The sequence below is a fragment of the Paracoccus jiaweipingae genome (genome assembly GCF_044335505.1).
Taxonomy (GTDB): domain Bacteria; phylum Pseudomonadota; class Alphaproteobacteria; order Rhodobacterales; family Rhodobacteraceae; genus Paracoccus.
The window spans coordinates 1-449,990 of record NZ_JBISBS010000002.1; the positions used below are offsets into that span (position 1 = coordinate 1).

430 protein-coding genes, 5 tRNA genes, 3 pseudogenes and 1 riboswitch (1 of these 439 running past the window's edge) are annotated in these 449,990 nt (G+C 66.1%); of the genes and pseudogenes, 233 read left to right on the plus strand and 205 right to left on the minus strand.

Going from position 1 to position 449,990, the window contains the following annotated elements; translation table 11 throughout:
• Window positions 1-200 precede the first annotated feature (200 nt).
• The 3 genes from rpsI to ACFXP9_RS03440 form a co-directional block, all read right to left on the minus strand.
• Window positions 201-695: a 30S ribosomal protein S9 gene (gene rpsI / locus ACFXP9_RS03430; RefSeq protein WP_397205811.1), complete on the minus strand. Its 495-nt coding sequence runs from the start codon at window positions 693-695 to the stop codon at window positions 201-203.
• Window positions 696-697: 2 nt separating this feature from the next.
• Window positions 698-1,162, minus strand: coding sequence for a 50S ribosomal protein L13 (gene rplM, locus ACFXP9_RS03435; RefSeq protein ID WP_397205813.1), 465 nt, complete (start codon window positions 1,160-1,162; stop codon window positions 698-700).
• A 155-nt stretch (window positions 1,163-1,317) separates the two neighbouring features.
• Window positions 1,318-1,737 carry a PaaI family thioesterase gene (locus tag ACFXP9_RS03440; protein WP_397205815.1) on the minus strand — a complete coding sequence of 140 codons (420 nt, stop codon included), beginning with the start codon at window positions 1,735-1,737 and terminating at the stop codon, window positions 1,318-1,320.
• 57 nt (window positions 1,738-1,794) lie between these two features.
• Between ACFXP9_RS03440 and ACFXP9_RS03445 the strand changes: the two genes are divergently transcribed.
• Entirely contained in the window at window positions 1,795-2,580 is a 786-nt protein-coding gene (locus ACFXP9_RS03445) for an enoyl-CoA hydratase (protein WP_397205816.1), read from the plus strand.
• A 65-nt stretch (window positions 2,581-2,645) separates the two neighbouring features.
• Window positions 2,646-3,161, plus strand: coding sequence for a GNAT family N-acetyltransferase (locus tag ACFXP9_RS03450; RefSeq protein WP_397209993.1), 516 nt, complete (start codon window positions 2,646-2,648; stop codon window positions 3,159-3,161).
• A 10-nt stretch (window positions 3,162-3,171) separates the two neighbouring features.
• Here the strand turns inward: ACFXP9_RS03450 and ACFXP9_RS03455 are convergent, their stop codons facing one another.
• The 10 genes from ACFXP9_RS03455 to ACFXP9_RS03500 all read right to left on the minus strand — a co-directional run bounded on the left by ACFXP9_RS03455 (window position 3,172) and on the right by ACFXP9_RS03500 (window position 15,669).
• Complete coding sequence (locus ACFXP9_RS03455) at window positions 3,172-3,915, minus strand: cytochrome c biogenesis CcdA family protein (RefSeq protein ID WP_397205820.1); 744 nt, start codon at window positions 3,913-3,915, stop codon at window positions 3,172-3,174.
• Between the two features lie 276 nt (window positions 3,916-4,191).
• Window positions 4,192-6,954, minus strand: a complete 2,763-nt coding sequence (locus tag ACFXP9_RS03460) for an Rne/Rng family ribonuclease (RefSeq protein ID WP_397205822.1) — start codon at window positions 6,952-6,954, stop codon at window positions 4,192-4,194.
• 478 nt (window positions 6,955-7,432) lie between these two features.
• Window positions 7,433-8,758, minus strand: coding sequence for a sigma-54-dependent transcriptional regulator (locus ACFXP9_RS03465; RefSeq protein ID WP_397205824.1), 1,326 nt, complete (start codon window positions 8,756-8,758; stop codon window positions 7,433-7,435).
• A 1-nt stretch (window position 8,759) separates the two neighbouring features.
• Complete coding sequence (locus tag ACFXP9_RS03470) at window positions 8,760-10,577, minus strand: sensor histidine kinase (protein WP_397209995.1); 1,818 nt, start codon at window positions 10,575-10,577, stop codon at window positions 8,760-8,762.
• Between the two features lie 33 nt (window positions 10,578-10,610).
• Window positions 10,611-11,279, minus strand: a complete 669-nt coding sequence (purQ, locus tag ACFXP9_RS03475) for a phosphoribosylformylglycinamidine synthase subunit PurQ (RefSeq protein ID WP_397205827.1) — start codon at window positions 11,277-11,279, stop codon at window positions 10,611-10,613.
• 194 nt (window positions 11,280-11,473) lie between these two features.
• Window positions 11,474-12,685 carry an NADP-dependent isocitrate dehydrogenase gene (locus tag ACFXP9_RS03480; RefSeq protein WP_397205829.1) on the minus strand — a complete coding sequence of 404 codons (1,212 nt, stop codon included), beginning with the start codon at window positions 12,683-12,685 and terminating at the stop codon, window positions 11,474-11,476.
• A 133-nt stretch (window positions 12,686-12,818) separates the two neighbouring features.
• Entirely contained in the window at window positions 12,819-13,355 is a 537-nt protein-coding gene (locus tag ACFXP9_RS03485) for a YcnI family copper-binding membrane protein (RefSeq protein ID WP_397205831.1), read from the minus strand.
• Between the two features lie 41 nt (window positions 13,356-13,396).
• Complete coding sequence (locus ACFXP9_RS03490) at window positions 13,397-13,744, minus strand: hypothetical protein (protein ID WP_397205833.1); 348 nt, start codon at window positions 13,742-13,744, stop codon at window positions 13,397-13,399.
• A gap of 47 nt (window positions 13,745-13,791) precedes the next feature.
• Window positions 13,792-14,916, minus strand: a complete 1,125-nt coding sequence (locus tag ACFXP9_RS03495; protein ID WP_397205835.1) for an HD domain-containing protein — start codon at window positions 14,914-14,916, stop codon at window positions 13,792-13,794.
• 93 nt (window positions 14,917-15,009) lie between these two features.
• Window positions 15,010-15,669, minus strand: a complete 660-nt coding sequence (locus ACFXP9_RS03500; RefSeq protein ID WP_397205837.1) for an alpha/beta hydrolase — start codon at window positions 15,667-15,669, stop codon at window positions 15,010-15,012.
• 177 nt (window positions 15,670-15,846) lie between these two features.
• Between ACFXP9_RS03500 and ACFXP9_RS03505 the strand changes: the two genes are divergently transcribed.
• Window positions 15,847-16,311, plus strand: coding sequence for an Rrf2 family transcriptional regulator (locus ACFXP9_RS03505; RefSeq protein ID WP_397205839.1), 465 nt, complete (start codon window positions 15,847-15,849; stop codon window positions 16,309-16,311).
• A gap of 192 nt (window positions 16,312-16,503) precedes the next feature.
• Here the strand turns inward: ACFXP9_RS03505 and rnhA are convergent, their stop codons facing one another.
• The 5 genes from rnhA to ACFXP9_RS03530 all read right to left on the minus strand — a co-directional run bounded on the left by rnhA (window position 16,504) and on the right by ACFXP9_RS03530 (window position 19,737).
• Complete coding sequence (gene rnhA / locus ACFXP9_RS03510; RefSeq protein ID WP_397205841.1) at window positions 16,504-16,956, minus strand: ribonuclease HI; 453 nt, start codon at window positions 16,954-16,956, stop codon at window positions 16,504-16,506.
• Window positions 16,957-17,016: 60 nt separating this feature from the next.
• On the minus strand, window positions 17,017-17,442 hold the full coding sequence (locus ACFXP9_RS03515) for a DUF3429 domain-containing protein (protein ID WP_397205843.1): 426 nt from the start codon (window positions 17,440-17,442) through the stop codon (window positions 17,017-17,019).
• A complete protein-coding gene (locus ACFXP9_RS03520) occupies window positions 17,439-18,044 on the minus strand; it encodes a glutathione S-transferase family protein (RefSeq protein WP_397205845.1) in 606 nt (201 codons plus the stop codon). Before ACFXP9_RS03520 ends, ACFXP9_RS03515 begins: the two co-directional genes overlap by 4 nt.
• A 76-nt stretch (window positions 18,045-18,120) precedes the next feature.
• Window positions 18,121-19,080: a 4-hydroxy-3-methylbut-2-enyl diphosphate reductase gene (gene ispH / locus ACFXP9_RS03525; protein WP_397205847.1), complete on the minus strand. Its 960-nt coding sequence runs from the start codon at window positions 19,078-19,080 to the stop codon at window positions 18,121-18,123.
• Between the two features lie 105 nt (window positions 19,081-19,185).
• Entirely contained in the window at window positions 19,186-19,737 is a 552-nt protein-coding gene (locus tag ACFXP9_RS03530) for a LabA-like NYN domain-containing protein (protein WP_397205848.1), read from the minus strand.
• 71 nt (window positions 19,738-19,808) lie between these two features.
• Here ACFXP9_RS03530 and folK point away from each other — a divergent pair, with 71 nt between their 5' ends.
• The 5 genes from folK (at window position 19,809) to ACFXP9_RS03555 (ending at window position 25,622) form a co-directional block, all read left to right on the plus strand.
• Window positions 19,809-20,471, plus strand: a complete 663-nt coding sequence (folK, locus tag ACFXP9_RS03535) for a 2-amino-4-hydroxy-6-hydroxymethyldihydropteridine diphosphokinase (RefSeq protein ID WP_397205850.1) — start codon at window positions 19,809-19,811, stop codon at window positions 20,469-20,471.
• A 67-nt stretch (window positions 20,472-20,538) separates the two neighbouring features.
• Entirely contained in the window at window positions 20,539-20,898 is a 360-nt protein-coding gene (rpoZ, locus tag ACFXP9_RS03540) for a DNA-directed RNA polymerase subunit omega (protein ID WP_397205852.1), read from the plus strand.
• Window positions 20,899-20,920: 22 nt separating this feature from the next.
• Window positions 20,921-23,035, plus strand: a complete 2,115-nt coding sequence (locus ACFXP9_RS03545) for a RelA/SpoT family protein (RefSeq protein WP_397205854.1) — start codon at window positions 20,921-20,923, stop codon at window positions 23,033-23,035.
• 56 nt (window positions 23,036-23,091) lie between these two features.
• Window positions 23,092-23,787: a DUF2062 domain-containing protein gene (locus ACFXP9_RS03550; RefSeq protein ID WP_397205856.1), complete on the plus strand. Its 696-nt coding sequence runs from the start codon at window positions 23,092-23,094 to the stop codon at window positions 23,785-23,787.
• A gap of 275 nt (window positions 23,788-24,062) precedes the next feature.
• Window positions 24,063-25,622: a 2-isopropylmalate synthase gene (locus tag ACFXP9_RS03555; protein WP_397205858.1), complete on the plus strand. Its 1,560-nt coding sequence runs from the start codon at window positions 24,063-24,065 to the stop codon at window positions 25,620-25,622.
• Between the two features lie 52 nt (window positions 25,623-25,674).
• Here ACFXP9_RS03555 and ACFXP9_RS03560 read toward each other — a convergent pair whose 3' ends face one another.
• Complete coding sequence (locus ACFXP9_RS03560; protein WP_397209997.1) at window positions 25,675-26,517, minus strand: glycosyltransferase; 843 nt, start codon at window positions 26,515-26,517, stop codon at window positions 25,675-25,677.
• A gap of 206 nt (window positions 26,518-26,723) precedes the next feature.
• Here ACFXP9_RS03560 and ACFXP9_RS03565 point away from each other — a divergent pair, with 206 nt between their 5' ends.
• From ACFXP9_RS03565 to ACFXP9_RS03590, 6 genes are read left to right on the plus strand one after another with little or no spacing between them, the layout of a single operon-like run.
• A complete protein-coding gene (locus ACFXP9_RS03565) occupies window positions 26,724-27,758 on the plus strand; it encodes a rod shape-determining protein (RefSeq protein ID WP_397205862.1) in 1,035 nt (344 codons plus the stop codon).
• A gap of 9 nt (window positions 27,759-27,767) precedes the next feature.
• Window positions 27,768-28,691 carry a rod shape-determining protein MreC gene (gene mreC / locus ACFXP9_RS03570; RefSeq protein WP_397205864.1) on the plus strand — a complete coding sequence of 308 codons (924 nt, stop codon included), beginning with the start codon at window positions 27,768-27,770 and terminating at the stop codon, window positions 28,689-28,691.
• 3 nt (window positions 28,692-28,694) lie between these two features.
• Window positions 28,695-29,225: a rod shape-determining protein MreD gene (locus ACFXP9_RS03575; protein WP_397205866.1), complete on the plus strand. Its 531-nt coding sequence runs from the start codon at window positions 28,695-28,697 to the stop codon at window positions 29,223-29,225.
• A gap of 2 nt (window positions 29,226-29,227) precedes the next feature.
• Entirely contained in the window at window positions 29,228-31,177 is a 1,950-nt protein-coding gene (gene mrdA / locus ACFXP9_RS03580; RefSeq protein WP_397205868.1) for a penicillin-binding protein 2, read from the plus strand.
• A gap of 4 nt (window positions 31,178-31,181) precedes the next feature.
• Window positions 31,182-32,321, plus strand: a complete 1,140-nt coding sequence (gene rodA, locus ACFXP9_RS03585) for a rod shape-determining protein RodA (protein ID WP_397205870.1) — start codon at window positions 31,182-31,184, stop codon at window positions 32,319-32,321.
• 11 nt (window positions 32,322-32,332) lie between these two features.
• Complete coding sequence (locus ACFXP9_RS03590) at window positions 32,333-33,235, plus strand: 2-hydroxyacid dehydrogenase (protein ID WP_397205872.1); 903 nt, start codon at window positions 32,333-32,335, stop codon at window positions 33,233-33,235.
• Here ACFXP9_RS03590 and ACFXP9_RS03595 read toward each other — a convergent pair whose 3' ends face one another.
• Together ACFXP9_RS03595 and ACFXP9_RS03600 are read right to left on the minus strand one after the other, a co-directional pair.
• The gene (locus ACFXP9_RS03595; RefSeq protein WP_397205873.1) at window positions 33,236-34,051 is read right to left on the minus strand and encodes an SseB family protein; all 816 of its coding nucleotides are present in this window, start codon (window positions 34,049-34,051) and stop codon (window positions 33,236-33,238) included.
• Window positions 34,048-34,626 carry a uracil-DNA glycosylase family protein gene (locus ACFXP9_RS03600; RefSeq protein WP_397205875.1) on the minus strand — a complete coding sequence of 193 codons (579 nt, stop codon included), beginning with the start codon at window positions 34,624-34,626 and terminating at the stop codon, window positions 34,048-34,050. The genes ACFXP9_RS03595 and ACFXP9_RS03600 overlap by 4 nt, the downstream gene beginning before the upstream one ends.
• A gap of 168 nt (window positions 34,627-34,794) precedes the next feature.
• Between ACFXP9_RS03600 and ACFXP9_RS03605 the strand changes: the two genes are divergently transcribed.
• Genes ACFXP9_RS03605 through ACFXP9_RS03620 form a run of 4 tightly spaced genes read left to right on the plus strand, consistent with a single transcriptional unit; the run spans window position 34,795 to window position 39,099 of the window.
• Window positions 34,795-35,448, plus strand: a complete 654-nt coding sequence (locus ACFXP9_RS03605; protein WP_397205877.1) for an ABC transporter ATP-binding protein — start codon at window positions 34,795-34,797, stop codon at window positions 35,446-35,448.
• Window positions 35,432-37,297, plus strand: a complete 1,866-nt coding sequence (locus ACFXP9_RS03610) for a capsule biosynthesis protein (protein ID WP_397205878.1) — start codon at window positions 35,432-35,434, stop codon at window positions 37,295-37,297. The genes ACFXP9_RS03605 and ACFXP9_RS03610 overlap by 17 nt, the downstream gene beginning before the upstream one ends.
• Window positions 37,294-38,145 carry a 3-deoxy-8-phosphooctulonate synthase gene (gene kdsA, locus ACFXP9_RS03615; RefSeq protein ID WP_397205880.1) on the plus strand — a complete coding sequence of 284 codons (852 nt, stop codon included), beginning with the start codon at window positions 37,294-37,296 and terminating at the stop codon, window positions 38,143-38,145. Before ACFXP9_RS03610 ends, kdsA begins: the two co-directional genes overlap by 4 nt.
• Before the next feature lie 51 nt (window positions 38,146-38,196).
• Window positions 38,197-39,099: a hypothetical protein gene (locus tag ACFXP9_RS03620; RefSeq protein ID WP_397205882.1), complete on the plus strand. Its 903-nt coding sequence runs from the start codon at window positions 38,197-38,199 to the stop codon at window positions 39,097-39,099.
• On the opposite strand, the gene ACFXP9_RS03625 is transcribed toward ACFXP9_RS03620, so the two are convergent.
• A complete protein-coding gene (locus ACFXP9_RS03625) occupies window positions 39,100-40,290 on the minus strand; it encodes a BaiN/RdsA family NAD(P)/FAD-dependent oxidoreductase (protein WP_397205884.1) in 1,191 nt (396 codons plus the stop codon).
• Between the two features lie 92 nt (window positions 40,291-40,382).
• Between ACFXP9_RS03625 and ACFXP9_RS03630 the strand changes: the two genes are divergently transcribed.
• The 3 genes from ACFXP9_RS03630 (at window position 40,383) to ACFXP9_RS03640 (ending at window position 42,445) form a co-directional block, all read left to right on the plus strand.
• Window positions 40,383-40,457, plus strand: a tRNA-Gln gene (locus tag ACFXP9_RS03630).
• Between the two features lie 138 nt (window positions 40,458-40,595).
• Window positions 40,596-41,687, plus strand: a complete 1,092-nt coding sequence (locus ACFXP9_RS03635) for a glycosyltransferase family 4 protein (RefSeq protein ID WP_397209999.1) — start codon at window positions 40,596-40,598, stop codon at window positions 41,685-41,687.
• The gene (locus ACFXP9_RS03640; RefSeq protein WP_397210001.1) at window positions 41,684-42,445 is read left to right on the plus strand and encodes a polysaccharide deacetylase family protein; all 762 of its coding nucleotides are present in this window, start codon (window positions 41,684-41,686) and stop codon (window positions 42,443-42,445) included. The genes ACFXP9_RS03635 and ACFXP9_RS03640 overlap by 4 nt, the downstream gene beginning before the upstream one ends.
• An 11-nt stretch (window positions 42,446-42,456) precedes the next feature.
• Here the strand turns inward: ACFXP9_RS03640 and ACFXP9_RS03645 are convergent.
• From ACFXP9_RS03645 to coaBC, 9 genes are all read right to left on the minus strand, one after another.
• A tRNA-Arg gene (locus ACFXP9_RS03645) sits at window positions 42,457-42,533 on the minus strand.
• A 42-nt stretch (window positions 42,534-42,575) separates the two neighbouring features.
• Window positions 42,576-43,784, minus strand: coding sequence for a cysteine desulfurase (locus ACFXP9_RS03650; protein ID WP_397205892.1), 1,209 nt, complete (start codon window positions 43,782-43,784; stop codon window positions 42,576-42,578).
• Window positions 43,784-44,377: a YIP1 family protein gene (locus ACFXP9_RS03655; protein WP_397205894.1), complete on the minus strand. Its 594-nt coding sequence runs from the start codon at window positions 44,375-44,377 to the stop codon at window positions 43,784-43,786. The genes ACFXP9_RS03650 and ACFXP9_RS03655 overlap by 1 nt, the downstream gene beginning before the upstream one ends.
• Complete coding sequence (locus tag ACFXP9_RS03660) at window positions 44,364-44,870, minus strand: hypothetical protein (protein ID WP_397205896.1); 507 nt, start codon at window positions 44,868-44,870, stop codon at window positions 44,364-44,366. The genes ACFXP9_RS03655 and ACFXP9_RS03660 overlap by 14 nt, the downstream gene beginning before the upstream one ends.
• Window positions 44,871-44,874: 4 nt before the next feature.
• Window positions 44,875-46,188 carry a SufB/SufD family protein gene (locus ACFXP9_RS03665; RefSeq protein WP_397205898.1) on the minus strand — a complete coding sequence of 438 codons (1,314 nt, stop codon included), beginning with the start codon at window positions 46,186-46,188 and terminating at the stop codon, window positions 44,875-44,877.
• Complete coding sequence (sufC, locus tag ACFXP9_RS03670) at window positions 46,188-46,943, minus strand: Fe-S cluster assembly ATPase SufC (RefSeq protein WP_397205899.1); 756 nt, start codon at window positions 46,941-46,943, stop codon at window positions 46,188-46,190. Before sufC ends, ACFXP9_RS03665 begins: the two co-directional genes overlap by 1 nt.
• A 224-nt stretch (window positions 46,944-47,167) precedes the next feature.
• Window positions 47,168-48,700, minus strand: coding sequence for a Fe-S cluster assembly protein SufB (gene sufB, locus ACFXP9_RS03675; RefSeq protein WP_397205901.1), 1,533 nt, complete (start codon window positions 48,698-48,700; stop codon window positions 47,168-47,170).
• A gap of 33 nt (window positions 48,701-48,733) precedes the next feature.
• The gene (locus tag ACFXP9_RS03680) at window positions 48,734-49,777 is read right to left on the minus strand and encodes a cysteine desulfurase family protein (RefSeq protein ID WP_397210003.1); all 1,044 of its coding nucleotides are present in this window, start codon (window positions 49,775-49,777) and stop codon (window positions 48,734-48,736) included.
• Window positions 49,774-51,030 carry a bifunctional phosphopantothenoylcysteine decarboxylase/phosphopantothenate--cysteine ligase CoaBC gene (gene coaBC / locus ACFXP9_RS03685; protein WP_397205904.1) on the minus strand — a complete coding sequence of 419 codons (1,257 nt, stop codon included), beginning with the start codon at window positions 51,028-51,030 and terminating at the stop codon, window positions 49,774-49,776. The genes ACFXP9_RS03680 and coaBC overlap by 4 nt, the downstream gene beginning before the upstream one ends.
• A gap of 144 nt (window positions 51,031-51,174) precedes the next feature.
• On the opposite strand from coaBC, the gene ACFXP9_RS03690 reads away from it, so the two are divergent.
• Entirely contained in the window at window positions 51,175-52,689 is a 1,515-nt protein-coding gene (locus ACFXP9_RS03690) for a YifB family Mg chelatase-like AAA ATPase (protein ID WP_397205906.1), read from the plus strand.
• Between the two features lie 631 nt (window positions 52,690-53,320).
• Here ACFXP9_RS03690 and gshB read toward each other — a convergent pair.
• From gshB to rsmI, 3 genes are all read right to left on the minus strand, one after another.
• The gene (gene gshB / locus ACFXP9_RS03695) at window positions 53,321-54,280 is read right to left on the minus strand and encodes a glutathione synthase (RefSeq protein WP_397205908.1); all 960 of its coding nucleotides are present in this window, start codon (window positions 54,278-54,280) and stop codon (window positions 53,321-53,323) included.
• Between the two features lie 69 nt (window positions 54,281-54,349).
• The gene (locus tag ACFXP9_RS03700) at window positions 54,350-54,772 is read right to left on the minus strand and encodes a YraN family protein (protein ID WP_397205910.1); all 423 of its coding nucleotides are present in this window, start codon (window positions 54,770-54,772) and stop codon (window positions 54,350-54,352) included.
• The gene (rsmI, locus tag ACFXP9_RS03705; RefSeq protein ID WP_397206625.1) at window positions 54,769-55,590 is read right to left on the minus strand and encodes a 16S rRNA (cytidine(1402)-2'-O)-methyltransferase; all 822 of its coding nucleotides are present in this window, start codon (window positions 55,588-55,590) and stop codon (window positions 54,769-54,771) included. Before rsmI ends, ACFXP9_RS03700 begins: the two co-directional genes overlap by 4 nt.
• A 287-nt stretch (window positions 55,591-55,877) precedes the next feature.
• On the opposite strand from rsmI, the gene ACFXP9_RS03710 reads away from it, so the two are divergent.
• From ACFXP9_RS03710 to murJ, 3 genes are all read left to right on the plus strand, one after another.
• Window positions 55,878-57,068, plus strand: a complete 1,191-nt coding sequence (locus tag ACFXP9_RS03710) for a penicillin-binding protein activator (RefSeq protein WP_397205912.1) — start codon at window positions 55,878-55,880, stop codon at window positions 57,066-57,068.
• Window positions 57,069-57,091: 23 nt separating this feature from the next.
• Window positions 57,092-59,860: a [protein-PII] uridylyltransferase gene (locus ACFXP9_RS03715; protein WP_397206627.1), complete on the plus strand. Its 2,769-nt coding sequence runs from the start codon at window positions 57,092-57,094 to the stop codon at window positions 59,858-59,860.
• Window positions 59,861-60,066: 206 nt separating this feature from the next.
• Entirely contained in the window at window positions 60,067-61,608 is a 1,542-nt protein-coding gene (gene murJ / locus ACFXP9_RS03720) for a murein biosynthesis integral membrane protein MurJ (protein ID WP_397205914.1), read from the plus strand.
• 111 nt (window positions 61,609-61,719) lie between these two features.
• Here murJ and ACFXP9_RS03725 read toward each other — a convergent pair whose 3' ends face one another.
• The 6 genes from ACFXP9_RS03725 to ACFXP9_RS03750 form a co-directional block, all read right to left on the minus strand.
• On the minus strand, window positions 61,720-62,115 hold the full coding sequence (locus ACFXP9_RS03725) for a DUF934 domain-containing protein (protein WP_397205916.1): 396 nt from the start codon (window positions 62,113-62,115) through the stop codon (window positions 61,720-61,722).
• A complete protein-coding gene (locus ACFXP9_RS03730; protein ID WP_397205918.1) occupies window positions 62,112-62,840 on the minus strand; it encodes a phosphoadenylyl-sulfate reductase in 729 nt (242 codons plus the stop codon). Before ACFXP9_RS03730 ends, ACFXP9_RS03725 begins: the two co-directional genes overlap by 4 nt.
• Entirely contained in the window at window positions 62,827-64,497 is a 1,671-nt protein-coding gene (locus ACFXP9_RS03735; RefSeq protein WP_397205920.1) for a nitrite/sulfite reductase, read from the minus strand. The genes ACFXP9_RS03730 and ACFXP9_RS03735 overlap by 14 nt, the downstream gene beginning before the upstream one ends.
• On the minus strand, window positions 64,497-64,793 hold the full coding sequence (locus ACFXP9_RS03740) for a DUF2849 domain-containing protein (RefSeq protein ID WP_397205922.1): 297 nt from the start codon (window positions 64,791-64,793) through the stop codon (window positions 64,497-64,499). The genes ACFXP9_RS03735 and ACFXP9_RS03740 overlap by 1 nt, the downstream gene beginning before the upstream one ends.
• 229 nt (window positions 64,794-65,022) lie before the next feature.
• Window positions 65,023-65,496, minus strand: a complete 474-nt coding sequence (locus ACFXP9_RS03745; RefSeq protein ID WP_397205924.1) for an Lrp/AsnC family transcriptional regulator — start codon at window positions 65,494-65,496, stop codon at window positions 65,023-65,025.
• Window positions 65,496-66,197, minus strand: a complete 702-nt coding sequence (locus tag ACFXP9_RS03750; protein WP_397205926.1) for a rhomboid family intramembrane serine protease — start codon at window positions 66,195-66,197, stop codon at window positions 65,496-65,498. The genes ACFXP9_RS03745 and ACFXP9_RS03750 overlap by 1 nt, the downstream gene beginning before the upstream one ends.
• 127 nt (window positions 66,198-66,324) lie before the next feature.
• Between ACFXP9_RS03750 and trpS the strand changes: the two genes are divergently transcribed.
• A complete protein-coding gene (gene trpS / locus ACFXP9_RS03755) occupies window positions 66,325-67,347 on the plus strand; it encodes a tryptophan--tRNA ligase (protein ID WP_397205928.1) in 1,023 nt (340 codons plus the stop codon).
• An 86-nt stretch (window positions 67,348-67,433) separates the two neighbouring features.
• On the plus strand, window positions 67,434-68,441 hold the full coding sequence (gene bmt, locus ACFXP9_RS03760; RefSeq protein WP_397205930.1) for a betaine--homocysteine S-methyltransferase: 1,008 nt from the start codon (window positions 67,434-67,436) through the stop codon (window positions 68,439-68,441).
• A gap of 7 nt (window positions 68,442-68,448) precedes the next feature.
• On the opposite strand, the gene ACFXP9_RS03765 is transcribed toward bmt, so the two are convergent.
• On the minus strand, window positions 68,449-69,528 hold the full coding sequence (locus ACFXP9_RS03765; RefSeq protein WP_397205932.1) for a PA0069 family radical SAM protein: 1,080 nt from the start codon (window positions 69,526-69,528) through the stop codon (window positions 68,449-68,451).
• Between the two features lie 82 nt (window positions 69,529-69,610).
• On the opposite strand from ACFXP9_RS03765, the gene ACFXP9_RS03770 reads away from it, so the two are divergent.
• Window positions 69,611-69,805 carry a hypothetical protein gene (locus ACFXP9_RS03770; protein WP_397205934.1) on the plus strand — a complete coding sequence of 65 codons (195 nt, stop codon included), beginning with the start codon at window positions 69,611-69,613 and terminating at the stop codon, window positions 69,803-69,805.
• A gap of 132 nt (window positions 69,806-69,937) precedes the next feature.
• On the plus strand, window positions 69,938-70,102 hold the full coding sequence (locus ACFXP9_RS03775; RefSeq protein WP_397205936.1) for a hypothetical protein: 165 nt from the start codon (window positions 69,938-69,940) through the stop codon (window positions 70,100-70,102).
• A 39-nt stretch (window positions 70,103-70,141) separates the two neighbouring features.
• On the opposite strand, the gene ACFXP9_RS03780 is transcribed toward ACFXP9_RS03775, so the two are convergent.
• The 3 genes from ACFXP9_RS03780 to ACFXP9_RS03790 all read right to left on the minus strand — a co-directional run bounded on the left by ACFXP9_RS03780 (window position 70,142) and on the right by ACFXP9_RS03790 (window position 72,365).
• The gene (locus ACFXP9_RS03780; RefSeq protein ID WP_397205938.1) at window positions 70,142-70,738 is read right to left on the minus strand and encodes an HNH endonuclease; all 597 of its coding nucleotides are present in this window, start codon (window positions 70,736-70,738) and stop codon (window positions 70,142-70,144) included.
• Between the two features lie 162 nt (window positions 70,739-70,900).
• Window positions 70,901-71,554: an alpha/beta hydrolase gene (locus ACFXP9_RS03785; protein WP_397205939.1), complete on the minus strand. Its 654-nt coding sequence runs from the start codon at window positions 71,552-71,554 to the stop codon at window positions 70,901-70,903.
• Window positions 71,555-71,720: 166 nt separating this feature from the next.
• Window positions 71,721-72,365: a GntR family transcriptional regulator gene (locus tag ACFXP9_RS03790; RefSeq protein ID WP_397205941.1), complete on the minus strand. Its 645-nt coding sequence runs from the start codon at window positions 72,363-72,365 to the stop codon at window positions 71,721-71,723.
• A 63-nt stretch (window positions 72,366-72,428) separates the two neighbouring features.
• On the opposite strand from ACFXP9_RS03790, the gene ACFXP9_RS03795 reads away from it, so the two are divergent.
• The 3 genes from ACFXP9_RS03795 to ACFXP9_RS03805 are packed head-to-tail and all read left to right on the plus strand — an operon-like array spanning window position 72,429 to window position 74,601.
• A complete protein-coding gene (locus ACFXP9_RS03795) occupies window positions 72,429-73,115 on the plus strand; it encodes a pyrimidine 5'-nucleotidase (RefSeq protein ID WP_397205943.1) in 687 nt (228 codons plus the stop codon).
• Window positions 73,116-73,167: 52 nt separating this feature from the next.
• The gene (locus ACFXP9_RS03800; RefSeq protein ID WP_397205945.1) at window positions 73,168-73,404 is read left to right on the plus strand and encodes a hypothetical protein; all 237 of its coding nucleotides are present in this window, start codon (window positions 73,168-73,170) and stop codon (window positions 73,402-73,404) included.
• 3 nt (window positions 73,405-73,407) lie between these two features.
• On the plus strand, window positions 73,408-74,601 hold the full coding sequence (locus tag ACFXP9_RS03805; protein ID WP_397205947.1) for a UbiH/UbiF family hydroxylase: 1,194 nt from the start codon (window positions 73,408-73,410) through the stop codon (window positions 74,599-74,601).
• Window positions 74,602-74,704: 103 nt separating this feature from the next.
• Here ACFXP9_RS03805 and ACFXP9_RS03810 read toward each other — a convergent pair whose 3' ends face one another.
• Complete coding sequence (locus ACFXP9_RS03810; protein WP_397205948.1) at window positions 74,705-75,187, minus strand: Lrp/AsnC family transcriptional regulator; 483 nt, start codon at window positions 75,185-75,187, stop codon at window positions 74,705-74,707.
• Complete coding sequence (locus tag ACFXP9_RS03815) at window positions 75,184-75,639, minus strand: Lrp/AsnC family transcriptional regulator (RefSeq protein ID WP_397205950.1); 456 nt, start codon at window positions 75,637-75,639, stop codon at window positions 75,184-75,186. The genes ACFXP9_RS03810 and ACFXP9_RS03815 overlap by 4 nt, the downstream gene beginning before the upstream one ends.
• A gap of 127 nt (window positions 75,640-75,766) precedes the next feature.
• On the opposite strand from ACFXP9_RS03815, the gene ilvC reads away from it, so the two are divergent.
• Window positions 75,767-76,789 (plus strand): ketol-acid reductoisomerase, encoded by a 1,023-nt coding sequence (gene ilvC / locus ACFXP9_RS03820; RefSeq protein WP_397205952.1) that lies wholly within the window; start codon window positions 75,767-75,769, stop codon window positions 76,787-76,789.
• Window positions 76,790-76,966: 177 nt separating this feature from the next.
• Here the strand turns inward: ilvC and dnaE are convergent, their stop codons facing one another.
• Window positions 76,967-80,443 carry a DNA polymerase III subunit alpha gene (gene dnaE / locus ACFXP9_RS03825; protein WP_397205954.1) on the minus strand — a complete coding sequence of 1,159 codons (3,477 nt, stop codon included), beginning with the start codon at window positions 80,441-80,443 and terminating at the stop codon, window positions 76,967-76,969.
• An 89-nt stretch (window positions 80,444-80,532) separates the two neighbouring features.
• Here dnaE and ACFXP9_RS03830 point away from each other — a divergent pair, with 89 nt between their 5' ends.
• From ACFXP9_RS03830 to ACFXP9_RS03845, 4 genes are read left to right on the plus strand one after another with little or no spacing between them, the layout of a single operon-like run.
• Window positions 80,533-82,077 carry an ABC transporter ATP-binding protein gene (locus ACFXP9_RS03830; RefSeq protein ID WP_397205956.1) on the plus strand — a complete coding sequence of 515 codons (1,545 nt, stop codon included), beginning with the start codon at window positions 80,533-80,535 and terminating at the stop codon, window positions 82,075-82,077.
• The gene (locus tag ACFXP9_RS03835; RefSeq protein WP_397205958.1) at window positions 82,064-83,140 is read left to right on the plus strand and encodes an ABC transporter permease; all 1,077 of its coding nucleotides are present in this window, start codon (window positions 82,064-82,066) and stop codon (window positions 83,138-83,140) included. Before ACFXP9_RS03830 ends, ACFXP9_RS03835 begins: the two co-directional genes overlap by 14 nt.
• On the plus strand, window positions 83,140-84,000 hold the full coding sequence (locus ACFXP9_RS03840; RefSeq protein ID WP_397205960.1) for an ABC transporter permease: 861 nt from the start codon (window positions 83,140-83,142) through the stop codon (window positions 83,998-84,000). Before ACFXP9_RS03835 ends, ACFXP9_RS03840 begins: the two co-directional genes overlap by 1 nt.
• 16 nt (window positions 84,001-84,016) lie before the next feature.
• The gene (locus tag ACFXP9_RS03845; protein ID WP_397205962.1) at window positions 84,017-85,096 is read left to right on the plus strand and encodes a BMP family ABC transporter substrate-binding protein; all 1,080 of its coding nucleotides are present in this window, start codon (window positions 84,017-84,019) and stop codon (window positions 85,094-85,096) included.
• A gap of 392 nt (window positions 85,097-85,488) precedes the next feature.
• Here the strand turns inward: ACFXP9_RS03845 and ACFXP9_RS03850 are convergent, their stop codons facing one another.
• Genes ACFXP9_RS03850 through betI form a run of 4 tightly spaced genes read right to left on the minus strand, consistent with a single transcriptional unit; the run spans window position 85,489 to window position 89,876 of the window.
• On the minus strand, window positions 85,489-86,166 hold the full coding sequence (locus ACFXP9_RS03850; RefSeq protein ID WP_397205964.1) for a thermonuclease family protein: 678 nt from the start codon (window positions 86,164-86,166) through the stop codon (window positions 85,489-85,491).
• A 37-nt stretch (window positions 86,167-86,203) separates the two neighbouring features.
• The gene (gene betA / locus ACFXP9_RS03855) at window positions 86,204-87,850 is read right to left on the minus strand and encodes a choline dehydrogenase (protein WP_397205966.1); all 1,647 of its coding nucleotides are present in this window, start codon (window positions 87,848-87,850) and stop codon (window positions 86,204-86,206) included.
• Window positions 87,851-87,861: 11 nt separating this feature from the next.
• Window positions 87,862-89,307, minus strand: a complete 1,446-nt coding sequence (gene betB, locus ACFXP9_RS03860) for a betaine-aldehyde dehydrogenase (protein WP_397205968.1) — start codon at window positions 89,305-89,307, stop codon at window positions 87,862-87,864.
• A complete protein-coding gene (gene betI, locus ACFXP9_RS03865) occupies window positions 89,304-89,876 on the minus strand; it encodes a transcriptional regulator BetI (protein WP_397205970.1) in 573 nt (190 codons plus the stop codon). Before betI ends, betB begins: the two co-directional genes overlap by 4 nt.
• Window positions 89,877-89,962: 86 nt before the next feature.
• Here betI and ACFXP9_RS03870 point away from each other — a divergent pair, with 86 nt between their 5' ends.
• The 3 genes from ACFXP9_RS03870 (at window position 89,963) to choV (ending at window position 92,839) form a co-directional block, all read left to right on the plus strand.
• Window positions 89,963-90,901: a choline ABC transporter substrate-binding protein gene (locus ACFXP9_RS03870; protein ID WP_397205972.1), complete on the plus strand. Its 939-nt coding sequence runs from the start codon at window positions 89,963-89,965 to the stop codon at window positions 90,899-90,901.
• Between the two features lie 70 nt (window positions 90,902-90,971).
• The gene (choW, locus tag ACFXP9_RS03875; RefSeq protein WP_397205974.1) at window positions 90,972-91,820 is read left to right on the plus strand and encodes a choline ABC transporter permease subunit; all 849 of its coding nucleotides are present in this window, start codon (window positions 90,972-90,974) and stop codon (window positions 91,818-91,820) included.
• Entirely contained in the window at window positions 91,817-92,839 is a 1,023-nt protein-coding gene (gene choV / locus ACFXP9_RS03880; protein WP_397205976.1) for a choline ABC transporter ATP-binding protein, read from the plus strand. Before choW ends, choV begins: the two co-directional genes overlap by 4 nt.
• Here the strand turns inward: choV and ACFXP9_RS03885 are convergent.
• The gene (locus ACFXP9_RS03885; RefSeq protein WP_397205978.1) at window positions 92,836-93,729 is read right to left on the minus strand and encodes a DMT family transporter; all 894 of its coding nucleotides are present in this window, start codon (window positions 93,727-93,729) and stop codon (window positions 92,836-92,838) included. The two genes, choV and ACFXP9_RS03885, sit on opposite strands and share 4 nt — an antisense overlap.
• 51 nt (window positions 93,730-93,780) lie before the next feature.
• The gene (locus ACFXP9_RS03890) at window positions 93,781-94,377 is read right to left on the minus strand and encodes a LysE/ArgO family amino acid transporter (protein ID WP_397205980.1); all 597 of its coding nucleotides are present in this window, start codon (window positions 94,375-94,377) and stop codon (window positions 93,781-93,783) included.
• A gap of 95 nt (window positions 94,378-94,472) precedes the next feature.
• Between ACFXP9_RS03890 and ACFXP9_RS03895 the strand changes: the two genes are divergently transcribed.
• Window positions 94,473-95,324: a LysR family transcriptional regulator ArgP gene (locus tag ACFXP9_RS03895; RefSeq protein WP_397205982.1), complete on the plus strand. Its 852-nt coding sequence runs from the start codon at window positions 94,473-94,475 to the stop codon at window positions 95,322-95,324.
• 64 nt (window positions 95,325-95,388) lie between these two features.
• On the opposite strand, the gene ACFXP9_RS03900 is transcribed toward ACFXP9_RS03895, so the two are convergent.
• From ACFXP9_RS03900 to ACFXP9_RS03915, 4 genes are all read right to left on the minus strand, one after another.
• The gene (locus tag ACFXP9_RS03900; protein ID WP_397205984.1) at window positions 95,389-96,132 is read right to left on the minus strand and encodes a YebC/PmpR family DNA-binding transcriptional regulator; all 744 of its coding nucleotides are present in this window, start codon (window positions 96,130-96,132) and stop codon (window positions 95,389-95,391) included.
• A 132-nt stretch (window positions 96,133-96,264) separates the two neighbouring features.
• Window positions 96,265-96,630: a hypothetical protein gene (locus tag ACFXP9_RS03905; protein WP_397205986.1), complete on the minus strand. Its 366-nt coding sequence runs from the start codon at window positions 96,628-96,630 to the stop codon at window positions 96,265-96,267.
• Window positions 96,631-96,633: 3 nt separating this feature from the next.
• Window positions 96,634-98,415, minus strand: a complete 1,782-nt coding sequence (locus tag ACFXP9_RS03910) for an SLC13 family permease (RefSeq protein WP_397205988.1) — start codon at window positions 98,413-98,415, stop codon at window positions 96,634-96,636.
• Window positions 98,416-98,493: 78 nt separating this feature from the next.
• Window positions 98,494-99,324: a TIGR00282 family metallophosphoesterase gene (locus tag ACFXP9_RS03915; protein WP_397205990.1), complete on the minus strand. Its 831-nt coding sequence runs from the start codon at window positions 99,322-99,324 to the stop codon at window positions 98,494-98,496.
• A gap of 175 nt (window positions 99,325-99,499) precedes the next feature.
• Here ACFXP9_RS03915 and ACFXP9_RS03920 point away from each other — a divergent pair, with 175 nt between their 5' ends.
• Window positions 99,500-99,988 carry a CAP domain-containing protein gene (locus ACFXP9_RS03920; RefSeq protein WP_397210006.1) on the plus strand — a complete coding sequence of 163 codons (489 nt, stop codon included), beginning with the start codon at window positions 99,500-99,502 and terminating at the stop codon, window positions 99,986-99,988.
• Between the two features lie 162 nt (window positions 99,989-100,150).
• Here ACFXP9_RS03920 and ACFXP9_RS03925 read toward each other — a convergent pair whose 3' ends face one another.
• Window positions 100,151-100,726: a retropepsin-like aspartic protease family protein gene (locus ACFXP9_RS03925; RefSeq protein WP_397205994.1), complete on the minus strand. Its 576-nt coding sequence runs from the start codon at window positions 100,724-100,726 to the stop codon at window positions 100,151-100,153.
• Window positions 100,727-101,353 (minus strand): MarC family protein, encoded by a 627-nt coding sequence (locus ACFXP9_RS03930; protein ID WP_397205996.1) that lies wholly within the window; start codon window positions 101,351-101,353, stop codon window positions 100,727-100,729.
• A 167-nt stretch (window positions 101,354-101,520) separates the two neighbouring features.
• Between ACFXP9_RS03930 and ACFXP9_RS03935 the strand changes: the two are divergent.
• The 19 genes and pseudogenes from ACFXP9_RS03935 to metH all read left to right on the plus strand — a co-directional run.
• Window positions 101,521-101,724: pseudogene (locus tag ACFXP9_RS03935) on the plus strand (twin-arginine translocase TatA/TatE family subunit); the annotation flags it as partial.
• 94 nt (window positions 101,725-101,818) lie between these two features.
• Window positions 101,819-102,340, plus strand: a complete 522-nt coding sequence (gene tatB, locus ACFXP9_RS03940) for a Sec-independent protein translocase protein TatB (RefSeq protein ID WP_397205998.1) — start codon at window positions 101,819-101,821, stop codon at window positions 102,338-102,340.
• A gap of 1 nt (window position 102,341) precedes the next feature.
• On the plus strand, window positions 102,342-103,190 hold the full coding sequence (gene tatC, locus ACFXP9_RS03945; RefSeq protein ID WP_397206000.1) for a twin-arginine translocase subunit TatC: 849 nt from the start codon (window positions 102,342-102,344) through the stop codon (window positions 103,188-103,190).
• Window positions 103,183-104,025 (plus strand): ATP-binding protein, encoded by an 843-nt coding sequence (locus ACFXP9_RS03950; RefSeq protein WP_397206002.1) that lies wholly within the window; start codon window positions 103,183-103,185, stop codon window positions 104,023-104,025. The genes tatC and ACFXP9_RS03950 overlap by 8 nt, the downstream gene beginning before the upstream one ends.
• 55 nt (window positions 104,026-104,080) lie before the next feature.
• Window positions 104,081-105,298 (plus strand): FliM/FliN family flagellar motor switch protein, encoded by a 1,218-nt coding sequence (locus ACFXP9_RS03955; RefSeq protein ID WP_397206004.1) that lies wholly within the window; start codon window positions 104,081-104,083, stop codon window positions 105,296-105,298.
• Between the two features lie 87 nt (window positions 105,299-105,385).
• Window positions 105,386-105,604 carry a translation initiation factor IF-1 gene (gene infA, locus ACFXP9_RS03960; protein WP_010397442.1) on the plus strand — a complete coding sequence of 73 codons (219 nt, stop codon included), beginning with the start codon at window positions 105,386-105,388 and terminating at the stop codon, window positions 105,602-105,604.
• A gap of 228 nt (window positions 105,605-105,832) precedes the next feature.
• Complete coding sequence (locus ACFXP9_RS03965) at window positions 105,833-106,402, plus strand: Maf family protein (protein ID WP_397206629.1); 570 nt, start codon at window positions 105,833-105,835, stop codon at window positions 106,400-106,402.
• Window positions 106,399-107,445 (plus strand): ribonuclease E/G, encoded by a 1,047-nt coding sequence (locus ACFXP9_RS03970; RefSeq protein WP_397206006.1) that lies wholly within the window; start codon window positions 106,399-106,401, stop codon window positions 107,443-107,445. Before ACFXP9_RS03965 ends, ACFXP9_RS03970 begins: the two co-directional genes overlap by 4 nt.
• The gene (locus tag ACFXP9_RS03975) at window positions 107,442-107,594 is read left to right on the plus strand and encodes a DNA gyrase inhibitor YacG (protein WP_397206008.1); all 153 of its coding nucleotides are present in this window, start codon (window positions 107,442-107,444) and stop codon (window positions 107,592-107,594) included. Before ACFXP9_RS03970 ends, ACFXP9_RS03975 begins: the two co-directional genes overlap by 4 nt.
• 76 nt (window positions 107,595-107,670) lie before the next feature.
• Window positions 107,671-107,746: transfer RNA gene (locus ACFXP9_RS03980), tRNA-Phe, on the plus strand.
• Window positions 107,747-107,883: 137 nt separating this feature from the next.
• A riboswitch (cobalamin riboswitch) is annotated at window positions 107,884-108,076 on the plus strand.
• Window positions 108,077-108,212: 136 nt separating this feature from the next.
• Window positions 108,213-109,232 carry an ABC transporter substrate-binding protein gene (locus ACFXP9_RS03985; protein ID WP_397206010.1) on the plus strand — a complete coding sequence of 340 codons (1,020 nt, stop codon included), beginning with the start codon at window positions 108,213-108,215 and terminating at the stop codon, window positions 109,230-109,232.
• Between the two features lie 8 nt (window positions 109,233-109,240).
• Window positions 109,241-110,251, plus strand: a complete 1,011-nt coding sequence (locus ACFXP9_RS03990; protein WP_397206012.1) for a FecCD family ABC transporter permease — start codon at window positions 109,241-109,243, stop codon at window positions 110,249-110,251.
• Window positions 110,248-111,015 carry an ABC transporter ATP-binding protein gene (locus tag ACFXP9_RS03995; protein ID WP_397206014.1) on the plus strand — a complete coding sequence of 256 codons (768 nt, stop codon included), beginning with the start codon at window positions 110,248-110,250 and terminating at the stop codon, window positions 111,013-111,015. Before ACFXP9_RS03990 ends, ACFXP9_RS03995 begins: the two co-directional genes overlap by 4 nt.
• Before the next feature lie 3 nt (window positions 111,016-111,018).
• A complete protein-coding gene (locus ACFXP9_RS04000; protein ID WP_397206016.1) occupies window positions 111,019-111,435 on the plus strand; it encodes a pseudoazurin in 417 nt (138 codons plus the stop codon).
• Between the two features lies 1 nt (window position 111,436).
• Entirely contained in the window at window positions 111,437-112,198 is a 762-nt protein-coding gene (locus ACFXP9_RS04005; RefSeq protein ID WP_397206018.1) for a class I SAM-dependent methyltransferase, read from the plus strand.
• A gap of 132 nt (window positions 112,199-112,330) precedes the next feature.
• Complete coding sequence (locus ACFXP9_RS04010) at window positions 112,331-114,082, plus strand: PhoX family protein (RefSeq protein ID WP_397206020.1); 1,752 nt, start codon at window positions 112,331-112,333, stop codon at window positions 114,080-114,082.
• A 61-nt stretch (window positions 114,083-114,143) separates the two neighbouring features.
• Window positions 114,144-115,802 (plus strand): hypothetical protein, encoded by a 1,659-nt coding sequence (locus ACFXP9_RS04015; protein WP_397206022.1) that lies wholly within the window; start codon window positions 114,144-114,146, stop codon window positions 115,800-115,802.
• Window positions 115,803-115,903: 101 nt separating this feature from the next.
• Window positions 115,904-116,371 (plus strand): pyridoxamine 5'-phosphate oxidase family protein, encoded by a 468-nt coding sequence (locus ACFXP9_RS04020; protein ID WP_397206024.1) that lies wholly within the window; start codon window positions 115,904-115,906, stop codon window positions 116,369-116,371.
• Between the two features lie 175 nt (window positions 116,372-116,546).
• On the plus strand, window positions 116,547-120,311 hold the full coding sequence (metH, locus tag ACFXP9_RS04025) for a methionine synthase (protein WP_397206026.1): 3,765 nt from the start codon (window positions 116,547-116,549) through the stop codon (window positions 120,309-120,311).
• Between the two features lie 151 nt (window positions 120,312-120,462).
• Here the strand turns inward: metH and ACFXP9_RS04030 are convergent, their stop codons facing one another.
• Window positions 120,463-120,987 carry a DNA polymerase III subunit chi gene (locus tag ACFXP9_RS04030; protein WP_397206028.1) on the minus strand — a complete coding sequence of 175 codons (525 nt, stop codon included), beginning with the start codon at window positions 120,985-120,987 and terminating at the stop codon, window positions 120,463-120,465.
• A 3-nt stretch (window positions 120,988-120,990) separates the two neighbouring features.
• The gene (locus ACFXP9_RS04035; protein ID WP_397206030.1) at window positions 120,991-122,697 is read right to left on the minus strand and encodes a leucyl aminopeptidase; all 1,707 of its coding nucleotides are present in this window, start codon (window positions 122,695-122,697) and stop codon (window positions 120,991-120,993) included.
• A gap of 126 nt (window positions 122,698-122,823) precedes the next feature.
• Between ACFXP9_RS04035 and lptF the strand changes: the two genes are divergently transcribed.
• The 6 genes from lptF to rsmA all read left to right on the plus strand — a co-directional run bounded on the left by lptF (window position 122,824) and on the right by rsmA (window position 130,815).
• Window positions 122,824-123,975: an LPS export ABC transporter permease LptF gene (gene lptF, locus ACFXP9_RS04040; protein WP_397210008.1), complete on the plus strand. Its 1,152-nt coding sequence runs from the start codon at window positions 122,824-122,826 to the stop codon at window positions 123,973-123,975.
• Window positions 123,972-125,096, plus strand: coding sequence for an LPS export ABC transporter permease LptG (gene lptG / locus ACFXP9_RS04045; protein WP_397206034.1), 1,125 nt, complete (start codon window positions 123,972-123,974; stop codon window positions 125,094-125,096). Before lptF ends, lptG begins: the two co-directional genes overlap by 4 nt.
• The gene (locus ACFXP9_RS04050; protein ID WP_397206036.1) at window positions 125,093-127,561 is read left to right on the plus strand and encodes an LPS-assembly protein LptD; all 2,469 of its coding nucleotides are present in this window, start codon (window positions 125,093-125,095) and stop codon (window positions 127,559-127,561) included. Before lptG ends, ACFXP9_RS04050 begins: the two co-directional genes overlap by 4 nt.
• A 100-nt stretch (window positions 127,562-127,661) precedes the next feature.
• Window positions 127,662-128,945, plus strand: a complete 1,284-nt coding sequence (locus tag ACFXP9_RS04055; RefSeq protein WP_397206038.1) for a peptidylprolyl isomerase — start codon at window positions 127,662-127,664, stop codon at window positions 128,943-128,945.
• Entirely contained in the window at window positions 128,942-129,973 is a 1,032-nt protein-coding gene (pdxA, locus tag ACFXP9_RS04060; protein WP_397206039.1) for a 4-hydroxythreonine-4-phosphate dehydrogenase PdxA, read from the plus strand. Before ACFXP9_RS04055 ends, pdxA begins: the two co-directional genes overlap by 4 nt.
• Window positions 129,970-130,815, plus strand: a complete 846-nt coding sequence (gene rsmA / locus ACFXP9_RS04065; RefSeq protein ID WP_397206041.1) for a 16S rRNA (adenine(1518)-N(6)/adenine(1519)-N(6))-dimethyltransferase RsmA — start codon at window positions 129,970-129,972, stop codon at window positions 130,813-130,815. Before pdxA ends, rsmA begins: the two co-directional genes overlap by 4 nt.
• Window positions 130,816-131,033: 218 nt before the next feature.
• Here the strand turns inward: rsmA and ACFXP9_RS04070 are convergent, their stop codons facing one another.
• The 3 genes from ACFXP9_RS04070 to prfA form a co-directional block, all read right to left on the minus strand.
• The gene (locus ACFXP9_RS04070) at window positions 131,034-131,807 is read right to left on the minus strand and encodes a DUF4167 domain-containing protein (RefSeq protein WP_397206043.1); all 774 of its coding nucleotides are present in this window, start codon (window positions 131,805-131,807) and stop codon (window positions 131,034-131,036) included.
• Between the two features lie 209 nt (window positions 131,808-132,016).
• On the minus strand, window positions 132,017-132,871 hold the full coding sequence (prmC, locus tag ACFXP9_RS04075; protein WP_397206045.1) for a peptide chain release factor N(5)-glutamine methyltransferase: 855 nt from the start codon (window positions 132,869-132,871) through the stop codon (window positions 132,017-132,019).
• A gap of 5 nt (window positions 132,872-132,876) precedes the next feature.
• Entirely contained in the window at window positions 132,877-133,929 is a 1,053-nt protein-coding gene (gene prfA / locus ACFXP9_RS04080; protein WP_397206046.1) for a peptide chain release factor 1, read from the minus strand.
• 139 nt (window positions 133,930-134,068) lie between these two features.
• Here prfA and ACFXP9_RS04085 point away from each other — a divergent pair, with 139 nt between their 5' ends.
• The 7 genes from ACFXP9_RS04085 to ACFXP9_RS04115 all read left to right on the plus strand — a co-directional run bounded on the left by ACFXP9_RS04085 (window position 134,069) and on the right by ACFXP9_RS04115 (window position 138,783).
• A complete protein-coding gene (locus tag ACFXP9_RS04085; RefSeq protein ID WP_397206047.1) occupies window positions 134,069-135,160 on the plus strand; it encodes a cytochrome-c peroxidase in 1,092 nt (363 codons plus the stop codon).
• A gap of 189 nt (window positions 135,161-135,349) precedes the next feature.
• Window positions 135,350-135,703 (plus strand): 30S ribosomal protein S6, encoded by a 354-nt coding sequence (rpsF, locus tag ACFXP9_RS04090; RefSeq protein WP_397206049.1) that lies wholly within the window; start codon window positions 135,350-135,352, stop codon window positions 135,701-135,703.
• 14 nt (window positions 135,704-135,717) lie between these two features.
• Entirely contained in the window at window positions 135,718-135,945 is a 228-nt protein-coding gene (gene rpsR, locus ACFXP9_RS04095) for a 30S ribosomal protein S18 (protein WP_085867363.1), read from the plus strand.
• Window positions 135,946-135,957: 12 nt separating this feature from the next.
• Window positions 135,958-136,560: a 50S ribosomal protein L9 gene (rplI, locus tag ACFXP9_RS04100; protein ID WP_397206051.1), complete on the plus strand. Its 603-nt coding sequence runs from the start codon at window positions 135,958-135,960 to the stop codon at window positions 136,558-136,560.
• A 189-nt stretch (window positions 136,561-136,749) separates the two neighbouring features.
• On the plus strand, window positions 136,750-137,421 hold the full coding sequence (locus ACFXP9_RS04105; RefSeq protein ID WP_397206053.1) for a hypothetical protein: 672 nt from the start codon (window positions 136,750-136,752) through the stop codon (window positions 137,419-137,421).
• On the plus strand, window positions 137,414-138,451 hold the full coding sequence (locus ACFXP9_RS04110) for a YihY/virulence factor BrkB family protein (RefSeq protein ID WP_397206055.1): 1,038 nt from the start codon (window positions 137,414-137,416) through the stop codon (window positions 138,449-138,451). Before ACFXP9_RS04105 ends, ACFXP9_RS04110 begins: the two co-directional genes overlap by 8 nt.
• Entirely contained in the window at window positions 138,448-138,783 is a 336-nt protein-coding gene (locus ACFXP9_RS04115) for an SMR family transporter (protein ID WP_397206057.1), read from the plus strand. Before ACFXP9_RS04110 ends, ACFXP9_RS04115 begins: the two co-directional genes overlap by 4 nt.
• Before the next feature lie 20 nt (window positions 138,784-138,803).
• Here the strand turns inward: ACFXP9_RS04115 and ACFXP9_RS04120 are convergent, their stop codons facing one another.
• From ACFXP9_RS04120 to ACFXP9_RS04135, 4 genes are all read right to left on the minus strand, one after another.
• On the minus strand, window positions 138,804-139,196 hold the full coding sequence (locus tag ACFXP9_RS04120) for a nuclear transport factor 2 family protein (RefSeq protein ID WP_397206059.1): 393 nt from the start codon (window positions 139,194-139,196) through the stop codon (window positions 138,804-138,806).
• A gap of 71 nt (window positions 139,197-139,267) precedes the next feature.
• Window positions 139,268-140,602: a trigger factor gene (tig, locus tag ACFXP9_RS04125; protein ID WP_397206060.1), complete on the minus strand. Its 1,335-nt coding sequence runs from the start codon at window positions 140,600-140,602 to the stop codon at window positions 139,268-139,270.
• 20 nt (window positions 140,603-140,622) lie between these two features.
• Window positions 140,623-140,707: transfer RNA gene (locus ACFXP9_RS04130), tRNA-Leu, on the minus strand.
• An 83-nt stretch (window positions 140,708-140,790) separates the two neighbouring features.
• A complete protein-coding gene (locus tag ACFXP9_RS04135) occupies window positions 140,791-142,455 on the minus strand; it encodes an NAD(P)H-hydrate dehydratase (protein WP_397206062.1) in 1,665 nt (554 codons plus the stop codon).
• A gap of 141 nt (window positions 142,456-142,596) precedes the next feature.
• Here ACFXP9_RS04135 and ACFXP9_RS04140 point away from each other — a divergent pair, with 141 nt between their 5' ends.
• The 6 genes from ACFXP9_RS04140 (at window position 142,597) to gap (ending at window position 148,286) form a co-directional block, all read left to right on the plus strand.
• Window positions 142,597-142,935: a P-II family nitrogen regulator gene (locus ACFXP9_RS04140; protein ID WP_397206063.1), complete on the plus strand. Its 339-nt coding sequence runs from the start codon at window positions 142,597-142,599 to the stop codon at window positions 142,933-142,935.
• Between the two features lie 55 nt (window positions 142,936-142,990).
• Complete coding sequence (gene glnA / locus ACFXP9_RS04145; RefSeq protein WP_397206065.1) at window positions 142,991-144,397, plus strand: type I glutamate--ammonia ligase; 1,407 nt, start codon at window positions 142,991-142,993, stop codon at window positions 144,395-144,397.
• Between the two features lie 106 nt (window positions 144,398-144,503).
• Window positions 144,504-145,820 (plus strand): adenylosuccinate lyase, encoded by a 1,317-nt coding sequence (purB, locus tag ACFXP9_RS04150; RefSeq protein ID WP_397206067.1) that lies wholly within the window; start codon window positions 144,504-144,506, stop codon window positions 145,818-145,820.
• 65 nt (window positions 145,821-145,885) lie between these two features.
• Window positions 145,886-146,920, plus strand: coding sequence for a flagellar motor switch protein FliG (locus ACFXP9_RS04155; protein ID WP_397210010.1), 1,035 nt, complete (start codon window positions 145,886-145,888; stop codon window positions 146,918-146,920).
• Between the two features lie 81 nt (window positions 146,921-147,001).
• Window positions 147,002-147,145 carry a hypothetical protein gene (locus tag ACFXP9_RS04160; protein WP_397206071.1) on the plus strand — a complete coding sequence of 48 codons (144 nt, stop codon included), beginning with the start codon at window positions 147,002-147,004 and terminating at the stop codon, window positions 147,143-147,145.
• Window positions 147,146-147,284: 139 nt separating this feature from the next.
• A complete protein-coding gene (gene gap / locus ACFXP9_RS04165) occupies window positions 147,285-148,286 on the plus strand; it encodes a type I glyceraldehyde-3-phosphate dehydrogenase (protein WP_397206073.1) in 1,002 nt (333 codons plus the stop codon).
• A gap of 697 nt (window positions 148,287-148,983) precedes the next feature.
• Here the strand turns inward: gap and ACFXP9_RS04170 are convergent.
• Window positions 148,984-149,370: an HPP family protein gene (locus tag ACFXP9_RS04170; protein WP_397206075.1), complete on the minus strand. Its 387-nt coding sequence runs from the start codon at window positions 149,368-149,370 to the stop codon at window positions 148,984-148,986.
• 213 nt (window positions 149,371-149,583) lie between these two features.
• Entirely contained in the window at window positions 149,584-149,925 is a 342-nt protein-coding gene (locus ACFXP9_RS04175; RefSeq protein WP_397206077.1) for an antibiotic ABC transporter, read from the minus strand.
• 123 nt (window positions 149,926-150,048) lie between these two features.
• Between ACFXP9_RS04175 and pyrC the strand changes: the two genes are divergently transcribed.
• From pyrC to ACFXP9_RS04205, 6 genes are all read left to right on the plus strand, one after another.
• Complete coding sequence (gene pyrC / locus ACFXP9_RS04180; protein ID WP_397206079.1) at window positions 150,049-151,095, plus strand: dihydroorotase; 1,047 nt, start codon at window positions 150,049-150,051, stop codon at window positions 151,093-151,095.
• Window positions 151,092-151,763 carry an orotate phosphoribosyltransferase gene (locus ACFXP9_RS04185; protein ID WP_397206081.1) on the plus strand — a complete coding sequence of 224 codons (672 nt, stop codon included), beginning with the start codon at window positions 151,092-151,094 and terminating at the stop codon, window positions 151,761-151,763. Before pyrC ends, ACFXP9_RS04185 begins: the two co-directional genes overlap by 4 nt.
• A gap of 76 nt (window positions 151,764-151,839) precedes the next feature.
• A complete protein-coding gene (locus ACFXP9_RS04190; RefSeq protein ID WP_397206083.1) occupies window positions 151,840-153,318 on the plus strand; it encodes a replicative DNA helicase in 1,479 nt (492 codons plus the stop codon).
• 177 nt (window positions 153,319-153,495) lie between these two features.
• Window positions 153,496-154,878, plus strand: a complete 1,383-nt coding sequence (locus ACFXP9_RS04195; RefSeq protein ID WP_397206085.1) for a helix-turn-helix domain-containing protein — start codon at window positions 153,496-153,498, stop codon at window positions 154,876-154,878.
• A gap of 169 nt (window positions 154,879-155,047) precedes the next feature.
• Window positions 155,048-156,361 (plus strand): DUF5930 domain-containing protein, encoded by a 1,314-nt coding sequence (locus ACFXP9_RS04200; protein ID WP_397206087.1) that lies wholly within the window; start codon window positions 155,048-155,050, stop codon window positions 156,359-156,361.
• Window positions 156,351-156,845 (plus strand): bactofilin family protein, encoded by a 495-nt coding sequence (locus tag ACFXP9_RS04205; RefSeq protein WP_397206089.1) that lies wholly within the window; start codon window positions 156,351-156,353, stop codon window positions 156,843-156,845. The genes ACFXP9_RS04200 and ACFXP9_RS04205 overlap by 11 nt, the downstream gene beginning before the upstream one ends.
• Before the next feature lie 342 nt (window positions 156,846-157,187).
• On the opposite strand, the gene ACFXP9_RS04210 is transcribed toward ACFXP9_RS04205, so the two are convergent.
• The 4 genes from ACFXP9_RS04210 to ACFXP9_RS04225 form a co-directional block, all read right to left on the minus strand.
• Window positions 157,188-158,036, minus strand: coding sequence for a DUF2189 domain-containing protein (locus ACFXP9_RS04210; protein ID WP_397210012.1), 849 nt, complete (start codon window positions 158,034-158,036; stop codon window positions 157,188-157,190).
• A gap of 63 nt (window positions 158,037-158,099) precedes the next feature.
• Window positions 158,100-158,597, minus strand: coding sequence for a pantetheine-phosphate adenylyltransferase (coaD, locus tag ACFXP9_RS04215; protein ID WP_397206092.1), 498 nt, complete (start codon window positions 158,595-158,597; stop codon window positions 158,100-158,102).
• A 71-nt stretch (window positions 158,598-158,668) separates the two neighbouring features.
• Window positions 158,669-159,130: a CBS domain-containing protein gene (locus ACFXP9_RS04220; RefSeq protein ID WP_397206094.1), complete on the minus strand. Its 462-nt coding sequence runs from the start codon at window positions 159,128-159,130 to the stop codon at window positions 158,669-158,671.
• Between the two features lie 60 nt (window positions 159,131-159,190).
• The gene (locus ACFXP9_RS04225) at window positions 159,191-160,099 is read right to left on the minus strand and encodes a LysR family transcriptional regulator (RefSeq protein WP_397206096.1); all 909 of its coding nucleotides are present in this window, start codon (window positions 160,097-160,099) and stop codon (window positions 159,191-159,193) included.
• 92 nt (window positions 160,100-160,191) lie between these two features.
• On the opposite strand from ACFXP9_RS04225, the gene ACFXP9_RS04230 reads away from it, so the two are divergent.
• The 6 genes from ACFXP9_RS04230 (at window position 160,192) to ACFXP9_RS04255 (ending at window position 165,879) form a co-directional block, all read left to right on the plus strand.
• Window positions 160,192-161,691, plus strand: coding sequence for a CoA-acylating methylmalonate-semialdehyde dehydrogenase (locus tag ACFXP9_RS04230; RefSeq protein ID WP_397206097.1), 1,500 nt, complete (start codon window positions 160,192-160,194; stop codon window positions 161,689-161,691).
• 139 nt (window positions 161,692-161,830) lie between these two features.
• Window positions 161,831-162,976: an acyl-CoA dehydrogenase family protein gene (locus ACFXP9_RS04235; RefSeq protein ID WP_397206099.1), complete on the plus strand. Its 1,146-nt coding sequence runs from the start codon at window positions 161,831-161,833 to the stop codon at window positions 162,974-162,976.
• 1 nt (window position 162,977) lies between these two features.
• On the plus strand, window positions 162,978-163,979 hold the full coding sequence (locus tag ACFXP9_RS04240) for an enoyl-CoA hydratase/isomerase family protein (protein WP_397206101.1): 1,002 nt from the start codon (window positions 162,978-162,980) through the stop codon (window positions 163,977-163,979).
• Between the two features lie 2 nt (window positions 163,980-163,981).
• Window positions 163,982-164,860: a 3-hydroxyisobutyrate dehydrogenase gene (gene mmsB, locus ACFXP9_RS04245; protein ID WP_397206102.1), complete on the plus strand. Its 879-nt coding sequence runs from the start codon at window positions 163,982-163,984 to the stop codon at window positions 164,858-164,860.
• Window positions 164,861-165,005: 145 nt separating this feature from the next.
• A complete protein-coding gene (locus ACFXP9_RS04250) occupies window positions 165,006-165,338 on the plus strand; it encodes a hypothetical protein (RefSeq protein WP_397206104.1) in 333 nt (110 codons plus the stop codon).
• A gap of 190 nt (window positions 165,339-165,528) precedes the next feature.
• Window positions 165,529-165,879, plus strand: coding sequence for a hypothetical protein (locus tag ACFXP9_RS04255; protein WP_397210014.1), 351 nt, complete (start codon window positions 165,529-165,531; stop codon window positions 165,877-165,879).
• Between the two features lie 29 nt (window positions 165,880-165,908).
• Here ACFXP9_RS04255 and recN read toward each other — a convergent pair whose 3' ends face one another.
• The 7 genes from recN to ACFXP9_RS04290 form a co-directional block, all read right to left on the minus strand.
• Complete coding sequence (gene recN / locus ACFXP9_RS04260) at window positions 165,909-167,552, minus strand: DNA repair protein RecN (RefSeq protein WP_397206108.1); 1,644 nt, start codon at window positions 167,550-167,552, stop codon at window positions 165,909-165,911.
• A gap of 7 nt (window positions 167,553-167,559) precedes the next feature.
• The gene (locus ACFXP9_RS04265; protein WP_397206110.1) at window positions 167,560-168,423 is read right to left on the minus strand and encodes an outer membrane protein assembly factor BamD; all 864 of its coding nucleotides are present in this window, start codon (window positions 168,421-168,423) and stop codon (window positions 167,560-167,562) included.
• Between the two features lie 158 nt (window positions 168,424-168,581).
• Window positions 168,582-169,517: a UDP-3-O-acyl-N-acetylglucosamine deacetylase gene (gene lpxC, locus ACFXP9_RS04270; RefSeq protein WP_397210017.1), complete on the minus strand. Its 936-nt coding sequence runs from the start codon at window positions 169,515-169,517 to the stop codon at window positions 168,582-168,584.
• A 225-nt stretch (window positions 169,518-169,742) separates the two neighbouring features.
• Complete coding sequence (gene ftsZ, locus ACFXP9_RS04275; protein WP_397206114.1) at window positions 169,743-171,338, minus strand: cell division protein FtsZ; 1,596 nt, start codon at window positions 171,336-171,338, stop codon at window positions 169,743-169,745.
• A 208-nt stretch (window positions 171,339-171,546) separates the two neighbouring features.
• Window positions 171,547-172,878 (minus strand): cell division protein FtsA, encoded by a 1,332-nt coding sequence (gene ftsA, locus ACFXP9_RS04280; RefSeq protein WP_397206116.1) that lies wholly within the window; start codon window positions 172,876-172,878, stop codon window positions 171,547-171,549.
• Between the two features lie 11 nt (window positions 172,879-172,889).
• Complete coding sequence (locus ACFXP9_RS04285) at window positions 172,890-173,891, minus strand: cell division protein FtsQ/DivIB (RefSeq protein WP_397206118.1); 1,002 nt, start codon at window positions 173,889-173,891, stop codon at window positions 172,890-172,892.
• The gene (locus tag ACFXP9_RS04290; protein ID WP_397206631.1) at window positions 173,879-174,757 is read right to left on the minus strand and encodes a D-alanine--D-alanine ligase; all 879 of its coding nucleotides are present in this window, start codon (window positions 174,755-174,757) and stop codon (window positions 173,879-173,881) included. The genes ACFXP9_RS04285 and ACFXP9_RS04290 overlap by 13 nt, the downstream gene beginning before the upstream one ends.
• A gap of 375 nt (window positions 174,758-175,132) precedes the next feature.
• Between ACFXP9_RS04290 and ACFXP9_RS04295 the strand changes: the two genes are divergently transcribed.
• Window positions 175,133-175,828: a MarC family protein gene (locus ACFXP9_RS04295; protein ID WP_397210019.1), complete on the plus strand. Its 696-nt coding sequence runs from the start codon at window positions 175,133-175,135 to the stop codon at window positions 175,826-175,828.
• A 154-nt stretch (window positions 175,829-175,982) separates the two neighbouring features.
• On the opposite strand, the gene murB is transcribed toward ACFXP9_RS04295, so the two are convergent.
• From murB to ACFXP9_RS04325, 6 genes are all read right to left on the minus strand, one after another.
• Window positions 175,983-176,900 carry a UDP-N-acetylmuramate dehydrogenase gene (gene murB / locus ACFXP9_RS04300; protein WP_397206122.1) on the minus strand — a complete coding sequence of 306 codons (918 nt, stop codon included), beginning with the start codon at window positions 176,898-176,900 and terminating at the stop codon, window positions 175,983-175,985.
• 96 nt (window positions 176,901-176,996) lie between these two features.
• Window positions 176,997-177,290, minus strand: a complete 294-nt coding sequence (locus ACFXP9_RS04305; RefSeq protein ID WP_397206124.1) for a hypothetical protein — start codon at window positions 177,288-177,290, stop codon at window positions 176,997-176,999.
• A gap of 3 nt (window positions 177,291-177,293) precedes the next feature.
• Window positions 177,294-177,614, minus strand: a complete 321-nt coding sequence (locus ACFXP9_RS04310) for a DUF2484 family protein (RefSeq protein ID WP_397206125.1) — start codon at window positions 177,612-177,614, stop codon at window positions 177,294-177,296.
• Window positions 177,611-179,032, minus strand: coding sequence for a UDP-N-acetylmuramate--L-alanine ligase (murC, locus tag ACFXP9_RS04315; RefSeq protein ID WP_397206127.1), 1,422 nt, complete (start codon window positions 179,030-179,032; stop codon window positions 177,611-177,613). Before murC ends, ACFXP9_RS04310 begins: the two co-directional genes overlap by 4 nt.
• Entirely contained in the window at window positions 179,029-180,111 is a 1,083-nt protein-coding gene (gene murG, locus ACFXP9_RS04320) for an undecaprenyldiphospho-muramoylpentapeptide beta-N-acetylglucosaminyltransferase (RefSeq protein ID WP_397206129.1), read from the minus strand. Before murG ends, murC begins: the two co-directional genes overlap by 4 nt.
• Complete coding sequence (locus ACFXP9_RS04325; RefSeq protein ID WP_397206633.1) at window positions 180,108-181,271, minus strand: peptidoglycan glycosyltransferase FtsW; 1,164 nt, start codon at window positions 181,269-181,271, stop codon at window positions 180,108-180,110. The genes murG and ACFXP9_RS04325 overlap by 4 nt, the downstream gene beginning before the upstream one ends.
• A gap of 147 nt (window positions 181,272-181,418) precedes the next feature.
• On the opposite strand from ACFXP9_RS04325, the gene chrA reads away from it, so the two are divergent.
• Window positions 181,419-182,651, plus strand: a complete 1,233-nt coding sequence (chrA, locus tag ACFXP9_RS04330) for a chromate efflux transporter (protein ID WP_397206131.1) — start codon at window positions 181,419-181,421, stop codon at window positions 182,649-182,651.
• Window positions 182,652-182,807: 156 nt separating this feature from the next.
• Here the strand turns inward: chrA and murD are convergent, their stop codons facing one another.
• The 8 genes from murD to mraZ form a co-directional block, all read right to left on the minus strand.
• A complete protein-coding gene (murD, locus tag ACFXP9_RS04335) occupies window positions 182,808-184,214 on the minus strand; it encodes a UDP-N-acetylmuramoyl-L-alanine--D-glutamate ligase (RefSeq protein WP_397206133.1) in 1,407 nt (468 codons plus the stop codon).
• Between the two features lie 80 nt (window positions 184,215-184,294).
• Window positions 184,295-185,377, minus strand: coding sequence for a phospho-N-acetylmuramoyl-pentapeptide-transferase (mraY, locus tag ACFXP9_RS04340; RefSeq protein ID WP_397206135.1), 1,083 nt, complete (start codon window positions 185,375-185,377; stop codon window positions 184,295-184,297).
• A 12-nt stretch (window positions 185,378-185,389) separates the two neighbouring features.
• Complete coding sequence (locus tag ACFXP9_RS04345; RefSeq protein WP_397206137.1) at window positions 185,390-186,775, minus strand: UDP-N-acetylmuramoyl-tripeptide--D-alanyl-D-alanine ligase; 1,386 nt, start codon at window positions 186,773-186,775, stop codon at window positions 185,390-185,392.
• Complete coding sequence (locus ACFXP9_RS04350) at window positions 186,775-188,256, minus strand: UDP-N-acetylmuramoyl-L-alanyl-D-glutamate--2,6-diaminopimelate ligase (RefSeq protein ID WP_397206139.1); 1,482 nt, start codon at window positions 188,254-188,256, stop codon at window positions 186,775-186,777. The genes ACFXP9_RS04345 and ACFXP9_RS04350 overlap by 1 nt, the downstream gene beginning before the upstream one ends.
• Before the next feature lie 14 nt (window positions 188,257-188,270).
• Entirely contained in the window at window positions 188,271-190,076 is a 1,806-nt protein-coding gene (locus ACFXP9_RS04355; RefSeq protein WP_397206141.1) for a peptidoglycan D,D-transpeptidase FtsI family protein, read from the minus strand.
• A complete protein-coding gene (gene ftsL / locus ACFXP9_RS04360; RefSeq protein WP_397206143.1) occupies window positions 190,073-190,438 on the minus strand; it encodes a cell division protein FtsL in 366 nt (121 codons plus the stop codon). The genes ACFXP9_RS04355 and ftsL overlap by 4 nt, the downstream gene beginning before the upstream one ends.
• Entirely contained in the window at window positions 190,438-191,424 is a 987-nt protein-coding gene (rsmH, locus tag ACFXP9_RS04365) for a 16S rRNA (cytosine(1402)-N(4))-methyltransferase RsmH (protein WP_397206635.1), read from the minus strand. Before rsmH ends, ftsL begins: the two co-directional genes overlap by 1 nt.
• On the minus strand, window positions 191,405-191,914 hold the full coding sequence (gene mraZ / locus ACFXP9_RS04370) for a division/cell wall cluster transcriptional repressor MraZ (protein ID WP_397206145.1): 510 nt from the start codon (window positions 191,912-191,914) through the stop codon (window positions 191,405-191,407). Before mraZ ends, rsmH begins: the two co-directional genes overlap by 20 nt.
• A 1,090-nt stretch (window positions 191,915-193,004) precedes the next feature.
• Between mraZ and ACFXP9_RS04375 the strand changes: the two genes are divergently transcribed.
• Window positions 193,005-193,223: a DUF1127 domain-containing protein gene (locus ACFXP9_RS04375; protein WP_397206147.1), complete on the plus strand. Its 219-nt coding sequence runs from the start codon at window positions 193,005-193,007 to the stop codon at window positions 193,221-193,223.
• Between the two features lie 401 nt (window positions 193,224-193,624).
• On the plus strand, window positions 193,625-194,401 hold the full coding sequence (gene rlmJ / locus ACFXP9_RS04380; protein ID WP_397206149.1) for a 23S rRNA (adenine(2030)-N(6))-methyltransferase RlmJ: 777 nt from the start codon (window positions 193,625-193,627) through the stop codon (window positions 194,399-194,401).
• Between the two features lie 35 nt (window positions 194,402-194,436).
• On the opposite strand, the gene ACFXP9_RS04385 is transcribed toward rlmJ, so the two are convergent.
• The 5 genes from ACFXP9_RS04385 to ACFXP9_RS04405 form a co-directional block, all read right to left on the minus strand.
• Window positions 194,437-195,180, minus strand: coding sequence for a SpoIIAA family protein (locus ACFXP9_RS04385; protein ID WP_397206151.1), 744 nt, complete (start codon window positions 195,178-195,180; stop codon window positions 194,437-194,439).
• Window positions 195,181-195,249: 69 nt separating this feature from the next.
• Window positions 195,250-197,619, minus strand: coding sequence for an ATP-dependent helicase (locus ACFXP9_RS04390; protein WP_397206153.1), 2,370 nt, complete (start codon window positions 197,617-197,619; stop codon window positions 195,250-195,252).
• A gap of 66 nt (window positions 197,620-197,685) precedes the next feature.
• Window positions 197,686-198,177 (minus strand): AprI/Inh family metalloprotease inhibitor, encoded by a 492-nt coding sequence (locus ACFXP9_RS04395; RefSeq protein ID WP_397206155.1) that lies wholly within the window; start codon window positions 198,175-198,177, stop codon window positions 197,686-197,688.
• Between the two features lie 49 nt (window positions 198,178-198,226).
• Window positions 198,227-199,192, minus strand: coding sequence for a GTP cyclohydrolase FolE2 (gene folE2, locus ACFXP9_RS04400; RefSeq protein ID WP_397206157.1), 966 nt, complete (start codon window positions 199,190-199,192; stop codon window positions 198,227-198,229).
• A 138-nt stretch (window positions 199,193-199,330) separates the two neighbouring features.
• On the minus strand, window positions 199,331-200,479 hold the full coding sequence (locus ACFXP9_RS04405) for a trans-sulfuration enzyme family protein (RefSeq protein WP_397206637.1): 1,149 nt from the start codon (window positions 200,477-200,479) through the stop codon (window positions 199,331-199,333).
• Between the two features lie 241 nt (window positions 200,480-200,720).
• Between ACFXP9_RS04405 and ACFXP9_RS04410 the strand changes: the two genes are divergently transcribed.
• Window positions 200,721-201,632 (plus strand): serine aminopeptidase domain-containing protein, encoded by a 912-nt coding sequence (locus ACFXP9_RS04410; RefSeq protein ID WP_397206159.1) that lies wholly within the window; start codon window positions 200,721-200,723, stop codon window positions 201,630-201,632.
• 5 nt (window positions 201,633-201,637) lie between these two features.
• On the opposite strand, the gene ACFXP9_RS04415 is transcribed toward ACFXP9_RS04410, so the two are convergent.
• The 3 genes from ACFXP9_RS04415 to ACFXP9_RS04425 all read right to left on the minus strand — a co-directional run bounded on the left by ACFXP9_RS04415 (window position 201,638) and on the right by ACFXP9_RS04425 (window position 204,533).
• Window positions 201,638-202,240, minus strand: coding sequence for an inner membrane-spanning protein YciB (locus ACFXP9_RS04415; RefSeq protein WP_397206161.1), 603 nt, complete (start codon window positions 202,238-202,240; stop codon window positions 201,638-201,640).
• 18 nt (window positions 202,241-202,258) lie between these two features.
• The gene (locus ACFXP9_RS04420) at window positions 202,259-203,158 is read right to left on the minus strand and encodes an EamA family transporter (RefSeq protein WP_397206639.1); all 900 of its coding nucleotides are present in this window, start codon (window positions 203,156-203,158) and stop codon (window positions 202,259-202,261) included.
• A 253-nt stretch (window positions 203,159-203,411) separates the two neighbouring features.
• Window positions 203,412-204,533 (minus strand): DUF1223 domain-containing protein, encoded by a 1,122-nt coding sequence (locus tag ACFXP9_RS04425; protein WP_397206163.1) that lies wholly within the window; start codon window positions 204,531-204,533, stop codon window positions 203,412-203,414.
• Between the two features lie 355 nt (window positions 204,534-204,888).
• Here ACFXP9_RS04425 and acnA point away from each other — a divergent pair, with 355 nt between their 5' ends.
• Both acnA and ACFXP9_RS04435 read left to right on the plus strand, forming a co-directional pair.
• Window positions 204,889-207,657, plus strand: coding sequence for an aconitate hydratase AcnA (gene acnA, locus ACFXP9_RS04430; RefSeq protein WP_397206165.1), 2,769 nt, complete (start codon window positions 204,889-204,891; stop codon window positions 207,655-207,657).
• 214 nt (window positions 207,658-207,871) lie between these two features.
• The gene (locus ACFXP9_RS04435; RefSeq protein ID WP_397206167.1) at window positions 207,872-208,075 is read left to right on the plus strand and encodes a hypothetical protein; all 204 of its coding nucleotides are present in this window, start codon (window positions 207,872-207,874) and stop codon (window positions 208,073-208,075) included.
• A 43-nt stretch (window positions 208,076-208,118) separates the two neighbouring features.
• Here the strand turns inward: ACFXP9_RS04435 and ACFXP9_RS04440 are convergent, their stop codons facing one another.
• The 9 genes from ACFXP9_RS04440 to yajC form a co-directional block, all read right to left on the minus strand.
• Window positions 208,119-208,658 carry a DsbE family thiol:disulfide interchange protein gene (locus ACFXP9_RS04440; RefSeq protein WP_397206168.1) on the minus strand — a complete coding sequence of 180 codons (540 nt, stop codon included), beginning with the start codon at window positions 208,656-208,658 and terminating at the stop codon, window positions 208,119-208,121.
• Window positions 208,651-208,800 (minus strand): heme exporter protein CcmD, encoded by a 150-nt coding sequence (gene ccmD / locus ACFXP9_RS04445; protein ID WP_397206170.1) that lies wholly within the window; start codon window positions 208,798-208,800, stop codon window positions 208,651-208,653. Before ccmD ends, ACFXP9_RS04440 begins: the two co-directional genes overlap by 8 nt.
• Entirely contained in the window at window positions 208,797-209,522 is a 726-nt protein-coding gene (locus tag ACFXP9_RS04450) for a heme ABC transporter permease (RefSeq protein WP_397206172.1), read from the minus strand. The genes ccmD and ACFXP9_RS04450 overlap by 4 nt, the downstream gene beginning before the upstream one ends.
• Before the next feature lie 55 nt (window positions 209,523-209,577).
• A complete protein-coding gene (ccmB, locus tag ACFXP9_RS04455) occupies window positions 209,578-210,234 on the minus strand; it encodes a heme exporter protein CcmB (protein WP_397206174.1) in 657 nt (218 codons plus the stop codon).
• A 163-nt stretch (window positions 210,235-210,397) separates the two neighbouring features.
• Window positions 210,398-211,033, minus strand: a complete 636-nt coding sequence (gene ccmA / locus ACFXP9_RS04460; protein ID WP_397206176.1) for a heme ABC exporter ATP-binding protein CcmA — start codon at window positions 211,031-211,033, stop codon at window positions 210,398-210,400.
• Window positions 211,030-211,383, minus strand: a complete 354-nt coding sequence (locus ACFXP9_RS04465) for an Mth938-like domain-containing protein (protein WP_397206178.1) — start codon at window positions 211,381-211,383, stop codon at window positions 211,030-211,032. Before ACFXP9_RS04465 ends, ccmA begins: the two co-directional genes overlap by 4 nt.
• Window position 211,384: 1 nt before the next feature.
• Complete coding sequence (secF, locus tag ACFXP9_RS04470) at window positions 211,385-212,368, minus strand: protein translocase subunit SecF (RefSeq protein ID WP_397206180.1); 984 nt, start codon at window positions 212,366-212,368, stop codon at window positions 211,385-211,387.
• Between the two features lies 1 nt (window position 212,369).
• Window positions 212,370-214,034 (minus strand): protein translocase subunit SecD, encoded by a 1,665-nt coding sequence (gene secD / locus ACFXP9_RS04475; protein ID WP_397206182.1) that lies wholly within the window; start codon window positions 214,032-214,034, stop codon window positions 212,370-212,372.
• Between the two features lie 22 nt (window positions 214,035-214,056).
• On the minus strand, window positions 214,057-214,380 hold the full coding sequence (gene yajC / locus ACFXP9_RS04480; protein ID WP_397206184.1) for a preprotein translocase subunit YajC: 324 nt from the start codon (window positions 214,378-214,380) through the stop codon (window positions 214,057-214,059).
• Between the two features lie 181 nt (window positions 214,381-214,561).
• On the opposite strand from yajC, the gene mazG reads away from it, so the two are divergent.
• The 10 genes from mazG (at window position 214,562) to ACFXP9_RS04530 (ending at window position 225,675) form a co-directional block, all read left to right on the plus strand.
• A complete protein-coding gene (mazG, locus tag ACFXP9_RS04485; protein WP_397206186.1) occupies window positions 214,562-215,437 on the plus strand; it encodes a nucleoside triphosphate pyrophosphohydrolase in 876 nt (291 codons plus the stop codon).
• A gap of 147 nt (window positions 215,438-215,584) precedes the next feature.
• Entirely contained in the window at window positions 215,585-216,304 is a 720-nt protein-coding gene (locus tag ACFXP9_RS04490) for a VIT1/CCC1 transporter family protein (protein WP_397206187.1), read from the plus strand.
• Between the two features lie 134 nt (window positions 216,305-216,438).
• Window positions 216,439-217,791, plus strand: a complete 1,353-nt coding sequence (locus ACFXP9_RS04495) for an ABC transporter substrate-binding protein (protein WP_397206189.1) — start codon at window positions 216,439-216,441, stop codon at window positions 217,789-217,791.
• Window positions 217,792-217,923: 132 nt separating this feature from the next.
• Window positions 217,924-218,922 carry a carbohydrate ABC transporter permease gene (locus ACFXP9_RS04500; RefSeq protein WP_397206191.1) on the plus strand — a complete coding sequence of 333 codons (999 nt, stop codon included), beginning with the start codon at window positions 217,924-217,926 and terminating at the stop codon, window positions 218,920-218,922.
• Complete coding sequence (locus tag ACFXP9_RS04505) at window positions 218,919-220,052, plus strand: carbohydrate ABC transporter permease (RefSeq protein ID WP_397206193.1); 1,134 nt, start codon at window positions 218,919-218,921, stop codon at window positions 220,050-220,052. The genes ACFXP9_RS04500 and ACFXP9_RS04505 overlap by 4 nt, the downstream gene beginning before the upstream one ends.
• Before the next feature lies 1 nt (window position 220,053).
• On the plus strand, window positions 220,054-221,595 hold the full coding sequence (locus ACFXP9_RS04510; RefSeq protein ID WP_397206195.1) for an alpha-amylase family glycosyl hydrolase: 1,542 nt from the start codon (window positions 220,054-220,056) through the stop codon (window positions 221,593-221,595).
• A 3-nt stretch (window positions 221,596-221,598) separates the two neighbouring features.
• Entirely contained in the window at window positions 221,599-222,699 is a 1,101-nt protein-coding gene (locus ACFXP9_RS04515; RefSeq protein WP_397206196.1) for an ABC transporter ATP-binding protein, read from the plus strand.
• A 41-nt stretch (window positions 222,700-222,740) separates the two neighbouring features.
• Window positions 222,741-223,754 carry a tRNA dihydrouridine(20/20a) synthase DusA gene (gene dusA / locus ACFXP9_RS04520; RefSeq protein WP_397206641.1) on the plus strand — a complete coding sequence of 338 codons (1,014 nt, stop codon included), beginning with the start codon at window positions 222,741-222,743 and terminating at the stop codon, window positions 223,752-223,754.
• A gap of 153 nt (window positions 223,755-223,907) precedes the next feature.
• Window positions 223,908-224,726, plus strand: coding sequence for a sulfite exporter TauE/SafE family protein (locus ACFXP9_RS04525; protein WP_397206198.1), 819 nt, complete (start codon window positions 223,908-223,910; stop codon window positions 224,724-224,726).
• A 4-nt stretch (window positions 224,727-224,730) separates the two neighbouring features.
• The gene (locus ACFXP9_RS04530) at window positions 224,731-225,675 is read left to right on the plus strand and encodes a glucokinase (RefSeq protein ID WP_397206200.1); all 945 of its coding nucleotides are present in this window, start codon (window positions 224,731-224,733) and stop codon (window positions 225,673-225,675) included.
• A gap of 643 nt (window positions 225,676-226,318) precedes the next feature.
• Here ACFXP9_RS04530 and ACFXP9_RS04535 read toward each other — a convergent pair.
• The 5 genes from ACFXP9_RS04535 to ACFXP9_RS04555 all read right to left on the minus strand — a co-directional run bounded on the left by ACFXP9_RS04535 (window position 226,319) and on the right by ACFXP9_RS04555 (window position 230,434).
• The gene (locus ACFXP9_RS04535; protein ID WP_397206202.1) at window positions 226,319-227,251 is read right to left on the minus strand and encodes an ROK family protein; all 933 of its coding nucleotides are present in this window, start codon (window positions 227,249-227,251) and stop codon (window positions 226,319-226,321) included.
• Window positions 227,252-227,254: 3 nt separating this feature from the next.
• Entirely contained in the window at window positions 227,255-228,568 is a 1,314-nt protein-coding gene (locus ACFXP9_RS04540) for an MFS transporter (protein WP_397206204.1), read from the minus strand.
• A 65-nt stretch (window positions 228,569-228,633) separates the two neighbouring features.
• Window positions 228,634-229,446, minus strand: a complete 813-nt coding sequence (locus tag ACFXP9_RS04545; RefSeq protein ID WP_397206206.1) for a CoA transferase — start codon at window positions 229,444-229,446, stop codon at window positions 228,634-228,636.
• Window positions 229,447-229,461: 15 nt separating this feature from the next.
• Window positions 229,462-230,139, minus strand: a complete 678-nt coding sequence (locus ACFXP9_RS04550; protein WP_397206208.1) for a DUF1523 family protein — start codon at window positions 230,137-230,139, stop codon at window positions 229,462-229,464.
• A gap of 13 nt (window positions 230,140-230,152) precedes the next feature.
• Window positions 230,153-230,434 carry a hypothetical protein gene (locus ACFXP9_RS04555; protein ID WP_397206210.1) on the minus strand — a complete coding sequence of 94 codons (282 nt, stop codon included), beginning with the start codon at window positions 230,432-230,434 and terminating at the stop codon, window positions 230,153-230,155.
• 197 nt (window positions 230,435-230,631) lie between these two features.
• Here ACFXP9_RS04555 and ACFXP9_RS04560 point away from each other — a divergent pair, with 197 nt between their 5' ends.
• The 4 genes from ACFXP9_RS04560 (at window position 230,632) to ACFXP9_RS04575 (ending at window position 234,793) form a co-directional block, all read left to right on the plus strand.
• Window positions 230,632-230,925, plus strand: coding sequence for an FtsB family cell division protein (locus ACFXP9_RS04560; protein ID WP_397206212.1), 294 nt, complete (start codon window positions 230,632-230,634; stop codon window positions 230,923-230,925).
• An 81-nt stretch (window positions 230,926-231,006) separates the two neighbouring features.
• The gene (gene pdhA, locus ACFXP9_RS04565; protein WP_397206214.1) at window positions 231,007-232,041 is read left to right on the plus strand and encodes a pyruvate dehydrogenase (acetyl-transferring) E1 component subunit alpha; all 1,035 of its coding nucleotides are present in this window, start codon (window positions 231,007-231,009) and stop codon (window positions 232,039-232,041) included.
• Window positions 232,042-232,056: 15 nt separating this feature from the next.
• Entirely contained in the window at window positions 232,057-233,457 is a 1,401-nt protein-coding gene (locus ACFXP9_RS04570; RefSeq protein ID WP_397206215.1) for a pyruvate dehydrogenase complex E1 component subunit beta, read from the plus strand.
• 10 nt (window positions 233,458-233,467) lie between these two features.
• The gene (locus tag ACFXP9_RS04575; protein WP_397206217.1) at window positions 233,468-234,793 is read left to right on the plus strand and encodes a pyruvate dehydrogenase complex dihydrolipoamide acetyltransferase; all 1,326 of its coding nucleotides are present in this window, start codon (window positions 233,468-233,470) and stop codon (window positions 234,791-234,793) included.
• A gap of 234 nt (window positions 234,794-235,027) precedes the next feature.
• On the opposite strand, the gene ACFXP9_RS04580 is transcribed toward ACFXP9_RS04575, so the two are convergent.
• Window positions 235,028-238,081, minus strand: a complete 3,054-nt coding sequence (locus tag ACFXP9_RS04580; protein ID WP_397210022.1) for an efflux RND transporter permease subunit — start codon at window positions 238,079-238,081, stop codon at window positions 235,028-235,030.
• Window positions 238,078-239,289, minus strand: coding sequence for an efflux RND transporter periplasmic adaptor subunit (locus ACFXP9_RS04585; RefSeq protein WP_397206221.1), 1,212 nt, complete (start codon window positions 239,287-239,289; stop codon window positions 238,078-238,080). Before ACFXP9_RS04585 ends, ACFXP9_RS04580 begins: the two co-directional genes overlap by 4 nt.
• 133 nt (window positions 239,290-239,422) lie before the next feature.
• On the opposite strand from ACFXP9_RS04585, the gene ACFXP9_RS04590 reads away from it, so the two are divergent.
• Window positions 239,423-240,175 carry a phosphatase PAP2 family protein gene (locus ACFXP9_RS04590; RefSeq protein ID WP_397206223.1) on the plus strand — a complete coding sequence of 251 codons (753 nt, stop codon included), beginning with the start codon at window positions 239,423-239,425 and terminating at the stop codon, window positions 240,173-240,175.
• Here ACFXP9_RS04590 and ACFXP9_RS04595 read toward each other — a convergent pair.
• The 11 genes from ACFXP9_RS04595 to ffh form a co-directional block, all read right to left on the minus strand.
• A complete protein-coding gene (locus ACFXP9_RS04595) occupies window positions 240,159-240,944 on the minus strand; it encodes a division plane positioning ATPase MipZ (RefSeq protein ID WP_397206224.1) in 786 nt (261 codons plus the stop codon). The genes ACFXP9_RS04590 and ACFXP9_RS04595 overlap by 17 nt on opposite strands.
• A gap of 185 nt (window positions 240,945-241,129) precedes the next feature.
• Window positions 241,130-241,351, minus strand: a complete 222-nt coding sequence (rpmE, locus tag ACFXP9_RS04600; RefSeq protein WP_397206226.1) for a 50S ribosomal protein L31 — start codon at window positions 241,349-241,351, stop codon at window positions 241,130-241,132.
• A gap of 11 nt (window positions 241,352-241,362) precedes the next feature.
• A complete protein-coding gene (rplS, locus tag ACFXP9_RS04605) occupies window positions 241,363-241,752 on the minus strand; it encodes a 50S ribosomal protein L19 (RefSeq protein ID WP_397206228.1) in 390 nt (129 codons plus the stop codon).
• Between the two features lie 26 nt (window positions 241,753-241,778).
• A complete protein-coding gene (gene trmD / locus ACFXP9_RS04610) occupies window positions 241,779-242,729 on the minus strand; it encodes a tRNA (guanosine(37)-N1)-methyltransferase TrmD (RefSeq protein ID WP_397206230.1) in 951 nt (316 codons plus the stop codon).
• A 3-nt stretch (window positions 242,730-242,732) separates the two neighbouring features.
• Complete coding sequence (rimM, locus tag ACFXP9_RS04615; protein ID WP_397206232.1) at window positions 242,733-243,230, minus strand: ribosome maturation factor RimM; 498 nt, start codon at window positions 243,228-243,230, stop codon at window positions 242,733-242,735.
• 2 nt (window positions 243,231-243,232) lie between these two features.
• On the minus strand, window positions 243,233-243,370 hold the full coding sequence (locus tag ACFXP9_RS04620) for a hypothetical protein (protein WP_397206233.1): 138 nt from the start codon (window positions 243,368-243,370) through the stop codon (window positions 243,233-243,235).
• 53 nt (window positions 243,371-243,423) lie between these two features.
• Window positions 243,424-243,819 (minus strand): 30S ribosomal protein S16, encoded by a 396-nt coding sequence (gene rpsP / locus ACFXP9_RS04625; protein WP_397206235.1) that lies wholly within the window; start codon window positions 243,817-243,819, stop codon window positions 243,424-243,426.
• A gap of 43 nt (window positions 243,820-243,862) precedes the next feature.
• Window positions 243,863-244,162, minus strand: coding sequence for a chorismate mutase (locus ACFXP9_RS04630; RefSeq protein WP_397206237.1), 300 nt, complete (start codon window positions 244,160-244,162; stop codon window positions 243,863-243,865).
• Window positions 244,163-244,238: 76 nt separating this feature from the next.
• Window positions 244,239-244,781: a GNAT family N-acetyltransferase gene (locus ACFXP9_RS04635; RefSeq protein ID WP_397206239.1), complete on the minus strand. Its 543-nt coding sequence runs from the start codon at window positions 244,779-244,781 to the stop codon at window positions 244,239-244,241.
• A complete protein-coding gene (locus ACFXP9_RS04640) occupies window positions 244,778-245,293 on the minus strand; it encodes a GNAT family N-acetyltransferase (protein WP_397206241.1) in 516 nt (171 codons plus the stop codon). The genes ACFXP9_RS04635 and ACFXP9_RS04640 overlap by 4 nt, the downstream gene beginning before the upstream one ends.
• Window positions 245,290-246,786, minus strand: a complete 1,497-nt coding sequence (ffh, locus tag ACFXP9_RS04645) for a signal recognition particle protein (protein ID WP_397206243.1) — start codon at window positions 246,784-246,786, stop codon at window positions 245,290-245,292. The genes ACFXP9_RS04640 and ffh overlap by 4 nt, the downstream gene beginning before the upstream one ends.
• Window positions 246,787-246,999: 213 nt before the next feature.
• Here ffh and ACFXP9_RS04650 point away from each other — a divergent pair, with 213 nt between their 5' ends.
• Window positions 247,000-247,650 carry a LysR substrate-binding domain-containing protein gene (locus ACFXP9_RS04650; RefSeq protein ID WP_397206245.1) on the plus strand — a complete coding sequence of 217 codons (651 nt, stop codon included), beginning with the start codon at window positions 247,000-247,002 and terminating at the stop codon, window positions 247,648-247,650.
• Window positions 247,651-247,682: 32 nt separating this feature from the next.
• Here ACFXP9_RS04650 and ACFXP9_RS04655 read toward each other — a convergent pair whose 3' ends face one another.
• On the minus strand, window positions 247,683-249,647 hold the full coding sequence (locus tag ACFXP9_RS04655) for a methylmalonyl-CoA mutase family protein (protein WP_397206247.1): 1,965 nt from the start codon (window positions 249,645-249,647) through the stop codon (window positions 247,683-247,685).
• A gap of 347 nt (window positions 249,648-249,994) precedes the next feature.
• Here ACFXP9_RS04655 and ccrA point away from each other — a divergent pair, with 347 nt between their 5' ends.
• From ccrA to ACFXP9_RS04670, 3 genes are all read left to right on the plus strand, one after another.
• Window positions 249,995-251,284, plus strand: coding sequence for a crotonyl-CoA carboxylase/reductase (gene ccrA, locus ACFXP9_RS04660; protein WP_397206248.1), 1,290 nt, complete (start codon window positions 249,995-249,997; stop codon window positions 251,282-251,284).
• A 216-nt stretch (window positions 251,285-251,500) separates the two neighbouring features.
• A complete protein-coding gene (gene gdhA / locus ACFXP9_RS04665) occupies window positions 251,501-252,847 on the plus strand; it encodes an NADP-specific glutamate dehydrogenase (protein WP_397206250.1) in 1,347 nt (448 codons plus the stop codon).
• 59 nt (window positions 252,848-252,906) lie between these two features.
• The gene (locus ACFXP9_RS04670; protein ID WP_397206252.1) at window positions 252,907-254,454 is read left to right on the plus strand and encodes an ATP-dependent DNA helicase; all 1,548 of its coding nucleotides are present in this window, start codon (window positions 252,907-252,909) and stop codon (window positions 254,452-254,454) included.
• A gap of 90 nt (window positions 254,455-254,544) precedes the next feature.
• On the opposite strand, the gene ACFXP9_RS04675 is transcribed toward ACFXP9_RS04670, so the two are convergent.
• Together ACFXP9_RS04675 and ACFXP9_RS04680 are read right to left on the minus strand one after the other, a co-directional pair.
• A complete protein-coding gene (locus ACFXP9_RS04675; protein ID WP_397206254.1) occupies window positions 254,545-255,342 on the minus strand; it encodes an EcsC family protein in 798 nt (265 codons plus the stop codon).
• A gap of 24 nt (window positions 255,343-255,366) precedes the next feature.
• Window positions 255,367-255,873, minus strand: a complete 507-nt coding sequence (locus ACFXP9_RS04680; RefSeq protein WP_397206256.1) for a GNAT family N-acetyltransferase — start codon at window positions 255,871-255,873, stop codon at window positions 255,367-255,369.
• A 104-nt stretch (window positions 255,874-255,977) separates the two neighbouring features.
• Here ACFXP9_RS04680 and ACFXP9_RS04685 point away from each other — a divergent pair, with 104 nt between their 5' ends.
• Window positions 255,978-256,574 carry a flavin reductase family protein gene (locus ACFXP9_RS04685; protein ID WP_397206258.1) on the plus strand — a complete coding sequence of 199 codons (597 nt, stop codon included), beginning with the start codon at window positions 255,978-255,980 and terminating at the stop codon, window positions 256,572-256,574.
• On the plus strand, window positions 256,571-257,101 hold the full coding sequence (locus tag ACFXP9_RS04690) for an adenine phosphoribosyltransferase (protein ID WP_397206260.1): 531 nt from the start codon (window positions 256,571-256,573) through the stop codon (window positions 257,099-257,101). Before ACFXP9_RS04685 ends, ACFXP9_RS04690 begins: the two co-directional genes overlap by 4 nt.
• On the opposite strand, the gene ACFXP9_RS04695 is transcribed toward ACFXP9_RS04690, so the two are convergent.
• The 11 genes from ACFXP9_RS04695 to coxB all read right to left on the minus strand — a co-directional run bounded on the left by ACFXP9_RS04695 (window position 257,098) and on the right by coxB (window position 266,379).
• Window positions 257,098-257,538: a PACE efflux transporter gene (locus tag ACFXP9_RS04695; protein WP_397206261.1), complete on the minus strand. Its 441-nt coding sequence runs from the start codon at window positions 257,536-257,538 to the stop codon at window positions 257,098-257,100. The two genes, ACFXP9_RS04690 and ACFXP9_RS04695, sit on opposite strands and share 4 nt — an antisense overlap.
• The gene (locus ACFXP9_RS04700; protein ID WP_397206263.1) at window positions 257,535-258,938 is read right to left on the minus strand and encodes an FAD-binding oxidoreductase; all 1,404 of its coding nucleotides are present in this window, start codon (window positions 258,936-258,938) and stop codon (window positions 257,535-257,537) included. The genes ACFXP9_RS04695 and ACFXP9_RS04700 overlap by 4 nt, the downstream gene beginning before the upstream one ends.
• A gap of 59 nt (window positions 258,939-258,997) precedes the next feature.
• A complete protein-coding gene (locus ACFXP9_RS04705; RefSeq protein WP_397206643.1) occupies window positions 258,998-259,579 on the minus strand; it encodes a GNAT family N-acetyltransferase in 582 nt (193 codons plus the stop codon).
• Window positions 259,579-260,850 (minus strand): M16 family metallopeptidase, encoded by a 1,272-nt coding sequence (locus ACFXP9_RS04710; protein ID WP_397206265.1) that lies wholly within the window; start codon window positions 260,848-260,850, stop codon window positions 259,579-259,581. Before ACFXP9_RS04710 ends, ACFXP9_RS04705 begins: the two co-directional genes overlap by 1 nt.
• The gene (gene thrC, locus ACFXP9_RS04715; RefSeq protein WP_397206267.1) at window positions 260,847-262,235 is read right to left on the minus strand and encodes a threonine synthase; all 1,389 of its coding nucleotides are present in this window, start codon (window positions 262,233-262,235) and stop codon (window positions 260,847-260,849) included. The genes ACFXP9_RS04710 and thrC overlap by 4 nt, the downstream gene beginning before the upstream one ends.
• Before the next feature lie 26 nt (window positions 262,236-262,261).
• On the minus strand, window positions 262,262-262,933 hold the full coding sequence (locus ACFXP9_RS04720; protein ID WP_397206269.1) for an SURF1 family protein: 672 nt from the start codon (window positions 262,931-262,933) through the stop codon (window positions 262,262-262,264).
• 63 nt (window positions 262,934-262,996) lie between these two features.
• Window positions 262,997-263,797, minus strand: coding sequence for a cytochrome c oxidase subunit 3 (locus tag ACFXP9_RS04725; RefSeq protein ID WP_397206271.1), 801 nt, complete (start codon window positions 263,795-263,797; stop codon window positions 262,997-262,999).
• A gap of 44 nt (window positions 263,798-263,841) precedes the next feature.
• Complete coding sequence (locus ACFXP9_RS04730; RefSeq protein WP_397206273.1) at window positions 263,842-264,408, minus strand: cytochrome c oxidase assembly protein; 567 nt, start codon at window positions 264,406-264,408, stop codon at window positions 263,842-263,844.
• Window positions 264,405-264,596 carry a hypothetical protein gene (locus tag ACFXP9_RS04735; RefSeq protein WP_397206275.1) on the minus strand — a complete coding sequence of 64 codons (192 nt, stop codon included), beginning with the start codon at window positions 264,594-264,596 and terminating at the stop codon, window positions 264,405-264,407. The genes ACFXP9_RS04730 and ACFXP9_RS04735 overlap by 4 nt, the downstream gene beginning before the upstream one ends.
• A 1-nt stretch (window position 264,597) precedes the next feature.
• Entirely contained in the window at window positions 264,598-265,518 is a 921-nt protein-coding gene (gene cyoE, locus ACFXP9_RS04740) for a heme o synthase (protein WP_397206277.1), read from the minus strand.
• A gap of 3 nt (window positions 265,519-265,521) precedes the next feature.
• Window positions 265,522-266,379, minus strand: a complete 858-nt coding sequence (gene coxB, locus ACFXP9_RS04745; protein WP_397206279.1) for a cytochrome c oxidase subunit II — start codon at window positions 266,377-266,379, stop codon at window positions 265,522-265,524.
• A gap of 173 nt (window positions 266,380-266,552) precedes the next feature.
• On the opposite strand from coxB, the gene tldD reads away from it, so the two are divergent.
• From tldD to folD, 19 genes and pseudogenes are all read left to right on the plus strand, one after another.
• Window positions 266,553-267,983 (plus strand): metalloprotease TldD, encoded by a 1,431-nt coding sequence (gene tldD, locus ACFXP9_RS04750; RefSeq protein ID WP_397206281.1) that lies wholly within the window; start codon window positions 266,553-266,555, stop codon window positions 267,981-267,983.
• Between the two features lie 75 nt (window positions 267,984-268,058).
• Entirely contained in the window at window positions 268,059-269,387 is a 1,329-nt protein-coding gene (gene dprA, locus ACFXP9_RS04755; protein ID WP_459253781.1) for a DNA-processing protein DprA, read from the plus strand.
• Window positions 269,388-269,441: 54 nt separating this feature from the next.
• Window positions 269,442-272,276 carry a type I DNA topoisomerase gene (topA, locus tag ACFXP9_RS04760; protein ID WP_397206283.1) on the plus strand — a complete coding sequence of 945 codons (2,835 nt, stop codon included), beginning with the start codon at window positions 269,442-269,444 and terminating at the stop codon, window positions 272,274-272,276.
• Window positions 272,277-273,278: 1,002 nt separating this feature from the next.
• Entirely contained in the window at window positions 273,279-275,018 is a 1,740-nt protein-coding gene (ggt, locus tag ACFXP9_RS04765) for a gamma-glutamyltransferase (protein ID WP_397206284.1), read from the plus strand.
• 109 nt (window positions 275,019-275,127) lie between these two features.
• A complete protein-coding gene (locus ACFXP9_RS04770) occupies window positions 275,128-275,823 on the plus strand; it encodes a CoA transferase subunit A (RefSeq protein ID WP_397206286.1) in 696 nt (231 codons plus the stop codon).
• A 2-nt stretch (window positions 275,824-275,825) separates the two neighbouring features.
• On the plus strand, window positions 275,826-276,467 hold the full coding sequence (locus tag ACFXP9_RS04775; RefSeq protein ID WP_397206287.1) for a 3-oxoacid CoA-transferase subunit B: 642 nt from the start codon (window positions 275,826-275,828) through the stop codon (window positions 276,465-276,467).
• Window positions 276,468-276,817: 350 nt separating this feature from the next.
• Complete coding sequence (locus ACFXP9_RS04780; protein ID WP_397206289.1) at window positions 276,818-277,006, plus strand: GrpB family protein; 189 nt, start codon at window positions 276,818-276,820, stop codon at window positions 277,004-277,006.
• A gap of 99 nt (window positions 277,007-277,105) precedes the next feature.
• Window positions 277,106-277,681 carry a hypothetical protein gene (locus ACFXP9_RS04785; RefSeq protein ID WP_397206290.1) on the plus strand — a complete coding sequence of 192 codons (576 nt, stop codon included), beginning with the start codon at window positions 277,106-277,108 and terminating at the stop codon, window positions 277,679-277,681.
• Between the two features lie 84 nt (window positions 277,682-277,765).
• Window positions 277,766-278,155: a tol-pal system-associated acyl-CoA thioesterase gene (gene ybgC / locus ACFXP9_RS04790; RefSeq protein ID WP_397206292.1), complete on the plus strand. Its 390-nt coding sequence runs from the start codon at window positions 277,766-277,768 to the stop codon at window positions 278,153-278,155.
• Between the two features lie 105 nt (window positions 278,156-278,260).
• On the plus strand, window positions 278,261-278,956 hold the full coding sequence (tolQ, locus tag ACFXP9_RS04795; protein ID WP_397206293.1) for a protein TolQ: 696 nt from the start codon (window positions 278,261-278,263) through the stop codon (window positions 278,954-278,956).
• Between the two features lie 2 nt (window positions 278,957-278,958).
• Complete coding sequence (locus ACFXP9_RS04800) at window positions 278,959-279,417, plus strand: ExbD/TolR family protein (RefSeq protein WP_397206295.1); 459 nt, start codon at window positions 278,959-278,961, stop codon at window positions 279,415-279,417.
• A 1-nt stretch (window position 279,418) separates the two neighbouring features.
• Window positions 279,419-281,053, plus strand: a complete 1,635-nt coding sequence (locus ACFXP9_RS04805; RefSeq protein ID WP_397206296.1) for a hypothetical protein — start codon at window positions 279,419-279,421, stop codon at window positions 281,051-281,053.
• 18 nt (window positions 281,054-281,071) lie between these two features.
• Window positions 281,072-282,468 (plus strand): annotated as a pseudogene (gene tolB, locus ACFXP9_RS04810) (Tol-Pal system beta propeller repeat protein TolB).
• A 257-nt stretch (window positions 282,469-282,725) separates the two neighbouring features.
• Window positions 282,726-283,055 (plus strand): OmpA family protein, encoded by a 330-nt coding sequence (locus ACFXP9_RS04815; RefSeq protein ID WP_397206647.1) that lies wholly within the window; start codon window positions 282,726-282,728, stop codon window positions 283,053-283,055.
• Entirely contained in the window at window positions 283,055-284,056 is a 1,002-nt protein-coding gene (locus tag ACFXP9_RS04820; protein ID WP_397206297.1) for a tetratricopeptide repeat protein, read from the plus strand. The genes ACFXP9_RS04815 and ACFXP9_RS04820 overlap by 1 nt, the downstream gene beginning before the upstream one ends.
• Entirely contained in the window at window positions 284,046-285,287 is a 1,242-nt protein-coding gene (gene tilS / locus ACFXP9_RS04825; protein WP_397206298.1) for a tRNA lysidine(34) synthetase TilS, read from the plus strand. Before ACFXP9_RS04820 ends, tilS begins: the two co-directional genes overlap by 11 nt.
• A 60-nt stretch (window positions 285,288-285,347) precedes the next feature.
• Window positions 285,348-287,231 (plus strand): ATP-dependent zinc metalloprotease FtsH, encoded by a 1,884-nt coding sequence (gene ftsH / locus ACFXP9_RS04830; protein ID WP_397206300.1) that lies wholly within the window; start codon window positions 285,348-285,350, stop codon window positions 287,229-287,231.
• A gap of 371 nt (window positions 287,232-287,602) precedes the next feature.
• Window positions 287,603-287,935 carry a chorismate mutase gene (locus ACFXP9_RS04835; RefSeq protein ID WP_397206302.1) on the plus strand — a complete coding sequence of 111 codons (333 nt, stop codon included), beginning with the start codon at window positions 287,603-287,605 and terminating at the stop codon, window positions 287,933-287,935.
• Window positions 287,916-288,794: a bifunctional methylenetetrahydrofolate dehydrogenase/methenyltetrahydrofolate cyclohydrolase FolD gene (folD, locus tag ACFXP9_RS04840; RefSeq protein WP_397206303.1), complete on the plus strand. Its 879-nt coding sequence runs from the start codon at window positions 287,916-287,918 to the stop codon at window positions 288,792-288,794. The genes ACFXP9_RS04835 and folD overlap by 20 nt, the downstream gene beginning before the upstream one ends.
• A 68-nt stretch (window positions 288,795-288,862) precedes the next feature.
• On the opposite strand, the gene ruvB is transcribed toward folD, so the two are convergent.
• The 4 genes from ruvB to ruvC are packed head-to-tail and all read right to left on the minus strand — an operon-like array spanning window position 288,863 to window position 291,904.
• Window positions 288,863-289,891, minus strand: coding sequence for a Holliday junction branch migration DNA helicase RuvB (gene ruvB, locus ACFXP9_RS04845; RefSeq protein WP_397206304.1), 1,029 nt, complete (start codon window positions 289,889-289,891; stop codon window positions 288,863-288,865).
• Window positions 289,888-290,724 carry a M48 family metalloprotease gene (locus tag ACFXP9_RS04850; protein ID WP_397206306.1) on the minus strand — a complete coding sequence of 279 codons (837 nt, stop codon included), beginning with the start codon at window positions 290,722-290,724 and terminating at the stop codon, window positions 289,888-289,890. The genes ruvB and ACFXP9_RS04850 overlap by 4 nt, the downstream gene beginning before the upstream one ends.
• Window positions 290,725-290,741: 17 nt before the next feature.
• On the minus strand, window positions 290,742-291,413 hold the full coding sequence (gene ruvA, locus ACFXP9_RS04855) for a Holliday junction branch migration protein RuvA (RefSeq protein ID WP_397210024.1): 672 nt from the start codon (window positions 291,411-291,413) through the stop codon (window positions 290,742-290,744).
• Window positions 291,410-291,904 carry a crossover junction endodeoxyribonuclease RuvC gene (ruvC, locus tag ACFXP9_RS04860; RefSeq protein WP_397206310.1) on the minus strand — a complete coding sequence of 165 codons (495 nt, stop codon included), beginning with the start codon at window positions 291,902-291,904 and terminating at the stop codon, window positions 291,410-291,412. The genes ruvA and ruvC overlap by 4 nt, the downstream gene beginning before the upstream one ends.
• Window positions 291,905-292,042: 138 nt before the next feature.
• On the opposite strand from ruvC, the gene ACFXP9_RS04865 reads away from it, so the two are divergent.
• The 6 genes from ACFXP9_RS04865 to ACFXP9_RS04890 are packed head-to-tail and all read left to right on the plus strand — an operon-like array spanning window position 292,043 to window position 298,166.
• On the plus strand, window positions 292,043-294,898 hold the full coding sequence (locus ACFXP9_RS04865) for a monovalent cation/H+ antiporter subunit A (RefSeq protein WP_397206312.1): 2,856 nt from the start codon (window positions 292,043-292,045) through the stop codon (window positions 294,896-294,898).
• Window positions 294,898-295,290 (plus strand): Na+/H+ antiporter subunit C, encoded by a 393-nt coding sequence (locus ACFXP9_RS04870; RefSeq protein ID WP_397206314.1) that lies wholly within the window; start codon window positions 294,898-294,900, stop codon window positions 295,288-295,290. The genes ACFXP9_RS04865 and ACFXP9_RS04870 overlap by 1 nt, the downstream gene beginning before the upstream one ends.
• Window positions 295,287-296,894, plus strand: a complete 1,608-nt coding sequence (locus ACFXP9_RS04875; protein WP_397206316.1) for a monovalent cation/H+ antiporter subunit D — start codon at window positions 295,287-295,289, stop codon at window positions 296,892-296,894. Before ACFXP9_RS04870 ends, ACFXP9_RS04875 begins: the two co-directional genes overlap by 4 nt.
• Window positions 296,891-297,382, plus strand: coding sequence for a Na+/H+ antiporter subunit E (locus ACFXP9_RS04880; protein WP_397206318.1), 492 nt, complete (start codon window positions 296,891-296,893; stop codon window positions 297,380-297,382). Before ACFXP9_RS04875 ends, ACFXP9_RS04880 begins: the two co-directional genes overlap by 4 nt.
• An 11-nt stretch (window positions 297,383-297,393) precedes the next feature.
• Window positions 297,394-297,663, plus strand: a complete 270-nt coding sequence (locus ACFXP9_RS04885) for a K+/H+ antiporter subunit F (RefSeq protein ID WP_397206649.1) — start codon at window positions 297,394-297,396, stop codon at window positions 297,661-297,663.
• A gap of 14 nt (window positions 297,664-297,677) precedes the next feature.
• Window positions 297,678-298,166: a Na+/H+ antiporter subunit G gene (locus tag ACFXP9_RS04890; RefSeq protein WP_397206320.1), complete on the plus strand. Its 489-nt coding sequence runs from the start codon at window positions 297,678-297,680 to the stop codon at window positions 298,164-298,166.
• A 238-nt stretch (window positions 298,167-298,404) separates the two neighbouring features.
• On the opposite strand, the gene metF is transcribed toward ACFXP9_RS04890, so the two are convergent.
• Window positions 298,405-299,253, minus strand: coding sequence for a methylenetetrahydrofolate reductase [NAD(P)H] (gene metF, locus ACFXP9_RS04895; RefSeq protein ID WP_397206322.1), 849 nt, complete (start codon window positions 299,251-299,253; stop codon window positions 298,405-298,407).
• Between the two features lie 90 nt (window positions 299,254-299,343).
• Here metF and ACFXP9_RS04900 point away from each other — a divergent pair, with 90 nt between their 5' ends.
• The 3 genes from ACFXP9_RS04900 to ACFXP9_RS04910 all read left to right on the plus strand — a co-directional run bounded on the left by ACFXP9_RS04900 (window position 299,344) and on the right by ACFXP9_RS04910 (window position 302,344).
• Window positions 299,344-300,249 (plus strand): LysR family transcriptional regulator, encoded by a 906-nt coding sequence (locus ACFXP9_RS04900; RefSeq protein ID WP_397206324.1) that lies wholly within the window; start codon window positions 299,344-299,346, stop codon window positions 300,247-300,249.
• A 96-nt stretch (window positions 300,250-300,345) separates the two neighbouring features.
• On the plus strand, window positions 300,346-301,134 hold the full coding sequence (locus tag ACFXP9_RS04905) for an inositol monophosphatase family protein (protein WP_397206325.1): 789 nt from the start codon (window positions 300,346-300,348) through the stop codon (window positions 301,132-301,134).
• A 370-nt stretch (window positions 301,135-301,504) separates the two neighbouring features.
• Window positions 301,505-302,344: a DMT family transporter gene (locus ACFXP9_RS04910; RefSeq protein ID WP_397206651.1), complete on the plus strand. Its 840-nt coding sequence runs from the start codon at window positions 301,505-301,507 to the stop codon at window positions 302,342-302,344.
• Here the strand turns inward: ACFXP9_RS04910 and ACFXP9_RS04915 are convergent.
• On the minus strand, window positions 302,304-304,445 hold the full coding sequence (locus ACFXP9_RS04915; protein WP_397206327.1) for a lytic transglycosylase domain-containing protein: 2,142 nt from the start codon (window positions 304,443-304,445) through the stop codon (window positions 302,304-302,306). The two genes, ACFXP9_RS04910 and ACFXP9_RS04915, sit on opposite strands and share 41 nt — an antisense overlap.
• A gap of 106 nt (window positions 304,446-304,551) precedes the next feature.
• On the opposite strand from ACFXP9_RS04915, the gene dapA reads away from it, so the two are divergent.
• Window positions 304,552-305,427, plus strand: a complete 876-nt coding sequence (gene dapA, locus ACFXP9_RS04920) for a 4-hydroxy-tetrahydrodipicolinate synthase (protein ID WP_397206329.1) — start codon at window positions 304,552-304,554, stop codon at window positions 305,425-305,427.
• A gap of 186 nt (window positions 305,428-305,613) precedes the next feature.
• On the opposite strand, the gene ACFXP9_RS04925 is transcribed toward dapA, so the two are convergent.
• Window positions 305,614-306,753, minus strand: a complete 1,140-nt coding sequence (locus ACFXP9_RS04925) for a type III PLP-dependent enzyme (RefSeq protein ID WP_397206330.1) — start codon at window positions 306,751-306,753, stop codon at window positions 305,614-305,616.
• Between the two features lie 154 nt (window positions 306,754-306,907).
• Here ACFXP9_RS04925 and ACFXP9_RS04930 point away from each other — a divergent pair, with 154 nt between their 5' ends.
• The 3 genes from ACFXP9_RS04930 to ACFXP9_RS04940 all read left to right on the plus strand — a co-directional run bounded on the left by ACFXP9_RS04930 (window position 306,908) and on the right by ACFXP9_RS04940 (window position 311,382).
• Window positions 306,908-307,339, plus strand: a complete 432-nt coding sequence (locus ACFXP9_RS04930; protein ID WP_397206332.1) for an Lrp/AsnC family transcriptional regulator — start codon at window positions 306,908-306,910, stop codon at window positions 307,337-307,339.
• Window positions 307,340-307,410: 71 nt separating this feature from the next.
• A complete protein-coding gene (locus ACFXP9_RS04935; RefSeq protein WP_397206333.1) occupies window positions 307,411-308,199 on the plus strand; it encodes a VOC family protein in 789 nt (262 codons plus the stop codon).
• Window positions 308,200-308,274: 75 nt separating this feature from the next.
• On the plus strand, window positions 308,275-311,382 hold the full coding sequence (locus ACFXP9_RS04940) for a valine--tRNA ligase (protein ID WP_397206335.1): 3,108 nt from the start codon (window positions 308,275-308,277) through the stop codon (window positions 311,380-311,382).
• Between the two features lie 191 nt (window positions 311,383-311,573).
• Here ACFXP9_RS04940 and ACFXP9_RS04945 read toward each other — a convergent pair whose 3' ends face one another.
• Together ACFXP9_RS04945 and ACFXP9_RS04950 are read right to left on the minus strand one after the other, a co-directional pair.
• Entirely contained in the window at window positions 311,574-312,632 is a 1,059-nt protein-coding gene (locus ACFXP9_RS04945) for a YcjF family protein (protein ID WP_397206337.1), read from the minus strand.
• Window positions 312,629-314,008, minus strand: coding sequence for a YcjX family GTP-binding protein (locus ACFXP9_RS04950; RefSeq protein WP_397206339.1), 1,380 nt, complete (start codon window positions 314,006-314,008; stop codon window positions 312,629-312,631). The genes ACFXP9_RS04945 and ACFXP9_RS04950 overlap by 4 nt, the downstream gene beginning before the upstream one ends.
• Before the next feature lie 100 nt (window positions 314,009-314,108).
• Here ACFXP9_RS04950 and hrpB point away from each other — a divergent pair, with 100 nt between their 5' ends.
• Window positions 314,109-316,583 carry an ATP-dependent helicase HrpB gene (hrpB, locus tag ACFXP9_RS04955; RefSeq protein WP_397206341.1) on the plus strand — a complete coding sequence of 825 codons (2,475 nt, stop codon included), beginning with the start codon at window positions 314,109-314,111 and terminating at the stop codon, window positions 316,581-316,583.
• Window positions 316,584-316,639: 56 nt separating this feature from the next.
• On the opposite strand, the gene ACFXP9_RS04960 is transcribed toward hrpB, so the two are convergent.
• Together ACFXP9_RS04960 and ACFXP9_RS04965 are read right to left on the minus strand one after the other, a co-directional pair.
• A complete protein-coding gene (locus ACFXP9_RS04960; protein ID WP_397206343.1) occupies window positions 316,640-317,179 on the minus strand; it encodes a L,D-transpeptidase family protein in 540 nt (179 codons plus the stop codon).
• Window positions 317,180-317,202: 23 nt separating this feature from the next.
• Complete coding sequence (locus tag ACFXP9_RS04965) at window positions 317,203-318,390, minus strand: MalY/PatB family protein (RefSeq protein ID WP_397206345.1); 1,188 nt, start codon at window positions 318,388-318,390, stop codon at window positions 317,203-317,205.
• 322 nt (window positions 318,391-318,712) lie between these two features.
• Between ACFXP9_RS04965 and def (ACFXP9_RS04970) the strand changes: the two genes are divergently transcribed.
• The 11 genes and pseudogenes from def (ACFXP9_RS04970) to ACFXP9_RS05020 all read left to right on the plus strand — a co-directional run bounded on the left by def (ACFXP9_RS04970) (window position 318,713) and on the right by ACFXP9_RS05020 (window position 330,492).
• Window positions 318,713-319,249 (plus strand): peptide deformylase, encoded by a 537-nt coding sequence (gene def, locus ACFXP9_RS04970; RefSeq protein ID WP_397206347.1) that lies wholly within the window; start codon window positions 318,713-318,715, stop codon window positions 319,247-319,249.
• Entirely contained in the window at window positions 319,246-319,746 is a 501-nt protein-coding gene (gene def / locus ACFXP9_RS04975) for a peptide deformylase (protein WP_397206348.1), read from the plus strand. Before def (ACFXP9_RS04970) ends, def (ACFXP9_RS04975) begins: the two co-directional genes overlap by 4 nt.
• Before the next feature lie 46 nt (window positions 319,747-319,792).
• Window positions 319,793-320,686 carry a methionyl-tRNA formyltransferase gene (fmt, locus tag ACFXP9_RS04980; protein ID WP_397206350.1) on the plus strand — a complete coding sequence of 298 codons (894 nt, stop codon included), beginning with the start codon at window positions 319,793-319,795 and terminating at the stop codon, window positions 320,684-320,686.
• Window positions 320,687-320,910: 224 nt separating this feature from the next.
• The gene (locus tag ACFXP9_RS04985; protein ID WP_397210026.1) at window positions 320,911-322,284 is read left to right on the plus strand and encodes an MATE family efflux transporter; all 1,374 of its coding nucleotides are present in this window, start codon (window positions 320,911-320,913) and stop codon (window positions 322,282-322,284) included.
• Window positions 322,285-322,314: 30 nt separating this feature from the next.
• Window positions 322,315-322,551 carry an Lrp/AsnC ligand binding domain-containing protein gene (locus tag ACFXP9_RS04990; RefSeq protein WP_397206354.1) on the plus strand — a complete coding sequence of 79 codons (237 nt, stop codon included), beginning with the start codon at window positions 322,315-322,317 and terminating at the stop codon, window positions 322,549-322,551.
• Between the two features lie 144 nt (window positions 322,552-322,695).
• Window positions 322,696-324,348: an ABC transporter ATP-binding protein/permease gene (locus ACFXP9_RS04995; RefSeq protein WP_397206356.1), complete on the plus strand. Its 1,653-nt coding sequence runs from the start codon at window positions 322,696-322,698 to the stop codon at window positions 324,346-324,348.
• 764 nt (window positions 324,349-325,112) lie between these two features.
• Window positions 325,113-326,246, plus strand: a pseudogene (locus tag ACFXP9_RS14295) (ATP-binding cassette domain-containing protein); the annotation flags it as partial.
• A gap of 183 nt (window positions 326,247-326,429) precedes the next feature.
• A complete protein-coding gene (locus ACFXP9_RS05005; protein ID WP_397206360.1) occupies window positions 326,430-328,019 on the plus strand; it encodes a cytochrome ubiquinol oxidase subunit I in 1,590 nt (529 codons plus the stop codon).
• Window positions 328,020-328,024: 5 nt separating this feature from the next.
• On the plus strand, window positions 328,025-329,179 hold the full coding sequence (cydB, locus tag ACFXP9_RS05010; protein ID WP_397206362.1) for a cytochrome d ubiquinol oxidase subunit II: 1,155 nt from the start codon (window positions 328,025-328,027) through the stop codon (window positions 329,177-329,179).
• Between the two features lie 15 nt (window positions 329,180-329,194).
• Window positions 329,195-329,347, plus strand: a complete 153-nt coding sequence (gene cydX / locus ACFXP9_RS05015) for a cytochrome bd-I oxidase subunit CydX (protein WP_397206364.1) — start codon at window positions 329,195-329,197, stop codon at window positions 329,345-329,347.
• Window positions 329,348-329,388: 41 nt separating this feature from the next.
• Window positions 329,389-330,492: a pyridoxal phosphate-dependent aminotransferase gene (locus ACFXP9_RS05020; protein WP_397206366.1), complete on the plus strand. Its 1,104-nt coding sequence runs from the start codon at window positions 329,389-329,391 to the stop codon at window positions 330,490-330,492.
• A 73-nt stretch (window positions 330,493-330,565) separates the two neighbouring features.
• Here ACFXP9_RS05020 and ACFXP9_RS05025 read toward each other — a convergent pair whose 3' ends face one another.
• From ACFXP9_RS05025 to ACFXP9_RS05035, 3 genes are all read right to left on the minus strand, one after another.
• Window positions 330,566-331,750, minus strand: coding sequence for an amino acid aminotransferase (locus ACFXP9_RS05025; RefSeq protein ID WP_397206653.1), 1,185 nt, complete (start codon window positions 331,748-331,750; stop codon window positions 330,566-330,568).
• Window positions 331,750-332,604, minus strand: coding sequence for a 3-mercaptopyruvate sulfurtransferase (gene sseA, locus ACFXP9_RS05030; RefSeq protein WP_397206368.1), 855 nt, complete (start codon window positions 332,602-332,604; stop codon window positions 331,750-331,752). Before sseA ends, ACFXP9_RS05025 begins: the two co-directional genes overlap by 1 nt.
• 499 nt (window positions 332,605-333,103) lie before the next feature.
• Window positions 333,104-334,774, minus strand: coding sequence for an NAD+ synthase (locus tag ACFXP9_RS05035; RefSeq protein ID WP_397206370.1), 1,671 nt, complete (start codon window positions 334,772-334,774; stop codon window positions 333,104-333,106).
• A gap of 161 nt (window positions 334,775-334,935) precedes the next feature.
• Between ACFXP9_RS05035 and ACFXP9_RS05040 the strand changes: the two genes are divergently transcribed.
• Window positions 334,936-336,390 carry an MORN repeat-containing protein gene (locus ACFXP9_RS05040; protein WP_397210028.1) on the plus strand — a complete coding sequence of 485 codons (1,455 nt, stop codon included), beginning with the start codon at window positions 334,936-334,938 and terminating at the stop codon, window positions 336,388-336,390.
• Between the two features lie 646 nt (window positions 336,391-337,036).
• Here the strand turns inward: ACFXP9_RS05040 and ACFXP9_RS05045 are convergent.
• From ACFXP9_RS05045 to ubiA, 3 genes are all read right to left on the minus strand, one after another.
• Window positions 337,037-337,372: a hypothetical protein gene (locus tag ACFXP9_RS05045; RefSeq protein ID WP_397206374.1), complete on the minus strand. Its 336-nt coding sequence runs from the start codon at window positions 337,370-337,372 to the stop codon at window positions 337,037-337,039.
• 1 nt (window position 337,373) lies between these two features.
• Window positions 337,374-339,503, minus strand: coding sequence for an OmpA family protein (locus ACFXP9_RS05050; protein WP_397206376.1), 2,130 nt, complete (start codon window positions 339,501-339,503; stop codon window positions 337,374-337,376).
• Between the two features lie 64 nt (window positions 339,504-339,567).
• Window positions 339,568-340,539: a 4-hydroxybenzoate octaprenyltransferase gene (ubiA, locus tag ACFXP9_RS05055; protein ID WP_397206378.1), complete on the minus strand. Its 972-nt coding sequence runs from the start codon at window positions 340,537-340,539 to the stop codon at window positions 339,568-339,570.
• A gap of 33 nt (window positions 340,540-340,572) precedes the next feature.
• Here ubiA and ACFXP9_RS05060 point away from each other — a divergent pair, with 33 nt between their 5' ends.
• Both ACFXP9_RS05060 and ACFXP9_RS05065 read left to right on the plus strand, forming a co-directional pair.
• The gene (locus ACFXP9_RS05060; RefSeq protein ID WP_397206380.1) at window positions 340,573-341,310 is read left to right on the plus strand and encodes a 16S rRNA (uracil(1498)-N(3))-methyltransferase; all 738 of its coding nucleotides are present in this window, start codon (window positions 340,573-340,575) and stop codon (window positions 341,308-341,310) included.
• A gap of 231 nt (window positions 341,311-341,541) precedes the next feature.
• Complete coding sequence (locus ACFXP9_RS05065; protein ID WP_397206381.1) at window positions 341,542-341,736, plus strand: DUF1127 domain-containing protein; 195 nt, start codon at window positions 341,542-341,544, stop codon at window positions 341,734-341,736.
• Window positions 341,737-341,938: 202 nt separating this feature from the next.
• Here the strand turns inward: ACFXP9_RS05065 and ACFXP9_RS05070 are convergent, their stop codons facing one another.
• The 4 genes from ACFXP9_RS05070 to ACFXP9_RS05085 all read right to left on the minus strand — a co-directional run bounded on the left by ACFXP9_RS05070 (window position 341,939) and on the right by ACFXP9_RS05085 (window position 344,983).
• Window positions 341,939-342,811: a 50S ribosomal protein L11 methyltransferase gene (locus ACFXP9_RS05070; protein ID WP_397206383.1), complete on the minus strand. Its 873-nt coding sequence runs from the start codon at window positions 342,809-342,811 to the stop codon at window positions 341,939-341,941.
• 3 nt (window positions 342,812-342,814) lie between these two features.
• Entirely contained in the window at window positions 342,815-343,393 is a 579-nt protein-coding gene (gene msrA / locus ACFXP9_RS05075) for a peptide-methionine (S)-S-oxide reductase MsrA (RefSeq protein ID WP_397206385.1), read from the minus strand.
• Window positions 343,394-343,520: 127 nt separating this feature from the next.
• Window positions 343,521-344,243 carry a GNAT family N-acetyltransferase gene (locus ACFXP9_RS05080; protein ID WP_397206387.1) on the minus strand — a complete coding sequence of 241 codons (723 nt, stop codon included), beginning with the start codon at window positions 344,241-344,243 and terminating at the stop codon, window positions 343,521-343,523.
• Window positions 344,240-344,983 (minus strand): competence/damage-inducible protein A, encoded by a 744-nt coding sequence (locus ACFXP9_RS05085; RefSeq protein WP_397206388.1) that lies wholly within the window; start codon window positions 344,981-344,983, stop codon window positions 344,240-344,242. The genes ACFXP9_RS05080 and ACFXP9_RS05085 overlap by 4 nt, the downstream gene beginning before the upstream one ends.
• Before the next feature lie 106 nt (window positions 344,984-345,089).
• Here ACFXP9_RS05085 and map point away from each other — a divergent pair, with 106 nt between their 5' ends.
• Window positions 345,090-345,893, plus strand: coding sequence for a type I methionyl aminopeptidase (gene map / locus ACFXP9_RS05090; RefSeq protein WP_397206390.1), 804 nt, complete (start codon window positions 345,090-345,092; stop codon window positions 345,891-345,893).
• A 53-nt stretch (window positions 345,894-345,946) separates the two neighbouring features.
• Here map and ACFXP9_RS05095 read toward each other — a convergent pair whose 3' ends face one another.
• Window positions 345,947-346,651 (minus strand): glutathione S-transferase N-terminal domain-containing protein, encoded by a 705-nt coding sequence (locus tag ACFXP9_RS05095; protein ID WP_397206392.1) that lies wholly within the window; start codon window positions 346,649-346,651, stop codon window positions 345,947-345,949.
• Between the two features lie 83 nt (window positions 346,652-346,734).
• Between ACFXP9_RS05095 and mscL the strand changes: the two genes are divergently transcribed.
• Window positions 346,735-347,175 (plus strand): large conductance mechanosensitive channel protein MscL, encoded by a 441-nt coding sequence (mscL, locus tag ACFXP9_RS05100; protein WP_397206394.1) that lies wholly within the window; start codon window positions 346,735-346,737, stop codon window positions 347,173-347,175.
• A 155-nt stretch (window positions 347,176-347,330) separates the two neighbouring features.
• Here the strand turns inward: mscL and ald are convergent, their stop codons facing one another.
• Window positions 347,331-348,443 (minus strand): alanine dehydrogenase, encoded by a 1,113-nt coding sequence (ald, locus tag ACFXP9_RS05105; RefSeq protein ID WP_397206396.1) that lies wholly within the window; start codon window positions 348,441-348,443, stop codon window positions 347,331-347,333.
• Window positions 348,444-348,541: 98 nt separating this feature from the next.
• Here ald and ACFXP9_RS05110 point away from each other — a divergent pair, with 98 nt between their 5' ends.
• Both ACFXP9_RS05110 and ACFXP9_RS05115 read left to right on the plus strand, forming a co-directional pair.
• Window positions 348,542-349,045 (plus strand): Lrp/AsnC family transcriptional regulator, encoded by a 504-nt coding sequence (locus ACFXP9_RS05110; protein ID WP_397206398.1) that lies wholly within the window; start codon window positions 348,542-348,544, stop codon window positions 349,043-349,045.
• Window positions 349,046-349,092: 47 nt separating this feature from the next.
• The gene (locus ACFXP9_RS05115; protein ID WP_397206400.1) at window positions 349,093-349,722 is read left to right on the plus strand and encodes a hypothetical protein; all 630 of its coding nucleotides are present in this window, start codon (window positions 349,093-349,095) and stop codon (window positions 349,720-349,722) included.
• 112 nt (window positions 349,723-349,834) lie between these two features.
• On the opposite strand, the gene rpsU is transcribed toward ACFXP9_RS05115, so the two are convergent.
• On the minus strand, window positions 349,835-350,041 hold the full coding sequence (gene rpsU, locus ACFXP9_RS05120; protein ID WP_022705914.1) for a 30S ribosomal protein S21: 207 nt from the start codon (window positions 350,039-350,041) through the stop codon (window positions 349,835-349,837).
• Window positions 350,042-350,140: 99 nt separating this feature from the next.
• Between rpsU and ACFXP9_RS05125 the strand changes: the two genes are divergently transcribed.
• Both ACFXP9_RS05125 and ACFXP9_RS05130 read left to right on the plus strand, forming a co-directional pair.
• Complete coding sequence (locus tag ACFXP9_RS05125) at window positions 350,141-350,830, plus strand: COQ9 family protein (RefSeq protein WP_397206402.1); 690 nt, start codon at window positions 350,141-350,143, stop codon at window positions 350,828-350,830.
• A complete protein-coding gene (locus ACFXP9_RS05130) occupies window positions 350,827-351,825 on the plus strand; it encodes an NAD(P)H-quinone oxidoreductase (protein WP_397206404.1) in 999 nt (332 codons plus the stop codon). The genes ACFXP9_RS05125 and ACFXP9_RS05130 overlap by 4 nt, the downstream gene beginning before the upstream one ends.
• Before the next feature lie 93 nt (window positions 351,826-351,918).
• Here ACFXP9_RS05130 and ACFXP9_RS05135 read toward each other — a convergent pair whose 3' ends face one another.
• Window positions 351,919-352,632, minus strand: coding sequence for a ribonuclease T2 family protein (locus tag ACFXP9_RS05135; protein WP_397206406.1), 714 nt, complete (start codon window positions 352,630-352,632; stop codon window positions 351,919-351,921).
• A gap of 102 nt (window positions 352,633-352,734) precedes the next feature.
• Here ACFXP9_RS05135 and ACFXP9_RS05140 point away from each other — a divergent pair, with 102 nt between their 5' ends.
• A complete protein-coding gene (locus tag ACFXP9_RS05140) occupies window positions 352,735-353,439 on the plus strand; it encodes a CDP-alcohol phosphatidyltransferase family protein (RefSeq protein WP_397206408.1) in 705 nt (234 codons plus the stop codon).
• 65 nt (window positions 353,440-353,504) lie between these two features.
• Complete coding sequence (locus ACFXP9_RS05145) at window positions 353,505-354,974, plus strand: ABC transporter substrate-binding protein (protein ID WP_397206410.1); 1,470 nt, start codon at window positions 353,505-353,507, stop codon at window positions 354,972-354,974.
• A 3-nt stretch (window positions 354,975-354,977) separates the two neighbouring features.
• Here ACFXP9_RS05145 and ACFXP9_RS05150 read toward each other — a convergent pair whose 3' ends face one another.
• The 3 genes from ACFXP9_RS05150 to ACFXP9_RS05160 form a co-directional block, all read right to left on the minus strand.
• On the minus strand, window positions 354,978-355,943 hold the full coding sequence (locus ACFXP9_RS05150) for a transglycosylase SLT domain-containing protein (RefSeq protein WP_397206412.1): 966 nt from the start codon (window positions 355,941-355,943) through the stop codon (window positions 354,978-354,980).
• Window positions 355,944-356,011: 68 nt separating this feature from the next.
• A complete protein-coding gene (locus ACFXP9_RS05155; protein ID WP_397206414.1) occupies window positions 356,012-356,563 on the minus strand; it encodes a ferritin-like domain-containing protein in 552 nt (183 codons plus the stop codon).
• Window positions 356,564-356,724: 161 nt separating this feature from the next.
• Window positions 356,725-357,465: a L,D-transpeptidase gene (locus tag ACFXP9_RS05160; protein ID WP_397206416.1), complete on the minus strand. Its 741-nt coding sequence runs from the start codon at window positions 357,463-357,465 to the stop codon at window positions 356,725-356,727.
• Between the two features lie 292 nt (window positions 357,466-357,757).
• Here ACFXP9_RS05160 and ACFXP9_RS05165 point away from each other — a divergent pair, with 292 nt between their 5' ends.
• The gene (locus tag ACFXP9_RS05165; protein ID WP_397206418.1) at window positions 357,758-358,021 is read left to right on the plus strand and encodes a GlsB/YeaQ/YmgE family stress response membrane protein; all 264 of its coding nucleotides are present in this window, start codon (window positions 357,758-357,760) and stop codon (window positions 358,019-358,021) included.
• A gap of 74 nt (window positions 358,022-358,095) precedes the next feature.
• Here ACFXP9_RS05165 and ACFXP9_RS05170 read toward each other — a convergent pair whose 3' ends face one another.
• Complete coding sequence (locus ACFXP9_RS05170) at window positions 358,096-359,232, minus strand: aminotransferase class V-fold PLP-dependent enzyme (RefSeq protein WP_397206420.1); 1,137 nt, start codon at window positions 359,230-359,232, stop codon at window positions 358,096-358,098.
• Between the two features lie 180 nt (window positions 359,233-359,412).
• Between ACFXP9_RS05170 and ACFXP9_RS05175 the strand changes: the two genes are divergently transcribed.
• The 8 genes from ACFXP9_RS05175 to ACFXP9_RS05210 all read left to right on the plus strand — a co-directional run bounded on the left by ACFXP9_RS05175 (window position 359,413) and on the right by ACFXP9_RS05210 (window position 368,970).
• A complete protein-coding gene (locus ACFXP9_RS05175) occupies window positions 359,413-360,102 on the plus strand; it encodes a type 1 glutamine amidotransferase (protein ID WP_397206422.1) in 690 nt (229 codons plus the stop codon).
• Entirely contained in the window at window positions 360,099-361,457 is a 1,359-nt protein-coding gene (locus ACFXP9_RS05180; RefSeq protein WP_397206424.1) for a glutamine synthetase family protein, read from the plus strand. The genes ACFXP9_RS05175 and ACFXP9_RS05180 overlap by 4 nt, the downstream gene beginning before the upstream one ends.
• Complete coding sequence (locus ACFXP9_RS05185; RefSeq protein WP_397206426.1) at window positions 361,454-362,761, plus strand: NAD(P)/FAD-dependent oxidoreductase; 1,308 nt, start codon at window positions 361,454-361,456, stop codon at window positions 362,759-362,761. Before ACFXP9_RS05180 ends, ACFXP9_RS05185 begins: the two co-directional genes overlap by 4 nt.
• A gap of 65 nt (window positions 362,762-362,826) precedes the next feature.
• Entirely contained in the window at window positions 362,827-364,452 is a 1,626-nt protein-coding gene (locus ACFXP9_RS05190; protein WP_397206428.1) for an MFS transporter, read from the plus strand.
• Between the two features lie 123 nt (window positions 364,453-364,575).
• Window positions 364,576-365,517 (plus strand): ABC transporter permease, encoded by a 942-nt coding sequence (locus tag ACFXP9_RS05195; RefSeq protein WP_397206430.1) that lies wholly within the window; start codon window positions 364,576-364,578, stop codon window positions 365,515-365,517.
• Complete coding sequence (locus ACFXP9_RS05200) at window positions 365,514-366,326, plus strand: ABC transporter permease (RefSeq protein ID WP_397206432.1); 813 nt, start codon at window positions 365,514-365,516, stop codon at window positions 366,324-366,326. Before ACFXP9_RS05195 ends, ACFXP9_RS05200 begins: the two co-directional genes overlap by 4 nt.
• Window positions 366,323-367,984, plus strand: coding sequence for an ABC transporter ATP-binding protein (locus tag ACFXP9_RS05205; RefSeq protein WP_397206434.1), 1,662 nt, complete (start codon window positions 366,323-366,325; stop codon window positions 367,982-367,984). Before ACFXP9_RS05200 ends, ACFXP9_RS05205 begins: the two co-directional genes overlap by 4 nt.
• Window positions 367,981-368,970 carry a P1 family peptidase gene (locus tag ACFXP9_RS05210; protein WP_397206435.1) on the plus strand — a complete coding sequence of 330 codons (990 nt, stop codon included), beginning with the start codon at window positions 367,981-367,983 and terminating at the stop codon, window positions 368,968-368,970. The genes ACFXP9_RS05205 and ACFXP9_RS05210 overlap by 4 nt, the downstream gene beginning before the upstream one ends.
• 49 nt (window positions 368,971-369,019) lie before the next feature.
• On the opposite strand, the gene ACFXP9_RS05215 is transcribed toward ACFXP9_RS05210, so the two are convergent.
• Window positions 369,020-369,691, minus strand: a complete 672-nt coding sequence (locus tag ACFXP9_RS05215; RefSeq protein WP_397206437.1) for a DUF1236 domain-containing protein — start codon at window positions 369,689-369,691, stop codon at window positions 369,020-369,022.
• A gap of 163 nt (window positions 369,692-369,854) precedes the next feature.
• Between ACFXP9_RS05215 and ACFXP9_RS05220 the strand changes: the two genes are divergently transcribed.
• Together ACFXP9_RS05220 and ACFXP9_RS05225 are read left to right on the plus strand one after the other, a co-directional pair.
• Window positions 369,855-371,327: an NAD-dependent succinate-semialdehyde dehydrogenase gene (locus ACFXP9_RS05220; RefSeq protein WP_397206439.1), complete on the plus strand. Its 1,473-nt coding sequence runs from the start codon at window positions 369,855-369,857 to the stop codon at window positions 371,325-371,327.
• 95 nt (window positions 371,328-371,422) lie between these two features.
• Window positions 371,423-372,622 carry an SH3 domain-containing protein gene (locus ACFXP9_RS05225; protein WP_397206441.1) on the plus strand — a complete coding sequence of 400 codons (1,200 nt, stop codon included), beginning with the start codon at window positions 371,423-371,425 and terminating at the stop codon, window positions 372,620-372,622.
• Between the two features lie 74 nt (window positions 372,623-372,696).
• Here ACFXP9_RS05225 and ACFXP9_RS05230 read toward each other — a convergent pair whose 3' ends face one another.
• From ACFXP9_RS05230 to fsa, 4 genes are all read right to left on the minus strand, one after another.
• Complete coding sequence (locus tag ACFXP9_RS05230; protein ID WP_397206443.1) at window positions 372,697-373,437, minus strand: DUF1013 domain-containing protein; 741 nt, start codon at window positions 373,435-373,437, stop codon at window positions 372,697-372,699.
• Window positions 373,438-373,607: 170 nt separating this feature from the next.
• Complete coding sequence (locus ACFXP9_RS05235) at window positions 373,608-374,507, minus strand: tyrosine recombinase XerC (RefSeq protein ID WP_397206655.1); 900 nt, start codon at window positions 374,505-374,507, stop codon at window positions 373,608-373,610.
• A 529-nt stretch (window positions 374,508-375,036) separates the two neighbouring features.
• Window positions 375,037-375,729, minus strand: coding sequence for a DUF484 family protein (locus ACFXP9_RS05240; protein WP_397206444.1), 693 nt, complete (start codon window positions 375,727-375,729; stop codon window positions 375,037-375,039).
• On the minus strand, window positions 375,729-376,382 hold the full coding sequence (fsa, locus tag ACFXP9_RS05245; protein ID WP_397206446.1) for a fructose-6-phosphate aldolase: 654 nt from the start codon (window positions 376,380-376,382) through the stop codon (window positions 375,729-375,731). The genes ACFXP9_RS05240 and fsa overlap by 1 nt, the downstream gene beginning before the upstream one ends.
• Window positions 376,383-376,663: 281 nt before the next feature.
• Here fsa and ACFXP9_RS05250 point away from each other — a divergent pair, with 281 nt between their 5' ends.
• Window positions 376,664-378,856 (plus strand): primosomal protein N', encoded by a 2,193-nt coding sequence (locus ACFXP9_RS05250; protein WP_397206448.1) that lies wholly within the window; start codon window positions 376,664-376,666, stop codon window positions 378,854-378,856.
• Window positions 378,857-379,193: 337 nt separating this feature from the next.
• On the opposite strand, the gene ACFXP9_RS05255 is transcribed toward ACFXP9_RS05250, so the two are convergent.
• Window positions 379,194-379,910 carry an LrgB family protein gene (locus ACFXP9_RS05255; protein ID WP_397206449.1) on the minus strand — a complete coding sequence of 239 codons (717 nt, stop codon included), beginning with the start codon at window positions 379,908-379,910 and terminating at the stop codon, window positions 379,194-379,196.
• Window positions 379,903-380,259 (minus strand): CidA/LrgA family protein, encoded by a 357-nt coding sequence (locus ACFXP9_RS05260; RefSeq protein ID WP_397206451.1) that lies wholly within the window; start codon window positions 380,257-380,259, stop codon window positions 379,903-379,905. The genes ACFXP9_RS05255 and ACFXP9_RS05260 overlap by 8 nt, the downstream gene beginning before the upstream one ends.
• Before the next feature lie 254 nt (window positions 380,260-380,513).
• On the opposite strand from ACFXP9_RS05260, the gene ACFXP9_RS05265 reads away from it, so the two are divergent.
• The 9 genes from ACFXP9_RS05265 (at window position 380,514) to ACFXP9_RS05305 (ending at window position 391,036) form a co-directional block, all read left to right on the plus strand.
• Complete coding sequence (locus ACFXP9_RS05265) at window positions 380,514-383,966, plus strand: chromosome segregation SMC family protein (protein WP_397206453.1); 3,453 nt, start codon at window positions 380,514-380,516, stop codon at window positions 383,964-383,966.
• Entirely contained in the window at window positions 383,963-384,646 is a 684-nt protein-coding gene (locus ACFXP9_RS05270) for a lysoplasmalogenase (RefSeq protein WP_397206455.1), read from the plus strand. The genes ACFXP9_RS05265 and ACFXP9_RS05270 overlap by 4 nt, the downstream gene beginning before the upstream one ends.
• Before the next feature lie 30 nt (window positions 384,647-384,676).
• On the plus strand, window positions 384,677-385,138 hold the full coding sequence (locus tag ACFXP9_RS05275) for a RidA family protein (RefSeq protein WP_397206457.1): 462 nt from the start codon (window positions 384,677-384,679) through the stop codon (window positions 385,136-385,138).
• Window positions 385,135-385,884 (plus strand): glycerophosphodiester phosphodiesterase family protein, encoded by a 750-nt coding sequence (locus tag ACFXP9_RS05280; RefSeq protein WP_397206459.1) that lies wholly within the window; start codon window positions 385,135-385,137, stop codon window positions 385,882-385,884. The genes ACFXP9_RS05275 and ACFXP9_RS05280 overlap by 4 nt, the downstream gene beginning before the upstream one ends.
• Before the next feature lie 46 nt (window positions 385,885-385,930).
• Window positions 385,931-387,067, plus strand: coding sequence for a GNAT family N-acetyltransferase (locus tag ACFXP9_RS05285; protein WP_397206461.1), 1,137 nt, complete (start codon window positions 385,931-385,933; stop codon window positions 387,065-387,067).
• A 62-nt stretch (window positions 387,068-387,129) separates the two neighbouring features.
• Window positions 387,130-388,338, plus strand: a complete 1,209-nt coding sequence (locus ACFXP9_RS05290; protein ID WP_397206463.1) for an NAD(P)/FAD-dependent oxidoreductase — start codon at window positions 387,130-387,132, stop codon at window positions 388,336-388,338.
• A complete protein-coding gene (gene rsmD / locus ACFXP9_RS05295; RefSeq protein ID WP_397206465.1) occupies window positions 388,335-388,904 on the plus strand; it encodes a 16S rRNA (guanine(966)-N(2))-methyltransferase RsmD in 570 nt (189 codons plus the stop codon). Before ACFXP9_RS05290 ends, rsmD begins: the two co-directional genes overlap by 4 nt.
• Window positions 388,905-389,018: 114 nt before the next feature.
• On the plus strand, window positions 389,019-389,678 hold the full coding sequence (locus tag ACFXP9_RS05300) for a potassium channel family protein (protein WP_397206467.1): 660 nt from the start codon (window positions 389,019-389,021) through the stop codon (window positions 389,676-389,678).
• A complete protein-coding gene (locus ACFXP9_RS05305) occupies window positions 389,678-391,036 on the plus strand; it encodes a TrkH family potassium uptake protein (RefSeq protein WP_397206469.1) in 1,359 nt (452 codons plus the stop codon). The genes ACFXP9_RS05300 and ACFXP9_RS05305 overlap by 1 nt, the downstream gene beginning before the upstream one ends.
• 260 nt (window positions 391,037-391,296) lie before the next feature.
• Here ACFXP9_RS05305 and ACFXP9_RS05310 read toward each other — a convergent pair whose 3' ends face one another.
• Window positions 391,297-392,253 (minus strand): L-malyl-CoA/beta-methylmalyl-CoA lyase, encoded by a 957-nt coding sequence (locus tag ACFXP9_RS05310; protein WP_397206471.1) that lies wholly within the window; start codon window positions 392,251-392,253, stop codon window positions 391,297-391,299.
• 163 nt (window positions 392,254-392,416) lie between these two features.
• Between ACFXP9_RS05310 and ACFXP9_RS05315 the strand changes: the two genes are divergently transcribed.
• Both ACFXP9_RS05315 and ACFXP9_RS05320 read left to right on the plus strand, forming a co-directional pair.
• Window positions 392,417-393,277, plus strand: coding sequence for a D-amino-acid transaminase (locus ACFXP9_RS05315; protein ID WP_397206473.1), 861 nt, complete (start codon window positions 392,417-392,419; stop codon window positions 393,275-393,277).
• A complete protein-coding gene (locus ACFXP9_RS05320; protein ID WP_397206475.1) occupies window positions 393,274-394,206 on the plus strand; it encodes an alpha/beta fold hydrolase in 933 nt (310 codons plus the stop codon). The genes ACFXP9_RS05315 and ACFXP9_RS05320 overlap by 4 nt, the downstream gene beginning before the upstream one ends.
• A gap of 44 nt (window positions 394,207-394,250) precedes the next feature.
• Here the strand turns inward: ACFXP9_RS05320 and ACFXP9_RS05325 are convergent, their stop codons facing one another.
• Complete coding sequence (locus ACFXP9_RS05325; RefSeq protein ID WP_397206477.1) at window positions 394,251-394,988, minus strand: N-formylglutamate amidohydrolase; 738 nt, start codon at window positions 394,986-394,988, stop codon at window positions 394,251-394,253.
• A gap of 114 nt (window positions 394,989-395,102) precedes the next feature.
• Here ACFXP9_RS05325 and pyk point away from each other — a divergent pair, with 114 nt between their 5' ends.
• The 6 genes from pyk (at window position 395,103) to ACFXP9_RS05355 (ending at window position 399,366) form a co-directional block, all read left to right on the plus strand.
• Entirely contained in the window at window positions 395,103-396,548 is a 1,446-nt protein-coding gene (gene pyk / locus ACFXP9_RS05330) for a pyruvate kinase (protein ID WP_397206479.1), read from the plus strand.
• 33 nt (window positions 396,549-396,581) lie between these two features.
• Window positions 396,582-396,815: a hypothetical protein gene (locus ACFXP9_RS05335; RefSeq protein WP_397206481.1), complete on the plus strand. Its 234-nt coding sequence runs from the start codon at window positions 396,582-396,584 to the stop codon at window positions 396,813-396,815.
• Between the two features lie 107 nt (window positions 396,816-396,922).
• Window positions 396,923-397,123, plus strand: coding sequence for a 50S ribosomal protein L35 (gene rpmI, locus ACFXP9_RS05340; RefSeq protein ID WP_397206483.1), 201 nt, complete (start codon window positions 396,923-396,925; stop codon window positions 397,121-397,123).
• 12 nt (window positions 397,124-397,135) lie between these two features.
• Entirely contained in the window at window positions 397,136-397,495 is a 360-nt protein-coding gene (gene rplT / locus ACFXP9_RS05345; protein WP_397206485.1) for a 50S ribosomal protein L20, read from the plus strand.
• 160 nt (window positions 397,496-397,655) lie between these two features.
• Complete coding sequence (locus ACFXP9_RS05350) at window positions 397,656-399,002, plus strand: NAD(P)/FAD-dependent oxidoreductase (protein WP_397206487.1); 1,347 nt, start codon at window positions 397,656-397,658, stop codon at window positions 399,000-399,002.
• A 10-nt stretch (window positions 399,003-399,012) separates the two neighbouring features.
• Window positions 399,013-399,366 (plus strand): DUF5368 domain-containing protein, encoded by a 354-nt coding sequence (locus ACFXP9_RS05355; RefSeq protein ID WP_397210031.1) that lies wholly within the window; start codon window positions 399,013-399,015, stop codon window positions 399,364-399,366.
• A 52-nt stretch (window positions 399,367-399,418) separates the two neighbouring features.
• On the opposite strand, the gene mog is transcribed toward ACFXP9_RS05355, so the two are convergent.
• From mog to ACFXP9_RS05370, 3 genes are all read right to left on the minus strand, one after another.
• Entirely contained in the window at window positions 399,419-399,961 is a 543-nt protein-coding gene (gene mog / locus ACFXP9_RS05360; RefSeq protein WP_397206491.1) for a molybdopterin adenylyltransferase, read from the minus strand.
• 4 nt (window positions 399,962-399,965) lie between these two features.
• A complete protein-coding gene (locus ACFXP9_RS05365; RefSeq protein WP_397206493.1) occupies window positions 399,966-401,195 on the minus strand; it encodes an argininosuccinate synthase in 1,230 nt (409 codons plus the stop codon).
• 113 nt (window positions 401,196-401,308) lie between these two features.
• A complete protein-coding gene (locus tag ACFXP9_RS05370; RefSeq protein WP_397210033.1) occupies window positions 401,309-401,449 on the minus strand; it encodes a hypothetical protein in 141 nt (46 codons plus the stop codon).
• 5 nt (window positions 401,450-401,454) lie between these two features.
• Here ACFXP9_RS05370 and ilvA point away from each other — a divergent pair, with 5 nt between their 5' ends.
• Window positions 401,455-402,690, plus strand: coding sequence for a threonine ammonia-lyase IlvA (gene ilvA / locus ACFXP9_RS05375; protein WP_397206497.1), 1,236 nt, complete (start codon window positions 401,455-401,457; stop codon window positions 402,688-402,690).
• 4 nt (window positions 402,691-402,694) lie between these two features.
• On the opposite strand, the gene ACFXP9_RS05380 is transcribed toward ilvA, so the two are convergent.
• Entirely contained in the window at window positions 402,695-403,036 is a 342-nt protein-coding gene (locus tag ACFXP9_RS05380; protein ID WP_397206499.1) for an Hpt domain-containing protein, read from the minus strand.
• A gap of 118 nt (window positions 403,037-403,154) precedes the next feature.
• Here ACFXP9_RS05380 and ACFXP9_RS05385 point away from each other — a divergent pair, with 118 nt between their 5' ends.
• The 7 genes from ACFXP9_RS05385 (at window position 403,155) to ACFXP9_RS05415 (ending at window position 410,972) form a co-directional block, all read left to right on the plus strand.
• Window positions 403,155-404,408 carry a PP2C family protein-serine/threonine phosphatase gene (locus ACFXP9_RS05385; RefSeq protein ID WP_397210035.1) on the plus strand — a complete coding sequence of 418 codons (1,254 nt, stop codon included), beginning with the start codon at window positions 403,155-403,157 and terminating at the stop codon, window positions 404,406-404,408.
• 99 nt (window positions 404,409-404,507) lie between these two features.
• Window positions 404,508-405,518, plus strand: a complete 1,011-nt coding sequence (gene hslO / locus ACFXP9_RS05390) for an Hsp33 family molecular chaperone HslO (protein ID WP_397206503.1) — start codon at window positions 404,508-404,510, stop codon at window positions 405,516-405,518.
• Window positions 405,515-406,105 (plus strand): NUDIX hydrolase, encoded by a 591-nt coding sequence (locus ACFXP9_RS05395; RefSeq protein WP_397206505.1) that lies wholly within the window; start codon window positions 405,515-405,517, stop codon window positions 406,103-406,105. Before hslO ends, ACFXP9_RS05395 begins: the two co-directional genes overlap by 4 nt.
• Window positions 406,098-407,267: a CCA tRNA nucleotidyltransferase gene (locus tag ACFXP9_RS05400; protein ID WP_397206507.1), complete on the plus strand. Its 1,170-nt coding sequence runs from the start codon at window positions 406,098-406,100 to the stop codon at window positions 407,265-407,267. The genes ACFXP9_RS05395 and ACFXP9_RS05400 overlap by 8 nt, the downstream gene beginning before the upstream one ends.
• A complete protein-coding gene (locus tag ACFXP9_RS05405) occupies window positions 407,264-409,156 on the plus strand; it encodes an ABC transporter ATP-binding protein (RefSeq protein WP_397206509.1) in 1,893 nt (630 codons plus the stop codon). The genes ACFXP9_RS05400 and ACFXP9_RS05405 overlap by 4 nt, the downstream gene beginning before the upstream one ends.
• Entirely contained in the window at window positions 409,101-410,402 is a 1,302-nt protein-coding gene (locus ACFXP9_RS05410; RefSeq protein ID WP_397206511.1) for a class I SAM-dependent RNA methyltransferase, read from the plus strand. Before ACFXP9_RS05405 ends, ACFXP9_RS05410 begins: the two co-directional genes overlap by 56 nt.
• Before the next feature lie 60 nt (window positions 410,403-410,462).
• Window positions 410,463-410,972, plus strand: a complete 510-nt coding sequence (locus ACFXP9_RS05415; RefSeq protein WP_397206513.1) for a L,D-transpeptidase family protein — start codon at window positions 410,463-410,465, stop codon at window positions 410,970-410,972.
• Window positions 410,973-411,135: 163 nt separating this feature from the next.
• Here the strand turns inward: ACFXP9_RS05415 and dalA are convergent, their stop codons facing one another.
• Window positions 411,136-411,645, minus strand: a complete 510-nt coding sequence (gene dalA / locus ACFXP9_RS05420) for a divisome-associated lipoprotein DalA (protein WP_397206515.1) — start codon at window positions 411,643-411,645, stop codon at window positions 411,136-411,138.
• A gap of 237 nt (window positions 411,646-411,882) precedes the next feature.
• Here dalA and ACFXP9_RS05425 point away from each other — a divergent pair, with 237 nt between their 5' ends.
• Complete coding sequence (locus ACFXP9_RS05425; protein WP_397206517.1) at window positions 411,883-412,539, plus strand: L,D-transpeptidase; 657 nt, start codon at window positions 411,883-411,885, stop codon at window positions 412,537-412,539.
• A gap of 54 nt (window positions 412,540-412,593) precedes the next feature.
• Here ACFXP9_RS05425 and hemH read toward each other — a convergent pair whose 3' ends face one another.
• Window positions 412,594-413,628, minus strand: coding sequence for a ferrochelatase (hemH, locus tag ACFXP9_RS05430; protein WP_397206519.1), 1,035 nt, complete (start codon window positions 413,626-413,628; stop codon window positions 412,594-412,596).
• On the minus strand, window positions 413,618-414,460 hold the full coding sequence (locus tag ACFXP9_RS05435) for a class I SAM-dependent methyltransferase (protein WP_397206521.1): 843 nt from the start codon (window positions 414,458-414,460) through the stop codon (window positions 413,618-413,620). The genes hemH and ACFXP9_RS05435 overlap by 11 nt, the downstream gene beginning before the upstream one ends.
• Before the next feature lie 31 nt (window positions 414,461-414,491).
• On the opposite strand from ACFXP9_RS05435, the gene ACFXP9_RS05440 reads away from it, so the two are divergent.
• The 4 genes from ACFXP9_RS05440 to ACFXP9_RS05455 are packed head-to-tail and all read left to right on the plus strand — an operon-like array spanning window position 414,492 to window position 416,841.
• Window positions 414,492-415,226 carry a double zinc ribbon domain-containing protein gene (locus ACFXP9_RS05440; RefSeq protein WP_397206657.1) on the plus strand — a complete coding sequence of 245 codons (735 nt, stop codon included), beginning with the start codon at window positions 414,492-414,494 and terminating at the stop codon, window positions 415,224-415,226.
• Between the two features lie 27 nt (window positions 415,227-415,253).
• The gene (gene grxC / locus ACFXP9_RS05445) at window positions 415,254-415,511 is read left to right on the plus strand and encodes a glutaredoxin 3 (RefSeq protein ID WP_397206523.1); all 258 of its coding nucleotides are present in this window, start codon (window positions 415,254-415,256) and stop codon (window positions 415,509-415,511) included.
• Between the two features lie 17 nt (window positions 415,512-415,528).
• Window positions 415,529-416,371 carry a carbon-nitrogen hydrolase family protein gene (locus tag ACFXP9_RS05450; RefSeq protein ID WP_397206659.1) on the plus strand — a complete coding sequence of 281 codons (843 nt, stop codon included), beginning with the start codon at window positions 415,529-415,531 and terminating at the stop codon, window positions 416,369-416,371.
• A gap of 2 nt (window positions 416,372-416,373) precedes the next feature.
• On the plus strand, window positions 416,374-416,841 hold the full coding sequence (locus ACFXP9_RS05455; protein WP_397206525.1) for a MarR family winged helix-turn-helix transcriptional regulator: 468 nt from the start codon (window positions 416,374-416,376) through the stop codon (window positions 416,839-416,841).
• 190 nt (window positions 416,842-417,031) lie between these two features.
• Here the strand turns inward: ACFXP9_RS05455 and ubiG are convergent, their stop codons facing one another.
• Complete coding sequence (ubiG, locus tag ACFXP9_RS05460) at window positions 417,032-417,787, minus strand: bifunctional 2-polyprenyl-6-hydroxyphenol methylase/3-demethylubiquinol 3-O-methyltransferase UbiG (protein ID WP_397206527.1); 756 nt, start codon at window positions 417,785-417,787, stop codon at window positions 417,032-417,034.
• A 220-nt stretch (window positions 417,788-418,007) separates the two neighbouring features.
• Between ubiG and pip the strand changes: the two genes are divergently transcribed.
• From pip to infB, 6 genes are all read left to right on the plus strand, one after another.
• On the plus strand, window positions 418,008-419,033 hold the full coding sequence (gene pip / locus ACFXP9_RS05465) for a prolyl aminopeptidase (protein ID WP_397206529.1): 1,026 nt from the start codon (window positions 418,008-418,010) through the stop codon (window positions 419,031-419,033).
• A 3-nt stretch (window positions 419,034-419,036) separates the two neighbouring features.
• Window positions 419,037-419,495 (plus strand): tryptophan-rich sensory protein TspO, encoded by a 459-nt coding sequence (tspO, locus tag ACFXP9_RS05470; RefSeq protein ID WP_397206531.1) that lies wholly within the window; start codon window positions 419,037-419,039, stop codon window positions 419,493-419,495.
• A gap of 152 nt (window positions 419,496-419,647) precedes the next feature.
• Window positions 419,648-420,253 (plus strand): ribosome maturation factor RimP, encoded by a 606-nt coding sequence (gene rimP, locus ACFXP9_RS05475; protein WP_397206533.1) that lies wholly within the window; start codon window positions 419,648-419,650, stop codon window positions 420,251-420,253.
• A gap of 4 nt (window positions 420,254-420,257) precedes the next feature.
• Window positions 420,258-421,949, plus strand: a complete 1,692-nt coding sequence (gene nusA, locus ACFXP9_RS05480) for a transcription termination factor NusA (protein WP_397206535.1) — start codon at window positions 420,258-420,260, stop codon at window positions 421,947-421,949.
• A 15-nt stretch (window positions 421,950-421,964) separates the two neighbouring features.
• Complete coding sequence (locus tag ACFXP9_RS05485) at window positions 421,965-422,582, plus strand: RNA-binding protein (RefSeq protein ID WP_397206537.1); 618 nt, start codon at window positions 421,965-421,967, stop codon at window positions 422,580-422,582.
• 8 nt (window positions 422,583-422,590) lie between these two features.
• Window positions 422,591-425,143: a translation initiation factor IF-2 gene (gene infB, locus ACFXP9_RS05490; RefSeq protein ID WP_397206539.1), complete on the plus strand. Its 2,553-nt coding sequence runs from the start codon at window positions 422,591-422,593 to the stop codon at window positions 425,141-425,143.
• 205 nt (window positions 425,144-425,348) lie between these two features.
• Here infB and ACFXP9_RS05495 read toward each other — a convergent pair whose 3' ends face one another.
• From ACFXP9_RS05495 to ACFXP9_RS05510, 4 genes are all read right to left on the minus strand, one after another.
• Entirely contained in the window at window positions 425,349-425,480 is a 132-nt protein-coding gene (locus ACFXP9_RS05495; protein ID WP_397206541.1) for a hypothetical protein, read from the minus strand.
• Window positions 425,481-425,570: 90 nt separating this feature from the next.
• Complete coding sequence (gene mutT / locus ACFXP9_RS05500; protein ID WP_397206543.1) at window positions 425,571-425,969, minus strand: 8-oxo-dGTP diphosphatase MutT; 399 nt, start codon at window positions 425,967-425,969, stop codon at window positions 425,571-425,573.
• Window positions 425,970-425,979: 10 nt separating this feature from the next.
• Complete coding sequence (gene argJ, locus ACFXP9_RS05505) at window positions 425,980-427,353, minus strand: bifunctional glutamate N-acetyltransferase/amino-acid acetyltransferase ArgJ (RefSeq protein ID WP_397206545.1); 1,374 nt, start codon at window positions 427,351-427,353, stop codon at window positions 425,980-425,982.
• Between the two features lies 1 nt (window position 427,354).
• Window positions 427,355-428,185 (minus strand): foldase protein PrsA, encoded by an 831-nt coding sequence (locus tag ACFXP9_RS05510; protein ID WP_397206547.1) that lies wholly within the window; start codon window positions 428,183-428,185, stop codon window positions 427,355-427,357.
• 210 nt (window positions 428,186-428,395) lie between these two features.
• Here ACFXP9_RS05510 and secA point away from each other — a divergent pair, with 210 nt between their 5' ends.
• Entirely contained in the window at window positions 428,396-431,101 is a 2,706-nt protein-coding gene (gene secA, locus ACFXP9_RS05515) for a preprotein translocase subunit SecA (RefSeq protein ID WP_397206549.1), read from the plus strand.
• Window positions 431,102-431,504: 403 nt separating this feature from the next.
• On the opposite strand, the gene ACFXP9_RS05520 is transcribed toward secA, so the two are convergent.
• Window positions 431,505-432,275, minus strand: a complete 771-nt coding sequence (locus ACFXP9_RS05520) for a response regulator (protein WP_397206551.1) — start codon at window positions 432,273-432,275, stop codon at window positions 431,505-431,507.
• A gap of 10 nt (window positions 432,276-432,285) precedes the next feature.
• Window positions 432,286-432,801 (minus strand): MarR family winged helix-turn-helix transcriptional regulator, encoded by a 516-nt coding sequence (locus ACFXP9_RS05525; RefSeq protein WP_397206553.1) that lies wholly within the window; start codon window positions 432,799-432,801, stop codon window positions 432,286-432,288.
• Window positions 432,802-432,950: 149 nt separating this feature from the next.
• Between ACFXP9_RS05525 and ACFXP9_RS05530 the strand changes: the two genes are divergently transcribed.
• On the plus strand, window positions 432,951-433,820 hold the full coding sequence (locus ACFXP9_RS05530; protein ID WP_397206555.1) for a branched-chain amino acid aminotransferase: 870 nt from the start codon (window positions 432,951-432,953) through the stop codon (window positions 433,818-433,820).
• A 107-nt stretch (window positions 433,821-433,927) separates the two neighbouring features.
• On the opposite strand, the gene ACFXP9_RS05535 is transcribed toward ACFXP9_RS05530, so the two are convergent.
• The 8 genes from ACFXP9_RS05535 to ACFXP9_RS05570 form a co-directional block, all read right to left on the minus strand.
• Complete coding sequence (locus tag ACFXP9_RS05535) at window positions 433,928-434,116, minus strand: hypothetical protein (RefSeq protein ID WP_397206557.1); 189 nt, start codon at window positions 434,114-434,116, stop codon at window positions 433,928-433,930.
• A 92-nt stretch (window positions 434,117-434,208) separates the two neighbouring features.
• Window positions 434,209-434,673: a PTS sugar transporter subunit IIA gene (locus ACFXP9_RS05540; protein ID WP_397206559.1), complete on the minus strand. Its 465-nt coding sequence runs from the start codon at window positions 434,671-434,673 to the stop codon at window positions 434,209-434,211.
• A gap of 68 nt (window positions 434,674-434,741) precedes the next feature.
• A complete protein-coding gene (gene hpf, locus ACFXP9_RS05545; protein WP_397206561.1) occupies window positions 434,742-435,317 on the minus strand; it encodes a ribosome hibernation-promoting factor, HPF/YfiA family in 576 nt (191 codons plus the stop codon).
• Window positions 435,318-435,461: 144 nt separating this feature from the next.
• On the minus strand, window positions 435,462-436,211 hold the full coding sequence (gene lptB, locus ACFXP9_RS05550) for an LPS export ABC transporter ATP-binding protein (RefSeq protein WP_397206563.1): 750 nt from the start codon (window positions 436,209-436,211) through the stop codon (window positions 435,462-435,464).
• Complete coding sequence (lptA, locus tag ACFXP9_RS05555) at window positions 436,211-436,696, minus strand: lipopolysaccharide transport periplasmic protein LptA (protein ID WP_397206565.1); 486 nt, start codon at window positions 436,694-436,696, stop codon at window positions 436,211-436,213. Before lptA ends, lptB begins: the two co-directional genes overlap by 1 nt.
• 46 nt (window positions 436,697-436,742) lie before the next feature.
• Window positions 436,743-437,309 (minus strand): hypothetical protein, encoded by a 567-nt coding sequence (locus ACFXP9_RS05560; RefSeq protein ID WP_397206567.1) that lies wholly within the window; start codon window positions 437,307-437,309, stop codon window positions 436,743-436,745.
• A 4-nt stretch (window positions 437,310-437,313) separates the two neighbouring features.
• Window positions 437,314-438,258: a KpsF/GutQ family sugar-phosphate isomerase gene (locus ACFXP9_RS05565; protein ID WP_397206569.1), complete on the minus strand. Its 945-nt coding sequence runs from the start codon at window positions 438,256-438,258 to the stop codon at window positions 437,314-437,316.
• Window positions 438,259-438,267: 9 nt separating this feature from the next.
• Window positions 438,268-438,882: a ribonuclease D gene (locus tag ACFXP9_RS05570; RefSeq protein ID WP_397206571.1), complete on the minus strand. Its 615-nt coding sequence runs from the start codon at window positions 438,880-438,882 to the stop codon at window positions 438,268-438,270.
• 156 nt (window positions 438,883-439,038) lie between these two features.
• On the opposite strand from ACFXP9_RS05570, the gene ACFXP9_RS05575 reads away from it, so the two are divergent.
• Window positions 439,039-439,503 (plus strand): META domain-containing protein, encoded by a 465-nt coding sequence (locus tag ACFXP9_RS05575; RefSeq protein ID WP_397206573.1) that lies wholly within the window; start codon window positions 439,039-439,041, stop codon window positions 439,501-439,503.
• 163 nt (window positions 439,504-439,666) lie between these two features.
• Here the strand turns inward: ACFXP9_RS05575 and ACFXP9_RS05580 are convergent.
• A tRNA-Leu gene (locus ACFXP9_RS05580) sits at window positions 439,667-439,751 on the minus strand.
• A 214-nt stretch (window positions 439,752-439,965) separates the two neighbouring features.
• Here ACFXP9_RS05580 and ACFXP9_RS05585 point away from each other — a divergent pair.
• The 7 genes from ACFXP9_RS05585 to mtgA form a co-directional block, all read left to right on the plus strand.
• Window positions 439,966-440,952 carry a complex I NDUFA9 subunit family protein gene (locus ACFXP9_RS05585; RefSeq protein WP_397206575.1) on the plus strand — a complete coding sequence of 329 codons (987 nt, stop codon included), beginning with the start codon at window positions 439,966-439,968 and terminating at the stop codon, window positions 440,950-440,952.
• Window positions 440,953-440,973: 21 nt separating this feature from the next.
• Window positions 440,974-441,762: an undecaprenyl-diphosphate phosphatase gene (locus ACFXP9_RS05590; protein ID WP_397206577.1), complete on the plus strand. Its 789-nt coding sequence runs from the start codon at window positions 440,974-440,976 to the stop codon at window positions 441,760-441,762.
• Between the two features lie 181 nt (window positions 441,763-441,943).
• Entirely contained in the window at window positions 441,944-443,434 is a 1,491-nt protein-coding gene (locus ACFXP9_RS05595) for an NAD(P)-dependent oxidoreductase (protein WP_397206579.1), read from the plus strand.
• Window positions 443,434-444,132 (plus strand): hypothetical protein, encoded by a 699-nt coding sequence (locus tag ACFXP9_RS05600; protein WP_397206581.1) that lies wholly within the window; start codon window positions 443,434-443,436, stop codon window positions 444,130-444,132. Before ACFXP9_RS05595 ends, ACFXP9_RS05600 begins: the two co-directional genes overlap by 1 nt.
• Window positions 444,129-448,661 carry a glutamate synthase large subunit gene (gene gltB, locus ACFXP9_RS05605; RefSeq protein WP_397206583.1) on the plus strand — a complete coding sequence of 1,511 codons (4,533 nt, stop codon included), beginning with the start codon at window positions 444,129-444,131 and terminating at the stop codon, window positions 448,659-448,661. The genes ACFXP9_RS05600 and gltB overlap by 4 nt, the downstream gene beginning before the upstream one ends.
• Window positions 448,662-448,760: 99 nt before the next feature.
• On the plus strand, window positions 448,761-449,324 hold the full coding sequence (locus ACFXP9_RS05610; protein WP_397206585.1) for a DUF1269 domain-containing protein: 564 nt from the start codon (window positions 448,761-448,763) through the stop codon (window positions 449,322-449,324).
• 51 nt (window positions 449,325-449,375) lie between these two features.
• On the plus strand, window positions 449,376-449,990 hold the 5' portion of the coding sequence (mtgA, locus tag ACFXP9_RS05615) for a monofunctional biosynthetic peptidoglycan transglycosylase (protein WP_397206587.1). It continues 117 nt past the right edge of the window; 615 of the gene's 732 nt are visible here — the first part of the coding sequence; its start codon is at window positions 449,376-449,378; the stop codon falls past the right edge of the window.

Genomic DNA, 449,990 nt, shown 5'->3' on the forward strand with positions numbered 1-449,990 from the left:
CACCCAAAACACCCCAACCGGGAAGCACCACACCCCAAAAAGCAAAAGCGCGGCCAAACAGACCGCGCTTCCCAAAAAACCAAACTACCGTCCACGCACAGAACGCGGAACAAGACGCGACATCAACCAAAGGCCCATGCCCCAAAATGAAAAGCGCGGCCAAAGGGACGCGCTTTCCAAAACCGTATATGTCGCGAAACTTAGCGCTTCGAGAACTGGAACGACCGGCGGGCTTTGCGCTTGCCGTATTTCTTACGTTCGACGACGCGCGAATCGCGGGTCAGGAAGCCAGCGGCTTTCAGCGCGCCACGCAGGCCGGGTTCATACAGTTGCAGCGCCTTCGAGATGCCGTGCTTGACCGCACCGGCCTGACCCGACAGGCCGCCGCCGGTGACGGTTGCCATGACGTCGAACTGGTCCCTGACGCCGGCAACCTCGAAGGGCTGGCGCAGGATCATTTGCAGCACCGGGCGGGCGAAATAGGCGCTCATGTCCTTGCCGTTGACGGTGACTTTGCCCGAACCGGGCTTGACCCACACGCGGGCGACGGCGTCTTTACGCTTGCCGGTGGCATAGGCGCGGCCCTGTGCGTCGCGAACGGGTTCGCGCGACACGGCGGCCTGGGTGGCGGCGGGGGCATCCACGCCCGACACGGCCGATTTCAGATCGTCGAGGGATTTGATGTCTTCAGCCATGATCACGCGCTCCGGGTGTTCTTTTTGTTCAGCGACTTGACGTCCAGAACTTCGGGCTGCTGTGCTTCATGCGGATGCTCGGCACCGGCATAGACGCGCAGATTGGTCATCTGCTGCTTGCCCAGTTTGTTGCGGCTGATCATGCGCTCGACGGCTTTCATGACCACACGCTCGGGGTGGGCGCCTTCCAGCACCTGACGCGCGGTGCGGTGCTTGATGCCGCCCGGATGGCCGGTGTGCCAGTAATATTTCTTGTCATCGCGCTTGTTGCCGGTCATCTGCACCTTGTCGGCGTTGATGACGATAACATTGTCGCCCATGTCCATATGCGGGGTAAAGGTCGGCTTGTGCTTGCCGCGCAGCCGGTTGGCGACGATCGTGGCCAGACGGCCCAGAACAACGCCCTCGGCGTCGATCAGGATCCACTTCTTTTCGATCTCCGCCGGTTTAGCGGTATAGGTTTTCATTTCTCGGCCCTTTAAGGGGTGATCATTCAAGATGGGCGTGTATCGGAAATCGCGGCTTGCGGGTCAAGGCGTGATATTCACAAAAATTCAAGCTAATTCAAAGTGATACGAAATAGGTATCTGAATACCACATTGCGACCACCCCATTCCGCCGCCTAACGGGGCGGAATCGAATAGGTCATCGCCGCCCGTGCCACCGGTTCCCCCACCCCTTCGGAAAAGATCAGCGCATCGGCAACCGCCAGCACCCGGCCCAGTTTCAGCAACCGCGCCTCGGCCCGCAATGCCGCGCCCGCCGCTGGTTTGCGCATGAAATCCATGCTGGCATTCGTGGTCACCGCCAGCGCCACCGGCCCGATCCGCGACAGGATCGCCAGATAAATCGCCAGATCGGCCAGTGCGAACATCGCAGGCCCCGACACGGTGCCACCGGGGCGCAGATGGTCCGGCCCGACATCCAGCCGCAGGCTGATGCCGTCATCGCTGACGCCGGTGACTGAAAAGCCGGGACCGGCCTCGGGAAAATCGCGGGCCAGAAAGGCGTTCAGCGCCGCTTGGTCCATAATGATCGGCATACTTCCCCTCCTGCTTTGGCTGGCTTAACCTTTCCCCATTCAAGGGAGGCCCGCAAGATGACCGATCTGATCGAACGCCACGACCGTGATGGCGTGACCCGGCTGGTGCTGAACAGCCCCTATAATTTCAACGCCCTGTCCACCGCAATGATCAAAGCATTGCGGGACGCGCTGGGGGCCATTGCCACCGATGACAGCGTGCGCTGTGTCATCCTGTCGGGGGCGGGCAAGGCGTTTTGCGCCGGGCACGACCTGCGCCAGATGCAGGCTGCCCGCGCCGCCGGCGATGGCGGGCGCGCGGAGTTTGCGGCGCTGTTTGCCGATTGCGCGGCGATGATGCAGCAAATCCCCGCCCTGCCCCAGCCGGTCATCGCGCAGGTCCATGGCATCGCCACCGCGGCTGGCTGTCAGCTGGCGGCCAGTTGCGACATGATCACCGCGGCGCATGGCACCCGCTTTGGCGTCAACGGGGTGAATATCGGGCTGTTTTGTTCCACCCCGATGGTCGCGCTGACCCGCGCCATTCCCGCCAAACTGGCCTTCGAGATGCTGACCACCGGCGATTTCATCGACGCGGACCGCGCCCATCAGGCCGGGCTGGTCAACCATGTTTTCGCCGCCGAATCGCTGGCCGCACAGACCGGGTCCCTTGCCCGCAAGCTGGCCGACAAGCTGCCCGCCGCGATTCGCATGGGCAAAGCCGCGTTTTACGACCAGTTGCGGCGCGGCCTGCCTGATGCCTATGACAGCGCCGGTGCGGTGATGTGCGAAAATGTCATGCTGCCCGACACGGACGAGGGCATTGCCGCCTTTCTGGAAAAGCGCAAACCGGATTGGAAATAGCCCCGCTCCCTGATCGCACCCGTTACGGCGCACCGACCCACGACCATTCGCGCAAGGACATGTCTATGATCATCCGCAACGCCGCAGATGGCGATATCGCGGCCATTACCGCGATCTATAACCACGCGGTGCGCCATACCACCAGCATCTGGAACGTGACCCAGGTCACCGCCGACAATCGCCGCGACTGGCTGGACCAGCGCCGCGCGGCGGGCCTGCCGGTGCTGGTGGCCACGCAGGCGGATGGCGCTGTGACCGGCTATGCCGCCTATGGGCCGTGGCGCCCGTTCGAGGGGTTTTGCCACACCGTCGAACATTCGGTCTATATCCACCCCGATCATCAGGGCCGCGGCATCGGCAAGGCGCTGATGGCGGCGCTGATCGCCCGCGCCCGTGCTGACGGGCTGCATGTGATGATCGCGGGGATCGCGGCGGAAAACGCCGCCTCGATCCGGCTGCATCAGGGTTTTGGCTTTGTCACGGCGGGGCGGTTCCCGCAGGTCGGCGTGAAATTCGGTCGCTGGCTGGACCTTGTGCTGATGCAACTGACGCTGGATGACAGGCCCGCGCCCCCGAATTAAGAACCGCGCCCTACCCCAGCGTGGCCAGCGCCGGAAAGGTTTCCAGCAGCCAATAGGAAAACACGCTGAACGCGCCCGTCACCAGCGCCAGCCCGACCAGCACCAGCAGCGCGCCCATGACCCGTTCGATCACGCCAAGCCACGGCTTGATGCGGTTCATCACCCCGATGGCACGGCTGATGAACATCGCCGCCAGCAAAAACGGAATCCCCAGCCCCAGCGCATAGATCGCCAGCAAGGCCGTGCCGCGCCCGATCTCGGCGCCGCTGGCCGCCAGCGACAGGATCATCCCCAGCTGCGGACCGATGCAGGGCGTCCAGCCAAAGGCAAAGGCCAGCCCCAGCACATAGGCCCCCAGCGCGCTGCCGCCCCGGTCACCGGCATCCAGCCGCGCCTCCTGGTCCAACAGCGGGATGCGGATGATGTGCAGGAAATGCAGACCCAGCACCACCACCATCGCCCCCGATCCCCGCATCAGCCAGTCCTGATACTGGATGAACGCCCGCCCAAAGGCCGACGCGGCAAAGCCCATCATCAGGAACACGGTGGACAGTCCCAGCACGAAAAACAGCGCCGGACGCACCGCGCTGCGTTCGCCCGATTTCAGGCCGTTCACGCCCACCCCGGTCATATAGGCCAGATAGGGCGGCACCACCGGCAGGACGCAGGGCGACAGGAAGGACAGAATTCCCGCCACCAGCGCAACCAGCGCGGCGGGCAGAAAGGCGGCATCGGCAAGTTCAATTCCAAACATGCCGGCAGCCTAGCCGATCCTGCCGCCGGCACCAGTGCCAATGCCATCACAAAGCCTTGTAAGCGCCGGAAAATACCGGGTCCGCGCCAGTGTGACTGGCCCCGCCGGACAACAGCGGTCCGACCGCACGCCACCAAAGGCGCGCTGCCGCGCAAGCCATCCGCGACACGGATCGACGGGGCGAAAACGCAAAAACCGGCGCTGCCCTTTGGCGGCGCCGGCTTTGGGGGTCTGACCGGGCCGCCTTCGCGGCACCGGATCAGGCCGGGGTCAGCTTCACGCGCTCCACCAGCCGCGACGCTTAGGCCGCGATTCGTCAGCGGCGGCCTCGGGCTGCGGCTGCGGGGCGGGCGCGGCCTGTGCCTCAGCCTCGGGCTGACGGACCGGTTCTGCTTGCGTGTCCCCCTCGGGCGGCGGGGCCGAACTGGCCTGCACATCCGCCGCAACCTGCGGGCCTGCATCGGCTTGCGGGGCGGGTTCGGTGGCTTCGGCAGTGTCGGCCTGCGCATCGGCTGCGTCACCGTCCGCGCCAGCATCGGCGTCGGGGTCCGCCGCGATCACGGCATCATCCACGGCTTGCGGCGCATCGGCTGTTTCACCCGGCTGTTCCGGCGCAGGCGCGGCGTCGGCCTGCGGGTTGTCCAGCGCCCCTGCCTCGGCAGGGGTCACAACCGGCACCGCCGCATCCGCCCCGTCAGCACCATCCGCAGACGCGGCATCCCCGGCCCCGGCATCCTCCACGGCGACAGCCGGTTTGCGGCTGCGGCTGCGCGACCGGCCACGACGGGGCTTGGCGGGCTGTTCCGCCGCCTCAGCATCCCCCTCGGGTGCGGCGTCGGCGGCTGTATCGGCGGCGGTGTCATCGCCCCCCTGACCCGCGGCATCATCCTCGCCGGTCCCGGCATCCGGGGTGGCAACAGCACTGGCGGTGGCCTGTTCGTCACCCTCGGCGCTGTCGCTGCGCTTTTTGCGGCGGCGACGGCGGCGCTTGGACCGGCCCTCTTTGTCGGCCTCATCGGCCTCGGGGGTGGCGGCAGCCTCGGCGCCGCTTCCGGCGGTGTCACCGGCTTCGGATGCGGAATCAGGGGTCAGCCCCGCCTCATCCTCGTCCTGACGCTCGTCGATCTGCGCCATCAGCGAGGCATCGACCGACACGACCGGTGCCGCCTCGGGGACGTTGCGCGTCGCGGTCTTGAACTTCTCGATCTGATAATCGGGCGAGATCAGCACCGGATCGGCCTCGACCCGCACCGACAGGCCATAACGCTGTTCGATCAGCGCGATATGCTCGCGCTTGGCGTTCATCAGAAAGTTCACCACCCCGATCGGCGCCTTGACCAGCACCTCGCGACAGCGTTTGCGGGTGCCCTCTTCCTCGATCGCGCGCAGGATGGTCAGCGCCAGGCTGTCATCGGACCGGATCAGGCCGGTGCCGTGGCAATGCGGACAGGGCTGAGTCGTCGATTCCAGCATCCCCGGGCGCAGCCGCTGACGCGACATTTCCATCAGGCCGAAACCGCTGATCTTGCCGACCTGAATGCGGGCGCGGTCCGATTTCAGCCGCTCTTTCAGGCGTTTTTCGACGGCGGCGTTGTTCTTACGCTCGTCCATGTCGATAAAGTCGATGACGATCAGACCGGCCAGATCGCGCAGGCGCAGCTGGCGCGCGATCTCGTCCGCGGCCTCAAGGTTGGTCTTGGTCGCGGTGTCCTCGATGCTGCCTTCCTTGGTTGCGCGGCCGCTGTTGACGTCGATGGCGACCAGCGCCTCGGTCACGCCGATCACGATGTAACCGCCCGATTTCAGCTGCACCGTCGGGTTGAACATCCCCGTCAGATAGCTTTCCACCTGATAGCGCGCATAAAGCGGCATCGGGTCGGTGTAATGCTTCACGTTGCGGGCGTGGGACGGCATGATCATCTTCATGAAGTCCTTGGCCACGCGGTAACCGCGCTCGCCCTCGACCAGCACCTCGTCGATATCCTTGCTGTAAAGGTCGCGGATGGTGCGCTTGATCAGGTCGCCTTCCTCATAGATCGGCGCCGGGGCCATCGACTTGAAGGTCAGTTCGCGGATCTGTTCCCACAGCCGCATCAGGTATTCATAATCGCGGCGGATCTCGGTCCGGGTGCGCTGGCTGCCGGCGGTGCGGATGATCAGGCCCGCGCCCTCGGGGACCGACAATTCGCCGGCAATGTCTTTCAGCTTCTTGCGGTCGGCGGCATTGGTGATCTTGCGCGAAATCCCACCACCGCGCGCGGTGTTGGGCATCAGCACGCAATAGCGCCCGGCCAGCGACAGATAGGTGGTCAGCGCCGCGCCCTTGTTGCCGCGTTCTTCCTTGACCACCTGCACCAGCATGATCTGGCGCACCTTGATCACTTCCTGGATCTTGTAACGGCGCGGACGCGGTTTGCGCGGCGCGCGGATTTCCTCGGCCACGTCCTCTTCCGCGACCGATTCAATGTCGGACTCGGCATCGTCAGTGCCGTTGCTGTCGCCCGCAACATCGCCCGTGGCGTTGTCATCGGCCTGATCGGCGCCCGGTTGGCCGGCAACGGCCTGATCGGGATTATCCTGTTCGCCGTCCCCGGCATCCCCGGCCGCGTCTTGCGCGATTTCCATCCCCTCGATCAGGTCCGAAGCGGTGGTTTCCGCGCCATTCTCGACGTTTTCCGCCTTGGCGGGCTTGCGGCGGCGGCGCGATTTGGCCTTGTCGCCGCGCGCCTCTTCGGCGGCCATGGCCTCGGCATAGGCGCGTTCTTCGTCAATCAGGGCCTGCCGGTCGGCGGCGGGGATCTGGTAATAATCGGGGTGGATTTCAGCGAATGCCAGAAAGCCGTGGCGATTGCCGCCGTAATCGACAAAGGCAGCCTGAAGGCTGGGTTCGACCCGTGTCACCTTGGCCAGATAGATATTTCCGGCAAGCTGCCGCTTGTTTACGGTCTCGAAATCAAATTCTTCGACCTTGGTTCCGTCGACCACCACAACGCGGGTTTCTTCCGCGTGGGTGGCGTCGATCAACATTTTCTTTGCCATGTATCAAACTTTCGCCCGACCACGCGGGACCGGCCGCACGGGGCAGCCGGGGTCCGGGGTCGTCAGCAAGGGGGAAGCGACGGGCGGCGCGACGGGCGGAAAGAAATGCGACCGGCTGCGGGCGCCTGCCCGGCCTGTCTGCGATTATCCTGTCCCTCGCGCGTTGCATCGCGTCAGTTACCATTATGGGCCTGCCTGCACCGAAGGGGCGCATCACAAGCGATGAGATCAGCCCGTCGCTGCCATCCGTGGCAGATCGGGCGTGGTTTTCCGCGCGACACATGCCCCCGCAGGGTTTGTCAGAGGTGTCACGCGGCGAAACTGTCTGGCCTTGAAAAGGCAGGTCCAATTAGGACCGCCCCTTGGCCGCGTCTTACACCATAGCGGCTAAGACTTCGTAAACACAATGGGTTTTTCTGCGGGTTTTTCTGCACATGCAGCGCGCGGCATCCGGGACGCCGCGCGCAACCGGCTGAAATTACAGATAATCGCTGCGCGACAACCCGTATTTGGCCATTTTCTCGTTCAGGGTGCGACGGGGCAGGCACAGTTCCTCCATCACGCTGGCGATGCTGCCCTTGTGACGGCGCATGGTATTGTCGATCAGCATCTTTTCGAAGCTTTCGACATATTCCTTCAACGGCTTGCCTTCGGTGGTGGTGGCCTGCTGGGTGTCCTCGCCATCACTCATCAGCAGCGAGGCAATGCTGCCCGAACCGCGCCGGTTTTGCAGCACCGCGCGTTCAGCCACGTTGATCAGCTGACGCACATTGCCCGGCCACGGCGCCTGCAACAACTGCGCGGCCTCCTGCGCGGTGACCTGCGGCGGCTCGCAGCCATATTCCTCGGAAAACTGCTCGGCCATGCGGGTGAACAGGGCCAGGATGTCTTCGCCGCGCTGGCGCAGCGGCGGCACGGTGATTTTCAGCGCCGACAGACGATAGAACAGGTCGGGGCGCAGGGAATCCTCGGCCTTGCGGCCCTCGCCACGGGCATTGGAAATGGCGATGATGCGGGTTTCGGGCGGGGTGCCCTGATCCGCGATAAAGGCCAGCAGACGCGCCTGCAAACCGTCTGACAGCGCCTCTATGTCCTCAAGGCACAGGGTGCCGCCGCGGGCCTCTTCGACGGCGGGCAGGCCATCCTCGAACGGGCCGAACAGCCGCGCCGACAGCGCCTCGTCATTATAGGCGGCACAGCTGACCTGCACGAATTTGCGCGACGCACGGCTGCCCACGGCATGCAGGGCATGGGCCACCAGCGTCTTGCCGGTGCCGGTTTCACCGTCGATCAGCACATGACCATCGGCCTGACCCAGATCCAGAATATCCTCGCGCAGGCGGTCCATGACCGGGCTTTGGCCGACCAGCTTGGACATCACCTGCTGGCCCTCGGACAGGTCACGGCGCAGGGCGCGGTTGTCCAGCGTCATCCGCCGCGCGGCGGTGGCCTTCTTGGCCAGTTCGGTCATGCGGTCGGGGTTGAAGGGCTTTTCCATGAAATCCATCGCCCCCAGCCGCATCGCCTCGACCGCCATGGGCACATCGCCATGGCCGGTGATCATGATGACCGGCAGGCCCGAATCGACCCCCATCAGCCGTTTCAGAAACGCCATCCCGTCCATGCCGGGCATCTTGATGTCGGAAATCACCACGCCGGGCCAGTCCGGGCCGATGGCCTTCAGCGCATCCTCGGCGCAGGCATAGGTTTCGGTGTCGAAACCCGACAACACCAGCCACTGGCTGATGGATTCGCGCATATCGGGTTCATCATCGACAATGGCGATCTTCACGGTGCGCGGCATATTACGCCCCTCTTCTGTTATCTTCTTTCACGGGGTTGTCCGGGGATGGCACGGCACCACCCGAGGACGGGCCGCCCGCCTGGGCAAGCGGCAACTCAACGATGAAAACGGCGCCCGAAGGCTCAAGGTTCCGTGCCATCAGGCGGCCGCCGAAATCATTGACGATCCCCGAGGAAATCGCCAGCCCCAGACCGGTGCCCTCGCCGGGTTTCTTGGTGGTCCAGAACGGTTCGAACAGCTTTTCCAGATCGCTGACGCCGGGGCCGTTATCGCGCACCGACAGCCACGCCTGCGACGTGCTGCCGATCTCGATCTCGACCACCGGGTCATCGCGGGTCTTCAGCGCGTCCAGCGCGTTGCGCAGCAGGTTGATCACCACCTGTTCCAGCCGGATGCGGTCGGCCATGACCATCACCGGATGGCGCGGCACGGTGCGGTTGATGCGCACCGGGCTGCCGCGCAATTGCGGCTCCATCATGGTCAGGGCATTCGACAGCGCGGCGCGCAGGTCGACCGGCTCGACCGCCTCGCCGCCCTTGCGGGCATAGGATTTCAGCTGCCGGGTGATGGCGCCCATGCGTTCGATCAGGTCGTCGATGCGCTGGAAACTGGACAGCGCCTCTTGCCCGCGACCGCGTTGCAGCAACAGCCGCGCCCCCGCCAGATAGGTCTTCATCGCCGCCAGCGGCTGGTTCAGTTCGTGACTGACGCCCGCCGACATTTCCCCCAGCACCGCCAGCTTGCTGGATTGCTGCACGGTCTGTTCGGCCATGCGCAGTTCCTTCTGCATCCGTTCGCGTTCAGCGATCTCGCGGGTCAGGCGCAGGTTCAGCGCCCGCAGATCGGCCGATTCGCGCATATAGGCGCGGCTTTGCATCCGCGCCCGGCGCGACACCAGCCAGAACCCAGCCGCCAGCAAAATGGCAAAGCCCATGATTTCCAGCGCCAGCACGGCATTCACCCGTTCGCGGATGGAATCATAGGTGGTAAAGGCGGTCATCCGCCAGCCGCGGAACGGAATGCGGGTTTCGGTGCGCATCACCGCGCGCCCCTGAACATAGGCATCGGCGGCGGGGTTGGTCCAGTCGGCGGTGACCTGAAACGCCCGCTCAATGGCCGAGGGCACCGAGCGCACCGACAGCGCCTCGTCCATGGTCAGGCCGCGCCAGCGCGATTCCGTGCTCAGGATAATGCGCCCCTCGCTGTCGCTGACCGCCACCGCGTCCGACACCCCGGCCCATGACCGTTCCAGCCGCGTCAGATCGGCACCGACCACGATCACCCCCAGCGTGCGCCCGTCAGCTGCAATGGCGCGGGAATAGGAAAATTCATACCCGCCCGTCCGCGCGACCGAGACGCTGAACACCGTGTCACGCGCCCGCAGCGCATCGACAAAGAACGGCTCGCGCACATAATTGGTGCCGATCAGCTGCCGCTCGGCCGCGCCGACCACCCGCCCCGAACCATCCAGCAGCCGAATCCACGCCGCGCCGATTTCCTGTTGCGCCTGAATCAGCCGCGCCGACGTGGTCGAGAAATCATTGCCCTGCAACGCCCCGATCAGCGCCGGGTCGCGGGCCAGAAGCTGGGGCACCACGGCATTGCGCTGCAATTCGGAAATCAGGTTGCCGGTATACAGCGCCGATCGCAGTTCCGACCGCACGCGGGTGTTTTCGGAAAACCGTTCCGTCAGCCAGATATTGGTGACCCAGATGGTCAGCAGCCCCATCAGCACCAGCAGCCCCAGCAACAGCCGCGCCCCGCCAAGCCCCCATGTCGGGGACGGATCGGTGGGCGGCTCGGCGGGGGACTGCGTCATGCGGTGTCAGGCGGCGGCGGGGTCGGCGGGGCCTCAGGCGAAGGCGACCGCGCCCGCCAGCGCGGCGAACAGCGGCTGGCCATCGGTGCCGCCATGGGCGGGTTCGACCGCGCGTTCGGGATGCGGCATCATCCCCAGAACCCGGCGGTTTTCCGACAGCACCCCGGCGATATCGGCCACCGAACCATTCACCCCCGGCGCATAGGTAAAGGCGATGCGGTCCTGATCGCGCAGCGCGGCCAGCCCCTCGGCGTCGATCTGGTAATTGCCGTCGTGATGCGCCACCGGAATGGTGATCTGCGCACCCGCGTCATAGCCACGGGTAAAATCGCTGTCGCGGGTGGCCACGCTCAGCGCCACGTCGCGGCACAAAAAGGTCAGCCCGGTATTGCGCATCAGCGCGCCCGGCAGCAGCTTCAGTTCCGTCAGCACCTGAAAGCCGTTGCACACCCCCAGCACATAGCCCCCGCGCGCCGCATGTTCGCGCAGCGCCGCCGCGATGGGCGACTGCGCGGCAATCGCCCCGCAACGCAGGTAATCGCCATAGGAAAAGCCCCCCGGAACGGCGACCAGATCGGTGCCTGCCGGCAGGGCATCATCCTTGTGCCAGACGCGGGTGACGGACGCCCCCGCCTTTTGCAGCGCAACCGCCATATCGCGGTCGCAATTCGATCCGGGGAAGGTGATGACAGCGGCTTTCATAATGGCAAACTCCTGCAACCTGCGCCTTCCCTACCCCATCGCGCCGCGTGGGGGAAGATGGCCGCCCGCCAAAACGCCGTTGCCATCGGCAAAACCCCGCGCCCCCGCAAAGCCCCCCGAAACCCGCCGCGACCGCGCCACGCAAAAGGCCGGGCACATAGCCCGGCCTTCGCGATCCGTGGGGACACTGGCGATCAGGCCAGCGCCTTGTTCAGATATTCGTCGACCTTTTCCAGATAGCCCATGGTGGTCAGCCATTTCTGGTCCGGGCCGACCAGCAGCGCCAGATCCTTGGTCATGAACCCATCCTCGACCGCCTGCACGGTCACGCGCTCAAGCGTCTGGGCAAAGTTCATCAGCGCCTCGTTGCTGTCCAGTTTGGCGCGATGCTTCAGGCCGCCGGTCCAGGCAAAGATCGACGCGATCGAGTTGGTGCTGGTCTGGTTGCCCTTCTGATGCTCGCGGTAATGGCGGGTCACGGTGCCGTGGGCGGCCTCGGCCTCGACGGTTTTCCCGTCCGGCGTCATCAGCACGCTGGTCATCAGCCCCAGCGAACCAAAGCCCTGTGCCACGGTGTCGGACTGGACATCGCCGTCATAGTTCTTGCAGGCCCAGACATAACCGCCCGACCATTTCAGGTTGCTGGCGACCATATCGTCGATCAGGCGGTGTTCGTAATGAATGCCGGCCTTTTTGAACTTGTCTTCGAACTCGGCCTCGTAAACCTCCTGGAACAGGTCCTTGAAGCGCCCGTCATAGGCTTTCAGGATGGTGTTCTTGGTCGACAGATAGACCGGATAGCCGCGCATCAGGCCGTAATTCATGCTGGCGCGGGCGAAATCGCGGATCGAATCGTCAAGGTTATACATCGCCATCGCCACGCCCGAGGACGGCGCGTCAAAGACCTCGTGTTCGATGGTCTCGCCATCCTCGCCAACGAATTTGATCGTCAGCTTGCCCTTGCCGGGGAAACGGAAATCGGTGGCTTTGTACTGGTCGCCAAAGGCGTGACGGCCCACGATGACCGGCTGGGTCCAGTGAGGCACCAGACGCGGCACGTTCTTGCAGATGATCGGCTCGCGGAAGATCACGCCGCCAAGGATGTTGCGGATGGTGCCGTTGGGCGACCGCCACATCTTTTTCAGGCCGAATTCCTCGACGCGGGCCTCATCGGGGGTGATGGTGGCGCATTTCACGCCGACGCCATATTGCTTGATGGCATTGGCGGCATCCACGGTGATCTGGTCGTCGGTGCGGTCGCGTTCCTCGATCCCCAGATCGTAATATTTCAGGTCGACATCCAGATAAGGCAGGATCAGTTTTTTCTTGATGAAGTCCCAGATGATCCGGGTCATTTCGTCGCCGTCAAGCTCGACGACGGGGTTTTCTACCTTGATCTTCGACATGAAGTCCCCCTTGGGTTTTGAGTACTCGCCTGACGCGGCTATAGCTGGATTTGCCGCAAAAGAAAAGCCGGTATGCAATCGCATACCGGCGAATCCGGCACCCCGGACAGGTCCCTGGGCGCCGGTCAGGGCGTCAGTGGCTGTGCCCTTCATGGCCATGCGGCGCATGGATCAGCACCGTGGGCGCGGGGTGGTCGGGGCGGTCCTGCCCCGGCTGCGCGATCTGCGTCCATTCGGCGGTGCCATTGTCACAGGTCTGCACGGTCGGGAAAGCCAGCACAGTGCCATCCGCGACATCGGCGCCGATCTTGCCGCGCAGGACGAACTCGTCATAATGATCATCGGCCAGCTCGCCGCGCCAGATGACCTCGCGCACGCCCTGCGCCTCGATCTTGCCGTGGTTGTCATAGGGCTTGGCGTAATCGCCCCGCACGGTTTCCAGCGTCCAGCCCGCCTTGGGCATGGGTTTCACCGCATAAATCCCGTCCGGCAGCGTGATCCGCACCTCTTTGGTGGCCTGCCCGTCACAGCCATGCGGCACCCGCAAAATGGCCTTGTAATAGGTCCCGGCCTCGGCCTCGGGCTGTTCCAGCGTGGCATGGGCAAAGGCAGGGCCAAAAGCCGGAACCGCAAGGCAGGCCAGCGCCGCCGCAAAGATATTGATTTTCATTGTGGTCTCTCTTCTGTGTGATGTTTGGCATAGCGGCCTTTTCAGGCCATCGACACAGCCCCCGGCGGGGGACCACAGCCATGCGGACAAGGGTGATGACGGGGCGGCAAAACCCCGGCCACCGGAACGGGGGGACACGCCGCAAAAACATCCGGCACCCGCCGCTGCAGCAGCATCGGCACCGGCAGGACCGCCGCGACCGCCAGCACACAGGCGGGGCAGTGATCGCGCTGCGGCAGCCCCGGCGCATCCGGCGCGGGCTGGCCGCAAATCGCCCCGGCCACCAGCACGGGCCCGCCCCCATCCACCGGCACCCATGTCACCGCACGCGGACCCAGCAGGCCAAGGGCCAGCAGGATCAGACCGGTCAGAAGGCGGCGCAACAGCATCATCCGGCCTGCATAGCCCGGTTTTTTTGGTCAGGAAATATCCGAAATCAAGCGCACAGATACGCAGCCGCCCGGTCGCGCAACAGCGGCCATATTCCGGGCAAGCCACGCTGGACCTGCGCCCCGACGCGCTGGTCCAGCTGCGCCATCGTGACGCTGTATTCCGCCCAGGTCCCGCCCCCGGCCGCTAGGTTCAGCACCACCGGCTGCACCCGGTCCAGCGCCTTGGCAAAAATGGCATCGGGGCTGGCGGCGGCCTCGAACTCGTCCCACAGGGCGCGAAAATCCGCCGCCTGCGCAGCGGGCAACAGGCCAAAGATGCGCGCCGCGGCCATGGCCTCGGCATCCATTTGCGCAGCCCCGTGATGGGCCTGCCCGCCGGCGGAATGAATGGGCACATCGCCGGTGTCGATCTCGACCAGATCGTGGATCAGCAACATGCGGATCACCCGGCCAATATCGACGCCCGGCGCGGCATGTTCCGCCAGAACCAGCGCATACAGCGCCAGATGCCAGCTGTGTTCGGCACTGTTTTCGCGCCGGCCATCATGAATGCGACCGGCGCGCAAAACCGTTTTCAGCCGGTCGGCCTCGGCCAGAAAGGCCAGCCGCCGCCCCAGATCACCCGCCACCTGAGCGCCCGACATCAGTGCCTGCGCCGCCTGATAAACCTGGGGCCATTCCCCGCGCATCCGCGCCACCCGGCCATCGGCCAGCATCTGCGCGGCAATGCGCATGTGATCGTCCAGCGGCGCGGGCGCGCACAGCACCTGAAACAGCGGCTGGACATGATCCATCCGCCTGGCCATCGCGGCATCGACACTTAGCCCGGCCTCGAACTCGCGCCACAGCGCGGCATAATCCGGCCCGTCAGCGGGCAGCATGGAAAACAGCCGGTCGGCACAGGCGGTCTCGGCGGCCTGCAAGGCGGCGACATCGTGGTCCAGAAAGATGGGCTGATCGCCGGCGTCGATCTCGACCAGATCATGCAGCAGGATCATCGCAAGGGCGCGATCCGAGGCCCCGAACACCATCCCGAACAGCGCCACATGCCAGCTGTGTTCGGCGGTGTTTTCGCGCCGCGACAGGTCCATCAGCACATTGGCGCGGTCGACCGATTTCAGCTTGTCGGCCTCGGTCAGAAAGGCGATCTGCGCGTCAAGCCGGGTCATCCCCTCGCTCCTGTTTCAAATACCTCCTAGGGGGTCCGGGGGACCGGAACGTCCCCCGGTGCAGGGCCAGCGCCACGCGCCGGCCTGTCACGCTCAGCGTGAATTTTCCGTCAGGCGACGGCGCACATAGGCCTGAACCGTGTCGATCATCGGCTTCATATGCACCTCGTCATCGCGGAAGAAATGATCCGCGCCCTCGATCACCTCATGGGTGACGGCGATGCCTTTCTGCTCGGCCAGCTTGGCCACCAGCGTGTCGGTATCCTTGGGCGGGGCGACGCGGTCGGCGCTGCCATTGATGATCAGGCCGCTGGACGGGCACGGGGCCAGAAAGCTGAAATCATACATATTCGCGGGCGGGGCGACGCTGACAAACCCGGTGATCTCGGGGCGGCGCATCAGCAGCTGCATCCCGATCCAGGCACCAAAGCTGAACCCCGCCACCCAGCAATGCTTGCTGTTGGGGTTCATCGCCTGAAGGTAATCCAGCGCCGCGGCGGCATCGGACAATTCCCCCACGCCCTGATCGAATTCCCCCTGCGAGCGCCCGACACCGCGGAAATTGAACCGCATCACCGTGAACCCCATGCGGTGGAACGCGTAATGCAGGTTATAGACGACGCGGTTATTCATCGTGCCGCCGAATTGCGGATGCGGGTGCAGCACGATGGCCAGCGGCGCGTCCTTGATCGGTTGCGGGTGATAGCGGCCTTCCAGACGCCCCTCGGGGCCGGGAAAGATCAGTTCAGGCATCGGCTTCCTTCCGGATATGGCTTTCTTGACGCATTGTCATGCAAGCCGTAGATCGACAACAATCTGGGCAAGCACGGGCAACCGCGCAAGAGGGCCGCAAAATTGGCCCTGCCGATTAAACGCAGCACGCGGCTTGCGTCAACCGCCAGCCACCTGCATCGGGGGGAAGGGAAGACGATGAAACTGTCAACCAAAGGCCGCTATGCGATGGTCGCGCTGGTCGATCTGGCCATGGCAAAAGACGACGCGCTGGTGACGCTGGCCGATATCGCCAGGCGTCAGGACGTGTCGCTGCCCTATCTGGAACAGCTTTTCGTGCGCCTGCGCCGGGCCGGGCTGGTGGCCTCGGGGCGCGGGCCGGGGGGCGGCTATCGGCTGGCGCGCGCCGCCGAACAGATCCGCGTGGCCGATGTGCTGGCGGCGGTCGATGAAACCGTCAGTGCGCTGCATGTGGGGGCCGGGGCCTCGGGCGGGGTGTCGGGGTCGATGGCGCAATCGCTGTCGAACCGGCTGTGGCAAAGCCTGTCGGCGCATGTCTATGTGTTTTTGCACAATACCACGCTGGCCGATGTCGCGCGCAACCAGCTGCTGCCCTGCCCCGCCGTGCCTTCGCTGATGTCGGTGGTCGACGACGAGGGCTAAGCCCCGCGCCGCCTGACCACGGCGCCACCACCACAGCCGGGCGCGCACCAACAGCGCCCGCTGACGCGGCGGATGATCCAGGCCTTTTCAGCAGGCAGACCGGGCCGGCAATGCGACGGTTTACGACCTGTTTCGGGCCGGGCCAGCCGCCATTCCCGCTGGCCCGCAGCACAAAGACAGCGGTGCCCGCGCTCAGCCCTTGAACGGCGCCATACCGGCGCGCGCCAGCTCGTCCGCGCGTTCGTTTTCGGCATGACCGGCATGGCCCTTGATCCATTTCCACGTCACCCGGTGGCGGGCCTGCGCCGCGTCCAGACGCTGCCACAGATCGACATTCTTGACCGGCTTGCGGTCGGCGGTGCGCCAGCCATTGCGCTTCCAGCCGTGAATCCAGCCGGTGACCCCGTTCTTGACATAGGCGCTGTCGGTGGTGACGGTGATCGCGCTGTCGCGGCTTAATGCCTCAAGCGCGCTGATCGCGGCCATCAGCTCCATCCGGTTATTGGTGGTATCGGCCTCGCCGCCCTGCAATTCGCGCTGCTTGACGATGCGGTCGCCGTCCATCGCCCGCATCAGCACCCCCCAGCCCCCCGGTCCGGGATTGCCGCTGCACGCGCCATCGGTCCATGCGAAAAGTTCGGCCATCACTGCGCCCCGCCTGCGATAAAAGCCCCGCTTACGCGACCGAACCGGATGCCGCAACCGTCAGATCAGCGGATAGCCGAACAGCCCGACCGCCAGACACAGCACCGCCCCCAGCGACAGCCAGACCCGAAACCGCAGCCAGCCAGCGGGGGCCAGACCGGCGCGGCTGAACCCCCAGTCCAGCCCCGGCAACAGCACAAACCCCAGCAACAGCGCCGCCAGAACCTGCCGCGTGCCTGAAAACGCCGTCAGCAACACCCAGACCGGCACCACCAGCACCGCCCCGTGCCACAGCCAGCCACCGCGCCGCGCGGCAAGGCCCCACAGGGCGCCGCCCATCAGACACAGCAGGATCTGACCATAGACCACCAGCAAGACCTGACCGCTGCCGATCAGCACGCCGGGCAGGACAGGCGCAAGGGTCAGCACCTCCAGCGCGCCCGCCAGCATCGGCAGCAACAGCAGCACTGCCAGAACCGCCCTCATGCGTCCAGCCCGACATAGCCGTCCAGCCCGGCCACCCGCGCCAGCCAGGCCTGAAGGGCGGGGAACCGCTCCGTCTCGAACCCGCCGCGCGATCCGGCGGTGTGGGTATAGGCATAAAGACAGATATCGGCCAAACTGACCGCCCCACCAACCAGCCAGTCGCGACCGGTCAGATGATCCTCCATCACCTGCAACAGCGCATGACCGCGCTTCAACAGGTCAGCCATCCGCTCAGCCGTCGCCAGATGCCGCCGCTGGGGGTAGAACTGCAACGCCCCGCGCACCGCGACGACGCGCTCGTGCTGGTTCTGCTCCCAGAACATCCAGGACAGCATTTCGGCGCGCGCGAAAGCATCGGTGGGAACGAACCGCGTCCCTTCCCCCAGCCAGCACAGGATGGCATTCGATTCCGGCAACAGGCGCCCATCGGCCAGTTCCAGCACCGGGGCCTTGCCAAAGGGCAGCCGCCCCTGCGCCTTTGCCTGCGCCAGCGCGGCCGAGCTGTCCTCGACATCCACCAGATCGCAGTCTCGCCCCAACATGGCCAGCAACAGCCTGACCTTATAGCTGTTGCCCGATGACGGCATCGAATACAGCTTCATCCTTCCCCCCCCTCGCTTCTGTCCCAAATACCTCCGAGGGGGTCCGGGGGACCGGCAGGCCCCCGGTTACGCCCCCTCAGGCAGGCGCGGCGTCGCGCAGGATGCGCGGCACTTTGAATTCAATATTTTCCTGCGCTGTTTCAACCAGTTCGACGCGCAGGTTAAAGCGCTGCCTGAAGGCATCCACGACCTCGTCCACCAACAATTCCGGGGCGCTGGCCCCGGCGGTGACACCCACTGCCCGCGCCCCGGCAATGGCCCGCCAGTCGATCTGATCGGCGCGCATCACCAGCTGGCTGTAGGCGCATCCGGCAGCGCGCCCGACCTCGACCAGACGGCGCGAGTTCGAGCTGTTGGGCGCCCCGATCACCAGCAGCGCGTCAATCAGCGGCGCCACCGCCTTGACCGCCGCCTGCCGGTTGGTGGTGGCATAGCAGATATCTTCCTTGGCCGGCCCGACAATGGCGGGAAAGCGGTCCTGCAAGGCCGCGACAATGCCTGCGGTGTCATCGACCGACAGTGTGGTCTGGGTGATGAAGGCCAGCCGCGACGGGTCGCGCGGCGCCAGATGGGCGACGTCTGCGGCGGTTTCGACCAGCAAAACCTCGCCCTCGGGCAACTGGCCCATGGTGCCCAGAACCTCGGGGTGGCCGGCATGGCCGATCATCACCATCTGCAAACCGGCGGCGTGGTGACGCTCGGCCTCGACATGGACCTTGCTGACCAGCGGACATGTCGCATCGACAAACACCATCTGGCGGGCCTGCGCCGCCGCCGGCACCGATTTGGGCACCCCATGGGCGGAAAAGATCACCGGGCGGTCATCGGGGCATTCGTCCAGTTCCTCGACAAACACCGCGCCCTTGTCGCGCAGGCTGTCGACCACGAATTTGTTATGCACGATCTCGTGGCGGACATAGACCGGCGCCCCCCATTTTTGCAGGGCCATCTCGACGATCTTGATCGCCCGGTCCACGCCGGCGCAAAAGCCGCGCGGGGCGGCAAGATACAGGGTCAGGTCGGGTTTGCTATCCATGTGCTTTCCCTAGCCCGCGTCACGGGCGGCGTCCAGCGGGTGGGTATTTGGGCAACGAAGAAGACCCCGGCCCCGGCATTCGGGCGGCGGGTTGATTCCCCCGGCTCAGGCTTCGGTCGGGGCATCCTCGCGCGGGGGGCGGCCGATGACCTCGCGCAGGGCATCCAGTTCGATGAAATTATCGGCCTGACGGCGCAGGTCGTCAGCGATCATCGGCGGCTGGCTGCGGGTGGTGGACACGACCGAGACCCGCACCCCCTGACGTTGCAGCGCCTCGACCAGCGGGCGGAAATCGCCATCGCCGGAAAACAGCACCGCATGGTCCAGACGCGGCGCCAGTTCCATGGCGTCAACGGCCAGTTCGATATCCATATTGCCCTTGACCTTCCGCCGGCCCATGGCGTCGGTATATTCCTTGGCGGGTTTGGTGACCGTGGAATAGCCGTTGTAATTCAGCCAGTCGACCAGCGGACGGATGGGGGAATATTCCTCGGTCTCCAGCAGGGCGGTATAGTAATAGGCCCGCAACAGCTTGCCCCGGCGCTGGAATTCCGCCCGCAACAGCTTGTAGTCGATATCAAAGCCAAGCGCCTTGGCAGCGGCATAGAGGTTGCTGCCATCGATAAACAGCGCCAGACGGTCGTCTTTGTAAAACATTTCAGCCTCTCAAATGCATGGGATCAACGGGTTCAGGTGTAGATATGGTATCGGGAACGGAAAAGGAAAAGTTGCATCACGATCCGGTCAGCACCCCCGCAGCGATGGCTGAGGGCGGCGCTGAAGCAGCGGCGGCGGCCACGGTGCTGGTGGCGCTGGGGGGTAATCTGGACGGACCCGCCGGGCGCCCCGCCGACAGCCTGCTGGCCGCCTGTCAGCATCTGTCGCACACCCCCGGCATCACGCTGGTGGCGTTAAGCCGGTTTTACCGCAGCCCCGCCTTTCCCGCCGGGTCTGGCCCCGATTACGTCAATGCCTGCGCCATGCTGCGCAGCGCCCTGTCGCCGCAGGCCCTGCTGTCGGCGCTGCACGGGATCGAGGCCGCGCTGGGACGGGTGCGCGACCGGCGCTGGGGTGCGCGGGCGGTCGATCTGGACCTGATCGCGGTCGGGGATGCCGTCTGCCCCGATGCCGCGACCCAGCGGGCATGGCAGGCGCTGGCGCCCGATCAACAGCTTGTGCGCGCGCCCGAGGGGCTGATTTTGCCGCATCCCCGGATGCAGGACCGCGCCTTCGTGCTGGCCCCGCTGGCCGAGATCGCCGCGCAGTGGCGTCACCCGCTGAGTGGCGCAACCGTGGCGCAAATGCTGGCCGCCCTGCCCGCCGATCAGCGCGCGGCGGTGCGCCCCTTTGCGGTGGCGACGGGTGGCGTGCATCCGGCAGGTTTTCCTTGACTTTCCGGCAAAGACTGCCCAAGTAAGGCGTTCCGTCCTCACCCCGATTCGAAAAGACAGGTGAATCATGGCCCGCGTTACCGTGGAAGATTGCGTCGATAAAGTTCCGAACCGCTTCGATCTGGTCATGCTGGCCGCGCATCGTGCGCGCGAGGTTGCCGCCGGCAGCCCGCTGAGCGTTGATCGCGACAATGACAAGAACCCCGTCGTCGCCCTGCGCGAAATCGCCGAGGAAACCCAGCCGGTCGATGACCTGCGCGAGCGGATGATCGAGGCCAGCCAGACCCAGATCGAGGTTGACGAACCCGAAGAGGACGCCATGGCCCTGCTGCTTGGCGCCGAGGTTGACCGGCCCAAACCCGCGGATGAGGAATCCGAGGAAAAAATGCTGCGCATGATGATGGAAGCGCAGCAGGAACGCGGCTGAACAGCGAAGGTCTTCGGCAACCATGATCGACGTCGAAGACCTGATTGCCCTTGTCCGCAATTACAATCCACGCTGCGATGCCGACCTGATCCGCGGCGCCTATGATTACGGCTTGCGGATGCATGACGGCCAGTTCCGGCATTCCGGCGAGCCGTATTTCACCCATCCCGTCGCCGTCGCCGCCATCCTGACCGAAATGCGGCTGGACGATGCCACCATCGTCACCGCGCTGCTGCATGACACGATTGAGGACACGCGGTCCACCTGGGGCGACATCGCCGGTCTGTTCGGGCGCGAGGTGGCCGATCTGGTCGATGGCGTGACCAAGCTGACCAACCTGCAACTGTCCTCGTCCGAAAGCAAACAGGCCGAAAACCTGCGCAAGCTGCTGCTGGCCATGTCGCGCGACCTGCGTGTCATTCTGGTCAAGCTGGCCGACCGGCTGCACAATATGCGCACCATCCGGTCGATGCGCCCTGACAAGCAGGTGCAGAAGGCCCGCGAAACCATGGATATCTATGCCCCGCTGGCCGGGCGCATGGGGATGCAGTGGATGCGCGAGGAACTGGAAGACCTTGCCTTCAAGGTCATCAACCCCGAGGCGCGCAATTCCATCATCCGCCGTTTCGTGACCCTGCAAAAGGAATCGGGCGATGTGATCGCGCAGATCACCTCGGACATCAGGGCCGAGCTGGAAAAGGCGGGGATCGAAGCCGATGTCTATGGCCGGGCCAAAAAGCCTTTTTCGGTCTGGCGCAAGATGCAGGAAAAACAGCTGACCTTTTCGCGGCTGTCCGACATTTACGGTTTCCGCATCATCACCCTGTCCGAGGCCGATTGTTACCGCGCGCTGGGGATCATCCATCATCGCTGGCGGGCGGTGCCGGGGCGGTTCAAGGATTACATCAGCCAGCCCAAATCCAACGGCTATCGGTCGATCCACACCACCGTGTCGGGCCGCGATGGCAAGCGGGTCGAGGTTCAGATCCGCACCCGCCAGATGCACGAAGTCGCGGAAAGCGGCGTCGCCGCGCATTGGGCCTATCGCGACGGTCAGCGCACCCGCAACCCCTTTGCCGTCAACCCGGCCGAATGGGTCGCCAGCCTGACCGACAGCCTGGCCGAGGCCAACCATGACGAGTTTCTTGAGCATGTGAAGCTTGAGATGTATTCCGATCAGGTGTTCTGTTTCACCCCCAAGGGCGATGTGATCGCGCTGCCCAAGGGGGCGACGCCGGTCGATTTCGCCTATGCCATTCACACCCGCATCGGCAATTCCTGCGTTGGCGCCAAGATCGACGGCATCCGGGTGCCGCTGTGGACGCGGGTGAAAAACGGCCAGTCGGTCGAGATCATCACCGCATCGGGCCAGCGCCCCCAGCCGACCTGGCTGGACATCGCGGTGACGGGGCGGGCCAAATCGGCCATCCGCCGCAGCCTGCGCGAAGAGGACCGCGACCGTTTCGTCCGGCTGGGGGCGGAACTGGCCCGCGTGGCGTTCGAACATCATGGCCGCCGGGTGACCGACAAGGCGCTGCGCACCGCGGCGCGGATGCTGGGTCTGGGCGATGAAAGCGACCTGCTGGCGCGGATCGGCAGCGCCGAGGTTTCGGCGCAGGACGTGCTGTCGACGCTGTATCCCGAACTGGCGCAAAAGCAGGTCACCATCGACCCCGCCCATCCTGTTGCCGGGCTGGCCGCCGACCAGACGCTAAACCGCGCCTGCTGTTGCACGCCGCTGCCGGGGGAGCGCATTGTCGGCATCACCTATCGCGGCAAGGGCGTGGTCATTCATGCCATCGACTGTCCGGTGCTGGCCGATCTTGAGGATCAGCCCGAACGCTGGGTCGATCTGCACTGGCGCGAGGGGCAGCACCCCGCCGCCTATCCCGTGCCGCTGAGCCTGACCATCCGCCACGATGCCGGGGTTCTGGGCAAGATCTGCACCTTGATCGGGCTGCAAGGGGCGAATATCTCGGATCTGGAGTTCGTGGACCGCAAGCCGGATTTCTATAAGCTGAGGATCGAGACCGAATTGCGCGACCATGCCCATTTCCACGCGCTGATGACCGCGCTGGAAGCCGACAGTGACGTGGCACGGGTCAGCCGCATCCGCGACCCGCAAAAGCGACCCTGAGCCGGACCGCGCGCCCCGGCCGGGCGCGGTCAGGACGGGCGAGGAAAGGAACCGTGGTGTTCAAACGACGCAACCCCCGCAGCTATACCGAGATCGCCACGGGACTGGTCTATCCGCGCGGCGGCTGGGGCCGGGCGACGCGATACATGATCCACCGCGTGCGCCGCCTGCCCGACCAGCCGCACCGCGTCGGGCGCGGGGTGGCGGCGGGGGTGTTCGTGTCCTTCACCCCGCTGTTCGGCCTGCATTTCCTGTCCGCCGCCGCGGCCGCATGGCTGATCGGCGGCAATATTCTGGCGGCGCTGCTGGCGACCTTTGTCGGCAACCCGGTGACCTTTCCCTTTATCGCCGTCGGCGCGGTCAGCCTTGGCCGCTGGGTTCTGGGGATCGAGGGCAAGCTGACCCCGCATCTGATCTTTGGCGAATTCAACCGCGCCGGGGCCGAGCTGTGGCATAATATCGGCGCGATTTTCACCGATCAGACGGCGCATTGGGGGCATCTGGTCGATTTCTTTCACCAGATCTATTGGCCCTATCTGGTGGGCGGGACCATTCCCGGTCTGCTGGCCGGGCTGGTGGCGCATTACCTGACCGTGCCGCTGGTGCGGGGCCATCACAAGCGCCGCGAAAAGAAGATGGCCGAACGCATCGCCAAACTGCGCGCCCGCACCGCCGCCGCGCTGGCGGAAACCGCTGCCGCGCCGCAGGGGGGCGCTGCCCCCCGTCCTGCGGACACCCCCCGGGATATTTAAGCCAAGGCGAACCCCGCAGCCGCGATGCGAAGCAACTGCCAATCGGCTGCATTTTTTGCTTTTCTTGTCAGGACCGGTTGTGCATAGTCGCGCCATGATGACACGGACGCGACAGATCGCCACGGCCCGCAACGCGCAATCCTGCGCGGTTTTCGCCGTGAACCTTCGTGGTCTGCTGCTTCTTACGCTGCGCTGAGCGGGTCTTCCGGGCCACCGCTCAGTCAGGGTCGCGCCCGGATACCCCCCAGGACCACATATAAGCGTAAGACAAGATCATGACTGACAAGAACCGCGTTTACATTTTCGACACCACCCTGCGCGACGGCGAACAATCGCCCGGCGCCACCATGTCCCACGCTGAAAAGCTGGAAATTGCCCAGATGCTGGACGAAATGGGCGTCGATATTATCGAGGCGGGCTTTCCCATTGCCTCGGAAGGCGATTTCGCCGCCGTGTCCGAGATCGCCCGCCAAAGCCGCAATGCGGTGATCTGCGGGCTGGCGCGGGCGCAGCTGCCCGATATCGACCGCTGCTGGGAGGCCGTGAAACACGCCAGACGCCCGCGTATCCACACCTTTATCGGCACCTCGCCGCTGCACCGGGCCATTCCCAACCTGACCCAGGATGAAATGGCCGACCGCATTCACCAGACCGTCAGCCATGCCCGCAACCTGTGCGACAATGTGCAGTGGTCGCCCATGGACGCCACCCGGACCGAGCATGATTACCTGTGCCGCGTGGTCGAGATCGCCATCAAGGCCGGTGCCACCACCATCAACATCCCCGATACGGTGGGCTATACCGCGCCGCGCGAATCGGCCGATCTGATCCGAATGCTGCTGGAACGGGTGCCGGGCGCCGATGACATCATCTTTGCCACCCATTGTCACAACGATCTGGGGATGGCGACCGCCAACAGCCTTGCCGCGGTCGAGGCGGGTGCGCGTCAGATCGAATGCACCATCAACGGCCTTGGCGAACGCGCCGGCAATACCGCGCTGGAAGAGGTGGTGATGGCGCTGAAAGTGCGCCACGACATCATGCCCTATGACACCGGCGTCGATACCACCCGCATCATGGCAATCTCGCGCCGGGTGGCGCAGGTCTCGGGGTTTCCGGTTCAGTTCAACAAGGCGATTGTCGGCAAGAACGCCTTTGCGCATGAATCAGGCATTCATCAGGACGGGATGCTGAAAAACGCCGAAACATTTGAGATCATGCGCCCTGCCGATGTCGGCCTGTCCGAGACCTCGCTGGTGATGGGCAAGCATTCGGGCCGGGCCGCGCTGCGCGCCAAGCTGGCCGATCTGGGTTATGAGCTTGGCGATAACCAGCTGAAGGATGTGTTCGTGCGCTTCAAGGCGCTGGCCGACCGCAAGAAAGAGGTGTTCGACGACGACCTGATCGCGCTGATGCAGGACAGCAGCGCCAATACCGACAGCGACTATCTTCAGGTCAAACACCTGCGCGTGGTCTGCGGCAGCGATGGCCAGTCGGCAGATCTGACGCTGGTGGTGGACGGGCAGGAAAAAACCGTTCATGCCACCGGCGACGGGCCGGTCGATGCGGTGTTCAACGCGGTCAAGGAAATCTATCCGCATGTGGCGCGGCTGAAGCTGTATCAGGTTCATGCCGTGACCGAGGGCACCGACGCGCAGGCCACCGTCAGCGTGCGGATGGAGGAAGACGGCCGCATCGCCACCGGTCAGGCCGCCGATACCGATACCATTCTGGCCAGCGTCAAGGCCTATGTCGGGGCGCTGAACCGGCTGCGCCTGCGCCGCGAAAAGACCGCGCCGGATGCCGATGTCAAACAGGTCAGCTATCACCTGTAAGCCGGGATGGCACTGGACAATCCTCAGGGGGCGGCTTTCGGGTCGCCCTTTGTCATGCCGGGGGCGGGGTCAGCAGGCTGGCGAAATCGACATCGTTCAGGAACGGGAAATGCCGCCGGATCTGGCGCCGGAACCGCCAGTCGCGCAGCCGGGTGATGTTGCGCGGCAGGGCGTCCAGCACCAATTCCTTGGAATCGCTGTCCGTCCAGCGGGTGACCAGCGCGCCGGGATGGTCGATATCCTGAATATGGGTGAACAGTTTAGCGATCTGGAAATGCCCGATTTCAAAGATCAGCTTGTGGTCGCGGCCATCGCTGATGGCACAGCCAGCCCCCAGAAACGGCAGCGCATAGGCCAGCGGCACCGGCGCCTGCCCCGGCGCCAGCTTGACCATCAGGCCGCGGTTGAAACTGATGGCAAAGCGGTCAAGGTCCGCCAGCCGTTCGGCGTGCCGGCGCAGATTGGCGATGTAATCGCCCGGGATCGCGTCATCATCGTCCAGCCGGAACTGAATGACGTTGCGTCGGCTGTCATGGCGCAGTTCCGCCAGCACCGGGTGCAGGGCCTCGGACAGGGTGGGGGCGTCGGAAAAGATCAGCCCGACCTGCGGGACCGGGTCGCACAGGGCCTGCAAGCGGGCGCGGCTGACCGGGTCCAGCCGGTCCGATGCCAGCACCACAAAGACGAAATCGGGGTCAGTCTGTGCCCGCACCGATGCCAGCGTCAGCTGCGCAAAGCTGCGAAACCGCTGTTCCAGCCGCAGCGGATCGAACAGGTTTTGCGCCACCCGGTCCAACAGCTCGGGCGGCTGGCCCTGAATGTCGCGAAAGGCCTGCCAGTCGCCGCGCCCGACAAAGGAAAAGCGGCAAAAGCCGACAATTTCGTCCTGAACCATCTGCGCGCAATCCTTTCCTGCCCCCCCGCGATAGGCCAAAGCGCCCGATGGCGTCAACGGCAAGCCCTTGCGCAGGTCAAAATCCGGGGTTTTCCACGGGCTGCGCGGGCTTTATACGGGGCAATGGCTGACCGGCGGGGCGACTCGGGCCGGGGTGGCCCATAAATCTCTGGCCGCGGATGGTCAGGCGCAGCAAGGACATATACATGGCATTCGGCGGGCTGTTTTCGACCGACATCGCAATTGACCTGGGGACCGCGAACACGCTGGTCTATGTCAAGGGCAAGGGCATCATCCTGAACGAACCTTCGGTCGTGGCCTATCACGTCAAGGACGGCAAGAAACAGGTTCTGGCCGTGGGCGAGGACGCCAAGCTGATGCTTGGCCGCACCCCCGGCAGCATCGAGGCCATCCGCCCCATGCGCGAAGGCGTGATCGCTGATTTCGACAGCGCCGAACACATGATCAAGGACTTTATCAAAAAGGTCCACAAGCGCACCACCTTTGCCAAGCCCAAGATCATCGTCTGCGTCCCCCATGGCGCCACGCCGGTGGAAAAACGCGCCATCCGCCAGTCGGTTCTGTCGGCGGGCGCGCGTCGTGCCGGGCTGATCGCGGAACCCATCGCGGCAGCAATCGGCGCGGGGATGCCGATCACCGACCCGACCGGCAGCATGGTCGTCGATATTGGCGGCGGCACCACCGAGGTCGCGGTCCTGTCGCTGGGGGATATCGTTTACGCGCGTTCGGTCCGGGTGGGCGGCGACCGCATGGACGAGGCGATCATCAGCTATCTGCGCCGTCACCATAACCTGCTGATCGGGGAATCGACGGCGGAACGGGTCAAGACCAGCATCGGCACCGCCCGGATGCCCGATGACGGGCGCGGCGCCACCATGATGGTGCGCGGGCGCGACCTGCTGAACGGCGTCCCCAAGGAGATCGAGATCACCCAGGCCATGATCGCCGAGGCCCTGTCCGAACCCGTTCAGCAGATCTGCGAAGCCGTGATGGTCGCGCTGGAGGCCACACCGCCGGATCTGGCCGCCGATATTGTCGACCGCGGCGTCATGCTGACCGGTGGCGGCGCGATGCTGGGGGAAATGGATCTGGCGCTGCGCGAACAGACCGGGCTGATGATTTCCATCGCGGACCAACCCATGAGCTGCGTGGCGCTGGGAACCGGCAAGGCGCTGGAATATGAAAAGCAGCTGCGCCACGTCATCGACTACGACAGCTAAGGCCGGGGCATGGCGCGCAAGGGCTATGACTTTGCCACGCCGGTCCGGCGCGTGCTGATCGCCCTGCTGGCGCTGATGCTGCTGGCGATGTTCCTGTTCTGGCTGATCGACAGCCCGCGGGCCGAGCGGATGCGCACGGCTTTCGTCGACCGTTTCGTGCCGGGTTTCGACTGGGCGCTGGTGCCGGTGACACGGGCCGCGCAGATGGTGGGCAGCCTGCAATCCTATGCCCGGCTGTATGACCAGAATCAGGAACTGCGCCGTGAATTGCAAAAGATGCAGGCCTGGAAAGAGGCCGCCGTCCAGCTGGAACAGGAAAACGCCAAGCTGCTGGCGCAGAACAATGTCCGGCTGGACCCGGCGCTGACGGCGATTTCGGGTGTGGTGATGACCGACAGCGGCACCGCCTTTCGGCAATCGGTGCTGCTGAATGTCGGCACCCGTGACGGGATTGTCGACGGATGGGCGACGATGGACGGGCTGGGGCTGGTGGGCCGTATCAGCGGTGTCGGGCAGGCGACCAGCCGGGTGATGCTGCTGACCGACCCGTCCTCGCGCATTCCGGTGACCATCCAGCCCTCGGGGCAGCACGCGCTGCTGACCGGCGACAACACCGCGCTGCCTTTCCTTGATTTCATCGAACGCCCCGATGATGTGCGCCCCGGCGACCGGGTGGTCAGTTCCGGCGATGGCGGGGTGTTTCCGCCCGGCCTGCTGGTCGGGCAGGTGGCGCTGGGGACGGATGGGCGGCTGCGGGTGCGGCTGGCGGCCGATTACGGGCGGCTGGAATTCCTGCGCGTCCTGCGCAGCCACGAGGCCGAGCGCCTGACAGATCAGGGCGCGCTGATCCCCCCCACGCGTGAGGGGTTTATCGGCCCGCTGCCCGCCGCCCCCCTGCCCGGCACCGCCCCCGCCCCTGCGGCGGGGCAATAGGTTATGAATACGCCCGGCACCCGCCGCCGGATCGTGGGGATGGCGATCTATGCGCTGCTGGCGCTGGCCATTATCGTGTTGCGGCTGATGCCGCTGTCGCAGGGCAGCCTGCGCTTTCCCGGCCCTGACCTGTTGCTGTGTCTGTCGCTGGTCTGGGTGCTGCGCCGCCCGCGCGATGTGCCCGCACCGCTGATTGCCGGGCTGGTGCTGATCGAAGACATCGTCACCCTGCGCGCGCCCGGCCTGTGGGCGCTGGCCGTGCTGACCGGGACCGAAGCCGCCCGCCGTCGCGAACATCGTTGGCGCGACCAGCCGTTTCTGGTTGAATGGCTGCGCGTTGCGGTGCTGATGGGGGCAATGATGATCGGCACCCGGCTGGTGCTGATGCTGGTGCTGGTCCCGGTGCCGCCGCTGGGTCAGGTGGTGTTACAGTTTCTGGCCACGGCGGGCGCCTATCCCGTCGTGGCGCTGCTGGCGCGCTGGGGGCTGGGGCTGCGGCGGGGGGCCGCGACCGATCAGGACATGCAGGGGTAAAGATGCGCAAATCGGCCAAGGACATCGTCGAAAGCAGCCGCCTTGTGTCGCGCCGGGGGGTGCTGTTGGGCATTATCCAGGCCTCGGTCGTGGCGGTGCTGGGGCTGCGGATGCGGTCCATGCAGCTGGAACATGCCGATGAATACCGGCTGCTGGCCGATGGCAACAGCATCAAGATCCGGCTGTTGCCACCCGCGCGCGGGGTGATCCATGACCGCCACGGCACCGTGCTGGCCGGCAATGAACAGAATTACCGCGTCACCCTGACCCGCGAAGAGGCCGGCGATGTCGATCAGGTCATTGCCGGTCTGCGCCGCCTGATCCCGATGACCGACCAACAGGCCGCCGCCCTGCTGGCCGAGATCGCCCGGCGCAAGGCGATCACCCCGGTCAGCGTGGCCGACCGGCTTAGCTGGGAACAGTTTTCATCCATCGCGGTCAATGCCCCTGCCCTGCCCGGCGTGACCCCGGAATCGGTTCTGTCGCGGGTCTATCCGCGCCGGGGCGATTTCGCGCATGTTCTGGGCTATGTCGGCCCGGTCTCGGATTACGATCTGTCGCGGATCGAGGACCCTGACCCCATCCTGCGCCTGCCCGAGTTCCAGTTGGGCAAGGTCGGCTTTGAAGCCAAGATGGAGGATCTGCTGCGCGGCAAGGCCGGTGCCCGCCGGGTCGAGGTCAACAGCGCCGGACGCGAGATGCGCGAATTGTCCCGGCAAGAGGGCCAGCAGGGCGCCACCATCCAGATGACGCTGGATGCGGGGCTGCAAAACTATGCCCGCCAGCGCCTGGGCGAGGAATCGGCCGCCGCGGTGGTGATTGACGTGACCAATGGCGACATCCTGACCATTGCCTCGTCGCCGGTGTTCGACCCGAACAAATTCGTGCGCGGGATCTCGGTCGCGGATTACCGGGCGCTGACCCAGCATGACCACCGCCCGCTGGCCGACAAGACCGTGCAGGGCGTCTATCCGCCCGGTTCCACCTTCAAGATGGTGACGCTGCTGGCGGGGCTGGAATCAGGGGTCATCAACGCTGGCGACCGCTTTTACTGCAACGGCTCGACCGAAATCGCGGGGCGCAAGTTCCACTGTTGGCGGCGCGGCGGGCATGGCATGGTCGGCGCGGTGCAAAGCCTGGAACAGTCCTGCGACGTTTATTATTACGAACTGGCACAGCGCGTCGGCATCGACCGCATCGGCGCCATGGCGCGGCGGCTGGGGATCGGGGTGCGCCACGACCTGCCGATGTCCGCCATCGCCGAGGGCATCGCCCCGGACCGCAAGTGGAAAAAGGACCGCTATGACAAGGACTGGCTGATCGGGGACACGGTCAATGCCAGTATCGGTCAGGGCTATGTTCTGGCCTCGCCGCTGCAACTGGCGGTGATGACGGCGCGGGTCGCCACCGGCAAGGTGGTTCAGCCACGGCTGGTGCGCAGCGTCGATGGCCAGCCCGCCGCCGACCCGGTGTTCGAGGATCTGGGGCTGGACCCCGCGCATCTGAAGATCGCCAGGCAGGGCATGGACGCGGTGATGAATGGCAGTCGCGGCACGGCGGGGAAATCGCGCATCGTGCGCGACGACTGGCGCATGGCCGGCAAGACCGGCACCAGTCAGGTGCGCAACATCACCGCCGCCGAACGCGCGCGGGGGGTGATTTCCAACGACCAGCTGCCGTGGAACCGGCGCGACCACGCGCTGTTTGTGTGCTTTGCCCCGGTTCACGCCCCGCGCTATGCGGTGTCGGTGATCGTCGAACATGGCGGCGGCGGGTCAACGGCGGCGGCGCCGATTGCGCGCGACATTCTGCTGTATGCGCTGAATGGCGGGGTGCCGCCGCTGAATGCCTATCCGGCGGGGCAGCGCGGCGCGATCGAGGAAATGCACCAGCGCATGAACCTGACGCCGCAGGCCGCACCCAGTGCCGCCACCGGCAAGACGCGGGCATAGAAACATGGGCTATCTGGACTATAACAACCCGACCACGCCGACCGGCCTGCGCAAGATCCTGTATCTGAACTGGCCCTTGGTATTCCTGCTGACCGCCGTGGCCAGCGCCGGTTTCCTGATGCTGTATTCGGTGGCCGGGGGCGATGCCAGCCGGTGGGCCGAACCCCAGATCGAGCGCTTCATCGTCGGCATGGTCGCGATGATCGCGCTGGCCTTTGTGCCGATCTGGTTCTGGCGCTCGATCTCGGTCGGGGCCTATGTGATCTGTGTGGCGCTGTTGGTGGCGGTGGAACTGTTCGGCCATGTCGGCATGGGCGCGCAGCGCTGGATCGACCTTGGCCCGGTCAAGATCCAGCCGTCCGAGCTGATGAAGATCGCGCTGGTGCTGTTGCTGGCGGCCTATTACGACTGGCTGGACCTGTCACGGGTTTCGCGCCCGCTCTGGGTGGCGATCCCGGTCATTCTGGCGCTGATCCCCACGGCGCTGGTGCTGAAACAGCCCGATCTTGGCACCGCTGTCCTGCTGGTTGCGGGCGCAGGGATCGTGATGTTCGCCGCCGGGGTCAGTCTGTGGTATTTCGGCGCGGTGATCGCGCTGGTCAGCGCCCTTGTCTTTGGCGTGATGGAGACACGCGGCACCGAACACCAGTTCCTGAAAGATTATCAATACAAGCGTATCGACACGTTTCTGGACCCGACCAGCGACCCGCTGGGGGCGGGTTACAACATCATGCAGGCACAGATCGCGCTGGGGTCGGGCGGCTGGTCGGGGCGCGGCTTTATGCAGGGCACGCAATCGCGGCTGAATTTCCTGCCCGAGAAACACACCGATTTCATCTTTACCACCCTGGCCGAGGAATTCGGCTTTGTCGGGGCGTTTTCCCTGCTGATCCTGTATTCGCTGATCCTTGGCTTCTGCCTGCATTCGGCGCTGACCAACCGCGACCGCTTTGCCAGCCTGCTGACCATCGGCATCGCGGGGACGTTCTTTTTGTTCTTTGCCGTGAATATGGCGATGGTGATGGGGCTGATGCCGGTGGTGGGGGTGCCGCTGCCGATGGTCAGCTATGGCGGCACGCAAATGATGATCTTGCTGATGGCTTTTGGCATGGTGCAATCGGCCCATGTGCACCGGCCAGGATAGGGGGGAATGCCGTGAAAGTTCTGTTCGCTGCCAAGGGCTGGGATGCATGGTCCGGCCCGCTGCGCGCCGCCTGCCCCGAGATGACGCTGTGCCGCGAGGGCGACCCGGCGGGTTTCGACGCGGTGATCTGTGCCCCCGGCAGCACGCTTGAGGATTTCACCCCCTTTACCAAGACCCGCCTTGTCCAAAGCCTGTGGGCCGGGGTCGAACGCATCGTCACCAACCCGACGCTGGTCCAGCCGCTGTGCCGCATGGTTGACCCAGGACTGGCGCAGGGCATGGCCGAATTCTGCACCGGCTGGGTGATGCGCGCGCATCTGGGCATGGACAATTATGCGCAGGATGGCGCATGGCGGAACGCGCTGGTGCCGCCGCTGGCCGACAGCCGCCGCATCACCATTCTGGGCATGGGCGAATTGGGCCGCGCCACCGCCGCGATGCTGCGTGGCATCGGTTTTCAGGTGACGGGCTGGTCAGCCTCGGGGGGCGCGGTCGGGGGGCTGCGGGTGTTTGGCGGCGCCGATCTGGCGCAGGCGCTGGATGGGGCCGAGATTGTCATCACCCTGCTGCCCGACACGGCCCAAACCCGCGACCTGATCAACGCGGCCACACTGGCGCAAATGCCGCGCGGGGCGTGGCTGATCAACCCCGGACGCGGCACGCTGATCGACGATGCGGCGCTGATCGCCGCGCTGGACAGCGGCCATCTGGGTCACGCCGTGCTGGATGTTTTCCGGGCCGAGCCTCTGCCCCCCGAGCATCGGTTCTGGTCGCATCCTGGCATCACCGTCACCCCGCATATCGCCGCCGAAACCCGCCCCCAAACCGCCGCGCCGGTGGTGGCCGACAACCTGCGCCGCGCCATGGCGGACCAGCCGCTGCGTTACCTTGTGGACCGCGACCGCGGCTATTGATCAAAACCGCAGGATCGGCGGGCGCTGCGGGTCCATGCCCGGTGCGCGCGGTTGCCGGGGTTTGGCCGCCGCCGCATCGCCGCAATCGCCCGCATGATCGCCGCCACAGCCACAGCCCCCCGCACCGGCGGTCAGCGTAAAGGCCGCATCCGGCAGGTCGGGCAGGTCAAAGCCGATATCCAGACCGCCCGCAAGCGGGGGCAGGAAGGCCAGCATCTCGGCCAGCGATTTGGCGACGGCGGGGCGGTCATCGGGGGCAACCCCCGACAGCGACAGCAAATGCCCGCTGCGCCCGTCGGGCCAGTCCGCCGCCACCAGCGCCATTGATGTGACGTGCCCTTGCAGGCTGGCCAGACGTTCAGCCAGCGGTTCGGCCAGCGTCGCGATCATCAGCGGCAAGGGCGGGGACAGCCGCGCGGGGGCCGGGCTGGCGGCGCGGTCCGGCAATGCCGAGGACAGCCCCTCGACCAGCCAGTGCAGCATATCGGGCGTCAGCAAAATCTGCGATGCGCGGTCGGGGTTGACCAGCACCCCCACCCCCTGCCCGGCCAGAATCGCCGCCAGCACCCGCCCCGGCATCGCGGCATAGGGGGACGGCCCGTCCAGAAACCCCGACAGCCCCTCGTCCAGATCGCAGGCCAGCACCACCGGCCCCGCAGGCAGCTGGAACTGGCGCATTTGTGCCTGATCCCCGGTCGGCTCGGCCTCCAGCGCGACGAACAGCTCGGTATCGGCCAGCTTTTGCAGGATGCGCGCGCGGGTCGCGTCATCGGCATCGTGAAAAGCGGTTTGGCAAAGCTGGTCAAGCGGGGTCATGTCAGCACCTCGTGGATACGCGCCCGCAGCGCCGGCAGCAGATCCTGCGCGAACCACGGGTTTTTCTTCAGCCATGCCGTATTGCGCCAAGACGGATGAGGCAAGGGAAACAGCGCCGGCGCATGGTCGCGCCAGCCCGCCACGGTGGCGGAGACCGGCCCCGGTCCCAGATGCCAGCGCTGCGCATGACCGCCCACCAGCAACACCAGTTGCGGGTCCAGTTGCGCCATCACCCGCGCCCGCCATGTCTGCGCACAGATGGACGGCGGCGGCAGGTCGGCGCCCTTGAAATCATAGCCCGGAAAGCAAAATGCCATCGGCACGATGGCAATCCGTGACTGGTCGTAAAACGCCGCCCGGTCCAGCCCCAGCCAGTCGCGCAGCCGGTCGCCCGAACGGTCGTTGAAGGGCAGCCCGGTCTGGTGCACCCGCATCCCCGGCGCCTGCCCGACAATCAGCACCCGCGCGCCGGGACGGAACCACGCCACCGGGCGCGGCGCGTGGCGGGTCGCGGTCTGCGCGAAACGCGCCGCACAGATGCGGCAGGCACGAATCTGTTCGGGCAAATCAGTCATCGCCGCGAAAATACGACAAAAAAGAAGTCAGGTAACGAAATATCAATGATTGCGCCCTATGCTGGACAGCGCGTCGGACCGGGCCTATTCTGCGCCGGACGCACAAAAGCTGTTTTTGGGCAGGGTGCTGATTTCATTGGCGTTGCGCCCCGCGGAAGGGATGATCTGATGCTGGCGTTCGAAAACGTCTCCAAGTCCTTCTGGACCGGAACCCAGCGCAAGGTGATTCTGGACCGCGCGTCGTTTCAGGTCGAACTGGGCAACTCGCTGGGGATTCTGGCGCCCAATGGCACCGGCAAAACCACGCTGATCAACATGATGTGCGGGCTGGAAAAACCCGATGAAGGGGTGATCCGGCGCAATTGCCGGGTGTCGTTTCCGCTGGGTTTCATGGGCGGGGTGGTTGGCAATCACTCGGCCAATGAAAACGCCCGTTTCATCGCCCGCGTCTATGGTCTGGACCCCGACTATGTCGAGGCGTTTTGCCGCTGGCTGACCGATATCGGTGAATATTTCGACCAGCCGGTGGGGCTGTACAGTTCGGGAATGCGGGCGCGGTTCACCTTTGCCCTGCTGCTGGCGCTGGAATTCGACCTGTATCTGATCGACGAGGGGATGCCCAACAGCACCGACCCCGAATTCAACCGCAAGGCCGGCGGCGTCCTGTTCGAGCGGCTGAAGAATGCCACCGTGATCGTCGTCTCGCACCAGGCCGCGACGCTGGAAAAATTCTGCCGCAAGGCCGCTGTGCTGCGCCACGGGCAGCTTTATCAATTCGAAACCCTCGACGAGGCCAAGCAGTTCTATGACTACACCGCCTAAGGCCACGCGCTTTCACGCCCGCCGGGACGAAGCGGCTTTGACGCAGGCCCGCAAGGCCGCCGAACAGGCCGACACGGCACCTGCCACCGCTGCGCCTGCCGATGGCGGGGCTGCCAATGCGCCCGCGCCATCGGACGCGACCGCATCCACCCCGGCGCCCCGTCAGGGGCAGGCGCGGGTGTTTCTGCGTCGCTCGCTGAACCGGCCACAGGACGCGACCACCCCGCCCCCCGCCAGCGACCCGCAGGCCGAGGCTGCGCGCCTGATGGCCACACCCGCGACCACCGATGACGGCTTTGGCGATATGCGTTTTCCCGGTGCCGGGGACGGTCCTGAAAAGCAAACCGCTGCGGCCGGGGATGCGGGGGGCAGTGGTGCCGAACCCGATGATCCGCTGAACGCCGAAATTGAAAAGGTCCGGGCCGAGAACCATTCCCAGCGGAAATTGCGGCTGGCGCGGCGGATCGCGGCGCTGCATCAGATCGACGCGGCCAGCGACGAAGAGGCCGTGGTGCGCCTGCGTCAGCGCGGCATCGACCCGTTCCACCGCGGCGTTCTGGGCAAGGTGCTGTCAAAGGCGGGCGATCAGTCACAGCGCGCGCCGGGCCAGAATGTGCCCGCCACGGTCACGCCGCCCCAGCCCCCGGCCCGCAGGCCCGCCGCGCCGCCCCCCGCCCCCCCCTCGGGCGAGCCGCTGACCGACCAGCGCCGCGCGGCAGAGCTGATCCGCATCCAGCGCGATATTGCCCGCCGCCGTCAGCGCCGGGCGATGATGATGTTCACCCGGCTGGCCTTTTTCGTGTTCCTGCCGACCATCATCGCCGGCTGGTATTATTTCACCCAGGCCACGCCGCTGTATGGCACCGAATCGCAGTTTCAGATCCAGACCGCCGATGGGGCCGGGTCCAGCAAACTTGGCGGGCTGATGGGCGGCTTGCAGACCAATACCGATGCCGTTTCGGTGCAAAGCTATCTGACCTCGCGCGATGCGATGGCGCGGCTGGACCGAGATCTGGGCTTCCGGCAGGCCTATCAGGACCCTGCCATCGACCCGCTGCAACGTCTGGCGCCCGATGCCACGAACGAGGAAACCTATAAAACCTATGAAAAATCGGTGAAAATCGGTTACGACCCTACCGAAGGTGTCCTCAACATGGAGGTGATCGCCCCCGATCCCGCCTTGTCGAAACAGTTTTCGCTGGCGCTGATCCGCTATGCCGAGGAACAGGTTGACCATCTGACTGCGCGCCTGCGCGAGGATCAGATGAAAGGCGCACGCGAGAATTATCAGGATGCCGAACAGAAGGTTCTGGATGCACAGGCGCGGGTGCAGGGCATTCAGGAAAAGCTGGGGATCGTTGATGCGGCGGCCGAAGGCGGGCTGATCATGTCGCAGGTCAGCCAGCTTCAGGGCGAACTGACCAAGAAACGGCTTGAACTGGCCCAGCTCGAGGCCAATGCCCGCCCCAATGCCAGCCGTGTGGCCGGTGTGCGTGGCGATATCGCCCGGATCGAGGATATGCTGTCCAGCCTGCGCACCCAACTGACCGAGGCCACCGATGGCCGAGATTCCATCGCCGCCATGCAGGGCGAATTGCGCATTGCCGAAAGCGATCTGCAAACCCGTCAGGGCCTGCTGGCCGGCGCGGCGGAACAGATGGAAATGGCCCGGATCGAGGCCAATAAGCAGGTGCGCTATCTGTCGGTCTCGGTCGCGCCGGTGCCGCCGGACGAACCCACCTATCCGCGGGCTTTCGAAAACACGCTGGTGGCATTCCTGATCTTTTCGGGTATCTATCTGATGCTGTCCCTGACGGCCTCTATCCTTCGTGAACAGGTATCCGCATGACCCGACCCATCCATGTTCCGGCCCGTGACGTCACCTTTGGCAATGACCTGCCGCTGGTGCTGATCGCAGGTCCCTGCCAGCTTGAAGGGCTGGACCACGCCCTGTCCATCGCCGCCCCGCTGGCCGAGGCCTGCCGCAAATCCGGCGCCGGTTTCGTGTTCAAGGCCAGCTATGACAAGGCCAACCGGACCTCTCTGTCGGGGCGCCGGGGCGTTGGCCTGGATGAGGGGTTGCGGATGCTGGAAACCGTGCGCGACCGCATCGGCTGTCCGGTCCTGACCGATATTCATGACGCCGAACAGGCGCGCGCGGCGGGCAACGTGGTCGATATCATCCAGATCCCCGCTTTCCTGTGCCGTCAGACCGATTTGTTGCTGGCTGCGGGTCAGACCGGCGCCGTGGTGAATATCAAGAAGGGTCAGTTTCTGGCGCCCTGGGACATGCCCAATGTTGCCCAGAAGGTCGCCAGCACCGGCAATGACAAGATCATGCTGACCGAACGCGGCGTGTCTTTCGGCTATAACACGCTGGTGGCCGATATGCGCAGCCTGCCGATCATGGCACGCAGCGGCTATCCGGTGGTGATGGACGCGACGCATTCCGTTCAGCAGCCGGGCGGTCAGGGCGGATCAAGCGGCGGACAGCGCGAATTCGCCCCGGTCATGGCCCGCGCCGCCGTATCGCTTGGCGTCGCTTCCGTTTTCATCGAAACCCACCCCGACCCTGACAACGCCCCCTCGGACGGACCGAACATGATCCGCCTTGACCAGATGGACCGGCTGATCGACAGCCTGATGCGCTTTGACCGGCTGGCCAAGGCCGATCCGGTGATGGGTGAAATTGAGTAAGATTGGGGCCGCCCCACAAGGGCCGCCCCATATGAAATAAAGGGAGGACATATGTCTGATCATACCGGCAGCACGCTGAACATCTTTTTCATGGCCGAACCGGGTCCACTGGAACCGCAGGCACATTTGCTGGTCAGCGCGCTGAAGGTGAATTGTCAGGACGGTTTCCGGCTGCAAGCCTTTTGCAGACAGGAAAAGATCGACGGGCTTCATCCCGAAACCCTGTCCTTTTTTGAGGCAAATAATGTTGCGCTGACCCCGCTTGAGAACCAGTTCAGCGACAACTACCCGGCGGGGAACAAGTTATTTGCGTCCAGCAAGGTGTCAGGGGCGGACTGGCACCTGTTTCTGGACACTGACACATTGCTGTTAAAGCCGGGGGCGTTCCTGTCTGATATTGCGCCAAACCATGTTGGCATGTGTCTGGACACGGTCAATGGCTGGTCCGATGATGAGGGTCAGTGGGACCTGCTGTTTGCTAAATATCCGAATGCCCGACCGGTCGAGAAGGTCACACTTGGTCGGGGGGCGCAATCCTATCCTGTCTATAATGCCGGGTTTGTCCTGTTCCCGGATGCCCCGCGCCATTTTGGCCAGATCTGGCTGGAAACCGCGCTGGAAAAGGACCAGCAGCCTGGCTTGGCCCGCAAACGGCCATGGCTGGACACGTGTTCGCTGCTGCCGGCGCTGGCGGACCCGGATGCCCCGCCGTTGCAGGTGCTGGACAGCAGATGGAACCAGACGACGGAACTGGCCGATGCTGAAACCATGCTGGTGCATTATCACGGCCTGCGCCAATTGATCAGCTTCGGCTGGGAACAGGTCACGGACCAAATTCTGGCGGCTTCTGACAGCCCGTTTGACAACCTGCGCGATCTGGTCAGCACCTATCGCAATTGGGGGGTCGAGGGTGATCTGTTCCGCCGCGCCATGCGTCACGGGATGCGGGGCTGATCACGCCACTTGGCCCCGGATCGCCCGCGCCGCGGCATGACCGGATGCCCAGGCCCATTGGAAATTATACCCCCCCAGCCAGCCGGTCACGTCCACGGCCTCGCCAATGACATAAAGCCCCGGCTGGCGGCGGCTTTCCATGGTGCGAGCGTGCAGATCGCGGGTATCAAGCCCGCCAACCGTGACCTCGGCGGTGCGATAGCCCTCGCTGCCCACGGGCTTGACGGTCCAGCGGTTCACCCGCCCGGCCAGCCGGTCCAACAGCTTGTGCGGCTGGTCCGCCAGTCGCGCACCGGTCAGCCCCTGTTCGGCCAGAATCGCCTCAGCCAGACGGGTCGGCAGCCAGCCCGACAGCACGCTGCCCATCCCCACTTTGCCGCCCTGTGCCTTGCGCGCCTTCAGTTGCGCCGCAATATCGGTTCCGGGGCACAGATCCAGAATCACCTGATCGCCGGGCTGCCAAAAGCTGGACAATTGCAGGATGACCGGCCCGGAAAGGCCGCGATGGGTAAACAGCAAATCATCGCTGAAGACTTGCTTTCCGACCCGGCCAGACACCGGCAGCGCAACCCCGGACAGCGGGCGGATACGGTCCAGCTCCTGCGCCGCAAAGGTCAGCGGGACAAGGCCGGGGCGCGGCTCGACCAGACGCATCCCGAATTGCGCCCCGATCTGATAGGCCAGCCCCGTCGCGCCCATTTTGGGGATCGACCGCCCACCCGTCGCCAGCACCAGCCGGGGCGCCGTGACCACCCCGTCGCTGAGGGTCACGCGAAAACCGCCCGTCACAGCCGCCACCGATTCGATGCCAGTGTTCAGCCGCAGACTGGCGCCTTGCGCCCGCGTCACCAGCATCTCGACGATCTGGCGGGCCGAGCCGTCGCAGAACAGCTGTCCCTGCGCCTTTTCATGCCAGGCAATCCCGGCCCGGTCGACCAGCGCCACAAAGTCGCGCGGCGTGAAGCCTGCCAGCGCCGAGGCGCAAAACCGCGGATTCTGTGAAAGAAACCGGTCTCGGGCCGTCGCAAGATTGGTAAAGTTGCACCGCCCCCCGCCCGAGATGCGGATCTTTTCCCCCGGCGCGCGGGCATGATCGACGATCAGCACCCGCATTCCCTGTGACAGGACCGAACCGGCGCAGAAAAGTCCTGCCGCCCCCGCCCCCAGAATGACCAGATCATAATGTTCCATGGGCCCGCCTACCCCGCCGGAAAAATTTGGACAAGTTTCCTTTTTTTCCTCTTGCACCCCCGGCGCAGCAGGGCTAGTAACGCCCGCACCGTTGGGGCGTAGCCAAGTGGTAAGGCAACGGTTTTTGGTACCGTGTACCGTAGGTTCGAATCCTACCGCCCCAGCCATCTTTCTGAAAACGCATCATTCTTTGGCACAGCACTGCTGAAATCGGCGGGCTGGTCACGCCTGCGGCCCATTAGCACTTGCCTTTCAGCGCGACGGGCGCGACCCTGCGCCACCCGCAACCACCCCGCCGAACCGCCATGCCCATCGCCCCCGCCCCGCAGCCACGCCGCATCGTCATGGTGGCCCACAGCCGCAAACTGGGCGGGATCGAACGCCATGTGCTGGCCCTGTCGGCCGCGCTGCACGAGGCTGGCCACAGCATCGCCTTTGCCGGGCCGTGTGCGGGATGGCTGGGGCAGGCCATGGTCAGCGCCGGGCATGATGCCATCGACCTGCCGATGCGGGGGATGTATGACGCGCTGTCCGCGTGGCGGCTGCGGCGCTTTGCCCGGCGCTGGCGGGCGGATCTGTTGCATGGCCATGCCCAACGCGGCACCCGCTATGCGCAATGGGCGGCGACGGCATCCTGCCCGGCCATCGGCACCGCCCATGCGACCAATGCCAGCAAATGGTTTGCCCGCGACACCCCGATCATCGCCGTGTCTGCCGCTGTGCGCGACTTTCTGGCCGCGCAGGACGGGGCGCCGCAGCGGCTGGATCTGGTCTATCCCGGCGTCGCGGATCTGGGGCTGGCACCGCCCCCTGACCCGGCCCCCATATCTGCGTCGCGACCGCTGATGCTGGGGATGCTGGCGCGGCTTCAGCCGGTCAAGGGCCACGATATCGCGCTGGCGGCGCTGGCGCTGTTACCGCCTGACCTGCCCGTGCGACTGGCCTTTATCGGGCCGGATGACACCGAATGGGCACAGCAAATGAAGGCGCGTGTCGCGCAGGACGGGCTGTCCGACAGGGTGGCGTTCTGGGGCGCGCGATCCGATATTCAGGCGGTCTTTGCGCAGATGGACATCATGCTGGCCCCCTCGCGCCGCGAGGCGTTATGCCTGTCGCTGATCGAGGCCGGCGCCGCCGGTCGCCCCGGCATTGGCGCCGATATTGGCGGCATCCCCGAGGTCATTACCCACGGCCAGTCCGGCCTGCTGGTCCCGCCCGAAAACCCCGCGGCCCTGGCCGATGCCATCATCCGGCTGGCCAGCGACCCCGGCCTGCGGCACCGCATGGGCCAGGCCGCCCGCGCGGTATTCGAGGCCCGCTTTACCCGCAGCGCCATGGTTCGCGGCACCGAAGCCTGTTATGACCGCGCCATCGCCGCAGCAAAGGGTCTGGGATGAGCGGGATCTCGATTCTCATGTATCATCAGGTGGGCCGGTTCGGTCGCGTCCGAACCCACCGCGCGTCCTATTGCGATGTGGGGCGCTTTCGGGCGCAGATGCGGGCGCTGAAAAGGTTGGGCATCCCGGTGATCGGCATGTCGCAAGCCGCCCGCGCCCTGCGGGGTCAGGTGCCCATGCCCGACCGCGCCGTGGTGCTGACCTTTGACGATGGCTGCCGGAATTTCCGCGAATACGCGCTGCCGATCCTGCAGGAATACGGCTATCCCGCAACGGTTTACGCAATCGCGGGGATGGTCGGCGGTCAGGCCGACTGGCTGGCCGAATCGGGCCACCCCACCCCGCCGCTGATGACCTGGCGCGAGCTGCGCGACATTCACCGTCAGGGGGGCGAGATCGGCAGCCACAGCCTGAACCACATCCGCCTTGCCGACCGGGATGCCGCCACCCAGTTGCGCGAAATGACCGACAGCAAGGCCTGCCTGCAAGACCAGTTAGGGGCGAAGGTCGCGCATGTCTGCTATCCCTATGGCGCGCATAATCAGGACACGCTGCACGCGGCGGCACAGGCGGGCTATGACACCGGCGTCACCTGCCAGCGCGGCGCCGCCACCCCGTCCTTCGACCCGCTGGCCCTGCCGCGCAAGGCGGTGTCCTATGGCGACAATACCCTTGGGTTCCTGTGGAAACTGTATCTGAAGGACCGCACCAAACGCCCGGCCCTGATGCGGCCTGACTGGCCGGCGCAGAACGGCTGAATCGAGAAAATTGGCGCACCCGAGAGGATTCGAACCTCTGGCCTCTGCCTTCGGAGGGCAGCGCTCTATCCAGCTGAGCTACGGGTGCCTGCGCGCCTTTTACGCATCCCGCGCGGCGGGTGCAATGGGGTCAGGCGAAAAGCTCTCGACAAAACGACAGGGCGTCGATCAGGGCGTCGACCTCGGCGCGGGTATTATACATGGCAAAGCTGGCGCGGGCGGTGGCGGTGGTGCCCAGAAAATCCATCAGCGGCATGGCGCAATGGCTGCCGGCGCGCACGGCGATGCCGCGTTTGTCCAAAATCGTGGCAATGTCATGGGCATGGGCGCCCTGCATCGTCATCGAAAAGATTGCGCCTTTATCCGCCGCATCCCCCTGAATATTCAGCCAGTTCAGGCTGCGCAGGCGGTCGCGGGCGTAATCGCGCAGGTCGCGTTCATGCGCGGCGATGCGGTCCATGCCGATACCCATCAGATAGTCCAGCGCCACGCCAAGGCCGATCTGGTTGACGATGCCGGGGGTGCCGGCCTCGAACCGCAGGGGCGGATCGGCGTAATCGACGCTGTCACGCGTCACCGTGCGGATCATGTCGCCGCCGCCCATGAAGGGGCGCATTTCGGCCTGACGCTGGCGGGCGATCCAGATCGCACCCGACCCCGAAGGCCCATACAGCTTGTGCCCGGTAATGGCATAGAAATCACAGCCAAGCGCCGCCAGATCGACCGGCATATGCACGGCGGCCTGACTGCCATCGACCAGCACCGGCACGTCTGTTGCGCGACAAATCGCGGCGATATCGACCACGGTGCCTGTGACATTGGACATATGGGTGACGGCGATCAGCCGGGTTTTCGGCCCCACCGCCGCCAGCAGTTTTTCGGGGGGCAGGCTGCCATCCGGCTCTGGCTCGACCCATTTCAACACCACGCCCTGACGTTCGCGCAGGAAATGCCACGGCACGATATTGGCGTGATGTTCCAGCACCGACAGCACAACCTCATCGCCCGGCTGAAGCCGCGGCGCGGCCCAGCCATAGCTGACAAGGTTAATCCCCTCGGTCGCGCCCGAGGTCATGATGACCTCGTCGTGATGCGGGGCGTTCAGAAAGCGGGCGATGATGGCGCGCACGCCCTCATATTTCTCGGTCGCCAGATTGGACAGGTAATGCAGGCCGCGATGGACATTGCTGTATTCGTCCTCATAGGCGCGGGTCATGGCGTCGATCACCACGCGCGGCTTTTGCGCGCTGGCCCCGTTATCAAGGTAAACCAGCGGCTTGCCGTTCACCTGACGCGACAGGATGGGAAAATCGGCGCGGATCTGTTCGACGTCATACATCAGGGGGCCTCGGGCATGGGCGGGGTGATGCCCAGCAGGGTCAGCAGGATCGACAGCGCCAGCGCCGCCACGAAAAACGTCGCCAGCGCGCCCATGGCGGTCAGGGCCAGACTGGCAAAGCCATGCAGGGCGCGGGCAAAGGCCACGAACAGATAGATCGAGACCAGCAGCGCCACCACCCCGAACAGGCTGGCCACGGCGGGAAAAAACACCATCATCACGGTTTGCAGCGCCTGCGCGGCGGCCATCAGCAGCTCGACCCAGGCGACGATCAGCAGCGCATCGGCAAAGCCGCCGCGCCCGCCAAAGGCCCGCCCCGCCGCCGCCATCAGCCAGGCAATAATGGTCAGCCCGGCAAATTGCATCGCCGCCATTTTCAGCGGCTGACCGGCCAGCGCCGCCAGCGGGTTATTGACCGGAATCGGGAACAGCGCCAGCGACAGCCGCGCCAGCAGGGTCGAGGACACGACCGCCAGCGCCAGCACCATCCAGCGCACCTGCACCGGCAGGTCCAGCGATTGCAACCCGCGCAGCGCCGCATCGGGCTGGCGCAGCGTCAGGATGGCAAGTGATTTCAGGTCATTCAGGGTCATGGCGGCCTCGGGACAATGCGGACAGGCCCGCCATCCATATCACCACAAAGCCGATGCCCGCCAGCGCCTGAACCAGCGACGTTGCCGCACCCGGACCGGCCAGCCCCGCCGACAGCCCGGCAAGCAGCATCACCGGCGACACCGCCAGCAGCGCCCAGAACAGCGCCAGCCTTGCGTGGCGCGGGTCGATGGGCCGGCCGATCAGCCGCATGACCCCGCCCGACAGCGCCGCCAGCGCATAGGCCAGCAGCGGCATAATGAACATCACCGCCAGCCCCGCCCCGCCAAGCCGCGCGGCCAGCGGGATGGACGGGTCCAGATGCGCGGCGCGGGCATGAACCGGCCATTGCGCGACGAAAAACACCGCCAGCGCCGCCATCAGCACCACGACCAGCGCGCGTTCCGGCATGTCGCGCAGCCCCCGCACCACCTGCGCGGGGCGCAGCCAACTGGCCAGCAGGCGCGGCACAATTCCGGCGGGCGGGGTGGCCATGGCGTTAATCCTGCGCCCGCGCGGTCAGCCAGTCGTCCAGCCGGGCAAAGATCGCGGCGCGCAGGCCCTCGTCCTCAATCTCGTCCAGCGTATCGGCAAGGAAGGACAGCACCAGCAGCACGATCGCCCGCGATTTCGGCACCCCGCGCGAGCGCAGATAGAACAGCGCCGTTTCATCCAGCGCCCCCGTGGTCGAGCCATGGCTGCACTGCACGTCGTCGGCGTAAATCTCCAGCTCAGGCTTGGCAAGAAACTGGCTGCCCTCGTCCAGCAGCAGGGCCTGGCTGATCTGATAGCCATCGGTTTTCTGCGCGCCGGGCTTGACCAGAATCTTGCCCTGAAACACCCCCTGCGCACCGTTTTTCAGCACTTTCTTGAACACCTGACGGCTTTCACAGCGTTCCGCCGCATGGGTCACGAAAACGGTGTCGTCGTGGTGGAAATCGCCGTCATCGCCATCCCCCAGCACCGCGCCGGCCACATGGGCCACGGCGTCGTCACCGCTAATGTCGATCACCGATTCATTGCGGATCATCCGGCCATTGACCGACAGCGCAAAGGATTTGAACAGCGCATTCGCGGCGACACGGGCAAAGATATGGCTGACGGACAGGCGGTCGTTTTCGGCCCGCATCGCGGTCAGATGGTGCAGTTTGGCGCCCTCTGCCACGTCCACCTCAAGCATCGCGTTCCAGCGCGCCCCGGCGGCGCCGGTTTCAAGGATCGTGGCCTCGGCCCCCGGTTCCAGCCGGACGACATGGTGCCAGACCACATCCGCCGCTGCGTCGCCGCGCTGTTGAATGATGTGGATCGGGCGTGACGGCGTGCCGGTGACGCGGATCAGCGCGCCATCGGCGGCGGCGGCGGTGTTCAGCGCCGCAAAGGGGCGCGCGACCGGCGACTGGCCGGCGGCCTCGAGCGTGCCGTAAAGGCCGGCGGCCCAGTGATCGCCTGCTTCGGCCTCGGCCAGCGTGGTGATCTGAACCCCCTCCAGCGTCAGGTCATCAGAGGCCGCAGCGTCAAAGCGCCCATCCACGAAAACCAGCCGCAGCCGGTCCAGATCGGCAAACAGCGTGGCGGCGCTGCCCTGATCCGCGACAGGCGCGGGCTGGGGCGCGTTCAGCAGCGCGGGCTTGGTATACAGCCAATATTCGTCGCGCGCATGGGGCAGACCCATCGCGTGCAGGCGGTCACGGGCGGCGGCGCGGGCGGCCTTGGTAAACCCGCCCTCGGGCAGATGCAGCGCCGGCAGGCGGTCGGCCAGCGCCTTGGCGCGACCTTCCGCGCGCGGGTCGCTTGTGCGGGTGGCGCCGTCCATTACCGGACCTCCGCCAGAATATCGGCGTAACCGTTCTTTTCGACCTCCAGCGCCAGATCGGGACCGCCGCTTTTCACGATGCGGCCATCATACATGATGTGGACGACATCGGGTTTGATATGGTCCAGCAGGCGCTGATAATGGGTGATGACCAGAAACGCGCGGTCAGGGCTGCGCAGGGCGTTGACGCCGTCCGAGACCAGACGCATCGCATCCACGTCCAGACCGGAATCGGTCTCGTCCAGAATGCACATCTTGGGTTCCAGCATCGCCATTTGCAGGATCTCGTTGCGCTTTTTCTCGCCGCCCGAGAAGCCGACATTGACCGGGCGTTTCAGCATCTCGGCGTCGATTTGCAGGTCTTTGGCCTTGGCACGCACCAGTTTCAGGAAATCGCCCGCCGACAATTCATCCTGCCCGCGCGCCTTGCGCTGCGCATTCACGGCGGTGCGCAGGAAGGTCATATTGCCCACGCCGGGAATTTCGACCGGATATTGGAAGGCAAGGAACAGACCGGCGCTGGCGCGGTCCTCTGGCTCCATCTCCAGCAAGTCCTGACCGTCCAGCGTCGCGCTGCCTTCGGTCACCTCATAGCCGTCGCGGCCCGACAGAACGTAAGAGGTCGTCGACTTGCCCGAGCCATTCGGCCCCATGATCGCGTGCACCTCGCCCGCGGGGACGGTCAGGTTCACCCCTTTGAGGATCTGCTTGTCCTCTTCCCCAAGTTTGACGTGCAAATTTTTGATTTCCAGCATCTCTAACCCTTAGTCTTTCCCCGAGCCGTAACCCGCAAGCCGGTTTCGCTTTAACTTTGTGCGCCGCTCGGCCCAAGCAAAGTAAATGAACATCAAAATCCCATAAATGGCACCGGCGACCCCACCATTCACCCATGATATGTCGCGGCCATCATAGTGCATCCACAGCGTCCAGATGACGCTGAACCCAATCGCACAGAGCACCGCCATGATTGCAGCGACCCTCACCCCACCGACCCTTCAAGGCTGATCGCCACCAGCGACTGTGCCTCCATCGCGAATTCCATCGGCAGGGCTTGCAGCACCTCTTTGGCGAAACCGTTTACGATCAGGGCGATGGCCTCTTCCTCGCCCATGCCGCGGGCGCGACAGTAAAACAGCTGGTCATCATCGACCTTGCTGGTCGTGGCCTCGTGTTCGACGCGGGAACTGGTGTTCTTGACCTCGATATAGGGCACGGTATGGGCGCCGCATTTATCCCCGATCAGCAGGCTGTCGCATTGGGTATAGTTGCGGCTGTTCACCGCCCTGGGGTGCATCGACACCAGCCCGCGATAGGTATTCTGCGCCTTGCCCGCGCTGATACCCTTGGACACGATGCGCGACCGGGTGTTCTGACCCAGATGCACCATCTTGGTGCCGGTATCGGCCTGTTGCGCGTTATTGGCAATGGCGATGGAATAGAATTCGCCGCTGCTGTCATCGCCGCGCAGGATGCAGGACGGGTATTTCCAGGTGATCGCGGACCCGGTTTCCACCTGCGTCCACATTACCTTGGCGCGGTCCTCGCGGCAGTCGGCGCGCTTGGTGACAAAGTTATAGATGCCGCCCTTGCCCTCTTCATCGCCGGGGAACCAGTTCTGGACGGTGGAATATTTCACCTCTGCATCTTCCAGAATCACGATCTCGACCACGGCGGCGTGCAGCTGTGCGGTGTCGCGCTTGGGCGCGGTGCAGCCCTCAAGATAGGACACATAGCTGCCCTTGTCGGCAATGATCAGCGTGCGCTCGAACTGGCCGGTATTTTCGGCATTGATGCGGAAATAGGTCGACAATTCCATCGGGCAGCGCGTGTTCGGCGGGATATAGACGAAAGACCCGTCACTGAACACGGCGCTGTTCAGCGTCGCGAAAAAATTGTCCGATTGCGGCACCACGCTGCCAAGATATTTCTGCACCAGTTCGGGATGCTCGCGGATGGCCTCGCTGATGGAACAGAAAATGACCCCGGCTTTGGCTAGCTCGTCCTTGAAGGTGGTGCCGACGCTGACACTGTCAAACACCGCGTCCACGGCCACTTTGCGGGCCTCGGCAGGGGCGTCGCCCGCCCCCTCGACCCCGGCCAGGATCATCTGTTCCTTCAGCGGAATCCCCAGCTTTTCATAGGTCGCCAACAGCTTTGGGTCGACCTCGTCCAGCGATTTGGGCTTGGTTTCCATCGACTTGGGCCGGGCGTAGTAATACTGGTCCTGATAGTCGATTTCAGGGTAATTCAGCATCGCCCATTTGGGTTCGGTCATGGTCTGCCAGCGGCGGAACGCGGCCAGTCGCCAGTCCAGCATCCATTCGGGTTCGTTATTCTTCTGACTGATCAGCCGGACGATATCTTCGTTAATGCCCTTGGGGGCATAGTCCATCTCGATCTCGGTATCCCAGCCATATTTATAGCTGCCCATGTTCTGCACGGTTTCGACCGTCTCGCGGTCGACACCTTCGCGCACCTGCGTCTCGTGCATCTGGGTCTGATGTTCAGCCATCGTCTTCCTTCCCGAAGGGCCGCAGCCCCAGCATCATCCGTTCCGTTCGCGCCAGCGCGCCCATGCCGCCAGCCAGACATCCGCAAAACGCATGGCATCCCGCTGATCCACCCCCGGACCGAACGAGACGCGAATTGCATCGCCCGCATTTTCCGCCGCGATTCCCATGGCCTGCAACACGCCGCTGGCGCGCAGCTTGCCCGACGAACAGGCCGAGCCCGCCGAAACGGCAAAACCGGCCAGATCCATCTGCATCACCTGTGTTTCGCCCCGCCATCCCGGTGTCAGGATGGACAGGGTGTTGGGCAAGCGTCGGGATTCGCACCCCGGAAACGTAACATTTTCCGTCGCGCTTTCCAGATGCGCCTGCAACGAATCACGGATTTCTGACGTTTTTTCCCAGATTCCTTGATCCAGATCATTTTGCGCCGCTTTTGCCGCCGCTGCGAAACCCATGATGCCGGTCAGGTTCTCGGTCCCGGCGCGGCGCCCCTGTTCCTGACCGCCACCCCGGATCTGCGCGGCAATATCGGTGCCGCGCCGCAGCACCAGCGCGCCGACCCCCTTGGGACCACCCAGCTTGTGGGCGCTGACGATCCCCGCCGTGACCCCCAGCCAGTTAAAGGCCATCGGGATTTTTCCGAAAGCCTGCGTCAGATCGCTGACGGCCAGCCCCTCGGGCAGGGTCTGGATGACGCCGGTTTCGCTGTTGGCCAGTTGCAGGGTGCTGGCCGCCGGGTCGCTGACGCTGACCAGACCGCCCGCATCCACCGGCAGGCTGTCGCCACACCACGCCCGCACGGCATCATGTTCGACCGCCGCCCCATGCAGCCCGCGCCCGGCCATGGCCAGCGCCGCGGCCTCGGTCGCGCCCGAGGTAAAGACCACATCCGCACCCTCGGCCCCCAGCGCGGCGGCCACCTCCTCGCGGGCGCGCTCAAGCGCCGTTTTCGCGGCCCGGCCCTCGGCATGGACGCTGGAGGGGTTGCCGGTGATCTCCATCGCCGCGATCATCGCCGCGCGGGCCTCGGGGCGCAGCGGCGTGGTGGCGTTCCAGTCCAGATAGGTCCGGCTCATTCCGCATCCCCGTTCAGCGCGCTGGCAATGCGTTCGGCCAGATGGCGGGCGACCTCGGGCTTGGACATGCGCGGCCAGTCCTCGACCCCGTCGACCGTGATCAGCGACACGGCATTTTCGCTGCCGCCCATAATGCCGGTGCCGGGGCTGACATCATTGGCCACGATCCAGTCACAGCCCTTGCGGCGGCGCTTGACCAGCGCGTTGGCGATCACGTCGTCGGTTTCGGCGGCGAACCCCACCACCAGATCGGGGCGATCCGGCCCCGGCTGACTGACCCAGGCCAGAATGTCGGGGTTTTCGGCCATTTCCAGCGCTGGCGGGCGGCCCGAGCCATCCTTTTTCATCTTGCTGCCACTGGCGTTCAGCACCCGCCAATCGGCAACCGCCGCCGCCATCACCGCCGCATCGGCGGGCAAGGCGGCCTGCACCGCGTCGCGCATCTGGCGGGCGGTTTCGACGCGGATCACCTGCACCCCGTCGGGGGGCGCAACCTCGGCCGGGCCAGTGACAAAGCTGACCCGCGCGCCCAGATCGCGCAGCGCCGCCGCGATCGCCGTGCCCTGCGCCCCGCTGGACCGGTTGGCGATATAGCGCACCGGATCAATCGGCTCGTGCGTCGGACCCGAGGTCACCACCACATGCCGCCCCGCCAGCGGGCGGTGCCGGGGCAGCGACACCACCGATTCCGGCGGCAATCGCAGCGGGCGCGCGGCCTGCAATTGCGCGCGGATGGCGGCGACAATGGCGTCAGGCTCGGCCATGCGGCCCGGCCCGTATTCGCCACAGGCCATGTCGCCCTCGTCAGGGCCGACAAAGGCAATGCCGTCATCGGCCAGCGTGTCACGGTTGCGGCGCGTGGCCGGGTGGTCCCACATGCGCAGATTCATCGCGGGCGCGATCAGCACCGGCTTGTCCGTCGCCATCAGCAGGGTCGAGGCCAGATCATCCGCCGCCCCAGCCGCCATTTTCGCCATCAGATCCGCAGTCGCCGGCGCCACCACCACCAGATCGGCCACCCGCGACAGCTGGATATGCCCCATCTCGGATTCTCGGGTCAGGTCGAACAGCGCCTGATGACATGGCTCGCCCGCCAGCGCGGACAGGGTCAGCGGGGTGACGAATTGCGCCCCGGCAGTGGTCAGCACCGGGGTGACCGACACGCCCTCGCGCTGCAATGCGCGGATCAGTTCCGGGGTCTTGAACGCGGCAATGCCGCCGCCCACGATCAGCAAAATACGGCTGCCCTGCATGGTCCCCTCCGTGATGGTTTCGCCCCCTCAGATAGGCGCTTCGGCGCGGCGGGGCAAGAAATCGCCGCCGGGCGCGACCATGTTAACCATTTCCTAACCATTTGCGCCTATGTCGGGGCAAGGGCAGCCGCGAATGGGGAAGCTATGGTCGCGATCGCGCATACGGTCGCCTTTGTCGGGGTCGAGGCCCGGCTGGTCGAGGTTCAGGCATCGCTAAGCGCCGGTTTGCCGGGTTTTGCGATTGTCGGCCTGCCTGACAAGGCGGTATCCGAGGCGCGCGAACGTGTGCGCGCCGCGTTTCAGGCCATGTCCGTGGCCCTGCCCGCGCGCAAGATCACCGTCAACCTGTCACCCGCAGACCTGCCAAAAGAGGGGTCGCATTTCGACCTGCCGATTGCTTTGGCGGTGCTGGCGGCGCTGGATATTCTGCCCCCTGACCAGATCGACCGCGTGGTGTCGCTGGGGGAATTGTCGCTGGACGGGCGGCTGGTGGCGGTCAATGGCGCCCTGCCCGCCGCACTTGCCGCGTCCGAGGACGGGCGCGCCCTGATCTGCCCCGCCGCCTGCGGGGCCGAGGCCGCGTGGATCGACGCGGTCCCGGTTTTTGCCTCCGCCACCCTGCGCGATGCGGTCCATCACCTGACCGGCACCGCCCCCCTGACCCGCGCCCGCCCCGGCGAGGTGCAGATGCCGCCGCGCCACACCGATATGCGCGACATCAAGGGGCAGGAACGGGCCAAGCGGGCGCTGGAAATCGCCGCAGCCGGGCGCCATCACCTGCTGCTCAGCGGGCCACCCGGTGCGGGGAAATCCATGCTGGCCGCGCGCCTGCCCGGCCTGTTGCCGCCACTTGCCGCCGCCGAGGCTCTGGAAAGTTCGATGATCCAGTCGCTGGCCGGGCTGCTGGATGACGGCGGCATTTCGCGTCAGGCGCCCTTCCGGGAACCGCATCACACCGCCTCGATGGCAGCGATGGTGGGCGGCGGGCGCGGTGCCCGCCCCGGCGAGGTCAGCATGGCCCATAACGGCGTGCTGTTTCTGGACGAATTGCCGGAATTTTCGAAATCGGTGCTGGAAACCCTGCGCCAGCCCATCGAAACCGGCGAGGTCGTGGTCGCCCGCGCCAATGCCCATATGCGCTATCCCTGCCGGTTTTTGCTGGTGGCGGCGGCCAATCCCTGCCGCTGCGGCTATCTGACCGATGCCAACCGCGCCTGCGCCAAGGCCCCCACCTGCGGCGCCGATTATCTGGGCCGCCTGTCGGGGCCGTTGCTGGACCGCTTCGACCTGCGGATCGAGGTGCCCGCCGTGTCGATTGCCGACCTTGAACTGCCCGCGACCGGCGACGACAGCGCCACCATCGCCGCCCGCGTGGCCGCCGCGCGCGCATTGCAGGCAGACCGGTATCGCGGGCTGGCCGGGGTGCAGGTCAATGCCGATGCGTCGGGGGCGCTGCTGGAACAGGTCGCGGCCCCCGATGCGGCCGGTCGCGCCCTGATCGCCCGCGCTGCCGACCGGCTGGGGCTGACGGCGCGCGGCTATCACCGGATTTTACGCACCGCCCGCACCATCGCCGATCTGGACCACAGCCCCCGCGTCGAACGCGCCCATCTGGCCGAGGCCATCGGCTATCGCCTGCCATTTTTGCAAGGCGGCTGATCGGCACGCCGACGCACGGCCCCCCCCATCAGGCTGCCGCCGGACACGGGCGGATGTGTCATATGCTCAAAGGTCAGGCACGCCGCTTTTGGTCGTTCTGCCTGTGGGGCATATCCATGTATCCCCAGTAAGCATAGCCGCGCCGCATTTCAGGTGACGGCGCTGTTTTGGAAAAGCAGGAAGTCTGGGGAAGCTGGTAATCGCGGTCCAAAAGGTTCAAGACCATCCCGCAAGATTCGATCTCGCCTCAGAGCGGTTCCGCTGATGTTTCACCGTGCCTTGAAAGCACTACCCCCCGACCTGAAGAGCTAAAGCTATCGCGCGACTGATGCACCTGCCGCAGGTTCCACGGCACCGCAATCCGTACCAAGAGCCCCACCACAGCACACACAGCATTATCCGAAGCGGGTCGACATATCTATCCCAACACCGAAACGCGGCAAGCGCTACCAATACAGGCTTGCCGCGGGTAAATAACCGCCGATTTAAGGGCGCACAAATGAACTGCGTCCTTGAAAATTACCTTGCTACTGGCAGAGCCAGCCACGCAATGCGAACGCCGCCAAAGCCAAACGCGGGAGGCATAACCTTGCTCAGGGCGCCACCAGATACCTTGAACCCGGAAAGCGCCTCAGCGTCCGGCGTAATCGCGGGACCAGCGTTGTTCGACCGCCTCCCAGATCATTTGGGCGGCATTCACGCCGTCGAAACGCTCTAACTCCTGTATGCCGGTGGGCGAGGTAACGTTGATCTCGGTCAGCCAGTCGCCGATCACGTCAATCCCGGTGAACAAAAGCCCCTTTTCGCGCAGCACCGGGGCCAGCCGGGCGCAGATCTCGTGCTCGCGCGCGGTCAGGCCGACCTTCTCGGGGCGACCGCCGACATGCATGTTGGAACGCGCCTCGCCCGCAGCGGGCACACGATTGATCGCACCGGCCACAACACCGTCGACCAGAATGATACGCTTGTCGCCCTTGACCACCTCGGGCAGGAATTTTTGCGCAATCACCGGCTCGCGGTTCATCGCCGCAAAGGTTTCCATTAGCGAGGCAAGGTTGGCATCACCCTCTCGCAGCACAAACACACCCGCCCCGCCATTGCCGTAAAGCGGCTTGACCACAATATCGCCGTGACGCTGACGAAATGCGCGGATCGCATCCGTATCGCGGGCAATGATCGTCGGCGGCGTCAGGTCGGGAAAATCCAGAACCATCAGTTTTTCAGGGCAATTGCGCACCCAGAACGGATCGTTCACCACCAGCGTCGTGGCCTTGATCCGGTCCAGCAAATGGGTCGAGGTGATATAGCCCATGTCAAAAGGCGGGTCCTGCCGCAGACAGACCACATCGAAATCAGCCAGATCCACATCGCGCCAGTCACCGAAAGTCACATGATCGCCCTGATCGCGGCGCAGTGTCACTGAACGCCCGACTGCGCGGATCTGACCTTCGTCATAGCGCAGACGATCAACGGTATATTGAAACAGCGTATGACCCCGCGATTCGGCCTCCAGACCGATGCGAAACGTGCTGTCGGCACTGACCGAAACATCCTCGATCGGGTCCATTTGCAAGGCAATCTTCAGGCCCATCCGTTTCCCTTTCGCTGCGGCAAGACTGTGAAACTTGTCCCCCAAGCCATGACGGGGCGCAAGCCGGAATCAGTTCATCCCAAACGCGTTCTGCACCACCTCGATCCGGCCCAGATCATCGACCAGCGCCGCGTCAAAGCGCATCGGTGTCAGGGTGCCCGTTGTGAACCGTTCGCAATATTCCACCGCCGCCAGACAGATCCGGTCCATCTGCCGCCGGTTCAGCCGCCATGCGGCCAGATCGGTCGTCGCGGCTTTTTTGACCTCGACAAAGACAACCCCATCGCCCTGCCTGACGATCAGGTCAATCTCGCCGGCGCGGCCACGCCACCGGCGGGCCAGCACAGTTGCGCCGCCCTGGGCATAATGCGCGGCCACGTTATCCTCGGCCAGCAGGCCCGAGGTAAAGGCCATCGCGCCACGCGCCGCACGCCGGCCAGACCCGCCACGCAAAGCGCGCGAATGGGTCTGCTGAATATCCAATGCCATCATGTCTTACCTCCATCCAGTTCCAGCGCCCGGTTATAAACCGCGCGCCGCTTCAGCCCTGTCAGCGCCGCCACGGCATCAGCGGCATCGCGCACCGACATCACCCCAAGCCGCTGACGCAGTTCGGCATCAAGGTCATGCCCCTGCCCCACCTGCACCTGTGCCGGGGCCAGCAGCAGCACGACCTCGCCCTTGATGCCGGTATCGGGCAGGCGTGCGGCCACATCAGCAACGGTGCCGCGCATGACCTCCTCGAATCGCTTGGTCAGTTCGCGGCACATCACCATCTCACGTTCTGGGTCTGTTTCGCACAAAATATCTAATGTTTGCTTAACGCGCCTTGGACTTTCGAACAAAATCACCGTCGCTTCGGCGCTGGTCCATTTTTCCAGCCAGGTCTTGCGCGCTGATCTGGGGGCGGGTGGAAACCCGGCAAACAGGAATTTGTCGCTTGGCAGTCCCGACACGGTCAGCGCCGCCAGTGCCGCCGATGCGCCGGGCACGGCGATCACCCGCCCGCCCTCGGCCAGCACGTCGCGCCCCAGCCGATAGCCGGGATCGGCCACCAGCGGCGTCCCCGCATCCGAGGCATAGGCCACGCTGCCCCCCGCCGCCAGCGCCTGAAGGATGGCGGGCCGGGCCTGATCGGCATTATGGTCGTGATAGGCCAGAATGCGCCGCCCGCGCAGCGGAATGCCGTGAATGTCCAGCAGGTGCCGCATGCGCCGCGTATCCTCGGCGGCCAGCAGATCGGCGGCATTCAGCACATCCAGCGCCCGCAGCGTAATGTCGCGCGCCGCGCCGATCGGGGTGGCGACCATGTAAAGCCCCGGCTCAAGCCGGTCGGCGCGAATGCGCGCGGGGTGGTCTTGCGCGGGCCTGTCCTGCGCGGACTTGTCTTGCGCGGGCCGGGGCGCGGTCTGATCGGGTCGGGACATCGGGTTTCCTTGCAGTCATTGCGCCGCCCCGCCCGCAAAGGGCCGGCGGGCCGGTCAGTGGGGCATCGGGGCGGGACGAATTCGGGCCAGCAGACACGTTGCCATGCCGGTGATCAACCAATAACCTGCAAGCATCATGTTTTTAACCCGTTCCAGCAGGGAATCATCAGATGTTCGCACTTGCCCGCCTGACCCCGAAACCTCTGCCCAAACTGGCCGCGCTGGCCTCGGCCCTGGCGCTGGCTGCCTGTGATGCCCCGGTTGCGGGGCTTGGGCAAGGCCCGCAGACCGGCCAGCAGATCGACCCCGGCCAGCCGGTTCCGGTGGCCCTGCTGGTGCCGGGCGGCACCGGCAACCCGCATCTGGAAGAGCTGTCGAAATCGCTGATCAACGCCGCGAAAATGGCGGCGGCGGACGCGAAAGGCGCGCAGATCGACCTGCGCGTCTATGACACGGCGGGCGATGCCGGGCAGGCCGCCGCGCAGGCCGACAAGGCCGTGGCCGAAGGCGCCAAGATCATCCTTGGCCCGCTGTTCGCCGAAGCCGCCAATGCCGCCGGAAACGCCGTCAAGGATAACAATGTCAACGTGCTGGCCTTTTCGAATAATGCCGAGATCGCGGGCGGCAACGTCTTTGTTCTGGGCAACACCTTCGACAACGTGGCCGACCGTCTGATCCGCTTTGGCAAGCGGCAGGGCAAGAAACGCATCCTGCTGGTGGCTGAAAACGATGTCGCCGGCCAGATCGGCGCCCATGCGGTGGAACGCGCCGTGGCCCGCAATGGGGTGACGCTGGCGGGCAAGGCCAGCCATGCCGTGTCCAAGACCGGGATCGACGCCATCGTGCCGCAGGTCGCGGCGGTGGCCAAGGACCGCAAGGCCGATGCGGTGTTCATGACCGCCAATGCCGAAGCCGTGCTGCCCTATCTGACCGACCGGCTGCATGAACAGGGTGTGACCTCGGCCACGGCACAGTTCATGGGCCTGACGCGCTGGGACACCCCGGCCACGCGGCTGGAACTGCCCGGCGTGCAGGGCGGCTGGTTCGCCATTCCCGACACCACGCTGAAATCGGCGTTCGAGCAGCGCTATCGCCAGACCTATGGCAGCGCGCCGCATGACCTTGCGCCGCTGGCCTATGACGGGGTGGCGGCGATTGCCTCGCTGGCGGCCAGGGGGCGCAAGGACGCGCTGACCACCGCCGGGCTGACGCGCTCGGGCGGGTTCGCGGGGGTGGCAGGCACCTTCCGCCTGCGGGCCGACGGCACCAATGAACGCGGCCTGTCCGTGGCCACCATCCGCAACAAGCAGGTGGTCATCCTTGACCCCGCACCGCGCAGCTTTGGCGGCGCCGGGTTCTGACCTTGAGCGCGACCGATACCGACCTGCCGCAAAGCGCCCCCGCCCTGCCGGGGGCGCATCCGGTCTTTACCCCCGATGATTTCCTGCCCGATCTGGACGCCGCGCTGGCCGATTGCAGCGACCCGCGCCAGATCCGCGCCCGCACCGTCGCCCTGCTGTCCGAGGCCCGCGCGCAGGCCATGGCCGATGTCATCGCCGGGTTCGAGACCCACCCCCGCGCCGCGCGCGAGACCGTGCGCGCCATCGCGGCCATCACCGATGGCATCGTCGCCGCGGTCCATCACATCGCCACCACCCGCCTGCACCCGCGGCCCAACCCGACCGAGGCCGAGCGCCTGACCGTGCTGGCCGTGGGTGGCTATGGCCGGGCCGAGATGGCCCCGCAATCCGATGTCGACCTGCTGTTTCTGACCCCGTGGAAAACCACCGCATGGGCCGAAAGCATGGTCGAATCCATGCTGTATATGCTGTGGGATCTGAAGCTGAAGGTCGGGCATGCAACGCGGTCGGTCAGCGACTGCCTGCGGCTTGGCACCGATGACATGACCATCCGCACCGCGCTGCTGGAATCGCGCTATGTCTGCGGCCATGCCCATGGCGCGGAAACCCTGCGCGACCGCCTGTGGTCCGAGCTGTTTTCCGGTACGGTCAGCCAGTTCATCGAGGCCAAGCTGGACGAACGCAGCGCCCGTCACGACCGGCAGGGCGGCCAGCGTTACCTGCTGGAACCCAATGTCAAAGAGGGCAAGGGCGGGCTGCGTGACCTGCAAACCCTGTATTGGATCGCGAAATATATCCACCGCGTCGACCGCGCGGTCGAGCTGGTCGATCTGGGCTTTTTCAGCCGCGACGAACACCGCATCTTCTGGCAGGCCGAGGATTTCCTGTGGGCGGTGCGCTGTCACATGCATCTGGTTGCCGGGCGCCCGGTGGAACAGCTGACCTTCGACATGCAGGTCGAGGTCGCCCGGCGCATGGGCTATGAGGACGGTCACGGCCGCCGCGCGGTGGAACATTTCATGCAGGAATATTTCCTGCACGCCACCCGCGTGGGCGATGTGACCCGCGTCTTCCTGACCGCGCTCGAGGCGCGCCATGTCCGCAAACCCCCGATCCTTGAACGGCTGCTGAACCGCCGCCGGCGGCTGCGCCCGCCCTTTGTCCACGACACCGGGCGGCTGAATGTGGGCGACGAGGCCACGTTTCTGGCCGACCCGCTGAACCTGCTGCGGCTGTTCGAAGAGGCCCTGCGCACCGGCACCCTGATCCACCCCGAGGCCATGCGGCTGGTGTCCAGCAATCTGGACCTGATCGACGACAAGATGCGCAACAGCCCCGAGGCCGCCCGCATTTTCATGGATCTGCTGGTCCGGCACGGCAACCCGGAACGGTCGCTGCGGCGGATGAACGAACTGGGGGTGCTGGCCGCGTGGCTGCCCGAATTCGAACCCATCGTCGCGATGATGCAGTTCAACGTCTATCACAGCTATACCGTGGACGAACACAGCATCCAGTGCATTGCCGCGCTGGCCCAGATCGAACGCGGAGAGGCGGTGGACGACCTGCCGCTGTCGACCGCGATCATCAAAGGCGGCGTGGATCGCAAGGTGCTGTATATGGCCGTGCTGATGCATGATATCGGCAAGGGCCGCCCCGAGGACCATTCCATCCTGGGGGCAAGGATCGCGCGCCGGGTCTGCACCCGGCTGCGCTTTTCCGCCCGCGCCACCGCCGATGTCGAATGGCTGGTGCGCAATCACCTGCTGATGTCGGACGTGGCGCAAAAGCGCGATATTTCCGACCCGCGCACGCTGCGCGACTTTGCCAAGGCGGTCAAGACGCGCAAGCGGCTGGACCTGCTGACGGTGCTGACGGTCTGCGATATTCGCGGCGTCGGGCCGAACACCTGGAATAACTGGAAAGCCATGCTGATCCGGCGCCTGCACGCGGAAACCGCCGCGGCACTGGAAAACGGCATGGAAGAGCTGAACCGCGACAAGCGATCCGGCGAGGCCAAGCGCGCGCTGCGCCATCTGCTGATCGCCAAGGGATGGGAGGCCGGCGATATCCGCGCCGAGACCAAGCGCCATTACGACGCCTATTGGCCGGGCCTGCCGACCGAGACCCATGCCGTCTTTGCGCAATTGCTGCGCGGCATCGGCCCGGACGAGATCCGCATCGACCTGCACCCTGACCCCGATCGCGACGCCACCCGCGCCGCCTTTGTGCTGGCCGACCATCCGGGGATCTTTTCGCGGCTGGCCGGGGCACTGGCGCTGGTCGGGGCCAATGTAGTGGATGCGCGCACCTATACCAGCAAGGACGGTTTCGCCACCGCAGTGTTCTGGGTTCAGGATGGCGAGGGGCATCCCTATTCCTCGGACCGGCTGCCCCGGCTGCGCGGGATGATCCAGAAGATCCTGTCAGGCGACGTGGTGGCCCGCGACGCCTTTGCCGACAAGGACCGGATCAAGAAGCGCGAACGCGCCTTCCGTTTTCCGACCCATGTCACCTTCGATAACGAGGGCAGCGACATCTATACCATTATCGAGGTCGACACCCGTGACCGGCCCGGCCTGCTTTATGACCTGACCCGGACGCTGGCGACGAACCATATCCAGATCGCCAGCGCCGTCATCGCCACATTCGGCGCGCAGGTGGTCGACAGCTTTTATGTCAAGGATATGTTCGGGATGAAGCTGCACAGCACTGACAAGCGCGCCGCACTTGAGGAAAAGCTGCGCGACGCCATCCGCGCCGGGGCCGACCGCGCCGGAAGCCAGCCGCGCTGAGGGCGATTCGGGGACGGCCCCAGGGGGGGGCTGTCTGCCCCCCATTGGCTGGCGCCAATTCCCCCCGAAGGTATTTCAGACAGAAGCGAGGGCCGGTTACGTCGCCGGATGCGCGCCGCGGCTGGCGGTGGGGATGGGGCGGCTGTGGACAGCGCCCCGCGCCCGGCGTAAGCAACGCCAGATGACTGTCCAGGAAAGGCCGCAGCATGAAACCCATCCGTCTGGTCCGGGGCTTTGTTACTGTCGGGGGCTGGACATTGGCCAGCCGCGCGGTGGGCTTTATCCGGGACATGATGATCGCGGCGTTTCTGGGGTCGGGGCCGGTGGCGCAGGCCTATCTGGTGGCCTTTACCCTGCCCAATATGTTCCGCCGTTTCTTTGCCGAAGGGGCCTTTAACACCGCCTTCGTGCCGATGTTCGCCAAGAAGCTGGAGGCAGACGAAGACCCCCGCGCCTTTGCCGAGGCCGCCTTTTCCGGGCTGGCAACCGTGGTGCTGGGGGTGTCGGTTCTGGCGACGCTGGCCATGCCGTGGCTGGTGCTGGCACAGGCGGCGGGGTTCGCGGGCGATCAGCGTTTCGATCTGGCGGTGACCTATGGCCGGATCTGTTTTCCCTATATCCTGTTCATTTCGCTGACGGCGTTATTGTCGGGGCTGCTGAACGCGGGCGGGCGGTTCATGGCCGCTGCCGCCGCGCCGGTGCTGATGAATGTGGTGCTGATCGCGGCGATGGTGCTGGCTGACCGGATGGGCTGGGATATGGGGCTGGCGATGTCATGGTCCACCCCCATCGCCGGGATTGCGCAACTGGTCACTGTCTGGGTCGCGGCCAGCCGCATGGGATTTCCCCTGCGCCTGCGCCGCCCGCGCCTGACACCGGATATGAAGCGCCTGCTGGCGGTGGCGGCGCCTGCGGTTCTGGCCGGGGGGGTGGTTCAGATCAACCTGCTGGTCGGGCGTCAGGTGGGGTCGTTTTTTGACGGCGCCATTGCCTGGCTGACCTATGCCGACCGGCTGTATCAGCTGCCGCTGGGGGTGGTGGGGATTGCCATCGGCGTCGTGCTGTTGCCCGATATTTCGCGCCGCCTGAAGGCCGGCGATCACAGCGGCGGCCGCCATGCTTATAACCGAGCGGCGGAATTTGCGCTGTTTCTGACCCTGCCCGCCGCCGTGGCGCTGGTGGTGATTGCCGGGCCGCTGATTGCGGTGCTGTTCGGGCGCGGGGCGTTTGACGCCGCTGATGTCGCGCCCACGGCGCTGGCGCTGGCCATTTACGGCGCCGGGCTGCCCGCCTTTACCCTGCAAAAGGTGCTGCAACCGCTGTTCTTTGCACGCGAGGATACGCGCAGCCCGTTTCGTTTCGCGCTGTGGGCGATGGTGGTGAATGCGGTGATCGCCATTGGCGCGGCGCCGCTGATCGGCTTTTCCGCCGCCGCATGGGCGACCACGATTGCGGGCTGGGTGATGCTGGCGCAGCTGTGGCGCGGGGCGCGGCAATTCGGCAGTGCCGCGCAGCTGGATGACCGGATGCGCCACCGCCTGCCACGGATCGCGCTGGCTTCTGCCATCATGGGGGCGGCGCTGTGGGCGATGCGGCTGGCGCTGGCCGAAATGCTGGCAACCGGCGGGCTGCGCTATGCCGCGCTGGCGCTGCTGGTTCTGGGGGGAATGGCGGTTTACGGGCTGGCGGCGCTGGCGCTGGGGGCGTTCGCGGCCTCGGACCTGAAGGCCGGGCTGCGCCGGGGCTGAATGGGCACCGACAGCGCGACCTGTCGGTCGAAGGCCGCGCGCCGCGGGGCGCGGTGAGGACGCGACCCTTGGGGCTGTTGCCCCGGTGCCAGCGCCTGACCGCCCCGCCGCTTAACCCGCCCCGCGCAGCCGCGCCTGATAGTCATGCGCCCGCCAATCCGCCCGTGCCAGCCACTGATCCTGCGGCTGGCGGGCGGCCAGATCGGCGCTGATTTCGACCTCGTCAAAGCCGGTGCGCCGGGCCATCGCGTATTGATCGGCCAGCACATGCCCCGCCGCCCGCAGCCGCCCGGCATAGCCCGCCCGGCGCAGGCTGCGGGCCAGCGTAAACCCGCGCCCGTCCGAAAAGGCGGCAAAGGGGATGCGGATCGCGGGCGCCTGCATCAGCGCCGGGTCCAGCGCGTCGGGGTCGGTATCGGCGGCCAGATCGACACCCGCGCCATCGCTGCCCCAGCCCAGTTGCCAGTCATCGGGCGCAAAGCCGGTATCGGTGACGATCACGCTCATGCTGCTTCCTCCTGCCGGGGCCGGACGATGCGGCCATTTTCGAAATGAATGCCGCATTCGACCTTGTCCTGCCCGCGCCAGCGACCGGCACGGGGGTCTTCGCCAGCCTTGGTCGGGCTGGTGCAGGGCGCGCAGCCGATGGACCGAAAGCCCCTGGCGACCAGCGGGTGACGCGGCAGGTCGTGGCGGTCCATATAGGCGGCCAGATCGGTCGCGGACCAGTCGGCCAGCGGGTTCAGCTTGATCCGGCGGGTGCCGGCCTCGGCCTCGATCACGGGCAGGGCGGCGCGGCTGTCGGACTGGAACCGCTTGCGCCCGGTGGCCCATGCGTCAAACCCCTCCAGCGCCTGTTCCAGCGGCCGTGTCTTGCGGATCGCGCAGCAGGCATCGGCATCGCGGCGATGCAGATAGCCGTCAGGGTCGTCCAGCGCCAGATCGCCGGGATTGGGCCGGATCACCCGAAGGTCGCGCAGCCCCAGCCGCTGTGCCACCTGATGCTGATAGGTCAGCGTTTCGGCAAACAGCATCTGCGTGTCCAGAAAGATCACCGGCAGGTCACGGTCGGCCTGCGCGGCCAGATGCAGCAGCACCACCGAATCGGCCCCGAACGAGGACACCACCGCCAGCCGCCCCAGCGCCGGGTGACGCAAGGCGCGGGTCAGGCGCTGCGGCGCGTCCAGCGCGGCATATTCGGCGGCCAGTGCGGTCAGATCACTGTGCGGCATGGGCCACCCCCTGTTCGGCATACAGCGCCTGCTTGAACGGTGCGGTGCCAAGCCGGGCGACCGCCTGTGCAAAGGTTTCAGCGGCGTCGGCGCGGATCGCCAGATAGTGCCGCAGCATCGCCACCAGCGCCGGAACCAGCGCGTCATAGCTGAAGCCGGGACCGGCGCGTTCACCCATTTTCAGGTTCTCATCCGCGCTGCCCCCCAGCGTGACCTGGTAATTTTCGACCCCGGCGCGATCCAGCCCAAGGATGCCGATATGGCCGACATGGTGATGCCCGCAGGCATTGATGCAGCCCGAGATCTTGATCTTGAGGGGGCCGATGGCGTCCTCGATCCCCTCTTCGCGCAGCTGCACGGCGATGGCCTGCGCCACCGGGATCGACCGCGCCGTCGCCAGCGCGCAGTAATCCATGCCGGGGCAGGCGATAATGTCGGATGCCAGCCCGATATTGGCCGTGGCCAGCCCCGCCGCGCGCAGGGCGGCATGAACCGCGGGCAGGTCGTCGCGGCGAATATGCGGCAGCACCACGTTCTGTTCATGGCTGATGCGCAATTCGTCATAGCCATAGTGCTGCGCCAGATCGGCCAGCACCCGCATCTGGTCGCTGCTGCAATCGCCCGGCGTGTCGCCATGCGCCTTCAGGCTGATGCTGACAATGGCGTGGTCGTCACGGCGATGCGCTGTCAGGTTGGTGTCGGCAAAGCTGCGAAACACCGGGTCCGAGGCCCGCGCGGCATCATAGGCGGCATTGTCGCCGGGCACGAAAGCAGGCGGCGCGAACTGGCTGCGAATATCGTCCAGAATGGCCTGATCGGCACCCTTCCATTCATCGCGCAGGCGCTGGAAACGGGCCTCGATCCGGTCGCGCAGATGGTCGATCCCCAATTCATGCACGGCAATTTTCAGCCGCGCCTTGTATTTGTTATCGCGCCGGCCAAGGGCGTTGAATTCGCCCAGAATCGCCTCGACATAGGGCAACAGCTCGGCGGCGGGCAGAAAGTCGCGGACCACCTTGCCAACCATCGGCGTGCGGCCCAGACCGCCGCCGATCAGCACCTCGAACCCCTCGGCATCGCCCTGACGGATCATCCGCAGGCCGATATCATGGGCGCGCGTCACGGCGCGGTCATTGGGGCTGCCGGTGATGGCGATCTTGAACTTGCGCGGCAGGAACTGAAATTCCGGGTGGTCGGTGGAATACTGGCGCAGCAGCTCGGCATAGGGGCGCGGGTCCGCGACCTCGTCCGCGGCGGCACCGGCGAAATGATCGGCGGTGACATTGCGCACGCAATTGCCGCTGGTCTGGATGGCGTGAATGCCGACCTGCCCCAGCGCATCCAGAATGTCGGGAATATCCGGCAATTTCGGCCAGTTGAACTGGATGTTCTGGCGGGTGGTGAAATGGCCATAGCCCCGGTCCCAGCGATCAGCCACATCGGCCAGCCGGCGCATCTGCGCGCTGTTCAGCGTGCCATAGGGAATGGCGATACGCAGCATATAGGCGTGCAATTGCAGGTAAACGCCGTTCATCAGCCGCAGCGGGCGGAATTCATCCTCGGTCAGGCTGCCATCCAGACGGCGGACCACCTGCGCGCGGAACTGTGCGTTGCGGGCATCCAGCGCGGCACGGTCGAAATCGTTATAGTGATACATTACGCGCGCTCCTGCTTGCCGTGAAAGCGGTTCGAGGGGCCGGTGGCGCGGAACGCCTCGCGGAAATGGTCGGGGGCGGCGTGGCCCTGTTGCACCTGCACCGAGGTCAGGTAAGGCCCGACGATATCGGCCTGTTGCAGCTCGGCCCAGGCAAGGCTGGCGGCTGCGGCATCGGGCGCGTCCATCACCTGCGCGTCACACATGCGCACCGACCAGTCATTGCGGGCTGTCAGATAGACGACCTCGCCCGAACGCAGGTCGCTGGCGGTGACGATGTGATGTGTGGCGCGGGCCATTGGCGGCTTCCTTGCTTGGTGAATTTGTGCTGTCCACAAGCTAGCCGTCGCGGCGCCGCGACCCAATAAAGCGGTTTGGTCGATTTTCACCCCGCTGCCGGAACGCGGTTTCTGCGGCGCGGGGACAAAAGGGAAAAACCTTTTCCCGGCCCAAAAACCGGCCCGTCAGGACGCCGGTTCATGGCGGCGGTTCAGAACGGCACCGTCGCCGCCTGCGGTCGGTGCCGGGTCAGGCGGATTCGGTGTCCAGCGGATAAGCGGTGGAAAATTTCATCCGTTCCATCGCGAAATGCGAGGTGACGTTTTTCAGCGCCACCCGGTCGGTCAGGCGTTTATAGAAATCGTCGAAACCCGCCATATCGGCCACCGCCACACGCAGCAGGTAATCCATCTCGCCGGCCATGCGGTAGACCTCGACGATCTCGGGCATGGCATCGACGGCGGCGGTAAAGGCATCGCGCCAGTCGGGGCTGTGATCCAGCGCCTCGATGCCGACAAAGACATGCAGCCCCAGCCCGATGCGTTCCGGCGCGACCAGCGCCACGCGACCGGTGATGATCCCGGCCTCTTCCAGCTTTTGCACCCGCTTCCAGCAGGGCGTCTGCGACAGGCCCACGCGTTCGGCCAACAGCTTCAGCGGCAGGGTGGCGTCGCGCTGAAGCTCGGCCAGGATCTTGCGGTCGATGCGGTCCAGCGCGGCCATCAGCGCGCCCGCACCCGGCGCATCACATGGTCCCAGCCGCCCGGCACCAGCAGGAAGGACAGCAGGAACCCGATGACAAAGCCCGCGATTTCCGCGATCCAGCCATCCCCGGCACCGCCAAAGATCAGGCCAAAGACCAGCTGGAACAGCAACAGCATCCCGATCAGCGAAAACGCCCGCAACTGATTGGCATTTTCCACCCCCAGCCGCACCCACAGCAAAAAGGTAAAGGCGCCGACCAGACCGTAAACCGCCGGATAGCCACCGATCAGCGGCTCGAACCGGCCCGGCAGCCACGCCGCCAGCGCGGTATAAACCAGCGCCCCGCCAATGGCCGAGCCGAAAAAGATCGCCAGAACCGACAGCGCCCGGAACTGTTCGGCCACCAGCTTGCCCAAGGCCAGCGTAAACACCGCCACAAACAGCGCATGGGTCAGGCTGCCATGCACGAACGGATAGGTCACGATCCGCCATGGCTGCGCGTATTCCCACTGGCCCGTCATCACCAGCCGGATCAGCAGGTCAGGCACGAAAGCCGCGCGTTCCAGCATCGCCAGCCGCATCCCGATGCCCTGCGCGCCACCGATCAGCCCGATCTGTGCCAGCCCGGCGGCGGCCTCGGTCGCGATGATCGGCAGCACCAGCAGCCAGATCACCGGCGGCAGCGGATTAAGGGGCGATTCGTCGTAACCGGGGCGCATGGGAACCTCTTGTCGGCGGCGGGGCGGTTGCGCCCGTCGGGGCCAAGAGGTAATCCACCGACAGGATATTTGCAAAGCCGCGCGGGCGGCTTTCCGCCCCTGCGACGCGATTTTTCGGGAACTGGCCATGACTGACACCGCTGTGAAACGCATCTTTTCCGGCATCCAGCCCTCGGGCGGGCTGACGCTGGGGAATTATCTTGGCGCGCTGCGCCGTTTCGCGGGAATGCAGGATCAGGGCGCGCAGAACATCTATTGCGTGGTCGACCTTCATGCGATCACCGTCTGGCAAGACCCCGAGGCCCTGCGCCGCCAGACCCGCGAACTGACCGCCGGTTATCTGGCCAGCGGCATCGACCCGGACAGGTCGATCCTGTTCAACCAGTCACAGGTGCGCGCCCATGCCGAACTGGGCTGGCTGCTGAACTGTGTGGCGCGGATGGGCTGGATGAACCGCATGACCCAGTGGAAGGACAAGGCGGGCAAGAATGCCGAAAAGCAATCGCTGGGGCTGTTTGCCTATCCGGCGCTGATGGCGGCCGATATTCTGGCCTATCACGCCACCCATGTCCCCGTGGGCGAGGACCAGAAACAGCATGTCGAACTGACCCGCGACATCGCGGCCAAGTTCAACCACGATTACGGCGTCGATTTCTTCCCGATGCCCGAACCGGTGATCGAAGGGGCCGCCACCCGCGTGATGTCGCTGCGTGACGGGTCTAAGAAGATGTCGAAATCCGACCCGTCGGATGCCAGCCGCATCAACCTGACCGACGATGCCGATACCATCGCGCAAAAGATCCGCAAGGCGCGCACCGATGCCGACCCGCTGCCCGGTCAGGCCGAGGGCCTGAAAGACCGCCCCGAGGCCCGCAATCTGGTCAATATCTTTGCCGCGCTGTCGGATGAAAGCGCCGATCAGGTCTGTGCCCGGTTCGAGGGTCAGGGCTTTGGTGCCTTCAAACCCGCGCTGGCCGATCTGGCCGTCAGCGTGCTGTCGCCCATCAGCACCGAGATGACCCGGCTGATGAACGACCCCGCCGAGATCGACCGCATCCTGACCCGTGGCGCCGAACGTGCCGACCAGATCGCGCAGCCGGTCCTTGACCACACCAAACAGATCATGGGCATGGTGCTGCCTGTGTCCTGACCCCGCCCCCATCGGCACAAGGCCGGACGGGCGCCACGCCTCGTCCGGCTTTTTTGTAAAAGGTGATCCCCAAAATGCCCGCCCCAATGCCCGACCCCCTGACCCGCCTTCTGGCTGATCGCGACTGGCTGCTGGCCGATGGCGCAACCGCAACCAACCTTTTCAACATGGGGCTGGACAGCCGCACCGCGCCGGATCTGTGGAATGTGGATGCGCCAGACAAGGTGCGCCAGCTGTATCGCGACAGCATTACGGCAGGGGCGGACCTGTTTCTGACCAACACGTTCGGGGCCAATGCCGCGCGGTTGCGGGTGCATGGCGCGGCAGCGCGGGTGGCCGAGCTGAACCGCAGCGGTGCCGCGCTGGCGCGGGACGAGGCCGACCGCGCCGGGCGCCCGGTCGTGGTCGGCGGCAGCATCGGCCCGACCGGCCAGATCATGGCGCCGCTGGGGTCGCTGTCGCTGTCTGACGCGACCGCGATCTTTCACGAACAGGCCAGCGCGCTGAAAGAGGCCGGGGTCGACCTGTTATGGGTCGAAACCCTCAGCTCGCTTGACGAATTGCGCGCCGCCGCCCGCGCCGCCGCCATGGTCGGGATGCCGTGGTGCGCCAGCATGAGCTTCGAGACCGCGGGCCGGTCGATGATGGGGGTCAGCCCGGCACAGATGGTGGCGCTGGCCGACCGCCTGCCCAACCCGCCGCTGGCGCTTGGCGCCAATTGCGGCACCGGCGCGGCGGAATTGCTGCGCTCGATCAACGAATTTGTGGCCACCGGCACCGAAAGGCCGCTGATCGCCAAGGGCAATGCCGGGGTGCCGCGTTTTGTCCACGGCCATATCCATTACGACGGCACACCCGATCTGATGGCCGAATATGCCGTTCTGGCCCGCGATATGGGGGTGCGCATTATCGGCGGCTGCTGCGGCACCACGGCTGACCATCTGCGCGCCATGCATGATGCGCTGACCCACCGCCCGCGCGGGCCGCGCCCCTCGCCGGAACAGGTGGCGGCACGGCTGGCGGGCTTTGGCCATGGTGACGGGGTCATCGTGCCCTCGCCGGTTTACAGCGCGCCGCAAGGCCCCCTGTCCTGAGGAGGCCCTAAAACAGCGACAACTGATCGCCCGCGCGCGGCGGCGGACCAAAGCGGCTGACATCCAGCGCCGGGCTGTGGCGGGCAAAACCCAGCCGCTTGCGCGCCAGTCGGAAACGCTGATGCAACAGATCGGCCTGCACGCCCTCGCCGCGCATCCGGCTGCCGAAACGGGGGTCGTTATCGCGCCCGCCGCGCATTGCCTGCACCGTTTTCATCACATGCGCCGCCTGCCCCGGAACGTGGCGGTCCAGCCAGTCGCGAAACAGCGGCGCGACCTCGTGCGGCAGGCGCAGCGGGATCATGCTGGCATAACGCGCCCCGGCCTCGCGCGCAGCGGTCATGATGCGCTCTAACTCTGGCTCGGTCAGGACCGGGATCACCGGCGCCACCATCACCCGCACCGGAACCCCCGCCGCCGCCAGTTCGCGGATCATCCGCAGCCGCGTCGCCGGCGCGGGCGCGCGCGGTTCCAGCCGCCGTGCCAGCCCCGCATCCAGCGTGGTGACAGACACCCCCACCATCGCCTGCCCGCGATCGGCCAGCGCCGCCCAATGGTCCAGATCGCGCAGCACCGTCTGCCCGCGCGTGACCAGCGCCACCGGATGGTTCCATTCCCGCAGCACCCGCAGGATGCCGGGCATGATCGCCAGCCGCGATTCGGCGGGCTGATAGGGGTCGGTATTCGTCCCCATCGCCAGCGGCGCCACGCGATAGGATGGCCGGGCGATCTCGGCCTCCAGCAGGCGGGCGGCGTCGGGTTTGGCGGTGATGCGGGTCTCGAAATCGAGGCCCGACGACAGGCCCAGATAGCTGTGCGAGGGCCGCGCGAAACAGTAAATACAGCCATGTTCGCAGCCCCGATACGGGTTCAGAGAGCGATCGAAAGGCACATCCGGCGAGGTATTCCGGGTGATCACGCTGCGCGGCTGTTCGATGCGGATCTCGGTGCGCAGCAGGCGGGGTTCGGGCGGGCTGTCCCAGCCATCCGTTTCGGGAACGGTCTGGCAGCGCTCGAACCGGCCGGCAGGCCGGGCAGCGGCGCCGCGCGCCTTCAGCGTTTCATCAGGTTTTTTCGGTGGCAGCATGAAAAAACGTTAGAACATTAACGGAACTTAAACCAGTGGCTGCTAAAGGTCTGGGTGAACAAGACTGAAAGGTTTCCACTTGATGCAGCATCACACCCTGACCGCCCCTGCCCCCCTGCCCTGCCGGGCGGTGGCCGATCTGTTCGCCGATGTCCCCGGCATGGCACAGCCGCAGGAACCGGGTTACGTTCTGGACCGGCAATGGGTTGCCGATGCCGCCTGGTGGGAGGTGATCGCAACCGCCAAGGCTGCGCGGCCCGCGCCACCGCTCAGCTAGGGCCGGGCAAACGCGGGACGGCTGCGCGCGGTCATGCCCCGGCGGCACCCGGCTGATGGCGGTTTTCCGCTGTCCGCCGCCCTTTCCTTTTACCCGCCGCGCCCCCATATTCACCGCAGACGGAGGATAGACATGCCCTTGCCGCAATTTCTGATGCTTCTGGCCAGCGTGATCATGGCCGCCGCCGCGACCATCTGGATGGCGCTGAAGGCTGGCGTGCCACTGGCGGCGCTGGCGCTTGTGGCGCTGACCGGGGCGGGAATTGTCCATTTGTCGACGCGCGACACGCGGCAATAAGCGGCACATATCGCACCCGCGACCGATGGATGGTCGGGGCTATTGCTCCAGCTCGGCGTCCCAATACAGAAAGTCCAGCCAGCTTTCATGCAGGTAATTGGGCGGGAACCGGCGCCCGGCGCTGTGCATATCCTCGGGCGAGGGCTGGCAGGGCACCCGGCGCAGCCGCATCCCGCTGTGACGCAGGGGCTTGTTGGCCTTTTTCAGGTTGCAGGGGCTGCACGCCGCCACCACGTTTTCCCAGCTTGTCACCCCGCCCCGTGACCGGGGAATGACGTGATCAAAGGTCAGGTCGCCCCGCGCCCCGCAATACTGGCAGGTAAAACCGTCGCGCAGAAAAAGATTAAAGCGCGTGAAGGCCACGCGCTTTTGGGGTTTGACGAAATCTTTCAGCACCACGACGGATGGTATGCGTATCGCCATTCTTTGGCTGCGCACGGTGTGGTCATATTCCGCCAGAATATTGACCCGGTCCAGAAACACCGCCTTGACCGCCTCTTGCCAGGGCCACAGCGACAGCGGGAAATAGGACAGTGGCCGGTAATCTGCGTTCAGCACCAGCGCCGGAAAACGCCGCAGCCCTGACGGCGCGCGCACGAATTGCGCCCGAAAATCACCCTTGTGGTTGTCCAGCATCGCCGTCACCCCATCCTGCCGTGACCGGTCGTCCGTTGCGCCCACTATATCTCGGGGTTGGCAGCGGACAAGCCCCTCTATCTGCGCCATGCACAAGGGCTAGCGCGGCGCCATGACCGCCACGCGACAGATCGGTGTCAGTTCGGTAACGTCAGCGGCGGCTTAAGCCAGCCTTTCCTTCAGAAAGGCCAGCGCCACCGACAGCCCGTCGGGCGAAATCCCGTGGCCGGTGCCCTTCATCACATGGCCAAACGTATCGAAGCCCGCCGCAACCAGCGCATCGCCCGCCAGCCCCATGTCCTGAAACGGCACCACCGGGTCCTGATCGCCATGCAACAGCAAAACCGGCGGCTTGCTGACCGCCTGCTGCGCCAGCATGTCGGCATTCAGCAACCGCCCCGAAAAGGCAACGATCCCGGCCACCGGCTGTGCGCGGCGCGGCAGCACCTCAAGGGCCATCATCGTGCCCTGGGAAAAGCCCACAACCGCCAGCCGGTCCGCTGTCAGACCCTCGGCGGTCAGCACCGTGTCCAGAAAAGCGTTCAGATCATCCGCCGCCGCGGCCATTCCTTGCTGCGCCTGTTCCTCGGTCGAGCCGTCAAGCCACGGGATCGGAAACCACTGCCGCCCGAACGGATTGCCTGTGCAGGGCTGCGGCGCGTCGGGGGCATAAAACGCCGTTTCCGGCAGATGCGGCCCCAGCGGGTCGGCCAGGGACAGAAGATCCGCCCCATCCGCACCGTATCCATGCAGAAAAACCACTGCGGATTTGACCTTTTCCGGTCCCCGCCGTTTGGATTTCAGCTCGCGTGACATCTGTGCCCCCTGCCTTGTCTGTTCCCGATGACCGCCACACGCAGCCCCGGATGGCCCGACCGGCCCATCCCCCGCCGTGATAGGCCGCGGGCGGCGGCACCGCAACCAGCCTGCCCGCCGCAGTCATATGGCGGTTACGGACCCGGATGCCGGCCCGGATGATGGCCTAATGACGGTCGCCCTGTTTGGTCAGCCAATAGCTGGCATCCTGTTTCAGCCGGGTTTCGAACGCGTGCGAAATATGCTGACGCAGCGCGTCCTCGGCGGCATCGGGCTGACCGGCGGCGATGGCCTCGACAATGCGCTGATGCTCGTCCATGGCGGCATCGCCCCGCCCTTCGGCCGCCAGCGAGGTGCGTGCCATCAGCGCCATCGACCGGTGAACAAGATCAAGCTGTTGCACCAGATAGCGGTTATGTGACGCCAGATGGATCTGGTGGTGAAAGCGGCGGTTCGCCCGGCTCAGCGTCTGGGGGTCATGGGCGATCTTGCGGTCATCGGCGACCATCGCGCGCAGCACCCGAACCTCTTCGGGGGTGGCGTGGCGCGCGGCAAGGCGCGCGGCCAGCGCCTCCAGCTCGGCGCGGACGGTATACAGTTCGGCCAATTGGTTGTGATCCAGCGTGGCAATGATCAGGCTGCGCCCGTCACGTTTCAGCATGGCCTGCGTTTCCAGCCGCTGCAGTGCCTCGCGCACCGGGGTCCGCGACACGCCAAAGCGTTCGGCAAGTTCCGATTCCACCAGCCGGTCGCCGGGCCGATAGGTGCCATCGTCGATGGCCGACAGGATAAGCGAATATGCATCTTTCATGGCCGCAGAATCACCCCGGTGCCGGTGGATTGCAAGGCGGATCACGACAAGGTAAGCGCAGGCATGGATTTCAGCGATGTGAATGTCTGGATCTTCGATCTGGATAATACCCTCTATCCGCCGTCAGCGCAGCTTTTCGCACAGATCGAAACGCGCATGACCGACTGGGTCGTCCGGCTGACCGGGCTGTCGCGCCCCGAGGCCGACCGGCTGCGCGCCGATTACTGGCGCGATCACGGCACCACGCTGGCCGGACTGATGGCACGCCATCAGATCGACCCGCAGGAATACCTGTCGCATGTCCATGACATCGACTTTTCGGTGCTGACTCCCGACCCGGACCTGAACCGCGCCATTCAGGCCCTGCCCGGCACATGCATCGTGCATACCAATGCCGATGCCGCCTATGCCGGCAAGGTGCTGGCGCATCGCGGGCTGACCGGGTTCGCAGCGATTTATGGCATCGGGGAAGCCGGTTACCACCCCAAGCCCGACCCGCGATCATATGCCGCAGTTCTGGCGGCGCAGGGGATCGCCCCGCAACAGGCCGCGATGTTCGAGGACGACCCGCGCAATCTGGCGGTCCCGCACCAGCTGGGAATGCGCACAATACTGGTCGGCGAGGGGCGCCACGGGCCTGACCTGATCGGAAGAAACCAGCCGCCTGCACCCCATGTCGGCTGGCAGACCCATGACCTGACGGGCTTTTTGTCTGCGCTTGCCCTGACCGGCGCGCCCGTGGCACAATAGCGCCGGTTTTCAGCCACCTCAGAAGCTTTAGCCTGAACAAGGACACGCCATCATGAGCGCACCCCAGACCCCGACCCACGCCGCCGACCACGCCCATCACGGCGACAGCAAGGCGCAATCCCGTTCGGAAAACCGGGTGGCGGCGCTGCTGCTGACCGGCGTTTTGCTGCTGCTGGTGGCAGCGGTGGCTGCGGTCTGGCTGTTTGGCACCCCGATGCTGGGGGTGATCGGGCTGATCGGCACCGCCGTCGTTTTTGCGATCATGCTGGCCTTTACGGCCGGGAACTAAGCCATGCCCGGCGATCAGACGGTCGACATCCTCGTCTCGGGGGGCGGCATTGCCGGGCTGATCGCCGCAGCCGCTTTCGGGGCCGAGGGGTTCCGCGTCCTGTGCGTGGACCCGGCCCCGCCGATCACCGAAGAACAGACCGAGGGGGCGGATCTGCGGACCACCGCCTTCCTGCAACCCTCGCGCGCGGTTCTGGCGCGGGCCGGTCTGTGGGATCGTCTGTCGCCCCATGCCACGCCCTTGCAGATCATGCGCATCGTCGATGCCGGCGGCAGCCAACCGACGCCGCGACTGATCCGCAATTTCGATGCCGCCGAGATTGGCACAGAACCGTTTGGCTGGAACCTGCCGAACTGGCTGTTGCGCCGCGAAATCAGTGCGCGCCTGACCGAAATGGCGCATGTTACCTTCACCCCCGGCACCGCCACATCCGGCCTGATCACGCGCGACGACCATGCGCTTGTTACCCTCAGCGATGGACGGCGCATCCGCACCCGGCTGTTGGTCGCGGCGGACGGGCGGTCCTCGGCCATGCGCGCGGCGCTGGGGATCGGGGTGCGCACTACACGCTATGGCCAGCGGGCGCTGGCTTTTGCCGTTTGCCATCAGACACCGCATCAGAATGTGTCGACCGAGGTCCATCGCTCGGGCGGGCCGTTTACGCTGGTGCCGCTGCCTGATCGCGGCGGCACGCCGTCCTCGGCTGTGGTGTGGATGGAGCAAGGGCCCGAGATCGAGCGCCTGAAATCGCTGTCCCCCGCGGCCTTCGAGGCAGAGCTGAACGCCCGCTCGGCCGGGGTGTTTGGGCACCTGACCCAGGCGACACGCCTGACCGACTGGCCCATCATCAGCCAGTTGGCCGACCGGTTCAGCGGCCCGCGCACCGCGCTGATCGCCGAGGCCGCGCATGTCGTGCCGCCGATCGGCGCGCAGGGCCTGAACATGAGCCTTGCCGATCTGGCCTGCCTGCGCGATCTGTCGGCGCAAGACCCCGGCAGCCGCGACAGCCTTGACGCCTATCACCGTCGGCGCTGGCCCGAGGCCCGCCTGCGCGTGGCCGGCATCGACGCGCTGAACCGTGCCAGCATGGTCAGCGCCCGCCCGTTGCGCGACCTGAGGGCAGCCACGCTTGGCGCCCTTTATGCCGCAGCACCAGTGCGGCGGATGATGATGCAGGCCGGTCTGGGGATGCGTTAAGCCCCCCTTCACCAGCCACAGCAGAAGATGCCACAGCCACATGCCGTCACCCGTGGACAGGTTCGATTCGCACCCTGTGTGACAGACAAGTGCTGATATTTCGTTAATCGGCGCCCCGGCCACCCTGACCAATCGGGCCGGGAAGGCGTTCTTCGGACAGCATGACATTGGCCTCGACCTGACCAATACCCGGCAAGGTCATGATTCTGCGGCGCAAAATGCGTTCGAAATCGGCAATGTCGCGGGCCACGATCCGCAGGCGATAATCGAACTGACCCAACACATGCTGGACCGTCTGCACCTCGGGGATGGCGGTGACGGCACGTTCGAAATCCTCAAGCCCCGGCCGCCCGCGCGCCGCCAGCTTGATGCCCAGAAAAACCGTCACCCCAAAGCCCAAAGCCGCATGATCGACCACGATCCGGCGCCCGCACAGCACCCCCGAATCGCCCAAACGACGAATCCGCCGCCAGATCGCGGACTGGGTCATCCCCAACTGCCGCCCGATCGCAGCCGCCCCAAGCGTCGCATCCCCCGCCATCAGCCGCAGAATCGCACGATCCGTGTCATCCAAGGCCATGCTCATAACGCGATCTCCTGCTTGTCCTTGATGGTCGAGACCAGCATCAGCGCGTCGCTGTCGGTGACATGCGGCAGGGTCAGGATGTGCCGGCGATAGATTTGCTGCCAATGCGCCATATCGCGCGCGATCACCGACAGGCGCAAATCGACGCTGCCAAGAAATGTCTGGATTTCAGTTACTTCCGGCACCTGACGCGCGGCGGCGGTAAAGGCGTCGAAGGCGCGCGGCTCGGTCTTGTCGAGGGTGAAGCGCAGGCTGACCTCGACCTCGTAACCCAGTTTGCGCCAGTCGATCCGCGCCGAAATGGCCGAAATTACCCCGTCACGCCGCAACCCCTCGATGCGGCGGCGACAGGTGCTTTCGGTAACGGCGGCCCGCTGTGCCAGAACCGGCAGCGGCGCATCGGGGTCGGCCAGCAGATGCCGCAGGATACGGCGGTCGGTGTCAGCAAGCATGATCTTTTCATCATTTAATTGTTCAACGCATGATATCGGCATTAATATCAGTATCAGTGAAAATTATGCAGTCATTTTTCACAAAATTCCCGTACTCTTGATGCATCTTCATCGAAAGGACCGCCCCATGCGCGTTTATTATGATCGTGACTGCGATGTGAACCTGATCAAGGACAAGAACATCGCCATTCTGGGTTATGGCAGCCAAGGCCACGCCCATGCCCTGAACCTGCGTGATTCGGGCGCCAAGAATGTCGTGGTGGCGCTGCGCGAGGGCTCGCCCTCGAAAGCCAAGGCCGAGGGCGAGGGCCTGAAGGTGATGGAAATCGCCGAGGCCGCGAAATGGGCCGACCTGATCATGTTCACCATGCCCGATGAATTGCAGGCCGAAACCTATAAGAAATACGTCCATGACAACCTGCGCGAAGGCGCGGCCATCGCCTTTGCCCACGGCCTGAACGTGCACTTCGGCCTGATCGAGCCGAAGGCCGGCGTCGATGTCATCATGATGGCGCCCAAAGGCCCCGGCCATACCGTGCGCGGCGAATATACCAAAGGCGGCGGCGTACCTTGTCTGGTTGCCATCCATCAGGACGCCACCGGCAAGGCGATGGAGCTGGCACTGTCCTATTGCTCGGCCATTGGTGGCGGGCGCTCGGGGATCATCGAGACGAATTTCCGCGAGGAATGCGAAACCGACCTGTTCGGTGAACAGGCGGTTCTGTGCGGCGGTCTGGTCGAGCTGATCCGCGCCGGTTTCGAAACCCTGGTCGAGGCGGGCTATGCCCCCGAAATGGCCTATTTCGAATGCCTGCACGAGGTGAAGCTGATCGTCGACCTGATCTATGAAGGCGGCATCGCCAACATGAACTATTCGATCAGCAATACCGCCGAATATGGCGAATATGTCAGCGGCCCGCGCGTCCTGCCCTATGACGAAACCAAGAAGCGCATGAAAGAGGTCCTGACCGACATTCAGAACGGCAAATTCGTGCGTGATTTCATGCAGGAAAACGCCGTCGGGCAGCCCTATTTCAAGGCCACCCGCCGCATCAATGACGAGCATCAGATCGAACAGGTCGGCGCCAAACTGCGCGAAATGATGCCCTGGATCTCGAAGGGCAAAATGGTCGACAAATCGCGCAACTGATCGCGCCACAATCTGACCGAAAGACAATCCCGTCCGGTGATCCGGGCGGGATTTTTTCAGGCGCGTTAACCGGATGGTAAGACGTGGCGGCTATGACCGGGGCATGAGCATGACCGCCGCCCGCCCCTGACCAGCCGAATCATCGCCTTGTGGCGGTGGCTGGCGGCGTGGGCGCCTCTATTCCTCAATCACCTCCAGCACGCCGGGAATGGCACGCAGCATCTGTCGTGCGGGGGGCGTCAGCGGGACGTCATCCATGATTTCGACATCGACGAAATGGTCGCCCACCGGCAGGCGCAGCCGGATCGGGCCGCGCGCACGGGGGCTGGCCGTGACCTCGGCGGTGATGCGCGCCAGCATATCGGACAGTTGCGCCACGGTCGACGCCTCGGCGATGCGCACCGCCAGCGCGCCGGCCCCGGCATCGGCAACGGCCTGATCCAGCGCGACGGCAGACCGCGCCAACAGCTTGACCTGATCGCCCGACGGTTCGGCCTCGACCTGCAAGACGACGTTCTGGCCGGGTTCAAGCAGGCTGCGCGCCTGATCCAGCAGGTCGGAAAAGACCGTGACCTCGTACAGACCTGTCGGGTCCGACAGCTGCACAAAGGCATAGCGGGTGCCCTTGGCCGATTTCTTTTCCTGACGGCTGGACACCGTGCCCGCCAGTTGCGCCACCATCGGGCCTTGCGCCGCATCGCGTTGCAATTCCGCCAGCGTCGTCACTTTCTTTCGGCGCAGGGCGGGCTGGTAATCATCCAGCGGGTGGCCCGACAGGTAAAAGCCGATGGCCTTATGTTCTTCGGCCAGCTTTTCGCCGGGCAGCCAGACCGGAACCTTGCGCAGACGCGGTTCGGGCAGGTCCTCGCCACCGCCGAAAAGCGATTGCTGGTTGCTGGCGGCTTGCTCTTGCACCGCGGCCGACCAGCCGACAAGGGCGGTCAGGGCCTCGAAAGCCTGCGCACGGTCAGGCTCGATCGCGTCGAAAGCCCCGGCGCGCACCAGCATTTCAAGCGGGCGCTTGCCGACTCGTTTCATATCGACGCGGCGGGCAAAATCGAACAGATCGGTGAAAGGTCTGTCGCCACGCGCATCATGGACCAGCCGCATCGCCTCGACCCCGACCCCTTTCAGCGCGCCAAGCGCGTAATGGATCTTGCCGTCCCTGACCGTAAATGTGGGGGCCGAGCGATTGACACAGGGCGGCACCACCTCGATCCCCATCCGGTCGACCTCGCGCTTATAGACGGCCAGCTTGTCGGTCAGGTGAATATCGCAGTTCATGACAGCGGCCATGAACTCGACCGGGTGGTTCGCCTTCAGCCATGCGGTCTGATAGCTGACCACGGCATAGGCCGCAGCGTGCGATTTGTTAAAGCCATAATTGGCAAATTTTTCCAGCAGGTCGAAAACCTCGCCCGCTTTCTTGGCGTTGACCCCATTCGCAACCGCGCCATCGACGAATTTGGGCCGTTCCCTGGCCATTTCTTCCGCGATCTTCTTGCCCATCGCGCGGCGCAGCAGGTCGGCCCCGCCAAGGCTGTAGCCCGCCATGACCTGCGCGATCTGCATCACCTGTTCCTGATAGACGATGATACCCTGCGTTTCGGCCAGAATATGGTCGATACTGGGGTGGATCGATTCCAGATCACGGGTGCCGTTCTTGACCTCGCAATAGACGGGGATGTTCTCCATCGGGCCGGGGCGATACAGGGCCACCAGCGCGACGATATCCTCGATACAGGTGGGCCGCATCTGGCGCAGCGCGTCCATCATGCCGCTGGATTCAACCTGAAACACCGCCACCGTCCGGGCCGAGGCAAACAGGTCATAGGTCGCCGGATCGTCCAGCGGAATGGCGTTGATCTGATCCACCGCACCTTGCGGCGGCTGATACAGGTCCGCGCCATTGGCCGCGACATGCAGATGCCGCCCGCCGCCCTTGATCAGATCGACCGCGTTCTGGATCACAGTCAGGGTCTTCAGCCCCAGAAAGTCGAACTTGACCAGCCCGGCCTGTTCGACCCATTTCATGTTGAACTGCGTCGCCGGCATGTCCGAGGCCGGGTCGCGATACAGCGGCACCAGCTGATCCAGCGGCCGGTCCCCGATCACCACCCCCGCCGCGTGGGTCGAGGCGTTGCGATACAGCCCCTCCAGCTTTTGCGCGTAATCCAGCAGGCGCCCGACGACAGGTTCCTGACGCGCCGCCTCGCGCAGGCGCGGCTCGTCCGCAAGGGCCTTGTCGATGCTGACCGGCTTGACGCCTTCGACCGGGATCATCTTGGACAGACGGTCCACCTGCCCGAAAGGCAATTGCAGCACCCGGCCCACATCGCGCACGGCAGCCTTGGACAGCAGCGCACCGAAGGTGATGATCTGGCCGACTTTCTCGCGCCCGTATTTTTCCTGAACATACTGGATCACCTCTTCGCGGCGATCCATGCAGAAGTCGATGTCAAAGTCCGGCATACTGACCCGTTCCGGGTTCAGAAACCGTTCAAACAGCAGCGAATAGCGCAGCGGGTCAAGGTCGGTGATGGTCAGCGCATAGGCCACAAGGGACCCAGCCCCCGACCCCCGCCCCGGCCCGACCGGAATGTCATGATCCTTGGCCCATTTGATGAAATCGGCCACGATCAGGAAATAGCCCGGAAAGCCCATCTGCTCGATAATGCCCAGTTCAAAGGCCAGCCGCGCCTCGTATTCCGCGAGCGGCACCGAATGCGGGATCACCGCCAGCCGCGCGGCCAGCCCTTCTTTGGCCTGACGGCGCAGTTCCTCGACCTCGTCATCCGCGAAACGCGGCAGAATCGGCTTGTGGCGCGATACGGCAAAGGCGCAGCGGCGCGCGATTTCGACGGTATTGGCGACCGCCTCGGGCAGGTCCGCGAACAGCGCGGCCATTTCCGCCGCCGATTTGAAATAATGCTGCGGCGTCAGGCGGCGGCGCGGCTGCGGCTGGTCGACATAGGTCTTGTCGGCAATGCACAGCAGCGCGTCATGGGCCTCGTACATGTCGGATTTGGGGAAATACACATCATTGGTCGCCACCAGCGGCAGGTCCAGCGCATAGGCCAGATCGACCATGCCGCCCTCGCTGGCGGCCTCGGCGGGCATCAGGGCACCGTTCTCGGCGGGGTGGCGCTGAAGCTCGATATACAAGCGGTCCGGGAAAGCCGCCGCCATCTGCCGGGTCAGCTCGCGCGCCTCGGGCAGTTTGCCTGCGGCAACCAGTTGTCCCAGCGGGCCGGTCGCCCCCCCGGTCAGGCAGATCACCCCCTCGGCATGGGCGGTCAGTTCGGCCAGCGTGATATGCACCGGGGCGCTGCCTTCGCGCAGATACAGACAACTGGACAGGGCCATCAGGTTCATCCAGCCCGCCCGGTTCTGCGCCAGCAGCACGACCCCCCCGGTCACCCCATCAGTGGACAGCGTGACCTGACAGCCGATAATCGGCTGAACCCCGGCCCCCACCGCCGTGACCGAAAATTCCAGCCCTGCGAAGATCGCGTTCGTGTCGGTCAGCGCAACCGCAGGCATCCCCTGTTCCGCCGCCAGGGCGACCAGTTTCTTGACCGGCACCGCCCCTTCAAGAAGCGAATGCTGAGAATGTGTGCGAAGGTGGATGAATCGGGGCGCGTTTTCAGTCATGGCGCAAACTAGCCGCAGCGTCCGGGCAGGCGCAACTTTCCGTGGGCGAAAATCCGCGCTATCAGACCAGCAAGCAGGGGGGAATCCGCGTGACCGATATTTTCCGGGCCGAATCCATCGGCAAATCCTATCCGGGCGTGCGCGCCAATGACGCGGTGGGCTTTGCGGTCGCGCCCGGTCAGATACACGCCCTGCTGGGGGAAAACGGCGCGGGCAAATCGACGCTGGTCAAGATCATCTATGGTCTGGTGCGCCCGGACGAGGGGCGGATGTGGCTGAACGGCGCCCCCTATGCCCCCGCCGACCCCCGCGCCGCACGCGCCGCCGGGGTGGCCATGGTGTTTCAGCATTTTTCGCTGTTCGATGCGCTGAGCGTGGCGGAAAACATTGCGCTTGGCATGGAAAACCCGCCGCCGCGCCGGGTGCTGGCCGACCGCATCGCGCAGGTCAGCGACGCCTATGGCCTGCCGCTGCGCCCCGAACGTCGCGTTGCCGACCTGTCCGCAGGCGAGCGTCAGCGGGTCGAGATCATCCGCTGCCTGCTGCAAAACCCGCGCCTGCTGATCATGGATGAACCCACCAGCGTGCTGACGCCGCAGGAAAGCGACATCCTGTTTGCCACCCTGCGGCAACTGGCGCGGTCGGGAACCTCGGTGTTGTATATCAGCCACAAGCTGGACGAGATCCGTAGCCATTGCGACCACGCCACCATTCTGCGCCATGGCCGCGTCGTCGAAAGCTGCGCCCCGCGCGACCACAGCGCGGCGGAACTGGCGGCGCTGATGGTGGGCAGCCAGATGCGCCCGGTCGATCGCGGCGGGCGACAGGCCGGCGCGGTTCTGTTGCGGCTGCGCGACTTGTCCGCCCCGGCGGTCAGCGACGACGGCACCGCCCTGTCGGGCATCGGGCTGGATCTGCGCGCCGGCGAGGTTCTGGGCGTGGGCGGCGTCGCGGGCAACGGGCAAGAGGAATTGCTGGCGGCGCTGTCGGGCGAATTGCGCAGTGCCCCCGGAACCGTGCTGCTGGATGGTCAGGATCTGTCGCGCGCCGGACCCGAGGCGCGGCGCATGGCCGGCCTGCTGGCCGCCCCCGAGGACCGTCTGGGCCATGCCGCCGTCCCGGAGCTGAGCCTGACCGAAAACGCGCTTCTGACCTCCAGCGGGCGGCAGGGGCTGGTCCGGCGCGGCCTGATCGACCGGCGCGCGGCGCGCGATTTCGCGCAACGGGTCATCGCCGCCTTTGACGTGCGCACCCCCGGCCCGCATGTCGCGGCGGCGGCGCTGTCGGGGGGCAATCTGCAAAAATATGTCATCGGGCGCGAGGTCTTGCAGAACCCGCGCGTGCTGGTGGTCAACCAGCCGACCTGGGGCGTCGATGCCGGGGCTGCCGCCGCGATCCGGCAGGCATTACTGGACCTTGCGGCGCAGGGTGCGGCGGTTCTGGTCATCAGTCAGGATCTGGACGAATTGCTGGAACTGTCGGACCGTTTCGCCGCGCTGGATGGCGGCCGCCTGTCTGCACCGCGCCCGACCCAAGGGCTGACACTGGAAGATATCGGGCTGATGCTGGGGGGCGCGCATGGCATGGGCCGCCCCGGCACCCCCGCGATGGAGGTTGCGCATGATCCGTCTTGAACCCCGCCCGGCGGCATCAAGGCTGTGGTCGGTGGCGGCGCCGGTGCTGGCGGTGCTGGCCACCATGCTGGTGGGCGGGCTGTTATTTGCGCTGATGGGGTTCGACCCGCTGGCCGCCATTCGCACCATCTTTTGGGACCCGCTGTTCGGCCCGGCTGCGGGCTATTCCCGGCCACAATTGCTGATCAAGGCCGGACCGCTGGTGCTGATCGCATGCGGGCTGGCGCTGGGGTTTCGGGCCGGGATCTGGAATATCGGTGCCGAGGGTCAGTATATCATCGGCGCGATTTGCGGGGCGGGCGTGGCGCTGGCGGCCTATCCATCCGAAAGCGCGTGGATCTTTCCGGCAATGATCGTCGCGGGCGCGGCGGGTGGCTGGGTCTGGGGGATGATCCCGGCACTGCTGAAAAACCTGTTTGGCGCGTCTGAAATTCTGGTCTCGCTGATGCTGGTCTATGTCGCGCAGGGGGTGGCCGCGTGGATGGCCTTTGGGCCAATGAAGAACCCGCAGGGCTATGGGATGCCCGGTTCGCGCAATTTGCAGCAATACCCCGCCGCCGCCAACCCGGAACTGGTCACCGGCACCGGCGCGCATTGGGGCACCGTCGCGGCGGTGCTGGCGGTGCTGGCGACGTGGTTTCTGATCGCCCGGCACCGGCGCGGCTTTGACATCCGCGTCGCTGGTCTGGCCCCGCGCGCGGCACGCTTTGCCGGGGTCAGCCCGGCGCGGCTGGTGGCGTTTTGCCTTGGCCTGTCAGGGGCGCTGGCCGGGCTGGCCGGGTTGTTCGAGGTTGCCGGTCCCGCAGGCCAGATCACCGATGGCGTCGGCGTCGGATACGGCTTTACCGCGATCATCGTAGCCTTTCTGGGGCGGCTGCATCCCCTTGGCATCCTGCTGGCCGGGCTGTTGCTGGCCCTGACCTATATCGGCGGGGAAATTGCCCAGATGACCATGCAACTGCCCGCCGCGACGGTGCAGGTCTTCCAGGGCATGTTGCTGTTTTTCCTGCTGGGGTTCGACCTTTTGACGCGCTATCGTCTGCGCATCGGGGGGGCGCGCTGATGGATATGCTGTGGATGCTGATCGCGGCGGCAACGCCGATTCTGCTGGCTGCGCTTGGCGAATTGGTGGCCGAACGCGCCGGGGTGCTGAACCTTGGGGTTGAAGGGATGATGATCACCGGTGCGCTGGCCGGTTTTGCCGCCGCAGTGGCAAGCGACAGCGCCACGGTGGGTTTCGTGGTCGCGGCTTTGGCCGGGGCGGCGCTGTCGCTGATCTTTGCCTTGCTGACGCAATGGGCACTGACCAATCAGGTGGCGACGGGGCTGGCATTGACCCTGTTCGGGCTGGGACTGGCGGCGATGTTCGGCAAGCCGCTGGAAGGGGTCAAGGCGCCGCCGGTGGGCTTTGACTGGATGGTCTGGCTGGCACTGGCGCTGGTTCCGGCACTGGCATGGTGGCTGACGCACAGCCGTGCCGGGCTGGTCCTGCGCGCGGTGGGGGAAAATCACGATGCCGCCCATGCGCTTGGCTATCATGTGCGCGCCACCCGTCTGGCCGCCATTGCCTTTGGCGGTGCGCTGGCGGGGATGGGCGGGGCCTATATCTCGATCGCGCGGGTGTTGCAGTGGACCGAGGGGCTGACCGCCGGCGCGGGCTGGATCGCGCTGGCCATCGTGGTGTTTGCCGGCTGGCGGCCCTTGGGCGTGCTGGCCGGCGCGTGGCTGTTTGGCGGCGTGACCGTGCTGCAATTGCGGCTTCAGGCGGCGGGGGTGGATATTCCCGTGCAGCTGTTGTCGGTCGCGCCCTATCTGGCGACGATCGCGGTTCTGGTCGCGATCTCGGCCCGGCAGAAATATGGCCGCAAGGCGGGTGGCAGCGCCCCCGCAGCGCTTGGCCGCAGTTTTCATGCACTGAACTGACAGGAGGAAAATACCAATGGATCGCAGAACGCTTTTGGCCAGTGCCGCCGCCCTGACCGCGCTGGGGCTGGCCAGCCCCGCCCTTGCCGCTGACGCGCCGCTGAAAGTCGGCTTTATCTATGTCGGGCCGGTGGGCGATGGCGGCTGGTCCTATCAGCACGATCTGGGCCGTCAGGCGATCGAGGCCGAATTTGGCGACAAGGTTAAAACCACCTTTGTCGAATCCGTCCCCGAAGGCGCCGATGCCGAACGCGTGCTGACCCAACTGGCGCTGGAGGGCAACAAACTGATCTTTGCCACCAGTTTCGGGTTCATGGACGCGGTTCAAAACGTCGCCAAGAAATTCCCGGATGTGAAATTCGAACATGCGACCGGCTATAAAACCGCTGAAAACGTCGCGGCTTATGATGCGCGTTTTTACGAGGGCCGGGCGGTTCTGGGCACCATCGCGGGCCGGATGACCAGGTCGAACAAGATCGGCTATATCGGCAGTTTCCCCATCCCCGAGGTCATTCAGGGCATCAACAGCAGCTTTATCCACGCCCGCAAGGTCAACCCGGATGTGCAGATGAAGGTGGTCTGGGCCTATACTTGGTTCGACCCCACGAAAGAGGCCGATGCCGCCGCAGCCCTGATCGCGGAAGGCGTTGACGTGATCCTGCAACACACCGATTCGACCGCACCGCTGGCCAAGGCACAGGCGGCAGGCGTGATCGGCTTTGGTCAGGCCTCGGACATGGCGAATTTCGCCCCCTCGCCGCGCGTCAGTTCGATCATCGACAACTGGTCGCCCTATTACGTCAAGCGCGTGGGTCAGGTTCTGGACGGGACGTGGCAGTCCCAGCACGTCTGGCTGGGGATCGGTGATGGCGAAGTGGTGATCGGGGACATCACCGAGGCCGTCCCCGCCGATGTCAAAGCCGAGGCACTGGCCCTGAAAGCCCAGATCGCATCGGGTGACTATCACCCCTTCACCGGCCCGCTGAACAAGCAGGATGGCAGCGCGTGGCTGGCGGATGGCCAGACCGCCACGGACGAGGAATTGGCCGGGATGGGCTTTTTCGTCGAAGGGATCGAGGCGAAGATCCCGCAATAACGGCCATGTCTGACGGCATGGGCAGGGCGGCCCTGCGTCGCCCTGCGTCATTCCCGCCCCGGCCGGCGTGCGACGCTGACAAAAACTTCCCATATGTTCTTTTTGGGCAGTGATCCCCTTTGTTCCCCTTCCAGAAAAAGGAAGGGCGTCAGGGATTTGACCTTGGGTGGTTTCGCAGATCGGCGTCTGGAAAAAGCGGGGCGGGTTTGCTGATCCGTCCGGCCAGCACGGCGCGCGCGGCATGGGTTTGCGCGTGCCCCAGCGGTCGGACGGGTCATGACGGCAAGCCCGGCCCCACGTCATCTTGCGCGACGGGGCCGAATGCCACACCCTCAAACATAGCGCTGTCTTTTGACAAGCCGTGGTCCGGCACGACAAGCAGGATGTGTAAATCACACAGGACGCCAGCCGGCGCGGCGGGCCTCTTCCTCGGAACAAAACCAGCGTTCGCCCTTGCGGGTGTTGATGCGGGTGCGGTCATAATGGCGGTCGCCGGGCAGGTGATAGATATGCCCGTTGGCCGAGATATTGCCCTTGATCCGGCACCCGGCAGAGGGCGCGGCCTGCCGCGTGGTGGCAGATGCGGGGGCGCGATGCCGCGCGCGCCAGTCCTTCGGGCGCAGGGCCTTGCCCGCCCATATGCCGCGCCGTTTCGCGCGGGCGGCATCCTCGGGGGGGACGTAATCCATTGAATAGCGCCGAAAGGCGACCGCCTGCCCGGCAAGAACCATTTGGGCCGCAATATCCTGTTGCCCCCGGAAACAACGCGCCACAATCCGGCCATAGCGGTCGGTATCCAGCATGGTGCAGCGCAACCTGTGTCCATCCACCAGACCGCGCAGATATTGCGTGGCGGCTTTGCCGCATGTCCAGTCCTGCCCCTTGCTGTTCTGGCAGGTCTGCGCAGCCTCGGGCGCGTCGATGCCAAACAGGCGGATAACGGCTGTGCCGCCCGCCATGTCCAGCCGCAGCGTGTCACCATCCGTCACCCTCGCGCGGCCTGACAGATCTGCGGCAACCGCCGCCACGGGGACCACACAGCACAACAGAAACAGACGAAAACAAAGCATAAACATACCACCTGTTAATGCTTTGTTCCCGCTTTGATCAAGCCGATAATACGTCCGATTTTAGCATTTCCGCAGGATCTTCGGCAGCCAGCATTCCGCGCCCCAGAATGTGGTCCGCCGCTTTTTCACCCACCATCAGGCTGGGGGCGTTCAGGTTGCCGTTGGTAATGCGCGGAAAGACACTGCTGTCGGCAACGCGCAGCCCCTGAACCCCGATCACCCGCAGGTCAGGCCCGACCACCGCGCCGGGGTCATCGACCGCCCCCATCCGTGCCGTGCCGCAGGGGTGATAGGCGCTTTCGGCATGGTCGCGGATAAAGGCGTCAATCGCGTCATCGCTGTGCACATCGCTGCCGGGCTGGATCTCGTGCGCGACATATTGGGCGATGGCCGGCTGGCCAAAAATATGCCGCGTGTGCCGGATACAGGCGCGGAATTCGGCCCAGTCATCGGGATGCGACATATAGTTAAAGCGGATCTGCGGCGCCGCATCCGGGTCGGGCCCGGACAGGCGCACCGTGCCGCGCGATTTCGACCGCATCGGCCCGACATGGGCCTGAAAGCCATGCCCCTCGGCCGCGGCCTTGCCATCATAGCGCACCGCAAGCGGCAGAAAGTGATATTGAATATCGGGGTAATCCACCGCATCCGAGGACCGGATGAAGCCGCAGCTTTCAAACTGGTTGCTGGCCCCCAGACCGGTTTTCGTCGCCATCCACTGTGCGCCGATGCTGCCCTTGCCCCACAGGTTCCAGTGCTTGAACAGGGTAATCGGCTGGCTGGCGGCGAATTGCATATAGACCTCAAGATGGTCTTGCAGATTGCCGCCCACCCCGGCGCGGTCGGCCAGAACCGTGATGCCGTGATCGCGCAGATGCCCGGCAGGCCCGATCCCCGACTGCATCAGCAGCTTGGGCGTATTGATGCTGGAGGCCGCCAGAACAACCTCGGCCCCGGCGCGGATGGTCTGGACGCCGCCCCGCATGGCGACCTCGACCCCGATGGCGCGTCGGCCCTCGAACACCACGCGGCGGGCCAGACCGCGGCGGATGCGCAGCCGCCCCGACCGCATCGCCGGGCGCAGATAGGCATTGGCGGCGGACCAGCGACGGCCTTGCCAGATCGTCGCCTCCATCGGGCCAAAGCCCTGCTGGTTTTCGCCGTTGTAATCGTCGGTCAGCGGCCACCCGGCCTGATGCCCGGCCTGAATGAAGGCGTCAAACAGCGGGTTATCGCGCGGGCCACGGCTGATATGAACGGGACCGGAATCGCCGCGCCACGGGTTCGGGGCGCCGCCGTGCCAGGTCTCCATCCGTTTGAAATAGGGCAACACATCGGCATAGCCCCAGCCCGCCGCGCCCTGATCGCGCCAATGGTCGAAATCGGCGCGATGGCCGCGCACGAACACCATGCCGTTGATGCTGGACGAGCCACCCAACACCTTGCCGCGCGGCGTCACCAGCGAGCGCCCCCCCAGATGCGGCTCGGGCTGGCTGGCGAACCCCCAGTCATAGCGCGACATATTCATCGGATAGGACAGCGCGGCGGGCATCTGGATGAAAGGCCCGATATCGGTGCCGCCATATTCGATCACATCCACCCGCTTGCCAGCCTGAACCAGACGATAGGCCAGCGCGCAACCGGCGCTGCCTGCGCCGACGATCACATAATCTGCCAGTTCCATCGTGGTTCCTTTCAATACGGCGCGTCCACCGGCCCCATGCCGACATAGACGGTCTTGATCTGCGAATAATATTCGATCGCGGCACGCCCGTTTTCGCGCCCCACCCCCGACAGTTTCGCGCCGCCAAACGGCGCCTGCACCGGCGTCAGGTTATAGGCGTTGATCCAGCAGGTGCCCGCCTGCATGGCCGCCGCCACCCGGTGCGCGCGGGTCAGATCGGCGGTAAACACCCCCGAGGCCAGCCCGAATTCGGTGGCATTGGCGCGGGCGATCACCTCGGCCTCGTCATCGAAGGGCAGGACCGACATGACCGGGCCGAAAATTTCCTCGCGCGCGATGGTCATATCGTCGCGCACATCGGCAAACACGGTGGGGGGGATGAACCGCCCCTGACCCGCGCCGCCGCAGACCAGCCGCGCCCCCTCGGCCTGCGCCGTGGCGATATAGCCGCGGATCTTGTGCAGCTGATCGTCGCTGATGATCGGGCCGTGCTGGGTTGCGGGGTCCATCGGGTCGCCCATGCGCACCGACGCCGCCCGCGCCGCCAGCCGGTCCAGAAACCGGTCCATCACCCCGCGCTGAACAAACACGCGGGTGCCATTCGAACAGATCTGCCCCGAGGAATAGAAATTGGCCAGCATCGCCGCGCCCACCGCATCTTCGATGCTGGCATCGTCGAAGACGATCAGCGGCGATTTGCCCCCCAGTTCCATGGTGACATGGCGCAGCCCCTCGGCGGCGGCGGCATAGACCTTGCGCCCCGTCGGCACCGACCCGGTCAGCGACACCTTGGCCACGCGCGGGTCCGTCACCAGCGCCGCACCAACCGCACCGCGCCCCTGCACGACGTTGAACACGCCATCGGGCAACCCGGCCTGTTTCAGGATCTCGGCCAGTTTCAGCGCCCCCAGCGGGGTGATCTCGGACGGTTTGAACACCATCGCATTGCCCATGGCCAGCGCCGGCGCGGCCTTCCAGCAGGCGATCTGGCTGGGGTAATTCCACGCGCCGATCCCGGCGCAGACGCCCAAAGCCTCGCGACGGGTATAGACGAAATCGCGCCCCAGCGGGATATGTTCGCCCGTCACCGTCGCCGCCAGACCGCCGAAATAGTCCAGCGCATCGGCCCCCGATGCCCAGTCGGCCACCAGCGTTTCCTGAAGTGGCTTGCCGGTATCCAGCGTTTCCAGTTCCGACAATTCCTGATTGCGGTCACGGATGATCGCGGCGGCACGCGACAGGATGCGGCCACGATCCGCCGGGGCCAGCGCGGCCCATGCGGGCTGTGCGGCGGCGGCGGCGGCGGTGGCCTGTGCGACCTGATCGGCTGTGGCCTCGTGCAGGTCGGCAATCACCGCGCCGGTATAGGGGTAATGCACCGGCAGGGCATCGCCCTTGCCCTCGACCGGCTGGCCGTTGATCCACAGGGATGCAGGGGGTTGTGCGGTCTTGGTCATGGCAGGATCTTTCGCAGATAATCGTTCACAATTCGGATCGCCGCCGTCGCGTCGGTCGGGCCGGGCGACAGGGCGGCACGGATATAAACCCCGTCGATCAGCGCGCCGATGGTGGCGGCACCTTCCGCGGGGTCGTCGGCGCCAAGACGGCGCAGCAGCACGGTGACATTGGTCTGCAACCGCCGGTGATAGACCCGCAACAGCCGCGCCGCCTGTGGGTTGACCTGTGCCAGCGTGTAAAAGTTCAGCCAGGCCGACACCGTGTTGCGCCCGAAACTTTCGGGACCAAAGCTGGCCCGGATCAGCGCATCCAGCCGGGCGCGGTCGTCGCGCGCCGACAGCACCTCGGCGCGGACACCGTCGCGGAAACGGGTCAGGATATGGCGCATCGCCGCCAGAAAGATCTGTGACTTGCTGCCGAAATAGTGATGCGCAAGGGCTGGCGACATGCCGGCCAGCTTGGCAATCTGGGCCACGGTCACATCCAGCGTCCCGGCCTCTCCGACGCAGCGGATCGTCGCGGCGATCAGGGCCGATTTGCGAATGGCGGGGGCGCCGATCTTGGGCATCGGGCAGGACTTTCTTCATAAAAACGGTTGCAATGTGGTCCTAACCTACGTTTTATTGACGCGTCAATCAACAAACCGGAGCCGTCATGACCCGCAAGATCATCACCGCCCTCGCCCTGTCCACCGCGCTGGGGACCACCGCCTTTGCCGCGGAACCCGAATCGTGCCGCGACGTCACCTTTTCGGATGTGGGCTGGACGGATATCACGGCCACGACGGCGGTCACGACCGAATTGCTGAACGCATTGGGTTACAAGACCGAAATCAAGGTGCTGTCGGTGCCCGTCACCTATACCGCGATGGCCAAGGGCGATGTGGACGTGTTTCTGGGCAACTGGATGCCGACCATGGAAGCCGACATCAAACCCTATCGCGATTCGGGCACGGTCGACACGGTGCGCACCAACCTGACCGGCGCGAAATACACGCTGGCGACCAACAAGGCCGGGGCCGAACTTGGCATCCGGGATTTCGCAGATATCGCCAAGCACAAGGACGCGCTGGACGGCAAGATCTATGGGATCGAGCCGGGCAATGACGGCAACCGCCTGCTGCTGGAAATGGTCGCCAGGGACAAGTTCGGGCTTGGCACGCTTGAGATCGTCGAATCCAGCGAACAGGGGATGCTGGCGCAGGTGTCGCGCGCCGATAATGCCGGCAAGCCGGTGGTGTTCCTTGGCTGGGAACCGCACCCGATGAATGCCCAGCATGAACTGACCTATCTGTCGGGCGGCGACGATGTGTTCGGTCCCGATTTCGGCGGCGCCGAGGTGCGCACCAATACCCGCGCGGGCTATGTCAGGGACTGCCCGAACGTTGGCAAGCTTCTGGAAAATCTGGAATTCTCGCTTCCCATGGAAAATCAGGTCATGGGCGCAATCCTGAATGACGGGCAAGAGCCGTCAAAGGCCGCCATGGCCTGGATGAAGGCCAATCCCGATCAGGTCACCGCCTGGCTGGACGGCGTAACCACCGCCGATGGCGGCGATGCCGTGGCCGCCGTGGAAGACACGCTGGCCAAGTAAGGCGCGGCCAACCGGAAAAAGCGCGGCGCGGGGGCCACCTTCGCGCCGCGTTTGATGAAAAGGGACAGATATGGAACAATTAACCGGCTGGATCACCGGCACCAAGATACCCGTCGGACGAACCGCCAAGGCGGTGTTCGACTGGCTGAACAGCCACGGCGCCGTGGTGTTTCAGAAAATCTCGGACGCGATGGACGGGCTGATCGCGGGCATCCTGTGGCTGCTGGAAACGCCGCATCCGCTGGTGCTGATCGCCATCCTGACCGGGCTGACATGGCTGATGCAGCGCAACTGGAAGACCTGCCTGCTGGTGGCCGCCGGGTTCCTGTTCATCCTGAACCAGAATTACTGGGACGCGACGATGCAGTCGCTGACGCTGGTTCTGGCCTCTTGCGTGGTGTGCATGGCGCTGGGGGTGCCGATCGGCATTGCGGTGGCGCATCGCCCGCGCCTTTACGCCTGGGTGCGCCCGGTGCTGGACCTGATGCAGACCCTGCCGACCTTTGTTTACCTGATCCCGGCGATTGTGTTTTTTGGCATCGGCGTGGTGCCGGGCCTGATCGCGACGGTGATCTTCGTGCTGCCCGCACCGATCCGTCTGACCCAGCTGGGGATTGCCAGCACCCCGACCGCGCTGGTCGAGGCCGCCCGCGCCTTTGGCGCCACCCCGCGCCAGCTTTTGTGGAAGGTCGAACTGCCCAGCGCCCTGCCCCAGATCATGGCCGGGCTGAACCAGACCATCATGCTGTCGCTGTCGATGGTGGTGATCGCGGCGCTGGTCGGGGCCTCGGGGCTGGGGGTGCCGGTGCTGCGGGCGCTGAACAGTGTCAATATCGCGCTGGGGTTTGAATCGGGCTTTGTCATCGTCGTGGTTGCGATCCTGCTGGACCGGATGCTGCGCGTGAAGGGGGTAAAATGAAACCATCGGCCAAACCTGCCGTCAGCTTTGACAATGTCTCGATCGTGTTCGGGGACGACCCGGAAAGCGCCCTGCCGCTGATGGATCAGGGTCAGGACCGCGAGGCGATCAAGACCGCCACCGGACAGGTGCTGGGGGTCCATGACGCCAACCTGACCGTGCATGAAGGCGAAATCATGGTGCTGATGGGCCTGTCGGGGTCGGGCAAATCCACCCTGCTGCGCGCGGTCAACGGCCTGAACCCGGTGGTCCGCGGCGAGGTCCGCATCTGGGACGGCGACAAGATGGCCTCGGTCACGCATTGTTCGCGCAAGGATCTGCGCGACCTGCGCCTGCGCCGCGTTGCCATGGTGTTTCAGCAATTCGGCCTGCTGCCCTGGCGCAGCGTGCGCGAAAATGTCGGGCTTGGGCTGGAACTGGCCGGAATGCCCGCCCGCGCCCGCCGCGAAAAAGTCGATGCCGAGCTGGCGACCGTCGGCCTGTCCGAATGGGCCGATCTGAAGGTGGCCGAATTGTCGGGCGGGATGCAGCAACGCGTCGGTCTGGCCCGCGCCTTTGCCACCGACGCGCCGATCCTGCTGATGGACGAGCCGTTTTCCGCGCTGGACCCGCTGATCCGGTCGCGGCTTCAGGACGAATTGCTTGAGATGCAGGAACAGAAAAAGCGCACCATCATTTTCGTCAGCCACGATCTGGACGAGGCTTTCAAACTGGGCAACCGCATTGCCCTGATGGAAGGCGGGCGCATCGTTCAGACCGGCACCGCGCGCGACATTATCGCCAACCCGGCCAATGATTATGTGGCCGATTTCGTCGCCCATATGAATCCGCTGATGGTGCTGACCGCGGGCGATGCCGCCGAACCGGGTCAGGCCGCCGGCACCCCGGTGCCGCGCGACATGCCGGTGCGCAAGGTGATGGCGCTGCTGGATGGCGACACCCGCGAATTGCCGCTGCAAGGTGGCGGCCGGGTCAGCCGTGGCAGCATCATGGCGCGGCTGCTGGACCCGCAGGGCTAGGGCAGCTTGGCCGCCGGCACCGGCGGCGTCAGGTCGCGGCGGCGGCGGGCATCGCGCCAGGTCATATAGCTGATCGCCGCGATCATCAGCCCGCCGCCGACCAGCACCCACGGATCGACCGGTTCGTGAAATACCAGCGCCCCCAGCAGGCTGGCCCAGACCAGCTGCAAGAACACCACCGGCTGGGTCACCATCAGCGGCGCCGCCGCGAAAGCGCGGGTCATGGTATAATGCCCCGCCGTGGCAAAAATTGCCGTCAGCGTCAGCCAGCCGATCTGACCCGGCGTCGGGGCCTGCCAGACCAGCGCCGCCGGAACCGCCAGCCCGATGGCCACGGTCAGCGACATCATCGCCACAACCACGGCGGCGGGCACCTCGGCCGCCAGACGCTTGGCCATCAGATAGGAACTGCCGAAACACAGCGCCGCGCCCAGTTGTGCCAGATGCCCGGCCTCCAGCCCGCGCAGACCGGGCCGCAGTACGATCAGCGCCCCCGCCAGCGCCACAGCAATGGCCAGCAGCCGCCGCACCGACAGTGACTCACCCAAAATCAGCGCCGCGCCAAGCGTGACCACGATGGGGTTCAGAAAGCCGATGGCGGTGACCTCGGCCACGGTGATGCGGGCCATGGCAAAGAACCACAGCGCCACCGCCAGACAATGCAGCGCCCCGCGCCCCAGAAACAGCGGCCACAGCCGCGCCGCAAACCCCCGGCGCAGCGCCGGTGCCAGAACCGGCAGCAGAAACACCAGCCCGATGGCAAAGCGGATGAACGCGCCCTGCACCGCTGGCAGGCTTGGGCCGACATGTCGGACCGTGCCATTCACCGCCACGAATAGCAGCCCCGTCACCAGCATCCAGCCAATGCCGGTCAGATTGGATCTTTCCATCGGCGCGCCCCCTTCCCCGCCACCTGACCCAGTCGCGCCCCGAAAGTCCAGTCAGCCCGCGACGATCAGCCCCGCCGCAATCGCCCACATCACCGCCCCCACCGCGACATCCAGCACCTGCCACGCCCGTGGCCGCGCAAAGACCGGCGCCAACAGCCGCGCGCCGAACCCCAGCGACAGAAAAAACACCCCCGAGGCCAGCATCGCCCCAGCGGCAAAGACCCAGGGCGCGGGGGATTGCGCCGAAATCGCCCCCAGCAACACCACCGTATCCAGATAAACATGCGGGTTCAGCCATGTCAGCGCCGCCAGAACCGCCAGCGTCGCCGCCAATCCGCGCGCGGGCGGGCCATCGGCGCGCAGGCTGCCCGGCACCATCGCGGCCCGGAAACTGCGCCAGCCATAGACCAGCAAGAACCCTGCCCCGCCCCAGCGCAGCGCCGCCATCAGCCCCGGCGCTCGGCGCGTCAGCGCCCCGGCCCCGGCCACCCCCGCCGCGATCAACAGCGCATCCGACAGCGCGCAGAACAGGCACACCGCCAGCACATGGCGCCGCAACAGCCCCTGCCGCAGCACAAAGGCATTCTGCGCCCCGATCGCCATGATCAGCGACAGGCTGGTGCCGAACCCGGTCAGAAATGCCCCCATGCGATGCCCCTTTGATGTCATGTCCTGACCTTGCGGATCGCAGTAAAACCGGCTTCAGTCCAATTAAAGATATTCAGGCAGATACAGTTTTTCTGATGCTGGACTATACCGCCCTTGCGACCATGACACAGGTGATCCGCCTCGGCTCGTTCGAGGCCGCCGCCCATGCGCTGAACCTGACGCCCTCGGCGGTGTCGCAACGCATCCGCACGCTCGAGGATCGGGTCGGCGCGGTGCTGATCCATCGCGGCCCGCCAGCCACCGGCACCCCGACCGGCCTGCGGCTGATGCAGCATCTGGAACAGGTGCGGCTGCTGGAACAGGGCCTGACCCCGGACAGCCAGCCCGCTACGCTGCGCATCGCGGTCAATGCCGACAGCCTGGCAACATGGTTTCTGCCCGCACTGACGGCGCAGGACCTGCTGTATGATCTGGTGATCGACGATCAGGACCACGCGCAGGACTGGCTGAAACGCGGTCAGGTCAGCGCGGCGATCACCGCCCATCCCGGCCCCGCCCCCGGCTGTGACAGCCTGCCGCTGGGATGCCTGCGCTATCTGGCGACGGCCAGCCCCGGTTTTGTTGCCCGGCACTTCCCGGATGGTCCCGACGCCACCAGCCTGTCGCGCGCGCCCGCGCTGACCTTTAACCTGAAAGACCGGCTGCAGGCGCGCTGGGTGCGGGCGCTGACCGGGCGTTCGCCGCGCCTGCACAGCCACCTGATCCCCGCGTCCGAGGGCTTTGCCCATGCCGCCCGGCTGGGGCTTGGCTGGGGGATGAACCCCGAACCGCTGATCCGCGACGACCTGGCCTCGGGCCGTCTGGTCGCGCTGGGGCCGCCGCTGGATGTGGCGCTGTTCTGGCAGGTCCAGCGCGTCATGGCCCCGCGCCTGACCGCCCTGACCCGCGCCATAAAAACAAAGGCCGCAGCGATGCTGCGACCCTGATCTTCTTCGTTGCGGCAAATACCCCGCGGGGGTGTGGGGGTGCGACACCCCCACGCGCGGCGTTTTACAACTGTGCGGCGACCGCGTCCGAGATGTCGAAATTGCCGGTGACGTTTTGCACGTCATCGTCATCTTCCAGCACCTCGATCAGCTTCATCAGCTTTTGCGCATCCTCAAGGCTGGCAATCTCGGTCGGGGCCTGCGGCTTCCAGATCAGCTTGGCGGTCTCGGATTCGCCCAGTGCGGCCTCAAGCGCGGTCGAGACCTCGTTCAGGTCGGTATCGGCGCAATAGATCCAGTGCCCGTCCTCGTCCGAGGATACATCATCGGCCCCGGCCTCGATCGCGGCCATCATCACCGTGTCGGCATCGCCGGCGCTGGCGGGATACATGATCTCGCCCACGCGGTCGAACATGAAGCTGACCGAACCGGTCTGGCCCAGATCGCCGCCATGCTTGGTGAAATAGGACCGCACATTCGACGCGGTGCGGTTGCGGTTGTCGGTCATCGCCTCGACGATAATGGCGATGCCGTTGGGGCCGTAACCCTCGTACCGGATCTCGTCATAGTTTTCGGCATCGCCGCCCTGCGACTTTTTGATGGCGCGGTCGATCACGTCCTTGGGCACAGAGCTGGATCGCGCTTCCTTGACCGCCAGACGCAGGCGCGGGTTTTTATCCGGGTCAGGATCGCCCATTTTCGCGGCGACGGTGATTTCCTTCGCCAGTTTCGAAAACAGCTTGGACCGCGCGGCATCCTGCCGCCCCTTGCGGTGCTGAATATTGGCCCATTTGGAATGGCCGGCCATAGGTCAACCCCTGTCTGTCTTGGAATATGGCGCCTTCCTTATCGCGCCAGCCAGCGCGGGGCAAGCGCGGCGACAACAGGACTGCACCGCCCCCCACGGCACCGCAGGCAGCAGGCGCGGGAAACCGGGCGGTCAGTCCCCATTATCGCCGCTGGCCTGCCAGTTGCGCGATTGCGGGGTGCGAAAGACATAGCGGTTGCCAGCGGCGATGACCGTCACATCGGCAAAAGGTTCGACCAGATCGCCCAGAACCGGGCGCAGCCAGTTCTGCCGCAGGCCGGTGACCCGGTAATCGACCGGCACCGGGCAATCCGCGATATGCCCCTGCGCGGCCAGCGGCGCGCGACAGACACGGCCATCGCTGAACCCGATGCGGATCTGGTCCGCGCTCAGCCGCAGGCTGTCGGGGCGCGGCGCCGGGGCGGCACAGGCCCCGGCCATCAGCGCCAGGATCAGCGCGGTCCATGCAGGGCGGGTGGGTTTGCGGATCTGTGCCATCGCTTAATGCAGGGGCCAGACAAGGGGAATGACGATGGACGCGGTGATCGCCATCAACAGGTTCAGCGGCAGGCCCACGCGGATGAAATCGGCAAAGCGATAGCCCCCCGGCCCATAGACCAGCGTGTTGGTCTGGTATCCGATCGGCGTCGCGAAGGCGGCGGATGCCCCCATCATCACCGCGATCACCAGCGGGCGCGGGTCGATCCCGATATGACCCGCCAGCGAAATCGCCACCGGGGTGACGATGACGGCAACGGCATTATTGGTCACGATCTCGGTCAGGATCATCGCCAGCATGTAGACCGCCAGCACGATGGCCCATTCCGGCACGCTTTCCAGCCATGGCCCGACATAGCCGACGATCAGTTCCACCGCGCCGGAATTTTCCAGCCCCGCCCCGACTGCCAGCATGGCAAAGATCAGCGCCATCAGCTGGCCATCGACAAAGCCAAGCGCCTCGTCTGCGTCAATGCATCGGGTGCCCAGAACCACGCCCACACCGATAAAGGCCAGCAGCAGGATCGGCGCAACCTCGAACGCCGACAGCGTGACCACGGCGATCAGCGTCGCGACCACGATCGGCGCATGTTTGCGGCGGAAGGCGCGGTCCGAGGGCTGGTTGACCTCGACCATCTCCATGTCGGTGGCCAGACGCTGGATGTCGGCGGGGGCGCCTTCCAGCAGCAGGGTGTCACCGACCCGGACCACCAGATCGTCCAGCTGGCGGCCGATATTCTGGTTGCGGCGATGCGCGGCCAGCACATAAACGCCATAACGCCGCCGCAGCCGCATCGAGCCAAGGCTGCGCCCGACCATGTGGCAGCCCGGCGTGATCAGCACCTCGACGGTCGAGGTCTGAACCGATGACAGCTTGTCAACGCGCTGAATATCCTTGTTTTCCTGAAGCCCCAGCACCTCGGACATGGGGGTGCGCAAAACCACGCGGTCGCCGGCCTGCAGCACCACCGCCGCCAGATCGCGGCGCAGCGACTGATCGCCGCGCAGCACGTCGATGACGCGGGCGCTTTCGCGGGAAAAGATATCGACCTCGGACAGCGGCTTGCCGACCAGTGTGCTGTCGGCGGGGATGGCGACCTCGGTAAAGAATTTCATTTTCGAGCGGCCCGACATCAGGCTGGACATCGAATCACGTTCAGGCAGCAGCCGGGGCGCGAACAGGATCAGATAGATGACGCCGACAATCGCCATCGGCAGCCCCACCGGGGTGATCTCGAAAATGCTGAAATGCTCCAGCCCGGAGCGGGCCGCGACCCCGTCGACCAGCAGGTTGGTCGAGGTCCCGATCATCGTCACCGTCCCCCCCAGAATGGACAGATAGGACAGCGGAATCAACAGCTTGGACGGCGCCTGCTTCATTTCCTTGGCCAGTTGCATAAAGATCGGCATCATCACCACGACCAGCGGCGTATTGTTGACAAAAGCCGACATGCCGACCACCACGACCGAGATCATCGACAAGGTCAGGTAAGGCCGGGTCGCCGCGTGGCGGGCGGCATTCTGGCCGATCCAGTCCAGCGCCCCGGTGCGCACCAGACCGCCGACGATGATAAACATGAAGGCGATGGTCCATGGGGCGCTGTTGGACAGCACCTTGGGCACCTCGGCCACCGGCAGAACCCCCAGCATCAGCAGCGCGATCGCCCCAAGAATAGCAGTAACTTCAGGCGGAAAGACCTCCCGCACGAAAAGCGTCAGCATGACCCCGATCACGACAATGGTCGTCAGTGCAGCGGTGGTCCCGGCGAGTTCAATCCCGAACATCGCATCCCTTTACCTGGCCACCGGCATTCATGGCCGGCAGGGGGCAATCTTGCAAATCCCCGATGCGCCCGCAAGCGGTTACGCCAGTGGCGCGACCCCGTGACCGGTGGATTGCAGCCGACCGCCCTGACGCAGCGGTTCGACCGATTTTGCCAGACCGGTGCGGTCGTCGGTCTCGACCAGCACGCCTGACAGCGTGGCCTCGCCCTCGGCTGGGGTGAAGCGCTCGCGCGTCATGCCGGTGATAAAGCGGCGCATCGGCTCGGCCTTGTCCATGCCGATAACGCTGTCGTAATCGCCACACATCCCCGCATCGGTCAGATAAGCGGTGCCGCGCGGCAGGATCTGGGCGTCACCGGTCGGCACATGGGTGTGGGTGCCCACGACAAGGCTGGCGCGGCCATCGCAGAAATGCCCGACGGCCATTTTCTCGCTTGTGGCCTCGGCGTGAATATCGACCAGTGCGGCCTGCACCATGCCACCGGGGGGATGCGCCCACAGCACCTGATCAAGCGCCGAAAACGGGTCGTCGAAGGGGCGTTTCATGAACACCTGCCCCAGCACCTGCGCCACCAGAACCTTGCGTCCGCGCGCATCCTGAAACACCCGCGCGCCCTTGCCCGGCGCATCCCTGGCGAAATTGATCGGCCGCAGCACGCGCGGTTCCTGCGCGATAAAGGACAGCATGTCCTTCTGGTCGAAAGCGTGATCGCCAAGGGTCACACAATCGGCGCCCGATTCCAGCAGCAGTTTCGCATGACCGCCGGTCAGGCCCATGCCACCGCTGGCATTTTCGCCATTGACCACGACAAAATCGGCCCGCGCCGCCGCCCGCAGCCCCGCCAGCCGTTCACTGATCGCGCGCCGTCCGGCCCGCCCCATTACATCGCCAAGAAACATGATCCGCATCCGCCCTGCCTAGGGCAAGTCGCGCTCCGGCTCAAGCCCGGCGGCGCAGGGCAGGCGCGGTCGGGGGATGCCACTTCGGCACGATGCAGCGTTTCGAACAAAGCTGTTTACGATTTATTCATTTTTGCGTGATAAGCAGGTCTGGCAGAAAACATAGCAGGCGAAAAAACACTATATGTCCAGACTGTTGATGGTGTTATTCCTCTTCACCGGGGTGTTTTCAGCACCCGCGATGTCACAACCCTTGGGCGAATGTCTGCGCGCCGCACCGGAACTGGCGGCGGCGCTGGGGCGGGCCACGAACCTGATGCGGCACGGCATTGGCCTGCATCGGCTGGATCTGGACGATCAGCTGAACACGGTCGCCCAACATCATGCCTGCGATCTGGCACGACGACAGACCATCAGCCATACCGACAGGCGCGGGCGCACGCCGTTGAAACGGCTGCGCGCGATGGGGTTTCCCGCCTGTTTCAGCGCCGAAAACATTGCCTGGGGCACCCGTCAGCCGCGCCCCACCATCGACGCGTGGCAGAACTCGCCCGCGCATCGCCTGAATCAGCAAAGCCGCAAGGCCACGCGCATGGGCTTTGGTCAGGCCCGCGGTCCCGATGGCCGCTTATACTGGGTCGGGCTGTATGCGCGGCCCTGTCCGGCGCGCTGACGCCGCGCGCAACAAGTGCGTCGTGGTCGGGCAGCGCCGCCGCAACCCGGCGCGCTGACGACGCTGCCGCGCTGACCCGGCCTGCGGTCGGTGGTTTGGGGGCGCCCGGTGGCAGGCCCGCCGCGACGGGGGACGGGCGCGGCGATGGGCTGCGCCACCGCCTCAGCGTTCCAGCACCAGCCGGTCCGCCTCAAGGCTGATGCGCGCGAACCGCCGCAGATAGGACATGCCCATCAGCGAACCCGACAATTCGCCTTCGATCACCACGGCGGGCACATCGGTGTCGCGAATATCCCCGATCTCGACCAGCCCCAGCGTCACCGGCGCGGTGCGGGTGATGCCATTGGCCGTGCGGGCCTGTCCGATATATCCCAGCGTGTCCGGGTCAATCCCCACCCGCCGGGCATCGCGCTGACCCAGCGCCAGCGTCGAGGCACCGGTATCGACGACAAAGCTGATCTCGGTCCCGTTCACCCGCACCGGCAGGTGATAATGGCCGTCATTGCCCATCGGCACCTCGATCCGGTCGCCGGTGATAATGGGGTGGGGGGCGACGGTCTGGCTGACCTGCTGCCACAGCCCTGCCGCCGCCACCGCACCGACAAAGATCAGCCCCCATGCCAGCGCCTGCCGTAATGTGCTGCCGGGCCGGGCGCGGAACTCGACCACCAGAAAGCCGCCAACCGCGATCAGCAGCAGCACCAGATAGGCCAGATTCATCCAGTCATCGCCCCACATTCAGAACAACCCCGTCCCTTTCAGCCCGTCAATCACGAACTGGATCGACAGTGCCGCCAGCAGCATCCCCAGCAGCCGCGTTACCACCATTGTCCCGGTCGCCCCCAGCGCCCGCGCCAGCGGCACCGACACCACGAACATGACCCATGTCGTCGCCAGAACCGCCAGCATCACCGCGATCACCAGCGCCATATGCACCACGCCCTCGCCCTGACCGCTGAGCAGGATCATCGAGGCCAGCGCCCCCGGCCCCGCCAGCAGCGGCGTGGCCAGCGGAAAGACCGAAGGGTCGTCGCCGGGGTCGTGGGGAACCTCTTCCTGGGCCTGCCCCTCGCGGCGGCGGGTGCGGCGCTCGAACAGCATGTCCAGCGCGGTCAGGAACAACAGCACCCCGCCAGCGATCCGAAACGCCGGCAGCGAAATTCCGATGAAGGACAAAATCCCATCCCCGGCCAGCGCGAACAGCGTCAGCAGGATCGCCGCCACCGCCAGCGCCCGCAGCCCGGTCAGCCGCCGCCGCTGCGGCGACATCCCATCGGTCAGCGCGATATACAGCGGCGCCAGCCCCACCGGGTCAATGATCACGAACAGCGTCACATAGGCGCTGATCAGAAAGGTCAAATCCATGTGATATCCTTCCAGCCTGCCCGTTTATCGCAGCCCCGCGCCGCCCTGCCAAGGCGCCGCGCCCGTCTGGCGCGTCAACCGCGTCAAGAAATCGCCTTTGCAATGACCGCCACAAAGCCCTAGATATTGCCGCACACGGGCTTTTGCCCGCCATCAGGAGCATAGTGATGCTGAACAATATCGGCCTTCCCGGCCTTCTTCTGATCGCAGTCGTCGTGCTGGTCCTGTTCGGACGCGGCAAGGTGTCGTCGCTGATGGGCGAAGTCGGCAAGGGCATCAGCGCCTTCAAGAAAGGTGTCAAGGATGGCACCGAGGATCTGGAACGCGCCGCGGACGAGGACAAGGCCGTCCCGCCCGCCGACAAACCCCGGCTTCAGGACGACGCGGCCCAGGCGCGCAGCGATGCGGATGCCCGGCTGCGCGACGTGACGCCGCGCGACAACGACCGGATCTGAGCCTCCGGCCATGCTGGATATCGGCTGGACCGAGCTGCTGCTGATCGGCGTCGTGGCGCTGATCGTGGTGGGTCCGCAGGACCTGCCGCGCATGTTTCACACGCTTGGCCGGATCACCGCCCGCGCCCGGTCCATGGCGCGCGAGTTTTCATCGGCCATGGAAGACGCGGCGCGGTCCAGCGGCATTGACGATGCCGCCAACACGCTGCGCGATGTCAAGGATCTGACCAGTTCGCGCAAGATGGGGCTGGATGCGCTGGACCGTGCCGCCGACCGGTTCGAGAAATGGGACCCCAAGGTGCCCTCGGCCCGCGCCCCGGCCCGGCCAGACCCAGCACAGCCTGACCCCGTCGTGCCGCTGTCGCCTGACCCGGCCATGGCCCGCAGCCCCGAAGCACCGCAGACTGCCGCGCCTCGGACCGGCGCCCCCCACCCCGCCCTGCCGGATGCCGATGCGCCCGCGCATGGCACCCCCGCGCCGGGCCGCCGCCAGTTGAAGGCCGTGCGGCGTTCGGACATGAAAGACGACTGACGTGGCCACCAAAACCCCGGACGAGATCGACGAAAGCTCGGCCCCGCTGATCGAGCATCTGGCCGAATTGCGCACCCGGCTGATCTGGTCGGCGCTGGCCTTCGTGGTGGCGATGGTGCTGTGTTATACGGTCTGGAACCCGATCTATAACTTCCTGACCCGCCCCATCTGTCACGCGCTTGAGGTCCGCAATCAGGAATGCGGCCTGATCCTGCTGAAGCTGCAAGAGGGCTTTTTCGTCGCCATCCGCATCAGCTTTCTTGGCGGGTTCATTCTGGCCTTCCCGATCATCGCCTATCAGTTGTGGCGGTTTGTGGCACCGGGGTTGTATCGGTCTGAAAAACAGGCATTCCTGCCCTTCCTGATCGCCTCGCCGGTGATGTTTTTCATGGGCGCGGCCTTTGCCTATTACGTCATCCTGCCCATGGCTTATGACTTTTTCCTGGGCTTTCAGCAGGGTCCGCTGGCGCTGCCGGATGACACCGCCCCCAGCCCTGACAATCCCTTGGCGGGGATCGTCTTTCAAGGCTCGGTCAGCGAATATCTGGACCTGACCAGCAAGTTCATTCTGGCTTTCGGCCTGTCGTTCCAGCTGCCGGTGGCGCTGACGCTGCTGGGAAAGGCCGGTCTGGTTTCGGCGCAGGGCCTGTCCAGCGTGCGCAAATATGCGGTTCTGGCGATTCTGGTCATGGCCGCCATCGTGACCCCGCCTGACGTGGTGTCGCAGGTGGTGCTGTTCAGCGTGATCTATGGGCTTTACGAAATCTCGATCCAGCTGGTCGCCCGGATCGAGCGCCGCCGCGAGGCCGAATTGCGCGAACAGGGCCTGTGGGACGGGGAAGATGACTGATCCGCTGACCCGCATTGCCGCGGCGCTGGAACGCATGTCGCCGCCGCCCGTCCCGGCGCCCGATTTTCGCGACGCCACCGCCTATGCCTGGCATCCCGACCCTGACCGGCTGGTCGCCGTGGCGCGGGTGGCGCGGGTCGATCTGGCCCGGCTGGTCGGCATCGACCGCGCCCGCGACACTTTGCTGGCCAATACGCTGCAATTCGCGCGCGGCCATGCCGCGAATAACGCCCTGCTGTGGGGCGCGCGCGGGATGGGAAAATCGTCGCTGGTCAAGGCCGTTCACGCCCATGCGGTGGCGCAGGGCCTGCCGCTGGTGCTGGTCGAGATCGCCCGCGAAGACCTGCACAGCGTCGGTCGCCTGCTGGATCTTCTGGGCCGGTCCGACAAGCGTTTCGTGCTGTTCGCGGATGATTTGTCCTTCTCGCATGACGATGCGCAATACAAATCGCTTAAGGCGGTTCTGGATGGCGGCATTGCCGGGCGCCCTGAAAACGTGGTGCTGTATGCGACCTCGAACCGGCGCCACCTGATGCCGCGCGACATGATCGAAAACGAACGCTCAAGCGCCATCAACCCGGCCGAGGCGGTCGAGGAAAAAGTCTCGCTCTCGGACCGTTTCGGGCTGTGGCTGGGGTTCCATCCCTGTTCGCAGGACGATTACCTGACGATGATTCGCGGCTATTGCGATGCCTGTGGCGTGGCCATCGACGACGACACCCTGCGCGCCGAGGCGATCGAATGGCAGGCCACGCGCGGGTCGCGTTCGGGGCGTGTGGCGTGGCAATATTTCACCGATCTGGCCGGACGGCGTGGAATTTCGCTGACGCGGTAACTGAATCTCAACCTTTTGGTGCGACGGTGGCCCGAACAGGACGATTCGGACCATCATGACCAACGCGACAGATCAGCATCAGACCGGGACACTGGCCGCTTGGGTCAGCGCGCGTGACCAGAACCGCGCCGATCAGGCGCCCCCGGCGCCCCCTGCCACCCCGGTCCCGCGCGGTGCCGACCATCTGGCGGCCGAGGCGATTGCAAAGGCCGCACAGAAAAGCCTCAGGATGCCGGTCTATGTGGAATCGGCCCGTATCGCCGCGCGCAGTCTGGCGGAAATCGGGGAATTGCTGCCGGAACGCGCGCTGCTGGCGGTGCTGCAATCGGATGCCGATTCCGTGGGGGTTCTGGCGCTGTGTCCGGCCACCGTGGCCTCGCTTCTGGAAATGCAGACCCTTGGACGGGTCACCGCGCGCAGCGTGGCCCATCGACGCCCGACGCGCACCGATGCCACCCTGTGCGCTGATTTCATCAATCGCAGTCTGGGCGAATTATCTGCGGCGCTGCACGACCATGCCGATACGACCAGCTTTGCGGGCTATCGCTATGCCAGCCATATGGATGACCCACGCCCCCTGCTGCTGCTGCTCGAGGATCGCAGCTATCAGGTGCTGCAACTGACCCTGCGCTATGGTGAGGGGGGGCAGCGCGATGGCCAGATCATTATCGCCATCCCGGTTCTGCCATCGGGGGCGCGGGCGGGCGTGTCAGCCACCGGCACCCTCAGTGCCTTGCCCCCCGGCCTGCCGGGACCGGCGCCGGCCAGACAGGCCGGGACTGGGACTGAGGCTGGGACTGGGGCGGTGGGCCTGCACGAATCATTGCGCGCCGCGCCGGTGCAATTGCAGGCAATGCTGGCGCGGCGCCGTATCAAACTGGGCGATCTGCGGCGGCTGAAACCGGGTGACTGCATTCCCCTGCCCCATCAGGCGATCAGCAATGTGCGGCTGGAAAGCCGGGCAGGTCAGTTGCTGGCCCTTGGCAGCCTTGGCGAGGCCGAGGGTTTTCACGCCCTGCGATTGCGCCCTGCCGACAGTGTTGAGGCCGGGACCGGCGCGGATCAGCCGGCTTTTCCCACCGCACAGGCGGCATCGCAGACCGATCTGCCGGGTGACATCGCATCCGCAGACCCGCCCCCCGATGACTGGCCCGAACCCCCGATCGAGGATCTGGAAAACCCCGATCAGTTCCGCCCCGACATTGCCGCCGAAACCATGGACCCGCCTGAGGAAGAGGACGACATGATGCCGATGACGATGCAGATCACTTGACAAAGCGGTTAAGACTTGAAAACCGGCCCGCAAACGCGCATGTAGTCCCCGCCCGCAAGGTCGCGGGCGATAATGGACGGAGTGACCATGGCCAAGGAAGAAATGCTCGAATTCCCCGGCGTCGTGAAGGAACTTCTGCCCAACGCGACTTTCCGGGTCGAGCTTGAGAACGGCCATGAAATCATCGCGCATATGGCAGGCAAGATGCGCAAGAACCGCATCCGGGTTCTGGCAGGGGACAAGGTTCAGGTGGAAATGAACACCTATGACCTGACCAAGGGCCGGATCAATTACCGCTTTAAATAATCGCGGCCTGCGCCACCCCTGGCGGGCGCAAGCCCAAAGGGGCGCATAATGGCGACACAAGACGACCCAATCCCTGACGCCCGATCGGCCGCAACCGTGGTCGCGGCCACCGGCAGCGGGGAAGCCTTGGCAGCCCCCGGTCAGGCCGGGACCGCCGCGGCCAGTCACGCGCCGGCCCCTGAACGCGGGCCACAGCCCGGCCTTGACCCAGCCCGTGATGACCGGTCTCTGGTTCTGGCCTCGGCCAGCCCGCGCCGGTTGGCGCTGCTGGCGCAGATCGGCTATCGCCCCGCCCGCATCGCCCCCGCCGATATTGACGAGACACCGCATCGCGGCGAACCCCCGCGCGCCTTTGCCGAACGCATGGCCCGCGAAAAGGCGCTGGCCGTCGCCCACGGCCCGGATGAACTGGTCCTTGCCGGCGACACGGTCGTTGCCGCTGGCCCGCGCATTCTGGGCAAGCCCGAAACGGCCGACGAGGCGCGTCGCTTTTTACAATTGCTGTCGGGGCGTCGGCACCGCGTCATCACATCCGTTGCGCTGCGCGATGCAACCCGGACGCGCCTGCGGATCGTGGCCAGCACCGTGCGTTTCCTGCCGCTGACCGCCGCCCGAATCGACGCTTATCTGGACAGCGGCGAATGGCAGGGCAAGGCTGGCGGCTATGCCATCCAAGGTGCTGCCTCGGCCTTTATCCCTTGGATTCAAGGCTCATTCACCGCCATTGTCGGCCTGCCGCTGGCCGAAACCTCTGCCTTGCTGGCCTCGGCCGGCCTGCACCCGGAACACCCCGCATGAAACATGTTGTTATCGGCCAATGGCGCGGCCACCCCGCCGCGGCCCTGTTCCTTGACCGTCAGCTGGACCAGCTGATCATCGCCCCTGACGCGCTGACCGCGCTGCCGCCCGGCACCATTTGCCGTGGCATCGTCGACCGCTTGGTCAAGGGACAGGGCGGCGTGTTCCTGCGCCTGCCCGAGGGGCAGCGCGGATTTTTGCGCAGCAAGGGCGGCCTGCGCGAGGGGCAGCCGCTGATCGTGCAGGTCTCGGGCGTGCCCGAGGACGGCAAGGCGGTTCCGGTCAGCGACCGTTTCCTGCTGCGCGGGCGCCATGTCATTGTGACGCCCGGTGCGCCGGGGGTGAATGTTTCGCGCCAGATCAAGGATGAAGCGCTGCGCACCGCGCTGTCCGATCTGGTGCGCGATCTGCACCCCGGCGATGACAGCACGACTGGCGTCATCATCCGCAGCGCCGCCGCCGATGCCGATGACGCCGACATCACCGCTGAACTGGCCCCGCTGCTGGACCTGGCGCAGGCGCTGACCGCCGATCTGGCCGGGGACCCGCAGATCCTGCTGGACGCGCCCCAACCTACCGATACCGCCTGGCAGGACTGGTCCGACCCCGCCCCCGACGGGATCGAGGATGGGCCGGATGCCTTTGACCACAGCGGCGCCAGCGAAGCGGTTGATGCCCTGCTGTCACCGCGGGTTGATCTTGGCGGCGGGGCCTTCGCCTTTATCGAACCAACCCGGGCCGCGATCTGTATCGACGTCAATACCGGCAGCGACCATTCCCCCGCCGCCGCGCTGAAGGCCAATATCGCCATGGCCCGCGACCTGCCGCGCCAGTTGCGCCTGCGCGGGCTTGGCGGGCAGGTGGTGGTCGATTTTGCCCCGGTTTCCAAGCGCGACCGTGGCACCATCGAACAAGTTCTGCGCGCCGCCGCCCGCCCCGAAGGCGGCGCGATGACGGTCATCGGCTGGACGGCCATGGGCCTGTTCGAGGTCAACCGCAAGCGCGACCGCGTCCCCCTGACACGGCTGGCCGAGGGCGCATGACCCGCTGTCCGATCTGCGGCAAACCCGCCGACCCGAAATTGCGGCCGTTCTGTTCGAAACGCTGCGCCGACATTGACCTGGCGCGCTGGCTGCGCGGCGATTACGCCATCCCCGGCGAGCCGGCGGGAACACCCGAAACCGAGGATTGATTTTTTCCGATTTTGGGCTGGACAGGGCCGGCTGGGTCGGCTACCTACCCGCCTACGCCAGCCGCAAGGCTGCGATGCCCGGATAGCTCAGTTGGTAGAGCAGCGGATTGAAAATCCGCGTGTCGGTGGTTCGAATCCGCCTCCGGGCACCACCTCTCCCCCCCCCCACACACGAAACATGCCCCGCAATCGTTTGCGTCTGGTTCAGACCGGTCTTTTCGCGTCGACCTTACGGCCTGTGCGGGGCATGGCGGCGCGTTCGGGCCATTGCATCGGCGGGGCCAAGCGGTTACAGGCTTTAGCTGTCGGTTTCCGTAAGGAATTGAAAGGGAATCCGCCGCGGTTTTGCCGCGAACCGGAACTGCCCCCGCAACTGTAGGCGGCGAGGAACCAGCGACATGCCACTGTGGGCTTGCCCATGGGAAGGCCGCCAGTCCCCGCGACCCGCCAGTCAGGAGACCTGCCGACATCGTTTAGCTTGAACCGGGCGGGGCGCCCGGAGAGGTGCCAGATGTTGTTTCCCTGCGGCCCCGCCATGCCGGACCCTGCATTTGCGGGGCGATACGGCATGATCCGGCGATCTTTCCCTGCCTTGCCGCAAATCCGGGAATATCATTCATGACCGCTTTTCCGACCCTGCGCCTTGCCGGCGCTGCCGGGCTGTTTCTGGCCGCCACGCTGCCGGCCATGGCCGCGACCACCTATCCGCTGACGCTGGAAAATTGCGGCGTTCAGGTCAGCTTTGACCACGCCCCCGACAGCGCCGTGACCATCGGTCAGTCCGCGACCGAGACGATGTATGCGCTGGGTCTGGGCGACAAGGTCAAGGGGACCTCGGTCTGGTTTACCGATGTGCTGCCTCAATATCGCGCCCTCAATGACGGGATCGAACGGATGGCAGATAACGACCCCAGCTTTGAAAGCGTCGTCGCCAAAAAGCCGGGGCTGGTTGCGTCGCAATATGAATGGTATGTCGGGCCGCAGGGGGTGGTCGGCACGCGCGAACAATTCGCGGATCTGGGTATCCCGACCTATATCATGGCCGCCGACTGTGCCGGGAAGGACAATTCCAAAGGCTCGGACGGGACCCGCGCGGCGATGTTCAGCATGGATAGCGTGTATCAGGGCGTTCGGGACCTTGCCCGCATCTTTGACCACCCCGAAGCTGGCGAGGCGCTGGTCGATCAGCTGCGCCAGCGCGAACAGGCCGCCATCGACAAGGCGGGCGCGCTGGGGGTGCGCGATGTACCGGCGCTGTTCTGGTTTTCCTCGGCCGATCTTCAGGGCGATCCTTATGTCGCCGGGCGCAAAGGCCCGCCGGGTTACATGATGGCGGCGCTGGGGCTGCGCAATGTGATCGAAAGCGACGAGGAATGGCCGACCGTGGGCTGGGAAACCATCGCCCGCGCCAACCCCGCCATCATCGTGGTCGCAAAAATGAGCCGCCGCCGCTTTGACGCCGATGACGTGGACAAAAAGCTGGAATTCCTGAAAACCGACCCGGTGGCCAGCCAGATCGACGCGGTCAGAAACAACCGCATCGTGGTGCTGGACGCGCATTCGATGGACCCGTCAATCCGCAACATCACCGCGATCGAGGAACTGGCGCAGGCGCTGGATGGCTTTGACCTGAAATGAGCCGCAGCATGATGGCTGCCGCAATCTGGGCCGGGCTGGGGCTGGCGGGGCTGGTTCTGGCGTTGCTGGCCGGGGTGGCGCTTGGCGAAACCCCGGTTACCCCGGCGGCCATCCGTGCCGCGCTGGCCAATCACCTGTGGTCGGCGGGGCTGGCGGTGGACCCGATTGAACAGGGTATTATCTGGGCTTACCGGGTGCCGCGCACGCTGGTCGCGGCCAGTTGCGGGGCCGGGCTGGCGCTGGCCGGGCTGGTCTTGCAGGCTTTGGTGCGCAATGCGCTGGCCGACCCCTATCTGCTGGGGGTGTCGGCGGGGGCCTCGACCGGGGCGGTGGCGGTGACGCTGATGGGGCTTGGCGGCGGGCTGATCGGCATGTCCGGAGGGGCGTTTCTGGGGGCGGCGCTGGCGTTTTCGCTGGTGGCGCTGCTGGCGCGGGCCTCGGGCGGGGGGGCGGCGCAGATGGTGCTGGCCGGGGTGGCCGGGTCACAGCTGTTCAATGCGCTGACCTCGTTCCTGATCGCGCGTTCCGCCAATGCCGAACAGGCGCGCGGCATCATGTTCTGGCTGCTTGGCAACCTGTCGGGGGTGCGCTGGCCCGATGTGACGCTGGCCGCGCCGGTGGCGCTGGCGGGGGCGGTGGTCTGTCTGGCGCATATCCGGGTGCTGGATGCCTTTGCCTTCGGTCACGAGGCCGCCGCCGCGCTTGGCCTTGCCGTGCGGCGGGTGCAGCTGGTGCTGATCGGCGCGGTTACGCTGATGACGGCGGTGATGGTCAGCCTTGTCGGGTCCATCGGTTTTGTCGGGCTGGTGATCCCCCATGCGATGCGCTTTATCGTCGGGCCGCGCCATGTCCGGCTGGTGCCGGCGACCGCGCTGGCGGGGGCGGTGTTTCTGATCGGCGCCGATATTGCGGCGCGGATGCTGATCCCCGGTCAGGTGGTGCCCATTGGCGTGGTCACGGCGCTGGTCGGGGCGCCGGGTTTCGCGCTGATCCTGCTGCGCGGAAAGGTGCGGACATGAGGCTGACAGCCCGCAATCTGGGCTGGTCGGTGCGCGGCCGCCCCATCGTCAGCGACGTGTCGCTTGGCATAAATCCCGGCGAGACCTTTGGCCTGATCGGGCCGAACGGGTCGGGCAAATCCACGCTGCTGCGGCTGCTGGCGGGGCTGTTGCCGCGCGCGCAGGGGCAGGTCACGCTGGACGGCACCGACCTGCGCGCCATGCCCCGGCGCCAGATTGCGCGCCGTATTGCCATGGTCCAGCAGCAGGGCGACACCCCCGAGGCCCTGCGCGTGCGCGACGTGGCCGAACTGGGGCGCACCCCGTGGCTGGGGCCGCTGTCGGTGTTTTCGGACCGCGATCACGCCATTGTCGACGCAGCACTGGCCGCCACCGGCATGACCGCGCTGGCGCAGCGGCCGTGGTCGGCCCTGTCGGGGGGCGAACGCCAGCGCAGCCAGATCGCCCGCGCGCTGGCACAGCGTCCGGCGCTGTTGCTGCTGGACGAACCCACCAACCATCTGGACATTCACCACCAGCTGTCGCTGTTGCGGCTGGTGGATGAATTGCCGGTCACCGTGGTCATTGCGCTGCATGACCTGAATCAGGCGCTTGGCTGTGACAGGCTGGGGGTGATGCAGGACGGCAGGCTGGTCACGGTGGGACCACCGCGTCAGGTTCTGACCCCCGACCGCATTGCCCGCATCTTTCGCGTCGGCGCCCGCGCCCTGCACGACCCGGCCGATGACGCGCTGCATTACCGTTTTCACGACCTCAGGGAATGACCGATGAAACCGCTTCTTGCCGCTTTGCTGATCGCCGCCGGCCCGGCGCTGGCCGAAACCCACGATATCGACATGCTGAACCGCGGTGCCACTGGCCCGATGGTGTTCGAACCGGCCTATCTGCGCATTGCGCCGGGCGATACGCTGCGCTTTTTGCCGACCCAGCCGGGCCATAACGCCGCCACGCTGGACGGCATGATCCCCGCCGGCGCCACCCCGTTCAAGTCGCGGATCAACCGCGAATTCAGCGTCACGCTGGATTTGCCGGGCGCCTATGGCATCTATTGCCAGCCGCATCTGGGGATGGGCATGGTGATGGTGGTCGAGGTGGGCGACGGCCCGTTCGACCTGCCCCTGCCCGACAGCCTGCCACAGCGCGCCCGCGACCGCTTTGACGCCATCCTGTCCGGGCGGCCCTGAGATGGGCGACAATTTCCACCTGCGCGAGGAGATCCGCGCCTATTGGTCGCGCCGCGCCGCGCGGTTTGATCTGGCCTTTGGCCACCGCATTTCCGACCGCGCGGCACCGGCATGGGCGGCGCCGATACGCGCCCATCTTGGCCCGGCGCCGCAACAGGTGCTGGAACTGGCCTGCGGCACCGGCGAGGTGACAGCCCTGCTGCACCAGCTTGGCCATCAGGTCACGGCGCTGGATTTCGCGGAACCTATGCTGGAACAGGCGCGGGCCAAACATGCCGGCAAGGACCGGCTGCGCTTTGTTCATGCCGATGCCGAAAACACCATGGAACCCGATGCGCATTACGATGCCATCCTGTGCCGGCATCTGGTCTGGACACTGACCGACCCGCAGGCGGCCTTTGCCGACTGGCTGCGGGTGCTGCGGCCCGGCGGGCGGCTGGTGATCTTTGACGGCGACTGGACGCGTCCGGCCAGACCCGGTCTGGCGCGGCTGCTGGCGCTGTGGGACCGGCTGTCGCCCGACCCTTATCATGACGACGCGCTGGGGCAGGCCCATGCCGGGATCATGCGGCAACTGCCCTTCGGTCACGGGCTGCGCTTTGATCAGCTGGCCGGGATGCTGTCACAGGCTGGCTTTGACCGGATCGGTCAGCTGCCATATGCCCCCATCGCCCGCGCCCAGCGCCGGGGTCAGGGGCTGCGCAACCGGCTGCGCACGCGGGTTCATCACCGCTTTATCCTGACCGCGTCCAGACCCGGTTAGGTCAGGGACAGAGGCGTCGCCGTCGGGGCCAGCCCGGTGCCGCACAGGTCGCCGCAAGAAAACGGCGGCCTGTAACCTGCCTGTCACAGAACGGCCCTAGGGTTTGCGGCGCAACAGCCAACGGAGCGCATCATGCAGCCCAAAGCCATTCTTCTTGCCGCCACCGCCCTTGCCGCCCTGCCCCTGACGGGCCAGGCGCAAGAGCTTGCCTTTTCCCCCGTGCCCTTTGCCGCCGATGACGCCGCCAAGCGTCAGGTGCTGGCCTCGGACAAGGTGACGGTGGATGGCAAGGATTACCCCATCGCCTATCACGTTCTGGCCCGCACCGGCGACAAGCTGGGCGATGGCGTGTTCGGCGCGCTGATCGACCGTGACGGCAAGGTCGTCACCTCCGAGGACGGGTCGGAACACCTGTCGGTGGATGCCGATTTCACCTCGCTGATTCGCAAGGGGGACAAACTGTATGCGGTGACGCATTTCGAATCGCGCCCCGGTGCGATTTATGTCACCGAACTGACGCAGGACGGGGACGGCAAGCTGACCGCCACCAAGACCAGCCCGGTCGATTTCGCGCAGCAAGGCGGCCTGTGGGTGCCCTGCGCCGGGTCGGTCACGCCCTGGGGCAACCATCTGGGCGGCGAGGAATACCCCCCCAATGCCGAGGCCGTCGAGGCCGCCAATGACATCTCGGAAATCGACGAATATTACCGCCCGATGGCGCGTTTCTTCGGGCTGGACCCGGCGACCATGACGCTGGACGATTTCCGGGCCGCCTTTAACCCCTATGCCTATGGCTTCCCGACCGAGATCACCATCGACGATCAGGGTCATGCCAGCGCCACCAAACATTACGCGATGGGCCGCGTCGCGATCGAACTGGCCCATGTCATGCCCGACAACAAGACCGTCTATATTACCGATGACGGCACCAATGTCGGCCTTTACAAATTCATCGCGGATCAGGCCGGCAAGCTGGATGCAGGCACGCTCTATGCCGCGAAATGGACCCAGACCGCCGATCAGGACGCCGGCGAGGCCGATATCGACTGGGTCGAACTGGGCCATGCGACCAGCGACGAGGTCCGCAAGCTGATCGACGCCAAGACCCGCTTTGCCGATATTTTCGAGGTCGCGGACATGGCCGAAGACGGCAGCTGCGCGGACGGCTTCACCCCCTCGATCGCCGAGGATGTGCATCAGTGCCTGAAGGTGAAACCGGGCATGGAACTGGCCGCCGCGACGCTGGAAACCCGCCGTTACGCCGCCATCAAAGGCGCGACGCTGGAATTCCGCAAGATGGAAGGCTTTACTTGGAACCCGCAAAAGAACGAGGCCTATCTGGCCATGTCCGAGGTCTCGAAAGGGATGGAAGACGCCGGGAAACAGGATCTGGGTGGCAGCAACGACATTCGCCTGACCCAGAACAAATGCGGCGCGGTTTATGCCCTGTCGATGGATGACAGCTTTAACGTCAGCAAAATGCGCACGCTGCTGACCGGCAAACCGGTCGATGACGCGGTCAACAGCTGCGATATTGACGGCATCGCCAACCCCGACAACCTGACCTTTATCGACGGTTATGACACGCTGATCATTGGTGAAGATACCGGCGACGGGCACCAGAATGACGCGATCTGGTCGTATAACCTGACCTCGGGGGCGCTGACGCGCATCTTCTCGACCCCGTATGGGTCGGAAACCACCTCGCCCTATTGGTACCCGGATGTGAACGGTCATGGCTATCTGATGGCCGTGGTCCAGCACCCCTATGGCGAATCGGACGAGGACAAGCTTCAGGACGCCGCCGATGCCCGCGCCTATGTCGGCTATATCGGGCCGTTCCCGGCGATGGGCGGGCATTCCGAATACAGCCCCGCGCAGTAACCTGCGCCCCGGTGGCCGCGCCTGAGGGTGCGGCCACATCCCGTTTCAGAAAGCCCTTTCCATGCGCACCTTGCTGTTTTCCCTGCTGTTGCTTGCCGCCGGCCCGGTGCTGGCCGATCAGCAAACCACAGGAAAGCTGGTCAACAAGACCGCTTATATTCCGCCGCAATGCTATACCCAGACCCGCACCCGGACCGGCGTTGCGAACCCCTGCATGACCTGCCATGTGCGGTCGCGCGCGCCGCATTACATCAATGATTACGACCTTCAGTTCGATTACAGCTTCCCCGCCCCGGCGCGGGTGAACCCGTGGACCAACCTGTTTGCCGACCGCCGCGACGATATTGCCGCGATGCCCGACGACCAGATCATGACCTATGTGCGCCAGTCCAATTACATCGCGCAGGGGGGCAACCTGCTGGCGCAGCGTCTGGCCGGTGACCTGCCCGAAGGCTGGGATCAGGATGGCGACGGGCGCTGGTCGGGCTATGTCCCGGATCTGGCACTGAATTTCGACCCCGAGGGCTTCGACATCGCCGCCGATGGCACCCCGACCGGCTGGCGGGCCTTTGCCTATACCCCGCTGCCGGGCAGCTTCTGGCCGACCAACGGGTCGGGCGATGACGTGCTGATCCGCCTGCCCGAAATCTATCGCCAAGCCGAGGACGGCCAGCCCGACCGCCAGATCTATGCGCTGAATCTGGCCATCACCGAGGCGCTGATCAAGCGTCAGGACGTGCCCATCCCCGCCACTGACGAAGCCCCGCTTGGCGTCGATCTGGACCGCGACGGCCAGATCGGTCAGGCGCTGAAGGTGGGGTTCGACTGGGCGCCCCGGCAGGGCCGCGACATGCAATGGGTCGGCGCCGCCCGGCTGGCCCAGCAACGGGGCGACGCGCCGCTGGCGGCGGGGCTGTATCCGCTGGGGACCGAATTTATCCACAGCCTGCGCTATCTGGACGTTCAGGACGGCAAGGTGGTCATGGCCCCGCGGATGAAAGAACTGCGTTACATGCGCAAGACCCGCTGGCTGTCATGGTTCGACCGCGAGGACGGCGCGCTGGCCGAGGCCAAGGAACGCGTCGATTTCCCCGACCGCATCGCGATGTTCTTTGGCGATTCCGAAACCGGCATCAGCAATGGCACCGGCTGGCGTCTGCAAGCCTTTATCGAGGATGCGACCGGCGACCTGCGCCCCCAGAATTTCGAGGAAACCGTGTTCTGCATGGGCTGTCACGGCGGCATCGGCGTCAATGACGACGACACATTCGCCTTTCCGCGCAAGCTGGCGGCGAACACCGCAAAGGGCGGCTGGTGGCACTGGACCCAGCGCGACGGGCTGGCGGGCGTGGCCCAGCCGGTCCGCGCCGATGGCAACCCCGAATATGCCTTTTACCTGCGCGCCAACCGTGGCGGCGACGAATTGCGCGCCAATACCGAGGTGATCCAGACCTATCTGCGCGACAATGGCACGCTGGACCCCGGTCACAGTCAGGCGCTGCTGACCGATATCGGGCCGCTGGTGACGCCCTCGGCGGAACGGGCGGTGGCGCTGAACAAGGCCTATCGGCTGATCGTGCAGGACCAGTCCTTTATCCGGGGCCGCGATGCGGTTCTGGCGCCCGCGACCACCGTCCATCGCAGCGTCCCCGAGGGCGAGACCACCGGCATCACGACCGAAATTGCGCCGTGGTATTCGCTGCGGCCTGTGCGGCACTGACCGCGCCCGGACCCGCGCGCCGCGCCGGGCGGAACCATCTGCCCGGTCCATCCGTTGGCCCTGCGTAACACGTTTCACCGTTCCCAAGTTCAGAGGCCATCATGACCACCGACGCCAAGACCGATTTCTGGAACCGCCTGTCGAAAACCCGCACCGGAATGCTGGCGGTGGGGGACCGGCTGGTGCCGATGTCGCCCAATGCCGATGCCGAAACCGGCACCATCTGGTTCATTACCGCCAAACAAACCGACATGGCGCAATCGGCGGCGGGCAACCCGCAAACCCGCTTTACCATCTGCGATGACGGCAACGGCCTTTACGCCGACATCACCGGCACCCTGTCGCTGTCGGAGAACCGCGAAAAGCTGGACGAGATCTGGAACATGGTCGCTGACAGCTGGTTCGAGGAGGGCAAGCAGGACCCCGACCTGCAATTGCTGGCCTTCCGCCCGCAAGAGGCCGAGATCTGGCTGGGGTCCGGGGCGCTGAATTTCATGTTCCAGATCGCCAAGGCCCAGATCACCGGCGATCAGCCTGATATGGGCGATCACACGACCCTGCGCTTCTGAACGGGCCGCCCGCGCAGCCCCGCGGCGGCAGGCACGCCCCGACGACCACCGCGCCACCCGGCAGGGACACCCCTGCCGGGTTATCAAATTGCCTCATGATCTTTTTGCATCATATGCGTTTGGCGCGCGCGGCCGATTGCGCTAAACGCAGGGATCATTTGCAAAGAAGGCCGCCATGACCCTGCCCCTGTCGCCCGTATTCGACCGCCTGCGCGCCGCCGCACGACAGCGTATTCTGATCCTGGACGGGGCGATGGGCACGCAGATCCAGCAGCTTGGCTTTTCCGAGGATGATTTCACCGGCGCACACAGCCATGGCAGCGGCTGTGCCTGCCATCACGCCCATGGCCATGTCCACGGCGATGGCGAACACCCCCAGCAGGGCAATAACGACCTGCTGACCCTGACCCAGCCCGACGCGATCGAAGAGATCCATTTCCGCTATGCCATGGCCGGGGCGGATATTGTTGAAACCAACACCTTTTCATCGACCCGCATCGCGCAGGCCGATTACGGGCTGGAAGATTCGGTCTATGACCTGAACTTTCACGGCGCCCGCATTGCGCGCAAGGCGATGGACCGCGCGCAGGCACAGGACGGGCGCGAACGCTTTGTCGCCGGGGCGCTGGGGCCGACCAACCGCACGGCATCCATCAGCCCGGACGTGAACAACCCCGGCTATCGCGCGGTGACTTTCGACGATCTGCGTCTGGCCTATGCCGAACAGATCCGCGGGCTGATGGATGGCGGCGCCGATATCATCCTGATCGAAACCATCTTTGACACGCTGAACGCCAAGGCCGCGATTTTCGCCTGCGAGGAGGTGTTCACCGAACAGAACCTGCGCCTGCCGGTGATGATTTCGGGCACCATCACCGACCTGTCGGGCCGCACCCTGTCGGGCCAGACGCCGACCGCCTTCTGGTATTCGGTGCGCCATGCCCAACCGCTGACCATCGGGCTGAACTGTGCACTTGGCGCCGATGCCATGCGCCCGCATCTGGCCGAATTGTCGGGCGTGGCCGATACGCTGATCTGTGCCTATCCCAATGCCGGGCTGCCCAATGAAATGGGCCAGTATGACGAAAGCCCCGCCGCCATGGCCGCCCAGATCGAGGGGTTTGCCCGCGAAGGGCTGGTCAATGTGGTCGGCGGGTGCTGTGGCTCTACCCCCGACCATATCCGCGCGGTGGCGCAGGCAGTGGCGAAATACCCACCCCGACCCTTGCCCGAAATCGCGCCGCAGATGCGCCTGTCGGGGCTGGAACCCTTTACCCTGACCGATGACATCCCCTTCGTGAATGTGGGCGAACGCACCAATGTCACCGGCAGCGCGCGTTTCCGCAAACTGATCACCAATGGCGATTACGCCACCGCGCTGGACGTGGCCCGCGATCAGGTCGAAAACGGCGCGCAGGTGATCGACGTCAATATGGACGAGGGGCTGATCGATTCCAGGCAGGCGATGATCGACTATCTGAACCTGCTGGCCGCCGAACCCGATATTGCGCGCGTGCCGCTGATGATCGACAGCTCCAAATGGGAGGTGATCGAAGCCGGGCTGAAATGCACGCAGGGCAAGGCGATTGTGAACTCGATCAGCCTGAAGGAAGGCGAGGAAAACTTTCTGCATCAGGCCCGGCTGTGCCGGATGTATGGCGCGGCGGTGGTGGTGATGGCCTTTGACGAAACCGGTCAGGCCGATACCGAAGACCGCAAGGTCGAAATCTGTAGCCGCGCCTATGACCTGCTGGTGAACCGCATCGGCTTCCCGCCCGAGGACATCATCTTCGACCCCAATGTCTTTGCCGTCGCCACCGGGATCGAGGAACATGACAATTACGGCGTCGATTTCATCAACGCCACCGCCCGCATCACCCAGACCCTGCCGCATGTGCATATCTCGGGCGGGGTGTCGAACCTGTCCTTCAGCTTTCGCGGCAACGAACCCGTGCGCGAGGCGATGCACGCGGTGTTTCTGTATCACGCCATTCAGGCCGGCATGGATATGGGCATCGTCAATGCCGGTCAGCTGGCCGTCTATGACCAGATCGACCCCGACCTGCGCGAGGCCTGCGAAGATGTGGTCCTGAACCGGCGCAGCGATGCCACCGAACGGATGCTGGATCTGGCCGAACGCTATCGCGGTCAGGGCGGGGCCAAGGCGCGCGAAAAAGACCTGACATGGCGGGAATGGAGCGTTGAAAAGCGGCTGGAACATGCGCTGGTCAACGGCATCACCGAATATATCGAGGCCGACACCGAACAGGCCCGTCAGGCCGCCGAGCGCCCGCTGCATGTGATCGAAGGGCCGCTGATGGCGGGGATGAACGTCGTGGGCGATCTGTTCGGCGCGGGCAAGATGTTCCTGCCGCAGGTGGTGAAATCGGCCCGCGTGATGAAACAGGCGGTCGCCGTGCTGCTGCCCTATATGGAAGAGGAAAAGCGCCTTGCCGGCGGCGAGGGCCGCGAAAGCGCGGGCAAGGTGCTGATGGCGACGGTCAAGGGCGATGTCCACGACATCGGCAAAAACATCGTCGGCGTGGTTCTGGCCTGCAACAATTACGACATTATCGACCTTGGGGTCATGGTGCCCGCCACCAAGATTCTTGAGACTGCAAGGGCCGAAAAGGTCGATATTATCGGCCTGTCCGGCCTGATCACCCCCAGCCTTGACGAAATGGTCCATGTCGCCGCCGAGATGGAGCGTGAAGGCTTTGACATCCCGCTGCTGATCGGCGGGGCCACCACCTCGCGCGTGCATACGGCGGTCAAGATCCACCCGAAATATGCCAGGGGTCAGGCGGTTTACGTCACCGATGCCAGCCGCGCGGTCGGCGTCGTCGGCAGCCTGCTGTCGGGGCGCAAATCGGCCTATGTCGACGATATCCGCACCGAATATGCCGAGGTCGCCAACAAACACGCCCGCGCCGAGGCCGCGAAAAAGCGTCTGCCGCTGGCCGATGCCCGCGCCAACCCGGTCGCGGTCGACTGGTCGGCCTATCGCGCCACCACCCCGAAATTCCTTGGCGCGCGGGTCATCGACGACTGGGATCTGGCCGATCTGGCGCGCTATATCGACTGGACCCCGTTCTTCCAGACATGGGAAATGAAGGGCGTCTATCCGCGCATTCTGGACGACGAAAAACAAGGCGCCGCCGCGCGCGCGCTGTTTGACGACGCACAGGCAATGCTGGCCCGGATCATTGACGAAAACTGGTTCCGGCCCCGCGCGGTGGTGGGCTTCTGGCCGGCCAATGCGGTGGGCGACGACATCCGCCTGTTCACCGCCGAGGACCGCGAACAGGACCTTGCCACCTTCTTCACCCTGCGCCAACAGGTCGCCAAGCGCGATGGCCGCCCCAATGTCGCCCTGTCCGATTTCGTCGCGCCCCTTGGCCAGCCCGACTATGTCGGCGGCTTCGTGGTGACGGCAGGGGCCGAGGAACAGGCCATCGCGGAACGGTTCAAGGCCGAACATGACGACTATTCCGCCATCCTTGTTCAGGCCCTTGCCGACCGCTTTGCCGAGGCCCTGGCCGAGGCCCTGCACCAGCGCGTGCGCCGCGATTACTGGGGCTATGCCGCTGACGAAACCTTTGCCCCGCAGGACCTGATCGGGGAACCCTATGCCGGCATCCGGCCCGCACCCGGCTATCCGGCGCAGCCCGATCACACGGAAAAAACCACGCTGTTCCAACTGCTTGACGCCACGGCGGCCACCGGGGTGGAACTGACCGAAAGCTTTGCGATGTGGCCCGGCTCGTCGGTGTCGGGCCTCTATATCGGCCATCCCGACGCCTATTATTTCGGCGTCGCCAAGGTCGAGGAAGATCAGGCCCGCGATTATGCCGCCCGCAAAGGCATGGATCTGGATCAGGTCGAACGCTGGCTGGCCCCGATCCTGAACTATATCCCGCAAGGCGCCGCAGCGGCCTGATGCCGCCATGCCGGTGCCTTGCGCGCCCACGGGCTTCTTCGTTGCCCAAATACCCCTGAAACAGCGCCGCCCCTACCCATGGCAGCAAGGCGGCGCGACGGCCCGGACACGCCCCGAACAGGGTCGCGCGCCCGGTCCCCGTCGCTTTGCCTCAGCCGCCCGCGCTGGCCTTCTTTTCCCAGCGCCCGCTGGCCTCGGACCAGTATTCGGCGCTGACCCCGGCCGCCACCAGCGCCCGCCACTGATCGCGGGCGCGGGCCACGGCATCGGGGTCATTGCCGTCAAACACCACGCAGACCCGCTGCGCGCCCGCACATTCCGCCGCTGACAGGCCGGCCCCGTCCAGCGCGACGATACAGTCAGGCTCATTCGCCGCAGCCTGCCCGACAACGGCACCCGATGCCACAGCATCCTGCGCCGCCACACCTTGCCCCGCCACATCCTGCCCCGCCACGGTCAGCAGCACCGGCTGGCGCGCATCATGCGGCCCCCCGGCCAGACCATGCGGGACAAAGCCATCGCCCTGCCACATGGCCTGATCCAGCATCTCCATCCGGTCGGGCGACACGCCGCGCAATTCGACCCGCCAGCCCGCCTGACGCGACTTGGCCACCAGAACCGATAACAGGGAATCGGCACCGGACCGGGTCAGGTGGTAAAACAGCGCCGATCCCATGGCTCAGGCCGTTTTATGCGCCTTGCCGGCCTTCTTGTGCTTGCCCTTGCCCTTGCCGTCCCCGGCTTTGGCCACGCGGGTCTGCACGGCTTCGGGCGCGACCGGGTCGGTCTTGCGGGCCCTGCCGGGGGCGCTTTCAAAGCGGTCGCGGATCAGCCGGTCCAGCGTCATCACGCCCCAGCCGCTGGCCCCTTTGGGCGCCAGGTCGGTTGCCGCGGGCGGCAGGGCGACACCGGCAATGTCGATATGCGCCCAAGGCTGGTCCTTGCGGATAAAGCGTTGCAGGAACTGCGCGGCGGTGATGCTGCCCGCCGCGCGGCCCCCGGTGTTTTTCATATCCGCCAGCCGCGACTTGATCTGTTCGTCATAGGCCGATGCCAGCGGCAGACGCCACGCGCCCTCGCCTTCGGCCTGCGCGGCGGCCAGAACCGCCCCGGCCAGATCGTCGTCATTCGACATCACCCCGGCATGTTCATGCCCCAGCGCGATGATCACCGCGCCGGTCAGCGTGGCAAGGTCGATCACCGCCGCCGGATCACAGGTCTGTTGCGCATACCACAGCACATCGGCCAGCACCAAACGACCCTCGGCATCGGTGTTGATGACCTCGATCGTGTCGCCCTTCATGCTGCGGACAATATCGCCGGGGCGTTGGGCGCGGCCATCGGGCATGTTCTCGACCAGACCCACCAGCCCGACCACATTCGCCCTGGCGCGGCGCAGCGCCAGCGTGCGCATCACCCCCGCGACAACACCCGCACCGCCCATATCCATGGTCATTTCTTCCATGCCCGCCGCAGGCTTGATGGAAATGCCGCCGCTGTCGAACACCACGCCCTTGCCGACCAGCGCCAGCGGGCGTTCCGTGCCGCCGCCATTCCAGCGCATCACCACCAGTTTCGAGGGGCTTTCGCTGCCCTGCCCCACCGCCAGCAGCGCGCGCATCCCCAGACGGGCCAGCTCGGCCTCGTCCAGAACCTCGACCTCAAGGCCCAGCTCGCGCATGGCCAGCAGGCGGTCGGCGAAATCGGTGGTGGTCAGGATGTTGGCGGGTTCATTGACCAGATCGCGGGTAAAAAACACCCCTTCGGCCACGGCGGCGGCCTGCGCGGCCTCGCGGGCCAGCGCCTCGGGGCGGTCGGCCAACATCGTCACGCGGGCGCGGGACGGGTCAACGGGGGCTGCGTCGTTGGCGGGATGCGGCGCGTCCTGTGCCTCGGTCAGGGCGGGCTGGGGGCGCTTGCCGCTGTCCGACAGCACCTGCGGCAACAGGTCGGCATCATCGCCCTGCGCGCCATCGGGCCGGGTTTTATAGGCGTTGAAGTCATAGCCGCGCAGCGCGATCCCCAGCGCGACATCCCCGGCGCGCGGATGTTTGCCGGCCAGCACCACGGTTTCGACCGCCCCCAGACGCGCGCCGATGGCCGCGCCCGCCTTGCGCGCGGCGCGCTGGTCGGCATCGGTGGGCAGCTTGACCAGTTGCAGCGCCTGCGCCGCCAGCCCCGCCGGGAAGGCCAGTTCCAGCGCCTGCCCCGCCCCCAGCCTGCCCCACGCGTCCGAGGCCAGCGCCCGTTCCGCCACCTTGCGCGCCGGACCGGGCAGCCCGGCCAGCGGGCGGTCCGCGCCGGTCACCAGCACCGCGATGCGGCCGGTGCGGCTGTCCAGATCCTCGATCTGATGGGCAAAGCTGATTTCAACGGGGTGGGTCACGGCAGGCTCCGCTTGGAAAGGAAAATCGGGCGAAGGCTAAACCAGCCGTTCTGCAAAGGCCAGCGCGGTCTTTCCCCGCGCCGCGACAGCGGATAAGCAGGGCACAATATCACCCCGAGGCCCCGATTGCCCCAGATCGACCGCTATATCTGTTCGCGCCTGTTCAGCCTGTTCGGCTTTTTCGCGCTGGTGCTGGTATCCATCTATTGGATCAACCGGGCGGTGCTGCTGTTCGAGGATCTTTTGTCCGACGGCCAGACCGCGCTGGTGGTGCTGGAATTTACCGCGCTGACGCTGCCGCTGGTCATTGCGACGGTGCTGCCGGTGGCGGGTTTTGCGGCCAGCGCCTATGGCATCCAGAAACTGTCGGGCGATTCCGAACTGGTGGTGATGCAATCGGCGGGCATGTCGCCGTGGCGGCTGGCGCGGCCCGTGGCGGTGTTCGGGTTAAGTGTGGGGCTGTTGGTGGCGCTGCTGGTGCATGGGCTGGTGCCGATGGCACGGGCAAGGCTGGCCGAACGGCAGGCACAGATTTCGGAAAATGTCACCGCGCGGTTCCTGCACCCCGGCACGTTCCAGTTCCCGGCCAGGGGGCTGACCGTGTTTATCGGCCAGATCTCGGATGACGGGCGGCTGCTGAACATGTTCATCGAGGACGCCCGCAACCCCGCCGACCAAAGCACCTATACCGCCGAGGAAGCCCTGCTGCTGAAGAGCGAAAACGGTCCCCGGCTGGTGATGATGCGCGGCATGGTCCAGAACCTGCGCCGCATCGGCGACCAGCGCCGGCTGTCGGTGACGCGGTTTGCCGATTTCACCTATGACATCGGCAACCTGATCGCGGCCAGCGACCCGCGCGGGCAGGATCTGCGCGATTACGGCACGCTGCGCCTGCTGACCCCCGATGCCGCGCTGCTGGCCGCCACCGGCGCCAGCGCCGCCGAGGCCCGGCTGGAGGCCCATCAGCGTCTGGCACAGCCGCTTCTGGCGCCGGTCGCGGTGCTGCTGGGGTTCGCGGCGCTGATGCTTGGCGGCTATTCCCGCTTTGGCATGTGGCCGCAGCTGACCGGGGCGATTGTCGGGCTGATCGTGGTTAACATGCTGAAAAACGGCGCGGAAAATCTGGCCGCGCTGGACCCGTCGCGCTGGGGTCTGGTTTATGTGCCGGCACTGGCCGGGCTGGCGGCGGTGGCGGTGATGCTGTGGTGGGCCGCGCGTCCACGCCGCCCGCTGCGCGCCCGCATCGCGCAGGCGCGCGGCAAACGGGGGGCGCCATGACGCTGGCGCTGTATATCGCGCGCCGCTTTTTGCGGCTGTTTGTGCTGATCGCGGCGGTGTTTGCCGCGATCCTGTTCCTGATTGACATTGTCGAGGAAATCCGCCGCTATGGCGGACGCGGGGTCGGGCTTGGCGGGGCGGCGGGCCTGTCGGCGCTGAATATCGCGGAAAGTTTCTATTCCATCCTGTCGCTTCTGACGGTGCTGGCGGCGATTGCGCTGTTTATCGGGCTGGCGCGCAGTTCGGAAATGGTGGCGATCCGGGCCTCGGGGCGGTCGGCGCTGCGGCTGCTGGTGGCGCCAATGCTGACGGCGATGACGCTGGGGGCGGTGGCGGTGGCGGTGCTGAACCCGTTCGTGGCCGCCAGCGGCAAACGATACGAGGCCGCCGTCAACCAGATCCGCAGCGGCGAGGCGCAGGTCGTCTCGGTCAGCGACAACGCGGTCTGGCTGCGCCAGTCCGTCCCCCCGGTCGAAACCGACGAGGGCATCACCGCCGGCGGTCAGGTGGTGATCCGCGCCGACCGGTCCAGCCCCGATGCGACGACGCTGTATGACGCCACCTTCCTGCTGTTTTCGCCCGATATCGGCCCGCAATTCCGGCTGGAGGCGCGCGAGGCCGTGCTGCACAACAAAAGCTGGCAGCTACGCGACGTGAAGGCCTGGCCGCTGGCCGCCACCAACCCCGAGGCCGAGGCCAGCCAGCACCCCGAAATCGTGCTGCCCTCGGACCTGACGCCCGACAGCATCCGCAACAGCTTTGGCAAGCCGCAGGCGATCCCGGTCTGGGAACTGCCGGATTATATCGCCGGGCTGGAACGCGCCGGTTTCAGCGCCCAACGCCACAGGGTGTGGTTCCAGTCCGAACTGGCCCGGCCCTTCCTGATGGCGGCGATGGTGCTGATCGCGGCGGGCTTTACCTTGCAGCACCTGCGCGGGCGCAATGCCGGGCTGCCGATCCTGCTGGCCTTTGGCGCCGGGGTGGCGGTGTTCTTTTTGCAAAACATGGCGCAGGTGCTTGGCGATGCGGGCCAGATCACCCCGCAACTGGCGGCATGGGCGCCCCCGCTGGTCGCGGCCCTGTTCGCACTGGCCCTGATCCTGCAACAGGAGGACGGATGACCGCCCGACCGATTTCCCGCCGCTGGCCCCGCCCCCGGCCTGCACCCGCCACCACGGTGACGGCCACCGCCGCCGCACAGCAGCGCGCGGCGCCCGCTGCGACACCCCGCCCGCGGGCCGCCGCAAGGCTGGCGCTGGCGCTGACCACCGCGCTGGTGCTGACCGGTGCGGGCATCACCGCGGGCGCCGGTCCCGCGCAGGCGCAGGACGGCATTGCCGCATGGCTGCGCCGCATCGGCCCGGCGCTGGCACCCAACGCCTTTGGCGGCAGCGATGTGGCTGCTGACGGCACCGACCCCAATGATGCCCCGCGCAGCATTGCCCCCGACATCACGCTGACCCCGGCCGCCCCTGCCGGCACCGGCATTGGCAACGGCACAGACGACAGCGATGCCGCGACCCTGCTGGCCGACCAGATCACCCTGTCGGGCGATCGCGACCTGACGGCCTCGGGCGGGGTGGTGGTCTGGCACAAGGGCGTGCGGCTGGTCGCGGCACAGATCCGCGTCGATGGCCAGACCGGGGCACTGACCATTCGCGGCCCCATCCAGCTGTCCGAACCCGGCAAGCGCGGCACCGCTGACGAAACCGTGCTGGTGGCCGATCAGGCACAGCTGTCGCGCGACCTGCAAGCCGGCATCCTGCACGGCGCCCGGCTGGTCCTTGCGCGCGAGATGCAGCTGGCCGCCGCACAGGCGCAGCGCAGCGAAAATGGCCGGCTGACCACGCTGCGCCATGTCGTGGCCTCCAGCTGTCAGGTCTGCGCGGGCAATCCCACGCCGCTGTGGGAAATCCGCGCCCGCACCATCACCCATGACGCCCAGACCCGACAGATCCATTTCGACCGCCCGCAATTCCGCCTGATGGGGGTGCCGGTGCTGGCCCTGCCGGCGCTGACCGCCCCCGACCCCAGCGTCGAACGCATGTCCGGTTTTCTGCGCCCGGAAATCCGCACCACCTCGAATCTGGGTTTCGGGGTCAAGCTGCCCTATTTCCTGACGCTGGGGGACCATGCCGACCTGACGCTGACGCCCTATCTTTCGGCCAGCCGCACGCGCACGCTGGGGGCGCGCTGGCGGCAGGCGTTCTGGAACGGGGCGATGACATGGCAGGGCGCCGTGTCGCGCGATGATATCAGGCCAGATGAAACCCGCGGCTATCTGTTCGGCAGCGGCATCTGGACGGTGGCGGGCGATTACCGCCTTGGGCTTCAGGTCCAGACCACCACCGACCGTGGCTATCTGCTGGATTACGACGTCACCGATGCCGACCGGCTGTGGTCCGGGGTCACGCTGGACAAGGTAACCCGCAAACGGCTGGTCAGCGCCCGCATCGGCCAGTATCAGACCTTCCGTGATGACGAAACCAACGCCACCCTGCCCGCGCTGGTGGGTGACGCGCTGTGGCAGCGCCGCTTTCACCCCGCGCGTCTGGGCGGCGAGGCGCTGCTGGAATGGTCGCTGCATGGCCACCGCCGCCGCTCGGACGACGATGATATCGGGCGCGATGTGGCGCGGGCCTCGGTCGGGCTGGACTGGCGGCGCAGTCAGGTTCTGCGCGGCGGGGTCGTCGGCACCGCGATTGCCGGGTTCGACGCCGATATTTACCAGATCCGTCAGGACAGCACCGCCAGCGGCATCACCAGCCGCGCCATGCCCTATCTGGGGGCGGAACTGCGCTGGCCGCTGATCGCCAGCCACGGTCAGGCCACGCATCTGCTGGAACCGGTGGTGCAACTGGTCTGGTCGCCCCATGACCGCGACGACATCCCGAACGAGGACAGCCGGGTGCTGGAATTCGACGAAGGCAACCTGTTTTCGCTGGACCGCAGCCCCGGTGCCGACCTGCGCGAGGGCGGGCTGCGCGCCAATCTGGGCATCGGCTGGACGCGGATCGACCCGGCGGGCTACAGCCTTGGGGTGACGGCGGGGCGGGTGTTCAGGGCCGCCGCGCGCGACGGTCTGGGGGCCTCGGGGCCGCTGTCGGGACAGCGCTCGGACTGGCTGCTGGCGGCGCATTTTTCCAATAATGACGGGCTGGCGATTTCAAACCGGGCGCTGTTTGACGACGATTTCAACATCAGCCGCAATGAATTGCGCATGGGATGGGCGCGGGCCGACCGGCGGCTGTCGCTTGGCTATCTGTGGATGGAACGCGACGCCACCGAATCGCGGCTGGACCGGGTGTCAGAACTGGTGCTGGACACCGGCTGGCAGATCGCGCCGGGCTGGTGGGCCAGCGGCGAAACCCGCTATGACTTTCAGGCGGGGCGCGCGCAAAAGGCCGAACTGGGGCTGCAATACCGCAATGAATGCGTCACGCTTGAAGCCACGGTCAAACGCCGCTTTACCGCTTCGGACGCGCTGCGGGCGGAAACCGATTTCGGGCTGTCGGTGCGGCTTGGCGGCTTTGGGCGCACCAGCGACGGGCCGGGCCGCATCGACAGACGCGCCTGCGCCCGCTAAGCCGGGCGGGTGACACGAAAAGCAGTTCCCCATCGCCACAGCCTTGGTTAAGGTCGGCGCAACACCTGCCCACGGGGCACCACAAATCAGGGACCGTTCCATGCGGCATCTTCTTCTTTCGCTGACCTTGGTTGCTGCCGGCGCTGTGGCGCCCGCCCTGTCGCCCGCACAGGCGCAGACAGGGGCGTTTTCGCCGGTGATCTATATCAACAACAACGCTGTCACCGGGTATGAGCTGGACCAGCGGATGCGCTTTATGAAGGTGCTGAACGCCCCCGGCGCTGATCGCGACAGCGCCATGAAGGCCCTGATCGAGGACCGCCTTCGGATGCAGGCCGCCGCCGATATGGGCGTCACCGTCAGCGACGAGGCGCTTCAGGCCGGGCTGGCCGAATTTGCCGGTCGCGCCAATATGGATGTCGAACAATTCACCGCATCGCTGGCCCGCGCCGGGGTTGAACGGCAGGCCTATCGCGATTTCGTCAAGGCGGGCGTCGCCTGGCGCGAGGTCATCCGCCGCCGCATCGTGCCCGCCATCAACGTCTCGGATGCCGAGATCGAGCAGGAGATGAAAAAACAGATCGAGACCCCGCGCATTACCCGCGTGCTGTTGTCCGAACTGATCATCCCCGCCCCCCCCGGCCAGGAGGCCGCAGCCCTTGCCCGCGCCGAAAACCTGTCCGCGACTGTCACCTCCGAGGCCGCTTTTGCCGCGGCCGCACGCCGCTGGTCGGCAACGCCATCGGCGGCGCGGGGCGGGCGTCTGCCGTGGACGCCGCTGGATAACCTGCCGCCGGCGCTGCGCCCGATCGTGCTGGGGCTGAATCCCGGCCAGATCTCGCAGCCGCTGACGGTGCCCGGCGCGGTGGTGCTGTTCTTTTTGCGCGACGAACAGGGCGAATTGCGCCCCGGTGCAAAGGCGCAGGTGCTGGATTTCATCACCCTGACCCTGCCCACGGCGGCGCAGGCGGCGGGCTTTGCCGCACCGCTGCGCGGCTGTGACGACCTGTATGTTCAGGCCCGGGACATTCCCGACCAGCAGCTGCGTCAGCAAACCCTGCCCCAGACCGCCATCCCTGCCGATGTCGCCCTGCGGCTGGCGCATCTGGACGAGGGCGAATCGACGGTGATCGACCGCGGTGTTTCGGCCGATCTGGTGATGCTGTGCAAACGCACCCCGGCGCTGCTGGCGCAGGCTGATGCCGCCGTGCCCAGCACCGCCGCCGCCCCCGACGGGGTCGAGGCCGCGACCAAAGCCCCCGAGGCAGACGCGCTGCCCGAACGCGACGCCGTGCGCAACGCGATCTTTAACCGCAAGATCAATATGATGGCCGACGCCTATCTGGCGGAACTGCGGGCCGATGCGCTGATCCGTCAACCATGAGCCACCCCTCCCGGCCCGGCGACGACCCTCAGCCCGCCCCCCAACCCGGTCCCGTCATCCTGACCTGCGGTGACCCTGCGGGCGTCGGGCCGGAACTGGCCGCGAAAGCGGTGGGCTGCGGGGTTGATTTCCTGTGGCTGGGTGATCCGCGCCACCTGCCCCACGGCACAGACTGGGTGGCGCTGAACAGCCCGCGCGATCCGCGCCCGGCACACCGGCTGGCGGTGCTGCGCCACGACTTCCCGGCATCGGTCACACCGGGGCAACCCGACGGCGCCAATGCGCAGGCGGTGATCGACTGCATCGCCCGCGCGGTCGATCTGGTCACCAGCGGACAGGCCAGCGCCCTGTGCACCGCCCCCATCGCCAAGCATGTGCTGAAAACCGGCGCGGGTTTTGGCTTTCCGGGCCATACCGAATACCTTGCCCATCTGGCCGGCGGCGTGGATGTGGCGATGATGCTGGCTTCGACCACGGTCACCCCGCCCTGCCGCACCGTGCCGGCCACCATCCACATCGCCTTGCAGGATGTCCCCGCGGCCCTGACCCCAGACAGCCTTGGCCGCGCCATCCGCATCACCCATACCGCGCTGATCCGCGATTTCGGCATCGCGCAGCCGCGCATCGCCGTGGCCGGGCTGAACCCCCATGCCGGCGAAAACGGCGCCATGGGGCGGCAGGAACGCGACTGGATGTCCCCTCTGCTGGACGATCTGCGCGCGCAGGGGCTGGACATTACCGGCCCGCTGCCTGCTGACACCATGTTCCACGCCCCGGCCCGCGCGCGTTACGACGCAGCGGTCTGTGCCTATCACGATCAGGCGCTGATCCCGATCAAGACGCTGGATTTCGCGGGCGGGGTCAATGTGACGCTGGGACTGCCCTTCATCCGCACCTCGCCCGATCACGGCACCGCCTTTGACATTGCCGGCTTGACCCGCGCCGACCCCGCCAGCCTGATCGCGGCGCTGCGCATGGCCCGCGATATGGCGGCCCACCGTGTTTCTTCGTTGCCCAAATACCCATGACCCAGATCGACGCCCTGCCCCCCCTGCGCCAGGTCATCGCGACCCATGACCTGCGCGCCAAGAAAACCCTGGGCCAGAACTTTCTGCTGGACCTGAACCTGACAGCACGCATTGCGCGGGTGGCGGGCGATCTGTCGGGCTGCGACGTGCTGGAAATCGGCCCCGGCCCCGGCGGCCTGACACGGGGCCTGCTGGCCGAGGGCGCCCGCCACGTTCTGGCCATCGAAAAAGACGACCGCTGCCTGCCCGCGCTGGACCAGATCGCCGCCGCCTATCCGGGGCGGCTGACGGTGCTGTCGGGCGATGCGCTGGCCATCGACCCGCTGGCGCATCTGACCCCGCCGATCCGCATCGCCGCGAACCTGCCCTATAATGTCGGGACCGAATTGCTGGTGCGCTGGCTGACCCCGCCGGACTGGCCGCCCTTCTGGCAGTCGCTGACACTGATGTTCCAGCGCGAGGTCGCCCAGCGCATCGTCGCCCGCCCCGGCAGCAAGGCCTATGGCCGGCTGGCGGTGCTGGCACAGTGGCGCTGTGACGCGCATATCGCGCTGACCCTGCCACCGCAGGCCTTTACCCCGGCGCCCAAGGTCGAATCGGCGGTGGTGCATCTGACCGCGCTGGACCAGCCGCGCTATCCCGCCGATCCGGCGGTGCTGTCGCGGGTGGTGGCGGCGGGCTTTAACCAGCGCCGCAAGATGCTGCGCGCCAGCCTGCGCGGCTTGCATCCCCGGATCGAGGATCTGCTGGTTAAGGCCGGACTTGCCCCCACCGCGCGGGCCGAGGAAATCGACATTGCCGGGTTCTGCGCGCTGGCCCGCGTGCTGAAAGAGGCTGGCTGAAAGACGCGGGCTGAAATCAGGGCGCCGGAACAGGGGTGCTGAATCTTCCCCTGCTGAAAGGCACTGGCTGAAAAATCTGGCTGATTGCCGTGGACTAAATGAAAAGGCACCGGAAACCCGGTGCCTCGCCTGACGGTCCATGCGCCCCTGACAGATCCCCGAACACGGCCCGTGCCGGACCGCGCCGGTGTCCGTGTTTGTTTGGGGGCGGGCCGGGATCAGCCCTCTTCGTTCAGCGCCAGCGGCAATTCGCCCGATGCATCAGACGCGGCTTTGCGGGCGCGCGGGGTGCGGGGCTTGCGGGGCCGGGCCGGGGCGGCGTCGGTTGCGGCCTCTTCGGGGGTGGCGATTGGGGTGCTGTCAGCCTCGCCACCGGCGATCCCCATGCCAGCGGGTTCGCGGCCATCGGATTCGCGGCCGTCGGATTCGCGGATATCGGCATCGGGCTTGCGTGACCGGCGCGGGGCCCGTGCGGGGCGTTCGGCATCGGTCGCGGCGCTGTCACTGCCCGCATCGCGACCTGCATCGCGACCGCGCGGGGCATCGGCGTCACGCGACGTATCGGCATCGCGGGGGGCCTCGGCGCGGGGCTGGGATTCGCCATCGCGTCCGGCGTCACGGCGGTCATCCCGGCGATCGTCACGACGATCTTCGCGGCGGGGCTGGGTCTGGCCATCACCACGACCATCGGTCTGGTCGTCGCCCCGGTTATTGTTTTGCTGATGCTGTGCCTGACGTTCGGCCTGCTCGCGCTGTGCCTCGCCCAACATGCGGGTGTAATGCTCGGCATGTTGCAGAAAGCTCTGCTCGGCCACGCGGTCGCCCGACAGCTGCGCATCGCGGGCCAGCGTCAGGTATTTGTCGATGATCTGCTGCGGCGTGCCGCGCACCTTGCCCTCGGGGCCCGAGGAATCAAACACGCGGTTGACGATATTGCCAAGCGAGCGCGAGCGGTTCGACTTGTTACGCGAACGGGATTTCGATGATCTCATCAGCTTGTCTGTCTGTGTGTCCAGTTGATCTGGATGCGTTTGGATCGCGGCCCGCCAACCACAAACCCTTGCCCGTCGGGCGGGGCGTTGGCCCCACAGGATTGCCGTCAATGTCAGGCTGGCCCGTGCGGGCGCAGCGCGCACCCGTCACGCCACCTGCTAATCATGCCCGCGCGGGACAGGCAAGGGGCTAACGCCAATTTTACGCATTAAACCGCCGATTTGGGTGCGTTTTCCGGCCACAAGCCGGTCACGACCCGGTCGCGGCCATTCAGATCCGCGATCACGGTGACCTGTTCGAACCCCGCATCACGGAGCAGGGCCGATACCGCGGCGCCCTGTGCGGGGCCGATTTCGACCGCCAATCTGCCGGGGCGGTTCAGAAACGCCCCCGCCCGCGCCGCGATCACACGATAGGCCCCCAGCCCGTCACCGCCATCGGTCAGCGCAAGATGCGGTTCCCACTCGCGCACATCGGGGTCCAGCGCCGGCATTTCGTCCAGCGCGATATAGGGCGGGTTCGACACGATCAGGTCAAACCGCCCGGTCACGGCGCTGAACCAGTCGCTTTCGGCAAAATCCGCCGCCACCCCGATGCGGCGGGCATTGTCACGCGCCACCGCCAGCGCGGCGGGCGAAAGGTCAACCCCCAGCCCGCGCGCAGCCTTTCGTTCCGCCAGCAGCGAAATCAGGATCGCCCCTGTCCCGGTGCCAAGGTCCAGCACGCTGCGCCACGGCAGGTCCAGCGCATGGGCGACCAGCGTTTCGGTGTCGGGGCGCGGGTCCAGCGTGTCGCGGGTCACGGCAAAGCGGTGACCCCAGAAATCGCGCCAGCCGGTGATCTGGGCCACGGGCCGGCGCTGCTGGCGCTGGCGCAACCAGGCGTCGAACACAGCGGCATCGGCATCGCTCAGCGCATCGTCGGCCATCAGCACCAGCCGCCCGGTTTCAACCCCCAGCGCCGCCGCCAACAGCCGCCGGGCATCGCGCGCCGGGTCGGCCAGCCCGGCCCCGTCAAGTGCGGCCACCGCATCGCGCAGCGCCTGTCGGATGGTGCGGGTCATCGCGGTCAGTCCTGCGCGGCCAGCTTGCGGGCCTGATCTTCGGCCACCAGCGCGGCGATGATCTCGGCCAGATCGCCGGTCATGACGCGGTCCAGCGTGTACAGCGTCAGGTTGATGCGGTGATCGGTGACGCGGCCCTGCGGAAAGTTATAGGTGCGGATGCGTTCCGACCGGTCGCCACTGCCGACCTGCGCCTTGCGGTCGGCGGCGCGGGCGCTGTCTGCGCGCGCGCGCTCGGCCTCGTAAAGGCGGGCGCGCAGAACGGCCATTGCATTGGCGCGGTTCTGGTGCTGCGATTTCTCGCTGCTGGTGACGACGATGCCGGTCGGCAGGTGGGTAATGCGCACCGCCGAATCGGTGGTGTTCACATGCTGCCCCCCCGCCCCCGAGGCCCGCATCGTGTCGATGCGGATGTCGCTGGCGGGAATGTCGATATCGACCTCGGCGGCCTCGGGCAGGACGGCAACCGTGGCGGCGCTGGTGTGAATGCGCCCGCCCGATTCGGTTTCGGGCACGCGCTGGACCCGGTGCACGCCGGATTCGTATTTCAGCCGGGCAAAGACGCCCTCGCCCTCGATCCGGGCGACGGCCTCGCGCACGCCACCCAGTTCGGATTGCGACATCTCCAGCAGCTGAAACGACCAGCCCTGCGATTCGGCAAAACGCTGATACATGCGCAACAGATCGCCCGCGAACAGCGCCGCCTCGTCGCCGCCGGTGCCGGGGCGGATTTCCACGATGGCGGGGCGGGCATCGGCGGCATCGCGCGGCAGCAGGGCCACCCGCAGCGCCTGTTCCAGATCGGGCAGCGCGGCCTCGATCCGGGTGATTTCGTCGCGCGCCAGTTCCGCCATTTCGGCGTCATTCAGCAGGCTGCGGGCATCGGCCAGTGCGGCCTGCGCGTCGCGCCACGCGGCGATCTGGGCCACCACCGGCTTCAGATCGGCATATTCGCGGCTGATCGCGGCGATTTTGGCCGGGTCGGCGCCCGCGCCAAGCTGTGCCTCGAGAAACTCGAAACGTGCGGCGATCTGGTCAAGGCGGTCCTGTGGCAGCATCAGCGCGGCTTACCCGGCTTGCGCACAGGCGTAAAGCCGCTTGCGCGCCGGGGCGGATGATCTGGATCAAATGTGACAGGGTAACGCCGTGCTAAGCGGGCCGCAGCGCGCAGAACGCCAGCTGACAGAAGAGGCCCCGATGACCAGATCATGGCTGATAACAACCGCCGCAACCCTTGCCCTGTGCCAGGCCGCCATGGCGCAGGACGCGCCCTTGGCCGATGCCGATCTGCGCGCCGCCGCGCAGGATGTGTTCGCCGCCATTCCCGCCGAACCCGTGGCCCTGCGCCAGACCAGCGACAACCCCGAAGGCGAGGCGCTGGACCCCGCGAAAATCGCGCTTGGCAAAAGCCTGTTCTTTGACCCGCGCATGTCGAAATCGGGGCTGATTTCGTGCCAGACCTGCCACAATGTCGGGCTTGGCGGGGTGGACGGGCTGCCGACCTCGGTCGGGCATGGCTGGCAGAAAGGGCCGCGCAACGCGCCCACCATGCTGAACGCGGTGTTCAACGTCGCGCAGTTCTGGGACGGCCGCGCCCCTGACCTTGCCGAACAGGCGAAAGGCCCGGTGCAGGCCGGCGTCGAGATGAGCAACACCCCCGACCATCTGGTCAAAACCCTGAAATCCATGCCCGGCTATGTCGAGGCGTTTCAGGCTGCTTTCCCCGGCGACAACGACCCGGTGAATTTCGACAATTTCGCCTTTGCCATCGAACAGTTCGAGGCCACGCTGATCACCCCTCACAGCGCCTTTGACCGCTTCCTGAACGGCGATGATGCGGCCCTGACCGATCAGGAAAAACGCGGGCTTCAGGCGTTCATGGATACCGGCTGCACCGCCTGTCACAGTGGCATCAATATCGGCGGACAGGATTATTACCCCTTTGGGCTGGTGCGCAAACCGGGGGCCGATGTGCTGCCTGAAAACGACCCCGGCCGCTTTAGCGTGACCCAGACCGCCGATGACGAATATGTCTTCCGCGCCGCGCCGCTGCGCAATGTCGCGCTGACCGCGCCCTATTTCCATTCCGGTCAGGTCTGGGATCTGCGGCAGGCGGTCCAGATCATGTCCGATTCACAGCTGGGGACGGAACTGGCGGATGAACAGGTCGATGACATCGTGGCCTTCCTGCACACGCTGACCGGCGATCAGCCGCAGATCACCCACCCCATCCTGCCGGTGCGCAGCGACAGCACGCCACTGCCCGAAACCATGTTCACCCCGCAATAACCACCGGGCCGGGCCGGCATCACCCCGGCCCGGCCCGCCCCCCGCGAATCGCCTTGCAATCGCGGGGGTTCGGGCTATAAGTCCGCATCCTTTCCGCAGATTTTGCGAAACCGGCGCAGCCCTCTCGTGGCGGGGCGCGGAAAGGTTCACCCGCCTATGAAGCGCGCCTGAAACGAAAAAGGGGAAGCCATGCCTTTGTATGAGCATGTGCTGATCGCCCGTCAGGACCTGTCGAACGCGCAGGCCGAAGGGCTGATCGAACATTTCTCGACCGTGCTGGCCGATAATGGCGGCAAGGTGGTCGATCACGAATACTGGGGTGTGCGCACCCTCGCCTATAAAATCAACAAGAACCGCAAGGGCCACTATGCCTTCCTGCGTTCGGACGCACCGTCCGATGCCGTGCAGGAAATGGAACGTCTGGCCCGTCTGCATGACGACGTGATGCGCGTGCTGACCATCAAGGTCGACGCGCACGAGGAAGGCCCCTCGGTCCAGATGCAGAAACGCGAAGAGCGCGGCGAACGCCGTCGCCGCGATTAAGAGGAGAACGACACATGGCGAACAAACCGTTCTTCCGCCGCCGCAAGGTTTGCCCGTTCTCGGGTGAAAATGCGCCGAAAATCGACTATAAAGACACGCGTCTGCTGCAGCGCTATATCAGCGAGCGCGGCAAGATCGTGCCGTCGCGCATCACCGCCGTTTCGGCCAAGAAACAGCGCGAGCTGGCCCGTGCCATCAAGCGCGCCCGTTTCCTGGCGCTGCTGCCCTACGCCGTGAAGTAAGGAGAGACGAACATGCAAGTCATCCTGCTGGAACGTGTGGCCAAGCTGGGTCAGATGGGCGAAGTGGTTTCCGTCAAGGAAGGCTACGCGCGCAACTTCCTGCTGCCGCAGAAAAAAGCGCTGCGCGCCTCGGAGGCCAATATCAAGGCGTTCGAAGCCCAGAAAGCCCAACTGGAAGCCCGCAATCTGGAAACCAAAGCCGAGGCTGAAAAGCTGGCCGAAAAGCTGAATGGCGAAACCTTCGTCATCATCCGCTCGGCATCGGATGCGGGCGCGCTGTATGGCTCGGTCACCACGCGTGACGCCGCCGACGCCGCGACCGAAGCCGGGTTCAGCATCGACCGCAAACAGGTCGTGCTGGGGGCGCCGATCAAGGATCTGGGTCTGCACAGCGTGGGCATCCACCTGCACCCCGAGGTCGAGGCCGAGATCGTGCTGAACATCGCCCGGTCCACCGAAGAAGCCGAGCTTCAGGCACAGGGCAAGTCGATTCAGGATCTGGCCGCCGAAGCCGATGCCGAAGCTGAATTCGAAATCGCCGAACTGTTCGACGATATCGGCAGCGCCGGCAATGACGACGACGGTGCGGAAATCACCGCCCGCGATCAGGAATAAGGCCGCGCCGCAAGGCACAGCCCACAAAACCGGAAAACCGCGCCGCATCACGCCGGCGCGGTTTTTCTTTTGCCCGCTGACGTGACACGCGCCGGGTTTTTTCGTCAAATGCCCCGGAACAGGCGGAACATTCCCCGCCCCGGCGGGGTTGGGAAACCAGTCCCGAGGACAGCATAAAAGGGGTGCCAGATGACCGATATTTACGACAACCGCCCACGCCGGACCGAGGCAGACGTGGACAGCGAAACCCGTTTCGGCACCCGTCATGTGCCCAAGGGCCACCGGGCGTCGGCCCCCTATCGCCCGTCGCATCTGGACCCGCGCCGGGTCATTCCCAGCGGCGATCTGGCCCCTGACGGGCGGCCCTATCCGGCGCCCTCGCTGACGGCGCGTATCCTTGTCTGGGGCGGAATCGGCGTGGCCGCCGCGGCCGCTACGGCGGGCACGATTCTGGCGGCGCGCAAGATCGCGGATGCCGTCAGCGGCGGTGACGATGACCGCCGTCGCGATGACGCATCGCTGGACGCTGCGCATCAGCGCCTGTCGGCACGTTCGCTGGCCCGGATCGAGGCCGAGGAACGCGCCCGTGCCGCCGCCCGCGCCGGGGCACGCCGCCGCGTGGCACAGCCCTCGTTCCTGCGCGAGGTGCGCGACACCACGCAGGGTCTGTCGGGCGGTCTGCTGGGGCTGATCGGGTCGCTGAACGCGGCGGTGACCGGCTTTCGCGCGGTGGCGCAACAGGCCAGTGGCATTATTCGCGAATTTTCCGACAGCGCCGATTCGGTGCGCCACATCCTGGACCGGCAGGACCAGCGTGCGGCACGATTTCACGACGACGACAACACCGGACATCATGGCTGAACGCGGCATCTGGCAGGCGCTGACCGGCGATCTGGACGACGCAACGCGCCGCCGCGCCGGCCTGTTGCCGCCCCCGCCCGACCCGCGCAGCAAGGCGCAGCGCCGGCATGACACCATCATTGCCGCGCCCGGCCCCGACACGCCGTGGCAGCTGTCCGCCAAAAGCTGGCTGGCCGTCGCCCGCCGCGCATGGTCCGAGATTGGGCGCGACCGCGTCACCTCGGTCGCGGCAGGGGTGACGTTTTACGCCCTGCTGTCGCTGTTTCCCGCCATCACCGCGCTGGTGTCGATCTATGCCCTGCTGGCCGACCCCAATACCATTCAACAGCACCTGTCGACCCTGTCTGCCTTCCTGCCCGAGGGCGCGATGGGAATCATCAGCGATCAGGTCGGCGCCATCGCGCAGTCGCCGCGCAACGCGCTGTCAGCGGCGGGGGCGGTGGCGATTCTGCTGGCGCTTTACAGCACCATGGGCGGCACCAAGGCGCTGCTGGATGCGCTGAACATGGCGTGGTTCCAGACCGAAAAGCGCGGCTTTATCCGCCTGAATCTGGTCGCGTTTCTGTTCACCATCGGGGCGATCGGGGCGGTTATTGCCATGCTGGCGATCGTCGCGGTGATCCCGGCGCTGCTGGCATGGCTGCCGCTGGGACCGCTGGCGGATGCGGCGTTACAGTATTTGCGCTGGCCGGTGATGTTTGGCGGCCTGCTGCTGGGGCTGGCGGTGCTGTATCGCTGGGGCCCCAGCCGCGACGATGCCGCCTGGCACTGGATCTCGCCGGGGGCATTGCTGGCCTCGGTCGGGCTGGTGGCGGCCTCGCTGCTGTTTTCGTGGTATGCGGCAAATTTCGCCAATTACAATGAAACCTATGGCTCGCTTGGGGCGGTGATCGGCCTGATGATGTGGCTGTGGATCGCCGCCATGGTGGTGATGGTGGGAGCGGAACTGAACGCCGCTGTCGAACGCCAGATTCTGCTGGAAAACGGCCTGCCCGACACCCAGGACACCCCGCCGGACAGCCCGCAATGATCGCGGTGTTCGGCACGCTGTTCCTTGCCATCCTGCTGGAGGTCGTGGGCACATCGCTGCTGAAACAGACGCAGGGCTTTACCCGGTTATGGCCGACGCTGGCCATGGCCGGGTGTTACATCGCCTCGCTGTGGCTGTTCAGCCTGACCCTGCGGGTGATGCCGCTTGGCGTTGCCTATGCGATCTGGGCCGGGCTGGGGATCGTGCTGGTGGCGCTGACCGGGGCGGTGCTGTTCGGGCAAAGGCTGGACAGCCCGGCGCTGCTGGGGATCGCGCTGATCGTCGCCGGGGTGCTGGTCATCAATCTGCTGTCGAAAACCGTGCCGCATTAGGGCCGCGCGACGCCGCGCCGTCACAACCCCGCCAGCGCCGGGTCGATGCGCGTCAGCCCTTTGCGCCACGCCGGCGCGTCATAGGGTTCGGGCCAGAACTCGGTCTGCTGCGCGATCAGCCCGTCGCGGATCTGGTGAAAGCTGACCGCCCGCGCGGTGATGCCCAGTTCGGGATGGGTGATGCGCGTATCGCTGGCGGCCTGATCGCCCGACCCGGTCAGGGCCAGCATCTGAAACCGCCAGCCGCCCTGCCCCGGAAACGCGCCATTGACAGCTGCGAAACCGTCGCGCCCGGTGATGATTTCGGCAGTTTGCGGCCAGATGCAGCGGTAATCCGGGGCCAGAAACCGCGCCGCCACGGCGGCCCAGTCATTGCCGTTCATCGCCTGCCAGTAATCGCGGATAATCTGCATCGCCGCCCCTGCCGGATGACAAAAGCCGCGGCGCGGGGCCGCGGCTTTCGGGTTTCGCACGCAGACGTGGCTCAGGCCTCGTCCAGCGCCTCGATGGCTTTTTCCAGTTCTTCCTTGGTGATGTCCTTGTCGGTCACCTTGGCGCCTTCGACGATGTGGTCAATGACCTTATCCTCGAAGATCGGCGCGCGCAGCTGCTGTTGCGCCTGCGGGTTTTGCTGGATGAATTCGAAGAAGGCACGTTCCTGACCGGGGTATTGACGCGCCTGCATCATCACCGCCTGGGTCATTTCCTGATCCGAGACGGTCACTTCGGCCTTCTGGCCGATCTCGGCCAGCAACAGGCCCAGACGCACGCGGCGCTCGGCCAGGGTCTTGTGCTCGTCGGTGGGTTCGATCGCGCCGTGGTTATGGCCGTGATCCTCGGGGTGCTCTTCGTGGTAAAGCTGATGCGCGATCTGCGCGGCCTCGGCCTCGACCAGCGATTCGGGCAGCTCGAACTTGACCATCTCGTCCAGCTTGTCCAGCAGCGCGCGCTTCAGGATGGCCCGGCTGGCGCCTTTGTATTCGGCTTCCAGACGCTCGCGGATCTGGCCTTTCAGGGCGTCCAGATCGTCGGCACCGAATTTCTTGGCCAGTTCGTCGTCGATTTCGGCCTTCTTGGCGGCCTTGACAGCGTGAACCTTGGTTTCAAAGATCGCGTCCTTGCCCTTCAGGTTTTCCGCGCCGTAATCGTCGGGGAATTTCACCTCGACCTTGACCTCGTCACCGGCCTTGGCGCCGATCAGCTGGTCTTCGAAACCGGGGATGAAATTGCCCGACCCCAGCACCAGCGGATAGCCGTCGGCCTCGCCGCCCTCGAACGCTTCGCCATCGACGAAGCCTTTGAAGTCGATCACGATCTGATCGTCTTTCTTGGCTTTCGACCCGGCCTTGCGGTCCTCATAGGTCACGGCATTCTTGGCCAGACCGTCCAGCGCCTCGTCGACGGCGGCGTCCTCGGCCTTGACGACCAGACGCTCCAGCTCGATGCCGCTGGCGTCCAGTTCGGGGATCTGAGGCAGGTTTTCATAGGAAACGTTGACGACAACATCGTCGCCCTCTTTCCAGTTTTCGCCGTTTTCCATCTCGACCTTGGGCTGCATGGCCGGGCGGTCGCCCGATTCGTCCATATGCTTGCGCAGCGCGCCGTCGATGGCCTCTTGCATGGCATCACCCAGCACGCGCGGGCCGAATTGTTTTTTCAGCAGCGCCATGGGCACTTTGCCCTTGCGGAAACCCTTCATCTCGATTTCCGGCTGCGCCTCTTGCAGCTTCTTGTCCACCTCGGCGGCCAGATCGGCGGCGGGCAGGGTGAACTGATAGCCGCGCTTCAGCCCTTCGTTCTGGGTTTCTTTGACCTGCATCTAGCAATCCTTCATATCCATGGTGCGGGTGGAGGGACTTGAACCCCCACGCCTTGCGGCGCCAGAACCTAAATCTGGTGCGTCTGCCAATTTCGCCACACCCGCAATGTCGAATGGGCGGGCAAAGCACCCGCCACACAAATCCGCGCCCTTCTAGCAAAGCCCGCGCGCGGGTGCGAGTGGAAAAATCACAGCCCCAGTTGCGCATAGACCGCCGGGATGGCGTCAGGCAGATCATCCGCGATCAGACCCGGACCAAAGGCCCGTGCCGCCTGCGCGTGCAGCCATGCCGCATCCGCCGCCGCCGCAAAGGCCGGCAGCCCCCGCGCCAGCGCCCCGGCGATGACCCCGGCCAGCACATCGCCCGCGCCCGCCGTGGCCAGCCATGCCAGGTCAAAGGCCGAATGGATCACCGCCTGACCGTCGGGCGCCGCGATCACCGTGTCAGGGCCTTTCAACAGCACCACCGCCCCGGCCCGCGCGGCGGCCTGCCGGGCGGCGTCCAGCTTGGAAAAGGCCGGGCCTTCGCTGGTCATCCCGGCCAGCCGCGCGGCAAGGTCGGGAAACAGCCGCGCGAATTCGCCGCCATGCGGGGTCAGCACCACGCGCGGGTGCAGGCCCTCGAACGCGGCCGCGCGCCCCGCCAGCGCCGTCAGCGCATCGGCGTCCAGCACGCAGGCCCGGCCTGACTCCAGCACGCCCGGCAACAGCGCCGCCGCGCGCCCGACACCGCAGCCCGGCCCAAGGCACAGCGCGCTGATCCGCGCATCCGCCAGCAGCGACGTCAGGTCGTCCGGCCCGTCCAGCCCCCGCCGCATCAGCGCATCCGGCGGCCCGGCATGTTCCGCCAGCGCCGCTGTGGGCGGACAGACCGTGACCAGCCCCGCCCCCATGCGCAGCGCCGCCCGCGCCGCCAGCCGCGCCGCGCCGCCCCGGCCCGGCCCGCCACCGATGATCACCGCGTGGCCGTGGCTGTATTTATGGCTGGCCGCGCCTGTGGGTCTGGCGAAATCAGACCGGGGCTGCGGGGGGTGCCCGTCGTCAATACGGCGATCCGCGATCGCCGGCGGCATCATCGCGCGCAGCCGCAAGGGGCGCGCATCCCCCATCGGCGCATCCCCCACCGGATGCCCGTCGCGCCAGACCGGGGCCGCCATTTCGCGCCACGGGCCAAGGCCGATATCGGCGCAGACCAGTTCGCCGCAAAGCTGCGGGCCAAGGCCGATCAGATGCCCGACTTTGGGACAGTCGAAGGCCACGGTCAGCCGTGCCTGCGGGGCGTCTGGCGCATGATCGCGCGCCGCCCCCAGCACCGCGCCACTGTCAAGGCACAGCCCCGACGGGCAATCGACCGCCACCAGCCGGCCATGATAACAGGTCGCATCGCCGCCGCGCCCGCCCAGATGCGCCAGCACCGCCGCGATGTCGCCCCGTGGCGGACGGGTCAGACCGGTGCCGAAAATGGCGTCGACGTAAACATCGCTGGCACCGCCACGGCGCAATTCGGCCTCGGTCAGCGGGGCGATGGGACCGGTCGCCTGCCACCGCGCCTTCATCTGGGCGGCATCAGGGCCGGGGGTGTTGTCCAGCCCCAGCACCCGCACCGACCATCCGGCCTGCGCCAGCAGCCGCGCGATCACATAGCCGTCGCCGCCATTATTGCCCGGCCCGCACAGCACCGTCGCCCGGCCCGGACGCGGCCAGCGCAGCCGGATCGCGCCCGCCACCGCCGCCCCCGCCCGCGCCATCAGCTCCTGCCCGGTGACATGGCCGCTGGCCATGGCGGCGGCCTCGGCCGCGCGCATCTCTGCCGTGGTCAGGACCGCCTGACCGATCACACCCGGTTTGCCCATTTTTCACCCACAATGCCCAATTATTAGGCAGTCGCCCTCGTTTTCCCGCGGGGTTGGCGCAAACGCCGGACGGCTGCATTTACCCCGCCGATCAAACCCGCCAATCAGGGGATGAACAAGCCGCAAGGGGGTCTGAAGGCGATGAAAAAGGTCGAAGCGATCATCAAGCCGTTCAAACTGGACGACGTGAAGGAAGCACTGCAAGAGGTCGGCGTTCAGGGCCTGTCGGTGATCGAAGTCAAGGGGTTCGGGCGCCAGAAAGGCCATACCGAACTGTATCGCGGCGCCGAATATGTCGTTGATTTCCTTCCTAAAGTCAAGATCGAGATGGTCCTGCCCGACGATCAGGTCGATGCCGCGGTCGAGGCCATCGTCAGCGCCGCCCGCACCGAAAAGATCGGCGACGGCAAGATCTTTGTCAGCCCGGTCGAGCAGGCCATCCGCATCCGCACCGGCGAAACCGGCGACGACGCGGTCTGATCTTAACGAAATAGCAAGAAAGCGGTGTTATCACCGCTGACAGAAAGGACGAATCATGAAGGTCAAGGACGTTATGGATCTGATCAAGGAAGAGGAGGTCGAATATGTCGACGTCCGCTTCACCGATCCGAAGGGCAAACTTCAGCATGTGACGCTGATCGTCGATGAAATCAGCGAAGATTTCTTCGAAGAAGGCTTCATGTTCGACGGCAGCTCGATCGCCGGGTGGAAGTCGATCGACCAGTCCGACATGAAACTGATGCCCGATCCCTCCAGCGTCTATATCGACCCGTTCTATGCCGAAAAGACGCTGTGCGTGCATTGCAACGTGGTCGAACCCGACACCGGCGAACCCTATGCCCGCGACCCGCGCGGCACCGCCGCCAAGGCCGAGGCTTATCTGAAATCGACCGGCATCGGTGATGTCGCCTATTTCGGCCCCGAGGCTGAATTCTTCCTGTTCGACGACGTGCGCTATTCGGTGACGCCCAGCAAGGTCTCGTTCCAGATCGATTCGGTGGACGCCGCGTGGAACACCGACCGCGAATACGAGATGGGCAACCAGGCCCACCGCGCCGGGCACAAGGGCGGCTATTTCCCCGTCAACCCGATTGACGCCGGTCAGGACATCCGCAGTGAAATGCTGTCGACGATGAAACAGATGGGCATCAAGGTCGACAAGCACCACCACGAGGTCGCCAGCGCCCAGCACGAGCTGGGGATGATCTTTGGCAAGCTGGTCGAGCAGGCCGATAACCTGCAAAAATATAAATATGTCATCCACAACGTCGCCCACGCCTATGGCCAGACCGCGACCTTCATGCCCAAGCCGATGAAGGGCGATAACGGCTCGGGGATGCATGTGAACATGTCGATCTGGAAAGATGGCAAACCGCTGTTCGCCGGCGACAAATATGCCGACCTCTCGCAAGAGGCGCTGTGGTTCATTGGCGGCATTCTGAAGCACGCCAAGGCGCTGAACGCGCTGACAAACCCATCGACCAACAGCTATAAGCGCCTGATCCCCGGCTTCGAGGCCCCGGTGCTGCGCGCCTATTCCGCGCGCAACCGCTCGGGCTGTGTGCGTATTCCGTGGACCGAATCGCCCAAGGCCAAGCGCGTCGAAGCCCGCTTCCCCGACCCCAGCGCCAACCCTTATCTGTGCTTTGCCGCACTGCTGATGGCTGGTCTGGACGGGATCAAGAACAAGATCGACCCCGGCCCCGCCTCGGACAAGGATCTTTACGATCTGCCGCCGGAGGAACTGGCCGAGATCCCGACCGTTTGCGGCAGCCTGCGCGAAGCGCTGGAAGAGCTGGAAAAAGACATGGACTTCCTGCTGGCCGGTGACGTGTTCACCCGCGATCAGCTGGAGGGCTATATCAAGCTGAAATGGGAAGAGGTTTACGCTTACGAGCACACCCCCCACCCGGTCGAATACCAGATGTATTATTCCTGCTGACCGGCAGAAACCGAACCAAGGGCGCCCCTCGCGGGCGCCCTTTTTCCTTGCGCGCTTGCCGTAAGGCGCCCCCGCCGCTATCACCGCCCAAACCAAGGAGGCCCCCATGATCCCGCGCTATGCCCGCCCCGAAATGACCGCCATCTGGTCGCCCGAGACCAAGTTCCGCATCTGGTACGAGATCGAGGCCCATGCCTGCGACGCGCAGGCCCGGCTGGGGGTGATCCCGAAGGCCAATGCCGATGCCGTCTGGAAGGCAAAGGATGTCACCTTCGATACCGCCCGCATCGACGAGATCGAGGCCGTCACCAAACATGACGTCATCGCCTTCCTGACCCATCTGGCCGAACATATCGGCGCCGACGAGGCCCGTTTTGTCCATCAGGGCATGACCAGCAGCGACGTTCTGGACACCACGCTGAATGTGCAGCTGGTGCGCGCCGCCGATCTTTTGCTGGCCGATATGGACAAGGTTCTGGCCGCGCTGAAGGCCCGCGCGTTCGAGCATAAAGACACGGTGCGGATCGGTCGCAGCCACGGCATCCACGCCGAGCCGACCACGATGGGCCTGACCTTCGCCCGGTTCTATGCCGAGATGGACCGCAACAAGAACCGCCTTGAGAAAGCCCGCTGGGAAGTCGCGACGGGCGCGATTTCGGGCGCCGTTGGCACCTTCGCCAATATCGACCCCGCCGTGGAAGAGCATGTCTGCGAACAAATGGGCCTGCGCCCCGAGCCGATCAGCACCCAGGTGATCCCGCGCGACCGCCATGCGATGTTTTTTGCGACGCTGGGGGTGATTGCCTCGTCCATCGAAAATATCGCCATTGAAATCAGGCACATGCAGCGCACTGAGGTGCTGGAGGCGGAAGAGTTTTTCAGCCCCGGCCAGAAGGGGTCGTCGGCCATGCCGCACAAGCGCAACCCGGTGCTGACCGAAAACCTGACCGGGCTGGCCCGGCTGGTGCGCATGGCTGTCATCCCCGCGATGGAAAATGTCGCCCTGTGGCACGAGCGTGACATCAGCCATTCCTCGGTCGAGCGCGGCATTGCGCCTGACGCCACGATCACGCTGGATTTCGCCCTGAACCGTCTGGCCGGCGTGGTTGAAAAGCTGGTGGTCTATCCCGAAAACATGCTGAAAAACATGAACAAGTTCAAAGGCCTTGTCATGTCTCAGCGGGTTCTTCTGGCGCTGACGCAGGCCGGTGTTTCGCGCGAGGATGCCTATCGGCTGGTTCAGCGCAACGCGATGAAGGTCTGGGAAGAGGGCAAGGATTTCCAGCAGGAATTGCTGGCCGATGCAGAGGTGACCGCCGCGCTGTCGCCTGCTGAAATCGCGGAAAAATTCGATCTTGGCTATCACACCAAGCATGTGGACACGATTTTTGCCCGTGTGTTTGGGGAAAATGCCGGCCGGTAACGGTCTGTTAAATTGTCTGTGCCATTCTGTTCCTGACGAATCAGCCGGGGATGAAGGCAGTGATGATGACGACAATGCTGTCACCGCGGCAGAAAGCTGCGGTGATTGTCAGGCTTCTGCTGGCCGAAGGTGGGGAAATCGACCTGAACCGCCTGCCTTCCGGCTTGCAGGATGGGCTGGCGGATGAAATGGCGCAGATGGGAATGATTGACCGCGCGACCCGCGATGCGATCATTGATGAATTCTGCGAAATTCTGGAAAATATCGGGCTTTCCTTTCCCGGCGATATGGATGGCACCCTTGATATGCTGGGGGATCTGCTGTCGCCGGACACCACCGACCGGCTGCGCCGCATGGCGGCTATGACGGGGGCGGGCGACCCTTGGGCGCGTATTGCCGCGCTGTCCGTCAACACCCTGACCGAACTGGCCGACAGTGAAGCGCTGGAGGTTGTGGCGGTGATGTTCTCGCAATTGCCGGTGCCGAAAGCTGCGGAAACCATGGCGCGGCTGCCACAGGATCGCGCGCGGGCGATCAGCTATGCCATGTCGATGACCAGCGGCATCCAGTCCGAGGCTTTGCGCCGGATCGGTCAGGCGCTGGTCATGGCTGCCGAGGCGCTGCCACGTCCGGCCATTGACGGCGCCCCGGTTGAGAAAGTCGGCGCGATCCTGAACTTTTCGACCGCAGGGATGCGCGATTCCGTACTGGCGGGGCTGGACGAGGACGACCCGGATTTCGCCCGCGACGTGCGCAAGGCGATCTTTACATGGGCCAATATTCCGCAGCGTATCGACCCGCGCGATGTGCCCCGCGTGGTGCGTGAATGCGATCAGACGATGCTGGTCAAGGCGATGGCTGGCTCGCAAAATGCGGAGGCTGCGACAGTGGATTACTTGCTGGCAAATCTGGGCCAGCGCATGGCCGATACCCTGCGTGAGGAAATGGAGGATCAGTCCAAGATCCAACGCAAGGACGCAGAAGAGGCGATGTCTGCCATCGTCTCGGCCATCCGTGAGCTGGAGGCCACGGGCGAGATCTTCCTGATCGCCGGTGAAGCGGATGACGACGACAAGGAGGTGACGATCAACACCGCCTGAGGGAGGCGGCAGGCACAGGTTTGACGATGCGCGGAATTCGCGTAACACGGGGCCAAGGCAAGCGCAGCTGGAGCGACGAAGATGACGAATGGCATTGCCCTGACATTGGCGCTGATGGTGCTGGCGGTGTTTGCTGTCGATGCGATCTGGCTGGGGGGTGGGCTGCCTGTTTTTATGGGGCGGAAACTGTTGGCGCTGATCGAATGGGTCGAATTCTGGCGCTGACTGGTAAGCGCTTGCGCTAACGTCATGCGCTAACGCGGTTTTCGGCCTGCGAATCCTTGCGCATCATTGTCGGAAGGCTTTGCATTCCTGACGGAAACTGGCGATAAGCGGGCAACGAAATCAGCCGGCAGAGGGTACGATGACTGTTAAAGTGGCTATCAATGGTTTTGGACGGATCGGGCGCAATGTGCTGCGCGCCATTGTGGAGTCCGGGCGGACCGATATCGAAGTCGTGGCCATCAACGATCTGGGCCCGGTCGAGACCAACGCGCATCTGCTGCGGTTCGATTCGGTCCATGGCCGCTTCCCGCATGAGGTGAAGGTCAGCGGATCGACCATTGATGTCGGTCGCGGCCCGATCAAGGTCAGCGCCATTCGCAACCCCGCCGAACTGCCCTGGCAGGACGTGGATGTGGTGATGGAATGCACCGGCATCTTTACCGACCGCGACAAGGCTGCCGTGCATCTGGAAAACGGGTCCAGCCGGGTGCTGGTGTCGGCGCCCTCGAAAGGTGCGGACAACACCATCGTTTATGGCGTTAACCATGACACGCTGAAGGCCGATCAGCTGATCGTGTCGAACGCGTCCTGCACCACCAACTGCCTGTCGCCGGTGGCCAAGGTGCTGAACGACAAGATCGGCATTGTGAAAGGGTTCATGACCACGATCCACAGCTATACCGGCGATCAGCCGACCCTGGATACGATGCACAAGGATCTGTATCGCGCCCGCGCGGCGGCGATGTCGATGATCCCGACTTCGACGGGTGCGGCCAAGGCGGTCGGTCTGGTGCTGCCGGAACTGAACGGCAAGCTGGACGGCGTGGCCATCCGCGTGCCGACCCCGAATGTGTCGGTCGTCGACCTGACCTTCGAGGCGTCCCGCAACACCACGGTCGAGGAAATCAACGAGGCGATCAAGGCCGCCGCGAACGGGCCGATGAAAGGCGTTCTGGGCTTTACCGATCAGCCCAATGTCTCGATCGACTTTAACCATGATCCGCACAGCTCGATCTTCCACCTTGACCAGACCAAAGTCATGGAAGGCACGATGTGCCGCATCCTGACCTGGTATGATAACGAGTGGGGCTTCTCGAACCGGATGTCGGATACCGCGGTTGCGATGGGTAAACTGATCTGAAATCGCCCGCAGTGATTGTCAAAGGCCGCCTTTTCCGGGCGGCCTTTTTGTTTGGGCGGGTTGCGAAAACTGGGGCTGACGACAGCCAGCGCGGCATGGGCGCGCCGGGCTTGTGGCGCAAAGGCCCCAGTCGGGGCAGTCCGTCAAAAGGTGGCGTGGGCACCGTATCGGTTGCGCAGATCGTCAATTCTATTCTGGAAATGCCGGGTGTTTGCCGTCGCGCGCGACATGATGATCGCGCCCTGTATCATGTCCCCGATATTTCGCGCCTCGCCCGACGGGCCGGACGGAGGGGACCTCTATGTGCAAGGCGGGTTGCCAGCGCCGCGATCCAGTCATCGAATTAGCTGCTGATCTGGACCGCAAAAAGGTCGCGTATGGCATCCAGCGCGAAGGCCCCACCAGACACACAGGTTGGCCGCCCAAGCAACAGGCACTGACCGCGTCGAACATTGCGCAAGTGTGGTGGGGGCAGGAAGCCGGGACAGGGGGCTGAAGGTATTTTCCTGAAACCAGCCCAAGATTTGCGCCAGAACCGCCGCGACCATGTCTTTCTTGCCGCCCGGAAAAGGTGGTAAAGGCTGTGTCTGCCAAGACCTGTTGCCTCGACCATGAGGGAAATGCTCGCACCTTGGTAGCCGTGACGCCCGGACAGAGAGGGGATGATATCGTCCTTTCCGGCCCTTCACACGCGCCATCAGTCTGATCTCTTGGGATAGGTTTTGCCGGTCAGGCGATGACAGGCGACCGCGACCAAGGTTAATGCGCCCGAAAACACCGGGAAAACAAGAAATCCAAGGCCCGGATCAGACGCGAAAACGACCAGAAGGTTTGCCCCCGCCGGTGGATGGGTGACGCGCAGGACCACCATAGCCGTGATCGACAGCCCCACCGCCAGCGCCACGACCCACCGGCTTTCGGGACGGCAGAAATGCGCCGCCAGTCTGACGCTGGCGCAGGTCAGATGACCCGCAATCACATGCACCGGCTGTGACAAGGGGCTGACCGGCATGGCAGACAGCAGCACGCAACTGGCCCGGAAGGTGCCATGATCCAGGTCAGATGGAAGATGTCCGTTACCCATGGCAACAGCACCACTGCCGACAAGCCACCCATGCCGATATAGGGACGGTTCTCACGCTGGATTTGGGCAACAGCGCGCATCGACACGGCCTGCAAGGATCAGCCAAAGATACGTTCATTCCGTTTTCGCGCCCAGCAAAGAGGCTGGCGCAACAACGACCGCCCCGCCCCAAAGGCGGTTGTCAGAACAGGTCGTCCAAAAGGTGTCGCCGCCTTAGCGCCGGTTGGCACCGCGTGCGCTGGCATTGCGGGTCAGGCGCTTGGCATTGGCGCGGGTGCGCTTGCGGTAGGGTTTCAGCGCCGCCGCCAGCACCTGATCGCCGCGCAGCCCGTCGCTGGCCGCCCGCAGCGCCGCACCCAGCGATTCCGTGGCGGCGTCATGTTTCTCGCGCACCATGCGGCGCGATTCCGCCGGGGAATGGGGCAGCAGCCCCATCATCCCCGCCACCCGCAGGCCGATTACCATTTGCGATTCAAGCCCGATCCGTGTCATTTCGGCCCATAACGCGATCGGCGAGTGGCTGAGGGAAACGGGGGAAAACGCGATTCGTGCCATTTGGGGTCCAGACGTTGAAACAGGCTGACAGGATGACCGGATAGGGGGCGTTTGCCAATGCCCGTTGCACCCGGTGACGTAACGAATATGGCATCTGCCGAATCGGAGGTATAAAGGCAAAACATGAACAAAATATTGACAATCCGCCGCCCCGATGACTGGCATCTGCATCTGCGCGATGGCGGGATGCTGTCGGCGGTCACCCCGCATTCCGCCGGTTTTGGCCGGGTGATCGTCATGCCCAATCTGGTGCCGCCGGTGGTCACCGGGGCGCAGGCCGCGGCCTATCGCGACCGGATCCGGGCCGCGCTGCCCGCCGGTGCCGACATGCAGCCGCTGATGACGCTGTATCTGACCGAAGAGACCGACCCCGCCGATGTGATTGCCGCGCAGCAGGCGGGGATTGTCCATGCGGTCAAGCTGTATCCGGCGGGGGCGACGACCAATTCGGCCAGCGGGGTGCGCGATTTCGACAAGGTCCGCCCGGTGCTGGAGGCCATGGCCGAAACCGGCCTGCCGCTGTGTGTCCATGGCGAGGTGACCGATGCCGATGTCGATATTTTCGACCGCGAGGCCGTGTTCATCGACCGTATCCTTGACCCGATCCGGCGGGCCACGCCCGGCCTGCGCGTGGTGATGGAACATATCACCACCAAGGATGGCGTCGATTACGCGCGCAGCGGCGGTGACGATCTGGGCGCGACGATCACCACCCATCATCTGGTCATCAACCGCAACGCCATTCTGGCCGGGGGCATCCGCCCGCATTATTACTGCCTGCCCGTCGCCAAGCGCGAAAACCACCGGCTGGCGCTGCGCGAGGCGGCCACCAGCGGCGAGGGGCGGTTCTTTCTGGGCACCGATTCCGCCCCGCATCCCGACCACGCCAAGCTGCAACCCTGCGGCTGTGCCGGCTGTTTCACCGCGCCCAACACCATGTCGATTCTGGCGCAGGTCTTTGAAGAGGACGGCGCGCTGGACCGGCTGGAGGCCTTTACCAGCCTGAACGGTCCGGCCTTTTACCGCCTGCCCGCGAACGAGGCCCGCATCACCCTGACCCGCCGCGACACGCCTGCCACCTATCCCGCCAGCATTCAGGCGGGCGATGACCTGGTGACGGTGTTCGACCCCGGATTTCCGCTTTACTGGCATATCGAGGACAACGCATGAGCCTGCCCTATCCCCCCGCCGCCGAGATGGCCCGCCTGACCGCGCGGGCGCTTTTGGAAATCAAGGCCGTGCATTTCAACGCGGCCGAACCGTTCACGCTGGCCTCGGGGCTGAAATCGCCCACTTATATTGATTGCCGCAAGCTGATCTCGTACCCGCGCATCCGTGGCACTCTGATGGATTTTCTGGCCGCGACAGTGATGCGCAATGCCGGGTTCGAGGCATTCGACAACGTGGCCGGCGGCGAAACTGCGGGCATTCCCTTTGCCGCGATGATGGCCGAACGGCTTGGCCTGCCGATGACCTATGTGCGCAAGAAACCAAAGGGTTACGGTCGCAATGCCCGTATCGAGGGCGAAATGTCCGAAGGTCAGCGCGTGCTGCTGGTCGAGGATCTGACAACGGATGGCGGCTCGAAACTGTCATTTGTCGATGCCATCCGCGACACCGGGGCGGACTGTGCGCATACGGCGGTGATTTTCTATTACGGGATCTTCCCGGAAACCACCGACCGGCTGTCGGGGCATGGTGTGCAGCTGCATCACCTGTGCACATGGTGGGACGTGCTGGCCGAGGCCCGCGCACAAGAGGCCTTTGACCGCGAAACCCTGCGCGAGGTCGAGACCTTCCTGACCAACCCGCGCGCATGGCAGGCCGCCCATAGTTAAGGCCCCTGCCCCACAGGCGGTGGACCACGATTGGCGCGATGTGAGATAGTGCCCCAACACAGACAGGATTCGGGTCATGAGTGAACTTCGCGCCATCATCCCCCACGCCCCCGACGCGGACGAGAAGATCCCCTTTTCGATCGAGGCGGAACAACAGCTTCTGGGGGCGCTGCTGACCAATAACGAGGTGTTCGACCGGATCTCGCAGATCCTGAAGGCGGAACATTTCTATGACCCGGTTCACGCCCGCATCTTTGACATCTGCATCGAGCGGATTCGCAAGAACGCGCTGGCCAGCCCCGTCACCATCAAGGCCTTCATGGAAGATGACGAGGGCCTGAAAGAGCTTGGCGGCCCGACCTATCTGGTGCGGCTGGCGGGGGCTGCGATTTCGGCCTATGCGGCGCGCGATTATGCGCAGATGATCCGCGAATTCGCGCTGCGCCGCGACCTGATCACGCTGGGGCGCGACATTTCCGCCCGCGCGGCGACGGTGAAGGTCGAGGATAACGCCGAAGAACAGATCAAGCTGGCCGAGCAGACGCTGTATAAACTGGGCGAGCAAGGCGTGGCCGAACGCGGCTTTCAGTCCTTCCTGAAGGCGGTGAACAAGGCCGTGGACGTGGCCAACGCGGCCTATCTGCGCGATGGCGATTTGTCGGGGATCTCGACCGGGCTGATCGACCTTGACCGCAAGATGGGCGGGCTGAACGATTCAGACCTGATCATTCTGGCGGGACGCCCCTCGATGGGGAAAACCTCGCTGGCCACGAATATTGCGTTCAACGTGGCCAAGGCCTTCAAACAAGGGGAAAAACCCGATGGCACGCTGGGGGCGCTGTCGGGGGGCGTGGTGGGTTTTTTCAGCCTGGAAATGTCGGCGGAACAGCTGGCCGCCCGGATTCTGGCCGAAGCGGCCGAGGTGTCCAGCCACCGTATCCGTTCCGGCGACATGACCGAGGACGAATTCCGTCGTTTTCTTGAGGCCGCCCACGCCTTGCAGAACTGTCCGCTGTATATCGACGACACCCCGGCCTTGCCGATCAACCAACTGGCGGCGCGGGCGCGCAAGCTGAAGCGGACCCACGGCCTGGATGTGCTGATCATCGACTATCTGCAACTGCTGCGCCCGGCCACGGCCAAGGACAGTCGCGTGAACGAAGTCTCTGAAATTACACAGGGATTGAAGGCGATTGCGAAGGAACTGAACATCCCCGTCATTGCCCTGTCGCAGTTGTCGCGTCAGGTCGAAAGCCGCGAGGATAAGCGCCCGCAATTGTCGGATCTGCGCGAATCAGGCTCGATCGAGCAGGATGCCGATATCGTCATGTTCGTGTTCCGCGAAGAATATTACCGCGAACGTGAAAAGCCGTCCGAACATGACCTGGCGGCCATGGCCGACTGGCAGCAAAAGATGGAATCCTGCCACGGGAAGGCCGAGGTTATCCTTGGAAAACAACGCCATGGCCCGATTGGCACCGTGGAACTGGCATTCGAATCGCAGTTCACGCGCTTTGGCAATCTGGAAAAGCAGCGCGCATCGGAATGGGAATAATCGCCGCGCGCTAACCGGATCTTAACCTGTGGCGGCTATGCAAATTGCATGAGCCGTATTCTGATCCTGATTCTGACGTGGTTTTCCGTTGCCTGGACAACGGCGCCCCCGGCCTTGGCGCTTGCCCAAGGTGGTTTGCAAATCGTATTGGCGGATTTGCAGATCGCAGGGGGCAGCATGGCGACCAACAAGATTTACGCAGGCACGACATTGCGCGAAACGCGCGGGCGCGTGGGGCTGACGCAACGGGCCTTTGCCGACCGGCTGGGGGTATCGCTGCCCTATCTCAGTCAGATGGAAAACAATCACCGGCCGGTCTCGGCCGGGGTGCTGTTGCGGCTGGCCTCGGAATTCGGGATTGATCTGTCCGATCTGGCCACCGGCGACGCCGAACGCCTTGTCATCGACATGCAAGAGGCGCTGGCAGATCCGCTGTTTGACAACGCGCCGCCACTGGCCGACCTGCGGCTGGCGGCCTCGAATGCGCCGGGGCTGGCGCGGGCGTTTCTGGACCTCTATCGCGCCCATCGCGACGGGCAGGAACGGCTGGCCGCGCTGGACGAGGCGCTTGGCAGTTCCGGCCAGAACGCGCAGACCACCCCGTGGGAGGAGGTGCGCGATTTCTTCCATTACTGCGACAATTATATCGACGCCGTCGACCGCGCCGCGGAACGCTTTGCCACCGCCGAAGGTGCCGCCGGGGTCGAGGCCCGCGCCATCGCCGCCCTGACCGAGGCTGGCCTGCGGGTCGAGACGGCGGAACTGGCCGCAGGGGCGGTTTACCGCCGCGACGATCGCCGGATCATCATGAATGCGGCAACGGAACCGGCGACGCGGCGCTTTCAGTTGCTGCATCTGGTGGCGCTGAACGGCCATGGCGCCCTGATCGAGGCGGTGCTGGACCTTGCGCGGTTCCGGTCTGACACCGCGCGCGAGATCGCGCGCATCGGCATGGCCAATTATTTCGCCGGCGCGGCCCTGATGCCCTATCGCCGGTTTCTGGATGCCGCCCGGATCGAGCGGCACGATCTGGAACGGCTGTCGCATCTGTTCGGTGCATCGCTGGAACAGGTCGCCCACCGGCTTTCGACGTTGCAGCGTCCGGGGCTGAAAGGGGTGCCGTTCTTTTTCGTCCGCGTCGATCAGGCCGGCACAATCACCAAGCGGCATTCGGCCACCCGTCTTCAATTCGCACGCTTTGGCGGGGCCTGCCCGTTGTGGAACGTTCATCAGGCTTTTGAAACACCGGGCCGGTTCCTGCGCCAGCTAGCGGAAACACCGGATGGCGCGCGCTATCTGCTGCTGGCGCGCGACGTTTCAAAACCTGCGGGGCGGTTTGGCGCGCCGGTACGCCGCTTTGCCATCGGGCTCGGCTGCGAGATTTCGCATATTTCGCACATCACCTATGGTGACGGGCTTGGCGGCGGGTTCGAACCGATCGGCGTATCCTGCCGGATCTGTCCCCGCAGAAGCTGTCACCAGCGTGCGGTCCCGCCCATTGACCGCCCGCTGCACGTCCCGGACGAGCGCCGAACGGCCCTGCCCTATGACGTGGTCTGAGGGGGACAAAAACGGGCTTAACGCCCCAAAAATCGGCGGGTTCCAGCCGATCGGGCCGATTTTGGCCGATCCCCCGACAGATTTGGCGCTTTCTGTTGCGCCAGGGGCACAGATTGCATTTAAGACCTGCACCATTCAGACCATGATGCAAAGCCCCAAGGACCCACCATTGCCCAGACGCCTTGCCCATCACGTCAGCAGCACCCTGGAACGCTGGCTTCCCGAACAACGTCTGTTCCTGAAATCCGACAAGACCACCCGCTTTGTCCGCTTGCGTCCGGTGACCCAACTGGCCGCGCTTGGTGGCACCGCGCTGATCTTTGGCTGGGCCATTATCGCCAGCGCGATTCTGATCATTGACGCCATCAGCGCCGGCTCGTCCCGCGATCAGGCGCAGCAGGCGCAGACGGCTTTTGAGCAACGGCTGAACGACCTGTCCGCGGAACGCGATGCCCGCGCAGCAGAGGCACTGGCCGCCCAGAACCGCTTTGCCGTGGCGCTGGATCAGGTGTCCCGGATGCAGTCGCAATTGCTGGCCGCGCAGGAACGCAGCCGCGAGCTGGAAACCGGTCTGGGTGCCGTGCAGACCAGCCTGCACAAAGCCATTTCCGACCGCGACACCGCCCGCGACATGGCGGCGGCGGTCACGGGCGCCGATGGCAAGGCGGTTCCCGAACAGGCCCGCAGCGCCGAGTTTTCGGCCGCGCTGGATATTCTGGCGGGCGAGCTGAAATCAGCCTCCTCCGCGCGGCGCGATGCCGAGGATGCGGCAGAACAGGCCCGCCTTGCCGCCGAATCGGTCGCGATCGAGCGGGATCAGATCATCGCACGCAACGATGAAATCTTTGAACAGCTTGAGGATGCGGTCTCGGTATCGCTGAAACCATTGGACCGGGTGTTCCGCTCGGTCGGGATGGACCCGGACGCGGTTCTGCGCACGGTGCGCAAGGGCTATTCCGGGCAGGGTGGGCCGCTGACGCCGATTGCCTATTCCTCGCATGGCAATGCCGCGATTTCGGAATCCGAGGCCAAGGCCAATGAAGTTCTGATCTCGCTTGATAAGCTGAACACCTATCGCATCGCGCTGGAAAAGATGCCTTTGGCAATGCCGGTCAAATCCGCCTATCGCTTTACCTCGCCTTTTGGGCGGCGCTGGGGGCGGATGCATGAAGGCATCGACATGGCGGCCCCGGTCGGCACGCCAATTTTCACCACGGGTGACGGGGTTGTGACCTTTGCCGGCTGGCAGCGCGGCTATGGCAATGTGATCAAGATCCGGCACGAGCTGGGGACAGAAACCCGCTATGGTCACCTGTCGCGGATTCGGGTCAGGCAGGGCCAAAGGGTATCGCAAGGCGAAAGAATCGGTGATATGGGAAACACCGGACGCTCGACCGGGTCGCATCTGCATTACGAGGTGCGCGTGAACGGCCGGGCTGTGAACCCCATGAGCTTCATAAAGGCGGCGCAAAATGTTTTCTAAGACCCGCGTGACCGAACCCGGCCCCCGTAGTCAAACCCCCACCGAAACGGAGCAACGCCCGATGGACATGACCAGTGACTTCAGCGCCGCACCGGCCCCCAGCCGCACGGCCCCTTCGGTTCTGTCCAGCGACCTGACCGTCACCGGCAATATCAAGACCGAAGGCGATATCCAGATCGAGGGGCAGGTTGATGGCGATGTCCGCGCGCGTCAGCTGACCGTGGGCGAAACCGCCACCATCCGTGGCGAGATCATGGGCGACGACGTGATCGTTCATGGCCGCGTCATTGGCCGTGTGCGCGGGATCAAGGTGCGCCTGACCGCTACTGCACGGGTCGAGGGGGACATTGTGCACAAGACCATCGCTATCGAATCGGGCGCCCATTTCGAAGGCTCGGTCCAGCGTCAGGAGGACCCGCTGGCCGCTGGCGGCGCACCGAAACTGGCCCCGCCGGCAACCGATTTCGACGAAAGCGACGATTAAGCAGGCAAACCCCGGCAGCGCAGCCCGCGCCATGGGCTGGTGCACCAATCAAGGGGTCGTGCGGCACATCAGTGGCCCGAGGGCGGCGCCCCGCATTCGGGACAGGGCGGCACCCCGCCGTCAGGGCTGCTGTGATGTGCAAAGCCTGTCGCAAGCGCCCCTTGGTGGCAACGGTATTGCCGCAAGGCACGGCGTTTCAAACTTTACCGGCGCAGATACGAAACAAGGGCACCCGGTCGGGTGCCCTTTTGCCAATCAGCCACGCTGATGCGCCGCCCTTGCCTGCACATCCGCAGCGATCACTGGCTTGCCAGCACCGCAACCTGACCTGCCGGGTGGACATCATTCCGCGTCGGGCATCAGATGGCGATACATGTGCCAGCTGGCATGACCCAGAACCGGCAAGGCCACAAAAAGGCCCAGAAACAGCGGCGCGATCCCGGCGAACAGACAGGCAGCGATGACCAGCCCCCAGACCAGCATGACGCCAAGGTTCAGCCGCACTGCCGTCATGCTGGCAATCATGGCCGAGATAAAATCGACCTCGCGTTCCAGCAGCAGCGGCAGGGCGACCACCGTCAGGCTGAACAGCACCGCAGCAAAGCCCGCACCGACCAGACAGCCCACCGCCAGCATGACCAGCCCGCGCCCCTGAAACAGCAGCTCGGGCGAGCTGGTCACATTGGTCAGCGCCGACACGCCCATGAAAAGTGCGAAAATAGTGTGGGCGACAAAGACCCAGAACATGAACATCAGCAGCACGACCATCGCCATCGAGGGCAATTGCCGTTTGCGCTGTGCCAGCACCACCCCCAAAATGGCGGGCCAGTCCAGCGGCGCCCCGCGTTCCAGCCTGCGGCTGACCTCGAACAGGCCAATGGCGGCGAAGGGCGCGATCAGCGGAAAGCCGACGATGAACGGCATCAGCCACCATTCCTGCCCCGAGGCTGCCGCCACCGCCGCCAGAACCAGCCCACCGGCGACATAAAACGCGGAAAAGAACAGCCCAAAGACGGGCGCGCGCAGAAAATCTCGCCACCCCGCCGCCAGCGATGCGGGAATGGCGGCGGTGTCGATCAGCGCGATCTCGGGGATGGGGTCGGGGGTGTCGGGTTGCGGACCCGGTGGCAGGGGCGGGGCGGGGTCGGGCACCGGGTGCGGACCCGGCCCCGGCTGAGTGTTGTCGGTCATGGTTTTCCTCCCTTTATGGGGGAAGGGTAAAACCGGACCGGGCGTGGAATCAACGAAAACGCGTCAGCGGCGGGCAAATCGGGCGATCAGGGCCTCGTTTACCTCGGGGGTGACGAATTTCGACACATCGCCCCCCAGCCGGGCAATTTCCTTGACCAGCTTGGACGCAATCGCCTGACGCCGCGCATCGGCCATCAGGAACACCGTCTCGACCGTGGAATCAAGCGCGCGGTTCATGCCAACCATCTGAAATTCATATTCAAAATCGGCAACGGCGCGCAGGCCGCGCACAATGACACTGGCCCCAACATCGCGGGCACAGTCGATCAGCAGGTTCTCGAACGGATGAACGATGATCTCACCTCCGGTGCGGGCGGCGATGGCGTCGCATTCGGCCTGAACCATGGCGACACGTTCCTCAAGCGGGAAAAGCGGGCCTTTGTCGCGGTTGATGGCCACGCCGATCACCAGCCGGTCCACCAGCGCCATGGCCCGCTGGATAATGTCGATGTGACCCAGGGTAATCGGGTCGAACGTTCCGGGATAAAGGCCGATACGCATATGTCCCCCCAAATGCTGCGTTGCGGCGCAGGCAACAGCAAACGCCGCAAAAAATCAAGCATTTCCCAAGGTCACGCGCCCATGATCATGCCGGTCAGGGCCTCTTTATCGGCGTGCAGTTCCCGCAGACGGGCCGAAACCGCGTCACCGATCGACACCACCCCCAGCATCCGGCCCTGCGCATCGACCACCGGCAGGTGACGGAAACGCCCCTCGGTCATACGTTCCAGCACCGTCAGCGCGTCCTCGGATTCGGTGCAGGTCTTGACCTTGGCGGTCATCAGTTCCGACACTTTCAGCCCGCGCACATCGCCCTCGGTCCGGGCCATGGCGCGCACGATATCGCGTTCCGACAAGATCCCGTCAGGCCGCGCGCCGTCGCCCGACACCACCACCGCGCCGATGCGCTTTTCGGCCAGAATCTGGGCCGCCTCGGCCACGGTGGCATCGGGCGAAAGGGTAAAGACCGCCTGCGCCGTCACCGCGGGCTTTTCCGATTCATTCTTCAGTTTCAGGATCTGTTTAACGATCATGCGCAACCCCTCCGCTTGCGGTTATGTTAATTACAAGCGTTGCGCGATCCGCCCCATGCGTCAAGCCCCGCCATCCTTTTGCACCGCAAGCTGCTGCAAACGCGCGATCTGGCGGCGGAAGGCACGGGCCAGTTCCTCGGCCAGCCGGGTCAGCCGGTCGGAACGGCGGTCATCGGCATGTCGGATCAGGTAAAAGCTGCGCGGCAGCGACACATCGCCGGGCAGGATGCGCCGCAATTCCGGCGCGGCAGGCATGGCGAAATCATGCACGATCCCGACCCCGGCCCCGGCACGGATCGCCTGCATCTGCACCGAAACCGAATTCGAGGTCAGCGCCGCCGTGTCCACCCCCGTCGCCGCCAGATAGTCCAGTTCGCGGTCGAAAATCATGTCCGCGATATAGCCGATCATCCGGTGCCCCCCCAGATCGGCCCGGTCGCGGATCGGCGGATGCGCCGCCAGATAATCGCGGCTGGCGGCCAGATACAGCCGGTAATCGGCCAGCTTTTGCACCACCAGCCGCCCCGCATCGGGCGGGGACACGCCAATGGCCATATCGGCCTCGCGACGGGACAGGTTGAACAGGCGTGGCAGGGCGACGATCTGAACCTCAAGCCGGGGATGGGCGTCACACAGCGCGGCGCAGACCTGCGGCAACAGGTAATTGGCACAGCCATCAGGGGCGCCGATGCGCAACTGGCCGGTGATCTCGCCCTTGCCGGACAGGCTGTCGCGGGCGCCAAGGCAGGCGCGTTCGGCGGCCTCGGCATGGGGGATCAGGCGGCTGCCCTGCGGCGTCAGCGCGTAACCCTGCGGGGTCTTGGCAAACAGCACCGCCCCCAGTTCCTGTTCCAGCCGCGCCACCCGCCGCCCCACGGTCGAGGCGTTCAGCCCCAGCCGACGCCCCGCCCGCGACAGGCTGTCATCGCGCGCCACGGCCAGAAAAACGCGCAGGTCGTCCCAGTCCATGCTTTGCACCTTTGCAAAACCCTTTTGCCCTATCGTGCCTTTATCGGGCGATTTCGCAAGGCTATCGTGACAAAAGGTTAAAGGAGGATCTCATGCGACAGATTCATCACTGGATTGATGGGAAAGAGGTTGCGGGCACGTCTGGCCGCACCGCCGATGTGTTCAACCCCGCCACCGGCGAGGTTCAGGCCAAGGTCGGTCTGGCCACCCGCGACGAACTGGACGCCGCCGTGGCCAGCGCCGCCGAGGCCCAGAAGGTCTGGGCCGCGACCAACCCCCAGCGCCGCGCCCGTGTGCTGATGAAGATGGTCGACCTGATCAACCGCGATATGGACAAGCTGGCCGAGATGCTGTCATCCGAGCACGGCAAGACCTTCCCCGACGCCAAGGGCGACGTCCAGCGCGGGCTTGAGGTGATCGAATTCTGCATCGCTGCGCCGCATTTCATGAAGGGCGAATTTTCCGACAATGCCGGGCCGGGGATCGACCTGTTCTCGATGCGCCAGCCGCTGGGTGTGGTGGCCGGGATCACCCCGTTCAACTTTCCGGCGATGATTCCGCTGTGGAAAATGGGGCCGTCGCTGGCCGCCGGCAATGCCGTCATCATCAAACCGTCCGAGCGCGACCCCTCGGTCCCGGTCATGCTGGCCAAACTGTGGCAAGAGGCCGGCCTGCCCGACGGCGTGCTGCAAGTGGTGAACGGCGACAAGGAAACCGTCGACGCGATCCTGCAAAACGAAACCGTGCAGGCGGTGGGCTTTGTCGGTTCGACCCCGATCGCGCATTACATCTATACCGAGGCCGCCAAGCACGGCAAACGCGCGCAATGTTTCGGCGGCGCGAAAAACCACATGATCATCATGCCTGATGCCGACCTTGATCAGGCGGCCGACGCGCTGGTGGGCGCGGGTTACGGCGCGGCGGGCGAACGCTGCATGGCGATCTCGGTCGCGGTGCCGGTGGGCAAGGAAACCGCCGACAAGCTGATCGAAAAGCTGGTCCCGCGCATCGAAAAGCTGAAGGTCGGCCCCTATACCGCCGGTGACGATGTCGATTACGGCCCGGTCGTGACCAGGGCTGCCAAGGAAAACATCCTGCGTCTGGTCGAAACCGGCGTGGAACAGGGCGCGAAACTGGTCGTCGATGGCCGTGATTTCAGCCTTCAGGGCTATGAAAACGGCTTCTTTGTCGGCCCGCATCTGTTCGACGAGGTGACGCCGGACATGGATATCTACAAGACCGAAATCTTCGGCCCGGTCCTGTCCACCGTCCGCGCGGGGTCTTACGAAGAGGCGCTGAAACTGGTCACCGACCACGAATATGGCAACGGCACGGCGATCTATACCCGCGATGGCGACACCGCGCGCGACTTTGCCAACCGGGTCAATGTCGGCATGGTCGGCATCAACTTCCCGATCCCGGTGCCGCTGTCCTACTACACCTTCGGCGGCTGGAAAAAATCCGGCTTTGGCGACCTGAACCAGTATGGCGCCGATGCTTTCCGCTTTTACACCAAGACGAAAACCGTCACCGCCCGCTGGCCCTCGGGGATCAAGGAAGGTGGCGAATTCAACTTCAAGGCGATGGACTGATCGTCACGGGCAAAGGGGTTTCTTCTTTGCCCAAATACCCTGGGGTCCGGGGCAACGCCCCGGTTCCCGCCCCGCAACACTTGTGCAAGATTTGCGGGATAGACCACAGACAGACAGATATCCACGGAAGGGGGAGGCCATGGATTTCGCACTGACCGAGGAACAACAGGCCATATTCGACATGGCGCGCGATTTCGGGGCCGAACACATGGCCCCGCACGCCCGCGACTGGGAAGAGGCCGGCACCATCCCGCGCGACTTATGGGCCAAAGTGGCCGAACTGGGCCTTGGCGGGGTTTACGTTTCCGAAGACTATGGCGGCTCGGGCCTGTCGCGGCTGGACGCGACCCTTGTGTTCGAGGCACTGGCCATGTCCGACCCCTCGGTCGGGTCGCTTTTGTCGATCCACAATATGTGCGGCGGCATGATCGACAAATTCGGCAGCCCCGAGGCCCGCGCAAAATGGCTGCCAGACCTGTGCAGCATGACGAAAATCTTCAGCTATTGCCTGACCGAACCGGGCAGCGGCTCGGACGCGGCGGCGCTGCGCACCCGCGCCGACCGGGTCGATGGCGGCTTCCGGCTGAACGGCACCAAGGCCTTCATCTCGGGCGGCAGCTATTCCGACTGCTATCTGACCATGGTCCGCACCGGCGAGGACGGCCCCAAGGGCATCAGCACCGTGGTGGTCGAGGACGGCACACCCGGCCTGTCCTTTGGCGCGCTGGAACACAAGATGGGCTGGAAGGCGCAACCCACCGCGCAAGTCCAGTTCGACGATTGTCTCGTCCCGGCGGAAAACCAGATCGGGCAGGATGGCAAGGGCTTCAGCTATGCCATGGCCGGGCTGGATGGCGGTCGGCTGAACATCGCCGCCAGCGCGCTTGGCGGCGCGCAGGGGGCGCTGGACGCAACGCTGGCCTATATGGGCGAACGCAAGGCCTTTGGCAAAAGCCTTGATCAGTTTCAGGCGCTGCAATTCCGGCTGGCCGATATGGAAATCGCGCTGCAATCGGCGCGCATCTTCCTGCGTCAGGCGGCGTGGAAGCTGGATCACGCCACCCCCGATGCAACCAAATTCTGCGCCATGGCCAAGCAATATGTCACCGACCGCGCCTTCGAGGTCGCCAATGACTGTCTGCAACTGCATGGCGGCTATGGCTATCTGGCCGATTACGGGATCGAGAAAATCGTGCGTGATCTGCGCGTGCACCAGATCCTGGAAGGCACCAATGAAATCATGCGGCTGATCACCAGCCGCGCGCTGCTGGCGGAACGGGGCTGATATGGACGATCTGAACATCCGCAAGGACCGACGCGCCGGGCGCATCACCTTTACCCGCGAAAAGGCGCTGAATGCGCTGTCCCATGACATGGCCAACGCGATCGAGGCCGCTTTGGACGGCTGGCGCGACGATGCCGATGTCGATCTGGTCATGATCGACGCGGCGGGCGACAAGGCGTTTTGCGCAGGCGGTGACATTGCCGCCGTCTATCGCGCCGGGTTGCAGGGCGATCACGGCGTCGGGCAGCGCTTCTTTGCCGAAGAATACCGCCTGAACGCCAAGATCGAGGATTACCCCAAACCCATCATCGCCTTCATGCAGGGTTTCGTGATGGGCGGCGGCGTCGGTGTCGGCGGCCATGCCGGCCAGCGCGTCGTGGGTGACAGCACCCAGGTCGCGATGCCCGAATCCGGCATCGGGCTGATCCCGGATGTCGGCGGCACATGGCTGCTTGGCCGCGCGCCGGGGCGGATTGGCGAATATCTGGGCCTGACCGGCGCGCGCATGGGGGCGGGCGATGCCATTCATGCCGGTTTTGCCGATTTCTATCTGCCCGAATCCGAATGGGGGCCGCTGAAAGACACGCTGGCCCGGACCGGGGATGCCACGCTGGTCGCGGGCCAGCCCGCGCCCGCCTCGGAACTGGCCACGCGCGATCTGTCAGCCTTTGGCAAGGACGACATCGCCGCGATCATGGCCGCACTGGAACAGGCTGGTGACCAAGCCGCGCTGAAAGCCATGCGCCGCAATTCGCCCCTGTCGATGGCGGCGACGCTGAAAATGGTGCGGGCGTCGCGTGCCGATACGCGCATTCAGGAATCGCTGTCGCGCGAATACCGCTTTACCCACCGCGCCACGGCGCAGTCCGACTTTCTGGAGGGGGTGCGCGCCCAGATCATCGACAAGGACCGCAACCCGCAATGGTCGGCCCCAGCCGATGCGGCGGCGGTCGAGGCAATTCTGGCGCCGCTTGGCAGTGACGAATTGAAATGGAGGGACTGAAAATGAAGATCGGTTTCATCGGTCTGGGAAATATGGGCGGCCCGATGGCGGCCAATCTGGTCCGGGCCGGGCATCAGGTCGCGGGTTTCGACCTGACCGCCCCCATGCCCGAGGGCGTGACCAAAGCCGTCAGCGCCGCCGAGGCCGCAGCCGGCGCCGAAATCGTGTTCACCATGCTGCCCAACGGCCAGATCCTGCGCGCGGTCGCGGCGGATGTGATCCCGGCAATGGGCGCGGGCGCGGTGCTGTGCGATTGCTCGACCGTGGATGTCGACAGCGCCCGCGCTGTGGCCGAACAGGCGCGCGCAGCGGGGCTTGGGGCGCTGGACGCCCCGGTCTCGGGCGGGATCGGCGGCGCGGCGGCGGGCACGCTGACCTTCATGGTCGGCGGCGACGATGCCAGCTTTGCCAAGGCCGCGCCGCTGTTGGACATCATGGGTCAGAAAACCGTGCATTGCGGCGAATCCGGTGCCGGGCAGGCCGCCAAGATCTGTAACAACATGATCCTTGGCGTCACCATGCTGGCCACCTGCGAGGCATTTGCCCTTGCCGACAAGCTGGGGCTGGACCGGCAAAAGATGTTCGATGTGGTGTCGACCAGTTCGGGCTATTCGTGGTCGATGAATGCCTATTGCCCGGCCCCCGGCGTTGGCCCGCAATCGCCCGCCGATAACGGCTATACCCCCGGTTTTGCTGCGGAACTGATGCTGAAGGATCTGCGCCTGTCGCAACAGGCCGCCGAGGCCGCCGATGCCGCCACCCCGATGGGCGCGCGCGCGACAGATCTTTACACCCGTTTCGTTGAACAGGAACAGGGTCAGGGCCGCGACTTTTCCGGTGTGCTGCCGTGGCTTGGAGGCAAGGGAAACGCGGGCGTCTGATCACGGCTTTCGGGGCCGGGTGACCCTACGTCATCCGGCCCCGCCGCTGCCCCCGCGACGGAACCCATGACCGGGACGGGCGTTGGGTTGGCGACCCAAAATCAACCGCAAGGAGGGGGGCGTCGATCACCGCCCCTGCCCCGCCATGAACACCAGACGCGCAACCGAAATCGCCATTCCCGCCGTGATCGTGCTGGCGATCGCGGCTGTGCTGTCATTCGGGGGGCTGACCGCCAAACACCCCGCATCTGGCGATGACACGGCCCCGGCGCTGATGGCGGGTCATGGCTTGGCGATTGGCGACCGCCCGCAAGACTTGCGCATTATTGACGAACCCGGCCATTACGGCCTTGCCAGCCCCCCGGATGGCAGCCTTTATGGCGTTGCCGACGGGCGCATCGTTCGGGTGGGGGCGGTCAGCGGGTTGCTGGAATCGGTGCTGTGGCCGGTCAGCCGCCCTGACCGCGACGACCTGTAAAGGCTGACCAAATGGTCACGCTTTGCACGAAACCGCCGATCACCCGCCCCCCGGCATCTTTCCCGCGCCCCGGACCGCTTGTATGGGCTTGCCCAACAGGATTGACCTACCGCGACAACGGCATCGCCCCCGGCCCCGCAGGGCCAGCGATGCGCCATAAAAGGGACCGGACGCCGCGCCGGACATGCAGATGAAGGCAAGCTTTCCCCCCGTGACCGCCCTGCTGCTGGCGATGACGACAGTTGCCGCCACGGCCCCGGCGCAGGCACAGCCCCGCAGCGGCTGCCCGCCCGGTCTGGCGGCGAAAAGCCCCGCCTGTCAGCCACCGGGTCAGGCCCGCAAATCGCGTCAGGGCGGGCTGATCGGGCAGGTGATCCCCCCGTCCCGGCTGCATATCGTGACCAATCCCGGCTTTTACGGCCTTGGCACCCCGCCTGCCGGTGACAGCTATGCCATTGTCGATGGGCGGCTGGTGCGCATCGACAGCCAGACCCGGCGGGTGCTGTCGATTATCCGGCTGATTGACAAAATTCTGGACTGAACCGGCCCTGCCGCCAGACCACCGGCCCCTTAGCCCGCGATCAGCGCCTGCGCGGCCTGCCGCGCCGCATCGGTCACCCGGTCGCCCGAGATCATGCGCGCAATCTCATCCACGCGCTGCGTGTCGTCCAGCGCCGCGACATCGCTGGTGGTCATGCCATCGCTGACCGATTTCGCCACCCGGAAATGCGCCCCGCCCCGCGCCGCGACCTGCGGCGAATGGGTCACGACCAGCACCTGCGCGCCCTCGGCCAGCCGCGCCAGCCGTCGGCCAACCGCATCCGCCGTCGCGCCCCCGACGCCGCGGTCGATTTCGTCAAAGATCAGCACCAGCGCATCATTGCCGCGCGCCAGACAGACCTTCAGCGCCAGCAAAAACCGCGACAATTCCCCGCCCGAGGCGATCTTGTCCAGCGCGCCTGCCGGGGCGCCGGGATTGGTGGCGACGGTAAAGGCGACCATGTCCTGCCCGTCGGGACCGGCTTCCGCCGGGGTGACATCGGTCTGAAACACCGCGCGTTCCATTTTCAGCGGCGCCAGTTCGGCCGCCATGGCGGCGTCCAGACGGGTCGCCGCGTCGCGCCGCGCCAGCGTCACCGCATCGGCCTGCGCGGCATAAGCGGCATCGGCCTGCGCCACCGCGCGTTCCAGATCGGCCAGCCCCTGCGCGCCCGCGTCGATCCGCGACAGCCGGTCACGCAGGTCGTCGGCCAGCCCCGGCAGGTCATCGGCCAGCACGTCATGCTTGCGGGCCAGCGCGCGCAGGGCGAACAGCCGTTCCTCGGTGGTTTCCAGCCGCTGCGGGTCGACATCCAGCGCGGTCAGGGCGTCTTCGACCCCCTGCGTGGCCTCGCCCAGTTCGACCAGCGCCCGCGACAGCGCCGCCAGCGGCGCATCAAGGCGGCCATCGGCCTTGTCGGCGGCGCCTTCCAGCCAGCGGCTGGCATCGACCATCGCGCCCTCGGCCCCGTCCGGTCCCAGCCCCGCCAGTGCGGTGGCCACATCGCCGCGAATGCGTTCCGCCGCCTGCATGGCGCGGCGGGCGCTGTCCAGCGCAGCCTCTTCGCCCGGTTGCGGGGACAGATCGTCCAGTTCGGCCACGGCGTGGCGCAGGAAATCCTCTTCTGCGCGGGCCTTGTCCAGCGCCGCCTGCGCGCTGGCCAGATCGGCGCGGGCCTGACGGCGGGCCGCCCATGCCGCGCGCAGCGGCGCCAGGTCCAGCGCGGCGAAACTGTCCAGAAGCGCCCGGTGGCCGCGCGGGTTCAGAAGGCCGCGATCGTCGTGCTGGCCATGCAACTCCACCAGCGTATCGGACAGCCGCCGCAAAACCTCGCCCGAGACGCGGCGGTCGTTGACATAGCCGGTCTTGCGGCCATCGCTGGCATTCACACGGCGCAGCAGCAATTCATCCGCCACCGGCAGCCCGGCCTCGGCCAGAACCTGACGCGCGGGGTGATCGGTGGGCAGGTCGAATTGCGCCGTGACCTCGCCCTGCGTGGCGCCGCTGCGCACCAGTTCGGCCCGCCCGCGCCACCCCAGCACAAAGCCCAGACAGTCCAGCAGGATCGACTTGCCCGCCCCGGTTTCGCCGGTCAGCACATTCAGGCCGGGCGCGAAATCCAGCGCCAGCCGGTCGATCAGCAACATATCGCGAATGTCGAGATGCCGCAGCATCGCGCGCTTACAACCACTTGCCCTGGACGACCTGACGATAGACCCGCGTCAGCCAGCTGTTGCCGCGCGGTTCGGCCTTCAGGCCACGGCCATGCAGCTGGTCATAGGCGTCCTGATAGAAGGGCGAGGACCGGAAGTTATGCCCCAGAATCGCCCCCGCTGTCTGGGCCTGATCGGTCAGGCCAAGGGCCAGATAGGCCTCGGTCAGGCGCATCAGGGCCTCGGGCGTTTGGCCGGTGGTCTGGAATTCCTCGACCACGACGCGGAAACGGTTGATCGCCGCCGCGTAATGCCCCTGTTTCAGGTAATAGCGCCCGATTTCCATTTCCTTGGCGGCAAGGTGGTCAAAGGCCAGATCGAATTTCAGGATGGCCGAACGCGCATATTCGCTGTCGGGATATTGCTCGATCACCTCGCGCATGGATTGCAGCGCCTGAAAGGTCAGGCCCTGATCGCGGCCCACATCGTCGATCTGGTCGTAATAGGACAGCGCCAGCAGGTATTTCGCGTAAGCCGCGTCCTCGTCCCCCGGATAGGTGTCGATAAAGCGCTGCGCGGCACCGCGTGCATCCTCGTATTTGCGGGCCTTGTGATAGGAATAGGCCTGCATGATCAGGGCGCGCTTGGCCCAGTCGGAATAGGGGTAAAGACGCTCGACCTCGCTGAAATATTTCACCGCGTCCTTGGGCTTGCGGTTGTTTTCCAGCTCATACTCGCCGCGCTTGTAGATCTGTTCGGCGGTGAATTTCTCGAACTCGCTGCCCTCGGGAACGGTGGTGGTGCCGCCAAAACCCAGTTTAGAACAGCCCGCCGTAACCGACGCCGCCAGCATGATCGCGATCAAACCACCTGCCGTTTTCAAGCCCGCCATCGTCACCGCCCGAATATCCTTTTTCATCGCACCGGCGCAGGCCGGGCCGCGCCGTCCTAGCACAGAACATCAGGCGGCGCAAAAGGGCAATGGCTGTCGGAAATCAAACTGTTCCGATTTTTCCGCACCACCCCGTGATCGCGCGGCCCCGGGGCCGGTCAGGCCACCGCCAGCGGGCCGCGCAGGCTGTGCGTGTCGACCCCGGCGCCCGGCAGGCTGCATTCCAGACGGGCAGAACAGGCGACCCATTCCCAGGCATCGGGTTGGGCAAACAGCGCCCGCAACAGCTTGTTGGTCATCGCGTGCCCGGCGCGGTTACCGTGATAGCGCGCCAGCAGCGGCGCCCCGGCCAGCGCCAGATCGCCCATCGCGTCCAGCATCTTGTGGCGCACCGGTTCGTCGGCATGGCGCAGGCCGCCCGGCGACAGCACCTGATCGCCATCGACCACGACCGCGTTCAGATAGGTGCCCCCCAGCGCCAGACCGTTCGATTTCATCGCATCCACATCGGCCTGACGACAGAAAGTGCGGCTGTCCATCAATTCGCGCACAAAGGCGCCATTGGCCATGTCCAGCCGCTTTTCCTGATGCCCGATCGCGGCATCGGTAAAGTCGATGGCAAAGTCGATTTCCAGATGATCGGCGGGTTCCAGACGCGCAAAGGCCGCACCTTCGCGGTATTCGACCGGGCGCAGCACGCGAATCGCGCGTTTCGGCGCCTCCTGGCGTGTCAGGCCTGCCGACAGGATGCCGGTTACGAAGGGCGCGGCCGAACCGTCAAGGATCGGCACCTCGGGCCCGTCGATTTCCAGCAGGGCGTTGTCGATGCCGGTCCCGGCCAGCGCCGCCATCACATGTTCCACGGTCGACACCGTCGCCCCCTGCCCGTTATCCAGCAGCGTGCAAAGTTTCGAGGGCGTCACCCGGTCCCAAAGCGCCGGGATCTGGCGCGCGGCGCGCGGGCCAGTCAGGTCGCTGCGCAAAAACGCGATGCCATGACCCGCCGGGGCCGGCAGAATGCGCAGCCGCGCGGGTTTGCCGGAATGCAACCCGAAGCCGGCGAAAACGGCGATTCCTGCGATGGTGACTTGCATGGCGATGCCCGAATCTTCTTTTTGGTTCACAGCCGGGTGGCTGTATCATCCAGTTAGGGACCGGGCGGCGAAGCCTCAATTAAACTAATGTGTCGGTTTGTAACATAAGCCGCAACGACCGGCACAAAGCCCCCGGAAACCGCCACAACCACATGATTCCAAATAAAAACGGGGGCGCGAACCGCACCCCCGTATCGTGAGCCTGCTGACGGAAACGTGATCGCGTCAGTTTGCCTGACGGCGCAGGAAGGCCGGAACCTGCGGGTCGTCCTGGGCGTGGTCAGGGCTGGCCAGATCGTCGAAATCGGGCTGCTGATTGGCCTTGACCCGGCTGGCGACCCGTTCGGCCAGCGTGGCGCCGCTGGGTTTGGGCGCGTGGTCAGCGCTGCCGGCCATGCGTTCGAACATCCGCGACAGGCCGGTGGTGCGGCGCTGCTCGTGCTCGGGGCTGCGCTCGGCGCGCGGGGCAGGCTGGGGCGCGGCCTCGGGGTGGCGGCCAGCGGCGCGGTTCAGACGCTCCATCACCTCGGGGGTGGGCTGGCCGCGCGGCGTCGGACGCGGGGCCATGAAACCTTCGGAATCGTCGGCCAGACGGTCGGCGGCGGGACGTGCGGGCGCGGGGTTATAGGCCGGCGCGGGCATGTCATCCTCGGGCAGGTCGGTAATGGTCGCGGCGGGGCGCGGTGCCGCGGCGCGCGGGGCCTCGGCCACCGGTTCGCGCGGCTCGGGGCGGCGCGGCGGCAGCGGCAGTTCAGCCTCGGCTTGCTGGGGTTCGGGGCGGCGGGTGGCTGACGGTGCCTGGGTCAGCGGCGCTTCCATGCGGCGGCGCGGCGCGGGAATATCGGCCTGCGCGGCCTCGGCGTCGATGCCGGTGGCCACGACCGATACGCGGATGGCGCCTTCCATATCCGGGTCCAGCGTCGAACCGACGATGATATTGGCATCGGCATCGACCTTGTCACGGATGACATTGGCGGCCTCGTCCAGCTCGAACAGGGTCATGTCGTAACCGCCGGTGACGTTGATCAGCACGCCCTTGGCGCCGTTCAGGCTGATTTCGTCCAGCAGCGGGTTGGCAATCGCGGCTTCGGCGGCGTGGATGGCGCGGTTCTCGCCCGAGGCCTCGCCGGTGCCCATCATCGCCTTGCCCATCTCGTCCATCACCGCGCGGACATCGGCAAAGTCGAGGTTGATCAGACCCGGACGCACCATCAGGTCGGTCACGCCCTTGACGCCCTGATACAGCACGTCATCGGCCATGGCGAAGGCTTCGGTGAAGGTGGTTTTTTCATTCGCCAGCCGGAACAGGTTCTGGTTGGGGATGATGATCAGCGTGTCGACGACCTTTTGCAGCGCCTCGACGCCCTCGTTCGCCTGACGCATCCGCTTGGTGCCTTCGAAGCTGAACGGCTTGGTCACGACACCCACGGTCAGAATGCCCATTTCACGCGCTGCCTGCGCGATGATCGGCGCGGCCCCGGTGCCGGTGCCACCGCCCATCCCGGCGGTGATAAAGCACATATGCGCGCCCGACAGGTGGTCGACGATATCCTCGATCGTTTCTTCGGCGGCCTTGGCGCCGATGGACGGTTTTGCCCCTGCCCCCAGACCTTCGGTCACTTTCGGGCCGATCTGGATCTTGCTGCTGGATTTCGACTGTTGCAGGGCCTGCGCGTCGGTATTGGCGACCACGAACTCGACCCCGTCGAGTTGCTTCTCGATCATGTTGTTGACCGCGTTGCCGCCTGCGCCACCCACACCGAACACGGTAATGCGCGGCTTCAGCTCGTCTTCGTCATCCATCATCAGATTCAGGTTCATGCTATCCGCCTGTTGTTGCTTGTCGTTTCGGCTCGGGCGGGCCGAATCCGCAGGTTTTCCCCTCTACTGTAGCGGGAATAGCCCGCATCGTCACCCGAAAATCCGCATTTACCCACAAGATATGCACAGGCCCGCAGGGGGCTTCGGCGGCATCTTGCTGATCACGCAGCATATGGTGTGCGGCAGGGCGCCGCACCCCTTGCAGTGCTTACCAGTTGGCCCGGAACCAGCGATAGGCGCGGCGGAAGCTGCGCGCCGGATAGGCCTCGACCGGCATTTCGAAATCCCACCACTCGTCCTGCGGATGGGCGGCAAACAGCGCCAGCCCCACGGCGGATGCGCAGCCGGCATTGGTCAGCTGATGTGGCAGGCCGTTGATTCGCAGCGGCCGGCCAATGCGGACATTCTGGCCCAGAATGCGGCTGGCCAGCCCGTCCAGTCCGGGGATCTGGCTGCTGCCGCCGGTCAGCACGATCTGGCGCGACGGCATGTAATCGAACCCGGCCGCGTCCAGCACCTCGCGCACCTGTTCCAGAATTTCCTCGACCCGCGGGCGCATGATGCCGATCAGGTCGGCGCGGCTGACCATGCGACGTTCCTCGTGCCAGTCCTCGTCGCCGTCGATCTGGATCATGTCGCGGTCGTCGCGGCCCGTCGCCTCGACCCCGCCATTCAGGGTTTTCAGCCGTTCCGCCATCGCCCATGGCACCCGCAGGCCCTGTGCGATGTCGCTGGTGATCAATTCACCCCCGATGCGCACGGAATCGGCAAAGATCATGTGCTTGCGCATGAAAATCGACACCCCGGTCGCGCCGCCGCCCATGTCGATGCAGGCGGCGCCAAGCTCTTGCTCGTCCTCGACCAGCGATGACAGGCCCGACATATAGGCGGCGCTGGCCACCCCGGCCAGTTCCAGATCGCAGCGGCGCAGACAGTGGATCAGATTGCCGATCGCGTCGGATTCGACCGTCAGCAGATGCATGTCACAGGCCAGCCGGTTCCCGGCATGTTCGCGCGGGTCGGACAACCCGCTGCGCTGGTCGACGGCGAAATTGACCGGCTGCGCGTGCAACACCTCGCGGCCCCGGCCAAATTCCGGCAGGTCACAGGCCGCCAGAACCGAGGCCACATCTTCCTTGCGCACCTTGCCGCTGCGCAGCGCGACCTCGCCCGCCAGCCCGTAAGAGGCCGGACGCGCCCCCGACAGGCAGGCAATGACGTGATCCAGCCGCACCCCGGCGACCTTTTGCGCCTTGGCCACGACGGTGCGCACGGCGCGCTCGGCCTCGGACATGGTGTCGATCTCGCCAAAGCGGATGCCGCGGGCGCGGGTGGTGCCGGCACCGATGACGCGGAAATCGGCCTGTCCGGCCAGCGGCCCGACGCCATCCGTCTCGCGCGATCGCGAGGGGCCGTCGAATTGCAGCACGATGCAGGTAATGGACGAACTGCCGATATCCAGCACCCCGATCACACCGCGTTGCAGCGCCGCCTCGCGGATGCGGCGCATGGCGCGCTGTTTGTCATACAGATCCTTCATTGCCCCACCCCTCAGCTTTTCTTGTCCTGCGGCGGCAATTCCTTGCCATCCGGTCCCAGCAGCGGCAGGCCGCGCGCCTGTCGCAATGCGTTCTGCGCCGCCAGCCCGATGCGCAGCCGGGGCCGCGCCGGGTCGCGCAGGTCGACCACATCGACATCGCGGCCCAGAATGTCCTGCGCGGCATCCCATTCGAGCACCTGCTGCAACGCCGCCTCGGCGCCGGTGGCGGGCAGCATGATGCGCTGGCCGTGATCCAGCACCAGATCCCAGCGCCGTTCGCCGCGCCGTTCCAGCCCGCGCAGACGCGGCAGCACCGGCCCGGCCTGCGCGATCAGGCGCAGGGCCTCGGGGGCGGCGGCGTCACCGCCAAGCCCGGCGATCATCGGCAGGTCCTGACGCAGATCGCGCGACGTGACCGAGGCCACCCGGTGCCCCTGCGCGTCCAGCATCTCGATCCCGCTGGCATGGCGCCACAGCAGCGCCGGTTTGCGTTCCACCACCACCGCGCTGAGGATGCCGCCATCGCGCACCCGCAGATCCACGCTTTCGATCGCGTCCAGCGACATCGCCTGCTGGCGCAGCCGCGCAAGGTCGATATCAAAGCTGGAGGCCGGCAAAGCCACCGGCAGCATCGCCCGCAGGCCCTTGTCGACCGCCGGGGATGCGCCCTGAACCTCCATGGTTTTGATCATGAAGGCGTCGTTATGCTGGACCTGCTGAATGCGGTCCTGCACCCAGCCCACCATCGCCCCGCGCCGGCCATCATCGGCCAGCCAGCCAAGCGCCAGCAACGCCACCACCACCACCGGCCCGCCAATGCGCACCGCACGGCGCACACGGGGCCGCAGCATCAGCCGTTCCAGCCGGTATTTCAGCCGCGACGGCGCCGGATCGCGGCGCGGTTTGCGGCGGGCGGGCTGGGGCGGAGTGTCGCGGCGGATGATCCGCGACACCACCGGCTGATTGCCGCCCGACAGGCCGAAGCCGGGTTCGTGGCGGGTCACGTCCTGCATAGCGCGTCCTCGACCATCCAGCGGCACAGGGCGGGGAAATCCATATCGGCCAGCACCGCCTGATCCGGCACCAGCGAGGTCGGCGTCATGCCGGGCTGGGTGTTGGTTTCCAGCAGGATCAGCCCGTCCAGCCCGCGCGATTCGTCCCATCGGAAATCGGTGCGCGACACGCCGCGGCACCCCAGCGCCCGATGCGCCCGCAGCGCGTAATCGCAACAGGCGGCGGCAATATCGGCGGGAATTTCGGCCGGGGTGACATGGCGCGACCCGCCGACGGTGTATTTCGCGGCGTAATCATACCAGCCCTCGGTGATGATCTCGGTCACGCCAAGGGCGCGATCGCCCATCACCGCCGTGGTCAGTTCGCGCCCCGGCACATAGGTTTCGACCAGCACCTGCGCGGGCATCTGATCGTCCAGCTGCGGCGGGCCATCCCCGGCATCACGGACGATATACACCCCAACGCTGGAGCCTTCGTCATTGGGCTTGACCACATAGGGCGGCGGCAGGACGTGACGCGCGCGGACCTGATGCGCGTCCGCGATCACGCTGTCGGCCACCGGCAGGCCGGCATCGCGAAACGCCTGCTTGGCGCGGGTCTTGTCCATCGCCAGCGCCGAGGCCAGCACCCCCGAATGCGTATAGGGGATGCGCAGCCATTCCAGCAGGCCCTGCACACAGCCATCCTCGCCCCAGCGGCCATGCAGGGCGTTGAACACGACATCGGGGCGGGCCTCGGCCAGCCGCGCGGGCAGATCAGCGCCCGCGTCGATTTCGATCACCGTGAATCCCTCAAGCCGCAGCGCATTCGCGCATTCCCGCCCCGAGGACAGCGACACAGCGCGTTCGGCACTGGGACCACCCATCAGAACGGCGACGGTGAGGGCTGCCCTGCTCGACTTGCCCGCCACGTTTTTGCCTCTCGTCACCCCGAAACAACCGGGGGTTGTGCATCTTTTAGCGATGCTTATGTGCCGATCATAGCCCAAAAACCCGCCTTTGGGAAAGATCATTTCTGGCCCGGCGGCGGTTTTTGGTCGCGCCCCCGGACGCCGCCCCGGCGGCCCCGCGCGCGCCGCAACCGGCGACCCCGGCTGTGCCCCGGTCCCTGCCGCCCTGCACGGCGCCGGCAGCGCCAGACAGGGGCGCCAGATCCCTGCGGTGGCGCGGTTTTGATCGCCATCACCTTGCCCCGCCGGACCGCAGGCCCATAATACCCGCAACCATCGCGAAAGAACCCCATGCCTGACCTGACCAGCCTGCTGCGCGAATTCATCACCCTGTTCGTGGTCATCGACCCGGTGGGGTCACTGCCGGTGTTTCTGTTCGCCACTGCCTCGGTGCCCGCTGCGCTGCATGGGCGTTTTGCGCTGCGGGCGGTGGCGGTGGCCAGCGTGGTGCTGTTGGGTTTTTTGTTCGGCGGTCAGTATCTGCTGGAATCGCTGGGTCTGCGGCTGGGATCGTTCCAGATCGCGGGCGGGATCGTGCTGTTCATGTTCGCGATCACCATGATCTTTGGCGAATCAAAACCGGACCGAGAGATCGGGCAGGCCGAACGCGACCATCTGGCCGGGGCGGTGTTTCCGCTGGCCATGCCGTCCATCGCCTCGCCGGGGGCGATGCTGGCGGTGGTGATTCTGACCGATAACCACAACAAGGCGCTGTCCGACCAGTTGGTCACGGCGGGGCTTTTGCTGGCGGTGCTGGCGCTGACGCTGGTGCTGTTGCTGCTGGCCTCTCGCGTGCAGCGGCTGATCGGGTCCACCGGGGCCAGCGTCATCAGCCGGGTGATGGGGATCGTGCTGGCGACCGTCGCCGTCGATGCCGTGATCGGCGGGCTTGAGGCCCTGACCCTGATCGAGGTCCCCGCCCCCGAAAACGCAGGCGGCCTGTCCGAGGCCGCCGATGACGCGACCCGGCCCGCGCAGCCGGGGTAACCCCCTGCCCCGTCAGCTGCGGTTGCGACCACGGCCTGCGGGCGCGTGGTATCGGGTGACGCGCGACGGGTGCGGGCGTGGCACCAGACCTGGCATTGCGGGCGCGGGCCGATGTCAGACGGGGCGGGTGCGCGGGGGGGGGGGGCGGCGGACCTCAGGCGTCACCGACGCGGATGACCTCCCATGTCAGATCGTGACCGCTGGTTTCGCGGACCTTTTTGCGCACCAGCTCACCCAGGGCCTCCAGCTCGGCGGCGGTGGCGTGATCGGCATTCAGCAGGAAATTGGGGTGCTTTTCCGACATCTGCGCCCCGCCAAGGCGATACCCGCGCAGGCCGGCATCCTCGATCAGTTTCCATGCCTTCAGCTCGTGACTGTCATCGGCGCGGCCGGTGGATGAAAACCCTGCCGGGTTGCGAAAGGTCGATCCGGCGCTGCGGTCGCGGACCGGCTGGGTGGCATCGCGTTTGGCCAGCTGGTCCGTCATGCGGGCGTGCAGGGTTTGCGGTTCCGCACGATCCGCGCGCAGCCGGGCGCTGGTCAGCACCCAGCCCGGCGGCAGGTCGGCATGGCGATAGGCAAAGCCCAGATCGGCAGGCGTCAGCGTGACCTGCCGGCCATCGCGCGACACCGCCTGCGCGTCGATCAGGTGATCCGCGACATAGCTGCCGTAACAGCCCGCATTCATCCGCACCGCGCCGCCGATACTGCCCGGAATGGTGCGCAGAAAGGTCAGGTCCAGCCCGGCATCGGCGGCCTTGCGCGCGACATGCGCATCCAGCGCGGCGGCCCCTGCGGTGACGATGTCGCCGTCGATCCCGATGCTGTTGAACCCGCGCCCCAGCCGGACCACCACGCCGCGAATCCCGCCATCGCGCACGATCAGGTTCGACCCGACGCCGATCGGAAAGACCGGCATATCGGGCGAAAGGTCGCGCAGAAACGCCGCCAGATCATCGGCATCGGCGGGCTGGAACAGCCAGTCCGCCGGGCCGCCGACGCGCAGCCATGTCAGCCCGTCCAGCGGTCTGTCCGGGGTCAGGGTGCCGCGCGGGGTGGGAAGGTCGGTCATGGCGGGGCCTCCGTCGAAGGGCGTGGACTGGGGACCGCCCGCCGCAGAACCGCCCGGCACAGGCGGTGTGTCCCGGCGGCGTGGTCGGCGGCACGGTCAGGGGGCGCGGCGGGCCAGATGCGCCATCACCCCGGCCGCGGCACCCCCCACCACCGAGACATAGCCCGGCAGCAGGACAAAGAATATCAGGATGTGGCGCGGGGCGAAATCATCCCCCAGCGCCGGTTCCCGGGTGTTCAGCCAGCCCCAGACCCCCAGTACCGCGCCAGCGATCAGCAGCCACCACACCACCGCCACCCCCCATTTGCGGGCGGCGAAAAAGCCCAGAATACCGGGCAGGGACAGTGCAATGGCCGACCAGATCAGCGGCATGACAAAGGTTTCCGGCATGGCTTATGGCCTTTCGTGACCGGCACCGGGCATCAGGGCGTGTCCGGGGCGCAGGGTCCGCTGGTGGCGGCGCAGGCGCCGGTGGCGGCGCAGCGGCGACAGGATCAGCACCACCACCGCCCCGATCAGCGCCAGCATCCCGGCCAGCGGCCCGCAGCAATAGGTCAGCCAGCCGATCAGCGGCACCCCGGCCCCGGTCAGCGCCACCAGCGCCTGGGCGCGCCGGGCCTCGCGCAGGCGGGGCAACAGCGCGGCGGCGACCAGCCACAGCAGCGCCGCCGCCATCGACAGCGCCGGGGTCAGCATGGGCAGGCCGGTGCTCATGCCGCCTGTGCCTTCAGCAGCCCCGGCAAGGCATTGGCCCAGCCCGAGATCGTGCCAGCGCCCAGACACACCACCATATCGCCGGGCCGGGCCTGTTCGCGCACCAGCCGGACAAGGTCGTCCTCGGACAGGATGGCGCGGGCGTGGCGGTGGCCATGGGCGATCAGCCCCGCGACCAGATCGTCACGGCTGGCGCCGTCGATCGGGTCTTCGCCGGCGGCGTAAACCTCGGCGATGGCGACCACATCAGCCTCGTTGAAACAGGTGCAGAAATCGTCAAACAGCGAATGCAGCCGCGAATAGCGATGCGGCTGATGCACCGCGATCACCCGCCCCTGCGTCGACTGCCGCGCGGCACGCAACACAGCGGCGATTTCAACCGGGTGGTGGCCGTAATCGTCAATGATGGTGACGCCATCGACCTCGGCCACCTTGGTAAAGCGGCGACCGACACCGCCGAAAGCCGCCAGCGCGGCGCGGATTTCGGCGCGCTTCATGCCAAGATGCCGCGCCACCGCCACCGCCGCCAGCGCGTTCGAGACATTGTGATCGCCCGGCATCGGCAGGGTGCAGCCCTGAATCATCGGGATGTCGCCGTCATCGGCCTCGGCCTGCAAGGCCACGTCGAAATGCGCCACGCCGTTTTCATAGCGCAGGTTAAGCGCCCGCACATCCGCCTGCGCGTTGAAGCCAAAGGTCACCACGCGGCGGTCGGTGATCTTGCCGACCAGCGACTGGACCTCGGGGTGGTCGGTGCAACAGACCGCCAGCCCGTAAAACGGTATCCCCGAAACGAAATCGTAAAAGCCTTTGCGCAGCGCGTCGAAATCGCCCCAGTGTTCCATATGTTCGGGGTCGATATTGGTCACGATGGCGATGGTCGCGGGCAGGCGGTTGAAACTGCCATCCGATTCGTCGGCCTCGACCACCATCCATTCGCCCGCCCCCGCGCGCGCGTTGGACCCATAGGCGTGGATCACGCCGCCATTGATGACGGTGGGGTCGAACCCGCCCTTGTCCAGCAGCGTGGCGACCATGGTGGTGGTGGTGGTCTTGCCATGCGTACCGCCAATGGCGACGTTGGATTTCAGCCGCATCAGTTCGGCCAGCATTTCGGCACGGCGCACGACCGGCAGGCCGCGGCGGCGGGCCTCGGCCAGTTCGGGGTTGGATTCCTTGATCGCGGTCGATTTCACCACCACGCCCGCATCCCCGATATTATCGGGCGACTGGCCGATGAATACCCGCGCGCCCAGGCTTTCCAGACGCTCGGTGATCTTGCTGGCTTTCGCATCGCTGCCCTGCACGTCATAGCCAAGCGTCATCAGCACCTCGGCAATGCCCGACATGCCGATGCCGCCGATGCCGATAAAGTGGATGGGGCCAAGTTCCCCCGGCAGTTTGGTGGCGGCATTCATTGGGACAGCTCCGTGACAAGATCGGCAAGGTGGCGGGCCGCATCGGGCCGGCCAAGGGCGCGCGCGGCGGCGGCCATTTCGGTGGCACGCGGCGCATCGGTCAGAATGGCGCGGATGTCGCGCATCAGGGTTTCAGCGTCAAGCACCGATTCCGGCACCACCAGCGCCGCCCCCGCATCGGCCAGCGCGCGGGCATTCGCGGTCTGGTGATCGCCCGTCGCCGCGGCATAAGGGATCAGGATCGCAGGCCGCCCGATGACCGAGATATCCGCGATCGACGATGCCCCGGCGCGGCTGATCACCAGCTGGCATGCCGCCAGACGCCGGGGCACATCGTCGAAAAATGGCCGGATCGTGGCATTGATACCGGCGGCGCCATAGGCCTCGGTGACGTGGGCGCCATCCTCGGGGCGGGCCTGATGGGCGACATCCAGACGGGCGCGCAGATCGGGCGGCAGCGCGGCAATCGCGGCGGGGACGACATCGGACAGCACCCGCGCGCCCTGACTGCCGCCGATGACCAGCAGGTTCAGCCGCCCCGCACCCGGCGCGGCATAGGCCGCCCCCGCATGGTCCAGAACCGCCGCACGCACCGGGTTGCCGGTGTGAATGCCGCTGACCCCCTTGGGCAGTGCCGTCGGCCAGATCCCGCACATCACCTTGTCGACACGCGGGGCAAACAGCCGGTTGACCCGGCCCATCACCCCGTTTTGTTCATGAATCGCCGTGGGAATGCCCAACAGCCGCGCCGCCGTCAGCGCCGGGATGGTCGGATAACCGCCAAAACCCACCACCACCGCCGGACGGTCGCGCCGCAGGGCGCGCAGCGCGGCGGCGACACCGCCCGCGATACGCAACGGCGCCACCAGCTTGCCCGCCAGACCGCCCCGCGCCGTGGTCGCGGATGCCACCACCTCGCGCTGCACCTGCGCCGGAAACGCCCCGGCATAGCGCGCCCCGCGCGCATCCGTGGACAGGGTGACGCGCCAGCCATCGGCCAGCAGCGACTCGGCCAGGGCCTGCGCGGGGAACATATGCCCGCCCGTGCCGCCCGCCGCGATCAGTGCCAGCCGGGTCATTGCCCGCGCCCCAGATAGTCCGAGATCTCGGCCTGCGGGCGGCTGCGCGTCAGCGCCAGCAGCATCCCCACCGTGATCCCCGATGCGATCACCGACGACCCGCCATAGCTGACGAAAGGCAGCGTCATCCCCTTGGCCGGCAACAGGCGCACCGCCACCCCCATATTGACCAGCGCCTGAACGCCAAAAGCGCAGGCCAGCCCGGTTCCGGCAATGCGGGTAAAGGCGTCGCGTTCCCGCCGCAGCCGCCACATCGAGCGCACGACGATGGTGGCGTAAAGCGCGATGATCACCAGGACCATGATGACGCCATATTCCTCGGCGGCGACGGCGATGATGAAATCGGTATGGGCGTCAGGCAACTGCCACTTTACGCTGCCCTCACCTACGCCGACGCCGAAAAACCCGCCCTCCTGAATGGCATTGGTGGCATAACCGATCTGGGTGCGCGGGTCGATCGTGGGCGACAGAAAGCCGTCGATGCGGCGCGCGAAATGTTCCGAGCTGCCATAGGCCATGAACGCACCGACCGCCGCCACCCCGGCCACGCCCCCCAACAGCACCAGCGGCGCACCGGCGACAAAATACATCACGCACCACGAGGTCAGGATCAGCGTCGCCTGCCCGAAATCGGGCTGCATCGCCAAAACCAGCACCACGAAAACCACGAAGAAAAACGAATACATCCGCCCCGGCGGGCCGCCGACCTCCTGGCTGGCGGCCATCAGCCACGCCACCAGCGCGACAAAGCCGGGTTTCAGGAATTCGGACGGCTGGATGCTGGCAAAGCCAAAGGAGAGCCAGCGCACCGCGCCTTTGCCGAAATCGGTGCCGATGATGGGCAGCGACAGCACCGCCGCCAGCGCGACGGCACAGCCAAGCACCCCCAGCCGCCGCACCGTCACCGGCGAGGCCATCGAAAACGCCACCGCCGCAACCATGGCCATGCCGCCGAAAAGCGCCTGTCGCGTGACGTAATAGAATTGCGGCAAGCCGTTCTTTTCCGCCAGCGGCACCGAGGCCGCAAGCCCCAGCAACAGCCCCATCGCGAACAGCCCAAGCACGCAGGCCAGCGACCATCGGTCAACCGTTCGCCACCAACGCGGAAGAATCGGATCGCTGACGCGCGCGGGGGCCGCGCCGAATACCATCTCGGTCATGTCAGAACTGCCGTCACTGCCTCGGTCCATGCCCGTTTGCCGGGTCTGCTGAAAACCATAGCGCGAATTGGCTGCCAAAGCTACTGCGCAATCCGGCGCGGGCGGATATTTACCAAATCGTAACGGAGGGCGGGATATAAGCGGGAGATGATGATTCGCAATCCGCGCATATCCGATGATGACGACCGGGCGCTGTGGCCGCTGTTTATGGTCTTTCTGCGGCTGGGGCTGACCAGCTTTGGCGGGCCGGTGGCGCATATCGGCTATTTCCGCGACGAATTCGTCACCCGGCGCCGCTGGCTGGATGACCGCGCCTTCGGCCAGCTGCTGGCATTGTGCCAGTTTCTGCCCGGCCCGGCCTCTAGCCAGATGAACCTTGCCATCGCCTGGGGCCGGGGCGGATGGGCCGGGGCGGTGCTGGGTTGGGCAGGTTTTACCCTGCCCTCGGCCCTGGCGCTGATGGCGCTGGCGGCTTTGTGGGGCGGCGCGCCCCCCGACGGGGGCTGGATGGGCGGCGTGGTGGCCGGGCTGAAGCTGGTGGCGGTGGCGGTCGTGGCCCATGCCGTGCTTGGCATGGCCCGCAGCCTGACCCCGGATCTGCCGCGTGCCGCGCTGGCCGTGCTGGCGCTGTTCGTGGTGGCGCTGTTTCCCGCTGCCGGGGCACAGATCGCGGCCATTGCGCTGGCGGCGGGGCTGGCCGTGGCGCTGGGTCTGGGACTGCCCGCCAGCACCGCAACCGGTGCCCCGCTGGCCGCGCCGCCGGTTGCGGTGGGCGTGGTATGTCTGGTCGCATTCACGGGGCTGTTGCTGGCGGCGCTGCTGGCTGGCGGCGGGGTGCTGCCCGATCTGCCGCTGCTGGCGCAGGTCGCGGCGGTGTTTTACCGCGCCGGGGCGCTGGTGTTCGGCGGCGGCCATGTGGTGTTGCCGCTGCTGGAAAGCGGCACGGTCGGCACCGGCATGGTCGGGGCTGACAGCTTTCTGGCGGGCTATGGCGCGGCGCAGGCGGTGCCGGGACCGCTGTTCACCTTTGCCGCGTGGCTGGGACAGGTCGCCAGCGGCTGGCCGGGGGCGGTTGCGGCGCTGGTGGCGATCTTTCTGCCGGGCTTTCTGTTGCTGATGGGGGTGCTGCCCTTCTGGTCGCAACTGTCGCGGCGGCGTTGGGCCATGCGCGCCATCGCCGGGGCCAATGCCGCCGTGGTCGGCATTCTGGCGGCGGCGCTTTATGACCCGGTCTTTACCGCCGGGGTGCGCAGCCCGCTGCATTTCGCCATTGCCGCCGCGCTGTTTACCATGCTGACCCTGTGGCGGCGCCCGGCATGGCAGGTGGTGCTGGCGGGCGCCGGTGCCGGGGCAATCCTTGGGGCAGCGGGTCTGGTCTGAGCCTGCCGTGACACGCCGGGAAGGCGTTGGCGGCTTGGTCGCGACCGTGCGCGGCGAAGCATTTCCTTGCGCGGGGGCGGCAGGAAGCCTGCGCCAAGGCATCGCCGCGGGCCATCAGGTCCAGCACCCAATTGCCAAGGCTGCAATGCGGGCGCCTTAGCCGCGCGGCATCAGCGCCCTGACCAGCGCGGTGAAATGCTCGCCCCGCTTTTCAAAATTGGGGTATTGGTCAAAGCTGGCGGCGGCGGGGGCCAGCAGCACGGTCTCGCCGGGTTGGGCATCAGCGGCGGCGTGGGCGACGGCCTGTTCCATGGTCTCGGACAGCTCATGCGGGGTGTCACCCAGTTGCAGCGCGAAATCGCGGGCGGAATGGCCGATCAGATAGGCCTTGACCACCCCGTCCAGATGCGGGGCCAGTGCGGCGATGCCGCCATCCTTGCCAAGCCCGCCCACGATCCAGCGGATGCGCGAAAAAGCGTGCAGGGCCTGTTGCGCGGCATCGACATTGGTGGCCTTGCTGTCATTGACCCAGCGCACCCCGCCGATTTCCGCGATGGTCTGGCTGCGATGCGGCAGCCCGGCAAAGCTGTGAAAGGCGACCTCGATCTGGCGCGGGGCGATGCCGAGTGCGCGGGTGGCGGCATAGGCGGCGCAGGCATTCTGGTGGTTGTGACTGCCCGGCAACCCGGTGATCGCGCGCAGATCCAGCGAGGCCACCTGCCGGCCCTTGCGGTATTCCGACAAGAACCCCTTGCGGGCAAAGACCGACCAGCCCGGCCCGTCCAGCCTGCCATCGACCGAAATGCGGATCACCCGGTCATCGGCAGGCGCGACCGCCATCTGATTGGCCAGATAGCGGCCCTCGGGCTCGTCCACGCCGATCACGGCGCGTTCCGGCCCGCCCTCGGCGAACAGGCGGCGCTTGGCGGCGAAATAGCCGCCCATGCCGCCATGGCGGTCCAGATGATCGGGCGACAGGTTGGTAAACACCGCGACATCCGGCGTCAGCGCCCGCGCCAGATCGGTCTGATAGCTGGACAGTTCCAGCACCACCACCTCGCCATCGCGGGCGGGATCAAGCGACAGCACCCCGGTGCCGATATTGCCGCCCATCTGCGTGGGCCGCCCGGCCTGTTGCAGAATGTGGTGAATCAGCGCCGTGGTGGTGGATTTGCCGTTCGAGCCGGTGACCGCGATGACGCGCGGGAAGGTGTCGAAATCGTTCCAGTCCGGGGTAGCGAAGCTGCGGAAAAACAGGCCGATATCGTTATCGACCGGCACACCCTTTTCCAGCGCCCTGGCGATGACCGGGTGCGGGGCGGGGTAAAGATGCGCAATGCCGGGGCTGGTGATCAGCGCATCCAGACCGTCCCACGCCGCGTCGCGGGTCAGATCGACGATGTCCCAGCCTTCGGCCTCGGCCGCCTGCCGCGTATCGACGCCGTCGTCCCACGCCACCACCTGCGCCCCCCCCGCCGCCAGCGCGGCAGCCGTCGCCCGCCCCGAGCGGCCAAGCCCCAGCACGGCGATCTTGCGGTTTTCAACGTCACGGACGGGGATCATGGGTCAGGCCTTTGCAAAAGGGGCGGTGCGGACCGGGGGCCAGCCCCCGGACCCCCGAGGTATTTGAAACAGCAGCGAGGTCAGCGCAGTTTAAGCGTCGCCAGACCGATCAGCGCCAGAATCAGCGAGATGATCCAGAAGCGGATCACGATCTGGGGTTCTGACCAGCCTTTCTTCTCGAAATGGTGGTGGATCGGGGCCATCAGGAAGACCCGTTTGCCGGTGCGTTTGAAATAGAGGACCTGGATGATGACCGACAGTGCCTCGACCACGAACAGGCCGCCGACGATGGCCAGGACGATCTCATGCTTAGTGACGACGGCGATGGCGCCAAGCGCGCCGCCAAGGGCAAGGCTGCCGGTGTCGCCCATGAATACCGCCGCCGGGGGGGCGTTATACCACAAGAACCCCAGCCCGCCGCCGATCAGGGCGGCGACGAAGACCATGATCTCGCCCGCGCCGGGGACGTGGTGGACGCCAAGGTAATTGGTAAAGTCGATGCGCCCCACGGTATAGGCGATGGCCCCCAGCGTGGCGGCGGCGATCATCACCGGGCCGATGGCCAGACCGTCCAGCCCGTCGGTCAGGTTGACCGCATTGGCTGCGCCCACGATCACCACCATGGCAAAGGGCACATAGAACCAGCCAAGGTTGATCAGGGCGTCCTTGAAAAACGGCATTGCCAGTTGCCCGGTCAGCCCCGCCGGTTGCAGCCATGCGGCTGCGGCCCCTGCGGCGGCGGCGATGGCCAGACCCGCCGCCATGCGGATCTTGCCCGGGACACCGGCGACGCTGTGCCGGGTCACCTTGGCATAATCGTCGGCAAAGCCGATCGCGGCAAAGCCCGCCGTCACCGCCAGCACGATCCAGACATAGCCGTTATCGAGCCGCGCCCAAAGCAGGGTCGAGGTAAACAGCGAGGCCAGTATCAGCAGCCCGCCCATGGTTGGGGTGCCAGCCTTGACGAAATGGCTTTCGGGGCCGTCATCGCGGATGGGCTGGCCCTTTTTCTGCTTGATGCGCAGCCAGTTGATCAGCGGGCGCCCGAACAGAAAGCCAAAGACCAGCGCGGTGAAAAACGCCGCCCCCGCCCGGAAGGTGATATAGCGGAACAGGTTGAACAGGTCCCCCCCGTCCGACAAGCCCGTCAGCCAATACAGCATATGCGTTCCTTCTTAGTCCTGTTGCGGCGTTTTGCCCGCCGCGCGCAGCGCGTCAACAAGTTTCGAGACGAGCGAGGATTTCGACCCCTTGACCAGCACAATATCGCCGGGCTGCACCAGCGCGGCGGCCTGCGCGGCCAGATCCTGCGCGGTATCGGCGGCCATCCCGCGCCGGGTCGCGGGCAGCGCCTGATACAGGTGGCGCATCAGCGGCCCGGCGGTATGGACAAGGTCGACCTGCGCCATGGCCGGCAGGGCCGCGATGGCGGCGTGCTGGTCCGCAGCATCCGGTCCCAGTTCCAGCATATCGCCCAAAATCGCCACCCGGCGCCGACCGGGCAGGCGCGACAGCGTCGCCAGCCCCGCCGCCAGCGAGGTCGGGTTGGCGTTATAGGCGTCGTCGATCAGGTCGATATCCCCACCCGGCAGGGCAATACGTTCCACCGCGCCGCGACCGGCGGGCGGCGTCCAGCGTTGCAGGTCGTCCAGCACCGATGGCAGGTCCAGCCCCAGCGCATCGGCCACCGCCAGCACCCCCATTGCGTTCATCGCGAAATGCGTCCCGGCCGAGGCCAGCGTGAAGGCGACATCCTGCCCCCCGGCCCGCGCGGTCACCTGTGTCATCGCGCCATCGGGGCGGGTGCCGGTCAGCGCGAAATCGGCATCCCGGCCAAAGCTGACCACCCGTGCGCCCCTGCCCCGCGCCGCGTCCGCCAGAATCGCGCTGGTCGGCAGGCCGGTGGGGATCACGGCGGTGCCACCCGGTTCCAGCCCGTCAAAGATGCTGGCCTTTTCGCGGGCAATGCCGTCGATGTCGTCAAACGCCTCGATGTGGGCGGCGGCCACGGTGGTGATCATCGCCACATGCGGGCGGGCAAGGCGGGCCAGCGGGGCGATCTCTCCGGGGTGGTTCATGCCGATCTCGATCACCGCGATATCGCTGTCGGCGGGCATCCGCGCCAGTGTCAGCGGCACCCCCCAGTGGTTGTTATAGCTGGCCTCGGCGGCGTGAACGTGGCCCTGCCCCGACAGGGCGCTGCGCAGCATTTCCTTGGTCGAGGTCTTGCCCACCGACCCCGTCACCGCCACCAGCCTGCCGCGCAGCCGCGCCCGCGCCGCCGCGCCAAGCGCCTGCAAGGCCGCCAGCACGTCATCGACCAGCAGCAGCGGCGCATCCGGCGAAACACCTTCGGGGATGCGGCTGACCAGCGCCGCCGCCGCCCCCTGCGTCAGCGCCTGTGCGACGAAATCGTGGCCATCGCGCGCGGCCTTCAGCGCCACGAACAGATCCCCCGGCGCAAGGCTGCGGGTGTCGATGCTGACGCCCGAGGCCGCCCAGGCCACCGCCGCCTGCCCACCGGTGGCCGCGACGGCCTGTTCACTGGTCCACAGCACCATCAGATTTTCCCATCAAGGGCCGCGACCGCGACCGAAGCCTGTTCCACATCGTCGAACGGATAGACATCGCTGCCAATGATCTGCCCGGTTTCATGCCCCTTGCCCGCGATCAACAGCGCATCCCCCGGTTGCAGCGCATCGACGCCGCGCAAGATCGCCTCGGCCCGGTCACCGACCTCGGTTGCGTCGGGACCGGCACCGGCCATGACCGCGGCGCGAATGGCGGCGGGGTCTTCGGTGCGGGGGTTGTCGTCGGTGACGAACACCACATCGGCATATTCGCGCGCCGCCTCTCCCATCAGCGGGCGCTTGCCGGTGTCACGGTCGCCGCCCGCGCCGATGACCACGACGATACGGCCCATGACATGCGGGCGCAGGCTTTGCAGCGCCGCCACCACCGCGCCGGGTTTATGGGCGTAATCGACAAACACCGCCGCGCCATTGTCGCGGGTGGCGGCCAGCTGCATCCGGCCCGGCACGGTTTCCAGCCCGGCCAGCACCGCTGCCACGCGGTCAGGGTCTTCGCCCACCGCAATCGCCAGCCCCGCCGCCGCCAGCACGTTTTCCGCCTGAAACCCGCCGATCAGGTTCAGCCGCAACAGATGCGTGCGCCCCAGAATATCGCAGCGCAGTTCCTGCCCGGTGGCGTCATAACGCTGACCCAGAATCCGCAGATCCGCCCCGTCCGAGCGGCCATAGGTCAGGATGTCCATACCCTGCGCGCCGGCGATTTCCTCCATCTGCTGACCGCGCGGGTCGTCGATATTGATGACCCCCACCGCGTCCTCGTCAAGGATATGGTTGAACAACAGGGCCTTGGCCGCGAAATAGCTGTCGAAATCCTTGTGATAATCCAGATGATCCTGGCTGAAATTGGTAAACGCGCCCGCCACCAGCCGCACCCCGTCAAGGCGGCGCTGGTCCAGACCGTGGCTTGATGCCTCCATCGCGGCATGGGTCACGCCGGCGGATGCGGCCTCGGACAGGACGCGGTGCAGGGTGATGGGTTCGGGGGTGGTATGGGCCAGCCGGGCCTCGTAATCGCCGCGCACGCCCATGGTGCCAAGACTGATCGCCTTATGCCCCAGCGCCTGCCAGATCTGGCGGGTAAATGTGGCAACCGATGTCTTGCCCGAGGTGCCGGTCACCGCCACCATGGTTTCGGGCTGGCGGCCAAACCACAGCGCCGCCGTAGCGGCCAGTGCGGCGCGGGGATCGTCGGCCACCACCAGCGCCGCATCCGATGCCGCCAGTTCGGGTGCCGCCAGCGCCGCGCCCGCGCGGTCGGTCAGGATCGCCGCCGCACCCTGACGCAGCGCATATTGGATGAACGCCCCGCCATGGGTCGCGGAACCGGGCAGTGCGGCGAATAAAAACCCATCGCGCACCTGCCGCGAATCGACCGCAAGGCCGGTGATCGCGGGGTCGCGCCCCGCCGCCGCCCGCAGCCCCAGCGAAGACAGTTTGCGCGTCTGTTCCATATCCGGTCCCTTGCTTAGTTCTGCGACAGCCTTACCGCAGCTTTCGGGCGGGGGGCAATCTTGGGCAGCGTGGTTTCGCCAACCGGGGCCAGCCCCATCAGCGGCGCCAGCCTGCGCACCAGTTCCGCCGCCACCGGCACGGCGGTCATCCCGGCAGTGCGGCTTTCGCCGCCGCCGCCGCTTTGCACCGAGGGTTCATCCAGCGTCACCACCAGCACATATTTCGGGTCGCTGACCGGAAAGACCGAGGCAAAGGTCGCCACCACCTTGTTGTCGTAATACCCGCCCGAGGGGCGCGGCTTGTCGGCGGTGCCGGTCTTGCCGGCGACCTCGTATCCCGCGACCTCGGCCTGACGGGCGGTGCCGCGCACCACCACCTGCCGCAACAGCGACAGCGCCTGACGGGCGGCCTGGGGTGACAGCACCTGTTCGCCCTGCGGATGGTCCTGCGCGTGACGCAGGGTCGGCCGCACCCGGCGCCCGTCATTGGCCAGCGTGGCATAGGCCGCCGCCAGATGCAGCGGGCTGGCCGCCAGACCGTGACCAAAGCTGACCGTCGCCGCCGTCACCGCAGGCCAGCGTGTCGGCACCAGCGGCTTGCCGGTCGGGGCCTCGACCATCTCGATCCGGGTCGGCTCGAAAAAGCCAAGGCTTTTCAAAAAGTCGCGCTGGCGGTCGGGACCGATCATCTGGGCAATGCGCACCGTGCCCACATTCGAGGATTTGACGATGATATCCTCGACCGTCAGGCTTTCGCCGTAATTGTGGAAATCGCGGATCTGGTATTTGCCGATTTTCATCGGGGTGTGGGTGTTGATCCAGGTGTTGCGGTTGATCAGCCGCAAATCCATCGCCTGCGCCACCGGGAAAATCTTGAAGGTCGAGCCAAGCTCGTACTGCCCCTGCACCACGCGGTTGAACAGCGGGCTGTCGGACGGGTCACCCTTCAGCTGGGGGCGCGGGCGGTCGTTGGGGTCGAAATCGGGCAGGCTGGCCATGGCCAGAATTTCGCCGCTGCGCACCTCCAGCAGGACACCGGCGGCGCCTTTGGCGCGCATCACCTTCATCCCCGAGGCCAGCACGTCCTCCATCGCGGATTGCACCGGCAGGTCGATGGACAGGCGCAGCGGCGCGCCTTCATTGGCGGGGTCGCGCAGATCGGCGTCGAATTGCTTTTCGACCCCGGCAATGCCCAGAACCTCGGCGCTGCTGACGCCCTCGACCCCGAAGCTGGCGCCGCCAAGAATATGCGAGGCCAGATGGCCATTGGGATACAGCCGCATTTCGCGCGGGCCGAACAGCAGGCCGGGGTCACCGATGTCATGCACCGCCTGCATCTGTTCGGGGCTGATCTTTTTCTTGATCCAGTCGAATTTGCGGTCGCTTTTGAACAGTTTCAGCAGCCGGTCATGGTTCAGATCTGGAAAGATCCGCGCCAGTTCACGCGCCGCCTTGTCCGGGTCGATCAGCTGATGGGGGTGAACATACAGCGAATGCGTCAGCAGGTTGGTCGCCAGAATCCGGCCCTCGCGGTCGGTGATGTCGGCGCGCTGGCTGATGATCGGGGCGCTGCGCGCCTGAATCCGCGGCTCGGACGGCGCGGCCGAGGCGACCATGCCCATGCGCACCCCCACCGTGGCAAAGGCCAGCATGAAAAGGCCGCTCATCAGCCACAGGCGTTTATCGGCGCGGCGGCGGGCCTCGTCCTGAATTTCGGCACTGCGCAGGGCGCGGTTTTCGGCCTCGATGGCGTCGGGATCGGCCCCCTGATCGCGGGCGCGCAGGATACGGGCAAGCGGACGCAAGGGCGTGCGGATCATGGCTGCGGCTCCTGTTGCGCGGCGCTGGGGTCGAAACCCTCGGGGCGGCGCGGCGGACGGATCAGTTTTTCCGGCGCGGGCGGATAGGCGATATTTGCGATGCCCGCGAACTGGTCCGATTCCAGCGGCACCAGACGCAGGCGTTCGAAATTCAGATCGACCAGCTGACGCAACCGCGACGGGCGGTTCAGATAGGCCCATTCGGCATTCAGCACCCCAAGCTCTTCGCGCAGGCTGGTGATCTCGCGCTGGACCTTGTTCATGTCGTTGATGGCCGATTGGGTGCGGTAATTCTCGCGGTAGGCCCAGAAGGCCAGGGTCATCACGATCACCGCCCCGATGACGAAGATCACCGACCGCATCACCGCCCCCCTTTCAGCCGGGGCAGCCCCAGCGTATCGGCATCGGCGGGCGCGGCTGGCGCGTCGGTGCGCAGCGCCACCCGCAGATAGGCCGAGCGCGCGCGCGGATTCGCGGCCAGTTCACCCTCATCGGCGCCAATGGCACGGCGGAACGGCAGGCGGAAGGCGGGCGCGGCCTGTTCCTGCACCGGGGCATAGCGGTTCCCCCCCCCGGCCGAGCCGGAACGCTGTTGCATGAACCGCTTGACGATACGGTCCTCAAGCGAATGAAAGCTGACCACGGCCAGCTTTCCGCCCGGTTTCAGCGCCCGTTCAGCGGCCTGCAACCCCGCGACCAACTGGCCGAATTCGTCATTCACCCAGATGCGGATGGCCTGAAAACTGCGGGTGGCGGGGTGGCTTTGGCCAGGCTTGGGGCGCGGCAGACAGCCCGCCACGACCTGTGCCAGTTGCGCGGTGGTCGTCAGCGGACGCGCGGCAACGATGGCGCGGGCGATCCGGCGCGAGGCGCGTTCCTCGCCATAGTAATACAGCACATCCGCGATCACCGTTTCATCCGCGCTGTTTAACAGATCGGCGGCGCTGGGGCCGTCATCGCCCATGCGCATATCCAGCGGCCCGTCGCGCAGGAAGGAAAAGCCGCGCTGCGCCTGATCCAGCTGCATCGAGCTGACGCCAAGGTCCAGCACCACCCCATCGACAGGCTGGCCGGCGATGGTATCAAGGTCAGAAAACGTGCCCTGCCGCAGGTCCAGCCGGTCGCCGTAATCGCCGGCCCAATTCCGCGCCATCGTGAAAACGCTGGGGTCGCGGTCGATGCCGATCACCCGATCCGCCCCCGCCGCCAACAGCCCGCGGGCATAGCCGCCAGCCCCGAAGGTGCCATCGACCCACAGCCCCGACACCGGCGCGACCGCGCGCAGCAGGGGGGCCAGCAGCACGGGGATATGCGGCGCGGACACCGGATCAGCCCTCGGGCTGCGGATCGGCGCCGGGCAGCAGGCTGCGCAGGTCGAAATCCGGTCCCAGATCGTCGACAAACGCATCCAGATCGGCGTCGGAATCCTGATAATCCTCGGGGCGCCACAGCTTGAGGTAATCGCCCGAGGCCATCATGAACGCGGCCTTGTCCAGACCGATCTTGTCACGCAGCTTTTGCGGCAGAACCAGACGCCCGTCTTCGTCGATCTCGGCCTCAAGCGACTGGCCGTGCATCAGCCGTTCCAGCGCGCGCCGCGCGGGCGATCCGCGCTGCATCCGGTCGATCTGTTGGTCGATTTCGTCAATGGCGTCGATGGTGAACAATTCCAGATGGCGCTGGTTTTCGCCGCCATAGACGATGACCATCTGCGCGCGGCGGCCGGATTCGAAATCGGGATCGCAGGATTCGAAAACGCGGCGAAACCGCGCCGGGACCGACATGCGACCCTTGGCGTCGATTTTAACGTCCTCTGAGCCTCTGAACCTGCGCGCCACCCGCGAGTCCTTCCTTCACCTGTCCCGCCTTTCCGGTCGCCCGAAAAGGAAAGGGCGGACCGGGCCGCTGCCACCGCCCGATCCGCCGCCCTCGTTCCCATCTCTGGGGCCCCGTTCGGGGCTTCGTCCGGCCTGGCGCGCCACCTGGGGGAGGTGCTGCTCTTACGCGCGCCGGATCTTGTGTCGGAAGCGGGTGCCTGTATGAAGCCTGCTTCGCCTTCCGGGGTCTTGCTGCCCCTTCATGCCCGTTTCCGTGATCACAGAAATGCCATGGGAAAACATGGGACGCAATGGAAATGTTTGCCACCGCTTTGCGGGGCCGGCCTGACGCAACCGTGAACATGGCGCGAACATTTTGGTTGCGCGGCGCGATTCGATGCAGGTTTTGCGTGAAAAGGGACAAATGACCACCACATATGGTGGTGGCGAAATTATGTCGCACTGGCCCATATTTTCCCGAAAAACACCCTCACATGACCGGAAAGACGGCGAAAACAAGGGAATATTGGTCGAATCGACCCCTGTGTCACGGGCGTTCACGGATACGCGATTCGGGAAAACCGCCCGGAACCGGCGACGGGGCCGGCCCATTCCCAGATTTTCCCAGAACCACCGCCTGATCCATCACGGCAACCCAAGTCGCCCCGCCACCGCCTGTCAGCCGGGTGAGAGCGGGCGGCAATGGGGCAGGTCGCCACCCAGCGGAACCGCCATCGAATCGCGACACACGGGGGCGTGATGTTGACGCACTGGTAAACTTTAGCAGATAGCGATAACGCTGCATCTGCAAAGGAACCCGCACGAAGATATGAAACTGACGCGGCAATGTTACGCAGGTCACAGTCTTTTTCGGCAGGTTACGCGACGTTTCAAAACCTGACCTTGCGTCTTTTTGCGTCAAAACCCCCTGATATTAATTGATCTTGCGCGGCGATGGGTCAACAAAACGCCACAGCCAGCAGCACAGCCATGCGGTTTTTGCATGACTGCATCCCAAGTTTCTGCATTGTGCAGTCGCAGCAACGAGGCCATTTTAGACCCATCAACCGACGCGGCACCGCCGCATCCGAAAACAGAAAGACCTTTGCAGATGGCCTCGACCGATCACAGCTTTGCCCGACCGCGCCAGATGCGCGGCCTGATGGCGGCGCTGCGTCTGGTCAGCGACAGCCTGCGGCAACGCCTTCACAGCCGGCGCACCCTGCGGCAGTTAAGCGCGATGACCGATCGCGATCTGGCTGAAATGGGTCTGGACCGGCGGATGCTGTCGCGGGTCGCGAATGAAGCAGCAGCAAGGGTGCGACATTAATTCCTATCCCGGCCGAACTCCTCCTCCCTTAATCGGCACGGGTTCAGGCGGCATCTCCTTCTCCTCCTCCCTCGGAGATGCCGCCATCAGTTACAGTGACGCCCCTCCTCCTCCCTTCAGGGCGTCATGGTGAAGGCGGCGACCCCCCTCCCCCCCCCTGGGGTCGCCGCAATTCGCCCACGCCGCAAGGCGGACAGTTGCGATGGTCCCTTCCTCCTCCCTTGGGGACTGATCGTTCGCGGTGATGGCCACCCTCCTCCCTCCCGGCCATCACCGCATCTTATACGCGGCCCACTCATCCTCCCTCGGGCCAGCGTTGCGCGGCGGTGCCCTTTCCTCCTCCCTCGGGCGCCGCCGCTTTTCATTTGCACCACGGCAAGACGCGGCCTAGAAGGCGCCCCATGTTGTCCTATCAGCACGGTTATCACGCCGGAAATCTGGCCGATCTGCACAAGCACGCGCTGTTGGCGCGGATGCTGGCCTATCTGACCGCCAAGCCCAAACCGCTGAGCTATGTCGAAACCCATGCCGGGCGGGGGCTGTATGATCTGGGCGATGCGCAGGCGCGCAAAACCAACGAGGCCGAGGCCGGGATTACCCGCGCGCTGGCCGAGGGCTGGCTGCCCGGCGACCACCCGCTGCTGGCGGCGCTGGCAGCGATCCGCGCCCGCCATGGCGCGGCGGCCTATGCGGGGTCGCCGCTGATCGCACGGCATTTCCTGCGCCCCGGCGACAGCGCCCATCTGGCCGAGCTGCACCCGGCCGAACATCAGGCGCTGGCCGATGTTGCGGGGTTTGCGACCCTGTATCAGCAGGATGGTTACGCGATGGCGCAGGCGGTCTGTCCGCCGACGCCACGCCGCGGAATGATGCTGATTGACCCCAGTTATGAGGTAAAGGCTGACTATGCCGCCCTGCCCCGGTTCATCGGGCAGATCGCGCGCAAATGGAATGTGGGCGTGATTGCGCTGTGGTATCCGGTGCTTGCCGATGCGCGCCACGGGCCGATGGTGGACGCGCTGCGCAGTGACCACCCGCAAGCCCTGCTGTCAGAGGTCCGCTTTACCGCTGCCCGCGCGGGGCATCGCATGGTCGGATCGGGGATGTTCGTGGTCAACCCGCCCTGGGGGCTGGAGGCCGAGGCCCGCGCCCTGTCCGCGGTGTTTGCGCGCGCCTGACGTGCAGCGCATGGGGTATTTGGGCAACGAAGAGGTCAGGCCTCGCTGATCCAGTCCTTCGCCGCGTCGGCCTGTCCGTGCGGAAAGATGCGCAGGATGCCCGGCACCAGCGGCGCAAACAGTTTCGCCGCGCGGGTGATCCAGCCACTGTCGGCCACCAGCGCGACACGTTCGAAGTCACGCCAATAGGTCAGGCCAAGCCCGGCATCGTCCCAGATCGCCCCAAGTGAATAGTTTTCGAATTCCGGCGACAATTCCATCAGCACGCGCAGCTTGTCATGTTCGCGCGCCTTGGCCCGCATCAGCGGGATCAGCAATTCGGTATAATCGCGCGAGGTAATTTCCCCGGTGGCGCGCAGGGCGATGACATTATCGGGAAAGCCATGCAGGATCTGATACCCCTCGGGGCGGGTGATATCGCCGCCCGCCCATGCCACGGCACCGTCCTGATCGGCGGGGGCGAAATGGCGCATCCGGGCCTTGACGAACAGGCCCGCGACATTGGGCAAAAGCCCAAGCGCCGGGTTGTCAGTCACCACCGCGATGCGCGGTAATTGCGCCTGTTGTTTCATCACCAGCGTCATATGGGCGCGCAGCGCGTCCAGCCCGTCCCAATGCGGCAGCTGGTCCAGCCGGATCACCAGCCCCGGCGCGTGGCCCTGTTCGCGGGTGGCATCGTCCAGTGCCTTGCCAAGCTGGTTGAAATCAGCATCAGACAGCTGCCCTTCGGGGCGGGCGATGACGACGTTCTGGTCGGTGCGGGTGTCGATATGCAGCATGGCCTTCCCCTTTGGTTTCGCCCCCTTGCCTTTGCGGGGGTAACGCCGTCTGGCGGGGCGGCGTTCCCGTCAGAACGGCACGTCGTCGCCACCACCCGCCGGCTGGACATAGGACGCCTTGACCGTCTTGAAGCCTGCCTCGAACTGGATGGTCAGCGTATCCTCGGCAATGCCCATGATCTGGCCCGCGCCGAATTTGGCGTGGCTGACGCGGTCACCGACGCAAAAGCTGGCGGCGGCGGTGGCGTCGATCACCACCGGCTTGCGGGGCTGGACCTGACGGGTCTGCATCCGCTTCCAGCCCGGCGAGTTATAGACATCGGCCCGCGCCGCGCGGTCCTGCATCTGCGCCCCCGCGACCGAACCCGCCGCCGCGCCGTAACCGCCGCCATAAAGGCCGGGCGGGGTCAGCACCTCGATCTGGTCTTCGGGCAGTTCGTCGATAAACCGCGATGGCAGCTGCGACTGCCATTGCCCATACATGCGGCGGTTGCCGGCAAAGCTGATCGTGCACAGCCTTTCAGCGCGGGTGATGCCGACATAGGCCAGCCGGCGTTCCTCCTCCAGCCCCTTTACGCCGGTTTCGTCCATGGCGCGCTGGCTGGGGAAAAGCCCGTCCTCCCACCCCGGCAGGAAGATGATCGGGTATTCCAGCCCCTTGGCGGCGTGCAGGGTCATGATGCTGACGGCCTCGGCATCCTCGGCCTCGTCGCGGTCCATGACCAGCGCGACATGTTCCAGAAAGCCTTGCAGATTGTCGAATTCTTCCAGCGCCTTGACCAGTTCCTTCAGGTTGTCCAGACGCCCCGGTGCATCGGGCGATTTGTCATTCTGCCACATCGCGGTATAGCCGGATTCGTCCAGAATCCGTTCCGCCAGTTCGACATGGTTCACGCTGTCATCCAGCGCATCGGCATGGAACCGGCCCATGGCCTGAACGAATTCCCCCAGCGCCTTGCCGCCTTTGCCGCCGATCAGCCTGTCAGCAACGGCTTGCTGCGCCGCGATCAGCAGCGGCTGCGCACTGTCACGGGCCACGGATTGCAGCGTTTTCAGGGCCTTGTCGCCCAAACCACGGCGCGGGGTGTTGAAGATACGCTCGAACGCCAGATCGTCGCTGGGGCTGACGGCAAGACGGAAATAGGCCATGGCGTCGCGGATCTCGGCGCGTTCGTAAAAGCGCGGGCCGCCGATCACCCGGTAATTCAGACCGATGGTCATGAAACGGTCTTCGAATGCGCGCATCTGGTGGCTGGCCCGCACCAGAATCGCCATGTCGTTCAGGCTGTGCTGGCCGATGCGGGCGCGGTGGCCACCGTGGAAAGCCTCGACCTCCTCTCCGATCCAGCGGGCCTCGGCGTCGCTGTCCCAATGGCCGATCAGGCGCACCGCCTCGCCGGGGTCGGCATCGGTCCACAGGGTCTTGCCAAGCCGCCCCTCATTCGCCGCGATCAACCCCGAGGCCGCCGCCAGAATTTGCGGGGTGGACCGGTAATTCTGTTCCAGCCGGATCACCTGCGCGCCGGGAAAATCCTGTTCAAACCGCAGGATGTTGCCCACCTCGGCGCCGCGCCAGCCATAGATGGACTGGTCGTCATCACCCACGCAACAGATATTGCGGTCACGCTGTGCCAGCAGCCGCAGCCACAGATATTGCGCGATATTGGTGTCCTGATATTCGTCCACAAGGATATAGCGAAACCGGTCCTGCCATTGGGTCAGGACGTCAGGATGGGCCTGAAAAATCGCCACGCAATGCAGCAGAAGGTCGCCAAAATCGACCGCGTTCAGCGCCAGCAGACGGTCCTGATAGGCGCGATACAGCGCCACCCCCTTGTCGTCATAGGCATGGCTTTCGGCCACCGGCACCTGATGCGGCATCAGCGCGCGGTTCTTCCAGCCGTCGATCAGCCCCGCCAGCATACGCGCAGGCCAGCGCTTGTCGTCGATCCCTTCCGCCGCGATCAGCTGTTTCAGCAGGCGCAACTGGTCGTCGGTGTCCAGAATGGTAAAGCCGGGCTTCAGCGTCAGCGTGCCATCGCCCACCAGTTCGGCATGGCGGCGCAGGATCTTGACGCAGATGCTGTGAAAGGTGCCAAGCCAGGGCATCCCCTCGACCGTTTCGCCCAACAGGCGGCCGATGCGGTTGCGCATCTCGCGCGCGGCCTTGTTGGTAAAGGTGACGGCCAGAATCTGGCCCGGACGCGCCCGGCTTTGGGTCAGGATATGGGCGATGCGGGTGGTCAGGGCGCGGGTCTTGCCGGTCCCCGCCCCGGCCAGCAACAGCACCGGCCCGTCAAGGCTTTCGACCGCCGCCCGTTGCGGCGGGTTCAGCCCGTCCAGATAGGGTGCAGGCCGCGCCGCCATCGCCCGTTGCGACAGCGGCACATGCGCGGCGCTGGCCGCCGCTTCGAAAGGGTCATCATCGAATCCGTTCATGGCGCGACCATAACCGTTTGACCCGCGCGGGCCAAGCCATGTTCGCGCCTTGTTCCGAACCGCCCCTTAACGCCACAGGCTGATGCCATTCCCCGACCAAACGCCGTGTTCCACCTGATGCAGACTGGCGATGCTGTCACCGAAGGCATCCTTCAGCACCAGCGTTTCCCCCATCAGCGTCCAGGCCGACAGCGACAACAGGCGGTCGCCCATACAGCCGCGGGCACCGGCCTGCTGGCCGCCGCTGATCGGGCGTGCGGCATCGCCCAGATTGACCTTGCAATCGCTGTTGCCACCCTCGCGCGCGCTCCAGTCGCCGCGCAGGCTGTTGGACAGGGGCACGACCTGGACCCGCGTCACGGTTTTGGTCACCACATTGCCCGCCGCATCGCTGACGGTTTCGGTGCGGGTGGTGGCGGGGCGCGGGGCCTCGGCCACGATGACGCGGGTGGCGGGCACGGGGGTGGTCGGGGCGACAATGGTCACCGGCTCGACCATACAGCCCGACAGCGCCATCGCCGCCAGCAGCGGGGCAATCATCAGGGGGGAATGTGTCATTGTGATGTCCTTGGCAAAAAACGCCTTGGACGCGATTACGCGGGCCAGATCAAGCGCGATGCTGTAAAGAAGCAAACACGCCCGGATCAAGAGAGCGTGACGCAAATGTCGGCCCTTCGGTCAGCAGGCTGACGGCATCGTGGCTGTGCAGCGATTCCTGATGGCTGGCAATGACGCGAAAATCGCCCACGCGCGGGTCGGCCAGCAATTCCTGGGCAAAGGCGCGCACGGCATCCTCGACAAAGATGGGGTTGGCGCCGTTCAGTTCTGCAAAGGCCTGTTCGTCCTCGCGCTTGACCATGACCTGGGTTTCGGTGGGCACGGCGCGGCGGCACAGATCGACCATATCCTCGATCCACAGCCGCCCCGCCCCCTGCATCACCGCCGAGATCCGCGCCACCGAGCGCTGCGAATGCGGCGTCGCCATCTGCCCCCGCGACATGCGCGCATGTTCCGACAGTTCCAGCGAACAGGGGCAGGTCGAGCTGTAGACATAGTCGAAATGCATCACCCGCAGCCGCGTGCCGCCCTGGTCGATGACCTCGAACGCGGTATCATAATACTGCCACCCCGACAGGCCCGAGCGTAATGACCCCATCTGCATCGGATAGGACAGCCGCATCTGGATGCGCGCGTCATAGGCCTGCATGTGGTCTTTGTAATCGTCCAGCGCCGCCTGCATCACGGCAAGGCTGAATTCCTTGTCCGCGTGGCCGTAAAAGGACCGCATGATGCGCGACATGTTGATGCCCTTTTTCTCGGCATCCAGACTGACAGTGCCGGTCACGCTGGTTTCCAGCACCACCTCGCCGCCCTCGCGGGTGCGGTAACGGATCGGCAGGCGGAAATTGCTGATGCCCACATGCTGAATCGCGGTGCGGGCGCCGACAATCGTGCTGGCGGGGCCGTTCTGCATATCGGGCAGACCGGATTTATACTGGGGATCGACCTTGAAATCGCTGGGATATTCGCGGTTCAGCACCGGATAAGGGGTATAGTCGATCGGCTTGTTCATATCGGGCGTGACCTGTTGGCGCGGTTTCGGACCTCAAGATGGGGGCGCATCAACCGAATGTTAAGACCTTTGGGCCATAACCGGGCCATGCTGTGTCACCTGACCCGATTCGTTGCCCTGCTGATCCGCGCGTTGCGCCTATGGCGCCAGCGCGGTTTCAATGTCGCGGATCAGGTCGTCCACATGCTCCAGCCCCACCGACAGACGCACAAGGCCGGGGGTAATGCCCAGATGCGCCTTGTCGGCATCCGACAGGCGCTGATGCGTGGTGGTGGCGGGATGTGTCGCGATGGACCGGGCATCGCCCAGATTATTGGAAATGGTAATAATGCGCAGCCCGTTCAACAGGCGGAAGGCGGCATCCTTGCCGCCGGCCAGTTCCAGCGCCAGCATGGTCCCCCCCGACCCCATCTGCGCCATCGCCAGCGCGTGTTGCGGGTGGCTCGGCAATCCGGGATAGATCACACGCGCAAAGGCGGGGTTGCCCGACAGGCGTTCGGCCATCTGCCGCGCCGTGTCGGCCTGCTGGCGCACACGCAGATCCATCGTGGTCAGGCCGTTCAGCATCAGCCACGCATTGAACGGGCTGATCGCGCCGCCGGTATGTTTCAGGTAAGGCTCGGCCTTGCCGCGCACGAAATCGCGGCTGCCACAGATCACGCCTGCCAGCGCGCGACCGCCGCCGTCAATATGCTTGGTCGCGGAATAGATGACGACATCCGCCCCCTGCGCCACCGCGCGGGAAAAAACCGGCGTGGCAAAGACATTATCGACCATCACCAGCGCCCCCGCCGCATGGGCCAGTTCGGCAATGGCGGGCAGGTCCGCGACCTCCAGCCCCGGATTGGACACGGTTTCGAAAAACACCGCCACGGTGCCGGGGGTGATGGCGGCCCGCCACTGCGCCAGATCGGTGCCATCGACATAAACCACATCGACGCCAAGCCCCTTCAACAGGTCCAGCACATAAATGCACGACCCGAACAGCGCCCGCGCAGCGACGATCCGCGCGCCGGGCGCCGCCACCGCCATCAGCGCGCCATTCACCGCCGCCATGCCGCTTGCTGTGGCAAAGGCGTCCTCGGTCCCTTCCAGCGCGGCGATGCGGTCCTCGAAAATGCGGCTGGTGGGGTTGCCATAGCGGGCATAGATGAATTCGTCAGGTCCGGACTGAACAAACCGCGCCTCGGCCTGCTCGGCACTGTCATAGACGAAGCCCTGCGTCATATACAGCGCCTCGGCCACCTCGCCATAGGGGCTGCGGCGCGCTGCCTGATGCACGGCCATGGTACGCGGGTGACACCCCGACACATCCTTGACCGACGCGGTCTTGGCGGGAACGTCTTGGGCAGCTTTATCCGGGGACATGGCGGGGCCTTTCTGAATGCGCGTGCCTTGCGGGGTAACCGCGGCCCCGGCCTATCGCAAGTCATGCCGGCGCTGTCACATAATTTTAACCGCTTTTTCACTGCAATGTTGCAGCGTTGCGCAATGCTTGACCCGAACCAAGGCAATCGGCAGGTGCGCCATGGCGCTGTTCGCGATCAATGCGGGACAGAACCCCACGCAGGACCTGCGCCGCCACGCGGCCAGCCTGCCAAAGAGCCAGCCGCTGATCGTGATGATCCACGGCTATCGCTTTTCGCCCCGCCATCCCCGCAGCAACCCGCACGGCCATATCCTGTCGCTGTCACCCGACATGGTGGGGCCGCGGGTGCTGTCATGGCCGGCGGCACTGGGGTTCGGCCAGAACGGCGGCAATGGCCTTGGCATCGCCTTCGGATGGGAGGCGCGGGGCAGCCTGCGCGGGGCGTATCGCCGCGCCGGGCAGGCCGGTCGCGATCTGGCCCGCCTGATGGCCGACCTGTCCGAACAGGCGGACAAGCCGGTGGCGATCATCGGCCATTCGATGGGGGCCCGTGTCGCGCTGTCGGCCCTGCACCATGCCGCACCGGGTGTGGCGGGGCGGCTGATCCTGCTGGCCGGGGCCGAATTTCGCGAACCGGCACTTGCGGCCATCGACAGCCCCGCCGGACAGCAGGCCGAGGTGATCAACATCACCACCCGCGAAAACGACCTTTTCGACTTGGGGCTGGAACTGTGCCTCAGCCTTGGGCGGCGGCGGGCACTGGGGTTCGGGCTGGCGCAGGCCCGCGCCAACTGGCTGGACATTCAGATCGATTCACCACAGGTCATCGCGGCGCTGGACAGGCTGGGCTTTCCGGTGGGCGGCGACGCAAAGCGGCTGTGTCACTGGTCGCCCTATCTGCGCGGCGGGCTGTTCGATTTTTACCGCGCCGCCCTGCACCATCCGCAGGTGCTGCCTTTGCGGGGCCTGCGGGCCGGCCTGTCGCATCAGCCGATGCCGCGCTGGTCGCGCCTGCTGGCGCCGGGCGGCGCGGCGCAGATGACCGGGCGTGCGCTGGAAGGCCCGGCCTGAGGCGCTTAATCCTCGGGCGCGATGCCGTGCCGCCTGAACAGCCCGGCATTGCCCATCAGGAACAGAAAGATCACCACCGGCAGGCCAAATGTCTTGAAATTCACCCAGACCGTGTCGGACAGGTTGCGCCAGACCAGTTCATTCGCCAGCGCCAGCGCCAGAAACAACAGCGCCAGACGCGCGGTCAGAATGCGCCAGCCCTCGGGGCGCATGGGCAGCGCGTCGCCCATCACCTTGCCCAGCCAGTTGCGCCGGGTCAGCCAGCTGAACCCCAGCAATGCGGCAAAGATGGCATAGATCAGCGTCGGCTTCATCTTGATGAATTGCGGGTCGTTCAGCCAAAGCGACAGCCCGCCGAAAACCACCACCACCACCAGCGTGACAAGCTGCGCGACCGACAACCGGCCGGTCAGCCGCCACAGCAGCGCCGTCGCCAGAACGGTGACCGGCACAAAGATCAGCGTGGCCAGCAGCACCCCCTGATAGGCGTGACCGGCGATCATGACCTCGCGGTCGCGAAACAGCATGAACACGCCGAAAAACAGGGCGATCGGGCCGTATTCCAGCACGGCTTTCAGCCAGTGCGGCACGGGTCGGGTGGGGGTCATGGCCTTCCTTTCGTGATCTCAGCCCGCCATTTCCACAATGATCGCCCCGGCGGCGATCAGCGCCATCAGCAGGCTGCGCAACATGCCGACCTTTTCCCCCAGAACCAGCCAGCCGACAAGGGCCGCGAACACGGTCGAGGTCTCGCGCAGGACGGCGGCGCGACCGACATCGGCAATCCGCGTCGCCAGCATGATCGAGCCAAAGCTGGCAAAGGCCACCAGCGCCCCCATCACCCCGCGCCCGGCCAGCGCCGGCCAGTCCGCCCGCCCCAGACCCGCCAGCCGCCGCCATTGCAACAGCGGCATGAACCAGGAATCCAGCACGAAAAACCACACCAGAAACACCAGCGGGTTCCGGGCCTGCCGGATGCCCCACGCGTCATATGTCGTATACAGCGCCACGAAACCACCCGTCAGCAGCGCCAGCCCCAGCGCCTGCGACAAGGCCCGGCGCGCATCGGGCGCGGCGTGCCAGTTCACCGCCGCCAGCCCGAAGATCGCCCCCACCAACAGCAGCACCCCGGCCCATTGCACGGGGTTGTAATGCTCGGCAAAGACCAGACCGGCGGCCATCACGGTAAACAACGGCCCGGTGCCGCGGATGACCGGATAAACCACGGTATAGGCCCCCCGGTCATAGGTCATCGCCTGCGCCAGCTTATAGGCAATATGAATGACCGTGGTCCCCAGCAGCACAGGCCACAGGGCAGGCTCGGGCCAGGGCAGCAGGAACAGCGCCACCGGCAGCGCCATCGCCCCATAGCTGAGGTCAATGGCCGCGCGGCTGATCCACGGGTCGTGACGGCCTTTTTGCAAGGCCCCGAACAGCGCGTGCAGAAACGCCGCCGACAGCGCCAGCCCCGAGGCCACGCGCGCCCCTTCGGGGGTGCCGGTGATGCTGTCGATCCATTCGGTCATGTTTTGGCTGTCGCAGCCACTGCCGCGAAAGGCAAGTGCCGATTCGCATGGCCCGGCACCACCCGACCGGCGGGCGGGACGCAGTGCCACCGGCACCGCGCCCGTGGTGCCCATACCAGCAGCACCCATACCAGCGGGGCGCATGGCAGCGGCGCAGAGGGTCCGCCGCGAACCAACACAGGGCGCCGCGCACAATATGGGGGAACCGGGCCGCCCCTGACCGGCCCACGCCGGTGCCGACGCTGCGGGCGGGTCAGTCCAGTGGCAGCGTGGTCAGAATGGGACCGGGCCAGCCGCCGGCCTGAACCTGCTGAACCAGCAACAAATGTCGCGTATCGCCCGGAAAGGCATCGCTGCGCGCGCCGTTGCGGATGGTCAGGCGCACCGGTGCCTGCCCGTCCCAGCGCGCCAGTCGCTGAACGTCCAGAACCACGTTCACATAACGAATATCGCGGCCCCTGTTTTCGCCCGCCGCCACCCGGACCCGCCGTTCCGGGGCATAGCGCACCAGCTCGATCACCGCCGGGTGCTGCAAGGCCCGTTCCGGGGTCAGCGCGATCACATGGCGCCCGGCCTCGTGCCGGGCGGAAACCGCCAGCGCGACCGGGGCGGCGTGATGGCGTTCGACACGTTCCACCAGATCGGCGGGGCGCAGGTCCATGGGCGAATCCTGTCCCGCGATCACCACCTGCGGGGTATAGATCCCGCGCTGGTCCAAAGCCTCGGCATAGGCGCGCTGACGCAGGCTGAAGGCCGGGCGGGCAAGGTGGTCGGCCCATCCCAGATAGTCCCAGTAATCGACGTGATAGGACAGCGCCATCACATCCTTGCGCGTGGCCAGATCAGCCAGCATCGCATCGGCGGGCGGGCAAGAGGAACAGCCCTGCGAGGTGAACATCTCGACCAGAACGGGGGGGTGCGACATGGGACCGAAACGCCGCGCGCCCGCCTTCGCGGGACGCGACAGGCCACGGCCGTCATCGGGGTCGCGGCCCTCGTCCCACTGGAAGCTTCCCCAGTCGTCATCATCGTATCCCGACCAGTCGTCGTCAAAATCCAGATCCTGATCGCCGCCGCTGGCACTGGCACCGGCACCGGCACCGGCACCGGCACTGTCCCCACTGGTCCGGCCAGCCACAGCATCGCCACTGCCCGCACCACCGCCCGTATCGCCAGCGCTGGCGCGATCCGCATCGCGGTCGGCTGCTGTGGTGCTGTCATGGGGGGGGCTGTCATGTTCGGTGACGCTTCCGCGATCATCGCCCGAAGCGGTATTCTGCGCCGGGGCGCAGACCGGCAGCAGGGCCAGCAAGGCAGCCGCGGCCAGAAGCGGCAGCCGCGCGGTGGGGACAAGGCGGGGACAGGGCAGCAACATGCCCCGGTTTTAGCGACATGCCGGGGGCAAACCAAATCAACGCTTTGTCAACGGCGGGCAAGACCGGGCCAGCGTGGCAGCATCGCCACAGCCCCGGCGCCATGCCCCCTGCCCGGCCCCGCATCCCGCCCGCGACAGGCCCGCGCCGACAGGGGCGCCCGACCTGCCCGTGCCCGCATCTGTCCGCCAACCGGCCCTGCCTTCGCCCGGCCCGTCGCGGCGCGCCGCGCGCGAACCGGGCTGTTTTCGGCGCTGTGTCGCACAGAACGGCCTGTCAACCTTGATTTTGCGGGCAATCAGGCTCAAATCGCTGTCAGAGCTTTTGCCAGACCCATCAACCGACAGGGAGGCCGTGATGCCCATCGTCACCGGAACCGACACTGCCAAGGCCCGCCGCAAGCTGACTGCGGGTGGTCAGGAATATGCCTATTATTCGATCCCCGCCGCGACCGAGGCGGGCCTTGGGGATTTCTCGAAACTGCCGGCCTCGCTGCGGGTGGTGCTGGAAAACATGCTGCGATTCGAGGATGGCGGCCGCACGGTCAGCACCGATGACATCAGGGCCTTTGCCGAATGGGCGCAAAAGGGCGGCAAAAACCCGCGCGAGATCGCCTATCGCCCGGCCCGTGTGCTGATGCAGGATTTCACCGGGGTTCCGGCGGTGGTCGACCTTGCCGCAATGCGCGACGGCATCAAGGCGCTGGGGGGGGATGCGCAAAAGATCAACCCGCTGAACCCCGTCGATCTGGTCATCGACCACAGCGTGATGATCGACGAATTCGGCACCCCGCGCGCCTTTCAGGTCAATGTTGAGCGCGAGTATGAGCGCAACATGGAACGCTATCAGTTCCTGAAATGGGGCCAGAAAGCGTTTCAGAATTTCCGCGTGGTGCCGCCCGGAACCGGGATCTGCCATCAGGTGAACCTTGAATATCTGGCGCAGACCGTCTGGACCGACAGCGACCAGACCGGCGAACAGGTGGCCTACCCCGACACGCTGGTCGGCACTGACAGCCACACCACCATGGTGAACGGCCTTGCCGTTCTGGGCTGGGGCGTCGGCGGGATCGAGGCCGAGGCCGCGATGCTGGGTCAGCCGATTTCCATGCTGATCCCCGAGGTCGTGGGCTTCAAAGTCACCGGCGCGCTGCGCGAGGGCGTGACCGCGACCGACCTTGTGCTGAAGGTCGTGGCGATGCTGCGCGCCCATGGCGTGGTCGGCAAATTCGTCGAATTTTATGGCGAGGGTCTGGACCACATGCCGCTGGCCGACCGCGCGACCATCGCCAATATGGCCCCCGAATACGGCGCCACCTGCGGGTTCTTCCCGATTGACGACGAAACCCTGCGCTATCTGGAACAGACCGGTCGCGACAAGGACCGCATCGCGCTGGTCGAGGCTTATGCCAAGGAAAACGGTTTCTGGCGCGATGGCAGCGAAAAAGTGTTCAGCAGCACGCTGGAACTGGACCTTGGCGACGTGGTTCCGGCGATTTCCGGCCCCAAACGCCCGCAGGACCACACGCCGCTGGACACCGCCGCAGCGGCCTTCCGCGAGGTGGTTCTGGGTCAGCGCAAAGCCCCCGATGCCAGCCCCGAAGAAGAGGTCGAGTGGCGCGAGGAAGGCGGTTCGGGCGAACCCTGCGACCTGCCCGGCCATGTCGGCGGTTACAATCAGGGCAGCGTGGAAGGGCAGGATTACCGGCTGCATGATGGGTCCATCGTGATTGCGTCGATCACCTCGTGCACCAATACCTCGAACCCCTATGTGCTGATGGCGGCTGGTCTGGTGGCCCGCAAGGCGCGCGAACTGGGGCTGACCCGCAAGCCGTGGGTGAAAACCTCGCTGGCGCCGGGGTCGCAGGTCGTGGCCGAATATCTTGAGGCCGCGGGCTTGCAGGACGATCTGGACGCCATCGGCTTTAACCTTGTCGGTTTCGGCTGCACGACCTGCATCGGCAATTCCGGCCCCCTGCAACCCGAGATCAGCAAGTCGATCAACGATAACGACCTGATCGCGGTTTCGGTCCTGTCGGGCAACCGCAATTTCGAGGGCCGCATCAGCCCCGATGTGCGCGCCAATTATCTGGCCTCGCCGCCGCTGGTGGTGGTCTATGCGCTGGCCGGGGATATGAATATCGACATCACCCGCGACCCGATCGGCACCGGCAAGGATGGGAACCCGGTTTACCTGAAGGATCTGTGGCCTTCGACCAAAGAGGTCGCGGATCTGGTCGACACCATCGTCACGCGCGAGATGTTCCAGACCAAATATGCCGATGTGTTCAAGGGCGACGAGCGCTGGCGCGGGGTCGAGGTCACCGACAGCGAGACCTATGACTGGCCGGCCAGCTCGACCTATATCCAGAACCCGCCCTATTTCCAGGGCATGTCGCAACAGCCCGGCAAGATCGAGGATATCGACGGCGCCCGGATTCTGGCGCTGCTGGGTGATATGATCACCACTGACCACATCAGCCCCGCCGGGTCGTTCAAGCCCGACACCCCGGCTGGCCAATACCTGACCGAACGGCAGGTGCAGCCGCGCGATTTCAACAGCTATGGCTCTCGGCGCGGCAATCACGAGGTGATGATGCGCGGCACCTTCGCCAATATCCGCATCCGCAACGAGATGCTGGACGGGGTCGAAGGTGGCTTTACCAAAGGCCCGGACGGCCAGCAGATGCCGATTTTCGACGCGGCCATGGCCTATGAACGGGCGGGCACGCCGCTGGTGATCATCGGCGGCATCGAATACGGCGCGGGGTCGTCGCGCGATTGGGCGGCCAAGGGCACCAACCTGTTGGGGGTCAAGGCGGTGATTGCCGAAAGCTTCGAGCGGATTCACCGTTCGAACCTTGTCGGCATGGGGGTTATCCCGTTCGAATTCACCGGCGGCGACACCCGCAAGACGCTGAACCTGAAGGGCGACGAGGTCATCAGCATCGACGGTCTGGCCGGTGATTTCAAACCGCTGTCGCTGGTGCCCTGCACCATCACCTATGCCGATGGCACGCGGAAGGTCGTCCAGCTGAAAGCCCGCGTCGATACCGAGGTCGAGATCGAGTATCTGCAAAACGGCGGTGTGCTGCATTACGTTCTGCGCAACCTCGCCCGGTCGTAACCCCGCCGGAACTGTGCAAGGCCCCGCCCCCGCGCGGGGCCTTTTGCATTCTGGCCGCGACGTGGTCCGGGGCGCGGCCCCGCCGCAGGGGTATTTGGGCAACGAAGAAACCGCAGGCACGCTGCGATAACGGCGTTTCACGTTGCCGCGAAGCCGATTGTGGGGGGCGCGATGCAGGCGTAAGGGCAAGGTCTTTACGCAAGGAAGTGCAATGATGAAAACGCCTTTGATCAGTCTGGTGATCTGCGGCCTGCTGGCGGGCTGTGCCCGGGACCCTTATGTGGCGGACCGTCCGGCGGTGGACGGGCGCGCTGTCGCGACCGGGGCCGGTATCGGTGTGGGTGCGCTGCTGCTGGTCGGTTTTCTGGGGGCGGCGGTTCTGGCCAAAGCGGCCTCGGACGCGATCGACAAGGGCTGAGACGCCTGTGCGCAACGCCCGTCACCCGACGGGCGGGCGGGGTTTATCGCCCCAGCGCCTTGTTCAGTTCGGGCAGGAAGCCTTTTTCATAGTCGCTGCCGATCAGCGGCCCGACAAAGCGATACAGCACCTTGCCCTGACCATCGACGATGAAGGTCTCGGGCGGGGCGGTCACCCCCCAGTCCAGCGCGCTGCGGCCATTGGGGTCAAAGCCAAGCGCAAAGAAGGGGTCGCCCTCGCCCTTCAGATAGGCGCTGGCCTGCAGCTGTTTGTCCTTGAAATTGACCCCGGCCAGACGGATGCCATCGGCGGCCATCTGTTTCAGCACCGGGTGTTCGGCCCGGCAGGGCGGGCACCAGCTGGCCCAGAAATTCACCACCGTCACCTGCCCGGCGCGCAGGTCGGCATCGGTCAGCGCGGCCTTGCCCGGCAGGGTTTGCGCAGGCAGCGCCGGGGCGTCGCGCCCGATCATGGCTGACGGGATCTGGGACGGGTTTTCCCGCGCCATGCCCCACAGGAACACAGCCGCCAGCCCGGCAAAGATCAGCGGCGGCAGGATCGCGGCCAGCGGCAGCTTAGCCATGTCGGCGTGCCTCTTGCTGGTCCAGCGCGCGACGGGCGCGGGCGTTGCGGACGATACTTTGCCAGACGATCCCGACCAGCAGCACCACCGAGGCGCCATAGGCGGACAGAACCGGGATGGTGTATTTGCCCAGGTCGATCATGAACGGCCCTCTCGTGCCTGCAGGGCGGCGGTGCGGCGGATGCGGATCTCGGTCCGGGTCCGCAGCAGCAACAGCGCCACAAAGAAGAAAAAGAACCCCGCCATGGTCAGATACAGCGGATAGCGATAGATCGCGCTCATCCGTTCGCCGGGGGCGACGGACAGCGAGGCGCCCTGATGCAGGCCCTGATTCCAGAAATTCACCGCATAGCGCGACAACAGCGCAAAGACCGAGCCGACAAGGCACAACACCCCGGTCAGGTCGGCGGCGCTGTCGGGGTCCTCGACCGCGGACCACAGCGCGATATAGCCCAGATAGAACAGAAACAGGATCAGGAAACTGGTCAGGCGCGGGTCCCATTCCCACCATGTCCCCCACATCGGCTGGCCCCAGACCGCGCCGGTGATCAGCGCGATCAGCGTCATCACCGCCCCGACCGGCGCCGCTGCCCTGGCCGCCAGCGCGCTGACATGGTGGCGGCGGATCAGCCAGATCAGCGACGTGACCAGCATCATCAGCCAGATATTGATCGCCATCAGCGCGGCGGGCACATGCAGAAAGATGATCTTGACCGTCGATCCCTGCTTGTAATCGTCAGGCGTCAGAAAGCCCCAGACCAGACCGCCGATCAGGCAGATGGCGGCGGCAACGGCGACAAACGGCAGCACCGCACCGGATGTGCGCATGAACTTGACGGGGTTGGCGTATTCCCAGATCGACATGGCTGTTCCCTGTTTGCGTTTCCCTAGCGGTTGCGGACGGCTGGCTCAAGCCCCGCTAGCGCAGATTGACCCGCAAAGCCGCCGCTGCGGCAAAGGGTATCAGCCCCGCCACCGCCGCCGTGATGCCGCCCAGAAAGGCCAGCGGGGTGGCGACGGGCATCGCCTCGGCGCCGCGGCGCACGACCTCGGCCCCGAAAATCAGCGTCGGGACATAAAGCGGCAGCACCAGCAGTGACAGCAACAACCCGCCGCGCCGCAGCCCCACCGTCACCGCCGCACCAAATGCCCCCAGCATCGACAGCGCCGGGGTACCAACCAGAAGCGAGACCACCAGCCAGCCCATCGCCGCCTGCGGCAGATGCAGCAGCACGCCAAAGACCGGCGCCGCGACCACCAGCGGCAGGCCGGTGGTCAGCCAATGCGCCAGCGCCTTGATGGCCACCGCGGCCTCCAGCGGCAGGGGCGCGGTGGCCAGCAGGTCCAGCGAGCCGTCCTCGTGATCCAGCGCAAAGATGCGGTCCAGCGACAACAGGCAGGCCAGCAGCGCGCCGACCCACAAGATCCCCGGTGCGATCCGCGCCAGCAGATTACCCTGCGGTCCGACCCCGAAGGGCACCAGCGTGCAGACGATCAGGAAAAAGGCCAGCCCCAGCCCAAACCCGCCGCCCGCGCGGGTGGCCAGACGAAGGTCACGGATCAGCAGCGCCAGCATGACACCCCCCGCCTGACAGGCATGACGCCATAACCACCCCGTGCCGCGCCCATATCGCGGGCTGAACGGCCGCAATGGGTATTTGGACAACAAAGAAAACCCTGACGCGCTTCTTCGTTGTGCAAATACCCGGCGGCACTGGCCATGCCTGGTGCGGTTGCGGTCATGCGAAAGCCTCGTTGAAGCCTGCGGCGCGGGGGGCGGGCGTATCGGGGCGGGCGCGGAAGGGGGTCAGATCCAGCACCCTGGCCTCGGGGATGGACAGGTCGATATGGGTCGCCATCAGCGCCGCCCCGCCCGCGGCCAGATGCGCCCGCACCGCTTTGGCAAACAGGGCCACCGAATCGGCGTCCAGTGAAACCGTCGGTTCATCCAGCACCCAGACCGGGCGCCCCGTCACCAGCAGACGCGCCAGCCCCAGACGCCGCTTTTGCCCCGCCGACAGCGCGCCGGCGGCGCGGCTGGCAAGGGCGGAAAGGTTCATCGCCGCCAGCGCCGCGTCAATATCGGCGCGGCCAAAGATTGCTGCCCAGAAGCGCAGGTTTTCCGCCACGCTGAGCGCCGATTTCAGCCCGTCGGCATGGGCGGCATAGGCGATCGCGTCCGGGGCCGCGTTGATCTGGCCCGATACCGGGGGTTGCAGGCCCGCGACGGTGCGCAGCAGGGTGGTTTTGCCGATGCCGTTCGGGCCACGCAGGACCAGAGCCTGACCGGGGTTCAGGTCGAAGCTGACGCCCTGAACCGCGCGCAGACCGCCACGGGCCACGGACAGGTCGCGGACATGCAGCAGCGCGGTCATACCGGCAACAGGGCGGCGGCGACGCGGCGGCCCTCGCCCAGCAGCACGTTGAAGGTGCGCGCCGCCGAGGGGCTGGACATGGTTTCGGCCATGATGCCCGCCCCGGCCAGATCCTCGATCAGGCCGGCGGGGGGATGGGCGATCTGCGCGCCCATGCCCAGCAACAGCACATCCACCTGCCCGGCCAGCGCCATCAGCGCGGCCCGGTCATCCAGCCCGCCCCAGTCGGCTGCCCGTGCGGCGGTGACGATCTGCGCGCCGTGGCGGACCTGCCCGGCCACGCGGAAAAAGCCGGGGCCATAGCCGTCAATCGCCGCCGCGCCGCCGAAATCGGTTGGGCTGAGGGCCATGTCAGGGCATCTTCCCGAACGGGGTGTCGCCATTGGCCGCGACCTCGGCCTCGGGTTTGGTCCAGTCGCGTTTCACCCCCAGCCACAGCACGATGTTCTTGGCGACATAGATCGAGGAATAGGTCCCGATCACGATCCCGAAAGTGATCGCAAAGACAAAGCCGCGGATCACGTCGCCCCCCAGCGCCAGCAGCGCGAACAGCGCCACCAGCGTCGTCCCCGAGGTCATCACCGTGCGCGACAGGGTTTCGTTCACCGACAGGTTTATCAGGTCGCGCAGCGGACGCGATTTGTATTTGATCAGGTTTTCGCGCAGCCGGTCGAACACCACCACGGTATCGTTGATCGAATAACCCAGAATGGTCAGCAGCGCGGCGATGGTGGTCAGGTCGAACTTGATCTGGAACAGGCTGAACAGGCCCAGCGTGATCAGCACGTCATGGATCAGCGACACGAAGGCCCCGACCGCGAACTGCCATTCAAACCGCAGCCAGATATAGACCGAGATCGCCGCCAGCGAGGCCAGCACCGCGTAGACCGCGGTCTGGATCAGCTCGCCCGAGACTTTGGGACCGACCGATTCGACCGAGGGGAAGGTGACGCTGGGGTCAACGGCCTTCAGCGCCGCCTCGACCTTCAGGATGGTCTGTTGCGACACCGCCTCGGCGCCATCCTGGGCCTGAATGCGGACCTGCGCGACGTGCTGATCCTCGCGGAAGGTGGGGTCATAGACCTGCGTGATCGCCACATCGCCCAGATTCAGCGGCGCGATGGCGGCGCGGTAGGCGCCGACATCCACGGGCTGCGTTGCCTCGGTGCGGATGGTGGTGCCGCCCTGAAAGTCGATGCCGAAATTCAGCCCCATGAAGAACATCACCACAACGGATGCCAGCGCCAGCAGCGTGGACAGGCCGAAGGTAAAGGTCTGAAGGCGGAAAAAGTCGATATTGGTCTGGTCCGGGACCAGTTTCAGACGCCAGGCCATGTCACACCTCGATGGTTTTGGGACGGCGGTATTCGAACCACGTCACCGTCATAAGCCGGGTCACCCACAGCGCCGTAAAGACCGAGGTGATGATCCCGATCGCCAGCGTCACCGCAAAGCCCTTGACCGGGCCGGACCCCAGCATGAACAGGATGCCCGCGATGATCAGCGTGGTCACATTGGCATCGACGATGGCCGACATGGCGTGCTGATAGCCCTGATCAATGGCGCGCGCCGGTCCCTTGGCACGTTTCAGTTCCTCGCGGATGCGTTCAAAGACCAGCACATTGGCATCAACCGCCATCCCGATGGTCAACACGATCCCGGCGATGCCCGGCAGGGTCAGCGTCGCGCCGATCATCGACAGCAGGCCAAAGATCAGCCCCATATTGATGGTCAGCGCAATGGCCGCGAACACCCCGAACAGGCCATAGCTGGCCATCATCAGCACCACCACGGCGACAAAGCCGACACTGGCGGCCAGCCGCCCGGCGTCGATGCTGTCCTGTCCCAGTTCCGGCCCGACGGTGCGTTCCTCGAGGAAGGTCATTTCGGCGGGCAGGGCACCGGCGCGCAGCAGCACCGCCAGCCGGGTGGACCCTTCGACATCCATCGCCCCCGAGATCTGGCCCGACCCGGTGGTGATCGCCTGCCGGATCACCGGGGCCGAGATCACCTTGCCATCCAGCACGATGGCGAAAGGCTGACCGATATTGGCCGAGGTATAGGCGCCAAAGCGTTTCGCCCCCGAAGGCCCAAAGCGGAAATCGACCGCCGGCTGGCCGTTCTGGTCAAAGCTGGGGCGGGCGTCGGTCAGGTCCTCGCCGGTGACGACGGGCGATTCCTCAAGCGTGTAATACACGCCTTTTTCATCCAGCGACGGCAACACGACATTGCCCACACCGGGGCGGGCATCGGGGTCGACGCCACGGCCCACGACCGGGTTAAAGGTCAGTTTCGCGGTGGTGCCGATCAGCTTTTTCAGCTCTTCCGCGGAACCGATGCCGGGCACCTGAATCAGGATGCGGTCGGCACCCTGACGCATAATGGTGGGTTCGCGGGTGCCGACCTCGTCCACGCGGCGGCGCACGATTTCCAGCGATTGCTGGATGGTGCGGTCATTGGTGGCGGATTTTTCGGCATCCGACAGCTGAATGGTCAGGGTCTTGCCCTGCCCCCTGATGTCCAGATCGTTCTGTCCGGCCCCGGTCAGCGAACTGACCGGTGTGGCAAAGCCGCGGGCGATTTCCACGGCGCGGGGCATCTGGTCGGGGTTGCCGATCTCGATCTGCAACTGGCCGTCGGGGGCCTTGATGCGGCGGATCGCGCCGATGGTGCCACGCTCGGCCGCAAGGGCGTTGCGCAATTCGGGCCACAGGCTGTTCATCCGCGCCTGATAGACGTCGCTGACGTGAACCTCGGCCAGCAGATGCGCGCCGCCGCGCAGGTCCAGCCCCAGATTGACCAGCCCATTGGGCAGCCAGCTGGGCCAGTCCGCGATCGCGGCGGCCTGCTCCGGGGTTTCGACGCCGCTGCGCTCAATCGCGATCACGGCATCGTTATGGGCCTCGACCCGTTTGTAGAACAGGTTGGGCATCGCCCAGACAAGGCCGATCACGCACAGCCCGATAATGACGATGCGCTTCCACAAAGGGATCTGCAACATGGCGACGCCTTTCAGATCAGGTTCAGGCTTTGGCCGGGGCGGTCTTGTTCAGCACCTGACCCACGGTCGAACGCACCACCTTCACCTTGACGCCCTGGGCGATCTCGACCTCGATCTGGTCGTCCATGACGTTGGTGACCTTGCCGATCAGGCCACCGGCGGTGACCACCTGATCGCCACGGGAAATGGCGTCGACCATCTGGCGATGTTCCTTCAGCCGCTTTTGCTGGGGCCGGATCATCAGGAAATACATGATCACGAAGATCAGGATCAGCGGAATGAACTGGGTCAGCGCACTGGCGCCACCGGGGGCGGCGGCCTGGGCAAAGGCGGGGGTTGCGAACATGGGCTATCCTTTTGGTGTCGGTTCCCGCGCAGGCGGGGCATTCAGTCGCCGCGCACCCTAGACGCGGGCGGTGCTATTGGCAAGAATGGCGCCGCGCGGCAATGGCCGGTCCGGCGATGCCGCCTGTGCCGCCCTTCGCCCGATGACGCCTGCGCCCGCAATACAACCGATGGACACCGCCATGACCCAGACCGCCCCCACGGACCCCGCACGATACCGTGATGCCCAGGACCAGATCGCGCGGCTGATCGGCATTATGGCCGCGCTGCGCGACCCTGACAGCGGCTGCCCGTGGGATATTGAACAAACCTTCGCCTCAATCACCCCCTATACCATCGAAGAGGCGCACGAGGTCGCGGATGCCGTCGCCCGCGAGGCATGGGACGAATTCCCCGGCGAACTGGGCGACCTTCTGCTTCAGGTGGTGTTTCACGCCCAGATGGCGGACGAGGCCGGGATGTTCGATTTCGCCGCCGTGGCGCGGTCAATCGCGGATAAGCTGGTGTTTCGCCATCCGCATGTCTTTGGCGACGAATCGCGCGACAAATCCGCCGCGCAACAGGTCAAAGACTGGGAAGAAATCAAGGCAAAGGAACGTGCCGGTCGCGCCGAAAAGGGCGTGCTGGACGGCGTGGCGCTGGGACTGCCGGCGCTGACGCGGGCGGTCAAGCTGCAAAACCGCGCCGCGCGGGTGGGGTTTGACTGGCCCGATGCCGGCGCGGTGCTGGACAAGATCCACGAGGAATGCGCCGAACTGGTCGAGGCCAATGACACAGCGCGCAACGCCGCCGGCCAGACCGGCCCGAATGACGCCGCCCGCGCCCATCTGGTCGAGGAATACGGCGATCTGATGTTCGTCATGGCCAATCTGGCCCGGCATCTGGACATCGACCCCGAAGAGGCCCTGCGCGGCGCCAATGCCAAATTCACCCGCCGCTTCCGGTCGATCGAGGCCGCGCTGGCCGAACAGGGCCGCAGCCCGCAAGACAGCGATCTGGCCGAAATGGACGCGCTGTGGGATGCCGCCAAGGCCGCCGAACGCGCCGGTGACCGCTGACCCGATGCCGGGGCGGTTCACGCCCCTGCCCCGCCCCCGCCCGGCCTGCGCGCCGCCTGACCCGGACCCGCGCAGCACCGGCTGGAAAAACCCCCGCCCCATTCCGGGGCACCCCGCCCCCAAGCCAGCCCCGTGAAAGGCAAGCCCATGACCCGTTCCGACCGCACGCTTCCCTCGGCCCATCCTGACGATCCGCATCTGGTCAACCGCAGCGGCTGGCTGCGCGCGGCTGTGCTGGGGGCCAATGACGGCATCGTTTCGGTCAGTTCGCTGATCGTCGGGGTCGCGGCCTCGGGGGCCGGGCCACAGGCGGTGGCGCTGGCCGGTGTCGCCGGTCTGGCCGCCGGGGCGATGTCGATGGCAGCGGGTGAATATGTGTCCGTCAGCTCGCAATCCGATATCGAGCGCGCCGATATTGCCCGCGAAAAGCAGGCCCTGCACGACATGCCCGCCGATGAAATGGCCGAACTGGCCGGGATCTGGCGCGCGCGCGGGCTGACGCCGCAAACCGCCGCGACGGTGGCGCGCGAATTGCACGAACATGACGCGCTGGCCGCCCATATCCGCGACGAAATGGGCCTGTCCGAGGTCCACGCCGCGAACCCGTTGCAGGCGGCCTTTACCTCGGGGCTGACCTTTTCGGCGGCGGCGGCGCTGCCGGTTCTGGCGAGCTGGTTTGCCCCCGCCGATACGATCATCCCGGTGGTGCTGGTGGTGACGCTGCTGGCGCTGGCGCTGCTGGGGGCGCTGGGGGCATGGGCGGGCCGCGCGCCGATGGCCCGCGCGGTGGCGCGGGTGGTGATCTGGGGCGCCTTTGCCATGGCCGTGACCGCCGGTGTCGGGCGGCTGTTCGGGGTCAGCGTCTGAGGCCGCGACAGGCGCGGCTTTGACAGCGGGGGCGCGCGCGGCCATTCTGGCCTGACACCGTCACAGCCGCGTCGGACCGGCGCGCGAATCACATCCGGGCGCGGCCCTGCGCGCCCCATCACATGAGGACCGCGATGAAACGCCTTCTGACCCTGACCACGTTTCTGGCCGCGACCGCCGGCACCGCGCAGGCCGACATGGTGTTCCCGATCGGCGGGGACAGCCGGCTGAACTGGCAAAGCCTTGCCGATTTCAAAGCCGCCCATCCGGGGCTGGAGGGGCAAAGCCTGACCATCCTTGGCCCGTGGCTGGGGGCGGATAAAGACCTGTTCACTTCGCTGATCCCGTATTTCGAGGACGCGACCGGGGCCAGGGTCAATTATTCCGGCTCGGACACGTTCGAACAGCAAATCGTCATCGACAGCGAGGCCGGCTCGCCCCCGGACATGGCGGTGTTCCCGCAGCCCGGTCTGGCCGCCGATCTGGCGCGCAAGGGCTATCTGAAGCCGATGCCCGACGGGACCGGCGACTGGCTCCGCCAGAACTATGCCGCGGGCGACAGTTGGGCCGATCTGGTGACCTATGCCGGGGCCGATGGCACCCCCGCCGTTTACGCCTTTCCGTTCAAGGCGGATGTGAAATCGCTGGTCTGGTATGTGCCGGAAAACTTTGCCGATGCGGGTTACGACGTGCCCGAAACGATGGAGGATCTGAAGGCGCTGACCGAACAGATGGCCGCGGATGGCGAAACCCCGTGGTGCATCGGGCTGGGGTCGGGCGGGGCCACCGGCTGGCCCGCCACCGACTGGGTCGAGGACCTGATGCTGCGCCTTAACAGCCCCGCCGATTACCGCGACTGGACGACCAACAAACTGGCCTTCAACGACCCCAAAGTCGTCGCCGCCATCGAGGAATTCGGCTGGTTCGCCAGAAACGACGCCTTCGTCGCCGGGGGTGCCGGGGCCGTCAGCAGCACCGATTTCCGCGACAGCCCCAAGGGCCTGTTCACCAGCCCGCCGCAATGCTGGATGCACCGTCAGGCATCTTTCATCCCGTCCTTCTTCCCGGACGAGACCGAGATCGGCACCGATGCCGATTTCTTCTATTTCCCCGCCTATGCCGACAAGGATCTGGGCAAGCCGGTTCTGGGGGGCGGCACCAGTTTCGCGATGATGCGCGACAACCCGGTCGGCGCGGCCTTTATCGCCTTTTTGCAAACCCCCCTCGCGCATGAGATCTGGATGGCGCAATCGGGTTTTGTCACCCCGCTGAAATCGGTCAACCCCGATGCCTATGCCAATGACACCCAGCGCAAGATGGGCGATATCCTGTTGCAGGCCACCACATTCGGCTTTGACGGGTCCGACCTGATGCCGGGCGCCATTGGCGCGGGCCAGTTCTGGACCGGCATGGTCGATTTCGTCGGCGGCCAGTCGGCGCAGGCGGTGGCCGATGCGGTTCAGGCCAAATGGGACACGCTGAAATAACCGGCCCCGGCCTGTGATCGCAGGGACTGACACGGGGCCGGGCGCCATGCCCGGCCCTGTTGCGTTCCGGGGCTGAAACTGTCATCCACCGCGCCTTGGCCGCGCGGCACAACAGGAAAAGGAAAACCGGGAATGGAGCTGTTCGCCTTGGCGACCCGAACCATCGTTACCGGCGTGTTCGGCTGTGTCGCGTGGTTCTGGGGGTCGAACCTGATCCTTGACCTGATCTTTCCGCCACGCGGGGCGAATGCGGCGCGCAATATCCGCCGCGCGAACCTGATCCGGCCGTGGCTGTTTCTTGGCCCGGCGATCCTGCTGCTGGCGCTGTATCTGGTTTATCCGATCTTTTATTCGCTGTGGCTGTCGCTTCAGGATGCCACCGGGCGCAGCTATGTCGGTCTGGACAACTATCTGTGGCTGGCGCGGGACGGCGATTTTCAGGGCACGATCCTGAACAATATCCTGTGGCTGCTGGTGGTGCCCGCTGCCTCGACCCTGATCGGGCTGGTGGCGGCGCAACTGACCGACCGGCTGGCATGGGGCAGCATCGGCAAATCGCTGATCTTCATGCCGATGGCGATTTCCTTTGTCGGGGCGGGGGTGATCTGGAAATTCATCTATGAATATCGCGGCGCGGGGCAGGACCAGATCGGACTGCTGAATGCCATTGTCACCGCGCTGGGGGGCGATCCGCAATTATGGCTGACCCTGCCCTTCTGGAACAATTTCTTCCTGATGATCGTGCTGATCTGGATCCAGACCGGCTTTGCCATGGTGATCCTGTCCGCCGCCCTGCGCGGCATCCCCGAGGAAACGATCGAGGCCGCCGTGCTGGATGGCGCATCGCCATGGCAGGTGTTCTTTCGCATCAAGGTGCCCCAGATCATGGGCACCATCGCCGTTGTCTGGACCACCATCACCATCACCGTGCTGAAGGTGTTCGACATTGTTTTCGTGATGACCAATGGCCAGTGGGGCACACAGGTGCTGGCCAACCTGATGTATGACTGGATGTTCCGGGGCACGCCCGATTACGGGCGCGGTTCCGCCATCGCGATTATCCTGATGCTGATGGTCACGCCGATCATGGTCTGGAACATGCGCAATGTCCGGCGCGAGGTGCAGCCATGACCGGCATGGCAGGACGCAGGCCCGCGCTGGTCTGGGCGGTCAATCTGGCGGCGCTGGTGCTGGTGGTGCTGTGGACGATCCCGACGCTGGGACTGTTCGTGTCGTCATTTCGCGACCGCGACCAGATCACCCAATCGGGCTGGTGGGCGGCACTGTCGGGGGCGGAACAGACCGGCTTTGTGCGCACCGGCACCGGCGATGAGGCAACCCGCCGCGACGGGTTTTATGTGATCGAGGGCAATGTCCTGACCGGTGACGAAACCCTTGTCGGCTGGGGCACACGCGCGCGTCAGCCTGCCGCGCACAAACCGGGCGACAGCGTGCAGCTGGCCGATGGCCAGACGTTAAGCGTTCAGGAAAACGGTGATTACCGCCTCAGCTCGGCCCGACCGTTCCAGATGAAACGGGGTCAGCGCATCTTTACCACCACCCATCAGCCGCCCCGCTTTACCACCCGGAATTACCGCCGCGTGATCGCCGCCGAGGGTCTGGGCCGGGCCTTCATGAACACGCTGACCGTGACCATCCCGGCGACGGTCATTCCCATCCTGATCGCGGCATTCGCGGCCTATGCGCTGGCCTGGATGCGGTTTCCGGGGCGGGCGCTGCTGACGGCCTTTGTCGTCGGCCTGCTGGTGGTGCCGCTGCAAATCGCGCTGATCCCGCTGTTGCGGCTGCATAATGAGATCGGCATCGGCAAGGGTTATCTGGGGATCTGGCTGGCGCATACCGGCTTTGGCCTGCCGCTGGCGATTTACCTGTTGCGCAATTACATGGCCGGCCTGCCGCGCGAGGTGATCGAAAGCGCCCGCGTCGATGGCGCGACCGAATTCCAGATCTTTCGCCGCATCATCCTGCCGCTGTCGTTTCCGGCGCTGGCCAGCTTTGCCATTTTCCAGTTCCTGTGGGTCTGGAACGACCTGCTGGTCGCCACCGTGTTCCTTGGCAATACCAGCGACCAGCTGGTCATGACCGGGCTGCTGCGCGAATTGATGGGGTCAAAGGGCGGCGAGTGGGAGGTTTTGGCCACCAGCGCCTTTATCTCTATCGCGGTGCCGCTGCTGGTGTTCTTTGCGATGCAAAAATATCTTGTGCGCGGCCTGCTGGCCGGGTCGGTGAAAGGGGGCTGAAATGTCCAGTCAGTTAAGCAAACCCGCCGATTGGTGGAAAGGCGCGGTGATCTATCAGGTCTATCCGCGCAGCTATCAGGACAGCGATGGCGACGGTGTGGGCGATCTGCCCGGCATTACCCGCCGCCTGCCCCATATTGCCAGCCTTAGCGTGGATGCGATCTGGATCAGCCCGTTCTTTCGGTCCCCGATGAAGGATTTCGGCTATGACGTCAGCGATTATCGCGACATCGACCCGATGTTCGGCACGCTGGACGATTTCGACGCGCTGGTCGCGCGGGCGCATGATCTGGGGCTGGCGGTGATGATCGACCTTGTTTTGTCGCACAGCGCGGACCAGCACCCGTGGTTTGCCGAAAGCCGCGCCAGCCGCGACAATGCCCGCGCCGACTGGTATGTCTGGGCCGACCCAAAGCCCGACGGCACGCCGCCCAATAACTGGCTGTCGATCTTTGGCGGCAGCGCCTGGCAATGGGATGCGCGGCGCTGCCAGTATTACCTGCATAATTTCCTGACCAGCCAGCCCGACCTGAATTTTCACAACCCCGATGTGCAGGACGCGCTGCTGGATGTGGCGCGGTTCTGGCTGGATCGCGGGGTGGACGGGTTCCGGCTGGACACGATCAATTTCTATACCCATGACGCGGAACTGCGCGACAACCCGCCGCTGGCACCGGAATTGCGCAAATCCGACACCGCCCCGGCGGTGAACCCCTATAACCACCAAAGCCATGTCTATGACAAATCGCGCCCGGAAAATATCGGCTTTCTGGAAAAGCTGCGCGCGGTGATGGACCCTTACGGCGCCGCCGCGGTGGGTGAAATCGGTGACAGCGAAAACGCGTGGCAGGTGCTGAACGACTATACCGGCGTGCCGGGGCGGATGCATATGTCTTATGTGTTCGACTTTCTGTCCGGCGCTGACCTGACCGCCGCCCGCATCGTTCAGGTATTTCAGGCAGCGGCTGAAAACGCCCCCGATGGCTGGCCCTGCTGGGCGTTTTCCAACCACGACGTGGTGCGCCATATCAGCCGCTGGAACCTGTCCGACGCCGCCGCCCGCGCCTATGCCACCGTGTTGATGTGCCTGCGCGGCTCGGTCTGTCTGTATCAGGGCGAGGAACTGGGCCTGCCCGAGGCCGACATCGCCTTTGACGACCTGCAAGACCCTTACGGCATTGAATTCTGGCCGGAATTCAAGGGCCGCGACGGTTGCCGCACTCCAATGGTCTGGGACGACACCCCGCTTGGCGGTTTTACCACCGGCACGCCGTGGCTGCCCGTTCCCGCCGCGCATCCGCCATTGTCGGTGGCCGTGCAGGACCGCCAACCGCACTCGCTGCTGAACCATTACCGCCGCGCCATTGCCCTGCGCCGTGACAACCCGGTTCTGCGCAATGGCGACATCGCCCTGCGCGCCGATGGCCCGGTGCTGGACATCACCCGCGAAAACGCCGATGCCCGCCTGACCCTGCGCGCCAACCTGTCGGACAGCGCCCATGCCGGGCTGGACCCGTGGCAGGTGCAGATGGTGAAAGGCTGACCGATGGCAGATCTGAAACTGACCGATATCGCCAAATCCTATGGCAAGGTGCCGGTGCTGTCCGGTATCGACCTGCATATCCGTTCGGGCGAATTCATCGTCTTTGTCGGGCCGTCGGGCTGTGGGAAATCGACCCTGCTGCGGATGATTGCCGGGCTGGAACAGATCAGCGGCGGCACGCTGGAAATCGACGGGGTGGTGATGAACGACGTCCCGCCCGCGCAGCGCGGCATTGCGATGGTGTTCCAATCCTACGCGCTTTACCCGCATATGACGGTGCGCGACAATATGGGCTTTGCACTGAAAATCGCGGGCAAATCGCGTGACGACATCCGCGCCGCCACCGACCGCGCAGGCCAGATGCTGCAACTGACGCCCTATCTGGACCGCCTGCCCAAGGCGCTGTCGGGCGGCCAGCGCCAGCGCGTGGCGATTGGCCGGGCAATCGTGCGCGACCCCAAGGTGTATCTGTTCGACGAACCGCTGTCGAACCTTGACGCGGCGCTGCGCGTGGCCACCCGGATCGAGCTGGCACAGCTGAAGGCCTCGATGCCCGACCGCACGATGATCTATGTCACCCATGACCAGACCGAGGCGATGACCCTGGCCGACCGCATCGTGGTTCTGGCCCATGGCGGCATTGCACAGGTCGGCGCGCCGCTGGATCTGTATCGCGACCCGCGCACCGAATTCGTCGCCCGCTTTATCGGCAGCCCGGCGATGAACCTGCTGCCCGCGCAAATTGCCACGACCGGCGCGGCAACCGTGGTCACGCTGGGGTCGGGCCTTGGCGCCACCGTGCCGGTGCCAAGCACCCCCACTGATCGCGGCCTTGATGTCAATCTGGGCATCCGCCCCGAGGATCTGCGCATCGCCCGCGATGACGAACCCGCCCTGTTCGAGGCCCAGGTCACCCTGATCGAGGCCCTGGGCGAGGTCACGCTGCTTTATTTCGACGGCCCCGGCCAGACCGGACCGGTGATCGCCAAGATCCCCGGCATTCACAGCGACATGCTGCATCGGCGGGTGCGCCTGACCGCCCCCCCCGAGGCCCTGCACCTGTTCCATAACGGCCTGTCGCTGCGTCACCGGGACGGCGCATGACCGCCGCCCCGATGCCTGCCGCCGCAATGACCGCCACCCCGATGCCTGCCCCCGGCACCCCGACACCCGACAGCGTGACGCCCACCCGCGCCGCGCGGCTGTCGGTGGCACCGATGATGGACTGGACCGACCGGCATTGCCGCTGGTTTCACCGCCTGCTGTCGCGCCGCGCGCTGCTTTATACCGAAATGGTCACCGCACCGGCGATCATTCACGGCAAACGCGCCATGCTGCTGGACTATGACCCCGCCGAACATACGGTGGCGCTGCAAATCGGCGGATCGGACCCGGCCGAGCTGCGCGCCGCGACGCGCATCGCCGCCGATTGGGGCTATGACGAAATCAACCTGAATGTCGGCTGCCCCAGCGACCGGGTCCAGTCGGGCTGTTTCGGCGCAGTGCTGATGAAAACCCCCGATCTGGTGGTCGATTGCGTGCGCGCCATGCAGGATGTCAGCCCGGTCGAGGTCACGGTGAAATGCCGCATCGGCGTCGATGATCAAGACCCCGAACAGGTGCTGCCCGACTTTCTGGCGCGGATGCGCGATGCCGGGCTGCGGCGGCTGACCATCCATGCCCGCAAGGCGTGGCTTCAGGGCCTGTCACCCAAAGATAACCGCGAAATCCCGCCGCTGGATTACGATCTGGTGCACCGGATGAAGGCGGCTTTTCCCGACCTGCACCTGTCGATCAATGGCGGCATTGCCGACACGGATGCGGTGGCCGCGCAATTGCAGGTCATGGATGGGGTGATGATCGGGCGCGCGGCCTATCACCAGCCCTGGGACATGCTTGGCGCGGCGGACCGGCTGTGGGGTGATGCCCCGGCCTTTGAAGGCCCGGCGCAGGCAGCGGCGGCCATGCGGCCCTATATCGCCGCGCATCTGGAACGGGACGGTCGCCTGCATCAGATCACCCGGCATATGCTGGGGCTGTTCCACGCCCGCCCCGGCGCGCGGCAATGGCGCCGCATCCTGTCCGAGGGCGCCCCGCAGGCCAAGACCCCCGCGCAGGCGCTGGCGGTCTATGACCGGGCGCTGGCGGCGGTGTCCTGAGGCGCGTTAACCGGATATCCATTCTTTTATGCGACACCGGTCGGGCGATGATTCGGAAAAGGCGGTGCGCATGATGAAAACCAGCCCCGCAGGGCTTGCCCTTGCACAGCGGGCGCGCAATCAAGGGGCGTTTCGGCCCGACCCGGTGATGACATGACCCAAGACCTGATCCTGCCCGCCCTGACCCTTGCCGCCACCGGCGCCTTTGCCGGGGTGCTGGCCGGGCTTTTGGGGGTGGGCGGCGGCATCGTGCTGGTGCCGGCCTTTCTGTATGTGTTCACGCAGGCGGGCTATGGCTCGGACGACCTGATGCAGGTCTGTCTGGCGACCTCGCTAGCGACGATCATCGTCACCTCGGCCCGCTCGGTCATGGCGCACCACCGGCGCGGCGCGGTCGACTGGGACATTCTGCGCGATTTCGCCCCCGGCATTGCCATTGGCGCCATTGCCGGGGTGCTGACCGTGGCACAGTTGCGCAGCACCACATTGCAGATGATCTTTGGCGTGCTGGTTTTCGTGATCGCCGGTTACATGCTGTTCGGTCGGCAAAGCTGGCGGCTGGCCGACGCCATGCCCACCGGTGCGCCACGCTGGGGGATGGCGCTGTTTACCGGCTTTGTCTCGGTGCTGCTGGGGATTGGCGGTGGCTCGATCGGGGTGCCGATCATGACGCTGCATGGAAGGCCGATCCATCGCGCGGTGGCGACGGCGGCGGGCTTTGGCGCGCTGATCGCGGTGCCCTCTGTCGCGGCCTTCCTGCTGACACCGGCCGATCACGCGCCGCCAATGACGCTGGGGTCGGTCAATATTCCGACCTTTCTGATTGTCATCGCCATGACCACGCTGACCGCCCCCCTTGGCGCCGCGCTGGCGCACCGCACCGACCCAAAGCGGCTGAAACGCATTTTTGCCGGGTTCTTGCTGCTGGTGGCGCTGAATATGCTGCGCAAGGCGTTGATGGCCGGGGGTTAGGCCGATGGGGACCACGCGCGGCAGGCTGACACTGGTCGGGGATATCGGCGGCACCAATGCGCGGCTGGCGCTGGCGCGCGATGGCGCGCTGATGCCCGACAGCATGGCGCGCTTTGCCGGTGACGACCACCACTGTTTCGACACGCTGTTGCGCGGCTATCTTGACACGCAGGGCAACCCGGCGCTGGCGGCGGCCTGTCTGGCCGTGGCGGGGCCGGTCGCGGGCGATACCGCGCGGCTGACCAATCGCGACTGGCACATCTCGGCCGCCGGGCTGGCGGCGACCACCGGCGCAGCGCGGGTGCGGCTGATCAACGACCTGACGGCACTGGGGTTCGCGGCACCGGGGCTGCGCGGCGATCAGCTGACGGTGCTGCGCGCAGGTGGCGGGGCGGCCTCCAACGGGCAGGCGCTGGTGCTGGGGGCCGGGACCGGCGTGAACCTGTGCGCCCTGCGCCAGCAGGCCGGTCGCATCACCTGTCTGGAGGCCGAGGCAGGCCACACCGCCCTTCCCGCCATGGTAATGGCCGCCCTGCCGCCCGCGTTGCAGACCGGACAACACGACGCCCCCACCACGCTGGAGGATCTGTTTTCCGGGCGCGGCTTGGCACGGCTGCATCGCGGCCTGACCGGTCACGACCTGCCCCCCGGTGCCATTGCAGATGCGGCGGCACAGCCGGGACCGGCGCGGGACACGCTGGACCTTTATGTCGGGTTGCTGGGGCTTTTGTGCCGGGAACTGGCGCTGCATTACCTGCCCCGCGACGGCATCTTTCTGGCCGGCAGCGTGGCCCGCAACGCCGCCCGCCACATCCCCGCCTTTGAAAATGGCTTTCTGGCCAATCCGCTGCTGCGCCAGATCCCGCAGGCCATACCGGTCTTTCTGATCCGTGATGACATGGCAGCGCTGGCGGGCTGTCTGACCGCCATCAGCGACGCCGCCGCCTGACCCGCGCTGGCCGGGCCGCGCCTGCTGCACCACACGGCAAAAGGCCGGTGCAGGCAAGCGGGGCGGCTGTTTCACGGCAATGGTCGGCAAACTGGGTGGCTTGTCGGGGCCGAGTGGCCCCGCTGAGCCACCGGCAAATCCACCGCCTGCGGCAATATGCAAAGGTCACTGCGCAACAATGCGCTGACGGATGGGACCGCGCCCCGCCGCATCTGCACCGCCACAGCAAAGCTTTTCACCCGCATCCGGCATGAGATCCGCCCCGGCTTGGTGGTTGTTGCCGCCGGTCGCCGGTCCCTTTGTAAGCAACAGCGGCAATGCCTTAGCACCTGAAGCAGGTAAAGGGAGAGCGAAAGGGCAAGGGGCAAGGGGCAAGGGGCAAGGGGCAAAGGACAAGGGGCAAAGCGAACCAAGAACCAAGAACCAAGAACCAAGAAAGGGACAGGGGACAAGGGACGTCAGTGCTAATGAAAATGCCAGTGCCAGTGCCAGTGCCAGTGCCAGTGCCAGTGCCGCCAATATCCGCCGCGTTTGCAAGCCAATCCCGCCGCAGCCCTGCGTGCCGCCGCCCCACCGCAGCCGCGCCCACCAAGGCATCGCCCCCCAAGGCATCGCCACGGCGGATGCGCGGCGTGGCCTGCCCTCAGCCCGCGCGCTTACCCCCTGCCCGCGCCGCCTGACGCGCGGCAATGGCTGCGCCGCGGGCGCCGCTGGCGTCGCCATGACGGGCCAGACGAATCGCCGGGGCGCGGGTGTTGGGCAGGGCGCGGGCGGCGTGGGCCTGCGCCAGCCGGGGCGCGATATCCGGCAGATTGGACAAACCGCCCCCCAGCACCACCACCTCGGGCGCCAGCGCCAGTTGCAACAGATCCACGCATTCCGCCGCCAGATCGACCCAGATCGCCAGCACCCGCTGCGCGGCCTTATCGCCCCCGGCCGCAGCCTGCGCCAGCGCCGGGGCGTCGGTATGCGCCAGCCCCGCCCATTGCGCCAGCCGCACCAGCGCCGGGCCGGACAGATAGGCCTCAAGACACCCGTCCCGCCCGCAGCCACAGCGCCACAGCGGCAGGTCGTGACGGGCCAGCGCGCGGGCCGGCAGGCCGGTATGGCCGATCTCGACCCCAAGTCCGCCATGGCGCGGCGGCAGCGCGCCGTCGATGCACAGCCCGGCCCCCAAACCGGTGCCAAAGACCAGCCCGCAGACCACGCGCGCGCCGTCACCGGCCCCGCCATTGGCCTCGGACAGGGCCAGCGCCATGCTGTCGACCACCACCGGCAGCACCCCACCCCCGGCCCGCGCCAGCAGCGCCGGCAGGTTTTCGCCGTCGATGGGCAGATTGGCCGCCGTCACCCGCCCGCTGACCGGGTCGGGGATGCCGGGAATGGCGATGCCCACCGGCAGGTCGGGCTGCGCCGCGCGGTCGCGCAGCCAGCCGATTTGCGCCGCCAGCGCCGCGACAAAGCCCGGCAGGTCGCGCGGCGTCGGAATGCGGTGGCTGGCCAGCACCGACAGGTCGGGCGCGAACAGCCGCGCCTCGATCTTGGTGCCGCCGATATCCAGCCCGCCGCTGTGCATGGCTTAACCGATCGCCTCGGCGCGGGTTTCGTGGCGGATCGCCAGCGTCACCACCGCCGCCAGCGCCAGCAGCCCCGCAAACACCCCGATGGCCAGCCCGAAATCGCGAACAATCACCGCCGCCAGCAGCGAGGGCGCCAGCAGACCGCCAAGCCGCGCCGTCGCGCTGGCCAGCCCCATGCCGGTGCCGCGCAGCGTGGTCGGATACAGTTCAGGCGTGAACGCATACAGCGCGCCCCATGTCCCCAGCAGGGCAAAGCTCATCACCAGCAGGGCGGCGGCCACCGCCAGCGGCGATTGCACCAGCGTAAAGGCCAGACAGCCCGCCGCCGCCATCAGCAGGAACAACTGCAAGGTCGGCCTGCGCCCCCAGCGTTCCACACCCCAGGCCGCCAGCGCGTAACCGGGCAGTTGCGCCACCGCCAGCGCCAGCAGAAAGCCATAGCCTTTGACAAAGCCGAACCCCTCGGTCGCCAGCCTGGAGGGCAGCCAGATGAATACCCCGTAGTAAGAGACCGAGACCAGAAACCACAGCGCCAGCACCGCAATGGTGGTGCGCAGCATCTGCGGCCGGAACAGCCCGGCGCGGCCCTGTGGCATGGGCGGGGCGACAAGGCGTTCATCCGCGCCCATCGGCGGCTGGCCATTGGTCACCAGCACCTTGTTCACCACCGCCCGCGCGCCGGCTTCGTTGCCTTGACGCAGCAGGAACATCGGCGATTCCGGCACCCACAGCCGCAGCCAGATGCCGATCAGGGCGGGGAAAGCGGCCACGGCAAAGATCCAGCGCCATGTCTGTTCGCTGCCCGCCAGCGCACAGGCCCATGCGGTTGCGGCAATGACGATGGTGCCCACCGCCCAGAACCCTTCCAGCCAGACCAGCCAGCGCCCGCGCGACCGGGGCGGCAGGAATTCGGCCATCATGGCGTAATCGACCGGCAGCGTGCCCCCCACCGCCGCGCCGGTCAGGAAACGCAGCACCAGCAGCAGCGTGAAATCATTGGCAAAGACCGAGGCCAGGCCAAAGATCGCATCGCACATCACGGTCAGAAACAGCACCCGGCGGCGGCCAAAGCGGTCGGCCATCCGCCCGAACAGGCTGGCGCCGACGAACATGCCCAGAAAAAACAGCGTCCCGGTTTGCAGCGCCTGCGGAATGGTCAGCCCGAAATGCGCCGCGATCGAGGCGGCGGAAAACCCCACCGCCAGCACCTGCATCGCATCGGCGGCCCAGACCAGCCCAAAAATCGCCAGCAGCCGGGCCTGAAACGGGCCGGCGCCGCCGCGTTCAAGCATCTGGTCAACGGAATAAGCCATCGCATCCCCCTCGGTTCGGTCAGACCGGTCATGGCATGGCGCCGCGCGGGGGGAAAGCCCCCGGATCAGTCAGCGGGCAATGTGCACAGCGGAATATCGCGCGCCCGCGCCAGATCATCGACCTGCGCGCGGGTCAGCGCCGCCAGCGCGACCGCCGGGTCGTCACCAAAGCTGGCACGAAAGCGGTCGTGGAAATGCGGCTCTAGCGCGGCCATCGCCACCCAGCCGTCGCGCAGGGCGTAAATCCGGTATTCAGGCCGCGCCCCCGACAAAAACCCGCCCGGCGCCGTCACCCCGTGGCGCAGCGGCGCGGTCAGCCCCAGCGCCGCCTGCCGCAGGCCCACCGCCCGGTGGCGGCAGGCATCGCCGCGCCCGCGCCCCATCAGCAGCGCCAGCGCCGCGCGCGCCGCCGCCTGCACCCCGGCCAGATCGGCAAACAGGCTGCGCGGCATGGCGGGCGGGGCCAGCAGGCCGGCCTCGGCCTGATAGGTCAGGTCATGGCCGGGAATATCGGGGGCGTCGGTATCGCCCACGACCTCGACCCAGCATAATTGCGGGGCGATCTGCGCCAGCGCGGGCACGGTGATGCCAAGCCGGGTCAGCGCCGCGCGCCGGTGGCTTGAAATCAGCACATCCGCATCGGTCAGCAGCGCGGTAAAGGCAGCCCACCCATCGGGGCTGCGCAGGTCAATGCGGCGGATGTCGAAACCGGCATTCAGTTCGTCATACCAGCCGGGGGCCTGCGATTGCAGGTAATCGCCAAAGGGCGGTTCCACCTTGATGACCTGCGCGCCCTCGGCCGCCAGCAGCCCCGCCGCCGCCGGTCCCGGCACGTTCGAGGCGATGCAGATCACGCGCATCCCGTCCATTGCCGCCATCGGTTCCCCCCCCGGTCAGCTGCGACCGCGATTCAGCCAGCGGCGCAGCCAGCCACGGGTTTGCGTCACCTGCGCCCCGACCCGGTCGCGGGCGGCATCGGCGCGGGCGTCGACCCGGTCCCATGCCGCGTCCAGGTCGTCAATGGCCGGGTCGATCATGCGTTCGCGAAACTGCGCCCACATCCGCCAGATCAACAGCAGGAACAGCCCGATCAGCCCCAGCATCACCAGCCGGGGCCAGTTCATCGGGCGGTCATCGGGCCCTGCCACGGGCCGGATCGCAATTGCATTGGGATAGACCGAGGCCCATGACACCCGCCAGCCATAGGACGACACGCTGACCCATGACGGATTGCCCGAGCTGGATTTCATATCCGACGCCACCGCTTGCAGGTTGGCGCTGTCATATTTGAAATAGGGCGGCCAGATCAGGCCGGTATCCTCGTTGCGAAACACCAGCGGTTTGCCATTTGGGCGGATGGTGTCGATAAACCGGATATCGCGCTGACCGGAACTGTGCTGGACGGTGCCGGTATCCTCGGAGGCGTAAAAGATCGCGTTCCAGCCGATCGGCGTCAGCCGGGTCGAGGCCTCGACCACGCGCACGGTGTCGCGATGCGGCAGGGTATAGTCCAGAAACAGCGCCACGATCAGCGCAAAGGTGATCCGCAGCCCCCAGATGACATAATTCATCGCCACACCCCCTTCAGGCATAGTTGACGTAATAAATGATTGCCGCCACCGCCAGCGTCGGCAACACGAAAACCAGCGCCACCAGCCGCGCCCGCAGGGTCTTGTCAAAGCCGCGCATCCGGGCGGCGACAAAATCGCGGCGCTGCGGACCATCGCCCGGCTGGTCGGGGTGGCTGGCGTCCCATTCCTCTTCCAGCGCCTCGCGCCTGAGCGAACGCAGATAGACCGAGATCAGCACATAAAACAGCGCCTCAAGCGCGATCATCACCCCGATCAGTCGCAACAATGCCGCCATATCCGCCCCCGCGATCTGTCTGACGGCCCTGTCTTACACCCGATGGCGGCGGGGAACCAGCGGCGCGCGTGACGTGGGCGCGCATCGCCGTGCATGGCGCGGGGCCAGGGGGCGCGGCCAAGCGTTTGACCGCCCGGCGCTGTCACCGTAATCATGGCCGTCAGGGCCAACAGCAACACGGAACCGGGGACCAGCGGATGAACCAGCGTTTTTCCATCAGTGCGACGGTGATCGTGATCCTGATGTGCCTGTCGGGGGCCTATTTCGCCTTTGCCGCGGTGCAAGGCCCCTCGGGCATTCTGCGCCGGATCGAATTGCAGGCCGAAACCGCCGATCTGCGCGCCGAACGCGATGCCCTGAAAGCCGAGGTCACGCAGATGAAAAACCTGACCCGGCGGCTGTCTGATGACTATCTTGACCTTGACCTGCTGGATGAACGCGCCCGCAAGGTGCTGGGTCTGGGCCGCGCGGACGAGGTCATCGTCAGGTGAACCGTTGCGGGCCGCGCCGCGTTGCGCTAGGGATAGTTTAACGCTGAACTATTTCCCCGCAGCCGGATGGAGGAACCGCCCATGGCCCGCAAGCCCGCAGCCCAAGCCGCCGGGACACCGAATGTGTCCAGGGACGAGCTGCTGAAATATTACCGTGACATGCTGTTGATTCGCCGTTTCGAGGAAAAGGCAGGTCAGCTTTACGGCATGGGCCTGATCGGCGGCTTTTGCCACCTGTATATCGGGCAAGAGGCCGTCGTGGTCGGGCTGGAAGCCGCCGCGAAAGAGGGTGACAAACGCATCACCAGCTATCGCGATCACGGCCATATGCTGGCCTGCGGCATGGACCCGAAAGGCGTGATGGCCGAACTGACCGGTCGCCGCGACGGCTATTCCAAGGGCAAGGGCGGCAGTATGCACATGTTCAGCCGCGAAAAGCATTTTTACGGCGGCCACGGCATCGTCGGCGCGCAGGTGCCGCTGGGGGCCGGGCTGGCTTTTGCGGATAAATACCTTGGCAATGACAACGTGACTTTCACCTATTTCGGGGACGGCGCCGCCAACCAAGGTCAGGTTTATGAGACCTATAACATGGCCGAGCTGTGGGACTTGCCGGTGGTTTTTGTCATTGAAAACAACCAATACGCCATGGGCACCAGCGTCAAACGCTCGACCAAATCGACCACGCTGTTCGGCCGCGGTGAAGCGTTCGGCATCAAGGGCGAACAGGTCGATGGCATGGACGTACTGGCCGTAAAGGCGGCGGGGGAAAAAGCCGTGGCGCATTGCCGCGACGGAAAAGGCCCGTATATCCTTGAAATCATGACCTATCGCTATCGCGGGCATTCCATGTCCGACCCGGCCAAATACCGCTCGCGCGAGGAAGTGCAGAAAATGCGCGACGAACGCGACGCGATCGAACATGTCCGCGAATTGCTGTTGCAGGGCAACCATGCCTCTGAGGACGAGCTGAAGGCCATCGACAAAGAGATCAAGCAGATCGTCAATGACGCAGCCGAATTCAGCAAGGAAAGCCCCGAGCCGGACCTGTCCGAACTGTATACCGATATTTACGCCGAAGCCCTGCCGCAGGGCAGCGCCGACGAACACGCCTGATACGGGGGAAACGATATGGCAACCGAAATTCTGATGCCCGCGCTGTCCCCCACGATGGAGGAAGGCACACTGGCCAAATGGCTGGTCGCAGAGGGCGACGAGGTCAAATCCGGCGACATTCTGGCCGAGATCGAGACCGACAAGGCCACGATGGAATTCGAGGCCGTCGATGAAGGCACAATCGGCAAGCTGCTGGTGGCCGAAGGCACCGCAGGCGTCAAGGTCAACAGCCCCATCGCCGTGCTGGTCGAGGATGGCGAATCCGCCGATGACATCAAGGTCAGCGAACCCGCCCCACAAAAAGGCGAGGGCGAGAACAGCAAGGACGAAACCGGCGAAGATGCCAGCAACGCCCCTGCCGCGCCGAAATCGGCTGTCGAGGATGTGAAAACCCCCGAACCCGACGAAAGCCCCGACTGGCCCGAGGGCACCGAGGTCAGGCAAATGACCGTGCGCGAGGCCCTGCGCGAAGCCATGGCCGAGGAAATGCGCCGCGACGAAAACGTCTTCCTGATGGGCGAAGAGGTCGGGGAATACCAAGGCGCTTACAAGATCAGCCAAGGCCTGCTGGACGAATTCGGCGCCCGCCGCGTGGTTGACACGCCAATCTCGGAATACGGGTTTGCGGGCATCGGCACCGGTGCGGCCTTTGCCGGCCTGCGCCCGATTGTCGAATTCATGACCTTCAACTTTGCCATGCAGGCCATCGACCATATCCTGAACAGCGCCGCGAAAACGCTGTATATGTCGGGCGGTCAGATGGGCTGTCCCATCGTCTTCCGTGGTCCCAATGGCGCGGCCGCCCGCGTCGGCGCGCAGCACAGTCAGGATTACGCCGCGTGGTATGCGCAGATCCCCGGCCTGAAAGTGGTCCAGCCCTATTCCGCAGCCGATGCGAAAGGCCTGCTGAAATCGGCCATCCGCGACCCCAACCCGGTGATCTTCCTTGAGAACGAGATCCTCTATGGCCGCAGTTTCGACGTACCGGTGCTGGATGATTTCACCATCCCCTTCGGCAAGGCCCGCATCGCCCGCAAGGGCAATGATGTGACCATTATCAGCTTTGGCATCGGCATGTCCCACGCGCTGGAGGCCGCCGACAAGCTGGCGCAGGACGGCATTGACGCCGAGGTGATCGACCTGCGCACCCTGCGCCCCATCGACTATGACACGATCCTGAAATCGGTGCAGAAAACCAACCGCGTCGTCACGGTCGAAGAGGGCTTCCCGGTCGCGTCCATCGGCAACCACCTGTCGGCCTATATCATGGAAAACGCCTTCGACTGGCTGGACGCCCCGGTCATCAACTGCACCGGCAAGGACGTGCCCATGCCCTATGCCGCCAATCTGGAAAAACTGGCGCTGGTCACGGCTGACGAAGTCGTCGAGGCCGTGCGCAAAGTAACCTATAAGTAAGGGGGCAAAGATGCCGACAGAAATTCTGATGCCCGCGCTGTCCCCCACGATGGAGGAAGGCACACTGGCCAAATGGCTGGTCGCAGAGGGCGACGAGGTCAAATCCGGCGACATTCTGGCCGAGATCGAGACCGACAAGGCCACGATGGAATTCGAGGCCGTCGATGAAGGCACCATCGGCAAGCTGCTGGTGGCCGAGGGCACCGCAGGCGTCAAGGTCAACAGTCCCATCGCCGTGCTGCTTGAGGATGGCGAATCCGCCGATGACATCGCGAGCGATGCCCCGGCCAGCCCCAAGACCGCCAAAGACGCCGCGCCCAAACCGCAGGCGGCGGACGACCCCGCCCCGGCAAAACCGGCCCCGTCCCAGCCCGCCCCGGCGGCAGGGAAAAACGACAAGGGTGGCCGCATCTTTGCCTCGCCGCTGGCACGCCGGATCGCGGCGGATAAGGGCGTCGACCTGTCAGCCCTGACCGGCAGCGGCCCGCGCGGTCGCATCGTCAAGGCCGATGTCGAGGGCGCGAAGCCCGGCGCCCAACCCGCCCCGCAACAGCCCGCCACTGATGCGGCGCAGGCCCCGGCCAAACCCGCCGCCACGGCCCCGCAAGGCCCCAGCGCAGATCAGGTCGCCAAAATCTATGCCGACCGCGACACCGAAGAGGTCGCGCTGGACGGGATGCGCCGCACCATCGCGCAGCGCCTTGGCGAGGCCAAACAGACCATCCCGCATTTCTATCTGCGCCGCAGCGCAAAGCTGGACGATCTGATGGCCTTCCGCGCACAGCTGAACGCCTCGCTCAAGGATCGTGGGGTCAAGCTGTCGGTCAATGACTTCATCATCAAGGCCTGCGCGCTGGCCCTGCAAGAGGTCCCCGACGCCAATGCCGTCTGGGCGGGCGACCGGATCATCAAGCTGAAACCTTCGGACGTGGCGGTCGCCGTCGCGGTCGAGGGCGGGCTGTTCACCCCGGTCCTGAAAGACGCACAGCAAAAAACCCTGTCCGCCCTGTCGACCGAGATGAAGGATCTGGCCAACCGCGCCAAATCCAAAAAACTGGCCCCGCATGAATACCAAGGCGGCAGTTTCGCGATCTCGAATCTCGGGATGTTCGGGATCGAGAATTTCGACGCCGTCATCAACCCCCCGCATGGCGCCATTCTGGCCGTCGGCGCGGGCCTGAAACAGCCGGTGGTCGAGGATGACCAGATCGTCATCCGCACCGTCATGTCGATGACCCTGTCCGTCGATCACCGCGTCATTGACGGCGCGCTGGGGGCACAGCTGCTGGACCGCATCGTCGCGCATCTGGAAAACCCGATGGGAATGCTGGCCTGACCGCATCCCAGCGCACGACCTGACAATCAGCGCCCCCGTGCCACCGCGCGGGGGCGCTTTACCATCTGCCCCGCAACAGAATGCCCCGCCGCAAGGGGGGCTGTCTGCCCCCCTGACCCCCCGAAGGTATTTTGGACAGAAGCGAGGATACAGGCGCCCACACCTGCCTCGCTTCTGTTGCAAATACCTTCGGGGGTGAATGGCCGCAGGCCAGAGGGGGCGCGAGCGCCCCCTTCAGCCGTGATCGCGGCGCGCGCGGTTAATGCCGATCAGGCGCTGAACCCAGCCCCCCAGACGCTGCATTCCGCCATGAATGACCGAAAACAGCGACGGCACGAACAACAGCGACAACAGCGTCGACAGCAACAGCCCGCCGATCACCGCGATCGCCATCGGGCTGCGAAATTCCGCACCCGAGCCATGCGCGATGGCCGATGGCACCATCCCGGCGGTCATGGCGATGGTCGTCATCACGATGGGGCGGGCACGTTTATGCACCGCGTCCAGAATCGCCACCTGTTTGGGCACCCCTTCATCCATGGCCGACAGGGCGAATTCCACCAGCATGATGGCGTTTTTGGTCACGATCCCCATCAGCATCAGAAAGCCGATGACCACCGACAGGCTGATCGAATTGCCGGTAACGAACAGCGCCAGGATCGCCCCGCCAATTGCCAGCGGCAGCGACATCAGGATGCTGATCGGGGTGACGAAATTATGAAACAGCAGCACCAGCACCACATAGACCAGCAGGATGCCGGCCCCCATGGCAAGGCCGAAGGCGCCAAACACCTCGGCCATGATCTCGGCATCGCCGGCGCTTTGGATGCTGGCGCCTTCGGGCATCTGGATGTCTTGCTGCATGGCGGCGATCCGCTCGGTGGCCGGTCCCAGCAGCACACCATCGGCCAGATTGGCCGAAACGCTGGTGCGGAACTGACGGTCATAGCGGCTGATCTCGGTCGCGCCGACGGAAAAGCGCACATCCGCCACCGCCGCCAGCGGGATCTGCCCTGAACTGCTGGGGACACGCAGATTCTGGATCTCGACCAGATCCTCGCGCGCGGATTTGTTCAGCCGCACCACGATGGGCACCTGTTCGTCGCCGCTGTTATATTTGGCCAGATTGGCCTCGCTGTCACCCAGCGTCGCGATCCGCAGGGTCTGGGCCAGCGCGCTGGCGGTCACGCCAAGCTGACGGGCCAGATCGGGCTTGGGCGTGACCTGAATTTCGGGTCGTTTCAGGCTGGCGGACGAGGTCACGCCACGCAGGCTGTCCAGCCCGCGCATCCCCTCGGCCAGCCGTTCGGCGGCCAGTTCCGCGGTGGCCTCGGTATCGGCCAGCACCGAAATGGTGACATCGGACTGGCCCTGTTCGTTCAGAAAGTTGATCCGCAGATCCGGGATCTGCGCCAGCCGGGCGCGCAGGCTGTCCTGCACCTGTTTCTGGCTGCGGTCGCGGTCGTCGGACGGTCCCAGATTGACGTTCAGATCGGCCTTGGTCACGCCCTCGCCGCCACCGCTGACAAAGACGGTGCGCACCTCGGGTTCCGCGCGGATCAGGGCGGTCAGGCGGCGGGCGGTGTCCTCGGTCTCGGTGATGGTGGCGCCGGGCGGCAGCTCGACCGAGATGCCGAACCGGCCGTAATCGCCCTCGGGCACGAATTCAGTCGGCATCAGCGTGGCTGAAAAGATAGACCCGGCAAAGATCCCCAGCCCGATCAGCAGCGTGATCAGCCGGTTGCGCAGCGTCCAGCGCAGCGTGCGCAACAGCCCGCGCATGGCCAGCCCGTCGCGCGGCGCGGCGTCATGGCCGCCCGCGCGCAGGAAATAGGCCGCCAGCATCGGCGTGATGATCCGCGCCACCAACAGCGAAAACAGCACCGACACCGCCACCGTCAGGCCGAATTGCTTGAAATACTGGCCGGGGATGCCGCTCATGAAGCTGACCGGGGCAAAGACCGCGACGATGGAAAAGCTGATCGCGATGACGGTCAGGCCGATCTCGGTCGCGGCCTCTTCCGAGGCCTCGTAGGGGGGTGTGCCCATGTGGATATGACGCACGATATTCTCGATCTCGACGATGGCGTCATCGACCAGAATGCCGGTGACCAGCGTGATCCCCAAAAGGCTGATGCCGTTCAGGGTAAACCCCAGCATCTGCATGACAAAGAAGGTGGGGATGATCGACAGCGGCAGCGCCACCGCGGCGATCAGCGTCGCGCGCCAGTTGCGCAGGAACAAAGACACCACGATCACCGCCAGCGCCGCGCCTTCATACAGGGTCTCCATCGCGGAATCGAAGCTGTCTTTGGTCTCGACCGTGCTGTCATCGACCAGCGACAGTTCAACATCGGGATAGGTCTGTTGCAGCGCGGCCAGCCGGGCCTTGGCGGCATCGGCGGCGGTCAGGTCGGACTTGCCGGTGGCACGGAACACCCCGAAGGCCACCGTCGGCGCCCCGTCCAGCAGGGCAAAGCTGCGTTCCTCGGAGGCCCCGTCGATTACCTGCCCCAGCGCGTCCAGCGCCACGGTCTTGCCGCCGGAAATGCCGATAGGGGTGGCGGCCAGCGCGTCCAGACTGGCGGCGCTGCCAAGCGCGCGGATGGAAAATTCCGTCCCTGACAGGTCGCCGCGCCCGCCCCCCAGGTCAATATTGGCCGCCCGCAACTGCCCCGAGACATCCGCCGCCGTCAGCCCATGCGCCAACAACCGCGCCGGGTCCAGCTCGACCTGGATCTGGCGTTCGGCACCGCCCATGCGTTCGACCTTGCCGATTTCGGCAATGCCGGACAGCTGGCGGTCGATCACGTCATCGACGAATTTCGACAGCTCTTCGATGCTGCGGCCCGGATCGCGCACCGCATAGGTCAGGATCGGCCGCCCGGTCACATCCAGCCGCCGCACGACCGGTTCGGCAATGCCATCGGGCAGGTCGGACCGCACATTCGACACCGCATCCTTGACGTCATTGACGGCGCGGTCACTGTCGACCTCCAGCTCGAACTCGACGATGATGCTGGCGGCGCTGTCACTGGCGGTCGAGGTAATGTGCCGCACCCCGGTGATGGACGAGATCTGGTCCTCGACCGGCTGGACCACCTGCGACACCAGCTCGGACGGGGCGGCACCGGGCTGGCTGATGCTGACTCTGACGATGGGCAGGTCGATATTGGGCATGGCGGTGACCGGCAATTGCCGAAAGCTGACCAGCCCGACCACCAGCAACACCAGAAACACCGCGATCGGCGGCACCGGGTGGCGGATGGACCATGTCGACATATTCATTGCGCATCACCCGAGGCCGGACCCTGCTCGCCCCCATCCGTTTTGGCCGCGTCCTGACCGGACCCCGCGTCACTGGACCCATCCTGACTGGCGGAACGCACCTTGTCGCCATCGCGAAAGAACGCCCCGGATCGTGCCACCACCGATTCCCCCTCGGCCAGCCCGTCGCGGATCTCGCGGCGGCCCTCCCAGATCAGGCCGGCGGTCACCGGGCGGGTGTGGATGACGCCATCCTTGACCACCTGAACACGGTCGCCCTGTTCATCGGACAGCACCGCGTTCAGCGGCACCGTCACCGCCTGCCGGGTCTGGGTCACGATCCAGCCGCTGGCGAACAGGCCGGGGCGCAGGCCGGGGCTTTGCGTCAGCGCGATACGCACCTGCCCCAGCCGCGTGACCGGGTCGACGCGGGCCGGAACCAGCCGCAGCTTGCCGTCAATCTGGCCCGTGCCCGCAACGCTGATCCGGGCCGGGGCGCCGGGTTTCAGGGCTGGCAGGGCGGTTTCGATCACCTCGCCCTCCATCTCGATCTCGCCATCGCGGATCAGGGTGAACATCGGCTCGCCGCCGCCGGTTGCCAGCGCGCCCTGTTCGGCATTGCGCTGTGACACCACCCCGCTGACCGGCGCGGCAATCACGCTGCGGTCCAGATTCAGCTGTGCCAGATCGCGGGCCGCGCCCGCCTGCGCCAGGGCGGCCTCGGCCACCGCCAGCCCGTCGCGCGCTGATGCCGCCGCCGCCGTCGCCCCGGCCTCGGCCGAGACCGCCTGATCCAGCGCCGCCTGCGAGGCATTGCCCGACCGTTTCAGCCGCTGAACCCGGTCCAGCGCCGCCTGTGCCTGCGCCAGCGAGGCGCCGGTGCTGGCGATCTGGCTTTGCGCCTGCGACCGCGCGGCCTGCGCGCGCTGAAATTCAGCCTCGGCCTGCGCCAGCTGCGCGCGCAGCGTGTCGTCGGACAACCGCGCCAGCGGCTGACCGGCACTGACGTGATCGCCCGCCTCGACCAGCAATTCGCGGATCTCGAACCCCGAAACCTGCGGATAAACCTGCACCACCTGACGCGCGACCAGCGTGCCGCTGACCCGCACCTGCGCGCGCATTTCCGCAGTTTCCGCCTGCGCCAGTGTCACGATGGGCAGGTCGTCGGCGCTTTGGGCCAAAACCGGCATCGCAGCGCAGGCCAACACGGCCATCAGGGCAAGACGCATGAACAGATCCTTTTCGCTTTGCCGACAAGATAGCCATCCCATCCCGGCGCAACAATCCCGCGACAGCCGGGAAATCGCTGGCGCGGGATATTCCGCCGCCTATAACGGACGCGGAACCCAAGGGGCGCGCGCGATGGACAAGGACCTTCTTTACCCGATTCTGGCCCTTGTGGCGGCCATGCTGATCTTCAGCCTGTGGCCGGGGCTGGACCTGATCGTGTCGGGCTGGTTTCACGACCCTGACCGCGGCTTCTGGCTGGCGGGCTGGCCGGTGCTGGAAACCCTGCGGCAAGGCTTCTGGAATACCGGGCTGGCGGCGGTCGTGGTGCTGGCGGCGCTGACCGCGCTGACGGCGCGGCTGCAACGCTGGCTGACCATCCCGGCGCGGGTCTGGGGGCGGGCGCTGCTGGCGCTGCTGCTGGGTCCGGGACTGCTGGTGAACGGGCTGCTCAAAAGCCACTGGGGCCGCGCCCGGCCACGCGACATCACCGCCTTCGGCGGGGCCGCCGATTTCACCCCGCCGCTGACCATCAGCCATGAATGCGCACGCAACTGTTCCTTCGTCTCGGGCGAGGGCGCGCTGGCGGTGACGCTGGCACTGGTGCTGTGGGGGCTGTTCTTCGCTGGCGCCCGGCCTGCACTGCGCCGCGCCGGGGGCTGGTCACTGGCGGCGCTGGCGGTGCTGGCCTGCGCGCTGCGGGTGCTGGTCGGCGGGCATTTCCTGTCCGATACGCTGTTTGCCGCCGGGTTCTGCGCGCTGGTGGTGGGGCTGCTGAACCACGCGCCGGGGCTGACCGCCCCGCCCCCCGCCGGCCCGCAACAGATCCGCGACGACCTGCGCCGGATGGCGCGGCGGCTGGCCTGCGCCTTCAGAACGCGACGCTGACACCGGGCAGGTTCAGTTCCCCGATCAGGTCGCGCAATTCCTGCCGCGCGGCAATATTCGACATCGACAGGCTGTCAGTGCCGATATCGCGCAGATCCAGCAGCGTCAGCCCGCGCGGGAACAGCTCGCGAAAGATCACCCGCTCGGCAAAGCCCGGCGCGACCCGGAACCCGATGCGCCGCGACAGCTTGTCCAGCGCGCTGCCCACCTTGCGCTTGTTGTGCATGGCCTGCGTCCCCAGACGGTTGCGCAGCACGATCCAGTCGATCGGCCCGGCCCCGGCGGCGCCGCGCATCTGCCGCGCCGACCACACCATTTCGGAATAGATCGACGGCCCCAGAATCTTCTGATCCGCATCCATCCGCGCCAGCAGGTCAAAGTCGATGAAACTGTCATTCAGCGGCGTGATCAGCGTATCGGCCAGCGTGTGCGCCATCTGGCTTAGGCGCGTGTGGCTGCCCGGACAGTCCAGCAGGATGAAATCGCTTTCGGCCTCCAGCGCCTCGACCGCGCGCGAAAGGGGGTCGGTATCCCCATGCGGATCGACCGCGTCCAGAACCCCCAGACGCGGGGTCGGCAGGTCCAGCCCCTGGCGCGCGCAAAAGGCCAGCCGGTTTTCGATATAGCGGCCAAAACTGCGCTGGCGCACATCCAGATCCAGCGCCCCGACCCGATGCCCCATCCGCGCCAGCGCCGTCGCCACATGCATCGAGGTGGTCGACTTGCCCGACCCGCCCTTTTCATTCCCGACAACGATGAAATGCGCCACAGCGACCCCCCGATCAAGATTTCGTGCAGACTATCCGCGACCGCCCGCGCCCAAAACCCCCGCGCTTGCGGAAATCTGTGGACAAACCGGGCCTTCTTCGTTGCCCAAATACCCATTGCCCCGCCCCCGGAATGCGAAAACGCCGCCCCAGGGGGACGGCGCTTCCAGATCGCGGCGGAAAGGGATCAGAAGCCCAGACCGGCGTATTTGTTCTTGAACTTCGACACGCGGCCGCCGGTATCCATCAGGCGGGCCGACCCACCGGTCCATGCCGGGTGCGAGGTCGGGTCGATGTCCAGCGACATGGTATCGCCTTCCTTGCCCCAGGTCGAACGCACCTGATAGGTGGTGCCATCGGTCATTTTGACCTCGATCATGTGATAGTCGGGGTGAATATCTTTTCTCATGGCGCGGTTCCTCAGATCGAGACGTCGTTTTTGCCGTCGATGGCTTTATAGTTCGACACTTCGGCGATACGGGCCGACTTGCCGCGACGGGCACGCAGGTAATACAGCTTGGCGCGGCGGACACGGCCACGGCGGACGACCTCGATCGAATCGATATTGGTCGAATACAGCGGGAACACACGTTCCACGCCTTCACCAAAGCTGATCTTGCGCACGGTGAAGCTGGCGGAAATGCCGCCGCCCTTGCGCGAGATGCAGACGCCTTCATACATCTGCACGCGGGTGCGGGTGCCTTCGGTCACTTTGTAACCGACGCGCACGGTGTCACCGGCTTTGAAATCGGGAATTTTCTTGCCAAGCGACTGGATTTGCTCAGCTTCCAGTTGGGCGATCAGGTTCATCGCGTTCATCCTTTTCATGCTCGCGGTTAGGGCCGCGATTGGTCTGATGCGCCCGAGAGCTGTCGGTCCTTTGCCGGGTCCGCATCCGGGGACGGGGTTGCCCCCTGCCGGTCCAGATGCGCCCGCCACAGGTCGGGGCGGCGTTCCTTGGTCAGCCTTTCGGCCTGTTCCCGCCGCCAATGCGCGATGGCCGCGTGATTGCCCGACATTACGGTGTCGGGGATCGTGCGGCCTTCCCACTCGGCAGGGCGAGTATATTGCGGGTGCTCAAGCAGACCGCCCGTGGCCTCGGAAAAGGACTCCTCGGCCAGCGAATCCTGATTCCCCAGCACGCGCGGTATAAGCCGGACCGTCGCATCAATCAAGACCTGTGCCGCCAGTTCCCCGCCGGTCAGGACATAATCGCCAATGCTGATTTCTTCGACCCCGAAAGCGTCCAGAACGCGCTGGTCCACGCCCTCGAAGCGGCCACAGATCAGCACCGCCCCCGGCCCCTGCGCCAGCGCGCGGGCACGGGCCTGGGTCAGCGGCTTGCCGCGCGGCGACAGATAGACCACCGGCAAGCGCCCCGGCCCCGCGCCTTGCCCCGCACCCTGCCCCTGTCGCGGCCCCTGCCCCGCCGGGTCTTCGCCCTGCGCGACCGGGGTTGCACCCGCCGCGCGCAGCGCGCTGGCCATCACATCGGGGCGGATCACCATGCCTGCACCGCCGCCCGCCGGGGTGTCATCGACATTGCGATGCCGCCCGATGCCATGGTCACGCAACGGCACGGTTTGCAGGTTCCACAGCCCGTCCTTCAGCGCCCGCCCGGTCAGCGACAGGCCCAGAATGCCGGGGAACGCCTCGGGGAACAGGGTGATGACGCGCGCGGTCCAGACCCCGGCAACCTGTGGTTCGGCCATCAGGTCGCGCGGCTGGCGGCTGGCGCTGACCGACAGGCGGCCATGCGATTTAGAGGCTGACGGACCGCTGGTCATGGCTTATTCGTCACTTTCAGGCGGGTCGGCCACGATGCGCCCCGCCGCCAGATCGACCGTCGGCACGACCGCACGGGTAAAGGGCAGCAACAGCAGCCCGGCCTTGCCGGTAATTTCCAGAATATCCCCCGCCCCGTGGTCGAAAATCGCGCGCACCCGGCCAAGCGGGGCACCGCCGGTGTCGACCACCTCAAGCCCGATCAGATCGGCGTGATAGAATTCGTCATCGGGCAGGTTCGGCAGGGCCGACCGCGGCGCCCACAGGGTGACGCCTTTCAGGGCCTCGGCCTCTTCACGGGTCTGCACGCCCGACAGCCGCGCGCCAAGCCCGCCGGTCACGGGCCGGGTCAGCGTCACGGTGAAACTGCGCGCGCCATCCTCGGTCGTCAGGGGGGCATAGCGGGCAATATCGCGCGGCTCGGCGGTGAAGCTTTTCAGCCGCACCTCGCCCTTGACGCCAAAGGCGCCTGCAATCGCGCCCACAACAATGCGATCAGCCATGCTTACCTCTTTGCGCAGAAACCGGCGCGCAGCCATTGCCCGCCGGACGCTTTGCATAAATCCATCTGATGGGCACGTTCTGCAAGCATTCCGGCCAGAAAGGCCAGCAGCAGAAAGATCGCCTTGCGCACCAGCCGCATCCCACGCACCCGATCAGCGAAACCGGCCCGCCTGTCAGCGGGCCGGTCGGGGATTATTCCGCGCTGTCTGCGGCGGCTTCTTCGGCCGGGGCAGCGGCGGCCTCGGCGGCAGCGGCGGCCTTGGCGGCTTTTTCTTCGGCGCGTTTCTTGGCCTTATCGCCCGGCTCGGCCTTTTTCAGGTTCTTACGCTCGGTCTTTTCAGTGACGCCGGCGGCTTCGAGGAAGCGCGCGATGCGGTCGGTCGGCTGCGCGCCCTGCGACAGCCAGAACTGAACGCGCTCGACATTCATCTTGATGCGGTCTTCACTGTCTTTGGCCAGCAGCGGGTTATAGGTGCCCAGTTTCTCGATGAAGCGGCCATCGCGGGGCATCCGCGAATCAGCGGCGACGATGGCATAGTGCGGGCGCTTCTTGCTGCCGCCACGGGCCAGACGGATTTTCATAGCCATTTGGTTTTCTCCTTTGAAAATGGCGTTGGGCCGGGGTCGGCCGTCAGGATTGGAAACCCTCGTGATGCCGAATGACCTCGGCGATCACGAAGTTCAGGAACTTGCGCGCAAAGACCGGGTCCAGATCGGCTTCGCGTGCCAGCATCTCCAACCGTTCGATCTGCGCGGCCTCGCGCGTGGGATCGGACGGGGGAAGGTCGTGTTCGGCCTTCAGCTTGCCCACGTTCTGCGTGTGCTTGAAGCGTTCAGCCAGGGTATAGACGATGATCGCGTCCAGCCGGTCGATGCTGGCGCGGTGTTCTTTCAACAGATCGGCGGCGCGGGCCACGGCGTCCTGGGTCATCTGTCACTGCCTTTCGGGTGGTGAACCCGGCCGGGGCGCTGCCCCGGACCCCGGGATATTTGGGCCATGATGAAGATCATTGCGCGGACCCTTTCGGGTGGCGCCAGGCCCGGATGGTGCCGCCTTCGGCATCGGCGGGGGGCACGGCGGCGGCATCGTCGCGCAGCGCCCCAAGGCGTTCCGCCAGCGCGATCGAGCGGCTGTTGCGCAGGTCGATAAAGCTGACCGCCGTGTCCCAGCCCAGATCGTCGAAAACATGGCGGATGGCGGCGCGGGCGGCCTCGGCGGCATAGCCCTTACCCTCGGCGGCGGGGGACCACAGGTTCCAGCCGATTTCCGGTTCCGGCCATTCGGCGGGGTTCCACGGCCCCGTTGCCCCCAGCGGCACGTCGCTGCCCTTTTCGCAGAACACGAACATGCCATAGCCGCGCATCGCCCAATGCCCGATCATATGGCCAAAGGCGCGCCAGTGCTTGCCCTCGGCCGGGGTGCCGCCGCTGATGAAGCGGGCGCGTTCCGTCGGCATGAAGTCGCGGAAATACGGCCAGTCGGCCCCTTGCGGCGCGCGCAGGATCAGGCGTTCGGTTTCCAGAACCGGCGTATTGGACAGCGCGATCATGCCCGTTCCCCCTGTGTCGGAATGGCGAAAACGTCGCGCGCGATGCCGTCCGGAAAGCTGTCGCGGCGAAGGAAACTGCCGCCCACAGCCTGTGCCAGCCTGCGCGCGGCGTGGTTGTCGTCTCTGAAATGGGTCTCGACCCGGGGCCAGCCCAGATGCGTGCGCGCCCATGCCAGCACCCCGCGCGAGGCCTCTTGCGCAAGGCCCTGACCGCGGGCGACCGGCGACAGCCACCATGTCAGTTCATGCGACGGCCAGCCATCGGGGTGAACGATGCCGCAGCCGCCCACGGTGCGCCCCGCCAGCGTGACGGCGAATTTGCCAAAGCCTTTCAGCGCCCAATGCCCGACATCGCGGCACAGCGCGCCATAGGCCTGATCGGGGCGCAGCGGCCCGCCATAAAACGCCGAGGCCTGCGCATCCGCGAAAAAGCGGGCATAGGCATCCGCATCCCGCCCATCGGGCAGGCGCAGCACAAGACGTGCCGTTTCTATGACGGGTGCGGCAGTCATTTCTTCCTGAACATCCCCGACAGGCCACCGGGCAGGTTCATGCCGCCCAACTGACCGCCAAGCCCTTTGGGGTCGTTCAGCATCTTCGTGGCCTCGGCCATTTGCGCGGGGTCGACATTGGCCATATCGGGCAGGCCGCCGCCTTTGCCCGACATCGCGCGCATGGCCTGTTTCAGCATCCCGCCCTTGCCCATCTTGCCCAGTTTTTTCATCGTGTCGGCCATCTGGCGCTGCATTTTCAGCAGCTTGTTCAGTTCGGCCACGTCCATGCCCGCGCCTGCGGCGATGCGTTTCTTGCGGCTGGCCTGCAACATCGCCGGGTTGGCGCGTTCCTGTCTGGTCATCGAATTGATCAGCGCGATCTGGCGGCGGATGGCACGGTCGTCAAAGCCGGCCTCTTCCGCAGCTTTGGCCATTTTGCCCATGCCCGGCATCATGCCCATGATGGACTGCATCCCGCCCATCTTCATCATCTGTTCCAGCTGGTTTTTCAGGTCGTTCATATTGAACAGACCTTTCTGAAAGCGCTTCATCATGCGCTCGGCCTGTTCGACCTCCAGCACTTCCTGCGCTTTCTCGACCAGCGCGACGATATCGCCCATGCCAAGGATGCGGCCCGCGACGCGCTGTGCGTCGAACACCTCAAGCGCGTCCATCTTTTCGCCCAGACCGACAAAGCGGATCGGCTTGCCGGTGACCTGACGCATCGACAGCGCCGCACCGCCCCGGCCATCACCATCCATCCGGGTCAGCACCACGCCGCTGACCCCGACCTTGGCGTCAAATTCGGTGGCCACGTTAACGGCGTCCTGACCGGTCAGGCCATCGACCACCAGCAGGGTTTCGCGCGGGGCGGCGATGTCGCGGACGGCCTGCACCTCGTCCATCAGCAGCTGGTCGATATGCAGCCGGCCCGCCGTGTCCAGCAGGAACACGTCATAGCCGCCAAGCGTGGCCTGCTGTTTGGCGCGTCTGGCGATCTGCACGGCGGTTTCGCCGGGCACGATGGGCAGGGTGTCAACGCCGATCTGCGTGCCCAGAATCGCCAGCTGTTCCATCGCGGCCGGACGCTGGGTGTCAAGGCTGGCCATCAGCACGCGCTTTTTCTCGCGTTCTTTCAGGCGCCGCGCCAGCTTGGCGGTGGTGGTGGTCTTCCCCGAGCCTTGCAGACCCACCATCAGAATGGGCGCGGGCGGGTTGTCGATGCGCAGTGCGTCTGGCGCATCCTCGCCCTGCAGGACGCGGATCAGTTCATCATGGACGATCTTGACGACCTGCTGGCCCGGCGTGACCGATTTCGTGACCGACGCCCCCGTCGCCTTGGCGGTGACTTTCTTGACGAAATCGCGCGCCACGGGCAGCGAAACATCGGCCTCCAGCAGGGCAACGCGAACCTCGCGCATTGCGGCGCGGACGTCATCCTCGGACAGCGACCCCTGCTTGGTCAGCCGGTCGAAAACCCCACCAAGGCGGTCGGAGAGTGATTCAAACATGGCGGTCCTCCTGACCGTAACATAGCGCGATGGCCCCCGTGGGCGCGACGCGCTGACGGGGGTCGATCCCTGCGCAAGACAGGGACCGGAAGGATGGCCTTCCGGGGATTTGCCGCCAGCATTAGCTGCCATGACCAGCAAAGTCAAGCCGGGGCGGCATTTACGGAATCTTCAGGGATTGGTGCCAGACTGTCGGCAAGGAAAGGTGATTCGATGCCGCACGTCCCGCCCAAGCCAGCCCCCGACCCCACCGTGGTCGAGGTAATCGTGCACACCGTGCCGCTGATCGCGGATTTCGCGGTGCCCTTCGTGATGCATGTCGCCGGGAACCACCCCCGGATCAGCTGGCGCTATCGTGCGGGCTTTGGCATTGCCGACCTGTCCGCGACACCGGGCGCGGTGCATATCGCCCTGCGCGCCGGTGCCCGCCCGCCGGACCTGCCGGGGCTGCAGGTGCAGGCGCTGGGGCGGCTGGCCTTTGGCCTTTATGCGACGCCCGAATATATCCGCGAACACGGGATGCTGGACGGGACGAATGCCGCGCGGCATGTGCTGGTTACCCACGATTTCCATCGCGACCATGCGGTGTTCGACCATTGGGCCACCGACAACCTGCGCGGTATCAGCGTTGGGCTCCGCACCAACGACGAAACCGCGCATCGCTTTGCCATCCGCTCGGGGCGCTGCGCCGGGTTCCTGCCCCTGTCGGCGCCGCTTTACATGCCCAGCCTGACGGAAATCACGCCACCGCACCCGAACTGGCGCGTGGCCTTCTGGCTGGTGGCCCCGCCACCCGGCTGCGCCCCCGTCGCAGACCCCGCGATCGGGCAACTGGCAACCCTTCTGGAACGGTCGCTGGAATGATCGCGCGCGCCCTGCGCTGGCTGCGCGGCCGCTTATGCGGCCGCCGCCCCATCCACCAGCGCCACAATATCCAGCATGATGCGGTTCAACTCGAAATCCTTGGGGGTATAGACGCGGGTCACCCCCATCGCCAGCAACCGCCGGGCGTCCTCGTCAGGAATGATCCCGCCAACCACGACCGGCACATGCCCCAGACCGGCGGCCCGCATCCGGGTCAGCACATCCTCGACCAGCGGCAGGTGGCTGCCCGACAGGATCGACAGGCCGACGATATGGGCCTGATCGGTCCGCGCGCGGGAAACGATCTGTTCCGGGGTCATGCGGATACCTTCATAGGTAATATCCATGCCGCAATCGCGGGCGCGGAAGGCGATCTGTTCGGCGCCGTTGGAATGACCGTCCAGCCCCGGCTTGCCGACCACCAGCTTCAGCCGCCGCCCCAGACGGGTGCTGACGGCATCCACCGCCTCGCGGATGGGTTCCAGCCCCTCGGTGCGGTTGCTGGGGTTGGGCGACACGCCGGTGGGGCCGCGATATTCGCCATGAACCGCGCGCATCACCCCGGCCCATTCGCCGGTGGTCGCGCCCGCTTTGGCGGCGGCAATGCTGGCGGGCATGATGTTTTCACCCGCCTTCGCCGCATCGCGCAGCGCCCCCAGCGCCAGTTGCACCGCACCTTCATCGCGGCTGGCCCGCCAGTCGTTCAGCCGGGCGATCTGTTCGTCCTCGACACCGGGGGCGACGACCATGATCCCGCCATCCCCCGCCGTCAGCGGCGACGGCTCGCCCTGCTGCCAGCGGTTCACGCCCACCACGACGGTTTCGCCATCTTCAACCCGGTTCAGCCGCGCCGCGTTCGATTCAACCAGCCGCGCTTTCATGTAATCAATGGCCGCAATCGCCCCACCCATGGCGTCCAGCGTCGCCAGTTCTTCGCGCGCGCCCTGCTTCAACGCCTCGACCCTGGCGGCAACGACCGGGTTACCGTCGAACAGATCGCCATATTCCAGCAGGTCGGTCTCATAGGCCATGATCTGTTGCATCCGCAGCGACCATTGCTGGTCCCACGGGCGCGGCAAGCCCAGCGCCTCGTTCCACGCCGGCAACTGAACCGCGCGGGCGCGGGCGTTTTTGGACAGGGTCACGGCCAGCATCTCGATCAGGATGCGATAGACGTTGTTTTCCGGCTGCTGTTCGGTCAGGCCAAGGCTGTTGACCTGAACCCCGTAACGGAAGCGGCGGAATTTCTCTTCCTTGATGCCATAGCGGTCTCGGGTGATCTCGTCCCACAGCTCGGTAAAGGCGCGCATCTTGCACATTTCGGTCACAAAGCGAATGCCCGCATTCACAAAGAACGAGATCCGCCCCACCATCGCCGGAAAGCGGTCCGCGGGCACCTTGGTTTTCAGGTCGTCCAGCACCGCGATCCCGGTCGCCAGCGCATAGGCCAGTTCCTGCTCCGGGGTCGCCCCGGCCTCTTGCAGGTGATAGGAACACACATTCATCGGGTTCCATTTCGGCAGATGCTGCGCGGTGTAGGCCGCCACATCGGTGATCATCGCCAGCGACGGCCTGGGCGGGCAGATATAGGTGCCGCGCGACAGGTATTCCTTGACCAGATCGTTCTGCACCGTGCCTTGCAGCCGCGATACATCGGCGCCCTGTTCCTCGGCCACGGCGATATAAAGCGACAACAGCCACGGCGCCGTCGCGTTGATGGTCATCGAGGTGTTCATCTGCTCAAGCGGGATCTGATCGAACAGCGCCCGCATATCGCCCAGATGACAGACCGGCACGCCCACCTTGCCAACCTCGCCGCGCGCCAGAACGTGATCGCTGTCATATCCGGTCTGGGTCGGCAGGTCGAAGGCCACCGACAGCCCCGTCTGCCCCTTGGACAGGTTGGTGCGGTAAAGCGCATTCGACGCCTTCGCGGTCGAGTGGCCGGCATAGGTGCGAAACAGCCACGGCTTGTCTTTTTGAACAGGGTCGGTCATGGCGCGTCCTGGAAACAATATTTCTGTATCAACAGCGATATGGAAAGAAAGATGCGCTGTCAATCCGCCGCAATGCAGCACGGCGGGAAACGCTGCGGCATCCGCCGCGACATTCACCGGCATGGCCACAGCGTCCTCAGCGCATCTGCGGCGCACACTGCAAACGGGCGCGGCAATCCCTTGCCCGGCAAGGAATTCACGCGCCGCAGCGCGGGAAGGGGCAAGAATGGGGCGGACATATTATTTCAAACGCCGCGTCACATATGTTGCAAAGTTGCGCGGCAATGGTTAGGTCTCGGGTCATCAGCGCCGATTCTGCGGCGCGGCAGCAACAATGAGGTTTACCCATGGCCCTCGATGCCCCCTCGACCATCGCGCCCTATGAGGCGCCGGAAAAAGACCTCTATGAGATCGGTGAAATGCCGCCGCTGGGTCATGTCCCCAAACAGATGTATGCGTGGGCGATCCGGCGTGAACGCCACGGCGAACCCGACAAGGCCATGCAGGTCGAGGTCGTGGACACCCCCACCATCGACAGCCACGAAGTGCTGGTTCTGGTGATGGCCGCCGGCGTGAACTATAACGGCATCTGGGCCGGGCTTGGCGTGCCGATCAGCCCCTTTGACGGCCATGGCGCGCCCTATCACATCGCCGGGTCCGATGCCTCGGGGATCGTCTGGGCCGTGGGCGACAAGGTCAAGAACTGGAAGGTCGGGGACGAGGTCGTCATCCACTGCAATCAGGACGATGGCGACGACGAGGAATGCAACGGCGGCGACCCGATGTTCAGCCCCACCCAGCGCATCTGGGGTTACGAGACGCCCGATGGCAGCTTTGCCCAGTTCACCCGCGTTCAGGCGCAACAGCTGATGCCCCGCCCCCGCCACCTGACATGGGAGGAATCGGCCTGCTATACCCTGACGCTGGCCACCGCTTACCGGATGCTGTTCGGCCACCATCCGCATGAACTGAAACCCGGCCAGAACGTGCTGGTCTGGGGCGCCTCGGGCGGTCTGGGGTCGTTTGCCATCCAGCTGATCAACGCGGCCGGCGCCAACGCCATCGGCGTGATCAGCGACGAGGACAAGCGCGATTTCGTCATGGGCCTTGGCGCCAAGGGCGTGATCAACCGCAAGGATTTCAAGTGCTGGGGGCAACTGCCCAAGGTCAACACCCCCGAATACAAGGAATGGTTCACCGAGGCGCGCAAGTTCGGCAAGGCGATCTGGGACATCACCGGCAAGGGCAACAATGTCGACATCGTGTTCGAACACCCCGGCGAGGCAACCTTCCCGGTCAGCACGCTGGTGTGCAAAAAGGGCGGCATGGTGGTGATCTGCGCCGGCACCTCGGGGTTCAACTGCACCTTTGACGTGCGCTATATGTGGATGCACCAAAAGCGCCTTCAGGGCAGCCATTTCGCGCATCTCAAACAGGCGGCCTCGGCCAACAAGCTGATGCTGGAACGGCGCATCGACCCTTGCATGTCCGAGGTGTTCCCCTGGGCCGAGATCCCGCAGGCGCACATGAAAATGTACAAGAACGAACATAAGCCCGGCAACATGGCGGTGCTGGTTCAGTCACCCCTGACCGGGCTGCGCACCTTCGAGGACGCGCTGGAGGCCGGTCGCCGCTGACCCTGCGCCCGCGCGACCCGTCACAACCGGGTCGCGCGACACAGACCGATCATCCGCGCCCTTCCCGGCGCGGATTTTTGCTTATTCAGCCTATTTTTTAGGCAAATGCCGCATCTTTCGGCAGAAATTGCCGCCAGATTGCGCAAAACCGGCGCCCGTCATATTCATCTTGCCGAATGACCCGTCTATCCAGCAGCTATCTTTCTGGAGGTGACGATGCAAATTCACGACACGCTTTCCCCGATCTATGACGAGGTCATCCGCCGCAACCCCGGCGAACCGGAATTCCATCAGGCCGTGCGCGAGGTTCTGGAAAGCCTTGGCCGGGTGATTGCCAAGCGCCCCGAATATGCCGATGACGCGCTGATCGAACGTATTTGCGAACCCGAACGCCAGATCATTTTCCGGGTGCCATGGATCGACGATAACGGCACTGTCCAGATCAACCGCGCCTTCCGCGTCCAGTTCAATTCGGCCCTGGGGCCGTATAAGGGTGGCATCCGCTTTCACCCCTCGGTCAATCTGGGGATTATCAAGTTCCTGGGCTTTGAACAGATCTTCAAGAACGCCCTGACCGGCCTGCCCATCGGCGGCGGCAAGGGCGGGTCCGATTTCAACCCGCGGGGCCGGTCCGACCGCGAAATCATGCGCTTTTGCCAGTCGTTCATGACCGAACTGCACCGCCATATCGGTGAAAATGTCGACGTCCCCGCCGGCGATATCGGCGTTGGCGGTCGTGAAATCGGCTATATGTTCGGGCAATACAAACGCCTGAACAACCGCTATGAGGCCGGGGTGCTGACCGGCAAGGGCCTGCTTTACGGCGGCTCGCGCGCGCGGACCGAGGCCACCGGCTATGGCGCGACCTATTTCGTGCAAAACATGCTGGCCACCAAAGGCAGCGATTTCGACGGCAAGCGGGCGGTGGTGTCAGGCTCGGGCAATGTCGCCATCTATACGATGGAAAAGATCATTTCCTTCGGTGGCAAGATCATGGCGTGCTCGGACTCGAACGGCTATGTCGTGGATGAAAACGGCATCGACCTGGCGCTGGTCAAAGAGATCAAGGAAACCCGGCGCGAGCGGATCGCCGAATATGCCCGGCGCAAGGGCACCGGCGCGCATTATATCGAGGGCGGCAATATCTGGGATACCCCCTGCGACATCGCCATGCCATCCGCGACCCAGAACGAGCTGGACGGCAAAAGCGCGCGCAAGATGGTCGAAAACGGGGTCATCGCGGTGGGCGAAGGCGCGAATATGCCCTGCACCCCCGAGGCGATCCGCGTGTTCCAGACCGCCGGCGTGCTGTTCGGGCCGGGCAAGGCGGCCAATGCCGGGGGCGTCGCCACATCGGCGCTGGAAATGCAGCAAAACGCCTCGCGCGACAGCTGGACCTTTCAACAGACCGAGGAACGGCTGGCCGGCATCATGCGCAATATCCACGATGCCTGTGCCGAAACCGCCGAGGAATACGGCATTCCCGGCGATTACGTCATCGGCGCCAATATCGCGGGCTTTGTCCGCGTGGCCGAGGCGATGCGCGCCCTTGGCGTGATCTGACGACCCGTCGCGCGCGGTTTGGCCTTGCCGCCGACCGCGCGCACGCTAGGGTGCGGCGCATGACCGCCCTGACCCTGTCCCCCGATCAGGCCCACGCATGGGATGCGCTGGCCGAAACCCTTGCCGCCGCCGGTGTCGACCTGCTGGCCGAGGAAATCCGCCCCGCGACCGAAGGCAAGGGCCGCGTCATGGCGGTTCTGGGCAAGGCCGGGTCCGGCAAGACGCTGTTGCTGGCCCAGATCACCGAGGCCCTGCGCACAGCCGGGGTGCAACTGGTCAGCCCCGATTTCGAGGCCCGCGCCCATAAACGCAGCGTCGCGGTGCTGGCACCGACCAACAAGGCGGCCTTCGTGCTGCGGATGCGCGGCGTCCCGGCGACGACCATTCACCGCATCCTTTACACCCCGGTTTACGACCCCGAATTTGAACGCATCGCGGAATGGCTGGCCGGCGAAGGCGACCGCCCCGACCCGTCGAAAATCGACGATGAACGCCTGACAGACGAGGCACTGGACCGCGCCAAGGCGTTTTTCGACATCCACGGCTCGGTTCCCGGCGCGCTGGCAGCGGCGGGGTTGCGCGGGTCGGATTTCATCAAGGGCTGGAAGCGGCGCGAGGACGGGCTGGATATCGGGCTGATCGACGAAAGCTCGATGCTGGATGAACGCCAGTTCGACGACCTGCGCGAGATTTTCCCAACGCTGGTGCTGTTTGGCGACCCGGCGCAGCTGGCGCCGGTCGGCCTGTCGGGCAAGATGGTGTTTGACAAGCTGGCCCCGGCGCAGCGGCTGGAACTGCACCGCATCCACCGTCAGGCCGATGACAACCCGATCCTCGACCTTGCCCATGCGCTGGCCGATGACAAGCTGGATTTCGCGGGTTTCGAACGCATGATCCGTGATGCCGCCGGGCGTGACCCGCGCGTGGTCTGGGCCGAACGCGCCGACAGCGACCTGATGGCGCGTTCACCCATGCTGGTCTGGCGCAATGCCACCCGCATCCGCCTGATCGGCGCCTTCCGCATGGCCCATGGCGCCCCCGCCGACAACCTGCTGCCCGGCGAACCGCTGGTCTGCGACGGCATCGAACTGCCGCTGAAACACCGCAAGAAACGCATCGACCTTGAGGCGCGCGGCCTGATCAAGGGCGCGCAGGTGGTCTATCTGGGTCCGGGCAAAAAGCCCGGCTTCTCGCGACTGCATGTCATCGGCGCCGAAGACCCGCGCGTTTCCGCCGCCAGCATCGTCAAGATCGAGGCGCAAGAGGAAACCGACCCCTTCATCCCCTTCGCGGCCCGCATGGGGGCGGTGTTCCTGCATGGCGCGGCGGTGACCATTCACAAGGCGCAGGGCAGCCAATGGCCCGATGTTCAGGTCTTTGCCCCCGACCTTGCCGCCGCCGCATGGTCAGGCCGGGTCGAGGCCGGTATTCCGCTGTGGAAACGTCTGGCCTATGTCGCCATCACCCGTGCGCAAAACCGGCTGATCTGGGTCACGCGCCCGCGCCTTGGCCGGCCACAGGCACCGCTTGGCACCGACGATCTGGCCGCGCCCGCCCCGACCCTGACCCTGCAAGCACAGGATCAGGGCGCCGATACCGCGACCTGAACCAGCCCGCCGGACCGGCCCGTGCCGGGGCCGGTCTGGCTTACCCGGCGCGCGGGCGTCTTCGTTGTCCAAATACCCGCTGCGCCCGCCTCAGCCGCGGCGCGGGCCGTTGATCTGGTTCAGCCGCAATTCCAGCGCCTCGGTCAGCGATTCGCGGGTCAGGCCGGTTTCCTGCGACAGCCGCATCAGCCCAAAATGCACCCGCGCCAGTTGCTGGTAATAGCTGGCAAAGGTGAAATTGATCGACGCACCGGCCACCGCCCCGAACAGCGGCGCGGCCTGCGCCGCCAGCTTTTGCGCCAGCGTGGCCGACAGGCGCGGGGCGACCCTGGCGATCAGGCCCTGAATGGTCTGGCCGGTAATGGTCAGCCGCGCCGCCAGCAGGCCGGTGTCAACGCCATCATCCTGCGCCATCGGGCCGCCCGCGGCAAAGATGCGCAGGCATTCACGGCGCACCTCGTCGCTTTCGGGGTCCAGCCCGTGTTCCTCGGCAATTTCCAGCATGGACCGCAGCAACAGGGTGATGGTCAGCGGCAGCTCGACCAGCGCGCCGGGCAGCCCCGCCAGCCCCCCCGCCGCACCGCTGGCCGAGGTCACCAGCCGGTTGAACCAGTCGCCCCGGTCAAGCAGCATCACCCGTGACCGTCCGGCGGCGTCGAACGCGTTTTCCAGCCCGCGCATCACCACCCGGTCCAGCCGCCGCGTCACCACATCGGGCAGCCGCCGCAGCGCCGATTCCGCGCTGCCGCCGACCATGTTCAGGAATTCCATCCCCACGCCACCGGCGCGCTGATATTGCCGCGCCAGCCGGTCGACGGCGTCATGCACGCTGGGGTCGGTGATCGGTTGCAGGATATCCTGCTGCCTGGCGGGGGTGGGGGCGGTCATCATGGCACCTTTGTTCAGGGCGGGTCAGGCGGCCCCGCCAGCGGCATCGTCGCGCTGCACCGGGCCATGCACCCCAACCCACGCGCCGGGTTCCAGTTCCAGCCCCAGCACCCGGTCGGGGTTGGTGGGCGGCGGCATCCTGACCGCGTCCAGCCGCGCAAAACCAAAGCGGCTGTAATAGGGCGCATCGCCAACCAGCAGCACCCGCGCAGCCCCCATATCGCGCGCGCGCGACAGGCTTTCGTGCATCAGCCAGCCGCCCAGACCTTCGCCCTGCGCGGTGGGGTGGACCGCGATCGGTCCCAGCAACAGCACCGGCTGGCCCGCGACCCGCACCGGCCAATAGCGGATCGCGGCCACGACCGCATCGCAGCCATCGCGCAGAAACAGGCACAGCGGGGCCACCGGCGCCACCCCGTCGCGCAGCCGGTAAGATGACAGCGCCGTCCGCCCCGGCGCAAAGCACAGGTCGTAAAGCGCCTCGATCTGGGGCGTGTCGGCAGGGGTTTCGGTGCACAGCGCGTAATCCATCGCGGCGCATCATAGCCATCGCTGCGGGCGCGAACAGGGCAAAAAACCCGCTGGCGCAGCGCCGCCACCCATGGCACCCTGCACCCGCATCACAGGAGGCCGCCATGTTCTATCGCCCTGAAAACGGACACGGTTTGCCGCATAATCCGTTCAACGCCATCGTCGCGCCCCGGCCCATCGGCTGGGTGTCGTCGCGCGGGACGGCGGGGGACAATCTGGCACCCTATTCGTTCTTTAACGCCGTCGCCTATACGCCGCCGCAGGTCATGTTCGCCTCGACCGGGACCAAACCCGACCGGCCGGAAACCAAGGACAGCGTGGCGCAGATCGCGCAGAGCGGGGTGTTCTGCATCAATATCGCGCCATTTTCGATGCGCGCGGCGATGAACGCGACCTCGGCGCCGCTGGCGGCGGGCCAGTCGGAATTCGAGGCTGCCGGCATTGCCGCCGCCGAATGCGAAACCATCGACTGCCCGCGCGTGGCCGATGCCGCGGCGGCGCTGGAATGCCGGGTCGGGCGGATTCTGCCGCTGGCGGGCACGTCCAACACGCTGGTCATCGGCGTGGTCACCGGCATTCATATTCACCCCGACTGCCTGCGCGACGGGCGTTTTGACCTGTCAGGCGATGGCTGGCTGGCGCGCATGGGCTATCACGATTATGCCCGCATTACCGATCTGTTCGAAATGGAGCGCCCATGAAAACCGTCAAGGATTACATCCGCACCATCGCTGATTTCCCGCACGAGGGGATCATGTTCCGCGATGTCACCACGCTGTTTTCCGACGCGCGCGGCTTTCGCATGGCGGTGGACCAGTTGCTGCACGCCTATGCCGGGCAGCGCATCGACAAGGTGGTGGGCCTTGAGGCGCGCGGCTTTATCCTTGGCGGCGCGGTGGCGCATCAGCTGTCGACCGGTTTTGTGCCGATCCGCAAAAAGGGCAAGCTGCCCGGCACCGTCATCTCAGAGGCCTATACGCTGGAATATGGCGAAGCCGTGGTCGAGATCCACGACGACGCCCTGACAGCCGGGGAAAAGGTGCTGATCGTCGACGACCTGCTGGCCACCGGTGGCACCGCGGCGGCGGGCATCCGGCTGTGCCAGCGGCTTGGCGCGCAGGTGATGGGCTGTGCCTTCGTTATCGACCTGCCCGATCTGGGGGGCCGCAAGCTGTTGGAAGGGATGGGCATGGCTGTCCACGCCCTGACCAGCTTCGAGGGCGCCTAAAGCGGCGGCAGCGGAAACACCCGGTCATAGACCCAGTTGAACACCAGCGCATAGGCCATGTAAAACAGCGCCACCCCCAGATCCAGCCCCAGCGCCGGCCAAAAGCCCAGACCCAGATACCACATGGTAAAGGGCAGCAGCACGGCCATCAGCCCCAGTTCGAACAAAACCGCGTGCAACAGGCGCAGGGCCACGGTCTTGCGGGTGGTCCCGCTGCGCCACAGCATCAGCCGGTCAAAGGCCAGGTTATAGGCGTAATTCCACAGCGTCGCGACACCCGCCCCAACCGCCCCCAGCACCCCCAGATGCATGGCCGGCAGCCCGGTCAGGGCCGCGCCGCCAAGGCTTAACAGCCCCAGCCCGACCAGCTCGAACGTCAGCGCATGGCGTATGCGGTCCGCGGTCGACCGCAGGCCGGTCCGCGCCGGGGCGGTCATGGCTGCAACACCGCGCCGGGGTTCAGGATGCCATGCGGGTCCAGCCCGGATTTGATCGCCCGCATCACCTGCAAACGCACCGGGTCGCCCCAGCGCGCCAGATCCGCGACCTTCAGCCGCCCGACGCCATGTTCCGCCGAAAACGACCCGCCCCGCGCCACCACCATTTCATGAATGGCGCGCTGCGCGGGATGGCGGACATTGTCATATTCGTCACGCAAGCGGCCCTCGGCAGGGAACAGGTTGTAATGCAGGTTGCCATCCCCCAGATGGCCGAAACAATTGATCCGCATTGCCCCCATCGCCGCCACCATCGCCCCGGCATCGCGGATAAAGCCCGGCACCTCGGACAGCGGCAGGCTGATGTCATGCGAACTGATTGACCCGATGGCGCGGTTCGCCAGCGGCAGATGTTCGCGCAGGGTCCAGAAATCCTGCGCCTGCTGGCCCGATTGCGCGATCACGCCGTCGCGCACCAGCCCGGCGTCCATGGCATCGGCCATCAGCGCCCCGGTCGCGGCATCGGCATCCATCCCGGCAGGCAGGCCCAGTTCCAGCAGCACCACCCAGTCCGGGCGATGCGCAAAGGGCTGGCGCATCTGCGGAAATACCGTATCCAGAAACCGCAGCCCCTGCCCGGCGATCAGCTCGAACGCGGAAATACAGCCCGCCAGTTGCGCGCCCGCCAGCGCCAGCAGGTCCAGCGCCGCTTGCGGGTCGGGCACCTCAAGCATCGCAACCGGGCTGGCGGCGGGCACTGGCGACAGGCGCAGGCTGGCGGCGGTAATGACCCCCAGCGTGCCCTCGGACCCGATCAGCAGGTCGCGGATGTCATAGCCGGTATTGTCCTTGCGCAACCGCTTGAGGTCACGCAGCACCCGCCCGTCGGCCAGCACCGCCTCGACCCCCAGACACAGCTCGCGCGCATTGCCATAGCGCAGCACATTCACCCCGCCCGCATTGGTCGCCAGCACCCCGCCCATGGTCGCCGTCCCCTGCGAGGCCAGCGACAGCCCGAACAGCCGCCCCGCCGCCGCTGCGGCATCGCGCACCGATTGCAGGCTGGCCCCGGCCTCGGCGATCAATACGTTCTCAGCGGGGAAACAGGCGCGGATTGCCGCCATGCGTTCCAGCGACAGGATCAGCGGCGCCGGACCCTCGGGCATGATCTGGCCCCCGACCAGACCTGTGCCACCGCCCCGCGTCACCACCGGCACCCGCGCCTCATGCGCCAGCCGCAGCACCGCCGCCACCTGTTCCACGTCACGCGGCGCCGCCACCACACCGCCCTGCCCGCGAAAGCGTCCGCGCGGCTCGTCCAGATAGGCATCGGTTAACGGGCGGCGCACCGCGTCAGGCAGGCGGGCGGCAAAGGCGTCATCGGCGGGGTTCAGATCCATGGTTCATCTTGGCCCAAATATCCTCGGGGGTGCGGGGGCAGACAGCCCCCGCCGCGGCCTTACCGCACATCGGTGCGTCCGCGGCGGTCAGCGCGCAGGTTGGCATAAAGCACATGGTTGCGCCAGCGGCCCGCGATCTGAAGATAGCTTTGCGCCACGCCTTCATATTTGAAACCCGACTTTTCCAGCACCCCGCGCGATGCGGCGTTTTCGGGCAGGCAGGCGGCCTCGATCCGGGACAGGTCCATGACCGCGAAAGCATGGTGAACGACGGCCTCGATCGCCTCGCGCATATAGCCCTGACGGGCAAAGCGCTGACCGATCCAATAGCCGATGGTGCCGCATTGCGCCGGGCCACGGCGGATATTGTCCAGCGTGATCGCCCCCAGCAGCGCGCCGTCATGCCGGATCAGGAAAAACGGCAGCGCGGTCTGCTGGCGGCTGGCGCGGGCGGCCCAATAGACGCGGTTGGTGAAACTTTTCCGGCTCAGGTGATCGGGCGCCCAGACCGGTTCCCAGCGGGTCAGGAAATCGCGGCTTTCGGATCGCAGCGCGGTCCAGGGGCCGAAATCCTGATGCGCGGGCAGGCGCAGGGTCATACGGTCCGTTTCCAGCCGCAGACTGCGCCGCCCGAATACCATCACGCCGCCAGCCTTTGGGTCAGCCGGTCCAGCGCGGGCGCGGCACCGACCGGGCCATACAGCGCCAGCGCCGGTCGCGGGCGGGTCAGCAGGCGCTGTGCGTGCTGGCGCAGGTCATCGGCGGTGACGGCATCGACCCGCTGCGCCGATTCCGCAGGGTCGGGCACGCGGCCCCAGATGGCCAGCGACCGGGCCATGCGTTCGGCCTGTGCCGAGGGGCTTTCCAGCCCCATCAACAGCGACGATTTCAGCTGCGCTTTGGCGCGGTCGATCTCGGGCGTGGTCAGGCCATCGGCGGCGCGGCGGATCTCGTCCACGGTCAGCGCGGCCAGATCGGCAATGTCATCGGCCCCGGTCCCGGCATAGATGGTCAGCATCCCGGTATCCTGATGGAACCCGGCCTGCGAAAAGATGGTATAGCACAGGCCGCGTTCCTCGCGGATTTTCTGGAACAGCCGCGAGGACATGCCGCCCCCCAGCGCGCTGGCAAAGATCTGGGCGGCATAGAAATCATCGGCCAGATAACCCGCCCCTTCCAGCGCCAGCGCGAAATGCGCCTGTTCCAGCGGTTTGACATGCCGCGCCTCGGCGCCGGTCCAGCGGGCGGCGGCACGCGGGCGCATCGGTTGCGGGGCCAGATGCCCGAAGGCGGCGCTGGCCTGCGCCACGATGGCGTTATGGTCGACCGCCCCGGCGGCGGCCAGAATCATGTGCTGGGGGCCGTAATGTTCGGCCACGAACCCCGACAGGTCGTCGCGGGAAAAGCCCCGCACCCGGTCCGCCGGGCCAAGGATGGGCCGGCCGATGGGCTGGTCGGCATAGGCGGCCTCTTGCAGCCAGTCAAAGATAATGTCGTCAGGGGTGTCCAGCGACTGGCCGATTTCTTGCAGGATGACGCCGCGCTCGACCTCGATCTCGCGCGGGTCGAAGGCGGGGTTCAGCAGGATGTCGGACAAGACGTCCAGCGCCAGCGGCACATCGCCCGCCAGCACCCGCGCGTAATAGGCCGTCACATCGCGCGAGGTGTAGGCGTTCAGGTAACCGCCCACATCCTCGATCGCCTCGGCGATTTGCAGCGATGTGCGCCGCGCCGTGCCCTTGAAGGCCATATGTTCCAGAAAATGCGCGATGCCGTTCTGATCGGCGCGTTCATCGCGGCAACCGGCATCGACCCAGATGCCGATACTGGCCGAATGCAGCCCCGGCATGGCACGGGTCACGATGCGCAGCCCGTTGGGCAGGGTGGTCAGGTTCAGGGGTTCGGTGCTCAAGCTGTCCTCCGGTCAAGGATCAGCGATTTAAGCGCGCCAAGGTCGTTTTCAACCCGCGTCACCCGTTCGGGCAGGTCAAACAGCCCGGCCATATGCGGCGGCAGGCCGGGGCGAATGCCGGTGGCCTGCTGAACCGCGTCGGGGAACTTGGCCGGATGCGCGGTGGCCAGCGTGATCATCGGCACGCCGGGGCGGCAATGCTCGCGCGCGACCTTGACCGCCACGGCGGTGTGGGGGCAGATCACATCCGCGGTTTCGTCGCGGATGGTGCGGATCATGTCGCGGGTCTGATCCTCGCTGGCGCGGCCGCTGTCAAAGCGTTCGCGCAGGGCCTGCAATGCGCCCTGACTGATGGTAAAGCCGCCGGATTTCAGCTCATCCATCAGCTGTGCGACCGCCCCGGCATCGCGGCCATAGGCCAGGAACAGGGCGCGTTCAAAGTTGGAACTGACCTGAATATCCATCGACGGGCTGATCGAGGGTTCGACCGCGCCCATGCGGTATTCGCCGCTGCGCAAGGCCCGGTCCAGAATGTCGTTCTGGTTGGTGGCAATGACCAGCCGGTCGATGGGCAGGCCCATGTCGCGGGCGATCGAACCGGCAAAGATGTCACCGAAATTGCCGGTCGGCACGGTAAAGCTGACCTTGCGATGCGGGGCACCAAGGCTGGCGGCGGCGGTGAAATAGTAAACCACCTGCGCCAGCACCCGCGCCCAGTTGATGCTGTTGACCCCGGCCAGCCCGACCGTGTCGCGGAAATCATGGTCGTTGAACAGGTCTTTGACCCGCGCCTGACAGTCATCGAAATGCCCGTCCACCGCCAGCGCGTGGACATTGCTGTCGGCGGGGGTGGTCATCTGGCGGCGCTGGACCTCGGACACGCGGCCATGCGGGAACAGGATGAAGACATCGACATTGGGCAGGCCGCGAAATGCCTCGATCGCCGCCGATCCGGTATCGCCCGAGGTCGCGCCGACAATGGTGATCCGCTGACCCGAGCGTGCCAGCGCGATCTGGAACAGCTGGCCGATCAGCTGCATGGCGAAATCCTTGAACGCCAGCGTCGGGCCGTGGAACAGTTCCAGCAGGTGATGGCCGGGGGCCAGTTGTTTCAGCGGTGCGCGCGCGGGGTGGGCAAAGCCCTGATAGGCGCGGGCAATGGCGCTGCGCAATTCGGCATCGGAAAAGTCACCGCCGGTAAAGGGTTTGACCACGCGAAAGGCGATTTCCTCGTAGGGCAGGCCGTCCATTTCCGCGATCTGGACGGGGGTAAAGGCCGGGATGGTTTCGGGCAGATACAGCCCGCCATCGCGCGCCAGCCCGGTCAGCATCGCCTGTTCAAAGCCCAGGACCGGTGCCTGACCCCGTGTCGAAATATACCGCATCGCCTGCCCCCGGACTGTGTCGCGTATTAGTAATGACGTTGCCTGATACGCCAGATCAGGCCGATTGTCATGCCCCCCCAGACCGCCGCCAGCATGAACCACGTCACCGCATATTCCAGATGATTATTGGGGATGCCGGTGATCGCCACCGGGATCGGCATGACGCCCTGTGCATCGCCCCCGACCCGCGCCGCGACGACCAGCACGGGAAGGGTGCCCAGATGCGCCGCCATGGCCGGCACGTCGCGGGCAAACCAGATGTTTTCCGACAGGTTGGGTTCGGGGGTCGAACCGCCCTTTTCCTGCGGCCAGTGCAGGTTGCCCGCCACCGTCAGATGCACCGGCGGGCGCGGGCTGTGGCGGGCGTCCTGTGCGACAAAGCCACGGTCAACCATGATCCGCCGCCCGTCATCGGTGACAAAGCCCGACACCACCTGATAGCCGCCGCCAAGGTCACGCGTGCCGGACAGGACCAGCACCTCGTCCCCGGTGGTGGTGCCGCTGACGCTGACGGGGCGGTATTTCATCGCCGGGTCCGGCGCGGCCGGCAGCGGCTGGGGGGGCGCGTCGATGCGGGACTGGATCTGGGCCAGCATGGTTTCCTTCCAGTCCAGCCGGCGCAATTGCCAGAAGCCAAGGCTTAACAGGATCGCACAGCCGGTCAGGCCAAGCAGAACGGGAAAAAGATATCGGCGCATGGGTGCCCCCAAAAGGAAAAGGCGCGGGAAGCCCCCGCGCCCGTCAGTCGTCAGGTCCGGGGATCAGCGCCCCCAGATATAGATCGAGGCGAACAGGAACAGCCAGACCACATCGACGAAATGCCAATACCAGGCGGCGGCCTCGAATCCGACATGCTGGCCCTGGCTCATCTGGCCCTTGATCAGGCGGATCAGACAGACCAGCAGAAAGATCGTGCCGATGATCACATGCGCGCCATGAAACCCGGTCGCCAGATAGAACACGCCGCCATAGACCGTGTCCGACAGGCCAAACGCCGCGTGGCTGTATTCATAGGCCTGAAGCACGGTAAAGAACGCCCCAAGGATCACCGCCACGATCAGCCCGTTAATGGTGGTCTTGCGGTCATTGTCATGAACCAGCGCGTGATGCGCCCATGTCACCGCCACACCCGACAACAGCAGAATCAGCGTGTTGATCAGCGGCAGGTGCCACGGGTCGAAGGTGTGAATACCCTCGGGCGGCCAGACGCCGTCGCGGATCGGGGACATCGGTCCCATCGGATACAGCGCATTCTTGAAGAACGCCCAGAACCACGCGGCAAAGAACATCACCTCGGAGATGATGAACAGGATAAAGCCGTATTGCAGGCCGATACGCACCACCGGGGTGTGATCGCCCTGTTCGCCCTCGGCGATGACGGCGCCCCACCAGATCACCATCGTGTAAAGCACCCCGGCCAGCCCGATCAGGAACATCCACGGGCTGCTGCCCTTCAGCCACAGCGCCGCCCCGAACAGCATGACAAAGGCCGAGACCGAGCCAAGAAACGGCGCAATCGAGGGCGGAAGAATGTGGTAATCGTGGTTCTTTGCATGTGCCATTTTGCGCGCGTCTCCCCCAAAAACGTTGGACGGTCGGTTTCTTGTCAGTTGCCAGCCGTGGCCAGCCCCGCCTGCCGGTCGGCGGCGGGCGCGGTTCTGGTGCGGTGGAAGGTATAGGACAGGGTGATGTCGCGGACCCGGCCCGCATCGCGGTCAGTGACCAGATCGGGGTCGACATAAAAGGTGACAGGCATTTCCACCCGCTCGCCGGGTTTCAGCGTCTGTTCGGTGAAGCAAAAGCATTCGATCTTGTCGAAGAAATACCCCGCCACATCCGGCGCGACGTTATAGGATGCGGTGCCGGTGATGGTTTCGTCGCTGGTATTGACAGCCTCGTAATAGGCAAGCCCGGTCTGCCCGATCTTCAGCACGATGTCGCGCTGCATGGGGCGGAAGGTCCAGCCCAGATCCTTGTCGGTATTGGCGTCAAAACGCACCCGGACGGTTTCATCCAGCACCACGTCGGACGCGGCCCCGGCGGTGTTGGTGGTGCCGCCATAGCCGGTGACCTGACAGAACCAGCTGTAAAACGGCACCGCGGCCCAGGCCAGCGCGCCCATCGTCACCACGACGGCCAGCAGAATGGTCACGGTGCGCGTGTTGCGGTTCATTGCCCGTCCCCCCGGGGCAGGGCCGAATTGCGATACTGGTGGTCGAACCCTTCCATCATGTCGCCATTGCTGATCTTGACCACGGACAGGCCGAAAACCAGCGCGACAAAGGCCAGCAGCACTGCCAGCAGGCCCATGTTCCGGGTGCGGCGGCGGCGGTGCAGGTCATGTTCGGTATTCAGCGCCATGTCACCAGCCCCCCATCGCGTGCTGGACCAGAAGCGCCGCGAAATGCGCAAACAGATAGATCAGCGACAGCTTGAAAAACGCCTTTTCCGCGCGATAGGCATCGGCCCCGGCCTGTGCCTCGGTCCGGCGCAGGATGCGCCAGCCGCCCTGGATGAACAGCGCGTTCAGCACCAGCGACACCACCAGATAGACCGGCCCGCCAATGCTGGTCAGCCCCAGCCACAGCGCAAAAGGCGCCAGCACCAGCGTATAGGCAAAGATATGGCGGCGCGTGGCCGGGCGGCCATGGGTGACGGTCAGCATCGGCACGCCGGCCTTGTGATAGTCACCCTTCATGAACAGCGCCAGCGCCCAGAAATGCGGCGGCGTCCAGAAAAAGATCAGCGCGAACATCAACAGCGATTCGGTGCTGATGCCACCGGTGGCGCAGGCCCATCCGATCATCGGCGGGAACGCCCCCGCCGCACCGCCGATGACGATGTTCTGCGGCGTCCGCCGCTTCAGCCACATCGTGTAAACCACGGCATAGAAAAAGATGGTAAAGGCCAGAAACCCCGCCGCGAACCAGTTGGCCGCCAGCCCCAGCATCATGCAGGCCGCAAAGGCCAGCGCCAGCCCCACGGCCAGCGCCTCGGGCCCGGTGACGCGCCCGGATGGGATGGGCCGCGACTGCGTGCGCCGCATCACCGCGTCGATATCGGCGTCATACCACATATTCAGTGCCCCCGACGCGCCCCCGCCCACGGCAATGAACAGCACGCAGCAAAAGGCGACAAAGGGGTGCATTCCGACCGGCGCCACCCACAGGCCGACAAGGGCGGTGAACACCACCAGCGACATGACACGCGGTTTCAGCAGCGCGACATAGTCGCGGAATTCCGCCTCGGGGGTGGTGGCCTGATATGTGTTGACGTCGCTCATCGGTTATTGGGCCAGCGCCATGCGGGTCGGCTGTGCCGGGCCGACGCTGGCGGTTTCGACGCCCTGCGATTGCAGCCATGCGTCGTATTTGTCCTGCGACACCGCCTTGACCACGATCGGCATATAGGCGTGGTTGATGCCGCACAGTTCGCTGCACTGGCCGAAATAGACGCCCTCCTGGTCGACCTGGAACCATGCCTGCGCGATCCGCCCCGGCACCGCGTCCTGCTTGACGGCGAAGGCGGGGATGGTCCAGCTGTGGATCACGTCATTGGCGGTGACTTGCAACAGCACTTTCTTGCCCACCGGCACCACCACGGCATTATCCGTGGCCAGCAGATAGTCGCGGTCCTGATACCCCGCCGCCGCCAGTTCGTCGCGCGCCAGCATGATCGCGTCAAAGGACAGGCCCTGATCGGGGTATTCATAGGACCAGTACCACTGGTTCCCGATGGCCTTGATCACCAGATCGGGGTCATTGGGCATTTCCTGCTGACGGAACAGGATCGGCAGCGAAAACACCCCGATCCCGATCAGGATCAGCACCGGCACCAGCGTCCAGGTAATTTCCAGCGGCGTGTTGTGGCTGAACCGCGCCGGCACCGGGTTGGCGCGGCGGTTAAAGCGCACAATGCACCACGCCAGCAGCACACAGACAAAGATGGTGACGACAGTGATGATCACCAGAATGAAATGGTCCAGCCATTGCTGGTCCTGCGCCAGCGAGGTCGCGGCGGGCTGAAACCCCATCGCGCCATCAACGGGCCGCCCGATGACCGGCAGATCACCCAGCGCATCCTGCGCGCGCGCCGCCCCGGCAGCCAGTGCCGCCATCATGCCCGCCCCCACTGCGCCGACCATTTTCCTGTTTGCCATCATGCTGTTACCCAATGCCTGTCGCGTCCCCTGACCCTGTGCGCGGGGCAATTTGCCCCTGCGACAAGGTGTCACTCCCCTTCTCAGAAATCACATCTGGTCGTTTCGGGCAAGTCTCGGCTTGTGGGGCGGGGGGAAAATACCCCATATCTGGGGGCATGAGATCTGACATCCCTGCCGCCTTCGCCCCGTTCGACACCCTGCTGGACCGCGACCGCGCGCTGGCCACCCTGCGCCGCGCCACCGATGGGGCCGATGACGGCGAATTATTCGTCGAACGCAGCCGCGCCGAGGCGCTGGTCTTTGACGATGGCCGCCTGCGCAATGCCGGCTATAACGCCGCGCAGGGTTTTGGCCTGCGCGCCGTGCGCGGCGAGGTGACGGGATATGCCCATTCCACCGAAATTTCCGACGCCGCGCTGACCCGCGCCGCCGACACCGCGCGGCTGGCGGTGGGCGATGGCGGCGGCACGCTGGCGCTGGCCCCGGCCGGGCCGGGCGCGGCGCTGTATGGTGCCGACGATCCGGCATCCGGGATCAGCTTTGCCGCCCGTGTCGCCATTTTGCGCGACATCGACGCCTTTGCCCGCGATCTGGACCCGCGCGTGGTGCAGGTCAGCGCCACCATCGCCAGCGGCCTTCAGGAAATCGCCATCCTGCGCCCCGAGGGCGGCCTGTTCACCGACATCCGCCCGATGGCCCGCATCGGCGTATCCGTCATCGTCGAGGATAACAGCCGCCGCGAATCGGGCAATGCCGGGGGCGGCGGGCGCATCGGGCTGGACGGTCTGATCGCCCCCGAACACTGGCAGGGCCTTGTGCGCGAGGCACTGCGCATCGCCCGCGTCAATCTGCGCGCCCAACCGGCACCGGCGGGGATGATGGATGTGGTGCTTGGCCCCGGCTGGCCCGGCATCCTGCTGCACGAGGCCGTGGGCCACGGGCTGGAGGGGGATTTCAACCGCAAGGGCCATTCCGCCTTTGCCGGGCTGTTGGGCCAGCGCGTCGCCGCCCCCGGCGTGACCGTGGTCGATGACGGCACCATCCCCGACCGGCGCGGCAGCGTCAGCGTCGATGACGAGGGCACGCCCCCCGCCCGCAACGTGCTGATTAAGGACGGGGTTCTGGTCGGCTATCTTCAGGACCGGATGAACGCACGGCTGATGGGGGTCGCGCCCACCGGCAACGGGCGGCGCGAAAGTTTCGCCCATATGCCGATGCCGCGCATGACCAATACCTTCATGGAAGGCGGCGGCGACGACCCCTCGGCCATTCTGGCGGGGCTGGATGACGGCATCTATGCGGTCGGGTTCGGCGGCGGTCAGGTCGACATCACCAACGGCAAATTCGTGTTTTCCTGCACCGAGGCTTACCGGGTGAAAAACGGCGTCGTGGGCGACCCGATCCGGGGCGCGACCCTGATCGGTGACGGCGCCAGCGCGCTGAAACAGATCCGCGCCATCGGCAATGACCCGGCGCTGGACCCCGGCATCGGCAATTGCGGCAAACAGGGCCAGTGGGTGCCGGTGGGCGTGGGCCTGCCGACGCTGCTGATCGGCGGCCTGACCGTGGGCGGCGCCGCGGCCTGAGGGAAAAAATCACTGCTGCTAACCTTTTCTTAACAATTGCCGGGTTAAACCCGGACCTGTCAGGCGGAGGTTGCGGTGATTCCCAGATTGTTTTCTTTCGGCTCCCCTCCTACCCCTTCCCCCCCGGAAGGGGATGATCTGGACGCGCTCCGCCTGATCCGGTCCCGCCGTGTGGGACCGGCGACCTTTCACCGGCTGCTGGCCGAACATGGCAGCCCCGGCGCCGCGCTGGCGGCCCTGCCACAGGTGGCGCGCGCCGCCGGGGCACAGGGCTATGCCCCCTGCCCGCCCGCCGTGGCCAGGGCGGAATTGCGCAAGGGACGGCGCATGGGGGCGCATCTGCTGCGCTGGGACAGCCCGTCTTATCCGCCTCTGCTGCGCGCGGTGTCCGACGCGCCGCCGCTGTTATGGGTGATGGGCGACCCTGCGGCGCTGTTGCGCCCGTCCATCGCGGTGATCGGCGCGCGCAATGCCTCGTCGCTGGGGCTGCGCATGGCGCGCGGTCTGGCGCGCGGCCTGTCCGAGGCCGGGTTCGTCGTCACAGCCGGTCTGGCCCGCGGCATAGATGCCGAGGCCCACCGCGCCGCCCTGACCCGTGGCACGGTTGCGGTGCTGGCCTGCGGTCTGGACCGGACCTATCCCGCCGAACACGCCGATCTGGCGGCGCAGATCGTGGCGGCCGGGGGTGCCGTGGTCAGCGAATACGCCTTTGGCACCGAACCTGCGGCGCGGCTGTTCCCGGCGCGCAACCGCATCGTTTCCGGCCTGTCCCACGCCACCGTGGTGATCGAGGCCGCGGCACGGTCTGGCAGCCTGATCACCGCGAAACTGGCGCTGGATCAGGGGCGCGAGGTGATGGCCGTGCCGGGGCATCCGATGGACGCGCGGGCCTCGGGATGCAATGCGCTGATCCGTGATGGCGCGGTGCTGGTGCGCCATTCGCAGGACGTGATCGATTCGCTGGCTGAAATGGGGGTGCATCCACAGCCAGCCCCAGCTGACGCCGTGGCCACCACAGATGCCGCGAAACGGCCCGCCACCGCCGCACCGTCTGTCACCACCAGCGCGCCCTTATCCTGTGGCACTGACGCACCCCCCGCCGGTGATGCCCTGCCCCCTGCGCCATCCGGGGCCGCCGCGGTAACGACGGCAACCCCGCGCGCCCCGGATGTGGCGCAGGGCAAGGGCGGCGGGGCGCCGCAGGATGGCTGCCTGCATGACACCATCCTGTCGCGGCTTTCCCCCTCACCCATAGAAGAGGACAGCCTGCTGCGCGATCTGTCGCTGTCGCCCGCGCAGGGGCTGGCGGCGCTGCTGGATCTGGAACTGGATGGCCGCATCACCCGTTCCGCAGGGGGACGGGTGGCGCTGGCCGAACCGGTCGGTCGCGGTGCGGGCCGTTGACAGCCCGCGATTGCGCCCCCATGTTCCGCGCCCAGATCTGGTGAAGGAAACAATATGGCTGTCGTCGTCGTCGAATCTCCGGCCAAGGCCAAGACGATCAACAAATATCTGGGGGACGATTACACCGTTCTGGCCAGCTTCGGCCATGTGCGCGACCTGCCCCCCAAGGATGGCAGCGTCGATCCCGACCATGATTTCGACATGAAATGGGAAATCGCCAGCGATTCCAAAAAACACGTCAAGGCTATCAAGGATGCGCTGGCCGATGATGATGAACTGATTCTGGCCACCGACCCCGACCGCGAGGGCGAGGCGATTTCATGGCACCTGCTTGAGGCCCTGCAACCGGTGCTGAAAAAGGGCGGCAAGACGGTCAGCCGCGTCACCTTCAACGCCATCACCAAAACCGCCGTGACCCAGGCCATGGCCAATCCACGCCAGATCGACCAGCCGCTGGTCGATGCCTATCTGGCCCGCCGCGCGCTGGATTATCTGGTCGGCTTCAACCTGTCGCCGGTGCTGTGGCGCAAGCTGCCGGGCGCGAAATCGGCGGGGCGGGTGCAATCGGTCTGCCTGCGCCTGATCGTCGACCGCGAGATGGAGGTCGAGGCCTTCAAACCCCGCGAATACTGGTCTGTTCACGCCCGTCTGGCCACGCCCGAGGGTAAGGAATACGATGCACAACTGGTCAGCCTTGCCGGCGACCGGCTGGAACGCTTTGATCTGGCCACCAGCCAGCAGGCGCAGATGGCCGTGGCCGCCGTGACCTCGCGCAGCCTGTCGGTCGCGTCGGTGGCCGCGAAACCGGCCAGCCGCAACCCGTGGCCGCCCTTCATGACCTCGACCCTGCAACAGGAGGCCAGCCGCAAACTGGGCATGGGCGCGCGGGCCTGCATGTCGGCGGCACAGCGCCTGTATGAGGCCGGTCACATCACCTATATGCGAACCGATGGCATCGACATGGCGCCCGAGGCGGTGATGGCCGCGCGCGATGCCATCAAGGCCCGGTTCGGAGAGGCGTATCTGCCCAAATCGCCGCGCATGTACAAAAACAAGGCGAAAAACGCGCAAGAGGCGCATGAATGTATTCGCCCGACCGATATGTCGCTGTCGCCGGACCGGCTGAAAATCAGCGCCGACGACCAGCGCAAGCTTTATGACCTGATCTGGAAGCGCAGCATCGCCAGCCAGATGGAGGCCGCGCGGATGGAACGCACCACGGTCGAAATCGCCAGCCCCGACGAACAGGTCGGCCTGCGCGCGACCGGGCAGGTGATGCTGTTTGACGGCTTCCTGAAGGTTTACGATCAGGGCCGCGACGATGACGAGGCCGAGGACAGCGCCCGCCTGCCCGCCATCGCGGAAGGCGAGGCGGCGATGCTGGTGCGCGGGGCCTTTACCAGCGAATTCGCCAAAGCCTCGGACAAGGATGGCAGCGATTCCGTGACCGAGGACAGCAGCGGCGATCTGGCCGTCACCGCCAGCGCGGTGATGGACCCCGACGCCCGCGCACTGGGGCGTCAGCATTTCACCCAAGCCCCGCCCCGCTATACCGAGGCCACGCTGGTCAAGCGGATGGAGGAACTGGGCATCGGCCGGCCCTCGACCTATGCCAGCATCGTGACCACCATCCAGGACCGCGATTATGTTGCCAAGGACAAGAACCGGCTGATTCCGCAGGATAAAGGCCGTCTGGTCACGGCGTTTCTGGTCAAGTATTTCCCACGCTATGTCAGCTATGACTTCACCGCCGACATGGAGACCGAGCTGGACGAAATCAGCGCCGGTGACCGCATCTGGCGCGAGGTTCTGGGCAGGTTCTGGCGCGATTTCCGCGCCGCGCTGGATGGCACATCCGAGCTGCGCATCAGCGAGGTTCTGGACGCCATTGACGACGCGCTGGCCCCGCATCTGTATCCGCCGCGCGCCGATGGTGGCGATCCGCGCGAATGCCCGCTGTGTCACAAGGGGCGGCTGAACCTGAAAACCGCGCGGTCGGGCGGGGCGTTCATTGGCTGTTCGAACTATCCCGAATGCCGTTTTACCCGTCCGCTGTCGGCGCCGGGCGACGAGGCCGCCTTGGGCGACCGTATTCTGGGCACCGATCAGGGCGATGAGATCAGCCTGAAAAACGGCCGCTTCGGCCCCTATGTTCAGCGGGGCGAGGCAACCGCGGATCAGCCCAAACCGCCGCGCGCATCTGTCCCCAAGGGCTGGGACCCGCAGCAGGTCGACCTTGCGCGGGCGCTGTCGCTGCTGGCACTGCCGCGCCCGATTGGCGATCACCCCGAGGATGGCGTGCTGGTCGAGGCCGGGATTGGCCGCTATGGCCCCTATGTCAAGCATGGCAGCAAATATGCCAACCTGCCCGATATCGACGAGGTCTTTACCATCGGCATGAACCGCGCGGTCGAGGTTCTGGCCGCCAAGCCCACCCGTGGGCGCGCCGCAGCGGCGGCCCCGCTGAAGGAACTGGGCGACCACACGGAAGGCGGCAAAATTGCGGTGATGAACGGGCGCTATGGTCCTTATGTGAAGTGGGAAAAGGTTAACGCGACCCTGCCCCGCGATGTCGAGCCGCAGGACATTACGCTGGAACAGGCGCTGGAACTGATCACCGCCAAGCAGGCCAAAAAGCCGGGCAAGAAAGCCGCCGCCAGGAAACCAGCGGCGAAAAAGCCCGCGGCAAAGAAAGCCACGGCCAAAACCGCGACCAAGGCGACCACCGCCAAGGCGACAACGGCCAAGGCGGGGGCTGCCAAGGCGGTGACGGGCAAAGCGGGGGCGGGCAAGACATCAACGGCGAAAAAGGCCCCTGCAAAGAAAGCCGCCAGCAAGAAAACCACCACAGACGCGGCTGACCCCAAGGCCGCCGTCAGCGAAGAATAACGGCGCAACCAGCCCCATCACCCGACCGCGCCGCCCCCCGCGCGGTTTCTTCACGGCACTGATGACCGGCGCCTGTCGCGCAAACCCTTGCGTATGTCGGGTGCAGGGACGGACAGCACGCGCCCTTCTGGCGGTCGGCGCAGTTTGCGACCGCCGGGGAACTTGCCGCTGCGGGAAGCCGACGCCTGATCGTTGTTGCGGGGACGCCCTGCCCGCCGCCATATCGCAGCTGCGAAGTGGCAGGCTGATCGGTGACGGATCACCCCGCTGTGCGTGCCCCCTTGCAACAGGTGGCGGGCCGCATACCCGGTCGGTGCATGTCCCGATGTCAGCCCGACCGGTACGGGCGGTTCAACAGGCAAAGCCGCGCGCGCCGGTTTGTCGGCCATGCGGCCAGACCCGGTGCCCGGCGCAGCCATGACCGATGTGCGCGGGCCAGCGCAACGCGCCGCCCTGCCCCCGCAGTGGCGGGCTGTGTCCCACAAAGCGCGCGCAATGCGGGAACGGCCAGCGTGGCGGCAAGTCCTGGCACCCGGTAATGCAGGGCGGGCGGCGGCGTGTGCCGGTGTCACATCCACGGGGTGCAAACCGTGTTCGCGCGGGACGGATCGCTTTCAACCGGGCGGCGCTGACAGGCGGCGCTTTGGCGCATTGCGGCATCCCCAGCAGGTATTCAGCCCATACCGACGCAATGGCGGGCGGTGGGTGATCTGAAACGCCCGAACGGCCCCTGAATCGGGCAGGCAGCAGGGATAGCATGGGCTTTCGGATGACAGGCCCCGCGCGGCGTCGCCCGCGGGGGGCAGACCGCCGCGCCACATCCGGCCACGCCCTGGCGCGGCACCGATGGCGGGGGTGGCCGCGAACCGCCGCTGCGCGGCTTCCCGGACGCGCAGCGGTGGGGGCGGGCGCGGAAGGGCGCCGGTGCGGGCCTGTCGGGATTTGACCTTTCGTCACCCATGGTTAACGTGACGCCGCAAACATTATGAACAGGAGGTTGCGATGTCGCTTTTGACCACCATCCGCCGCACCGGGGCAGCCGCCCTGACGCTGGCGGCAGCCACGGCCCTGCCCGTGCAGGCGCAAGAGGCCATTTATTCGGGGATGGATCGTATCCATCCGGTTTGGGCCAGGAACGGCATCGTGTCGGCGCAGGAACGTATCGCGGCGGAAATCGGGCGCGATATTCTGGCCAAGGGCGGCAATGCCGTCGATGCCGGGGTCGCCGTGGCCTTTGCGCTGGCCGTGACCCTGCCGCGCGCGGGCAACCTTGGCGGCGGCGGCTTCATGCTGGTCCATGATGCCAAAACCGGCGAAACCCACGCCATTGATTACCGCGAAATGGCCCCCAAAGCCGCCCATCGCGACATGTTCCTTGACGACAAGGGCGAGGCCGACAGCGACAAGTCGCGCTTTACCGGCGCCGCTGCGGGTGTGCCGGGCACGGTTGCGGGCATGAAGCTGGTGCTGGACAAATACGGCAGCATGGACTGGGCCGACGTGATCGCCCCGGCGATTGAACTGGCCGAAAAGGGCATCACCGTGACCCCCGATCTGGCCGACAGCCTTGAGGGGCTGAAGGACCGGCTGACGCGCTATCCCTCGGCGGCGAAGATTTTCTATAAAGAGGGTGGCGAACTGTATCAGCCCGGCGACACGCTGGTGCAGGCCGATCTGGCGAAAACGCTGAAAAAGATCGCGGCGGAAGGCCCGGACGGGTTTTACAAAGGCGAGGTCGCGCAAGCCATCGCCACATCCGTGACGGATGCGGGCGGCGCCATCACCCCCGAGGATATGGCCGCCTATCAGGCCATCGAGCGCAAACCGGTCAGCGGCACCTATCGCGGTTATGAGGTGGTCTCGATGCCGCCGCCCTCGTCCGGGGGGGTGCATCTGGTGCAGATCCTGAACACGCTTGAGGGCTATCCCATTGGCGCGCTGGGGGCGAATTCGTCGGAAACCATCCACCTGATGGCCGAGGCGATGAAATATGCCTATGCCGACCGGTCGGAATTTCTGGGTGACCCGGATTTCGTCGATGTGCCGGTGTCGGAACTGATGTCCAAGAAATACGCCGAGGACACCCGCGCCAAAATCAGCGCCAGTTTCGCCACCCCGTCCGAACAGATCAAACCCGCCGATCTGGCGCCCTACGAATCGGACCAGACCACGCATTTCTCGATCGTGGACAAGGACGGCAACGCGGTGTCAAACACCTATACCATCAACTTTTCCTATGGCTCGGGTCTGGTGGCCGAGGGCACGGGCGTGTTGATGAACAACGAAATGGACGATTTTTCCGCCAAGCCCGGCGTTCCCAACGGCTATGGCCTGATTGGCGGCGATGCCAACGCGGTCGAGGCGGGCAAGCGGCCGCTGTCCTCGATGACGCCGACCATCGTCAAGAAGGACGGTCAGGTCTGGCTTGTCACCGGCTCGCCCGGCGGGGCGCGCATCATCACCACCGTGCTGCAAGTGATCATGAACATGATCGACCACGGCATGAATGTGGCCGAGGCCAGCACCGCCCCGCGCATCCATCACCAGTGGCTGCCCGAGGAACTGCGGGTCGAGGAGGGTATCAGTCTGGACACCATCCGCGCCTTGCAGGCCAAGGGGCATAACGTGGTCCTGAAAGAGGTCATGGGTTCGACCCAGTCGGTCATGCGCGACCCCGAAAGCGGCGCGCTGCTGGGGGCCTCGGACCCGCGCCGCCCCGACGCGGCCACGGTCGGCTATTGACCCGGCAGGCGGGCGCGGCACCGCCCGTGGCGGCCATGCTGCGGCTGCATTGACACCACGTCACCTGCGCGGCACAGTTTCGCGCAGGTGACAATCCGGGGGGAGAGAGATGAAGAAAGTTTACGCCAACGCAGCCGAGGCGCTGGACGGCCTGCTGCGCGACGGCATGTCGATCGCGGCGGGCGGCTTTGGCCTGTGCGGCATACCCGAGCTGTTGATCGACGCCATCCACAAGGCGGGCACGAAGGACCTGACCATCGCGTCGAATAATTGCGGGGTCGACGGGTTCGGGCTGGGGATGTTGCTGGATTCCAAACAGATCAAAAAGATGCAATCGTCCTATGTCGGTGAAAACGCCGAGTTCATGCGCCAATACCTGTCCGGCGAGCTGGAGCTGGAGTTCAACCCGCAAGGCACGCTGGCCGAGCGAATGCGCGCCGGGGGCGCCGGCATTCCCGGTTTCTATACCAAAACCGGCGTCGGCACCGTGATTGCCGAGGGCAAGGAACACAAGGATTTCGACGGCGAAACCTATATTCTGGAACGCGGCATCGTGACCGATCTGGCCATCGTCAAGGCCTGGAAAGCGGACGAAACCGGCAACCTGATTTTCCGCAAGACGGCCCGCAACTTTAACGTCCCTGCCGCGACCTGCGGCAAGGTCTGCGTCGTCGAGGTCGAGGAAATCGTCCCCGCCGGGGCGCTGGACCCCGATCACATTCACCTGCCGGGGATTTACGTTCACCGGATCATTCAGGGCGAACATGAAAAGCGCATCGAACAGCGCACCGTGCGGGAGGGTTGATCATGGCTGACGCAATCAAGGGCTGGAACCGCAACCAGATGGCCGCCCGCGCCGCGCGCGAGCTGAAGGACGGGATGTATGTCAACCTTGGCATCGGGATTCCGACGCTGGTCGCGAACTATATCCCCGAGGGGGTTCACGTCACCCTGCAATCGGAAAACGGGATGCTGGGTATCGGTCCCTTCCCGACCGAGGACAAGGTCGATGCCGACCTGATCAATGCCGGCAAACAGACCATTACCGAACTGCCGCATTCGGCCTATTTCGACAGCGCCACCAGCTTTGCCATGATCCGTGGCGGCAAGATCGCCATGGCGATTCTGGGCGCGATGGAGGTGGCCGAAAACGGCGATCTGGCCAACTGGATGATCCCCGGCAAGCTGGTCAAGGGCATGGGCGGCGCAATGGATCTGGTCGCGGGCGTCGGGCGCGTGGTGGTGGTCATGGATCACACCAACAAGCACGGCGAATCCAAGGTACTGAAGGAATGCACCCTGCCGCTGACCGGCACCGGCGTGGTGGACCGCATCATCACCAATCTGGGGGTGCTGGACGTGGTCGAAGGCGGGCTGAAAGTCGTCGAACTGGCCGATGGCGTCACCGAGGATGAATTGCGCGCCGCCACCGAGGCCAATCTGGTCTGACACGGCATCAAGGGGGCGTTCGCGCCCCCTCTGGCCCGTGCCGGGCCATTCACCCCCGCGGGGTATTTGATCAACGAAGACGCGCGGTATGGTGCAGCACACCCGCCCGTCGGCGGCGTCGGGACGGGCATGATCCAGACCGTCTCCGCTTGCCCCGATGGGCCGGATCAGTTTTCCCTGCACGCAGGCCGGACTGCGGCGGGGCTGCCAGATTTTATCCTGCACCATCAGGCTGCATATCGGTGCCGGGTCTGGCCGCGAAACCGGTTATCGATATGCCCTTTCATGCCGGATGCCGCTGACGCGCAAGCGTATCTGCCGCAACATCTGCGCCTTGGTTACGTCCGAGGATGCGCCAGCCGGACTGGCATCAACATCGGACGCTGCGCAGCCCAAAGCTGGATGTCCATTCACATGTCTTGTCGGATGGCTGTGAACAGATCGAAAAGCATCTGCCTTTTCGCAACGCCTTGCGCCGTGATTCGCTGCTGCGGCTGGACTGGCAGGCGTTGAAACAAAAGCTGGCGGCGCGGGTGTGAACATCTCTGCCCGCGCCAAAGACGATTTTATCACCGCCGCGATCCAGACCGCGTCCGGCGCATCTTTGCAAGCCGCCCCCACCGTGCCAGATAACGGGCATGATGACCGCTGACGAAATCACCCCGCTTTTCACCCGCCCCGATGGCAGCTTTCTGTGCGCCCGCTGGAACCGGCCCGTCACGCCGGTGATCTTTGGGCTGGCCGATGACAGCCTTGATATCTTCCGCACCGCGATCCGGGCGGGATTTGCCCATGCCGGGCATCCGCTGGCCGAGACCGACCCGGACAGCGGCGCGAACCTGATGCTGTTTTTCTGTGCCGACTGGGACGAATTATCCGGCATCCCCGATCTGGACCGCCTGACGGGTCAAACCGATCTGCCACAGCGGCTGGCGGCGCAGGATGCCGATCAATACCGTATTTTCCGCTTTGACGCATCGGGCGGCATCCGTGCCTGCTTTGCCTTCATCCGCATGGGTGGCGCCCTGCGCGATGCCCACCCCGCCGAGCTGGCCGAGGCCCTGACCATGCGCGCCGCCCTCAGCTTTGCGCGCGACATCACCCCCTCGGCCGATCTGGCCGCACTGATCCGCGCCGCCTATGACCCGACCCTGCCCGCCGCCGCGACCGATCCCAGCCACGCCCTGCGACTGGCGGCGCGTCTTGGCCGCTGACTGCCTCGCTTCTGTCTGAAATACCTCGGGGGAATCGGCGCAGCCGATGGGGGCAGCGCCCCCGCCCACGCAAAGGCCCACATCATGACCCACCAGATCCAGATCCGCGTCTATTACGAAGATACCGACCTTGCGGGCATCGTCTATTACGCCAATTACCTGCGCTTTATCGAACGCGCCCGCACGGAATGGGTGCGCGATCTGGGCATTGACCAGTCCCGGATGAAGGCCGAAACCGGCACCGTCTTTGTCGTGCGCCGGGTCGAGGCCGATTACCTGTCGCCCGCCCGTTTCGACGATCTGCTGACCGTCACCACCGCGCCCGCGCAGATCCGCCCCGCCAGCATCATCGTCGACCAACAGGTGCGGCGCGGCGATGCCGTGCTGTTCACCGCCCGCGTCACGCTGGCCGCGCTGGGTCCGAATATGCGGCCGGTGCGCCTGCCGGCGGCATTGGGGGCGACCGGGGCATGACAACAGCGACAGACTGACAGTTTTGTGTTCGCTTTTCCCGGTGAACATGGCGTCAGGCCCTGCTAAACAGGCCCGACTTTAACCGCGATGACGGGGCTAACGGGTATGGAACATATGGTCGATCAGGCGCAGGCGATGGATTTTTCGCTGGTGGCGCTGTTCATGCAGGCCACGCTGACCGTCAAGCTGGTGATGGTGCTGCTGATTCTGGCCTCGTTCTGGGCCTGGGCAATCATCATCCGCAAGCTGATCACATTCGCCGCCGCCCGGCGCGAGGCCGCGCGCTTTGACCGCGCCTTCTGGTCGGGCCAGCCGCTGGACGATCTGTATGACCGCATCGGGGAAACCCCGTCCGGCGCGTCGGAACGCATCTTTGCCGCTGGCATGACCGAATGGCGCCGCAGCCATGACGATTCGGGCGATCTGATCCCCGGCGCGCAGTCGCGCATCGACCGGGCGATGAACGTGGCCATCGGGCGCGAATATGACCGGATGAATAACGGGCTTGGCTTTCTGGCCACCGTCGGTGCAACCGCGCCCTTTATCGGCCTGTTCGGCACCGTCTGGGGCATCAAGACCGCGTTCGAGGGCATCGCCATGACCCAGAACACCAGCCTTGCCGTCGTCGCCCCCGGCATTGCCGAGGCGCTGGTCGCCACCGCGCTTGGCCTGCTGGCCGCCATCCCGGCGGTGATCTTTTACAACAAGCTTTCAGGTGATCTGGACCGCATCAGCGCCGGGCAAGAGGCCTTTGCCGACGAATTCTCGACCATCCTGTCGCGGCAGCTGGGGCAGGACTGACCATGCCCGCCCCGACCGCCCGCCAACCGCGCAAGGGCCGCGCCCGCCGCCACCGCCCGATGGCCGAAATCAACGTCACGCCCTTTGTCGACGTGATGCTGGTGCTGCTGATCATCTTTATGGTCGCGGCGCCGCTGCTGACCGTTGGGGTGCCGCTGGAGCTGCCCAAGACCGCCGCCGATTCGGTCCCCGCCGATCCGCAGGAACCGCTGACCGTCTCGGTTCCCGCCGATGGGCCGCTGATGCTGATGGACGAGGCCGTGCCCGAAGGCGCGCTGATCGACCGCCTGCGCCCGCTGGCCGACGCGCGCGAGGGGGCGCGCATCTTTCTGCGCGCCGATGGCAGCGTTGCCTATGGCCGGGTGATGCAGGTGATGGGCGCGCTGAACGCGGCGGGGTTTTCCAATATCGTGCTGGTGACGGATGCCGGCGGGCCGACGATGCGCGGCGGGAACGGCTGACGTGACCGAGGACCGCGCGGAACGCATCGGCACCTGGATTTCCGGCGTCAGCCATCTGGCGCTGATCGTCGCCGCCATTTTCGGCGGCGCCCTGTTCCGCCCGCAGGCCGCGCCGGACCTGACGACAATCGGCGTCGAAACCATGTCGGAATCGCAGTTTCGCGACTTTGCCGCCGCCTCGCGCGGGGCCGGCCCGGTGACGGTGCCGCAAACACAGGCCCCCGACAGCACCGCCGCCCCCGCGGATGATGCCCCGGCCACCCGCCCCGCCAGTGCCGCGCCGCCCGACCCGCGCCCCGCGCGCGCAGCTTTGGACGCCCCGCAGCCCGCGCCTGAACCCCAGCCCGACCTCAGCGATCTGGCGCCGCGCGCGCCGGTCGCCGCCACGACCGAGGCCCCCGCCATCACCACGCCGCCGCAAGTGCCGGACACCCCGCAACCGTCAACCGCCCCGGAAACGCCCGCGCAGCCTGAATCGCCGCAGGCGCTGACGCCCCTGCCCGCGCCCGAGGCCCCGGCCCCCGCGCCCCAGCCCGACCCGCGTTCGGCGCTGGCGCTGGAGGCCTCGCCCTTGCCCAACCGCCGCCCCGAGGGGCTGGCCGAGGCCGTCGCCGCCCGCCGTCAGGCCGCCGAGGAGGCCCGGCAACAAGCCGAGGCCGAACGGCAGGAACAGGCCGAAGCCGCGCGTCAGGAACAGGAACGCCGTCAGGCCGAGGCCGCGCGCCGCGAGGAAGAACAGCGGGAACAGCAACGGCTGGCAGCGGAACGGCGCGAACGCGAACGGCTGGAACAGGAACGTCTGGCCGAAGAACAGCGCCGCGCCGAGGAACGCCAGCGCGCCGAAGAGGCCGCCCGCCGCCGCGCCGAGGAACGCCGGCAGGCGCTTGAGGACCAGCGGCTTGAGGATCAGCGCCGCGAACGCGAGCGGCTGGCGCAGGAACGGCTGGAGCAAGAACGTCTGGAACAGGCACAACGGGCCGAGGACCAGCGTCTGGACGAACTGCGCCGTGCTGACGAACTTGCCCAGTCCATCGCGGAACAGGCCGCACGCGAGGCCGCCGCGATGCAAAGCCCGGACCAGCCGCCTGGCGATGATCTGGCCGCCGCCGACCCGCAGGCCGAACCGGGCGACGAAAACCGTTACCGTGGCGAGGGCGTGCCGCAGGATGCGCTGACCGACGCGCTGTATGACGCCTTTGGCGAAACGCCCGAGGACACCCCCGACGACGCCCTGACGCAGGCCCTGACCCAAGCCATCCCGACACCGGAGCCCCAAACCGAAACCGCGCCTGAACCGGCCCTGGAATCGACCCCGATGACCCCCGAGGATCTGGCCGCGTTCCGCGATGCGGTGAATGAATGCTGGAACGTCACCGCCCTGTCGCGCGAGGCGGCGCAGACCACGGTGACCATACGCCTGCGCATGACCCCGCAGGCCCAGCCGATCGCGGACAGCATCCGGCTGATGGGCCATACCGGTGGCACCGACGAATCGGCGCAACAGGCCTTTGACGTGGCGCGGCGGGCGATCCTGCGCTGCGCCTATGACGGCTATCCGCTGCCGGCGGATAAATATGACCGCTGGAAGAATGTCATTCTGGATTTCACCCCCGATCAGGGCGACATCATCCGTTGAACAGGTTAGGATAGGTCCATGGCCCTTCGTGCGTTCCTGACTGTGTTGCTGATGGCCGCAGCCGCGCTGGCCGCGACCGGCCCCGCGCAGGCGCAGGTCAGCACCGGGGCCGCGCCCGATGCGGCCACCCGGCCGGCCTCTGGCCCGGAAACGCCGGGGGCGGCGTCCGGTGCGCTGCGCATCGAAATCACCGATGGCGTGGCCGAACCGACCCGTCTGGCGGTCGCCCCGTTTCAGGACAGCGGCGGCGCGGCGGACCTGACCGGGCCACTGACCCAGCTGATCGCGCGCGACCTGACCGGCACCGACCTGTTCACCCAGATGCCCGAGGGCCAGATGCCCGAAGGCGCCAGCGATTTCGACGCCCCCGTCGTCTATGACGACTGGAAGGCCGTTCAGGCCGAGGCGCTGGTGACCGGCGCGGTCCGGGTCTCGGGCGATACGGTGACGGTGCGGTTCCGGCTGTTCGACATCTTTGCCGACCGCCCGCTTGGCGACGGGATGCAATTCACCGCCCCGCGCGCCGACTGGCGCCGCACCGCGCATAAGGTGGCCGATCAGGTCTATACCCGGCTGACCGGCGAGGCGCCCTATTTCGACAGCCGCATCGCCTTTGTGGGCGAAACCGGGCCGCGTCAGGACCGGCAAAAGCGCATCGGCATGATGGATTCGGACGGCCAGAACGTGAAATGGCTGACCGATGGCACGCAGCTGGTGCTGGCACCGGCCTTTTCCCCCGATGGCCGCAAGCTGTTGTTTACCAGCTTCGAATCCGGCTCGCCGCAGGTGATGCTGCTGGATCTGGCAAGTGTCACCGCCCATCCGGTGACCCGCGACCCGCGCGCCATGGCCTTTGCGCCGCGCTTTTCGCCCGATGGGCGCTGGATCGTCTATGCCCGCGAAAGCGGCGGCAATACCGATATCTGGCAGATCGACGCCACCAGCGGCGTGGCGCGGGCGCTGACCGACAGCCCGTTCATCAACACCTCGCCCGATTATGCGCCCGATGGCCAGCGCATCGTGTTCGAATCCGACCGCTCGGGGACGCCGCAGCTTTACGTCATGGCGGCGGATGGCAGCGATGCGCGGCGCATCAGCTTTGGTCAGGGCCGCTATGGCACGCCGGTCTGGTCGCCAAAGGGCGATCTGATCGCCTTTACCAAACAGATCGGCGCGCGTTTCCACATCGGCATCATGCGGCCAGATGGCTCGGCCGAGCGACTGCTGACCGAATCGCATCTGGACGAGGGGCCGACATGGGCGCCCAACGGGCGGGTGGTGATGTTCACCCGCGACACCCCCGGCGAAGGCGGTCAGCCAAGGCTGCACTCGGTTGACATTACCGGGCGAAATATGCGTCCCGTAGCGATGGAAAGCGATGCCTCGGACCCCACATGGGGCCAGTTCTGCCATAAGGGCACCGGAAAGGACCAAAATGCGGAAAACCGCCCCCCTGCTGCCACGGCACCCCCTGCGGGGGCTGGCCCCCTTTCTGGCACTGGCCGCGGTGGTAGCGCTGGGGGCCTGTGCCACCCCCCCGGCCAAGGCGCCCCGAATCAGCGACCCGTTCGCGGATGCGACCCGCCCGCCCCGGTCGCCGGGCGCGCGGCTGATCCCGCAACAGCCCGGCGCGGCGATGGCGGCCCAATTCCGCGCGCAGGCAGGCGACACGGTGCTGTTTCCCACCGATGACGCCAACCTGACCCCGCAGGCCCGCGCGGTGCTGGCCCGGCAGGCGGACTGGCTGACCGGCAATCCCAACTGGCGCGCGGTGATCGAAGGGCACGCCGCCGAAAACGGCACCCGCGAATACAACCTGTCGCTTGGCGCGCGCCGGGCCAGTTCGGTTCAGGATTACCTGATTGCGCATGGCGTTGACCCTGACCGGCTGCGCACCGTCAGCTTTGGCAAGGAACGCCCGCTTCAGGCCTGCGCGACCGAGGCCTGCCACGCCGCCAACCGCCGCGCGGTCACCACCCTGCACCCGGCGGGGATGATCTGATGCGCGGCGCCCTGACCCGGTTTGCGGTGCTGACCCTGCTGGCCGCCAGCGGCGCGCTGGCCCAGACACCGCGCGCGATGCCCGACCTGCCCGCCGCCACGCCGGCAGATAGCGGCGATCAGCCCGCCCTGTCGCCCGCCGATCGCGCCACGCTGGCCGCGCTTCAGGCCGATCTGGCGCAGGTTTCGGGCGATCTGGCGCGGCTGCGCAGCCAGATCCTGCGCTCGGGTCCGTCGGGTTTTGCGCAGGCCGGGGGCGATACCGCGCTGGACCGCCTGAACGCGATGGAGGCCCGCGTCACCGCCCTGACCGCCGCGGTCGAGGAACGCCGCAACGCGCTGGAACAGGCGCTGGAACAGGCGCAACGCCGCATGGGCGACATCGAATTCCGCCTGTGCGAGCTGGAACCCGAATGCAATCTTGGCGATCTGACCGGCGCCCCGGATGGCAGCACGGCACTCATCGACACCGCCCCGCAGGCCCATGCCGGTGCCGCGTCCGAGGCCGAACAGGCCGCTTTCGACACCGCCCGCGCCGCCTTTGACCGGGGTGAATACGCTCAGGCGGCGGCGCTGTTTGCCGCCCTGGCGCACCGTCACGCCGGTGGGGCGCTGACCGCGCAGGCGCTGTATCTGCAAGGCGTGGCGCTGGATCGCAGCGACCGGCCCGACGCCGCCGCCGAGGCCTGGCTGACCGCCTATGCCGCCGAACCCAAGGGGGCGTTTGCCGCCAAATCGCTGCTTGGCGTGGCCCGCGCCCTGCATCAGCGCGGCGATACCGATGCCGCCTGCCTGACGCTGCTGGATATTCCGGCGCATTTCCCCGACCAGCCCGAAGCCGCCGAGGCCGATGACCTGATCGCCGCTCAGTCCTGCCTTGGTGCGGCGGGCGGGGACAGCCCCGCCGACCCCCCCGCCGAAACCGATGCCGCGACTGACCCCGCCGCCACCGATCAGGACCCCGAGGGCGAGGCCGACCTTTACGCCCCCGATGGGCACTGATCCGGCGGCCACCGATCCGGCACTTGCGGTCTGGGCCGCGCTGGACCGGCTGGCGCCGCCCGCCGGGGCGCTGGGGGTGGCCCTGTCGGGGGGCGGCGATTCCACCGCGCTGATGCAGATCGCCGCCGAATGGGCGCGGTCGCGCGGGCGCGCCTTGGCGGTCGCCACGGTCGATCACGCCCTGCGCCCCGAATCGGCGGCCGAGGCCCGGCAGGCGGGGGATGCCGCCCGCGCGCTGGGGCTGGACCACGACATCCTGACATGGCGCGACCACGGCGCGGGCAATGTGATGGCGCAGGCCCGGCAGGCGCGGCTGCGCCTGTTGTCGCAATGGGCGCGCGGGCGCGGGCTGGCGGCGGTGCTGTTGGGGCATACGCAGGACGATCTGGCCGAAACCCTGCTGATGCGCCTGTCCCGCGGGGCCGGGCTGGACGGGTTGGCCGCGATGGCCGGTGCCCGGCAGGCGCAGGACATGCTGTGGCTGCGCCCGATGCTGGCGGTGGGGCGGGCGGAACTGCGCGACTGGCTGCGCGGGCGCGGCATCGGCTGGGTCGACGACCCCAGCAATGACGACCCCGGCTTTGACCGCGCCCGCATCCGGCAGGCGCTGGCCGCGCTGGGGCTGGACACGGCGGCGCTGGCGCAATCGGCGCGTCTGTTGGCGCAGGCGCGCGCGGCGCTGGACCTGATGGCGGGCGAATGGGCGCGTCAGGCACAGGCCGCGCAGGGCGCGCTGCACCTGCCTGCGGCGCTGATGCAGGCGGCCCCGCCCGAAACCCGCCGCCGCGTCTTGCTGGCGGCGGTGCGCTGGGTGACCGGGGCGGGTTATGCCCCGCGCGAAAGCCAGACCGCCCATGCCCTGTCCGCCTTCGCACTTGGGCGGCGCGCGACGCTGGCCGGGGCGCTGCTGGACCCGCGCGGCGCGACCCTGCTGATCCACCGCGAACCCGCCGCCGCAGGGCGCAGCCCGACCGTGACCGGCGGGACGTGGGACGAACGCTGGCGGGTGCCGGACCTGCCCGCGGGCCAACACTGGGGCGCGCTTGGCCATGCGCCCCTGCCCGGTCTGGACTGGCGCGGCGCCGGGTTTGACCGCGATCAGGCCGCCGCCCTGCCCGCGATCTGGCAGGGGCGGGCGCTGATCGCCGCGCCCTTGATCGACGGCCACGCCCTGCGCCCGCAACCGCTGCGCGACCGGCACGATTTCACCGCGATGTTCGCGGTGCATTGAACACGCGGGCTAAATCCTTATTTTCAGCACAACACTCGTTTTCCCGCAAAGGAGCCTGTTTTGGGCAACGCGCGCAATATTGCCTTCTGGGTCGTTCTGTTCCTGATGATCCTTGCCCTGTTCAACCTGTTCGGCGAAGGCGCCGGGGGGATGAACAGCCGCCAGATCAGCTATTCCGACTTTATCGGGCGTCTGGACAAGGACCAGATCGCCACCGCCACCATCGACGGCGAGGATATCGTCTTCAAGACCAAGGACGGCACGCAATATGCCACGGTCCGCCCGCAGGGCGAGGAAATCGCCAACCGCCTGATCGACAAGGGTGTCGAGGTCAAGGTCGAGAAACAGCAGCAATCCGGCTTTATGTCGCTGCTGGGGGTGTGGCTGCCCTTTATCCTGCTGATCGGTGTCTGGATCTTCTTCATGAACCGGATGCAGGGCGGCGGCAAAGGCGGGGCGATGGGGTTTGGCAAATCCAAGGCCAAGCTGCTGACCGAAAAGAATGGCCGCGTCACCTTTGACGATGTTGCCGGCATCGACGAGGCCAAGGAAGAACTGGAAGAGATCGTCGAATTCCTGCGCAACCCGCAGAAATTCAGCCGCCTTGGCGGGAAAATCCCCAAAGGCGCGCTGTTGGTCGGCCCGCCGGGCACCGGGAAAACCCTGCTGGCGCGCGCCATCGCGGGCGAAGCCGGGGTGCCGTTCTTTACCATCTCTGGCTCGGATTTCGTGGAAATGTTCGTGGGTGTCGGCGCCTCGCGCGTGCGCGACATGTTCGAACAGGCCAAGAAAAGCGCCCCCTGCATCGTGTTCATCGACGAAATCGACGCCGTGGGCCGCGCCCGTGGCGTCGGCATCGGCGGCGGCAATGACGAGCGGGAACAGACGCTGAACCAGTTGCTGGTGGAAATGGACGGCTTTGACGCCAATGAGGGCGTGATCATCATCGCCGCCACCAACCGCAAGGACGTTCTGGACCCGGCGCTGCTGCGCCCCGGTCGTTTCGACCGCCAGATCCATGTCGGCACCCCCGACATCAAGGGCCGCGAAAAGATCCTTGGCGTTCATGCCCGCAAGGTGCCGGTCGGTCCCGATGTCGACCTGCGCCTGATCGCGCGCGGCACGCCGGGCTTTTCGGGTGCCGATCTGATGAACCTGGTGAACGAGGCCGCGCTGATGGCCGCGCGCATCGGCCGCCGTTTCGTCAGCATGGCCGATTTCGAAAATGCCAAGGACAAGGTGATGCTGGGTGTGGAACGCCGGTCGCTGGTGCTGACCCCCGAGCAAAAGGAAAAAACCGCCTATCACGAGGCCGGTCACGCCATTGTCGGCCTGTCGCTGCCCAAATGCGACCCGGTTTACAAGGCCACGATCATTCCGCGTGGCGGTGCGCTGGGGATGGTGGTGTCCCTGCCCGAGATGGACCGCCTGAATTACCACAAGGACGAGGCCAAGCAGAAAATCGCCATGACCATGGCCGGCAAAGCCGCCGAGATCATCAAATACGGTGAAGAGGGCGTCTCGAACGGTCCGGCAGGCGATATTCAGCAGGCCAGCCAGCTGGCGCGCGCGATGGTGATGCGCTGGGGCATGTCCGACAAGGTCGGCGCCGTCGATTACGCCGAGGCGCATGAGGGCTATTCCGGGAATACCGGCGGGTTCTCGGTCTCGGCCTCGACGAAAGAGCTGATCGAACAAGAGGTCCGCGACCTGATCGAAGATGGCTATCAGGAAGCGCGGCGGATCTTGCTGGAAAAAGAGACCGAGTTCGAGCGTCTGGCCAAGGGCTTGCTGGAATATGAGACCCTGACCGGGGAAGAGATCGGCAAGGTCATCCGCGGCGAAGAGCTTGGCGGCGATGATGACACCCCGTCCAGTTCCCTGCCACAGGTTGGCGCAACCAAAACTGCCGGGCCTGCCCCCGCCCCCGCGCCGCAGGGCTGACCCGCCGCATTGGGTATTTGCGCAACGAAGACGCGCAGCCGCGCATGAAAAAACCCCCGGTCATCTGGCCGGGGGTTTCATTTTCGCGGTCTTGCGTTCGTCGTTTCCAGCATCAGATCACCAGAAGCAACGCCGCGCCGACCGCCAGACCAAGGGCGAACCCAAGGTTGATGACCAGTCCTGCTACGCTCATCTCTCAACTCCTTCTTTCTTCGCGGGCTGTTTCCGCGATTGCATCAGTCAACACGCGATTCGTCACGGGGTTCCGTGATGGGCGGTATTTTGCCGATGCCGCTGCGGCAATTGCGCAACAGGGGGCGGGGGCGCAACGGGGCTTGCCAGCGGCGATGCGCCGGGGCATGGATGCCGCCATGAGCGAGGACCCCCTGCCCCAGCCCGAGGACTTGGCCGATATGGCCGCATTGCGCGGCGCGATTGACGCGCTGGACGAGCGGCTGATCGCCCTGCTGGCCTATCGCAGCCGGCTGATCGACCGCGCCGCCCGCATCAAGGCGCGCGACGGCCTGCCGGCCCGTATCGACAGCCGCGTCGAACAGGTTGCCGCCAATGCGCGGCGGCTGGCCGGGCAGCACGGGCTTGACCCGGCGCTGGCCGAGGCGCTGTGGCGCAGGATGATGGACCATTTCATCGCGCAGGAAGACCGGCATCTGAAAGGACTGACCCATGACAGCGACCCTGATTGACGGCAAGGCCTTTGCCGCCCGCCTGCGTGCCCGCATCGCCGACGGCGTTGCCGCGATGGCCCGCGATCACGGCATCACCCCCGGTCTGGCGGTGGTGCTGGTGGGCGAAGACCCGGCCAGTCAGGTCTATGTCCGGTCCAAGGGCAAGATGACCCGCGAGGTCGGGATGACAAGTTTCGAGCATAAGCTGCCGGCGCAGACCACCCAGTCCGATCTGCTGGCGCTGATCGCGCGGCTGAATGCCGACCCGGCGGTGCATGGCATTCTGGTTCAGCTGCCCCTGCCCGCGCATCTGGACGAGGACGCGGTGATCGACGCGATTGCCGTGGAAAAGGACGTGGACGGCTTTACCGTGCTGAATGCCGGGCGGCTGGCGACCGGGCAAAAGGCGATGGTGCCCTGCACACCGCTGGGGTGCCTGATGATGCTGCGCGATCAGCTTGGCAGCCTGTCGGGCAAGGACGCCGTGGTGATCGGGCGCAGCAATATCGTCGGCAAACCGATGGCACAGCTTTTGCTGCGCGACAGCGCCACGGTCACGGTGGCCCACAGCCGCACGCGCGACCTGCCCGATCTGTGCCGCCGCGCCGATATTGTCGTGGCCGCGGTCGGGCGACCGCATTTCGTGCAGGGCGACTGGGTCAAGCCCGGTGCGACCGTGATCGACGTGGGCATCAACCGCACCGATGACGGTCTGGTGGGCGATGTCGATTTCAACGCCGCCGTTCAGGTCGCCGGGGCGATCACGCCGGTGCCGGGCGGTGTCGGGCCGATGACGATTGCCTGCCTGCTGGCCAATACCCTGACCGCCGCCGCGCGGGTCAACGGCCTGCCCGACCCCGAGGGCCTGACGCCCTGACCCCTGCGCGCTGATTCCGGCGCCCTGACACTGCCTGCGCCCACACGGCGCGGCGGGGGCCTTTGGACCTAATCCTCGAACAGGGTGGTTTGCGGCGATTGCGGCGCGTCCAGCCCCAGATGCCGCCACGCCCTTGACGCCAGCATCCGGCCACGCGGGGTGCGCTGGATCAGGCCCTGTTGCAGCAGGTAAGGCTCGATCACCTCTTCAAGGGCATCGCGGCTTTCGGACAGGGCGGCGGACAGGGTTTCGACGCCCACCGGGCCGCCGCCGTAATGGTCGGCCATCATCGACAGGTAACGCCGGTCGGCCCCGTCCAGCCCCAGATCGTCGACCCCCAGCCGGGTCAGGGCTCTGTCGGCAATGGCGCGGGTCAGCCGGCCATCGCCCTCGACCAGCGCGAAATCGACCACGCGGCGCAGCAGCCGCCCGGCGATACGCGGCGTGCCACGGGCGCGGCGGGCGATTTCCAGCGTGCCCTCGGGGTCAGAGGGCACACCCATCAGCCGCGCGCCACGGGTGACGATCTGGTCAAGTTCCGGGATGGTATAGAATTGCAGCCGCGTCGGAATGCCGAACCGGTCACGCAGCGGCGTGGTCAGCAGCCCCAGCCGGGTGGTGGCGCCGACCAGCGTGAAGGGCTGAAGCTCGATCCGCACGGTGCGGGCGGCGGGGCCTTCACCGATGACAAGGTCCAACTCGTAATCCTCCATCGCGGGGTAAAGCACCTCTTCGACGGAGGGGTTCATGCGGTGGATTTCGTCGATGAACAGAACGTCGCGCGCCTCAAGGTTGGTCAGGATCGCGGCCAGATCGCCGGCACGGGCCAGAACCGGGCCGGATGTCATCTTGAAATTCACCCCCAGTTCCCGCGCCATGATCTGGGCCAGCGTGGTTTTGCCAAGACCGGGGGGGCCGTGAAACAGCGTGTGGTCCATGGCCTGACCGCGCATCCGGGCGCTTTCGATAAACACGCGCAGGTTGGCGCGGGCCTCGGCCTGACCGATGAATTCCCCCAGTTGCTGGGGGCGCAGGGCGCGGTCCTGCCCGTCCTCGGGCATCGGGTCGGGGCGCAGCGTGGGGTCGGGCTGGGTCATTGGGTGGCCATCTGGCGCAGGCGGGCAATGCGCGATTCGGTCGACGGGTGGGTCTGGAACAGCCCGTCCATCCGCAGCCCGTGCAGCGGGTTGATGATGAACATGCTGGCCGAAGCCGGGTTGCGTTCGGCAGGCAGGTTCACCACCCGCCCCGCCGCATGGGCGATTTTCGTCAGCGCCGATGCCAGGGCCAGCGGCTGGCCGCTGATCTGTGCGCCGATGCGGTCGGCCTCGTATTCCCGCGCGCGCGAGATGGCCATTTGCACCATCCCCGCCGCCAAAGGCGCAAGGATCATCGCCAGAATGCCGCCGATACCGCCGCCGCGCCCATCGCGCCCGCCGGTAAAGACCAGCATGTTCCCGGCCATCGCCACCGCCCCCGCCATGGTCGCGGCCACGGTCATGGTCAGCGTGTCGCGGTGGCGGATATGGGCCAGTTCATGCGCGATCACCCCGGCCAGTTCGTCGCGGTTCAGGATCTGCATCAGCCCCTGCGTGACCGCGACGGCGGCGTTTTCGGGGTTGCGCCCGGTGGCAAAGGCATTGGGCTGGTCGGTTTGCAGCACATAAACCGCAGGGATCGGCAGGTTGGCGTTCCGGGCCAGACCGGCCACCAGATCGACCAGTTCCGGGGCGTTTTCGCGCGACACCGGCACCGCGTTTTGCTGGCGCAGCATGGCCTTGTCGCTGTTCCACCACGCCCAGACATTCCCCGCCCCGGCAATGACCAGCGCAAAGATCGCGCCGCCCCAGCCACCGGCCAGCCAGCCGATCACCATCAGCAGGGCGGTCATCGCCGCCATCAGGATAAAGGTTTTCACATTGCCCGGCATCGCGCGCCCCCTTTTCGTCAATCCTTGGGCGCCAGCAGGCGCAGCGCCGCACGGATCAACGCCGATGTGCCAGCCTGCGGTTCCTGCGCCTGCGCGGTGGCGACGGCCTGTGCGGCCTCGGACGGGGCATAGCCCAGATTGGTCAGCGCCGACAGCGCCTCGGCCGAGACCTGCGGCGCGGCGGGGGGCGGCGCGGTTTTGGCGGCGGGCGCGGCGGGCGCGGCATCGACCACCGCATCGGGGGCAATGCCGGGGTCAACGGTCAGCGCCCCGCCCATCGCCATGACGGCGGGCGCCTTGTCCTTCAGTTCCAGCACCACCCGCTGCGCCAGTTTCGGGCCGACGCCGGGCGCCTTGCGCACCGCCGACCAGTCACCCAGCGCGATCGCGCGGGCCAGACCATCGGCCCCCAGCGTCCCCAGCACCGCCAGCGAGGCCTTGGCCCCGATCCCCTGCACCCCGGTCAGCAGCCGGTGCCATTCCTTTTCCAGCAGCGTCGGAAAGCCGAACAGCTGCAACAGATCCTCGCGCACCAGCAGGTCGGTATACAGCGCCGCCGCCTGCCCGACCGGCGGCAGGCCCGCCGCCGTGCGTTCGGACACATGCACGATATAACCCACCCCGCGCACGTCGATCAGCACATGATCGGGCGCGCGATGCAGGATCACCCCGGCGATACGCCCGATCATGACGCCACCTTGATGCGCAGCCCCTGCGATTGCAGGTGGTGGGCGTGGCAAATGGCGATGGCCAGCGCATCCGCCGCATCCGGCCCGGCCAGTTCGACGCCGGGCAGTTGAAACCGCACCATATGTTCGACCTGTTGCTTGGCGGCGTGGCCGACACCGACCACCGCCTTTTTGACCGCGTTGGGGGCATATTCACCAATGGCCAGCCCGGCCTCGGCCGGGGCCAGCAGGGCGATGCCGCGCGCCTGCCCCAGTTTCAGCGTGCCGACCGCGTCCTTGTTGACAAAGGTCTGTTCGACCGCCGCCGCCGTGGGCGCATGTTGCGCGATCACCGCCCGCAGGCCGCGATACAGCTGCAACAGCCGCACCCCCAGATCGCCGGTGTCGGAATGGACGATGCCATTGGCAATATGTCGCAGGCGCGGCCCGTCGACCGCGATCACCCCCCAGCCCATGTTCCGCAGGCCCGGATCTATGCCCAATACACGCATTCTGCCCCCTGTTTTCGCAACCGTTAGCACGAAACGCGAACATCGGCCAGAACCAATCGCGCTGGTGCCGTCATCTGCTTGACACCTGCGGCGTCAGCCGCAACACAGCTATGACCCCTCGACCCGACAGGAGAACCCATGTCCCCTGCCCTGATCGCCCTTTTGCCATTCATCGGCGCGCTGTTGCCGGGATTGCTGATCCGTTCGGGCCGCGATGTCGCCGCGATTTCCTGTGGCACGGCAACGCTGGTCGCGCTGCTGGGGCTGTTGCTGCACATCCCCGACGTGATGGCCGGCACCCCGGTCGAGGCCTCTTTCAACTGGCTGCCCCAGATCGGGCTGGCGGCCAGTTTCCGCATTGACGGGCTGGGGCTGCTGTTTGGCACGCTGATTCTGGGGATCGGGCTGCTGGTCATTCTGTATGGCCGGCATTACCTGTCCAAGGACGATCCGGCCGGCCAGTTTCTGACCTATCTGATGCTGTTTCAGGGCGCGATGGTGGGCATTGTTTTGTCCGACAACATCCTGCTTTTGCTGATCTTCTGGGAACTGACCTCGCTGTCGTCCTTCCTGCTGATCGGCTATTGGAAGCACCTGCCCGAGGGGCGTCAGGGCGCACGCATGGCGCTGACCGTGACCGGCATGGGCGGGCTGGCGATGATCGCGGGGATGATGATCCTTGGCCAGATCGCCGGCAGCTTTCAGATCAGCGAGATCCTGCACCACAAGGACGCCATTCAGGCCAGCCCGTTATATCTGCCGGCGCTGGTGCTGATCCTGATCGGCGCCTTTACCAAATCGGCGCAGTTTCCGTTCCATTTCTGGCTGCCCCACGCCATGGCCGCGCCGACGCCGGTGTCGGCCTATCTGCACAGCGCCACGATGGTAAAGGCCGGGCTGTTTCTGATGGCGCGGCTGTGGCCGGTGCTGTCAGGCACGCCGGAATGGTTCTATCTGGTGGCGACAACGGGGCTGATCACCATGGTGACCGGCGCGGTGATCGGGCTGTTCAAGGACGACCTGAAGGGCCTGCTGGCCTTTTCCACCGTCAGCCATCTGGGGCTGATCACCATGCTGCTTGGCTTTGGCACCGAGGCCGCCGCCATCGCCGCCGTGTTCCACATCATCAACCACGCCACCTTCAAGGCGGCGCTGTTCATGACCGCAGGCATTGTCGATCACGAGGCCGGAACCCGGTCCATCGCCCGCCTTGGCGGGTTGCGCAAACTGATGCCGATCACTTTCCTGATCGGCACGGTGGCGGCGCTGTCGATGGCCGGTTTCCCGCCGCTGAACGGCTTTCTGTCCAAGGAAATGATGCTTGAGGAAGTGTCCCACACCCCCTGGCTTGGCAATGGCTGGGTGCTGTCGGCAGCGGCGACGCTGGGGGCGCTGTTTTCGGTCGCCTATTCGCTGCGCTTCATCTTTGCGACCTTTACCGGGCCGGTGCGCGACGATTACCCGCACGCCCCGCATGACCCCGGCATCGGGCTGTGGGCCTCGCCTGCGGTCCTGACGGTGCTTGTGGTGCTAATCGGGCTGATGCCCAACCTGATGACCGGCTGGCTGGTCGAGGCGGCCTCGGCTGCGGTCACGCAGGGCCACCCGCACCCGCATATCAGCCTGTGGCACGGCGTGACCCCGGCGCTGAAAATGTCGATTGTGGCGATCCTTGGCGGCGCGCTGGCGGCGGCCCTGTGGCCGTGGCTGAACACCGTCTGGACCGCGCTGCATGTGCCCGCCGCCAAGACCCTGTTTGACTGGGTCGTGGGGCAATTCGTGCGGCTGTCGCGGATCGTGACCCAGCGCATTACCAACGGGTCGATGGCCCGCGCGCTGGCGGCGTTCTGTATGACCGCGCTGGCCGCGGGCAGCATCGCCTGGGGGACCGGCCATATCGGCGGCGCCACCCGCGACATGCTGGACATCCAGCCGGTGCCGCTGGTGGGCTGGCTGCTGATGCTGGTGGCGACGGGCTGTATGGTGGCGTTCCACCGTCACCGGCTGATGGCGCTGGTGCTGATCGGGATTGTCGGGCTGATGGTGTCGGGGGCGTTTGTCTATCTGTCCGCGCCCGACCTGGCGCTGACCCAGATCAGCGTCGAGGTCGTGACCGTCATGCTGTTGCTGCTGGCGCTGAACTTTCTGCCCAAACACACCCATGTCGAAAGCCGCGACACCAAGCGCGGGCTGGATGCGCTGATCGCGACGCTGACCGGGCTGGGGTTTGGCGGGCTGGCCTATGCCATTATGCGCCGCGATTTCGCCTTTCCGACGATCAGCGATTACATGCTGGCCAACAGCCACGACCTTGGCGGCGGCGATAACGTGGTGAACGTGATTCTGGTCGATTTCCGCGGCTATGATACCTTTGGCGAGATCATCGTGCTGGGGATCGCCGCGCTGACCATCTTTGCCCTGACCCAGACCCTGCTGGAGGGGCGGTCCAGCCGCACGCTGGCGAACTGGGTCCATGACCAGAAACGCGCCGGCAACCGCCACCCGCTGATGCTGGTGGTGGCAACGCGGATGCTGTTGCCGATCACGCTGGTGGTGGGCATCTATATCTTCCTGCGCGGCCATAACGCGCCGGGCGGCGGCTTTATCGCCGGGTTGGTGGTGTCGATCGCGCTGCTGATGCAATACATGGCCTCGGGCTTTGCATGGGCGCAGGAACGCCAGAAGCTGCAATACCACGCCATGATCGGGCTGGGGGTGGTCGCGGCGGCGGTGACCGGGCTGGGGGCGTGGCTGACCGAAACCCCCTTCCTGACCAGCGCCTTCGGCTATGTCGACCTGCCGTTGATCGAACCGTTCGAGCTGGCCACCGCCATGGGCTTTGACCTTGGGGTGTTCCTGTGCGTCGTGGGCGCGGTGATGCTGGCGCTGAATTCACTGTCGCGGATCGCGCGCCGCGCGGGCGAGACCGTGAATATCGAACCGATGGACATGGACCCGCGCCGGTCCAACCAGATGCCGCCGGAGGACCGCTGATGGAACTGCTTGTCGCAAGCGCAATCGGGGCGATGGCCGCCGCCGGTGTCTATCTGATCCTGCGCCGCCGCAGCTTTGCCGTGGTGCTTGGCATGACCATGCTGTCCTATGCCATCAACATGTTCCTGTTCGTCAGCGGCCGGCTGGTGCTGAACCAGCCGCCGGTGCTGTCAGGTGCCGACAGCTATACCGACCCGCTGCCGCAGGCGCTGGTGCTGACGGCCATCGTCATCAGCTTTGGCATGACCGCCGTGGTGGTGCTGATGGCGCTTGGCGCCTTTATCGAGGGCGGCGACGACCGCATCAACATGCCACGCGGCGACCGCTATCCCCCCCGCCGGGACGAGCTGGACCCCGCAAACACCGACCCGAACGCGGAACAAGACGCATGAATCACTGGATCATCGCCCCTGTCATCCTGCCCGCGCTGCTGGCGCCGCTGATCATCCTGTGGATGCGCCACGACCTGCTGTTGCAGCGGGTGTTTTCCATCGCCGGAACCGTGGCGCTGGTCGGTATCGCGGTGATGCTGAACGTGATCGCCAGCGATGGGCAGGTGCATGTCTATCGCCTTGGCAACTGGCCCGCGCCCTTTGGCATCGTGCTGATGCTGGACCGGCTGGCGGCGATCATGATCATGCTGACATCGGCGCTGGCGCTGGCGGTCCAGCTTTATGCCTTTGGCTCGGGCTGGGATCGCAAGGGCTGGCATTTCCACGCGCTGTGGCAGTTCCAGCTGATGGGCATCTGCGGGGCCTTCCTGACCGGCGACGCCTTTAACCTGTTCGTGTTCTTCGAGGTGCTGCTGATCGCCAGTTACGGCCTGATGATCCATGGCGGCGGCGAAATGCGCCTGCGCGCGGGTGTGCAATATGTGGTCTATAACCTGGCCGGGTCGACGCTGTTTCTGGCCGCGCTGGGGGTGCTGTATGCGGTGACCGGCACGCTGAACATGGCCGATATGGCCGACCGCGTCGCACAGATGCCGGCGCAGGATACCAGCCTGCTGCGCGTGGGGGCAATCCTTCTGATGCTGGTCTTTGCGGTCAAGGCGGCGCTGGTGCCGCTGCATTTCTGGCTGCCCTCGACCTATGCCAATGCGCCCGGCCCGGTGGCGGCGCTGTTCGCGATCATGACCAAGGTCGGGGTCTATGCCATCATCCGCTTTTTCACGCTGGTTTTTCCGCAGGACACCGTGGTCGAGACCCTTGCCACCGACCTGCTGTTGCCCGCCGCGCTGGTCACGCTGGCGCTGGGACAGTTCGGCATCCTTGGCTCGCGTCATCTGGGGCGGCTGGCGGCCTTTGCGGCGGTTGGCTCGGTCGGGACGCTGATGATCGCGGCGGCGCAATTCACCCCGCAGGCCACGGCGGCGGCGGTGTATTACATGATCCATTCGACGCTGGCCGCCGGGGCGCTGTTCCTTGTGGCCGATCTGGTCGGCGCGCGGCGCAATGGCAACCTGTGGCTGGAACTGCGCCCCCTGATCGCCAATAACGGCCTGATCGCGGCGATGTTCTTTGCCGCCGCCATCGGCATTGCCGGGCTGCCGCCGCTGTCGGGCTTTATCGGCAAGCTGCTGATCCTTGACGCCACCCGCGATGCGGCGTGGTGGGCGTGGATCTGGGGCACCATTCTGGCAACCTCGGTCATTGCGATTGTCGGGCTGGCGCGGGCCGGGTCGGCGGTGTTCTGGCGCCCCTATGCCCTGCAAGCCGCCAACCGCCCCAAGGACGAAACCGGGGCCGACCCCAAAGCGGACAAGCCCAAGACCATCCCCGCCAAGGTCGAACCTGACGAGGTTATTCAGGACCTGTCCGACGCCCCGGCACCGGCGCTGACCTTTGTCGCCACCGGCGCGCTGATCGCCGGGATGGTGGCACTGACCGTGCTGGCCGGCCCCGCGATGCGGCTGGCCGATGCCACCGCGGCCCAGTTGCACCAGCCCGCCGCCTATATCCGCGCCGTTCTGCAAAACCCGGAGGGCACGCGATGATCCGCCGCCTGTTTCCGCACCCGTTCCTGTCAGCCCTGCTGATCCTGATCTGGATGATGCTGGTCAACCGCTTTGCCTGGGGATCGCTGGTCTTTGCCGTGTTCCTTGGCGTGGTGATCCCGGCCATTACCGCGCCCTACTGGCCCGACCGCGCCCGCATCCACGGGGTGGGCAAGATCCTGCGCTATATCCTGATCGTGCTGTATGACATTATCGTCGCCAATATCGCGGTGGCGAAAATCGTGCTGTTCGTGCCCAACCGCAGGCTGCAACCCTGCTGGCTGACCGTGCCGCTGCGCCTGACCAGCCCCGAGGCGATCACCGTGCTGGCCGGCACCATCACCCTGACCCCCGGCACCGTGTCATCCGACCTGTCCGAGGACGGGCGCTATCTGCTGGTGCATTGCCTGCACGCACCCGACCCCGAGGCGGTGCTGAACGACATCAAGACCCGCTACGAGGCCCGCCTGCTGGAGATTTTCGAATGACCGATCTTGCGCTGATCGACATCGCCCTGATGTTCGCGCTTGGCTGTTTCGGGCTGGGGCTGCTGTTCAACCTGTATCGCGTGGTCTTTGCCCCCGGCGTGGGCGACCGGGTGCTGGCGCTGGACACCATGGCCATCAACATGATCGCGCTGCTGTCACTGTTCGGGATGAAAGAAGGCACCTCGATCTATTTCGAGGCCTCGATGCTGTTTGCCATGGTCGGTTTCGTGTCGACCGTGGCCTATGCCAAATTCATCCTGCGCGGCGACATTATCGAATAAGGGACCAAGACGAGATGCTGACCATCGCACTGGCCGCCAAAACCGCCACCGACGCCGCCGCCCGCACCATTCCGGCGCAGGAATGGCCGCTGCTGGGAAGCGTGGCCGAAATCGGCATTGCCCTGCTGCTGGTCGTCAGCGGGATTTTCGGGCTGGTCGGGTCTTTTGGGCTGGTCAAACTGCCCGACCCGATGACCCGTCTGCACGCGCCCACCAAGGCCGCGACGCTGGGGGTGGGCAGCGTCCTGATCGCCTCGATGCTGAATTTCTATCTGTTCCACGGGGTGTTTACCTGGCACGAATTGCTGATCTCGATCTTCCTGTTCCTGACCGCGCCGATCACCGGGAATTTCATCGCCAAGGCGCATCTGCATCTGGCCTGGCAACAGGATGAAATTCCGCGGCCTGAACCCGATGTGAAATGGGCGACCTATGGCTGCGCCGATGAAGAGGAAGGCGTCCGCGAAGGGGCCGAAATCGCCAGCGACCGCAACGCCCGCTGAACAACGCACGCCCGCCATCTTCAGGCCGCCATTATCAGGACGCCATTATCAGGACGCCATCATCAGGCAGTCAGGGGGCTGTCTGCCCCCCAATTGGCTGCGCCAATTTCCCCCCGAAGGTATTTGGCACAGAAGCGAGGCGACAAGGCAAAGGCAGGGGCGATGACGCCGCCTGCCTCGCTTCTGTCATAAATACCTGAATACGGCCCGGCAAACGCGCACGGCCGCGAAGCTGGGGTTACGCGGCGGCCGGCTGTGCCACCACCCCCAGCCGGCGGCAGACCTCGGCGGTCAGTTCGGGGCGGTTCAGCGTATAGAAATGCAGATGCCCCACCCCGCCCGCGATCAGCTTTTCGCACAGGTCGGTGGCGATATCGGCGGCCAAGGCGGCGTGGTCGTCGCTGGTCCCGAACGCGTCATGCGCCCATTGCGGGACGCTGGTGCCGCACATCGCGGCAAAGCTTTTGGCGCCCTTCCAGCTTTGGATCGGCAGGATGCCGGGCAGGATCGGCGCGGTAATGCCGCTGGCCGCGCAGGCATCGCGAAAGCGGAAAAACGTGTCGGCGTCGAAAAAGAACTGGGTGATCGCGCTGCTGGCGCCTGCATCGACCTTGCGTTTCAGCCAGGCCACATCGGCGGCTGTATCGGCGCTGTCGGGATGCGGTTCAGGATAGGCGCCGCAATGGATGGTGAAATCCCCCCGCGCCGCGATGGCCGCGATCAGATCGACCGAGCTGGAGAACCCGTCGGGATGCGGGGTAAAGCGGTCCTGCCCCTTGGGCGCATCGCCGCGCAGGGCGACGATTTCGCGCACCCCGGCCCTGGCATAGGCGTCGACGATGTCCAGCGTGTCGGCGCGGGTGGCCTCGACGCAGGTCAGGTGGGCGGCCACCGGCACGCCGTAATTCTTGCCGATCGTGGTCACCGCCTCGTGGGTCAGTTGCCGGGTGGTGCCGCCGGCGCCATAGGTGACGGAAACAAAGCGCGGGTCCAGCGGGGCCAGCGCGCGCATCGTGTCCCACAGCCGGAACGACGCATCCAGCGTCTTGGGCGGGAAGAACTCGAAGCTGACCGAGGGGGTGGACATGGCGATTCCTTTCTTTTGACCATCTTGTGCCATGCCCCCGGACGTGAGACAAACTCATAATCTGCATCATTGTAATGAGCCTGCCTCAACATGAACCTCGAATTGCGCCATTTGCGCACCGTGCGCGCCATCCATGAACAGGGCGGGCTGGGGCGCGCGGCGGATGTGCTGCACATTACCCAGTCGGCGCTGAGCCATCAGATCAAGGCGCTTGAGGAACAGGCCGGGGTCGAGCTGTTCGTCCGCCGGTCCAAGCCGATGCGCCTGTCCGCCGCCGGGCTGCGCCTGTTGCGGCTGGCCGAGGCCGTGCTGCCGCTGGTCGAGGCCACCGAGGCCGAGTTCCGCGATGTCGAGATGGGCCGCGCCGGGCGGCTGCATATCGCGCTGGACTGTCACCATTGCTTTGACTGGCTGATGCCGGTGCTGGACCCGTTCCGCCATGCATGGCCCGATGTCGATATCGACATCCGCACCAGCTTTACCACCGGCGCGCTGGCGGCGCTGACCCGTGAAGAGGTCGATCTTGTGATCTCCTCTGACCCGGAAAAGCTGGCCGGTGTGACCTTTCATCCGCTGTTCGACTATGCCCCGATGCTGGTGGTGCCGGCGACGCATCCGCTGGTTGCCAAAGGCTATGCCGAGCCTGCCGATCTGGCGGATCAGACCCTGATCACCTATCCGGTCGAGCGCAGCCGGCTGGACGTGTTTGCCCATTTCCTGACCCCCGCCGGTGTCGAACCCGCCGCCATCCGCCAGGTCGAAATGACCCGGATTGCGCTGATGCTGGTGGCTGGCGGTCGTGGCGTCGCGGTGATGCCGGACTGGGTGCTGCGCGAAACCGCCACAGACCCGGAACTGGCGGTGCTGCCGCTGGGACCGGGGGGCGTGGTGCGGCGGCTTTACGCGGCGATGCGCGACGACGATCTGGCGCTGCCTTACATGGCCCATATCCTGCGTCTTGCCCGGACCGAGCCGATGCGCCTGATGCGCGGCTGACCGGCGCCCCCGCCATGGCCGGGTCGGGGGCCTGCATGGCTTGGCAATCGCGCGCATCCGGCCTATGACGGGCCAACCCCAAAAGGATTCACGCAAATGGCAAGCGCCAATCTTAACATCATGATCAAGGCCGCGCGCAAGGCGGGCCGCAGCCTCGTCAAGGATTTCCGCGAGGTCGAGAACCTTCAGGTCAGCGTCAAGGGCGCCGGTGATTTCGTCAGCCGCGCCGACCGCGAGGCCGAACGCATCATCAAGACCGAACTGCGCGGCGCCCGCCCGACCTATGGCTGGATCGGCGAGGAAACCGGCGAGGAAGCAGGCGAAGACCCCACCCGCCGCTGGATCGTCGATCCGCTGGACGGCACCACCAATTTTCTGCACGGCCTGCCGCATTGGGCGGTCAGCATCGCGCTGGAACACAAGGGCGAAATCGTCGCCGCTGTCATTTTCGACGCCGCCAAGGATGAACTTTACACCGCCGAAAAAGGCGGTGGCGCATTCATGAATGACACCCGCATCCGGGTCTCGGCCCGGTCGCGGATGATCGAATCGATCTTTGCCACCGGCGTGCCTTTTGGCGGGCGCGGCACCCTGCCCGCCACGTTGAAAGACCTTGCCCGGCTGATGCCCGAAACCGCCGGAGTGCGCCGCTTTGGCTCTGCCGCGCTGGATCTGGCCTATGTCGCGGCGGGCCGCTACGAAGGGTATTGGGAACGCGGCATCAAATCCTGGGACGTGGCCGCAGGCATCCTGATGGTGAAAGAGGCCGGCGGCTTTGTCGAGGCGATCCACCCCGAACAGAACCCGGTCGAATCCGGCGCGCTGGTGGCGGCGAATGCGGAACTGTTCGACCGCTTTTCCAGGCTGATCCGCACCCGCGACTGACCACGGGACCGGGGACGCCTGCCGCGGCGGCCCCGCAAAAGCCCGCTTTGCCGCTGACCGCCCCCGCTTCAGCTTGGCCCAAATATCCCCGCCGGAGGCCCCCGGCGCCCCCGGCGCGGCGCCCCGGTCGGGCTGCGTTCGGGCTTGCCCCGTCCCCGGTGCGTCGGGCAGACAGGTCTGGCAACCCCGATCAGGCAGGCCCACCATGTCGCCGCAACCGCCCCCGCCCACCAGCGTGTCCCCCGGCGCGCCCCCCGACCCGGCCACGCCTGCCGCCCCGGTGCTGACCGCGCCCGCGGCACAGCCCCCTGCCGTGCCGCCGCCACAGGCCCGCCCCGCCACCGACCGGCCCGGCCCGGCGATTGCGCTGATGGTTCTGGTCAGCCTGATCTTTGCCATTCAGGACGGCCTGTCGCGCCAGCTTGCCAGCACCTATTCGCCGCTGCTGATCACCATGATCCGCTATTGGTTCTTTGCGATGTTCTGCACCGTTCTGGTGATGCGGATGCCGGGCGGGCTGGCGCGCGGGCTGCGGGCGCGGCGGCCCGTGCTTCAGGTCGCGCGCGGCCTGCTGCTGGTGGGGGAAATCCTGCTGATGGTGGCGGCCTTTGTGCAACTGGGGCTGGTCAACACCCATGCCATATTCACCATCTATCCGTTGCTGATCGCCGCCCTGTCCGGCCCGGTTCTGGGGGAACGCGTGGGCTGGCGGCGCTGGCTGGCCATCGGCGCCGGGTTTTGCGGCATCCTGATCGTGCTGCAACCGGGATCGGGGCTGTTTTCGGGGGCGGCGCTGCTGCCGCTTGGCGCGGCGCTGATGTTTGCGACCTATGGGCTGCTGACGCGGCTGGTGTCGCGCGACGATCCGGCGGTGGTCAGCTTTTTCTGGACCGGCATCTCTGGCGCGGTGGCGATTACCGCCATCGGCATCTGGCACTGGCAGCCGCTGGCCCCCGGCGACTGGCTGTGGATGGCGGCGCTGTGCGTGACCTCGGCGCTGTCGCATTTTCTGCTGATCCGCGCCTACGAGATGGCCCCCGCATCCGTCCTGCAACCCTTTGCCTATACCCAGCTTGTCTTTGCCAGCGCCATCGGCGTGGCGCTGTTCGGGGACCGGCTGGCCCCGCATGTGGTGATTGGCGGTGCCATTGCTGCCGGGGCCGGGCTGTTTACCTTGTGGCGCGCGCGGGTGGCCGCCCCGAGGTCGTGACCGGCCCGATCACCCGTGGCGCGACATCGTCAAACGCCGCCGCCGCCGGTGACAGCGGGTCACCCCGGCGCGGCGGCGGGCGGCTGTCGGTCAGGGTCTGCGGCAGGGTCTGGCGGGCCTTGGGCGGCGGTGGAATAATACCATCACCGGTCAGGTCGCGGGTCGGGGTGAAGGCCACCGGGTGCCCGGCTATACGGGCGCGATAGACGGGCAAGGCCTCGGCCACGCGCATGACGTAATTGCGGGTTTCGTCAAAGGGGATCATCTCGACCCAGTCCACCGGGTCGGCATCGCGGCGCAGATCACCGAAATCATACAGCCAGCGCATCGGCCGCCCCGGCCCGGCGTTATAGCCCGCCGCCACCAGCGCCACCGACGGCCCGAAACGGTCGCGCAACCCCGCCAGATAAGCCGCCCCCAGCCGCGCGTTATAGGCCGCGTCCGACCCCAGCAACAGCGGGTCATAGGCCACCCCCAGACGCGTCGCCACCTGCCGGGCGGTGCCGGGCATCAGCTGCATCAGCCCCTGCGCGCCGACCCGGCTGCCGGCGCGGGGGTTGAATTCCGATTCCTGACGCGAAATCGCCATGACCAGTTCCGGCGGCACCCCCAGCGCGGTCTTTTCCAGCCCCGTCAGCGGGAAATAAGCCGCCGGGAACACCGCCCCCTTCTGCGCTGCCAGCTTGGCCAGACGCAGGCCGTGATGGGTCTGGCGGGCCTCGATCATCAGCCGGGCCATGCGGATAATGTCCGCGGCCGGGGCGTCCTGCGCAATGCGCAGGGCAAAGCGCTGTGCCAGGTCAGCCTCGCCCGCCGCGATCAGCCACAGCGCCGCCTGCCAGCGCCGATCGTCACGCAGCGTGCTGCCGCGCCAGTCGGGCAGGCTGTCATCGCCGCGCCCCGCCAGCGCCAGCGCCGGGTCCATCGGCGCCCCGATCTTTTCCGCCGCAAGCTGGCCGTAATAGGTCGCCTGATGGCGCGCGGCGGCGCGGTAATCGTCACGGGCCGCCGCGTCATTGCCGGCGGCCTGCAAGGCGCGGGCCTGCCAATACAGCGACCGCGCCGTGCTGATCGGACCGCCAACCACGGTTTCGAGATGCGCAAAATGATCCAGCGCCGTGTCGCTGTCGCCCGCCCGCAGCGCGGCATAGCCCGCCAGCCATTCCAGATCGGCGTAATGGCGGTTGTCAGACGGCAGGAAATGGTTCGCCGCCAGCCGCCGCGCCAGCGCCCAATCGCCCCGGCGCAGGGCTGCGCGGGCGTAATCGACCCGCGCCTGCGCCCATGCGTCGGGGCGCAGCAGGGCCTGCGCCGACCCGGATTGTTCCAGCATCAGATCCCGCGCCGGATCATGCAGCTTTGCCCGCAGCCGCCAGCGGAACCGGTCCAGCGCCAGCCCCGGATCGGCGCGCAGGTCGTCGGGCAGCGACAGGATCATGTCATCCACCCCGGCACGCCCGGCCTGAAGGGCAATCCGGGCTTCGGCCAGCGCGTGATCCTTCCACGGCAACAGCGGCAGCAAACGCTCGGCCGCCTGCCATTCGCCCTCGGCCAGCAGGTAATCCATGCGCGCGGCATGATCATCGGCCAGCGCCGCGCGATGGCTGGCCAGAAAGGCCAGCTCGTCCGCCCCGGTCAGCACGGTCGTGCGCCAGAAACGCCCGATCTCTATATCGGCGGCGGGCGGGTTCGACCGTTGCAGCGCGGCAACCAGCGCCGCCTCGCCGGCCAGCGTGCGCGGCGGGTCGGTGCGAAACCACGCGATCACCGCCTCGGGTGGCAGGGTTGCGGGCATCAGCGGCTCGGCCTGACGGCGCAGGGTGTCGGCATCGGGCCAGTCGGGATGGGCGGCCAGAAAGCCGCGATAGGCGTCGAAATCGCCCTGCCCCGCCCGCAATTGCCGCCATGTCAGCACCGCCTGCGCCAGCGCCCCCGAACGCGCCGCCGCCTGTTGCGCCGCCACCCAGTCGCCCCGCCCCGCAGCCGCCAGCGCATCGCGCAGCGCCACGGCGCTTTCGGCCCCGGCAGGCAGGGCCGGTGCCAGCGCAAGGGCCAGCATCAGCGAAAAACGGCGAAATCTGCGGCGCAAAGGATACATCATGGGCGAATATCTGGCCTGTTGCGGGCCGGGGATCAACTCACATCCTTGGCAAGCGGGCCGGGGCGGCGTAGGAAGTCACGGCACAGATTTGTTTCAGGAGTGTGTCATGTTCAAAGGGTCGATCCCTGCCCTTATCACGCCATTCACCGCGGATGGCGATCTGGATCTGGGCACGCTGGAAAAGCTGGTGGAATGGCACATTGATCAGGGCAGCCACGGGCTGGTGCCGGTCGGCACCACCGGCGAAAGCCCCACCCTGACCCATGACGAACACCGCAAAGTCGTGGAAGAGGTCGTCCGCATCACCGCCGGGCGCATCCCGGTTATCGCCGGGGCCGGGTCCAACAGCACCCGCGAAGGCATCGGCCTGATCCGCCACGCACAAGAGGTCGGCGCCGATGCCGCGCTGGTGGTGACGCCCTATTACAACAAACCCACCCAAGCCGGGCTGATCGCGCATTACACCGCGCTGCATGATGCCAGCGACCTGCCGATCATCATCTATAACATCCCCGGCCGTTCGGTCATCGACATGACGCCCGAAACCATGGGCGAGCTGGCGAAACTGCCCCGCATCATCGGCGTCAAGGACGCCACCGGCAAGCTGGAACGCGTCAGCCAACAGCGCATCACCTGCGGCACCGGCTTTTGCCAGCTGTCCGGCGAGGACGGCACCGCGCTGGGGTTCAACGCGCAGGGCGGCACAGGCTGTATCAGCGTGACCGCCAATGTGGCCCCGAAACTGTGCGCGCAATTCCAGCAGGCCACGCTGGACGGCGACTGGACCCGCGCGCTGGACTTGCAGGACCGGCTGATGCCGCTGCATATCGCGATCTTCCTGGAACCCGGCGTTGCCGGTGCCAAATACGCCATGTCGCGGCTTGGCCTGTGCGAAAACCGGGTGCGTCTGCCGCTGCTGCCCGCGACCCGGTCCGTCTGCGACCGCATCGACGCGGCGCTGGACCATGCCGGCCTGATCTGAGGCCCAGGCCCCGTCAGGGGGCCTGTGCGGCCCCCTCGGCGCGATGCGCCTTCACCCCCGCAAGGTATTTGGAACAGGGGCGAGGATGACAGCGCCGCTGACCGGCCTCGCTTTTGTCAGAAATACCTTCGGGGGGAAATTGGCGCAGCCAATTGGGGGGCAGACAGCCCCCCGGCGGCCTGACGGTCAGTGCAGCGCCTGTGCGGTCACCATGCGCATCTGGCCAAAACCGTTAAAGCGCGTGTTGGTCACGGTGGAATAGGCACCCGCGCCGTGAAAGATGACGTAATCCCCTTCGGCGATATCTGAGGGCAGGTCGATGTCACCGGGCAGGCGGTCGACCGAATCGCAGGTCGGGCCGAACACCGCGCGGGGGGTGATCTCGTCGCTGCGGGGGGTGCCCTGGGGGGTGATGACCTCGATCCTCGACAGGTTGCCGATGATCGGCAATTCGGTCAGCCCGCCATAGACGCCGTCGTTCAGAAAGACGTTTTCCCCGTCCCGCACCGCCTTGACGCGGGTGATCAGCGAAAACGCGTCGGCGCACAGCCCACGCCCCGGTTCGCAGACCAGCGCCGGGGGGGCGCCGTCGAACGCCTCGGCTGCGGTCTGGCCGATCAGGTCGAAAATCGCCTGTATATCCGGCACCACCCCGGTCACGCGATGCGAGGGGAAGCCGCCGCCGACATTCAGCCGCCCGGCGCGAAGACCAGCCATGTCGCAAATCTCGCGCGCGGTGCGGATATAGGTTTCCCACGCGCCGGGGTCGACGCATTGGGTGCCCGGGTGGAAGGTCAGCGAGGCGGCATAGCCCGCATCCGCCACGCGTTTGAGCAGTTGCGCCGCCAGTTCCGGCGAGGCGCCGAATTTCGAGCCGAAATCATAGGCAGCCCCCAGCACCGGCAGCTTGAACCGGGGCGAGATCTCGGACCCGTCGGGGATATGGCCGATCAGCTTGTCCAGTTCGGTCAGGCTGTCGACGGAATAGCTGGTGACACCGGCCTGCCGGGCGTGGTCGATTTCCGACCGCGACCGCACCGGGTTGTGGTAATGGCGCGCGGCCTGCGGCGCCAGCCGCCCGATCAGGTCGATTTCCGCTGGCGAGGCCACGTCAAAGCCGCTGATCCCCGCCGCGACAAGGTTCTGGATCACCGCCTCGTCCGGGTTCGATTTCACCGCATAGGTCACCAGCCCCGGAAAGCCCGCGACAAAGGCCCGCGCTGTGTCCTGCAAAACAGTGGGGGCAAAGACCATGACCGGGTTTTCCGGGGCCATGTCGGTAATGATCTGGGTCGGGTTCTTCCAGACAGTGCGGGCGTGTCCCATGCGGCAGATGCCTCCTGTTCGGGGTGTCCTGTTGGCGCTTTGTCGTGCAACCAGATTGCGCCGTATGGGTTCCGAAATCACCGATGAAAATGGTGGATTTGTGCCTGAGTGTGGTTAAAATGACGAATATCCGGTTAAAGTGAAAGGTATCGGGATGGATGATCTGGACCGCGCGATTCTGACGCAATTGTCACAGGACGCGCGGCTGTCGCTGGCGGTGCTGGCGCGGCGGCTGAAAGTGGCGCGGTCGACCCTTCAGGCGCGGCTGGAACGGCTGGAAACCAGCGGCACCATTGCCGGTTACACCCTGCGGCTGGGGGCCGGGGCCAGCGCCGGACGCATCCGCACCAGCGTTTTGCTGACGATTGAGCCGCGCGCACAGCCCGCCATCCTGTCGCGTCTGCGCGCCATCCCGGAGGTCGAGCGCATCCATTCCACCAGCGGGCGCGTGGACCTGTTGCTGCTGGTCAGCGCCCCCTCGACCGAGCGGCTGGATCAGGTGCTGGACCAGATCGGCCACATTCCCGGCGTGCGCTGTTCCGAAAGCCTGATCCATCTGGCGACCAAGCTGGACCGCGCGGTCTAGGGCGTCATCGCGATGTTACCTGTCAGCCGCATGATCACCCCACGCGCCCCAACCCGGCAGGAGGAAACACCATGACCCGACACGGCCAGCCGATCTGGTTCGAATTGTCGACCAGCGATGCGGATGCCGCAAAATCCTTCTATGGCCGGCTGCTTGGCTGGCAGTTCACGACATCGGGCAATGTCGGCTTTGATTACCGGCTGGCGCAGCGCGACGGGGTGATGGTGGCCGGGGTGATGTCGCTGGACAACTGCCCTGCGGGCACGCCGCCCAACTGGCTGGTTTATGTGGCCGTGGATGACACTGACATCGCGGCGGGCAGCACGGCGGCCTCGGGCGGGCAGGTGCTGACGGCGCCCACCGATGTGCCGGGCACGGGGCGCTTTGCCGTGCTGGCCGACCCGCAGGGCGCGGTATTCGGGGTGCTGCACGCCACGCCGATGGGCACGCCCGCCGATGACGCCACCGATGAAACCGGCGCATGGGACCAGAACAGGGCCGGTCACGGCAACTGGCTGGAACTGATGTCGCGCGACCCGCAGGCCGGGTTCCGCTTCTATGCCGACCTGTTCGGCTGGGGTGCGGGCGATGCGCTGGATATGGGCGAACAGGGCCGTTACCAGCTTTTCCGCCACAACGGCAGCGATATTGGCGGCATGATGGGGCTGGGGGATGCGCCTGCGCCCTTCTGGCTGCCCTATTTCGGGGTCGATGACGTGGCACGCGCGCATCAGGTCATCACCGATCAGGGCGGCACCGTGCTGGCCGGCCCGTCCGAGGTTCCCGGCCCGGCGCTGATCGTGGTGGCCCAGGACCCGCAAGGCGCCACCTTTGCCATTGTCGGCCCCAGGCCGGATTAAGCGTCGGCGCGGGCGGCTTGGCCTTTGCCCGCGCCTGTTCTAAACGGTTATCCAAGCAAGCACAGGATGACCGCGATGCCGATGGACAAAAGTTTCGACGCCACCACCGCCGAGGCGCGCATTGCCGCGCAGTGGCAGGACGCCAATGCCTTTGCCGCCGGGGCGAATGCCAGGCCCGGCAAGGACGCTTTCAGCGTGGTCATCCCGCCGCCCAACGTCACCGGCAGCCTGCATATCGGGCACGCGCTGAACAACACCTTGCAGGACATTCTGGTGCGCTGGCACCGGATGCGCGGTTTTGACACGCTGTGGCAGCCGGGTCAGGACCACGCGGGCATTGCCACGCAGATGGTGGTGGAACGCCAGATGGCCGCCAATGGCGAACCCACCCGGCAGGAAATCGGCCGCGATGCGTTCATTGAAAAAGTCTGGGCGTGGAAGGAACAGTCCGGCGATACGATCATCCATCAGCTCAGGCGGCTGGGGGCCAGCGCCGACTGGTCGCGCAACGCCTTTACCATGTCGGGCAACTTCCCCGACGCGGTGCTGAAGGTCTTTTCCGAAATGTTCGACAAGGGCCTGATCTATCGCGGCAAGCGTCTGGTCAACTGGGACCCGCATTTCGAAACCGCGATTTCCGATCTGGAGGTCGAGAACCGCGAAACCGCCGGCCATATGTGGCATTTCAAATACCCGCTGGCCGCCAATCCCGAAACCGGCGAACGCGAGACCTATGAATATGTCGAACGCGACGCGGACGGCAATGTCACCCTGCGCGAGGTCCGCGACTATATCAGCATCGCCACCACACGCCCCGAAACCATGCTGGGTGATGGCGCGGTGGCGGTGCATCCGGGCGATGCGCGTTATGCGCCCATCGTCGGCAAGCTGGTGGAAATTCCCGTCGGCCCACGCGAACACCGCCGCCTGATCCCGATCATCACCGACGAATACCCCGACCCGGATTTCGGTTCGGGCGCGGTGAAAATCACCGGCGCGCATGATTTCAACGATTACGGCGTGGCAATCCGCAACAACATCCCGCTTTACGCGCTGATGGATGGCAAGGCGCGGATGCGCAGCGACGGGCTGTCCTATGCCGAAAGCGCCGAGATCGCCTCGGCTGCCGCGCGTGGGGCGGATGTGGGCGATGTCTCGGGCGTCAACCTCGTCCCCGAGGAATTGCGCGGCCTCGACCGGTTCGAGGCCCGCAAGGCAGTGATCGACGCCATCACCGCCGAAGGGCTGGCCGTCACCTGTCTGCACAAGGAAATCGACGAGGCCACCGGGGCCGAGCATCTGGAACGCCGCCCGGTCGTCGAAAGCAAGCCGATCATGCAGCCCTTTGGCGACCGCTCGGGCGTGGTGATCGAGCCGATGCTGACCGATCAGTGGTTCGTCGACACCGCGAAAATCGTGCAGCCCGCCATTGACGCCGTGCGCGACGGGCGCACCAAAATCCTGCCCGAACAGCATGAAAAGGTCTATTTCCACTGGCTGGAAAATATCGAACCCTGGACCATCTCGCGCCAGCTGTGGTGGGGGCATCAGATCCCGGTCTGGTATGGTCTGGATCTGGAAACCCGAACCTTTGTCGATGACGAAGGCGACAACGCGCTGGACGAGGTCGAGATCCTGTCCCTGCTGACCAGGGACCATCTGGTCAACAAGGGCGATTACCACCATTGCGCCGCCAGCTTTGATGCCGTCATCGACCGCTTCCGCGACGACATCGCCAACCTGCCCGCCCCCCTGCACGCCATGCGCGTGGTCGAGGTCGCGGATCGTGACGCCGCCGAACATATGCTGGCCGCAGCGCTGGCCGATTATGCCGTCAATCAGGACCCGACGCGGCTGGTCTATCCGGTGTGGCGCGACCCCGATGTGCTGGACACATGGTTCAGCAGCGGTCTGTGGCCGATCGGCACGCTTGGCTGGCCGGAACAGACGCCGGAACTGGCGCGCTATTTCCCCACAGATGTGCTGGTGACGGGCTTTGACATCATCTTCTTCTGGGTGGCCCGGATGATGATGATGCAGCTGGCCGTGGTCGATCAGGTGCCCTTCCACACGGTTTATGTCCACGGGCTGGTGCGCGACGAAAAAGGCGCGAAAATGTCCAAATCCAAGGGCAATGTCATCGACCCGCTGACGCTGATCGACGAATATGGCGCGGATGCGCTGCGCATGACGCTGACCTCGATGGCGGCGATGGGGCGCGACCCGAAACTGGGGCCGCGCCATGTCGAGGGCTTCCGCAATTTCGGCACCAAGATCTGGAACGCCACCCGCTTTGCCGAAATGAACGGCGTGCGCGGCGGCGGCGCCCGCCCAACCCCGCGCCACACCGTGAACCGCTGGATCATCGGAGAGGTCGCCCGCATCCGCCAGACCGTGGACGAGGCCCTGACCGCCTATCGCTTCAACGAGGCCGCAGACGCGCTTTATGCCTTTACATGGGGCAAGCTGTGCGACTGGTATGTCGAATTCGCCAAGCCGCTGTTTGACGGCGAATATGCCGGTGAAACCCGCGCCACGATGGGCTGGGTGCTGGATCAGACCTATACCCTGCTGCACCCGATCATGCCCTTCATCACCGAGGAATTGTGGGCACTGACCGGCGACCGCAGCACTATGCTGGTGCATGGCGACTGGCCGGAATATGGCGCCGAACTGATCGACGCCGATGCTGACCGCGAAATGAACTGGGTGATCGCGCTGATCGAAAACATCCGCTCGGCCCGCGCGCAGATGGGGGTGCCGGCGGGCGCGAAACTGGACCTGATCGTGACGCAGGCCGATGATGCCGCCCGCGCCGCGCTGGCCGCCAACGCCCCGCTGATCGAACGTCTGGCCCGCGTCACCGCCCCAGCCGATGGCGCGGCGGGCAAGGGCATGATCGCCGTTGCCACCCCCGGTGCCAGCTTTGCCCTGCCGATCGGGGATGTCATCGACGTGGCCGCCGAAACCGCCCGGCTGCAAAAGGCCCGGACCAAGGCACAAAAGGACCGCGACGGTCTGGACAAACGCCTGTCCAACCCGCGCTTCGTCGAAAATGCCGAACCCGAGGTGATCGCAGAAACCCGCGCCAAGCTGACCGCGCTGGATGACGATCTGGCCCGGCTTGACGGGGCGCTGGCCCAACTGGCCGCCATGCAACCGGCGAAGACCCTGTCAGAATGACGAAAGGGCGGCCATGCGGTCGCCCTTTCCCATGCACCAGCTTTGCCTGCGGCCCCGGAATGGGTATTTGGGCAACGAAGAAACCCACGCCGGTCGCCTCGCTTCTGTTGAAAATACCTCCGGGGGTGAATGACCCGGCACGGGTCAGAGGGGGCGCGGGCGCCCCCTTGCCGCGCCATCATCGCGCGCGATCAGTCCTGCCCGAACAACCCTTTCAGCGCGCGCGAGGTCAGGTTGGTGACCTTGGGCCGTGGCTGCTGGATGAAGGGCATCGGGCGGCAGACCTCCATCGCGGCGATGCCGACGCGGGCGGTCAGCGCGCCATTCACCACGCCCTCGCCAAAGCGGCGGCTGATCTTGGCCAGCGCGCCGCCACCGGCCATGGTGTGGATCAGGTCATCGCCCGCCGCCACCGCGCCGGTGGCGATCAGATGCGCCATCACCGTTCGCGCCAGCCGCCAGCCGCCCACAGCCCCGGCCCGCCCGCCATAGATTTCGGCAATGCGCCGGATCATCCGCAGATTGGCCGCCAGCGCCGCAGCCACATCCGCCAGTGCCAGCGGGATCAGCGCCGTGGCGGCGGCGACGGTGCGGGCGGCGGCCTCGACCTCGCGGCGGGCGGCCTGATCCAGCGGCGATAAAAGGTCGGCTTCGGCCGCCGACAACAGCGCGCGCGCGTCATAAGAATCCGCAAGATGTTCCGCCAGACGGGCGCGGCCCCAGCCCATCTCAGCGCGTTTGGCGTAAAGCGCATCCAGCGATTTTGCCACCGCGCGGGCGGCCTGCACGTCGTCATCGGCCAGCGCCGCCCCGGCGCGGCGGTTGATCGCGTCGATGCGGCCAAAGCGCGCCCATGCCCGGTATTCGCGCAGCGCCATCCCCAGCGCGGCCAGCGTGAACAGCCCGAACAGCCCCACGCCAACCCAGCCCAACAGCGGATAGCGCGTCATCAGGTCGCTGATAAAGGACAGCGCCGCCACCGACAGCAGAAAGGTCAACAGCGCCACCCCGGCATTGATGAACAGCCGCGTCAGCCGCGATGGCGGGCGCGACACCAGCCGTGTCACCATCTCCATCGTGCGGGGGCGGGGCAGCATGTCGGGCGTGTCACCGACTGGCGGGGCATCGGCGGGGGACGGGGTCTGGCCCGGCCTTTCGGACAGATGCGGGTCGGGGCGGCGGTCGGTGGCCGCGGGCTGGTCGAATTCGACCAGCACCGGGCCGGGGCGGCGCGGTGTGTCGTTGCTCACAGGCGGTCTCCGATCAGGAACTCGGCGGCGCGGTCAAGGCGGATATGGGGCGGCCCGTCGCCGGGTTTCAGGGTCAGCGGCGCGGGGGCGAAATTCATCACCGCGTAGTCGCCATCCAGCCAGTGCTGTGCCCCGTCCCGCGCCGGGGCCAGCAGCGCCGCAGGATCGGCGGGCAGTTCACCGGGAAAGAACGCCGCCAGACGCCCATCCATCAGCCGCCCGCGCACGGCGGGCAGGTCCTGGCCATCCTGGGTGATCATTTCCTCGGTCGAGGCGCGAAGGGCGGCGATGGACAGCGCCTCGGTCCGGGCGCCGGAAAAATCGGCGCGGTCGCGTGCCTCGCGCAGCAGGGCGGTCAGGATGGCGGTCAGCCGCCCGTGCTGGACATGGTGCAAGTGGTCGGCCTTGGTCGCGGCAAACATGATGCGTTCCACCCGCCGGGTTCCCAGAAGCTGTGCCAGCCAGCCGGCGCGACCGGGGCGAAAGGCGGTCAGAATATCGGCCATCGCGCGGCGCATATCCTCGACCGCCTGCGGGCCGTTATGGATGGCCCCCAGCACATCCATCAGCACCACCTGCCGGTCGATGCGGGCGAAATGGTCGCGAAAGAAGGGCCGCACGACGCGGGATTTATAGGATTCAAAGCGCCGCGACATTTCCCGATACAGGCCGGATTTTCCCGCGGGCGGCAGCATCGGGGCAAAGGTCAGCGCGGGCGATCCGGCCATCTCGCCCGGCAGCAGGAACCGCCCCGGCGTACAGTCGGACCACCCGGCCTCGCGTGCGGCGGACAGATGCGCGGTATAGGCGCTGGCCAGCCGCTGTGCCGTGGGTTCGTCAAAAGCTGCGTCATCGGGCAGCGCCGCCACCTGTGACAGATAGGCATCGGCCAGCGGGCGGCCTGCCATGCGCCCGATCACCTCGGCCGACCATTCGGCAAAGCTTTTATCCATCAGCCGCAGGTCCAGCAGCCACTCGCCCGGATAATCGACGATATCCAGATGCACGACACGCGGACCGCGCAGCCCCGACAACAGGCCGCGCGGTTGCAGCCGCAGCGACAGGCGCAGCTGGCTGACATGGCGGGTGCCATCGGGCCAGTGCGGGTTGGGTCCGGTCATCGCGGCAAGGTGGCGTTCGTAATCAAAGCGCGGCACCGTGTCGTCGGGCTGGGGTTGCAGCCATGCCGCCGTAATGGTGCCATCGGCGGCAGCACGCAGGGCGTGCATCCGGCCCCGGTCCAGCAGATTGGCCACAAGCGAGGTGATAAACACCGTCTTGCCCGCCCGCGACAGCCCGGTCACCCCCAGCCGCAGCACCGGGTCGCCCAAGCCCACACCGGCCAGCGCGTCTTCGGCGAAATCGAACAAACCCATGGCTTTCCTTTCGAATCCCTGGCGTCAAGATAGGGCGCCCCCCGACCGATTTACAGCCCCGCCATCTGGCCCGCGCGGCGGGCTTGCGGCATAAGGCAGCATGGCACCGACACCTGACCCCAACGCCTTACCCATCGACGCGGTTCTGCCGACGCTGTGCGCCACGCTGGCGCAGGCCGGGCGTGCGGTGCTGGTCGCGCCGCCGGGCGCGGGCAAGACCACCCGCGTGCCGCTGGCGCTGATGGACCAGATCGCGGGCCGGATCGTCATGTTGGAACCGCGCCGCCTTGCCGCCCGCGCCGCCGCCGAACGGCTGGCCGCACAGCTGGGGGAGGCGCCGGGCCAGCGTGTCGGTTACCGGATGCGGGGCGAATCCACCCCCGGCACCCGGATCGAGGTCGTGACCGAGGGCATCCTGACCCGGATGATCCAGTCCGACCCGGAACTGACCGGCATCGGCTGTGTGATTTTCGACGAATTTCACGAACGCAGCCTGAACGCCGATCTGGGCCTTGCCCTGCTGGCCGAGGCCCGCGCCGCGCTGCGCCCCGATCTGGCGCTGCTGGTGATGTCGGCCACGCTGGATGCCGCGCCGGTTGCGGCCCTGCTGGGCGGTGCCCCCATCGTGCAATCGCAGGGCCGCGCCTTCCCGGTCCAGACCCGCTGGCTGGACCGCCCCCTGCCCGCGCAGGCACGTCTGGCCCCCGAAATGGCGCGGCTGATCGAACAGGCCTTTGACCAGACCGCCCAAGACCCCGGCGGCACCGTGCTGGCCTTTCTGCCCGGCGAGGCCGAGATCCGCCGCACCGCCGCCGCGCTGCGGCTGGAGGCCGATATTTTCCCGCTGTTCGGGGCGATGGACATCAAGGCCCAACGCGCCGCGCTGGCCCCGGCGGCGGCGGGGGCGCGGCGGCGGGTGGTGCTGGCGACCTCGATCGCGGAAACCTCGCTGACGATCCCGGATGTGCGGGTGGTGGTCGATGCCGGGCGGGCGCGGCGGGCGCGGTTCGACCCGGCCAGCGGCATGTCGCGGCTGATCACCGAACGCGCCAGCCGGGCCGAGGCCGAACAGCGCCGGGGCCGCGCGGGTCGGGTTGCGCCGGGGGTGTGCTATCGCCTGTGGGCGCGGGCCGAAGAAGGCGCGATGCCCGCCTTTGCCCCGCCCGAAATCGCCAGCGCCGACCTGACCGGGCTGGCGCTGGAACTGGCGCAATGGGGGGCGGATGCGGGCGATCTGGCCTTTCTGACCCCCCCGCCCGAGGCTGCCCTGGCCGAGGCCCGCGCCCTGCTGACCGACCTTGGCGCGCTGGACGCGGCGGGCCGCATCACCCCGCATGGGCGCGATCTGGCCGCGCTGCCGACCCACCCCCGGCTGGCGCATATGCTGGCCGTGGCGGGGCCTGCGGCGGCAGAACTGGCGGCGCTGATGGCCGATCGCGATCCGCTGCGCGGCGCCCCGGTGGACCTGTCGCTGCGGCTGGCAGCCCTGCGCGACCCCCGCGCCTTTGCCGCGCGTTACCCGCATGACCTGCACCGCCCCACGCTGGACCGCATCCGGGCCGAGGCCGCGCGCCTGCGCCGCCTTACCCCCGCCACAGCCACGACCACGGCCACGGGGCTGCCACAGGCGCTGTCGCCGGGGGCGATGGCGGCGCTGGCCTATCCCGACCGGCTCGGGGCGCGGCGGGGGCAGGACAGCCCGCGTTACCTTTTGTCGGGCGGGCGCGGCGCGGTGCTGCCCGATGGCGACCCGATGGCGGCGGCGGCGTGGATCGTGGCCACCGATCTGGACGGCGCCGGGCGCGAGGCCCGCATCCGCATGGCCGCGACGGTGACCGAACCCGAACTGCGCGATCTGTTCACGGACCGCATTGCCCCGGCCACCGTCTGTCTGTGGTCGCGGCGCGATGGCCGGGTGCTGACCCGCAGGCAGGAACGGCTGGGGGCGCTGGTGCTGTCGGATCGCCATGATGACAGCGCCGATCCGCAGGCCATCGCCCGTGCCGCCTTTGAAGGGCTGCGCGACATTGGCCTGCCATGGACCCGCGCGGCGGCCCGGCTGCGCGCCCGTATCGCGCTGTTCCCCGACGATTTGCCGCCGGTCGACGATGCCAGCCTGCTGGCCGACCCGGACTGGCTGTTGCCATGGCTGACACAGGCCCGCAGCAAGGCCGATCTGCGCGGGCTGGACCTGACCGAGGCGCTGAAAGCCCGCATCGGCTGGGACGGCCAGCAGATGCTGGACCGGCTGGCCCCGGCGCATTTCACCACGCCTTTGGGGCGGCGCGTGGCCATCGACTATGACGGTGAAACCCCGGCGATCGAGATCCGCCTGCAAGAGATGTTCGGCACCACCACCCACCCCACCGTCGGCAGCGCCCGCACAGCGCTGCGCATCACCCTGCTGTCGCCGGGGCACAAGCCGGTGCAGGTCACGACCGATATCGTGGGCTTTTGGGACACGTCCTATGGCGATGTGCGCAAGGACATGCGCGGGCGTTACCCCCGCCACCCCTGGCCCGAAGACCCGCGACAGGCCGACCCCACCCTGCGCGCCAAGCCACGCGGAACGTGACGGGGCGGTAACGTGACGGGCGTTGGCGGGGAAAGGCGGCGCGTCGGGGGCGGCCCTCAGGGCCTGATCTCGACCTCGGTGCCGACGGGGGTGACGCGGAACAGTTCGCGCATCTCGCCATTGCTGATGGCCACGCAGCCGGCGGTCCAGTCGCCTTTGATGCGCATGTTATCCGCGATCTGCACCTGATTGGGCTGGCCGTGAATAAAAATATCGCCGCCCGGACTGACCCCGCGCGCCTGCGCATCCTGACGGTCGGCGCGGCGGGGATAGTCGATCCCCAGCGACAGGTGATAGGCGCTGCGGTCATTCTTGCGGTCGATGCGGTAAAAACCCTCGGGGGTGCGGCCATCGCCCTGCTGGCGCTTGTGCCCGTCCGGCGCGAAACCCAGCGCGATGTGATAGGTCTTCAGCGCCTGACCGCGCCGGTAAACCGTCATGCGGCGCGCGGCTTTTTCAACCAGAATACGGTCAATCGGGGCGTCCAGCGGCGCCGTGGCCTGTGGCGGAACCGAGGGCGCGGGATCGCCCGCCCCCCCAAGCTGGGGCGCCACAGCCAGCCAGACCGCCCACCCGATCGCCACCAGAACCAGCATCGAAAACCCCCGCGCCGCGCCTTTCATTGCAGATCGGCAAAGGCCTGTTGCAGGCGCTGTGCGGCCTCGGCCACGCGCGACCGGGGGGTGGCAAGGTTGAACCGCAGAAAGCTTTCGCCGCCCGTGCCGAAACTGTCGCCGTGATTGGCGGCGATGCGGGCGTGGTCCTGAACGCGACCGGTGAATTCCTGCGGTGTCATGCCGGTGGGCGCGAAATCGACCCATGCCAGATAGGTCGCCTGCAAATCCATCGACCGCAGACCCGGAATGCCCGCCACCGCCGTGTCGAACAGGCGGCGGTTGCCGTCCAGATAATCGACCAGCGCATCGACCCATTCCGCCCCCTGCGGCGAATAGGCCGCCGTCACCATCGGCAGGCCGAACAGCCCCGGCGACAGCCCAAGCGCCGCCATCTGCGCCTGATACCGCTTGCGCAGCGCCGCATCCGCGATAATCGCATTGCCGATATGCGCCCCGGCAATATTGAAGGTCTTGGTGGCCGAGGTCAGCGTCACCAGCCGGTCCGCGATATCGGGCGCCGCGATGGCCGTCGGGGTGTGGCGCGGCGCGCCGGGCATCACCAGATCGTGGTGAATTTCATCCGAGACCAGCACCAGATCATGCGCGCGGCAGAAATCGGCCACCTGACGCAATTCATCACCCGACCAGACCCGGCCACCGGGGTTATGCGGGCTGCACAGGATCAGCATCTTTTCGCGCCCGGTCAGCAGCGACTGCCAGCCTGCCCAATCCATCCGGTATTGGCCATTTTCGGCCACGGCCAGCGGAAATTCCGCCACCTCGCGGCCGGCGGCGCGGATGATGCGGGCAAAAGCGTGGTAAACCGGGGTCATCACAATGACGCGATCCCCCGGTTCGGTAAAGGCCGCCACCGCCAGCGCCGTGCCATTGACCAGCCCATGCACGGTCGAGATCCAGTCCGGGCTGATCTGCCAGCCGTGGCGGTTTTCCATCCACCAGCCAATGGCATCCAGATAGGGCTGGTTATGGCCGGGATAGCCATAGATCCCGTGGTCCAGCAGCCCCTGCAACGCCGCCTGAACCGCCTGCGGGGGCCGGAAATCCATATCCGCCACCCACATGGAAATGCCCCCCTGCGCCGGAACGCCATAGGCGGCCTGCATATCGTCCCATTTCGAACAATGCGTGCCGGTGCGGTCAATGATTTCGTCGAAATCGGGGCGGGACATGGAACCTCCTGTCAATTGGGACAACCGGTGCCGGATCGGCAGCGGGCGCTTTTCTGGTCACACAGACTGGATAATTGCCCGGACCCTGTCCACCCCCGAGGTCGGGGCAAAGATCGTTATCCTGACACATTCGTCCTGCCTGCCCCATGGAAAAACCGGCGCCGGTGATCCGCACCAGAACGACCAGCCCCACCGCCATATGCACCCGCATCTGTCTTGTCCCTTCCCAGGGTTGGGCGCGGCGTTGCATGGGCTGCGGGCGGTTTTAATCACGTTCATGCGGGCCGTTGCACCCGCGCGGCGCTTGGCCTAGATGATCGGTATGACCCTGCGCCCGATCCTGATCCACCCCGACCCGCGGCTGAAAAAGACCTGCGACCCCGTCGCACGGATCACGCCCGATATCGAAACCCTGGCCGCCGATATGCTGGCGACCATGTACGAGGCCCCCGGCGTCGGCCTTGCCGCCCCCCAGATCGGGGTGCTGTCGCGCGTCTTCGTCATGGACGCCACCCGCGACCCCGATGCGCCGCGTCAGCCGATGGTGCTGGTCAATCCCGAAATCATCTGGGCCAGCGACGACCCCAACACCTATGACGAGGGCTGTCTGTCCATCCCCGACCAATACGCGCCCGTCACCCGCCCCAAACAGGTGAAAATGCGCTGGCTGGGTCTGGATGGCAAAACCCACGAACAGGATTTCGACGATCTGTGGGCCACCTGCGCCCAACATGAACTGGACCACCTGAACGGGGTTTTGTTCATCGACCACCTGTCCGCGATGAAACGCCAGATGATCACCCGCAAGATGGTCAAGCTGAAGCGCGACCGCGCGCGCGAGAAATCGCATACCATATGACCGTCCGCCCCTTCATCCCCTATACCGACCGCCGGCTGCACATGCCCGCCGACCCGGTCAGCGCGGTGACCGAAACCACACGGATGATCTGGGACGACATGATCGACACGATGGAGGCCATGCCCGGCGTCGGCCTTGCCGCCCCCCAGATCGGCATCATGCAGCGGCTGGCCGTGGTCGATGCCTCGGACAAGCGCGGTCAGGCCGTGCGCATGGCCAACCCGGAAATCCTGCACGCTTCGGTCAAACTGCGCAGCCATGACGAGGCCAGCCCCAACCTGCCCGGCGTGTTCGCCCCTATCACCCGCCCGCGCGCGGTGACGGTGCGTTTCCTCAACGATCAGGGGCAGGTCGAGGACCGCGATTTCGTCGGCCTGTGGGCGACCTCGGTTCAGCACCAGATCGACCATCTGAACGGCAAGGTCTATGTCGACCACCTGTCGCCGCTGCGGCGCAAGATGCTGGTCGCCAAATCGCAGAAACTGACCCGCCGCTGACCGCCGCACAAGCCACCCGACCGCCACACAGATCAGGAAGGCCAGAATGCGCATCATCTTCATGGGCACGCCCGATTTCTCGGTCCCGGCGCTGCGGGCGCTGGCCGCACGGCACGACATCGTCGCGGTCTATTCCCAGCCCCCGCGCGCGGCGGGACGCGGCAAGAAACCGCGCCCGACTCCGGTTCACGCCGCGGCCGGGGCCTTGGGCCTGCCGGTGCGCACCCCTGCCCGCCTGCGCGACCCCGCCGATCAGGCCGAACTGGCAGCGCTGGGGGCCGATATCGCGGTGGTCGTGGCCTATGGGCTGATCCTGCCGCAGGCGGTGCTGGACGCGCCCCGGCTGGGATGCCTGAATATCCATGCCTCAATCCTGCCGCGCTGGCGCGGTGCCGCGCCGATCCACCGCGCGGTCATGGCGGGCGATGCCGAAACCGGCGTGGCAATCATGCAGATGGAGGCCGGGCTGGACACCGGCCCCGTTCTGGCCGAGGCCCGCACCCCCATCGCCGCCACCGACACCACCGGCGACCTGCATGACCGGCTGGCGCAGATGGGCGCCGATCTGATCACCGACACGCTGGACCGCCTGCCCCTGCCCGCCACGCCCCAGCCCGAAACCGGCGTCACCTATGCCGCCAAGATCGACAAGGCCGAGGCCCGCATCGACTGGACCCGCCCCGCAACCCAGATCGACCGCCAGATCCGTGGCCTGTCACCCTTTCCCGGCGCGTGGTGCGACATCGCGGGCGAACGGGTCAAGCTGATCCGATCGACCCTGGCCGGGGGAACCGGCGCGGCGGGGCAGGTGCTGGACGGCTTTACCATCGCCTGCGGCGAAGGCGCGATTACCGTGCTTGAGGCACAGCGTCAGGGCAAACGCGCCATGCCCGCAGCCGAGGTGCTGCGCGGCCTGACCCTGCCCCCCAGACTGGACTGACCCCCGTCCCGGCGGGCTTCTTCGTTGCCCAAATACCCATCCGGCCCACCCCCGCGCGCTGCCGCCACGGTCAGGGGCGCTGCCCCTCGGGCCTGCGGCCCTCACCCCGAGGTATTTGGGACAGAAGCGAGGCAGGAAAGCGGCGCTTTTTCTTGGTGGGGGGAACATGCCGAAGGAAAACAGTTGGGCTTGCCCTTGTTAGCGGCACCGATTATCGCTGGCAAATGACAGCACGCTTCCGCCCCCATCTGATCGCGACCCTGTCGCTTGGCCTGCCGCTGATCGGCGGGCATCTTGCACGCATGGCCATTGGCGTTGGCGACACGGTGATGGTCGGCTGGTATGGGGTCGAGGCGCTGGCCGCGCTGGTTCTGGCGACCTCGCTTCAGTTTATCCTGTTCATGCTGGGGTCGGGCTATGCCATCGGGGTGATGGGGCGGCTGGCGGCGGCGCTGACCCGTGGCGACGAGACCGAGATGCGCCGCGCCACCCGCATGACGCTGTGGCTGGGGGCGCTGCATACGGTGCTGGTGCTGCCGGTGATGTGGTTTTCGGAACCGATCATGCTGGCGCTGGGGCAGGAACCGCTGTTGGCCGCGCTGGCGCAGGATTACCTGCGCATCGCCTGTTTCGGCGTGTTTGCGATGCTGTGGGGGATGACGCTGAACAATTTCCTGGCCTCGATGGAACGCACGCAATTCGCGTTGTGGGTCACGGTTCTGGGGCTGCCCCTGAACGTGGCGCTGAACTGGGTGCTGATTTTCGGCAATCTGGGCGCCCCCGAGATGGGCGTGCGCGGCGCCGCACTGGCCAGCATCGCGGTTCAGTTCCTGCAACTGGCGGTGATGGCCATTTACGTCACATGGCTGCCGGCGACGCGGCATTTTCAGTTGTTTGCCCGGTTCTGGCGCCCTGACTGGCCGGCCTTCCGCGAGATCCTGTTCATGGGCCTGCCCGTCGGCATGACCCTGGTGGCCGAGGTCGGCATGTTTGTCGGCGTCAATTTCATGATGGGCTGGATCGGCACGCTGGAACTGGCCGCGCATGGGATTGCGCTTCAGGTGGCCTCGGTCGCGTTCATGGTGCATCTGGGGCTGGCCAATGCCGCGACCGTGCGGGTGGGGCAGGCGCAGGGCCGCGGCGACCGTCCGGGGCTGCGCGATGCGGCGCTGACGGTGCTGGCGATCTCGCTGGTGTTTTCGGCCATTTCGGCGGCGGTTTTCGTGGTTTTCTCGGCCGATATCGTGCGGCTGTATCTGGATTTCGACAATCCGCAGGCCGGGGCGATTTTGACCATAGCCGTCGGGCTGATGATCTGGGCGGCGGCGTTTCAGTTCGCGGACGGGCTGCAATGCGTGGTCATGGGCCTGTTGCGCGGGGTTCAGGACACCCGGATTCCGATGCTGATCGGGTTGCTTAGCTATTGGCCGGTGGGTCTGGGGGCGGGCTATGTGCTGGCCTTTCCGCTCGGGATGGGGGCGGCGGGCCTGTGGGCCGGGCTGCTGATCGGGCTGTGCGCGGCGGCGCTGCTGCTGATGTGGCGCTTTTGGGGCGGTTATGCGCGCCGGGTCTGGACCACGGGCGGGCCTGCGCGCTAGGGTCCGGGCAGCGCCATCGCGAGGTATCCCATGCGTCCCGTTTTCGTCCAGATCCGCTGCCAGCCCGGACAGACCTATGCCGTCGCAGATCAGATCTATGACCGCGAGGTCGCGTCGGAACTGTATTCCACCTCGGGGGAATATGACCTGCTGGCCAAGGTTTACATCCCCGAAGATCAGGATGCCGGGCTGTTCCTGAACCAGCACCTGTTCGACATCGCCGGCATCAACCGCACCCTGACCACCATTACCTTCAAGACGTTCTGAGGCCGCCATCGCGCGCACCCCGCGTCGCTTTGCCGCGTCGGGGCGCGCGCTGGCCAGCAAGGACAGGGCCCGCCGCCCGCCGCGCACGGCCATCTCACGAAATCGCGCTTTTACCCCCTGACCCGGCAGGACTATGCCGCGCCCATGTCCGAAACGCGCAAAAATCCGCTGACCCCCCTGACCCGGCCACAGGCCGGGCGGTTGCGCGTGGCGGCGGCGCTGTCGGTGCTGGCGGCGCTGGTCTGGCTGCCGATGGCGGCGCTGCTGGCGCTGGCGCTGGATGCGATGCTGCGCGGTCAGGCCGCCGCTGACTGGCCGTTATCGCCGCTGACCTGTGCCGGGCTTTTGCTGGCGCTGGGGCTGGCGCGGGCGGGGCTGAACCTGCTGGCCGAGGGCGTGGGCTTTCGCGCCGCCGATGCGCTGATTGCCGGTCTGCGGGCACGTCTGGCGCGGGGCTTTGCCACCGCCACCGGCCCGGTCAGCGGCACCGGGGCCAGCGTGGCGCTGGCGGGGCCGAAACTGGCGCTGCTGGCACCTTATGTCACCCGCTATGCGCCGGCGCAGGCGCGGGTTGCGGTGGTGCCGGTCCTGATCGCTGCCATTGCGGCGTTTATCGGCTGGGTGCCGCTGTTGGTGCTGGTGCTGGCGGGGCCGCTGATCCCGGTTTTCATGGCGCTGATCGGCATGGCGGCGGAACATGCCAGCGCCCGCCAGCTGGACCGCATGGGCAGCCTGAATGCCCTGCTGGCCGACCGTCTGGGGGCGCTGACCGATATGCGCCTGCTGGGGGCCGAGGGGCGGCTGGAACGCGATTTCGCCGCGCGCTCGGACGATTTGCGGGCCCGCAGCATGGCGGTTTTGCGGATCGCCTTCCTGTCCTCGACCGTGCTTGAGCTGTTCTCGGCGCTGGGGGTGGCGATGATGGCGGTGTGGTGCGGGTTTTCGGTGCTGGGGCAGATCAGCTTTGGCACCTGGGGCGGGCCGCTGACGCCGTTTCAGGCGATCTTTGTGCTGCTGCTGGTGCCGGAATTCTTTCGCCCGCTGCGCGACCTGTCGGCGGCATGGCATGACCGCGCCAGCGCCCGCGCCCTTGCGGCCGAGCTGACAACCACGCTGGCGCCCGCATCCGCGCCCCTGCCCCCGCTGGCGCCCGCGCTGCCGCAAGGCACCGCGCCGCTGCCGCGACCGGCGGCGATTGCCACGCGCGGTCTGCGCCATCACGGGCTGGCACTGCCCGATCTGGACCTTGCCCCCGGCGATGCGGTGGCGCTGGTTGCCCCCAGCGGCGGCGGCAAGACCACGCTGCTGCACCTGCTGGCGGGGCTGGAACCCCCCGATGCCGGTCAGGTGCTGATCGGCGGTCAGGTGCTGGGTCCGGGCAATGCCGACAGTTGGCGTGCGCGGCTGGGATGGATGCCGCAGCAGGTGCATTTTCTGGATGCCAGCCTGCGTGCCAACCTGCTGGCCGAGGGCCGCGACCCCGCCGATGCGCTGGCCCTGGCACAGGCCGATGCGGTGGTCGCCGCCCTGCCGGATGGCCGCGCGACACGGCTTGGGGAAACCGGCGCGGGCCTGTCGGGCGGCGAGGCCCGCCGCATCACGCTGGCCCGCGCGGTTCTGGCCGGGCCTGACTGGCTGTTGGCGGACGAACCGACCGCCGATCTGGATGCCGACAGCGCCCGCGCCGTGACGCGTGGCCTGCTGGCGCTGAAGGCGCGCGGCACCGGGCTGATCGTGGCCACCCATGACCGCCGGCTTGCCGCCGCGCTGGGACGCCGGGTCGAGGTCAGCACATGAGCAGCCGCCCCCTGCCGCCCCCCCGGCCTGCAACGCCGCCCCGCCAGACACCTGTTTCCGGGCCGCTTCAGGCCGCGCCCGGCCCTGCAACGCCGCCCGCCGCCACCGCGTCACGCACGCCCCCTCAGGCTGTCACCAGCCCCGGCAGCACAATTGCGGCACCCGCCGCCACCGGCGGTGCCGCGCCCCGCCCCGATGGGCGCCACGCACATCCCCGCCCGTCACTGACACCCCTGCTGCGCATCTGGCGGGTGATGTGGCGCGGCCATCGCGGCGGTTTCGTCCGGGCCGGGCTGGCGATGCTGGTGGTGGCGCTGGCCGGGACCGGGCTGCTGGCGCTGTCGGGCTGGTTCATCACCGCCGCATCACTGGCGGGGCTGATCGGCGCCGGGCTGGCCTTTGACGTGTTTGCCCCGGCGGCGGGGGTGCGCGGGCTGGCGATTATCCGCACTGCCGGTCGCTATGGCGAACGGCTGGCCAGCCATGACGCCACGCTGCGCGCCACCGCCGGGTTGCGGCTGGCAATGCTGCGCCATTGGGCCGCCGCGCCCTTTGCCACGCTGGCGCATCTGCGGCGCGGGCCGGTGCTGGCGGCGATTTTGCGCGACAGCGACCGGCTGGACGCGCTGCCGCTGCGGGTGGTGCTGCCGCTGCTGACCGGGGGGGCGGCGCTGGCGCTGGTGGCGGCGGGGCTGGTCTGGCTGACCACGACCCCGCTGGCGGTCTGGATCATCGGCAGCCATCTGGCGGGCGCGGCGCTGGCCATGGCGCTGGCCCGCCCCGGCGCCGCCGCCGCACGGGCCGAGGCCGCCGCGGCGCGGCGCTTTGAATCGCGGCTGCTGGACGTGATCCGCGCCCGCGCCGACCTTGCGGTCTATGGCCAGTTGTCGCGCCGCCTGCATCTGGTCACCGGGGCCGAGACCCGCCGCCGCCACGCCGCCGCGGGTCTGGACCGGGCCGAGCGTCTGGCCGGTGCCATCTTGTCAGCCACCACCGCGATCAGCCTGTCGGGCGCGCTGGTGCTGGCCGCGCAGGCGGTGGCGGCGGGCCAGATCAGCGCCGGGCTGGCCGGGGCGGCCCTGCTGACCGCGCTGGCGGTCGAGGAAATCACCGCGCCGCTGCGCCGGGCGCTGGCCGAATGGGGCGCGCTGCGCGATGCCGCCGCCCGCGTCGCGCCCGCGCTGGACGCCGCGCCACAGGACGGAACCGCCCTGCCCCCGCCACCGCTGGCCCCTGCGCCTGCGCCCGCACCCGTTGCGCCTGTTCCTGCCTCACCCACACCGCTTCCCCACGGGCCTGCCGGGGCTGCGGATGCCTCGGCCCCATCGGGGACCGCTGCGCCTGCTTCACGCACGCTTGTTTCCCCCACACCTGCCAGCGCCGCGCCTGATGCCCCGGCGCTGTGGCTGGATGGTGTCAGCGTCGCGCAGGGCCAGACGGGACGGGTGCTGGTCAGCGGCCTGTCCTTGCGGCTTGCCCCCGGCCAGACCGTCGCGCTGACCGGGCACAGCGGAGCGGGGAAATCGTCGTTGCTGCATGTGGCTGCCGGGCTGGCGGCACCGCTGGCGGGGCGGGTGCTGGTGCTTGGCCGCGACCTGCGCGACTGGCCGCAGCCCGCGCTGCGCCAGCACCTGACCCTGCTGCCCCAGCGCAGCGCCCTGATCGCGGGCAGCGTGGCCGACAACCTGCGCCTTGCCGACCCGCAGGCCGACCGCGCACGGCTGGAACAGGTGCTGGCCGTAACCTGCCTTGACGATCTGGCCGGCGGGCCGGACCGGATGCTGGGGGATGGCGGCGCCGGTCTGTCGGGGGGGCAGGCCCGCCGTCTGGCGCTGGCGCGCGCCCTGCTACGCCGCCCCGATATCCTGTTGCTGGACGAACCGACCGAGGGGCTGGACCCCGCCACCGCCCGCCGCGTTCTGGCCAATCTGCGCACCGCCCTGCCGGCCTGTGCCATCCTGCTTGCGTCGCATCGTCGCGCCGAAAGGGATTGGTCTGATCGGCTGATACATATAGGTTAAGCGATATGTTAACGCTGGCCATCCCGCGACCAACCGCACCCGCGAAGAAAGGAAGCTGACATGGATCTGGGAATTGTCGAGCTGTCACGCATCCAGTTTGCGATGACCGCGCTTTACCATTTTCTGTTCGTGCCCCTGACGCTTGGCCTGTCCATCGTCGTGGCGATCATGGAAACCGTCTATGTGATGACGGGGCGCCCGATCTGGCGCCAGATGACCAAGTTCTGGGGCACGCTGTTCGGCATCAACTTTGTCATGGGCGTCGCCACCGGGGTGGTGATGGAATTCCAGTTCGGGATGAACTGGTCCTATTACAGCCATTATGTCGGTGACATTTTCGGCGCCCCGCTGGCGCTGGAAGGGCTGATGGCCTTTTTCCTCGAGGCGACCTTTGTCGGGCTGTGGTTCTTTGGCTGGGACCGCATGTCGGCGCGGGCGCACGCGGTGGTGGGCTGGCTGGTGGCCATCGGGTCGAATTTCTCGGCACTGTGGATTCTGATCGCGAATGGCTGGATGCAAAACCCGGTCGGCGCCACCTTCAACCCCATGACCATGCGGATGGAGATGGATTCCTTTGCCGAGGTGCTGTTCAACCCGGTCGCACAGGCGAAATTCGTCCATACCGTCAGCGCCGGCTATGTCACCGCCGCGGCCTTTGTTCTGGGGGTGTCGGCGTGGTATCTGCTGAAGGGGCGGCATACCGAACTGGCGCGGCGGTCGATCGCCGTGGCCTCGGCCTTTGGGCTGGCGGCGGCGCTGTCGGTGGTCGTGCTGGGGGACGAATCGGGATACGAGACCAGCCATAACCAGAAGATGAAACTGGCCGCCATCGAAGCCATGTGGGAGACCGAACCCGCCCCCGCCAGCTTTACCGCCATCGGCTGGCCCGACCGGGCGGCGCGCGAAACCCATTATGCCATCCACATCCCCTATGTCATGGGGCTGATCGGCACCCGCAGCCTGACCGAGCAGATTCAGGGCATCGGCCCGCTGGTCGAACAGGCCGAGGACCGCATCCGCCGTGGCATCGTCGCCTATGACGCCCTGATGGAGATCCGCACCCAGCGTGAAAACAGCCCCGAAGAGCTGAAACAGCGATTCGAGGAACATTCCGACGATCTGGGCTATGCGCTGTTGCTGAAAACCTATCTGGACGACCCGCGTCAGGCCTCGGACGAACAGATCGCCATGGCCGCCGCCGATACGGTGCCGCCGGTGCTGCCGATCTTCTGGGGCTTCCGCATCATGGTGGCCATCGGGTTCGGGCTGATCGCGCTGATGGGGTATTTCTTCCTGCGGACCTCGTTTAAGGGGATGAAATACCCGCGCGGGGCGCTGATGCTGGCGGTGGCGGCCATTCCGCTGCCGTGGATCGCCGCCGAAATGGGCTGGATCGTGGCCGAACTTGGCCGCCAGCCATGGACGGTGGACGGGGTGCTGCCGACCGCGCTGTCGGTCAGCCACCTGTCGGTGGGTGAATTGCTGGCCACCATCGCCGGTTTCGCCGCCTTCTATACCGTGCTGTTCGTCATCGAAATCCGGCTGATGCTGCGCGCCATCGCCAAAGGCCCGCAGGATGACGTCACCCTGACCGATGACTGGCTGGCCAGCCATCGCAGCCGCCTGCAACCCATCCAGCCTGCGGAGTAACCGTCATGATCCTGCATGAACTGATCTCGTTCGATGTCCTGCGCGTCATCTGGTGGCTGCTGCTGGGGGTGTTGCTGATCGCCTTTGCGCTGACCGACGGGTTCGACCTTGGGGTCGGCGCGCTGTTGCCCTTTGTGGCGCGCACCGACCCGGAGCGGCGCCAGACCATCGACACCGTCGCCCCGGTATGGGAAGGTAACCAAGTCTGGTTCATCCTTGGCGGCGGCGCAATCTTTGCCGCCTGGCCCCCGCTTTACGCGGTCAGCTTTTCGGGCTTTTACCTGGCGATGTTCCTGATCCTGTCGGCGCTGATCCTGCGGCCGGTGGCGTTCAAGTTCCGCAGCAAGCGCCCCGATGCGGGCTGGCGGGAACGCTGGGACTGGGTGCTGTGCTATTCTGGGGCGGTGCCGGCGCTGGTCTTTGGCGTCGCGGTGGGCAATGTCCTGCTGGGGGTGCCGTTTCACCTGACCGTGGACCTGATGCCCATCTATGACCAGACCGGCGCGATGAAGCTGCTGGGTCTGTTCCGCCCCTTTGCCGTGCTGTGCGGGGTGGTGTCGCTGGCGCTGCTGCTGGCGCATGGCTGTGCATGGCTGGTGCTGAAGGCCACCGGCCCGGTTCAGGACCGCGCCCGCCGGCTTGGGGTCATCACCGCCGCCGTGGCGCTGGCCGGTTACGCGCTGGCGGGGCTGTGGCTGGCGCTGGGGGTGCGCGGCTTTCATCTGGCCGCCGCCCCGACCCCGGAAGGCCCGTCAAACCCGCTGTTGTCGCAGGTCATCCATGATGGCAGCTGGCTGACCGCCTATGCCGAACGTCCGTGGATCGCGATTGCGCCGGTCATGGCGGTGCTGGGGCTGCTGCTGCTGATGCGCGCGCTGCGCCGCCCGTCCGACCTGTTGCCACTGATGTGGTCGAAACTGGCGATTTTCGGCATGATCTCGTCCGTGGGGCTGACGATGTTTCCGTTCATCCTGCCGTCCAACACCGCGCCGGACAGTTCGCTGACGGTGTGGGACGCCTCGTCCTCGCATCTGACGCTGTTTATCATGCTGGTGGCCAGCATCATCTTTTTACCGCTGATCCTGGCCTATACCGCATGGGTCTATCGCGTGCTGTGGGGCAAGGTCGAAGCCGCCCCCGATGATGGCCACGGCTATTAAGGGAAAGGAAACGCTATGTGGTATTTTGCATGGATGCTGGGTCTGCCGCTGGCGGCGCTGTTTGCGGTGGTCAACGCGATCTGGCTGGAACTGGATCAGGACCGCCGCATCATGGCCGGCGAGGACACGACCCCGACCCAGCCGCCGCTGCGGTCGACCCGGCGCTAAGGCGTCTTGCGCGGGCGGGCGGAATAGGCTTTGTCGGGGCCATGAAGATACCCGATTTCGCCCCCCTGCCCGCTTCGCTGCCAGCCACGGTGCCATTCACCGGGCCGGAAACCCTGCAACGCCGTCGCGGCCAGCCCTTTGTCGCCCGGCTTGGCGCGAATGAAAACGGCTTTGGCCCGTCGCCCGCCGCACTGGCCGCGATGCAGCAGGCCGCGACCGAGGTCTGGAAATACGCCGATCCCGACAGTTATGACCTGCGCCACGCGCTGGCCGCCCATCACGGCATCGCCCCCGAATCGGTGCTGGTGGGCGAGGGGATCGACGGCCTGCTGGGGCTGCTGGTGCGGCTGATGGTGGCGCCGGGCGATGCGGTGGTGACATCGGCGGGGGCCTATCCGACCTTTAACTATCACGTCGCGGGGTTCGGCGGGGTGCTGCATACCGTGCCTTATAACCACGATGCCGAAGACCCCGAGGCCCTGACCGCCAAGGCCGCGCAGGTGGGGGCGCGGCTGGTCTATATCGCCAATCCCGACAACCCGATGGGGTCGTGGCTGGAAGGCCACCGCATCGCCGCCATGCGCGACCGCCTGCCCGAAAACAGCCTGCTGGTGCTGGACGAGGCCTATGCCGAATTCGCCCCGGACGCGGCGCAGGCCCATATTCCGGCAACCGACCCGCGCGTCATTCGCCTGCGCACCTTTTCCAAGGCCTATGGCATGGCGGGGGCGCGGGTGGGATATGCCATCGCCCATCCTGACCTGATCGCCGGGTTCGACCGCATCCGTAACCATTTCGGCCTGAACCTGATCGGTCAGCGCGGCGCGCTGGCGGCGCTGGCCGATCAGGACTGGCTGGGTCACATCCGCGCGCAGGTCGAGGCCGCCCGCAACCGCATCAACGCCATTGCCGCCGATAACGGGCTGGTGGCGCTGCCCTCGGCCACCAATTTCGTCGCGGTCGATTGTGGCGGCGACGGTGCCTTCGCACGGCGCGTGCTGGACGAACTGGAAAAGCGCGACATCTTCGTGCGGATGCCCGGCGTGGCCCCGATGAACCGCTGCATCCGCATCAGTTGTGGCCCCGATGCCGAACTGGACGCGCTGGCCGCCGCTTTGCCCGGCGCGCTGACGGCCGCGCGCTGACCCCAAACGGGCGGCGCAAACGCAAAAGGCCGGGGCGCGATCCCCGGCCTTTGTCATATTGCCAATATCGGCGTCAGATCCCGGCGTCGATAATGGCGCGGGCCAGAACCGGCACGGTTTCGGCGTTCAGACCGGCAATATTCAGCCGCGAATCGCCCACCATATAGATGGCGAAATCGTCCTTCAGCTTTTGCACCTTGTCCGGCGTGGTCCCCAACCGCGAGAACATGCCGCGATGCTGCGCGATGAAATCGAACCGGTCGCTGCCCGACAGGTTGCGCAATTCGCTGGCCAGTTGTTCGCGCAGCTTCAGCATCCCCTGACGCACCTCTTCCAGTTCCGCTTTCCAGTCAGCGGCCAGCGCGGCGTCGTTCAGGATGGTGGCAACGATGCGGGCGCCATGATCGGGCGGGAAGGAATAGGTCTGGCGGTTCAGAAACGCCAGCGACCCCTGCGCCAGATCGCGCGCCGCGCCATCGGCACCCTGCGCGATCAACAGCCCGGTGCGTTCACGATAGATGCCGAAATTCTTGCTGCACGAGGCCGCAATCAGCGTCTCGGGGATGCGGCTGACGATCAGGCGGGTGGCGGCGGCGTCTTCCTCCAGCCCGTCGCCGAAGCCCTGATAGGCAAGGTCGATCAGCGGCATGGCGCCGGTCTGTTCCAGCAGATCCGCGACCTCGGCCCATTGATCCAGCGTCAGGTTGGCACCGGTGGGGTTGTGACAGCAGCCATGCAACAGCACCAGATCGCCCTGTTTCGCCTTGGCGATATCGGCTTTCATCCCCTCGAAATCGACGCCGCGGGTTTCGGCGTCAAAGTAACGGTATTCCGCCAGCGGCAGACCCATGAATTTGATGATCGAGATGTGGTTCGGCCATGTCGGGTTGCTGACATGCACGGTCACATCGGGGTTCGCCATGCGCGCCAGTTCCAGCGCCTGACGCACCGCCCCCGTGCCCCCCACCGTCGCCGCCGAGGCCACGCGCCCCGCATCCAGCGCATCACCCAGGATCAGCCCGGACAGGGCGTCGCGGTAATCGGCCTCGCCGGCCAGCGCGGTATAGGACTTGCTGTCCTGGCTTTCCCAGATCTTCTTTTCCGCTGCCTTGACCGCGCGCATCACCGGGGTATGGCCGGTGGCATCCTTGTAAACCCCGACCCCAAGGTCGATCTTGCCTTGCCGGGTATCGGCGCGGTACTGGCCCATCAGTTCCAGAATCTTGTCGGCGGGCTGCGGCGTCAGGTTGGACAGCATCATGCGTCTCCGGTTGCGATTTTCAGGTCGTTATACATGCCCCATTCCGACCACGAGCCGTCATAGAGCGAATTGTTGCGATGCCCGATCAGGTCCAGCGCCAGAAACAGGCTGGCCGCCGTCACCCCCGACCCGCAGGTGGTGATGACAGGCTGGTCCAGGTCGACCCCGGCCCCCTGAAACGCGGCGCGCAGGGCGTCGGGCGATTTCATCGTGCCATCGGCGTTGTAAAGCTGCCCGAAAGGCAGGTTGCGCGACCCGGGAATATGGCCACAGCGCAACCCCTCGCGCGGTTCGGGAACCTCGCCACGAAAGCGTTCGGCACTGCGGGCGTCAACGATCTGATGATCCCCCAGCTTGGACGCCGCCGCCACCTGCGTGACATCGCGCACCAGCGCGGCCTGCCGCTGAACCGTCATATGCCGGTCGCGGGTGATCGGGGGCATATCCTCGACCGGGCGGCCCTCGGCCTGCCACTTGGCCAGCCCGCCATCCAGAACCGCGACATCGGTCTTGCCCATCAGGCGAAAGGTCCACCACACCCGCGCCGCCGAATGCAGGTCTGAATTGTCATAGATCACCACCTGATGCCCGTCGCCCACACCCATTGCGCGCATCCGGCTGATGAACATCTCGGGCGGGGGGGCCATATGCGGCAGGGTGCTGCGCGGGTCGCTGATGGCGTCGATGTCGAAAAACCGCGCACCCGGAATATGCGCGGCCTCGTATTCGGCGCGCGCGTCGCGACCGCTGCCTGCCATGTGGCAACTGCCGTCGATAATGCGCAGGTCGGGATCGTCCAGATGCGCCGCCAGCCAGTCGGTGGATACCAGCGTTTTCGGATCGTCACTCATGGCGCAGTCCCCCTTGGCCCCGTTTTCACCGCTTTACCCAAGCCCGGCCCGTCGGGCAATGCCCCGCTGCCCTTTCCCCCGGAAAAACCCGGCTTCCGCTTCATCTTGGCACAAATATCCCACGGGGGTGTGGGGGTGTGAAACCCCCACAAAGAACCGCGGGTGTGGGGGTATGAAACCCCCACGGAAAACCGCCCGCCCCTGACGCGGGGCCGACCGCCATTCATGCCGCCGCAACGTAGCCACCTGCCCCGTCCCGGACCGCACAGCGCAGCTTGGCGCGACGAAAGCCGCCGGTCACGCGCCCCCGCAACCGCGCCGCAGGGCTGACGCGCCCTGTTGGGTATTTGACCAACGAAGAAGCGTGGCCGCGCACGCCCCCGGTCATCTGGTCGGGGGGATATGTTCGCAGTTTTGCGGGTATCACCTCCCGCATCAGGTCACCAAAGGCGCCGACTGCCAGACCAAGCCCCCAGCCGCCCGGCACGCAAGCGCGCCCTCAGGGTTCGTCGCGCCAGCGGTTCACCAGCGGGTAACGCCGGTCCAGCCAGAAGGCGCGCGGCGACACGCGCGGTCCCGGTGCCGCCTGATAGCGCTTCCACTCGCTGAAATAGAGCAGCTTTTCCACCTTCTGCACCGTCTCGACATCAAAGCCCTGCGCCACCAGATCGCGGATGCCCAGATCCTTTTCCACCAGCCCCTCAAGGATCGCGTCCAGCACTTCGTAAGGGGGCAGCGAATCCTGATCCTTCTGATCGGGGCGCAGCTCGGCGCTGGGGGGTTTGTCGATGATCTGTTGCGGGATGACCGCGCCTTTGGGGCCGCGCATCCAGTCGCGGTGGTTTTCGTTGCGCCAGCGACAGGTCTGGAACACGCGGGTTTTATACAGATCCTTCAGTGGGTTATACCCCCCCGCCATGTCGCCGTAAATGGTGGCGTAACCCACTGCGACCTCAGATTTATTGCCCGTGGTCAGCAGCATTTCCCCGAACTTGTTGGAAATCGCCATCAGGATCAGGCCGCGCAGGCGGGACTGGATGTTTTCTTCGGTCGTGTCGGGCGTGGTGCCGGCCATCACATCGGCAAGGGCCGCGCCGACGGCGTGACGCGGGGCCTCGATCGGGACCGTGTCCATCCGGCAGCCCAGACGCCGCACCAGTTCCGCCGCATCGTCCAGCGACCCTTGCGAGCTGTATTCCGAAGGCATCCGCACGCAGCGCACGTTTTCCGGCCCCAGCACATCGGCGGCGATCACCGCGACCAGCGCGGAATCAATCCCCCCCGACAACCCCAGCACCACCTTCGAGAAGCCCGATTTGCGCAGATAATCCCCCAGACCCATGCAAATGGCCTGATAATCCTGTTCCCACGCATCGGGCTGACGCGCCATCTGACCGCTGGCGCAACGCCAGCCATCCGGCCTGCGGGTGAAATCCAGATGCGCGATGGCGTCCTTGAACGGGGCCAGCTGGACGACCTTTTCGGCACCGCCATCCGGGCCGGGGTTCAGCACGAAACTGGCCCCGTCATAGACCTGATCGTCCTGCCCGCCGACCATGTTCAGATACACCAGCGGCAGGTCCGATTCGACCACCCGCGCCACCATATGCCCCATCCGCAGGTCCAGCTTTTCGCGGTGATAGGGGCTGCCATTGGGCACCAGCAAGATCTCGGCCCCGGTTTCGGCCAGTGTTTCGGTAACTTCGGGCCACCACGCATCCTCGCAGATCGGACTGCCGATGCGGACCGGGCCGATGGCATAAGGCCCGCTGACCGGGCCGGGATCGAACAGGCGCAATTCGTCGAAAAGCTGCTTGTGCGGCAATTCGTGCTTCAGCACCCGCGCCGCCACCTTGCCGCCCTGCAAGACGAAGTAGGCGTTATACAGCTTGCCCGCTTCGGGCCACGGGCCGCCAATGCCAAGCGCCGGGCCATCCGCGACACGCGCGGCCAGGGCGTTGATGGCGGCAACGCAATCCTCCAGAAAAGCCGGTTTCAGCACCAGATCCTGGGTCTGGTATCCGGTCAGGAACATCTCGGGCAGGGCCACCATCCGGGCCCCGGCGTCACGCCCCTGCTGCCATGCCGCAAAGGCCTTTTCGGCATTTCCCGGCAGATCGCCCACCGTGGCGTTCAACTGCGCGATTGTCAGACGAAACTGATCGGTCATCCACGACCCTCCATTCCTGTTGCCCCGGTTGTAAGCCAGCCCGCGCCCAAGGAAAAGCCGCCGCGCGCCGCGACCAACACCACCTTTGCGCGCCTGCGCCGCATCCGCTAGAACAGGCCGGGACGGGCCGGATGAACCGGCCCCCGAAACGGAGGGCGGGCATGGCGTCGCGGAACTCGATTTGGGCGGTCACGGCCGCGCTGGCGCTGGCACAGGCCGCGACCGCACAGGTCGTGACCAAGCAATATGACGATGGCGGCGTCTATGAAGGCACCTTCCGCAATGGCGTGCAGCACGGGCGCGGCAGCTATGCGCTGCCCAACGGTTATCGCTATGACGGCGACTGGGTCGATGGCCAGATCACCGGACAGGGCACCGCGACCTTCCCAGATGGCAGCACCTATCAGGGCCAGTTCAACGACGGCAAACCCGATGGCACCGGCAAGATCACCTATGCCGATGGCAGCACCTATCAGGGCGACTGGAAGGGCGGCGAGATCACCGGGCAGGGCGTTGCCGAATATGCCAATGGCAGCCGCTATCAGGGCGACTTCGTCAAGGCCATGCATCACGGCAAGGGCCTGCTGACGCAGCCCAACGGCTATCGCTATGACGGCGACTGGGTGAACGGGGCCAAGGAAGGTCAGGGGCGCATCACCTATCCCGATGGCTCGGTCTATCAGGGCGGAATGCTGGCCGGGCTGCGCGCGGGCAAGGGCGTGCTGACCATGCCCGACGGGCTGGTCTATGACGGCGTGTGGGCGGCGGGGCAGATGAACGGCAGCGGCAAGCTGACACAGGCCTCGGGTGACAGCTATGAGGGCCAGATGAAGAACGGCCAGCGCAGCGGCACCGGCCGCGCCACCTATGCCAATGGCGATGTCTATGACGGCCAATTCCGCGCCGACAAACGCCACGGCAAGGGCACGTTCACCGGCAGCGACGGCTATGTCTATACCGGCGACTGGGTCGAGGGCCGGATGGAAGGTCAGGGCCGCATCGCCTATCCCGACGGTTCCACCTATGAGGGCGCGTTGAAAAACGACCTGCCCGACGGCAGCGGCAAGATCACCTATGCCGATGGCTCGGGCTATGACGGCGACTGGAAGGCCGGGGTGATCGCCGGTCAGGGCCGCGCCACCTATGCCAATGGCGTCACCTATCAGGGCGGCTTTGCCGATGCCCGCAACGAAGGCAAAGGGGTGATGACCTATCCCGACGGCTATCGCTACGAAGGGGACTGGCATGACGGCCAGCGCCACGGTCAGGGCGTCGCCACCTATGCCGATGGCACCACCTATGACGGCAGCTTCAGCGACGGCCAGCGCGACGGTCAGGGCGTCCTGACCACGCCGCAGGGCTTCCGCTACGAGGGCGGCTGGTCCGCGGGTGAAATCGACGGCAAGGGCACCGCGCATTATGCCAATGGCGACGTGTATGAAGGCCATTTCAAGGCCGGAAAGCGTCAGGGTCAGGGGGTGATGCGCTATGCCACCGGGCAGGTGGCCAGCGGCGAATGGGACGACAACCGCCTTGAGACCGAGGCCACCCCCCAGACCACCCCCGCAACCAACGCAACCGCCGTCACCCCACCCGCAGACCCCGCCGGACAATAGCCGCTGCAACCCTCCGGCAGGTCACGCGGCACCGGTGGGGGCGCGGGGCCTGCAGGCCTCGCTTCTGTCATAAATACCTGCCGGGACCAGCCCGGTGCGCAACCCTTGCGGCAGGGGCGCGGTCAGGCCACCACGCGCTGAACCCCGCCCCGTCACCGCAGTTGCAGGGCGCCAGCATCGCCATCCAATCCCTGCACCACATGACGCCCCACCGTGACAATCGGGTGGGCTGACAGCCAACTCGCCCCAAGCCGGCCCCGTCGGCGCTGTTAACCAACATAGTCGCGAGCGCTGACGGGCGCATTGGCCCGACCGACAGCCAGCAGCGGTCCCATCGACGCAATCGCGCGGACCAAGATGCCGGATAATCTGGCCTCGGCGTCGTTTACGCCACGCCCCCGCTGACAGCCCCACCCTGTCGCGCGAAAAGCCGCGGATGCGACACCCCACGCCAATGCCTGCCCCACAGCGGCGCGGGCTGACGATGCCGGATCACCCCCGGCCCGTTTCAGGCCCTAACCCCACAGGCAAGGCAGCCCTGCCCGATCAGCGCACAGGCCGGACACCCCGCAAACGCGCGGGCCTGATTGCGCACGCGCATCCCGGTCAGCCCGCGCCCATGGCCACCTGTCACAGATGCGCGGCCTTACCCCTTGCTGCGGGCCAGCTTCTTTTCGATGTAATCGCGCAGTTCCTCAATCTCGGACCGGCTGTCGCGCAGACCGTCCATGGCAATGCGCAACTCTGCCTCGGTCTCGGAAAGCTGGCCGATCAGCTCCGCCTCGCGGGTTTCAAGGTCCATGACCGCCTGATCGCGCGCCTCTTCGGCGTCATGCAGCAGCTGCGCCATGCGGTCCAGTTCGCCCATATCGGCGCGGGTGGGCCGGGTCAGGCGGTGGATCAGCCAACTGGCGAACCAGCCCAGAACGAAGGCCGCGAATAGGATGATCGCCGTGGCGAGGATGAACTGTTCGCGATTCATGTCAATCCTTTGGGCTGGCCGCGCCGGGGGTGGCCGGGCGGGGTTCGGGGCGCGGCGTGTCGGCGCCTGCGGCATGGACCGGCACCTGATCGGGCAGGCCGAACGGCGCGCTGGCATCGGCTTCGGGGCGGGTGATGGCACCACCGGCGGCAATTTGCGGCGGCATCTGTCCGGGCAGCAGCACCGGCGCAAAGGGCACCGCCAGATCGGTCGCCGGGGCAACCTGCGCCGGGGCAGGCACGCGCGGCTGTGCGGGTTCGGCGGTCACGCCCGCGACCACATCGGCGGCGGGCTGTGGCCCGGCCTGCACCGGCATGTCGGACAGCAGGGTAAAGGCGATGCGGCGGTTGGCCTCGCGCCCGGCCTCGGTGTCGTTATCAGCGATGGGCTGGCTTTCGCCATAGCCCGCAGCCCGGATCAGCGCCACCGGGATACCGGCCTTTTCCATCGCCGCGCGCACCGCCAGCGCCCGGTCATGGGACAGTTTCTGGTTGAAATCCTCGGGGCCCTGGGAATCGGTGTGGCCACCGATTTCGATGCGGAAAACGTCGCAATCCGCCATCGCCTTTTCCAGCGCCGCCATCAGCGGTGCGGTATCGCCGGAGATGCGGGCCTTGTTCGGCTCGAACCCAATCTCGGCCCCGGCCATGGCCTTGTTCAGGCGGTCGACGCATTGCGCCCCGTCGGGCAGCCCCATCGCCGGGTCCAGACGCGGGTCATAGCGGATCGCCAGCTGGTAATCGGCCCCCGCCCCCAGCCGCTGTGCCAGCCGCGTCGCCACCTGATCGCTGGCCGTGCGGCTGCCCGAAACACCGGAAATGCGGATCAGCGCCGGGGTCACCTCGATCCCGCCTTCGCGCAGGCCGTCCATCGCCTCAAGCGCGGCAATGATGCGCAGCGTCCAGCCGGGGGGCACGGTGTCATCGACCCGCAGCGCGTCATCGACCTTGCCGAAACGTGTTTGCGCCATGCTGACCACCACGTCGCGCATCCGCGCATCCGGCACCCGCCCGCGCAGTTGCAACAGGTCGTCGCGGCCAATGCGGGCGGTGAATTCGGCTGGTCCGGCAGGGCCTGCGGCCTCGCGTTCGGCCTTCAGGGTAAAGATGGCCGGCAGCGCGGTTTCCAGCCGGGCGGCGACCTCGTCCAGTTGGGCCTGCGCAACGCTGGCCGGGGCCTGCAAGGCCACATCCGCGTCCGAGATCGTGACCGACCCCGCCCCCAGCGCCGCCAGCGCCCGGATCGCGGCCACGGCACCGGTCGCCCATTGCGTCGTCGGCGCCCCAAGCCCGACCGTGCAGACCGGCTGACCCGTCACCCCCGCCTGCGCGGCAGCGGCCAGAATGCGGTCGCGCGCGGCGTCGCTGTCGGCGGAACAGGCATCGAAATGCAGCCCCCCGGCATCCTTGACCAGCCGCAGCGTAAAGGGCGCGATCACCGGGCGCGGGGCGGAAATATCGGTGACCAGCCCGACGCCATCGGGTTTGGCCCGGCGCAGCGCGGCCTCAAGCCGGGCCTTTTGCGCGGCGCTGTCGGTAATGGCGGTGACGGTGACCGACCCGTCCAGGATCGTCACCTTGGCCCGCCGCGCCATCGCCGCCGCGCGTAGCCCGAAATCGAAGGCCGGGGACCAGCGCCGGGGAATAGCATAATCGGCGGCCTCCAGCAGGTCGGTAACCTCGGACGCGCCAGCCTCGCGGCGCAGCCGGTCCAGCACCGCGCGGCGGTCGGTTTCGGCAGGCACCAGCCCGATCAGCGAAATCATGTCATCATTGCGCAGCATCTCGACCCGGAAATCGGGCGGGGCAAGGTATTGGCGCGGGCGCACGGTCATCTCGTCCACGACGCGGGTGGGGTCGATCACCGCCTCGACCCGGTTGCGGGCGCGAAAGCGGGCCACCTCGTCCGGGGCGGTGCCCGACAGCCGCAGCCGCAGCCCGTCGGCCTGAACCTGAACCCAGTCCTGCCCCGATTGCGCCAGCGCCTGCGTGGCATCCTGCGCGGTGCGCTGTTCAATCAGGTTGGCGGCCTGCTGCGCGGCCAGCCAGCACAGACCGCCCGCCCCCGCCAGCACGGCAAGCCGGGCCAGAACCGCGCCGGGCCGGCGCTGCGGGGATGGGGGGTTGCTCATCAGGCGCACCTTTCGGGCGGTTGGGTCGGCTGCGGCACCCGTCAGCGCCACGCGGCACAGCAAATCACAGCAGCCCCGCCACGGCAAGTAACAGCGCCACGATCAGCCCGGCATCGCGGTTCGACCGGAACAGGCGCAGGCAGGCAGCGGTATCAGCGGGGTCGAACTGGCGCAGCTGGTTGAACAGATGCGCCGCGAACCCCGCCACCGCCAGCCCCGCAACCAGCGCCGCCGCCGCATTGCCCGGCGGCACCAGCGCCACCGCCAGCCCCAGCAGCCCCACCGCCAGCACCGCAAACGCCCGCAGGATGCGCGGGCTATGCGCCCCAAACAGCCGCGCGGTGGATTTCACCCCGATCAGGGCGTCATCCTCGGCATCCTGATGGGCATAGATGGTGTCGTAAAACACCGTCCACGCCACGCCCGCCAGATAGGCCAGCACCGGCGCCGCATCCAGCCGCCCCAGATGCGCGGCATAGGCCAGCAGCACACCCCAGTTGAAGGCGATGCCCAGAAACACCTGCGGCCACCAGGTAAAGCGCTTGGCAAAGGGATAGATCGCCACCGGCAGCAGGCTGGCCAGCCCCAGCACCATCGCCGCCGGTCCCAGTGTGACCAGCACCGCCAGCCCGGCCAGCGCCTGCGCCACCAGCCAGCCAAAAGCCCCGCGCAGCCCTACCTGCCCCGAGGGCAGTGGCCGCGACCGCGTCCGCGCCACCTGCGCGTCGATGTCGCGGTCCGTGATGTCATTCCATGTGCAACCGGCACCGCGCATCACAAAGGCGCCGATGGCACAGGCCAGCGCGACCCACAGATCGCGCCATTGCGGCCCGTCGACCATCATCGCCAGCCCCAGCCCCCACCAGCAGGGCAACAGCAAAAGCCACGTCCCGATGGGCCTGTCGGCGCGGCTCATGCGCAGCAGCGGGCGCCATGCGGGCGGGGCGTACAGATCGACCCAGTTCTGCGCCGGGGCATCGGCCACCCGCCCATTCGCGGCGGTTTTCGCGCCCGGCGCGGCGGTGTGATCTGGCATTCCGTCCTTGGCTTGCATATTCTGCGCCCCGCTATGGGAAAAATCCGTCTTTACCTAGATCATCCGCTGTCCGATGGGCAAGCCGTGCCGCTTGGCGCGGCACAGGCGCATTACCTGTCGGGCGTCATGCGCCAGCAACCGGGCGATCTGGTTCAGCTGTTCAACGGCCGCGACGGCGCGTGGTCGGCGCGGATCGACCAGGTCTCGAAACGCGGCGGGGCGCTGACCTGTCTGACACAGGTGGCCCCCCAGCGGATGCCGCCGGATCTGTGGCTGATCTTCGCCCCGATCAAGAAGGCGCGCACCGATTTCATCGTCGAAAAAGCCGCCGAGATGGGCGCCGCGCGCATCCTGCCCGCCATCACCGACCACACCAATGCCGAACGCGTGCGTCAGGACCGGCTTCAGGCCCATGCGGTCGAGGCGGCGGAACAATGCGGCGGCACTTTCGTCCCCGTGGTTGGGGCCGCACAGCCCTTGTCGCGCCTGCTGGACGGCTGGGACCGCAGCCGCCGCATCCTGTGGCCGGACGAGGCCGCAGCCGGGGTCGCGAACTCGCTTGCCGGGCTGCCGCGCGGGCCGTGGGCGATTCTGATCGGTCCCGAAGGTGGGTTTTCAGCGGCGGAACGGCGTTTCCTGTCGGATCAGGATTTCGTGATCCGCGCCAGTCTGGGGCCGCGCATCCTGCGCGCCGACACGGCGGCGGTGGCGGCCATGGCGCTGTGGCAGGCGGCGCTTGGCGACTGGGGCGAACAGCAAAGCGCCGACTGACCCCGCGTCGCGGACAGGTTTCTGTCGCCTTTCTGCGGCGCGGCATAATTTTCTTGCCTTGGGTTTGCTCGTTCACAGTTATGCGCTGTCGTTGACAGACAGGCCGCGCCATGCGTCAGGCGCAACCCAGATCTGCCAAGCTGTTCGTGGCAAATCGCGGTATTTTCCGCTAACATGCACAGCAATTCCGCAATTCGCCCAACAGATGGGCATTTCACAAACAGGTGTATCATGTCGTTTTTCGACAGCTCTCGCGCGGCTGTGCCCGCGTTGCATTTCACATTTCCCGCGCGCGCTTTTGCTGCGCTGCGGCATTGGCAGAAAGCCCGGCAGACGCGGGTTGCGCTGGCGCGGCTCAGCGATCGCGAACTGACCGATATCGGCTTGTCGCGTTGCGATATCGACCGCGTGGCGCGCGAGGTCTGACTGACGCGCCCCCGCAAAAAACCGCCCCGGCCATTGGCTGCGGGCGGTTTTTTCATGCGGCTTAACAGGATCTTAGGGATTTGCGGCCAGTCTGGCCGCTATGAACGTGATTCGGATCAGAATGGGGTGGCGGCATCTGGCCGTCTGGCTGACGGGCCTGTGGCACTGTCTGTCGGCGGTGATCGCTGGCGGGCGCCCGCGATCAGCCGCGGGCCATGGTCAGCGCGCTCCACTCGCCCAGATCGGCACGCCGTTCCAGCGCAAACCCCTGCGATTCATAGGCGGCGATGACCTGCGCCGCCTGCCCGGTCAGAATGCCCGACAGGATCACCTTGCCCCCCGCGGCGGTATAACGCGCCATATCCGCCGCCAGATCGACCAGCGGCTGCATCAGGATATTGGCAAAAATCAGGTCATAAGGCGCGTTGCGTTCCAGCAGCGGGTGGTCAAAACCGGCGGCTTCAACACACTCGACCCGCCCGTCCAGCCCATTGGCCAGAACATTGGCCCGGGCCGTATCCACGGCAACGGGGTCGATGTCGCTGGCCAGCACGATGCCCCCACAGACGCGCGCCGCTGCCATCGCCAGCACAGCCGTGCCACAGCCGATATCTGCCACACGATGCGGGTGCTGGCCCTGACCGATCAGCACCTCCAGCGCCTCAAGGCAGCCTTTGGTGGTATTATGGTGGCCGGTGCCAAAGGCCATCGCGGCCTCGATACACAGGGCTTCCACCCCGTCAGGCACATTTTCGGCATCGTGACTGCCGTGAACGAAGAACCGCCCCGCCTGCACGGGGGTCAGTTCGCGCCGGACATGGGCGACCCAATCGACCTCGGGCAGTTCGCTGATGACGAATGGCTCGGCCCCGTTGGCCGCGGCCAGCAACGCCAGCGCGATCTCATCGGGGTTTTCGGTGAAATACAGCCCCACCTCCCAACGATTGCTGCCATCCTCGATCTCGAACACGCCGCTGCCGACGGGTTCAGGCAGCAGGGTTTCCTCGGCATGGGTGCACAACGCTTCGGCGGCGGCGCGGCCTTGGGCATGGGTCAGGGCGGTCCAGGTGGGCATGGGTCAGATCGGCTCGTGGTTTTCGGGCATGGCGGCCTCTACCCCCGTGCCGCGCAGCCCGCAATAGCCGTCGGGGATCTTGTGCAGATATTGCTGATGCGCCTCATGCGCGGGCCAGAATGGGCCGGCGGGAACGATCTGGGTGGTGATCTTGTCGAACCCGGCCACCGCCAGACGATTGCCAAAGTCGACTTTCGACGCCTCGGCCTCGGCCCGCTGGTGTTCGTTGAAATACATGATCACGCTACGATACTGATCGCCCACATCATTGCCCTGCCGGTTGCCCTGCGTGGGGTTGTGGTTATCCCAGAACAGCTTAAGCAGATGATTATACGACATGATCGAGGGGTCGAAAACGATGCGCACCACCTCGGCATGGCCGGTCTTGCCACCGCAAACCTGATCATAGCTGGGGTTCGCAACCGTCCCGCCAGCAAAGCCAACCTCGGTCGACCAGATGCCCTCCTGCTGCCAGAACAGCCGTTCGACCCCCCAGTAACAGCCCATGCCAAAGATCGCCTGTTCGTGGCCTGCGGGCAGGTCCAGCCCGCCAATGGGACGGTTAAAGATCGCATGTTGCATGGTCGGTTGCTTCCTTTCCTAACCAGATATCGCGCACCCGCTGCGGTTGCCGGGCCTGTGAAGCCGCCGCAAGGCCGATGCACGGTGTCAGCGCAACGCGCCGCGACCCGTCACGGTTTCACAAGCCTTATCCGGCATCCGCACCGCGCCGGAAATAGCGGTATCCCCATTGCTCGACGAAACCAAGATGATCATAAAGTGCCAGCGCCGGGGCGTTCCCGCGCTCAACCGCCAGCACCAGTTGCGCCGCGCCCTGCTGCTGCGCCCATTGCGCCGCCCCGCGCACCATCCAGCGCGCCAGCCCTGCCCGGCGCCATTCCGGCAGCACCGCAAGGGCGTGCAGCATGGCAACCGGCCCATCGGCTGCGACAAAACCCACCCCTGCGGCACGGTCACTGGTCCGCCCCAACAGCGCCGCACGGGGCAGGGTCACGCGATCCATCACCGCCTGCCGGGCCGGGCCGACCTCGTTTTCGGTCCACAGGTCGCGCTGAATTGCCAGGGGCGGCCACAGCGCGAAACAGGTCACGGCCGGGATCTGAACCGCGGCCAGCGGTTCAACCGGCGCGGCCAGCATCACGGTGGGGGAATGGGCTGTGTAACCCCGCGCCGCCAGCGCATCGGCCAGATTGCCGTCACCGTCATCCACCCGGAACAGCGGCATTTGCCCCCAATCCTGATGCGCGGCCTCGACCCGCGCGATCTGGTCAGGCTGCCATGCCCCATCCGCATGGGCCGATGACACACGCCAGCCGCCCCCGGCCCCGCGCCCTGTGCGAAATCCGCCGATCTGGCGGTATTCGGCGGCGGGCCAGCTGGTCTCGAAAATACGGTGCAGCGGGTCGGTCATGTCAGTTTCAGCCTTTCTTTCAGCGCGGCCATCACCGCCGCCACCCGGTCGGCATCAAGGCCGCGCACCACCAGATTGGTGCCGTAGCGACCCTCGCGCATGAACGGGTAGGAACCAAGCGACAAATCCGGGTTTTCCGCCGCAATGGCGGCCAGATCCTCGGCCACGTCAGATTCCCCGCGCGGCACCTCGACCGACAGGCTGTGCGTGGGCCGCCCGGCCTTCAGCCCCGGCATGACCTGGTCGACCATGGCGCGAAACACCTCGGGCACCCCCGCCATCACATAGGTGTGACCGATGGCAAAGCCGGGCGCTGCCGAAACCGGGTTGTCGATCAGCCGCGCCCCCACCGGCACCCGCGCCATGCGCAGGCGGTTTGGCGTCAGCTCCACCCCCAGCCGGTCATAGCGCGCCTGCATCGCCGCTCGCGCCTGCGGGTTTTCCGCCAGCGTGGTGCCAAAGGCCAGCGCCACGGCATCGGCAGTGATGTCATCATGCGTCGGCCCGATTCCGCCGCTGGTGAACAGGTGGTCCCATGCCCCGCCAAGGCTTTTGTCCAGCGCGCGGATGGCGGCGACAATGGCGTCCTGATCATCGGACACAACGCGGATTTCGCGCAGGTCGAACCCCCGGTCGGTCAGGATTCCAGCCAGATAATGGGCGTTCCCTTCGCGGGTGCGCCCCGAGAGGATCTCGTCACCGATGACAAGGATCGCGGCGGTCGGGTTGTCGGAATGCATGGCGTTGCCCCTCGTGCAGCTTGTGACAACAGGGTTACCCCCGTCCGGGGGGCTGGAACAAGTGGGCATGGGGGGCTATCTCTCGGGAATCAGGAAAGGAAACACGATGACCGATGGCCGAGTGACGAAAGAAGGTATCCGCATCCACGGGGCCGGGGACTTTGCCGGAATGCACAAGGCCGGGGCTTTGGCGGCGCAGATCCTTGACGAGGTCGGCCCATTGGTCCAGCCCGGCACCACCACCGGGGCGTTGGACGATTTCATTCGCAACCGGGTCGAGGAATCGGGCGCAACCAGTGCCACCATCGGCTATCACGGCTATCAGCACGCCAGCTGCATCAGCGTCAACCACGTCGTCTGCCACGGCATTCCCGGCGACAAGGTGCTGAAAGACGGCGATATTCTGAACATCGACGTGACCGTCATCGTCGATGGCTGGTATGGCGACACCAGCCGCATGTATGTCGCCGGCAAACCCAGCGTAAAGGCCAAACGTCTGATCCAGGTCACCCACGACGCCCTGATGAAAGGGATCGAGGTCGTCCGCCCCGGCGCCACCTTCGGCGATATCGGCCATGCCATTCAGGAATATGCCGAAGGTCACCGCATGTCGGTCGTGCGCGATTTCTGCGGTCACGGGCTGGGGCGCGTCTTTCACGCCCCGCCCAATGTGCTGCATTTCGGGCGTCCCGGCAAGGGCCCGGTGCTTGAGGAAGGGATGTTCTTCACCATCGAACCGATGATCAATCTGGGCCGCCCCGAAACCAAGGTGCTGGCCGATGAATGGACCGCCGTGACCCGCGACAAGTCGCTGTCGGCCCAGTTCGAACATTCGCTTGGCGTCACCGCCACCGGGGTCGAGGTCTTTACCCCCTCGGCCAGGGGGCTGTTCTTCCCGACCCTCGACTGACGACCCGGCGGCGCAGGCACCGGGCCGGCCCGTCCAAGCCCCGGCGCCCCTGTTCAGGCGGCGGCACCCACCACCAGCCCGCGCTGCACCGCTGGCCGTGCCAGCCAGCGCGCCTGCCAGTCAGCGACACGGGGGAAATCGTCCAGCCCGACAAGCTGTGCCGCATCATAGCCGCTGCGCAGGTTGCGCACCCAGCCGCCGCAGGCAATATCGGCAATGCTGTAATCGCCACAGATCCAGTCGCGTCCCTGCAATTGCCGGTCCAGCACCGTCAGCAGACGCCGCACCTCGGCCACGAAACGGTCGCGGGGGCGCTTATCCTCGATCTCGGCGCCCTTGAAGCGGTGGAACCAGCCCAACTGACCAAAGATCGGCCCGACCCCGCCCATCTGCCACATCAGCCATTGCAGCACCTCGTAACGCGCCGCACCACCGGCGGGCAGGAACCGCCCGGCCTTGTCGGCCAGATAGATCAGGATCGCCCCCGATTCCCACAAGCCCATCGGCTGACCACCCGGCCCATCCGGGTCCAGGATGGCGGGGATCTTGTTATTGGGCGCCAGCGACAGGAATTCGGGTGTCATCTGGTCAGCGACGACATCGGAAATATCCACCCGATGCGCGTCATAGGGCAGGTTCAGTTCCTCAAGCAGGATCGAGACCTTGACCCCGTTCGGCGTCGGCAGGGTGTAAAGCTGGATGACATCGGGGCGCCGGGGCGGCCAGCGGCGGGTAATGGGGAAAGCGGACAGATGCACGGATGGGCAACCTTTTTCAGCATTGGTGCCGCAATTAACCTGTGTTAACAATGCAGCATCGACATACTCAGAAGAGTAATCTCATGCTTAAAGAGTTCAAGGACTTCATCGCCCGCGGCAATGTCATGGACATGGCCGTCGGCATCATCATCGGCGCGGCGTTCACGGCCATCGTGACCTCGCTGGTCGGTGACATCATCAACCCCATTATCGGCCTGATCACCGGCGGCACCGATTTCAGCGACCACTATGTCGTGATGAAGGGCAGCGTCCCCGAAGGCGCCACCCTGCAACAGGCCCGTGACGCCGGTGCCGCGGTCTTTGCCTGGGGCGCTTTTGCCTCGGCGATCATCAACTTCCTGATCATCGCCTTCGTGGTCTTCCTGCTGGTCAAGGGCGTCAATCGCATCAAGGATGCCGCCACCCGCAAGGAAGAGGCCGCGCCCGCCACCCCCGCCGGTCCCACGCAAGAGGAACTGCTGGCACAGATCCGCGACCTTCTGGCGACCCGTCCGGGCCTCTGATCGCGCCGCACCAACGCAAAAGGCCCGCCGCTGCGCGGGCCTTTTTCATGCCGCACCTGCTTCATGCCGCCCCCGCCTCGCTTCTGTTCCAAATACCTCGGGGTGAAGGGCCGCAGGCCCAAGGGGCAGCGCCCCTCTGGACCTGCTTTCCACCGTCACAACAGGGTATCTGGCGCGACCGCGTCAATCCCCAGCGCCGCCCCGACCGGAGCCGAGGCCAGCACCCCCTCATGCACCGCCAGCCCGGCCATCAGATGCGCATCCTCGCGCATGGCCTGCCGCCAGCCCTTATCCGCCAGCGCCAGCATCAGCGGCATGGTCGCATTCGACAGCGCCTGGGTCGCGCTGCGCGCCACCGCGCCGGGCATATTGGCGACGCAGTAATGCACCACGCCATCCACCTGATAGATCGGGTCTTGATGCGTGGTCGCGCGCGAGGTCTCGAAACAGCCGCCCTGATCAATCGCGACATCGACCACCACCGACCCGGCGGGCATGGTCGACAATTGCGCCTGCGTCACCAGCTTTGGCGCGGCGGCACCGGGGATCAGCACCGCGCCGATCACCATATCGGCGGTGGTGATCACCTCGGCCACGGCGGCCTGACTGGCGAATCGCGTCGTCAGCCGGCCCATGAACACATCGTCCAGATAGGACATGCGCGGGATCGACCGGTCCAGCACGGTAACATTCGCCCCCATGCCCACGGCCACCCGCGCCGCTGCGGTGCCGACCACGCCGCCGCCGATCACCACGACATTGGCGGGCTGCACGCCGGGCACGCCGCCCATCAGCACCCCACGCCCGCCATTGGCCTTTTGCAGCGCCCATGACCCCACCTGCGGCGCCAGCCGGCCCGCGACCTCGGACATGGGGGCCAGCAGCGGCAGACCCCCGCGCGCATCGGTCACCGTCTCATAGGCCACCGCCGTCACCCCCGATGCCAACAGATCGCGGGTCTGGTCGGGGTCGGGCGCCAGATGCAGATAGGTGAACAAAAGCTGCCCCCGGCGCAGCATGGCGCGTTCGGCGCTTTGCGGTTCCTTGACCTTCACGATCATCTCTGAATCCGCAAAGACCGCCGCGGCATCGGGCGCGATCTGCGCCCCGGCGGCGGTATAGGCGTCATCAGTGAAACCCGCGCCCTCGCCAGCGCCGGCCTGAACGATGACCTGATGACCATGGGCCACGGCTTCGCGGGCGGCATCCGGGGTCAGGCCGACGCGGTATTCCTGGGGTTTGACCTCGGTCGGGCATCCGATTTTCATCTGAACTCTCCTGTTGGTTATGGTGTTTTCCAATCCGTGCCAGAGGTTTTGCGCAAAGTGTTGCCTAAACCGCCCCGCCGCGTCCATATTTCAGCAAGATGCTTCGAAAATCACCGCCACAGACGAAAGGAACCTGTGCCCTGCCCCAGATCGACGCAACCGATCGCCGCATTCTGGCCGTTCTGCAAAAGGATGGCCGCATCAGCAATGCCGATCTGTCCGCCCGCATCCACCTGTCGGCCAGCGCCACCCACCGCCGGGTCGAACGGCTGGAGCGCGAAGGCTTCATCCGCGCCTATGTCGCCCTGCTGGACCCGCGCCGCATTGCCCGCCCGATCACGGTTTTCGTGGAAATCACCCTGTCGCGACAGGCTGAAGAGCTGCTGGACAGCTTTGAACGCGCGGTGCGTGCCATCCCCGATGTAATGGAATGCCACCTGATGGCCGGGACGGCCGATTATCTGCTGAAGGTCGTGGCCGAGGATGCCGAGGATTTCGCCCGCATCCACCGCCAGCATCTGGCACGCCTGCCCGGCGTGGCGCAGATGCAGTCCAGCTTTGCTCTCAAAACCGTGTTCAGCACCACGGCGCTTCCGGTTTGACCTGCCGCCTGGGGCGGGCAATCCTGTTCCCAGAAAAGGAGATCCCGATGAAACATCTGCTTGTGACGTCTTTCATCCTGATGGCCCCCGCCCTGGCGCAGGCCGGACCGGTCCTGACCGGCATGTACAGCTATGGCCCCGAAGTCAGCAGCTTTCAGCCCTGCGGCAGCGACAAGGTGCTGTGGCTGGATGGCGAGGGCGAGGCGATGACCCTGCTTCAGGAAAATGCGCAGGCGGTTTCGGTCGGCTCGGACACGCCCTACAGCCCGATCTGGGTGGCGATCTCGGCCGATCAGGCCGAAGCCGTGGGCGAATTTTCCAAGGATTACGACGGGGTTCTGGAACTGACCGCGCTGCATAATCTGGCATGGAAAGTCGACCCGCAGGCCTGCCCGCAGCCCGCCAAAGCCGAAGCGACCGGTGCCCCCGCAACCGATGCCGCCGCTGCTGGCACACCCGCAACCGATGCCGCCGCTGCTGGCACACCCACGACCGGCACGGCACCCACCCCGGCGCAGGCATCGCCTGACAGCGCCGCAGACGCCGCACAGAATGGCGCGGCGACCGCCCCGGCTGAGGCACCCGCCGAATCGCCTGCCGAATCGCCCGCCGATGCTGCGCCGTCCGACACCGCGGACAAACCCGACACCGCGCCCACCGAACCGGCGGCCAACTGACCCCCAAACCCGCTGGCCCGGTGATTATCATTGCAAAAGAAAAACCCCCGCACCGGCGGGGGTTTTTCAAAAAGACTGCTGTCGCGCGTCAGAAACGGCGCCTTCGCGCAGCTTAAAGCGCGCCTTCGCGCTGTGCCTTTTTACGGGCCAGCTTGCGGGCGCGGCGCACGGCCTCGGCCTTTTCACGGGCCTTCTTGACCGACGGTTTCTCGAAATGCTGCCGCAGCTTCATTTCCCGAAACACACCTTCACGCTGAAGCTTTTTCTTCAGGGCGCGGAGGGCCTGTTCGACGTTATTGTCGCGAACGTTCACCTGCATGTGGTTGTCACCACCTTCCTAAGTTAGAGTTGCAGTTGGGTGCAGGAAGCGTCCACATAGCAACCCGAACCGCTTTTGTCCAGAACCAGGGGGGAAATCATGTCCGACGACCGCGATGCGCTGCTTGAGGCGGCACTGGTCCACGCCGCTTTCGATGGCATGAACGATACCGCGCTGCGGGCGGGGGCGCGCGATCTGGGCCTGTCGCAGGCGGCCATTGACGCGCATTTCCCGCGCGGCGGGGCCGATCTGGCGGCGGCCTATCACCGCCGCGCCGATGCCGCGCTGCGCGCCGATCTGGCCGTCAACCCGCCGCAGGGCCGGTTTCGTGACAAGGTGGCCGAGGCCGTCTGGCGCAGGCTGACGCTGGTCGACCCCGATCTGGTGCGCGCAGGCGCGGCGGTGCTGTCGCTGCCGCTGAACCAGCCGCTGGCGGCGCGGCTTGTGTGGGAAACCGCCGATGCAATCTGGGACGGGCTTGGCGATGCCTCGGATGACGTGAACTGGTATACCAAACGCGCCACCCTGTCGGCGGTGATCAGCAGCAGCGTGCTGTATTGGCTTGGCGACGGGTCCGATGACCGCCGCGACAGCCGCGACTTTATCGAACGCCGGATCGACGGTGTGATGCGGTTTGAAAAGCTCAAGGCCGCGGCGCGCAAGCTGCCGGGCGTCAGCGCCCTGACCGGGCTTGCCACCGGCTGGGTCCGCGCCCCGCGCGACACCGCCACCCCCGGCGCCACCACCGCCGCACCTGCCACCCAGACCGCGAAAGGCCCCGACGCATGACCGACACCACCACCCCGCCACAGATGCGCGCGATCGAGATCACCCAGCCCGGCGGGCCCGATGTTCTGCGCGAAGCCACCCGCCCCACCCCCGCACCCGGCCATGACGAGGTGCTGATCCGGCTGGCCTGTGCCGGGGTGAACCGCCCCGACTGCCTGCAACGCGCCGGGGCCTATGCGCCGCCGCCCGGCGCCAGCGACCTGCCCGGCCTTGAAGGCGCCGGCACCATCGTCGCGACCGGTGCCGGGGTGACGCGCTGGCAGCCCGGCGATCAGGTCTGCGCGCTGCTGCCCGGTGGCGGCTATGCCGAATATGTCACCTGCCCCGCCGATCACGCCCTGCCCATCCCGCGCGGGCTGTCGATGGCCCAGGCGGCGGCGCTGTGCGAAACCGCGTTTACCGTCTGGTCGAACGTGGTCATGCGCGGCGGCTTGCAGGCGGGCGAACGGTTTCTGGTTCATGGCGGGTCGTCCGGCATCGGCACCATGGCCATCCAGATCGCCCGCGCCCTTGGCGCCCGCGTCTGGGCCACGGCGGGCAGCGCGGAAAAATGCGCCGCCTGCACGGCGCTTGGGGCCACGGCGATCAATTACCGCGACAGCGCCTTCGAGGACATCCTTCAGGCGCAGGGCGGTGCCGACCTGATCCTTGACATGGTCGGGGGCGATTACATCAAACGCAACCTGAAAGCGCTGGCCGATGACGGGCGGCTGGTGATGATCGCCTTTCTTGGCGGACCCAAGGCCCAGATCAACTTTGCCCCGGTGATGACGCGACGGCTGACCATCACCGGCTCGACCCTGCGCCCGCAAAGCGACGCCGCCAAGGCCGCGATCGCCCGTCAGTTGCACAGCCACCTCTGGCCGCTGATCGAGGCCGGGGCGATCAGGGTGCTGATCGACAGCGAATACGACCTGTCACAGGCCGCGCAGGCCCACCGTCACATGGAAAGCAGCCAGCATATCGGCAAGATCGTGCTGAACATCGCCCCCTGAACCGGCCTTCCGCGCCGCCCCTTGCCACGGATGGGGGCGGCTTCTTCGTTGGGAAAATACCCCGGGGTCCGGGGCAGCGCCCCGGTCCGGCGGTCAGCGGACCTGCTGCATCAGCACCGCAGGCAAGGCACAGTCGCGCCGCGCATCCGGGGCGCAGTCGCGGGGCTGCAAGTCGCGGGTCAGGCAGATGCGCACCTCTTGCAGGTCAGGCCCGTCACAGGTCACGGTAATGCCGTTCCGGGTCAGGGCGGGGTTGGCCTCGATAAAGGCGTCCTCGATCACAGCGGGCGGAATGCGGATATCGCGCGGCAGATCGACGAAAACCGGCGGCAGGACCAGCCCCTGCCACGCCGCCCGCATCGCCGCGTAATAGCCCGGCCCCGACAGGCCGGAACAGCGCCCGTGCTTTTTCCACTGATACCAGGCCAGCCCGCCCGAGCCCATGATATCGGCCATCGCCTGACTGTCCCGCCGCGAGGGGTCGCGTTCCGCCGTGGCACAGTCGCGCGGCCAGCCGCGTTCATATTGCGGCCACAGCCCGTGAAGCACGAAATCGGTTTTGCGCCCGGCGGCGCATTGCGCCGCGCCACGGCCATCGCCGGTATCGCGGCACCATGACGGCGACCATGACAGCGCCAGGACGTAATAATCGAACGCCCCCGCCCGGTCGCGACCCGATGCCGCACCACCCGCCTGCGCCCCACCCCACGCGCCCGCAAACGCAAGCGCCAGCACGACAAGCCCCAGAACCGCACCTGCCCCGGCCACGGCCCGCAGCACCATCCGTTCCAGCCCAATACCCGCCATATCGCCCCCGTTCGCCTGATTTCCCTTGCTTTTAGCCCGGCTTTGCCGCTTTTGCACCTGCCCGACCATTGCACCACCCCCGCTTGAATGAGAAAAGGCCCCATGAATATTCGTGTCAAAGCCCTGTCCGTCCATCTGCTGACCGCCACCGGTGCCGTGCTGTCGATGCTGGCCATGCTGGCCGCGGTCGAGGAACGCTGGTCACTGATGTTTCTGTGGCTGGTCGTGGCGCTGGTCGTGGATGGGGTCGATGGCCCGCTGGCGCGCAAATACGACGTCAAGCAGAACTGGCCCGCCTATGACGGCGTGCTGATGGATCTGATCATCGACTATCTGACCTATGTGTTCATCCCGGCCTATGCGCTGTTCAAATCCGGGCTGTTGCCGGGCTGGACCGGCTGGATCGCGATCATTGCCATCGTCTATGGCAGCGTGGTCTATTTCGCGGATACGCGGATGAAAACCCGCGACAATTCCTTTGCGGGCTTTCCCGCCTGCTGGAATATGGTGGTGCTGGTGCTGTTCGCGGTGCGCCCCGATTTCTGGGTGGTGCTGGCAATCGTGGTGGCGCTGACCATCGCCATGTTCACCAATCTGAAATTCATCCACCCGGTGCGCACCCGGCGCTGGCGGGCGCTGTCGCTGCCGGTGGCGATGGCCTGGGTTGGCTTTGCCGGATGGGCGGCATGGGTCGATTTCCACCCGCAAAGCTGGGCCAATTGGGGGCTGATCGTCACATCGCTTTGGCTGTTGCTGGCCGGCGTGGCACAGCAGGCCCTGCGCAAAACCACTGACCGAAGCGCTTGATGTTGCGCGGCCTTTGCCCAAATATGCCGGGGACTGCATAAATCCTTGGCAAGGGGGGGCGCCAGATGCGCAAATTGCTGACCACCGCCGCGATGCTGGCTGCGCTGGCCGCGCCTGCATGGGCCGCGCGCGATTCGATCACCATCGGCATGGTGCTGGAACCGCCCAATCTGGACCCGACCGCCGGTGCCGCCGCCGCCACGGACGAGGTGGTTTACGCCAATATCTTCGAGGGGCTGACCCGCTTTGCCGCCGATGGCAGCATTGCCCCGGCGCTGGCATCCGGCTGGGACGTGGACGGGGGCGGCAAGGTCTATACCTTCCATCTGCACCCCGACATCCGCTTTCATGACGGCGCCAGTTTCGACGCCTCGGACGTGGTGTTCAGCCTTGACCGGGCGCGGGCCGCGGACAGCACAAACGCCCAGAAAGCCCTGTTCGAGGGCATTGAACGGGTCGAGGCCATCGACCCGCTGACCGTGCGCATCACCCTGTCGGCCCCGGACGGGGCGTTGCCGTTCAAGATGGCCTGGGGCGACGCAGTGATGGTTGACCCCGCCAGCGCCGACACCAACGCCACCCGCCCCATCGGCACCGGGCCGTTCCGCTTTGACGAATGGCGTCAGGGCGACCGGGTGACGCTGACGGCGTTTGACGGCTATTGGGGCCGCAAACCGGCGCTGCGTTCGGCCAGTTTCCGCTTTATCAGCGACCCGACAGCGGCGTTTTCGGCGATCATGGCGGGCGATGTGGATGCGTTTCCGAACTATCCCGCGCCCGAAACCCTGATGCAGCTGAAGGCCGACCCGCGCTTTCAGGTCATCACCGGCACCACCGAGGGCGAGACGATTCTGGCGATGAACAACGCGCGCGCGCCGCTGGATAACCTGAAACTGCGTCAGGCGATTTCCCATGCCATCAACCGCAAGGACATTATCGACGGTGCCATGTTCGGCTATGGCACGCCCATCGGCAGCCATTTCGCGCCCCATCACCCCGACTATATCGACCTGACCGGCCAGTCCGCCTTTGACACGGCGCTGGCGCGCAGGCTGTTGGCGGAATCGGGCGTGGACAAGCCGGTGCTGCGGCTGGCCCTGCCGCCCGCCCCCTATGCCCGCCGCGGCGGCGAGATCGTGGCCGCGCAGCTGCGCGCGGTGGGCATCGACACCCGGATCACCAATATGGAATGGGCGCAATGGTTGGAAACCGTGTTCAGGGGCGGTGATTTCGACCTGACCATCGTCAGCCATACCGAACCGATGGACATAGATATCTATGCCCGACCGGATTATTATTTCCACTATGCCAAGCCGGAATTCGTGGCGCTGATCGACCGGTTGCGGGTGGAAACCAATGCCGCAGTGCGATCTGGCCTGCTGAAACAGGCGCAACAGATGATCGCGGATGATGCCGTCAATGCCTTCCTGTTCCAGCTGGCCAAGACCGGGGTTGCGGATGCGCGGCTGCGCGGGCTGTGGGAAAACGCGCCGACACAGGCCAATGACCTGACCGGGGTGCATTGGGCGGATTAAGCCTCAGTTCTTCAGCACGATGCAGCGCCCGCCAAGCGTTTTCATCTGGTTACAAAACCGGATCGCGGCGGATTTGGAATCATAGCCCACCTGCGCCGTGAACACCCGGCGCGGGTTGCCATTCATCCGCCGCGGCACCAGCGACAGCGGCTTGCCGCGCAGCAGGGGCCGCACCCGGTTGGCCAGCCGCTGCGCCCCGGCCCGCGACGGGTGCGAGGCCACGATCACCCCCCACGGCATGACCTTGGGTTCGCTGCGGAATTCGCGCAGCTCGCGCTTGCCGGCCAGTTCGGTGCAGGCGCTGGCAAAGGGCGCATCGCCCTGCAACCGCAGGTCCAGCTTGTCAGCGCCGGGCGGGTTGTCGCGCCACGCCCAGGCGTTGTGGCCGGTGATGGCCTCGACATAATCCTGGGTTTCATATGGCAGCACCTCGGACCCGCCGATAAAGCGCGCGGCGCGGGCCTCGCCACCGTTATAGGCGACGGCGGCCAGCCCGATATTGCCAAGTCCCCGCGTCAGCGCCGCCAGATACCGGGCCGAGGCCCCGATCGCCTTGGCCGGGTTGAACGGGTCGTCCAGCCCCACCATCCGCGCGGTGCCGGGCATGAATTGCGCAATCCCCTGTGCGCCGACCGGGCTGATGGCGCCGGGTTCGAACAGGCTTTCCTTCCACAGCAGACGGGCCAGAAAATGCGGGTCCAGCCCGTTTTCCGTCGCGTTGCGTTCGATGGCGCGGCAGACATCGGTGACGTAACTGTCCAGCCCGATACACACCGCGCCGTCATCGGTGCAGCGGCGGTCGCTGGTCTGGGTGACAGGCGCCAGCCCCAGCCGCGCGTCGACCACCTCGCGCGCGGGGGCGGCGGTGGTCAGCAGGCCGGACAGCAAACAGGCCGACAGGGCGCGGGTGGCCAGTCTGGGGATCGCCAGCTTGCGGATCATCGGGGTGGGCATCGGGCGGCGGGTCATGGTGGCTCCGGCGGGTTGGGGCTGTTTTATCAGCCGGCGCCCGGCGGGGAAACCTCCATCGGCACCGGTCACATCCGGCCACGCCCCTGCCCGCCGCCGCGTCCCATGCCCTGACCACCGGTCCGGCCACCCTGCGCACAGCGCTGAAAGGCCGGCAGGTGGCGCTGTTCGGAATCGTTGCGCAGCCTGGTCAGCACCGCCGTCGCCTGATCATGGCCGCGCATCACCGGCAGCAATTCACGATCATACAGGCGGATATTGGCGATTTCGGCCGTAACACCGGCCTGACAGGCCGCCGATTCCGAGGCCGGAAACCCCGGCACCGGCTTGCCCGCCAGATAGGGGTTTTCCGGCACCGCCCGCCCCGCCGCGCGCAACAGACCGGCCACCATCGCGGCATGGGTCTGTTCGGCGCGCAGGATATTGGCAAATGGGCGCTGAACGCCATAGCGCTGGATCACCGCCAGATAGGTCGCCTGCGCCAGATATTCATCCTCAAGCGCGCGCAGCAGCGCCTGATGCTGGGCCTCGGTGACGGGTTGGGCCAGCGCGGGCGCGGCCAGCAGCGACAGCGCGGTCAGCGGCGCGGCCAGAAGGCGGGTCAGGGATTTGGGCAGCATGGGTTCCTCCACCATATTCGCAAATCATTATATGACAGCGGCGGGTCCGGGCCAAGCGGCGCAACGCCAATGTGAAGGGGGGTGATGACAAACGCCCCGGCCAGCATGGACCGGGGCGTCAGATGGGCGCGGATGGGCACCGGTCGCGGGCGCCCGCCCGATCAGTTCGCGGCGATGACCTGTTCCTGACCCGCCGGGATCAGGTATCCATCGGGGGTCGACACCAGCGCCCCTTCCAGCGCGCGGCTTTGCGATTCGCTGCGCACCACGACGCGGGTTCCCAGCGGGACCTCTTCGAACAGGTCCATGATGTCCTGGTTGAACAGCCGGATACAGCCAGCCGAGGTCGCCTTGCCGATCGAGGACGGGTCCATGGTGCCATGGATGCGATACATCGTGTCGCGACCGCCCTTATACAGGTACAGCGCGCGCGACCCCAGCGGGTTGTCCAGCCCGCCTTTCAGCCCGCCCTTGACCGGGCCATACAGTTCCGGGTTGTTGCGCACCATATTGGCGGTCGGGGTCCAGCTGGGCCACGCCGCCTTGCGCCGGATCGAGCCGGACCCGGCAAACCCCTTGCCCGCCTTGCCCACCGAGATGCCATAGCGCATCGCCTGACCGCCCGGCAAAACATGATACAGGAACCGCGCATAGGGGTCGACGACGATGGTGCCAGGGCCTTCGGGACCGTTATAGCTGACGCGCTGGCGGGCATTGCGTTCATTCAGATAGGCGGGGTTGACGGTGGGAATATCGACCGCCTCGCCATTGGGTCCGGTATCGACCCGCTTCTGATACACCGCAGGCACGGCGGCCGGGGCGGGGGACTGGGGCGCCGGGGCGGGCGCACAGGCCGTCAGCCCAAGGGCGGCGGCCAGCAGCAGGGGGGCAGCAAAACGCATGATCATTCATCCTCGGTACATCCGCAGGCACTGGCAGGCACCTTGCGGGACAAAAGCAGCATCAAGCCTGCGGACCCAAGGGCAAGGAACCGCAGGACTGACATATCCCCTTCACAAACGCCGTGGACAGGCTTGCGTCAAGCCCGCTGCGCGCCCGAAAAAGCCTTTCGCCCCCGCACCTGTTGCCAAAAGGCAAACAACGCGAACGTCATGGAACCGCGAGGTTTTCGTGATCGTTATGGGAATCAGACCACAGGCATGTTGCCACGGTGGCGGTTAACGAGGTTCCATCATGATAAGCGTTACTTCCCTTATTATCACCCTGATCATCGGCGCGGTTGCCGGCTGGCTGGCCGGCCAGATCGTGCGCGGCCACGGCCAGGGCGTGCTGATGAATATCGTCATCGGCATTCTGGGTGCGGTCATCGCCGGGGTGCTGTTCCCGGCCATGGGTCTGGTGATCGGCGGCGCCGGTTCTGTGCTTGGCGCGATCATCTATGCCACGCTGGGGGCGGTGATCCTGCTGCTGATCGTGCGGCTGGTCAGCCGCGCCTGATCCGCGCAGACCCGCACCCGACAGAACGCCGCAGCGCATTGCCGCCGCGGCGTTTTTCGTTCCACCCCGCGCGGTCAGGCGGGTGCCAGCACCGCGTCCAGAACCGGGCGCAGCCGGTCCAGCGTGGCCCCAGGATCGGCCAGCTTGTCCAGACCGAACAGGCCAAGCCGGAAGGTGCTGAACCCATCGGGTTCGCCCACACGCAGCGGCACCCCGGCGGCGATCTGCATCCCCTGCCGGGCAAAGGCCGCGCCGGACCGGATATCGGCATCGTCGGTATAGCTGACCACAACCCCCGGCGCGGCAAAGCCATCCGCCGCGACCGAACGCACGCCCCTGTCCGCCAGCAGCGCCCGCACCGCATCGCCCAACTGCCATTGCGCAGCTTTGGCGCGGTCAAACCCGAAATCGCGGGTCTGGACCATGGCATCGCGCAGCCCGACCAGCGCGTCGGTCGGCATGGTGGCGTGATAGGCGTGGCCGCCATCCTCGTAAGCGGCCATGATCGCGCGCCATTTCTTCAAATCCAGCGCGAAGCTGTCGCTTGTCGTGGCCTCCAGCCGGTCCAGCGCGCGGGCCGACAGCATCACCATCCCCGCAGATGGCGCGGCCGACCACCCCTTTTGCGGCGCCGAGATCAGCACATCAACCCCGCTGTCGCGCATATCCACCCACACCGCGCCCGAGGCGATGCAGTCCAGCACCATCAGCGCACCCACCTGATGCGCGGCATCCGCCATCGCGGCGATGTAATCATCAGGCAGGATCAGCCCGGCGGCGGTTTCGACATGCGGCGCAAAAACCACATCGGGGCGGGTCTCGTGGATCTTGGCGACCACCTCGGTAATCGGGGGCGGGGCATAGGCGGGCTGGGGCGCATTGCCCTGTGGACGCGCCATCACAACGGTGGTGTCACGGGCAAAGCCGCCGGCCTCGAAGATCTGCGACCAGCGGAAACTGAACCAGCCATTGCGCAGGATCAGCGCATGGGCATCGCGCCCGAACTGGCGGGCGACGGCCTCCATCGCATAGCTGCCGCCACCGGGCACCAGCGCCACCGCATCGGCGCCGTAAACCTGCCGCAGCATCCCCGAGATGTCGCGCATCACGGTCTGGAATTTCTGCGACATATGGTTCAGCGAACGGTCGGTGAAGACGACGGAAAATTCGCTCAGTCCGTCGGGGTCGATATGGGGGTGCAGGCCGGGCATGGGGTCCTCTGTGGTCAGTTGCGCGACCGGCAGGTTAGCCCGCCCGCCCGAAAACACCAGCCCCCAACCGACCGCGCCCTGATGCGCCCCCCGGACGCGCGCGCCCGACCAGACGCGCGACCCCTTGCCGCGCCCCCCGCCGCGGCATAGCCTGCCCCTATGTCACAACACGAGGCCCCGATGCGGATCGGAATCCTGAAATGCGGCCAATCGCCCGAGATGATGCGCGACGCGATGGGCGATTACGACGATATGTTCACCCGCCTGCTGGCCGGTCGCGGGTTCAGCTTTGACCGTTATCACGTCGAGGCGATGGACTTTCCCGCCGATGTGCATGATGCCGATGGCTGGCTGATCACCGGATCGCGGCACGGTGTCTATGAAGACCACCCTTTCATTCCGCCGCTTCAGGATTTCATCCGCCGCGCCTATGACGCCGGGGTGCCGATGGTGGGGATCTGCTTTGGCCACCAGATCATCGCGCAGGCCCTTGGCGGCACGGTCATCAAGCATCCCGGCGGATGGGCGGTCGGCACGCAGGATTACGATTTCGGCGGTCAGCATATCCGCATGAACGCCTGGCATCAGGATCAGGTCCACACCCGCCCCGCTGATGCCCGCATTTGCGGCAGCAACGGGTTTTGCGAAAACGCCGCGCTGGTTTACGGCGACCGCGCCTTTACCGTGCAGGCCCACCCGGAATTCGACGATGCCTTCATTGCCGGGCTGATCGAACACCGCGCCAGGGGAAATGTGCCGCAGGACCTGCTGGACACCGCGACCGCACGCATGGGGGCGGGCAATGAATCACAGGCCGTAGCCGACATGATCGAACGCTTTTTCAAACAACCCCGCACAGGTGCCGCATGACCCCCGACTGGCTGAGCAAGGCCCCGCAGGCCGCCCGCGATTACGTCGAGGGGGTGCGGCTGGACGAGGTCGAATGCATCGTGGCCGACATCGCCGGCGTGGCGCGTGGAAAGGCGATGCCGGCGTCGAAATTCGCCCGGCAGGAACGGTTTTACCTGCCCAACTCGATTTTCCTGCAAACCATTACCGGCGAATGGGCCGATAACCCCTCGGGCGCGTTTACCGAACCCGACATGATCCTGACCCCGGATTTTTCCACCGCCACCGCCGCGCCATGGACCGCCGATTACACGGTGCAGGTCATCCACGACGTCATGGACCAGCAGGGCAACCCGGTGCCCATCGCGCCGCGCAATGTCCTCAAACGCGTGGTCGGTCTGTATCAGGCGCGCGGCTGGCGCCCCATCGTCGCCCCGGAGATGGAGTTTTTTCTGGTCGCCCGCAATATCGACCCCAACCAGCCGATCGAGCCGCCAATGGGCCGCACCGGCCGCCGCGCGGCGGCCAAACAGGCCTATTCCATGTCGGCGGTGGATGAATACGGCAAGGTCATCGACGATATTTACGACTTTGCCGAGGCGCAGGGTTTCGAGATCGACGGCATCCTGCAAGAGGGCGGCGCCGGTCAGGTGGAAATCAACCTCAACCACGGCGACCCGGTGCATCTGGCGGACCAGATCTTTTACTTCAAGCGCCTGATCCGCGAGGCCGCCCTGCGCCATGACTGTTTCGCCACCTTCATGGCCAAACCGATCGAGGGCGAGCCGGGCAGCGCCATGCATGTTCACCACTCGGTCGTGGATCTGGAAAGCGGGCAGAATATCTTTTCCGATGACCGGGGCGGCGAAACCCACGCCTTCCTGCATTTCATCGGCGGGATGCAGCGCCACCTGCCCGCCGCTGTCGCCTTTCTGGCGCCTTATGTGAACAGCTATCGTCGCTATGTCCCGGATTTCGCCGCGCCGATCAACCTTGAATGGGGGCGCGACAACCGCACCACCGGCCTCAGGGTGCCGATTTCCGGTCCCGATGCGCGGCGGGTGGAAAACCGGCTGGCGGGGATGGATTGCAACCCCTATCTGGGGCTGGCGGCGTCGCTGGCCTGCGGCTATCTGGGCCTGACCGAGGCCGAACCGCCCCGCGCCGAATGCCTTGGCGATGCGTATATGTCAGCGGATGAGCTTCCCTATAACCTTGGTGACGCGCTGGACCTGATGGCCGAAAGCGACCCCATGCGTCAGGTGATGGGCAGCGATTTCATGGATGTCTATGAATCGGTCAAGCGCAACGAATACAAGGAATTTCTGCAAGTCATCAGCCCATGGGAACGCGAACATCTGTTGCTGAACGTATGAACCTGCTGTTTGCCAATGACCGCCGCGGCGCCTATCCGCCGGGCTGGTATGCCGAGACCCGCGACACCGCGCCCGACACGCTGGCCCTGCGCGGCGAGGTCCGCGCCGATGTCGTCGTCATCGGCGGCGGCTATACCGGGCTGTCGGCGGCGCTGCATCTGGCGCGGGCCGGCGTGGATGTCGCCCTGATCGAGGCGCATCGCATCGGCTTTGGCGCCTCGGGGCGCAATGGCGGTCAGGTCGGTTCCGGCCAGCGGCTGGAGGTCGACGAACTGGCCCGGATGGTCGGCCCCGAACGCAGCCGCGCGCTGTGGGATATGGCGCAGGATGCCAAGGCGCTGGTCCGCGATCTGGCCGCGCAATCGGGCGTGCCCTTCCACCCCGGCATTGCCCATGCCTTCCTGAAACCGGCAGAACTGGACCACGCCCGCCGCATGGCCGACCTGCTGGCGCGCGATTACGGCTATGACCAGATGGTGCCGCATGACGCGGACAGCTTTCGCCAGATCGTGCCGTCACCGCTGTATTGCGGCGGCGAGGTCGACCACGGCGCCGGCCACCTGCACCCGCTGAACCTTGCGCTGGGGATGGGCCGTCTGGCCGCGCAGGCGGGCGCAAGGCTGTATGAAAACGCGTGGGTGCATCACATCAGCCACGCCCACAGCGCCACGGAAAAAACCGTGGTGCAGACCGAACAGGCCCGCGTGACCTGTGATCATGTGCTGCTGGCGGCGAATGGTTATCTGGGGCAACTGAACGGCCATGTCGCGGCGCGGGTGATGCCGATCAACAATTTCATCGCGGTGACGGAACCACTGGGTCCGCGCGCCGCGCTGGTGCTGCGCGACAATATTGCCGTTCACGACACCCGCTTTGTGGTCAATTACTGGCGCATGGATGGCGACCGGCTGATCTTTGGCGGCGGCGAAAACGTCAGCTATCGTTTCCCGCGCGACATCGCCGCCAAGGTGCGCAAGCCGCTGGAACAGGTCTATCCGGCGCTGAAAGGCGTGCGCCTGACCCATGCCTGGGGCGGCACGCTGGCCATCACCATGAACCGCCTGCCCTGCTTTGCCCGGCCCGCGCCGAACTGCCTGTCGGCCAGCGGCTTTTCCGGCCATGGCGTTGCGCTGGCAACGCTGGCGGGGCGGCAGATGGCGCAGGCGGTTCTGGGACAGGCCGACGGGTTCGACACCATGGCGGCACTGCCCTCGGCTGCGTTTCCGGGCGGGCAAAGCCTGCGCTGGCCGCTGCTGGTGGCGGGGATGGGCTGGTATGCGCTGCGCGACCGGCTGGGGGTCTGAGCGCCGCCTTGCGCAGGCCGGGCCACGGGCCTAACCTGACCGCGCACCACCCCGTCGAGGCCCCCTTGCCCAATCGCCCCTCGCCCCTTGTTCCACTGCGCCATGCCGAATTCCGGCTGCTGTGGTCGGCCACGCTGATGTCCAATTTCGGCGCCATGGTTCAGGCGGTCGGCGCGGCATGGCTGATGACCCAGCTGACCAGCTCGGCCACGCTGATCGCGCTGGTGCAGGCGTCGAACACACTGCCGGTGATGGTGTTCGCGCTGGTCTCGGGTGCGCTGGCCGATATTTTCGACCGCCGCAAGCTGATGCTGATCGCGCAGGGCGGCATGGCGGTGGTGTCCGTCGCGCTGGCACTGGCGGCATGGGCCGGGGTGCTGACGCCATGGGCGCTGTTGGGGTTCACCTTTCTGATCGGTCTGGGACAGGCGCTGCATAACCCGCCATGGCAGGCCAGTATGCGCGATCTGGTGCCGCGCGGCGACCTGCCTGCGGCGGTGACGCTGAATGCGGTGGGTTTCAACATGATGCGCAGCGTCGGTCCGGCGGCGGGCGGCATCATCACCGCCGCCTTTGGCGCGGCGGCGGCCTTTGCGGTCAATGCCGCCAGCTATATCCCGCTGCTGGCGGCGCTGACCCGCTGGCGCCCGCATCCCGACCCCGCCCCCACCAAGCCCGAGCCATTCGTCCCCGCCCTGTCCGCCGGGCTGCGCTATGTCGCGCTGTCGCCCAACCTGATGCGGGTGCTGGCGCGCGGGGCGCTGTTCGGCTTTGCCTCGATCGCGATCCTGTCGCTGCTGCCGCTGGTGGCGAAATCCCACCCCGAGGGCGGGTCGCTGTTCTTCGGCATCCTGATGGGCTGTTACGGGATCGGCGCGATTATCGGCGCGGCGCTGAACCCGCCGCTGCGCGACCGATTCAGCAATGAAACCGTGGTGCAGCTGGCCTTTGTGGGCTTTGCGCTGGCCACGCTGCTGCTGGCCTTTACCAATTCGATGTGGCTGCACGCGCTGGCAATCCTGCCTGCCGGCACCAGCTGGGTGCTGGCGCTGTCGCTGTTCAACGTCACCGTGCAACTGTCCACCCCGCGCTGGGTCGTCGCCCGCGCGCTGGCGCTGTATCAGACGGCGGTGTTCGGCGGCATGGCGGCGGGGTCATGGGCCTGGGGCAGCGTCGCCAGCAGCCATGGCTGGCACAACGCGCTGGCGGCGGCGGCGGCGCTGCTGCTGACGGGCGCGTTCATCGGCATCTGGTTCCGCGCCCCGGAATTCGGCACGCTGGATCTGGACCCCGCCAACCGCTTTCGCGAACCGCCGCTGCAACTGGACCTGCGCGGCCGGTCCGGCCCGATCTTTATCATGGTCGATTACGTCATCGACAAACAGGACGTGCCCCGGTTTCTGGACCTGATGCGCCAGCGCCGCCAGATCCGCCGCCGCGACGGGGCACGCAACTGGGCGCTGCTGCGCGATCTGGAACAGCCGGAATTATGGTCGGAATCCTATCACATCGCGACATGGGACGAATATGTGCGCCACAACCTGCGCCGCACCAAATCGGACAGCGGGGTTACACAGGCGCTGAACGCCCTGCATCGCGGCGCGGGCGACCCGCATGTGCACCGCATGATCGAACGCCACAACGTCACCGCACAGGACGACGTGCCGCTGGTCGGACGGCTGCAAGTGTGACCCCTGCGCGGCCCGCCCGGCCTTCTTCGTTGCCCAAATACCCCTGCACCCCCCATCCGCGCGCAGGGCGGCACAGGCATTGCGCCCTTTACCCGCTGCCGCCCGCGGTTTAGCGTCCGCGCCATGCTGCATTACGCCACCCGCCGCCTTGTTTCGCTGTGCCTCAGCCTTGCCGTGGCCTCGGCCCTGATCTTTTCGGTGGTCGAGCTGGTCCCCGGCGACCCGGCCAGTTTCATGCTGGGAACCGGGGCGCAGCCCGATACGCTGGCGGCGCTGCGCGAACAGATGGGGCTGGATCAGCCCCTGCCGCTGCGATACCTGCAATGGGCCGGGGCGGTGCTGACCGGCGATTTCGGCACCAGCTTTACCTATAAATCCGACATCGCGACGATGATCACCCAACGGATGCAGGTCTCGCTGCCGCTGGCGCTGATGGCGCTGGCGCTGGCGGCGCTGATCGCCTTTCCGGTGGGCATGTTCGCCGCCACCCATCGCGGGCGGGCCGGGGACCGGGGGGTGATGGGGCTGGCCCAGATCGGCATCGCGCTGCCGAATTTCTGGTTCGCGATGCTGCTGGTGCTGGTCTTTGCGGTGCGGCTGCACTGGCTGCCCGCGGGCGGCTTTCCGGGCTGGTCACAACCGCTGGCCGCGCTGCGGGCGCTGATCCTGCCGGCCATCGCGCTGGCGCTGCCACAGGCGGCGATCCTGTCGCGGGTGCTGCGCTCGGCGCTGGTCGACACGCTGGATCAGGACTATATCCGCACTGCCCGCGCCAAGGGGCTGTCGCGCGGTCAGGCGCTGCGGCGGCACGCGCTGCGCAATGCGCTGATCCCGGTGCTGACCATCATGGGGCTGCAATTTTCCTTTCTGCTGGCCGGGGCGATCATCATCGAAAACGTGTTTTACCTGCCCGGACTGGGACGTCTGATCTTTCAGGCCATCACCCAGCGCGACCTGATCGTGGTGCAATCGGCGGTGCTGGTGCTGGTGGCGGCGGTGATCCTTGTCACCTTCCTGACCGACCTGCTGTATGCGCTGGTCGACCCAAGGCTGCGCGCGAAATGAGGTGGCCAACGGTTCTTGGCGCCGCGCTGGCGGGGCTTGCGGTTCTGGCGGCGCTGGTGTCGCTGGTCTGGACGCCCCATGACACCGCCGCGCTGGACATTGCCGCGCGGCTGCAAGCGCCCTCGGGCGGGCATTGGCTGGGAACCGACCAGCTGGGGCGCGACCTGCTGTCGATGGTGATGGAAGGGGCGCGGGTCTCGATCGCGGTGGCGCTGGTGGCGGTGGGCATCGGCATGGGCATCGGCGTGCCGCTGGGGCTGTTGGCGGCGGCCAGCCACGGCGGCTGGCTGGACGAGGCAATCATGCGCGGCAATGACCTGATCTTTGCCTTCCCCTCGCTGGTGATCGCGATCCTGATCACCGCCGTATTCGGCCCCTCGGCCACCAATGCCATCATTGCCATCGGCATTTTCAACATCCCGGTTTTCGCCCGTGTCACCCGTGGCGGGGCGCTGCCGGTCTGGGTGCTGGATTACATCCGCGCGGCGCGGGTGGCAGGCAAGGGCCGCGCCCGCATCAGCGTCGAACATGTCCTGCCCAATATCGCCAACCTGCTGATCGTGCAGGGCACCATCCAGTTCAGCCTTGGCATTCTGGCCGAGGCCGGGCTGTCCTATGTCGGGCTTGGCGCGCAGCCGCCGACCCCAAGCTGGGGCCGGATGCTGGCCGAGGCGCAGACCTTTGTCACCCTTGCCCCGCATGTCGCCATCGTGCCGGGGCTGTGCATCACCCTGACCGTGCTGGGGCTGAACCTGTTGGGCGACAGCCTGCGCGACGCGCTGGACCCCCGGCTTGAGGTGCTGCCATGACCGCGCCGCTGCTGTCCATGCGCGACCTGTCGGTGCGCATCGCTGACCGCGCGATCCTGCGCGATGTCGGGCTGGACCTGCATCGCGGCCAGATCACCGGGCTGGTCGGGGAAAGCGGCTCGGGCAAGTCGATGACCGCGCTGGCGGTGATGGGGCTTTTGCCCCATCGCGCCCGCGCCGCCGGGCAGGTGATCTTCGAGGGGGGCGATCTGTTATCCCTGCCCGAGGACGCCATGAACCGCGTCCGGGGCCGCCGCATCGCGATGATCTTTCAGGAACCGATGAGCGCGCTGAACCCGCTGATGAGCATTGGCGATCAGGTGGCCGAAACCCTGATCCTGCATCACGGCATGGATCGCGGCACGGCGCTGATCCGGGCGCGGGAAAAGCTGGACCGAGTCGGCCTGACCGCGCCGCGCTTTGCGCTGGGGCTGTTTCCGCATGAATTGTCGGGCGGCCAGCGCCAGCGCGTTGCCATCGCCATGGCCATTGCCGGGCATCCCGATGTGCTGATCGCGGACGAACCCACCACCGCGCTGGACGTGACCACGCAGGCCGGGGTGCTGGCGCTGCTGCGCGATCTGGTGCGCGATGGCGATATGGCGCTGTTGCTGATCACCCATGACCTTGGCGTCGTGGCCGGGGTCGCGGACCGGGTGGCGGTGATGAAGGATGGCGCCATCGTCGAACAGGGCGCGACCGAGCCGCTGTTTCGCACCCAGTCCCACCCCTATACCCGCCAGCTGTTTCAGGCCGCCCGCCATGTGCCCCCGGTGGCCAGCGCCCGCCCCGACGACACCCCGATCCTGCGGGTGAAGGGCGCGGTGCGGGAATATCTGATGCCGCGCCCGACCCTGCTGGCGCCACATCCGGTGCTGCGGGCGGTGGATGGGGTCAGTTTCGACATTGCCGATGGTGAAAGCGTCGGTCTGGTCGGGGAATCGGGCTGCGGGAAATCGACGCTGATGCGCGCGATCCTGGGGCTGGACCCGTTGCAGGCCGGGCGGATCGAGCTGGACGGCCAGCCCGTGCATCCCGCCATGCCGCCTGAACAGCGCGCCAAGGTTCAGGTGGTGTTTCAGGACCCGTTCGGCAGTTTCGACCCCCGCTGGCGGGTCGAGCGCCTGCTGGCCGAGCCGTTCCACCTGACCGGCCGCCCCGCAGACTGGCGCGACCGCGTGGCCGCCGCGCTGGCCGAGGTCGGGATCGAGCCGGGCCATATGCGCCGCTATATCCACCAGTTTTCGGGTGGCCAGCGCCAGCGCATCGCCATTGCCCGCGCGCTGATCATCCGCCCGCGCCTGATCGTGCTGGACGAACCGGTCAGCGCGCTGGACGTGCGGGTGCGCGCGCAGGTGCTGGACCTGCTGGCGCGGCTGCGCGACGAACATGCGCTGGCCTATCTGTTTATCAGCCATGACCTGTCGGTGGTGCGCGCGGTGACCGACCGTGTGCTGGTGATGCGCAAGGGCCGGATCGTCGAGGGCGGCCCCACCGAACGCGTCATGGCCGCGCCGGCGGCGGATTACACCCGCAGCCTGTTGGCGGCGACGCCGCGCATCCCTGATGGCTGGGTGCCGGGGGCGGGCGCGGACCGGGGCGCTGCCCCGGACCCCGAGGTATTTCAGACAGAAGCGAGGGGGGATGGCAGGCGATGAGACCGGGACCGCGCAACCTGATCACCGATATTGCGGGGCTGTCCGTCGGCAATGCGGCCGATCCGGCATTAAAATCGGGTGTCACCGTTCTGGTGGGCGATGCGCCCCTGACCTGTGGCGTTCACGTCATGGGCGGCGCCCCCGGCACGCGCGAGACCGATCTGCTGGCCCCGGACAAGACCGTGGCCGGGGTTGATGCGCTGGTTTTATCGGGCGGCAGCGCCTTTGGGCTGGAGGCCTGTTCCGGGGTGGTCGACGGTCTGCACCGTCGCGGGCGGGGCTTTGCCGTGGGCGCGGCGCGGGTGCCGATCGTGCCCGGTGCCATCGTCTTTGACCTGCTGAATGGCGGCGACAAGGAATGGGCGGCAAACCCCTATCGCGACCTTGGCGCGCGGGCGCTGGATGCCGCAGGCGCGGATTTCGCCATTGGCAGCGCCGGGGCGGGATGCGGGGCGATGACCGGGTCGCTGAAGGGCGGTCTGGGGTCGGCCAGCGCGGTAATGGATTGCGGCATCACCGTGGGCGCCGTGGTGGTGGTCAATGCGCTGGGGCGGGCCTGTGACCGCAACGGCCATTTCCACGCCGCCCCGTTCGAGATGGGTGCCGAATTTGGCGGTCTGGGGCCGTCGCCAGAATCGCTGGCCGGGTGGGAACCACTGCCCGAAAAGCCCGTCGGCGCGGCCACGACCATTGCCATCGTTGCCACCGATGCGCGGCTGGACAAGGCGCAGGCGACGCGAATGGCGGTGGCGGCCCATGATGGCATGGCGCGGGCGCTGATCCCGTCGCACAGCCCGATGGATGGCGATCTGGTCTTTGCCGCCGCAACCGGGGCGGTTGCCGCCGATCCGCTGGCGCTTTTCCGGCTGGGGCATGTGGCGGCCTGTGTGCTGGCACGCGCCATCGCGCGGGCGGTTCATGCCGCGCAACCGGCGCCCGGCGATCTGCAACCCTGCTGGCAACAGTTTTACGGCCCGCGCATATGAAAGGGGCGACGCCGCGCGCCGCCCCCTGTCTGGACAGGTTCAGACCCGGTCAGCGATAGATATAGACGATCTTGCGATCATCGGGGTTCACCAGAACCGGCTGGCCGTTGATGGTGACATATTTGTAGGTCGGCTGATCGGGGATGTCATACAGGGTCACGGTGTCGGGAACACCGGCGCCAAGGACGACCTCGCCATCCAGCAGGATGGGGGCCTGCGGGTTGGCCTCGATATAGGTCCTGACCTCGGGGGCGGGGTCGGCTGCACCGCCTGCCGCGCCGCCGATGGCCGCGCCCGCCACGGCCCCGACCGGGCCGCCGATCAGCGCGCCCATGGCGGCACCGCCAAGACCGCCGACAGCCGCGTCCTGACCCTTGTTGCCACCGGTCGCGGCAGGGGCGTTATATTCGATCACCGGCACCTTGATTTCGGTGCGGTTGGGGTAAAGCGGCTCGATCTTTTCACCGACCTTCGCGGTCAGATAGTCGCCATAGGCCCAACCGTGCTGGTCGTTATAAGTCACCTCGCACCAGTTGGCGCTTTCGATACAGCCGGCAACGCTGACCTGATCGCCGCCTTTGATGGTGCCGGTAACCGGGTGCTGCACACCGGGACCGGCGCGCAGGTTCAGGTCGGTGCCGGCGGTGGCCATGGTTTCGGCGCTGGCGGCCCCCGCAAGGGTCATGGCACCGGCGATGGCGGGGATAAACAGATTACGCATTACAAACACTCCACTTCCACGTCCTTTCGGATCGGTTACGGCGGGGCAACGCGGCGGGCGCGCCATTGGTTCAATCACGAAAACCTCAGGCCCTGTGGGCAGTGCTGGACACGCGGCCCCGCGCGTGATGATCTGTCCCCAACCCGGAACAGAGGAGCGCCCGATGACCACCACCGACCTGAAAACCCGCCTTCGCGATCCGTCGCTGCTGGAAACCCGCGCCTATATCGCCGGCGAATGGGTCGGGGCCGCCGATGGCGCCACCTTCGACGTGGTCAACCCGGCGCGCGGCGATGTCATCGCCAAGGTTGCTGATATGGGCCGCGACGATGCCGCCCGCGCGATTACCGCCGCACAGGACGCCATGCGCGACTGGGCCGCGCGCCCGGCCAAGGAACGCGCCAATATCATGCGCAAATGGTTCGACCTGATGATGGACAATCAGGACGATCTGGCCACCATCCTGACCGCCGAGATGGGCAAGCCGCTGACCGAGGCCAGGGGCGAGGTCGCTTATGGTGCCAGCTTCATCGAATGGTTCGGCGAAGAGGCCAAGCGCGTCTATGGCGAAACCATCCCCGGCCACATGGCCGACAAGCGCCTGACCGTCATCCGCCAGCCCATCGGCGTGGTCGCCAGCATCACGCCGTGGAATTTCCCCAACGCGATGATCACCCGCAAATGTGGCCCGGCGCTGGCGGTGGGCTGTGGCTTTGTTGGCCGCCCCGCCGCCGAAACCCCGCTGTCGGCGCTGGCGCTGGCGGTGCTGGGGGAACGCGCGGGCCTGCCCAAGGGGATTTTCAGCGTCGTCACCAGTTCGCGCAGCTCGGATATCGGCAAGGAATTCTGCGAAAACCCTGCCGTGCGCAAGCTGACCTTTACCGGCAGCACCGAGGTCGGGCGCATCCTACTGCGTCAGGCCGCCGATCAGGTGCTGAAATGCAGCATGGAACTGGGGGGCAACGCGCCCTTCATCGTGTTCGACGATGCCGATCTGGACAAGGCGGTCGAGGGGGCGATGGCCTCGAAATTCCGCAATAACGGCCAGACCTGCGTCTGCGCCAACCGCATTTATGTGCAGGCCGGGGTCTATGACGCCTTTGCCGAAAAGCTGGCGGCGGCGGTGGACAAGCTGCGCGTCGGTGACGGGCTGGATGACGGCGTGACCACCGGGCCGCTGATCAATGCCGATGCGGTCGACAAGGTGCAGGAACATATTCAGGACGTGCTGGACGGCGGCGGCAAGGTGATGACCGGCGGTCAGCGCATCGGCAATGACGGCACCTTTTTCCAGCCCACGGTGCTGACCGGCGTGACCCAGCAGATGAAAGTCGCGCAAGAGGAAACCTTTGGTCCCGTCGCCCCGCTGTTTTGTTTCAACGACGAGGCCGAGGCGATCCGCCACGCCAATGACACGATTTTCGGGCTGGCCTGCTATTTCTATGCCCGCGATGTGGGCCGCATCACCCGCGTGCAAGAGGCGCTGGAATACGGCATTGTCGGCGTCAATACCGGCATCATCTCGACCGAGGTGGCGCCTTTTGGCGGGGTCAAGCAATCGGGCCTTGGCCGCGAAGGCTCGCGCCACGGGATCGAGGATTATCTGGAAATGAAATATATCTGCCTGTCGATCTGACCCCCGATCTGACCCCGTCACCAACGGCCAGCCCCGCGCCGCAGCCGGGGCCGGCCACAGCATAAAGAACCCAGTCACAAGAACCGAGGTCGAGCATGTTTCGCAAACTGATGTGCAGCGCCGCCATCGCGGCGGCCCTGACGGTTACCGGCGCCAGCATGGCCGGGGCCGCCACCCGCGTTGAAACCCTTCAGATTCCCGGCAGCCAGACCGCCACCAGCGTGTTCGGCACGGTCGGCGGTTACGACACGGTGGAATACGGGCTGACCGCGACCAAGGGTCAGCGGTTGCGGGTGACGATGAAAACCTCGAACAGTTCGGCCTATTTCAGTGTCTATGCCCCCGGCGACCGCCCCGGTCAGGCCGATGCGCTGTTTACCGGCGCGACCTCGGGCAGCTATGCCGACCTGACGCTGCCTGCCGACGGGCGCTATACCATCCAGACCTATCTGATGCGCAATGCCGCACAGGCCGATGCGCGGGCGGATTACACGCTGGATGTCCATGTCACCAATGACCAGCCCGACGCGTCGCCCACCGCCGCCACGGCAACCGGCAGCGGCACAACCGCAGCAGACAGCACCACGTCCGCCGCGCCTGCAACCCCTGTGGGGGATGGCACCGGCAAGGCCAGCCCGGCACGCGGCGACTGGCGGGTGACCGGGATCGACAATGTGCTGAATATCCGCGCCGAACCCTCGACCGGGGCGCAGGTGGTGACCACGGTCCAGAACGGCGCCATCCTGCGCAATGGCGGCTGCGAAACCGCCGAGGGGCGGCAATGGTGCCGCGTGACCACCACCGGCACTGCGCCGGTCAGCGGCTGGACCGTGGGCTATTACCTTGTGCGCAGCGATGCCCCGGCCCAGACCGACACCGCGCCACAGACCAGCACATCGCAAAGCGCCGGGTCTGTGGGCACGGACAGCACACAACCGGCGACAACGGACAGCGCGGCGCGGCCTGTGGGCGGGCTGACGACCTCGACCGCTCCGAAACCGCGGCCGGACGGCGCGGCCAGCGCGACCACCAACAGCGCCGGGGGGCATCTGCCCTGCTCGGTCCGGCTGGGGATGCTGACCCGCGACTGCGCCTATCAGGTCACGCGCGGGGGCAATGGCAGTGCGGTGGTCAGCTTTGACAAGCCCGGCGGCGGTCAGCGTCAGATCCGGTTCGAACAGGGCCGACCGCTGGCCCGCGACGGGATGACCGTCGAACAGCGCGGCGATTTAAGCATCGTCAATATCGGGGATGAACGCTACGAAATCCCGGCCAGCGTGGTGTTCGGGCGCTGATCCAAGCCGCCCGATCCGCGACCAAGGCGCGCAAAGCCGGAATGCAAAAGGGGCGCCCGAAGGCGCCCCGATGATCACTTGTCGTCATCTTCGTCGCTGTCACCCGGCAGGTTGAAGAAGCTGTCGGCGTCCAGTTCCGCCTCGGGCTTGGGCTTGTCCTCGTCACGGGTCAGGGTGAAATTCTCAAGCCCCTGCATCGAACTGGGCAGGCGCGGTTCGTCCGGCATCGCCAGCGACGCCTCGGTCGAGACCAGCTTGCGACGCTCGTCATCGGTCATCACGCCGTCGGCGGCGCGTTTCTTGGCGGCTTTCTGAACGGCGGAATCCAGCTCGGTCTGGCGGCACAGGCCAAGGGCGACCGGGTCGATCGGGGTGATGTTCTGGATGTTCCAGTGGGTGCGTTCGCGGATGGCCTGAATGGTGGGCTTGGTGGTGCCAACCAGCTTGCCGATCTGGCTGTCGGCCAGTTCGGGGTGGAACTTGACCAGCCACAAGATCGCCGCCGGGCGGTCCTGACGCTTGGACAGCGGGGTGTAACGCGGGCCGCGGCGTTTTTCCTCGCCCTCGGCGGCGGGGTTGTGCTTCAGCTTCAGCTTATAGCGCGGGTCTTCCTCGGCGCGCCTGATCTCGGCCGCGTCCAGCTGGTTCGACCCGACCGGATCGAACCCCTTGACCCCGGCAGCCACATCGCCATCGGCAATGCCCTGAATCTCCAATTCGTGCATCCCGCAGAAATCAGCGATCTGCTTGAAGCTCAGCGTGGTGTTGTCAATCAGCCAGACGGCGGTGGCTTTGGCCATCAAGGGTTTGCTCATGGGCGTCTCCTGTCAGTGGGCGTCCGGCGGGGACGCGCGAATCGCATGTCCCCTGCGCGGGCCGCCGGGGGTCCGGGGCCGGAAAACTGGGTCTGCCGGGCGGGCGTGACTGCGTTTTCGGGGGAATCCGGTTTCTTATAGCGACCCGCCCCGCCCAAGGGAAGGCCCGATCAGCGGCGCGGATGGGCCGCGCGGTAAACCGCCATCAGATGGGCGTCGTCAACGCCGGTGTAAACCTGCGTCGTGGACAGGCTGGCATGACCCAACAGCTCCTGAATGGTGCGCAGATCGCCGCCAGCGGCCAGCAGATGCGTCGCGAAACTGTGCCGCAGGGCGTGCGGCGTGGCGCTGGATGGCAGCCCCAGCCCCTGCCGCAGCAACACCACCGCAGCATCCAGAACCGAGGTCGCCAGTTGCCCGCCCCGCACCCCGCGAAACAGCGGATCGTCCGGTCCCGACACCCACGGGCACAGCCGCAGATATTGCGCAATCGCCGCCCGCGCCACCGGCAGCACCGGCACCACGCGCTGCTTGCTGCCCTTGCCGGTGATGCGCAGGCTGTCGCCCATCGGCCAGTCGCGGCCATTCAGGGCCAGCGCCTCGGAAATGCGCAGCCCGCTGCCATAGATCAGCGTCAGCGCCGCCACGTCGCGGGCGGCGACCCAGGGCGTCGGGTGCTGCACCGCCGCCTGATCCAGCAGCGCGCGCGCCTGATCCGGGGCCAGCGGACGCGGCAGGCTGCGGGTATATTTCGGGCTGCGCGCCGCCAAGGCCGCCGACAGGTCATAGCCCTCGCGGTCCGAGATCCAGCGCAGGAACGACCGCACCGCCGAGATCCGCCGCGCCACCGACCGCGCCGACAGCCCGTCCCCCCGCGCCGCCGCGGCAAAGGCGCGCATCTGCGGCTGGCGCAACGTGGCCAGATTGGCCGGCGTCGCGGCGCGCCCCTCATATTCGCCCAAAAACCGCAAAAACGCCACCAGGTCAGACCGATAGGCCGTGATCGTGTGATCCGACCGGTCGCGGGTGCCGGACTGGTGATCCAGCCAGCGGATCAGCGCATCCCCCATCACCGGCGCCAGCCACGGCCCGAAAACCCCGCCTGCCTGTTCCGCGCCTGCCTGTTCCGCGCCCGCCGATTCCACGCCGGTCCGTTGCGCAGCGTCATGGCCTGCGGCCACATCACCCGTCATGTCCGCAGGCCGCGCCGCTGGCGGCATCGGTTTGTCATCAACTTGTGATTGAAGCGCCGCCGCCTGATCTGTCACACAATTCCCGGCACCCTGCCCGACCCGTTCAGGCGATGGGGCAGCGGCATCAGCGGCGATGGACGGCATCGGTTCCAGCCCTGCCCCCGACGCCGCATCCGTTTGGCTGGCCGCGCCAGCATCCGCACCGGCCGTCCGCACCCCGATGGCACCTGTGCCGCGCCCGACCGGTGGGCTGGCCGCGCCCAACTGTGCTGCCGCTGCGTGCTGGCCGTCCCCGGATGCGCAGTCGGGGCGGCAAGGCCGATCGGGCGCGCGCGGCGTGGCACCGGCCTGCCCTGCCGCCTTGCCCCGCTGATCGCCCGTTTCCGACATGGTCACATCCCGCTGTTCAGTCCCGCATCCAGCCCATCACCACCAGCCGCAGCACCTGTCCGAAAAAGCGCAACAGATCGGTCCCTTGCGCCGGGGTAAAGCGCCCTGCCTCGGCGGACCCCATCAATAACATGGCCGGGCGGCTGCCCTGTCCCAGATCCAGCGGGATCAGGGCCTCGGACCGGATCGGCGCGCTGGGATCTTCGTGCAGGGGGCGGGTGACGTCGCTGACCGGGCGCAGCGACACATCCGGGCTGGCCAGCATCCGCCGGCCATCCGCCAGCATCCGCGCCACCGTGCCGACCGGCACAACCGCCAGCGCGTGCCCCATACCCGGTTCTTTGGACGGCATGGCCGATTCCATCACCAGACGCAGGGTTTCGACCCGCAGGATCGGGGCGACATTGACCTCAAGCGCGTCGATGAAACCGGCGAAATCCGCCGGTTCCAGCATGGCAAGGATGGCGCGGTGGATCACCGCCGTCCCGGACTGGTTGTCATATGCCGCCGAGATCACGGTCTCATGCGCGGCTTCCAGCCGGTCCAGACGCGCCTCCAGCGCCTCCATCGCGCGACCGCGGATATCGACCACATTCCCGCCCAGACCGGCCTCGCGCGCGTCGATCAGCGCGCGCATGACCTCGCGGTCCTCAAGGATTGCGGCGGGGTCGGCCAACAGCCGGTCACGCAGGGCGGAATCGAGGCCCATCAGCCGATCTTCTGGCCGGTTTTCGCCCAATCGGCATTGAACTGTGCCAGCCCCTTGTCGGTAAGCACATGGTTCGCCATCGCTTTGATGACGGCGGGCGGCGCGGTGATCACGTCAGCCCCGACCAGCGCGCAATCGGTGATGTGGTTCACCGACCGGATCGACGCCGCCAGCACCTGCGTGTCAAAACCGTAATTGTCATAGATCTGGCGAATATCCTCGATCAACTGCATCCCGTCCAGGTTCACGTCATCCAGCCGGCCAATGAACGGGCTGATAAAGGTCGCCCCGGCCTTGGCGGCCAGAATTGCCTGCGCGGCGCTGAAGCACAACGTCACATTGACCATATGCCCTTCCGAGGACAGCACCTTGCACGCCTTCAGCCCGTCCCAGGTCAGCGGCACCTTGACGGTGATATTGGGCGCGATCTGTGCCAGATGCTTACCCTCGCGGATCATGTCATCGGCGTTTTCCGCCACCACCTCGGCCGAGACCGGACCTTCGACCATCGCGCAGATTTCGCGCGTCACCTCGGCAATGTCGCGGCCCGACTTGAGGATCAGCGAGGGGTTGGTGGTCACCCCATCGACCATCCCAAGGTCGTTCAGTTCCTTGATGGCGGCAGTATCGGCGGTATCGACGAAAAACTTCATAACGGCGCTCTCCACGGGGGTTTGTGTTTGCGCCTGTCATAAACCGGATCGCCCCCCGGTGAAAGACCTTGGCGCGGCCCGCCATCGGCCCGATCCTGCCGATGCCAGACCACAAAGGCGGTCAGGCCAGGCGACAGCGCAAAGCACGGCATCAGCAACAGCATGACAATGACACCCAGCGTCGTGAACATGGCCCTTTCCCTTCCCTTTGACGACACCTTATGGGATCCGTTCTATCGCCAAACCCTTAACATCCGGTTACCGCGCCCCATGTTTTTGCCATGACGCCCGCACATTTCCCCCAAGGCAGCCGCATCGCGGTTCTGACGACCGAACCTGTCGGCACGCTGGATTATCTGGCACCACAGGGCGGGGTGGACAGCGGCACGCTGGTGGTGGCGCCACTGGGGCCGCGCCGGGTGCTGGGGCTGGTCACCGGGCCGGGGCTTGGCGGGTTCGACAGCGCCAGGCTGCGCCCCATCGCCCGCCTGACCGAGGCCCCCGCCCTGACCCCGCCCATGGTCGAATTTCTGCACCGCGCCGCCGATTACACGCTGACCCCGCTGCCCGCGATGCTGCGGATGGCCACCCGCGCCCCGGATCTGGACAAGCCCGCCGCCGCGCGCCGCGTGGTCCGCCGCACCGGACCGGACCCGCAGCGCCTGACCACGCCCCGTCAGGCGGTGATGCGGGTGCTTGACGCACATGACGGCGCCAGCTTCGCCCCGTCCGAGCTGGCGGCGCTGGCGGGCGTGTCGGCCAGCGTGGTCGCGGGGCTGGTCGCCTGCGGCACCCTGTCCGAGGCCGAAGCCCCGCGCGACCTGCCCTATCCGTCGCTGAACCCCGACCGCCCCGGCAAGGCCCTGACCGCCGATCAGGCCGCCGCCGCGGACAGCCTGCGCGCCGCCCTGCGCAGCGGCCATTACGGCACCACCCTGCTGCGCGGCGTCACCGGGTCCGGCAAGACCGAGGTCTATCTGGAGGCCGTGGCCGAATGCCTGCGCGCGGGCCGTCAGGCGCTGGTTCTGTTGCCCGAAATCGCCCTGTCCGCCGAATTTCTGGACCGGGTCGAGGCCCGCTTTGGCGCCCGCCCCGGCGAATGGCACAGCGGCATCACAAGGTCCGAGCGCCGCCGCCTGTGGCACATGGCCGGTCAGGGTCAGGTCGGGCTGGTGGTGGGCGCACGCTCGGCGCTGTTCCTGCCGTTTCGCGACCTTGGTCTGATCGTCGTCGATGAGGAACATGACAGCAGCTATAAGCAGGATGACGGCGTCTGTTACAATGCCCGCGACATGGCGGTGCTGCGGGCCTCGCTGAACGGGGCGCAGGTGGTGCTGGCCTCGGCCACGCCCAGTCTGGAAAGCTGGGTCAACGCCTCAAGCGGCAAATATGCAAGGCTGGACCTGACCAGCCGCTTTGGCCGCACCGACCTGCCGGATATGGCCACCATCGACCTGCGCGCCGAGGATATGCCAGCGGGGCGCTGGATCTCGCCTTCGCTGGCCGGGGCGGTGCGGGACCGGATGGCAAAGGGCGAGCAATCGCTGCTGTTTCTGAACCGGCGCGGCTATGCCCCGGTGACGGTCTGCCGCGCCTGTGGCCAGCAGATCGGCTGTGATCACTGCGATGCGCGCATGGTGGAACACCGCTTTCAGAACCGCCTTGTCTGCCACCAATGCGGCGAGACCAAACCCATCCCCACCGCCTGCCCGTCCTGCGGCGCCGAGGGCAGGCTGGCCCCGGTCGGCCCCGGTGTCGAACGGCTGGCCGAAGAGGTCGCAGAGCTGTTCCCGGATGCACGCACCAGCATCCTGTCCTCGGACCTGTTCGGCAGCGCGCGGGCGCTGAAAGACAGCATCGCGGCCATCGCGGCGGGGGAATGCGACATCATTATCGGCACCCAGATCGTCGCCAAGGGCCACAATTTCCCGGCGCTGACGCTGGTCGGGGTGATCGACGCCGATCTGGGGCTGCAAGGGGCCGATCTGCGCGCAGCCGAGCGCTCGTTTCAGCTGATGCGTCAGGTCGCTGGCCGGGCGGGACGGGCCAGCGGCACACAGGGCGAGGCCCTGCTTCAGACCTATCAGCCCGAACATCCGGTGATCCGCGCCATTCTGGCCGGCGACGACGAAGGGTTCTGGAACGCCGAGGCCGCCGGTCGGCAATCTGTCGGGATGCCGCCGTTCGGGCGGCTGGCCGGGGTGGTGCTGTCGCATCCCGACCCTGGCGTGGTCAGCGATGCCGCGCGGCAACTGGCAATGGCGGCACAGCCCCTGCGCGACGCGGGTTGCGACCTGTTCGGCCCGGCCCCGGCGCCCATTGCGCGGGTGCGGGGGCGGCACCGGGTGCGGATGCTGATCCGGGCACCGCGTCAGGCCCCGATCCAGCGCGCGATCAGCGACTGGCTGGCCAATTTCACCCCGCCCCGCAACCTGCGCCTGACAGTCGATATCGACCCGCAGAGCTTTCTGTAATCGGTAAAATTCAAGGTAATCAGGTCGAAAAACCGGCTGTCTGTTTACCGGATCTTAGGGTTTGTGCGGCAAACAGGGCCAAGGGACACAAGCCCCGATGATATGGCGCGCAGCCTGGGCTGGCGGCCTGTCGGGGGGGCGTGTCGGGGGGCCGGGTGCAGGGCAGCGCACCCGGCCCCCGCAGACCCGACCATCACGGGATGGGACGGCAGGTGGGGGCGGGGTAAGTGTGAAAGAACAGGTAAAGAGGACTGGACAGAAAATGAACCAACAGGGGGAACGGATGACACCAAGGGGTGGTGCGGGCAAAGGGCGTGGGCTGACAGCCGACAGGCCGTCACAGGAACAGCTTTAACACCAGCGGTGCCAGCAACGCGGTCAGCACCGCGTTCAGGCCCATGCCAAGCCCGGCAAAGATGCCTTGGGTCGGACCGGCCTGAAAGGCGCGGGCGGTGCCGATGCCATGTGCGGCGGTGCCGGTGGCAAGGCCGCGTGCGCGGGGGTCGAAAACCCCGATCAGGTCCAGCAGGGGGGCCGCGATCACCGCGCCGCAAATGCCGGTGACAATGACCATCACGGCGGCCAGTGTCGGCTCGCCCCCCAGCGATTGCGCGATGCCGATGGCCACGGGCGCGGTGGTCGATTTCGGCGCCAGCGAGGCCAGCACCGCAGGCCCCGCCCCCAGCGCATGGGCGATGGCCAGCGCGCTGATCACCGCCGTGACCGAACCTGCGACCAGTCCCGCCACCAACGGAAGCGCCGATTTGCGCACCCGCGCCCAATTGTCATACAGCGGCAGCCCCAGCGCCACGGTCGCCGGTCCCAGCATGAAATGAACGAATTGCGCACCCTCGAAATAGGTCTGATAACGGGTGCCGGTGATCAGCAGCAGCCCGCCAAGCAGCACCGTCGCGATCAGCACCGGGTTGACCCAACTGCGCCCGCCCGACCAGCGAAACAGCCAATCCCCCAGCCAGAACCCCGCCAGCGTCAGCACCAGCCACAGCAGCGGGGTCTGTGCAAGATAGCTCCAGATCAGGGCGGCTTCATTCATCCTCGCCCCCCTTGGTCAGCCGCGCCACCGCGCTGAAGGCCAGTGCCCCGGCGACAATCGCCGCAACCGTCGACACCATAATCGCCACCCCCAGCGCCAGCCCGTTTTCGCGCAGCACCCCGAATTGCGCCACCACGCCGACCCCGGCGGGCACGAAAAACAGCGACAGATGCGACAACAGCATCTGCACGACCGGGCGCAGACGCTCGGCCAGCGCGGGGCGCATGGCGCAGCCCGCCACCAGCAGCAACAGCCCGATCACCGGACCGGGCACCGGCAGCCCCAAACCGCGCGAGGTAACTTCGCCGGCAAGTTGAAAGAACAGGATGATGACAAGGGCAGGAACCATGCGGCGAAAATGCCCGCTTGCGGCGGATGGCGCAATCGCCCGGCAAGGTTTTTCCACAAGGCGGGACGGATTTGCCGCGACAGGCGCGCGCACCGGCGGGGCCGGTCGCCGCACCCTGACAGCCGCCGGCACCATCCCAACACCTTCCTTTGTATACCCCGCCCATCGGCCACCCATATCTTGTGGCTTCTTGATTGACTTGCGGGCGGCTAGGACCGCAGTATTCCACCACCTTTCGGAAAACGGACCCCAAAGTGCGATTCGACCGCCTGCGCCTGAACGGCTTCAAAAGCTTTGTTGACCCCACCGACCTGACCATCCACGAGGGGCTGACCGGGGTGGTCGGGCCGAATGGCTGCGGCAAATCCAACCTGCTTGAGGCGCTGCGCTGGGTCATGGGCGAAAACCGCCCCACCGCCATGCGGGGCGAGGGGATGGAGGACGTGATCTTTGCCGGCACCAGCCAGCGCGGCGCGCGGGCCCATGCCGAGGTCACGCTGGGGATCGACAACGCCAACCGCCTTGCCCCGGCGGGGTTTAACGACAGCGACGCGCTGGAAATCAGCCGCCGCATCACCCGCGACGCCGGCAGCGCATACCGCATCAACGGCAAAGAGGTCCGCGCCCGCGATGTCCAGATGCTGTTTGCCGACGCCTCGACCGGGGCGCATTCCCCGGCGCTGGTGCGGCAGGGCCAGATCAGCGAGCTGATCAACGCCAAACCCCGCGCGCGCCGGCGCATTCTCGAAGAGGCCGCAGGCATCAGCGGCCTGTATCAGCGCCGCCACGAGGCCGAGCTGAAGCTGAACAGCGCCGAACAGAACCTGACGCGGGTCGATGACACGCTGGACCAGCTGTCCACCCAGGCCGCCGCGCTGGCGCGTCAGGCCCGTGCCGCCGCCCGCTATCGCGAAATCGGCGCCGCGCTGCGCCGGGCCGAGGACGCATTGCTGTTTCGCCACTGGTCCGAGGCCGCAGCCGCCCGCGACGCCGCGCAGGCCGCCCTGACCGATGCCACCGCCCTGACCGCCAGCGCCGAAACCGCCGCGCGCAAGGCCGCCGCCAGCCGTGGGGCGGCGGAAACCGCCCTGCCGCCGCTGCACGAAGAGGAACAGATCGCCAGCGCCGTTTTGTCACGCGCCACGCTGGAACGCGAGGCGCTGGACGCCGCCGAGGCCCGCGCCAAGACCGCGATCGACAACCTGACCGCGCGGCTGGCGCAACTGGACCGCGACGCAAGCCGCGAGGCCGCGCTGGACCGCGACGCGCGCGAGGTGATCGACCGGCTGGTCTGGGAACGCACCGAACTGGACAAGACCGGCGACGGCCACGAAGACCGGCTGGACATCGCGCAAACCGCCGCGGACGAGGCCGCCGAGGCCCTGCGGCTGGTGGAAAACAAGCTGACCGAGCTGACCGATGAATCGGCCCGTCTGGCCGCGCGCCACCAATCCGCCGAACGTCTGGCCGCCGATCTGCGCAAGATGGCCGACCGCGCCGAACAGGCCGCTGAAACGGCCGCCCAAACCGTCGCGCAGGCCGAGGCGACCGGCGCGCAGGCCGGCGATGCACTGACACAGGCCGAGGCCGCGCAGGCCAGGGCCAGCGCCGCAGCCGAGGCCAGCGAGGCGGCGCTGGTTCAGGCCGAACAGGCCCGCGCGCAGGCCGAAACCACCGAGGCCGAGGCCCGCAGCACCCGATCCGCCGCCGAGGGCGAGGCGAACGCGCTGGCCTCGGAACAGGCGGCGCTGCAACGGCTGGTGGACCGGGGCCGCGCCGATGGTCAGGCGATTCTGGACGCGGTCCACGTCACCCGCGGCTTCGAGGCCGCTTTGGGCGCGGCGCTTGGCGATGATCTGCGGCTGGGGGTCAGCGCCGATGGCCATGGCTGGCGCGCACTGCCCGATTACGACCCGCGTCAGCCGCTGCCACAGGGGGCGGCACCGCTGGCGGCGCAGGTCCGCGCGCCCGCCGAACTGGCCCGGCGGCTGGCGCAGATCGGCATCGTCCCCGACCGCGCGACCGGTGCGGCTTTGCAGGCGGCGCTGCGCCCCGGTCAGCGGCTGGTCACAGCGGCAGGCGATCTGTGGCGCTGGGACGGGCTGGCGGTGCCGGCGGGTCAGGCCGCGTCCTCGGCCGCGATGCATCTGCAAAAGGTGAATGAACTGGCCCGCATCCGCGCGCAGGCTGAAACCGCGCAGGCACAGGCACAGCAGGCCGCGACCGCGCATGACGGCGCCCGCGCCGCACTGGCACAGGCCAGCGCCGGTGAAAAGGCCGCGCGCGATGCCCGTCGCGAGGCCGAACGCGCCCTGTCAGACGCTGCCCGCGCGGCGACACGGGCGGAATCGGATGTCTCGATGGCGCGGGCGCGGGCAGAATCGGCCAGGGCAGAACTGGCGCGTCACAAGGCCGATGCCGGGGATGCCCGCGCGCGGCTGATACAGGCCGAACGCGCGCTGACCGATCTGCCCGACCGGGCGGCGGCACAGGCGGCGGTCGAAAACGCCCGCACCGGGGTCGAGGCCGCGCGCATCGCCACCCTGTCGCGGCGGTCCGCGCTGGACGAATTGCGACGCGAGGGCAATGCCCGCATCAAGCGCCTGCAAGAGATCACCCGAGAGGAATCGGGCTGGCGGCTGCGGCTGGAACAGGCGGGCACGCGGGCGGCGGAACTGGCCGCGCGGCAGGACGGCACGCAGGCCGAATTGCAGGCCGCGCAGGCCGAACCCGGACGTCTGGCGGCCCAGCGCGACGCCCTGTCGGGGGCCGAGGCGGCGGCGACCCGGCGGCTGGACCGCGCCCGCGCCGCCTTGGCACAGGGCAATGACGCCCTGCGCGCGGCGCAGATGGCCGAACGCGATGCCGAACGCGCCGCATCCGACGCGCGCGAGGCCCGCGCCGCCCGCGAGGCCCGCGCCCAGGCCGCGCAAGAGGCCGAAACCACCGCCCGCCTGCGCATTCACGAACAGGACGGGCTGACGCCGGACACCCTGTTGGCGCGGCTGGACACGGCGCCCGCCGACCTGCCCGGCATTGACGCGCTGGACACCGAAATCGCCCGCCTGCGCGCCCAGCGCGACGGGCTTGGCGCGGTCAACCTGCGTGCCGATGACGACAAGGCCGCGCTGGAAAGCGAACGCGACACGCTGGCCGGCGACAAGGCCGATCTGGAAAAGGCCATCGCCAAGCTGCGCGGCGGTATCGGGGCGCTGAACCGCGAGGGGCGCGAACGGTTGCTGGCCGCGTTCGACACCGTGAACGACAATTTCCGCACCCTGTTCACGCATCTGTTCGGCGGCGGCGAGGCGCGTCTGGTGCTGGTCGAATCCGACGACCCGCTGGAGGCCGGGCTGGAGATCATGTGCCAGCCGCCGGGCAAGAAGCTGGCCACGCTGTCGCTGTTGTCGGGTGGCGAACAGACGCTGACCGCGCTGGCGCTGATCTTTGCCGTCTTTCTGGCCAACCCCGCCCCGATCTGTGTGCTGGACGAGGTCGACGCGCCGCTGGATGACGCCAATGTCAGCCGCTTCTGCGACCTGCTGGACGAAATGACCCGCCGCACCGAAACCCGCTTTCTGATCATCACCCACCACGCTGTGACCATGGCGCGGATGGACCGCCTGTTCGGGGTGACAATGGTCGAACAGGGCGTCAGCCAGTTGGTCAGCGTGGACCTGAAACGGGCCGAGGCGCTGGTGGCATGAAGCTGGCTTTCGCCCTGTTGGCCGTCACCGCCACGTTGGCCGCCGCGCTGGGGCTGGACGTGCTGCACTGGCTGACCAAACCCACGGCGACGCTGGTGCTGCTGGGGATGGTCTGGCCGCGACCGGGGGCCTATGCCCGCGCGGTGGCGCTGGGGCTGGCGGCCTCGGCAGCGGGGGATGCGTTTTTGATGCTGCCGCAGGATCTGTTCCTGCCCGGTCTGGCCTGCTTTTTCGTGGCGCATCTGGCCTATATCCGGGCGTTTTCGCACGATACGCGGTTGCTGCCCGATGCATGGGCTGCGCTGGGGGCGGGCGTGTTGGGGGTGGCGATCATCGCCGCTTTGTGGCCGGGCCTGCCTGCCGGAATGGGCCTGCCGGTTGTGGCCTATGCCGGGGTGCTGGCGCTGATGGCGGCGCAGGCGGTGGGCCGCGCGCGCCGGAATCCGGTGCCGGGGGCCGGGCTGGCGGCGGCGGGGGCGATGCTGTTCCTGATCAGCGACACGGTGCTGGCGCTGGACCGCTTTGCCGCGCCGCTGACGGTTTTTGCCGGTCTTTTCCCGCCCGGCGACCAGCCCGGACTGGCCGCCCTGCTGGCCCAGCCCGTGGTTCTGACCACCTATTACGCGGCACAGGCCTGCATTGCGGGGTCGGCTCTGGTCAGGGGGGGACGGGCGCGCTAGGATCGGGGGACAACCCCGAAAGGACCGCGCATGAGCATCACCGCACGCCTGACCGAACTGGGCATTACCCTGCCCGATGCCCCCGCCCCTGCGGCCAATTATGTGCCCTTCGTGCTGACCGGGAACCTTGTCCATGTCTCGGGCCAGATATCGGCCGGGCCGGATGGGCTGATCCGGGGTCGGCTGGGGGCGGACCTGACGGTCGAACAGGGCGCGGATGCGGCGCGGACCTGCGGGCTGGCGCTGATCGCGCAGTTGCGCAAGGCGCTGGATGGGGAACTGGACCGTCTGGTGCGGGTCGTCAAGCTGACCGGGTTCGTCAATTCCACCCCCGATTTCACCGACCAGCCCGAGGTGATCAACGGCTGTTCCGACCTGATGGTGCAGGTCTTTGGCGATGCCGGTCGCCACGCCCGCGCCGCCGTCAGCGCCCCCGCCCTGCCGCGCGGCGTCGCGGTCGAGATCGAGGCCATTTTCGAGGTCAGGCCATGACCCTGCTGCATCCCGGTTTCCTGCGCCGCCCCATCGCCCATCGCGGCCTGCATGGCGCGGGCGTGCCCGAAAACAGCATGGCGGCCTTTCGCGCCGCCATTCAGGCCGGTTACGGGATCGAGCTGGACATCCAGCACGCCGCCTGCGGCACCCCGATCGTGTTTCACGATTACGACCTGCAACGCCTTGCCGGGGCCGAGGATTTCGTCGCAGACATGGACCTGTCCGACCTGACCCAGACCCGGCTGGATGGCAGCGACGAAACCATCCCGACGCTGGACGACCTGTTGCGGCTGGTCGGCGGGCAGGTGCCGCTGCTGATCGAGATCAAGGATCAGGATGGCCGCCTTGGCCCCAATATCGGCACCCTGCATGACCGCGTGGCCGGGGCACTGGCCGCCTATGACGGGCCGGTGGCGGTGATGTCGTTCAACCCCCACACCATGGCCGCCTTTCACGCCACAGCCCCCGGCATTGCCAGCGGCCTGACCACCTGCGCCTTCCCCGAGGATGACTGGCCCATGCTGGACGTCGCCGACCGTGCCGCGCTGGCCGAAATTGGCGGCTATGACGCGGCGGGGGCATGTTTCGTGTCGCATCAGCATACCGATCTGTCGAATCCGCGTCTGGCCCGGCTAAAGGCGCAGGGGGCGGCCATTCTGTGCTGGACCATCCGCAGCCCCGAGGCCGAGGCCGAGGCCCGCAAGACCGCCGATAACATTACCTTCGAGGGCTATCGCGCCTAAGCGCCGCAGCTCTGGCATTTATCGCCATCCCGCCTATCTTGGCGGGATGAACGCGCCACAGATCACCGTCAGCATCCTGTCCGACATCACCGCCCTGCCCGCCGCGCAATGGGATGCGCTGGCCGGTCCCGACCCGTTTACCAGCCACCGTTTTCTGGCGGCGCTGGAGCAATCCGGCTCGGTCGGTGAGGGGACCGGCTGGCACCCCGCGCATCTGCTGGCGCGGCGGGACGGGGCGCTGGTCGGGGTGGCGCCGCTTTATCTGAAAACCCACAGTCAGGGCGAATATATCTTTGACCACGCATGGGCCGATGCCTTTGCCCGCGCGGGCGGCGATTATTACCCCAAGCTGCAAGGCGCGGTGCCCTTTACCCCGGCGACCGGGCGCCGCCTGCTGTCCGACGATGCGGCGGTGCGTGCGGCGCTGCTGGCGGCGATGCAACAGGTCGCGCGGCAATCGGGCCTGTCGGGCGCGCATATCACCTTTTGCACCGAAGCCGAGGCCGAACAGGGCCGCGCCGCCGGGTTCCTGCCCCGCGTCAGCCAGCAATTTCACTGGCACAATAACGGCTATGCCGATTTCGACGATTTCCTGTCGGGCCTGTCCTCGCGCAAGCGCAAGGCCATCCGCAAGGAACGCGCCCGCGCGCAGGGGTTTGGCGGGCGCATCAGCGACCTGACCGGCGACCAGATCCGCCCGCAGCACTGGGACGCGTTCTGGCGCTTTTATCAGGACACCGGCAGCCGCAAATGGGGCCGCCCCTATCTGACCCGCGCCTTCTTTGACCGCATCCACGACACCATGCGCGACGACATCCTGCTGATCTGGGCGCAGGATGGCGATGGCCAGCCGGTGGCGGGGGCGCTGAATTTCATCGGGCCGGATGCGCTGTATGGCCGTTACTGGGGCTGTGTGCAGGACCATCCGTTCCTGCATTTCGAGATGTGCTATCACCGCGCGGTGGATTGGGCGATCGCCCATGGCAAGGCGCGGGTCGAGGCCGGCGCGCAGGGCGAACACAAACTGGCCCGCGGATACCTGCCCGCCCGGACATGGTCGCTGCACTGGCTGGCCGAGCCGGGCTTTCACGCCGCCATCGACGCTTACCTGACACAGGAGGCACAGGCCGTGGGCGAGGATATCGACCTTCTGGCCACCCTGTCGCCCTTTCGCCGCGACTGATCGGCGCGTTGCATCGCCGGTGACCGGCGGCTAATCCTGCGCCAGATCAACAAGGACATCACATGAACGGAACGGTCATCATCGGCGCGGGGCAGGCTGCGGCATCGCTGGCGGCAAAGCTGCGCGCATTGGGCGACACCGCCCCCATCACCATTATCGGCGCGGAACCCGCCGCCCCCTATCAGCGCCCGCCGCTGTCCAAAGCCTATCTTTTGGGGCAAATGGGGCAGGACAGGCTGGAATTGCGCGGGGCCGACTGGTGGGCGGAAAACGGCATTACCCTGCGCCGGGGCGAAACCGTTCAGGCCATCGACCGCGCCGCGCGGGTGCTGCATACCGACCGGGGTCAGGTCGCCTATGACCGGCTGGCGCTGACCACCGGGGCCGAACCGCGCCGCCTGCCGCAGGCCATTGGCGGCCATTTGCCCGGCGTTTTCACCATCCGCGATCTGGCCGATGTCGACGCATTGCGCCCCGCGCTGCGCGAAGGCGGTCAACTTGTGGTGATCGGCGGCGGCTATATCGGGCTCGAGGCCGCTGCCGTGGCCCGCAAACTGGGCATGGCCGTGACCCTGATCGAGGCCGCGCCCCGCATCCTTGGCCGCGTCGCCGCACCCGAAACGGCGGACCTGATCCGCGAGCTGCACCGCGCCCATGGCGTGACCATCCTTGAAGGCACCGCCATCACCCGCATCACCGGCAGCACCCGCGCCGAGGGGGTGGAACTGGCCGATGGCCGCATCCTGCCCGCCGACGCGGTCGTCACCGGCATCGGCGTCACCCCCCGCACCGCCCTGGCCGAGGCCGCGGGGCTGGAAGTCGACAACGGCATCGCCACCGACCCGCGCGGCGCCACCGCTGACCCGGCGATCTGGGCGGCGGGCGATTGCGCCAGCTTCCCGTGGCAGGGTCGCCGGGTGCGGCTGGAAAGCGTCGGCAATGCCATCGACATGGCCGAATGCGTGGCCGCCGGGATGCTGGGTCAGGGCGCCGATTACGCCCCCAAACCGTGGTTCTGGTCGGATCAGTTCGACGCCAAGCTGCAAATCGCGGGCCTCAATGACGGCTATGACCGCATCGTCACCCGGCCCGCGCCGGACGGGGCGGCGCATGGCGGCAGCGTCTGGTATTTCGGCGGCGACCGGTTGCTGGCGGTGGACGCGCTGAACGACGCCCGCGCCTATATGGTCGGCAAGCGCCTGATCGACGCGGGCCGCAGCCCCAGCCCCGACGCGGTGGCGCAGGCGGTTCAGGTCAAAGACCTGCTATGAGGATCGTCGGCGGCAGTCTGCGCGGCCTGAAACTGGCCGATCTGGGTCAGGGCGACGCGCAGGCGCATCTGCGCCCCACCACCGACCGCGTGCGCGAGGCGATCTTTAACCTGCTGGTCAATGCCCACGGCCTGCGGCTGGGGGGGGCGCGCGTGCTGGACCTGTTCGCCGGCACCGGCGCGCTGGGGCTTGAGGCCCTGTCGCGCGGCGCGGCGCGGGTGGCCTTTGTCGATGACGGGGCCACCGCGCGGGCCTTGCTGCGCAGCAATATCGAAAAGGCCCGCGCCATGGGCAGCACCGATGTCTGGCGCCGCGATGCCACGCGGCTGGGGCCGAACCGGGGCGCGGGCTATGACCTGATCCTGCTGGACCCGCCCTATGGCACCGGTCTGGCCGAGGCCGCGCTGGCATCGGCGCTGGACGGCAACTGGGTCGCGGACGGCGCCACCGTGATGGTCGAGGATAACCGCCCCCCGATCCTGCCGCGCGGGCTGGTCCAGACCGACCAGCGCCGCTATGGCGACACGCTGGTGACGCTGGCCCGCGCCACGCTGTCGGGCGCGTAAGCCCCCCGCGCGCCACCAGCCACCAGCCACCCGTCGCTGCGCCGCCGCGACGGCACGATTGCCAACCGTCGGGCGGCTGTGGCAGCATCGCTGACGAATCAAAGGGGGGCGGCAATGACCCGCAAAGGCAAGTCCTTCGCCACCATCGGTCTGGGGGCGTTTGGCGGCACCGTGGCGACCGAATTGCAGCGCATCGGCAACCGCGTTCTGGGGATCGACAGCGATGCCCGCCGGGTCAGCCAATATGTCGACCAGCTGTCGGAAACCGCCATTCTGGACGCCTCGGACGAAACCGCCCTGCGCGAGGTCGGGCTGGACCGTTACGACATGGTGCTGATCGCCATCGGTGACAGCATCGAGGCCTCGCTGCTGGCGACGATGAATGCCCGCCTGCTGGGGGTGCCCGAAATCTGGGTCAAGGCCAGCAGCCGCACCCATCACCGCATCCTGACCAAGCTGGGGGTGGACCGGGTGCTGCTGCCCGAACATGAAATGGGCCGCCATATCGCGCAGGTGATGAACAACCCGGTGGTGCAGGATTACGTCAGTCTGGGCAATGGTTTCAGCGTCGTGCATATCGCCGTGCCCCCGGCACTGGCCGGGCGCAGCATCCCGCAGCTGGAGCTGCCGTCACAGGGGCTGCGCGCCCTTGGCGTCATGCGCGGGACCGAGTTTCTGGCCATCACCGACCCCACCCTGACCCTGGCCGAGGATGACAAGCTGCTGATCCTTGGCAAGCGCCCCGAACTGCGCCGCTTTGGCGATTCGCTGTGATGCGGCGCGGTCTGCCCCGGCCTGGCCGGCGCAAGCTGCGGCTGGGGTGGCGCCGCCTGCCGCCGCCAGCGGTGCTGGCGCTGCTTTACGCAACCGTGATCATCATCGGCGCGCTGGCGCTGATGACGCCGTTTTGCGCGACCCGGCCCATCGGGTTTATCGACGCGCTGTTCACTGCCACATCTGCGATCACGGTGACCGGGCTGGTGGTGCTGGATACGGGCGCCGATTTCACCCACCTGGGACAGGCGGTCATCGCCCTGCTGATCCAGCTTGGCGGTCTGGGCCTGATGAGCTTTGCGGTCATGGTCGCGGCCTCGCTGGGGCTGCCGGTGGGGCTGACCTCGCATCTGTATCTGCGCGAGGATCTGAACCAGCCGCATCTGTTCCGCCTGTCCGATCTGGTGCGCGCCATTATCCGCATCGCGCTGATCTGTGAACTGATCGGCGCGGCGCTGATCGCGCCCTCTTTCATTGCCCGCGCCGGGCTGGCACAGGGCCTGTGGGAGGCCGCCTTCCATTCGGTTTCCGCCTTCAACAATGCGGGCTTTTCAACCTATTCCGACGGGCTGGTCAGTTTTGCCACCGACCTGCCCATCAACCTTGTCATCCCGGCGCTGTTCATCATGGGCGGGCTGGGTTACGCTACCCTGCGCGAGGTCGCCCGCCAGCGCAAACCCCGGCACTGGTCGCTGAACACCAAGGTCATGCTGCTGGGAACGGCGGTGCTGATCCCGTGGTCGGTGGTGATGTTCGCGGCGCTGGAATGGAACAACCCCGGCACGCTGGGTCAGTTCGATGCCGCATGGCAGCGCTGGCTGGTGGCGTGGTTTCAGGGCGTGACCACGCGAACGGCGGGGTTCAACACCACCGATATCGGGGCGCTGCACGATTCGACCTCGCTGATGTTCATCTCGCTGATGCTGATCGGGGGCGGGCCGACCTCGACCGCGGGCGGGATCAAGGTCACGACTTTTGTGGTCATGCTGCTGGCCACCGTGGCCTTCTTTCGCCGCCAGACCGAAATCGCGGTCTTTGGCCGCTCGATCTGCACCGAGGACATGCTGAAAGCCACCGCCATCGTCGCCATCACCGTGCTGATCTGCTTTGGCGGGGTGTTCCTGGTGGTGTCCAGCCATGACGGCGATTTCATGGATGTCGCCTTCGAGGTCGCCTCGGCCTTCGGCACCGTAGGCCTGTCGCGCAATTACACAGGACAGCTGTCGGGCTTTGGCCAGCTGGTGATCATCGCCATCATGTTCGTGGGCCGGGTCGGGCCGCTGACGCTGGGGTTCTTTCTGGCCACCCGTGGCGCCCCCCGTGTGCGCCGCCCGCGCGGCCAGATCGCGCTGGGGTAAGGGCGGGGTCAGGGCCGGGCGGGCTTCTTCGTTGCCCAAATACCCATCCCACACCGCCCCCTGCGCGGCGCTGCGGCACAAGCGCGATTGCGCCAGAATGTGGGGCCAGACAGCCGCGCCAGACGCCAGACCGATACACATGACAGACAAAAAGCCGGGGTCAACAAAACAGGCCCCGCGGCTTGCGCAGGGCCTGTCGCTCCTCCCGCTGGTGGCGTCCGCCCTCCTCCCCGGATCGGACGCCGCGGTATTCGTTTTGCTCAGGCGTTGATCAATTCTGCCTGACGCACGATCACTTGTGCCTGACGAATCGATGCGATGTCAACCAGTCGACCTTTGTATACCGTCGCCCCGGCCCCGGTTTTCTGCGCCTCGTCCATGGCTGCCAGAATTTCGCGGGCTTCGGTCACAGCGGCCTCGGAGGGCGAAAAGATCTCGTTCGACAGCGCCACCTGGCTGGGATGGATCGCCCATTTCCCGACCATCCCCAGCGTGGCCGACCGCAGCGCCTGCGCGCGGAACCCTTCGGCATCGCTGAAATCGCCATACGGCCCATCGACCGGCAGCACGCCATGCGTCCGGCAGGCCGCGACGATGGCCGATTGCGCCCAATGCCACGGGTCGGACCAGTATTTCTGACCCTGATGCGCCATGTAATAATTTTCCTGCGTGCCGCCGATGCCGGTGGTCGCCATGCCCATGCTGGCGGCGAAATCGGCGGCGCCAAGGCTCATGGCCTGAAGGCGGGGGCTCGCGGCGGCGATTTCCTCGACATGGGCGATGCCGGCGGCCGATTCGATGATCACCTCAAGCCCCAGCCGCTTCTGCCGGCCCTTGGCGGCCTCGACCGCGCTGACCAGCGCGTCGACGGCATAGATATCCATCGCGTTGCCGACCTTGGGGATCATGATCTGGTCCAGACGTTCGGACGCATTTTCCAGCAGGTCCACCACGTCGCGATACCAATAGGGCGTGTCCAGACCGTTGATACGCACCGACAGCGTCTTGTTGCCCCAGTCAATGTCGCCAATGGCTTCGATGACGTTCTTGCGGGCCTGTTCCTTGTCATCGGGCGCGACCGAATCCTCAAGGTCGAGGTTGACGACATCCGCCGCCGAGGCGGCCATCTTGCCGAAAATCGCGGGGCGCGAACCGGGGCCGAAAAGCTGACAGCGGTTCAGGCGGGCAGGTGCGGCGGGTTGGGTGCGAAAGCTCATATCGGCGCCTCTTGGTAACGAAGTTTCAATCTATCCGGCCACAGTGTTAAAATGTTGCGGCAATTGCGGCAAGTCTGATTTGCAGATGCAGCATGGCCACGGGACTTGACCTTGCGCGCCGCGGGGCCGAAACACGATCAACCCACGAACCCAAGAGGCCCCCATGACCCGCACCGTTTACCTGAATGGCGACTATCTGCCCGATACCGAGGCCTGCGTCTCGGTCTTTGACCGGGGCTTCGTGATGGCCGATGCCGTGTACGAGGTGGTCAGCGTGCTGGATGGCAAGCTGGTCGATTTCGACGGGCATATGGTGCGGCTGAAACGCTCGCTCGAGGCGCTGGAAATCCCGAACCCGCTGAGCGATGACGACTATCTCGAGGCCCACCGCCAGATCGTCGCCCGTGATGGCATCGGGGATGGCATGGTCTATCTGCAAATCTCGCGCGGGAATGCGGGCGATCGCGATTTCGTCTTTCCGCCCAGCGACACCCCGCCGACCGTGGTGCTGTATGGCTGGAACAAGCCGGGGCTGGTCAACGACCCCCATGCCGAAACCGGCATTTCGGTGATCAGCCTGCCCGACCTGCGCTGGCACCGCCGCGATATCAAGACGGTGCAGCTGCTGTATCCGTCGCTGGCCAAGATGCAGGCCAAGGCGCAGGGCGCCGATGACGCCTGGCTGGTCGAGGACGGCAAGGTCACCGAAGGCACCAGCAACAACACCTATATCGTCAGGAACGGCACCATCATCACCCGGCCGCTGTCCAACGACATCCTGCATGGCATCACCCGCGCCGCCGTGCTGCGCTTTGCCGCCGAGGCCCAGATGACGGTCGAGGAACGCGCCTTCACCATCGCCGAGGCACAGGACGCGGACGAGGCGTTCTATACCTCGGCCTCGTCCTTCGTAATGCCGGTGGTCAGGGTCGATGGCGTCGCGGTGGGCAATGGCAAACCCGGCCCCGTCGCCAAACGCCTGCGCGAGATTTATCTGGACGAAATGCGCAAGGCCGCGGTGTGAGCCTGCCACGCACAGCCGCGCTGACGCTGGCCGCCAGTGCCGGGGCCAGCGCGCTGGCCGGACAGGCGGCGCGGGCGCTGTGCCCGCCCCTTGGCCGGCAGATGCGGCTGGATGGCGGGCGGCTGCATGTTCTGGACCGCCCCGGACCGGGACCGCAGGCCCCCACGGTGCTGATGATCCACGGGCTGTGCGGGGTGCTGAACCATTTTTCCGCGCTGATGCCGCTGCTGCCGCAGGCCCGCATCATTGCCTATGACCGCTGGGGCGCCGGTCATTCCGACCCCGCCCCGCGGGGCGCCGAGGCGCTGGTGGCGCAGGCCGCGCTGGCCGCGCAGCTGCTGGAACGGCTGGGGACCGGGCCGGTGGTGGTGGTCGGGCATTCGCTTGGCGGGGCGGTGGCGCTGCGTCTGGCGCTGGACCGGCCCGATCTGGTGCGCGGGCTGGTGCTGCTGGCGCCGCTCAGCCGCGCGTTCCGTCACGGGGCGGCACGCCTCAGCGGGCGGCTGGGGGCGTGGCCGCCGCTGCGCAAGGCGGCGATTCATACGCTGAACCTGCCGGGCGTGCTGGCGGCGTCGCCGGTCATGCTGCACGGCGCTTTTCACCCCGACCCGGTGCCGCCCGGCCTGCTGACCACCGGCGGCGGGGTGCTGGCGCTGCAACCAAAAATGATTGAGGGCGCAACCCGCGACCTGCGCGTCGTCAATCACGACATGGCCGCGCTGGAGGCGGATCTGCCGTCGCTGGCCTGTCCGGTGACGATGCTGTGGGGGCGCGGCGACCGGGTGCTGGACCCCGCACATCACGGGCCTGGCTTTGCCCGCATCGTGCCGCAGACCACGCTGGCCACAATCGCAGGCGGGCATATGCTGCCGCTGTGTCACCCACGCATCTGTGCGCTGGCCATCCGCGACATGCTGGACGCTGCCTGACCCCCAGACCGCCCGCCCCCAATACCGCCCGCCCCCGGCGGGGCCTACAGCCCGGACCCGGCAAGCACCCGGTCCAGCACCGGGGCCAGCCGGTCGGCCCATGCGCGCTGGCCTTCGGCATCCGCGATCAGGTCGTTGCGCAATTCGATCAGCACATTGGGGCGGCGCTGTGACAGCGCGTGGCGGTCGATGGAATCGCCATCCAGATGCCCGGAATAGGGCTGGTTATCGCCGGTCACCCAACCCGCATCGCGGCAGGCCTGAATCAGCGGCAGCGCCAGCCGTTCGTCGCGATGCGAATACAGCACCCCGACCTGCCATGGCCGCCGGTCGCGCCCGCGCAACCGGGGGGTAAAGCTGTGAATGGCACAGATGGCCCGGTCGGGCCGCGCCGCCGCCAGCGCCGCATAAGCCGCGTGATAGGGGCGATACAGCCGCGCGATACGCTGGGTCCGCTGGTCGGGGGTAATGGCGCGATTGGCCGGAATGACGGTGCCGTCATACAGCCGCATGATCAGGGTGGGGTCATCCTCGGCCCGGTTGGGGTCAATCACCAGACGCGAGAAATCTGACAGAATCGCCGGTGCATCCAGCCGCTGCGCCAGTTCCCGCGCCAGCCCCGCCGCCCCGACATCCCACGCGATATGGCGGGCCATATCGACCGCTGCAATGCCCAGATCGCCGCCCGCGACCCAGCCCGGCACCCGGTTGCTGGCGTGATCGCATGTCACCAGCCAGCGCGAGGGCCGGTCCGCACCGCTGATCGTGAAAGCCTGTGTCATCGCTGTCCCATCCCGTTTGCGGGCCTTGATTACCGCATGGCGCGACGCTTCGCCAGTTGCCGCTAACAGCCGTTTGCGGCATAGAGAAACGGACAAAAGGCAGGGGAGGTCTGCATGAGGCGTCATCGCAATATCAAGATCGTGGCCACGCTTGGTCCCGCGTCCAGTGACCGCGACACCATCCGCGCGCTGTTTCAGGCCGGTGCCGACGTGTTCCGCCTGAACATGAGCCATGGCACACAGGACGAACAGCGCGAACGCCACCGCATCATCCGCGAGATCGAGGCCGAAACCGGACGCCCCATCGCCATTCTGGCCGATCTGCAAGGGCCAAAGCTGCGCGTGGGGACCTTTGGATCGGGGGCGCATGACCTTGAGGAAGGTGACAGCTTCCGCTTTGACCTTGACCACGCGCCCGGTAATGGCGACCGCGTGAACCTGCCCCACCCCGAGATTTTCGCCGCGCTGGAACCGGGCGCGGAACTGTTGGTCAATGACGGCAAGATCCGGCTGAAGGTCCGCGATTGCGGCGCCGATTACGCCGATTGCACCGTCACCGTCGGCGGCACGATTTCCGACCGCAAGGGGGTGAACGTCCCCGATGTGGTGCTGCCGCTGGCGGCGCTGTCGGACAAGGACCGCTCGGATCTGGAATTCGCCTGCGATATGGGCGTGGACTGGCTGGCGCTGTCTTTTGTCCAGCGCCCCGAAGACGTGATCGAGGCCCGCAATCTGGCCAAAGGCCGCGCCGCCGTTCTGTCCAAGATCGAAAAACCCGCTGCCGTGCGCGCCTTTGCCGACATCCTGAAGGTTTCGGACGGGGTGATGGTGGCGCGGGGCGATCTGGGGGTGGAACTGCCGGTGCATTCTGTGCCGCCGATCCAGAAGCGCCTGGTGCGCGCCTGCCGCGCCGCCGCCAAGCCGGTCATCGTCGCGACCCAGATGCTGGAATCCATGATCGAAAGCCCGATGCCGACCCGGGCCGAGGTCAGCGACGTGGCCAATGCCATTTACGAGGGCGCGGACGCGGTCATGCTGTCGGCGGAATCGGCGGCGGGGCAATACCCGATTGACGCGGTGCGCACCATGGACAGCGTGGCGCGGTCGGTCGAAAACGACCCGACCTATCGCCAGATCATCGAATCCAGCCGCAAGGCCGACCGCGAGACCGTGGCCGATGCCATCGTCGCCGCCGCGCGCGAGATTGCGGAAACCACCGATATTGCCGCAATCTGTGCCTTTACCCAGTCCGGCACCACCGTGCGCCTGATCTCGCGCGAGCGGCCGCGCACGCCGATTCTGGCAATGTCGCCGGTGCCCGATGTGCTGCGGCGGCTGTGCCTCAGCTGGGGGACGCATTGCGTGCTGACCCCGGCGCTGGAACGGTTCAAACAGGCGGTGATCAACGGCACCCGTGCCGCGCGCGATTTCGGCTTTGCCGATGAAACCCACCAGATCGTCGTCATGGCCGGGGTGCCCTTTAACGTGCCCGGCACCACCAATATCATTCGTGTGGCCCCCTGTGACGAACGGTTGATCTATCGCACCGATCCCGAATAAACCGCCCTAAGATAAACCAGAAAGGGGGCTGTGATGTCCGACCTGCTGCTTGTTGCCGGTGCCGCACTGGGGGTGCTGTCCGTCATTCTGGCCATCGTGGCGCTGGCCCAGACGCGCCCGCCGCGGGGCGCGGCCATTGCGCTGGTGGCGGGCATCGCGGCGCTGGCCGCCGGGGCGTGGCTGGACCCGACCCCGTTCCGCATCCCCGACATTGCCGAGGCATGGGCACGCCTGATCGCCGGGCAAAGCCGCTGGGACATGTTCTGAGGGGTTGCTTTTCGCATCATACCCCCCTATAGGGTGCGCTTCCACCCGCGCGGCCGGCCAGATTGGCATTGCCGAGTCGCGCGTTCACTTCTGTAAAGGAGAGTAAAATGCCGAAGATGAAGACCAAGGCAGCCGCGAAAAAGCGGTTCTCGATGACGGCTTCGGGCAAGGTCAAGGCAGGTCAGGCCGGCAAACGCCACGGCATGATCAAACGCACGACGAAATTCATCCGCGATGCGCGCGGCACCACGGTGCTGTCCGAGCAGGACGCGAAGATCGTCAAGAAATACATGCCCTACGACCGGTAAGGAGAGCCAGATATGTCCCGCGTTAAATCCGGCAAGGTGACCCACGCCCGCCACAAGAAAGTTCTGAAGGCGGCCAAAGGCTATTACGGCAACCGTTCGCGCAACTTCCGCACGGCCACCCAGGCTGTCGACAAGGCGAACCAATACGCCACCCGCGACCGCAAGAACCGCAAGCGCAATTTCCGCGCGCTGTGGATTCAGCGTATCAACGCCGCCGTGCGCGCCATTGATGCCGACATGACCTATTCGCGTTTCATCAACGCCCTGTCCAAGGCCGGGATCGAGGTTGACCGCAAGGTTCTGGCCGATCTGGCCGTGCACGAGCCCGAGGCATTCGGCGCCATCGTGGAAAAGGCCAAGGCCGCCGCGTAAGGCCCATCGCCAAGGGCTGACAAACCCAATAACCGACCGAACCCGCGCCCCGGCGCGGGTTTTTTCATGCCACGACCGGCCCTTCGCGCCAGCCCATTCTTTTTCTTGCATGTGAAGCCTGAAATCGCGCAAGATGGCTGCCAGATAAAGGGGGGCCAACATGGGCAATTTTCGCGTTCCTGATCTGACCCGGCGGGGAATGCTGGGGCTGGCGGCGGGCGGTGCCGTGGCGGCGACCAGCCTGACACCGGCGCGTGCCGCACGCATCGCCACCAAGGCGCGGATCGTCATTATCGGTGCCGGGGCGGCGGGCACCTCCATCGCCAACCGCCTGGTCGACCGGCTGGAGGGCGCGCAGATAACCATTCTGGATGCCCGCGCGCAGCATTTCTATCAGCCCGGCTTCAGTCTGGTCGCGGCGGGCCTGAAACCGGCCTCTTACACGGTGTCGAAAACCACTGACTGGCTGCCCAAGGGCGTCACCCTGATCCCCGAGGCTGCCGCCGCCATCGACCCCGAAACCCGCACCGTCGCCAGCACCGGCGGCAGCACGCTGAATTACGACTTTCTGATCGTGGCCCCCGGACTGGTGCTGGACCACGACGCCATTCCCGGCTTTTCGCTGGATCTGGTCGGCAAGGACGGGATCGGGGCGCTGTATGCCGGGCCGGATTATGCCGCGAAAACCTGGCAGGCGGCGCGGCAGTTCACCGAAACCGGCGGCATCGGCCTGTTCACCCGCCCCGCGACCGAGATGAAATGCGCGGGCGCGCCCCTGAAACACACCTTCCTGATCGAGGACATCGCCAGCCGCAGCGTCGGGCAGGGCAAATACGAAATGCATTATGCCGCGCCGCAGGGGGCGTTGTTCTCGGTCCCGATCGTGGCCGAAAAGGTGCGGATGCTGTTTGCCGAACGCGGCATTGCCACGCATCTGAACCACACCCTGCTGTCGGTTGAACCGGGCCAGAAACGCGCCCGCTTTGCCCGCACCGAAACCGACCCGGTCACGCAGGCCAAAACCTCGACCGAGGTCGAGATGGATTACGATTACCTGCATGTCATCCCGCCCCAGCGCGCGCCGCAGGTGATCCGCGACTCTGGCCTGTCATGGGCCGATAAATGGACCGATCAGGGCTGGGTCGAATGCGATATGCAGACCCTGCGCCATCTGCGCTATCCCGAGGTGTTCGCCCTTGGCGACATCGCCGGCATCCCCAAGGGCAAGACCGCCGCCAGCGTCAAATGGCAGGTGCCGGTGGTCGAGGATCACCTGGTCGCCGCCATCGCCGGGAAGCAGGGCAGCGCGGTTTATGACGGCTATACCTCGTGCCCGCTGATCACCCGCGTGGGCCGGGCGATGCTGGTGGAATTCGACTATAACAACGACCTGACCCCCTCGTTCCCCGGCGTGATCGCCCCGCTGGAAGAGCTGTGGATCACCTGGCTGATGAAGGAAATCGCCCTGAAAGCGACCTATAACGCCATGCTGCGCGGCAAGGCTTGAGGAGGCCCCCATGCAAGAGATGAGCTTTGAAACACTGATCGCCGTCTTCGAGGAAATCTTTGGCCGCGGCCTGTTCTGGACCATGCTGGCCGTCGCAGGGGTGGTCACGGTGCTGTATCTTTATGTGCTGATGCGCGACCGGGCGATCAGCTGGCACAAGTTCCTGTGGGCGCAACTGTCCATGCCCTTCGGCGCCATCGCTGCGGTGGTCTTCGTGCAATATGTCACCGATTCCGGCCTGCGCGACATTGGCGGTCCCATCGACGTGATCGTTCTGGCCGGTGTTGCGCTGATCGGGGCAATCGGGCTGGCGATTCTGGTCTATACCCTGCAATCGCTGCTGCGCCCGCTGGTGCGCGATTAGGGTCGGTCAAGGGGTCTGTGTGCCGGCCCTGACAGGCCGGTCGCAAGCCGGGTCACTTGCCCTTGGGCCGGAAGGCGTCAATCCTGGCTGGGTCGGTTTCGATCCGCGCCGCGCCCATCAGGTCAAGGCAATAGGGCACCGCCGCGAATACCGCGTTCAGGCAGGTGGCAATGGCAGATGGTTTGCCCGGCAGGGTGATCATCAGGCTGGCATCGCGGATTGCCGCCGTCTGGCGCGACAGGATGGCGGTTGGCACCTCGGCCAGCGAGGCGCGGCGCATTTCCTCTCCGAAACCGGCCAGCTCCTTGTCCATCACGTCCATCACCGCCTCGGGCGTCTGGTCGCGCGGCGCGGGGCCGGTGCCGCCGGTGATCAGGATCAGGTCCGCCCCCTCGCCATCGGCCAGTTGCCGCAGCAGTTCCGCCAGCCCTTCGCGACCATCGGGGACGATGTGGCGGGTGACCTCGATGGGCGAGGTCACAACGTCGCGCAGCCATGCCTCGGCGCCCGGCCCGCCCTTATCCTCGTATTCGCCCCGTGCGGCGCGGTCGGACACGGTGACGATGGCGATGCGGGCGGTCAGGCGCTGGGTCATGGCGTCAGCCTTTCACACGGGCGTTGCGGTTGCCGATCAGCTTCAGCCGCAGGGCGTTCAGCTTGATAAAGCCCGCCGCGTCCTTCTGGTCATAGGCGCCGGCGTCATCCTCGAAGGTGACATGGGCCTCGCTGTAAAGCGAATGATCCGACCAGCGGCCCACGCAGTTGACCGACCCTTTGTAAAGTTTCAACCGCACGGTGCCGGTGACATGTTCCTGCGATTTGTCGATCAGGGCTTGCAGCATCTCGCGCTCGGGGCTGAACCAGAAGCCGTTATAGATCAGCTCGGCATAGCGGGGCATCAGGCTGTCCTTGAGGTGCCCCGCGCCGCTGTCCAGCGTGATCTGTTCGATGCCGCGATGGGCCTCCAGCAGGATGGTGCCGCCCGGCGTTTCGTAGATGCCGCGCGATTTCATCCCGACAAAACGGTTTTCGACGAAATCCAGCCGGCCAATGCCGTGCTTGCGGCCATATTCGTTCAGCCGCGTCAGGATGGTGGCCGGCGACATCGCCGTGCCGTCAATGGCCACCGCGTCGCCCTTTTCGAACGTGACCTCGATATATTCGGGCTGATCGGGCGCCTCTTCGGGGCTGACGGTGCGCTGATAGACATATTCCGGCGCTTCCTCGGCCGGGTTTTCCAGCGCTTTGCCTTCGGAACTGGTGTGCAGCAGGTTGGCATCGACGCTGAAAGGTGCCTCGCCGCGCTTGTCCTTGGCGATCGGGATCTGGTTCTGCTCGGCAAATTCGATCAGCTTGGTGCGCGAGGTCAGATCCCATTCCCGCCACGGCGCAATCACCTTGATCGCCGGGTCCAGCGCATAGGCCGCGACCTCGAACCGGACCTGGTCATTGCCCTTGCCGGTGGCGCCATGGGCGACCGCGTCGGCGCCATGCTGATGCGCCAGCTCGACCAGACGTTTGGAAATCAGCGGTCGCGCAATCGAAGTTCCCAGCAGATACAGCCCCTCATAGACCGCGTTGGCACGGAACATCGGAAAGACGAAATCGCGGACGAATTCCTCGCGCAGATCCTCGATATGGATGTTTTCGGGCCGGATCCCCAGCATCTCGGCCTTTTTGCGCGCGGGCTCCAACTCCTCTCCCTGCCCCAGATCGGCGGTAAAGGTAATGACCTCGCAACCATATTCGGTTTGCAGCCATTTCAGAATGATCGAGGTGTCCAGCCCGCCCGAATAGGCAAGCACGACTTTTTTCGGCGCGTTGGTCATTGGTTCAGCCCCCTTATCCGTTTGCCCCTGCAATATGGCCTTTCGCCGCCGCTCACAAGGGCGGGACGGATGATCCCGGACCATCGGCGCCCCTGATTTGCGCCCGTCGTCACTCACCGCGCAGTGGCGCCACTGCCCGCATCCGCATCCGCATCCGCATCCGCATCCGCATCCGCATCCGCATCCGCATCCGCATCCGCATCCGCATCCGCATCCGCGAAACCTTGCGTGCGCCGCGCATTCAGGGCAAGCACGGCAAATGGACCAGTTCACCCATGCCGTCACCCAGGCGGAAACCGCCCTGCGCGACCTGTTCGCCCCCACGCCCCTGCAACGCAACGCGCTGCTGTCCGATCGCTATGGCGCCGATATCTGGCTCAAGCGCGAGGACCTGACCCCGGTGCGCAGCTACAAGCTGCGCGGCGCGTTCAATGCCATGCGCAAGCTGCCGCAGGGTGACGCACAGGTGGTCTGCGCCAGCGCCGGAAACCACGCGCAAGGGGTCGCCTATGCCTGCCGCCATTTCGGCGCGCAGGGCACGATATTTATGCCGGTGACGACACCCGGGCAAAAGATCGACAAAACCCGCAGCTTTGGCGGCGATGCCATTCAGATCCGACTGGTCGGGGATTATTTCGACCAAACGCTGGCGGCCGCACAGGATTATGCCAGACAGTCAGGGGCCACCTTCCTGTCCCCCTTTGACGCATCCGACGTGATCGAAGGGCAGGCAACCGTCGGCAAGGAACTGATGGATCAGATGGACGCCCCCGCCGATCTGGTGGTGCTGCCGGTTGGCGGCGGCGGTCTGGCTGCCGGGGTCACGCGATACCTGCAACAGCTGGCCCCCAAAACCCGCTTTATCTTTGCCGAGCCAGAGGGCGGGGCCAGCCTGAAGGCCGCGCTGCAGGCTGGCCAGCCGGTGACCCTGCCCAAGGTCGACAGCTTTGTCGATGGTGCGGCGGTCGCCCGCATCGGGGATTTGCCCTTCCGCCAGCTTGGCCAGTTCGATGCCAGCCAGGTGATGCGCCCACCCGAGGACCGCCTGTGCCTGACCATGCTGGAAATGCTGAACGCCGAAGGCATCGTGCTGGAACCTGCCGGCGCGCTGGCAATCGACGCGCTGCGTGACCTTCCCGATCTGGCGGGCAAGCGGGTGGTCTGTATCTGCTCGGGCGGGAATTTCGATTTCGAGCGCCTGCCCGAGGTCAAAGAACGCGCCCAACGCTTTGCCGGACTGAAGAAATACTTTATCCTGCGGATGCCCCAGCGCCCCGGCGCATTGCGCGATTTTCTGGAAATGCTTGGCCCCGAGGATGATATCGCCCGGTTCGAATACCTCAAGAAATCGGCCCGCAATTTCGGCACTGTCCTGATTGGTATCGAAACCACAGACCCGGCCAATCTGGCGGCCCTGACCGCCAAGCTGGACAAGGCCGGTTTTGCGTTCCGCGACATCACCCGTGACGAGGTTCTGGCCGAATTCCTGATCTGAGGCATCAGCCAACCCGATCCCGCGCCACGAATTGCGGCAGGCCGTCATGCAATTGGTCATCGGCCTGCGCAAACGCAGCGGCGATATCGGCATCCGAAACCGCCGGCAGGCCGGTTTCCAGAATGCGTCGCTCTTCATCGTCACAAATCCGCGCAAACCCATAAAGGCCGATATTGCGCGCCGAACCCTTCATGCTGTGCAGAAGGGCCACCCGTCCGTGCGCGTCAGACTGCGCCAGTCCCGGCAATGCCTGCCGGATCTCGGCCAGGAAAAGGTCGATCACCCCGTCAATCTCCTCCTCACCGACATCATCGCGCAGTTCCTCAAGGCGCTGCCATTCGATCATTCTCCATGCCCTTTCGAATCGCTTCTTTCCGTCAGCTTAACAGGCAAAGATTTTCAAAAAGTTAATCACCGCCGTTAACCGGATGTTCATGCCTTGTTGATAGATCGGGGGCATGAACATGACGAATCGCCCCTTCGGAAAAAAGCTTCTGCTGCGCGAGCGGCGGGTTCTGGTTGTCGACGACAGCCCGGCCCATCGCAAAGTGTTGTCGATGCAGCTGACCCGCGCCGGATATCAGGTGATTCTGGCCGAAAGCGGGGCAGAAGCCCTGCGCATCTGTCGCGAGGATGAGCCCGACATCGTCCTGTCGGACTGGATGATGCCGGGGATGTCGGGGCCGGAATTCTGTGCGGCCTTCCGGCGACTGCCACGGCGCGGCTATGGCTATTTCATCCTTCTGACCTCCAAGACCGACAAGTCAGACATCGCGTTCGGCCTTGAAAACGGTGCGGATGATTTTCTGTGCAAGCCGGTCTCGTCTGCGGAATTGCTGGCCCGGCTGTCGGCGGCGGAACGGATCTTGCGGATGCAAGAGGACCTGACAGCCAGCAATGCGCAACTGACCCAGACGCTGGAACGGTTGCGCGCCATTCAGGCCGAACATGAACGCGATCTGAACGACGCACGGCGCCTGCACGAGGGGTTGCTGCGGCAAAATGGCGGGCGGCTGGGGGGCTTTGATATCTCGCTGCTGCTGCGACCGGCCGGGCATGTGGGGGGCGATCTGGTCGGGTTCTTTCCCATCGACGGACGCAGGGTGGGGATTTATGCGATCGACGTATCCGGCCATGGGGTGGCGGCGGCGCTGCTGACGGCGCGGCTGGCGGCCTATCTGAACGGCGCGGGCGATCAGAACGTGGCGCTGCAAATGACGCCTCTGGGGTTATATGATGCCCGCCCGCCGGCGGAACTGGTCGGGTATTTCAACCACATGCTGCTGACCGAGATGCGCACAGACGCCTATATGACGATGGTCTATGCCGAGCTTGATTTCCTTTCAGGCAAAGGCCGCCTTGTGCAGGCCGGCCACCCGCACCCGCTGATCCAGCGCAGCACCGGCAGGATCGAGCGGATCGGTCAGGGCGGCATCCCCGTCGGGGTTTTCGAAAGCGCCACTTATGACGAGGTTCCCTTTCACCTTGCGCCGGGTGACCGGCTGTTGATTGCGTCGGATGGCATCACCGAAACGCAATCGCCGCAGGGCAGGCTGTTGGGAGAAGAGGGGCTGAAAGCGATCATGCAGACCAATGCCTTCCTGCGGGGTCAGAACATGCTGGAATCGCTGTCATGGTCGCTGTCGAATTTTGCCGGGGGGGAAAGGGGGGATGATATTTCGGCTGTGCTGCTGGAATATACCGATAAGGCCGATTAGACGAATGCCCGCCCCTTGGGCTGGACGACAGCCTGACTATATTGGGGGAAATCTTGCGGAACCGTTATCCGCGCAAGGGACCATTCCGAAAGGACCGCCATGACCATGACGCACCAGATCGACTGGGACGATACCGTCCTGCCGTTCCAGCTTGACCGCTCGGCCATCCGGGGCCGGGTGGCGCGGCTGGATGGGGTGCTCGATCACATCCTGTCGCGGCATGACTACCCGCCGCAGGTTGCCGCGCTGGTGGCCGAGATTGCGCTGCTGACCGCGCTGATCGGCCCGACCATCAAGCTGCGCTGGAAGCTGAGCCTGCAAGTCCGTGGCACCGGTGCCATCCGCACCATCGCCGCCGACTATTACGCCCCCGCAGCCGAGGGTCAGCCAGCGCGCATCCGCGCCTGGGCCAGCTTTGACGCCGAACGGCTGACCGATCACGACGCCCCGTTTGACCAGATCGGCGAGGGTTATTTCGCCATTCTGATCGACCAGGGCACTGGCAACCTGCCTTATCAGGGCATCACCCCGCTGGCGGGCGGGTCGCTGTCGGCCTGTGCGCAGACCTATTTCGCCCAGTCCGAGCAATTGCCCACGCGGTTCAGCCTCAGCTATGGCCAGTCGCGGCTGGCGGGCGGGGCGCAGGGCTGGCGTGCGGGCGGGGTCATGCTGCAAACCCTGCCTGCGATGGCACCGGCGGGCGAGGCCGCACGCGACGATATCGTGGCCTCGGCCGATATCCTGCAAGGCGCCGAATCCGAAGACTGGACCCGCGCCAACACCCTGCTGGACACGGTCGAGGAGATCGAGCTGATCGGCCCAACAGTTTCGCCCTCGCGGCTGCTGCTGCGTCTGTTCCACGAGGAACAGCCCCGCGTGTTCGACCCGCAGGCGGTCAGCTTTGGCTGCTCCTGCTCGGCCGAGCGGGTGCGCAACACGCTGTCGATCTATTCCGCAAAGGATATCGGCCACATGACCACCGCCGAAGGCACCGTTACCGCCGATTGCCAGTTCTGCGGCGCGCATTATGTCTTTGACCCGCGATCACTGGGGTTCGAGGCCACCATCACCCCCGATGGCACCCCCATCAACCAGCCGGAGGACGCGTGAGCGCCCTGCGCGACCGCCTGACCGGGGCGCTGGCCGCGGCGGGGGCGGACAGTTCGGATTTCGACCTGAACCCCGACGTCACCCCGCCTGCCGCACGGCTGCGCCCGGCAGGGGTGTTGGCCGCGTTTCACGCCGATGACGGGCGGCTGATCCTGACCAAGCGGTCCAGCGCCCTGCGCCACCATCCCGGCCAGATCGCCCTGCCCGGCGGCAAGGTGGATCCCGGCGATGCCGATGCCACCGCCGCCGCCCTGCGCGAGGCGCAGGAAGAGGTCGGTCTGCCCCGCGACAGGGTCGAGGTTCTGGGCTGTCTGCCGCCGCACCGCACCGTAACCGGCTTTGCCATGACCCCGGTGATTGCCCTGATCCATGGCCCCTTCACCCCCATTCCCGAGGCTGGCGAGGTCGACGAGGTCTTTACCCTGCCCTTCGCCCATGTCACCGACCCCCACCGCTATCGGATCGAGCGGCGGCGCTGGGGCGGCGACTGGCGGGCCTATCGGGTGGCGCCGATGGGGCCGTATTACCTGTGGGGTGCCACCGCGCGGGTGCTGTTCGGGCTGGCCGAAAGGCTGGCGCATGACTGACCGCCCGGCCTTTCTGTCCAGCGCCGGGTTCACCCGGCTGGCCGGGGCTTTTGCACAGCGGGGCTGGAGGCTGTGGGCGGTGGGCGGCTGTGTGCGCGATTCACTGCTGGGGCGGCGTGTGGGCGATATCGACCTGTGCAGCGACGCCCTGCCCCAACAGGTGATGCAGGCGCTTGGCAAGGACGGGTTTCAGGTCATCCCCACCGGCATCGACCATGGCACCGTCACCGTGATGGCCGACGGCACCGGATTCGAGGTCACCACCCTGCGCCGCGATCTGGCCACCGATGGCCGCCACGCCACGGTCGGCTTTACCACCGACCTGGCCGAGGACGCGGCCCGGCGCGATTTTACCATGAACGCGCTGTATATGACGCCGGACGGTCAGGTCATCGACCCGCTGGGGGGGATGACCGATCTGCGCGCGCAGCGGGTGCGCTTTGTCGGCGCCCCCGATCAGCGCATCACCGAGGATTACTTGCGCATCCTGCGGTTTTTCCGCTTTCACGCATGGTATGGCCGGCCCGGTCAGGCCGATGCGGCGGCGCTGGCGGCCTGCGCGCGCCATCGCGATGGCATTGCCACCCTCTCGCGCGAGCGGGTGGGCGCCGAGATGCGCAAGCTGCTGGCCGCCCCCGACCCGTCCGGGGCGGTCGCGCTGATGCAGGGCGCGGGCCTGTTGGCCGCCATCCTGCCCGGCGCCGACGCGCCTGCGCTGGCGGCGCTGATCGCGACGGAAGCGGCCATTGACGATCGCGGCGACTGGCCGCGACGGCTGGCGGCGCTGCTGCCCGATGCCCCGGCGCCGGTGACTGGTCTGCGCCTGTCGCGTGCCGAGGCCCGGCATCTGAACCAGTTGACGCGCGCACGGCAAGGTGGCTGGTCGCTGGACCGCATCGGATATGCCCTGCCCGCCCCGGTCGCGCGCGACGCGGCCATTCTGTGCGGGCTGGCGGCGGGGCCGGGCTGGCGCGAAGCTCTGGTGCGGGCCGGTCAGTCGACCTTGCCCATCGCCGCCCGTGACCTGCCCGACCTGAATGGCCCGGCCTTGGGGGCCGCCCTGCGCGCCGCCGAAGACGCGTGGGTAATGTCTGGCTTTACCCTGACCCCGGCCGATCTGTGCGCCACCGCCCGCCAAACCGTCAGCGAGGCGCGGGGATGAGCCTGCTGCACGCCCGCTTTTCCCGCATGATCGACGCCTTTGCCCCGGCAAACGGCCCGCCCCCGCGCAGCCTGATGCGCTTTATGGCCTGGGGGTTGCGGGGCGCGTGGGGCGGGCTGGGGGTGGCGGCGGCGACCTCGGCGCTTGGGGGCGCGGCGGATGTGGCCTCGGCGGTGCTGCTGGGGGCGGCGGTGGACGCAATCACCCAGACCACGCCGGACCGGCTGATACAGGATGCCGGCTGGGTCATGGCGGCGTTCGTGCTGTTCTTTCTGCTGCTGCGCCCGGCGATCTTTGCCCTGTCCACGGCCAGTTCCAATGTGATCATCGGGCCGAATGTGCTGCCACTGGTGCTGTCGCGGCTGCATCGCTGGACGATGGGGCATTCGGTTACCTTTTTCGACAATGATTTCGCCGGGCGCATCGCCCAGAAACAGATGCAGACCGCCCGCGCGGTGACCGATGTGGCCTCGGAAGTGGTGAACGTGGTCACCTTCGCGCTGGCCTCGGTGCTTGGCGCGGCGGGGTTCATGCTGTCGGTCAATGGCTGGGGCGCGCTGGCGCTGGTGGTCTGGCTGGCGGCCTATCTGGCGCTGATCCGGGCGTTTCTGCCACGGGTGCGGCAACGTTCGCGGCGGCGGGCCTCGGCTCGGGCGGCGGTGACCGGGCATGTCGTGGATACGATCACCAATATCAAGACGGTCAAGCTGTTCGGCCATGCCGATCACGAGGACCGGTCCGCGCTGACCGCCATGGCCGGGTTTCGCGATGCCGCGCTGGAATTCGGCGTCGTCTCGACCCGGTTCCGGCTGTCGCTGACCATGGTGGCGGGGGTCTTGCCGATCATTCTGGTCGGCAGCACCATCCTGCTGTGGCGTCAGGGTCAGGCCACCGCCGGCGACATTGCCGCCGCAGGGGCCATTGCCATGCGGCTGGCGCAGATGACGGGCTGGGTTTCAATGGCGCTGATGGGCCTGTGGGGCAGCATTGGCGAGGTCGAGGACGGCATGACCACGCTGGCCCCGCCCCATGACCTGACCGACGCCCCCGATGCGAAGGCCCTGCCACCCGCGCGCGGGGCGCTGGAATTTGACCATGTGGGCTTTCGCTATGGCGGCGATGGCGGCGGGCTGCACGATATTGGCCTGACCGTCGCTGCGGGTGAAAAGCTGGGGATCGTCGGGGCCTCGGGGGCGGGGAAATCGACGCTGGTGGCGCTGTTGCTGCGGCTTTACGATGTCGGGACCGGCGCCATCCGCATCGACGGGCATGACATCCGGGGCGTGACGCAGGAAAGCCTGCGCCGCCAGATCGCGATGGTCACGCAGGAAACCGCGATGTTCAACCGATCGGCGCGCGACAATATCCGCTATGGCCGCCCCGATGCCAGCGACGAACAGGTCTTTGCCGCCGCCCGCGCCGCCGAGGCGCATGACTTTATCCTTGGCCTGCGCGACCATGCCGGGCGCTGCGGATATGACGCGCATCTGGGTGAACGCGGGGTCAGGCTGTCGGGCGGTCAGCGCCAGCGCATCGCACTGGCCCGCGCCTTTCTGAAAGACGCCCCGATTCTGGTGCTGGACGAGGCCACCAGCGCCCTCGACAGCGAGGTCGAGGCCGCCATCAGCGCCGCGCTTGGCCGGGTCATGGCGGGCAAGACCGTGCTGGCCATCGCGCACCGGCTGTCGACCATCGCGGCGCTGGACCGCATCGTGGTGCTGGATCAGGGGCGCATTGCCGAACAGGGCACACATGAGGAATTGCTGGCCCGCAACGGGCTGTATGCACGATACTGGAACCGTCAGTCCGGCGGATTCCTGGGAACGGAAGACGATGACGCAAGCGACCCCGCCAGCCCCCCCGCAACAAACCCCGCAACAGACCGCTGACGCCGCGCCCCTGCTGCGCATCGACCGCCTTGGCCGGCGCGGCGATGGTGTGGCGCTGACGCCGCAGGGCGCGCGGGTGCTGGTGCCGCTGACCCTGCCCGGAGAGGAGGTCACCGGCCACATCACCGACGGTCGGATGCCCGCGCCGCGTATCGTGACGCCATCGCCGCAGCGCATCCGCGCCGCCTGCCCGCATTACCGCAGTTGCGGGGGGTGTCAGCTGATGCATGGCACGGATGATTTCGTTGCCGGCTGGAAAGCGGGCGTGGTCGACACCGCGCTGGCGGCGCAAGGGGTGCGGATCGCGGATCAGGCGGCGCGGGTGGCGGCGGTGCATGGCTCGCCGCCGCGCAGCCGTCGCCGGGCGGTGCTGTCGCTGAAGCGCACGAAAAAAGGCGCGCTGGCGGGGTTTCACGCCCGTGCCTCGGGGGTGATCGTCGATCTGGCCGATTGTCTGGTCCTGCACCCCCGGATCACCGCCGCACTGCCGGCGCTGCGGCGGATGGCGGTGATGGGCGGCTCGCGTCAGGGGGAAATGTCGGTGACCATCAACCACGGCCCCGCCGGGCTGGACCTTGCGGTCAGCGGTGGCAAGCCGGGCACGCCCGACCTGTTGGCGGCGCTGGCCGATCTGGCGCGCGAACAGGATTGGGCGCGGCTGTTCTGGGGTGACACGCCCCTGACCCGTCGCCCGCCGGTGCAGGTCTTTGGCGCCGCGCAGGTGGTGCCGCCGCCCGGCGCCTTTCTGCAAGCCACCCCGCAGGGCGAGGCCGCGTTGCTGGACGGGGTGCGCCGCGCCATTGGCAATGCCACGCGGGTCGTGGACCTGTTCGCGGGCTGTGGCACCTTTACCCTGCCGCTGGCCGCGCAGGCCACGGTGCACGCGGTCGAGGGGCTGGCCGCCCCGCTGGCGGCGCTGGATGCGGGCTGGCGTCAGGCCAGCGGCCTGCACCGCGTCACCACCGAAACCCGCGATCTGGCCCGCCGCCCGCTTTTGCCTGACGAGCTGGCGCGGTTTGACGCCATCGTGATCGACCCGCCCCGCACCGGGGCCGAGGCGCAGGCCCGCCAGATCGCGGCTTCGGACCTGCGGCGGCTGGCCTGGGTGTCCTGCGACCCGGTCAGTTTCGCGCGCGATTCCAGGATCTTGCTTGATGGCGGCTGGCAGATGGACTGGGTCGAGGCCGTCGATCAGTTCCGCTGGTCGGCGCATATCGAAACCGTCGCCGCCTTTCGCCGTCCCTAGCGACAAAGCCGTCTTTGTGGTAACGCAGAAAAAAACAACAATTCCTGAAACGAGGCAGAGATGATTCGGGCAGTGCGCGCCGTAATGGCGATGATGCTGGTGGTGGGCGTAACGGCCTGCGGCGACAGCAAGTTCAAGACATATGACGGCCCGCCGATCACCCAGGTGCAGGTCGATAAAAGCAAGCGCCGGATGTATATGATCAGCGGCGACAAGGTGGTTAAGAAATACAAGGTCAGCCTGGGCAACCAGCCACAGGGCCACAAACAGTTCGAGGGCGATGGCCGCACCCCGGAAGGGGTTTATTTCATCGACCGCACCAACCCCAACAGCCGCTATCACCTGTCGGTCGGGATCTCGTATCCCAATGCGCAGGACGTGGCCCGTGCCGCCGCGGTGGGCCGCAATGCCGGCAGCGATATTTTCATCCATGGTCGCGGCCCCGAAGGCAACAGCCTGATCCAGCGCCGCAAGGACTGGACCGCTGGCTGCATTGCCGTCAGCGATGACGAGATCGAGGATATTTACGCCATGCTGCGACCCGGCACGCCGGTGGTCATCAACCCTTAAGGTCTTGCACCGCAAACCCGACACCGCCCCGCGTCCGCCCGCCGGTCGCGGGGTTTCGTTTGCCGGCAGTCATGAAAAAGCCCCGCGCGGGGCGGGGCTGTTGTGATACATCAGGCGGGGGCGCCACCGCGCAGGGGCGTCACCCGCCTTCGGGACGCGCCGGTCACGACCCGGTCAGCAGCGTCCACCAGATCTTGCCCGACGGTTCCTGATACCAGCCCATGCCAAGGTTCACTGCTGTCGGGTCCATGATGACATCGCGGGTGTCGCGGGTCTGCATCCAGGCATTCAGGGTCTGGATTTCGTTTTCATAGGTTTCGCTGATATTTTCCCCGACCAGCTGGCCGAAATAGCCATTGCGCGCCGCCCGGTCCAGCGGCGACGACCCGTCCGAGCCGAAATGCCATGCCCGGTTCTGTGCCGACATATCGCGCGAATGCGCCGTTGACGCCGCGGCCAGTTGCGGGTTCAGCGCCATCGGCACCAGCGCCTGCGCCGCGCGCAACTGGTTGATCTGGGCCAGCACACGGCCCGGAATCTCGGCCTCGTCGCGCGGGGTGATCTTGTAGGCCACGGGCAGCGGCTGCCCATCCGGGCCAAGCTGCACCGGGGGCCGGGTCTGACAGGCCGACAGCGCGACCAGTGCGACCAGCAGGATTGCCTTGAACTTCATTCTTTATCCCTCGTCAGGCGTTTGTCGCAGCCATATCCAAGTCCGGGGCGCGGATCAAAGCCAAGAATGCGTGAACGTGGCACGGGCGCATCACTTTGCGACATGACGGCAACGCCCCGTTACAATGACATCAGTTTGATTTGCGATTCGTGCGCACCGCGCGTAACGCAGAAATCGGATTTCGAGCATATGTGGCGTGAACGGCCCCGCAAGACGGCCCCACGCAAGGAGACAGCGATGACCACCCCCAAAGCGCCCGCGCTGCATCGCCGGGCATTCCTGACCTCGGCCGCCGCGCTTGGCACGGCGGGCTTGGCCCTGCCCGCGATGGCGCAGCAATACGACCCCTATACCGGCCAGCCGCTGCAAGGCACCGCCGGCGGCGCCACCCCGGATGCGGGCATGGTGCAATATGACCAGACGCAGGACCAGCGGCGCAATATCTCCAGCTTTCGGCGTCAGGACTGGCGGCCTTATTTCGACAACCTGACCAATGGCGCGATTCTGGTCGACCTGACCTCGCGCGCGCTGTCCTTCTGGTCCGAAGACGAATCGGTGTTCCGCCTTTACCCGACCTCGATCCCCGTGTCCGAGGATCTGACCCGCCGTGGCAGGACCGAGGTGATCAAAAAGGTCGAAGGCCCCAGCTGGTCCCCCACCCCCGAGATGAAAAAACGCAACCCCGACTGGCCCGATTTCGTCGGCCCCGGCCCGGATAACCCGCTTGGCACCCACGCCCTGTGGCTGTCATGGCAATATTACCGCATCCACGGCACCCATGACACGCGCAAGATCGGGCGCAAATCCTCGAATGGCTGCATCGGTCTGTATAATGAACATATCAAGGAACTGTTCGGCCTGACCGTGATCGGCACGCAGGTTCTGGTCATCTGACCAGCCCGTGCGGAACCAAAGCAAAGGGGGCCATCGCGGCCCCCTTTTTCTGTCTCAGTCGATCCAGCCCGACAGGTTATCCGCGACCAGATCGGCCAGCATGGCGATATGCCCCGCATCGTCATTCAGGCAGGGAATATAGATGAAATCGGTCCCCCCGGCATGTTCAAAGGCTTCGCGGATCTCGCCGTTGATTTCCTCAAGAGTTTCGATGCAATCGGCGGAAAAGGCGGGCGAAATCACCGCAATATCGGTCATGCCGCGCTGCGCCAGATCGGCCACATGCTGAACCGTATAGGGGCGCAGCCATTCCTCGCGGCCAAAGACCGACTGGAAGGTGGTGTCGATGGCGTCCTCGGGCCAACCCAGCGCCTCGCGCAGCAGCCGCGTGGTTTTCTGGCACTGACAGTGATAGGGATCGCCCTGCATCAGATAGCGTTTGGGCATCCCGTGATAGCTGGCAACCAGCTTTTGCGGACGCCGGTCGCCAAGCGTGCGCCGCACCGAATCGGCCAGCGCGGCGATATAATCGGGCCGGTCGAAATAGGGCATCACCGTGCGCACCGCCGGCTGCCATGTCTGCGTCATCAGCGCCCGGAACAGCTGGTCATTCGCCGTGGCCGAGGTCGCCCCCGCATATTGCGGATACAGCGGCAGAAACACGATGCGGTCGCAACCGGCCCTGACCATCCGGTCCAGTACCGCCTCGGTCGAGGGGTTGCCATAGCGCATACAGAAATCGACCATCACCCGGTCGCCCCAGCGCTGCTGCGCAACCTGCGCCAGCGCTGCGGTTTGCTGTTTGGTGATGGTCATCAGCGGGCTTTCGCCGGCCTCGTGGTTCCAGATCATCTTGTAATTCGCCCCCGAGGTGAAGGGGCGCCTGGTCAGGATGATCCCTTGCAGGATCGGCTGCCACTTCCATCGCGGCAGGTCGATGACGCGCCTGTCCGACAGGAATTCGGACAGATAGCGGCGCATCGACCAGTAATCGTAATTGTCGGGCGTGCCCAGATTGGCGATCAGCACCCCGACCTTGCGCGGGGCGATGGTGGGGTGTCCGGGGGGCAAATGGCTGTTATGGCTCATGTTTTTCCTGCATCTGGCGCAAGGCCTCGGCCAGCGGCATCTTGGCCGTTCCGGGGCGCAGCGGCTTTTGTTGGTTTTCAGCGGGGGCCCATCCGGTCAGAAAGATCAGGTCGAAACCGGTGCGGATGCGGCGGGGGTCGTCAGGGTCGGCGGCATCGTGCGCCATGATCTGCGCGGCGCGCGCCATGACCGAAGGGCGGGTGAAATGGCGCAGCCGCGCCGACAGCGCATTGCCCTGCCCCATCGCGCGCAATTCCCGCCCCAGATGAAACAGGTCGCGAAAGCTGACCTGCTGGCTGATCTGGTCAGCCACCGGCAAGGCCAGCCCGGCGCGGTTCAGCAGCCCGCCCCAGTCGCGGATCTCGGCCATGGGCAGCAGGCGCGGCGCCAGCCCGCCGGTCAGCCCGGCCTCGGCCCGGCGCAGCGCATCCCGCAGCGCCGACAGCGTCTCGCCGCCCAGCGCGATGCCGATGAACAACCCATCGGGGCGCAGGGCACGGGCCGACTGGATCATCTGGCCGACCGGGTCGTTGTTTTCGTGCAAGGCAAGGGCGTGGATGACCAGATCAAGGCTTTGCGGCGCCAGATCCAGCACCTCGTCATCGCGCAATTGACGGGATCTGGGAAAAAAACCGGACCAGATTTCTGGAAAACCGCTGATAATGGCGGTGTCCGTAAACCTTCGGTTAATCTCTGCCAGTCTAAACTGAACCTCATCGAAAGCGATTCGGTGCAGGAAATCGACCGGGCCAAGGCGCATGGCCCGCGCCCGGTTCCGCAGGACCGCGTCGCGGTCTATCAATGGTGTGTTCACGGGGGCAGGGGCTGTCATGGGCTCGATTCCTATACCGATCCACGGGCTGATGAAAGCCGCCTTACAGATTGTCTATCCGGCACAATGTCCGTGCTGCGGCACCGTGGTCGCCACGGAAAACGCGCTGTGTGCGCAGTGCTGGCCACGAACCCCTTTTATCAGGCGCTGTGCCTGCGGGTATTGCGGTGTGCCCTTGCCCGATGACGGCGCGGGGGGCGTCGTGGGGGGTGACAGTGCCGATCTGCGCTGCGACGACTGTCTTGCCGCCCCGCCGCCATGGGATGCGGCTGTGGCGGCCATGGTCTATGACGATGCGGCCCGCCGGATGGTGCTGGCGCTGAAACATGGCGACCGCCCCGACCTTGCGCCCGTGCTGGGGGGCTGGCTGGCTGACCGGCTGGGGGGGCTGCCAGCGGACAGTGTCATCGTGCCGATCCCGTTGCATCCATGGCGGCTGCTGAAACGCAAATACAATCAGGCCGAACTGGTGGCACAGATCATCAGCACACGGCTGGGGCTGGATCATCGGCCACTGGCGCTGGTCAGGCGCCGTCCGACCGCGCCACAGGGCCATGCCAACAGCGCACAGCGGCATGACAACCTCAGGGATGCGTTTCTGGTCCCGCCCCGCAGCGCAGGCCAGATCGCGGGGCGGCAGGTGGTGCTTGTCGATGACGTGATGGCATCGGGGGCGACCATGGCGGCGGCCACTGCCGCGCTGCGCCGGGCGGGGGTGGCCCGGGTCACGGTCGCGGTGCTGGCACGCGCGGTCAAAGACGGTTAGACCGGCACAAACATTCAGGAAGCCGTGATGCCGAAGATCGAGATTTATACCACCCCCACCTGCCCGTTCTGTATCCGCGCCAAGGCGCTGCTGCGCGCAAGAAATGCCCCCTTTACCGAAATCGACGTGGCCCGCGACCCCGACTTGCGCTCTGCCATGACCCAGCGCGCCGGGGGTCGGCGCACGGTGCCGCAGATCTTTATCGGCGGGCGGCATATCGGCGGCTGCGACGACCTGATGGCGCTGGACAGGGCGGGCAAGCTGACGCCGCTGCTGGCCGGTTGATGGCCGGCACAGGGTCATTGCGCGCCGCGCTGGTCCAGTTGTCGGTTTCGGACGATGCCGCCGACAACCTGCCCCGCACACAGGCGATGGTCGCACAGGCAGCGGATGCCGGCGCGACACTGGTTCTGACGCCCGAGGCGACGAACCTGTTATCGCCCGATGCCCGCGTGATGGACCGCACACTGGTCCCCGAGGCACGCGACCCGACCCTTGCTGCGCTGCGCGAACATGCGGCACGACTGGGGGTATGGCTCTCGCTCGGGTCGCTTTTGCTGCGCGCCGATGACCCCGGCCCCGGCGCGCCCTTTGTCAATCGCGGCTTCCTGATCGCCCCTGATGGCGCCATCGCCGCGCGTTATGACAAGATCCACATGTTCGACGTGGACCTGCCGGGCGGCGCGCCAATCCGCGAATCGGCGCGCTATCGTCCCGGCGACCGGGCAGTGCTGGCCGATGGTCCGGCCCCCGTCGGTTTAAGCATCTGTTACGATCTGCGCTTTCCGCATCTGTATCGCAACCTTGCGCAGGCCGGCGCCGCCCTTTTGGTGGTGCCTGCCGCGTTTCACCCCGATACCGGGCGGGCGCATTGGCATGTGCTGCTGCGTGCCCGCGCGATTGAAACCGGCTGCTTTGTTCTGGCTGCCGCGCAAACCGGCAGCCATGCCCAAAAAGAAGGCAGCAAACACCCCTCGCGCCGCAGCTTTGGGCATTCACTGGCCGTCGACCCGTGGGGCAACTTGCTGGCCGATGCCGGGGACGCGCCCGGTGTCACGGTGGTGGATCTTGACCTTGCAGCCGTGAATAAGGCACGGTCGCATATCCCGTCCTTGTCCCAGACCCGCGATTTCACAACGGCTTAGCCATGACCACGCCGTCCCGCCCCGCCCCTGATCAGGCCCCTGATGCCCTGGCCGCCAGCCTGTTCTCGGAGCTGCTGATCGCCGAGCAGCTGGCCCGTGGCCTGTTGCAAAAAGCGCTGCCCAAGGGGATGCAGATTTCGCATTTTTCGGTGCTGAACCTGCTGGCCCATGTCGGTGACGAACGCAGCCCTGCCGAGCTGGCCGGCGCTTTTCACGTCACCCGCGGCGCCATGAGCAACACGCTGGCAAGGCTGGAATGGGCCGGTTATGTCCATATCCGCCCCGATTGGGACGATGCGCGCCGCAAGAATGTCTCGATCAGTCCGGCGGGCCGCAATGCGCGCGACGCGGCGCTGGCGGCCCTGACCCCGCTGATGACCGAAATCGTGCGTGATATCGGGACCGAACGCGTCCGCACCGCCCTGCCGGTGCTGCGCGAACTGCGCCTTCGGCTGGATCTGACGGAATAAGTTCAAGCGGCGGTGCCATTTTTCGGCGTGTGTCAACCTGATCTTAACACTTCCCTGCCAGTCTGAACCCCGGACCCGAATCGTCCCCGCCTGCCGGATGCGCCCGGCCGATATTGCGGGACCGGGCTTTGGGGTTCGGAAAGGAAGGTGCAGATGACATCAGCGGGCCATCAGACCAAGGCCGCCACATTCACGATGCGTCGGGGCGGATCGACGTCATGACATAGTTGACGGACAGGTCACGATCCGAAAGGGACCAGCCCCAGCTGATGGGGTTGAACACCATCCCTTTGCGATCCACCGGGCGCAGCCCGGCGGCGCTGTACAGGTGATACAGCTCGTCAGGGGTGATGAAACGCGACCATTCATGCGTGCCCTTGGGCAGCCAGCGCATAACCCATTCCGCGCCCACGATGGCCGCGGCAAAACTGCGGGCGGTGCGGTTCAGGGTCGAACAGATCATGACCCCACCCGGTCGCAGCAGGTCGTGGCAGGTCTGCACGAAAGCCTGCGGCTCGGCGACATGCTCGATCACCTCAAGGCACAGCACGACGTCAAAGCTCATCCCGGCCTCGGCCAGGGCTTCGGCGGTGGTGGCGCGATAGTCGATGCTGAGGCCGGATTGCTCGGCATGGATACGGGCCACGGCGATGTTGCGCGCTGCGGCATCGGCACCGGTAACCTCGGCGCCAAGCCGGGCCATGGGTTCGGACAAAAGGCCGCCGCCGCAGCCGATGTCAAGGATGCGCAGCCCGGCGAACGGTTTTGGCGCGGTCAGGTCGCGCCCGGTTTCGGCGGCGATCTGGCGGGTGACATAATCCAGCCGGATGGGGTTCATCATGTGCAGCGGCTTGAACTTGCCGCGCGGGTCCCACCATTCGGCGGCCATGGCCTCGAACTTGGCGATCTCGGCCGGGTCGATGCTGGAGGTCTGGGTCTGGTCCATGGGATGTCCTTGCGGTCTGTGCATATGGTCGGCGGGCCGTGCGGCATGGCCTGATGATCGGATGATGCCGCTTGCGGCGCAATGGTGGATGCCCAACAGGGTGCGGGCAAAAAAGCAACGGGTCGGGGCCACGCCGCAGCGGGCCGTGGGTCGGGCGGGCAATCCGGGCGCCGGCTGCGGGCGGCTGGCGGGCGGGTCTGGACAGGTCTATATAACAGGCATGAACAAGGATGCAGGTCAAATCGCGCAGGGCGACACGCGGCTTCATGACGCGACCGCCCCTTTCGACCGGCGGCGGCTGGCGGTGGGCGACGGCCATGTGCTGATGGTCGAGCAATCCGGCAACCCGCAGGGCCAGCCGGTGATCGTTCTGCATGGCGGCCCCGGTGGCGGGTGCAGCCCGCTGATGCGGCGCTTTTTCGACCCGGAGCGCTGGCGCATCGTGATGTTCGATCAGCGCGGCTGCGGCCAGTCGACGCCGCTGGCCGATGTGACCGCCAACACCACCGCGCATCTGGTTGATGACATTGCGCAGATCTGCGCGGCGCTGGACCTGCCGCCTGCGGTTTTGTTCGGTGGCAGCTGGGGGGCGACGCTGGCGCTGGCTTTCGCGCAGGCCCACCCGGAACGGGCCGCAGGTCTGGTGCTGCGCGGGGTGTTTCTGGCGCGGCAGGCCGAGCTGGACTGGTTTTATGGCGGGGCAGCGGGCCAGTTCTTTCCCGATCTGTGGCGTGCATTTCTGGCGCCGCTGTCGGCGCCCGAGCGTGCCGCCCCCATCGCCGCCTATCACCGGCGGCTGTTTTGCGGCGATACGCGGGCCGAGGCCGAGGCCGCGCAAAGCTGGGTGCAGTGGGAAAACGCGCTGGCCTCGGTTCAGTGGCGCGGGCAGGTGGCGGTGCCGCCCGGTTACGCGCGCGCCTTTGCGCGGCTGGAATGTCATTATTTCCACAACCGCTGTTTTCTGGATGAGGGGCAGTTGCTGCGCGATCTGCCGCGCATCACCCATCTGCCGGCGGTGATCGTTCAAGGCCGTTGCGACATGGTCTGTCCGCCGCAATCGGCCTGGGATCTGGCGCAGGGCTGGCCCGGTGCCAGTCTGCGCATGGTGCCGGGCGCCGGACATGCGATGACCGAACCCGGCATCGCAGAGGAACTGGTGCGGGCGATGCGGTATTTTCCTGACCAATCGCAGCGCACGGATGGTCTGGCCCCTGATGGGATGACCCGTGACCGGATGAAAGGATAACCCATGCTGTTCGTGATTTTGCTGACCGCTTGCGGGGCCGCCGCCGCCACCGGGGCGATTTTCAAGCCCGGCGTGTGGTATGAGGGGCTGAAAAAACCCGCCTTCACGCCGCCGAAATGGGTATTCCCCGTGGCCTGGACCACGATTTATATCCTGCTGGCATGGGCCGGGGCACGCCTGGCGACATTGCCCGATGCCGGGTTGGCGCTGGCGCTGTGGGCATTGCAGATCGCGTTGAATACGCTGTGGACGCCGGTGTTTTTCGGCGCCCGGCAACTTGGCGCCGGGATGGCGGTTCTGGCGCTGCTGTGGGTGACGGTTGCGGCGCTGGTGGTGGTCGCGTTCGGGCGGGACAGCGTCGCGGGCTGGATGCTGTTGCCCTATCTGCTGTGGCTGTGCATCGCGGCGGCGCTGAACTGGCGGGTCTGGCGCGACAACCCGCAGGCGCGTCAGCCGGGCTGAGCGCCCTTGCATTGCGCGCGATTTCGGCCTATATCTTGCGCAACAGCGGCGCTGCGGGGTCCACACCCAAAGCCCACCGGATGAAAAAGAACGGGCCGCGCAGGCCCGTTTTTTCATGTCCGCCCCGCGCGGCGCCAACCGAAAGGAATCGCATGTCGCTTGATCTGATCGCCAAGACCGCCATCGACCGGCGCCTTGCCGAGATCATCCTGCCGGTGATCGAGGATATGGGCTATGAGCTGGTCCGCGTCCGCCTTCAGGGGGGCAGGACCTCGCTTTTGCAGATCATGGCCGACCGCCCCGAAGGCGGCATCAATGTCGATGACTGCGCCGAGATTTCGACCATGGTCAGCGCCACGCTGGATGTCGAGGACCCGATCGAAGAGGCCTATACGCTGGAGGTTTCCAGCCCCGGCATCGACCGCCCGCTGACCCGGCTGAAGGATTTCGCCACCTTCGAAGGATACGAGGCGCGGCTGGAAACCACCCAGCCCATCGACGGGCGCAAGCGCTTCAAGGGCGTTCTGGCCGGGGTCGAGGGCGACGAGGTGCTGCTGAATATTCAGGAAGGCGGCGAGACCCAGACCATCGGCCTGCATTTCGACTGGCTGGCCGATGCCAAGCTGGTGCTGACCGACGATCTGATCGCTGAAATGCTGAAACAGAAAAAAGAGGCCGGCATCGTGCCAGATATGGACGAATCGGCCTTTGACGAAATCATAACCGAATCGGGCGACGCCCCCGACGAGAAGGAGTGAGTGGATGGCCATTACCTCTGCCAACCAGCTTGAACTGTTGCAGACCGCCGAGGCTGTCGCGCGCGAGAAGATGATCGACCCCGGTCTGGTGATCGAGGCGATGGAGGACAGCCTCGCCCGGGCCGCCAAGTCGCGTTACGGCGCCGAAATGGACATTCGCGTCAAGATTGACCGCAAGACAGGCAACGCCACCTTTACCCGCCTGCGCACCGTCGTCCCCGATGAAGAGGTCGAGAATTATCAGGCCGAATTCACCGCCAAAGACGCCCTGCCCTATTTCGAGCCGGTCGCGGATGGCACCAAGCAGTGGCTGCGCGAGGGCGAGGTCGTGCAGGATTTCGCCGGCGGCCCGCAGGTCGGTGACGTGTTTCAGGAAAAAGTCCCGGCTGTCGAACTGGGCCGCATCGCCGCGCAATCGGCCAAGCAGGTGATTCTGCAAAAGGTCCGCGAAGCCGAGCGTGACCGCCAGTTCGAGGAATTCAAGGACCGCAAGGGCAGCATCATCAACGGTGTCGTCAAGCGCGAGGAATACGGCAATATCATCGTCGATGTCGGGGTTGGCGAGGCCATCCTGCGCCGCAACGAAAAGATCGGGCGCGAAAGCTATCGCCCGAACGACCGCATCCGCGCCTATGTCAAGGATGTGCGCCGCGAAACCCGTGGCCCGCAGATCTTCTTGTCGCGCACCGACCCGCAATTCATGGCCGAACTGTTCAAGATGGAAGTGCCGGAAATCTATGACGGCATTATCGAGATCAAGGCCGTGGCCCGCGACCCCGGTTCGCGCGCCAAGATCGGCGTGATCAGCTATGACAACAGCATCGACCCGGTCGGCGCCTGTGTCGGGATGCGCGGCAGCCGCGTGCAGGCCGTCGTGGGCGAATTGCAGGGCGAGAAAATCGACATCATCCCGTGGTCGGAAGATCAGGCCACCTTCCTGGTGAATGCCCTGCAACCGGCCGAGGTCAGCAAGGTCGTCTTTGACGAAGACGCCCCCCGGATCGAGGTGGTCGTCCCCGAGGAACAGCTGTCGCTGGCCATCGGTCGTCGCGGCCAGAACGTGCGTCTGGCCAGCCAGCTGACCGGTCTGGATATCGACATCCTGACCGAGGAAGAGGAATCCAAGCGCCGTCAGGCCGAATTCAACGCCCGCACCCAACTGTTCATGGACAAGCTGGATCTGGACGAATTCTTTGCCCAACTGCTGGTGGCCGAGGGCTTTACCAACCTTGACGAGGTTGCCTATGTCGAGGTGGACGAGCTGTTGTCCATCGACGGTGTGGACGAGGACACGGCCAATGAATTGCAGGCCCGCGCCCGCGACGTGCTGGAGGCCGCGAACAAGGCCGCGCTGGACAATGCGCGCGCGCTGGGGGTCGAGGACAGCCTGATCGGCTTTGACGGGCTGACCCCGCAAATGGTCGAGGCGCTGGCAAAGGACGGCGTCAAGACGCTGGAAGATTTCGCCACCTGTGCCGACTGGGAACTGGCCGGCGGCTGGACCACCGCCGAGGGCAAGCGCGTCAAGGATGACGGCATTCTGGAACCGTTTGGCGTATCGCTTGAGGATGCGCAGGACATGGTGATGACCGCCCGCGTCATGCTGGGCTGGGTCGATCCGACCGAACTGGAAGGCGATGACGACACCGAAACCGGGGCCGAAGACGACTCCAACCCCGAGGAGGCCGGGGTGTAACGCCCCGGATCGCCCTTGAGTCGCGGGGGTCGCGTCAAGGACCGCGAGGTCGCCGAACGCCGCTGTCTGGTGACAGGCGAGGTTCAGCCCAAACACGGGCTGATCCGCTTTGTCGCCGGACCGGACGGCATGATTGTGCCCGATCTGGCGGAAAAGCTGCCCGGTCGCGGCGTCTGGGTGACGGCTGACCGCGCCGCCATCGACAAGGCCGCCGCCAAGGGCCTGTTTGCGCGCGGCGCCAAGGCCCCGGTCAAGGCGCCCGAGGGCCTGTCCGATCTGGTCGAGGCCGGTCTGGCCCGGCGCGTGGTCGAACTGGTGTCGCTGGCACGCAAGGCGGGCTATGCCGTGGCGGGTTTCGAAAAGGTCAAGGACTGGCTGGCGCAGGGACGCGCCAGGGTGCTGTTGCAGGCCTCGGACGGGTCCGAGCGCGGCAAGGGCAAATTATGGACGCCGCAGGGGGGCCGCTGGTTCGGCTGCCTGACCGCTGCGGAAATGGGTTTGGCTTTCGGACGCGATCATGCCATACACGGCGCGCTTGCGCCAAGTGGCCTGACCGACAAACTGATCAGGGACGCCGACAGACTGACGGGTCTGCGCGGGCATGACGGCGCGAAAGCCGCCGGAAAGGATTGAAGACGCAGATGAGCGATAGTGACGGAAAAAAACCCCTGGGTCTTGGTGGCAACCGTTCCGGTCAGGTAAAGCAAAGCTTTAGCCACGGCCGGACGAAAAGTGTGGTTGTCGAAACCAAGCGCAAGCGCGTGGTCAAACCGGGCAGCAAACCTGCCGCCGGGACCGCTGCCACACCCGGCGCCGCCGCCGTGGCCAAGGCCGTGGGCGACAAATCGCGCCGCCCCGCCGGGATCTCGGACGCCGAGATGGAGCGCCGGCTGAAGGCGCTGGCCGCCGCCAAGGCCCGCGAGGCCGAGGAAGCCGCCGCACGCGAAGCCGAGGAAAAGGCCCGCGAGGAAGAGCGCGAACGCCGCCGCGCCGAGGCCGAGGCCAAGGAACGCGAGGACCGCGAACGCGAAGAGGCCCTGCGCGCCAAGGAAGAAGAAGAGGCCCGCAAACAGCGCGAGGCCGAACTGCGCGCCAAAAAGAAAGAAGAAATCCGCAAGCCCGCCGCCGCGCCCGGCGCCGCCACCCCGGCGGACCGTGCCGCCGCCGAGGCCGCGGCTGCGCGCGCCGAAACCAAGGGCGTGTCGGCCTCGGGCCCGCGCAAGTCGGATCGCGACCGCGACGCCCGCCCCGCCGATGACCGCGATTCGCGCGGCAAGGCCGGGGGGCGCGATGCCGGTCGCCGCAGTGGCAAGCTGTCGGTGAACCAGTCCTTCGACGGTGAAGGCGGTCGCCAGCGCAGCCTTGCCGCGATGAAGCGCAAGCAGGAACGCGCCAAGCAAAAAGCCACCGGCGCCGGTCACAAGGCCGAAAAGCAGGCCCGCGACGTGCAGCTGCCGGAAACCATCGTGGTCAGCGAACTGGCCAACCGCATGGCCGAACGCGCGGCTGATGTGGTCAAGGCGCTGATGAAAATGGGCATGATGGTGTCGATGAACCAATCCATCGACGCCGACACTGCCGAGCTGGTGATTGACGAATTCGGCCATAACGCCGTGCGCGTCAGCGATTCCGACGTGGAACAGGTCATCGACACGGTCGAGGACAAGCCCGAGGATCTGAAATCGCGCCCGCCGATCATCACCATCATGGGCCATGTGGACCACGGCAAGACCAGCCTTCTGGACGCCATTCGCCACGCCAATGTGGTGTCCGGCGAGGCCGGGGGCATCACCCAGCATATCGGTGCCTATCAGGTGAAAACGGAATCGGGGGCGGTGCTGACCTTCCTCGACACGCCGGGCCACGCGGCCTTTACCTCGATGCGGGCGCGTGGGGCGAATGTGACCGATATCGTGGTGCTGGTGGTGGCGGCGGATGACGCCGTGATGCCGCAGACCATCGAGGCGATCAACCACGCCAAGGCCGCCAAGGTGCCGATGATCGTCGCCATCAACAAATGTGACAAGCCCGATGCGAACCCGCAAAAGGTGCGCACCGACCTGTTGCAGCACGAAATCGTGGTCGAGGCCATGTCCGGCGAGGTTCAGGACGTCGAGGTTTCGGCCAAGACCGGCAAGGGCCTTGACGCCCTGCTTGAGGCCATCGCCCTGCAAGCCGAAATTCTGGAACTGAAAGCCAACCCCGAACGCGCCGCGCAAGGTGCGGTGATCGAGGCCAAGCTGGATGTGGGCCGCGGCCCCGTCGCCACGGTTCTGGTCCAGCACGGCACGCTGAAACGCGGCGATATCTTTGTCGTGGGCGAACAGTGGGGCAAGGTCCGGGCGCTGATCAACGACAAGGGCGACCGCGTCGAAGAGGCCGGTCCCTCGGTCCCGGTCGAGGTTCTGGGCCTGAACGGCACCCCCGAGGCCGGCGATGTGCTGAACGTCGTCGACACCGAGGCCCATGCCCGCGAGATCGCGGATTACCGCGAACAGGCCGCCAAGGACAAACGCGCCGCAGCCGGTGCCGCCGTCACGCTGGACCAGATGCTGGCCAAGGCCAAGGCTGACCAGAATGTCGCGGAACTGCCGGTGGTGGTGAAGGCCGACGTGCAGGGCAGTGCCGAGGCCATCGTTCAGGCGCTGGAAAAGATCGGCAATGACGAGGTGCGCGTCCGCGTGCTGCATTACGGCGTCGGCGCGATCACCGAATCGGATATCGGTCTGGCCGAGGCCAGTCAGGCGCCGGTCATCGGCTTTAACGTCCGGGCCAACGCCCCGGCGCGCAACAGCGCCAACCAGAAAGGGGTCGAGATCCGCTATTACTCGATCATCTACGATCTGGTGGATGACATCAAAGCGGCGGCCTCGGGCCTGCTGTCGGCTGAGGTGCGCGAGCATTTCATCGGCTATGCCTCGATCAAAGAGGTGTTCAAGGTCACCGGCGTCGGCAAGGTCGCGGGCTGTATCGTCACCGAAGGCGTTGCCCGCCGCAGCGCCGGCGTGCGCCTGCTGCGCGACGATGTGGTGATCCACGAAGGCACGCTGAAGACGCTGAAACGCTTCAAAGACGAGGTCAAAGAGGTCCAGTCCGGTCAGGAATGCGGCATGGCCTTTGAAAATTACGACGATATCCGCCCCGGCGATGTCATCGAAATTTTCGAGCGCGAGGAAGTTCAGCGCAAGCTGTAACCCGCGGACCGTTGCAAGATACGGGAAAGGGCGCCTTCGGGCGCCTTTTTCATATCGCACCATTGTTGCGGGTGGGCGGGCGCTGACGCGGCATCGGCCCTGCGGGTGGCCACAAAAAAGCGGCACCCAAGGCACCGCTTTTGTCGTTCATGCTGTGGCGTCAGCCGCCTGGCGAACCGGTCTGTCCGGGTCAGGCAGGGCTGGGTCAGGCCGGGCGGGGCACCGGTTTGCCGGTAAAGGTCTGCTGGCCAACGCGGACGGTCATCAGGCCGTTGGCCGCCAGACGCTCGACCACGCCCTGGATCGAGATACTGCCGATGGTGATGGTTCGAATCATGATCCTTCCTCCCTAATCATGACTTCCACATTGATTAACGCATAGGCGGTTCAACAAGACAACCTGTTGTTGAAATACCAGCCCGGCTTTTCAAAGCAGATCGCGCAACACCGGGATCAGCGGCAGATCGGCGGGCGGCATGGGATAGTTGCGCAGCTCGGACACCCGCGCCCATGCCAGTGTCTGCCCCTCGCGCGGGTGCGGGGTGCCACCCCAGCGGCGGCAGGCATAAAGCGGCATCAGCAGGTGGAAATCGTCATAGCTGTGGCTGGCAAAGGACAGCGGCGCCAGACAGGATTGCCAGGTGTCGATGCCCAGTTCCTCGTGCAGTTCGCGGATCAGGGCGGCCTCGGGGGTTTCGCCCGGCTCGATTTTGCCGCCAGGAAATTCCCACAGACCGGCCATGGATTTGCCGGGCGGGCGCTGCGCCAGCAGCACGCGCCCGTCGATGTCGATCAGCGCCACGGCGGCAACCAGAACGGTTTTCATCACCCTGCCCTTACGACCGGTAATCGGCGTTGATGTCGATATAGCCGTGGGTCAGATCGCAGGTCCATACGGTGCGGGCGAATTTCCCCAGCCCCAGATCGACGCCGATGACCAGATGGTCGCCCTTCATATAGGCGCTGGCGGCGGCCTCGTCATAATCGGGGGACCGCCAGCCCTGTTCGGCCAGCACCATGTCGCCAAAACGGATGGTCAGCAGGTCACGGTCGGCTTTCGCGCCGGATTTGCCCACCGCCGCAACGACGCGGCCCCAATTGGCGTCCTCGCCGGCGATGGCGGTCTTGACCAGCGGCGAATTGGCAATCGCCATCGCCACCCGGTGCGCATCCCCGCCCGAGGCCGCGCCGGTGACCTGCACCTCGACGAATTTTGTCGCGCCTTCGCCATCGCGCACCACCTGCTGCGCCAGATCCAGCATCACCCCATGCAGGGCGGCGACGAAATCGCGCCCCGGTTTCGACCGCATGTCGCGGATCGGCCTGGCAGCCGAGGTGCCCGTGGCCGCCAGAATCAGCGCGTCCGAGGTCGAGGTGTCGCTGTCCACGGTGATGGCGTTGAACGTGTCGTCCAGCTGGCGCGACAGCATCCGCTGCAACAGGCCGGGCGGAATGGTGGCATCGGTGAAGATATAGACCAGCATCGTCGCCATATCGGGCGCGATCATCCCTGATCCTTTGGCGATCCCGGCAATGCGGATCGGGCCGCCCTCGCCCTGCACCTCGGCGCTGGCGCCTTTGGGGAAGGTGTCGGTGGTCATGATCGCCCGCGCCGCATCCGCGATACCGGCGGCGTTCAGCGCGGTCACCATATCGGGCAGCGCCGCGGTGATGCGGTCATCGGGCAGCGGTTCCCCGATCACCCCGGTGGACGAGGTGAAGACCCGCCCCGCCGGCACGTTCAGCGCGGCAGCGGCGGCGGCGCAGATGGCATCGACCGATTGCTGACCGCGCGCGCCGGTAAAGGCATTGGCATTGCCCGAATTCACCACGATGGCCGCGCCCTGATTGGTGTTTTGCTGGCCTTTCAGCTTGTCCTGACAGTCCAGAACACAGGCCGCGCGGGTGGATGACCGGGTAAACGCCCCCGCCACCGCCGTGCCCGGTGCCAGATGCGCCAGCATCACATCGGTGCGATTTTTGTATTTCACCCCCACCCCGGCACTGGCGAAGCGCACGCCGTCAATAACCGGCAGGTCGGGAAAGCCCGCCGGCGCCAGCGGCGAGACCGCGCTGTCCGATTTGGCCGCAGGGGCGGCGGCGATGGCGGCGCTGGCCTCGGCTTCGGCGGCCTCGGCGCGTTTGGCGATTTTCCTGATCTTCTTTTCCAGCTTTTTCAGCTTTTCGATCTTCTTGCCGGATTTGGCCATCTTACTGCTCCAACAGATCGGTTTTCTGCAACAGGTCGGGCGACAGGTCGGGGGTCTTTTTGACCTCGGCATCCTTGACCCGTTTCTCGATCTCGGCCTCGACGCGCTGGCGGCGGATCTGCATGACCAGCTGGTCGCGGATTTCTTCCAGCCTGGGGGCCTCTTTGGCGCGGCTGTCCATCAGCTTGATCACATGCCAGCCGAACTGGGTCTGGATCGGGCCTGAAATATCGCCCGGTTTCATAGCCGCGACGGCATCGCCAAATTCCCGGACCATGCTGTCGGTGGTGAACCAGCCCAGATCGCCGCCATTCGGACCGGTCGGGCCGGTCGATTTTTCGCGGGCAAGCTGTGCGAAATCGTCGCCCTTATCGGCCAGCGCCCGCACGGCCTTTGCGGCCTCTTCGGTTTCCAGCAGGATATGCGCGGCGTGATATTCCGTCTGCGGCGCATCGGCGGTGAAGGTCTGGTCATACAGGGCCTTGACCTCGGCCTCGGTGGGTTCGGGGGCAGCCACCTTTTCCAGCGCGGTCGAGGAAAAATACGCCCGGCGGTCAAGCTGCATCGCGGCCGTGTCGCGCGCGGTGATGTGCTTTTCACCCTGCTGCGCAACCGCGGCCTGACGGGTCAGCTGGTCCAGCAGCATGTCCCACAGCGCCTGATCGGGCAGGTTCGCGGCCTGTTCGCCCATGCCGTCCTTCATCAACAGCATCTGGCCAAGGGTGATGTTTTCGCCATTCACGGTGGCAACGACCGTTCCGGCATCCTGCGCCATGGCAGGCAGCGCCAGAAGGGCACCAAAGGCAGTGGCGGAAAGCAGCGATTTCAGCATGATCGGTCCTGTATGTCGGCCCGGCCACGGCGTCGTGACAGGGTGCAAGCGTTGACAGTCTGGCGGGCGAGGCATACATCCGGCCCAACCGGAAAGGCGCGCCCGCCCCATATCTTCAGGCTTTTGATAGGCAAGGCGGACGGTTCGGGCAAGTGGCCCGACGACCACGCGCTTTCACCAGAACGCGACCGCCTTTGTTTGGGATGCTCTATGCTTGGATTTGGTAAACTGGCGAAAAAGGTTTTTGGCACCCCCAATGACCGCAAAATCAAGGCGACCCGCCCGCTTGTGGCGCAGATCAACGCGCTTGAACCCGACTATCAGTCGAAAACCGATGACGAGCTGATCGCCAAAACGCGCGAACTGCAACAGCGCGCCCAAGGCGGCGAAAGCCTGGACAAGCTGTTGCCCGAAGCCTTTGCCAACTGTCGCGAGGCTGCGCGCCGGGCGCTGGGGCTGCGGGCCTTTGACACCCAGCTGATGGGCGGCATCTTTCTGCATCAGGGCAATATCGCGGAAATGAAAACCGGCGAGGGCAAGACCCTTGTCGCCACCTTCCCCGCCTATCTGAACGCGCTGGCCGGGCGCGGCGTGCATGTGGTCACGGTCAACGACTATCTGGCCAAGCGCGACGCCGAATGGATGAGCAAGGTCTTTGCCGCGCTGGGAATGACCACCGGGGTCGTCTATCCGCAACAGCCCGACGCGGAAAAGCGCGACGCCTATGCCGCCGATGTCACCTATGCGACAAATAACGAACTGGGGTTCGATTATCTGCGCGACAATATGAAGGGCAGCATTGAGGAAATGGTCCAGCGCGACCATTTCTTTGCCATCGTCGACGAGGTCGACAGCATCCTGATCGACGAGGCCCGGACCCCGCTGATCATTTCCGGCCCCTCGCAGGACCGGAGCGAGCTGTATCGCACGCTGGATGCCTTCATGCCCGACCTGACCGAGGCGCATTACAAGGTCGACGAAAAAACCCGCAACGCCACCTTCACCGAAGAGGGCAACGAGGTTCTGGAACAGCGCCTGTCCGAGGCCGGCATCCTGCCCGAGGGGCAGACCCTGTATGACCCCGAAAGCACCACCATCGTGCATCACGCCAATCAGGCACTGCGGGCGCATAAGCTGTTCCACCGCGACCAGAACTATATCGTCAAGGATGGCGAAGTGGTGCTGATCGACGAATTCACCGGTCGGATGATGGCCGGTCGCCGCCTGTCAGACGGGCTGCATCAGGCCATAGAGGCCAAGGAAAATGTCGAGATCCAGCCCGAAAACGTGACGCTGGCCTCGGTCACGTTCCAGAACTATTTCCGCCTTTACGACACGCTGTCGGGCATGACCGGCACCGCCGCCACCGAGGCCGAGGAATTCGCCGAGATCTATAAGCTGGGTGTGGTCGAGGTGCCAACCAACCGCCCGATCCAACGCATCGACGAACATGACCGCGTCTATCGCAGCGCGGCCGAGAAGTATCAGGCCGTGCTGGAGGCCATCCAGGAGGCCCACGCCAAGGGCCAGCCGATGCTGGTCGGCACCACCAGCATCGAAAAATCCGAGATGCTTTCGGCCATGCTGACGCAGGCGGGCATTCCCCATAACGTCCTGAACGCCCGCCAGCACGAGGCCGAGGCCCAGATCGTCGCGGATGCCGGCAAGCTTGGGGCGGTGACCATCGCCACCAACATGGCCGGGCGCGGCACCGATATTCAGCTTGGCGGCAATGTCGAGATGAAGGTGATGGAGGCGCTGGCCGCCGACCCCGAGGCCGACCCCGACGCCCTGCGCCAGCGGATCGAGGCCGAACATGCCGACGAAAAACAGCGCGTTCTGGACGCGGGCGGTTTGTTCGTTCTGGCCACTGAACGCCACGAAAGCCGCCGCATCGACAACCAGTTGCGCGGGCGATCCGGCCGTCAGGGCGATCCGGGGCGGTCGCTGTTCTTCCTGTCGCTGGAAGACGACCTGATGCGGATCTTTGGCTCGGACCGGCTGGACGCGGTGCTGTCCAGGCTGGGGATGAAGGAAGGCGAGGCCATCGTTCACCCTTGGGTCAACAAGTCGCTGGAACGCGCGCAGGCCAAGGTCGAGGGCCGCAATTTTGACATCCGCAAGCAGTTGCTGAAATTCGACGATGTGATGAATGACCAGCGCAAGGCGGTTTTCAGCCAGCGCCGCGAGATCATGGATTCCGACGAGGTCGAAGAGGTCGCCCGCGACATGCGCCTGCAAGTCATCGACGATCTGGTCGACCAGTATATGCCGCCTAAGACCTATGCCGAACAATGGGATACGGATGGCGCCAAACAGGCCGTGGCCGACCGGCTGAACATGATCCTGCCGATGGACGACTGGGCCGCCGAGGATGGCGTCGATCAGGATGTCCTGCGCGAACGGCTGGAAGAAGCCACGGATAAATACATGGCCGACAAGGCACAGGCTTTCGGCCCCGAAAACATGCGCCAGATCGAAAAGCAGGTTCTGTTGCAGATGATCGACCAGAAATGGCGCGAGCATCTGGTGACGCTGGAACATCTGCGCAGCGTCGTCGGTTTCCGCGGCTATGCCCAACGCGACCCGCTGTCGGAATACAAGACCGAGGCGTTCCAGCTGTTCGAAAACCTGCTGGACAGCCTGCGCGGTGATGTCACCCAGCGTCTGGCGCAGATCCGCCCGCTGACCGACGAGGAGCGCGAGGACATGATGCGCCAGTATCAGGCGCAGCAACAGGCCACCCAGGCCGCCATGCAGCCCGAACATGAAGAGGCCGAAGGCGGCGAAGCCACGGGCCGTGTGGCGGGGTTTGACGAAAACGACCCCACGACCTGGGGCAACCCGTCGCGCAACGACCCCTGCCCCTGTGGATCCGGGCTGAAGTTCAAACATTGCCACGGCCGTTTCGCCTGATCGGGCGATTACGGTTGACCCGAACCGACCGGATGCGTTCACGCGCATCCGGTTTTTTTATGGGGAAGGGAAGGGAGGGCTTTCTGCCCTCCCTCTGGCCTGCGGCCATTCACCCAGCCGAGGATATTTGGGCCAAGCTGAAAGTTTTTGAAAAAATGTGCAGCGGTTTACCTGATTTTAACCGGTGATGGCGTAAACCCCGGATGTGGGCGCAGTGTTAACGCAACAGGAACGGGGGCAGGCCATGTAAAGATCGGGACGGTTAGGACATCGCGCGGTGGCTGGTGGCTGGTGGCTGGTGGCTGGTGGCTGGTGGCTGGTGGCTGGTGGCTGGTGGCTGGTGAATATTTTGCGGGCCGTCAGGGTTGCAAGGCTGGGGGCAGCGGCAGCCCTTTCGGGGCGTTTATTCCGGCATCAGCATATAGCCGGCGCCACGAACGGTTTGCAGGAATCGCGGTTCGCGCGGGTCGGGTTCGATCTTGCGGCGCAGGCGGGTGATCTGAACGTCGATGGCGCGTTCTGACTGGTCGCCACCATCATCGCCGCCCCGGCCCAGATGCTCGATCAGGGCCAGACGGCTGACGGGCTCGCCTGCGGTTTCGGCCAGTCGGCGCAGCAATGCGGCCTCGGTTCCGGTCAGGCGCAGGGGGGTATCGCCCTGCCACAGCTCGCCCTTGCTGGTGTCATAGCGCATGGCCCCAAGGCTGAGGTATTTTGGCCCGATCGGGTCGGGCTGGGGCACCCGGCGCAGGATGGCCGCGATGCGCAGCAGCAGTTCGCGCGGTTCAAAGGGCTTGGGCAGGTAATCGTCGGCGCCGCTTTCCAGCCCTTCGATCCGGTCACCGGTTTCGCCACGCGCGGTCAGCAGCAGAATCGGGGTGTCGATGCGCTGGCGCAGATCGCGGGTCAGGCTGAAGCCATCCTCGCCGGGCATCATGACGTCCAGCACGATCAGGTCAAAGGCCAGCCCCGACAGCAAGCGCCGGGCCTGTGCCGCATCGCGCGCACTGGTCACCATATAGCCGTGGCGGGTCAGGAATTTGCCCAGCAACGCGCGGATGCGTTCGTCGTCATCGACCACCAGCAGGTGGCTGGCGCTTTCCGCAACGCTGTCGGCGGGTGCGGGGCCGGGGGTGCCCGGAATGTCGGTGTCAGAGGCGGCGGGGTCAGTCATGGCGGGTCCGTCAGCTGATTTCGGGCAAGTCCTTCATTGCCTGATACTGCCGCCGCATCTCGGGGTCCATCATCGCTTCCAGCACTTGCCGGAAGCCGGCGACGGCCTGCGGACCGGCGCTGCGATAGGCGGCGCGCATCCGCGCGCGCTGCGCCTCGGACAGGCGGCGTTCCAATGCGTCGCCTTTTTCGGTCAGGCGCAATTCACGCTCGCGCCGGTCGCGGCGCCCGACGCGGCTGTCGACCAGCCCGTCCTCGATCAGGGCGCGCAGCACGCGGTTCAGCGATTGCTTGGTCACCCCCAGCACCGACAGCAGGGTGGTCACGGTCAGGCCGGGATCACGGTGGATGAAATGCAGCGCGCGGTGATGGGCGCGGCCGTAACCCAGTTCCTGCAAGATCGCATCGGGGTCGGCGGTGAAGGCGCGATAGGCAAAGAACATCGCCTCGATCCCGCGGCGCAGCTGATCGTCGGTCAGGAACAGCAGGCTTTCACCAGTCGGCAGGTTCGGGCGGGGGACGGCCATGCGGATTCCTTTCTGCGGCTTTGCACCGTTACTATGGCAGAGTTATTGACTTTCCAAGAATGGATTGATAGCCGAAAAGCCAAGTTACGCAACTTTCTGTATCAACAGCAGGCAGGACGCGCAACAATCTGAAACACAAGGAGGCGCAGATGGCAGGCGCATATGATGACCGCGACGGCAAGATCTGGATGGATGGCAGGCTGGTGGACTGGCGCGATGCCAATGTCCACATCCTGACCCATGCCCTGCATTACGCCAGCAGCGTCTTCGAGGGCGAGCGGTGTTACGCCGGCAAGATCTTCAAATCGCGCGAACATTCCCAGCGCCTGATTGATTCGGCGGCGATGCTGGACATGCCGCTGCCCTATAGCGTCGACCAGATTGAAGAGGCCAAGCGCGCAGTGCTGGCGGCCAACGGGTTCGAGGACGCCTATGTCCGCGTGGTGGCGTGGCGCGGCTCGGGCGAGGATATGGGCGTTTCGGCCAAGCGTAACCCGGTGCGCATGGCCGTCGCGGCCTGGGAATGGGGCGCCTATTACGGCGATGCCAAATGGCAGGGCGCCAAGCTGGACATCAGCAAATGGAAGCGCCCCAGCCCCGAAACCATCCCCTCGCAGGCCAAGGCGGCGGGGCTGTATATGATCTGCACCATGTCCAAACACGCCGCCGAGGCCAAGGGCTGTTCCGACGCGCTGTTCATGGACTGGCGCGGCTATGTGGCCGAGGCGACCGGCGCCAACATCTTTTTCCTGAAGGACGGCGTTATCCACACCCCCATCGCGGACGCGATTCTGAACGGCATCACCCGCCAGACCGTTATCGCCATGGCGCGCGAAATGGGGCTTGAAGTCATCGAACGCCGCATCCTGCCCGAGGAACTGGCCGATTTCGACGAATGCTTCCTGACCGGCACCGCAGCCGAGGTCACGCCGGTCGGCCAGATCGGTGATTTCACCTTTACCGTGGGGGAAATCACCCGCAAGATTTCGGACAATTACGAGGCGCTGGTGCGGGCCTGAAACGGCGCCCACACCGGATGAGAGACAAGAAGGGGCGGTTCAGACCGCCCCTTTTGCGTCGTTTTCCCGACCTGAGCGGGCAGGCGCGGCCCCCCGCGCGCGCCGGATCAGGCCTTGTCGCCGCGATCAATGCGCAGATATTCCTGCATTTTGCGATTGCCTTCGCCCCGCTCATGCGGGCGTTTGGTCAGTTCGTCAACGGCGGGGTGGGTGCCGTCCTGACGGTCCTGTTCGGTATAGTTGCGCACCCGGCCATCGCCGGTTTCATGTGCATGATCAAGCGGTTCTTTGGCCATGACATCCCCCTTGTCGCTGTGGTTGGCACAGGGGTAACGCGCCAGCGCGTCATTGGGTTCAGGCCGGTATCGGGGTCAGGCGAATGGCCCTGTCAGGCCGCCTTGACCCCCTGCCCCGTGGTCAGCACGGCATGAAGGGCCGTGGGGTCGGTATTGGCCCGCAGCTTTTCGCGCAATTCCGCATCGCGCAAGGTCCGCGACACCAGCGCCAGCGCCTTGAGGTGATCGACGCCGCCGCTTTTGGGGGCCAGCAGCGCGAAGATCAGGTCGACCGGCTGGCGGTCCACGGCGTCGAAATCCAGCGGCTTGTCCAGCCGGATGAACAGCCCGACCACCGAATCCAGCCCATGCAGGCGGGCATGGGGCAGCGCCACGCCATGACCGACCCCGGTCGGCCCAAGGCTTTCGCGTTCCTGCAACGCATCCAGCGTGTCCGAGACATCCAGCCCGTATTGCGCCTGGGCCATTTCGGCCAGTTCCTGCAACATACGTTTCTTGCTGGACATCTGCGAAACGGTGCGCACGGCACCGTGGCTGAGAATATCGCTGATCTGCATATCTTCGGCTATCCCTCGCCACGGCCGGGCTGACCGACCGTGGCAAACGGCCGCAAAGATTGCGGCGCTTATTTCAGACTGCGGGGGTCGATCCAGCCGACATTGCCGTCTTCACGGCGATGCACGACATTGACCCCGCCATGTTTCTCGTTGCGGAAGACCAGCAGCGGGACGCCGGCCAATTCCATTTGCATCACCGCATCGCCCACCGACAGGGTGGGCACACGGGTTTCCATTTCCGCGATGATGATGGGTTGCAAATCGCCATCCTGCGATTCCCAGGCATCCTCGTCAGCGGGCAGCACATACATGTCTGCGGCGCCATATTCAACCGGTGCCTTGCGGTCGCTGTGATGGTCTTTCAGCCGCCGCTTGTAACGGCGCAGCTGTTTGTCCATCTTTTCGCGGCAGGCGTCGAAGGCGGCGTAAATCTCGGTCGCTTGTCCCTTGGCCTGAACGGTCAGGCCGGTGGACAGATGCACGGTCGCCTCGCACAGGAACTTGTGCGCATCGCGGGAAAAGATGACGGTCGCGTCGGTCGGACGCTGCGCGTATTTGGCTATGGTTTCATCCAGTTCGCTTTTGACGTGACTGGTCAGGGCGTCGCCGATGTCGATCTGTTTTCCGCTGATCTGATAGCGCATTTTATGTCCTTTCGGTTGCCCGATCGGCCCACGCACCGTGCCGGCGAGGGGCCGGTCAGAGAGGTGTCGCCCCCGCCCCGATGACGCACCGGAACAGGGCCGTATAACCATTTGGGAACATTGCGCCGCGACTGTCAACGGGCGTCAGCCCATCGTGAACTGGTCGCCCAGATAAACCTGACGCACCTGCGAATCAGCGACGATTTCCGCCGTGGTGCCGGACTTGATGACATGGCCGTCATGCAGGATATAGGCGCGGTCGACGATGCCCAATGTCTCGCGCACATTATGGTCGGTGATCAGCACCCCGATGCCGCGCGATTTCAGGTCATGGACCAGTTCGCGGATCTCGGCCACGGCGATCGGGTCGACCCCGGCAAAGGGTTCGTCCAGCAGCAGGTATTTCGGGTCCGAGGCCAGACAGCGCGCAATCTCGGCCCGGCGGCGTTCGCCGCCCGACAGGGCCATGGCCGGGGCGTTGCGCAGGTGGCCGATGGAAAAATCACCCAGCAATTCCTCAAGCCGTTCATTGCGGCGGTGGCGATCGCGGGTGCTGACCTCCAGCACGGCCATGATGTTCTGTTCCACCGTCAGGCCGCGAAAGATCGACATTTCCTGTGGCAGGTAACCGATGCCCATCTGCGCGCGGCGATACATCGGCAGGTTACTGGCATTCTGCCCGTCAATCGACACCACCCCCGCATCCGGGCGCACCAGCCCGGCAATGCCGTAAAAACAGGTGGTCTTGCCCGACCCGTTCGGCCCCATCAGGGCCACCACCTCGCCCCTGGCAAGGTCCAGCGAGACATCGCGAATCACCAGCCGGCTGCGATAGGATTTGCGCATCCCCCGCACCGACAGCCCCTGCGCCAGTGGCGGTTGCAGCCCGCCCATCAGTTGCCGCCCGGTTGCAGGACCGAGCGCACCCGGCCATCGACCCGCGCGCTGCCCTGTGCCAGATCGACGGTCATGCGGTTGCCCGACAGCACGTTCTGGCCCTGCGCCATGACCACATCGCCGGTCAGGGTGATGATGCCGGTTTCGACCTCGTACACGGCCTCGGCGGCCTCGGCGGCGTCGGGGCCGCTGACCAGCGTCACATTGCCGCTGGCGTGCAGGCGGGCGATCTTGCGGCGGTCACCGGGGACATATTCGACCACCACCTTTTGCGCGCCAAGCCGCATGTCGCCCTGCCCGATCACCACATTGCCGCTGAACACCGCATGGCCGGTTTTCTGGTCGACCTGAAGGCTGTCGGCGGACAGGTCCACCGGCGCTTTGGTGTCGGCGGTCATGGCGCCGAACGCCGTGGTCTGGGCCGCAGCCGGCAGGGCACAGGGGGCAGCGATGGCAAGACAGAACAGCGCGGCGCGGAACATGAACGGTCCTTTCAGCGGGCACCCGCAGGCCGGGCGCCGGTTCGTTTCAGGGGCGATATATCAAATGAACGCCGCCGGTTAAATCCAGAACCGCCTGACCATCGGCATCGCGGCGCAGCTGCATCTGGCCGGCCTCGACCCGGCCCAAAGGCCCGGTTCCCCGCACCCCGCCATCGGCGGTGATCAGGCTGTGATCGGTGGATGCCGACAGCGTGTCGCTGTCCAGCCGCCAGCCATTGCTGGTCTGCATCCGCACACCGCCCGTCAGCCCGATCAGGCCGTCGCGCATCTGTGCCGCAGGCGCGGTCAGGTCAGCCGACAGCCCGTCAGGGCTTTGCCAGTTCAGCACCACCTCTGACGCGGCGCCGCCCCCGGCCCCCGGCGTGGCCTGTTCAGCCGACAGCGCCACCATGGCGCCGTCGCTGGTGACGCTGGAAAAATGCGGGCCGCGGATCTGGGCATCGCCCTGCATGGCATCGCGGCGCACATCGGCATAAGGCAGCCCACCATCGCCCCCCGGCTGGCGGGCCAGCAGGAACAGCGTCGACAACAGCGCCAGCGCCGCCAGCGGCAGCAGCACCTTCAGCAAGGCCACGACGCGTGACCGCAGCATCGCCTTAAACCATCCCCGCCCGCAGGCAGTCATGGATATGCAGGATACCGCGCGGCTGGCCGTCATCGACCACGAACAGGCAGGTGATCTTGCGGTCCTGCATCTGCGCCAGCGCGGCCTCGGCCAACTGATCGGCGGTGATGGTGCGCGGCGCCGGGGTCATCACCTGCGCGGCCTGCTGGTCCAGCAGCCCGGTCATGTGACGTCGCAGGTCGCCATCGGTGATAATGCCGACCAGCCGCCCGTCCGGCCCGGTCACGCCGGTCACGCCAAAGCCCTTCTGGCTGATGGTCAGCAGGGCCTCGGACATGGGGGCGTCTTGGGCCACCAGCGGCATGTCGCCATGCATCAGGTCGCCCACCCGCGCCAGCCGCGCCCCCAGCTTGCCGCCGGGGTGGAAGGTGCGGAAATGGTCGGGGGTGAATTTGCGATGCTCCATCAGGGCCACGGCCAGCGCATCGCCAAGCGCCAGCGTCATCGTGGTCGAGGTCGTCGGCACGATCCCCGAGCCACAGGCCTCGGGGGCGGCGGGCAGCAGCAGCGCCACGTCCGATTGCCGCAAAAGGGTCGAGCCATCGCGCCCCGCCACCCCGACCAGCGGGATCGAGAAGCGCCGCGTATGTGCGACGATATCGGCAATCTCGGGGGTTTCGCCGCTGTTGGACAGCACCAGCGCCACGTCGCCCTGCGTCACCATGCCAAGGTCGCCATGGCTGGCCTCGCCGGGGTGGACGAATTGCGCGGGCGTGCCGGTGCTGGCCAGCGTCGCGGCGATCTTGCGCCCGATATGGCCGGATTTGCCCATGCCCGACACGATCACCCGGCCCTTTGCGGCCAGAATCAGGTCAACGGCGCGGTCGAATTCGGGGCCAAGCCGGTCAGCCAGCAGGTCAAGCGCCTGGGCTTCGGTGCGGATCACGCGGCGGGCGGTGTCGATGTAACTGGTCATAAGCGCAACCTAGTGCCGGAAAATGTCGTTTTCATCCCCCCAGCCCATCAGGTCCAGATGGGCACGGGCAGGCAGAAAGTCGAAACAGGCCTGCGCCAGACCCATCCGCCCCTCGCGTTCAAGGCGCTTTTCCAGTTCGGCCTTCAGGCGGTGCAGGTGCAGCACGTCGCTGGCGGCATATTCCAGCTGCGCGTCCGACAGATCCGCCGCGCCCCAGTCGCTGGTCTGCTGCTGCTTGGAAATATCGACCCCGACCAGTTCGTTCAGCAGGTATTTCAGCCCGTGCCGGTCGGTAAAGGTGCGCACCATCTTGGACGCGATCTTGGTGCACCAGACCGGCGCCGTCACCGCGCCAAAGGTGCTTTCCAGCGCGGCAATGTCGAAACGGCCGAAATGGAACAGCTTCAGCACCGCCGGGTCGGTCAGCATCCGCACCAGATTGGGCGCGCTGGTCTGGCCGCGCGCGATCTGGACCAGATGCGCCTCGCCATCGCCGGCGGACATCTGGACAAGGCACAGCCGGTCGCGGCGCGGGTCAAGGCCCATCGTCTCGGTGTCGATGGCGACGACGGGGCCAAGGTCCAGCCCGTCGGGCAGGTCGTTCTGATAAAGATGGATGGTCATGAAACACCCCTGTGATGCGGTTATGCGCGGCATAAATCACCCGCACTGTGTTTTCCAGACCACAGCAGCGGCAAAACCGTCTTTACAAGGAACGATCCTGCGGGGATTTTTGTTGCAAAGCCAACGCTTGCCCCATGCCACAGGAAGGAACCCGCCATGAAATCCCGCCCGTTTAACCGCCTGTCCGCCCGCGCGCCGCTGGCGCTGGGTGCCGTCGCTGCCGCCACCCTGCTGGCCGCGTGCGAGCCGGTGCCACCGCAAAGCCCCGCCAACGGCCTGCCGCTTGAGGGGGACTGGCGCGTTGCCAGCATCGGCGGCATTGCCACCGTGGACCCCAACGCCACCCGCGTCAGCTTTACCGACAGCGCGGTGTCGGGGGTTCTGGGTTGTAACCAGTTCAGCGGCACCTATACCATGGCCGGCAATGTCATCACCATCAGCCCGCTGGCGGTTACCCAGATGGCCTGTGGTGGCAAGCTGGACCGTCAGGAACAGCGCGGCCTTGACCTGATGGGCCAGTCGATGGGCGTCGTCGCCCGCAGCGCCAACCAGATGGTGCTGTCCGGTCCCGCCGGCCAGTCGTTCCTGCTGGAAAAACAGGCCGCGCCCGCCCGCAAGTGACCCTGCCCGCAAGTGACCGGGCATCCGCGTCTCGACACTGGAAAAACACATCGGGGCGGCCATGCGGTCGCCCCTTTTTCATTGCCGCCGAAACGGATGAAATGCTGGAATTTCAGGGGCCTGCCGCAAAAACAAAAACCCCCGGCCGAAGCCGGGGGTTTTTTGGTGCCCAGGAGAGGACTCGAACCTCCACGTCTTGCGACACACGGACCTGAACCGTGCGCGTCTACCAATTCCGCCACCTGGGCAGGCCGCGTGAGGGGGGTTACTAAGGCCAGTTCAGGGGGGCGTCAACAGCTATTTTCGAAAAAATCATCCGGCCCGCGATTTTTTTCGCAACCGCAGAACCGGACCGTCAGGCGGGCGCGGCACCGGCGCGCTTGCCCGCAGGCGCGTCGCGCGCTATCACGCAGCAGAATAAGGCGGTTTTCGGACCGCGCACGCCTTTGCGGGGATGATGTCATGGCAAAACTGGTCACCATCTATGGGGGTTCGGGCTTTCTGGGGCGGCAGATCGCGCGCCTGATGGCCGCGAAGGGCTGGCGCGTGCGCGTCGCCGTGCGCCGCCCGGACGAGGCGCTGTTCGTGCGCACCTATGGCGCCGTCGGTCAGGTCCAGCCGGTGCCCTGCAATATCCGCGACGACCTGTCGGTGCGCGCGGCCATGGCCGGGGCGGATGCGGTGATCAACTGTGTCGGTATTCTGGTGCGCGAGGGCAGGAACCGGTTCGACGCGGTTCAGCATGACGGTGCCGCCCGCATCGCGCGGCTGGCAGCCGAAACCGGGGTGGATCATTTCGTCCATGTCTCGGCCATCGGCGCCGACCCTGACAGCGACAGCGCCTATGCCGCCAGCAAGGGCAAGGGCGAGGGCGAGGTTCTGCGCCACCGCCCCGACGCCGTGATCCTGCGGCCCTCGGTCATGTTCGGCAATGGCGATGGCAGCTATAACCGTTTTGCCGGGCTGACCCGCTTTGGCCCGCTGATGTCGATTGCCGGGGGCAATACCCGGATGCAGCCCGTCTTTGTCGAGGATGTCGCCGCCGCCGCCGTCATGGGCGCCGAAGGCACAGCCCCCGCCGGGATCTATGAACTGGGTGGTCCCGACGTGCTGACCGTGCGCGAAATGGTCGCTCAGGTGCTGGAGGTGACGCGCAAGCGCCGGGGCGTCATCAACCTGCCGTTCTGGATGGCCGGTCTTGTCGGCGGGGCGTTCGACCTTGTGCAGACGCTGACCGGCGGGCTGTTGACCAACCGGGTGCTGACCCGCGATCAGGTGCGCCTGCTGCGCCACGACAATGTGGTGGCTGATGGCGCGCGCGGCTTTGACGCGCTGGGGATCGTGCCGACCTCGGCCATGGCGGTGATCCCGCAATATCTGTGGCGGTTCCGGCATGGCGGTCAGTATGACGACATCATGGCCTCGGCCCGGAACCTGCGCCCGCACTGACGCCGCCAAAGGATCAGCCCCTTGCCCTATCTGAATGATGTTATCCTCGGGGTGATCGAGGGTATTACCGAATTTCTGCCCATTTCCAGCACCGGCCACCTGTTGCTGGCGGAACAATGGCTGGGGGCGCGGTCCGACACCTATAACATTGTCATTCAGGCCGGGGCGATTCTGGCCGTGACGCTGATCTATTGGCGGCGGCTGGTGGATCTGGCACTTGGCTGGAACCAGCCGGAAAACCGCGATTACCTGATCAAGCTGCTGGCCGCCTTTGGCATTACCGCCGTGCTGGGGCTGGTGGTCAAGAAACTGGGTTTCGAACTGCCCGAGACCGTGACCCCCATCGCATGGGCGCTGGTGATTGGCGGGGTGTGGATGATCGCCGCCGAATCGCTGGCGGCGCGGCTGCCCGATTCCACACGCATCACATGGCAGGTGGTGATCGCCGTCGGTATCGCCCAGATCGTCGCCGGCATTTTTCCCGGCACCTCGCGGTCGGGTGCCACGATCTTTGCCGCGATGCTGCTTGGCACCTCGAACCGGGCGGCGGCGACCGAATTCGCGTTTCTGGTCGGCATCCCCACCATGTATGCCGCCAGCGCCTATTCGCTGTTGAAACACAGCAGCAATGTCGACGAGGACTGGACCGCGCTGGGGATCGCCTTTGCGGTGTCAACCGTGACGGCCTTTATCGCGGTGAAATGGCTGCTTGGCTTTATCCGGTCGAACCGGTTCACCGTCTTCGCCGTCTATCGCATCGTATTTGGCCTGCTGCTGTTGGGTCTTGCCTGGAAAGGGCTGGTGGTCTGAGGGCCAGCGCAGCAAGGGTTTTCGGCAATATAGGTAACAATAACTGTCCTAGTTTTTCAGTCAGGATGCCGAAAATCATCGTCAGGCCGCGAAAAACTTAAATAAAGGTCAGCATTGCTGTCTTTTAACCCCGGACACGCTGCGATATGCCAGCGATGAACGATTTTGGGGGTGCGCAGCCATGGCCACGCAAAAAATGCTGAAATTCGTCACGATCGACCGCCAGATGCCGGAAAAACGGCAGGCCGATGAACGTGCCGGGGATTTCCATGAAATCTATCGCGAATTCGCCGCCGAAAAGGCCCGCGAACAGGCCAGCCGGTGCAGCCAGTGCGGCGTGCCCTATTGCCAGTCGCATTGCCCGCTGCACAACAACATCCCCGACTGGCTGCGCCTGACCGCCGAGGGCCGCACCGAAGAGGCCTATCGCCGCAGTCAGGAAACCAACACTTTCCCCGAAATCTGTGGCCGCATCTGCCCGCAGGACCGCCTGTGCGAGGGTAATTGCGTCATCGAACAGTCGGGCCACGGCACCGTCACCATCGGCGCCATCGAAAAATACATCACCGACACCGCGTGGGAACAGGGCTGGGTCCAGCCTGTCAGACCCGCGGTGGAACGCAGCGAATCGGTCGGCATTATCGGCGCCGGTCCGGGCGGGCTGGCCGCCGCGGACCGTTTGCGGCGGATGGGGTTTCAGGTCACCGTCTATGACCGCCACGACCGGGCGGGCGGGTTGCTGATCTATGGCATTCCCGGTTTCAAGCTGGAAAAGGACGTGGTCGAACGCCGCAACCGCCAGCTGGAGGAAAGCGGCGTCGAATTCGTGCTGAACGCCAATGTCGGAGAGGATATTTCCTTCGACGCCATTCGCGGCAAACATGACGCGGTGCTGATCGCCACCGGCGTTTATAAAACCCGCGATCTGGATATCGACAATGCCAGCGCCAATGGCGCGGTGCGCGCGCTGGATTACCTGACCGCCAGCAACCGCGTCGATCTGGGCGATGATGTGCCCGATTACGAGGATGGCGAACTGAACGCCGCCGGCAAGCGCGTCGTCGTCATCGGCGGCGGCGACACCGCGATGGATTGCGTGCGCACCGCCATCCGTCAGGGCGCAACCAGCGTGAAATGCCTGTATCGCCGCGACCGCGCGAATATGCCGGGCAGCCAGCGCGAGGTTCAGAACGCCGAGGAAGAGGGCGTCGAATTCGTCTGGCTGTCCGCCCCCGGTGGCTTTGTCGGGCATGTGCCGGGCATCGCGGGTGCCGCGCAGGAAGCCGACATGGGCGGCACCGAACAGCCCGCCATCAGCGCCGTGCGGGTCCAGAAAATGCGCCTTGGCGCACCCGATGTGTCGGGGCGTCAGTCGCCCGAACTGATCGAGGGGGCCGATTACGACGAACCGGCCGAACTGGTCATCAAGGCGCTGGGGTTCGAACCCGAAGACCTGCCAAAATTATGGGGTGTCGACGGGCTGGAGGTTACGCGCTGGGGCACCATCAAGGCCGATTTCAACACCCATATGACCAGCCTTCCGGGCGTGTTCGCGGTGGGCGATATCGTGCGCGGCGCCTCGCTGGTGGTCTGGGCCATCCGTGACGGTCGCGAGGCCGCTGACCAGATCTCGACCTGGCTGACCGGCGCGGACCGTATCGCGGCGCAATGATGGCACGCGCGGCGTTCATCCTTGCGCTGTGCCTGCTGGCCGGGCCGGGGCTGGCCGGGGGGCGCTTTGCCCCGCCGGCGGGCTGTGTGCTGGATATGACGGTGCAAAACCACGGCTGCACCGTCACCCAGCACCTGCGCTGCGACAGCGACGCACCCGGCGACCGGCGCAGTGTCAGCTTTGACCGTCAGGGCCGCGTCTATGACGACCATATCGACGCCGAAACCCGCTGGCTGGACAGCACCGACGCGCAGGGCCTGACCGAAACCCTGCTGCCAGGCGCCGCCGATGACGCCTCGTTTTCGACGCTGATCGCGACCGGCCATGACAGTTTCGACTTCTGGACCGAGCTGGGGGACGGGACGCGCATCCGCTATCGCGGCAGCGACCGCCTGACCGGGCAGGATGTGACCATTGACGGGGTGACGCTGGCGCGCACACAGTTCCGGCTGACCGCGCAGGACGCAAACGGCGCGGTGCTGTTTCAGCACCATGGCGGCCAATATGTCAGCCGCGCGATGGGCCGCTTTTTCGGCGGGTCCGAGGTGTTTGACGATGGCACCGGCCAGCCGCAGCGCTTTGACCACAGCCCCGCCCGCTTTGATTTTCCGGACGAGCCGGGGTTCGGCTCGACCACACCTGAATATGACTGCGACATGATCATGGCGCAGCACAGCGACAGAAAGGCCACGCTATGAAGGATTGGCAAGCCAGCGAAGAAGCCCGCCGCGACTGGATGGCGGAACACAGCCTGTATCGCAAGGATGACGAACACGCATCCTGCGGCGTGGGTCTGGTCGTCAGCATCGACGGCAAGCCGTCGCGCAAGGTGGTCCAGAACGGCATCGACGCGCTGAAGGCGATCTGGCATCGCGGCGCGGTGGATGCCGATGGCAAGACCGGCGATGGCGCGGGCATTCACGTCCAGATCCCGGTGCCGTTCTTTTACGACCAGATCCGCCGCACCGGGCACGAGCCGGACACGGCCAAGCTGATCGCCGTGGGTCAGGTGTTCCTGCCGCGCACCAATTTCGCCGCGCAGGAAAGCTGCCGGACCATCGTGGAATCCGAGGTTCTGCGCATGGGCCATTACATCTATGGCTGGCGCCACGTTCCGGTGAACACCGCGGTTCTGGGGGAAAAGGCCAATGCCACCCGCCCCGAGATCGAGCAGATCCTGATCCGCTGTGAAAAGGATATCGACGCCGAAGCGTTCGAGCGCGAGCTGTATATCATCCGCCGCCGCATCGAAAAGGCCGCCACCGCCGCGCAGGCCGGGCCGCTGTATTTCGCCAGCCTGTCGTGCCGCAGCATCATCTATAAGGGCATGATGCTGGCCGAACAGGTGGCCGAATTCTATCCCGACCTGAAGGACGACCGCTTCCAGTCGGCTTTCGCCATCTATCACCAGCGTTATTCGACCAACACCTTCCCGGAATGGTGGCTGGCACAGCCCTTCCGCATGTTGGCCCATAACGGCGAAATCAACACCCTGAAAGGCAACCTGAACTGGCTGAAAAGCCACGAGATCCGCATGGCCTCGTCCGCGTTCGGGGAACTGGCCGAGGAAATCAAGCCCATCGTCCCCGGCGGGTCCAGCGACAGTGCCGCACTGGATGCCGTGTTCGAGGTCATGGTCCGGTCAGGCCGCAACGCGCCGATGACCAAGACCATGCTGGTCCCCGAGGCATGGTCCAAGGCCACCACTGACATGCCGCAGAAATGGGCGGATATGTATGCCTATTGCAACTCGGTCATGGAACCGTGGGACGGGCCTGCCGCGCTGGCGATGACCGATGGCCGCTGGGTTTGCGGCGGGCTGGACCGCAACGGCCTGCGCCCGATGCGCTATGTGGTGACGACCGACGGGTTGCTGATCGCCGGGTCCGAGGCCGGGATGGTCCCGGTCGAGGAAGCCACCATCCGCGAAAAAGGCGCGTTGGGTCCGGGGCAGCTGATCGCCGTCGATATGGTCGAGGCCCGGCTGTATCACGACACCGAAATCAAGGACCAGCTGGCCGCCAGCCAGCCCTTTGGCGACTGGCTGGAAAAGATCGTCAGGCTGAACGACCTGATGGCCGATGTGCCCGAACGCGTGAACCTGACCGGCGAGGATCTGCGCCGCCGTCAGATCGCCGCCGGCTATTCCATCGAGGATCTGGAAAACGTCCTGTCCCCCATGGCCGAGGACGGCAAGGAAGCGCTGGCCAGCATGGGCGACGACACGCCATCGGCGGTTTTGTCGAACCAATACCGGCCGCTGTCGCATTTCTTCCGCCAGAATTTCAGCCAGGTCACCAACCCGCCCATCGACAGCCTGCGCGAAAGCCGGGTGATGTCGCTGAACACGCGGTTCGGCAACCTGAAGAACGTGCTGGACGTGTCCAGCGCGCAGACCGAAATTTTGCTGCTGGAATCGCCCTTTGTCGCGAATGGCGAATTCGGCAAGCTGATGGAACAGTTCGGGCCGAATGTGACGGTCATCGACTGCACCTTTGACAATGATGCCGGCCCCGAGGCGCTGGGTCAGGCGCTGGCCCGCATCCGCGCCGAGGCCGAGGATGCCGTGCGGTCCGGCGCCGGTCACATCGTGCTGACGGATCAGGAACAAAACCCCGACCGCATCGCCATGCCGATGATTCTGGCCACCAGCGCGGTGCACAGCTGGCTGACCCGCAAGGGCCTGCGCACCTTCTGTTCGATCAATGTGCGGTCCGCCGAATGCATCGACCCGCATTATTTCGCGGTGCTGATCGGCTGTGGCGCGACCACGGTGAACCCCTATCTGGCGCAGGACAGCATTGCCGACCGCATTGAACGCGGGTTGCTGACCGGTTCGCTGGTTGACAACATGCGCCGCTATCGCGAGGCGGTGGATCAGGGCCTGCTGAAGATCATGGCCAAGATGGGCATTTCGGTGCTGTCATCCTATCGCGGCGGCCTGAACTTCGAGGCGGTGGGCCTGTCGCGGGCCATGGTCGCGGAATATTTCCCCGGTATGCACTCGCGCATTTCCGGCATCGGCCTGCACGGCATCCAGCACAAGCTGGAGGATATTCACGCCAAGGGCTTTGCCGAGGATGCCGACCTGCTGCCGGTGGGCGGCTTTTACAAGCTGCGCCGCTCGGGCGAGAAACACGCCTGGGAAGCCAACACCATGCGGCTGCTGCAACTGGCCTGCGAAAAAGCCAGCTTTGACGTGTGGAAGCAATATTCCAAGGCGATGCGGTCGAACCCGCCGATCCACATCCGCGACCTGCTGGACATCAAGCCGCTTGGCAAGCCGGTGCCCATCGAAGAGGTGGAATCCATCACCAGCATCCGCAAGCGGTTCGTGACGCCGGGCATGTCGCTGGGGGCGCTGTCCCCCGAGGCGCATATGACCCTGAACATCGCCATGAACCGCATCGGCGCGAAATCTGACAGCGGCGAGGGCGGCGAAGACCCGGCGCATCAGAACCCCTTCCCCAATGGCGACAACCCCTGCGCCAAGATCAAGCAGGTGGCATCGGGCCGGTTCGGGGTGACGGCGGAATACCTGAATTCGTGCGAAGAGCTGGAAATCAAGGTGGCGCAGGGCGCCAAACCCGGCGAGGGCGGCCAGTTGCCCGGCATGAAGGTCACCGACCTGATCGCCCGTCTGCGCCATTCGACCAAGGGCGTGACCCTGATTTCGCCGCCGCCGCATCACGATATTTACAGCATCGAGGATCTGGCGCAGCTGATCTATGACCTGAAACAGATCAACCCGCGCGCCAAGATCACCGTCAAACTGGTGGCGTCGTCGGGCGTGGGCACCATTGCGGCGGGGGTGGCCAAGGCCAAGGCCGATATCATCCTGATTTCGGGCCACAACGGCGGCACCGGGGCCAGCCCGGCGACATCCATCAAATTCGCGGGCCTGCCTTGGGAAATGGGCCTGACCGAGGCGCATCAGGTGCTGGCGATGAACCGCCTGCGCGAACGTGTGACCCTGCGCACCGATGGGGGCCTGCGCACCGGGCGCGATATCGTCATGGCCGCGATGATGGGCGCCGAGGAATACGGCATCGGCACCGCCGCGCTGATCGCGATGGGCTGTATCATGGTGCGCCAGTGCCAGTCGAATACCTGCCCCGTGGGTGTGTGCACGCAGGATGAAAAGCTGCGCGCCATGTTCAACGGCAGCGCCGACAAGGTGGTGAACCTGATCACCTTCTATGCCCAGGAAGTGCGCGAAATTCTGGCCGGCATCGGCGCGCGTTCGCTGGACGAGGTGATCGGCCGCGCCGATCTGCTGACGCAGGTCAGCCGTGGCGCCGCGCATCTGGACGATCTGGACCTGAACCCGCTGCTGATCACCGTCGATGGCTGGGACAAGATCGTCTATGACCGGTCCAAGCCGCGCAACGCCGTGATGGACACGCTGGACGCCGAGATCATCCGCGACGCGGAACGCTTTTTCAGCGATGGCGAAAAGATGCAGCTGTCCTATGCTGTGCGCAACACCCAGCGCACCGTCGGCACGCGCACCAGTTCGATGATCGTGCAGACCTTCGGGATGCGCAACAAGCTGCAGGCCGACCACCTGACGGTGCGTCTGACCGGCAGCGCGGGTCAGTCGCTGGGGGCCTTTGCCGCGCCGGGGCTGAAGATCGAAGTCTCGGGCGATGCCAATGACTATGTCGGCAAGGGGTTGTCGGGCGGCACCATCACCGTGCGCCCGCCGATGATCTCGCCGCTGGTGGCCGCCGATAACACCATCATCGGCAACACGGTCCTGTATGGCGCGACCAATGGCTTTTTGTTTGCCGCGGGCCGCGCCGGGGAACGCTTTGCGGTGCGCAACAGCGGCGCGAAAGTGGTGATCGAGGGCTGCGGCACCAATGGCTGCGAATATATGACCGGCGGTGTGGCGGTGATCCTTGGCCGCATCGGCGCCAATTTTGGCGCAGGCATGACCGGGGGCATGGCCTATCTGTATGACCCCGAGGGGGTGGCAGGCGATTACATCAACATGGAATCGCTGGTCACCTGCGCGGTCACCCACCCCCATTGGGAGGCCGAGCTGAAAACCCTGATCGAACGTCACCACACCGAGACCGGCAGCCGCCGCGCCGCCGAAATCTTGCAGAACTGGGCCGAGGAAAAGGCGCATTTCCTGCAAGTCTGCCCGCGCGAGATGCTGCCGCATTTGAAGCATCCGCTGGCCGAAACCGGCGATCTGGCGGCGATGCCGGCACAGTGATGGCCGCGCCGATCTGACCATGGAACCCGGCCCCGCGTGGCCGGGTTTCCTTTTGCAACGCCGGGCACAAAGCCCGCGCAGGGCGAAAGGAGTATCCCCATGTCCGATCTTCTGGTGATGGCTTTCGACGACGAGGCCACCGGGTTCGAGGTCCGCACCGAACTGGTGAAAATGCAAAAGGAATACCTGCTGGAGATGGAGGACGCCGTCGTCGTCACCCGCCCCGGTGCCGAGGATATTCAGCTGCACCAGTCGATGAACCTGACCGCCGCCGGTGCGCTTGGCGGTGGTTTCTGGGGCACGCTGGTGGGGCTTTTGTTCCTGAACCCGCTGGTCGGCGCGGCGGTCGGGGCCGGTTCCGGCGCGCTGGCCGGGTGGCTGACCGATTACGGGATTAACGATGATTTCATGAAAGAGGTCGGACAGAAAGTCACCCCCGGCGGGTCGGCGGTGTTCATTCTGGTGCGCAAGATGACCGCCGATAAGGTGCTGGAACGGCTGAAGGCGTATGGCCATCATGGCCGGGTGATCCAGACCTCGCTGTCGGATGCCGACGAGGCCCGCCTGCGCGAGGCGCTGGCCGGCAAGGGCGCCGCGATGCTGGCCGACACCCCGGCCGAGGCCCCCTCGGACGTGCCGCAGGTGACCATCCCCAAGGGTTGACGCGCCCCCTGCCCCCTTGACCTGCGCGGGCGGTCCTGACACCACCCGCGCATGGACCCGCATTCGCAACCCCCTGCACCCAAGCGCGAAACCCGCCCCGGCGGCGCGCTGTTGCGGCGCGCGGTGCGGGCGGTGTGGCGCCGGGTGATGTGGGTGCTGTGGCGGCTGATGGCGGTGATGCTGGCGCTGGTGGCGATTTTCGCCTTCATCAACCCGCCCACCACCTGGACCATCATGTCCGAGACCCGTGCCCATCCCGGCATTGACCGCGTCTGGGTGCCGGCGGACCGGATCGCGCCGGTCATGCTGCGCGCCGTGGTCGCCGCCGAGGATGCCAATTTCTGCCGCCACTGGGGTTTCGACATGTCCGAGATCCGCAAGGTCATCGCCAGCGGCTCGAACCGGGGGGCCTCGACCCTGACCCAGCAGACGGCCAAGAACGTGTTTTTGTGGCAGGGCCGCAGCTGGCCGCGCAAGTTTCTGGAAACCCTGTGGACCCCGATGATCGAGGCGCTGTGGTCCAAGCGCCGCATTGTCGAGGTTTATCTGAATGTCGCGGAATTCGGCCCCGGCGTGATGGGCGTCGGCGCTGCCGCGCGGTATTATTTCGACACCACCCCTGACCGGCTGACCGCGATGCAGGCCGCGCGGCTGGCGGCGGCCCTG

Excerpts from the sequence above, each read along its gene's own strand:
- rpsI (WP_397205811.1), bottom strand. The coding sequence starts at position 695 with ATGGCTGAAGACATCAAATCCCTCGACGATCTGAAATCGGCCGTGTCG.
- rplM (WP_397205813.1), bottom strand. The coding sequence starts at position 1,162 with ATGAAAACCTATACCGCTAAACCGGCGGAGATCGAAAAGAAGTGGATC.
- ACFXP9_RS03440 (WP_397205815.1), bottom strand. The coding sequence starts at position 1,737 with ATGCCGATCATTATGGACCAAGCGGCGCTGAACGCCTTTCTGGCCCGC.
- ACFXP9_RS03445 (WP_397205816.1), top strand. The coding sequence starts at position 1,795 with ATGACCGATCTGATCGAACGCCACGACCGTGATGGCGTGACCCGGCTG.
- ACFXP9_RS03450 (WP_397209993.1), top strand. The coding sequence starts at position 2,646 with ATGATCATCCGCAACGCCGCAGATGGCGATATCGCGGCCATTACCGCG.
- ACFXP9_RS03455 (WP_397205820.1), bottom strand. The coding sequence starts at position 3,915 with ATGTTTGGAATTGAACTTGCCGATGCCGCCTTTCTGCCCGCCGCGCTG.
- ACFXP9_RS03460 (WP_397205822.1), bottom strand. The coding sequence starts at position 6,954 with ATGGCAAAGAAAATGTTGATCGACGCCACCCACGCGGAAGAAACCCGC.
- ACFXP9_RS03465 (WP_397205824.1), bottom strand. The coding sequence starts at position 8,758 with ATGCCGCGCACCGTGAAGATCGCCATTGTCGATGATGAACCCGATATG.
- ACFXP9_RS03470 (WP_397209995.1), bottom strand. The coding sequence starts at position 10,577 with ATGACGCAGTCCCCCGCCGAGCCGCCCACCGATCCGTCCCCGACATGG.
- purQ (WP_397205827.1), bottom strand. The coding sequence starts at position 11,279 with ATGAAAGCCGCTGTCATCACCTTCCCCGGATCGAATTGCGACCGCGAT.
- ACFXP9_RS03480 (WP_397205829.1), bottom strand. The coding sequence starts at position 12,685 with ATGTCGAAGATCAAGGTAGAAAACCCCGTCGTCGAGCTTGACGGCGAC.
- ACFXP9_RS03485 (WP_397205831.1), bottom strand. The coding sequence starts at position 13,355 with ATGAAAATCAATATCTTTGCGGCGGCGCTGGCCTGCCTTGCGGTTCCG.
- ACFXP9_RS03490 (WP_397205833.1), bottom strand. The coding sequence starts at position 13,744 with ATGCTGTTGCGCCGCCTTCTGACCGGTCTGATCCTGCTGGCCCTTGGC.
- ACFXP9_RS03495 (WP_397205835.1), bottom strand. The coding sequence starts at position 14,916 with ATGACCCGGCTTGACGCGCAGATCGCCTTTCTGACCGAGGCCGACAAG.
- ACFXP9_RS03500 (WP_397205837.1), bottom strand. The coding sequence starts at position 15,669 with ATGCCTGAACTGATCTTTCCCGGCCCCGAGGGGCGTCTGGAAGGCCGC.
- ACFXP9_RS03505 (WP_397205839.1), top strand. The coding sequence starts at position 15,847 with ATGAAACTGTCAACCAAAGGCCGCTATGCGATGGTCGCGCTGGTCGAT.
- rnhA (WP_397205841.1), bottom strand. The coding sequence starts at position 16,956 with ATGGCCGAACTTTTCGCATGGACCGATGGCGCGTGCAGCGGCAATCCC.
- ACFXP9_RS03515 (WP_397205843.1), bottom strand. The coding sequence starts at position 17,442 with ATGAGGGCGGTTCTGGCAGTGCTGCTGTTGCTGCCGATGCTGGCGGGC.
- ACFXP9_RS03520 (WP_397205845.1), bottom strand. The coding sequence starts at position 18,044 with ATGAAGCTGTATTCGATGCCGTCATCGGGCAACAGCTATAAGGTCAGG.
- ispH (WP_397205847.1), bottom strand. The coding sequence starts at position 19,080 with ATGGATAGCAAACCCGACCTGACCCTGTATCTTGCCGCCCCGCGCGGC.
- ACFXP9_RS03530 (WP_397205848.1), bottom strand. The coding sequence starts at position 19,737 with ATGTTTTACAAAGACGACCGTCTGGCGCTGTTTATCGATGGCAGCAAC.
- rpoZ (WP_397205852.1), top strand. The coding sequence starts at position 20,539 with ATGGCCCGCGTTACCGTGGAAGATTGCGTCGATAAAGTTCCGAACCGC.
- ACFXP9_RS03545 (WP_397205854.1), top strand. The coding sequence starts at position 20,921 with ATGATCGACGTCGAAGACCTGATTGCCCTTGTCCGCAATTACAATCCA.
- ACFXP9_RS03555 (WP_397205858.1), top strand. The coding sequence starts at position 24,063 with ATGACTGACAAGAACCGCGTTTACATTTTCGACACCACCCTGCGCGAC.
- ACFXP9_RS03560 (WP_397209997.1), bottom strand. The coding sequence starts at position 26,517 with ATGGTTCAGGACGAAATTGTCGGCTTTTGCCGCTTTTCCTTTGTCGGG.
- ACFXP9_RS03565 (WP_397205862.1), top strand. The coding sequence starts at position 26,724 with ATGGCATTCGGCGGGCTGTTTTCGACCGACATCGCAATTGACCTGGGG.
- mreC (WP_397205864.1), top strand. The coding sequence starts at position 27,768 with ATGGCGCGCAAGGGCTATGACTTTGCCACGCCGGTCCGGCGCGTGCTG.
- ACFXP9_RS03575 (WP_397205866.1), top strand. The coding sequence starts at position 28,695 with ATGAATACGCCCGGCACCCGCCGCCGGATCGTGGGGATGGCGATCTAT.
- mrdA (WP_397205868.1), top strand. The coding sequence starts at position 29,228 with ATGCGCAAATCGGCCAAGGACATCGTCGAAAGCAGCCGCCTTGTGTCG.
- rodA (WP_397205870.1), top strand. The coding sequence starts at position 31,182 with ATGGGCTATCTGGACTATAACAACCCGACCACGCCGACCGGCCTGCGC.
- ACFXP9_RS03595 (WP_397205873.1), bottom strand. The coding sequence starts at position 34,051 with ATGACCCCGCTTGACCAGCTTTGCCAAACCGCTTTTCACGATGCCGAT.
- ACFXP9_RS03600 (WP_397205875.1), bottom strand. The coding sequence starts at position 34,626 with ATGACTGATTTGCCCGAACAGATTCGTGCCTGCCGCATCTGTGCGGCG.
- ACFXP9_RS03605 (WP_397205877.1), top strand. The coding sequence starts at position 34,795 with ATGCTGGCGTTCGAAAACGTCTCCAAGTCCTTCTGGACCGGAACCCAG.
- ACFXP9_RS03610 (WP_397205878.1), top strand. The coding sequence starts at position 35,432 with ATGACTACACCGCCTAAGGCCACGCGCTTTCACGCCCGCCGGGACGAA.
- kdsA (WP_397205880.1), top strand. The coding sequence starts at position 37,294 with ATGACCCGACCCATCCATGTTCCGGCCCGTGACGTCACCTTTGGCAAT.
- ACFXP9_RS03620 (WP_397205882.1), top strand. The coding sequence starts at position 38,197 with ATGTCTGATCATACCGGCAGCACGCTGAACATCTTTTTCATGGCCGAA.
- ACFXP9_RS03625 (WP_397205884.1), bottom strand. The coding sequence starts at position 40,290 with ATGGAACATTATGATCTGGTCATTCTGGGGGCGGGGGCGGCAGGACTT.
- ACFXP9_RS03635 (WP_397209999.1), top strand. The coding sequence starts at position 40,596 with ATGCCCATCGCCCCCGCCCCGCAGCCACGCCGCATCGTCATGGTGGCC.
- ACFXP9_RS03640 (WP_397210001.1), top strand. The coding sequence starts at position 41,684 with ATGAGCGGGATCTCGATTCTCATGTATCATCAGGTGGGCCGGTTCGGT.
- ACFXP9_RS03650 (WP_397205892.1), bottom strand. The coding sequence starts at position 43,784 with ATGTATGACGTCGAACAGATCCGCGCCGATTTTCCCATCCTGTCGCGT.
- ACFXP9_RS03655 (WP_397205894.1), bottom strand. The coding sequence starts at position 44,377 with ATGACCCTGAATGACCTGAAATCACTTGCCATCCTGACGCTGCGCCAG.
- ACFXP9_RS03660 (WP_397205896.1), bottom strand. The coding sequence starts at position 44,870 with ATGGCCACCCCGCCCGCCGGAATTGTGCCGCGCCTGCTGGCCAGTTGG.
- ACFXP9_RS03665 (WP_397205898.1), bottom strand. The coding sequence starts at position 46,188 with ATGGACGGCGCCACCCGCACAAGCGACCCGCGCGCGGAAGGTCGCGCC.
- sufC (WP_397205899.1), bottom strand. The coding sequence starts at position 46,943 with ATGCTGGAAATCAAAAATTTGCACGTCAAACTTGGGGAAGAGGACAAG.
- sufB (WP_397205901.1), bottom strand. The coding sequence starts at position 48,700 with ATGGCTGAACATCAGACCCAGATGCACGAGACGCAGGTGCGCGAAGGT.
- ACFXP9_RS03680 (WP_397210003.1), bottom strand. The coding sequence starts at position 49,777 with ATGAGCCGGACCTATCTGGACTGGAACGCCACCACGCCGCTGCGCCCC.
- coaBC (WP_397205904.1), bottom strand. The coding sequence starts at position 51,030 with ATGCAGGGCAGCCGTATTTTGCTGATCGTGGGCGGCGGCATTGCCGCG.
- ACFXP9_RS03690 (WP_397205906.1), top strand. The coding sequence starts at position 51,175 with ATGGTCGCGATCGCGCATACGGTCGCCTTTGTCGGGGTCGAGGCCCGG.
- gshB (WP_397205908.1), bottom strand. The coding sequence starts at position 54,280 with ATGGGCCTGAAGATTGCCTTGCAAATGGACCCGATCGAGGATGTTTCG.
- ACFXP9_RS03700 (WP_397205910.1), bottom strand. The coding sequence starts at position 54,772 with ATGATGGCATTGGATATTCAGCAGACCCATTCGCGCGCTTTGCGTGGC.
- rsmI (WP_397206625.1), bottom strand. The coding sequence starts at position 55,590 with ATGGTCGCCACCCCGATCGGCGCGGCGCGCGACATTACGCTGCGGGCG.
- ACFXP9_RS03710 (WP_397205912.1), top strand. The coding sequence starts at position 55,878 with ATGTTCGCACTTGCCCGCCTGACCCCGAAACCTCTGCCCAAACTGGCC.
- murJ (WP_397205914.1), top strand. The coding sequence starts at position 60,067 with ATGAAACCCATCCGTCTGGTCCGGGGCTTTGTTACTGTCGGGGGCTGG.
- ACFXP9_RS03725 (WP_397205916.1), bottom strand. The coding sequence starts at position 62,115 with ATGAGCGTGATCGTCACCGATACCGGCTTTGCGCCCGATGACTGGCAA.
- ACFXP9_RS03730 (WP_397205918.1), bottom strand. The coding sequence starts at position 62,840 with ATGCCGCACAGTGATCTGACCGCACTGGCCGCCGAATATGCCGCGCTG.
- ACFXP9_RS03735 (WP_397205920.1), bottom strand. The coding sequence starts at position 64,497 with ATGTATCACTATAACGATTTCGACCGTGCCGCGCTGGATGCCCGCAAC.
- ACFXP9_RS03740 (WP_397205922.1), bottom strand. The coding sequence starts at position 64,793 with ATGGCCCGCGCCACACATCACATCGTCACCGCCAGCGACCTGCGTTCG.
- ACFXP9_RS03745 (WP_397205924.1), bottom strand. The coding sequence starts at position 65,496 with ATGGCCGCGCTGGACCGCATCGACCGCAAGATCCTGGCCGAGCTTCAG.
- ACFXP9_RS03750 (WP_397205926.1), bottom strand. The coding sequence starts at position 66,197 with ATGCGCCCCGGTTACGACGAATCGCCCCTTAATCCGCTGCCGCCGGTG.
- trpS (WP_397205928.1), top strand. The coding sequence starts at position 66,325 with ATGACTGACACCGCTGTGAAACGCATCTTTTCCGGCATCCAGCCCTCG.
- bmt (WP_397205930.1), top strand. The coding sequence starts at position 67,434 with ATGCCCGACCCCCTGACCCGCCTTCTGGCTGATCGCGACTGGCTGCTG.
- ACFXP9_RS03765 (WP_397205932.1), bottom strand. The coding sequence starts at position 69,528 with ATGCTGCCACCGAAAAAACCTGATGAAACGCTGAAGGCGCGCGGCGCC.
- ACFXP9_RS03770 (WP_397205934.1), top strand. The coding sequence starts at position 69,611 with ATGCAGCATCACACCCTGACCGCCCCTGCCCCCCTGCCCTGCCGGGCG.
- ACFXP9_RS03775 (WP_397205936.1), top strand. The coding sequence starts at position 69,938 with ATGCCCTTGCCGCAATTTCTGATGCTTCTGGCCAGCGTGATCATGGCC.
- ACFXP9_RS03780 (WP_397205938.1), bottom strand. The coding sequence starts at position 70,738 with ATGCTGGACAACCACAAGGGTGATTTTCGGGCGCAATTCGTGCGCGCG.
- ACFXP9_RS03785 (WP_397205939.1), bottom strand. The coding sequence starts at position 71,554 with ATGTCACGCGAGCTGAAATCCAAACGGCGGGGACCGGAAAAGGTCAAA.
- ACFXP9_RS03790 (WP_397205941.1), bottom strand. The coding sequence starts at position 72,365 with ATGAAAGATGCATATTCGCTTATCCTGTCGGCCATCGACGATGGCACC.
- ACFXP9_RS03795 (WP_397205943.1), top strand. The coding sequence starts at position 72,429 with ATGGATTTCAGCGATGTGAATGTCTGGATCTTCGATCTGGATAATACC.
- ACFXP9_RS03800 (WP_397205945.1), top strand. The coding sequence starts at position 73,168 with ATGAGCGCACCCCAGACCCCGACCCACGCCGCCGACCACGCCCATCAC.
- ACFXP9_RS03805 (WP_397205947.1), top strand. The coding sequence starts at position 73,408 with ATGCCCGGCGATCAGACGGTCGACATCCTCGTCTCGGGGGGCGGCATT.
- ACFXP9_RS03810 (WP_397205948.1), bottom strand. The coding sequence starts at position 75,187 with ATGAGCATGGCCTTGGATGACACGGATCGTGCGATTCTGCGGCTGATG.
- ACFXP9_RS03815 (WP_397205950.1), bottom strand. The coding sequence starts at position 75,639 with ATGCTTGCTGACACCGACCGCCGTATCCTGCGGCATCTGCTGGCCGAC.
- ilvC (WP_397205952.1), top strand. The coding sequence starts at position 75,767 with ATGCGCGTTTATTATGATCGTGACTGCGATGTGAACCTGATCAAGGAC.
- dnaE (WP_397205954.1), bottom strand. The coding sequence starts at position 80,443 with ATGACTGAAAACGCGCCCCGATTCATCCACCTTCGCACACATTCTCAG.
- ACFXP9_RS03835 (WP_397205958.1), top strand. The coding sequence starts at position 82,064 with ATGATCCGTCTTGAACCCCGCCCGGCGGCATCAAGGCTGTGGTCGGTG.
- ACFXP9_RS03840 (WP_397205960.1), top strand. The coding sequence starts at position 83,140 with ATGGATATGCTGTGGATGCTGATCGCGGCGGCAACGCCGATTCTGCTG.
- ACFXP9_RS03845 (WP_397205962.1), top strand. The coding sequence starts at position 84,017 with ATGGATCGCAGAACGCTTTTGGCCAGTGCCGCCGCCCTGACCGCGCTG.
- ACFXP9_RS03850 (WP_397205964.1), bottom strand. The coding sequence starts at position 86,166 with ATGCTTTGTTTTCGTCTGTTTCTGTTGTGCTGTGTGGTCCCCGTGGCG.
- betA (WP_397205966.1), bottom strand. The coding sequence starts at position 87,850 with ATGGAACTGGCAGATTATGTGATCGTCGGCGCAGGCAGCGCCGGTTGC.
- betB (WP_397205968.1), bottom strand. The coding sequence starts at position 89,307 with ATGACCAAGACCGCACAACCCCCTGCATCCCTGTGGATCAACGGCCAG.
- betI (WP_397205970.1), bottom strand. The coding sequence starts at position 89,876 with ATGCCCAAGATCGGCGCCCCCGCCATTCGCAAATCGGCCCTGATCGCC.
- ACFXP9_RS03870 (WP_397205972.1), top strand. The coding sequence starts at position 89,963 with ATGACCCGCAAGATCATCACCGCCCTCGCCCTGTCCACCGCGCTGGGG.
- choW (WP_397205974.1), top strand. The coding sequence starts at position 90,972 with ATGGAACAATTAACCGGCTGGATCACCGGCACCAAGATACCCGTCGGA.
- choV (WP_397205976.1), top strand. The coding sequence starts at position 91,817 with ATGAAACCATCGGCCAAACCTGCCGTCAGCTTTGACAATGTCTCGATC.
- ACFXP9_RS03885 (WP_397205978.1), bottom strand. The coding sequence starts at position 93,729 with ATGGAAAGATCCAATCTGACCGGCATTGGCTGGATGCTGGTGACGGGG.
- ACFXP9_RS03890 (WP_397205980.1), bottom strand. The coding sequence starts at position 94,377 with ATGGGGGCATTTCTGACCGGGTTCGGCACCAGCCTGTCGCTGATCATG.
- ACFXP9_RS03895 (WP_397205982.1), top strand. The coding sequence starts at position 94,473 with ATGCTGGACTATACCGCCCTTGCGACCATGACACAGGTGATCCGCCTC.
- ACFXP9_RS03900 (WP_397205984.1), bottom strand. The coding sequence starts at position 96,132 with ATGGCCGGCCATTCCAAATGGGCCAATATTCAGCACCGCAAGGGGCGG.
- ACFXP9_RS03905 (WP_397205986.1), bottom strand. The coding sequence starts at position 96,630 with ATGGCACAGATCCGCAAACCCACCCGCCCTGCATGGACCGCGCTGATC.
- ACFXP9_RS03910 (WP_397205988.1), bottom strand. The coding sequence starts at position 98,415 with ATGTTCGGGATTGAACTCGCCGGGACCACCGCTGCACTGACGACCATT.
- ACFXP9_RS03915 (WP_397205990.1), bottom strand. The coding sequence starts at position 99,324 with ATGCGGATCATGTTTCTTGGCGATGTAATGGGGCGGGCCGGACGGCGC.
- ACFXP9_RS03920 (WP_397210006.1), top strand. The coding sequence starts at position 99,500 with ATGTCCAGACTGTTGATGGTGTTATTCCTCTTCACCGGGGTGTTTTCA.
- ACFXP9_RS03925 (WP_397205994.1), bottom strand. The coding sequence starts at position 100,726 with ATGTGGGGCGATGACTGGATGAATCTGGCCTATCTGGTGCTGCTGCTG.
- ACFXP9_RS03930 (WP_397205996.1), bottom strand. The coding sequence starts at position 101,353 with ATGGATTTGACCTTTCTGATCAGCGCCTATGTGACGCTGTTCGTGATC.
- tatB (WP_397205998.1), top strand. The coding sequence starts at position 101,819 with ATGCTGGATATCGGCTGGACCGAGCTGCTGCTGATCGGCGTCGTGGCG.
- ACFXP9_RS03950 (WP_397206002.1), top strand. The coding sequence starts at position 103,183 with ATGACTGATCCGCTGACCCGCATTGCCGCGGCGCTGGAACGCATGTCG.
- ACFXP9_RS03955 (WP_397206004.1), top strand. The coding sequence starts at position 104,081 with ATGACCAACGCGACAGATCAGCATCAGACCGGGACACTGGCCGCTTGG.
- infA (WP_010397442.1), top strand. The coding sequence starts at position 105,386 with ATGGCCAAGGAAGAAATGCTCGAATTCCCCGGCGTCGTGAAGGAACTT.
- ACFXP9_RS03970 (WP_397206006.1), top strand. The coding sequence starts at position 106,399 with ATGAAACATGTTGTTATCGGCCAATGGCGCGGCCACCCCGCCGCGGCC.
- ACFXP9_RS03975 (WP_397206008.1), top strand. The coding sequence starts at position 107,442 with ATGACCCGCTGTCCGATCTGCGGCAAACCCGCCGACCCGAAATTGCGG.
- ACFXP9_RS03985 (WP_397206010.1), top strand. The coding sequence starts at position 108,213 with ATGACCGCTTTTCCGACCCTGCGCCTTGCCGGCGCTGCCGGGCTGTTT.
- ACFXP9_RS03990 (WP_397206012.1), top strand. The coding sequence starts at position 109,241 with ATGATGGCTGCCGCAATCTGGGCCGGGCTGGGGCTGGCGGGGCTGGTT.
- ACFXP9_RS03995 (WP_397206014.1), top strand. The coding sequence starts at position 110,248 with ATGAGGCTGACAGCCCGCAATCTGGGCTGGTCGGTGCGCGGCCGCCCC.
- ACFXP9_RS04000 (WP_397206016.1), top strand. The coding sequence starts at position 111,019 with ATGAAACCGCTTCTTGCCGCTTTGCTGATCGCCGCCGGCCCGGCGCTG.
- ACFXP9_RS04005 (WP_397206018.1), top strand. The coding sequence starts at position 111,437 with ATGGGCGACAATTTCCACCTGCGCGAGGAGATCCGCGCCTATTGGTCG.
- ACFXP9_RS04010 (WP_397206020.1), top strand. The coding sequence starts at position 112,331 with ATGCAGCCCAAAGCCATTCTTCTTGCCGCCACCGCCCTTGCCGCCCTG.
- ACFXP9_RS04015 (WP_397206022.1), top strand. The coding sequence starts at position 114,144 with ATGCGCACCTTGCTGTTTTCCCTGCTGTTGCTTGCCGCCGGCCCGGTG.
- ACFXP9_RS04020 (WP_397206024.1), top strand. The coding sequence starts at position 115,904 with ATGACCACCGACGCCAAGACCGATTTCTGGAACCGCCTGTCGAAAACC.
- metH (WP_397206026.1), top strand. The coding sequence starts at position 116,547 with ATGACCCTGCCCCTGTCGCCCGTATTCGACCGCCTGCGCGCCGCCGCA.
- ACFXP9_RS04030 (WP_397206028.1), bottom strand. The coding sequence starts at position 120,987 with ATGGGATCGGCGCTGTTTTACCACCTGACCCGGTCCGGTGCCGATTCC.
- lptG (WP_397206034.1), top strand. The coding sequence starts at position 123,972 with ATGACGCTGGCGCTGTATATCGCGCGCCGCTTTTTGCGGCTGTTTGTG.
- ACFXP9_RS04050 (WP_397206036.1), top strand. The coding sequence starts at position 125,093 with ATGACCGCCCGACCGATTTCCCGCCGCTGGCCCCGCCCCCGGCCTGCA.
- ACFXP9_RS04055 (WP_397206038.1), top strand. The coding sequence starts at position 127,662 with ATGCGGCATCTTCTTCTTTCGCTGACCTTGGTTGCTGCCGGCGCTGTG.
- pdxA (WP_397206039.1), top strand. The coding sequence starts at position 128,942 with ATGAGCCACCCCTCCCGGCCCGGCGACGACCCTCAGCCCGCCCCCCAA.
- rsmA (WP_397206041.1), top strand. The coding sequence starts at position 129,970 with ATGACCCAGATCGACGCCCTGCCCCCCCTGCGCCAGGTCATCGCGACC.
- ACFXP9_RS04070 (WP_397206043.1), bottom strand. The coding sequence starts at position 131,807 with ATGAGATCATCGAAATCCCGTTCGCGTAACAAGTCGAACCGCTCGCGC.
- prmC (WP_397206045.1), bottom strand. The coding sequence starts at position 132,871 with ATGACCCGCACCATCCGACAGGCGCTGCGCGATGCGGTGGCCGCACTT.
- prfA (WP_397206046.1), bottom strand. The coding sequence starts at position 133,929 with ATGCTGCCACAGGACCGCCTTGACCAGATCGCCGCACGTTTCGAGTTT.
- ACFXP9_RS04085 (WP_397206047.1), top strand. The coding sequence starts at position 134,069 with ATGACCAGATCATGGCTGATAACAACCGCCGCAACCCTTGCCCTGTGC.
- rpsF (WP_397206049.1), top strand. The coding sequence starts at position 135,350 with ATGCCTTTGTATGAGCATGTGCTGATCGCCCGTCAGGACCTGTCGAAC.
- rpsR (WP_085867363.1), top strand. The coding sequence starts at position 135,718 with ATGGCGAACAAACCGTTCTTCCGCCGCCGCAAGGTTTGCCCGTTCTCG.
- rplI (WP_397206051.1), top strand. The coding sequence starts at position 135,958 with ATGCAAGTCATCCTGCTGGAACGTGTGGCCAAGCTGGGTCAGATGGGC.
- ACFXP9_RS04105 (WP_397206053.1), top strand. The coding sequence starts at position 136,750 with ATGACCGATATTTACGACAACCGCCCACGCCGGACCGAGGCAGACGTG.
- ACFXP9_RS04110 (WP_397206055.1), top strand. The coding sequence starts at position 137,414 with ATGGCTGAACGCGGCATCTGGCAGGCGCTGACCGGCGATCTGGACGAC.
- ACFXP9_RS04115 (WP_397206057.1), top strand. The coding sequence starts at position 138,448 with ATGATCGCGGTGTTCGGCACGCTGTTCCTTGCCATCCTGCTGGAGGTC.
- ACFXP9_RS04120 (WP_397206059.1), bottom strand. The coding sequence starts at position 139,196 with ATGCAGATTATCCGCGATTACTGGCAGGCGATGAACGGCAATGACTGG.
- tig (WP_397206060.1), bottom strand. The coding sequence starts at position 140,602 with ATGCAGGTCAAAGAAACCCAGAACGAAGGGCTGAAGCGCGGCTATCAG.
- ACFXP9_RS04135 (WP_397206062.1), bottom strand. The coding sequence starts at position 142,455 with ATGGGCAAACCGGGTGTGATCGGTCAGGCGGTCCTGACCACGGCAGAG.
- ACFXP9_RS04140 (WP_397206063.1), top strand. The coding sequence starts at position 142,597 with ATGAAAAAGGTCGAAGCGATCATCAAGCCGTTCAAACTGGACGACGTG.
- glnA (WP_397206065.1), top strand. The coding sequence starts at position 142,991 with ATGAAGGTCAAGGACGTTATGGATCTGATCAAGGAAGAGGAGGTCGAA.
- purB (WP_397206067.1), top strand. The coding sequence starts at position 144,504 with ATGATCCCGCGCTATGCCCGCCCCGAAATGACCGCCATCTGGTCGCCC.
- ACFXP9_RS04155 (WP_397210010.1), top strand. The coding sequence starts at position 145,886 with ATGACGACAATGCTGTCACCGCGGCAGAAAGCTGCGGTGATTGTCAGG.
- ACFXP9_RS04160 (WP_397206071.1), top strand. The coding sequence starts at position 147,002 with ATGACGAATGGCATTGCCCTGACATTGGCGCTGATGGTGCTGGCGGTG.
- gap (WP_397206073.1), top strand. The coding sequence starts at position 147,285 with ATGACTGTTAAAGTGGCTATCAATGGTTTTGGACGGATCGGGCGCAAT.
- ACFXP9_RS04170 (WP_397206075.1), bottom strand. The coding sequence starts at position 149,370 with ATGGGTAACGGACATCTTCCATCTGACCTGGATCATGGCACCTTCCGG.
- ACFXP9_RS04175 (WP_397206077.1), bottom strand. The coding sequence starts at position 149,925 with ATGGCACGAATCGCGTTTTCCCCCGTTTCCCTCAGCCACTCGCCGATC.
- pyrC (WP_397206079.1), top strand. The coding sequence starts at position 150,049 with ATGAACAAAATATTGACAATCCGCCGCCCCGATGACTGGCATCTGCAT.
- ACFXP9_RS04185 (WP_397206081.1), top strand. The coding sequence starts at position 151,092 with ATGAGCCTGCCCTATCCCCCCGCCGCCGAGATGGCCCGCCTGACCGCG.
- ACFXP9_RS04190 (WP_397206083.1), top strand. The coding sequence starts at position 151,840 with ATGAGTGAACTTCGCGCCATCATCCCCCACGCCCCCGACGCGGACGAG.
- ACFXP9_RS04195 (WP_397206085.1), top strand. The coding sequence starts at position 153,496 with ATGGCGACCAACAAGATTTACGCAGGCACGACATTGCGCGAAACGCGC.
- ACFXP9_RS04205 (WP_397206089.1), top strand. The coding sequence starts at position 156,351 with ATGTTTTCTAAGACCCGCGTGACCGAACCCGGCCCCCGTAGTCAAACC.
- ACFXP9_RS04210 (WP_397210012.1), bottom strand. The coding sequence starts at position 158,036 with ATGACCGACAACACTCAGCCGGGGCCGGGTCCGCACCCGGTGCCCGAC.
- coaD (WP_397206092.1), bottom strand. The coding sequence starts at position 158,597 with ATGCGTATCGGCCTTTATCCCGGAACGTTCGACCCGATTACCCTGGGT.
- ACFXP9_RS04220 (WP_397206094.1), bottom strand. The coding sequence starts at position 159,130 with ATGATCGTTAAACAGATCCTGAAACTGAAGAATGAATCGGAAAAGCCC.
- ACFXP9_RS04225 (WP_397206096.1), bottom strand. The coding sequence starts at position 160,099 with ATGGACTGGGACGACCTGCGCGTTTTTCTGGCCGTGGCGCGCGATGAC.
- ACFXP9_RS04230 (WP_397206097.1), top strand. The coding sequence starts at position 160,192 with ATGCGACAGATTCATCACTGGATTGATGGGAAAGAGGTTGCGGGCACG.
- ACFXP9_RS04235 (WP_397206099.1), top strand. The coding sequence starts at position 161,831 with ATGGATTTCGCACTGACCGAGGAACAACAGGCCATATTCGACATGGCG.
- ACFXP9_RS04240 (WP_397206101.1), top strand. The coding sequence starts at position 162,978 with ATGGACGATCTGAACATCCGCAAGGACCGACGCGCCGGGCGCATCACC.
- mmsB (WP_397206102.1), top strand. The coding sequence starts at position 163,982 with ATGAAGATCGGTTTCATCGGTCTGGGAAATATGGGCGGCCCGATGGCG.
- ACFXP9_RS04250 (WP_397206104.1), top strand. The coding sequence starts at position 165,006 with ATGAACACCAGACGCGCAACCGAAATCGCCATTCCCGCCGTGATCGTG.
- ACFXP9_RS04255 (WP_397210014.1), top strand. The coding sequence starts at position 165,529 with ATGAAGGCAAGCTTTCCCCCCGTGACCGCCCTGCTGCTGGCGATGACG.
- recN (WP_397206108.1), bottom strand. The coding sequence starts at position 167,552 with ATGCTGCGGCATCTCGACATTCGCGATATGTTGCTGATCGACCGGCTG.
- ACFXP9_RS04265 (WP_397206110.1), bottom strand. The coding sequence starts at position 168,423 with ATGGCGGGCTTGAAAACGGCAGGTGGTTTGATCGCGATCATGCTGGCG.
- lpxC (WP_397210017.1), bottom strand. The coding sequence starts at position 169,517 with ATGCAAGTCACCATCGCAGGAATCGCCGTTTTCGCCGGCTTCGGGTTG.
- ftsZ (WP_397206114.1), bottom strand. The coding sequence starts at position 171,338 with ATGAACCTGAATCTGATGATGGATGACGAAGACGAGCTGAAGCCGCGC.
- ftsA (WP_397206116.1), bottom strand. The coding sequence starts at position 172,878 with ATGAAGGATCTGTATGACAAACAGCGCGCCATGCGCCGCATCCGCGAG.
- ACFXP9_RS04285 (WP_397206118.1), bottom strand. The coding sequence starts at position 173,891 with ATGCAGGACGTGACCCGCCACGAACCCGGCTTCGGCCTGTCGGGCGGC.
- ACFXP9_RS04290 (WP_397206631.1), bottom strand. The coding sequence starts at position 174,757 with ATGGGTGGTCCCAGTGCCGAACGCGCTGTGTCGCTGTCCTCGGGGCGG.
- ACFXP9_RS04295 (WP_397210019.1), top strand. The coding sequence starts at position 175,133 with ATGCCTGACCTGACCAGCCTGCTGCGCGAATTCATCACCCTGTTCGTG.
- murB (WP_397206122.1), bottom strand. The coding sequence starts at position 176,900 with ATGACCGACCTTCCCACCCCGCGCGGCACCCTGACCCCGGACAGACCG.
- ACFXP9_RS04305 (WP_397206124.1), bottom strand. The coding sequence starts at position 177,290 with ATGCCGGAAACCTTTGTCATGCCGCTGATCTGGTCGGCCATTGCACTG.
- ACFXP9_RS04310 (WP_397206125.1), bottom strand. The coding sequence starts at position 177,614 with ATGAGCACCGGCCTGCCCATGCTGACCCCGGCGCTGTCGATGGCGGCG.
- murC (WP_397206127.1), bottom strand. The coding sequence starts at position 179,032 with ATGAATGCCGCCACCAAACTGCCGGGGGAACTTGGCCCCATCCACTTT.
- murG (WP_397206129.1), bottom strand. The coding sequence starts at position 180,111 with ATGACCCGGCTGGCACTGATCGCGGCGGGCGGCACGGGCGGGCATATG.
- ACFXP9_RS04325 (WP_397206633.1), bottom strand. The coding sequence starts at position 181,271 with ATGACCGAGATGGTATTCGGCGCGGCCCCCGCGCGCGTCAGCGATCCG.
- chrA (WP_397206131.1), top strand. The coding sequence starts at position 181,419 with ATGATGATTCGCAATCCGCGCATATCCGATGATGACGACCGGGCGCTG.
- murD (WP_397206133.1), bottom strand. The coding sequence starts at position 184,214 with ATGATCCCCGTCCGTGACGTTGAAAACCGCAAGATCGCCGTGCTGGGG.
- mraY (WP_397206135.1), bottom strand. The coding sequence starts at position 185,377 with ATGCTGTATTGGCTGACGGGCTTGTCGGACGGGGGGGACCTGTTCAAC.
- ACFXP9_RS04345 (WP_397206137.1), bottom strand. The coding sequence starts at position 186,775 with ATGGTGCTGTGGACCAGTGAACAGGCCGTCGCGGCCACCGGTGGGCAG.
- ACFXP9_RS04350 (WP_397206139.1), bottom strand. The coding sequence starts at position 188,256 with ATGGAACAGACGCGCAAACTGTCTTCGCTGGGGCTGCGGGCGGCGGCG.
- ACFXP9_RS04355 (WP_397206141.1), bottom strand. The coding sequence starts at position 190,076 with ATGATCCGCACGCCCTTGCGTCCGCTTGCCCGTATCCTGCGCGCCCGC.
- ftsL (WP_397206143.1), bottom strand. The coding sequence starts at position 190,438 with ATGCGGTCGGTGATCTTCGTCATCGGGGCGGTGATCGTGATGACCCTG.
- ACFXP9_RS04375 (WP_397206147.1), top strand. The coding sequence starts at position 193,005 with ATGGCCTCGACCGATCACAGCTTTGCCCGACCGCGCCAGATGCGCGGC.
- rlmJ (WP_397206149.1), top strand. The coding sequence starts at position 193,625 with ATGTTGTCCTATCAGCACGGTTATCACGCCGGAAATCTGGCCGATCTG.
- ACFXP9_RS04385 (WP_397206151.1), bottom strand. The coding sequence starts at position 195,180 with ATGCTGCATATCGACACCCGCACCGACCAGAACGTCGTCATCGCCCGC.
- ACFXP9_RS04390 (WP_397206153.1), bottom strand. The coding sequence starts at position 197,619 with ATGAACGGATTCGATGATGACCCTTTCGAAGCGGCGGCCAGCGCCGCG.
- ACFXP9_RS04395 (WP_397206155.1), bottom strand. The coding sequence starts at position 198,177 with ATGACACATTCCCCCCTGATGATTGCCCCGCTGCTGGCGGCGATGGCG.
- folE2 (WP_397206157.1), bottom strand. The coding sequence starts at position 199,192 with ATGAACAAGCCGATCGACTATACCCCTTATCCGGTGCTGAACCGCGAA.
- ACFXP9_RS04405 (WP_397206637.1), bottom strand. The coding sequence starts at position 200,479 with ATGGCCGTGCATCAGGCAGCGCGCCGCAGCCCCTATGGCGAGGTGGCC.
- ACFXP9_RS04410 (WP_397206159.1), top strand. The coding sequence starts at position 200,721 with ATGGCGCTGTTCGCGATCAATGCGGGACAGAACCCCACGCAGGACCTG.
- ACFXP9_RS04415 (WP_397206161.1), bottom strand. The coding sequence starts at position 202,240 with ATGACCCCCACCCGACCCGTGCCGCACTGGCTGAAAGCCGTGCTGGAA.
- ACFXP9_RS04420 (WP_397206639.1), bottom strand. The coding sequence starts at position 203,158 with ATGACCGAATGGATCGACAGCATCACCGGCACCCCCGAAGGGGCGCGC.
- ACFXP9_RS04425 (WP_397206163.1), bottom strand. The coding sequence starts at position 204,533 with ATGTTGCTGCCCTGTCCCCGCCTTGTCCCCACCGCGCGGCTGCCGCTT.
- acnA (WP_397206165.1), top strand. The coding sequence starts at position 204,889 with ATGCCCATCGTCACCGGAACCGACACTGCCAAGGCCCGCCGCAAGCTG.
- ACFXP9_RS04435 (WP_397206167.1), top strand. The coding sequence starts at position 207,872 with ATGAAAACGCCTTTGATCAGTCTGGTGATCTGCGGCCTGCTGGCGGGC.
- ACFXP9_RS04440 (WP_397206168.1), bottom strand. The coding sequence starts at position 208,658 with ATGGCTAAGCTGCCGCTGGCCGCGATCCTGCCGCCGCTGATCTTTGCC.
- ccmD (WP_397206170.1), bottom strand. The coding sequence starts at position 208,800 with ATGATCGACCTGGGCAAATACACCATCCCGGTTCTGTCCGCCTATGGC.
- ACFXP9_RS04450 (WP_397206172.1), bottom strand. The coding sequence starts at position 209,522 with ATGTCGATCTGGGAATACGCCAACCCCGTCAAGTTCATGCGCACATCC.
- ccmB (WP_397206174.1), bottom strand. The coding sequence starts at position 210,234 with ATGCTGGCGCTGCTGATCCGTGACCTTCGTCTGGCCACCCGCGCGGGC.
- ccmA (WP_397206176.1), bottom strand. The coding sequence starts at position 211,033 with ATGACCGCGCTGCTGCATGTCCGCGACCTGTCCGTGGCCCGTGGCGGT.
- ACFXP9_RS04465 (WP_397206178.1), bottom strand. The coding sequence starts at position 211,383 with ATGGCCCTCAGCCCAACCGATTTCGGCGGCGCGGCGGCGATTGACGGC.
- secF (WP_397206180.1), bottom strand. The coding sequence starts at position 212,368 with ATGGCCTGGCGTCTGAAACTGGTCCCGGACCAGACCAATATCGACTTT.
- secD (WP_397206182.1), bottom strand. The coding sequence starts at position 214,034 with ATGTTGCAGATCCCTTTGTGGAAGCGCATCGTCATTATCGGGCTGTGC.
- yajC (WP_397206184.1), bottom strand. The coding sequence starts at position 214,380 with ATGTTCGCAACCCCCGCCTTTGCCCAGGCCGCCGCCCCCGGTGGCGCC.
- mazG (WP_397206186.1), top strand. The coding sequence starts at position 214,562 with ATGACCCAGACCGCCCCCACGGACCCCGCACGATACCGTGATGCCCAG.
- ACFXP9_RS04490 (WP_397206187.1), top strand. The coding sequence starts at position 215,585 with ATGACCCGTTCCGACCGCACGCTTCCCTCGGCCCATCCTGACGATCCG.
- ACFXP9_RS04495 (WP_397206189.1), top strand. The coding sequence starts at position 216,439 with ATGAAACGCCTTCTGACCCTGACCACGTTTCTGGCCGCGACCGCCGGC.
- ACFXP9_RS04500 (WP_397206191.1), top strand. The coding sequence starts at position 217,924 with ATGGAGCTGTTCGCCTTGGCGACCCGAACCATCGTTACCGGCGTGTTC.
- ACFXP9_RS04505 (WP_397206193.1), top strand. The coding sequence starts at position 218,919 with ATGACCGGCATGGCAGGACGCAGGCCCGCGCTGGTCTGGGCGGTCAAT.
- ACFXP9_RS04510 (WP_397206195.1), top strand. The coding sequence starts at position 220,054 with ATGTCCAGTCAGTTAAGCAAACCCGCCGATTGGTGGAAAGGCGCGGTG.
- ACFXP9_RS04515 (WP_397206196.1), top strand. The coding sequence starts at position 221,599 with ATGGCAGATCTGAAACTGACCGATATCGCCAAATCCTATGGCAAGGTG.
- dusA (WP_397206641.1), top strand. The coding sequence starts at position 222,741 with ATGCCTGCCCCCGGCACCCCGACACCCGACAGCGTGACGCCCACCCGC.
- ACFXP9_RS04525 (WP_397206198.1), top strand. The coding sequence starts at position 223,908 with ATGACCCAAGACCTGATCCTGCCCGCCCTGACCCTTGCCGCCACCGGC.
- ACFXP9_RS04530 (WP_397206200.1), top strand. The coding sequence starts at position 224,731 with ATGGGGACCACGCGCGGCAGGCTGACACTGGTCGGGGATATCGGCGGC.
- ACFXP9_RS04535 (WP_397206202.1), bottom strand. The coding sequence starts at position 227,251 with ATGCACAGCGGCGGGCTGGATATCGGCGGCACCAAGATCGAGGCGCGG.
- ACFXP9_RS04540 (WP_397206204.1), bottom strand. The coding sequence starts at position 228,568 with ATGGCTTATTCCGTTGACCAGATGCTTGAACGCGGCGGCGCCGGCCCG.
- ACFXP9_RS04545 (WP_397206206.1), bottom strand. The coding sequence starts at position 229,446 with ATGGCGGCAATGGACGGGATGCGCGTGATCTGCATCGCCTCGAACGTG.
- ACFXP9_RS04550 (WP_397206208.1), bottom strand. The coding sequence starts at position 230,139 with ATGAATTATGTCATCTGGGGGCTGCGGATCACCTTTGCGCTGATCGTG.
- ACFXP9_RS04555 (WP_397206210.1), bottom strand. The coding sequence starts at position 230,434 with ATGGCGGCATTGTTGCGACTGATCGGGGTGATGATCGCGCTTGAGGCG.
- ACFXP9_RS04560 (WP_397206212.1), top strand. The coding sequence starts at position 230,632 with ATGAACCAGCGTTTTTCCATCAGTGCGACGGTGATCGTGATCCTGATG.
- pdhA (WP_397206214.1), top strand. The coding sequence starts at position 231,007 with ATGGCCCGCAAGCCCGCAGCCCAAGCCGCCGGGACACCGAATGTGTCC.
- ACFXP9_RS04570 (WP_397206215.1), top strand. The coding sequence starts at position 232,057 with ATGGCAACCGAAATTCTGATGCCCGCGCTGTCCCCCACGATGGAGGAA.
- ACFXP9_RS04575 (WP_397206217.1), top strand. The coding sequence starts at position 233,468 with ATGCCGACAGAAATTCTGATGCCCGCGCTGTCCCCCACGATGGAGGAA.
- ACFXP9_RS04580 (WP_397210022.1), bottom strand. The coding sequence starts at position 238,081 with ATGAATATGTCGACATGGTCCATCCGCCACCCGGTGCCGCCGATCGCG.
- ACFXP9_RS04585 (WP_397206221.1), bottom strand. The coding sequence starts at position 239,289 with ATGCGTCTTGCCCTGATGGCCGTGTTGGCCTGCGCTGCGATGCCGGTT.
- ACFXP9_RS04590 (WP_397206223.1), top strand. The coding sequence starts at position 239,423 with ATGGACAAGGACCTTCTTTACCCGATTCTGGCCCTTGTGGCGGCCATG.
- rpmE (WP_397206226.1), bottom strand. The coding sequence starts at position 241,351 with ATGAGAAAAGATATTCACCCCGACTATCACATGATCGAGGTCAAAATG.
- rplS (WP_397206228.1), bottom strand. The coding sequence starts at position 241,752 with ATGAACCTGATCGCCCAACTGGAAGCTGAGCAAATCCAGTCGCTTGGC.
- trmD (WP_397206230.1), bottom strand. The coding sequence starts at position 242,729 with ATGACCAGCGGTCCGTCAGCCTCTAAATCGCATGGCCGCCTGTCGGTC.
- rimM (WP_397206232.1), bottom strand. The coding sequence starts at position 243,230 with ATGGCTGATCGCATTGTTGTGGGCGCGATTGCAGGCGCCTTTGGCGTC.
- ACFXP9_RS04620 (WP_397206233.1), bottom strand. The coding sequence starts at position 243,370 with ATGCGGCTGGTGCGCAAGGCGATCTTTCTGCTGCTGGCCTTTCTGGCC.
- rpsP (WP_397206235.1), bottom strand. The coding sequence starts at position 243,819 with ATGGCTATGAAAATCCGTCTGGCCCGTGGCGGCAGCAAGAAGCGCCCG.
- ACFXP9_RS04630 (WP_397206237.1), bottom strand. The coding sequence starts at position 244,162 with ATGACCCAGGACGCCGTGGCCCGCGCCGCCGATCTGTTGAAAGAACAC.
- ACFXP9_RS04635 (WP_397206239.1), bottom strand. The coding sequence starts at position 244,781 with ATGATCGCGCTGTCCAATACGCCGGTTCTGGAAACCGAACGCCTGATC.
- ACFXP9_RS04640 (WP_397206241.1), bottom strand. The coding sequence starts at position 245,293 with ATGACTGCCGCACCCGTCATAGAAACGGCACGTCTTGTGCTGCGCCTG.
- ffh (WP_397206243.1), bottom strand. The coding sequence starts at position 246,786 with ATGTTTGAATCACTCTCCGACCGCCTTGGTGGGGTTTTCGACCGGCTG.
- ACFXP9_RS04650 (WP_397206245.1), top strand. The coding sequence starts at position 247,000 with ATGCCGCACGTCCCGCCCAAGCCAGCCCCCGACCCCACCGTGGTCGAG.
- ACFXP9_RS04655 (WP_397206247.1), bottom strand. The coding sequence starts at position 249,647 with ATGACCGACCCTGTTCAAAAAGACAAGCCGTGGCTGTTTCGCACCTAT.
- ccrA (WP_397206248.1), top strand. The coding sequence starts at position 249,995 with ATGGCCCTCGATGCCCCCTCGACCATCGCGCCCTATGAGGCGCCGGAA.
- gdhA (WP_397206250.1), top strand. The coding sequence starts at position 251,501 with ATGCAAATTCACGACACGCTTTCCCCGATCTATGACGAGGTCATCCGC.
- ACFXP9_RS04670 (WP_397206252.1), top strand. The coding sequence starts at position 252,907 with ATGACCGCCCTGACCCTGTCCCCCGATCAGGCCCACGCATGGGATGCG.
- ACFXP9_RS04675 (WP_397206254.1), bottom strand. The coding sequence starts at position 255,342 with ATGACCGCCCCCACCCCCGCCAGGCAGCAGGATATCCTGCAACCGATC.
- ACFXP9_RS04680 (WP_397206256.1), bottom strand. The coding sequence starts at position 255,873 with ATGGATTACGCGCTGTGCACCGAAACCCCTGCCGACACGCCCCAGATC.
- ACFXP9_RS04685 (WP_397206258.1), top strand. The coding sequence starts at position 255,978 with ATGTTCTATCGCCCTGAAAACGGACACGGTTTGCCGCATAATCCGTTC.
- ACFXP9_RS04690 (WP_397206260.1), top strand. The coding sequence starts at position 256,571 with ATGAAAACCGTCAAGGATTACATCCGCACCATCGCTGATTTCCCGCAC.
- ACFXP9_RS04695 (WP_397206261.1), bottom strand. The coding sequence starts at position 257,538 with ATGACCGCCCCGGCGCGGACCGGCCTGCGGTCGACCGCGGACCGCATA.
- ACFXP9_RS04700 (WP_397206263.1), bottom strand. The coding sequence starts at position 258,938 with ATGGATCTGAACCCCGCCGATGACGCCTTTGCCGCCCGCCTGCCTGAC.
- ACFXP9_RS04705 (WP_397206643.1), bottom strand. The coding sequence starts at position 259,579 with ATGGTATTCGGGCGGCGCAGTCTGCGGCTGGAAACGGACCGTATGACC.
- thrC (WP_397206267.1), bottom strand. The coding sequence starts at position 262,235 with ATGCGGTATATTTCGACACGGGGTCAGGCACCGGTCCTGGGCTTTGAA.
- ACFXP9_RS04720 (WP_397206269.1), bottom strand. The coding sequence starts at position 262,933 with ATGCGCCGATATCTTTTTCCCGTTCTGCTTGGCCTGACCGGCTGTGCG.
- ACFXP9_RS04725 (WP_397206271.1), bottom strand. The coding sequence starts at position 263,797 with ATGGCACATGCAAAGAACCACGATTACCACATTCTTCCGCCCTCGATT.
- ACFXP9_RS04730 (WP_397206273.1), bottom strand. The coding sequence starts at position 264,408 with ATGAACCGCAACACGCGCACCGTGACCATTCTGCTGGCCGTCGTGGTG.
- ACFXP9_RS04735 (WP_397206275.1), bottom strand. The coding sequence starts at position 264,596 with ATGGCGCTGAATACCGAACATGACCTGCACCGCCGCCGCCGCACCCGG.
- cyoE (WP_397206277.1), bottom strand. The coding sequence starts at position 265,518 with ATGAGCGACGTCAACACATATCAGGCCACCACCCCCGAGGCGGAATTC.
- coxB (WP_397206279.1), bottom strand. The coding sequence starts at position 266,379 with ATGGTCGGCGCAGTGGGGGCGGGCATGATGGCGGCACTGGCTGCCGGG.
- tldD (WP_397206281.1), top strand. The coding sequence starts at position 266,553 with ATGAGATCTGACATCCCTGCCGCCTTCGCCCCGTTCGACACCCTGCTG.
- topA (WP_397206283.1), top strand. The coding sequence starts at position 269,442 with ATGGCTGTCGTCGTCGTCGAATCTCCGGCCAAGGCCAAGACGATCAAC.
- ggt (WP_397206284.1), top strand. The coding sequence starts at position 273,279 with ATGTCGCTTTTGACCACCATCCGCCGCACCGGGGCAGCCGCCCTGACG.
- ACFXP9_RS04770 (WP_397206286.1), top strand. The coding sequence starts at position 275,128 with ATGAAGAAAGTTTACGCCAACGCAGCCGAGGCGCTGGACGGCCTGCTG.
- ACFXP9_RS04775 (WP_397206287.1), top strand. The coding sequence starts at position 275,826 with ATGGCTGACGCAATCAAGGGCTGGAACCGCAACCAGATGGCCGCCCGC.
- ACFXP9_RS04780 (WP_397206289.1), top strand. The coding sequence starts at position 276,818 with ATGCGCCAGCCGGACTGGCATCAACATCGGACGCTGCGCAGCCCAAAG.
- ACFXP9_RS04785 (WP_397206290.1), top strand. The coding sequence starts at position 277,106 with ATGATGACCGCTGACGAAATCACCCCGCTTTTCACCCGCCCCGATGGC.
- ybgC (WP_397206292.1), top strand. The coding sequence starts at position 277,766 with ATGACCCACCAGATCCAGATCCGCGTCTATTACGAAGATACCGACCTT.
- tolQ (WP_397206293.1), top strand. The coding sequence starts at position 278,261 with ATGGAACATATGGTCGATCAGGCGCAGGCGATGGATTTTTCGCTGGTG.
- ACFXP9_RS04800 (WP_397206295.1), top strand. The coding sequence starts at position 278,959 with ATGCCCGCCCCGACCGCCCGCCAACCGCGCAAGGGCCGCGCCCGCCGC.
- ACFXP9_RS04820 (WP_397206297.1), top strand. The coding sequence starts at position 283,055 with ATGCGCGGCGCCCTGACCCGGTTTGCGGTGCTGACCCTGCTGGCCGCC.
- tilS (WP_397206298.1), top strand. The coding sequence starts at position 284,046 with ATGGGCACTGATCCGGCGGCCACCGATCCGGCACTTGCGGTCTGGGCC.
- ACFXP9_RS04835 (WP_397206302.1), top strand. The coding sequence starts at position 287,603 with ATGAGCGAGGACCCCCTGCCCCAGCCCGAGGACTTGGCCGATATGGCC.
- folD (WP_397206303.1), top strand. The coding sequence starts at position 287,916 with ATGACAGCGACCCTGATTGACGGCAAGGCCTTTGCCGCCCGCCTGCGT.
- ruvB (WP_397206304.1), bottom strand. The coding sequence starts at position 289,891 with ATGACCCAGCCCGACCCCACGCTGCGCCCCGACCCGATGCCCGAGGAC.
- ACFXP9_RS04850 (WP_397206306.1), bottom strand. The coding sequence starts at position 290,724 with ATGCCGGGCAATGTGAAAACCTTTATCCTGATGGCGGCGATGACCGCC.
- ruvA (WP_397210024.1), bottom strand. The coding sequence starts at position 291,413 with ATGATCGGGCGTATCGCCGGGGTGATCCTGCATCGCGCGCCCGATCAT.
- ruvC (WP_397206310.1), bottom strand. The coding sequence starts at position 291,904 with ATGCGTGTATTGGGCATAGATCCGGGCCTGCGGAACATGGGCTGGGGG.
- ACFXP9_RS04865 (WP_397206312.1), top strand. The coding sequence starts at position 292,043 with ATGTCCCCTGCCCTGATCGCCCTTTTGCCATTCATCGGCGCGCTGTTG.
- ACFXP9_RS04870 (WP_397206314.1), top strand. The coding sequence starts at position 294,898 with ATGGAACTGCTTGTCGCAAGCGCAATCGGGGCGATGGCCGCCGCCGGT.
- ACFXP9_RS04875 (WP_397206316.1), top strand. The coding sequence starts at position 295,287 with ATGAATCACTGGATCATCGCCCCTGTCATCCTGCCCGCGCTGCTGGCG.
- ACFXP9_RS04880 (WP_397206318.1), top strand. The coding sequence starts at position 296,891 with ATGATCCGCCGCCTGTTTCCGCACCCGTTCCTGTCAGCCCTGCTGATC.
- ACFXP9_RS04890 (WP_397206320.1), top strand. The coding sequence starts at position 297,678 with ATGCTGACCATCGCACTGGCCGCCAAAACCGCCACCGACGCCGCCGCC.
- metF (WP_397206322.1), bottom strand. The coding sequence starts at position 299,253 with ATGTCCACCCCCTCGGTCAGCTTCGAGTTCTTCCCGCCCAAGACGCTG.
- ACFXP9_RS04900 (WP_397206324.1), top strand. The coding sequence starts at position 299,344 with ATGAACCTCGAATTGCGCCATTTGCGCACCGTGCGCGCCATCCATGAA.
- ACFXP9_RS04905 (WP_397206325.1), top strand. The coding sequence starts at position 300,346 with ATGGCAAGCGCCAATCTTAACATCATGATCAAGGCCGCGCGCAAGGCG.
- ACFXP9_RS04910 (WP_397206651.1), top strand. The coding sequence starts at position 301,505 with ATGGTTCTGGTCAGCCTGATCTTTGCCATTCAGGACGGCCTGTCGCGC.
- ACFXP9_RS04915 (WP_397206327.1), bottom strand. The coding sequence starts at position 304,445 with ATGATGTATCCTTTGCGCCGCAGATTTCGCCGTTTTTCGCTGATGCTG.
- dapA (WP_397206329.1), top strand. The coding sequence starts at position 304,552 with ATGTTCAAAGGGTCGATCCCTGCCCTTATCACGCCATTCACCGCGGAT.
- ACFXP9_RS04925 (WP_397206330.1), bottom strand. The coding sequence starts at position 306,753 with ATGGGACACGCCCGCACTGTCTGGAAGAACCCGACCCAGATCATTACC.
- ACFXP9_RS04930 (WP_397206332.1), top strand. The coding sequence starts at position 306,908 with ATGGATGATCTGGACCGCGCGATTCTGACGCAATTGTCACAGGACGCG.
- ACFXP9_RS04935 (WP_397206333.1), top strand. The coding sequence starts at position 307,411 with ATGACCCGACACGGCCAGCCGATCTGGTTCGAATTGTCGACCAGCGAT.
- ACFXP9_RS04940 (WP_397206335.1), top strand. The coding sequence starts at position 308,275 with ATGCCGATGGACAAAAGTTTCGACGCCACCACCGCCGAGGCGCGCATT.
- ACFXP9_RS04950 (WP_397206339.1), bottom strand. The coding sequence starts at position 314,008 with ATGGGTTTGTTCGATTTCGCCGAAGACGCGCTGGCCGGTGTGGGCTTG.
- hrpB (WP_397206341.1), top strand. The coding sequence starts at position 314,109 with ATGGCACCGACACCTGACCCCAACGCCTTACCCATCGACGCGGTTCTG.
- ACFXP9_RS04960 (WP_397206343.1), bottom strand. The coding sequence starts at position 317,179 with ATGCTGGTTCTGGTGGCGATCGGGTGGGCGGTCTGGCTGGCTGTGGCG.
- ACFXP9_RS04965 (WP_397206345.1), bottom strand. The coding sequence starts at position 318,390 with ATGTCCCGCCCCGATTTCGACGAAATCATTGACCGCACCGGCACGCAT.
- def (WP_397206347.1), top strand. The coding sequence starts at position 318,713 with ATGACCCTGCGCCCGATCCTGATCCACCCCGACCCGCGGCTGAAAAAG.
- def (WP_397206348.1), top strand. The coding sequence starts at position 319,246 with ATGACCGTCCGCCCCTTCATCCCCTATACCGACCGCCGGCTGCACATG.
- fmt (WP_397206350.1), top strand. The coding sequence starts at position 319,793 with ATGCGCATCATCTTCATGGGCACGCCCGATTTCTCGGTCCCGGCGCTG.
- ACFXP9_RS04985 (WP_397210026.1), top strand. The coding sequence starts at position 320,911 with ATGACAGCACGCTTCCGCCCCCATCTGATCGCGACCCTGTCGCTTGGC.
- ACFXP9_RS04990 (WP_397206354.1), top strand. The coding sequence starts at position 322,315 with ATGCGTCCCGTTTTCGTCCAGATCCGCTGCCAGCCCGGACAGACCTAT.
- ACFXP9_RS04995 (WP_397206356.1), top strand. The coding sequence starts at position 322,696 with ATGTCCGAAACGCGCAAAAATCCGCTGACCCCCCTGACCCGGCCACAG.
- ACFXP9_RS05005 (WP_397206360.1), top strand. The coding sequence starts at position 326,430 with ATGGATCTGGGAATTGTCGAGCTGTCACGCATCCAGTTTGCGATGACC.
- cydB (WP_397206362.1), top strand. The coding sequence starts at position 328,025 with ATGATCCTGCATGAACTGATCTCGTTCGATGTCCTGCGCGTCATCTGG.
- cydX (WP_397206364.1), top strand. The coding sequence starts at position 329,195 with ATGTGGTATTTTGCATGGATGCTGGGTCTGCCGCTGGCGGCGCTGTTT.
- ACFXP9_RS05020 (WP_397206366.1), top strand. The coding sequence starts at position 329,389 with ATGAAGATACCCGATTTCGCCCCCCTGCCCGCTTCGCTGCCAGCCACG.
- ACFXP9_RS05025 (WP_397206653.1), bottom strand. The coding sequence starts at position 331,750 with ATGCTGTCCAACCTGACGCCGCAGCCCGCCGACAAGATTCTGGAACTG.
- sseA (WP_397206368.1), bottom strand. The coding sequence starts at position 332,604 with ATGAGTGACGATCCGAAAACGCTGGTATCCACCGACTGGCTGGCGGCG.
- ACFXP9_RS05035 (WP_397206370.1), bottom strand. The coding sequence starts at position 334,774 with ATGACCGATCAGTTTCGTCTGACAATCGCGCAGTTGAACGCCACGGTG.
- ACFXP9_RS05040 (WP_397210028.1), top strand. The coding sequence starts at position 334,936 with ATGGCGTCGCGGAACTCGATTTGGGCGGTCACGGCCGCGCTGGCGCTG.
- ACFXP9_RS05045 (WP_397206374.1), bottom strand. The coding sequence starts at position 337,372 with ATGAATCGCGAACAGTTCATCCTCGCCACGGCGATCATCCTATTCGCG.
- ACFXP9_RS05050 (WP_397206376.1), bottom strand. The coding sequence starts at position 339,503 with ATGAGCAACCCCCCATCCCCGCAGCGCCGGCCCGGCGCGGTTCTGGCC.
- ubiA (WP_397206378.1), bottom strand. The coding sequence starts at position 340,539 with ATGCCAGATCACACCGCCGCGCCGGGCGCGAAAACCGCCGCGAATGGG.
- ACFXP9_RS05060 (WP_397206380.1), top strand. The coding sequence starts at position 340,573 with ATGGGAAAAATCCGTCTTTACCTAGATCATCCGCTGTCCGATGGGCAA.
- ACFXP9_RS05065 (WP_397206381.1), top strand. The coding sequence starts at position 341,542 with ATGTCGTTTTTCGACAGCTCTCGCGCGGCTGTGCCCGCGTTGCATTTC.
- ACFXP9_RS05070 (WP_397206383.1), bottom strand. The coding sequence starts at position 342,811 with ATGCCCACCTGGACCGCCCTGACCCATGCCCAAGGCCGCGCCGCCGCC.
- msrA (WP_397206385.1), bottom strand. The coding sequence starts at position 343,393 with ATGCAACATGCGATCTTTAACCGTCCCATTGGCGGGCTGGACCTGCCC.
- ACFXP9_RS05080 (WP_397206387.1), bottom strand. The coding sequence starts at position 344,243 with ATGACCGACCCGCTGCACCGTATTTTCGAGACCAGCTGGCCCGCCGCC.
- ACFXP9_RS05085 (WP_397206388.1), bottom strand. The coding sequence starts at position 344,983 with ATGCATTCCGACAACCCGACCGCCGCGATCCTTGTCATCGGTGACGAG.
- map (WP_397206390.1), top strand. The coding sequence starts at position 345,090 with ATGACCGATGGCCGAGTGACGAAAGAAGGTATCCGCATCCACGGGGCC.
- mscL (WP_397206394.1), top strand. The coding sequence starts at position 346,735 with ATGCTTAAAGAGTTCAAGGACTTCATCGCCCGCGGCAATGTCATGGAC.
- ald (WP_397206396.1), bottom strand. The coding sequence starts at position 348,443 with ATGAAAATCGGATGCCCGACCGAGGTCAAACCCCAGGAATACCGCGTC.
- ACFXP9_RS05110 (WP_397206398.1), top strand. The coding sequence starts at position 348,542 with ATGCTTCGAAAATCACCGCCACAGACGAAAGGAACCTGTGCCCTGCCC.
- ACFXP9_RS05115 (WP_397206400.1), top strand. The coding sequence starts at position 349,093 with ATGAAACATCTGCTTGTGACGTCTTTCATCCTGATGGCCCCCGCCCTG.
- rpsU (WP_022705914.1), bottom strand. The coding sequence starts at position 350,041 with ATGCAGGTGAACGTTCGCGACAATAACGTCGAACAGGCCCTCCGCGCC.
- ACFXP9_RS05125 (WP_397206402.1), top strand. The coding sequence starts at position 350,141 with ATGTCCGACGACCGCGATGCGCTGCTTGAGGCGGCACTGGTCCACGCC.
- ACFXP9_RS05130 (WP_397206404.1), top strand. The coding sequence starts at position 350,827 with ATGACCGACACCACCACCCCGCCACAGATGCGCGCGATCGAGATCACC.
- ACFXP9_RS05135 (WP_397206406.1), bottom strand. The coding sequence starts at position 352,632 with ATGGCGGGTATTGGGCTGGAACGGATGGTGCTGCGGGCCGTGGCCGGG.
- ACFXP9_RS05140 (WP_397206408.1), top strand. The coding sequence starts at position 352,735 with ATGAATATTCGTGTCAAAGCCCTGTCCGTCCATCTGCTGACCGCCACC.
- ACFXP9_RS05145 (WP_397206410.1), top strand. The coding sequence starts at position 353,505 with ATGCGCAAATTGCTGACCACCGCCGCGATGCTGGCTGCGCTGGCCGCG.
- ACFXP9_RS05150 (WP_397206412.1), bottom strand. The coding sequence starts at position 355,943 with ATGACCCGCCGCCCGATGCCCACCCCGATGATCCGCAAGCTGGCGATC.
- ACFXP9_RS05155 (WP_397206414.1), bottom strand. The coding sequence starts at position 356,563 with ATGCTGCCCAAATCCCTGACCCGCCTTCTGGCCGCGCCGCTGACCGCG.
- ACFXP9_RS05160 (WP_397206416.1), bottom strand. The coding sequence starts at position 357,465 with ATGCGTTTTGCTGCCCCCCTGCTGCTGGCCGCCGCCCTTGGGCTGACG.
- ACFXP9_RS05165 (WP_397206418.1), top strand. The coding sequence starts at position 357,758 with ATGATAAGCGTTACTTCCCTTATTATCACCCTGATCATCGGCGCGGTT.
- ACFXP9_RS05170 (WP_397206420.1), bottom strand. The coding sequence starts at position 359,232 with ATGCCCGGCCTGCACCCCCATATCGACCCCGACGGACTGAGCGAATTT.
- ACFXP9_RS05175 (WP_397206422.1), top strand. The coding sequence starts at position 359,413 with ATGCGGATCGGAATCCTGAAATGCGGCCAATCGCCCGAGATGATGCGC.
- ACFXP9_RS05180 (WP_397206424.1), top strand. The coding sequence starts at position 360,099 with ATGACCCCCGACTGGCTGAGCAAGGCCCCGCAGGCCGCCCGCGATTAC.
- ACFXP9_RS05185 (WP_397206426.1), top strand. The coding sequence starts at position 361,454 with ATGAACCTGCTGTTTGCCAATGACCGCCGCGGCGCCTATCCGCCGGGC.
- ACFXP9_RS05195 (WP_397206430.1), top strand. The coding sequence starts at position 364,576 with ATGCTGCATTACGCCACCCGCCGCCTTGTTTCGCTGTGCCTCAGCCTT.
- ACFXP9_RS05200 (WP_397206432.1), top strand. The coding sequence starts at position 365,514 with ATGAGGTGGCCAACGGTTCTTGGCGCCGCGCTGGCGGGGCTTGCGGTT.
- ACFXP9_RS05205 (WP_397206434.1), top strand. The coding sequence starts at position 366,323 with ATGACCGCGCCGCTGCTGTCCATGCGCGACCTGTCGGTGCGCATCGCT.
- ACFXP9_RS05210 (WP_397206435.1), top strand. The coding sequence starts at position 367,981 with ATGAGACCGGGACCGCGCAACCTGATCACCGATATTGCGGGGCTGTCC.
- ACFXP9_RS05215 (WP_397206437.1), bottom strand. The coding sequence starts at position 369,691 with ATGCGTAATCTGTTTATCCCCGCCATCGCCGGTGCCATGACCCTTGCG.
- ACFXP9_RS05220 (WP_397206439.1), top strand. The coding sequence starts at position 369,855 with ATGACCACCACCGACCTGAAAACCCGCCTTCGCGATCCGTCGCTGCTG.
- ACFXP9_RS05225 (WP_397206441.1), top strand. The coding sequence starts at position 371,423 with ATGTTTCGCAAACTGATGTGCAGCGCCGCCATCGCGGCGGCCCTGACG.
- ACFXP9_RS05230 (WP_397206443.1), bottom strand. The coding sequence starts at position 373,437 with ATGAGCAAACCCTTGATGGCCAAAGCCACCGCCGTCTGGCTGATTGAC.
- ACFXP9_RS05235 (WP_397206655.1), bottom strand. The coding sequence starts at position 374,507 with ATGGGGGATGCGCTGATCCGCTGGCTGGATCACCAGTCCGGCACCCGC.
- ACFXP9_RS05240 (WP_397206444.1), bottom strand. The coding sequence starts at position 375,729 with ATGGGCCTCGATTCCGCCCTGCGTGACCGGCTGTTGGCCGACCCCGCC.
- fsa (WP_397206446.1), bottom strand. The coding sequence starts at position 376,382 with ATGAAGTTTTTCGTCGATACCGCCGATACTGCCGCCATCAAGGAACTG.
- ACFXP9_RS05250 (WP_397206448.1), top strand. The coding sequence starts at position 376,664 with ATGACGCCCGCACATTTCCCCCAAGGCAGCCGCATCGCGGTTCTGACG.
- ACFXP9_RS05255 (WP_397206449.1), bottom strand. The coding sequence starts at position 379,910 with ATGAATGAAGCCGCCCTGATCTGGAGCTATCTTGCACAGACCCCGCTG.
- ACFXP9_RS05260 (WP_397206451.1), bottom strand. The coding sequence starts at position 380,259 with ATGGTTCCTGCCCTTGTCATCATCCTGTTCTTTCAACTTGCCGGCGAA.
- ACFXP9_RS05270 (WP_397206455.1), top strand. The coding sequence starts at position 383,963 with ATGAAGCTGGCTTTCGCCCTGTTGGCCGTCACCGCCACGTTGGCCGCC.
- ACFXP9_RS05275 (WP_397206457.1), top strand. The coding sequence starts at position 384,677 with ATGAGCATCACCGCACGCCTGACCGAACTGGGCATTACCCTGCCCGAT.
- ACFXP9_RS05280 (WP_397206459.1), top strand. The coding sequence starts at position 385,135 with ATGACCCTGCTGCATCCCGGTTTCCTGCGCCGCCCCATCGCCCATCGC.
- ACFXP9_RS05285 (WP_397206461.1), top strand. The coding sequence starts at position 385,931 with ATGAACGCGCCACAGATCACCGTCAGCATCCTGTCCGACATCACCGCC.
- ACFXP9_RS05290 (WP_397206463.1), top strand. The coding sequence starts at position 387,130 with ATGAACGGAACGGTCATCATCGGCGCGGGGCAGGCTGCGGCATCGCTG.
- rsmD (WP_397206465.1), top strand. The coding sequence starts at position 388,335 with ATGAGGATCGTCGGCGGCAGTCTGCGCGGCCTGAAACTGGCCGATCTG.
- ACFXP9_RS05300 (WP_397206467.1), top strand. The coding sequence starts at position 389,019 with ATGACCCGCAAAGGCAAGTCCTTCGCCACCATCGGTCTGGGGGCGTTT.
- ACFXP9_RS05305 (WP_397206469.1), top strand. The coding sequence starts at position 389,678 with ATGCGGCGCGGTCTGCCCCGGCCTGGCCGGCGCAAGCTGCGGCTGGGG.
- ACFXP9_RS05310 (WP_397206471.1), bottom strand. The coding sequence starts at position 392,253 with ATGAGCTTTCGCACCCAACCCGCCGCACCTGCCCGCCTGAACCGCTGT.
- ACFXP9_RS05315 (WP_397206473.1), top strand. The coding sequence starts at position 392,417 with ATGACCCGCACCGTTTACCTGAATGGCGACTATCTGCCCGATACCGAG.
- ACFXP9_RS05325 (WP_397206477.1), bottom strand. The coding sequence starts at position 394,988 with ATGACACAGGCTTTCACGATCAGCGGTGCGGACCGGCCCTCGCGCTGG.
- pyk (WP_397206479.1), top strand. The coding sequence starts at position 395,103 with ATGAGGCGTCATCGCAATATCAAGATCGTGGCCACGCTTGGTCCCGCG.
- ACFXP9_RS05335 (WP_397206481.1), top strand. The coding sequence starts at position 396,582 with ATGTCCGACCTGCTGCTTGTTGCCGGTGCCGCACTGGGGGTGCTGTCC.
- rpmI (WP_397206483.1), top strand. The coding sequence starts at position 396,923 with ATGCCGAAGATGAAGACCAAGGCAGCCGCGAAAAAGCGGTTCTCGATG.
- rplT (WP_397206485.1), top strand. The coding sequence starts at position 397,136 with ATGTCCCGCGTTAAATCCGGCAAGGTGACCCACGCCCGCCACAAGAAA.
- ACFXP9_RS05350 (WP_397206487.1), top strand. The coding sequence starts at position 397,656 with ATGGGCAATTTTCGCGTTCCTGATCTGACCCGGCGGGGAATGCTGGGG.
- ACFXP9_RS05355 (WP_397210031.1), top strand. The coding sequence starts at position 399,013 with ATGCAAGAGATGAGCTTTGAAACACTGATCGCCGTCTTCGAGGAAATC.
- mog (WP_397206491.1), bottom strand. The coding sequence starts at position 399,961 with ATGACCCAGCGCCTGACCGCCCGCATCGCCATCGTCACCGTGTCCGAC.
- ACFXP9_RS05365 (WP_397206493.1), bottom strand. The coding sequence starts at position 401,195 with ATGACCAACGCGCCGAAAAAAGTCGTGCTTGCCTATTCGGGCGGGCTG.
- ilvA (WP_397206497.1), top strand. The coding sequence starts at position 401,455 with ATGGACCAGTTCACCCATGCCGTCACCCAGGCGGAAACCGCCCTGCGC.
- ACFXP9_RS05380 (WP_397206499.1), bottom strand. The coding sequence starts at position 403,036 with ATGATCGAATGGCAGCGCCTTGAGGAACTGCGCGATGATGTCGGTGAG.
- ACFXP9_RS05385 (WP_397210035.1), top strand. The coding sequence starts at position 403,155 with ATGACGAATCGCCCCTTCGGAAAAAAGCTTCTGCTGCGCGAGCGGCGG.
- hslO (WP_397206503.1), top strand. The coding sequence starts at position 404,508 with ATGACCATGACGCACCAGATCGACTGGGACGATACCGTCCTGCCGTTC.
- ACFXP9_RS05400 (WP_397206507.1), top strand. The coding sequence starts at position 406,098 with ATGACTGACCGCCCGGCCTTTCTGTCCAGCGCCGGGTTCACCCGGCTG.
- ACFXP9_RS05405 (WP_397206509.1), top strand. The coding sequence starts at position 407,264 with ATGAGCCTGCTGCACGCCCGCTTTTCCCGCATGATCGACGCCTTTGCC.
- ACFXP9_RS05410 (WP_397206511.1), top strand. The coding sequence starts at position 409,101 with ATGACGCAAGCGACCCCGCCAGCCCCCCCGCAACAAACCCCGCAACAG.
- ACFXP9_RS05415 (WP_397206513.1), top strand. The coding sequence starts at position 410,463 with ATGATTCGGGCAGTGCGCGCCGTAATGGCGATGATGCTGGTGGTGGGC.
- dalA (WP_397206515.1), bottom strand. The coding sequence starts at position 411,645 with ATGAAGTTCAAGGCAATCCTGCTGGTCGCACTGGTCGCGCTGTCGGCC.
- ACFXP9_RS05425 (WP_397206517.1), top strand. The coding sequence starts at position 411,883 with ATGACCACCCCCAAAGCGCCCGCGCTGCATCGCCGGGCATTCCTGACC.
- hemH (WP_397206519.1), bottom strand. The coding sequence starts at position 413,628 with ATGAGCCATAACAGCCATTTGCCCCCCGGACACCCCACCATCGCCCCG.
- ACFXP9_RS05435 (WP_397206521.1), bottom strand. The coding sequence starts at position 414,460 with ATGACAGCCCCTGCCCCCGTGAACACACCATTGATAGACCGCGACGCG.
- ACFXP9_RS05440 (WP_397206657.1), top strand. The coding sequence starts at position 414,492 with ATGAAAGCCGCCTTACAGATTGTCTATCCGGCACAATGTCCGTGCTGC.
- grxC (WP_397206523.1), top strand. The coding sequence starts at position 415,254 with ATGCCGAAGATCGAGATTTATACCACCCCCACCTGCCCGTTCTGTATC.
- ACFXP9_RS05455 (WP_397206525.1), top strand. The coding sequence starts at position 416,374 with ATGACCACGCCGTCCCGCCCCGCCCCTGATCAGGCCCCTGATGCCCTG.
- ubiG (WP_397206527.1), bottom strand. The coding sequence starts at position 417,787 with ATGGACCAGACCCAGACCTCCAGCATCGACCCGGCCGAGATCGCCAAG.
- pip (WP_397206529.1), top strand. The coding sequence starts at position 418,008 with ATGAACAAGGATGCAGGTCAAATCGCGCAGGGCGACACGCGGCTTCAT.
- tspO (WP_397206531.1), top strand. The coding sequence starts at position 419,037 with ATGCTGTTCGTGATTTTGCTGACCGCTTGCGGGGCCGCCGCCGCCACC.
- rimP (WP_397206533.1), top strand. The coding sequence starts at position 419,648 with ATGTCGCTTGATCTGATCGCCAAGACCGCCATCGACCGGCGCCTTGCC.
- nusA (WP_397206535.1), top strand. The coding sequence starts at position 420,258 with ATGGCCATTACCTCTGCCAACCAGCTTGAACTGTTGCAGACCGCCGAG.
- infB (WP_397206539.1), top strand. The coding sequence starts at position 422,591 with ATGAGCGATAGTGACGGAAAAAAACCCCTGGGTCTTGGTGGCAACCGT.
- ACFXP9_RS05495 (WP_397206541.1), bottom strand. The coding sequence starts at position 425,480 with ATGATTCGAACCATCACCATCGGCAGTATCTCGATCCAGGGCGTGGTC.
- mutT (WP_397206543.1), bottom strand. The coding sequence starts at position 425,969 with ATGAAAACCGTTCTGGTTGCCGCCGTGGCGCTGATCGACATCGACGGG.
- argJ (WP_397206545.1), bottom strand. The coding sequence starts at position 427,353 with ATGGCCAAATCCGGCAAGAAGATCGAAAAGCTGAAAAAGCTGGAAAAG.
- ACFXP9_RS05510 (WP_397206547.1), bottom strand. The coding sequence starts at position 428,185 with ATGCTGAAATCGCTGCTTTCCGCCACTGCCTTTGGTGCCCTTCTGGCG.
- secA (WP_397206549.1), top strand. The coding sequence starts at position 428,396 with ATGCTTGGATTTGGTAAACTGGCGAAAAAGGTTTTTGGCACCCCCAAT.
- ACFXP9_RS05520 (WP_397206551.1), bottom strand. The coding sequence starts at position 432,275 with ATGACTGACCCCGCCGCCTCTGACACCGACATTCCGGGCACCCCCGGC.
- ACFXP9_RS05525 (WP_397206553.1), bottom strand. The coding sequence starts at position 432,801 with ATGGCCGTCCCCCGCCCGAACCTGCCGACTGGTGAAAGCCTGCTGTTC.
- ACFXP9_RS05530 (WP_397206555.1), top strand. The coding sequence starts at position 432,951 with ATGGCAGGCGCATATGATGACCGCGACGGCAAGATCTGGATGGATGGC.
- ACFXP9_RS05535 (WP_397206557.1), bottom strand. The coding sequence starts at position 434,116 with ATGGCCAAAGAACCGCTTGATCATGCACATGAAACCGGCGATGGCCGG.
- ACFXP9_RS05540 (WP_397206559.1), bottom strand. The coding sequence starts at position 434,673 with ATGCAGATCAGCGATATTCTCAGCCACGGTGCCGTGCGCACCGTTTCG.
- hpf (WP_397206561.1), bottom strand. The coding sequence starts at position 435,317 with ATGCGCTATCAGATCAGCGGAAAACAGATCGACATCGGCGACGCCCTG.
- lptB (WP_397206563.1), bottom strand. The coding sequence starts at position 436,211 with ATGGGCGGGCTGCAACCGCCACTGGCGCAGGGGCTGTCGGTGCGGGGG.
- lptA (WP_397206565.1), bottom strand. The coding sequence starts at position 436,696 with ATGTTCCGCGCCGCGCTGTTCTGTCTTGCCATCGCTGCCCCCTGTGCC.
- ACFXP9_RS05560 (WP_397206567.1), bottom strand. The coding sequence starts at position 437,309 with ATGCTGCGGTCACGCGTCGTGGCCTTGCTGAAGGTGCTGCTGCCGCTG.
- ACFXP9_RS05565 (WP_397206569.1), bottom strand. The coding sequence starts at position 438,258 with ATGACCAGTTACATCGACACCGCCCGCCGCGTGATCCGCACCGAAGCC.
- ACFXP9_RS05570 (WP_397206571.1), bottom strand. The coding sequence starts at position 438,882 with ATGACCATCCATCTTTATCAGAACGACCTGCCCGACGGGCTGGACCTT.
- ACFXP9_RS05575 (WP_397206573.1), top strand. The coding sequence starts at position 439,039 with ATGAAATCCCGCCCGTTTAACCGCCTGTCCGCCCGCGCGCCGCTGGCG.
- ACFXP9_RS05585 (WP_397206575.1), top strand. The coding sequence starts at position 439,966 with ATGGCAAAACTGGTCACCATCTATGGGGGTTCGGGCTTTCTGGGGCGG.
- ACFXP9_RS05595 (WP_397206579.1), top strand. The coding sequence starts at position 441,944 with ATGGCCACGCAAAAAATGCTGAAATTCGTCACGATCGACCGCCAGATG.
- ACFXP9_RS05600 (WP_397206581.1), top strand. The coding sequence starts at position 443,434 with ATGGCACGCGCGGCGTTCATCCTTGCGCTGTGCCTGCTGGCCGGGCCG.
- gltB (WP_397206583.1), top strand. The coding sequence starts at position 444,129 with ATGAAGGATTGGCAAGCCAGCGAAGAAGCCCGCCGCGACTGGATGGCG.
- ACFXP9_RS05610 (WP_397206585.1), top strand. The coding sequence starts at position 448,761 with ATGTCCGATCTTCTGGTGATGGCTTTCGACGACGAGGCCACCGGGTTC.